Genomic DNA, 461373 nt, shown 5'->3' on the forward strand with positions numbered 1-461373 from the left:
AGCGGTGTTCTGGCCGGTTCCCAATGTGGATTCGGGTCTGGTGCGGCTGGTGCGTCGGGACCCGCCCGACGGTTCCCGGAAAGACACGTTCGCGGTGATCGACGCGGCGTTCGCCCAGCGGCGCAAGACGCTGCGTGCCGCGCTGGCCGGCTGGGCCGGAGGCGCCCCCCGGGCCGAGGAGGCCCTGCGAGCGGCGGGGGTGGATCCGACCGCCCGCGGCGAGACGATCGACGTCGGCGGGTTCGCCCGGATCGCGAGCGCTCGTCACGTCTCTCACAAATAGGGCTATTGGTATTTAGAAAAGCATACGGTGCTAATCTCCCCGGCAGTGCTGAATAGCTTTCGGGGGGAAGCATGCACGTACGTAGAGCTTTGGCGTTCGGCCTCGGCCTCGCCACCGCGGTCGCGCTCGTGGGAGTGCCGGCCCCGGTGTGGGCGGCGCCGCCGACGATCACCGTCCAGCCGACCGTCGAGGCATCGCCGGCCGGGGGAAACATCGAACTCACCGTGGGCGCCACCGCGCCCGGGGGTGGCTCGCTCAACTACCAGTGGCTGTACGAGCTGATCAAGGGGTCAGGGGTCTGGCTGCCCGTGCCCAACTCGCTCCTCGGCGTCGGGGTGTCCGGAGCGAACACCGACACGCTGAAGCTCAACGGCGTGTTGACCGCGCTCAACGCGATCGGGCTGAAGGTGCAGGTCACCGCGGCCGGGGAGAGCGCCACCTCGGACCCGGTCGGGGTCGTGGTGGGTGACCCGCCGACGATCGGCGCGGTCGCCCAGGTCGAGTCCAGGGCCGTCTCCGGCGGAGACGTGCACCTGACCGCGACCGCTGCCGGCGCCTCACCGCTGGTCTACAGCTGGCAGGTGCTCAAGCCGGCGGCGCTGCTCTCGCGGTGGACGTCGCTGACCAACGGATCGGGCGTCTCCGGCGCCCGTACCGCGACGCTCGCCCTGTCGAACCTGACCGCCGACGTCGCCAAGAACTCCTACCGGCTGGTCGTGACGAATCCGGTCGGCGTCGACATCTCCGATCCGGTGAAGATCGACGTCGGCGTGGCGCCGACGGTGACCAACCCGGTCGACGCGGCCGCGGCGGGCGGCTCGGCGACGTTCAACTCCACGATCGCCGGCAACCCGGTGCCCAGCGTGAAGTGGCAGAAGCGGGCCTCCGTCAACGACGCCTGGGTCGACCTGACGTCGGACGCCGGCACCGTGAGCCTCGCCGACAACGTCTCCACGGTGAAGCTGGGCAAGCTCACGACCAGCGACAACGGATCCCAGGTCCGGGTCGTCGCTTCGAACAGCTTCAACGAGACCGCGACGTCGCAGCCGGCCACGATCACGGTGGCGGGCTCGAAGCCGACGATCACCGACCCGGCGAACATCATCACGCTCGGCGTCGGCAACCTCCTGTCGGTGAACGTCACCGGCGACCCGGCGCCGGCTGTGACCTGGCAGCGCAAGTCGCCGGCCAGCGGATCGTCGTGGGAGGACCTCTCGGGCGTCGGTACGCTGGTGCCGACCGGTGTGTCGACCTGGCTCGCCTCGATGCCGCTGTCCGGGCTGACGTCGGCGTTGAGCGGCTACAAGTTCCGGGCCGTGGCCCGCAACGCGGTGGACACCGTGGTGTCGGATTCCTCGACGCTGGTGGCCGGGCTGCTGCCGACGGTGACGAACCCGGCCGACAAGACGGCATCCGCCGGGGCCGCGTCGATCTCGGTGAACGTGACGGGTGACCCGGCGCCGACCGTGACCTGGCAGCGTCGGCTGGCCGGTGTGAACGCGGCGTGGGAGGACCTGGCGGGGCAGGGCACGGTCTCGGCCGGGGTGGCGACCTTGCCGCTCTCGTCGGTGACCTCGGCACTGAACGGCTCGCGCTACCGGGCGGTCGTCAAGAACACGGTCGGCCAGGTCGTCTCCGACGCCGCGCAGCTGTTCGTGGGGGCCGCGCCGGACGTGTCCAACCCGACGTCGCAGACGGCGCTGCTGGGCACCGCGATGTTCAGCGCGATCGTGACCGGTGATCCGGTGCCGACCGTGCGCTGGCAGGTGCTCGACACGTCGTCGAACGCACGCTGGACGAATGTGGCTACCGGGGGACTGTTCGTGGCCGGGGTCGCCACGTTGACGCTCACCGGGCTGACCAAGGCCCAGAGCGGTAACAAGTACCGCGTGGTGGCCACCAACGGCATCCAGCCGGACGCGACCTCCGACGCCGCCGTGCTGACGGTGTCCGGCACGCCGCTGTCGATCACGAACCCGGCCTCGGCGGTCACGTCGGCACTCAACGGCTCGGTGACGCTGTCGGTGGCGGCGTCGGGAGAGCCGGCGCCGTCGGTCCAGTGGCAGTCGCTGGCGCCGACGATCGGGTCGACGTGGACGAACCTGAGCAACGGTGCCGGGGTCGCCGGGGCGACGACGTCCCAGCTGACGTTGTCGCTGCTGACCGCGCTGCGCAACGGCTACCGGTACCGGGCGGTGGCCACGAACGGCAGTGAGACGGCAACGTCGTCGTCCTCGCTGCTCACGGTGAATATCGTCTAGTTGGCCACTGTGGACGATCGGAGCTGCCGGGTTCGGCACCGCTGAACCCGGCAGCTATTCGTTAACGGCGTTGATTTTTATTAGTGCATATCACTCGTGTCTTCTTCTGCCTGTTTCCGTAGACGGATATGCGTGGCGTGAGAAGCCGATAAGTCACTTATGTCCGGATAGTGCTAGCGTGCGACGAGAACTCCCGATCACCGTCGGGAGAGTGAAGTCAAACTCATGGGGGGAAGAGCATGGGGGCACACGCGCGTCGCGCGTCCCACTGGCGAGCACCCGCAGCCGCTGCCGTCGTCGGCACCGTGGCTGCGATGCTTGCTAGTCCACCCGCCTCGGCGGTCAACCTTGTCGGTGACACGGGCTACGGCAACCTCAAGGGCGCCGCGTTGGCCGGCTGGTCCGACACATTGGGAATTTCTGCCGTTCAGCTGGCGAGCGGTAAGCGTCTGGTCCTGAGCCAGGCGCCGGCGTCGACTCCGGGCGGGACGCCCGGAGCGATCTCGCTCACGCAGTTCAAGGCCGACGGCACCCTCGACACGTGGGGCACGGGCAGCAGCGGCCGGGTGGACCTCACCAACAACGGCACCACCACGGCCGGCGTGACGGTGTCCGAGCTCCTGGTCAACACCACCGACAACTCGATCTGGGTGGTCGGCAAGAAGGCCAGCGACATCGTCACCTGGCACCTCGACGCGACGGGTCTTGCCCTTGCGGGCGGTTCCGTGCTCACGGGCAACGTCGCGACGACGGGTATCGCGGCCGGTTACGCGCCGGGCTTCTTCATCGTCGACGCGGCGCTGGACAGCAACGGCAAGCTGGCGGTCGCGGTGCAGGCGTCGAGCACGACGCTGAGCCCGACCAACTACGCCCGGGTCTACAAGCTCCTGGCCACGGGCGCGCTGGACACGGCCAACTTCAACACGACGAGTGGCTACGTCGACGTTCCCGCGGCAGCCGGTCGGAAGGTGCTGTCGCTGGGCGGCATCGGCTATGGCGCCTCGGACGTTCTCTTCGGCACCGCCCAGGTATCCGGCGCCACTGCGAGCGACGACACGGAGTCGTCGGTCTACCGGATCGCCTCGACTGGCGTCGCCGATACGACGTTCGGTAACACGACGAACTCCAGCGGCTCTGGTGAGTCGATCGCCATCGAGGCTTACGCCGAGGCGCAGTCCCCGAAGTGGCAGAACGAGTCGCTCTCCGACGTGATCGCGGTGGACTCCAACGCGAACCTCCTGGTCTCCGGAAAGGCCGGTAACGGCTACTTCCTCGCGAAGATCAACACCGCGACCGGGCAGGGCGACCTGCAGGGCGCATTCGGCAACGACGGTGTGACCTCGATCGCGGCCAGCCCGGCCGGTGCGGGCGACCCGGAGATCGCGGTCGGCGGCAGCCCCACGCGCTACTGGCTGGCCAACGACGCGGCCGACGGCACCGCCGAGGTGTTCCGCTGGACGCTCTCCGGTGGCATGGACCCGGCCTTCGGGAACAACGGCTACCAGCGTCTGCAGTCCAGCGACTTCGGTCACCTGGGCAGCGTCACGGCCGAGCCGATCACCTTCTCGGCCACCTCCACGACCACCGCGCCGATCAACACGCCGATCGTCGGTGCCGGTACCAACCGTCAGGTGACGGGTGGCTACCGCTACGACGCGGCCGGATGGAAGCTGGTCGCGCCGTCGGCTCCGCCGGTGATCACCGCGCCGACGATCAGCTCGGACAACGCGGCTACGCCGATCGCCTCGACCGGTGTCGACGTCGGTGACACCCAGCAGTTCTCGGTCACCTTCACGAGCAACGTCACGCCGACGATCGAGTGGCAGTGGGCGGCTCCGGGCTCGACCAACTGGCAGCCGGTGCAGAACGGTGGCATCTACAACATCGCCACCACGTACACGCCGACTTCGACCTACGCGACGACGCTGAAGATCTTCACCAGCTCGACCGCGCAGAACGGAACACAGTTCCGCGCAGTGGCGACCAACAGCGCCGGCACGAAGGTGTCCGCGGTGGGCACGCTGCCGATCAAGGGCTACCCCGTGATCACCACGCAGCCCGCCGGTGACTCGGTCTTCGTCGGTGCGACGAACGTCAAGTTCTCGGCCGGCTTCACCGTGCCCGGTGGCTCGGCCGTCACGTCGGCTCGCTGGCAGGTCCTGAAGGTCGGACACAACGACTGGGAGGACGCCAGCGGCACGAACTACGTCACCAGCTCGCCGGTGGCCACCAGCCCGTCCGTCCTGACGGTCGCGAAGGTGGACTCGTCGCTGAACGGCGCCAAGTTCCGCGCCATCATCGGCACGGCGACCGGCAGCGTGGCGTCGAACGTGGCCACGCTGCAGATCACCGGCGCGCCGGTGATCTCGCACCAGCCGGAGAACACCTCGGTCGAAGAGGGCAAGGAAGCCACCTTCTGGGTGCAGGCGTCGGGCAGCAGTGCGCTGACCTACCAGTGGCAGTGGAGCAAGAGCGGCGCCGACGACTCGTTCGCGGCGGTTCCGGGCGGCACCAGCCCGACCCTGAAGTGGCCGAACGCGAAGCTGTCGGACAGCGGCACCTACTTCCAGGTGAAGGTCACCGACGCCAACGGGAACTTCGAGTACTCGTTGAAGGCCAAGCTGACCGTCACCGCGAAGGGCGCTGTCCACGCCCCCGCGTGGGGTGACTACGACGGCGACGGCAAGACCGACATCGCCAGCTTCAAGGACGGCTCGTTCTACTGGAACGGCGCCGAGAAGCCGGAGACGTTCGGCCAGGCCGGGGACAAGCTGATCGTGGGCAACTTCGACAGCGACAAGGCGGCCGACAAGGCTGTCGTCCGCGGCAACACCTGGAAGACGGACGGCAACCCGGACGTCTCGTTCGGCAAGTCGACCGACTGGCCGGTCTCGGGTGACTTCGACGGCGACGGCATGACCGACGTCGCCGTGTGGCGTCCTTCGAACGGCACCTGGTACGTCAAGGGCGGCATGACCGTCGAGTACGGCAAGGCGGGCGACATCCCCGTTCCGGCCGACTACGACGGTGACGGGTCCGACGAGATCGGCGTGTGGCGTCCCTCGAACGGCACCTGGTACGTCCTCGGTATGAAGGCCATGTCCTGGGGCAAGGCCGGCGACATCCCGGTCCGCGGCGACTGGAACGGCGACGGCAGCGGCGACATGGCCGTCTACCGTCCGTCGACCTCGACCTGGTACCCGATGGGGGCCAAGTCGGTGCAGTACGGCCGGGCGGGCGACGTCCCGCTGGCCGGTGACTTCAACGGTGACGGCAACTCGGACATCGCCGTCTACCGTCCGTCCAACACCACCTGGTACTTCACCACGATGGACGCGGTGAAGTTCGGTGGCTCGGGCTGGTGGCCGGTGACCGGCGTCAAGTGACGCTGATCTAGAACCACCACGTAGTAAGGCGGGGCCCACCCTCACGGGGGTGGGCCCCGCCGCGTGTCTCCGGGGACGGGTGGTGCAGGGGCAACCGGTAGCCTGGGGGCGCACGCTCGTTCGATGGAGGAGTATCCGCTGACCGTTCCGTCCCGTTCCGCGGTTCGCGTCCGGGTCCCGGCCAAGATCAATCTGCATCTGGGTGTCGGGCCGCTGCGCGACGACAACTTCCACGATCTGGCGACCGTTTTTCATGCCGTGTCGCTCTACGACGAGCTGACGCTGGAGTGCGGCCCGCCGGGTGTCCGCCTGGTCCTGCAGACCCCCGACGACGACGTCCCGACCGACGAGCGGAACCTCGCGGTGAGGGCGCTGACGGTCCTCGCGGAGTACGCCAACATCGAGCCGGCGGTCACGGTGCGGCTGCGCAAGGGCATTCCGGTGGCCGGGGGCATGGCCGGTGGTTCGGCCGACGCCGCGGCCGCGCTGATCGCCGGCGACGCGCTGTGGCAGCTGGCCACGCCCCGGGAGAAGCTGCACGAACTCGCCGCGCGGCTCGGGTCCGACGTGCCGTTCGCGCTGCTCGGCGGCGACGCGCTCGGCACCGGCCGGGGCGAGCGGCTGACCCCGCTCACCCACCCGTACCAGCGGCACTGGGTGTTCGTCACGGCCGCCGAGGGGCTCTCCACCCCGGCCGTGTACGCCGAGTCCGACCGGATCCGCGGCCCGGTCGAGGCGTCCGACCCCGAACCCGTGATCAAGGCCCTCGACGAGCCGGATCCGCAGGCGCTCGCCGACGCGCTGTGCAACGACCTCCAGGCCGCCACGCTGGCCCTGCGTCCGGAACTGCACGACGTCATCGCGGCCGGGGAGGCCGCCGGCGCGCTGAAAGGCATCATCTCCGGCTCGGGTCCCACGTGCGCCTTCCTCGTGCGGGACGCCGCACACGCCCAGCAGGTGGCTGAACGATTGAATTACCCGACAAAAACCGCGCACGGCTCGGTCGACGGCGCACAGCTGGTGACGCACTAGTGGCCGTGAACCTCGTCAACCTCGAGAACGTCAGCGTCAGCCTCGGCACCCGGACGCTGCTCGACCAGGTCTCCCTCGGGGTGGGGGAGGCCGAACGGATCGGCGTCGTCGGTCTCAACGGGGCCGGCAAGTCCACGCTGCTGCGCGTCCTCACCAAGGAGTACCAGCCCGACTCCGGCCGGGTCACCCAGCGCGGCGACCTCCGGCTGGGGCACCTGACCCAGTCGGTGAACTTCCCCGACGACGCGATCGTCCGCGAGATCGTGCTCGGCGGCTCCTTCGACGCCGAGCACGAGTGGGCCGGCGACGCGCGGATCCGCACCGTCCTGGACGGCCTCGGGCTCAACTCGATCGGCCTCGACGCGCCCGTCGCGAAGCTGTCCGGCGGCGAGCGCCGCCGAGTCGCGCTGGCGGCCCTCCTGATCAAGGACACCGACCTGCTCGTCCTCGACGAGCCCACCAACCACCTCGACGTCGAGGGCGTCGCGTGGCTGGCCGAGCACCTGAAGTCCAAGCGCGGCGGCCTGCTGGTCGTCACCCACGACCGGTGGTTCCTGGACGCGGTCTGCACGCGCACCTGGGAGGTCACCGAGGGGCGGGTCGAGCAGTACGAAGGCGGGTACGCGGCCTGGGTGCTGGCCCGGGCCGAGCGGTCCCGGCAGTCGGCGGCGGCCGAGGAGCGGCGGCAGAACCTGATGCGCAAGGAGCTGGCCTGGCTGCGCCGCGGCGCCCCGGCCCGCACCAGCAAGCCGAAGTTCCGCATCGAGGCCGCGAACGCGCTGATCGCCGACGTTCCGGAGCCGCGTGACACCGTCCAGCTCAAGCGGCTGGCCGGCACCCGCATCGGCAAGCAGGTCTACGACGCCGAAGACGTCTCGCTGCGTTTCGGCGACCGGACCATCCTCAACCACATCACCTGGCGCATCGGCCCGGGTGACCGGTTCGCGCTCGTCGGCGTCAACGGCGCGGGCAAGACGACGCTCCTGCGCCTGCTGGCCGAGCAGAACGAGCCGGACAGCGGAGAGGTGAAGGTCGGCAAGACCGTCAAAGCGGCCTACCTCTCCCAGGAGGTCACCGAACTACCGCCCACGCTGCGGGTGCTCCAGGCCGTCGAAGAGGTGGCCCAGCGGCTGACCGTCGGCGACCGGGACCTCACCGCGTCCCAGCTGGCGGAGATGTTCGGGTTCTCCTCCGCCCGGCAGTGGACCCCGGTGGGCGACCTGTCCGGCGGCGAGCGGCGGCGGCTCCAGCTGCTGCGCCTGCTGATGGCCGGGCCCAACGTCCTGCTGCTCGACGAGCCGACCAACGACCTCGACATCGACACCCTGCAGGCGCTGGAAGACCTGCTCGACTCGTGGCCGGGCACGCTCGTGGTGGTCAGCCACGACCGTTACCTGGTCGAACGGGTCACCGATCAGGTCTGGGCGCTGCTCGGCGACGGCGCGCTGCGGATGCTCACCGGCGGCATCGACGAGTACCTGGAGCGCCGGGCGGCAGCAGGTGCGGGCAGCGGCCGCGCCGGCGCCGCCGAGGCTCCCCGCCCCGCGGTGAGCCCGGCCGTCGGTGACGCGCCGACGGCCGCGGACCAGCGGGCGGCCAAGAAGGAGCTCGGCCGGCTCGAGCGGCAGATCTCGAAGCTCGAGGAACGCGAACGCAAGCTCCACGACCGGTTGGCCGAGAACGCGACCGACTTCGCGAAGGTCGCGGAGCTGGACGCCGAACTCCGCACTTTGCAGGCCGAACGCGAGGCCGCCGAGGAATCATGGCTGGAGCTCTCCGAGTCCGTGTGATCCACCGCACGGATTCACCGGATCGACGACACCTGGTCGACGGTCAGCCGATGAGATCGGGCAGAATCCACAAACCGAGTCTGGCGCAGAAATTGGGAGGACCCCGAATGTCCCACCTACCGGTCGACCATCCGCTTCGTGGCCTGTACCGGGGCCTGACGATCGTCACCGGTGCGGCCTCCATCGCGTTCGGCGCGACCGCGCTGGCCACGACGTCGGGCAATGGCTTCACCGACCCCGAAGGCGAGAAGGTCTGGGGCCTGATGGCCGCCAACCCGGCCGCCGGCGTGCTCTGGATCGTCGTCGGCGCGATCGCGGTGCTGGCCGCGCTGGCCGGTCGCAACATCGACGCGAAGGTCAACTCGGTTCTCGGCCCGGTGCTGTGGGTCGTCGGGACGATCGGCCTGTGCCTGATCCGGGGGGAGAACAACTTCCTCGCGTGGTCGGTCACGAACGTCTGCGTGATGTACCTGCTCGGCACGCTCTGGTTCACCGCGGCGCTCTACAGCGGCGTCTCCGGTTCGCAGCCGGTCAGCCGCCCCGAGGCGGCGGGCCGCGTGGCCGAGGAAGCTCTCGGCGCCGCCAAGTAGCTCATTGAACGGCCGGCCCGGGAACGGGCCGGCCGTTCGTGTGTTCAGTCTTCGGCGACCCGCAGCCGGGGCTTGGCGTCCAGGTTCGACAGGCCGTTCCACGCGAGGTTGACCAGGTGGGCGGCGACGACCTCTTTGTTGGGCTTGCGGGCTTCGAGCCACCACTGACCGGTGAGCGCGACCATGCCGACGAGCGCCTGGGAGTAGATGCCGGCGAGCTTGCTCTCGTAGCCGCGCCGCTTGAACTCCTCGTCCAGGATGTGCTCGGCCTGGCTGGCGATGTCGCTGATCAGGCTGGAGAACGTGCCGGCCGAGGTGGCCACGGGGGAGTCGCGCACCAGGATGCGGAAACCGTCGGTCTCGTCCTCGATGTAGGTCAGCAGCGCCAGGGCCACCTGCTCCAGCAGGATGCGCGGGTGGCTGCTGCTCAGCGCGTTGGTGATCGTCTCGAGCAGGTGGCGCATCTCGCGGTCGACGACGACCGCGTAGAGGCCCTCCTTACCGCCGAAATGCTCGTAGACCACCGGTTTGCTGACGTGGGCGCGGGTGGCGATCTCCTCGATCGACGTCGCTTCGAAACCACGGTCGGCGAAGAGCTTCCGGGCGATCGTCAGCAGTTGTTCGCGTCGCTCCTTGCCGGTCATCCGGACCCGGGCTCCGCGGCCGGACGGGCTGCGTTCCTGATCGGTCACATCAACATCCTGTCAGTCCGGCCGGACCACGTGTGCGGACCGCCCCCGAACACAACAGCCCCCGCGTGGGACGCGGGGGCTGTCACGGGGTGCTCAGGCGGCTTCGGCCACCGGCTCGTTCCGGCGGGACTCGAAGCGCTCACGCTTGGGCCAGCGGACGTCCCACACCCAGCCGGCCTTCTCGAACAGCCAGATCAGGCGGGCCGAGGTGTCGATCTGACCCTTGTCGACGCCGTGCCGGGCGCAGGTCGGATCGGCGTGGTGGGAGTTGTGCCACGACTCGCCGAAGCTCAGGATCGCCAGCGGCCAGAAGTTGTGCGCCTTGTCGTTGGAGCGGTACGGCTGCTCACCCACGACGTGGCAGACCGAGTTCACGGCCCAGGTGACGTGGTGCACGAGCGCGATCCGCACCAGACCGGCCCAGAAGTACGCGGTGACCGCGCCCCACCAGGACCAGGTGACCAGACCACCGATGAGGGCCGGGCCAAGCAGCGAGAACAGCATGATCGGCACGAAGTTCTTCTGGATGCGCCGGATGTCGGGGTCGCGGATCAGGTCCGGGGCGAACCGGCGCGCGTTGGAGTTGTCCCGCTCGAACAGCCAGCCGACGTGCGCCCAGACCAGGCCCTTGAACAGGCCCTTGGTCGACTCGCCGAAGCGCCACGGCGAGTGCGGGTCGCCCTCCTGGTCGGAGTACTGGTGGTGACGCCGGTGGTCGGCGACCCAGCGGATCGGCGCGCCCTCGACCGACATGGTGCCGGCGACCGTCAGCGCGATCCGCATCCAGCGCTTGGCCTTGAAGGCGCCGTGCGTGAGGTAGCGGTGGAAACCCACGGTCACGCCGAAGCCGGTGACGACGTAGAACACCGCGAAGATCGCGACGTCCACCCAGGTGAGGCCCCAGCCCCACGCCCACGGCACCGCCGCGATCACCGCGACGAACGGCACCACGACGAAGAACCAGAGGAACGCGATCTCGATGTTGCCCTTGCGGCCGAAGATCAGCGGACGCTGACCCGATCGCTTGGGAGCCTCGGCGGCCGCCGGAGTGGCGGTCTCCTCAGCAGCCGTTGCGGACGTCGGAGTCAATGGCCTTCCCCTTCAGCTTCGAGAACCAGTCACGTGGACGCCGGATCGAACCGACGCCTACGGAAGCGTAACCTACGCCCCCGTAGGTTTGGCAAGGCCGACGCTCTGAATCGGGGCCGGGGGATATCGCCAGCCGCCCGAGGCGTGGCTGTGGAAGAATCAAGGAGCATTCGGCCGTGGTGTAATAGGCAGCACAGCGTCTTTTGGTGTCGCTTGTCCGGGTTCGAATCCTGGCGGCCGAGCCCCTTCTGGCCCCGCTCTCACTTTGGGTGAGCGGAGCCGTGCTCACTTCGAGCTACAGCTAGCATGCGGGCGGAGTGATCACTGCCGCCTAAATCCCCAGGAGACCCGTTGTGACGAGCCCGGCCCGACCGGCTGCCGTCGTGGTCCTCGCCGCCGGCGAAGGCACCCGGATGAAGTCCGACACCCCGAAGGTCCTTCACGAGCTGTGCGGACGCAGCTTGGTGGGGCACGTGCTAGCGGCCGCCGGCCGGCTCGAACCGGCCCACCTGGCGGTGGTGGTCGGCTACCAGCGTGAGCGGGTCGCCGCGCACGTCACCGGCGTGAACGAGCGCATCGTCACCGCGGTGCAGGACCAGCAGAACGGCACCGGCCACGCGGTCCGCTGCGCGCTCGCCGAGCTGCCCGACCTGGACGGGCCGGTCGTCGTGCTCAACGGTGACACCCCGCTGCTCACCGCCGAGACGCTGCAGGCACTGGTGTCCACGCACGTTGAGGCCGGCAACGCGGCCACCGTGCTCACCGCGTCGGTGCCCGACCCCACCGGTCTGGGCCGCATCGTCCGCGACACCGACGGCCGCGTCCAGCGCATCGTCGAGCACCGCGACGCCACCGCCGAAGAGCGCACGATCGCCGAGATCAACTCGGGCATGTTCGCGTTCGACGCCAAGCACCTGCGCGCGATGCTCGACCGGCTCACCACCGACAACGACCAGGGTCAGGAGTACCTCACCGACGTCCTGGGCCTGCTCGTCGAGGACGGGCACCCTGTCGCCGCGATGGTCGCGCCCGACTACCGCGAGACGCTCGGCTGCAACGACCGGGTCGAGCTCTCGGCGCTGCGTGCGCTGCTGCGCGACCGGCTGGTCACGGTCGCGATGCGCGCCGGTGCCACCGTGATCGACCCGGCCACCGTCTGGCTCGACGTGGACGTCGTGCTCGGCCGGGACGTCGTCGTGCACCCCAACGTGCAGCTGCGTGGCGCCACCGTGATCGAGGACCGCGCCGAGGTCGGCCCCGACACGACGCTCGTCGACACCAGGGTCGGCGCCGGTGCCACGGTCGTGCGCACCCACTCCAACCAGGCCGAGATCGGCCCCGAGGCAACCGTCGGCCCGTTCGCGTACCTGCGGCCGGGTTCGGTTCTCGGGCGCAAGGCCAAGGTCGGTACGTACGTCGAGACGAAGAACGCGACGATCGGCGAGGGCTCGAAAGTGCCGCATCTCACGTATGTGGGCGACGCCACGATCGGTGAGCACTCGAACATCGGCGCGGCCAGCGTCTTCGTCAACTACGACGGGGTGAACAAGCACCACACCACGATCGGCGACCACGCCCGCACGGGTAGCGACACGATGTTCATCGCTCCGGTGAACGTCGGCGACGGCGCCTACACCGCGGCCGGCTCGGTCATCACCGACGACGTCCCCCCGGGTGCCATGGCCGTCGCGCGGTCCCGCCAGCGCAACATCGAGGGCTGGGTCGAGCGCCGCCGGCCGGGCACCGCGGCTGCCGACGCGGCGGCGGCTGCTCGGCGCGTCGCGTCCGAGGAAGGTACGGTCGAATAGTCGTTTCGTCCTGCCGCATCCGCGCAGTGACCACCGAGTACCCCCCTCATCCTCCGCCGCCCGGCCGCACTGAAAGCGACGCAGAACCGATGGCTATTCATGCCAAGAGCCGGAAGAGTTTGGTGCTCCTGACCGGTCGAGCCGCACCGGAGCTCGCCGCGGAGATCGCTGTCGATCTCGAAACCCACGTGACGCCGACGCGTGCGCTGGAGTTCGCGTCCGGTGAGCTCTTCGTGCGGTTCGAGGAGTCGGTCCGCGGGTCGGACGCGTTCATCATCCAGAGCGTGTGCGCACCGGTGAACCAGCACCTCATGGAGCTGCTGCTGATGCTGGACGCGGCGAAGCGCGGCTCGGCCAAGCGGGTCACGGTCGTGCTCCCGTGCTACCCGTACTCGCGGCAGGACAAGAAGCACCAGGGGCGGGAGCCGATCTCCGCCCGCCTGGTCGCCGATCTGCTCAAGACGGCCGGCGCCGACCGGATCCTCACCGTCGATCTGCACACCGCCCAGATCCAGGGGTTCTTCGACGGACCGGTCGACCACCTCTTCGCGCTGGATCTCCTGGCGAACTACGTCAAGGAGAAGTACGCCGGACGCGAGCTGACCGTGGTGGCGCCCGACTCCGGGCGGGTGCGTGTCGCCGAGCGCTGGACCGACGTGCTGGGCGGCACGCCGCTGGCGTTCATCCACAAGACGCGTGACCCGCTGGTGCCGAACCAGGTCGTGATGAACCGGGTCGTGGGTGAGGTCAAGGGCCGCACCTGCATCCTGGTCGACGACATGATCGACACCGGCGGCACGATCGCCAAGGCCGCCGACGCGCTCAAGGAAGAGGGCGCGGCCGACGTGGTGGTCGCGGCCACTCACGGGGTGCTCTCCGACCCGGCCACCGAGCGGCTCAAGAACGGACCGATCAGCGAGGTGATCCTCACCAACACGCTGCCGATCGGTCCGGAGAAGGAACTGGACAAGCTGACCGTGCTCTCGATCGCCCCGTTGATCGCCCGCGCGATCCGCGAAGTGTTCGACGACGGCTCGGTCACGAGCCTCTTCGGTGGAGCCAGTTAGAGACCGGCTGACCCCGGGTTCGTCTTGTACGGCCTGGGCAAGATAGGATAGTCGGGTTGCCCGGCGAGGGGGCTGTGTCGCAGGCTCCGTGATCGACGCGCTGATTGTGGATGCGTCGTCTGCGGTGCCCACGACACGGCCCCTCGCCCAACAAGCCATCGATACTCACGCTTGCGTTCGAGGAGTTAAGTCGTGTCCGAGGTCCGAATCGCCGCCGAGCCGCGCACTGAGTTCGGCAAGGGCGGCGCACGTCGCACGCGCCGGGCCGGAAAGATCCCCGCCGTGCTGTACGGGCACGGGCAGGCGCCTCGTCACATCGCGTTGCCCGCCCGTGAGTTCACGAACGCCATCAAGCATGGCGCCAACACCCTGCTGACGATCGAGGTCGACGGCGGCAAGGAGCTCGCGCTCGCCAAGGCCGTCCAGCGCGACCCGATCAAGCAGTCCATCGATCACGTCGACCTACTGCTCGTCCGCAAGGGCGAGAAGGTCACGGTCGAGCTCGCGGTGGTTCTCGCCGGCGAGGTCGAGCGGGGCGGCCGGGTCAACCAGGACCTCACCTCGCTCACCGTCGAGGCCGAGGCCACGAACATCCCCGACGGCGTCGAGGTCAACATCGACGGCCTGCAGATCGGTCACCAGCTGCTCGCCAAGGACGTGGCGCTGCCCAAGGGCGTCACGCTGATCACCGACCCGGAGGCCGCGGTCGTCGGCGTCGTCGCTCAGCAGAGCGCCGCGCAGGCCGAGGCCGAGATCGAGGCCGCCGAGGCCGAGGCCGGTATCGAGCGCGACGAGAAGCAGACCGCCGACGCCTGATCCTCAACCAGCCACACCCCGGCCGGAGTCCCGTAACAGGGCTCCGGCCGGTCTCGTGAGGGAGTAAAGAATGGCCGACGGCCCCTGGCTCGTCGTCGGGCTGGGCAACCCCGGCCCCAAGTACGCCGGCAACCGGCACAACGTCGGGCAGATGGTCGTCGACCTGCTGGCCGAGCGGATCGGCGGCCGGTTCACCAAGCACAAGTCCCGGGCCGAGGTCGTCGAGGGCCGCCTCGGCGGTCACCGGGTGGTGCTGGCCAAGCCCCTGTCGTACATGAACGAGTCCGGGGGCCCGGTCGCCGGCCTGCGCAGCTACTACCGGGTTCCGCCGGAGCAGACGATCGTCGTCCACGACGAACTCGACATCCCGTTCGACAGCGTGCGGCTCAAGCGCGGCGGCGGCGACAACGGGCACAACGGCCTGCGGTCGATCTCGAGTTCGCTGGGCACGAAGGACTACCTGCGGGTGCGCGTCGGCATCGGGCGTCCGCCCGGCCGTCAGGACCCGGCCGACTTCGTGCTGCGTGACTTCAGCTCCACTGAGCGCAAGGACCTGCCGCTCCTCGTCGACAACGCCGCCGACGCCGCCGAGGCACTTCTGGGCGCCGACCTGGCCACCGTGCAGAACACGTTCCACGCGAGGTAGATGCGCGTTTAACGCGTATATTGTCCGGTATGTCGGGTGAGACGGTTGATCAGCTCTGGAACTCACTGGTCGACCAACACATGGACGCCATCTGGGGTATCGCGACCACGGCCGGGCTCGATCTCGCCGAGGCGTCGGTCATCTCGCAGCTGACCTGGCTCCGGATGGCCGAGCGCTGGACGACCGTCCGTGCGCTCGCCCGCACCAAGGACCCGTCGCTGCACCCGGTGGAACAACCCACCACCCAGGTCGACGAGTGGATCCTGCACACCGCCCGCTCGGAGGTCGACGCGTGGCTGCGTGACGAGCGGCGGCGCAGCCGGGAGGCGCTGTTCGCCGACGGCGGTGTCGTCCGGATGGCGCCCGGCTTCCAGCCCGCCGAGCCCGGCTTCCAGCCCGCCGACGCCGGCGGACCGACTCGATGACCGACTCGGCCCGCATCGTCCGACTCGCCCCGCCGGCGCCGGAGACCGAGCCGCTGCCGGAGCTCGAGGCGGACGAGGTCGAGGGCCTCACCGAGCTGATCGACGCCGACGAGACCGTCGCTCCCCGCCCGGCCGGGATCCGGAGGGCGAACCTCACACCCGACGAAGCCGCGATGCTCGTCGGCGCGGCGGCCGGTGGTGACCGGAGCGCCTGGGACGCCCTCGTCGACGCGTACGGCGGCCTGATCTGGGCCGTCGCGCGCAACCACCGGCTCAGCCCCGGCGACGCCGGTGACGTCAGCCAGACGACGTGGCTGCGGCTGGTCGAGAACATCGACCGGCTGAGCGACCCCGCCCGGGTCGGGGCCTGGCTGGCCACGACGGCCCGCCGGGAGTGCCTGCGACTGCTGGGCCGCTCGAAACGCACGGTGCTCTCCGGCGAGGAGCTCGATCCGGGCACCGACCGGCTCCGGCTGGCGGCACCCGAGGCGGACGCCGCGCTGCTCGCCGCCGAACGCGACGCCGAGATGCGTAGCGCGTTCGGCCGCCTCACGCCCCGCTGCCGGGAGTTGCTGCAGATGTTGCTGCTCGACCCGGCACCCAGCTACGAGGAGATCTCCGCGGCGCTGGACATCCCGGTCGGCAGTATCGGCCCCACCCGTGGCCGGTGCCTGGAGAAGCTGCGAGGAATCGTGGAAGGCACGGGTATCAATCCGGCGGCGGCCGGCTCTTCCTAGGAGGTAGCAGTGTCACCGGAACCGTTGCGCAGGGCCCACTCCGCCGAGGAGGACGCCCGCCCGTGGGATGTCCGGGTGGACGAAGGAGGGCCCGTGAACGTGGTGCCAGAGTCGGTGCGGGACGCCGCGCGTCGTGCGTTCGACGCGCGACCGGTCGACACGCTCGTCGCGGACCTGATGTTCGATTCGATCCTGGACCACGACCGGCGGGCCGCCGCGGACCCCACCGTGCGCACGATGCGTTTCGGGCACCGGAGCGGCGGGGCCGACCTGCGCGTGACCGACCAGGGCAGCGGGCGCCGGATCAGCCTCGAGGTGCTCCCGGCCCAGCGGGCGTCGGCCGAGGTCAGGTGCGCAGGCAGCACGTTCACGATCACGACCGACGACGACGGGCGCGCGGAATTCGACGTCCCGATCGGGCTGTTCAGTCTGGTGCTGCGGCCGCTGCGCTCACCGCAGGCGAAACCGTTGCAGACGTCGTGGGTCCGGCTGTGACCGGACACCGACCCCCATGTTCACCGGACCCGTCACCCACTAGCCTCGAAATAACCAGCGCCGTGTGGTGTCGAAAGAGCGGCACCGGGTTCAGGGGGTAGCTCAGTGACTTCGGACGCGGACACCGAGACCATCGCAGCCCGGATGACCTGCGATTCCGACGTCGAGTTAGCGCGTCTGCTGGCGACTCACGCCGGGGTGATCCTGCTCCGCCTGCGCAAGGGCAAGCGGGTCCCGGCGAGCCGCCTGAAGGCGGACGGTGACCGGCGGTCGCACGATTTCCTCACCGCGGCGCTGGCGAAGCTGCGCCCGGGCGACGCGGTGCTGTCCGAGGAGGGCGCCGACGATCACGCCCGGCTCGAGGCCGGGCGCGTCTGGATCGTCGACCCGCTCGACGGCACCCGGGAGTACTCCGAGCTCGACCGGGACGACTGGGCGATCCACGTCGCGCTGTGGGAGAACGGCGAGTTGACCGCGGGCGCGGTGGCACTGCCCGGCCTCGGCCCGACGCTCACCAGCGAACTGTCGCCCCGGCCGCGCCCGGCGGCGGCACAGCCACGCATCCTGGTGAGCCGCAGCCGCCCGCCCGCGTACGCGGAGACGGTGGCGGAGAAGCTCGGCGCCGAGCTCGTACCGATGGGCTCGGCGGGCGCCAAGGCGATGGCGGTCGTCCGCGGCCAGGCCGAAGCGTACCTGCACGACGGCGGCCAGTACGAGTGGGACTCGGCGGCGCCGGTGGTGGTGGCCAGGGCGGCGGGGCTGCACACGTCCCGGGTGGACGGCAGCCCGCTGCGCTACAACAACCCCAACCCGTACCAGCCCGACCTGCTGATCTGCCGCCCCGAGCTGGCCGACCCGATCCTGCAGGCGATCGCCACGGCGAAGTGAACGGGGCCCGGCACCGGCCGGGCCCCGCCTCGTCTACCAGCCGCCCCAGGGGTCGCCCCAGTCCGACCACGGCTCACGCTCGTGGCCCCAGTCGTCCTCGGCCCACGGGTCGGGCTGTTCGGCGCTGCGGCCGACCGTCGCGGTCACGGCCGGTGAGGCCGCACCCGCGGTGCCGTGCCCGTCGACGGCGCGCACCGTGTAGCGCACCGACGTCCCCGCGGTGAGGCCCCGGTCGACGAACGAGTAGGTCTTCTTCGTCTCCCACGGCTTGGCCGAGCCGTTCACCCGGTATACCACGGTCGATCCCCGGTAGACCTGATAGGTCACGGTCGGGTCGTCGAGGTCCTCGACCCCGCGCCAGGTGACCGTCACCTGGTCCTGCCCGCTGTTCTGCACCGTCGGCGCGGCCGGCGTCGACGGGGCGATCGACTTCGCGGTGAGCGTGAAGCGAGTCAGGCCCTGCTGCGGCTTGTTGTTGACGGTGGTGAACTGTCCACCGACCCAGATCGACCGGCCGTCGCTGGCCAGCGCCCGCGGCCCCAGCTTCGACACTGACCGGGTCGCCGGGATGTTCGGGTCACCGCCGTTCGTCGACGGGAACCAGTACTGGATCGACGTGCTCGAGCCACGCGTGGTCTGGGCCAGCAGCCGGTAGTAGCGCGGCTCCGGCATGTCGGTGGCCTGCTCGGGGAAGCCGCCGTCGGTGTCGTTGCAGTTGTGCGCGTGCGAGCCGGTGTAGAGCAGGTCGCCGTGCAGCGTCGCGGCCCAGCTGGCCCCGAGGCAGCTGTCGAACCACTTCAGCCGACCGGTGCCCGGATCGACCGCGGCCCGCCCGTCCCACGTCCCCTCGCCGTTCGCCGTCATGTAGACCGCGTTGCCGTCCGCCACCAGGTCGGTGATGTAGGACGTGCGTGGCACGCCCCGCCACGCCCAGGCGGTGCTCCGCCCGGTGGTCGGGTTCACCCCTCCGAGGGCGTGCTGGGCGACGCCGTTGAGCCGGTTGTAGTTGCCGCCGACGACGAGGCGGCTCTGGTCCGCCGAGAGGCTGAGCGCGATCACCTCGGCGTCCGCGCTCGCGTTGAACGCGGTGAGCGCACCGCTCGACCGGTCGAACGCGGCCAGGCGGGTACGGGCCGCGCCGCCGGCCTGGGTGAACAGCCCACCGGCGTAGACGGCCCGCGAGCCGACGGCCAGCGCGCGCACGCGTGAGTTGATCCCGGTCGGGGTGAAGCCGGCATCGAGCGGGGCGTTGTCCCGGGACACCCCGAACGCCGCGATCTTGGTCCGGACCTGCCCGTCGACGTGCGTGAAGTCACCGGCGACGTAGATCGACGACCCGTCGGGCGACGCCTTGATCCGGTAGATCGTGTCGCAGCTGTAGACCTGCGAGTCCCAGTCGACGTCGCAGCTGACGTCGGGCTTCGCGCCGCTGAACGTGTGCTGCGGCGAGGTGAACTTGTGCGAGAGCGGCAGCAGGTCGCCGCTGTTCGCGTCGAACGCGGCCAGGTTGTCTCGGGCGACCTCACGCGTGCCGGGCGCGGCGCCGGGCGGTCGGACGGTCGAGAAGTTCCCGCCGATGTAGATCACGCCGCGGACGTAGGTGACGGCCCAGACGATGCCGTTCGTCTGCCACGTCGGCTGGGCGTCGGCGGTGAAGACCTTTGTCGACGCCGTGCCGGCGGCGGTCGCGGGGCCGGACGGGACCAGCCCGATCGCCGCGCACAGCAGTGCCAGCGCGGCTGCGGCGCGCCGTAGTCGTACGCGGGGGTTGGAGGGAGGACGCACTTTTCTCCTATCGGTCCCAATCAAAGGGCGTTCCGAGCAGTTCGGTGAGGCGGGCGTTGAAAGGGCGGTAGTAGTCGACGAGCCGGGCCCTGGTCGCCGCGGACATCGGCGGCACCGGGAGCTTGTTGTGGTGGGCCAGCCGGGGCGGCTCGACCACCGGCAGGCTCAGGAACTCCTGCACCGCGCGATACGCGCCGTTCGCGTCCGAGCGCAGGTCCTCGAACGGCAGGATCAGCAGCTGGTCGCGGCCGAACCGGTCGAGCCAGGGGACGAGTTGCTCGGCGTAGCGGCCCCGGGCCAGGTAGCTGTGCCAGTCGTGGTGGGCCGAGTAGTAGCCGGGATCGGTCAGGATTCGCTCGGTCTCGCCCCGCAGGCGCTCGTCCTCGGCGTCGATCGCGGCCTCGAACGTCGGGAGGCCTTCGGCGTTCGAGCCGCGCCGCTCCCAGTAGTTCGAGTAGGCCCGGTCCACCGGGTTGCGCAGCAGAACGATCAGCCGCGCTTTGGGCACCGTGTGCCTGACCCGCTCCGGGGCCAGTGGGTGGAACAGGTAGTACGGGCTCGCCTCGCCGGTCAGCGGTCGGATCCCGCTGCGCTGGGCGGCCCGCTCGAGGGCGGTGTGGCTGGGGAAGTGGGAGCGGTACCAGCGCTCGCCCCGGCCGTAGTGGATGTCGAAGTAGTGCGGGCTCTTGATCTGCTGGAGCGACGGGAACATCGGCGCGACGTTCGGGTGGCGCACCAACCAGTTCCACACCGACGTGGTGCCGCCGCGCTTGGTGCCGATGATCAGAAAGTCCGGGAGCGCACGCTGCTCCGCGGTGTGCTCCCCGAAGCGGCGCACGGCCCGGCGGACGGCCCGCTTCACCGGCCGGGGCACGTGACGCTTCGCGGCACGCAGCGGATCGGGAACCTCGACGTGGCGAAGCATGCTCATCGGTTCTCCTTGCTGGATCGGGGGCCCACCTTCGGGCGGCGCGGTCGCAGTCGGTCGAGGGGGAGTGCCGCCGCGAGGTCCGCGAGCGAGAACTCCTCGCGGTGGCGCCACAGCAGCGCGAGGTACCCGGCCGTGCCGAGCAGGACCACGACGACGGCGGCCGGGAAGTCGTGCCCGGCGACCAGTTGGTAGAGCCCGGCCGGGACGACGAAACACAGGGCCCCGACGACCGCCGCGCGCACGAGCGGACGGGACAGCGTCCGGACGCCCACCGAGCGTCGGACGATCAGGGTCACCGCGATGTTCTCGCCGACCACCGCCGCGCCCTTGGCGATCGCCGCGCCCAGGACGCCGTAGCGGGGGATCAGCACGACCGCGAGCACCACGCTGAACGTCAGCGACGCCGCGGTGACCACCAGGGTGAGCGTGGAGCGACCGCTCATCAGCAGCAGCGTCGACACCGGGCCGGTGGCCAGATTGACCAGGGTGGCGGCGGCCAGGATCGCCAGCGCCGCGCCGCCGGCCTGGAAGCCAGGGCCGAACATCCGCAGCACCTCGGTCGGCCAGGCGGCGAAGACCAGGTAGAGCGGGAACGAGACGACGGTGATCCAGACCGACGCGGTGCGGTGCAGGTGCTCGACACCGTCGAGATCGCCGACCGTGAGGAGCCGGGCGAGCGTGGGGGCGATCGCCAGCCGGAGGGCCTGCAGGGCCAGCGTCCCGGCGAGAGCCAGGCGCAGCGCCGCGTTGTAGATACCCGCCTCGGCGACGCCGGCCAGCGCGCTGACCAGGATGATCCCGGAGTGCATCCCGGCGATCTCGCACGCCGACGCCGCCGCCCGCGGCGTCGCGAACCGCCACAGCTCGCGCCAGGTGGCTTTCGCGCCCACGTGCTCGGTGGACGGTTCGTCGCGGACGGAGCGGAGCGCGCGGTGGGCGAGGACGGCGGCCCAGAGGCCGCCGAGGACGGTCGGGACCGCCCAGGCGATCGTCGTCCACAGGACCGGGCCCGCGGTGAGCTCGGCGCCCGGCCACCGGCGGTGGGCCACGGCCAGCGCGATCCCGACGAACGCGCAGCGCAGGGCCGGTTTGGCGATGCTCTCGACGACGGTGAGCGGCACCACGCTGCCCAGGCCCCTGGTGACGGCGAGCGCGACGTACCCGGTCGCGGCCAGCGGCACGGTGGCCACACCGACCCGGATCAACCACACCGCACCGGCGGGGGCCGGGTGTTCGAAGACGACGTCGACCAGGTGCGGTGCGGCCCACCAGGCGAGCGCGGCGAGCAGCGTCGTTCCGGCGAACACCGGTGCGAGCGCGGCCACGGCGGCGGCGTCGATGTCCCGGGCGCGGCCGAGTGCCCGCAGCCGCGGCGCCATCCGGACCAGCGCGGTGTCGGTGCCGAACCGCCCGGCGACCGCGAGCGTCATCGCCACCGCGACGACGACCGAGAACGCGCCCGCGCCGGCCGCGCCGAGCCCCCGGCTGACCTGGACGACGAGCGCGAACCCGAGGACGGCGGAGGCCGCCGACCCGATCAGGCTGATCGTGCCCGCCCGGGCGATGCCCCGCAGTTCGGCGCTGCGCCGGTCCTCGACCGCGGTCATACCGGGACCCGGTCCCTCGACGCCGTGCGCCCGGCCGCGAGCAGCAGGCCGGCGACCGACCACGCGGTGATCATCAGCACCGGGTTGCGGATCGGGTAGTCGACCATGAGGTGCACGGACAGCGCCGTGAGCGCCCCGGTGCTCCCGGCCACGAGCCCGAGTGCCCGCCGGGCCGCTCCGGCTCCCACGGCGGGTTCGGCTTCCGCGTGGGGCCCGGCCCCCGCCCCGGCCCCGGCCTCGGTCTCGGTCCCGGCCGCGGCGCGGCGGAGGCGGCGGGCGCTGACCAGGGCGGACAAGCCGCAGCTCCCGGCGAACCCGACGCCCGCGAACAACCCGACGACGCCGGTCTCGGCGCCGATGTGCAGCAGCGCGTTGTGGGCGTGCAGCCGGGGCGCGAACTGGATCACCGACGGCGACTCGGCCGCGAGCGTGCTGAACGATCCCGGCCCGTTGCCCAGCACCGGGTGCAGCCGGAACTGACGCACGGCTTCCCGCCAGGTGATCGGCCGGACGTCGTGAGGGTTCGCGGCCCGGTCGTCGATCACCGCGATCCGATCGGCGACGACCTCGACCAGCCCGGCCGCCGGCCCGCCACGCACCTCGGTCGGAGCGGTGAGGCTCACCAGCACACCGGCCGCGACGAGCGTCGCTCCCAGCGCGGCCCCGGCCAGCAGCGTCCGCCGCACCGCGGAGTGCATCAACGCGACGACGATCAGTCCGGCCGCGGTGCCCAGCCACGCCCCCCGGCTCAGCGACAGCACGAGCGCGGCCGCCGCGCCCGCCCCACCGCCGGCGGCGAGCACGCGCTCCCAGCGGTGCGGCGCCGCGAGGAACCAGCCCACCGCGAGCAGCACGATGAGCGCCGCGTAGCACCCGAACTGGTTGGGGTCGGCGAAGATCGACTGCGCCCGGTTACGGACGACGGCACCCCCGTAGACCGGTTTCAGCTGCTCGGCCTGGCTCAGGATCGGCAGCGTGACGGTCAGCGAGCCCACCACCGCGGTGCCGACGAGCGCACGCAGCCGCGCGGGTGAGGTCGCCACCAGCAGCACGGCGACGAGGAGCAGCAGCCCGGCCGCGTAGGTCGCGGTGACCTTCGTGCCGCGCAGCGGGTTCGCGGCGACGAGCGTCGACGCCGCCGCGGCGGCCACGAGCCCGGCGCCGAACCAGAGCGGCGCGACCGTCGTGCGGCGGTCGAGCACCGCGCCGACCGGTAGCCGTCCCGCGAGCACCCAGGCCGCGGTGACGGCGATCGCCGACACGCAGACCAGGTGGATGACCTCGAGCGTGCCGCCGGTGCCGGGCAGGGGCCGGTCACCGACCGCGGGACCGGCGAACACCAGCGCCACCGCGATCAGCGGCAGTGCTGCGCGTACCGGAGGTCCGGTCACGGTTCCGCCTCGATGACCTGCCCGGCACCGGCCGGTTCGAGCGGTGGGCCCTCGAACCCGCGCGCGAGCGGGCGGGGGATCACCGTCCAGGCGTCGCCGTCCCAGCCGTAGGCCCAGTGCTCGGGGGCCGTCCGGTCCTCCGCGGGTGGGGGCTCGGCGTCGTACCGGCCGGTGGCCGTTCCCAGCAGCGCCTCGGCGGTGCCGACCAGCTTCGCGCCGTCCTTGAGCAGCGCGGCCAACGGCACCAGCGGGATCACCAGCGGTGACTGCCCCCGGCGCAGCACGCGGGCGACCGGGAGCGAGAAGTACCCGGCCGCACCGGCCAGTGCCAGCAGCCGCCCGGTGCGCCCACCCCAGGTCAGTGCGGCCGCGGCGCCGAGATACCCGCCGAAGCGGATGGCGTCGCGGCGCAGCAGCCACCCCGAGCGGCCGGTGCCACCGCCCCGGCCGTAGCCGCGGAACTGCACGAACGCGGCGCCGACGTCGTGGCGTTGGTACCAGGTGACGGCGGCGTCGAGCGTCAGCGTGGTGCGGGCGCCGAGCTCGCGGACCGCGCGTCCGAACGCCTCGTCCTCGGCGGTACGGAGGTTCTCCGGGAAACCTCCGGCGGCGTGCCAGACCTCCCGGGTGAAGCCGACCGACCGGCCGTCGACCCTGGCGGCGGAGAACGCGCGCCCGAACAGCCGTCCGTAGATCGCCCGGAACGCGGTCCGGCGGCGGAGCTCGACCGGGTCCGGCCAGTTCATCGCGGCCATCGCCGGCTCGAACCAGCGGTCGGGCCGGACCGCGGCCGAGTACACGCCGACGTACAGCTCGACCGGCCGCTCCGACGGGTGCTCGCCGCCGCCGAGCGGGAGCCGCCGGGCCGCCGCGGCGGTCTCGGCGGCGGCCGCGCGGAAGCCGTCGAGCCAGCTCGCCGACGGGGTGCAGCCCGCGTCGGTGCAGGCGATGAACTCGTGGCTGGCCGCGGAGACGCCCCGGTTGCGGCTGTAGCCGATGCTGCCGCCGCCGTGCCGGACCAGCCGGATGCGGGGGTCCTCGGTGTGCCAGGCGGCGATCCGTTCCGCGGTCCCGTCGGTGGAACCGCCGTCGACCAGCACGTATTCGTCGTTCGGGCCGAGCTGGGCGGCGAGCGTCCCGATCAGGCCGTCGATCGCCGCGGCCTCGTCGAGCACCGGGCTGACCACGGTGACCGGCGGTGCGTCGGCCCGGTTCAGCCCGGCGCCGGGTCGGTGGGCCACCTCGGCCAGTACCGCGGCGAAGCGCGCGGCCTGGGTGGTGGCGTCCGGGTGGTCGGCCGCGCGGCGGCGGCCCTCCGCGCCCAGCGCGGCCCGTACCTCGACGTCGCTCAGCGCGCCCAGCGCACCGGCGAGGGCCGGCGGGTCCGCCGGCGGCACCAGCAACCCGGCCGACCGGCTCACCGCGCCGAACGGCCGCGCTCCGACGCGACGCGCGACCGGGCCGCCGTCGTCGACCGCGATCACCGGGACGCCGGCCAGCTGGGCCTCCAGCGCGGTGAGCCCGAAGCCCTCCCGGCCGGGCGTGCGTGGGCCGTCGGGGCGCGTGAGCACCGCGACGGCGTCGGCGCCGGTCAGCAGACGCCCGACGGCGGGAATGCTCTGGCGCAGGTGCACCCGGTCGGCGACGCCCCAGTCGGCGGCCAGCGAGGCCAGCCGGTCGCGTTCGTGCGGCCGGGTCGGGTCGTCCGGGCCGACGGCCAGCAGGTCCCAGTCGCGCGCCTGGGGCTCGGCGAGCGCGCGGATCGCGGTGTCGACACCCTTGTACGGCACGAACCGGACCGGCATCGCGAGCAGCAGGCGTTCGCCGGCCGGGACGTTCAGCCCGCGCAGGATGCGTACCGCCTCGTCGCGGCCCACCGGCGGCGCCGAGCGGGGCGGCGTGATCGTCAGGGTGTCCGGACGCCGCGCGGCGACCGCGACGTCGTCGGCGGTGGCCACCACCCGGTCGGACGCCTTCGCGAGCCGGCCCGCCAGTCGTCGGTCGAAGCTGTGGTCGTGTTTGACCCAGACCGACGGGACGCCGACCAGGCGAGCGGCCGGAGCGACCACGCACTGCGCCTTGACGCCGTTGCCGACCACGACGTCCGGGTCGAGCTCACGCAGCGTCCGGACCAGCCGGGCCGCGGCCCCCGCGACGGCCGCGCCGGTGCGCCCGGTCGGCTGCCGGATCACCGGGACGCCACGCGCGTTCAGCTCCTCGCGCAGCGGTCCGTCGCCGAGCATGACCACCCAGGGGTGGAGCCGCTCGGTGTGGTCGAGCATCGAGAGCAACCAGGACTCCGCCCCGCCCAGGACGCCGCTCGGCGTCACGATCAGAGCGCGGAGCGGCGGGGTGATCGGGAAGTGCGCCATGGCTGCTGGTCCTCCCGGGAAGCGCCTTGAACCTTGGGCGTGGCGTGGCTCGCGTCGGTGGCTCCGGCTGTGGCACGCTCACTGGTCGCCTCGGTCGTTTTAGTCTCTTTACGCCGATAAAAGCAAGAATGAGCCACTTTCCGGTTCTGGAGGGTTATTAGTGTCGTCCGTCCAGGTTCTTCACGTGTCCCACGCGGTCAACACCGGTCTGGCGCACTGTGTTGCGGACTACGTCGAGTACCAGGCCAAGCACGGAGCCCAGGTGACCGTCGCCTGTCCGGGTGGGCGGCTGGCCACGCTGGCCGGCGCCCGCGGCGCGGACGTCGTCACCTGGAAGGCGGCCCGCGGGCCGGGCCCGGGGATGCTGGCCGAGGCGGGTGCGTTCCGCCGGATCTTCGACGAGGTCCGCCCCGACGTGGTCCACCTGCACTGCGCGAAGGCCGGGCTGATCGGGCGGTTCGTGCTGCGGGGGCGGGTGCCGACGGTGTTCAGCCCGCACGCCTGGTCGTTCCTCGCCGTGGAGGGGGCGATGCGCCGGGCGGTGCTCGGCTGGGAGCGTTTCGCGACGCGGTGGACCGACGTCGTGATCTGCGTCAGCGCCGCCGAGCGGGACACCGGGGTGGCGCACGGGCTCCACGGGCGGATGGAGGTGCTGCCCAACGCGGTGCTGCCGACCGCGATCGAGCCGATCCGGGCCCGCCCGCGGCCGGCCGTGCGCGAGGCGTTCGGGCTGGAGCCGGGTGTCCCGGTGGCGGTCTGCACGGCGCGGCTGGCCCGGCAGAAGGGCCAGGACGTGCTCGTCGACGCCTGGCCGGCGGTGCGCGCGGCCGCGCCGGGAGCCCGGCTCGTGCTGGTGGGGGACGGGCCGTCCCGACCGGCGCTGGAGGCGGCGGTCGACGCGGCCGGGGCCGAGGGGGTCACGTTTACCGGGCCGGTGGACCGCGAGGTGGCCTTGAGCTGGCTGCACGCGTCCGACGTCGTGGTCTGTCCGTCCCGGTGGGAGGGCATGTCGCTGGTGCCGCTGGAGGCGATGGCGCTCGGGCGGCCGGTGGTGGCCACCGCGGTCGACGGGATGGCCGAGTCGGTGCCGCCCGGAACCGGGTGGATCGTTCCTCCGGAGGACCCCGAAGCGCTCGCGGGCGCGATCGTCACGGTGTTCGGCGACCCCGAGGGTGCGCGGTCCGCCGCCGACGCCGGGCGCAGGCGGGCGGCGTCCGCGGCCGGCGGCGACGACTCGTCGGCCCGGCTGCTCGACCTGTACGGCGAGCTGCTCCGGGGCCGCCGCCCACCGGCCGAGGTGGGCACCTGACCCGGCGCGGTGTGCCTACGTCGGCCAGGCGTCGAGGGTGCGGGCGAGTTCGCGGGCTTCGGGCTGGATCGCCCGGGCGTGGTTCAGGTCCGCGCGGTGCCGGTCGGCGCGGGCGCCCTTGACGTTCTCGCCGAGCAGCCGCAGCGCGAGGTAGAGCGCGAGCACCCCGATCTCCCGGTGCTCCGACGCCGGGCTCAACGCCAGAATCCGGTCGCGCAGTGCGTCCCGGTCGGTGCGGTGGGGGAGCAGCGTCCAGAGGCGCACCAGGTCGCCGTGGCGGGGCCCGGCGCCCAGGTACTCCCAGTCCACGACGTGCACTCCGCCGCGCTCGGGGCACCAGAGCGCGTTGCGGTGGTAGAAGTCGCCGTGCGTCACCGGCACCCGGGGCAGCCCGGCGGCCGCGCGGCGGGCCGCCAGCCAGAGCCGGGTCGGTACGCCGCCCAGCACGCCGCGAGCCAGCCGGAGCGGCGCCGCCCGCCGCGGTGACGTCCACTGCGCCGGTGGCGGCCCCGGCGGCGGCGGGGGAGACCCGGCGACGCGCAGCGCGGTGGCCACCGCGTCGTCGAGGAACTCCGGCCCCGCGGGCGCGCCGGGACGCCACCACTCCGCCACGACCCAGGTGCCGTCCGGGTCTGAGGCCAGCACCGGAACCGTGGGGATCCCGACTTGGCGCGCCCACTGGCGTCCCCAGAGCTCTCGCCGGAGGCGCAATCGGCCGGGCTCGGTCTCCGCGACCTCGACCACGACGCCGCCGCCGACGAAGCGGCGGACCGGCCGGCGCGGACCGGCGAACGGCGGGGATTCCAGGACCTGCAGATCCACGCCCAGATCGTTCAGGACGGCGTGGACCGGCTCGGGAAGGTATGAAAGTGACGGACTGGCCTCGGCCCGGACGAAGGGTGTCACGGGTCGGCAGCCTAAGCGAGAAAAATACGACAAACTAGTGAAATGCCCACAAAACTAACTGCGCGTCCCCCGGCGCTACTCCGCGGTTGGCTGTTCTTTCTCGTGGCCGCTCTCGCCGTGCTCACCGGGTCGGCCGCTCACGTCGTCACCCGACCCGTCACCTGGTCGGCCCAGGCGGTCATCGCGTTCGTTCCGGTGGGGGAGCGGCCGGTCAGCGCGAGCTCGGTGACGTTGATGGTGCCCCGGTACGTCGCCTACGCCGCATCGCCGTACGTCGTACGGCAGGCCGCGGTGGCGGTCGGGATCCGGCCGGCCGAGCTACAGGGCGGGTTGACCGTCACGATGCCCGCGACCACGGCGAACGTGGCGATCGCGGTGGCCGGCCGGTCGCCCGGGATCGCGTCCGAGGCGGCCAACCGGATCGCCGCGCTGGTCGTGGAGCGGGCCTCGGCCGACCCGGTGCTGGCGGCGCGCGTGCTCGCCGAGGCGCCGCTGCCGACGGCGGCCGACGGGCCGAGCGAGGCCGTGCTGCTCGGTGGAGCCGCGGTGGGAGCGCTCGTGGTCGGTACGCTCGCGGCGCTCGGGGTGCGGTGGTACGTGCGTCGGCGCTACCCGCGGGCCACGGTCCCGGTGGTTCCGGCGACGCTGCGCCGGCCGGGGCCCGGCACCGTTCTCGCGACGGCACCGCTGGCCCGCCCGGAGCCGCTGGAGGACACCGTCCCGATGTCGGCGCTGGACGAGCCGACGGTCGACGACCGCCACCTCGCGGACGAGGACACGGTCAGCTTCGATCCCGCGACGGTGATCGTCCGGTCGATCACGCCCAGCCGCCGCTAGGGCTCAGTAGGCCCCGTCGCGGGACAGGACCGCCGGCAGGGTCCGGCAGACGATGTCGAAGTCCATGCTCAGCGACCGGTTCTCGACGTAGCGCAGGTCGAGGCGGACGGCTTCCTCCCAGGGCAGGTTCGACCGTCCGCTGACCTGCCAGAGCCCGGTCATCCCGGGCTTCACGAGCGTGCGACGCCGGTAGTCGGACCGCATCTGCTCCGGTGGCGTGGCCGTGGGGCGCGGCCCGACCAGCGCCATGTCGCCGCGCAGCACGTTCACCAGCTGCGGCAGCTCGTCGAGGGAGAGCGCGCGCAGGATCCCGCCGACCGGCGTCACCCGGGGGTCGTGGCGCACCTTGAACAGCGTGCCGGCCGTGTACTGGTTCGCGGTGGCCAGCGCGGCCTTGAGCGTCTCGGCGTCCGCGACCATCGTGCGGAACTTCAGCAGCCGGAAGCGGCGGCCGCCCTGCCCGGTGCGGAGCTGGCTGAAGAACACCGGCCCGGGGCTGGTCAGCTTCACCGCGGCGGCGACGCCGAGCAGCACCGGCGAGAGGAGGACGAGCGCGAGGCCGGCGATCGCCCGGTCGACCAGGTGGCGCACGGTCAGCCGGGCACCGTCGTAGCGGGGCGGCGTCACCTCGACGAGCGTGGCGTCCCCGTAGGTGCGTACCGACACCCGTTCGGCGCTGACCGGCCACAACGGCGTCACGGCAACGCCCACCGCGTGGGCCTCCAGACGCCAGGAGAGCGCGCGTAGCGCGTCCGGATCGCAGTGCCCGGTCACCACGACGGTGTCCGCCCCCGAGCGACGCACGGTGTCGACGACGGCGTCCAGCGCGGCCCCGGGGTCGTCGCCGGGGCAGGCGGTGGCGTCCACGACGGTCAGTCCGCGTCCGCCGGGGCCGTCCCAGCCGCCGGCCCAGGACGCGTGGTCACCGCCGGCGCGGCCGAGGTCGGTGATGCACGCGGCCGCGATCGTCGGCGCCGAGCGGTCGCGACCGGCGGCCGAACAGAACCGCCGTACCGCGTCCTGCGGGCCGTAGAGCACCAGCGGAGCGGCGGCGAGCGCGTCTCCCGCCCGGGTGAACCGGCGCAGCGCGACCCGGCTGAGCGCGGCCGCCACGGCCGTCGCCGGCACCGCGGCGAGGATCAGCGGCCGGGCGCCGGACAGCGACAGCAGCGTCGCGACGACGCTCGTCGCGGCCAGCAGCGTCACGGTCGTCAGCAGCAGGCCGCGGGCGTCGCCGAGCCGGATCTTCAGCCGGCGCCGGTGGTACGCGCCGACCGCCCAGGCGGTGATCGTCCATCCGGCCGGCACGGCGAGCGCCTGCTGCAACGGCAGCGAGTCGAGGACCCAGCCGAGCGCGGCGGCCGTGGCCACCGCCGCCGCGGCGTCGCACGCGGCGACCGCGGCTCGCCGCCGGAGGTCCTGCCGGTCGACCGGCGCCTCCACCGGCGTGACCTCGACCGTCTCGCCGAACTTCGGTAGCACGAGGGTGTCGGTGACCTGCTCCGCGGTCATCCGCCGACTCCCGGCTCCGAAACCACGGCACAGTTAGTTCTCCGGACGCCCCGGTCGATCATCCGTCCCCCCGAGAAGTTCGCAAAAGGCGCGAACAAGACTTCCTGGACAGTCAAACGCATAAAGCACCTTTTAGGTACGGGGCAACACTAAACGGCGCAAGACGGTAACCTCGACGCGCACTGGAGTTCACGACGACGGAGGCGCGGATGGGGGGTCGGGCTGCGCTGGCGATCGCGCTCCTGGCGATCGGACTCACCGGTTCGAGCACGTCGGCCGCCGACACCGGGCCGCGGACGACGTACGGCACACCGTCCACGCGCTGCACCGTGACCGACCCGCGTCTCGACTCGATAAGCGGCATGGCAGCGACCCGGGGCGCGCTCTACGTCGTCAACGACACCGCGCCGGTGACGGTCTGGCAGCTCGACGACCGCTGCCGAGCGGTCCGGCAGACGATCCTGACCCTGCCCGCGGCCCACGACCCCCGGGCCACACTGCGCGCCAGCGGCGAGAAAGCGGTCGACCTCGAAGACGTCGGCGTGGCCGCGGACGGTGCGCTCTGGCTGGCCGACACCGGGGGCAACACCAGTTCGCGCACGGTGGCGTCGCTCTACCGCTGGGTGCCCGGGCGCACGCTCGACTCGGCCCGCGCCGGAACGCCGGTGACCCGGGACAACCCGATCCCACTGGTCAACGCGGTCCGCCGCTACGACCTGCGCTACCCCGACGGCCCTCAGGACGTCGAGGCCGTGCTACCCACGCTGACCGGCCGGCTCGTGCTGGTCAGCAAGGCACGCGACGGCGTGGCGGCCGTCTACGAGACCTCCGTGCCGTTGGAGCCGGTGAGCACGCTGCGTCGCGTCGGCACGCTGGATCTGCGTCCGCTGCTGCCCGGCCGGGCGCTCTCGGTGACCGGCGGCGCGGTCTCGCCGGACGGCGTCCGCTTCGCGCTGCGCACGCCCGGCGTCGCCCTGGAGTGGGACGCTCCCGACGGGGACGCGGCGCGCGCGCTGAGCAACGGCGTCCCGCGGCGCGTCACACTGCCGAAGGCCCCCCAGGGCGAGGCCATCACCTACACCGACGACGGGTCCGAGCTGCTGACCGGCGGCGAGCAGCTACCGGCGGCGATCGGGCGGGTGTCGATCACCAGGACGCCCGGCCCGGCGAGCGCGTCGGGGCCGGTCTTCCCGCCGGCCGTGCTCGGCGGTGCCGGCGCCAGCGCCCTGCTGATCGTCGGACTCGGCGTGCTGGCGTGGCGTCGGCGGCCCACCGCTCCGGGGCCGGAGCCGGTGGCCACCGAGGAGCGCGAGCTGGTGACGGCCCGGTGAACCGCGGCTCACCGCTCGCCCTCGTGGTCGCGCTCGTGCTCTGCCTCGGTGCGACGGCGGTCGGCTACGTCCACACCCAGCCCGACGCGTACACCAGCACGTCCGTGCTCAGCCTGTCACCGCGTGACCCCGGCGAAGTCGGCTCGGACGACCTGACGCTGGCCACCAGCCGGTACGTCGCCTACCTGTCGGCTCCGGCGACGCTCGACGCGCTCTCCGGGACGCTCGGGGTCCGGGCCGCGACCACCGCGAAGAGCACCACCGTCGTCCAGCAGCCGGGCACGGTCAACCTGCGGATCAGCGTCACCGGGCCGGACGCCCGCGACGGGGCCGAGATCGCGAACGCGCTGGCCCGGGCCGGCGTGCGCCAGAGCGTCGACGACGATCAGGTCGTCGTCGACCTGATCGTCCCGGCGGTCGTGCCCTCCGCGCCCAGCGGACCGCCACGCACGCTGCTCTACCTGGTGAGCGGGGCCGGCGTGCTGTGCCTGGCCGTCCTCGCCCTGCTAGCGCTCGGCTACGCCCGCCCCCGTGAGCGCGAGGTCGTCGAGGTCGTCCGCGGTTAGCGCGACCCGGGTCGCGGCGACGTTGTCCTGGAGATACCGCCGCTTGGTCGTACCGGGGACGGGGATCACGTGGTCGCCCTGGGCCAGCACCCAGGCGATCGCGGCCTGGACCGGGGTGGCCCGGTGCCGCTCCGCCACCGCACGCAGCGGTTGCAGAGAATTCACCGACCCACGTCCCAGAGGCGCGAACGGGACGAACGCCGCACCGTTCGCGCGGCACCACTCGATCACGCCCGTCTCCAGCGGCGCCCGGTGCCACAGCGAGAACTCCGACTGCACGGCCGAGACCGGGTGGATCGCGTGCGCCTCGGCGGCCTGCTCGGGCGTCACCTCGGACAAGCCCAGGTGACGCACCTTGCCTTTCTCGACCAGCGACGCCAGCGCGCCCCAGCTCTCGGCCAGCGGCACGGCCGGATCCACGCGGTGCAGGTAATAGAGGTCGACGACGTCGCTGCCGAGCCGGTAGAGGCTCGCGTCGATCGCGGTCCCGATGTGGTCGGGCGAGCCGTCGACGCCGCCGTCCACCAACCCGGCCTTGCTGGCGAGCGTCACCTCGGCGCGGTGCCCGCGTAACGCCCGCCCGAGGAGTTCCTCGTTGCGGCCGGAGCCGTAGACGTCGGCGGTGTCGAAGAACGTGATCCCGTGGTCGAGCGCGGAGTGGATCACGGCCCGGGCGACGTCGTCATCGTCGGTCCAGGACAGCGCCAGGCAGCCGAGCCCGATCGCGCTGACGTGCGGGCCGTCGGCGCCCAGTTGTCGCGTCTTCATGGAGCTGTCCTCCGTCGAGCAGGACGGGGACCGCACATCGTCGTTGATGTATGCGGGGAGTCCGATACTAGGCACGCCGTTCCGGGCCCACGCTTCCCCGTGAGGCCCGTGACCGGAGTGTTTACACAGAGTTTTCAGCCGGTGTTGCGCATTCCGGCGGCGACGCCGTTGATCGTGAGCAGCAACGCACGCTGCAGCTGCGGATCGCTGTCGTCGGCCCGGTACCGCGCCAGCAGCTCGATCTGCAGGTGGTGCAGCGGCTGCAGGTACGTGTCGCGCACCGCCAGCGTGCGCTGCAGCACCGGCTGCGCGTCGAGCAGCGCCGGCTCGCCGGTGATCTCCAGGATCTCCGCGACCGTGCGCTCGTGCTCGGCGACGATCTTGTCGAAGATGTGGCGCAGGCCGGGGTCGACCAGCCGCTCCACGTACCGCCGCGCGATCGACAGGTCGGTCTTGACCAGCGTCATCTCGACGTTCGACACGAACGTGCGGAAGAAGTGCCAGCGCGCGTAGGCGTCGGCGAGCAGGTCACCGAGCCCGGCCTCCCGCGCCGCCGCGAACCCGGTGCCGACGCCGTACCAGCCCGGCACGATCTGCCGGGACTGCGTCCACCCGAACACCCACGGGATCGCCCGCAGCCCGGCCAGCCCCGAACCGGTGTCGGGGCGCTTCGACGGCCGCGAACCGATGTTCAGCGCGCCGAGCAACTCGGCCGGCGTCGACGCCCAGAAGTACCGGGGCAGATCCGGGTCGTGGATCAGCTCGCGGTAGGCCTGCTGCGCGGGCGCCGCCACCTTGTCCATCAGGTCCGACCAGCGGTCGAGGTCCTCCTGGGGCTGGCGCGGCTGGGTGTGCAGCAGCGTCGCCTGCAGCACCGCGGCCACCGTGAGCTCGAGGTTCTCGCGGGCCAGCGACGGCACCGCGTACTTGTCGGAGATGACCTCGCCCTGCTCGGTGACCTTGATCGCGCCGTCGAGCGTGCCGTACGGCTGGGCCAGGATCGCCTCGTGCGTGGGGCCACCGCCGCGCCCGACCGTGCCACCGCGGCCGTGGAACAGCCGCAGCCGGACGCCGTGCTGCTGAGCGACGTCACGCAGGGCGCGCTGCGCCCGGTGGATCTGCCACTGGCTGGACGTGATGCCGGCGTCCTTGTTCGAGTCGGAGTACCCGAGCATGACCTCCTGGACGTCGCCGCGTGCGGCGACGATCGCCCGGTAGGCCGGGATCGAGAGCATCCGGTCGAGGATCTCCCCGGCGACGTTGAGCTCCGCGACCTGCTCGAGCAGCGGCACGAACCCGATCCGGGCCACCCCGGCGTTGACGTCGACGAGCCCGGCCTCGCGCGCCAGCACGGCCGCGGCCAGCACGTCGTCGACGCCCTCGGTCATCGAGATGATGTAGGACTCGATCACCTCGGGGCCGAACTGGTCGAGGATGTCGCGGATCGCGCCGAACACCCCGAACGTCTTCGCGCCGGCCTCGTCGAGTTGCACGTCGGGGCCGCCGAGCGGGCGACGCCCGGCCAGCTCCCGGGCCAGGTACTCGGTGCGGGCCTCGCGGCTGAGCGCCGTGTACGGCTCGTAGAGCTCACCCACCCGGTCGACGAACTGCGCCAGCGCCTGGTGGTGGGCGCCGGAGTGCTCGCGGATGTCGAGCGTGGCCAGGTGCAGGCCGAACGCCGACACCGTGCGGATCAGCCTCGTCACCGTGCCGTCGGCGATGAGCGTGCCGCGGTGCGCGCGCAGCGACCGGCGCATGACCTCCAGGTCGGCGACCAGGTCGGTGGAGCCCAGGTAGTCACGCCCCGGCTGGTGCGCCGCGTTGCGGGCCAGCCGGGTGCGGGTGTTGGCCAGCTTGGCGCGCATGCAGCGGATCTTCAGCCGGTAGGGCTCGGCCGCGTTGACCCGGCGGTACCGGGTCTCCAGCTCCGGCAGGTTCGCCAGGTCGGCCGCGACGCTCTCCTCGAGCTCCGCCGACACCCCGACGACCCGGTCGGAGACCGACAGCTCCTCGACCAGCTCGGCCAGATCGGCGTCGGTGTCCCGGATGCCGTACTCGTACTGCAACTTCAGAACGTCCCGCGTGACCTGCGCGTTCACGAACGGGTTGCCGTCCCGGTCGCCACCGATCCAGGTGCCGAACGTCAGCGGCTTGGCCGTGGACGACACCTCGACGCCCAGATCGGCCAGGATGTCGGCCAGCTCGGTGAGCACCGTGGGAGCGGCGTCGGCGTGCAGGTCGTTGAGGTAGTAGATCGCGTTGCGGGCCTCGTCGGTGGGCTCCGGCTTCTCCAGCCGCAGCTCGTCGGTCTGCCACAGCAGGTCGACGACCTCGGCGAGCTCCCGGTTGGTGCGGCGGCTCACGTACGCGGCCGGGGTGCCGGACACCGCGGCCTCGGTGGCCTCGGCCTCCAGCAGATCGGCCACCCGGCGCAGCTTCGCCAGCGTCGAGCGCCGCGCCGCCTCGGTGGGGTGCGCGGTGAACACCGGCCGCACGGCCAGCTGCTCGGCGCCGGCGGCGATCTCCTCCGACGTCAGCCCGCGCGCCTTGATGCGCTGCGCGGCGCCCTCCAGCCAGCCGCCCTGGTTGGCCCGGCGGCGGCGCAGATCGCGCCCGCGGTGGGCCTGCTCGGTGATGTTCGCCAGGTGGAAGTACGTGGCGAACGCGCGGACCAGGCGGATCGCGGTGGGGATGTCGGTGCCGGAGAGCGCGTCGGCCGCCGCGGCGGCGTCGGTGCGGGCGGCCGCCCGGACCTTCTCGACCAGCTCCAGCAGATCGGGCCCCTCCTGGCGGACGAGCGTCTCGCCGAGCAAGTTGCCCATGCGCCGGATGTCGGCGCGCAGCTCGCGGTCGGCCTCGTTCGCGTCATCGGGCGCGACGCTGCCGAGACCCCACAGGTCGGACGGGCCTGCATCCGTGTCGGGCATGGCTGCTCCCCGGGATCGAGTCGGACGTCAGGGACGTCGCTGTCCCGCGTTCACCAGCCTAAAGGCTGGCACCGACAGGATCGGGGGCGCGGGCCGCATCGATCAAGTAGTGGGACGCCGACCGGGGGAACATCCGGGCGGGTCCGCGCGCTGTGTCTCGAGGAAGTTTTCTGTCGGCGCCCCGGCGTAGTCTGGCTCTTGCGTGGCCTCCGGCTCCCTCCCACTCACCCAGCGGACGGGGCCTGTTCGACGTGCGCGCTGAATCGTAGGAAGGCATTTGATGAGCCTGAGTGGTCTGCTCGACGCGAGCCTCGCCGATCCGGCTCTCGGCCAGATCGCGCGGCGTGCCGCCGGTGATGCGGCCGGCGAGCTCGACCTCACCGCCCCCGAGGCGCTGCGCCCGTTCGTGGTCGCGGCGCTGGCCGCCGCACGCGCGAAGGCGGGCTCGGCGGCGCCGGTGCTGGCGGTCACCGCGACCGGCCGCGAGGCCGACGACCTCGCGGCCGCGCTGACGTGCCTGCTGCCACCCGACCGCATCGCGGTCTACCCGGCCTGGGAGACGCTGCCGCACGAGAAGCTCTCGCCCCGCGCCGACACGATCGGCCGCCGGCTGGCCGTGCTCCGCCGGCTCGCGCACCCGTCCACCGACGATCCCACCACCGGCCCGCTCGACGTCGTCATCGCGCCGGTGCGCAGTGTCCTGCAGCCGCAGCTGGCCGGCCTGGGCGAGCTGGAGCCGGTCGGTCTGCAGGCCGGCGACACCGCTCCGCTCGACGCTGTGGTCGAGCGGCTGGTCAGCATCGCCTACGCGCGGGTCGACCTGGTCGAGAAGCGCGGCGAGTTCGCGGTGCGCGGCGGCATCCTCGACGTGTTCCCGCCCACCGAGGAGCACCCGGTCCGGGTCGAGTTCTGGGGCGACGAGGTCGAAGAGGTCCGCTACTTCGCGGTCGCCGACCAGCGGTCGCTGGAGATCGCCGCCCACGGCCTGTGGGCACCTCCCTGCCGTGAGCTGCTGCTCACGCCCGAGGTACGGGAGCGGGCCGCCCAGCTGGCCAAGGACCACCCGGCGCTGGCCGAAATGCTCGACAAGGTCGCCGACGGCATCCCGGTCGAAGGCATGGAGTCGCTCACCCCGGCGCTGCTGGAGGGCTCGGGCCAGCTCGAGCTGCTGGTCGAGGCCGTTCCGGCCGGCACGCACGTGCTGCTCTGCGATCCCGAGCGCATCCGGGCCCGCGCCCGCGACCTGGTCGCCACCAGCGCCGAGTTCCTGGAGGCGTCCTGGGCCGCGGCCGCCGGCGGGGGCGAAGCGCCGATCGATCTGGGTGCCGCCGCGTTCCGCAGCCTCGCCGACGTGCGCTCCACCGGCACCGGGCGAGGGCTGCCCTGGTGGACGGTGGCGCCGTTCGGGGTGTCGGCCGCCGGTTCGGCGTCCGCGGCCGATTTTGACGACGACGCGATCGACGTGGCGATCCCGGCCGTGGCCGACCCGGGCGTGCCCCGGGATTCGCTGACGGTCGAGGCGAAGTCGGTCGACGGGTTCCGCGGTGACACCGGCCGGGCCGTCGAGGAGCTGCGGCAGCGGGTCGCCGAGGGCTGGCGCGCCGCGCTGGTGTTCGAAGGCCCCGGTTCCGCACAGCGGGCCGCCGAGATGCTGCGCGAGGCCGATCTGGGCGCGCAGCTCGTGGTGGACGTGCCGACCGCGCCGGAAGCCCGGTCGGTGCTCGTCACCACCGGCCAGCTCGCCGGCGGGTTCCTGCTGGAGAGCGCACAGCTGGTCGTGTTCACCGAGTCCGACCTCACCGGTGCCCGGTCGGGGTCCGGCCGGGAACGCGGGCGGATGCCGTCCCGGCGGCGCAACGCGGTCGACCCGCTGCAGCTCCAGCCGGGTGACTACGTGGTGCACGAGCAGCACGGCGTCGGCAAGTACATCGAGATGATCAAGCGGACGATCAACGGCGGCGAGCGCGAGTACCTGGTGCTGGAGTACGCACCGAGCAAGCGCGGCCACCCCGGTGACCGGTTGTTCGTCCCCACCGATTCGCTGGAGCAACTGACCCGGTACGTCGGTGGTGAGTCGCCGGCGCTGCACAAGATGGGCGGCGCCGACTGGCAGAAGGCCAAGGGCCGCGCCCGCAAGGCCGTGAAGGAGATCGCCGGCGAGCTGATCCGGCTCTACGCGGCGCGTACCAGCACCAAGGGCTTCACGTTCTCCGCTGACACCCCCTGGCAGCGCGAGCTGGAAGACGCGTTCCCGTACATCGAGACGCCCGATCAGCTGGTCGCGATCAACGAGGTCAAGGCCGACATGGAGAAGCCGTACCCGATGGACCGGGTGATCTGCGGCGACGTCGGCTACGGCAAGACCGAGATCGCGGTGCGGGCGGCGTTCAAGGCCGTGCAGGACGGTAAGCAGGTCGCGGTGCTCGTGCCGACGACGATCCTGGCCAAGCAGCACTTCCTGACGTTCTCCGAGCGGATGGCGCAGTTCCCGGTCAAGATCGCGCAGCTCTCCCGGTTCCAGACCGACGGCGAGGCCGCCGAGACGGTCGCGAAGCTCGCCACCGGCGAGGTGGACATCGTCGTCGGCACGCACCGGCTGCTGCAGGCCTCCACCCGGTTCAAGGACCTCGGGCTGGTCATCGTCGACGAGGAGCAGCGCTTCGGCGTCGAGCACAAAGAGCAGCTCAAGCAGATGCGCACGGCCGTCGACGTGCTGACGATGTCGGCGACGCCGATCCCGCGGACCCTGGAGATGTCGCTGACCGGCATCCGCGAGATGTCGACGATCCTGACGCCGCCGGAGGAGCGCCACCCGGTGCTGACGTTCGTCGGCCCGTACGAGGAGAGGCAGATCGGGGCGGCGATCCGCCGCGAGCTGCTCCGCGAGGGGCAGGTGTTCTACCTGCACAACCGGGTCGAGTCGATCGAGCGCGCGGCGGCGCGGCTGCGGTCGATGGTGCCCGAGGCGCGGATCGCGGTGGCGCACGGCCAGATGAACGAGGACGCGCTCGAGCGGGTCATGCTCGGGTTCGACGAGAAGGAATACGACGTCCTGGTCTCGACCACGATCGTCGAATCCGGTCTGGACATCCCCAACGCCAACACGCTCATCGTCGAGCGGGCCGACGTGCTGGGGCTCTCGCAGCTGCACCAGATCCGCGGCCGGGTCGGTCGTGGGCGCGAGCGCGCGTACGCGTACTTCCTCTACCCGCCGGAGCGGCCGCTCACCGAGACCGCGCACGACCGGCTGGCCACGATCGCGCAGAACTCCGACCTGGGCGCCGGTATGGCGGTCGCGATGAAGGACCTGGAGATCCGCGGGTCGGGCAACCTGCTCGGCGGCGAGCAGTCCGGGCACATCGCGAACGTCGGGTTCGACCTGTACGTCCGGCTCGTGGGTGAGGCGGTCGCCGAGTACAAGGGTGAGCGCACCGAGATCGAGTCCGAGGTGAAGGTCGACCTGCCGGTCGACGCGCACCTCCCGCACGACTACATCCCGGGGGAGCGGCTGCGGCTGGAGGCGTACCGCAAGCTCGCGGGCGTCACCACCAGCGAGGAGCTCGCGCAGGTGCGTGAGGAGATCCGCGACCGGTACGGCAACCCGCCGGAGCCGGTGGAGAACCTGTTCGCGGTCGCCGCGTTCCGGGTGAAGGCCCGCGCGGCCACGATCACCGAGGTGTCACTGCAGGGGCGGCAGGTGCGCTTCGCGCCGCTGCGCCTGCCGGAGTCCAAGGTGATGCGGCTTCAGCGCCTGTACCCCGGCGCCATGTACAAGCAGGCCGTCGACGTCGTGCTGGTACCGAGGCCCTCCACCGCCCGGGTGGGCGGCCAGCCACTGCGCGACACCGCGCTGCTGGACTGGGCCGCCGGCTTCCTCGACGCGATGGCCCCGGAGCCGGCCAGGGCTCCGTAATCGGTCTGAACCTGGAGCCCGCTCGGGGGCTGGAGTCCGCCGAGGGGCGGGCTCCCGCTCAGGGGGCGGGCTCCCGCTCAGGGGCGGGCTCCCGCTCAGGGCGGGAGGTCGCCCGGGGCGGAGGTCGCCCGGGGCGGAGGTCGCCCGGGGGCGGAGGCCGCTCGGGGGCGGGAGGCCGCCCAGGGTGACGCTGCCGCTCGGCGGCGTCGTTCTGGGCGGGCCCGCCTCTACCTACGGGTTGCGGTGCGATTCGTAGCGGAAGCCCCGGCGTCCGAACACCACTCGGGTGCCTGGGGTGAGCGTCACCTTGCGGTGGGCCTCCAGGCGCGTCCAGGACTCGCTGTTCGGCGGGGCGATGTGCGTGCCGTTCGCCGACGCGAGGTCGACCACGTTCACGTCCCAGCCGTCCAGCTCGATCCGGGCGTGGATGCGTGAGACGACGCCCTTCGGGTCGTCGATGCGCAGCGCACGCGCCCGCCCCTGCAGCACGGCCTCGTCCCGCTCCGGCTCGCGCCCGACCACGTAGTCGGTGTCGAGCCGGAACGTCGCGCCGTCGTCGAGCACCAGCAGCCCCAGCGGAGGCCGGGGGCCGGTCCGTGACACGTGCGTGAGCTGCGCCATCGAGATGCCGCAGACCGCGCAGTACGGCACACGCGGGTCGTTGAAGTGATCGTTCTTGCAGTAGATGCCGAGCACGATCGGGCGGGCGTCGGCTTCCTCGGCCCCGTCCGCGGGAACCGGGCCGGGCGGCGGCTGCACGTCGGCCGGAGGCAGCGGCCCGGACGTCTGCGACCGGTCCTCCACCTCCGCCTGGTCGCCGATGAGCAGCACGGCCTCGAACGGAGCGGCCGGGTCGTAACCGCCGCCGCTCGCGGCCGGTGGGGCCGACGAGGGCTGCACGGCCTGGTCGGCCAGCGGCTGATCGGGCAGCACCGGCGACGGGCCGGTCGGTGTGTGCACCGGACTGTCCGGCGACGAGCCGCCGTCGAACCCGCCGGGCGGCGCGGAGACCGGGCTGTCGTACCCGCCGAAGCCGCCGGGGGGTGGCGGGGGCAGGGGTGAGGGCTCTCCGAACGGCGGAGGCGGCGGCGGTGCCGAGTCGCCGAACGGGGTCGGCGGCGGGCCGGGAGGTGCCGGGGGCATCGGGCTGTCGAACGACGCCGGGTCGTCGAACGTCGGCACGCGCGGCGGGTCGTCGAACGTGGGCACGCGAGATGCGTCGTCGTACGCGGGCATGCGGGGCGGCTCGTCGTACGACGGCGCGGCCGGAGCCGAGAAGGCCGCCGGTGCGTCGTGGCCACCGCGCTGGACGGAGGCCGCTCCGCGCGGGCCGGCCTCGTCGGCGGGCTCCGCCGAGGGCAGCTCGACCGGCAGCGGACGGGCGGCCGAGTCGTCGGCGAACGGGTTGTACGCCTCGGTGCTCTGCGGGACGTCGTCGTCCTCGACCTCGGACGGCACCGAGGTGATCGAGGGTGACGTGGGAACCCGCCGGACCACCTCGGTGGGCGGCGGCACCGCCCGCGACTCGTTCTGGGAGTCCTCGTCCGGGGCCGGCTCGGCGCGGAACGATTCGCGCGTGGCCTCGGTGGACGGGGCCGGTACCGCGCGGGGCACGTCGGCCGGAGCCGAGGACGGGTCGTCGAACCGGTCGGCCGGGGTCGAGGACGGGTCGCCGAACCGGTCGGCCGGAGCCGAGGACGGGTCGCGGTACGGGTCGGCAGGCGTGGGGGTTTCGGCCGGGGTGCCGCGGTAGGCGTCGGCCGGGGCCGCGTCGTGGTGGGCGTCGGCCGGTGACGTGGCGCGGACGGAGCCGAGATCGTCCGGCGTGGGGAGGGCGTCCGCCTCGGGGCGGGACGGCACGGCACTGAGCGAGCGCACGGGAGCCAGCGGCGCAGCCGGTCGACCCGCGGGCGAGGGCGCGGCCGCGATCGCGGACGGCACCCCGAACACGAAGCCACCCGCACGCACCACACCGGCGTCGAGCCGCGCCCACGGGTCGTGCGACCCGCCGCCGAGCGTGTCGAGCGCACCGCGGATCACCCGGGCCGGTGCCGGAATCATCCGGTCGACCCAGGTCAGAGCGTCTCGGCCGTCCAGCACGATCTCGCCGTCGTCGGTGACGATCGAGACCTGGGCCGCGCCGTGCACGATCACCGCGACTCCGTCGCCGACCGGCCCGAACGCGGCGAGCGGCGGGAAGTCGAGGTCCTGGTTGCCCGCGGTGAGCAGCAGGCTGGCCAGGCGTCGCCCGAGGCGCCGTCCGTCGCCGCCCGCGGCCGACGCGATCGCGTCCAGCACCTCGGCCGTCCGGTCGTCGTCGCCCTCCGGTGCCGCGTAGAGCAGGACCAGGTCGCCGTAGCGGGCGAGCAGGCCCGAGCCGGCGACCGGCGCGAGCGCGCGATCGTCCGGTTTCTCGTCGGTGTTACCTGTCGTCACACGAACCTCCCACCCCGGAACCGCCAGTGGATCGAGAACACCCGCATCGGGCCGTTCGCGAAGATCCAGACTGCCACCCAGACGAAGAGGAAGAGAATCCAGTACGAAAGTGACTGCAAACCGCTCAGGCCGTCGATACCCGGGACGGCGCCGGCGAGCAGCAACCCCCAGATCAACAGGCCCTCATTGATGAACGTGAGTAGCCCGACGAGCGTGGGCCAATCCTTCTCCCACCGCCACTGCATGATCAGGTGGTAGAGCAACTCCCACAGCACCCCGATCACCGTGACCGTGACGAGCACGGTGTAGGCGATGCGGTACTTGCTCCCGATCCCGACCTGCAGGGGCAGCAGCGGCGTCAGGAACAACGCCACCAAGCCGCCGATGACCAGCGTAAACACGATCCGGCTCTGGATCCGTCCCCACAACGTGGGCAGCATCTTTACTCCTGTCTCTGTACGTGGGGATCAGATCAGATTTGTTGGTTGCGTGCCCACTTGAGCCACTCACTCACGGACCGGGCTGGGCCGATGCGCTTGGCGAAACCTCGCCGGGCCAGGTCGTCGGCGATCTCCTGAGCGGCCACCTGCAGGCCGAGGAACGTGTCGACGCCGGGGAAGTACCCGCCGAGGGTCGGTGAGCCGGACGCGTACATCCGGCCCTCGCCGTTGGCGGTGCCCTTCAGCTCGAACGAGCGCTCGACGTCGAGCCGGCCGACCGGGTTGCGACCGACGTTGCTGTGGTCCATCAGGTCGGCCAGCAGGCGGTGCTCACGGATGTCGGCCTCGAGCCCGGTGCAGTCGATGATGAAGTCGGCCGGGATCTCGCTGACCTGTCCGTTGCCGAACTTCACCCGGCTCACGGTGCGGCCGTCGGCGCCGATCGTGACGTCCTCGGCGACGCCCTCCAGCGTGTGGTACCAGTTGCCCGAGCGGCCGGCGTTCATCTGGGCCTGCCAGCGCCGCCGCCACGGGGTGTTGGTGCCACCCATGTCCTTGTACGCCTGAGCGCGCTCGGCGCCCTCGAGCTTCCGGATCTTCGCCTTGAGCTGGCCGCCCCAGACCGACTTCGGGTAGTTGAAGCCCTGGTAGGCGAAACCGTTGCTGCCCGGGCGCCGCAGCCAGGCGTTCTTGCCGTGCGGACCGCTCACGTACGTGCGGAACAGGTGGACGATCTGCGTCTGCAGACCGAACTTCTCCCGGTCGTCCATCAGGCGCTGGAGCACGCGGGACGCCACGATGCCGCCGCCGCGGACCAGCACGGTGCCCGGCCGGGACTTGAGGAACGTGTAGACGTGCTCGTGGTCCTCGTAGGCGTTGACCACGTGGTGGAAGTCCTGGTGCTTGGTGCGGAACTCCTGCAGCTCGGGCAGGAACTTCAGGCCCGGGTAACCGATGCCCACGTGGACGTACTGCGAGCGGTACGCGACCCGCTTCGTCGGCGCCGCGCCGTCGGGCGGCGTCAGGATCGTGAAGTAACCGCCGCCGTGGCGACGGCGCACCATCCGCACCTGGCCCTTGACGAGCATCTCCCACCAGCGGATGCGCTTGGCCTCGCGCTCCAGGTTCTCGAACACCATGCCGGCGCGCGGCGTGTAGAAGTCGGCGAACATCGGCTCGACCAGGACCTGCCATGCCGCTTTGAGCGACTTGTCCTTGATCGTCTCTTCCATCGCGTACGACGGGAAGCCCCAGATGTTGTCGGGGCGCGACGCGGAGTCGGAGCGGATGCGCTCGGGGCGGGGGATCTGCGAGACCCGGGTGAGGTACTCGTAGGTCTGCCACGGGTTGTCGATGTTGGACAGGATCCGGATGTTCTGCGTCGGGACGCCGGCGATGCGGAGGTAGTCGACGGTGACGAACGAGCCGATACCCCCGCCGATGGTGACGAACGGGATGTCGACGACCGGGATGCCGGCAGCGGCGATCATCTGGTCGGACCACACGCTGGTCTCGAGCAGCTCGGGCGTCAGGTCGCCCCCGCCGCCAGGAGCCGCCGGGTAGTTCTGCTGCCGGGGCACCGCGGTCTGCGGACCGGGCGCCGGGTACGCGGGTGCCGTCGGGATCACCGACGTCGGGGGCAGGTGGCGCTGCCCGTCGGCGGGAGGAGCGCCCGCATACCCAGGGCCGACACCACCGGCTTGGTTCGGCGTCCGACCGGGGTACGGACTGCTCATGTCCCTCACCATCTTCTTCGCAGCGACGTTTCCGCGACGGAGTCCGCCCGCCGCGCACGGGTGAGGCTAGGGGACGCCCGACGAGAGCCCGCGAGCTCTGACGCGTATGCGACTCACCGCCCGCGTCACAGGGTCTCGTCGCGCCGTCGCCGCAGCGCGTCGTCGAGGACACCGCAGAATCTCGCGAACCGATCGGAGTCGTCGAGCTCCTCGGCGCCGGCGAGGATCACGGTCCACCGGGCGTCGGCCAGCGCGTTGCGACGCGGCTGATCGCCGCGGTAATGCTCACCGTCGCGGTAGAAGTTCGCGCCGACGCGGAGAGCCGGCCAGCCGAGGTCGACGGACGTGCGACGGTCACCCACCGGGATCGCGTGGTGCGGCACGGGGTGCGGGAAGCCGGCCCGGACCAGCTTGACGCGGAGGACGCTCTCCTCCGGTGATCTCGACCGGGCGTCGGCCAGCCGGATGGTGTCGGCGGCCCGGGTGCGCGGCCGGGCGTCCACCAGGGACTGGAGCTCCGAGGCCGTGACGTAGGCGTGGTTGAGCAGCAGATCCAGCCCGGCGACGGCGGCCGGGACGTCGGTTTCCCGAGCCAGCTCCCAGGCGGTTCGAGCCGGAACGGTGACCGGCAGTGTCGCCGTCTCCGAGGCCACCAGAACCACCAAATCCGGGCAAGGCTGGCCATCGCCCGGGCCAGCGATCGGGCCTGGGCTGGGCAGGCCAGCAGCTGAGCCGAAGTCGGCAGCTGAGCGAAGGTTGGCAGCTGAGCCCAGGCGAGCGGCTGGGCGCAGGCCAGCGGCTGAGCGCAGGCCAGCGGACGGGTCGAGGCCGGTGGCAGGGGCGAGGCCTGCAAGCGGTTCCAGGCCAGCGAGCGAGCTGAGGCCAACGAGCGGATCCGGGCCGACGGGCGAACCGAGGCCAGCGAGCGGGGCCAGGCCGGTGATGGGGCCGAGAGCAGTGATCGAGCCGAGGCCACTGAGCGGGTCCAGGCCTGTGGCCGGGCCGAGGCTAGGCAAGCGATCGGCTGAGATCGGGCCGGACGGTCCAGCCGCTGGGGTCGAGCCGGGCCGACCGCCGGCCGACTCCGAGTGTGCCGGGGCGCCGGCCGACTCCGAGTGTGCCGGGACGCCGGCCGACTCCGAGTGCACCGGAACGCTGGCCGACGTCGGGCCCGGCGGTACGCCAGCCGAGTTCAGGCCCGCCGGTATGCCAGCCGAGTTCAGGCCCGTCGGTATGCCGGCCGAGGTCGGGCCCGCCGGTCTGCCGGCCGAGTTCAGGCCGACCGAACGGGGCGGAGTCGGACCGGGCGAGCCGTCGGTCGGGGGCGGGCCCGGCGGGCCGTCGGGTGGGGGCGGCGTTGGCCCGAGGTTCGGATACCGCTGGATCTCCGCGGCCGAAAGAGTGGCCTGGCGGGCTCGGATGCCTCGCGTCTGCAGGCGATTCGGCGGCGGCACGATCACCGACACCGGATCGGTGGGCTCGCCGATCGGCAGGCCGGCGACGCACGCGGCCGACCGACCGGTCAGCGCGGCTCCGGCAGGAAGGATCAGACCGGCGGCCGCGCAGCGCAGCCGGTGGGAATCGGCGAGCTCCGCATCCACGTAGACGTCACGGAAAACGCGCCGCCAGGCCGCCCCGTTGAGCTGGGAGCGCGTGAGAAGACCACGGCGAACGGCTTCGGAACCCCGGAAGATCTGCCCGACGAGCTCGGCCGGGCGGTGCGATGTGCGTGCCATGCGTCCAGCGTGCGACCGCGCGGGCCCGCGAAGGCCGCCGTCCACAGGCCGAACATCGTCCCGACAGTTGTCCCCAGCCTCAGCGACCAGGCGGCTGCTGCGGCCACCCCGGGGGCACGTCCCCCTGCCCGTGCCCCGGCCCGGAACCGTGCCCCGGCCCCGAGCCGTGCCCCGGCCCCGAGCCGTGCCCCGGCCCCGGCCCATGCGGCGGCCCACCCTGCCCATGCACCGGCCCGGCCGACGCCGGCATTCCGGGCCGGGCGCTGCCGGGCTGAACCCCCTCGGGGCGGGGGAGTGCGGTCGGCTGCGTGGCCGGTGGAAGCGGATCGACGCTCACCCGGGGCAGCGACACGATGTCGGGGTTGCACTCCACCGCCGTCACCGTTGGCCCGTGCTGATCAGCGGTGACCAGCAGCATCGCGTAATCGGGCAACCCCTGGAGCGTCCGCGGTTCCACCGTGTACTCGGCGGCCCGCTGGTACGTCTCGCTGTTGTTCCAGTTCGTGCCCTCGGCGTGCCCGGCCGTGCTGCGCCACGACCGTGAACTGCTCCCGACCATCCCGGAGATCGACTGCCACGGACGCCGCAGCGACAGGTTGCGCACGCTGCTCGTCGACTTGCTCTCCGACTCGGCCGTGCTGTGCGTCTCCGCGCCGCCGAGCTGGTGGGTGAGCTGCGTCAGCACGAATCGGTTCTGCCGCCCGATGAACTCCGCGGCCTCGGCGGCTTCCTGGTGGTTGCCCAGCCGCATCACGCCGACCGCGCCCGCGCCGAGCACCTGCAGCGACGTGCCACGCAGATGCCGGAACAGGTACACCAGCCGGACGCCGCGCCGCTCGCAGACGTCCGAGAGCCGCTCGAGGTGCCGCCGGGCGATGTCGTCGGCCCCCACGACCACGATCGTGCGCGGACCGGCCGACGGCCCGCCGGTGGCCACGCCCCGGGTGAGCCGCTGGACGACCAGGTCGCCGAGCACCTCGTCCCGGGCCGTGCTGCCCGTGCTCAGCGTCGCGATGCAGCTCAGCTGCGCGTCGGGACGGGGCTGGGCGTCGCTGCCCAGCGGTGCCAGCGGGTGCAGCAGCGATTCGAGCTGCCGGAGCCGCGGCCCGATCTCACGGCGGTAGTCGGGGGAGAACAACTCGTCGGCGATCGTCTGGCGTTCGGCGTCGGTGAGCCCGTCGGCGCCGGCCGGCTCGCCCAGCAGAACGCGCAGCGCGGCCAGCACCCGGGCGACGCTCAAGCCGCCGGGCGCCAGCGCCGCGCAGATCGCGCCGAGCACCCGGTCGTCGGCCGCCCGCCCGTAGCGGTCGGTGCCGCCGCCCTCGCCGTCGCCGCCGTGCACGGCCTCCACCAGCACGTCGACGAATTGGCGCTGGTCCAACCCGGACAGGATGTCGGCGGTGGCCAGATCGTCGGGGAAGAGCTGGACGTCGGTGCTGAGCTCGGCCTCGGCGGCGACCTCGGCGAGCTCCCGGCAGACGCCCTCGCCGGTCAGGTCGAGCACGGTGAGCCGGCCGCCGCTGGCCAGCGTCGACGAACCGAAGACGGTGAGCAGCCCCTCCCACCCCCAGAGCGTGCCGCCGACCACGTCGATCCGCCGCGTGTGCGGCGGCGGGATGGCCGGCGACCACTCCGGGAGCTGTTCGGCGCGCTGCTGCTCGGCGACCTCGAACTGCGCCTTGCGGGTGTGCCAGTCGGCCAGTTCGTGGTCGTAGCGGGCGCGCTGTTCGGCCGCCAGGGCGGTGGGCCTCCGGGCGGCCGTGCCGGCGTTGTGCGCGCCCCACCAGACCAGCCCGCCCGCGACCCCGAACACCGCGAGCACCAGCACGATCATCACCAGGAAGCCCCAGCCGCCGCCCTCGCCCCGGAACACCAGGAGGCTCAGACCGCAGACCAGGACGAAGCTGACGATCAGCGCCGCCGGCAGCGCGATCGCAATGTTCCGGACCAGGTGCGGGTTGGCGGCGCGGGCGGAGGCCAGCACGTCGGCCGGCACCTCGCCCATCGTCGGCGGCGGCTGCCCGAACGGGCGGCGGAACAGGTGCCGGTCACGGAAGACCCAGCCGAGCCGTTCGCCCGGCCGGAGCAGCGCGCCCAGCGGCGCGCGCGCACCACCGTCCGGAGAGGATCCGCTCGTTTCCGCCATGCCTCGAACGATAGAGCCTCGGTCCGACCGGAACCCCGCCCGCGCCGGGCCCGGGAGCGGCCAGCGCCTAGGTCGTGTCCCGCGAACCTCGCTGCGAGCGAGGTTCACCGGACACGGCCTACGTCAGCGCAGGCGAGGGCGCCGGGAGGTCGGCCACCCAGTCGCTCACCTCGACGACGTCGGTGTCGCGCGCCGCACGCACGGCGACGTGCGCACCGTCGACCAGACCGGCCCCACCGACGACCACCAGCGCGTCGGCCGGCGCGGGGTCGGCCGAGGCGATCAGCCCCTGCCGCGCCAGGTCGGCGGCCGCCGCGGTCGCCCGGCGCCCGGCACGCTCGCCGTCGTCGATCACCAGCGGCAGCCGGCGGGCGGCCGCGAGCAGTGCGGCCGACCGCAGCGCGGCGCTGCCGTCGGCGTCCGCGCTCCAGCGCACCGCCACCGCCGACGGCGTCTCCGGTAGCGTCCCGACGGTGACCAGCTGCCCGCGAACCTGATCGGCCAGCGCGTGGGCGCCGGTCCGCACCACGACGACGTCCGGCTCGGACGCCTCGACCTGCAGCCCCAGCTCGTGCTCGACGTCGTGGGAGAAACGGGTGAGCACGGGCGCGGGCAGGTCTTCGCGCCGGACGCGCGCGGCCAGCTCCTCGAGTTCCTCCAGCGAGCGGGTCATCTCCAGCAGCTCACCGGAGAGCCCGGTGCCGACTTCCAGCGCCGGTGCCCGGTACGGCAGCATCCGGGAGAGGACGACCTCGGCCGGTCGCCGCGCACCGACCAGCGCCCCGGCGATCTCCACCTCGCCGCCCTGCGTCGACGGCTCGTCGACGACGACGAACACCCGGGTGGCCGGTGCCTCGCCCAGCGACAGCCGCTCGGCTTCGGCGATGTCCCGCTCGATCCGCCGTTTCGGGTAGAACCGCGTGAGCAGCGGGCCGGCCATCACCGTCGTCACGATCGCCATCACGACCATCAGCGAGAACAGGTCCTGGTTGAGGATGCCCAGCTGCAGGCCGACGGTGAGGATCACGATCTCGGTCAGCCCACGGGTGTTCATCAGGGTGGCCAGCGCGAACGCCTGCCGGTTGGGAACCCGCTGCAGCTTGGCGCCGAGGTACGCGCCGATGAACTTGCCGCCGATCGCCACCAGCAGGATGAGAGCCAGCTCGACCAGCCCGTCGAGGCCGAGGTTGCGCAGGTCGACCTTGATACCGGACGTGAAGAAGAAGACCGGCAGCAGCAGGAGCACGCTGACCTGCTCGAGCTTCTCCATGATGTCCTGGCGCAACGCCTCGCCGCCCTCGCGCGGCATCACCGCGCCGAACAGGAACGCGCCGAAGATCACGTGCACGCCGAGCCACTCGGCCGCGTAGGCCGACACCAGCAGTCCCACCAGGACGACCGCCAGCAGCGTGGGCGTCAGCCGACCGGCCCTGGTGTGCAACGGCAACAGCCGGCGCAGAAGCGGACGCACGACGAAGAACATCAGCGCGACGTACGGCAGCGTCAGCAGCACGTGCCACTGCGCTTCCGCGGAGGCGCCGGCCACCGTCACCACGACCGCGAGCAGTGACCACGCGATCACGTCGTCGACGGCCGCGCTCGCCAGCGCCAGGCCGCCCAGGCGGGTGCGGTGCATGCCGCGGTCGGTCAGGATCCGGGCCAGGACCGGGAACGCGGTGATCGACATCGCGGCGCCGATGAACAGCACGAACGGCAAGACGTCGTCACCGGCGACGTCGTGGCGCGAAGCCAGCCAGTACGCCAGCGTGATGCCGAGCGCGCACGGCAGGATGATCGAACCCACCGACACGCTGACGGCGATCCGCTCCTTGCCGCGCATCAGCACCATGTCGAGCTCGTAGCCCACGATGAACATGAACAGCACGAGCCCGACGTTGGCCAGAGCGGAGAGCGGGATCCGAACGTCGATGGGGACGAGTAACGTCGACAGGTGCGGACCGATGATGGTCGGGCCGAGCGCGATTCCGGCGATGATTTCGCCCACGACCGGAGGCTGGCCGACCTTCTGGGCCAACCAACCGCCGATCCGTGCGAGCACGAGAATCAGTGCCAGATCGAGCATCAGCAAGCCGACATCGTGCGCAGTCACAGCGGGAAGCTCCTTGTTCCGTGTCCGGTAGCCGACCTTGGGATCGGGCTCCGGCCGGTAGTTTCACATCGCCGAGGGGCCGTGTTCCGAGTCCGTCGGGAAGCAGACTCTTGAAGGAGAGGCACGTGGAGGGCATCGCCGACTACGAGTTCGTCCGGTCCCTGGGCGACGGCAACCACGGTGAGTTCTTCCTCGCCAAGACGCCGGCCCGGCTGCCGGTCGAGGCGGAACTGGTGGCGGTGAAGGTGCTGTCCGGCTCCACCACCCAGGAGGTGTTCCGGCGCGCCACCCGCGAGCTGTCGGCCTTCGCCGCGGTGCGGTCGGAGCACCTCGTGACGCTCTACGACGCCGGTCAGCAGGGCGGGGTCTTCTACTACTCGATGGAGTACCTGCCCGACGGGTCGCTCGCCGAGCCCGCGTACCTCCTCGACGAGTCGGCGACGCTGCGTGCGGTCGCGCACGCCGCCCGGGCCGCCCACGCGCTGCACGAGGCCGGCATCGTCCACCGGGACATCAAGCCCGGCAACGTGCTGCTGCACCCCGAGGGCGGCAAGCTGTCCGACCTGGGGCTGTCGCAGGTGCTGGCGCCCGGAATGACGCTGACCGGCATGGGTTCGCTCGGTTCGATCGAGTTCGTCGACCCGGACGTGCTGCACGGCGAGCCGCCGTCGCGCGCGAGCGACGTGTACTCGCTCGGCGTGACGCTGCACTACGCGTTGACGCAGCAGGGCCTGCACGGCGAGCTGCCCGACCACGACCCGGTGCTCGCGCTGCGCAAGGTGCTCTCGTCGCCGCCGTCGATCGACCCTGGGCTCGACGACTCGCTCGCCGAGATCGTGTCCTGGACGATCGCGCCCGACCGCACCGAACGCCCCGCCACCGCCCTCGCGGTCGCCGAGCGACTCGAAGCGTTGGTCACCGCCTAGCCTTCGGCCAGTAGCTCGGCGACCTCGTGGGCGTACTGTGCGCTCACGCCGTCGGGCACGCCCTTCTGGGCGCCGTTGCGCCCGGCCACCCACACCGTCAGCGTCTGTCCACTCGGGTCCAGGTCGATGCAGAGCCGGCAGCTCGCCGGGGGCCGTGCCTCCGGCGGCAGCAGGCGCACCACGTGCACCCCCAGGTTGCCGCCGACCGCGGTGACGAACTCGGCGTCGGGCCCGCCGAGCCGGTCGTCGAGCACCGCCAGGACGCGGGGCAGCGAGAGCAGCTGCCGCGCCCGCGGGTCGGCCGCGGCGGCCCGCCGCACCTCGACCAGCTGGCGTAGCCGGCTGGTCAGATCGAGCGCGGCGTCACGGGTCGGCGCCACGTGCGGGCCGGCCAGCGGCGGCGTCGCCGGGCGCGCGTGCGGCAGCGACTGCACCCACGCCCACCGCTCGTCGTCGGTGACCCCCGCGGCGACCGCGATGCTCAGGTCACGGGCGTCGTGCAGCACCGCGGCCTGAGTGATCAGCCAGCGGGCCAGCGGTACGGCGGCGGGCAGCGGGCCGCGGATCGCGATCCCTCCCGCGTTGCCCACCGGCACCGCGATCGGCACCGGGGGACGCCGGGCCAGCCAGCCGATCCGGGTGACGAGCGCCTGCGGGTGCTGTGGTCCGCGGACCGCACCGGCGAGCCGGTCGCGCGCCACCCGGTCGAGCGTCACCGGGTCGGGCGGCGGGGAGTTCGGGGCCAGCCGGGCCAGGTGCCGGGCCGAGCGCACCTCCATCAGCGCCGTACCCGCCGTGAGCAGGTCGCCGGGCGTCAACTGCCGGACGCCGTGCAGCGGCTCGCCGTTGACCTGCGAATCGGTCTCGCCCGCCACCTGCACGGTCCACCCGCTGACGGTGAAGCCGAGCGTGACCCGCCCGATCGGCACCTTGCGCTCGCCGTCGGGCAGCGGCACCAGCCGCCCGGCGTCCGGCCCGCCGACCACGGCCAGGTACAGCCGGCTGTCGAGCGTCCGGCCGGCCGGGGTCGGGCCCGAGGGCAGCGGCGCACCGGCCGGGTACGAGCGGTAGCCACCTCCGGACGTGGGCGCCGGACCGGAGAGAGGCACGCCGGAGGACGGCGCCGGGGTGCGGCCGACGATGCCCGACGGCGGTGCGCCCGGCCGGGTGTACGGGTTGCCGGCACTGCGGTCCGGCGGCAGGTCGTGCAGCGGCGGCAGACCGAACGGGGTGTCGTCGGGCAGCGTGAACCCGGGCGGCGCGGCCGGGTCGCCGGGCACGGCCGGGGCCTCCGGTTCGGCGCTCGGAGTGACGACGGGCGGCGGCTCGACCGCCCCGACCGGACCCGACGGCGGTGGCGGCGGCGTGCGATCGACCGGCCGACGCGCGGCGATGCGCAGCGGCGCCTGGTCGCCGAGCGAGTCCGCGACGACCGCTGCGCCCTGGTTCGCCGGGTTCGCCCAGGCTTGCTCCTGCCGGGCCTCGGCGCCGCTCGGCGTGCGCCGGTCGAGCCGCGGCGGCGGCTTCTGCACCACAGTGGTCTCACCGGTCTCGACCGCCGACCGCAGCGCGTCGACGAACTCCTTGCAGGTGGCGAACCGCTCCTCGGGCGACTTGGCCATCGCGCGGGCCACGACCCGGTCGACGGCCGTGGGCAGGTCGGGCTGGAGGGTGGTGAGCAGCGGCGGGGGCGTGGTGAGGTGCGCGGTGATCGTCGCGACCTGGTTGTCGCGCGCGAACGGCAGCTGACCGGTGAGGATCTCGAACGTCATGCAGCCGAGCGAGTACTGGTCGGTGCGCCCGTCGGTGGTCGCGCCCTGCAGTTGCTCGGGGGCGATGTAGGCCACCGTGCCGAGGACCTGGCCGGTCATCGTGATGTCCTGGTCCATCTGCTGGGCGCTCTTGCTCAGCCCGAAGTCCACCAGGTACGCGTGCTCCGGGCCGCCGTGCGGGCCGCCGGGCTGCAGATCGGGGGAGCCGGGACGCTCGACGAGCACGTTGCTCGGCTTGACGTCCCGGTGGGTCATCTGGAGGCGGTGGGCGGCGTCCAGCGCGTCCGCGACCTGGTCGAGCAGGCGGACGGCGCGGCGCGGCTCGAGGACCTGCTCGTGGTCGAGGATGGCCGCGAGGTCGGCGCCGGGGATGTACTCCATCGCCAGGTAGAGCTGGTTGTCGACCTCGTCGGCGGTGTAGACCGTGACGATGTGGGGGTGGCGCAGCCGCGCCGCGGACAGTGCCTCCCGGAGGAAGCGCCGCCGGAACGCCTGGTCGGCGACCAGGTGGGGACGGAGCACCTTGACCGCGTCGTCACGATCGAGCAGCCGGTGCCGGCACAGGTACACCTCTCCCATGCCGCCGACCGCGAGGCGCTTGCGCACCTCGTAGGTCGCGAGACGGGATCCTGGGCTGAGCACGCCTCAAGGTTGTCATGTGATGGCTCGTCTCGGCGAACACACCCGTAACCCGTAGGTCTTGCGTGAGGTTCTGGGGGGATACCCGTACAGTGGCCGACGTTCCGCCCTGACCCAAGAGCACGGACGGTGATCGCACCGTTCGTGCGCTGAGCGTTGAGAGCGTGTGGTGTTCCGTCGTCTGCTGGCCGTCGCTGCCGTCCCCCTCCTGCTGATCGGCCTGTCCTCGTGTCAGTCCGATCCCACCGTCGCGGCCTATGTGGGCAGCGACGAGATCACCGTCGACCAGATCGACGGCTACTTCGACCAGGCCGCCCAGGATCCGCTGTCGTCGGAGCTGGTCGCGCAGAACCGCGCCGAGGTGAAGCCGCGGCTGGTGAGCATGCTGGTCTTCATCGAGCTGCTGCGCGAGGCGGCCAAGGACGCGGGAGTGCCGGTCACCGCGGGCGAGGTCGCGCAGGTCAAGGCCCAGATCGAGCCGCAGCGCCAGATGGTCACCGGTGATCTGGCGTTGCTGCCGCTCGACCAGATGGCCGAGTTCCAGGCGCACCGGCTCAAGCTGAGCCAGTGGGCGTCGCAGGGTGCCGCCTCGCAGGGGGCGGCCGAGAAGAAGTACTCGGACGCCGTGCAGGCCGCCGAGGGCGACAATCCGGTCACCGTCAACCCGCGGTACGGCAAGTTCGACCTCGAGAAGGTGCCGCAGCTCGGTAGCTCCGACTCCGCGGTGAAGCCCGCGTCGCCGGACGCGCTGTAGCCGACGTGGTCGTTCGCCTCATCGTTCTGGTCACCTCGCCCCGGCTGCCGGCCGGTCTGCTGACCGCCGACGGGTGGGACGCGGTGCGGTCGCACCCGGTGCTCGCCGCCGGTCCGTCGCCGCTGTCCGACGCGGTCCGCGCGGCCGGCGTCCCGGTCGCCGAGGTCGGCTCCGACCCCGGGTCCGCCCTCACCGCCCTCCGCCGCGCCGCCGAGACCGCCCCCTCGGAAGCCGGCGCCGCGGTGTGGCTGGCCGGGGCGAACGATCCGCTTCCCGCCGTACTGGCCGAGCGGCTCGCGGCCGACCCGGCCCTCGACTACCAGGTCGAGGTGCTCTACGGGTCGTGGGATCCGCCGGGGGCCCGGCTGCTCGACGTCGCGTCGGTGATGGATCGGCTGCGCTCGCCCGGCGGCTGTCCGTGGGACGCCGAGCAGACCCACGAATCGCTCCGGCCGTACCTGCTGGAAGAGGCGTACGAGGCCTACGACGCGCTCCTCGACGGGGATCTCGACGCGCTGCGCGAGGAGCTCGGCGACGTGCTGCTCCAGGTCGCGTTCCACGCCCGGGTGGCGTCGGAGGACCCCGACGAGGGCTTCGACATCGACGACGTCGCCGGTGACCTGGTCGCGAAGCTCGTCCGCAGGCACCCGCACGTGTTCGCCGACCGCGCGGTGTCCGGCGCCGACGAGGTGCACACGAACTGGGAAGCGATCAAGAAGGCGGAGAAGAAGCGCGACTCGGCGCTGGACGGGGTGGCGCAGTCGCAGCCGGCGCTCTCGCTGGCCGCCAAGTACCTGTCGCGGGCGCGTCGCGCGGGGGTGGCCGTTCCGCCACCGGCGCTCCCGCCGTCGGTCACCGCTCCCGCGACCGCCGACGCCCTGGGCGACCTACTGTTCGCGTTCGTCGCCGCGGGTGACGAGGCCGGCCTGGACGCGGAAGCCGCACTGCGTGCGGCTGCCCGCCGGTACGCCGAAGACGTCCGGGACGCCGAGCGGCGCGACGTCGAAGCGCGCGATGGCCGGGGCCGGTCAACCCCCTCCTGAGGACCGACCCCGGCCGTACCACCGCGGCCTGCCGCTCCTGTTCGTGAACGGCCGATTCTCGGTGGGTCGCGTCCCGGAGCCGCGGCGGCGATGGCGCGGGGGACGGCGCGTAGGGCCCGGGCGACGTTGCCCGGGGTCGTCAGCGGCCCCGGCCGGTTGGCGGACCGGCGTTGCTGGGAGGCACCCGGGGCGCTGACACCCCTAACAATGAGCAACCCCGGGAGCACGGAGGGTGCTCCCGGGGTGCGTTCAGGTTGCGACGCTCAGCGCGTGCCGTACATCGCCGCGAGGCCCTTGTAGTCGCCGAGGCCGAGCGTGCGCTTGCCGACCGAGCAGGCCGAGAGCGCCGGGGTCATGACCGCGCTGGCGTGCGAAGCCTGGCTGACGTGGTTGAGGCCGAGCGAGTGGCCCCGCTCGTGCAGGACGACCGACTGCAGGTCGTAGGCGTTGCTGCAGTTCTTCGTCGCGGTGAAGAACTTGTACTGCGTGTTGAGCGCGGTGTCGGTGCCGGTCACCGTCTTCTTGCCCTTGATGGTCTTGAAGTAGGTGCAGGTCATGCCCAGCCACTTGCCGGTACCGGCGCGCCAGCCGATGACGTTGCGGCCGTCGTTGCCGGTGCAGTTGCCGGCCGCGCCCACCTGGACACCGGCCGAGGTCGAACCACCGTAGGAGGGCACGAGCTTCAGGCTCTTCTGGCCGCAGGCCTTGGTCAGGCCGGTGGTGCCGGCGGCGATCGCGGCGACCGCGGAGCTGCGGACCGACCCCGGCGCACCGGCCGGGTTGTAGTACCACTTGAAGCTCGGAAGCTTCCAGCCCGAGAGCGCGTAGGCGGCGTCCTTGCAGGTCTTGGCGGCGGCCGGACGGATCGCGGTGGCGTTGACGGCCTGCGCCTCGCCGTGCTCCTCCTCGGCGGCCTGGCCGTGCACGTGGGCGTCGGTCTTGACCGCGAGCGAGCCGTCGTCGGAACGGCTCACGGTGATCGAGATGTCGCCGGAGGTGCTCTGCGCGGCGGCCTGGACACCCTCGCCGACGGCCGGGATGCGGACCGTCAGGCCCTGGTAGCGGATGGTGTCACCAGCGGTGGTGACGGTCGTGAGGTCGGTCTCGGCGTCGGCGGCGACGAGCTTGGGGCCGGTCGGGGCGGCGGTGGTGGTGGCGGGGGCGGTGGCAATGCCTGCGGTGACCGCGGCGGTAGCGACCAGCGCGGCGACCGAGATCGTCGGGGCGGAGGACCGGAGAGTCAGCAGGTTACGCATGCCCTCTACGTCGGAAGCCCCCAGTGCGCCGGGCGGTGCGGCAAAGTTTCCGATCGGGAGCGCGGATCCGGGTCACCGCGCCTGCAACTCAGGCGTCGGCTTCCGGCAGGTGCGGGCGGACCGGGAGGCTGATCGCGAACGCGTCGGTCTGGCCGCCGCGGGGTGTCGCCAGCTGACCGCCGTGCCGGGACACGATCGCCCTGGCGATCAGGAACGAGAGCGCGTTGCCTGCGCCGCGGTCGCCGGTGGTGAACAGGTGGTCGCCAGCCGCGAGCGCCGAAGGGGAACCCACCCGCACGGTCCAGTGCGCGGCCGCGAACGTCACCCGGACGTCGATCCGGGTGCCCGCGTGCGCGGTGGCGACGATCGTCAGCAGCGCCTCGACGGCCTGGCGGAACCGGGCCGGATCGACACGCAGCATCGGGCCGGTGGCGTTGCCGGCCAGATCGACGGTGACCTCGGAGTGCTCGGCGAACGCGTCCACCGCCTCACCGACGACGTCGGGCAGGTGCACGCCGCGCAGGACCAGCGGCAGCGTGCCGCCCTCCAACCCGGCGAGCGTGAGGAGGTCGTCGACGATGCGCAGCGTCCGGTTGGCGTTGCGGGCGATCGCCTCAAGCGCGATCTGCCGCTGGTCGCCGGGGGCTTCCGGCTCCTCGGCGAGCATCTGGCTGAACGTGGCGATCGAGGTGAGCGGCGTGCGCAGTTCGTGGGAGGCGGCCGCGACGAACTCGGTCTTGAGCGTGGCCACCTCGGCCAGCACCCGGTTGCGCTCCTCCAGTCCGCGGCGGATCGTCGCCTGATCGGTGACGTCCCGGACGACCCAGAGGTGGCCGGCGACCGCGCCGTCGAAGTGGATCGGGGCGTAGTCGCGGGCGATCACCCGGCCGTTGGTGAGCGTGAACTCGGTCCCGCTGGCGGGCCGGCCCTGCTCCAGGAACCGCAGGGTCTCCTCGCGCAGCGCGGCGGGGTCGGCGAAGAGTTCGGCCGGTGGGAGCAGCTCGGCGGTGTGCTCGCCGATCAGCCGCTCGGCCGGTACCGGCGACCCGATGACCCGGGGCAGTGCGGTGTTCGCCATCACGGCGCGCCGGTCGGGGTCCTCGACCAGGATCCCGACCCGCAGCGACCCGATGAGCGTGTCGATGCGTGCGCTGTGCAGCTGTTCGCGGCGCTCGGCGTCGACCGCGCGGGTGACGTCGATCGCGTAGATGACGATGCCCTCGACGGCGGGTTCGTCGACCAGGTTCTGGATGGTCAGCGCGTAGCAGCGCCAGTCGGTGCCGTTCGGGCCGCGCAACCGCACCTCGACGGTCTCCGGCTCGGCACCGCTCAGCCGGCCGCCGCCGGGCAGCGGAGCGTCGACCGCGGCGGCGAACAGCGTGCGGATCGTGCCGAAGTCCTCCGGGTGCACGATCGACGCGGCCGCCTCGGTGCTGGGCGCGCCCGGCCCGATCAGGCGGACCGCGGCCGGCGACGACCAGCGCCACCGGCCGTCGGGGTCGAACACGAGCATGACGACGGGGGACCGCCCGACCAGCGCGCGGTGGAACCACTCCGACTGGCGGCGCACGTCGGCCCGCGGCGCGAGCGCGGCGACCACCACCGTGTAGCCGCCTCCGTTCAGCGGCGTCACCAGGAGGTCGGCGGGGATCTCGCTGCCGTCGGCGTGGCGGGCCGGCAGTTCGCGGTGGCCCTCCCCGTCCGGGCCGGCGCACGCGTCGTAGAGCGGGCCGAGCGGGTCGTCGGTGCCGTCGCGCAGACGCGCCGGAACGATCAGCTCTCCCAGCGTCCGGCCCAGGACCTCCGATCGCGCGTGCCCCAGCAGCAGTTCCGCGCTGCGGGGGAACGTCAGGACGCGGCCGTCGGCGTCGACCGTGACCGCGGCGAGAGGAATCGTGGGTACCGGCGTGGCCGGCTCCATCCGCACTCCTCTCGGGCGTTACGTGTGTCAATCTGCGCAGATAGTCTCTACTATGAGAAAGATACGCAAAACTAGTGAAAAGTGAGTTTCGTGTCGCGTGCGGCGGTTGATCGCCCGCCGGCGGAGGAGGGGCGTGGCCGAGGTCACGGACGGGGGCGTCGCGGCCGGTAGAGCCGTGACAGTCGGGGCGGCGGCTCGTGCGGCCGCCCCTTCGGCGCGCCCGGAACCCCGGCTCGTCCGCGGCTCGGAGCGTCCGGAGCTGTTCCGGGCGGTGGTCGAGGCCGCGCGCGCCGCGGTGGCGATCGTCTACCCCGACGGCTCCTGGACCGCGCTCGGTGACACGTTCACCCGCGGGCTGGGCCATTCGGCGGACCTGCCTGCCCGCACGCGGCTCCTCTCGCTCATCCACCCGGCCGACCGTCGCAGCGTGCTCGAAGCGTTCCGGGCCGCCCGGGACGGCCGGGAGCCGGCCCAGTCGATCCCGGTGCGGGTACGGACCGCGCAGGGCTCCTGGCTCGAGCTGGCCACGACCGTCCGCGGCCGGGTGCACGACCCCGACGTCGGCGGTGTCGTCTACTACGGCGTCGAGGTGGGCCGGGCCCGGGACGCCGAACGGGCGCTGAGCGAGACGGACGAGGGCCTGGAACGGCTGATCGAGACGCTTGCCGTCGGAATCCTCCTGGTGGACGGCGGCGGGCGGGTCGCGGTGACCAACCGCGCGCTGATCGAGCTGTTCGACGTGCCGGGCCCGCCGCACCGCTACCACGGCACCGACGCCAGGGCGCTGCTGCGCCGGATGGCCGGCGCGATGCGTGCTCCCGACCGGGTCGCCGACCGGCTCGACCGGCTGCTCGCCGAGCCGTGGACCGCACTCGACACCGACTTGATGCTCGTCGGCGGCCGGGTGGTGGAGATCGACGTCGTCCCGGTCGGCGCCGGCGGCGGCGCACTGCTGCACGCGTGGGACGTCACCGCGCGGGCGAACGCGCAGCGCAGCCTCGAGGAGCGCAACGAGGCGCTCTCGGCCCTGGTCGCGGCGAAGAACGAGTTCGTCGCGAGCGTCTCGCACGAGCTGCGTAGCCCGCTGACCTCGGTGGTCACGTTCAGCAACCTGCTGGCCCAGCCCGACTGGGGCGAACTCGACGACGAGCAGCGTCAGTTCATCGAGGTCATCCAGCGCAACGCCGATCGGCTGCTGCGGCTGATCGAGGACCTGCTCCTGCTCTCCCGGCTGGAGGCGCGGACGCTGCAGTTCGTGCCCAGCCGCGTCATCCTTCCCGACCTCGTGCGCTCGGCCGTCGCCGAGCGCGCTCCGATCGCGCAGGCCGCCGACGTCACGCTGAAGGCAGAAGTGTCCGGCGACGCGGTGATGTCCTGTGACGAGCTCCGAGTCAACCAGGTGCTCGGGAACCTGATCGGCAACGCGTTGAAGTTCACGCCGGCCGGTGGACAGGTGACCGTGCGGTGCCATCCCGCAGCCGACGGCTGGCGGCTGTCGGTGACCGACAGTGGCATCGGTATTCCGTCCGAAGATCTGGACCGGATCTTCGAGGCGTTCCATCGCGCGTCGAACGTGGAGAAGCACAGCCATCCTGGCACCGGCCTCGGCCTGGTGATCAGCAAGGCGATCGTGGAGCGCCACGGCGGGTTGATGGAGATCACGAGCGAGCTCGGCAGGGGGACGACGGTGGCCGTTTGGCTACCGCAGCGCCGGGTCGGCGACCGCGAGGGGGACCGGTGAGCAAACTACTGGTTGTCGAGGACAATCCGGATATCGCACTCGGGCTGAAGCTCTTGTTCGAGCGTGCCGGACACAACGTCGAGCACGCCCAGGACGGGCGGGAGGGCCTGCGGCTGGTGCACAAGGTCCGGCCCGACCTGGTGGTGCTCGACATCGGGCTGCCGATCATGGACGGCTGGCAGGTGCTCGAGCGGGTGCGTGACATCTCGGATGTCCCCGTGCTGCTGCTGACCGCCCATGGGCAGGAGCGCGACAAGGTGCGCGGCCTGCACGGAGGTGCGGACGACTACCTGACCAAGCCGTTCACCAACGGTGAGCTGCTGGCCCGGGTGACGGCGCTGTTGCGCCGCTCGTCGGCGCCGGACTGGTCGGAGGAGATCTACGACGACGGCCGGCTCCAGCTCGACCCGGTGCGCCGGTCGGTGACCGTGGACGGGGAGTCGGTGCACCTGACGCCGATCGAGTTCCGGCTGCTGAACACGCTGGCCCGGCACAAGGGCGCGGTGCTCTCTCCGTCGCAGTTGCTCTCGCAGGTGTGGGACGACCCGACCGGGATCGGTGCCGAACGCGTCAAGTTCGCCGTGCTGCGCCTACGCCGCCGCCTCGGCTGGTCCGACCCGTCCGACTCCCCGATCGAGTCCGTGAGAGGAGTCGGCTACCGCTACCGCCCCCCGGCGTGAGACTGATAGGCTCGTGCCTATGAGTAGGCCGATGCGGAGGTTCGGGGTCACCGTCGAGGAGTGGCTCGCCGCTTGTGAGGCTGCGGGCCCGGGCCGGCGCGTCGAAGTTGTCGACGGGGAGTTCGTGATGCGACGCGTGGGTGGGAATCCGCACCATTTCGTGAGCTACCGGCTCGCTCAGGAGTTCATGCGGCAGTGGCCCGGTGCTGTCGCGTCGCCACCTGTGCAGTGGGGCCTGGAGTTCGCCGAAGACGGAGCGATGCTGACCGCGCGATTCCCCGATGTGCTGGTGGATGGGGACGCGTTGTTGAACGCAACGACATTTGTCGGCGTGCCGAGCGCCGTTGTCGAGGTGGTCGCCGACCACCACTCTCGCGGAGATGAACCGGAAGCGGCGGGAGTACCGCGAAGCGGGCGCCCCCGTCTTCTTGGAGGCGTATTTAACCGACTCGCTCGACGTCCACCTCGAATGGCAGGCCTTGGAGGACTCGCGCTGGGTCACCATCGCAGCAGCCGGAGCAAACACGGAACTACGAGTGGACGGACCCCGGCCCTTCTCCGTGGTGCCCAACGCGTTGCTGAGGCCCCAGTAGGGTTGCGCGTCATGACGCGTGAGTTCCGCAAGACGGCGGAGGCCGTCGTCGACGATCTGCTCGGGGGCGACCCGGTCGCGGCGTACTACGTCGGTGACCACCGCACCGATCACGAGCTCCCCGACTACTCGGCCGACGCGGTCGCCGAGCGGGTGCGGCGCCTGCGCGAGGACGCCGACGCGCTCGTCGAGATCGACCCCGACGACCTCGGCCCCGAGGACGCCGTCGACGTGCAACTGCTCGCGTCCGCCGTCGACGAGCGGCTGTTCGCGCTCACCGAGCTGCGCGAACACGAGTGGAACCCGCTCGTCCACAACCCGGGCGCGCTGCTCGACGGGCTGATCACCCGCGAGTTCGCCCCGCCGGCCGAACGCCTGGAGGCGCTCGTCGACCGGCTCCGCACGATCCCGGACGCACTGGCCACCGCCGAGAACGTCCTGCGTGACTGCCCGCGCATCCACGTCGAGACCGCGCTCGGCCAGCTCGAGGGCACGGCCGCGCTGATCACCGACGACGTGCCCCGGCTCGCCGCCGAGGTGCCCGGCTTCGACGTCACCGCACCGCGCACCGCCGCGCTGGCCGCGCTCGACCGGCACCGCGCCTGGCTCACCGACCACCTCGAGACCGCGGTCGGCGAGGCCCGGCTGGGGCGTCGCCGCTGGGAGGCCAAGCTCTGGCACGAGCTGGACTCGGAACTCACCGCGGGCGCGCTGCTCGACGCGGCCGAGAAGCGCTTGGCTGACGTCGGCGAACAGATCCGCGAAGCGGCGAAAGAACTGACCGGCACCGACGACGTGCGCGCCGCCCTCGACGCGCTGGCCGCCGACCGCCCGGACGACGCGACCGTGCTCGCCCGCGCCCAGGAGGGCCTCCGCGCGACGATCGAGTTCGTCCGGGAGCACGACCTGGTCTCGCTCACCGACGACGAATGCCGCGTCATCGAGATGCCGGAGTTCGCGCGGGGCGTGGCGATCGCCTACTGCGACGCCCCCGGCCCGCTGGAGACCGCGCCGCTGCCGACGTTCTACGCGATCGCGCCGACCCCGGCCGACTGGTCCGCCGACCGGCGCGACTCGTTCTACCGCGAGTACAACGACCACATGCTGCGCAACCTGACCGTGCACGAGGCCGTACCCGGGCACTTCCTGCAGCTCTCGCACGCCCGCCGGTTCCGGGCCGGCACCCGTGCCCGTGCGCTCTGCATGTCCGGCTCGTTCGTCGAGGGCTGGGCGGTCTACGCCGAGGAGATGATGGTCGACGCCGGCTTCGGCGGCCCGCAGGTGCGGATGCAGCAGCTCAAAATGCAGCTGCGCATGACGATCAACGCGCTGCTCGACCAGCTCGTGCACGCCGAGGGCCTGGCGGAGGCCGACGCGATGGCGCTGATGCTGGACAAGGGCTTCCAGGAGGAGCGCGAGGCGGCCGGGAAGTGGCGCCGGGCGCTGCTCACCGCGGGCCAGCTCTCCACGTACTTCGTCGGCTACACCGAGGTGAGCGCAGTCGCCGCGGCCCGCCCGTCGGACGTGCCGGTGAAAACCTGGCACGACCGCATGCTCGCCCACGGCTCTCCGTCCCCGCGCCACCTGAGGACGCTCCTCGACGTCTGAACCGTTCTAGGGCACCAGTGCGCGTGTCGGTTACCGGCCGCGACTACGCTGCGAGGGAAGAGCGCGGGCCACCGCCCGAACGCGAACGCCCCGACCTTGAGGAGCGATGCAGTGGCCACGATCGAGGCCGTCGCCGCCCGTGAAATTCTTGACTCGCGCGGTAACCCGACCGTCGAGGTCGAGGTCATCCTCGACGACGACACCGTCGCCCGCGCGGCCGTCCCGAGCGGCGCATCCACCGGTGCCTACGAGGCCGTCGAACTGCGTGACGGCGGCACGCGATACCTGGGCAAGGGTGTCGAGAAGGCCGTCCAGGCCGTCGACGACGAGATCGGCCCCGAGCTGCTCGGGTACGACGCCGCCGAGCAGCGGCTGATCGACCAGGCGATGATCGACCTGGACGGCACCGACAACAAGGGCCGCCTGGGCGCCAACGCGATCCTCGGCGTCTCGCTCGCCGTTGCGAAGGCGGCCGCCGACTCGGCGCAGCTGCCGCTGTTCCGCTACCTCGGTGGCCCGAACGCGCACACGCTGCCGGTGCCGATGCTGAACATCCTCAACGGTGGCGCGCACGCCGACTCGAACGTCGACATCCAGGAGTTCATGATCGCGCCGATCGGCGCCGGCTCCTTCAAGGAGGCGCTGCGCTGGGGGGCCGAGACCTACCACGCGCTCAAGAGCGTCCTGAAGTCGCAGGGGCTGGCCACCGGCCTCGGTGACGAGGGCGGTTTCGCGCCGAGCCTCTCCAGCAACCGCGCCGCGCTCGACCTGATCGCCACCGCGATCGACAAGGCCGGCTACACGCTGGGCACCGACATCGTGCTCGCGCTCGACGTCGCGGCGACCGAGTTCTACCGTGACGGCGCGTACGAGTTCGAGGGCGCCAAGAAGTCGTCGGCCGAACTGGCCGACTACTACACCGAGCTGGTGAACAACTACCCGATCGTCTCGATCGAGGACGGCCTGTCCGAGGACGACTGGGACGGGTGGAAGGCGCTCACCTCCGGTCTGGGCCAGCGCGTCCAGCTGGTCGGCGACGACCTGTACGTCACCAACCCGGAGCGGCTGGCCCGCGGCATCGCCGAGAAGGCCGGTAACGCGCTGCTGGTGAAGGTCAACCAGATCGGCACGCTCACCGAGACGTTCGACGCGGTCTCGCTCGCCCACCGGGCCGGCTTCAAGTGCATGCTGAGCCACCGCTCCGGTGAGACCGAGGACACCACGATCGCCGACCTCGCGGTGGCCACCGACGCCGGCCAGATCAAGACCGGTGCCCCGGCCCGCTCCGAGCGGATCGCCAAGTACAACCAGCTGCTCCGCATCGAGGAGGAGCTGGACGACGCGGCGACCTACGCCGGCACCACCGCCTTCCCCCGGTACACCCCGGCCTCCTGATGGCCGGTCCGCGCCGTACTCCCAGTGGCCAGCGTCCGTCCCGGGCCGGTGGCAACCGCCGCCCGTCGACGTCGTCGGCGGCCAGGAGTGCGGCGCGGAACTCCACCCCGCGGGGTACGACCCCGCACGGCGGGCGCGTCACCGGCCGGGTGCCCGGCAAGCAGCGTGACTACCCGGTCTCGTCGCTGCCGGCCCAGCGGCGGGGCGCGGGACGCAGCCCGGGCGCCGGTAGCCGCGAAGGGCGCAGGCCGGGCGTCCGCCGCACCGCGGCCTCCGCGACCGCGGCGCTCGACGGACGCCGGTTCGTCCGGCGTGGCGAAGGCCGGTTCACCGGCCGCGCGGCCGTGCTCGCGATCCTGTTCGCGGTGCTCGTGCTGACGCTCGCGTACCCGGTCCAGCAGTACCTCGCTCAGCGGTCGCAGATCGCGGAGGCCGAGCGCGCCCAGGCCCGCCAGAACGAGCGGATCGCGGCGCTACGCTCGGAGCTGGACGCGTGGAACGATCCCGAGTACGTCAAGGGTCAGGCCCGGTCGCGTCTGCAACTGACCCAACCAGGGGAGAAGCGGTACGTCGTGCAGGACCCGTCACGCGGTAACGGAGGCCCCACCTCCACCGAGCCGTCCGGTTCGCCGGTCAACGACCCGCGCTCCTGGTACGGGCGGCTCTGGGACAGCGTCGAGGCGGCCGACCAAAAGTGACAGGTCTGTCGGAAGCCGATCACGAGACGGTGGCGGCTCAGCTCGGGCGCGTCCCGCGCGGCGCGATCGGCGTCGCGCACCGCTGCCCGTGCGGCGCGCCGGACGTCGTCGAGACCGCGCCGCGGCTGCCCGACGGCACGCCGTTCCCGACCACGTTCTACCTGACCTGCCCCCGGCTGGCCGGGCTGCTGTCCACCGAGGAGTCCGGCGGGTTGATGCGCGACATGTCCGCGCGCCTCGAAGAGGACCCGGAGCTCGCCGCCCGCTACGAGACCGCCCATCAGGACTACCTGGAGCGCCGGCGCAAGCTCGGCGAGGTGCCGGAGATCGACGGGGTGACCGCGGGCGGCATGCCCACCCGGGTCAAGTGCCTGCACGCGCTGGCCGGTCACGCGCTGGCTGCCGGTCCGGGCGTCAACCCGTTCGGCGACGAGGCCGTCGAAGCCGTCGGCAACTGGTGGGAGCGGAACCCGTGCGGCGAACGATGAGGGTCGCGGCGATCGACTGCGGGACGAACTCGATCCGTCTGCTGGTGGCTGATCTCTCCGACGACACTCTGGTCGACGTCGTGCGCGAGATGACGATCGTGCGGCTCGGTCAGGGCGTGGACGAGACGGGCCGGCTCGCGCCCGAAGCGATCGAGCGCACCCGGGTGGCGCTCGCCGGCTACGCGTCGCAGATCCGGGAGCTCGGCGCCGAGCGCGTGCGCATGGTCGCCACCAGCGCGAGCCGCGACGCGTCGAACGCCGACGACTTCCGCGCGATGGTGCTCTCGACGCTGGGCCGCGCGCCCGAGGTGATCACCGGCGACGAGGAGGCGCGGCTGTCGTTCGACGGCGCCGTGCGTGGGCTGCGCAGCGGCGAGCCGCCGTATCTCGTCGTCGACATCGGTGGCGGTTCCACCGAGTTCGTGCTCGGCACCGACGGGGTGGACGCGGCCCGTTCGGTGGACATCGGCTGTGTGCGCCTCACCGAGCGCCACCTGCGCAGCGACCCGCCCACGGCGGCCGAGATCACGGCGACCGAGCGGGACGTCGTCGCGGCCGTCGACCTCGCCCGTGAGGTCGTGCCGGTGGAGAAGGCCAGGACGCTCGTCGGGCTCGCCGGATCGGTCACCACCGTGACCGCGCTCGCGCTCGGGCTCACCGGGTACGACCCGGCCGCGATCCACCACGCCCGGATCAGCCGTGACCAGGTCACCGAGGTGACCGACCGGCTGCTCACCCAGACCCGCGAGCAGCGCGCGGCCTACCCGGTCATGCACCCCGGCCGGGTGGACGTGATCGGCGCCGGCGCCCTGGTGCTGCGCGTGATCATGGACCAGGTCGGCGCGGACTCGGTCGTCGCCTCCGAGCACGACATCCTCGACGGCATCGCCTGGTCGCTGTCCTAGCCGGTCCGCCGCACGTCCGCCCGGAACTGCTCCTTGGGCTCGCCCTCGTCGCGGGTCCACCACCAGGAGTAGGTCAGGGAGCCGGGCTGCGGCGCGGTGATCACGATGCGGGCGGTCAGGCCCCCGTCGTACGCGGTGAAGATCCCGGGCTTGCTCTCGTTGAACGTCACCACGCCCGGTAGTTCCGTGCAGCACACGTGCAGGGCCTGCCGGCCGTCCTCGCTCGTCGTCAGGACCGAATGCTCGACGTGGTGCAGGCCGCGACGGTCCGACGTGGCCTCGTAGTCGATGACCACTCCGCGAGCCGAGACGACCGGCGTCACCACCAGCCGGGCCAGGAACGGCCCGGACTCCGCGCCGTCGCCGCGCCCGCGGTACAGCCCCGGGGCGGCGAGCAGATCGGCTAGCAGTGTGCTCATGCGCGCACGTTATCCGGTCGCCTCCAGCGGTCGAAAACAGGGATCAGCGCCCCTTCCGCATCGATTCAGGGAGGTTGATGTCGATTGTGACGTAGCGCCGGATCGGTTCCACGGGGTCCACTCGCGTGATTGGGTGACGCCAATCGAAGGGAGTCTGCCGTGGGTGAGAACGTAAGTTTTCGAACTGATGGCGGTACGGCGGACGGCTACCTAGCGCGGCCGGACAGCGAGAGCGGACCGGGCATTCTGGTGCTGCCCGCTTGGTGGGGTCTGGGCGGACAGATCAGGTCGGTAGCCGACCGTTTAGCCGGCGAAGGCTTCGTGGCCCTGGCGCCGGACGTCTACGGCGGCACGGTGGTGAGCGACGCCGACGAGGCGCAGAGACTCGCCGAGGATCTCTCCGCTGACCGGGTGGCGGCTGACCTGGTCGGAGCAGCCGGGTTCCTGGCCGGGGCGGTGGGCGGCACGATCGGCGCCGTCGGTTTCGGACTCGGTGGGTCGCTCGCGTTGTTCGCGGCCGGCCTGAGCGACGACGTGATCGCGGCCGGGGCGTTCTACCCCCTCGTGCCGTGGCAGCCGACGACGCCGAACTGGGCCGCCTTCGGGGGCACGACCGCGATCGTGCACGCCGCCGACGAGGACGCGTCCACCACCGGGCCGGAACTCGAGCTCGCGAAGAAAGCGGTCGAAGCGGCCGGGGGTGACCTGACGGTCCACGAGTACCCCGGCACCAAGCGCGGCTTCTACAACGACGACCGCCCGGACAGCTACGACCCCCACGCGGCCGCGACCGCGTGGGCCCGCACACTCGAGGTGTTCCGCCGCACGCCGTGAGCCTGGAACCGGGGGTGTGGGCCCCACACCCCCGGTTCGGCCATCGGCGAAGATGGAAGGATGGGCCGACCCGCATACCTCGATGCGGACGCACCGGTTGCCGCCGACGCGGCGCAGGTGCGCGAACTCGCCGCCGGGGCGCAGAACCTCGACGAGCTGGACGCAGGCGTAGCGCACTGCCGGGCGTGCGACCGCCTGGTCGAGTGGCGCGAGCGGGTCGCGGCCGAGAAACGGGCCGCGTTCGCCGACCAGACCTACTGGGGACGCCCGGCGCCCGGCTTCGGCCCTCCGGATGCCCGGATCCTGGTGCTGGGCCTGGCCCCGGCCGCCCACGGTGCGAACCGCACCGGGCGCGTGTTCACCGGCGACCGCTCGGGCGACTGGCTCTACGCCGCACTCCACCGCGCGGGCCTGGCCAACCAGCCGACGAGCGTCTCGGTCGACGACGGGCTGGAACTCCGCGACGTCCGGATCGCCGCCGCCGTGCGCTGCGCCCCACCGGCGAACAAGCCGACCCCGGTCGAGCGCGACACCTGTTCCCCCTGGCTGGTCCGCGAACTGCAGCTGATGGCGCCCACCCTCACGGTGATCGTCGCGCTCGGCGCGTTTGCCTGGACGTCGTTCTGGCCGGTGGTCGGGGCGCTCGGCGGAACAGCACCGCGACCCCGCCCCAGGTTCGGCCACGGAGCCGCCGTCGCGGTGCCGGGAACCGACGTCACGATGCTCGGCTGCTACCACGTCAGCCAGCAGAACACCTTCACGGGCGTGCTCACCGAGCCTATGCTCGATGGAATATTCGCCCAGGCCAAAGCATTGACACAGATGTGAGAATCCGGATCGGTTTGGACGGGTGACCGGCGGTCAAAACTGTGAACGGGGACATCGTTCGGGGCCGCTGAGGTGTCGGGCGGGACGTCACGGGTAGCCGGGCAAGTGTGTCGGCGGTCGCATCGCGCGACCGCGCAACGAATCGTTCAAGAGCCCGTGGTTACGCTTTTTACGAGTCGGGACCAGAGCGGGTCCGGAGCAAGCCTGACGGCGCCAGAACCGGCGCCGCCGCAAGCGCGGAAGGTGCAGAGGCATGAGCGCGGATCGACCGCACATCCTCGTCGTCGGTGGTGGGTACGTCGGTATGTACACGGCGTTGGAGCTGCAGAAGAAGGCGAAGAAGGCGCGGATCACCGTTGTCGATCCACAGCCTCACATGACCTATCAGCCGTTCCTCCCCGAGGCCGCCGCCGGCAACCTGGAGCCCCGCCACGTCGTGGCGCCGCTCCGCAAGACGCTGCGGCACGCCCACATCATCACCGGCTACGTCGACAGCGTGGACCACGCCCACAAGACGGCGCACATCACCCCGGTGGTGGGCAACCCGTACGAGCTGACGTACGACCACATCATTCTCGCGCCGGGCTCGGTCTCCCGGACGCTTCCCATCCCGGGCCTCAAGGAACACGCGGTCGGCTTCAAGACCATCGGTGAGGCCATCTACCTGCGTAACCAGGTGCTCGGTGAGCTCGACGCCGCCGACAGCACCGACGACCCGGAGCTGCGCAAGGCCGCCACCACGTTCACGTTCGTCGGCGGTGGCTACGCCGGTATCGAGGCGCTGGCCGAGCTCGAGGACATGGTCCGCGACGCGGTCAAGTACTACGAGACGCTCAGCCAGTCCGACATCCGGTTCGTGCTGGTCGAGGCGAGCCAGCGGATCCTGCCCGAGGTCGGCCCCGAGATGGGCGCCTACACCGTGCAGCGCCTCCTCGACCGCGGCATCGACATCCGGCTCAACACGTTCCTGCAGTCCTGCGAGGACGGGATCGTCAAGCTCTCCGACGGCGACGAGTTCCCGTCGCGGACCGTCGTCTGGACCGCCGGCGTCAAGGCGCACCCGATGCTGGCCAACACCGACCTGCCGCTGGACGAGCGCGGCCGGGTGACCTGCCTGCCGACGCTGCAGGTCGTCGACCCCGACGGCAACGTCGTCGAGGGCGCGTGGAGCGCCGGTGACTGCGCCGCGGTGCCCGACCTGAGTTCGGAGACCCCGGGCGCGACCTGCTCGCCGAGCGCGCAGCACGCGGTCCGTCAGGCCAAGCGGCTCGGTGCCAACCTCGGCATCCTGCTCAACGGTGGCCAGCCGGAGGACTACCGGCACAAGCACGTCGGTTCGGTGGCGAGCCTCGGCCTGTACAAGGGTGTCGCGCAGGTCTACGGCATCAAGACCAAGGGCTTCGCGGCCTGGTTCATGCACCGCTCGTACCACCTGAGCCGCGTGCCCACCTTCAACCGCAAGGTGCGGGTGCTCGCCGACTGGACGCTCGCGCTGTTCCTGCGCCGCGAGGTCGTCGCGCTCGGCCAGCTGCACGACCCGCGGGCCAGCTTCGAGCTGTTCGCGACGCCGACCCCGGCGGCCAGGCCCACCGCCACCCCGGCGGCGCCCGCCGGTGGCAAGGCCGGCGACGCCGAATCGGCCAAGCCCGCCGCGAAGCCGGCCGAGACCGCGAAGCCCGCCGAGACCGTCAAGCCCGCGCAGCCCACGGAGGCCGTCGAGGTGGCCGACGAAGCGCCGGAAAAGGCCCCGGTCGCCCGCTAGTAAACACCGGTAGATACGCGATGGTTGCAGAACGTCGCCCGGCTGGTTGCCGGGCGACGTTACCTGTTCACTTATGGCCGGACTGACCGATCCCACTTCTGGCAAAGCCGATACACCAGCGGGGTTCGCCCCCGTACGGTGATTGCCGAGTCCGGATGGTGGAATGGCAGACACGGCCGTCTTAAAAACGGCTGCTCGAAAGAGCGTGCGGGTTCGAGTCCCGCTCCGGGCACTGAATTACTTACCGGTGGAAGGGAAATGCCAGCGTCGCGCGGATGCTGGTGCCGGTCAGGAACATCACCAACCGGTCGACCCCCAGTCCTAGCCCGCCGGTCGGCGGCATCGCGTACTCCAGCGCGGTGAGGAAGGCCTCGTCGATCTGCATGGCCTCCGGGTCGCCCGCGGCCGCCTTGATCGACTGCGTGGTCAGGCGTTCGCGCTGGTCGATCGGGTCGACGAGCTCCGAGTACGCGGTCCCCAACTCGGCGCCGTACGCGACCAGGTCCCAGCGTTCGGCCAGCCGCGGATCGTCGCGGTGGGTACGGGTCAGCGGTGAGGTGTCGAGCGGGAAGTCGGTGTAGAACGTCGGGTACGTCGTGTTCTTCTCGACGAGCGCGTCATAGAGCGCGGCCGCGAGCTCGCCTGGCGTCGCGTCGGCCGGAGCGTTGACGCCGTGCTCCGCGCAGACGCGCCGGAAGTCCGCGAGCGGGGTGTCCGACGTCAGTCGCGCGCCGGTCGCCCGGCTGATCGCGTCGTGCACGGTGACCACCGGCCACGGTGCGGTCAGATCCACCGGGCCCTCGGGGCGCACCGCGACCGGTGAGCCGTGCACCGAGGTCGCGACGTCGAGGATGAGTTCGCGGGTCAGCTCACGCATGTCCGTGTAGTCGGCGTGGGCCTGGTAGGCCTCGAGCGCGGTGAACTCCGGATTGTGGGTCGCGTCGGCGCCTTCGTTGCGGAAGTTGCGGTTGAGCTCGAAGACCTTCGACATCCCGGCGACGCAGAGGCGCTTGAGGTAGAGCTCGGGCGCGATCCGCAGGTACAGGTCGGTGTCGTAGGCGTTGATGTGCGTGCGGAACGGCCGCGCCGTCGCCCCGCCGTGCACGGCCTGCAGCATCGGTGTCTCGACCTCGGTGAACCCGCGGGCGGCGAACCCGTCGCGCAGCGCGCGGACGGCGGTGCTGCGGTGCGTCAGCACGCGCATCGCGTCGTCGTTGACCAGCAGGTCGAGGTAGCGCTGACGCACCCTGGCCTCCGGGTCGGAGAACCCGGCGTGCGCGTCGGGCAGCGGCCGCAGGCACTTGGCCGCCATCGTCCAGTCCTCGGCCAGGACCGACAGCTCACCCCGGTCGGAGGTGACCACCTCGCCGGTGACGGCGACGTGGTCCCCGAGGTCGACGGTCTGCTTCCAGCGGCGGCGGACGCTTTCGGGCGTGCCGTCCGCGGTGAGCATCACCTGCAGCGTGACGCCGTCCTCCTGCAGGACGCCGAAGCTGACACCGCCCAGGTCACGCAGGGCACGCACCCGGCCGGTGACGCTCACCGGCGCACCGGTGCGTTCGCCCGGGGCCAGCCCGCCGTGCGCGGTCCTGACCTCGCTCAGCGACGTGGTTCGCGGCACCCGCACCGGATACGGGTCTTCGAGCTGTTCGGCTTTCGCGCGGCGGGCACGCTGCTGCTGGTTGAGGCGGTACTGCGGCCGGGCCGGGCGGAGCAGGTCCGCCTCCTGCCTGGTCACCTTCTCGGCGAAGCCGTCCTCGAGCATCCGCCCGCTCGGCGTCAGGGCGGGCAGGAAGCCCTCGGACATGCCGGCGGCGACCGCCGCGCGGGTCAGCGTCAGCGAGGAGTCGTAACAGACGAACCGCGGCAGCCAGGCCGGGAGGTACTTCGCGTTGGAGCGGTACAGCGACTCCAGCTGCCAGAACCGCGACGCGACCGACAGCACCGCGTCGGTCAGCCGGGTGACCGGGCCCGCGCCGACGCGGTCGGCGGAGCTGAACACCGAGCGGAACATCGCGAAGTTCAGCGAGATCCGGCTGACCGCCAGGCCCGGGCACGCCTCGATGAGCCCGGCGACCATGAACTCGTTGAGCCCGTTCTCGGCGTCCCGGTCCCGCCGCATCAGATCCAGCGACAGGCCCCGGGTGCCCCACGGCACGAACGACAGCAACCCGCGGACGTCGCCGTTCGCGTCGTGGGCGGTGACCAGGACGCAGCGGTCGTCGCTGGGGTCGCCGAACCGGCCGAGCGCCATCGAGAAGCCGCGCTCGGGGGCGTCGCCGCGCCACTCCTCCGCTTTCCGCTCGAGTACCGCCCACTCGTCGGGGCCGACCGCGTCGTGGCGGCGGGCCACGAGCGTGTACCCGGCCCGGCGGATCCGGGTGACGGCCTGCCGGACCGGGCGCATCGTGCGACCGTCGAGCGTGAAGTCCTCGACGTCGACGATCGCCTCGTCGCCGAGGCTCAGCGCCTTCAGCCCGGCGTCGACGTAGGCGCTCGCGCCGGCCTCGCTCGCCGAGAGCACCGCCGGGAACCAGCCGTGCCCGCGGGCGTCCGCGAGCCAGGCCTCGATCGCGGCGGGCCAGGACGACGGGTGCCCGATCGGATCGGCGCTGGCCAGGCTCACCGAGGCGACCACCCGGTAGGTGACCGCGGCCCGGCCGTCGGCGGAGAAGACGACCGCCTTGTCGCGGCGGGTGGCGAAGTAGCCCAGCGAGTCACGTTCGCCGCTCTCCAGCAGCAGCCGGCGTACCGCCAGTTCGTCGTCGGCGCCGAGGTACTGGGCGGCCCGGGCGGCCCGCAGGAACACCGCGACGGCGCCGAGCAGCGCCGACGCCGACAGGGTTCCGCCGAGCACCGCCACCCAGTGGTGGCCGAGGTGTCCGTTCAGGCCGGCCTGGTCACCGGCCGCGGTGACCCCGAACGCCGAGCGGGTGGCCCAGGTCAGGTGTTCGCGGGCGCCGCTCAGCGTGTGCGGGAACAGCTGGGTCAGCCAGACCGTGGTAGCCCAGGACGCGATCAGCCCGCCGGCCAGCACCGCGAGCGCCGCCCGCCGGGAGCCGGGGGCGAGCCGCGCCGGGAACGCGCGGCGCACGCGCAGCAGGGCGACGCCGAGCACGACGCCGACCGCGGCCGAGACGGCGGTGAGCACGACCTCGGTCCGGTCGAGGTCGAGATCGGTCGCGTCCAGATCCGACCAGTTCGCCGCCGCGATCGCGACGACCGGCAGCTGCAGGAGGCCTGCCGCCAGCTGGTAGGCGATCACCACGATCAGCGCGGACCGCAGGCGCCGCCGAAGTGCGCTGCCCAGCAGCAGCAGCGCCACGATCACGAACAGGTTGCGCGCCGTCGGCACGTTCAGCAGTTCGAACGCCGCGTCGATCCACTGCACCCAGGTGCGGTGGCGCAGCGGGAAGCTCACCACGAGCCACACCCCGGCGACCGTGACCACGCGCCCCGACCACGACGTCACGCGCTCGTTCATTTGCGGAAACTCCCACATGCCGCGGCGCGCCCCGGCGCGGGGGTCGGACCGGCCGGACTCGTCGGCGGAGACGTCGTCGGCCACGTGCGTGTTCTCGATGGCCCCGGCCAGCGCCCGGTCGGGCCCGAACCGAGGATTCGGCACCCGATTTCGGTACGTTCAGTAGTGGAGTCGTGCAACCGATTTCCGACGATCTCGCGGCCCGCACCCGCCTGCCGCTTGCGATTGCGACGGCGAACCTGGCAAGCGACTGAGAACTGGGGTAGCACACCCTGAGGTCGGGTGTTGCCCCGCGCTACGATTGAGGTCCCCGACCAGCGAGGTCGGCCTTTGACGTTGGCCGTCCAGGCCGAGGAGGCGTCGTGAAGAGCAGCAACCCCGTGCTGAGTAGGCTGGCTGACCGGTCAGCCCAGCACGCGACCTTCCACCGGGCACCGGCGCAGCAGCCCTACGGCGGCTACGGCGCCCCGGCTGGTTACCCTCAGTCACCGGAATACGCGCAGCAGTACGCCCCGCCGACCGCGGGACGGATGACCGTCGACGACGTCGTCGTCCGCACCGTGGCGATGCTCGCCGTCGTCGGTGTGTTCGGCGCGATCGGCTGGTTCGTGCTGCCGGACAGCATCTCGGTCGGCGTCGCCATCGCCGCCGCGATGGTCGGGCTCGTGCTGGGCCTGGTCATCTCGTTCATGGGCCTCACCAACCCGGCCCTGATCCTCACCTACGCGGCCGCCGAGGGCCTGTTCCTCGGGGTGATCAGCCAGTCGTTCGAGGCGCTCTACCCCGGCATCGTCATCCAGGCGGTGATCGGCACGTTCGGTGTCTTCTTCAGCATGGCCGCGCTCTACAAGTTCAAGATCATCCGGGTCACCCCGTTCTTCGCGAAGATGGTCATCGGCGCGCTGATCGGCGTCGTCGTGCTGATGCTGGCGAACTTCGTCGCGAGCCTGTTCATCGACGGTGGCTTCGGCCTGCGTGACGGTGGCGGCATCGCGATCATCTTCAGCCTGGTCTGCATCTGCATCGCCGCGCTGACGTTCGCCCTCGACTTCAAGCAGATCGAGGAGCTCTCGGCGGCCGGTGCCGACAAGAAGTACGCCTGGCTGTCGGCCTTCGGCATCGTCGTCGGTCTGATCTGGCTGTACCTGGAGATCCTGCGACTGCTGTCGTACTTCCGGGATTGATACCGGCCCAGGTCGATCGGTTCCGCCTCTCGGTGGGCCGGCTGACCACCCTGTTGTCGTACTGGACGCCGCCGCGGTTCTCCGCGGCGGCGTCGCCGTTGGTGGGCGACGCTGTGTCGGCGCTGTGCGCGACCTCTGGATCCGCTCTGGAGGAGGGCGTGAGCGTCGCCGAGCGGCTCCACGTCGTGGTACAGGTGCTGGCAGACCTCGGCGCCGACGCCGAGGGGCAGCCGCGCCGGGCGGTGCCGCGGATGGTCGAGCCCGGAACGCTCGTCGATCAGCTCACTGTGCTCGGCGACGACTACGTCGCCGCCGATCCCGACGTGGAGGAGCTCGACCGCGTGACGAGAGGTCTCGACGCCCTGCGGGCCGCCCTGTGAGGTTGCGGCTCGTCCTCGCGGTGGTGCTCGCCGCCGCCGCGGTCGTCCTCACCGGGCCGGGCGCCGCGAGCGCTGCGCCCGGACGCACGTTCCACTTGAGCCCGCTCGGTGACGACGCCGCCGACGGCCTCTCCGATGCCACCGCGTGGAGGACGCTCGCCCGGGCCAACCAGGAACGGTTACAGGCCGGCGACCAGCTGCTGCTCCAGGGCGGCGCGCAGTTCGACGGGCAGTTGCTGCTGATGCCCGAGGACGCCGGCGTCACGATCGGCACCTACGGCACCGGCCGGGCCACGATCAAGGCAGGCAACCTCGAGGCGATAAAGGTCTACGACGCCGGCGGCATCACGATCCGCGGCCTGGACGTCGTCGGCGACGCCACCACGTACGACGCGTGGAGCGGCATCCTGTTCTACGCCGACGACAAGGTGGCGACCCGCCCCTCCGGCATCCTGATCAGCGACGTCGACGTCAGCGGCTTCCAGATCGGTATCGCGTTCGCCGGCGCGGCACCCGGCCGAGGCTTCCAGGACGTCACGATCGCCGACACGCGGGTGCACGGCAACCGGGACGAGGGCCTGCTCACCTACGGCCCGGAGTTCGACGCCACGAACCCGTCCTACGCCCACCGGAACGTGCGGGTCCAGCGTGTCGCCGCGTACGACAACGCAGGCAACCCGCGGAACACGACCACGCACAGCGGTAGCGGCATCGTGCTCGGCTCGGTGGACACCGGGGTGATCGAGGAGTCGTCCGCGTACGCCAACGGTGCGTCGAGCGCCTCGTCGAGCGAGGGCCCCGTCGGTATCTGGGCCTACGACTCGACCGGCGTGACGATCCAGCGCAACCTGGCCTACCGCAACCGCACCGGCACCACCGCCGACGGCGGAGGGTTCGACCTCGACCAGAACACGTCGAATTCCACGCTGCAGTACAACCTGTCGTACGAGAACGACGGGCCCGGTCTGCTGGTCTTCACCGCCCGGGACAACACCGCCCACCGCGCGAACACGGTGCGGTTCAACGTCAGCGTGAACGACGTGCGCGGCAACGGCTGGTACGGCGCTCTGACGGTCGCGGGCCGCGTCGCCGACACCGCGATCTACCACAACACGATCGTCGCCAGGCCCGGCGGCGGTTCGCACCGCCCGGCGGCGGTGAAGCTGATGGACGGGCTGACCGGCGTCACGCTGCGGAACAACCTCCTGCTCTCGCAGAGCGGCGGGGCCGCGCTCAGCGCGCCCGACTTCACCACCGAGCAGGTGCTGCTGCGGGGCAACGCGTACTTCCGCGCCGGGGGAGGGGCCACGTTCGAGTGGGGCGGCGCCGAGTACCGGTCGCTCGCGGACTGGCGGAAAGCCACCGGCGAGGAGAAGTACGACACCGGTCTCGACGTCGACCCGAAGCTGCAGGACGCGTCGGCGACCCCACGGGTCACCGACCCGGCGCGGATCACCGACGTGGCCCAGTTCGCGCTGGCCGGCGACTCGCCGGCCGCAGGGGTCGGGGAGAACCTGGACCTCGCCGACGACACCGTCGACTACTTCGGCGCGGTCCTCGCCGACCGGCCGGTGAGCATCGGTGCGGCCCAACCGGCCTCCGTGCCGTCACCGGCCCGTCCGGCCGCCGACCGCGGCCGGCTCTGGGCCGTGGCGTTCACGCTGCTGACGCTCGTCGGGCTGACCGTGCTGACCGCGGTGGTCCGGCGCCGCCGCCGTCCACCGCCACCGGTGGCGCCGGAGACGATCCGCGTACCGTCGTCGCGAGTGGACTGAGGCCCGGCGGGTCGTCAGAGGGAGCGGCCAAGCGCCCGGACGTCCCAGCCGGCTTCCTGCCACGCCGGCAGATCGAGTGCGTTCCGGGCGTCGACGAGCGCCGGGGCGGCCACCACCTCACGAACCGCGGCCGGGTCGAGCTCCCGGTACTCGGCCCACTCGGTGGCGAGCACGACCACGTGAGCGCCCTCGCACGCTTTCTGCGCCTTCGGTGAGTAGTCCAGGTCGGGGTACACGGCCCGTGCGTTGTCGATGCCCTGCGGGTCGTGCACGGTCACCTGCGCACCCTCGGCCCGGATCGCGTTCGCCACCGCCAACGCGGGCGAGTCCCGGATGTCGTCGCTGTCGGGCTTGAACGTGGCCCCGAGCACGGTGACCGACGTCCCGGCGAACGAACCGCCGACCAGCTCGCGGGCCAGGTCGACCGCCCGCGTGCGCCGGCGTCCGTTGATCTCGTCGACCTCGTGCAGGAACCGCACGGAATCGGCGAGGCCCAGTTCGGCGGCCCGGTGCCGGAACGCCCGGATGTCCTTCGGCAGGCAGCCGCCCCCGAACCCGACGCCGGCCCGCAGGAACCGGTCGCCGATCCGTGCGTCGTACCCGATCGCGCCGGCCAGCGTGGTGACGTCGGCGCCGGCGGCCTCGCAGATCTCCGCCATCGCGTTGATGAACGAGATCTTCGTGGCCAGGAACGAGTTCGCGGCCACCTTCACGAGCTCCGCGGTCGCCGGGTCGGTGCTCACCCACGGCGTGCCCGCGGCCAGGATCGGCGCGTACACCGCGCGCAGCACGTCCTCGTCGGCCGCGGACGTCACGCCGACCACCAGCCGGTCCGGCCGCAGCGTGTCCTCCACCGCGAAGCCCTCGCGCAGGAACTCCGGGTTCCAGGCCAGCGCCGGGACGGAATCGGCCAGCCGCGCGGCCGTCCCCACCGGCACCGTCGACTTCCCGACGACGAGCGCCCCCGGGCGCAGGTGCGGCGCGAGGCCGCCGACCACGGCGTCCACGTACCGCAGATCGGCCGCGTGCGACCCGGGCCGCTGCGGCGTCCCCACGCAGACGAAGTGGACGTCGCCGAACGCGCCGGCCTCGGCGAGCGACGTGCCGAAACGCAGCCGCCCGTTCTCCAGGTTCCGTTTGAGCACCTCGGGGAAGCCGGGCTCGAAGAACGGCGCCCGGCCCTCGGCCAGCGCCGCGATCTTCGCTTCGTCGACGTCGACACCGAGGACGTCGTGCCCGATCTCGGCCATGCACGCGGCGTGGACCGCGCCCAGGTAACCGGTGCCGATGACGGTCAGGCGCATCAGGCACTCTCCAGCGCGAGGGTCTCGTAGCCGTACGGGTTCAGCCGTTGGAACTCCCAGGCGTCACGCACCATCGCGTGCAGGTCACGGGTCGTGCGCCAGCCCCACGCGCCGGCCACCTTCGACGGGTCGGCGATCAGTCGGGGCACGTCCCCCGACCGCCGCTCGACGATCCGATGAGGGATCGACACGCCGCAGGCGTCCTCGAACGCCCGCACCAGCCCGAGCACCGAGGTGCCGACGCCGGTGCCGAGGTTGAAGACCTCGAAGCCGGCGCCGAGCTTCTCCAGGGCGACCCGGTGGCCGTCGGCGACGTCCATCACGTGGATGTAGTCGCGGACGCACGTGCCGTCCTCGGTCGCGTAGTCGGCGCCGAAGACCTGCAGCTCGGGGCGGCGTCCGATCGCGACCTGCATCATGTACGGCATCACGTTGTTGGGTACGCCGGTCGGGTCCTCGCCGAGCAGGCCGGACGAGTGCGCGCCCACCGGGTTGAAGTAGCGCAGCGCGACCGCGTCGAGCTGCGGGTACCGGCGGCAGGCGTCGGCGATGATGTTCTCGCAGAACCACTTCGAGCGCGCGTACGGGTTGGTCGGCGCGGCCGGCTCGGCTTCGCCGAGCGGAACGGTCTCGGTCTGCCCGTAGATCGAACAGCTCGACGAGAACACCAGCCGGCCGACGCCGTGCGTCAGCATCGTGCGCAGCAGCGCCGTCGTCGCGCTGACGTTGATGTCGTAGTACTCCAGCGGGATGTCGACGGATTCGCCGACCGCCTTCTTGGCGGCGAAGTGGATCACCGCGTCGATCTCGTGGTGTCGGAACACCCACTCGAGCAGCGACTCGTCGCGCAGGTCGCCCTCGTAGAGCGCGCCGACCGGGCGGCCGGCGGCCTCCTCGACGCGGGTCAGCGCGGCGGGTGCGCTGTTCGAGAAGTCGTCGACGACGATGACTTCGTGGCCGTGTTCGAGCAGCTCCACGCAGGTGTGGCTGCCGATGAAACCGGCTCCGCCGGTCACGAGAACGGTCATAGGAGGTCCTTCAAGCGGATCAAGTCGTCGAGTTGGAGCAGGGTGCGGAGGAATTCGAAAGGGTAGTTGGCGACCGCGAGCGCGAACGGGATCACGACCAGCAGCGCCAGCGTGAACGGCAGCGGCACGGTCTTGCCGAACGCCGCGAAGAAGCCGACCCGGGCGTTGCGTGCGGCTTCCCGCGCGTGCAGCCACGGCACCGCGAGTCCGACGAGCGTGTAGGCGTTCGCCGCGATCAGCGTCAGCAGCAGGTAACCGCCGGAGCGGGTGTGCAGGACGAGCTCACCGACCAGCGCGGTGCCGGACAGCACCAGGCTGATCAGGAAGTACGGCATCATCAGGCCCGTCGGCAGCTTCTCGAAGCCGTCGCTGCCCTTGGGCGTCACCCGGAAGTTGATCGGGCGCGGCCGGACGCGCTGCACGGCGGCCGCGAGCACGCCACGCAGGTTCAGCGGCCAGCGGGTCAGCATGTACAGCCAGTCCTCCCAGCTGACGATCGGCGCGCGGTTCGGGCGCCGCACCCCGCCGCCGCGCAGCAGGTAGACCACACCGATCAGCCAGATGTTCACCGCGCCCCAGCGCACCAGGAACTCCAGGTACGGCACGTCGACCCACTGCAGACCGGTGAGGACGGCGAACGGGGCGAGGAAGAGGCCGGCGGCGGTCGTCAGCGTCAGCAGCGGGTAGTACAGCAGTGCGTGCAGGAACCGCAGCCGTAACGACCAGGGCATCCGGCGCAGGTGCCTGGTCATGCTCAGCGCGACCGTGGTGAGGCTGCGCGACCACTGGAATTCCTGGGTGAGCATCGCGGCGAACGTCGGCGGGCCCTCGCCGTGCGCGTCGGCGTCGAGCGCGAACGCGCCCTGCCACCCGGCCGAGCTCAGCAGGTACGTGGTCGTGAAGTCCTCGGCCAGCTCGGGGCCGACGCCGCCGATGTCACGCAGCGCCCGCGTCCGCACGGCGTAGTGGGAGCCGATGCACGACGGTGCGTAACCGACGTTGCAACCGGCCTGGTACGGGCCGTGGAAGCTGGATTCGCGGTAGAGCCGGCCACGCGCCGACCAGGACGCGGTCGCGTTGGTGTCGCAGACGCTCGGCGCGGCGACGTAGCCGATCGAGTCGTCGGCGAACGGACGCACCATCTCGCGCAGATAGGTCGGCCCGGGGACGTGGTCGCAGTCCAGCTGACTGACGACGTCGTACTCGCGGTAGCCGTAGTGGTCGTAGAAGTACGCGAGGTTGCCTTCCTTGCACTTCTTGCGCCGGGGCCAGGTGTCACGCTGGTACTCGAGCTGCCCCCGCCGGGTGGAGACGCGGACGCCGTGGCGACGGCACCAGTCGAGCGTCTCGTCCCCGGGGTCCTCGTCGCAGATCCAGACGTCGTACCGGAACGGGAAGTCCTGCCGGAGCATCGCCTCGAGCGTGGTCCGGGCCGTCTCCCAGGGCTCGGACGGCGCTTTCGTGACGCAGAACGCGACCCGGAGGTAGGGCACCGGCAGCTGCGGGTTGACCGTGGTGATCTTGTTGAACCGCAGGATCGGCAGGATCGGGTAGAGCGACAGGTAGCCGAGCAGCACGCTGTTGATCAGCAGCCCGGCCCAGCCGTGACGATGTTCGGGGCGCAGCCACCACACCCAGAAGAACACCATCGTGACCAGCCAGCCCGCGGTCAGGAAGTGGATCAGGTAGCGGCGGCCCGGCCGCATCGCCGGGACGAACGTGTCCGGGAGCAGCGCGTGGCGGCGCACCCGCCGGGCCCGCATCGCCGGTCCGCTGGCCGGTGCGCTGAGCACCTTGCCGCCGGAGAGCTGGTGGATCGTCTGGTTCAGGTCCTGGCCGACGAACCCGACGCCGATCGGAGCCGTGTCGTACGGGCCGTAGCCGGCGTCGTCCCAGCCGAGGTCCATCAGCATCGTCGCGTCGGCGCCGTCCCAGCCCGCGGCGGCGGCGATGGCGTCCGATGCCTGCCAAACCGGTTCTTTTGCGCCCGTATTCGAGGAGTGCAGAGTGGGCGGAATCACCATTACTCCCACCATGACGACGCCATTACTGAATGAACCCGATACGCAGCACTGCGTCGCTTGGAATAGGCGAGTGGATTCGCGGACGGGCGTTAACTTAAGCGGAGACGAGAAATTGGTCAAGCGGACAATATGTGCACATGGGTCATTCTCTGCACCTTTACGCTGGGGAAACGTCACTCGTTTCGGGGAGGTTCCGCGTTCATGGACGATTCATAGAAATAGTTGTTAACGAGTTTCTAAATGGCTGATGCCGCATCGGCGGAAAGGGTGAGTTGGGTATTTCGTAGTTAGCTCTGTACAGTGTCGACGTCGTTCGTCCCAACGTCGGGAACGGCAGGAACCAGTTCCCTGGGGGATGACATGCGCGTGGTGGTGACCGGTGGTGCCGGTTTTCTCGGCTCCCATCTCGCGGCGGCGCTGCTCGCGCGCGGCGACCAGGTGGTGTGCCTGGACAACTTCTCCACCGGCCGCCTGGAGAACGTCGAGCCGTTCCTCGCCGATCCGGCGTTCGCGCTCGTCGAGACCGACGTCAGCGAGGGGATCGACGTCCCGGGAACGGTCGATGCGGTCGCGCACCTGGCCAGCCCGGCGTCGCCGCCGGACTACCACCGGATGCCGCTGGAGACGCTCGCGGTGGGTAGCCGCGGCACCGAGCACGCACTGCGGCTCGCGGCGCGGGACCGAGCCCGGTTCGTCCTGGCGTCGACGAGCGAGGTGTACGGGGACCCGGTCGTGCACCCGCAGCGCGAGGAGTACTGGGGCAACGTCAACCCGGTCGGCCCGCGCAGCGTCTACGACGAGGCCAAGCGGTTCGCCGAGGCGGTGTCGATGGCCTACCGGCGCACGTACGACCTCAACGTCGGCATCGTGCGGATCTTCAACACCTACGGGCCGCGGATGCGTCCGCAGGACGGCCGTGTGGTCACCAGTTTCATCACGCAGGCGCTGGTGGGGGACCCGCTGACGATCTACGGCGACGGTGAGCAGACCCGCAGCTTCTGCTACGTCGACGACCTGATCGCCGGGATTGTGGCGATGATCGACGGCTCGGAGAGCGGGCCGGTGAACCTCGGCAACCCGGTGGAGTGGACGGTGACGCGGCTCGCGTCGGCCGTGCTGGCGCTCACCGGTTCGTCGTCGGAGATCGAGTACCACCCGCTGCCCACCGACGACCCGACCCGCCGCCGGCCCGACATCACGCTGGCCCGGCAGCTGCTCGGCTGGGAGCCCCGGGTGCCGGTCGAGGAGGGCCTCCGGCGCACGATCGAATGGTTCCGCTCCCGCCCCGAGGAGTTACTGGCCGCCGCGCCCGCGCTGACCGGTGCCCAGCCCGGTGGCATCGAGGCCCTCACCCCCTGAGCGCCCGGCGCGGCCGGGTGCGGGTGCGTCCCGGTTGGTCGCGACCCCGCTCCGGAAGAAGCCGAGCAAGCGGTGCGCCTGGTCGGCGTCCGTGCTGGAGCGGGCTATCCCGCCGGCCGCCGCCACCAGATCGGCCGGCGTGAGGTCGGCGCGCATCTCGCCGCTGCGCTGGGCCCGTTCGAGCAGCTGTGTCATGGTCTCGCGCAGGCGCCGGTGCCACTCGTCGAACAGTTCGGTCCGACGCTCGGCCGGTGCCGCTTCGGCCAGGGCCCGTTGGGACGCCACGTGCCCCACGTAGGCCTCGAGCCACGTGAAGAGCGCGTCACCCGGCGAGGCGTGGTCGAGGTCGGCGGCGTCGCAGAGCGCGGTGAGCTCGCCCGCGTACACCGCCACCAGCAGGTCGCCGCGGGTCGGGAAGTGCCGGTAGAGCGTCGCGTTCGCCACCCCGGCGCGCCGGGCGACCTCGTCGAGCACGACGTCCGGCCCGGCCTCCGTCACCAGCGCTCGCGCCGCGGCCACCAGCAGCCCGACGTTCCGCGCGGCATCGGCACGCATTGCTCTCCTAGCGATCCGGGGAGTTCCCCGTCTACTCTAACCGGGGAACTCCCCGATTAGGAGCGAGATGACTCTCACCCTCGAAGACCGACTGGCGATCACCGATCTGGTGAACCGGCACGGGCACCTCACCGACGCCGGGGACTTCGACGCCTACCGCGAACTGTTCACCGAGGACGTCGTGTACGACGTGAGCGACCTGGGCTTCGGAGCGATCGAAGGGCTCGCGGCCACCCGCGCGGCGGCCGAGGCGCTCGGCGAGCACAACCCGCTGGCGCATCACGTCACGAACGTCGTGGTCACCGCGGTGGGCGACGGCGCGCGGGCGCTCTCGAAGGGGTTCGGGCTGATGACGAGCGGCGCGGTCGGCAGCGTCACCTACGACGACGTCGTCGTGCGCACCGACCGGGGGTGGCGGATCTCCCGCCGGACCGTGAAGGCCCGGCGGGAGCCGCTGACGGGCTAGCTCAGGCGCTCGAGCACCAGGGCCATGCCCTGGCCGCCGCCGACGCACATCGTCTCCAGGCCGAACTGCTTGTCGTGGGCCTGCAGGTTGTTGAGCAGCGTGGTGGTGATGCGGGCACCGGTCATGCCGAACGGGTGCCCCAGCGCGATCGCGCCGCCGCTCACGTTGAGCTTGTCCAGGTCGATGCCCAGGTCCTGGTACGACGGGATCACCTGGGCCGCGAACGCCTCGTTGATCTCGACCAGGTCGATGTCGGAGATCGCGAGCCCGGCCCGGGAGAGCGCCTGCTTCGACGCCTCGACCGGCCCGTATCCCATGATCTCGGGGGACAGGCCCGTGACACCTGTCGACACGATCCGCGCGAGCGGCGTGAGGCCGAGCTCGCGAGCGCGGGCGCCGCTGACGATGACCACCGCGGCGGCCCCGTCGTTCAGCGGGCACGCGTTGCCCGCCGTGACCGTGCCGTCGGGCCGGAACACCGGCTTGAGCCCGGCCACCTTCTCGTAGGTGGTGCCGGCGCGCGGGCCGTCGTCCGTGCTCACGACCGTTCCGTCGGGCAGCGTGATCGGCGTGATCTCCCGCGCGAAGTGGCCGTTCGCGATCGCCTTCTCGGCCAGGTTCTGCGACCGCACCGCGAACTCGTCCTGCTCGCGGCGGGAGACGCCCTTGAGCTGCGCGAGGTTCTCGGCGGTCTGGCCCATCGCGATGTAGACGTCGGGCAGCGTGTCGTCGTTGCGCGGGTCGTGCCAGGTGACGCCGCCGGCGGCCGAGTCGTCGGTGCGCTTGCGGGCGTCGAGGAAGAGCGGGTTGGTGGTGTCGGGCAGACCGTCCGAGCTGCCCTTCACGAACCGGGACACGGTCTCCACGCCGGCCGAGATGAACGCGTCACCCTCGCCGGCCTTGATCGCGTGGAACGCCATCCGGGTGCTCTGCACGGACGAGGAGCAGTACCGGGTGACGGTGGTGCCGGGCAGCGTGTCGTAGCCCAGCAGGATCGCGACGACCCGGGCCATGTTGTAGCCCTGCTCCCCGCCGGGCAGGCCGCACCCGAGGATCAGGTCGTCGATCGTCGTGGGGTCGAGCGACGGCACCTTGTCGAGCGCGGCGCGGACGATCGTCGCCGCCAAGTCGTCCGGGCGGACGTCTTTCAGCGACCCCTTCATCGCTCGTCCGATCGGTGACCGCGCGGTGGCGACGATGACGGCGTCGCGGTCGGCGAACTCAGGCACGGTGCCCTCCCAGGCTTCGGTGACTGTGGTTACCGGTCACGTTACCGCCGGGTAGGTTAAAAATCAGTGCTGCCCGGACGTTGTGCGCGATGCCTCATAAACGAGCGGGTACAGCGCGAGCGCCCAGAGCTGGTATCCGTCGGCCGACGGGTGGTAGCCATCGGCCGAGAGCGTGCCGCCGTCCGCGCGGAACACCCCGCCGGTACGCCCGGCCAGGTCGACGACCCCGCCCTCCGCGTCCGCCGCGGCCCGGGCCGACGCCGTCGCCACCCGACGACCCGACCAGGCCATGATCTCGCGCAGCGGCTGGCCGAAGTTGCGGGCCGCGCCGAGGTCGGGGCAGGTGCCGACGACCACCGCGGAGCCGGCCGCCACGAGCCGGCGCACGGTCGCGGTCAGCTCGGCCTCGACGACGTCGAGCGGAGTGAACGCGATCGCGTCCTCGCCGCCGATCAGGATCACCGCCACGTCAGGCACCCCGTGCACGAGGACCCGCGCGACCTGGGCGTCCAGGTCGGCCGTGCGTGACCCGGCCACCGCGGCCGACGACAGGTGCACCCGGCGGCCGGTGGACGCGAGCAGCTCGGCCAGGCGCCCGCCGACCGTCTCGCCGGTCACCATGACGCCGAGCCCGGCCGCCGTGGAGTCGCCGAGCAGGGCCAGCCGGAGCGGCCGGCCGGTGCCGAAGACCCCCGAGCCGGGAGGGGCCAGATCGGCCGACAGGTAGCGGCGCCGACGCGCCAGGAGCCCTTCGATGGCCAGTACGGAGACGGCCGCACCCGCAGCGGTCGCGGCCGCTGTCGCAGCGCCGGCCGCAACTGTGCTCAGCTTCACGTCGCCTCCTTTGCGTGGGCGGCCCGCTGAGAACGACGCTGACAGCCGCGCCACCCGACTTGAGTATGACCAATACGAGGCGTCAGGTGGCGTGGATGTCAGCGCCGCCCTCAGCGGGCTCCAGGTCAGAACCAAGGCACCCGCGGCGCCATCAGGCCATACCCAGTGCGGCATCCGCCGGTGGTGCTTCGGGAGCTGTGCCCACGGTGGGGGTGCCGCCAAACAGCCGGATGCGGTGGCGCAACTCGACCCACCGTCCCCACGGGCCTCGCTCGCGCCCGGCGACCTCGGCCGGCGCCACCTCGGTTCCGGCGGCTTCGGCCGCCGCGACCGCGGCGTCGACGAGCGAGCGGACCCCTTCACCGCGCTCCGGCCGCGGCTCGTCAGTGGCCGCCGAGCCGATCCCCAGCGCCGCCGCCGCCGACGGGAGCATCGCGTCGACCGCGCGGCCGTAGCCCGCCGCCGACGGGTGGAACCGGTCGGGCGAGAACATCTCGACCGGGTTGGCCGCGAACTCCGCGCCGAGCAGGTCGCCGAGCGACACCGTGCGCCCGCCGGCCTCGACCGTGGCCACGGTCTGCGCCGCGGCCAGGTCCCGGCTCCAGCGCCGGACGATGTAGCGCAGCGGCTGCGGGATCGGCCGGATCGTCCCCAGGTCGGGGCAGGTGCCGACGACGACATCGACGCCGGAATCGACCAGGCGGCGCACCGCGCGCTTGAGCTGGCCCACCGCGATCGACGGCCGGGTCTTGTGGGTGACGTCGTTGCCGCCGATGAAGATCAGCGCCAGTTGGGGCCGCTGCGGCTGCGCCAGCACGTAGTCGACCTGCACGGCCAGATCGACGCTCCGCGCACCGACCACGGCGGCCGAGACGACGTCGACCGGACGGTCGGCGAGCCGGGCCAGCGCGGTGCCGAACAGCGCGCCGGGCGTCTGGGCGACGTCGTCGACGCCGTAGCCGACCATGCTGGAGTCGCCGAGCAGCGCCAGCTGCACCGCGGGCCCGGACGAAGCGCCGGTCGGCGGGGTGTACCGCCCGTCGGCGGGCGGCGGGCCGGCCTCCAGCGGCTGGATCGCACGACGGGCCAGGTTCGCCTGGCCGAGCAGTAGTCCGTAGAAGGCAGCGCTGAGTAGCCCGAGGCCACCCCCACCGAAGGCCGCGCCGATCGCGACCTGCTTCGCGTGAAGTACTCGACCGTCCACGTGTCACCTCCTGCTCACGCCGTGTGACTGACGCCACTGCTGGCTCGCGCCGCGGTGCGTGAGCATCCGCGGCGCTGATTCAAAGTTAGCTCGGAGTCGGTTATGTCGGCTCCGTCAGTCGGTGACCCGTCATTCGCGAGTAGGGAATACTCCCCATCCACAACTGAAAGCAGGGGCACGACCGAGAACGGGGAGCCGCACCGTGCGCCGAGCACTGGTCCTGGTCGCGTTGACGCTCGCCTCGGCGGTGACCTCGGTGCTGCTGGCCGTCGCGGTCAATGTGGCCACCGGCGGTGAGCTGCCACCGGGGCTGGCTCCCGCGGAGCCGCTGGCCTGGCCGGCCGTGGCGGTCGCCGGGCTGGTCACCGCGGTGCTCGCGTACTGGCAGCAGCGCCCGCTCGGCGGGGCTGAGCCCGAGCCGGTCGCGGTGGACCCGGCGCGGCCGACGCCGCCCGCCGAGCTGCCCGCGTTACCCGCGCTGTTCACCGGCCGCCAGAGCGAGGCCGACCGGATCCTCGCCGCGATCGACGGCGGGGCGCCGCTCGTCGCGGTGTCCGGCCCGGGCGGCGTCGGCAAATCGGCGTTGATCCTGCACGTCGCGCACCTCGTCCACAGCCGCTACCCGGACGGGACGCTGTTCGTCCGCCTGCGTGGGGCGAGTTCCGAACCGGCCGATCCGGCCGAGGTGCTCCCGCGGCTGCTCCGGAGCCTGCGCCCGGCCGACGGCGACGACGGGGAGCTGCGCGGGGACGTCGAGACGCTCGCGGCCCGGTTACGCACCCGGCTGGCCGGCCGTCGGTACCTGCTGGTCTTCGACGACGCCGGCGGCGCCGACCAGGTGCGCCCGCTGCTGCCCGGTGCGTCCGGCTCGCTGGTGCTGGTGACCAGCCGCCCGGTGCTGGCCGAACTCACCTCCGCGACGCTCGTCGGCCTCGAGGAGTTCTCCGACGCCGAGGCGCGCGAGCTGCTGGCCCGGCTGGCCGGCGACCAGCGGGTGAGCGCCGACCCGGCCGCCACCGAAGCGGTCGTGCGCGCGTGCGGCAACCTGCCGCTGGCGGTCGCGATCGCCGGGAGCCGGCTGCGGGCCCGGCCGTCGTGGTCGATGGCCACGCTGGCCGGACGCCTGGCCGACGAGGAGCGCCGCCTGGACGAGCTGAGCTCGGGACGCGACGCCGTGCGGGCCAGCGTCGCCGCGACCTACACCGAGCTCGACGCGTACCACCAGCGGGTGTTCCGCCGCCTCGGCGCGCACCCCGGCACGGACTTCGACGCGTCGGCCGCGGCGGCGCTGGCCGACCTGGTCGGGTCCGGCGCGGTGCCCGCCCTCGACCGGCTGGTCGAGCGGCAGCTGGTGCAGGTGACGACGTCGGATCGGTACCGGTTGCACGACCTGCTGCGCCTCTACGCGATCGAGGAACTCGGCGCGGAGTACGTCGACGCGCTCCGCCGGTTGGCCGACCACTACGCCGCGCGGGCCCGGGCCGCGATCGAACCGTGGGTCCCGTGGGAGGCCGCGTTCGGCCCCCGGTCGGAGAGCGGGGATCCCGAACACCGCGCCTACGTCGACGACGAGCGCGAGAACCTCATCGCCACCGTCACCGCGGCCGCCCAGCACCGGGACGGGCACCCCGAGCTGCGGGAAGCCGCCTGGAGCCTGGCCGCCGCGGCCGAGCCGGCGTTCACGCGCTACCCGTACCACGCCGACGCCCGGCGGCTCTGGGAAGCGGGGCTGGCCATCGCCCACTCGACCGGAGTGCCCGAGCGGATCGCCCAGGCGGAGTACGCGGCGGCCCGGGCGTCCCAGTACAGCGGTGACGTCCGCGGCGGGCTCGCGCACGCCCGGGCGTCGCTGAGCTGGTGGGAGCGGGCCGGCCACCGGCTCAACACCGCCGCCGCGCACCGTCGGCTGGCCAGCGCGCTGTACGCCGCCGGGCTGTTCACCGAAGCCGAGGAGCACTACGGCGAAGCGTTACGGCTCTGCGCCGAGCATCCGGGCGGGGAGGGCGTCTCGCTGCGCGCCAGCGCCCTGCGGGGCCTCGGTTCGCTCCATCTCGCCTTCGGCCGGATCGACGACGCGGTACGCACCCTGCAGAAGGCGGTCGACGTGCGGCGCGAGGCCGGCGACGACGCCGGTCTGGCCCGCGCGCGGACCTCGCTCGCCCGGGCGCACCGCAAGGCCGGCCGGATCGAGGTCGCCCGGGAACTCGTCACGCCGCAGATCGCCGTGTTCCGGCGGTTGGGTGACGTGATGTGGGAGATCACCGCCCTGCGCGAACTGGGCCGGCTGGAGCTGGCCGAGGGGCGGCTGGCGTTGGCCACCGACCACCTGGAGGCGGCGCGGGTGCTCGCGCTGCGCAACCACAACCGGACCGGGGCGGTGATCACGCTCGTGGCGCTGGCCGAGGTCGACGCCGCCGCCGGCCGATCGGACGCCGCCGCGGCCCGGTTCCGGGAGGCGGCCGAGGGGTTCCACGCGGCCGAGGACCGGGTCCGCGAAGGCACCACCCAGTTGAAACTCGCGCTCCTCCTGGCTCGAACCGGCGCCGGCCGCGAGGCCGACGCGGCCGCCGAGCGGGCCAGGGCCGTGTTGACCGGGCTGGACGTTCCGGACGCCGCCGACCTCTGGCGCCGGCTCGCAGAGATGCGCGGCGCGGCCGGTGCGACCCCTTCCGACCTCGGTGGTTAGTCTCGAAAGCGAGAATCTCCGGCAGAGAGAGCTGACACCGTGCGGTACTTCGAGTCTGTGGTCGACCTGATCGGTAACACACCACTGGTGAAACTGCGGTCCGTCGCCGACGGGGTGCCGGGCACCGTCCTGGCCAAGATCGAGTACCTCAACCCTGGCGGCTCGGTGAAGGACCGGATCGCGGTCAAGATGGTCGAGGCGGCCGAGAAGTCGGGCGCGCTGAGGCCCGGCGGCACGATCGTCGAGCCCACCAGCGGAAACACCGGTGTCGGCCTGGCCATCGTGGCGCAGACCAAGGGCTACAAGTGCGTCTTCGTCTGCCCCGACAAGGTCAGCGAGGACAAGCGGGACGTGCTGCGCGCGTACGGCGCCGAGGTCGTGGTGTGCCCCACCGCGGTGGCCCCCGAGCACCCCGATTCGTACTACAACGTCTCCGACCGGCTGGTCCGGGAGATCGACGGCGCCTGGAAGCCCGACCAGTACTCCAACCCCGAGGGCCCGGCCAGCCACTACGCCACCACCGGCCCGGAGATCTGGAACGACACCGACGGCAGGATCACGCACTTCGTCACCGGGATCGGCACCGGCGGCACGATCACCGGCACCGGCCGGTACCTCAAGGAGAAGGCCGCCGAGGCCGGGCGCGAGATCACGATCGTCGGCGTCGACCCGGAGGGCTCGGTGTACTCCGGCGGCACCGGGCGCCCGTACCTGGTCGAGGGCGTCGGCGAGGACTTCTGGCCGTCCGCGTACGACCCGTCGGTCACCGACCAGGTGGTTCCGGTCTCCGACGCCGAGTCGTTCCTGCTCACCCGGCGCCTGGCCCGCGAGGAGGGCCTGCTCGTCGGCGGCTCCTGCGGGATGGCGGTCGCCGGGGCGCTGAAGGTGGCGCGGGAGGCCGGCCCCGACGCGGTGGTCGTCGTGCTGCTGCCGGACGGCGGCCGCGGCTACCTCTCGAAGATCTTCAACGACGAGTGGATGGCCGGGTACGGCTTCCTCAACCTGGCCGACCGCACGCCCGGTGGCATCACGGTGGGGGAGGTGCTGCGGGCCAAGAGCGAGGGGCTGCCGCAGCTCGTCCACACGCACCCGAACGAGACCGTGAAGACCGCGATCGACATCATGCGCGAGTACCACGTCTCGCAGATGCCGGTCGTCCGGGCCGAGCCGCCGGTGATGGCGGCCGAGATCGCCGGTTCGGTGAGCGAGGCCGCGTTGCTCGACGCGCTGTTCGACCGCCGGGCCGCGCTGAACGACGCGGTCGAGCAGCACATGGGCTCGCCGCTGCCCGCGGTAGGGGCCGGTGAATCGGTGGACGCCGCGATGAAGGCGGTGGAGGTGTCCGACGCCGCGGTGGTGCTGGAGGACGGCAAGCCGATCGGCATCCTGACGCGTCAGGATCTCCTCTTTTATCTAGCCCAGTAACAATCCCCTCAAAAAATCTTGCTAAATCGGTGCAAATTGGTGCGCCGATTTAGCGAGGTTGTCTACACAGGACACGCGTTGTTCGAGGCACTGAAGCCTCGGCGCCCTCACAAAGGGGAGTACGCATGTCTGCTCTCGTCAAGCGGCTTGCCGCCGCCGGTTCGCTGATCGCGGCCGGCGCGGCGCTCGTCCTGGTTCCCAGCCCCGCCTACGCCGACACCGTCACGGTCAACTACTCCTGCGAGATCCCGCTCTCGGGTACGCAGACCGGCGACGTCGAGGTCACGATCACCGCTCCGGCCACCGCGACGGTCGGCGAGACCGTGGACGTCACGGTCACGACCGGACCGATCCCGATCCTTCCGCCGATCGACCTCGACGCCGGCAGCGTGACGCCGAGCGGCGAGGTGACGGTGTCCGGTGCCCAGACCGGCGCCGTGGCCGTCACCGGAACTCCGAACCCGGAGCCCTACCCGGCCAACCAGCCGGTCCAGCTCACCGCGCTGACCGGGCAACTGACCCTCACCACCGCCGGTGAGGTCCAGCTCAGCCCGGGTGCGGTGAACGCGACCGCCACGACGATCTTCGGCACGTTCACGATCCCCTGCGTGCCGACCGCCACCCCGACCCCGGTCGCCGCGGTGATCTCGGTCAGCTGACCCGCGGCTCCGGGCGCGAGCGCTAGAAGTCGAGCGCCCGCGCCCGGAGAGCGGGGAGGTCGTGGACCACCACGGTGAGGCGCGACGTGCGGATGGTGCCGTCGGCGCGGAGGGTCTGCAGTGCCTTGCTCACCGCCTCGCGGGAGGCGCCGATCCAGCCCGCGAGCTCGTCCTGCGAGAGCGGCAGCGCGATCCGCACGCCTTCCTCGGTCGGCTGACCGAACCGGTCCGCGAGCTCGACCAGCCGCGCGGCGACCCGGCCGAGCGTGTCGTGCGCGCCGAACTCGATGCGTTTGCGGTCGGCGTCGCGCAGGCGGTCGGCGAGGGTCTGGGCGAGCAGCAGCGCGATCCGGCCGTGGGCACGCAGGTACTCCTGGAACGCGCCGAGCGGCAACATCAGGGCGGTCACCGGCTCCAGCGCCTCCACGGTGGCCGAACGCGGTCGCTGGTCGATCGCGGCCAGCTCGCCGACCAGGGCGCCGGGGCCGCGCACGGCCAGCAGTACCTCGGTGCCGCCGCCGGTACTGGAGTAGGCCTTCACCCGGCCGCTCACCAGCACGAGCACCGAGTCCGACTCGTCGGACTCCCGGAAGATCACCGCACCCCGCGCCCAGGAACGAGGGCGCGCCAGCGCGAGGAAGTCTTCGGTCTCCGACGGTTTCAGCAACCCCCAGAACTCGGTGGGCGGCGGCTCCGCGGTCACGAGGCGCCCACGACGTAGGCCCGGACCGGCTGCAGGCGACCCTTCACGGTGAGTTCGCCCAGGGAGTACGCGCTCACCTCGGGCCCGAGCTGCTTCATCGTCGCGTCGCCGATGACGACCTGGCCGGGCTGCGCCAGCGTCTGCAGCCGAGCGGCGACGTTCACGGCGTCACCCATCGCGTTGAACCCCCGTAGTGCCTCGCTGCCGATGTTGCCGACCAGGGCGGACCCGGTGTTGATGCCGACCCGGAACCGCGGCCAGCCCGGCCGTCCCTCCGCGATCGCGTCCACCGCGGTCTGCAGGCCCAGCCCGGCGCGCACGGCCCGGGCCGCGTGATCGGGCTGCCGGGCGGGCGCGTTGAACAGAGCCAGCAGCGCGTCCCCCACGAACTGCACGACGGTGCCGCCGTTGTCGAGGATGCACGGCACCGCAACCCCGTGGTAGCGGTTGAGCATCGTCACGATCTCGGTGGGGTCGGCCTGCTCGGAGAACGTCGTGAACCCGCGTAGGTCGGCGAAGAGCGCCGTGACCTCGACGATCGAGCCGCCCAGCGCTGCCTGCGCCGGGTCGGCCAGCAGCGCCGAGGCGACGTCGGGCGACAGGTACTGCCGGAACAGCGTGCCCAGCTCGGCGTAGAGGCGGGCGTTCTCCACCACGATCGAGAGCTGGTTGGCCAGCAGCGCGGCCCAGGTTTCGCCGCTTCGGGCGGGGATCTCGACGACACCCGCCACCCGGCCCTTGACGGTCAGCGGATAGATCAGCCGCTCGTCGTCCCGGCGCGGAGCGGTGAGCGTGGCCGGGTCGTAGGCGCGACCGTCCACGGACAGCGCCCCGTTGTCGACGAGTCCGACGTGGACCTCCCCGTAGGCCGGCCGTACCCGGGCGAGCACCTCGTCGAGGAGCTCTCGCTCACCCAGCCCGACCCGGGCCCGTTCGCCGACCGTCACCAGCGCGCCGAGCAGCGCCGAGATCTCCCGCTCGGCGGCGAGCGCGGTGCCGGCCCGGTCCAGGACGACGGCCTGCCGTTCGGTGAGCCCGAACCGCTGGGCCAGCTGCTGGGCCAGCGGCTCCGCGGTGGTGCGTCCGCTGCGTTCGCGCTCGCGCAGCACGGTGACGAGTTCCTCCAGCGCGGCCTCGTACTGCGCCCGGACCGCACGCACGGTCGGCGCGAGCATGACCGCGTCGAACAGGCCGGCGCTCGAGCCCTCCTTCCGGTACTGCACGTACGCGCTGTAGGCCACGAAGCCGAACGCGAACACCAGCAGGACGTGCCACTCCCACCAGGAGAGGTGCCACTTGTCGGCGAGCGTCACCGCGACCATCGCTTCGGCCAGCAGCACGAACGCGGTGAGGATGCTGACCAGGACGGCGGCCGGGGCCCGGCGGTGGAGCTGGTAGTACCGCAGCGCCGCGGCCACGTACAGCGCGACGGCCAGCACCGCCACGGCCGTCTGCCACCCCTCGACGTCGCGGACCTGCGGCGCCGCGTTCAACGGCGGCAGGTCGAGGAGCGTCACCGCGCCCCAGGCCACCATGACCGCGGTGAGCCCGCCCCAGAGCGGGATCCGCAGTGCCAGCACCCGGTCGGAGTCGAGCGGGAGCGCGGAGAGCGCGGCGAACACCGCCGAGATCGTGAGCCCGGTGGGCTGGGACAGGTCGAACCCGACGTTCGCGTGATCGACGAGCACGAGTGGCGTCGCCAGCGCGTGGAGCAACAGGAACCCGGCCGACGAGAGGAAACACAGCGACACCAGGAAGAGCCGGGCGTCGCGCCGGTTCAGCGCGGCCGCGGTCATCGCGATGCCCGGCAGCAGGCTGATCGCGGCGACGTTGAGCACGAGCCAGAAGTGGCTCGGCGGGTGGTGCCAGAGCACGTCCGCCGCCGGCACGGCCAGAAGGAGCCAGAGACCGGCGACCGGCACGAGCAGATGCAGGGCCCAGACGACCGCCCGGACCGGCTGCACGGCCGGTGGTAGGCGCGGCACCGTTGTCAGCAAGGCGACACCGGCCCGGAGGCGCTGTGCGTACTTCTGCACGGACGGGAGACCGGGCGCCGTTGCACAGTGGAGGGGACCCGCCCGATGAGGCCCGACCTGGAGACGTCATGAGCCACAGAGGACCACTCCTCACCCTCCTGTCCGGTGCGGTGGTCGCCGCTGTGCTCTTGGGTCTCAGCACCCAGGCCAACACCGAGAGCACACAGCAGACCGCCGCCCGGGCTCCATCCCAGTCCACTCCGCCCGCGAAAGCTAGCCCCAGCGCGGCCGCACCGCCGCCGATCGCGTCCTCGAGCAAACCTCCGACCGAGAACCGCAAGGCCGTGTTCGCCGGCCGGGTGGTCGGCGGCCGGGCCACGGTGGCGATCTCGGTGAAGGACGGCCAGGCCGTCGCCTACTACTGCGACGGCGACCGTACCGAGGCCTGGATGCGTGGCCCGGCCTCCGGCGGGGACCTCGACCTGAAGGGCGCGCCCGGCGGCACGCTCACCGGTACGTTCAGCCGGACCAAGGCCGCCGGCACCGTCACCGCGGGCGGCCGGGACTACAAGTTCGAGGCCCCGCTGGTGAAATCGCCGGCCGGGGTGTACCGGGGCACGGTGACGATCCAGGGCGCCAAGCTCGTCGCCGGGTGGATCGTGTTGCCCGACGGCACGCAGGTGGGCGTCTTCACCACGGACGAAGGCAACCCGCGGCCGGCGCCGAAGATCGACCTCGGCTCGAAGACCGCGACCGTCGACGGCGGCACGATGACCGTCACCGAAGCCGACCCGAAGGCCTGAGGAGCGAGTCATGACGGGGAATCCCGAGCCGGACGAGTCGCCGACGCGTCCCTTCGCAGTACCGCCAACCGTTCTCGCCCCGCCCCCGCCCCCGCGGCCCGCGTCCGCGAGCACCGTGACGAAGCTGATCGTCCCGCTCGCGGTCGGCGCCGGGGTCGCCGTCGTCCTCGGCGTCTACGGCAAGGTGCACACCCCCACCGGTATCGCGGTGAGCGTCGCCGGCTTCTCGGGGCCGCTCACCGTGAAGGTCTGGCTCGCGACCGCGGCGATCGTGTTCGCCGTCGTCCAACTCGTCACCGCGCTCGCGATGTGGGGCAAGCTTCCACTCCGCGGGGCCTGGGTGAGCCCGGTGCACCGCTGGTCGGGCCGGATCGCGTTCGTGCTCACGATCCCGGTGGTCGTTCACTGTCTGTACGCGCTCGGCTTCGCCACCTACGACACCCGGACGCTGGCGCACTCGCTGCTCGGCTGCGTCTTCTTCGGGGCGTTCACGACCAAGATGCTCGTGCTGACCAAGCACGGCCTGGCCGGCTGGGTGCTGCCCCTGTTCGGGGGAACGGTGTTCGCCGCTCTGGTCGGAGTGTGGGCCACGTCCGCGCTCTGGTTCTTCTCCACCAGCGGCGTGCAGTTCTGAACCTTTGGCGAACGGCTCCCGTGCATCACCTGTGAAGATGAGTTGCGGCTGGCGAGCGGTAGCGGTGTGTGTTACTGATTGAGCACTCAACTACTACATGAACTACTACAAGCGCGAGACTACCGCCCGGAGGAAACGCATGGATAACACCCGATACACGCGCGGGCTGCTCAACCGGCGCAGTGTTCTGGCCGGAGCCGGCGCGGTCGGCGTGACGATCGTCGCCAGCGCCTGCTCGAGCTACGGCGACAGTGCGAGCAGCGACGCCGCTCCGGCTTCCAGTGCTCCGGCCGCGGCCCCCACCACCGGTGCGGCGTCGGCGGAGGCACCGCCGGCCGCGGACGCGCTCGCCAAGGTCGCGGACATTCCGGTCGGCGGCGGCAAGATCTTCGACGCCGAGGGTGTGGTCGTCACCCAGCCCGAGGCGGGCACGTTCAAGGCCTTCTCGAACGTCTGCACCCACCAGGGCTGCAAGGTCAACAAGGTCGCGACGACGATCGACTGCCCCTGCCACGCCAGCAAGTTCTCGATCTCCGACGGTTCGCCGACGGCCGGCCCGGCGAAGAAGCCGCTCGCGGAGAAGCAGGTCACCGTCAACGGCGACTCGATCACGCTGGCGTAGTTCCGGCGCTCGCGCGGGCTGAGCGTTAGCGCCTGATTGCTAGGTTCATCGCGTGGACCTGGACGCCTACGTGGCCGAACACGCGGGGGAGTGGCGCCGGCTCGAGGAGTTGCTCGGGCGGCGTCGCCTCACCGGCAGCGAGAGCGACGAGCTGATCGCTCTCTACCAGCGGGCGGCCACCCACCTCTCGGCGGTGCAGAGCCGCGCACCCGACCCCGCACTGGTGGGCCGGCTGTCCCGGCTGGTCGCGCGGGCCCGCTCCGCCGTCACCGGCAGCAGCGCGCCGTCCTGGCTGACGTTCGCCCGTTTCTTCACCGTCGGTTTCCCGGTGGCGGTGTACCGGGCCTGGCCCTGGTGGTGCGGGGTCGCCACCGCGTTCTCAGCGGTGTCGTTCGGCCTGATCGCGTGGTTCGGCACGCATCCCGAGCTCGCGGCCCAGCTCGCCCCGGAGTCGGCCCTGCGTCAGCTCGTCGAGCACGACTTCGCCGACTATTACTCCGAGAACCCGGCCCAGGACTTCGCCGCCCAGGTGTGGACCAACAACGCGCTGATCGCCGCGCTGTGCGTGTTCGCGGGCGTGCTGATCGTCCCGTTGATCATCGTGCTGATCAACAACGCGGTCGGCGTCGGTGAGGTCGGCGGCGTGATGGTGGCCTACGGCAAGGCCGACGTGTTCTTCGGCCTGATCACGCCGCACGGGCTGCTGGAGCTCACCGCGGTCTTCGTCGCCGCCGGCGCGGGGCTGCGCATCGGCTGGTCGTGGATCGCCCCGGGGCCGGGTCGTACGCGGGCCCAGGCGCTCGCCGAGACCTCGCGCGCGGCCGTGCTCATCGCGCTCGGCCTGGTGGTCGTGCTGGCGATCTCGGGCGTGATCGAAGCCTTCGTCACCCCCTCCGGATTGCCCACCTGGGCCCGGATCGGGATCGGCGTCGTGGCGTTCGGCGGCTTCCTGACCTACGTTTTTGTGCTCGGCCGACGCGCCGCGCTCGCCGGCGAGACCGGCGACCTGGCCCTCGGCGAGCGGGAGGACTTCGCCCCGGCGGTGTGATTCGGAACCTTGACACGTTGATGGTAACGTCCGCTCATGGTGAACCTGGAAGCGTTTGTCGCCGGCCTGCCCAAGGTCGAGTTGCACGTGCATCACGTGGGTTCGGCCTCACCGCAGGCGGTGGCCGAGCTGGCCGCGCGTCACGCCGGCAGCACGAACGTGCCGTCCGACCTGGACGCGCTGGAGAAGTTCTTCGAGTTCCGCGACTTCGCGCACTTCATCGAGGTCTACATCGCGGTCGCCGACCTGGTCCGCGACCCCGAGGACGTCCGCATCCTCACCTACGAGGTCGCCCGTGAGCTGGCCCGCCAGCAGGTCCGCTACGCGGAGCTGACCGCGACGCCGTACTCGCACACGGTCCGCGGCATGGCGCCCGAGGCCTACTGCGAGGCCCTCGAGGACGCCCGCGCCGCCGCGCGCCGCGAACTGGGCATCGAGCTGGTCTGGTGCTTCGACATCCCCGGCGAGGCCGGTATCCCCGCCGCCGAGGAGACGCTTCGCGTCTCGCTCGACCAGCGTCCGGACGGGCTCATCGCGTTCGGGCTCGGCGGTCCCGAGATCGGCGTCCCCCGGCCGCAGTTCAAGCCCTACTTCGACGCCGCCCGCGCGGCCGGCCTGCACTCGATGCCGCACGCCGGGGAGACCACCGGCCCGGAGACGATCTGGGACGCGATCCGGGTGCTCGGGGCCGAGCGCATCGGCCACGGCACCAGCGCGCTGGGTGACCCCTCGCTGGTCGAGTACCTGGTCGAGCACCAGATCCCGCTCGAGGTCTGCCCCACCTCGAACCTGCGCACGCGTGCCGTCGCCAGCCTGGACGAGCACCCGCTCGCAGGCATGGTCGAGGCGGGCATGTTCGTCACGATCAACTCCGACGACCCGCCGATGTTCGGCACGACGCTCGAGAACGAGTACCTCGTCGCCGCCGAACTGCTGAAGCTCGACGCTCCCGGCGTCGCCGAGCTCGCCAAGGCCGGTGTCCGGGCGTCGTTCGCGCCGGAAGCACGCAAGGCGGAACTCACGGCCGAGATCGACGCCTACACCGCGGCGAACGCCTGAGCCGGGCGCTCGCGCCGCCTCAGAGCCGGCCGGCCGCCTTCATCGCCAGGTAGGTGTCGGTGACCGTCGAGGCGAAAATGTCCGCCGGGGCGTCGACGACCTCGACGCCCCGGTTACGCATCGCGCCGACGATCCGGCGCCGCTCGGCGTCGCCGCGGGCCGCGGCCGCCGCCTCGTAGACCGCCTCGGTGGTGCCGCGCTGCGCGGCCATCGCGGCGGCGGCCGGGTCGCCGACCGACGCCAGCACGACCGTGTGCCGGTCGGTGAGCCGGCTCAGCACCGGTAGCAGGCCCTCGGCCAGCGGCGCCGGTTCGATCGCGGTGAACAGCACGACCAGGCAGCGTTTCCGGGCCCGCAGGAGCACCTCGGACACGACCAGGTCGAAGTCCGACTCGACCAGCCGAGGCTCCACCGGCGCCAGCGCCTCGCCGATCGACGCGACGACGCTCGCGTGGCCCTTGCCCCGTACCGACGTGCGCACCGACACGTCCGCGGCGAACAGCTCCACCCGGTCGCCGGCCTTCGCGGCCACCGCGGCCAGCAGCAGGCACGCGTCCATCGCCGCGTCGAGCCGGGGGATGTCCCCGACCCGGGCCGCCGACGTGCGCCCGGTGTCGACGACGAGCACCAGGCGCCGATCCCGCTCCGGACGCCAGGTACGCACGACCACCTCGCTGCGGCGCGCGGTGGCCCTCCAGTCGATCGAACGGACGTCGTCGCCGTCCACGTACTCGCGCAGCGCGTCGAACTCGGTGCCTTGACCGCGGGCACGCACGGCGAGCGAACCGTCGAGGCGGCGCAGGCGGGAGAGTTTCTCCGGCAGGAACCGGCGGGAGGCGAACGGCGGAAGCGTCCGCATCGTCCACGCCGGGGTGAGCCGCCGGATCGCGCGGCGGCGGGTCTGCCGGTACATGAGACCGAGCGGGCCGGTGGAGCGCACGGTGACCGCCACCGCGGGCCGGTCTCCCCGCCGGGTGGGCACCAGCGTGGTGTCGAGGCGCTCGGTCGCGCCGGGTTTCAGCACCACGTCGTGGACGTAGGGCGACGCGCCCGCGGACGGCACCCACGCGTCCCGGACGCGGGCGCGAACCGTGCGCCGGCCGGTGTTCGTGGCCACCAGCGTGACCACCGCCGACTCGCCCAGCCGGGTGGTGGTGGCGCCCTTCCGGCGGAACGTCACCTTGCCCGCCGCCCCGGCGAGGAACCAGTCGACGACGCAGACCAGCGCGAGCACCAGGAGCCAGATCTGCGCGGTGGTGGCGTGCCACGGCAGCACCGCGCTGACCACGGCCCCGGCGACGCAGAGCAGTACGACCCGGCCAGTGATCATTACCGGGGAGTCGGGACGGTGGCCAGCACGGAGTCGAGAATGCCGTCGGGCGTCGCGCCGTCGAGCTCGGCTTCGGGGCGCAGCACGATCCGGTGCCGCAGCGTCGGCCGGGCCAGCGCCTTCACGTCGTCGGGGGTGACGTAGTCGCGCCCGGACAGCCAGGCCCAGGCCTTCGCGGTGGCCAGCAGCGCGGTGGAACCACGCGGGGACGCCCCGGCGGCGAGCGACGGGGACGTGCGGGTGGCCCGGCAGACATCGACGACGTAGCCCATCACCTGGTCGGCGACCTGGACGCCACGGGCCGCCATGCGTGCGGTGGCGAGGTCCTGAGCGGTGGCCACCGGCTGCACCTGCGAGAGGTCGCGCGGGTCGAAGCCCTGGTGGTGGGCCGTGAGCACTTTCAGCTCGGCCTCCCGGGACGGCAGCGGCACGTCGACCTTGAGCAGGAACCGGTCGAGCTGGGCCTCGGGCAGCGGGTACGTGCCCTCGAACTCCAGCGGGTTCTGGGTGGCGGCCACCACGAACGGGTCGGGCAGCTTGCGCGGCACCCCCTCGACCGTGACCTGTCGCTCCTCCATCGACTCGAGCAGCGACGCCTGCGTCTTCGGCGGCGTCCGGTTGATCTCGTCGGCGAGCAGCAGGTTGGTGAAGACCGGGCCCTCGCGGAACTCGAACTCGGCCGTGCGGGCGTCGTAGACGAGCGATCCGGTGACGTCACCGGGCATCAGGTCGGGCGTGAACTGGACCCGCTTGGAGTCCAGCGACAGCGCGGCGGCAAGCGTACGGATCAGCAGGGTCTTGGCCGTTCCGGGGACGCCCTCGAGCAGGACGTGGCCCTGACAGAGCAGGGCGATGACCATGCTGGTGAGCACCGCGTCCTGCCCGATGACGACCTTGCCGACCTCGGTACGCAGACGTCCGAGCGCCGCGCGCGCGGCTTCGGTGTCGCTGGTTGGTGACAACTGCACGGGCGCATCGGTCACGACGGCTGTCCTTCGGAATGTGGTTTCGGGGTCAGTACGGCCGCGGTGAGCGCGTCGAGCGCGTCGGCGTGCACGACCAGGCCGTGGTCGTCGGTGGGCGGCGGACCGTAGAGGTGCTGACCGACCGCCGCGGCCGGCCACCCGGACCGTTCGGCGATCGCCTCGCAGATCTCGCGGGGATCGGAGTGCGCGTTGACGCCGAGCACCGGCCGCAGGCGGGCCAGCGCGGCACCCCGGAGCGCCTCCGCGGCCTCCGGGCGGGCCCGGGCGCGCCGGTAGAGGCGGGCGCGGCCTTCCACGGTCTCGGTGGAGCGCACGATGACCGGCAGCGGCTCGGCCACCGGGGCGCTCAGCCGACGCCCCCGCCAGAACGCGGCCAGCAGCCCGGCGGCGGCCAGCATCCAGAGCGCCGTGGGGATCCAGCGGGGAAGCAGGTCGGAGAGCGACCGGGCCTCCGCCTTCGCGATCGGCTCCGGCGAGACGCGCTGCAGCCAGATCACGTCGGCGTGAGCGTTGAGCAGGCCGAGCGAGAGCGCCGCGTTGCCGTGCTCGGCGAGCACCTTGTTGGTGAACGGATCGCCGGAGCCCAGGAACACCAGCTCGGCTCGGGCCGGCCGGTCGAGCACGGCCAGGTGGCCGTCGTAGCAGCGGGTAAGGCCCTCGCCGGTGTAGGAGTACCCGCCGATATCGGCGCTCCCGGCCGAGGTGGCCTCGGGCAGCGAGCAGTCGGGCTCACGGGTCTCGGTGACGCCCGCGCTGTCGATCCGGACGTCGAGCTCCAGATCGTCCAGGGCGAACGGGTCGGCCTGGACGAAGACGACCCGGACCGTGTCGGGCAGTTCGGCCAGCCGACGCAGGCTCGCCCCGCCGAGGTTGTAGGGGAACGGCACGACGACCGTGACGTTGCCGGCGGCGGCGCGCTTCATCGCGTCGTCGGTGGTGGTCAGCTCGGTGACCGGACGATCGTCGTCGCCGAGCAGCACGGACAGCGCGCGGGTGCCGCCGGGGTTCGCGGCGTCCGGGTCGAGCGCCGCGCGCTCACTCGACGACTGGGTGCTCACCAGCAACCACACCGCGAGCGTGACGAGCGCGAGGAGCACCACGGTGAGGATGACGCGGAAGCGCCACGGCGACCGGGCGCCGGTGACCGGCGCGGCGGTGGGGATCACCGGTCCTCCCCGGCCGAGGTGCCCGGGGCCGAGGTGCCCGGGGCCGACGTTCCGGGTGCCGACGTTCCGGGGGCCACCCAGGAACCGGCGCCGACGAGTTCGCCCTCGCTCGGCCGGGCCGCGGCGACGCGGGTGGCGATCCCACGCATCCGCTGGTCGTGCTCGGCGGTCGCGGTGCGCTCGCCGTACCAGATCTCGGCGAACAGCTCGGCGGCCTCGGTCAGGTCGGCGGAGGCGCCCGGCAGCACCCGCCCGGCCTCGACCGCGAGCTCGTGCGCGGTGCGCCCGGGACGGTTGTCGACCAGGTCGCGGGCGACGAGACCGGCCACGACGCCGCGGAGACGTTCCCGGACCGCCTCGGCCCAGCGCCCCTCGGCCGCGTACGCGTCGGCGCGGGTCTCGTGCTCGGTGGCGCTGCGGGTGGGCGTCACCGGGTCGGTCTTGCGCCGCACCGACGCGTTCCGGCCGGGCAGGCCGAACCGCCAGATCAAACCGGCCACCACCACGACGACCAGCAGTACGAAGATCAGCAGCCCGATCTTGCCGCCGGGGCCGCTGGCCTGGGCGCGGTCGAGCAGGTGGTCGATCGTGTCCAGGATCCAGTCGATCACGCGCTGCAGCAGCGACGGCTTCTCGTCCTGGTAGATCTGTTTGGACAGCTCTTTCGCGGCCTCCTCGGCCGCGGGCTGCCGGGGAACGGGTTCGAGCGGCGTCATCGGCCCCCCTCCGCGCGGGAGCGCCGGCCGGCCAGACCCCACTCGACGTCGAGCGCCTCGCCGCGCATGCGGCCGTCGAGGTAGAGCAGCGTGTCGATGCCCGAGCGGAACGCCCAGACGACGATCAGCGGCAGGTAGTACGCGAACGCCACCGCGACCGTGAGCAGGAGCAGCGCCCCGTGGTCACCGTTCACCAGCGGGTCCCCACCGACGGCGAGCTGCACCAAGGTCGTGGCGATGATCGTCAGCGGAAGCATCATGATGAACCAGAGGAAGCCGCCGACCGCGCCGGCGAGCAGCCGGATGCCGAGTTGCCGGAACAGCCCGGCCGCGGTGCCGCTACCCACCTGCATGCTGCGCTTGAGCGCGCTGCCGATCGTGCCGCCCTCGAAGACCAGAGCCAGCACCGAGAGCCGCATCAGCCCGCCGAAGAGCGGAACGAAGTACCCGACGATCGGGATCGCGGCGATGACCACGTTCAGCCCGGTGAGCGTCAGGCCGAGCAGGAGCAGTTTTCCGAACAGCGGACGCAGGCGGGCCCAGCAGACCGGCAGCGAGGTGGGGGCGCCTGCCGCCTCCTGGATCACGGCCACCGCGGCGGCCGCGCTGGTGATCACCGCCGCGACCGTGGAACCGAGCGCCGCGACGACCGAGGCGGCGGTGAGCGTGAGCAGGAACAGCAGGATGTCGGCGTCGAGCGAGGACGACTGGCGGCTCAGCAGGCCGGTGATCGCCCACCACAGCGGAACGGTGATCAGCAGCTGGACGACGACGGTGAGACCGGCGGTGCCGAGCGTCGGCCCGGGGTGGCGGCGCAGCAGGTCCATGCCGCCGTCGAGGATCTCGCCGACAGCGAGCGGGCGGAGCGGGACGGGACCGGAACCCGGACCGGCCGACAACGAGGGCAGCCCGACCGGTGGAGCCGGTGCGGTCACCGTGCTCACCTGCGAATCGCCCCCTCTCGGATTACATTCCGCGACATCGTGTCATGCCGGTGCGACAGCGATTCGGCGCGTCCGTATGGCGGCTCAGCGGCAACTCCTCGACGAGAGTGCCACGATGTGGGGCATGAGAGCGCGTGTGCTGGTGGTCGACGACGATCCTGCCCTGGCCGAGATGCTCGGAATCGTGCTACGAGGTGAGGGTTTCGCACCATCGTTCGTTGCGGACGGTGAGGCTGCCCTCACGGTGTTCCGGGAGACCCGCCCCGATCTCGTCCTGCTCGACCTCATGCTTCCGGGCATGAGCGGGCTGGACGTGTGCCGGGCGGTGCGGGCGGAGTCAGGCGTGCCGATCGTGATGCTGACGGCCAAGAGCGACACCGTCGACGTGGTGTTGGGACTGGAGTCCGGGGCGGACGACTACGTCGTCAAGCCGTTCAAACCGAAGGAACTGGTGGCCCGGGTACGGGCCCGGCTGCGGCGGGGGGACGAGGCGCCCCCCGAGACGCTGACGATCGGCCCGCCGCAGTCCCAGGTGCAGATCGACGTGCCGGGCCACTCGGTGACCAGGGACGGCAGCCCGATCGCGCTCACCCCGCTGGAGTTCGACCTGCTGGTGGCGCTGGCCCGCAAGCCGCGCCAGGTGTTCACCCGTGAGGTGCTGCTCGAGCAGGTCTGGGGTTACCGGCACGCGGCCGACACGCGGCTGGTCAACGTCCACGTCCAGCGGTTGCGGGCGAAGGTCGAGCGGGATCCGGAGCACCCCGAGGTGGTGCTCACCGTGCGCGGAGTCGGCTACAAAGCGGGCACCGGGTGAGGCGAAGGGCTCGACCGGACGCGCCCGACGGGCGCGTCCGACTTGTTTACCAGCGGTTCCGGCGGGCCGCCGGGTGGCTCTCCGCGCGAGGGCTCGCCCGCTGGCGGCGGTCGCTGCAGCTGCGCGTGGTCACCAGCACGTTGCTGGCGTCCAGCGTCATGACCGTGGCGCTGGGGTTGTTCGTCGTGCACCGGGTCACCGACGGGCTCGTGGTCGCCGAGAAGGAGCAGGCGCTGGAGCAGCTGGCCAGCGGCGTGACCTACCTGGGCGACGAGCTGTCGAGCATCAAGGGCCAGGACGACCCCGAGCTCGACAGCGTGCTGCGCCAGGCGGCGCGCAACCTGTCCGACCGGGGCTCGCGCGCCACCGATTTCGCGGTGGCCGTGCTGCCGACCGGCAACCGCAGGCTCTCGCCGAAGTACGTTCCCCGGTACTCCCCGGACGACGTCCGGCCGCCGGCGCAGCTGACCAGGCTCATCGCGACCGGCGAGCAGCGCGGCTACCAGTTCACCCGGACGTCGCTCGACGACCGCCCGGCCCGCGCGTTCCTCGTGGTCGGCGCGCCGGTCGACACCCAGGCCGGGCGCTTCGACCTGTACTACTTCGTGCCGCTCGACGACCAGGTGGCCACGGTCGGCCTGGTGCAGAACTCGCTGACCGCGATCGGCGCGCTGCTGTTGCTGCTGCTCGCGGCCATCGCGGGCATCGTCGCCCGCCAGGTGGTGACGCCGGTGCGGGTCGCCGCCCGCACCGCCGAGCGGCTCTCCGCCGGGTTGCTCGAGGAACGGATGGTGGTGCGCGGCGAGGACGAGCTGGCGCGGCTCGCGCACTCGTTCAACCAGATGGCGGCGAACCTGCAGCGTCAGATCGTCCAGCTGGAGAACCTGTCCCGGCTGCAACAGCGCTTCACCTCCGACGTGTCGCACGAGCTCCGGACGCCGCTGACCACGGTCCGGATGGCCGCCGACGTCATCCACGCCGCCTCCGACACGTTCCCGCCCGCGCTGGCCCGCTCCACCGAGCTGCTCTCCAATGAGGTCGACCGCTTCGAATCGCTGCTCAACGACCTGCTCGAGATCAGCCGCTACGACGCCGGTGCGGCGGTGCTCGAACCGGAGGACACCGACGTCCGCACGATCGTGACCAGGACCGCGGACGGGCTCGCCCAGCTGGCCGAGCGCACCGGCTCGGAGCTCAAGGTCGTGCTGCCCGACGAGCCGGTGGTCGCCGAGGTCGACCCGCGCCGCGTCGAGCGGATCCTGCGCAACCTGGTCGGTAACGCGATCGAGCACGGCGAGGGCCGGCCGGTCCGGATCACGTTGGCCAGCGATGCGGACGCCCTCGCGATCACGGTGCGCGACTACGGCGTCGGGCTGCGGCCGGGGGAGGCGCAGGCGGTGTTCGACCGGTTCTGGCGCGCCGACCCGTCGCGGGCCCGGCAGACCGGCGGCACCGGGCTGGGCCTGTCGATCAGCCGTGAGGACGCCCGGCTGCACGACGGCTGGCTGCAGGTGTGGGGCTGGCCGGCGCTCGGGGCCCAGTTCCGCCTCACGTTGCCGCTGCGGCGTGGTGAGCGGCTCTCGGCGGCCCCCCTGCCGCTGGCGCCGGCCGACGCCGGGTCGCGCTATCCGCGGGCGATCGAGGCTTCTCCGCGGGCGCTTCCGCCCGTGCCGACCCACCCGGCGCTGACGCCGGGCCCGGCCGACGCCGCCGGGACGGAGGGAGAGCAGCATGGCTAGGAAGCGGCTGGTGGCCACCGCGCTGGTGGCGATCGCGCTCAGCTCGTGCGCGCGGGTGCCCGACAGCGGCCCGGCCGTTCCGGTGGCGATCCCCGGCGCGTCGCAGAGCACCGACTCGACGATCACCAGCGTCAACGCGCAGCTGCCCGGCCCCGGTCCCGATTCCGACGAGTCGGTGCAGGCGTACGTCAACGCGCTGGCCGTCACCCGCAACCCGGGCCCGCTGGGCGACCGCTACCTGGCCACGCCCGCGATCCGCAACGCGTTCAGCCAGAACCCGTCGATGGTCGTCGTCCGCGGCGGCATCGAGAAGTCGGTCCAGGAGGCGACGCGGGACGAGGCCACCGCGACGTTCTCGGCCAACCTGATCGGCACGGTCGACAGCGACGGCGTGTTCGAGGAGGCGGAGAACCCGAAGTGGCAGGTCCAGGTCCGGCTGACCCGGATCAGGGGCATCTGGCTGTTCGCCGAACCACCCCCGCTGATCGTCCCGGAGAACAAGTTCACCGAGTCGTTCAGCCAGGAGACCGTGTACTTCTCCGCGCGGCCCAGCACGATCACCGGACCGACGCCCCGGCTGGTGGTCCCGGAACGCCGCTGGCTCAACGAGGACATCGGTGACCAGATCACTCAGATCGTCGACTTCGTGCTCGCTGGCCCGTCCGAGGCGCTGAGCCAGGTCACCGAGAACCCGCTGCCGAACATCAAGCGGACGAGCCGGGTCGCGGTGCAGGACGGCGACCTCGTCATCGAGCTCGAGCCCCAGGCCGAGGCGATGAGCCGGGACGCGCTCGACGCGTTCGTCGCCGAGGTCGGGTGGTCGCTCAACGGGAAGTTCTCCGGCGCGGTGCGGCTCAACGTCGGCGGGCGCGCGCTCGACGTCCAGGGTTTCGACGCCCGTCAGGACCTCGGGTCGTGGCGGCGTTACAACCCGGCGATCGTGCAGCGCAACCTGCCCACCTTCCAGGTGCAGAAAGGCACCGTGAAGGTCCTCAACGACCCCAGCGCGCGCGACGTCCACCGCCCGTACCGGCTCGGTACCCCGGTGCTGTCGAGGAGCGTGCGGGTGGCCGCGATCTCGGTCGACCTGGTCCGGTTCGCCGTGGTGCGCGACGAGGCGTCCGGGCAGCGGCTCTGGGTCGGCGACGCGTCGGGCACGCTGCAGCCCACCCTGCGCGCGCCCCAGATCGGCCGGCCGAGCTGGGGTGGGAATCGCGCGACGGTGCTGGTGCCGGTCGGCGGCCGGCTCTTCGAGGTCGGCGTCGGGAACGCCGGCCAGCCGTCTGAGGTCCAGGTCGTCGGGCCCGGCGGGCGGCGGCTGCGCGACATCACGTCGGTCCGCCTCTCGATCGACGGCGTCCGGGCGCTGATCGTGGCCGGTACCGGCGTGTACGTCGGGACGCTCACCGGGGCGACGGGCCGGGCACCGGTGCTCAGCGTCCGGCCGATGACCGTGCCCGGCGTCCCGCTCGACGTGTCCTGGCTCGGACCGCTCGACGCGGCCGTGGCGGTGGCGTTGCCGGACCAGCAGAACCGGGTCGCGCTGGTGCGGGCCCCGGTCGACGGGTCGCTGCCCGAGGTGCACGGCGCCATCCCGAACACCGGAGGACCGGTGCGGGTGAGCGCGGACCCGACCGAGAACCCGGAGTCGCTGGTACTGCTCGAGGTGAGCGGGAAGCGGTACGTGTTGCCGGCGCGGGGCGGGACGAGCGACATCGCACCCGCGGTGGCCACGGCGCCGTTCTACCCGGGCTGAGCGGGCCGTCCACAGATCCTCGTGGGGGTCTGGCCCGGTGCGGCCGCGGGCGGCACGGTGGGGGCGTGCTGAGGATGCTTGCCGACCTGGTGCTGCCCGTGCCGTGCGTCGCCTGTGGCGCTGCCGACGGGCCGCTCTGCGCGGTGTGTACACCGCACGCACTGCATACCGCGCCGTTCCCGGTGGCGGCCGGGGCGCGCCCCGGCGGGGGTGTCCCGGCCGCGTGCGTCGCTGCCGGGGCCTACCGGGGCGCGCTGCGATCAGCGTTGATCGCGTACAAGGAACGCGGCGCCCGCGCGCTCGCCCGGCCGCTCGGGGTCCGGCTCGCGACCGCTGTCGAACCGGTGGCGGAGGGCCGCGGGCGGTTACTGTGCGTACCGATTCCGTCCTCGGCGGCCGCGATCCGGGCGCGCGGAGGTGATCACGTCGTCCGGTTGGCCCGATTCGCTGTCGCTACGCTGCGTCAGCGGGGCTTCGGAGCGGAGGTTGCCCGGTTGCTCACGATGCGTCGCGTCCCCACGGATTCGGTCGGGCTCGGCGCGGCGGCGCGCCGGGCGAACGTCGCCGGTGCGTTCGTGGCGGCGCCCGGCCGGGTCGGAGCGTTGCGCGCGCCAACCGGTTCGCTCCGCGGTCGTACCACGATCGTGCTGGTCGACGACATCGTGACGACCGGGGCGACGCTCGCCGAAGGCTACCGGGCGGTAGCCGGCATCGGCCTTCCGGTCGCCGGTGCCGCCGTTGTCGCCGCGACCCCGCCGCGGGGCGCTACCGTGTACATGGTTCGTGACCCGAAGTAGTGAACTGGTTGCGGTGTGGGTGCAGTGCGCACGAACAGCGTGTCGCCACGCGCGGTGTCTGTTTCCATTCTGAGGATGCTGGATAAGCCGGTCACCAGGCACGACAGAGTCTGCTTCTCACAAAACGGATGTTTTGCTCGGAGTGGAGGGGTGACTACTCCTACTCCGAAGAGTTAGTTTCAGGTTCCACAGCAGTTCTCGCCCTGAGCAGATGGATGTCATCGAGGGGAGGTTGCCGCTTACCGGTCCCTCCCGCCCTGTGCGAAGCGCCAGGAGCACATCAGGGAACCGGTACCTCGCAAAGAAACAGCCGCCCACCGTCGGGCGGGCTGACAAGTTCGCGGAAGCGTGGAGGTACGTGTGGACATCGTCGTCAAGGGTCGTAACGTCGAGGTGCCCGACCACTACCGGCAGCACGTCAGTGAGAAACTCACTCGCGTTGAGCGCTACGACCAGAAGCTCATTCGAATCGACGTCGAACTGTTCCACGAACCGAACCGTCGGCAGGCGCAGACCTGCCAGCGGGTCGAGATCACGGTCAAGACGCGGGGCCCGGTAATTCGCAGCGAAGCCTGTGCGGCGGACTTCTACTCCGCATTGGACCTCGCGATGACGAAGCTGGAGAACCGCCTCCGGCGCGCGGCTGACCGCCGCCGCGTCCACCACGGTCGTCGCACTCCCGTCTCCGTCGCCACGGCGATGGCGGATGCGACCTCGGACATCCCGGCGCCGATGTGGGCGCCACAGAACGGCTCGGAACCGCACGAGGACCACGCGGCTCACGGGTCGGTCGCCGTGCTCGAGGACTTCGAGGACGGCCCCTGCCGGATCGTTCGCACGAAGGAACACCCGAACGAGCCGATGACCGTGGACGACGCCCTGTTCGAGATGGAACTCGTCGGGCACGACTTCTACCTCTTCAACGACAAGGACACCGGCCGCCCGAGCGTCGTGTACCGCCGCAAAGGCTACGACTACGGCGTCATGTGCCTGGGCCTCTAGCCCGCTCGTCGCCTGATCCGCGGACGCCCGGCGACCTGCCGGGCGTCCGCGTCAGTCTTTGAGGTCGGTGGGTAGGAGTGAGCCGATCCAGGCGTCGGCGCGGGAGCCGTCGCGACGGCGGATGCGGTCGCGCAGGGTGCCCTCGACGGTGAAGCCGGCGCGCTCGGCGACCGCGCGGGAGCCGTGGTTGCCGACCTCCGCCATCCAGCTCAGCCGGGCCACGCCGAGCGTGCCGAACGCCCACCGCGCCACCGCGACCGTGCCCGCCGTGGCCACGCCCCGCCGCCGCGCCCACGGTGCGACCCAGTAGCCGATCTCGGCCAGACCGTCGCCCAGGTCCATCGACACCAGGCTGACGGTGCCGAGACCCTCCCCGCTGACCGCGTCGAACACGCCGAACGGCGCGGCCCGGCCCGACTCCCAGGACCGCGGCACGAAGTCGGTGACGAACGCGAACGCGTCGTTCGACCGGTACGGGCTCGGCACCCTGGTCCAGCGTTGGATGTCGGGGTCCTGGCAGGCCCGGCAGATCCACTCGGTGTCGACCGTCTGGCACGGCCGCAGCTGAAAGCTTCCGGCGACGATCTCCACGGAGTCCACCCCCTCATCCTGGCCGGTCGAGGGCCCGATCGGCGGTCGGGCCTGCCGCGAACGGGGAAATCTTCGGCAAACTGCTTCGTCGGGACTATTGTTCGGTGTTCTGCGCGCCGGTGACCGCCCTAGGTTGTGGCTCCCGGGAACCGATAGCCCTCGGCTGCGGTTTACTGGGTGGAGAGAGCCGCGCCCCGACCGGTGGACGGCTGGCCGCGTAGCGCGGGAGGCCCGCCGCCGCCCCCCGCGCCTACGATGGCGGTAGGACATCTGAGGGAGCTGACCGAACCCGTGATCTTCGAGAAGATCCTCCGCGCCGGTGAGGGGCGGATCATTCGCCGTCTCAAGGCGATAGCTGACACCGTGAACTCGATCGAGGACGAGTACACGGATCTGACGGACGCGGAGTTGCGCGAGCAGACCGACCAGTTCAAGGAGAGGTACGCGGACGGCCAATCGCTCGACGATCTCCTCCCCGAAGCGTTCGCGGTCGCCCGGGAGGGCGCGCGGCGCGTACTGGGTCAGCGGCACTACGACGTTCAGCTGATGGGCGGCGCCGCACTGCACCTGGGCAACATCGCCGAGATGAAGACCGGTGAGGGCAAGACCCTCACCTGCGTTCTCCCGGCGTACCTGAACGCGCTCGCCGGCAACGGTGTGCACGTCGTCACCGTCAACGACTACCTGGCGCAACGTGACGCCGAGTGGATGGGGCGCGTCCACCGCTTCCTGGGCCTCGAGGTCGGCACGATCCTGCCGAACGCGATGCCCGGCGCGCACAAGGCCGCGTACGAGTGCGACATCACGTACGGCACCAACAACGAGTTCGGCTTCGACTACCTGCGCGACAACATGGCGGGTTCGCACGCGGAGCTCGTCCAGCGCGGGCACTTCTTCGCCGTCGTCGACGAGGTCGACTCGATCCTGATCGACGAGGCCAGGACGCCGCTGATCATCTCCGGCCCGGCCGAGCAGTCGGCCCGCTGGTACACCGAGTTCGCGCGGATCGTGCCCCGCCTGCGTCGTGACCGCGACTACGAGGTCGACGAGGGCAAGCGCACCGTCGGTATCACCGAGGACGGCGTCGAGAAGGTCGAGGACCAGCTCGGCATCGACAACCTCTACGAGGCCGTCAACACGCCGCTGATCGGCTACCTGAACAACGCGCTGAAGGCCAAAGAGCTCTTCAAGAAGGACAAGGACTACATCGTCGTCGACGGCGAGGTCCTGATCGTCGACGAGTTCACCGGCCGCGTGCTGCACGGACGCCGCTACAGCGAGGGCATGCACCAGGCCATCGAGGCCAAAGAAGGCGTGAACATCAAGGACGAGAACCAGACTCTCGCCACGATCACGCTGCAGAACTACTTCCGCCTGTACGACAAGCTCGGCGGCATGACCGGTACGGCCATGACCGAGGCGGCGGAGTTCCAGAAGACCTACAACGTCGGTGTGGTCCCGATCCCGACGCACCGGGACATGGTCCGCAAGGACCGCCCCGATGTCGTCTACAAGACCGAGCTCGCGAAGTTCGAGGCGGTCGTCGAGGACATCGCCGAGCGCCACGTCATCGGCCAGCCGATCCTGGTCGGCACCACGAGCGTCGAGAAGTCCGAGCTGCTCTCGACCATGCTGGGCCGTCGAGGCATCCGGCACGAGGTGCTGAACGCGAAGAACCACGCGCGTGAGGCCGAGATCATCGCGCAGGCCGGCCGCGAGAGCGCGGTGACGGTCGCGACGAACATGGCCGGTCGTGGTACCGACATCATGCTCGGCGGCAATGCCGAGTACCTGGCCGCCTCCGAGCTGCGCAACGCCGGTCACACCCCGGAGGACGAGGACTGGGAGTCCCTGCTCGCGGAGACCGCCGAGCGGGTCAAGGACCAGGTCGAGGAGGAGGCCGAGAAGGTCACCGACGCCGGCGGCCTCTACGTCCTGGGCACCGAGCGGCACGAGTCGCGTCGTATCGACAACCAGCTGCGCGGTCGTTCCGGCCGTCAGGGCGACCCGGGCGAGTCCCGCTTCTACCTGTCGCTGGGCGACGACCTGATGCGTCGGTTCAACTCCGGTGCGGTCGAGGCGATCATGGACCGCCTCAACATCCCCGACGACGTACCGATCGAGTCGAAGATGGTCAGCCGGCAGATCCAGTCGGCCCAGACCCAGATCGAGCAGCAGAACGCCGAGGCGCGCAAGAACGTCCTCAAGTACGACGAGGTGCTCAACAAGCAGCGCCAGGTGATCTACGCCGAGCGCAAGCAGGTCCTCGACGGTGCTGACCTGCAGGAGCAGATGCAGCACATGCTCGACGACATCGTCGAGGCCTACGTGGGCGTGGCCACCGGCGACGGGTACGCGGAGGACTGGGACCTCGAGGAGCTGTTCAAGAGCCTCAACCTGCTCTACCCGGTGTCGTTCACGCTGGAGGAGCTCGAGGAGGAGGTCGGCGGCCGCGAAGCCATCGACGCCGAGCTGCTCATCGCCCGTCTCACCGAGGACGCGCAGACCGCGTACGAGAAGCGCGAGAAGGAGCTCGGCAGCGAGCTCATGCGCGACGCCGAGCGGCAGATCGTCCTCGCCGTGCTCGACCGCAAGTGGCGCGAGCACCTCTACGAGATGGACTACCTGCAGGAGGGCATCGGCCTGCGTGCCTACGCCCAGCGCGACCCGCTGGTCGAGTACACGCGTGAGGGTTTCGACCTCTTCAGCGGGATGATGGACGGCATCAAGGAGGAGTCGATCCGGCTGCTCTTCCACGCCGAGATCCAGACCGAAGAGGCACCGGCACCGGCGAGTGCACCGGCGGCGGACGACTCGCCGACGATCGAGGCTCCGACGCTGCAGCACGCCGAGGTGCAGGGCCTGATCCGGCCGCGGGCGTCGAACCAGCCGTTGCAGTACAGCGCACCGGCGATCGACGGCGAGGCCGGTACCGGCGGCGGGGTGGCCGTGGCCACCGACAGCCCGCTGGGTGCGGGCGCGGGTGGCCGGAAGGCCGCCACGCCGGGGCAGAAGGTCGGCGCCGGTCCGTCGCGGAACGCGCCCTGCCCGTGCGGTTCGGGCAAGAAGTACAAGCGCTGCCACGGTGCGCCGGGCGGCCCGGCCTGATCGTCGCTTTCCGCACGCCCGTCCGCGCTTCCGGCGCGGACGGGCGTTTGCGTGTCGGGGGCGGCTGGGTACTCGCTGGTAAAGTTCGATAACGGCAGGTCAACCGGGGCGTCTCCATTGTGGGGGGCGCGGCGTGTCCGGCCCGTCGTCCTCACCCGGCGGCGGCCGAGTGAGTCTTACCGGCTCCCGAGAGGAACCATGGACTCCGTCGGTGCCCAACTGGCACTCGTCCTACTACTCGTCCTGCTCAACGCCGCCTTCGCCGGCAGCGAGATCGCGTTGATCTCCCTGCGCGAAAGTCAGCTGCAGCGGCTGTCCCGGACGGGCGCCGGTGGCCGGGTGCTCGCCCGCCTGGCCCGCGACTCCAACCGCTTCATGGCCACGATCCAGGTCGGCATCACGCTGGCCGGGTTCCTGGCATCGGCGACGGCCGCGGTGTCGCTGGCGCAGCCCCTCGTCGAACCGCTGTCCTTCCTGGGGAACGCGGCGCGGCCGGTGTCGATCGTGGTCGTCACGATCCTGCTGACGTTCGTGACGCTGGTGTTCGGGGAGCTCGCGCCCAAGCGCATCGCCATGCAGCGCGCCGAGGGCTGGGCCCTCGCGGTCGCCCGCCCGCTCGACCTGCTCTCGACGCTCAGCCGCCCGGCGATCTGGCTGCTCGGCATCACCACCGACGCGGTCGTGCGCCTGCTCGGCGGTGACCCCGACCGGCAGCGCGAAGAGGTGACCCGCGAGGAGGTCACCGAGATGGTGAGCTCGCACAAGGGCTTCACGCCGCTGCAGCAGACGATGATCGTCGGCGCGCTCGAGGTGGGCGACCGGGTGCTGCGCGAGGTGCTGGTGCCCCGCCGGGAGGCGTTCGTGCTGTCCGCGGAGTTCGACATCCCGCGGGCACGGGCGGCCCTTGTCGCGTCCGGGCACAGCCGGGCGCCGGTCGCGCCCCGCGGCTCGTTGGACGAGGCCATCGGCGTCGTCCACCTCCGTCAGCTGATCGACGACGAGGGGACGCTCGCCGACCGGGTGCTCTCGGTGCCGGCGTTGCCCGGCAGCATGCGGGTGCCGGACGCGCTGCGCGAGCTGTCGATGGCCCGCACCCAGATGGCGCTGGTGGTCGACGAGCACGGTGACATCGACGGCCTGGTGACGGTCGAGGACCTCGTCGAGGAAGTCGTCGGTGAGATCTACGACGAGACCGACAAGGACATCCAGGCGGTGAAGATCTCCGAGGACGGCTCGATGGTGCTGCCGGGATCGTTCCCCGTGCACGACCTGGTCGACATCGCGATCGAGCTGCCGCACCGGCCGGAGGGCGACTACACGACGGTGGCGGGGCTGATCCTGGCGGTGCTGGGACGCATCCCGCGCTCGCCGGGGGACGTGGTCACGGTCGACCGCTGGTCGTTCGAGGTGCGCGCGGTACGTCGCCGGGCCATCACCGAGGTGATGGTGCGCCCGGAGCCGGACGCGTCCGTGGAACCCCACGAACTGGAGGAACCCGCAACGGCGGAGTGATCGCCGGGAGGTGGCGTCGCCTCCGTCCGGTCAGAGCACGGTGAGGACGGGGCAGCGCCAGCGGCCGTCCAGGCCTTCGAGGCGGACAGCGATCGCGCGGGTTCGGTTTCCCACCCGGGCGAGCACCGTGATCTCGGCGATCCCGTCGGCCGGTTCGCAGACCAGCGCCCGGCCGACGTGGATCCGGGTGCGGGGACGGGGCCGCTGTCCGGGTGAGCCGGGTGACCTGGGTGATCCCGGTGATCCCGGTGATCCCGGTGATCCCGGTGATCCCGGTGATCCCGGTGATCCCGGTGATCCCGGTGATCCCGGTGATCCTTGTGGCCCTGGCGCTCCTGATCCTTGGGTCGGCGTCGAACGCGGTCGGTGCAACCGGCGGCACAACCGTTCGTAAGCCTCCTCGGTGAGGTGCGGGCGCAACTGCCGCACCGGACGCCGCCCGCTGAGCACCTCGAGCAGCGCGAGCACGAGCGCCCGGGCGTGCCCGGCGGGATCGGGCAACGCGCGGCTCGACGTCGCCTGTGGCTCGAACGACACCTCGGCGCGCGGCTCCGGCGGACGGTCGACTGGAAACGGCAACTCGGGCGAGACCACCGCCCGCGCCGACACCGGCCCCGGACCGAGCAGCACGACGGCCGGCGGCTCGAGCGCAGGGGGACGACAGATCACCGGGATGCTCCGCATGGCGTTTCCTTCGTTTGCTTTCGTTTGGATAAGGAAACGTTGTGGTGGTAGCTCTCCGCAAGACTCTCGTTGCCGACTGTGGACAAACCCGTTCACGCTCGGCCCCGATGGCCCACAGTGGAGGAGTGGACGACCGGTGGGAGTCGCTGTTCGCTGACGCGGAGGCACAGTTCGAGTCGCTGCGCCGGGGCGAGGTGGAAGCCGAGGCCGCCGATCGGAGCCGGCGGGAGTTCGCGCTGGTGCGGTTCGTCGACCGACTGCGTGGTGCGGTCGGCGTCGCCGTGGAAGTTTGGCTGGACGCCGAGCCGGGGTGGGCCGGTGAGCCGGCGCGGGGAGTGTTGGTGCGCGTCGGGCCGGACTGGTTGTTGTTAGGCGGCGAGGGACGCCGGGAGGTTCTGGTGCCGCTCGCGGCCGTGTCCGCGATCGCCGGGCTGCCCGGACGCACGGCCCTGCCCGGCGCCGGCGGGAAGGTCGAGGCCAAGCTTGATCTCCGTTACGCGCTGCGCCGTCTGGCCCGCGACCGGATACCGGTGCGGGTGGCATTGCGCGGTGGCCGGGCGACGTGGGGAACGTTCGACCGCGTGGGCCGCGACTTCGTCGAGCTCGCTGAACACCTACCGGGAGAGGCGCGCCGAGCCGCCGCGGTCAGATCGATCCGCAGCATTCCCCTCGGAGCACTTCGGGCCGTCTGTGCCGGTTGAAGCGATCAACCAATTTCCTCTTCCGGAGCATCGGAATAGGTGAACGGATGGGCGCGCACAAATTCGCGCGTCTCCTTGTACATCCGCTCGATGTAGTGCTCGAGTTCAGCGCGTTCGACCCGCCACTGGCCGCGCCCGCCGATCTTGATCGCGGGTAGATCGCCCGATCTGACCAGTGCATACGTCTGGGACGAGGAGATGTTGAGGATCTCCGCTACATCAGAGAGCTGGAGAAATCGATCGGTGGCCATCTCACCTCCCGCCGCCTGTCCTTGAGTCTGCCATTGCCGTCCCTCGCTCGTTCGAGTTCGTCCACAGCCACCACCAACCTGTGGATAGTCGGCACGGGGGTGGCGTGCGATACGCGACGATGTGGAGAGTTCCTAGTGGCCTGGATCCGACCTGATAAACGCCCGAAGGGAGGCGGATGTCAGCTCCGGCATCACCGCCCGCGCGACGGCGACGTGTTCCCTCGTGGCTCGACTTTCGATTCGTGCTCGGCGTCGTGCTGGTGTTGGCGTCGGTGATCGGCGGAGCCCGCCTGTTCGCCGCGGCCGACCGCACGGCACCCGTATGGGCGGTGACCCGAGATCTCGGGGCGGGCACCGTGCTGACCCGGGACGACATGGAGGTGGTGCGCGTCCGGCTCCCCGACAACGCCGAGCAGTACCTCGCCGCCGGTGCCGGCAGCGCGACACCGGTGGGCCGTTCGTTGAGCCGCGACGTCGGGGCCGGCGAGTTGTTGCCGCGCGCCACGCTCGTCGATCGGGCGTGTGGCAGCGAGGTGAGCATCCCGGTGTCGGCGCTCCACGTGCCGGCCACGGTCCGCCGGGGCGTGAAAGTGGACGTCTTCGCGACCCCGCGCGAGGGAGAGACCACGCGGGTGCTCGCGGCGGTGACCGTGCAGGACGCGGTGCGGGGGTCGGATCTGGGCGGCGGCTCGGCGCTCGTGGTGCGGGTCGCGGACGAGCTCGCCCCCGCGATGGTGCGAGCGGTCCGGACAGCCGAGATCGACGTGGTGGTGGTGAACAGACGCTCGCCGGGCAACGGCTGCGGCCTAGTGCCGGGCCCGAGCACGTCCGCCGCACCGAGTCCCGGCCCCATCCCGACGATCGGCACCCTCGCGCCCGATCCCGCCCTGCCTTCGCCTGCTCCGACCAGTACGACACCCACCGGCGCAGCCCCGCCCGATTCATTCGGCGACGGGTCCGGCGGCGCGACTCCGAGCGGCGCTGGTTCCGGCGGCGCTGATACTGCCGGCGGTGGCTCGGGTGGTGCTGCTCCGAGCGGTGCTGTTCTGAGCGGTGCTGTTCTGAGCGGTGCTGTTCTGAGCGGTGCTGTTCTGAGCGGTGCTGTTCTGAGCGGTGCTGTTCCGAGCGGTGCTGTTCCGAGCGGGGCCGCTCTGGGCGGTGCTGGCTCGGACGGTGTTGGCTCGGGCGGTGCTGGCTCGGACGGTGCTCGTTCGGGTAGCGGTGGTCGGTCGGGCGGCGGTGGCTCGGGTGGCTTTGACTCGGGAGGCATTGGCCCAGAGGGTTCTGACACGGGTGGTGGGGGCGCGCCGCACCTTGAGGCGATTCGCGGCGGTGGTCCGGGTGACCGTGCCGTACCCGGTCCGGCGGCGGGATCGGGTCGGGGCGGTGCCGCGCCGGGTGGGGCGGGGTCGGGTGGTGGGGGATGACGCTTGCGGTGCTCACCGTGGTCGCCGACGGGGCCGATTGGGAGGCGGCGCTCGTGGCGGCCTGGGGCGGCCCGGAGACCAGCGTGACCGTGGTGCGTCGCTGCACCGGTGCGGCCGACCTGATCGCGGTGGCGTCGACCGGGGTCGCGGTCGCGGCGGTCCTGCCTGCGGGGATGGCGCACCTCGATCGCTCACTCCTCATGCGACTGGCGTCCACTGGTGTGGCGGTAGTAGGCGTCGTCGATCCGGCTGACGACACGAGCCGCGACCGACTACGCGCGCTCGGCATCAGCCACGTACTCCCGTCCGACGCTTCTCCGTCCGCTGTAGCGGGAGCCCTCCGAGCCGCTGCGGCGGTCCTCTCCGCCCCGCGAGGCCGGCCTGCTGGTGCCCGCGGCAGGCCCGGTGACTCCGGGGGCGGCGCTCACCGGGCACCGCCGCCGGAAGAAGACCTGCACCTAGGCCCCGGTCGCTGGCCGACGCGCGGCGCGACCACCCCGCCGTCGATCGCCCGATCACGCCTGGAAGGTCGCGGCGCCACGCAACCATCGAGTGACCCCGCCTCACCCCATCCCAGCCCCACTGGCGCCCCGTCCACTGCCCCTGCTCCTCCCACCCCCTCCGCGCCGAATACCCCACCGCCGGGCGCCCCCATCCCGGGTGACTACGCATCAAGCGGCCCTGGATCAAGCGGCCCTGGGCCGGGCGGCCCTGGGCGGGGCGGCCCGGGATGGAGCCACCCCATGTCAGGCCGCCCTATGCCGGGTGGTTCCGTGCCGGGTGGTTCCGTGCCGGGTGGCCCGACCTCGAGTGGATATGCACCGGGCGGCTCAGCCCCGCGTGACCCAACCCGGAGCGGCTCTGCACCGAATGGCACTGGACCCGGCGGCTTCGCACCAGGCGGTCCGGGGCGGGGCGAGCCTGGATCAGGCGATCCTCTGCCCGGCAACGCCCAGCCGAGCGGCCCAACGCTTGGTGCCTCGGCTCCAGGTGATCCTGCACCGAGCGATCCGGCCCCGAGCGCTCTTGGATGGGGCGGTCCAGCCCCGGGCGGCCCCGAATCGAGTGGCCCCGAATCGAGTGGCCCCGAATCGAGTGGCCCCGAATCGAGTGGCCCCGAATCGAGCGGCCCTGCATCGAGCGGCCCTGCATCGGGCGGTCCTGCGTCAAGCCGCCCCGGATCGAGTGGCCCCGCATCAAGCCGCCCCCCATCAGGCCGCCCCCCATCAAGCCATTCGCGGGGTGGCACCGAGCCCGCTAGCGCCTCCCCAACCACTTCCACACCACGAGCCAGCCCGCCCTCGCACTACCCACCTCCGCCGATCGGCTCGGCCACACGGGCCCCCACCCCGCCGAACTCAGGCGACGACCGGCACCTTCTTCTCCGCGATCCAACCGACCTCGAGCTCACGAGCGGCCCCACTCCCGGCCGGGTGGTCGCGATCTGGGGCCCCGCCGGCGCGCCCGGTCGAACCACCGTTGCCATCGGCCTTGCCGACGAAGCCGCGCGCCTCGGCGTCAGCACCTTGTTGGTGGACGGCGACACCTACGGCGGGGTGGTCGCGCAGTGCCTCGGGCTGCTGGACGAGGCGTCCGGGCTGGCGTCGGCCGCCCGGCTGGCCGACACCGGCCGGCTCACCCCCACCACCCTGGCCGCGCTGGCCCGGGCCATCACGCCGAACCTCCGCGTCCTCACGGGTCTGAGCCGCGCCGAACGCTGGCCCGAGGTCCGCCCCGAAGCGCTCACCGCGGTCCTCGACCAGGCGCGCGTCCTCTGCACCCTCACCGTCGTCGACTGCGGTTTCTGCCTCGAACAGGACGAAGAGCTCGTGTACGACACCGCCGCGCCCCGCCGCAACGGCGCCACGGTCGCTGCCGTCGAGTGCGCGGACACGGTGCTGGCCGTCGGCACCGCCGACCCGGTCGGGCTGCAACGTCTGATCCGGGGCCTCGCCGAGCTCAAGGAGTTCGCCGAGCCGGAGATCGTGATCAACCGGATCCGGCGCGGACCGATCCCCGGCGACCCCGCCCGGCAGGTCGCGACCGCCCTCGAACGGTTCGCCGGTGTGCGCGGCGTCCGCACGTTGCCCTACGACCGCCAAGCCGTCGATCGTGCGCTGGCCGAGGGGCGCACGCTCGCGGAGGTCGCGGAGAAGTCGCGCCTGCGTCGAGCGCTTACTGAACTCGCAACGTCCGTATCGGTGCAGTTCGGTTTCAAGGGGTCTACTAACGAGTAACCCATGTCACCATGAAGGTGTCATCGGTGTCACAGCGGAGTGTCACCCGAGAGGGGGCGCAGATGTCCGATCGCCTCCACCCGGTGGACGTCTCGTTCCTCTCGGCCGAGACGCCGAACACCCCCATGCACGTCGGTGGCCTCGCGATACTCGAGCCCGCCCGATCCGGGCTCGACGTCGCCGGGCTGCGTCGTCGCGTCGAACAGCGCATCTCGCTTGTGCCGCGGTTCCGGCAGCGGGTGCGCTGGGTGCTCGGCGGTCTGACCCAGCCCGTCTGGGTCGACGACTCCCGGTTCGACCTGGCGTATCACGTGCGTCGCACCGGCTTACCGACTCCGGGTAGCGACGAGCAGCTGCACGCGCTGGTCGGGCGGCTCCTGGCCGGCAGCCTCGACCGGTCCCGGCCGCTCTGGGAGCTCTATCTGGTCGAGGGGCTCCGCGACGGGCGGGTCGCGGTGCTCACCAAGTCCCACCCGGCGCTCGTCGACGGAGTGGGGGGCGTCGACCTGCTGCATGTTTTGCTCGACGACAGCCCGGCTACTGCGGACGGCGTGACACCGATCTGGCGTCCCGCGCCGGAGCCGGGTCCTGCCGAACTGATGGTTGACGCCGCCACGCACCTCGTCCGCCACCCGGGGCAGCTCGTGGGAGCGATGAAGGGCGCCGGCCGTCTGCTCGCCTCCGCCCGTCCGGCCCCGGCCAGCCCGCTGAACGCCGAGCCGGGGAAGCAGCGTCGGTTCGCGAGCACCCACACCGACCTCGACCGGTACCGCGCCCTGCGTTCGCGCCCGAACGTCACGGTGAACGACGCCGTGCTGGCCACCGTCGCCGGGGCGCTGCGGGCCTGGCTGCTCTACCGCGGAGAGCCGGTTCGCCCCGATTCGGTCATCCGCGCCCTGGTTCCGACGAGCGTCCGCGGCGGCCCACCGGCTGCTTTCGGCGCCGACGTCGGGGCGAACGTCGCCACGTCCCTCGTCGATCTGCCGATCGGCGAACCGAACCCGACCGTCCGCCTGACCCAGATCGCGTACGCGATGCGCGCGCACGCCGAGCCCGGCCGCCGGGTCGGTGCCGACGCGCTGGTCAAGCTGTCGGGATTCGCCCCGGCGACGCTGAACGCGATGGCGGTGCGGGCGGCCTCCGGGTTGTCGCGCCGGCTGTTCAACCTGGTCGTCACCAACGCCCCCGGTCCGCAGCGTCCGCTGTTCGTGGCCGGTGCCCGGCTCCGCGAGATCTACCCGTTCGTCCCGCTGGCGCCGGGGCAGGGGCTCGCGATCGGAGTGACCTCGTACGACGGACAGGTCTACTACGGCCTGAACGCCGACTGGGACGCGATGCCGGACCTCGATGTGCTCGCCGGGTTGCTCGACGAGTCCATCGACGAGCTGACGGAGGCGATGGTATGACGCGACGCGGCTTGGTGATCGGCGCCGGCGGAGTACTGGGGTTCGCGTGGGCGACCGGGGCGCTCGCCGCGCTGGAGCGCGCGGAGGGCTTCGACTGTCGCTCGGTCGACGCGCTCGTCGGCACGTCGGCGGGCTCGATCCTGGCGTCCCTGCTGGGGTGCGGGGTGCCGGTGGAGTCGATGGTCCGTCACCAGCAGGGGATTTCGGCGCCCGGCGACCCGGTGGTCGACTACGACGAGAACGTCGACGGCGCCGGCCCGCGCCCGCCGCTCCCGGCGCTGGCCTTCGGCTCGCCCGGTCTGCTCTGGCAGGCGGCGCGGAGCCCGTCGTCGATGTCGCCGATGGTGGCGCTCTCCGGGCTGCTGCCGCGCGGACGGGCCGCGCACACGGGTGTGCGCCGGCTGATCGGTTCCGTGCTGCCGTGCGACGAGTGGCCCGACCGGCCCCGCCCCTGGGTGGTGGCGATGGACTACCGCTCCGGGCAGCGCGTCGTGTTCGGCCACGACGAAGCCCCCGCCGCGCCCCTCGCCGACGCGGTCAGCGCCTCCTGCGCGGTACCCGGCTGGTTCGCTCCGATCGAGATCGGTGGGCGCCGGTACGTGGACGGAGGGACGTACTCGACGGCGTCCGTGGACCTCCTGGCCGGTCTCGACCTCGACGAGGTGTACGTGCTGACGCCGATGGCCTCGTTCGCGTTCGACGCGCCCACGTCGTTCGCGGGGCGGTTGGAACGGCGCTTCCGGCGGCTGCTCGCGCAGCAACTGCTCCGCGAGGCGGAGCTACTGCGTGCCTCCGGCACGCGCGTCACGTTGTTGGGTCCCGGCCCGGAGGACCTTGCTGTCCTGGGAAGCAACCTCATGGACGCCAAGCGAAGGGCCGACGTGCTGGAAACGTCGTTGCGTACTTCGTGGGCAGCTCTCCGCCCCGATCCGGGCGAGCGCAGTTTGCGTATCGCGGGCTAGCTGTTGCCGGGGTGGCGGGGGCCGGTCGGTGGGTGGTGGGCCACACTGGGGGGATGCGGATCTACCTACCGGCGACGTTGGCGATGCTTCGGGAAATCCACGCTGACTCAGCGGTGGGACCGGCGCCCTTGACCGGGTTCGCGGTCACGCCGTCGCTGCGTGAGTGGTACCTCGACGACGACGAAGAAGTACTGGAGTACGCCGCTTTCACCCAGGCCGCGCGGGCCGCCTTGCGCCTCCTCGACGCCGACCCACTGGCCCCACGGCGCAGGGTCGTGCTGTCCGCGGAGGTGCCGGACAACGAGGTGACGCTCCACCCCGACCTGGACCGCGCCGTGGTGCGCAGCACGGTGCCGATCCCGCTGGAGCGGCTGGCGTCCGTCCACGTCGACAGCGCGGAGGCCGAGCCCGACGTGTCCGCGGCCGCGAAGGTGATCATGGAAGCGGATCTCGGAGACGAGGACGCTCAGTTCACCGTCGACGGGACCGAGGACCACGAGCTGGAGTGGTACGCGGTGCAGGAGATTCCCCAGCTCCTGGCGTAGCCCCGACTGGCTTCGCCGGCCGGGTCTCGAGCCGGCCGGGTCTCGAGCGGGCTGGGCCTCGAGCGGGCTGGGCCTCGAGCGGGCTGGGCCTCGAGCGGGCTGGGCCTCGAGCGGGCTGGGCCTCGAGCGGGCTGGCCTCTGACGGACGGGCCGGGCTTCTGGCGGGCCGTGGCGACTGGCTGGCCGGCCGGCCAGCCGCGGGTGAAGGAGGCGCCGACCCCGGGGCGGACGGATCGTCAGCCCCGGGGCAGGCGGGTTAGTCCGGGCGGTGCTGTTGGGTCGGGATCAGCGCGGTCAGGTTGGTGTGGACCGTGCCGTTGCCGTTCCGGAAAGCCGACGGCCGGGTGGGAACGGGGATCGGCACGGTGGTGTCCGAGCCGGTGTCCTCGTTCGCTTCGGGCTCGTCGGACGAGCCACTGCCCTGCTGCGCGGGCGCCGGCTGCGTCGGGATGGGCACAGTCGGCTGGTCCGGTGCCACCGCCGGGCGCTGAGGGAGCGGCTCGGACCTGTTCGCCGGCTCGGCCCCGCCGGACGGCTCGGTCCCGCCGGACGGGTCGGCCCCGCCGGACCGGTCGGCCTGGCCCGTTGGCCCGGTTCCGCTCGTCGGCTCGGTTCGGCCCATCGAGTCGGCCCCGCCTGCCGGGTCGGCCCCGGCCGTCGGGCCAGCCTCGCTCGCCGGGTCAGCCCCAGCCGTCGGGCTGGTCGAGTTCGACGGATCCGGCGACCAGACCGAACTCGCCGGCCGACCCGGTAGCACCGGGTTTGGCGGCAGGGCCGGAATGGGCTGAGTAGGCGCCTCCGACTCGCCGAGATGCGACTGCACGGGTCGCTGGGCCTCGTTCGCCCGACGGGCCAGCGCGGCCTGCTGGGCCTGCTCGAGCCGTTGTGCCCGGTCGAAGCGCTCAGCCAGCTCAGCGGTCTGAGCCGGGTGCTCCTGCGCGGCCCGCTCCGAAGCCTGGGCGGCACGGATCAGAGCGGCCAGCCGCGCGGTCTGCGCCTGGTCAGCAGGCCCGGCCTGCCCGGCCGGCTCGACCTGCTGAGCCGCCTGCGCTGCCTGCGCCGCACGAAGCTGCTCCGCCTGACGCGCCCGCTCAGCCTCCTGAGCCCGCTCAGCCTCCTGAGCCCACTCGGCCTGACGCGCTTGCTCAGGCTCGTGCGCCTGTTCGGCTTGCTGGGCCAACTCGGACTGCGCGGCCCACTGAGCCAACTCCTGCGCCGCCCGCTGGGCCTGCTCCTGCTCCACCCGAGCCGCTTCGGCGGCCCGAGCCTCTTCCGCCTGAGCAACACGAACCCGCTCGGCTTCCGCAGCCCGAACCCGCTCGACCCGCTCGGCCTCCGCGGCGCGAGCCCGATCGGCCTCCGCGGCGCGAGCGACCCGCTCCGCCTCGGCCGCCCGAGCCCGTTCAGCCTCCTCGGCCGCCCGCCGCTCAGCCTCGGCCGCGCGCACCTGCTCCGCCGCGCGAGCCTCCTCGGCCGCCCGAGCCTGCTCCGCCGCCTGAACATCCGGGTGAACCGGCCGACCAGCCCCGCGGGCCAGCTCCGCCTCTCGCGCCTCGACCGCACGATCGGCCAGAGCGATCAACTCGGCCTGCTCCGGCGTCAGGTCCAGCTCGGGCTCGTCGTCGTCGAGCAGCGCCTCTCGGGCCAACTCGGCCTCCCGCGCCTGGGCCGCACGTTCCGCCAGCTCGGCGTACTCATCGTGCAGCGCAGTGGGCGGAGCGGAGATGTCCGCCCTCAGAGCGTCGACATCAGTGGGAGCGCGAGCGGGCTGTGGGCGGACCAGCCACTCGGGGTGGGCCCGGAGGGCCCGGCCGGCCACGACGGCGGCGGCACCGCCGACGACGGCCATCACCACGAGCTGCGTGACGTGCCCGGGCACGGCCTGGCCGAGGGCCTCGCCCTTCTCGGGGTCGTCGACCATGAGCCAGGCCAGCAGCTCGGCGAAGTCGCCGATGCCCACCAGCATCACGGGGAAGAGCCCGACGATCGACCAGTGCGACCACCAGCTGCGCTGACGCCGGCGCGAGAGCCACCAGACGCCGGCCACCGAGCCGACGATGGCCGCGAAGCCCCAGTTGACGGCGCTGATGCCGAGCGGGATGCCGCTCTCCGCGCCGCCGGAGGTGAACAGCCGGATCAGGGCCTGGCCGAGCAGGTTGACGAGCGTGGCGGCGAACGTGGACACCAGCCCGCCGAGCACGGCGCCGCCGACGCGGACCGCGCCTACGACCCCGCCGAGCATCGCGGCGACGAACACCGCGACGACCATCGGGTAGGTGGCCTCGCCGAGGGAGGTGGACGCCCAGCACAGCATCGAGAACACCGCACCGGCGACGCTGGCCGCCGCGATGCCGGTGCCGAGGCTGCCGGGGGTGGTGCTCGACGACTTCTGCTGGGCACGTCGCCAGGAGGCGCCGCTGGCGCTAGCCGCCGCTCCGGCGAACGCGGCCGCGAACGCGACGGTCGCGCCCTGGATCGCGATCCACCACCCTGCTCTCTCCCCGTTGTAGACGTCGACGGAAGTCGCGGCGACCAGCTGTATGAGAGCTAGTACTGCCGACGAAGCGACCAATAACTGGACGGTGGTTCGACCGGGTTCGGTGAGCGGGTGGGCGGGCGCAGGGCCGGACTCCACGTCGACTCCCTTCTGAGCAGGAGCGGACACGGTCTTCAGGCGCATCTTAGGTAGCGGCAATCAGCACTCGGCAGTCTGCCCCATTGCCGATTGATCCCCAAAGCGGCTGGATAGGGGCAGAAGCGCGCCCGATAGAGTGGAATTCTCCACTGGGACGAGCTGGAGGTGACCGAATGGACGGTGTCACCCGGGTACCCGAGCCGGTGAACGAGCCAGTTCGTACCTACGCGCCCGGGAGCGCGGAGAGAGCGTCGCTGCGCTCGACCGTCGACCGCCTGGACGACCAGCGTGAAGACCTGACCCAGACGATCGGTGGCGTGGCCCGGTGGGGCGGCGGCGACGAAGTGCCGGTGGTCCAACCGCACGCGCATGCCCACCTCCTCGGAACCTTGCGGCAGGCTACGCGGAGCGACGTAGCCGATGCGATCGGTGCTGCCTCCAAGGCTGCCCCGGCTTGGCAACGGTTGTCCTACGCCGATCGGGCGGCGATTTTCCTCCGGGCGGCCGACCTGGTGGCGGGGCCGTGGCGTGACGTGCTCAACGCCGCGACGATGCTCGGCCAGTCGAAGACCGTCCAGCAGGCCGAGATCGACTCCGCCTGCGAGCTGATCGACTTCCTGCGCTTCAACGTGCACTACGGCGAACGGATCCTGGCCGAGCAGCCGCTCTCCAGCGCCGGCACCTGGAACCAGTTCGACCACCGGCCGCTCGAGGGGTTCGTCCTCGCGATCACGCCGTTCAACTTCACGGCGATCGCCGGCAACCTCCCGACCGCGCCGGCCCTGATGGGCAACACGGTGCTGTGGAAGCCGTCGCCGACGCAGCAGTTGTCGGCGCACTACTTCATGCGGGTGCTGGAGGAAGCGGGGCTGCCGCCGGGCGTCGTCAACCTGGTGACCGGCGACGGCGCGGCCGTCTCCGAGGTAGCGCTGACCCATCGTGACCTGGCCGGAATCCACTTCACCGGCTCGACCAGGACGTTCCGGTACCTGTGGGAGACCGTCGGGCGCAACCTCGACCGGTACGCCGCCTACCCGCGGCTCGTGGGCGAGACCGGCGGTAAGGATTTCGTGGTGGCGCACCCGTCGGCGGATCCGGACGCGCTGCACACCGCGCTCGTCCGCGGCGCCTTCGAGTACCAGGGCCAGAAGTGCTCGGCGGCCTCGCGGGCCTACGTTCCGCGGTCGCTGTGGGAGGGCGGCCTGCGGGACCGGCTGGCGGCAACTGTTTCCGAATTGGAATACGGCGACGTCCGGGACTTCCGGTTTTTCGGCGGAGCGGTGATCGATCGGCGGGCGTTCGATCGGCTGCGTGACGTGCTCGGCAAGCTGGCCGCCGACCCCTCGTGCACGGTGGTGACGGGCGGCCGGACCGACGATTCCACCGGCTTCTTCGTCCGGCCGACCCTCGTCGAGGGCACCGACCCGACCCACGAGTTGTTCCGCACCGAATACTTCGGCCCGGTGCTCGGTGTCCACGTCTACGACGATTTTGACGCCGTGCTGGACCTCGCGGCGGACACCCCGTACGCGTTGACCGGGTCGATCTTCGCGCGTGACCGGGACGTGCTGGTGTCGGCGTCGGAGCGGCTGCGCTTCGCGGCCGGCAACTTCTACCTGAACGACAAGCCGACCGGGGCGGTCGTGGGTCAGCAGCCGTTCGGCGGCGCGCGGGCGTCCGGCACGAACGACAAGGCCGGTTCGATCCTGAACCTGCTGCGTTGGGTGTCGCCGCGGACGATCAAGGAGACGTTCGCCCCGGCGACCGACCACCGGTATCCGCACATGCTGTCGGGTGACTGACTCGGTCCGGCAACTGGCACGAATTCGGGAGACCGCCGGTGCGGTGGGTTTGCATACTCGGGGCATGAGCACGCCACTGGGCAGCCGATACGAGCTGGTGGAGAAGATCGCCGGCGGTGCCACGGGTTCGGTGTGGCGCGCGCGGGTGCTGGCGACCGGGGAACTGGTCGCCGCCAAGCAGATCCGGGCCGAGCTGGCCGGCGACGCCGATGTCGTCGACCGGTTCCTGCGGGAACGGCGGGTGCTGACGTCGATCAGGCACCCGGCCGTCGTCCGGATCCGTGACCTGGTGGTGGAGGGCGAGCAGATCAGCCTCGTGATGGACCTGGTCGACGGGGCCGACCTGCGGCACACGCTCGCGGTGGCCGGTGCGCTCGCGCCGACGTCGGCCGTGCTGATGGCCGCGACCATCGCCGACGCGCTCGCCGCCGCGCACGCGGCCGGGATCGTCCACGCCGACGTGAAACCGGCGAACGTGCTGGTGCCCGCGGACGGCGGTTCGATCCAGCTGGCGGACTTCGGGGTGTCGCGGCTGGTGCACGGTCCGGCGAAGCTCAGCTACGGGACGCCCGAGTACATCGCGCCGGAGGTCGTCGGTGGCCACGCTTCGCTTCCCGCGAGCGACGTCTACGGGCTCGGCATCGTGCTCTACGAGCTGCTGACCGGCACGACTCCGTACCGGGGCGGCTCGTCGGCCGAGGTGATGAAGCGGCACCTGAACTCGGTGCCGCTCTGGACCGACGCCGTGCCCGACGCGGTGCGGCCGGTGCTGTCGGCCTGCCTGGTGCGCGACCCGTCGCGACGACCGACGGCCGAGACGCTCGCGGCTGATCTGCGGGCGGCCGCGCCCGAACTGGCCGGGATGAAGGCGGCGACGCCGCTGCCGGAGGGCACGCCGCACTTCCAGGTGGCGCCGGTCGTCGAGTCGGTCACCGGGGGAGTCGAGCCGGACGAGCGGGTCACGTCGGTGCTCGCGCAGCCGACCGTGGCGAGGCCGCAGGTGCGGCCGAACCCTACGCTGGCCCTGCCGGAGCCTGATCCGGCACCGGCGCTCGCGCCGGAACTCGTCGGTGCGGCCGCGCCCGTATCACCGAGTGGAACTCGACCGGGAGAGGCATTCGCAATGGTAGGGCCGTCGGATTCGGACCTTTCGGGATCACCGTCGAACGGGACACCGGGGTGGGATTCGCCCGGCCCAGGTGGGCAGTTACCGCCGCCGCCAGCCGGAGGGTACGGTCAGCCGCCGTCCGGTGGCGTGGCGCCGACGAACGTTTTTCCCGCCGGCCCGCCGTCTGATCCCGGAGCAAAACCGCCGTCGTTCGACGACACGCTCTCGCCGCCCCGCTGGGCGTTCCCGGCCGGCACCATCCCGCCCCGCCAGGAACCGCCGAAGAAGAAGCGCTGGCCGCTGATCGTCGGCCTGGTGATCGTTCTGCTCGTGCTGATCGGCGTGGTGGGCGGCGCCATCGCCGTGCTCGGGTCGTCGGGCGACGAGGCCGACCCCAAGCCCTCGACCGCGCCGTCGACGCAACCGGCGAAGCCGTCCCCGAGCCAGACTCCCAGCTCGGCCCCGAGCGCGGCCCCGACGCAGCCGGGCAACCAGTTGCCCTCCACCGGGCCTTCCGGCGTGCCGGTCGTTCCCGGGCCCGATGGGACGAACGCCCCGTCGAACCCGATGCCGACCACGATGCCGTCCGACGGCGGAGAAATCGGCCAGCCCATCGGCTGACCGGGTTATCCACAGGGCGACTGAACCTCGCTACTCCCGGTTCCGTGCTCGCTACCGTCTGCGTAGCGGAACGGGCCGGGAGGTGTGGTGGAGAGCGTCGAGCAACGGGTTCGTGATCTCGTCCGTCGGCGCGGTGTCGACCCGATGGGCGATCCGGCCGCGGTCGGTCTGCTGATCGACGAGGTGCTCGCCACCTCGCCGCTCGTTCCGTCCGAGACGCGTCAGGCCGTGCTCGACGCGGTCGCCGGCCTCGGTCCGCTCCAGCGCTTCCTCGACGATCCGACGGTCGAGGAGATCTGGGTCAACGGGCCGGGCCGGGTGTTCGTCGCCCGCGGTGGCCGGTCCGAGCTCACCACCACGATCCTGGCCGCCGGCCAGGTCGAGGAGCTGGTGCAGCGTGCGTTGGAGCACAGCGGCCGGCGCGTGGATCTGTCCACGCCCTTCGTCGACGCGATGCTGAGCGACGGATCGCGGCTCCACGTCGTGATCCCCGACGTGACGCGGGAGCACTGGGCGATCAACATCCGTAAGTTCGTCGCGCGGGCGCATTCGCTCGTCGAGGCGGTGGCGCTGGGCACGCTCACCCCGCACGCAGCCGGTTTCCTCGAGGCGTCGGTGGTGGCCGGCGTCAACGTCATCGTCAGCGGCGGCACGCAGGCCGGGAAGACCACGCTCCTTGTCTAGACGCTCTCGCATACGTAGTCTGCCGGTGTGAGAGCAGCGGTCTACACACGGATCAGCGACGACCGCCGGGGCGAAGAACTCGGCGTCGAGCGCCAGCGTCAGGACTGCTACAAGCTCGCCGAGGCCGAGGGGCTCACCGTCGTCGCGCTGTTCGTCGACAACTCGCGGTCCGCGTACAGCGGCAAGCCGCGGCCGGGATACCAGCGGTTGCTGGAGGCGATCAAGGCCGGCCTGATCGACGTCGTGCTGTCCTGGGATCCGGATCGGCTGCACCGCAGCCCGGCGGAGCTCGAGCACTTCATCGCGCTCATGGAACGGCACGGCGTCGGCGTCCAGACCGTCAACGCCGGCCACTGGGACCTGTCCACGCCGTCCGGTCGCCTCGTCGCTCGCCAGCTCGGCGCCGTCGCCAAATACGAGTCAGAGCACAAAGCCGAAAGGGTGCGCAGAGCCTTGGAGCAGAACGCCGCCGCGGGGCGGACCCACGGACGGCCAACCTACGGGTGGACGCGCGTCTACGACCTGGAGAACGGCCGCGGCCGCGACGTCGTCAACCCGGCCGAGGCCGCGGTGATTCGCAGCATCGCTGACCGGCTCATCGGCGGCGACTCCCTGCGCCAGATCACCGCGGACCTCAACTCCGCCGGCACCCCGTCTCCGCGCGGCGGCCCCTGGGCGAAGGGCATGGTCCGGGCGCTCGCGATCCGCGAGCGCAACGCCGGCAACCGCGTCTACCGGGGTGACGTGATCGGCAAGGGTGATTGGGAGCCGATCCTTACCGACCATCTCTTCGAGCAAGTGAAGGCCGTCCTGAGCGATCCTGCGCGGCGGACAACGACCGGCACCGCGGCGAAGCACCTGCTCTCCGGGATCGCTCGCTGCGGAGTCTGTGGCGCGGTCATGCGATCCGCGATGAACCGCAGCGTTGCCGCGTACCGCTGCAGCGAGAAGAGCTGCGTTGCCCGAAACCGTCGCGACGTAGACGCCCTCGTCACCGCGGTGGTGCTCGAGCGATTGTCTCGCCCCGACGCGGCCGACCTCCTCAACCCCAGCCGGGGAGCCGATCAGAAACGCGCCGTCGCGAACGCAGCGGAACTACAGCAGCGCCTCGACCGGGCCGCTGATGACTACGCCGATGGCAAGATCGACAGCCGCCAGCTGGAGCGCATCACGGCGCGACTCCGGCCGCAGATCGACGCGGCCGAGGCTCAGGCCCGGATCGTTGACGACAGCCCCGTCCTAGCCGGTCTGGCGGGCAACGCTAAGGCCGCCGAGGTGTGGGAGACACTCACGCTTACCCGGCGCCGCGCAGTGGTCGCTGCCACGGTCAACATCATGATCCATCGAGCCCGCCAGGGCGCTCGGGTGTTCGACCGGTCAAGCGTCGAGATCACCCCGAAGTAATCCGCCTCTCACAGCTGCTCGTCGGCGTCGAGGTGCCTGAGCTCTTCCGGGACATCCGGCGCTGTGAGGCCGAACTGCCGCATGGTCTTTCGGATAGCTCGAATCGTGCCCTCCTCGCCCAGCCGCGTCGGACGCTCGGCGCGCTGGATGCCACGCTCTTCGGCGCTCGCGGCCGCCCAGGACAGGTAGTGCGCCACGTGACGCCGGTAGAGGTCAATCGGCGTGGCGCCCTGGTTGTAGTCCTGAAAGTCCTGCTCCGAGGCCGCTGTGCGTTTGCCGGACTCATCCGGCCAGGCGCCCCAGGGAGCCTCGCCGGTAAACCAGCGCGCAGCGCCCCAAGTCGGCGCCTCAACACCAGGGAACGCCTCCACCGTGGGTTGCGAGCCCACCGGAAAGGCCAGCAGTACCGGCGGTACGCCGAGCGCCCGACCGAAGATCACGAGCTCGTCGACCGTGACTTCTCGTCGGCGTCGGCCGTCGGCATCACGACGGCCGGTTTCAATGTTCGTGATCGCTGCTTCGGTCAGCTGTGGAGCGCCTAGCTTCCTGCACCGCTTAGCCAGTTCGCCACGGTTCCAGCCGTGTCGTTTCCGCGCACGGTTGACCTGCTCGGCGACTACATCGCTCAGCACTCTGCCTCCCCAGCTTGTAGGAACTACACGCTAGGGCATCGCATTGCACTCCACCAAACAGTGCCGTACTGTGCCGCTTCGTGGGCATCAATCTGCTCACCCGACATGTCGAATCAACACGTCGAGAGGCTGATATGACGAGCATGCCTCGTGAATCGATGCATCGTGCCGAGCTGCTGGCCCTACCGCCTGCGGTGGATCTGGTCACCGCGGCGCGTGCGTTGAACATCGGCCGGACCCTGGCGTACACGCTCGCGAAGCGCGGCGAGTTCCCGGTGCGGCTCCTGCGTCTTGGCGTCCAATACCGCGTGCCCCGCGCTGATCTCCTCACCTACCTGGGTGAGGGCGACGCCGCATGAGCGAGCAGCCGATCGAGACGCTCGCCGAGTACGCCCGGCGCCTCGTCGACGACATGCCCCCGCTGCGTCCCGAACAGCGGGTCGCGATTCGCCAGGCGCTGCACGGCGTCGGCGACGAACAGCACAGCGGCGAGGAAACGGCGGCATGAGCCCACCAATGCAGCGAGGGGCGCCCCGCCAGGCGCCCCTCGACGAAACCAGCTGCGACCAGGCCACCGATTCCGAGCACGAGGGTACGGCACGCCCGACCGCGCGGCAGCTGCTCGAGCAAGCCCTGCTCTACGCCGCCTACGGCTGGTTCGTGTTCGTGCTCAGTGCCGACAAGGTGCCGCTGCGCAACTGTCCGCGCTGCCGAGCAGGCGCCGAGCGGCACGACCCCGAAACGTGCACCTGCCTGACCTGCCACGGCTTCTACGCCGCCACCCGCGACCCGGTACGCATCGCCGAGATGATCGCCCGGCACCCGGACGGCATGCTCGCGGTCCGCACCGGTGCGCCCTCCGGTCTGGTCGTCGTCGACGTCGACCCCCGCCACAGCGGACATCGGTCTCTCGGGAAGCTCGAGCAGGCCGTCGGCCTGCTCCCCGGCACCGTCCAGCAGCTCACCGGCGGCGGCGGCCTGCACATGCTCTACCGACACCCCGGCCACCACGTGAAGTCCAGGTCGAACGCGTTCGGCAGCGACATCACCGGCGTCGACGTCAAGGCCGACGGTGGATACATCGTGGTCGCGCCGTCCGTCACTCGCGACGGCGGCCGGTACGAATGGCTCGGCGGGATCTGGAGTCACACCCTGCCGCTGTGGCCGGCCATCCTCACGCCTTTGCTCGACGACCGCCCGCAGCTTCGTGCGGTGCTCAACCCCCGGCGCCGCACCGACGTCCGAGCATCCACCGCACACGCCACCGCGGCTCTGCGCGGTGAAGTCGAGCGGGTCACCGGGTCGCAGCCCGGCCAGCGCAACGACGAATTGAACCGTGCGGCATACAACCTCGGTCAGCTCGTCGGCGCCGGACAGCTCGACCACGACCAGGTCGCCGACGCGCTCCGCGACGCCGCGCTGTCCATCGGGCCAGACGAACCGAAGATCCTCCGCACCATCCGCAGCGGCATGAACGCCGGCATGGCCAACCCGAGACCGCACCGAGAGGCCAGGCCTGCGTGACCACGCTCAACGAGCGGCTCGCCGCGGTCCAACAGGAGTTGGAGGCCGTCGAGGCCGAAAACTCTCAGACCGAGGTCGTCCTCGAGCAGGACCAGGTGCTCTACGTCGACGTCGCCGCGCTGCTGGACGGTGGGCTCCCCGAACGCGAGAAGCCCACCGTCCTGCAGCGCCAGGACGGCAACTGCCTGTTCTACCGCCGCAAGGTCAACGTGCTGTTCGGCGACCCCGAGGGCGGCAAGACATGGGTGGCGCTCGCCGCGCTCGTCGACGTCCTCACCGACGGCGGCAAGGCCGTGTTCATCGACCTCGACCACAACGGCGCCGGCGAGATCCTGTCCCGCCTGATCTACCTCGGAGCCAAACCCGCCGAGCTCAGCGACCCGGAGCGGTTCCGGCTGGCCGAACCCGAAGACCAGCTCGTCATGCGCGCGACCGTGGCCGACCTCTGCCAGTGGGAGCCCGACGCCGCGGTCGTCGACTCGGTCGGCGAGCTGCTGCCGCTGATGGGCGCCAGCTCCAACAGCCCCGACGACTGGACGACGGTCAACCGGCGCATCCTGACGCCCCTGGCCAACTCCGGGGCCGCGGTCATCGCCGTCGACCACCTCCCGAAGTCAGCTGACGCGCGAGCCGCTGGCCCGACCGGGACCGTCGCGAAGAAGCGATCGATCAACGGGGCCAGCTACCGCGTGTACGCCATGACGGCGTTCGCGCCGGGCCAGGGAGGCGCGGCGGGCCTCGAGGTCGAGAAGGACCGTCCTGGTGGAGTCCGCGAGCACTGCCCGATGACGGGCAGCCAGAAGCAGAAGGCCGGGGTGTTCCGGCTGGAGCACCGTCTCGACGGCGCCGGCCACTGGTACATCAGCGACCCGGTCGAGGTGGTCCGGGAGGACGTCGACGCCGACGTCCAGGCCCTCGACGAGTTGGTCCCGCCGCCGAGGTCGAAGCAAGACGTCAAGGACCGCCTGAAATGGGGCTCCGACCGCGCGTACCGCTCGCTCACAAGGTGGCGTGAGCTGCGAAAAGAAGCATCTGCGAGCGAGGCGGACGAGTGACAGGACACCCGATGGTCCTGGTCCTCCCCCTAAAGGAGGGGGGAGGACAGGACCACCAACCGGGACGGTCCTTAGGACCGCTCAGGACCGGACCAGGACCAGGACTACCTAGCCCAACGACCTACCCCGCAGTGCCGAGCGGCCCGCAAAGCACTCGGCGTAGGCCGCCCAAACGACGACTCGGAAGGAAGGTCACCGCCATGACCCGAACCGCTACCGCATCTACTGCTCTGCTCGACCAGGTCGACGCCGCGGCCGCTGACGCCCGGCGCCTCTGGGCGGAGCACTTCGTCCCGCAGCTCGACCAGACCTCTCCGGTTCCGTCCACCTCGCTCGGCCTCCAGCGCGTGCACGCCGCGTTCATTGCCGCCGTCGGTGGTTTGCGGACCGGAACCACTCGCTGCTGCCCGCACGTCGACCTGAGCGCCCCTCGCCCGATGGTGTGGGTGGCATGGCGCCCGCGGGTCATCCAGTGCGGGCATCCCGAGTGCATGCTGGCGCTCGACGTCGCCGCCACCGGGCAGGACGACTACGTGTGCGACGGCTGCTCGAGGTACGCCCCGTCGACGCTGACGGCGGTGAGCTGGACGAGCGGAGTCTTCCTTCTCGGCGCCGACCTGTGCCGCCGTTGCCGCACCACGCCGGGCGCCGTCGCGTGAGCACCGATCCGGAGCACATCGGTGACGTCGTCGCCCGCGCCGTCGGCAGGCTCGCCGACGACGACCCCGGCCACCCGCAGCTGTGCGGCGCCTGGCGGGCCGCGGCGTCCACGCTCGTCGGCGTTCTGGCCGCGCACGAGACCACCTGCGAGACGTGCCGCCCGGTCCCCGCCGCGCCGCCGGCCGACGAGCAGGTCGCGGCGTCCCGCGACGCGGCGGTCGCGCTCGTCTCCCTGGCGCTCGATCCGGAGCACGGCGACGTCGACGAGCAGCTGCACGGCGAGCTGATGACCGACCTGTTCGCCGCCGGCGCCCCGGCGGCCGTCGCGTCGCTCGTCGACCTGGTCGTGCGCAGCGTCGATGCGCTGCTGCTCGCGCAGGGCGCCGTCGACGAGGCGGGCCGCTCGCAGACCTGGGAGCAGATCCTCCGCAATACCGCTCACCTCTACCGAGACGAGGAACGACCGTGACCGTGACCGAACAGACCGACCGGACGCTCGACGCGCTGCTGGCGCTGCGTGAGGCGATCGCGGCCGGTAGCCGCACCGATCGCCGTGCCTGGGTTGCCGCGGTGTCGAAGATGACCGGCGGCGGCGCCCGGACGCTCGCCTTCTACGCCGCGTTGGGCCGCGTGCTGGAGTGCGTCGACGTCGAGTACCGCGAGGCTGCGGACACGTAAACCCGCTGTTCAGACCGCAGATGTGAGACACTAGAGCTGACTCCAACTTCATATCGGTTCTCACTCCTGGCGCGCGCCGACCCGGGCCCGGACTGCGGACACTCCCCGCTCATTCAGCTGATGACCTCGGAGGTCTACGCATGTCCCAGTCCCTCGCGGACGCCTTAGAGCACGCCCTGATGCGTGACTCGCATCGGATTCGTTCGCTGGAAGTCCGCGCCCGCGCCGGCGTCCACATCGAGGAACGCGAAACCCGCGACCTCATCGCCCGCAGCGCCCGTATCGAAGAGACCCGCGGCCTGCTGTACCGCCGGGGCCTGCAGGAGCAGCGCGAGCAGCTCAACGAGTTCTTCCGCGGCCGCCGCGGCAAGGTGCTCGACAACGTCATGGACCCGTGGGCGCCCGACCACGAGGCCCGCGCCCTGTCGAAGCTGACCGGCGGCGCCGGCGCGAACACCGTCGGGCAAGGCTTCGTCGACCAGGTCGTGTTTCACCTCAGCGAGGTGTCGGGCATCGCCCGCGGCGCCCGCACGCTGATGACGGCAAAGGGCGACGCCTTACCGATGCCCACCACCACGGCGCACTCCAGCGGCGCCCTGGTGGCCGAGGGCGCCACGATCCCCACGTCCGAACCGACGTTCGGACAGCGCTCGCTCGGGGCCTACAAGTTCGGCGCGAAGGTCGACCTGAGTCAGGAACTCGAGGAAGACACCAGCATCGACATGGTCGACTACCTCGGCCTCGAGCTGGGCCGGGCGCTGGGCGTCACGCTCGGCGGCTACCTCGCCACCGGTACCGGTTCGGCTCAGCCCGCGGGCCTGGTCCCCAACGCCACGGTGGCCGTTACCGGCGGCACCGGGGTGAGCGGCGCGCCGACCGCCGACAACGTGCTGGCGCTGTTCTACAGCCTCATCGCCCCGTGCCGGGAGTTGTCGACGACCGGGTGGGTTATGCGCGACACCACGCTCTTGCAGGTGCGTCAGCTCAAGGGCTCCGACGGGCAGTACGTGTTCCCGGTGCAGACCCGCGCCGACGGCGTCGAGCTGCTGCTGGGCAAGCCCGTCTGGACCGACCCGTTCGTGCCGGCCATCGGCCTGGGCAACCGGTCGATCATCTTCGGCGACCTCTACCGCTTCGTCGTTCGCCTGGTCGCCGGTCTGCGCCTCGAGCGGGCCACGGGACCGGGATTCAACAACGGCACCATCCAGTACCGGGCGCTGCTGCGCGCGGATTCCGTTCTTGCAGACACCTCGGGCGCGGTCCGGGCGTTCGTTGGGGGTGCGTCCTGATGGCGAAGACGATGCGCGTGCGGATGGCGGGGAAGATCGTCGGCGACCGCTGCGACAACGGCGTGTGGTCTACGTGGCCCGAGCCCGGTGAGGAGATCGAGCTTCCCGAGGCCGAGGCGCGAAGCATGCTGCTGTCCGGCATGGCGGTTCACCTCGACGGCACATCCGGCCAGCAGACGCAGAGAAACGACTACAGCGGCGTTTTCGTCCCGGGCCCGGACGGTGTCCCGGTGCGGTCCCCATACATGTCGCAGGAGTACTCCTGATGGAAATCGAACAGGCATCCGCCGGCGAGGCGACGGAGTACGCCGTCGTCCGCAAGTACAGCGAGGCCGTGCGCAGCCTCGGCGAACACCTCGGGATCGCGCCGGAGGCCGCTCAGCGGGCCCTCCAAGAGGGACGCGCGGCCGACCTGCTGCGCAGGCGCCGGCCCGGCCTGCGCAGTGTGAGCGAGGGCGTTCCGGAGACCGTCCAGAGTCGTCGCCGCAAGCTCGACGAGATGCAGCGCACGTGGCGCCTCGAAGACCTGCAGCGCAGCGCACGGCGCCCGCGGCCGTCGCCGGGCGAGGTGTAGCCGCGATGTCGATCAGATTCAGCCTCGACACTGCCGACCGGGCCCACTTCGGCGGGCCCGAATGGCTGACCCTCGACGTCGAGCAGCTGGCCGGCGCGCCGGCGTTCGAGCTGGAGGCCATCGAGAAGGAACTCGGCCACCCGATCAGATTGGTGATCGGCGCCCTGGAGGGCCAGGCGTCCGCGCTCGGCTTGCGTGCGCTCATCTGGCTCGCCTACCGGCAGGCGGGCCTGCGCACACCGTTCGGCGAGTTCAACATCCACACGCTCAAGGCGCGCAGCGAGACGGTGCCCGACGTCCAGGAGGCCGCGGCCGCCGCCCCTTTGGACGGCTCGCCGGGTGGCTCGGCAACGTCCGCCTCGGCGAGTTCCTGACCGCGATCGCGCCCGTGATGGCCCGCATCTACTCGGTGGGCCCGACGGAACTGCGGACGCTGACCGCGGCCGGGCTCGTCGCGTTCCACGACGACCTGCAGCTGCTCACCAACGAAAGGCCACCCGGTGGCTGAGAAACTCGTCTTCGACGTCCTGGCCCGCGCCAGCGGGACCAGCGATGTCAAGCGGCTCGGCGACGCCCTCGACGGCGTCGGGAAGTCCGCGGACAACCTCGACAAGAAGAAGTCGATCGGCGGGGGCCTCTTCAAGGGCCTGGCCGGCGAGGCGGAGACCGCCGGTAAGAGCGTCACGTCGAAGCTCGGCTCGGCGTTCTCCAACCTCGCGTCGAACGCGGCCGAGGCCGGCAAGAAGGCGGGGAGCACCCTCGCGTCGGGCATCTCGTCGGGGTTCGAGGCGCTCGGACCGGGCGGCCCGTACGCGGGCGGCGCCATCTTCGCCGGCCTCCTCGCCGCCGCGCCCGTGGCGGGTGCGGCTATCGGTGGCGCCCTGATCGCGGGTGTCGCGTCGGCCGGTATCGGCGCGGGTATCGCGCTCGCGCTGCAGGATCCGGAGATCAAGGGCGCCGCGTCGGTGCTCGGCGGTGACATCGTCGACGCGCTGACCGAGGCCGCGGAGCCGTTCAAGGGCGCGCTGCTCGCGACGTTCTCGACCGTGGGTGAGGGTTTCAAGGCCAGCCTCGGTGACATCAAGGCCACCTTCTCCAACCTGGCCCCGATGCTCGAGCCGCTCGCCGCGAAGACGAGCGAGGCCTTCGCCAGCATCACCCGCGGGGTCGCGGTGCTCTCGTCGACGGCCGGGCCCGTGATGACCGCGCTGGGCAACGGGATAGCCCAGATCGGAGAGACGCTCGGTACTGGGTTCGCCATGCTCAGCCAGAACGGCGCCGCCGCGGCGACCGGGCTGCAGATGGCGTTCAGCGGCCTGAACGCGATCCTGCAGGCAGGATTCGGCCTGGTCAACGGGCTGACCGAGGCCTTCGGGTGGCTGGCGCAGAAGGGTCTGCTCGGCGAGGACGTCAAGCAGTCCTACGAGGGCTTCAAAGAGCAGCTGGACGCGACGAAGAACAGCGTCACCGGGCTGGGGTCGTCCTTCGACGCGGTCACCCCGGCGCAGCAGCTCGCCATCGATCAGGTGAAGCTGCTGACCGGCTCGTTCGCCGAGGCCACCAACGCCGCCGGCGGACTGAAAGGCGCGCTCGACACGCTGAACGGCTCGGCAATCGCCGGTGTGCAGTCCGAGGTGGCGTACCAGGCGGCGCTCGACGGGGTGACCAACTCGGTCAAGTCGCACGGCACGTCGCTGGACACCGCGACCGAGGCGGGCCGGGCGAACACGACCGCGCTCACGCAGGCCATCACCACGGCGCAGAACTACGCCAGCGCCAACGACCTGTCGGCTACCCAGGTCGAGGCGCTACGGCAGTCGATCCTGCAGCAGGCCGACGCGGCCGGCCTGGACACCAAAACGGTTACCGGGCTGATCAACGAGCTGTTCCGGGTGCCCGGCGACGTGAAGTCGAAGGTCTCCGTGCCCGGCGCCACGCTGAGCACCGAGCAGGTCAAGGCGCTGCAGAACGCGCTCACGTCGCTGCCCGACGAGGTGCGCACGAAGGTGATCACCGAGCACCTGGACATCTTCAACGCGACCGGCTCGACGAACGCGGCCGCGGCGAAGGACAAGTCGCTGCGCCGCTGGGGCGGCATCGACAAGATGATGGCCGCCGGTGGCGTCGTGCAGGCGCACACCGTGTCGTCGCCGACGATCATGTACGGCGAGCGGGCGACGAAAGAAGAGGCGTACGTCCCGAAGAACGGCATCACCTCCCGGTCGCGGGAGATCCTCGATAAGGCTGCGGCCTGGTACGGCGGCCGGGTGTCCTGGGGCGCACAGAACACAGGCGGCTCGCCAGGCGGCGGCACGTCCGGCGGGGACCAGCTCTCCCTGCTCGTGCGGGAGCTGATCGGCGAGGTGCGCGGCATGCGCCGCGAGCAGGGCCAGGGGAACGTGTACCTCGACGGGCGCCTGGTGGGTGCCGTGCAGGGCCGGGAGCTCAGCCTCTACGAGCGGGCGGGGTAGGTAGGGGGCACCAGGGGCGCTGGTGCCCCCTACCGCCATGGGTGGAGGGGGTAGGGATGGAGTACCGCGACGCTGCCCACTTACGAGGTACGCAGGCGTGGAAGCGTGCGCGTGCGTACGTGCTGAAGCACTCCCGTACGTGCTGGATATGTGGGCACGGGGGTGCCGACTCGGTGGACCACATCGTCCCGATGGCGCTGGGTGGCGCGCCCCTCGACTTCGCCAACCTTGCGCCCGCGCACATGCGATGCAACTCGCGCAAAGGGAAGAAACCGATCGTGACGAAGCTCAAAACGTCACAGAATTGGTGACCACCAGTGATTACTTACAGTGAGTGATGTCCGGTATGGGTTTTTGGACCTGATAAGCGCCACCCCCGTACTACGTGGCGAATTTAAATCCCCAGGTCAGAATGCTGGGACGGTCGCCGTGTGGCTGCTGTAGCCCTCCGTAACCTCATTGATGTCACTCAGAGTGATCGGCATCAGGGGTGGCGACCCCCAGCGCGCCGAGCAGGAGAGCCGCAGCGTGCTCGGCGGCGTCGCGGGTTTCCGGGGTGAGCGCCGGCGCCAGCCCGCGGCCCGCGAGCAGGTCGTGAACCCAGGCGACGAGGTCGTCGGGGCTGACGGGGATCGGCTCGGCGCTCAGCGGGTGCGTGCCGGCCGCGTCGGCGTACAGGTTCGGCATCAGGCGGGCACCTCTCCGCGATCCTCGGCGGCGAGCGCGCTGATCGCCCAGCTCGCCTGGCTGCAGGGCCAGCGGGGCGCCTGGGCGTGCGCACCGTGCAGGCCTGCGCAGCGGTCGACGCCGCCCTCGACGTACCGGGAGTGCTGGTTGAGCAGTGCGTGCGCGGTGGAGACGTCTCCGCCGGTGAGGTCTCGGTGCCATCGCATCGGGTGTCCCCTCGCGTCGAGGGGCGGGAGCGCGACGGTGCCGACCAGTTCGCGCTCCCGCGCCGCGCCACCGGTCGGTGGCGCGGCTGTGACGCTAGGTACGGCAGTGGTGATCGCTTTGCCACCTGGCAACAGCACGTCAGCGGGCCGCTACGCGTAGCGGGTGCAGCTGCTAGGCGTAGCGCCGGAGCTAGCGCCCGATGCTGCCCGTGACCTGCGAGGTAGCGGCGTAGCGGCTCACACGCCGAGGCGCTCGCACAGGCCGCGCAGGGCCGAATCACGGGAGTCCCCGCCGGCGGCGCGCAGCGCTCGCGCGGTCTCGCGGGCCAGCGGCGCCGACCGGGTGAACTGCGGAGCGGCCCGCTCAGCGGTCAGCAGCGCCCTCACGGCGCGTTCCCGCTGGGGTTTGCCCATCGCGGTGTACGCCCGGGACAGGTCGAGCCAGAAGTAGCCCTGCCGGATCTTCGGCAGCGCGGTCACGTCGGCGCCGGCCGCGACCTCGACGGCCTTACCGGGCTCGTCGGCGTCGACGCGCAGCCCCAGTTCCCACACGGTGACGTTCGCCGGGCCGAAGAACAGGGCCGCGGTCGAGGTCTGCCCGGTGCGTTCGGCGATCGCGCGGGCCTCAGCGACCCGGTCGAGGGCCTCACCGCGCCGTCCCTGCCCGACGGCGGACTGCGCGCCGGTCAGATGCAGCATGCCGAGCATGTCCAGGGCGCCCGGCTCGTCGGTGTGCCGGTCGAGCTCGACCCGGGCCTGCTCGGCGATCGCGGCCGAGCGACGGAACCCGATCGCGGCCGAGGCGTTGGCGCGCAGGAAGTCCGCGATGGCCAGCGGCACGGGCTGCCCCAGCCATTCCGCGTACTCCCGCACCCGTTCGGTGAGCAGCGCGGAGTCGGCGAGGTAGCCGAGGTACCGGAACGCCGGCGAGATCGGCGTACCGAGGTTCACGACCAGCTCGGCGGCGCGCCGGTTCCCGGCCTTCGCGTGCGCGTGCAGGTCGATCAGCAGCGCCGGGGCCAGGTCGGTGACCGCGGCGTAGTCGGTGGCGATCCCACGGGCGATCACCAGCTCGGCGCGCTGCTCGAGCTGCGCCATCGGCGCGGGCTCGTGCCCGTCGACGGGCGCCAGCTCGAGCGTGGTCTCAGCGACCGCGGTCCGCAGGTTCGCGATCCTGGCGTGAGCGGCCTCGAGCTGGCGGTCGGCGGGCACGTACGGCTGTCCGGTGAGGTCGGCCACGGACCATTCCAGCGCGGCGGCGAGGTCGGAGATGAGGTGCCGGTTGTTCGTACCGCGCAGGCCGCGTTCGATGCGGGAGAGCGTCGAGGCGGTGATGCCGGCGCGGTCGGCGACGACGGTCAGCGACCAGCCGCGGTCGAGTCGTCTGGCCCTGATGCGTTCACCGGTGGTCTTCTCGGGCATGGTCGGCCCGCCCTCCGTGCTCGGGTACTACTCGCGGGTCCGACAGTACGCGCGGACGCATCACGGCGCGGGCCGTCGACGTCTACCGTGGAGGGCGGCTACCCGCGTCGCGGGTGCTACTCGCAGCGAAGCCCCGTCCTGTTGGTCGTCGAGGACGGGGCTTCGTGCTGTTCATACCCGGTCGCGTCAGGTATGCCGACCAGGACGCGACCGGGCACGTTCGACGCTATGCGTGATGACGGTGTTACGCGGTACGTCTGACGGGTTTCCCCTCCGAACGGTGGTCGTCGACCAGGCCGAGCAGCAGACGTAGCCGGCGGACCTGCGCGCTGCTCATCCGGCGCCCGGCCAGGTTCGCCTCGTGCGCGGCTGCGGCGCCGACGCGCCATCCTGCCTTGCGTGCCTCCGGCCAGTGGTCGGGCGGGTCGAGCGGCCGGTTGGCAGGGACCAGCTGTCCGAGGATGTTGACGAAGAACTCGCGGCCCGCTTCGTCGATGTACTTCACCGTCGTGCAGCCTTCCGGCTACGGGCGAACGCGGCCCGGGCCATCTGCGCCTTGATCGCCGAGTCGACTGCGGCCGCGCGCTCGTCGGGCCGCATCGCACCGTCCGGGTCGAGCCGTTCGGCGAGGTTCGCGCGGCGGGTCTCGTAGGCACCGCGGGCCCGTTCGGTCCGGTCGCGGGTGTTTGACCAGCCGGTGAGGCCGGCGATCCGTGCGCGCATCGCGCGCTGGTCTGGTGTCAGCGGTTGCCGTCTCATCTCGCCACCCGACGCCCGGGGCGCGGGGGTGAACGGCGAGCACGTCGGCGCGCCGCTCGATCCCGATCGGAGGGCCTAGGTGTGCCCGCCATGGGTGTCCCTGAAATCGCGCCACAGGCCGGTTTCCGGCCCTCTGGCGAAGTGCCGCTACCCGCGACCAGCGCGCTGCCGGTGCGCTCCGAACAGGAGCGTCAGCGGTAGCGCTGCAGGTAGCGGCGCCGCTACCCCTGCACGGGCCGCTACCTCGCCCGGTCGCGGGTCTGGTCGCGTTGCCGCGACCGGTGTCGCGTCCGCGACCGCTACCGCGACCGCCCCTCAGGACGCTCTGAGGGCCTTCCGGCGGACTGCCGCTACACGCGACACCTCGCCCGTTCGCGCTGGCCGGACGGTGTAGCGCCGGGTGTCGCGGCAACGCGACACCTCAGCGGGCCGCTACACCCCGGTTTCGGCCTGCGCCGTGAGGTGCCGCGCCCCGCGCCCGGCGGCCGTTCGCGCTGCTCATGCCGGGCGCGGGCCAGGGCGCGGCAGCGCGCCCGCAATCCGGGCCGCGCCCCGTACCGATTGCGGGTCTCCTGCGGAAACACGCAACCGCCGGCGGTCCCTCCGCCTGGCCGCAACCCCGCAATCTGGCTGCCCACCGGCCGCATCAGGTTGCGGCCCGATCGTGCGGGCGATGCGAGCCTAGGGGTTCGCGTTGCAGGTCACCGTGCGGCCGAATCCGGGGGTTTCCGGGGTCCGGCCGCACGGTGCCGCTAGACGCTAGGTCGCTGGTCAGGCGGTGCCGTCCGCTAGGCCCTGCCCTAGGTCTAGGGGACGGCACCGCTAGGAATCGGGGCGTCCGCTAGACGTTCAGCTGCTCGCGGAGCGCGTCGACCTCGGCGGGCTCCAGCACCAGGACGGCGTCACCGACCTGCAGCACCATCCAGCCGTCGCGACCGGCGACCGGGCGGACCGTTGGGCGACCGGACAGCGCTGCCGGCAGCATCGGCGGTTTCTGCTCGGGCGCCAGCGCCACCAGCTCGCCGCCCGCGTCGAGGGCGTCGTCGAGTTTCCGGGCCAGCGCGAGGCTGCCCGTCTTCCGGCCGCGCTCCAGCTCGTGCAGGTAGCTGCTGGAGTAGTGCACGAGATCGGCGAAGCGGCGCAGCGACAGCCCGCGGCTCTGCCTCCACCGGGCGAGCGCCTGGCCGAACGTCTCGGCCGGGTCAGCGGCCTGACGCAGCCGCACGACGGGCGTCATGCGATCACCTCCGGCGCCCCGGCGCGGGCGACCTCGGCGGCCAGCTGGCTCATCAGGGTCAGCGCCGCGGCGGTCTGCAGGGGGAAGTCGACGCCGTCGGCGGACAGCACTACCCACCCCGGTCGCAGCGTCCGCACCCGGACGGCTGCCGGCGGGCGGTTCTCGGGCCGCACCTTTGCCGGGGGCGCGGTGGCCACCAGGCGGCCACCGGCCTGCAGGGCGTCGTCGAGTGCTTGGGCGACGTCCGGGCTCGGCCGCCTACCGTGCTCCAATTTCGAAATCGTGGAGAAGTCGACGTGCGCAGCGCGGGCCAGCGGGCGAAGGCCGAGACCGGCCGCCAGGCGGAGCTCTCGAAGGGTCTGGGCGAAGGTGTTCGGCGTCTGCCCGGTGGTGCCTGGGCTGCTGACCGGGAGCGCCGTGATGTTCGTCTGCGGAAGCATGACGAGTGCCTTTCGGGCATGCCCCGGGCACGGTTGTCCGCCCGTGCCCGGGGCTGGTCTGAAGGTGCGGCGGTCAGGCGCCGCGGTCAGCTGACCGTGCAGGTGGCACGGGGTGCGACAGGTCGCCGTCGACCTGCCCGGACGGTGCGCTGACCGGTCGCCCGGTCACGGGCTGACCGCTGACCTCGGGCCCGGGGTCGAACAGCCCCAGCAGGTCGCGCCCGGTGGTCTCTTCGATCACGGCGATCGCAGCGAACAGACCGTCGAGGTACGCGTCCTGCTCGGCGGCGCTGCGACGCTTCCCAGGCGGGAGCGCCTTCCATGCGGCGAGCTGCCGTTCGGACTCGGCGATGATCGCCCCGGCGAACGTCGCCGGCGTCGCCTCGAACCGCGGCGACCCGCCCGTCAGCGCCCGGCGGCTGACCATGACGGAGGCGACGCTGATGAGTCCGGCGGCGGCGCTACCGAAGTAGCCGGCCACCATCACGAGCACGGCGAGCAGGGCCGCGAAGAACCAGGGGCCCGGCACGGCGCCGGCGGGCTCGCCCTCGTGCGCGGCCATCGCGTCGCGCCACTCGCGGCGCTCGGTGCGGTACTCCGGCCAGGACAGTCGCTCACGGCGGCCGCGGGCCTGGTGGTAGCCGATCCAACGGTCCTCGGCGCCGGATCGGCGCCAGGCGGCCAGCAGCGCGTCGACAAGGCGGTCGAGCACGATGTATGCGAATCGGCTCATCGGAAGGCCTCCTCGCGGTCGCGCAGGCCCGGCATCGGCGCCTGGTCGCGGCCGTCGAGGGCGTGCCCGTACCGGACGAGCGCGACGACGAGCGCGGCGGCCAGGCCGAGCTGGGCGAGCATGCCGACGTACGTCGGCGCGGGCTCACCCTCGAGCGCGAGCCGCACGAAGCAGGCCGCGCCGAGCAGGAACGCGCCGCCGGCCACGGCCAGCCGCACCGTTGCGCGGGTGATGAGGAACAGCGACACAGCGGCGACGCCGCCGGCGCCGAGGATCGCGAGCAGCAGGAGGAGGGCGGTCTTCATCGGGTCACCGCCAGCGCCCAGTCGAGGCGGCCGCGCAGCTGCTCGGCCTCGGCGAGGGTCAGCCGCACCTCGTCGTTCTCGCGGTACAGGATCACGACCGGCTCGGCGTTGTCGACGTGCTGGTCGAGCGCGACGCCGAGGGTTTCCGGCTGGTAGGTGTCGTCCGCGGCCTCGGCCGGGTCGTACAGCGCGAGTTCGATCCGCCCTGCGAACGCCATGTGCTGCCGGTCGCCGCGGCGGTCGCCGTCGCGGTGCTCCCATTCGCACCAGGCCGGGCACGGCGTCCGCAGCCAGTGCGGACGGGCGGACGGTGCGGGCGGCGTGGTCTCGTGCCGCTGGGTCGGAATCTCGTGGATGATGCTCACGGGTCGCCTCCTGGGGCGATCAAGGCCTCGGGACCGGTGTTAGCCGCACCGCCCGGGGCCGCCTTCATTTCTAGCGGCGTGACTCGAAGTCACCTATGCAACCTCGCACACTTCACGCTGCTCAACTGCCTGGCCGGCGCCATCCCGGCCCGCGAGCGGGTGATCAGCTGCGAAGAGGTGTTCGAACTCCAGCTGCGCCACCACCCCGACTGGGTCGCGCTCCAGACCCGCCAGCCCAACCTCGAGGGCACCGGCGAGATCCCGCTGCGCCGCCTGGTCACCGAGGCGCTCCGGATGCGTCCGGATCGCTTGATCGTCGGCGAGGTACGGCAGGCCGAGGCGCTGGACCTGCTCCTGGCGCTCAACGCCGGGCTGCCCGGTCTCTGCTCGGTGCACGCGAACTCCGCCCGCCAGGCCGTCACCAAGCTCTGCACGCTCCCGCTGCTGGCCGGGGCCAACGTGCACCCGTCGTTCGTCGTCCCGGCCGTGGCCACCTGCGTCGATCTGGTCGTGCACGTCGAGCTCACGGCGGCGGGTGAGCGCCGCGTCCGGGAGATCGTCGCGGTGGGCGGGCGCAGCGGCGACGGCGCGGTCGAGACCGCGGACATCTTCGCCACGACGCGCGAGGGGCTGACCCGCCGCGACGGGTTCCCACCGCACGGCGAGCGCTACGCCCGCGCGGGTGTCGACCTGCCCGCCCTGCTCGCGGGGGCCGCCTGATGGGTGCGTTGCTGGGGTTCGTCTTCGGCTGCGGCGCCGTGCTGCTCCTTCGTCGCTTCCCTATCGACGCCCTGAGGCCGGGCCGCGGTGGCTCGAGGGCTGTGTCCGGGTGGGGTTTCAGGCCGCGGCGGCGTGAGTTGTTGCGGGCGGCGGGGCTGGGGGAGATCGGGGCGGTGCGGCTCGGGGCGGCTCAGATCCTCGCGGGGCTGGTCGCGGGTGCGGTGGCGTTCGTCGTGACGGGGAGCACCTCGGTCGCGACGTGCTTCGCGGTGTTCGGCTACCTGGCCCCGGTGGCGCTGGTGCGGCGGCTGCGTGCGGCTCGGGTCCGCGCGCTGCGTGACGCCTGGCCCGACGTCGTCGACAACCTGGCCTCGGCCGTGCGGGCCGGGATGTCGCTGCCGGAGGCGGTGGCGGCACTCGCCGAGCGCGGCCCGGCGCCGTTGCGGCCGGCGTTCGCCCGGTTCGCGGCCGACCATCGGGCCACCGGCCAGTTCCTGCTCTGCCTCGATCGGCTCAAGGACGACCTGGCCGATCCGGTGGCCGACCGGATCTGCGAGGCGCTCCGCGTCGCCCGCGAGGTCGGCGGCACCGATCTCGGGCGGCTGCTGCGCACGCTCTCGGGCTTCCTGCGCGCGGACGCCCGGATCCGAGCCGAGCTCGAAACGCGTCAGGGCTGGACCGTCAACGCGGCCCGCCTCGCGGTGGCCGCGCCCTGGCTCGTGCTGCTCCTGCTGGCGATCCAGTCCACCACGCTCAGCGTCTTCGACAGCACGTCCGGACGGGTGCTGCTCGCGTTCGGCGGTGCGGTCACGGTGCTGGCCTACCGGCTGATGCTGCGCGTCGGACGGCTGCCGACCGACCGGCGGGTGCTGGCGTGAGCACGGTCGGAGCGCTGTTCGGGCTCGCGCTGGCGTTCGGGCTCGTCCTGGTGCTGCGGGGCGGCCCGCCCGCCCGCCACCCCCGCCTCGACGATCGGCTGGCGCCCTACGTGGGCCGCCCCGACGTGTCCCGAGCCGCTCTGCGCGGAGGTGGCCGCCCGGGTCCGCGTCCGCGGGAGTGGGTGGTCGCCGGGCGGGCGGTGGGAGACGTGGTCGCGGGGTGGATCGATCGGTTGCTGCCCGGTGGGGCCGGGATCCGGCGGCGGCTGTCGGCGGCGGGGCGGCCCGGCTCGGTGCCGGCGTTCCGGGCCGAACAGGTGCGGTGGGCCGCCGCCGGGCTGCTCGCCGGTGCGGTGAGCGGCGGCGCGCTGGGCGGCGGCACCGGGCTCGTGCTGCTGACCCCGATCGGCGCGCTCGCGGGCGGGCTCGGGCGCGACTGGTGGCTCTCCGTCCAGGTCCGGCGCCGCACCGAGGCGCTCCGTGCGGAGCTGCCGGTGATCGCCGAGCTCCTCGCGCTGGCCGTCACCGCGGGCGAGGCCCCTGTCGCCGCCCTCCGCCGGGTGAGCGTGGCCTGCCGCGGGGAGCTGGGCCGCGAACTGACCCGGGTAGTAGACGAGAGCCGGTCGGGCGCGGGCCTGACCACCGCGCTCGAAGAGCTGGCCGCCCGGACGGCGTTGGAGCCGCTGGTCCGGTTCGTCGACGGCTTCGTCATCGCTCTCGACCGGGGCACGCCGCTCGCCGAGGTCCTCCGGGCCCAGGCCTCCGACGTCCGCGAGGCGGGTCACCGCGCGCTGCTCGAAGCGGGCGGACGCCGGGAGATCGCGATGATGGTGCCGGTCGTCTTCTTGATCCTGCCGGTCACCGTGCTCTTCGCCCTCTACCCGGGCCTGGTCTCGATCAGTCTGCTGACGCGGTGAAGCTAACGTGGCCCACGTGTCGGGGGAGAAGCAGATCGTCGCGGCGGTGTCCGCCGGTGGGGTGATCGGCGCGCTGGCCCGCTACGGCCTCTCGGTCGCGTGGCCGCACGGGCCGGGAGGGTTCGCCTGGTCGACGTTCGTCGTCAACGTGTCCGGCTGCCTGCTGATGGGCGTCCTCATGGTGGTGATCACCGAGGTGTACCCCGACCAGCGGCTGGTGCGGCCGTTCCTCGGCGTCGGCGTGCTCGGCGGGTACACCACGTTCTCGACGTACGTGATCGACGTCGGCCACAACGCGACCTCCGGCGCGGCGGCGATCGGCCTGGCCTACTTCTTCGCGACGGTGATCGGCGCGCTGGTGGCGGTCTGGGCGGGCGCCGCCGGAACTGGGTACGTGCTCGCCCGGCGGCGCCGGTGACCGTGCTTCTGGTTGCGCTCGGCGCGGCGGTCGGGGCCCCGCTGCGCTATCTCACCGACCGGACGATCCAGGCCCGGCACGGCACCACGTTCCCGTGGGGCACGCTCGTGGTGAACGTCGTCGGGTCGCTGATCCTGGGGTTCCTGGCCGGGCTGCCGGCGTCCCCGGCGGTGACCGCGCTGGCCGGCACCGGCTTCTGCGGAGCACTCACCACGTACTCGACGTTCAGCTACGACACCTACCGGCTGACCCGCGGCGGCGAACCCTTCGCGGCCCTGCTGTACGTCGTCGCGAGCCTGTGCGCGGGCGTGGGCGCAGCGGCGATCGGGCTGGTAGCGGCTTTGGCTATTGACCAGCTTTAGACATTTTGTCGTTTACTTGTCTTATGTCGGTGATCGTTACCCGCTGGGTACGTTTCGCTGACGTCTGTTCGGGCACGAGACCAGGGACAACACAAAGGAGGCCAGTTCCATGGTCGACGTCCGGAAGGAAGAGCACGGGTTCTCCGAGACCGAACCCGGCTTCGAAGCGGAACGGGCCGAACGCACCCGTCTGGTCGACGCGTTCCTCGCCGCGATGGGGGAGGCGGGCAACCCCGGTACGTCACGCAAACTCGGGTCGTTCATGCGCGAGCTGACCGGTCAGCACCAGGACCGCTACTGGGCCACCGAGGTCGAAGGGGACGGCGACGGCGTACTGGTGTTCGCCGACGGCAGGCATGGTTGGGAGCGCAGCTTCCGGAGCTCGGACCGCCCGATGAGCCCCGACGACGAGATCCCGCCCGACCGCCTGGCCGACGCCCTCCGCGTGATCTTGGACGAGAACGACGTGAGTCGTCCTTCGGAGTTGGCCTGAGGTTGTCGTAGTGGAGGGCCGCCTGAGGTGGCTTTCGCTGTGGGCCCGCCCGGCTTCTTGCTGGGCGGGCCATTTTCGCGCATCGGGTCACTTTTGGTGAGCGGGCAGTTATCCACAGTTCGGGTGAACGGTCGTCGGGGCGGATAGGGGGTCCGTACGCTTGGTGCGGGGCCTTGGGATTCGCGTCGAGCGCACGGAGGGCGTCCCATGCTGCCTCCCACCCGTTTCTTGGTCCGCCTGTCGTGCCGCCCACGCGGTGACCGCGGCGACGTACCCGGCTGGGTCATGGTCACGGTCATGACAGCCGGCCTGGTCGCGGCGGTGTTCGCTGTCTTCCGCGAGGCGATAGTGGTCGCGGTGCAGAACGCATTGGACCAGGTGGTCTCCGACACGAGTCGGTGACTCCGGTGTTCCGGGTGCTCGCGGTGTTTTGCGCTGTCGCGGTGTTTCGGGTGCGTGCGGCGGTCGGGGTGTTCCAGGTGTTCCGGGTGCCCGAGGTGGTCGGGGTGCTTCGGGCGCTCGCGGTGCTCTGCAGGCCCTCGGTGTGCTGGGTGTTTCGGGTGGTCCGGCTGCTTTGGGTGGTCTGGGCGCTTTGGGTGGCCCGGGTATTTCCGGTGGCCCGGGTGTTTTCGGTGGCCCGGGTATTTTCGGCGCCGCGGATGCTCTTCATGGCGTGTGCGCAGTCGAATGCGCGTCGGGCTACCCCGGCTACCCCGGCTACCCCGGTAGCCCCGGTAGCCCCGGTAGCCCCGGTAGCCCCGGTAGCCCCGGTAGCCCCGGTAGCCCCGGTAGCCCCGGTAGCCCCGGTAGCCCGGGTAGCCCGGGTAGCCCGGGTAGCCCGGGGGACTCCGGCCGCCCGCGGCGACGGGGGATCGGCCGTGGTCGAGTTCGCACTGGTTTCGGTGGTGCTGCTCATGCTGTTGCTGGGCGTCCTGCAGGTGGCGGTCTATCTCTACGTGCGCAACATCGCCGCCGCATGCGCAGCGGAAGGTGCGCGCTTCGCCGCGAACGCCGACATCGATGTCGCCCAGGGCGCCGAGCGAGCCGAGGAAATCCTGCAGCACGGCGCCGGCAGCAGCGTCGCCGAACGGATCACTTGCATAGGCCGCGACGAACTCGGCGACGGTGGACTCCGCCTGGTCGCAGTGGAGTGCACCGGCGCTCTCCCGGTCTTCTTCGCCCCCGTAGGTGACACCCTCCCCCTCCGCGTAACCGCCCACGCGGTAGAAGAAAGCCGCCCCCAATGACTCACCCACCCAAGATCCTCGCGGCCGCATCGCGCCCGCCGCTCGCACCAGCGACACCCCCTGACCAATCCGCCCCGGCTGGTACGGCGGCCCCAGCTGGTACGGCGGCCCCAGCTGGTACGGCGGCCCCAGCTGCTACGGCGGCCCCGCCTGGTGTGGCCGTGCTGCCCGGTGTGGCCGTGCTGCCCGGTGTGGCCGTGCTGCCCGGTGTGGCCGTGCTGCCCTGCCCCGCCGCCTGGCCTTGCCCCACCGCGGTGCCCTGCCCCGCCGCCGTTCGTCACTTCCTGGCCGCGTCCGGCTCCGCGGTTGTGCCCGACCCTCTCTGCGCGCTCCAACGGGCGCTCATGCCTTCCGCCACGGTCGTGCCTCAGCCCCCGGCAGTGGCCCACACCATGGCGCAACCCCACCCCGCAGCCATGCCTTCGCCCCAAATCGCAGCCATGCCCCCTGCGAAGCCAGTGCCCTGCGCTGCGGTGGTGACGAGCCCTAAATCCCTACCCGGTCCCATGCCTCACCGTGCGGCTGTGCCTCATCGCGAGGCCGTGACCTATGCCCCGGTCGACACCACGACCCGTCCGGAAGCCACGAGCCGTGCCGCACCCACGAGCCCTGCCCTGCCTGCAAGCAGTGCGGCCACCGACACCCGCGCCGCGACCGACACCCGCGCCGTGACCGACACCCGCGCCGTGACCGACACCCGCGCCGCGACCGACACCCGCGCCGTGACCGACACCCGCGCCGTGACCGTCGCCCGGGCGGCGATCGGGTACTCCGCCGCGGCCCGGACCCCCACCGCTGCCGCGCCTCGACCCGCGGCCGCGTCTCGTCTCGCGGTGGCTGCGCCCTCCTCGGCTGGGACAGTGTCTCGTCGGCCCGGACGGGGGTGGCCTCGGCTCACGATCGTGGGGGAGCGGGGGGCGGCCACCGTGGAGTTCGTGTTCGCTGGGGTGCTCCTGCTCGTGCCGCTCCTGTACCTCGCCATCGCGCTGTCCGAGGTTCAGCGCAACGCTTTCGCGGTCACTCAGGCGGCGCGGGAGGCCGGGCGTGCCTACGCCACCGCGGAGGATCCGGCCACCGCGCCGGCACGCGCCGGCTACGCGGTTCGGCTCGCGCTCGCTGATCAGGACCTTTCCGGTACGGCGGAGTTGCGCTGGGGGCCGGTCGGACGGTCCTGCGACGGCCTCACCGTCGACTCCACGGTTAGCTCCGTCAACCAGCCGCCTTCACAGCCGGGCGCCCGCTTCGAGCTCTGCGTTCGCCGTACCTACCGCCTCCCCGGGGTTCCCACCTTCCTCGACGCGCGAAGAAACACCATCGAGGCCCGCTTCGTCGTACAGGTGGACGATCTCCGGAGTGCCCCGTGAGGGGCCCCGCCGCCGCCCACGCCGGAGGCACCCGTCGTGAAGCCGCCCGTCACGACAGCGAAGGCCCCGGCAACCGCGCCGCAGCCACCCGCCGACCCGCCCGGAGCCACGACGACGGCAGCCTCACCCCCCTCGTACTGCTCTGCACCCTCCTCGCCCTCCTGCTGATCGCCGGCGCGACCACCGCCTCCAGCGCCTTCCTGGCCCAGCGAAACCTTCAAGCCTGGTGTGACTCCGCCGCCCTCGCTCTCGCCTCCGACGTCGCCACAATTTCCGCGTACGGAGCCGAACCCACCCCCGACCAACTAGCCGCTGAGCTGCGGACCTACCTCGGGGGTATACAAAACGAAGGGGCTATCACGCGTCTGAGCGTACAAAATGATCAGATCACCCTGATCTGTACGCATACGGCTGTCCTCCCGTTCGGACGATTGTTCGGTATACCGGACGGAATTGAGAGGGTCGTAATGAGCTCCGCGCGAGTACGCTGGAGCACCTGATCGGACTGTGACCGACGCTTCTCGACGATTGGCCGGGATCGTTCCCGGGTAGAACGTCGTACCCGGTGACCTGGGAACTGTCCGACTTATGACGGGTTCCACTTTGGAAGGCGTGGCGTATGGCGCGACCGCCCGAATCGTGTCACCGTGGCTAACATGGCGGAGAAAGGTCTCAATGCGACGGCGGCAGCCCTACTCGGGCTGCTCCACGAAGGTCCGATGACAGGTGGCCAGCTCATGGCCACTGCGGAGAACAGATTGGGTCCGTTCTGGACCACTACTCGGAGCCAGGTATACCGCGAACTGCCGGTGCTGGCCGAGAGAGGGTTCGTTCGGCTCGGAAGACCCGGCCCCCGCTCCTCCCAGCCCTATGCGATCACCGCGTCCGGTAAGCGGGTGTTCGCGAAGTGGCTGAGCGAGGACGCGGGGCGCGATCAGTTGCGCAACCCGCTGATGCTGCGGGCGGCGTTCGGGTCCCTGCACAAGCCGCAGCAGCTCCAGGAGCTGTACGCGGAGCGCCGGGAAGAACACACCGCGCGCCTGGCCGAGCTCCGCGAGGAGCTCAAGGAGATCAAGAAGCGCGATGACGCGTTCCAGGCCGCGACGCTGGAATTCGCGATCCAGTACCAGCGGTCGATCCTGAAGTGGCTCGACACCGCTCCCGGTGGCTCCGGGAGTTGATCCGGCCGTTCCCGGCCGCGCGTGACTACCGGGTGGCATCACGCTCGGCCGGGAACGAAAACTTTCGAACTCCTGAACCCACAGGACAGCCTGCGGTGAAGCGGGCAGGGCCCCGGACCGCGTAGGCTGGTTCGCTGTGGCTGCCCTCGACCTTCATGAAGAGCTCAAGGCTCTCGACTCGACGATGACCTCGGTCGAAGCCGTGCTCGACCTCGACAAGCTCCGGCGGGAGTTGGCCGAGCTGAACGAGGCGGCCGCTGAGCCCGGTCTCTGGGACGACCAGGAGCGTGCCCAGCAGGTCACGTCCCGGCTGAGCTTCGTCCAGGGCGAGCTCAACCGGGTGGGTAGCCTGCGCCAGCGTCTCGACGACGCGCGTCTGCTGCTCGAGATGGCCGAGGACGAGGGCGACTCCGGTTCGGTCGAAGAGGTCGCCACCGAGGTGGAGTCCCTCAAGAAGACGGTCGAGGAGCTCGAGGTCCGCACGCTCCTCTCCGGCGATTACGACCCGCGCGAGGCGCTCGTGACGATCCGCGCCGAGGCCGGCGGTGTCGACGCGGCCGACTTCGCCGAGATGCTGCTGCGGATGTACCTGCGCTGGGCCGAGCGGCACCACTACAGCACCGAGGTCTACGACACCTCGTACGCGGAAGAGGCCGGCATCAAGTCGGCGACGTTCACCGTCCGGGCGCCGTACGCCTACGGCACGCTCTCGGTCGAGCAGGGCACGCACCGTCTCGTCCGCATCAGTCCGTACGACAACCAGGGCCGCCGCCAGACGTCGTTCGCCGGCGTCGAGGTGCTGCCGGTCGTCGAGACGACCGATCACGTCGAGATCCCGGAGAACGATCTGCGGATCGACGTCTTCCGCTCGTCGGGCCCCGGTGGTCAGAGCGTCAACACCACCGACTCGGCCGTGCGCATCACGCACCTGCCCAGCGGCATCGTGGTGTCCTGCCAGAACGAGAAGTCGCAGATCCAGAACCGGGCGGCCGCGATGCGGGTGCTGCAGGCGCGGCTGCTCGAGCGTCGTCGTCAGGAACAGAAAGCCGAGATGGACGCCCTGCGCGGCGACGGTGGCAATTCCTGGGGCAACCAGATGCGCTCCTACGTCGTCCACCCCTACCAGATGGTCAAGGACCTGCGCACGCAGTACGAGGCCGGTAACCCCCAGGCCGTGTTCGACGGCGACATCGACGGGTTCATCGAGGCGGGCATTCGCTGGCGCCGGCAGCAGGACGCGGACGTCTCAGCCTGACGAACCGATCCTCCGATCGGTTAACCGGCGGTCAACCTTTCCGCGTCTCCGTCCAGGTTGTCTTAGACCTGTTCCCGTCAGTCACCGCTGCTCGCGTCTGTGCGCTCAGTAACGGGCCGGTCGACCCACGACCTGCGCCGACCCGTGCGACCAGCGGTCACGCCGCGCTCCGGAGAATAACGGTGCGTGTAACAAGGTTGCTTGGGTGCACCTAATGGTTGTCGTACTCACCTTAACCATCGGGCCATCCCGCCTCTTAAATCCCGCGCACAACATTCTCATAGCTATGGCGTGACATCTCATTGTTAACGTATGGTCTGGCACCAGCAGCGAGACCAGCAGTACCTGGGAATCGCGGCTACTAGGGGGCACGGCGTTATGGGTCGGCGTATGCGCTGATCCTGTCTGCGGCGTGTCCTTTGTCGTTCCCAGATGTTCTTTTGATGTCCACCGAGGGAATGGAAGTGCTTGAGATGGCCCGAGGCTTACGCGGTGCGCTCCGCCGTGGCCTTGCCGCGACGATGGTGACCGGTCTGGTGACCATGGGTGCGATGTCGCTGTCCGCCGCCCCGGCGAACGCAGCTGAGAAGTCCGAGAACCTGGTCAAGGGCACCGCTGAGTTCGTCGACGGTCGGTACGTCGTCGAATGGTCGGTGACGAACCAGGACAAGGAGACCGACGAGAAGATCACGGCGGTCGTCTGGCCCGAGGACAGCAAGCTGGAACTCGACGACGAGATCGAGGCCGGCGAGACGATCGAGGGCAAGCAGTTCCTGCCCAAGGGCAGCAAGGGCATCAAGGACGCCCAGGGCCGCGACGTCGCCAAGATCCACGTCCACGGTGAGTGGCGCAAGGACGGCAAGAAGGTCGAGCACGACGAGTTCGTCGACGTGCCGCTGCCCCCGGTCAAGGGCGAGTCGCCCAAGCCGACCCACAAGCCCAGCGAGGACGAGGTTTCGGCCGCGATCGTTCTGAGCTGCGAGGCCTTCTCGATCGAGCTCACCAACCCGACCGACCGGCCGGTGCGCTTCAAGGTCTTCATCAAGCTGGACGACAACCGTCCGCTGACCGAGGAGTTCAAGGTCGACGCCGGCGACACGCTGACGCTGCCCGAGGACCTCGACAAGGAGGACGCCGGCTCGGTGGCCAAGGTGTCCGAGGACGGCGAGCTCGACTTCTCGAAGATCACCGTCGCCGTCGTGAACCGCGACAAGAAGCTGGCCCAGAAGAGCCTCGACGTCACCAAGTGCGAGGACGAGGACAACAACGCCGAGGAGACCACGTCTCCCGAGGCCAGCCCGAGCGCCAGCGCCAGTGAGGTCGCCTCCGGTGGGGACGACAACGAGGCCGCGCCGTCGCCGGCCGCCGAAGAGGACAGCCTGCCCGTGACCGGTGCCAGCCTGGGTGGTCTCATCGCCGCCGCCGTGCTGGTCCTGGGTCTGGGTGTCGGCATGGTCGTCTTCACCCGCCGCAAGAAGCGCGCCTGACGTCGAGGCTCGCTAGCGAATAGCACGACCCGATAGCGCAAGAAACAGTTGGCCCGGCCGCCTAGTTGCGGCCGGGCCAACTGCTTGCGTGGATCTGCTACTAGCAGTCGAACCTATTCGCACCTCTAGCCAATTCTTATCGCCGCATTAAGAATTCGCGGCCGGTTGAACCGGCCGGATCCGCAATTCCGAGGTCGGAACGGCGGGTCCGATCCGGGCCTCGGGTACTCGGGGTTGCGCTCTCGATGACAGAGCATTGGCAACGTGTGGTCCTTGCGCAGAGTGAGCCGCCGCGCAGAGTGACATCCGGGCGGTCGGCGGACCCCCGGCGTCCCAGCGGCCCCAGGAAGAACTCGCGGCTTCCGGACACGAGAATGTGAGGTCCGGACCGCCGATCCGGCCGTGTCCGGCGCACAACTCTGAACAAGACCGTAGGAGAGCTGTGTAGCCCGGCCTGAGGGCCCGGGCGGTGTGGCTAAACTCGGCCACCGTGATCACCCTCGACCGCGTGACCAAGACGTACCCGAAGTCGCGTCGCCCCGCCCTCGACGACGTGAACGTCAACGTCGAGAAGGGCGAGTTCGTGTTCTTCATCGGGCCGTCGGGTTCGGGGAAGTCCACGTTCATCCGGCTGCTCCTCAAGGAGGACACGCCGACGACCGGCAAGGTCCTGGTCGCGGGGAAGGACGTCGCGTCGATCCGCCCGTGGAAGGTCCCGCAGCTGCGGCGCAGCGTCGGCTGCGTGTTCCAGGACTTCCGGCTGCTCCCGAACAAGACCGCGGCGGAGAACGTCGCGTTCGCGCTCGAGGTCATCGGGAAGACCCGCTCGGTCATCCGCCGGGTCGTGCCCGAGGTGCTGAGCCTGGTCGGCCTGGAGGGCAAGGAGAACCGGTACCCGCACGAGCTCTCCGGTGGTGAGCAGCAGCGCGTCGCGGTGGCGCGCGCGTTCGTCAACCGGCCGCTGGTGCTGCTGGCCGACGAGCCCACCGGAAACCTCGACCCCGACACGTCGATCGAGATCATGCGGCTGCTGGACCGGATCAACCGCACCGGCACTACGGTCGTCATGGCCACGCACGACTCGAACATCGTGAACCAGATGCGCCGCCGCGTGGTGGAGCTCGACCGCGGCCGGATCATTCGTGACCAGGCTCGCGGCGTCTACGGATGAGCACGACCGGCACCGACCGCTAGCTCCCATTCCATCCTTCTGAGGAATTCATGCGTGCCAAGTTCGTCCTGACCGAAGCTGCGACCGGCCTGTGGCGCAACGTCACGATGACGGTTGCTCTGATCCTCACCACGGCGATCTCGCTGGCGCTGCTCGGTGCGGGAGGCTTGCTGTACACCCAGGTCAACAAGACCAAGGACCTGCTGTACGCCCAGGTGGAGGTCACGATCTTCCTGGAGACCGCGGTCACGCCCGAGCAGAAGGATGCCCTGCAGCAGAAGCTGGAGAGCGACTCGGCGATCAAGTCGGTCACGTACGAGAGCAAGCAGGAGGCGTACGAGCGCTTCAAGGAGCTGTTCGCCGAGTCGCCCGACCTGGTGGAGAACACGAAGCCCGAGTCGCTGCCGGAGTCCTTCCGCATCAAGCTGGAGAACCCGTCCCAGGCCAACGCGATCGACGCGAAGTACAAGAACGAGGCCGGTGTCGACGTCGTGTCGACGCAACAGGAGCTCGTCGGTCGCCTGTTCGACGCGATCGACGCGGTCAAGAACCTTTCGCTCGTCGTCTCGCTGGTCTCCGGCGCGGCCGCGATCCTGCTGATCGGGAACACGATCCAGGTCGCTGCCTACAGCCGTCGGCGCGAGGTCAGCATCATGAAGCTCGTCGGTGCGTCGAACTGGTACGTGCGGTTGCCGTTCATCCTGGAGGCCGCCGTCGCCGGCCTGATCGGCGCGCTCCTGGCCTCGGCCGGCCTGGCCATCGCCAAGGTCATCGTCATCGACGACGCGTTGAAGGCGCTGGGCCAGAACAGCGTCGTGCCGTCGATCGGGTGGAGCGAGATCGCGGTCACCGCGCCGATCCTCGCCCTGGTCGCGGTGCTCACGGCCGGTGTCACGGGATGGACCACACTGCGCTTCTACGTCAAGGTCTGACGTCCGCGTGACGCGCCGGTAGCTCCGTGACTTTTGTGAACTAATCGGACTAGTCGTACCGTAACCCCCGTCGTCAGCAGTGGCGCGGGGGTGGGGATGCGGGTAGAACGTGGCCGCGTATTCGCGGTCTGTCTGGTGCTCGCGCTGTCGGGTGCGCTCCTGGTCGAATCGGCGGGCGCCCATGCCCGGAACGGACCGTCGCCCGCCGAGGCCCGGCGTGCGATGGAGCGGGCCGCCGCGATCATGGAGACCGCGACCGATCGGGCCCGGGCGGCCACCCAGGCCTTCGTCGAGACCACGCAGCGGCTGCCCGGGGTGCAGAACCGAGTGGCCGTGGCTCAAGGCCGGGTCGCTGCCGCCCAGGTCCGTGCCGCCTCCGCGGAACGGGCGTCGGCTCGCGCCGACCGTGCGCTGCGCGTCGCCCAAGCGCATTTCGACGCCGCGCAGGCGGCCGTGGAGGCAGCGCGCGAGCAACTCGGCACCTACGTGCGATCGACCTATCAGGGCCGCTCCTACATGGTGCTGTCGGCGCTCGGCGCCGGCGGCGGGCCCGGCGACCTCCTCGACCGGCTCAACTACGCCGAGCGCCTGGTCGGCGGGCAGAGCCGAGCCGTCGACGCGGTGGAGCGGCGGCGCCAGGACCTCGCCGAAGAGCGCGCGACCGTCGCCGAGCAGAAGCGGCGGGCGGACGTCGCGCGGGCCACAGCGCGCCACGCGCTCGGCGAAGCCCGTGCCGAGCAGAGCGCAGCGCTCACCGCCCAGGCCGAGATGGAGAGCCTGCTGGCCCAGCGCCGCAACGCCGTCCACGTCGCCGGGCAGGAGCGGCAGGCCAGCGTGGCCCGGTACAACGAGGCGCGCGCGGAGTCGTACCGGATCGGGCAGGCGCTGCGCGAGGCCGCCCGGCAGGTGCGTGGCGGCACCGCCCGGACCCGCGGTTCCCGGCCGCGCATGCTGTCCCGTCCCGGGCAGCTCTCGATGCCGGTGTCCGGCTGGAAGTCCAGCGACTTCGGCTGGCGGTTCGACCCGTACTACCGCCGGGCGCAGCTGCACGCCGGCACCGACTTCGCGGCTCCGGCCGGTGCGTCGATCCGGGCCGCGGCCGACGGTGTGGTCGTGCGGGCCGGGTGGAACGGCGGCTACGGCAACTACACCTGCATCTACCACGGCGGGAACCTGTCGACCTGCTACGGCCACCAGTCCAAGATCCTGGTCTGGGCCGGAGAGCAGGTGAGTCGGGGGGAGACGATCGGGCTGGTCGGCACGACCGGTGCGTCGACCGGTAACCACCTGCACTTCGAAGTGCGGATCGACGGAAATCCGGTGAACCCGCTCGGGTACCTCTGAGGAATATTGTGTCGGCCGCCGCCGTAGGATTGATGTTCAATCATCAATAGGCAGGAGGGTCGATGCCGCGGGAAACCGGACGCAAGGTCATCGCGTCCAACCGCAAGGCTCGGCACGACTACGCCGTGCTCGACACCTGGGAGGCCGGCATCGTGCTGACCGGCACCGAGGTCAAGTCGCTGCGTGCCGGTCGGGCCTCGCTGGTCGACGGGTTCGCCCTCGTCGACGACGGCGAGGTCTACCTGCACGGCGTCCACATCCCGGAGTACGTGGCCGGGACGTGGACCAACCACGCGCCGCGTCGCGTCCGGAAGCTGCTGTTGCACCGGGCGGAGATCGAGAAGCTGATCGGCAAGATCAAGGAGGGCGGGCTGACGCTCGTCCCGCTCTCGCTCTACTTCTCCGACGGGCGGGCCAAGGTCGAGCTGGCGCTGGCGCGGGGCAAGAAAGCCTGGGACAAGCGGCAGGACATGGCCAAGCGGGATGCCGATCGGGAGATCGCGAAGGCCTACGGGCGCAACCTCAAGGGACGGCGCTAGACTGATAGTGCAACACACCGACCAGGGGGTGATTGGTCTCGACACCGGACGTTGAGACAGGAGAAGCGGGCCGAGGAAGGCAACGATGATCTCGTAAACCATGCGTTGCAACCAATTAAGCGCCGACTCTGATCAGCGCGCGTTCGCTCTCGCTGCCTAAGCTAGAGCAACGCTGTCAGACCGGGAGTGCCTTCGGCCCGGACCCTGGCATCAGCAAGAGGGCTCACTAGCTAGTCCGGCTATCGGGACGAGCTAGGAAATCTCACAGTGGCTGGGCTCGTCACATCGGCTTGTTCGCGTGACCGATGGGGCCAAGTAGAGGCATAGCGAACTGCGCCCGGAGAAGACCTGTTGAGGCGACGGTGGACGCGGGTTCGATTCCCGCCACCTCCACGCTGACGAAGCCCCGGCCCCATGGCCGGGGCTTTTGTCATCCCGCGAGCGCCCGCGCGGTCCACCCGGCGCCGTGCCGGACGTACTCGACGCGTGTGCTCGGACCGGCGTCGTCGGCCGTCCAGAACGTCATCCGGCGCGGCCGCAACCGGTACCCGGCCCAGGTGGGCGGCGGCTCGAGCGCGTCCGGGTGCTCCTCCTCGAACCGCTTCCATGCTTCTCGGCGGACGTCCGGCGGCCGCGCGGCGAGCTCGTCGGTGTTCACCCAGGCGAGAACCTGGAGGTAGCGGGTCCGGAGACCGTACGCCCCGTGCGGGGCGTCCAGCGGCTCGACGTCACCGACCAGAACGATCTGCCGCCCGTTCAGGAGCACCACCGCCGAGGCGCGGGGATCCGCCGCCAGCTGGGCGGCCTTCCGCGAGCGAGCGTCGGTGTGGAACTGCACACTGCCGCCGTCGACGCCGCTGAGCAGCACGGTTCGCGCGTCCGGATAGCCGTCGGGGCCGAATGTGGACAGCGTCATCGGGGGCTTGTCGTAGCTCGCCAACCACTCGCGCGCCAGGCGCATCGGGTCCTCCACGGCGACAGCCTACGAAAACCGGGTTTCCGAACCGTTCCGAGCTGATGGCAGACGCCCGTCTACACCACTACAGTTGTACCAAGCAAGCTTTTTGGTCGAGGAGACGCATTCCCCATGGCTGACTCGAGCGCCATCGCCCCGGAGCAGGCGCCCGCCACCCCTGACGACACCGTCACCGAGCTGGGCCGCCAGCTCGCCCGCTTCGGCCGGGCCATGGTGCGCTACAAGGCACAGCAGGCCGCGAGCGCCGCCTACGGGCTGCTCTTCCCGCTCGCGGAGCGTCCGCAGCGGGCCGGTGCACTAGCCGAAGCAGTGCACGCCGACCCGTCGACGGTGAGTCGCCAGATCGCTCAGCTGGTCGACCGCGGCCTGGTCGAACGCCAACCCGATCCGGCCGACGGGCGGGCCTGCGTGCTGGTGCCGACGGAAGCCGGCCACGAGACGATGGCCACCCTGCGGCGCCGGCGCGACGAGCACCTCGCCGCGGTGCTCCAGCACTGGCCGGCCGAGGACGTGCACGAGCTGGTGGAGCTGCTCAGCCGTTTCATCACCGACTTCGAGACCGCCCGTCCGCCCGCCGTCCGTCCGGAAGAGACGGAAATCCCGACGCAGCCGCGCTGATGTCGGTGGGGGTGGCTATAAAGAACGCGTCGTCGGGAGCCTCTCGGGGGTCGGGCATGGCGGTGCGGAGCAGTGCGGGCTGGGCGCGGCAGTCGCTGCACGTCCGGGTGGACGCCGGTGACGGGGCGGCCTGCGGGTGGTGTCTGCGCCCGTGGCCGTGCACGGCGGCTCGGGCCGCGGCGCGATGCCAGTTGAACGCAGAGCACCCCCGGAACGCGGCGGATGCGCCACACTGATCGGACCACTCGCTGTAGCTCAGTGGACAGAGCCCTTGGAGTATCTCTGGGGAGACGCCGGTTCGACTCCGGCCAGCGAGTCGCCCTACGGCAGGTCGAACGCGAGCTTGATGCCGTCGAGCGCGTGCGAGCAGGCGCAGTCGCGCTCCTCGGGCAGCGCGGCGGCGGCGCGGAGCACCAGCGCGCGCATCCGGTCGGTGTTCTCGGCGAACACCCGGAACACCTCTTCCTGCGTGACCTCCTCGCCGGTCTCCACCCCGGCGTCCAGATCGGTCACCAAGGCCACCGCCGTGTAGCAGACGGCCAGCTCGCGGGCCAGGACCGCTTCCGGGTGCCCGGTCATGTTGACGACCGACCAGCCCTGCGCGCTGAACCAGCGGGACTCCGCGCGGGTCGAGAACCGCGGCCCTTCGACGACCACCATCGTGCCGCCGTCCACCGGGCTGACCTCGGTGCTCTCGGTGAGCACGGTCGTGCGGCCGGTGGGGCAGTAGGGGTCGGCGAACGACACGTGCACGGCGCCGACGTCATGGAACGTCTGGACGCGCCCGGACGTGCGGTCGACGAGCTGGTCGGGGACGACGAACGTGCCCGGGCCGAGTTCGGGGCGGAGGCCACCGACCGCGCACGGGGCCAGGATCTGGCGCACCCCGAGTGAGCGCAGTGCCCAGATGTTGGCGCGGTACGGGATCAGGTGCGGGGGATACCGGTGGTCCCGTCCGTGCCGGGGGAGGAAAGCAACGCTTCGTCCCTCGACGGTGCCGATCGTGATCGGATCGCTCGGTGCGCCGTAAGGCGTGTCCAGCGTCACTTCGTCGACGTCGTCCAGCAGTGCGTAGAGGCCAGAGCCTCCGATCACGGCGACGTCCGGCCGCGCAGTCGTCATGTGGCCGACCTTACGTCCCCGGAGGGTTAGGGCTCCAACGGTGGGGTACCTAACCAACAGTCATCGGAAGGGAGTCCGGAATGAGCTTCGACGACAAGGCCGAGAACAAGACCCAGGAGTTGAAGGGCGAGGCCAAGGAGCGCTGGGGCGGCGCTACCGGCAATGAGAGTCTGCAGGCCGAGGGCGCTGCGGACAAGTCGGAGTCCCGCATCAAGCAGGCCGGTGAGCACATCAAGGACGCGGCTCACAGCGTCAAGGACGCCTTCAAGAAGTAGTCACATAGCGTCGCCGGTCCCTCTCGGGGGACCGGCGTTTTGCTGTCCGGACCCGGCGTTTCGGGTTGCCCGTCGCGGTGAGCAGTGGTCACGTGTGTGACGAGGCGCTCGCGTGTCGGCTGACAAAATGACATGCTCCGTCGAGCGCTCGTGGGCGACAGCGCGAACGATGGCGGGGGTGGTTCGGCATGATCACCGGCATGCCGGCGGAAGACCTGACTGGGCGCCTCTTGGTCGCCTCACCTTCGTTGAAGGATCCGAACTTCGAGCGCTCGGTCGTGCTGCTCATCGCGCACGAACCCAGCGGTGCGCTCGGCGTGGTTCTCAACCGCGCCACCGAGGTTCAGGTCGAAGACGTGCTCGACGGGTGGCAGGACTTCGCCGCGCAGCCCCAGGTGGTGTTCGAGGGCGGCCCGGTGCAGCCCGAGGCGGCGATCTGCCTGGCGCGCGTCCGCCCGGGAACCTCACCCGACGGCTTCAGCCGCGTGGAGGGCGTCGTCGGTACCGTCGACCTGTCGGCCAGCCCCGACGCGTTCAACGGTTCGCTGGACCGCCTCCGGGTGTTCGCCGGGTACGCCGGCTGGGACGCCGACCAGCTGGAGTCGGAGATCGAGCAGGGCGCCTGGCTCGTTCTGGACGCCCTCCCGGGCGACGCGTTCATGCCGCAGCCCGAAGACCTCTGGTCGATGGTGCTGCGCCGCCAGGGCGGCATGCTGGCCGCGCTGGCGCTCTACCCGGCCGATCCCCAGCTGAACTGACCTCGGGTGGGCCGGTTCGGCCGTCGTCCGCTGGTTGTGTACTATTCAGCAGTCGGTCCGGAACGGGCCGGACGGGGCTGTGGCGCAGCTGGTAGCGCACCACACTGGCAGTGTGGGGGTCAGGGGTTCGAGTCCCCTCAGCTCCACCCCAATCGAGTAACACAAAAGCCAGGCCCGCCGGCCTGGCTTTTGTGTTACCGCTGCTCGGGTCAGTATTTGAACTGGCCGACGATGCGTTTCAGGCCGGCGCTCATCTCGTTGAGCTCGTTGATCGAGTGCAACGCGCCGTCCAGCGCCTGGGTCGTCTCGACCGCGGCTGCGGCCACGCCGCTGAGGTTGTCGGTGATTTCACGCGTGCTGCCGGACGCCATCGTGACGCCGCGGGACATTTCGCTCGTGGTGGCGGTCTGCTCCTCGACCGCGGCGGCGATCGTGGTCTGGTAGTCGTTCACCCGGACGACGATCTCGCTCATGCGGTTGATCGCCGCGGTGGCGGCCGTCGCGTTGCCCTGGATGCTTTCGACGCGGCGGGAGATGTCCTCGGTGGCCTTCGCGGTCTCCTGGGCGAGGTCTTTCACCTCGCTGGCGACCACGGCGAAGCCCTTGCCCGATTCGCCGGCCCGCGCGGCTTCGATCGTCGCGTTCAGCGCGAGCAGGTTGGTCTGCTCGGCGATCGCGGTGATCAACTGGATGACGTTGTTGATCTCGGCCGACGAGGTGCCGAGTTCGTTCACGGTCTCGCTGGCCGAGTTCGCGACCGACACCGCCTCGGAGACGACGCGGGCGGCGTCGCTCGCGTTGGCGGAGATCTCGCCGATCGACGCACCCATCTCCTCGGAACCCGCGGCGACGGTCTCCAGGGACACGCTCATCTCGCGAGCCGAATCGGTGACCGCGTTGGCTTGCTGCGACGTCCGGGCCGCGGTTCCGGAGATGCGTGAGGCCGCCTCGGCGACCGAGCCGGCGGCCGCGGCCATGCGTGTGGCCTCGTGGTCGATATCGCGAACCGAGCGCGCGATCTTCTCCGCGAAGCGGTTGAACGCGCTGCCCAGCGGGCCGAACTCGTCGCGCCGGTTCTCGTCGACCCGGCTCGTCAGGTCGCCGTCGCCGTCCGCGATGTCGGCCATCCGCGCGGTCAGGGCCGACAGCGGCCGCAGGATGCTGCGGCTGATCAGCAGGGCCAGCGTGACGACCAGCGCCAACGCGACCACGATCGAGACGATGATCGACGTGCGCGAGAGGTTCGCGGTGTCCGTGGTGGTCTCGGCCCGCACACTCAGCAGCGCGGCCTCCTCGGAGCTCATCGCGTCCAGGACCGAGCGGATCTGGTCCATGACGGCTTTGCCCTTGTTCTCGAGCACGACCCGCTGCGCAGCGGCGAACCCGCTGCTCCGACGCAGGTCGATCGTCTCTTTCAGCTCGGCGAACTTGGCCTCGACGAGCGTCCGGAGCGTTGTGATGCGTTTCTGCTGGACCGGGTTGTCGGCGGTGAGGGTGGCGACGTTGTCGATGCGCCCGCCGACGCTGTTGCTCGCCTCGGTGTAGGGCGCGAGGTAGGCGTCCTGGCCGGTGATCAGGTAGCCGCGCTGGCCGGTTTCGCCGTCCTTCACCGCGTCCATGATGTTGTCCAGGCCCTCGAGCACCTGGTAGGTATGAGTGACCCGGCCGCCGGTGTACACCAGCTCGTTGGTGTTGCGGTAGGAGATCGCTCCGACGATCACGAGGATCAGCAGCGGTGCTGCGAACCCGACGATCAAGCGAGTACTGATGCGGTGCCGGAAACTCATCGCGGTCGCCTCTGTTCGACTACACCGGTCGCTCAGTAATCGGCGGGAGGCTCGGATTATTGAGAAGAAGCAACCCGGCCGTCGACGAATCGACGCAGCGTCAGATCACCGGCCAGTCGTAGACGTACGGGAGACCGGAGCGGCCCATGATCGCGTCCGCGGCCGCCTGGGCGTCGGCGAGGACTTTCTCCTCGTCGAGGGTCGTGCAGACGTAGTCGTCCACCACGCGCCGGCCGTCGATCCAGACGCTGTGCACGCCCCGGCCGTCCGCCGACCAGACCAACTGGCGAACGTAGTTGTTCACCGGCCGCCACTCGGGCCGGTCGAGGTCGTGCAGGACCACGTCGGCCTTCTTGCCGACGGCGAGGCTACCGATCGAGTCGGCCAGCCCCATCGCCCGGGCGCCGTTCACGGTGGCCATTTCGAGCGCTGCCGTCGCCGGGAACATCGACGTGTCGCGGCGGGCGTCCTTGAACAGGCCGGCCATCAGGTTCATCGGCTTCATCATGTCGGCGATGTCGGAACCGTCAGTCCCCAGAGCCAGGTTGACGCCCGCCGCGGCCATCTCCGGGAACCGGCCCACCGCGGCGCTCCCGTACCCACCCTTGAGCGCGGCGGCCGGGCAGTGCGTCACGTTCGTACCCGACTCGGCGAGCAGCTCCAGCTCGGCCGCGTCGACGTGGACCATGTGCACGAGGTTGAGGTTCGGGCCGAGCACGCCCAGGTGCGCGAGGTGCTCGACCGGGCGCCTGCCGGTGTTCGCGACGAACCACTCGGCGTCGTTCGGCGCCGGACTCAGGTGCGCCGAGATGCCCGCGCCCTGGGCGTCGGCAAGCGCTTTCGCGCCGCGCCACAGCTCGTCGGTGTTCGTGTTGTGGCCGACGAGCATCGGCCAGGCCGCGAGGCGCTGACCATCGCCGCCCGGATACCGGGCCAGGTCGGTCTCGAGCGCGCGGAGCGCGGCGTCGGTCGCCTCGAGCTGACCGTCCGGTCCGAACGCGCGGTCCTGCTGCCAGCGGCCGAACCGACCGCGCAGGCCGGTGGGCTCCACCGCCTCGAACACCTCGTCGAGGGCCACCGTCGTGCTGGCGTCCAGGAACGTGGTGGTGCCGGTGCGCATCATGCTGAGCGCGGCCAGCCGGGCGGCGGCCTGCTGCTCGGCCGGAGTGTGGGCCTCGTAGAGCGGCATCACCCAGGTGAACAGCGACTCGTCGAACGGCAGGGCTTCGGGCATGAAGCCTTTGAGCAGCGCTTCGGTGAGGTGGACGTGGCCGTTCACGAAGCCCGGGGTGACGAGGAAGCGGCGGCCGTCGATCGTCGTCTTCGCGGTGACGTCGACGTCGGCGGACTTCCCGAGGGCCACGATCCGGTCGCCGGACCAGGCGATCGCGCCGTCGGTGACGATGCGCCGCTCGGCGTCCATCGTGATGATCGTGGTGTTGCGAATGAGCGTGTCTGCGTCCACCCGTGAAGATTAGGCCCGCGCGCGCCAGATGTCGGTTGAGATGCCGAGCACGGGATTGTGAATCTGCCGGTCGAGGGTCAGGCCGAGCTTCGTCGCCACCCGCTGCGAGCGGGTGTTCAGCGGATGGATGATCGAGATGACCTCGGGCAGTTCCAGCCGCGCGAAGGCGTCGTCCCGGGCGGCGGTCGCGGCCTCGGTGGCGAGCCCCATACCCCACTTCCGCGGGTCCAGGCGCCAGCCCAGTTCGGGGGCGGGGCCGGCGTCGGCCAGGAACGGCGGTACGTACGCCAGCCCGGCGAACCCGACGAAGTCGCCCTCGTGTTCGACGGCCCAGGCGCCGAAGCCGTGCGTCTCCCAGTGGCCGACGATCAGGCCGTAGAACGCGTCCACCGACGCCTCGTCGACGGGGCGGTTCAGATAGCGGCCGACGTCGGGATGGCGGTTGATCGCGGCCATCGCGGGCTCGTCGTCCGGCCGCCAGCGGCGGAGCAGCAGCCGCTCGGTACGCAGTTCGTCCACGCCCGCAGTCTCCCGAGCCGCTTCGTGTCCCACGCAGTCCAATTCCGTCGGAGATTGGCCGGGGCCTGGAGTCCGTCGACGCGTGAACGTCGACGTGCCGACACGGAGCAGGCTGCGCACCAGGAACGCACGCGGCCAGGGGGCAGAGGCGGGCCCGGGGGCTTTACCCGTCCCCCGGGCCCTGGGAGTTGGCGGGATTCGAACCCGCGTCCTCATCCTGGAAAGGATGCGCGCTTCCACTGCGCTACAACTTTCGCCTCGAAACGACGTTCGTCAGCGGGTGATGCCGGTCAGCCTGAATCGCTGCGCTCTGCCGTTGAGCTATTCCGCCGGGATGGAGGCGGAACCAGGATTTGAACCTGGAACCTCAGCGAGTGAGCCGGCATACGTTCGTGCCGGACGTCCGAAGCGGGTATTCAGTTTGGCGCGAGAGCTTCAACCTCATGGTCAGCTTGATCGTCAGCTTCAGCTTCTCCGGCCGTTGCGGGCCGGTGACCCCGCGCGCCAGCGGGGTGTTCGGGGGCTACTCCCGCAGGAGGTAGCCGGTGAGGGCGGCGCCGAGCGGCTTGTCGACGACCGCTGCCAGGTTGGCCTGCTCGCGCGCCATGCGCACCGCCGCGACGAGCTTGTCGACCCGATCGAGGAGCGTCGCCTTGCGGCCGGCGGGGATCGCTCCGGAGAGCTTGACCGTCGTCCAGAAGCCGACGACGACGTCCTCGTTGTAGGACGTGACCTGCGCCGGGTGCTTCTCGGTGGCCTCGTAGAGCACCTGCACGCGCGGCACCTTCGCGGTGCGGGTGGTCTCCCGCGGCTCCGAGCGGTAGGCCTCGGCGTCGACGTCGCGGGTCCAGGCCTCGGCGATGTCGAGGACCGGCAGCTTGGCGAGCACGCCGCGCCAGTCGACGAGCTCCTTCTCCGCGGTCATCAGGAAGGTGACGGGCACGTCCGCCGCGATGGTCTCGCCGTCGACGACGATGTCACCGCGCGCCCGCGTGTTCGTCTCGTCCTTACTGGCCGTGACGTCGAACAGGCGGGAGAGCGTGCGTGCCGCCTCGTCGAGCAGCTCCTCGACGTGAACCTGGACGCGGGTGCGCTCGTCGGGCAGGCGCACGCCCTCGTCGTCGATCGGCCGGTACGTGCGGATGAGGCCGGTGAGGGCCGCGTCGAGCGAACCGCGCTGCATCTGCTGGTGGATGGCGGATTGAGCGTCCTTGGCGCGAGCCTTGACGCTCTTCTCGATCGCCACGATCTGGTTGAGCAGCGTGGTGCGACCGGGGGCCTGAGCGGTGGTGGTCATGGTTCCTTCCCGTCGGAGGACGCCCGGGAACCGTATGACGCTCCGTCATCGAAGCCAACCGGATTTCGTTTCTCGTGGGCTCGTTGGAATGTGTGCTAGCTTCGCTGGGTCGGTTACCGAGAGCCTGGAGGACTAATCTGATGACCGAGCCGAGTGGTGAGTGGACGGCGTTAGAGCGCCGTGTCTCAGTTCTGGAGGAGCGGATGGACGTCGAATCCGGATTCCGGATCGGGATCGAGCGCGATCTGGACAAAATCACGCAGCGGCAGGTTGCCCAGGGGCAGTTGCTGCAAGCTTTGGCGCTCACCCAGAGTGAACACACCGAGCGCCTGAGCCGCATCGAGACCAAGCTGGGCTCGTACGAGACGAGGATGGGCGCGCTCGAGATGAAGGTGGGCGCGCTCGAGATGAAGGTGGGCTCGCTTGAAGGGGGCGTCAACCGCATCATTGGGATGCTCGACACCTTGATAAGCCGGGAGAACTAACCGCGGTCGACCCCGGCGGCCAGGACCAGGAGAAGTTCGAAGCGGGTGCCGGGGTCGTCCAGTGACTCGCCGAGCAGCTCGCGGAGGAGTTTGAGCCGATAGCTCACCGTCTGCGGATGAACGAACAGCTCCGCCGCCACCTCGCTCCGGGCGCCCCAATGCCGCAGCCAACTCTGCAGCGTCGTCAACAGACGCTCGCGCTGCGGCGGCCGCAGCTGATCCAGCGGCGCCAGACGCTGGGCCCGGAGCACGGCCAGCGCCCCGGGCTCTCCCCGTAGCGCCAGCGTGGCCAGGTGATCCTCCACGAACGTCGGTTCCGGGCGCCGTTCGAGCAACTCGGCGGTGAGCTCGGTCAGATGCACGGCCTCGGGTACGCGTTCCCAAGCCAGCGAAGGCCCGACCACGGCGTGCCGTCCGGCCAGCGCGTCGGCGAGCGCGGCTCGTGAACCGGACCGCAGCAGGAGCAGCGCGTCGCGGTCCCGTTCCACGACGATCCCGGACGCGCCGAACCGGAAGCGGGCCTCGCGGGCCGAGTCCAGCGGCAGCAGCACCGGCACGATCGACGGCGACCCGGCCCAGCCGATCCGCGCGGCCGCGCCGTGCACCACGCTCTCGGCCGCCCCACCGCGCAGCAGCAGCTCGGCGAACTGCCGACGGAGCCGGTCACCTTCGCCGGCCTGCTCACGTAGCTGCCGCGAGTACCCCTCCGTGCTACCGGCCGACAACTCGTCCACGAACGCGGTGATCGCGTCCGAGAGGTCGATCAGCTCAGCCGCGCTCACCGGACGCAACCGCGCCAGCGCCTCCCCGCAGGCCCGCATCATCAGCCGCGCGGCGGTGCGGAACGCCGCGAGCAGCACGTCCGGTCCCCGTTCCTCGCGCGCTTCGGCGGCGCCCAGCCCTACGAACACCGCCCGCGTCTCCGGGGGAAGCGCGGGCGACCCGGTGCCGGCGAGGTCGAGGAAGCGTCCCAGCGCCACGGTGACCGCGGTCTTCACGTCGCGGGGGAACTTCGGATCGGAGATACCGCGGAAAGCCGGCGACGCGGCGGTCACCGCGTCGGCGATCTCACGCACGGTCTCGTCGAACCGGGGCCGCAGCGCGGTCGCGAGGTCCGGCGGCAACCGTTGCCAGGGCGTATCTATCTCCACGTGCTAAATCGTGCCCGAAATTCTACTGATCAGGGAACGGAGATTTCGCTCCCCGCTACCGCCAGGATGAGGACACGACTCCGGGAGGCCCGATGAAGCACCTGCGCTCGCGTCAGCACGTCGTCGACATGTGCCGCACCCTTCTGGAACGGGGTTACCTCAAGGCCACCGAGGGCAACGTCTCGGTGCGGGTGCCGAGCCACGACTGTTACGCGGTCACGCCGAGTAACTACGACTACGACAAGATGCGCCCCGAGGACATCTGCCTTGTCGGTTTCGACGGCAAACCGCTTCCGGACGACGACGCGTCGGGGCTGGCACCGTCGATCGAGTGCGGCATGCACGCGAACATCTACCGCGAGCGGCCGGACGTGAACGCGATCGTGCACACGCACCAGCCGTACGCGTCGGCGCTGGCGTTCCTGCGCAAGGAGATCCCGGCGCTCACCGACGAGCAGGTGCGGTTCCTCGGGCGCAAAGTCGCGATCATCCCGTACGCGCCGTCGGGGACGTCGTTCCTCGCGAAGAAGGTGCAGAAGCGTGTCACGAGCGGTGACAACGCGTTCATCATCGCGAACCACGGGATCATCGCGGTCGGTACCGATCCCGACCGTGCGGTGTTCAACATGGCGCTGCTGGAGAAGGTGTCGCTGGCTTATCTGCTCGCGTTGACCACGGAGTCGGGCAAGATCTACACGATTCCGGACGCGATCCGGGAGGTCGCGTTCACCAAGCTGCGCAAGGACGAGAAGAAGATCGCCGCGCAGATCACGGCGGCGGTGCGCCCCATCCGTGTCCCCGAGGGCGAAGACCTGCCCAGCGCGGGCACCCCCGATCTCGCCGGCTCGGCCGCGCTCCAGCACCCGGGCGCAGCCGAGCCGGCGACCGACCCGGCCGCGCTCCAGCACCCGGGTGCGGCGGAGCCGTCGACCACCCCGGCCGGGACCGGACCACTCAGCGCGATCGCCGACCTGGCCTCGGCCGGCGGCGACGACCCGGTCGGGGCCCCGTCCGAGCCCACCCCGGCACCCGCCCCGGAACCCACCGAACCGACGCCCGACCACGGCTACGCGATCAGCACCTACCCGGACGTCCCCGACACGATGCGCCGCCTCAAGGCCCTCGTCGCCCAGCCGGTCCGGGGCCTCCGCCACGACGCGATGCTCGACGTCCTCAACTACTTCGAAACCAAGTGCACGGCCAGCAAGGAGATCACCGACCGCGCCAAGACGCGCATTCCCGGTGGCGTCCAGCACAACCTGGCCTTCAACTACCCGTTCCCGCTCGCGATCGAGAAGGCCGAAGGCGCCTACCTCACCGACCGCGACGGCAACACCTACATCGACTTCCTCCAGGCCGGCGGCCCGACCCTCCTCGGTAGCAACTACGCACCGGTGAACGAGAAGGTCGCCGACGTGATCAAGGCGTCCGGCCCCGTCACCGGCCTCTTCCACGAGTACGAACTCAAGCTCGCCGAGATCATCCACACCTACATGCCGCACATCGAGATGTACCGCTCGCTCGGTTCCGGCACCGAGGCGGTGATGGCGGCGGTCCGCGGCGCTCGTGCGTTCACCGGCAAGAACGTCGTGATCAAGGTCGGCGGCGCGTACCACGGCTGGTCGGACACGATGGTCTACGGGCTGCGCGTGCCCGGCACGTACCGGATGAACGCGAAGGGCATCCCGTTCGGGGCCACCGGCGCCACCCGCGAGGCGTTCCCGCACGACCTCGGCCTGCTCAAGCGCAAGCTCATCGAGAACCGCGTCCGGGGTGGCACGGCCGCGGTGATCGTGGAGCCCGTCGGCCCCGAATCGGGTACGCGGCCGGTGCCCGAGGACTACAACGCCAAGGTCCGCGAGCTCTGCGACGAGTTCGGCGCGCTGCTGATCTTCGACGAGGTCGTCACCGGTTTCCGGCTGGGGATGGGCGGAGCGTCCGGGTACTTCGGCGTCACGCCCGACCTGACCGTGCTGGGCAAGGCCGTCTCCGGCGGTTACCCGATGGCCGGCGGCGTCGGCGGACGGGCCGACGTGATGGCGGTGTTCGGCTCCGGTCTGGACGGCAAGAACGGCTCGCACGTGCAGGTGGGCGGCACCCTGAGCGCGAACCCGCTCTCCTGCGCGGCCGGGTACTTCGCGATCGAGGAGATGGCGCGCACGAACGCACCGGTGAAGGCCGGGCGCGCCGGCGACCGCCTCACCCGCGGGCTGCAGCGCCTCATCGGCGATTTCGGCCTGCCGTACGTCGCCTACAACCAGGGCTCGATCGTTCACCTGGAAGTCAGCGGCGTGATGCTGCTCGACATGCGTCACCCGATGAAGCTTCTGAAGGAGAACAAGCCGCGTAAGCGGCTCATGGAGCAGATGAGCGCGGCCTATGCTGCGCACGGCATCATCACGCTCGCCGGGTCGCGCATGTACACGTCGATGGCCGATACCGACGAGGTGATCGACGACGCCCTGGGTCGGTTCGAGCAGGTGTTTTCCCTGGTGGAGGGCGTGTGACGGTAGAACCGCAGGTGCTGGCGATCGATCTCGGCACCTCGGGCATGAAGGCCGCGCTGGTCGCGGCCGACGGCACCGTGACCGGGTGGGCCGAGCGCGAGGTCAAGCTCCACGTGCTGCCGGGCGGCGGTGCCGAGCAGGATCCGCGGGACTGGTGGGACGCGCTGGCCGAGGTCGTCGCCGACCTCGGCCGCGCCCACCCGGACCACCTCCGCGCGATCACGACGATCTGCTCCTCCACCCAGGGCGAGGGCACGATCCCGGTCGACGCGGCCGGCGAGGCGCTGACCCGGTGCATCACCTGGCTCGACATGCGCGGTGCGCGGAATCTCAAGGAGCACTTCAAGGGCTTCCCGGCTAAGGACGGCGTCGCGGTGCGCCGGATCCCGCGCTGGCTGCGGCTCACCGGAGGCATGCCGTCGACGACCGGCAAGGATCCCGCCGCGCACATGCTCTACGTCCGCGACGAGTTGCCCGAGGTCTACGAGCGCACGGCGTCGTTCCTCAACGTCCTGGACTGGATCAACCTCAAGCTGACCGGACGCACGGTCGCGACCGTCGACTCGATCCTCACGTCCTGGGTCACCGACAACCGGAAGCCCGACGACATCCACTACGACGCCGGGCTGGTCGCCGCGTCCGGTATCGACCGGGACAAGTTCCCGCCGATCGTCGCCTGCACCGAGGTGATCGGCGAAATCAGCCGCGAAGCCGCTGCCCACCTGGGGCTGCCGCTCGCCACGCAGGTCGTGGCGGGTGCGATCGACAACACGGCCGCCGCGGTCGGGGCGGGCACGGTCGCCGACAACCAGCCGCATCTCTACATCGGAACGTCGTCGTGGATCGCCGCGCACGTCCGTCGCAAGAAGACCGACGTGTTCGCGCAGATCGCGTCGGTGCCGTGCGCGGTGCCCGACCGGTATCTGATGACCGCGTTGCAGGCCACCGCCGGGGCGAACCTCACCTGGCTGCGCGACAAGATCGTCGAGTATGACGACCCGCTGGTCGGGGCCGGGCACGTCAGCCGCGACGAGGGTTCGATCTTCGACGCGTTCGACCGCATCCTGCCGACCGTGCCCGCGGGCGCGAACGGCGTCGTCTACACGCCGTGGCTCTACGGCGAACGCGCGCCGGTCGATGACCCGAAACTCCGGGCTGGTTTCTTCAACATCTCGCTCGACACGAACCGTTCGGACCTGCTGCGTGCGGTCTTCGAGGGGGTCGCGTTCAACACCCGCTGGCTGAGTGCCGCGGTGAACCGTTTCCTCGGCGCTCCGGTGTCGTCGCTGGTGATCACCGGGGGAGGGGCCCGCTCGGACGCCTGGTGCCAGATCTTCGCCGACGTGCTCGGCGTCGAGATCCGCCGCGACGCGCGCCCGGTCGCGGTCAACGCCCGCGGCGCGGGCTGGATCGGCGCGGTCGGCGCCGGGCTGGTCACGTTCCCCGAGATCAGTGGCTTGGCCAAGAACGACCACTGCTTCGCTCCCGACGACACCAAGCGCGCCCTCTACGACGACCTGTTCGCCTCGTACCGCACCCTCCACAAACAACTGGCCCCGGTCTACCGCCGCCTCAACGCCTGACCGGCGGTACGGAGTGGATGGTCGAGCCCTACGATCGTCCGGTGGCGAGGAAGATCGAGCTTCGGCCGACCCGGGATCCGGGTGAGAAGTCGGTTGATCTGATCACCCAGGTCGAATACGTGTCGACAATCGTGCTGGACGCGATCGGGGAGAACCAGAAAGCGGCGGTGTCGAACACCCTGATCGGCACGATGCGTGAGCTCCGCGGGAGGAGCAAGCGGTTCGTGGACCGCGACTACGCTGTCTGGTACGGCGAAGTCGAAAATCATGGGGAAAAATTCGCCTGTATCGGCCTGCCCGAGCGATTCGACGCCGATCTCCACATCTACTATCAGCGGGCGCTACGACGAGCCGGGTGGAACATCCGCGCCATCCACCGTTACCTGGTCTCGGACATGGACGCCGAGCCCATCCTGCGATGGGACCGCGGTCGGATCATCGCCTACAAGCTCGGGCTCGACGAGGCCACCGGCGAATTCGGACCGGACGTCGAAGAGCGGAGCTGTGAAATCCGCTCTCGTCCGACCCGCTCGAACGTGCGAACACCGCCCGCTCCGGCGACGTTCCGCGCTTCGGAAGTCCACTCTTTCGAGAGCTGGGACCAGCTTCGCCGCGAGATCGTGGCTTACGTCGGGCATTTGACGGCGCCGTCGTCCTACGCCGGATTGCGGAGGTTCGTGACCGAGCACTGCGGTATCGGTGTCGTCGAAGTCAAGAACGCCGGGATCGATTCTTTCGCCTACGGTCTGACCCAGGCCGGCTGGATCGACGACGACGGCTGTGGAGTTCGGGTCCTGATTCAGTCCGCGCTGACGACCGCTCACAAGCACGCGGTTCTTGCGCACGAGCTGGCGCATTACGTCTTGCACTTCCCGATCTTGTACCTTCGCCAGTTGATCGAGCAGGCGAGTTGGAGTGACGCCCGGTTCGAGTCGGCGTACACCGAGGCATATTCCGAAGCCTTCCCGAATCCGCCGGACATCGAGGCCGATGCGAGCTACTTTGCGTCGTACCTCCTCGTTCCCCGTTGGGTGAACGAGGAGTTCGCGTCACTCGTCTGGGAAGAGAATCGGTCGCCGACCGCGTACGAGCTCGCGTGGCGGTTCCTGCAGCCGTTGTTGGCCGCCGACGACGGTCAACCGGGGTGGCAGAGTCTCGAGCGAGTGCGTGGTGAGTCCGCCGGGGAGAAGTCGGTGTGGTCCGACCTCAACGCACAAGGGCTCGACGATCTGTACGCGACGATGGTGGCCGCGCTCGCCGGGCGGGAGAGCGCCCACTCGGAGCAGGTCCGGGACTCGGTCGTCACGGGGATGCAACGCCTCGAGTCGCTGCTGCAAGACCGGCTCGACGGGTCCACGATGGGCGCGGTCCGCAAGCGTTCGGACGGCACGGCGGCGATCGAAGGTACGGAGATCAGTCCCGCGCGTCGTGTCTATCCGCCGCTGGCGGCCGACGGTCGGGCCGACCGCCGCTTTCCGATAGTCCCGGTGAAACTCACGGCGGCCGGCGAGGACGACGAGTGGGCGTCACCGCTGGCCGCGGGGGTCGCCTCGGTCCACGCGTGGCGCCGTGAATACGAAGACATATCAGTGGTCGCCTACCCCTATCAGGCCGAGCGGTGAGGACAGAGTGTGTCGACCGTAGTCATTACGCGTGATCGGTACCTGGAGCCCTTGGGTCTCGGCGCCGTTGCGCCGCATCTCCATGGATCGGTTGCGCGAGGTGCCGCCTATGCGCTGCTCATCGGTTATCTGCGCGAGCAAGGTCGAGTGGAGGAAGTTCCTCTCCAGCACGACTCGTCAGGTCTCGCGTTGCCGTTCAAGGTCCCGCGGACGCCGCTGACCATCCGTACGACCGGTCTGTCGGCTGATGAACTGAGCGCGGTGACGGTCGCGCTGGTTCTCCTGACGCAGGATCCTCCGGGCCCCGACGAGCTCACCGGTGCGATTGCCGGCCTGCTCCTGATCGTCCGGCGATTCCGACGGCTGAAGGCCGCAAACGGTGAGGTGTCGGTGGTGGATGCCATCGTGCGGACGAGGCCTCGCTCCACGGTGGATGCCGTGACGCTCTTCCTGTACGGGAAGGCGTGCCGAAATCCCAATGCCGCCTGTCGGTTCCTGGCGGAGGACGGCACGACGTGTGGCATCACCCGCGACCAAGCGCAAGGCACGGTCGACTTCTTGATCTCCGAGGCGGTGCTGAAACCGACCGGCGGCGTGCCTCCGATCGAATATGCGGTGGTCCGTTAGCTGCGGCGGGTGAGGGTGCCGAGGCGGCCGATGGTGTTGCGGACGGCGATGCCGAGGGACGTCTTCGGCACCAGCAGGCCCGCGGCCAGGGCGATGCGTCGTTGCTTGGGGGTCGTGAGTTTGCGGTGTTCGGCCTCGTAGGCGGCGAACCCGCCGCCGTTCGCGAGGGCGGACGCCAGCGTGTGGGCGCCGGCCATGGCCAGGCTCGAGCCGTCGCCGAGCAGGGAGACGCAGGACGCGGCGTCGCCGACGAGCGCGACCCGGGGCGTCGACCAGCGTGGCAACCGGACCGCGCTCACCGCGTCGAAGTAGAGGTCGGTGGTGTTCCGGACGGCATCGAGCAGCTCCGGAACCCGCCACCCGTCGTCGCGGTACATCGTCGTGACGATCGTCTTCTGACGCTCGGGGTCGCGGTATTCGGACGCGGGTAGCGCCGGGCCGCGGAAGATGAACGCGGCGCCGGCCTCGCCGCGGGCCGGGTGCAGGGCGACGAGGCGGCGCGGCCGGTTGTAGATCATCACGTCGTGCGGGTCGGCCGGGGCGCCACCGAGCGTCACGGTCGCGATGTAGAGCCCCGCGTGGTGCACGAACCGCTCCTCCGGCCCGAAGGCCAGCCGGCGGACGGTCGAGTGCAGTCCGTCGGCGCCGATCACGTAGTCGAACCGGCGGGGCGTACCGCGGGCGAACGAGACGTCGACCCCGGTGCGGTCCTCGTGCAGCGCGGTGATCGTGTCGTCGAACACGAACTCGGCGTCGTCGCGGGACGCGCGGTACAGCACGGCCGCGAGGTCGGTGCGGGCGAGCTCGATCTCGTCGCCGCGCGCCATCGGCAGGCGGATGTCCGTGCCCACGACACGCATCCCGGTGGCGAGCGTGGCGTGCTCGCGCAGCTCTTCCATCAGGCCCATCGCTCGGGCGACGGGCAGCGCCGGGCCGCGTACGTCGACCGGGTTTCCGCTGGACCGTAACCCGGCCGCGACCTCAACGACCGTGGGGCGGAAGCCGGAGCGGGCCAGCCAGTACGCGAGTGTCGGGCCGGCCACGCCGGCGCCGGAGATCAGTACCGAAGTCATGCCGGAACCATAACCGCACTCAGTGCAAATTTGCAATGAGTGCCGACTTGCGTCGAGTGCCGTATGGTCCGGGCATGTCACTGCGCGATCGCAAACGGGCCCGGACGCGTCAGGCGCTGGTGGAGGCCGCCGCCGATCTGTTCGAGCGGCACGGCTACGAGCGGACGACGATCGCCGACATCGCGGCGGCGGCCGAGATCGGCACGCGCACGTTCTTCAGCTACTTCCCGACCAAAGAGGACCTGCTCTTCCCCGAGACCGAGGCCCGGCTACGCGCCGCGAAGGAGGCGATCGACGGCCGCAAGCCGGCCGACGGTCCGGTGGAGGTGCTGCTCACGGCGTTGCGGATCGTCGGGGAGGACAGCGACGACCTGAGCAGTCGGTACGCGGCGCTGCGGCTGTTCCTGGTCCGGACGGTGCCCGCGGTGCGCGGGCGTGGCCTGCAGATCCAGTCCGAAGTGACGCGTGAGATCGCCCGGAGCCTCGCGACGGCGTTCCCCGGCGAGCTGGACGAGGTGACGGCGGCCGCGATGGTGGGGGCGTTCACCGGCGCGGTGACGGCCGCGTTGCAGGTGCTGCTCGAGGATCTGGACGACCTGCCCGAGCCGGCCGTGGTGCAGGCGGCGGTGGAGCGCGCCACCGCGGTCGCCCTGGGTACGTGGACTAGTCCCGATTCTCACTGAGTGATGAGGATTGATCGCGTTTCGCAATAGTTAAGGCCATCATCGGACGGGCACTGCTGCTCCTCGGAGAGGTGGCCCCGTGTACCAACAGGTGCTGGATCCCGTCGCCCATTCGCTGGCGTGGAGTTCGCTGATCGCGGCGATCCCGCTACTCGTCCTGTTCGTCCTGCTCGGAGTGTTCCGGCTGCGTGCCTGGGTCGCATCGCTGATCGCGCTGGCCGTGGCGCTCGTCGTCGCGATCGCGGTGTACGGGATGCCGGTCGGGCAGGCGTTGCTGGCCACCTCGGAGGGGGCGGCGTTCGGCTTCTTCCCGATTCTCTGGATCGTCATCAACGCGATCTGGGTCTACAACATGACCGTCGCGACCGGACACTTCGACGTGCTCCGGCGCAGCTTCACGTCGGTGAGCGACGACCGGCGGATCCAGGCGATCATCATCGCGTTCTCGTTCGGCGCGCTGATCGAGGCGCTGGCCGGCTTCGGGACGCCGGTCGCGGTGACGTCGGTGATGCTGATGGCCCTCGGGTTCTCGCCGATCAAGTCGGCGGTTCTGGCGCTGACCGCGAACACCGCGCCGGTGGCGTTCGGCGCGATGGCGACGCCGATCCTGACGCTCGGCACGGTCACCGGCATCGATAGCGACACGCTCGGCGCCATGGTGGGGCGGCAGACGCCGATCCTCGCGGTGTTCGTCCCGCTGGTGCTGGTGTTCATCGTGGACGGTGCCCGCGGGCTGCGCGAGACCTGGCTGTACGCGCTGGTGTGCGGTCTGGTGTTCGGGTTCGCGCAGTACGTGACGTCGAACTTCATCTCGGTGCCGCTGGCCGACGTCGTCGCGTCGCTGTTGTCGGTGGCGGCGATCGTGGCGGCGGTGCGGCTCCGTCGTCCGCTCGTCACACCGGTCACCGCGCACGCGTTCAGCGCCGAGGGGCCGGCCGAGCCCGTCACCGAGGAACGGGAACCGGCGGAGCCGGACTCCCGCGCCGAGGTCATGCGTGCTTACGCTCCGTACGCGATCATCATCGGTGTCTTCGTGATCTGCCAGATCGGGCCGGTCAAGGAATTCCTGGAACGGGCGACGACGGTCGTCGACTGGCCGGGTCTGCACCTGACCAACACGTCCGGGAAGGAGCTGTCCTCGGTCGCGTTCAAGTTCAACTGGTTCACGACTCCGGGCACGCAGATGCTGGTCGCGGGCCTGATCACGATGATCGTGCTCCGCGTATCGGTAGGGCGCGCGCTGCGCGCGTACGGCGCCACCCTGAACCAGTTGAAGTGGGCGATCCTGACCGTGATGGCGGTGCTGGGCCTGGCGTTCGTGATGAACGCGTCCGGGCAGACCGTCACTCTCGGTACGTGGATGGCCGGTGCCGGCGGGCTGTTCGCGCTGATCTCGCCGATCCTCGGCTGGCTCGGCGTCGCGGTGACCGGCTCCGACACGTCCTCCAACTCGCTGTTCGGCGCGCTGCAGGTCACCGCCGCGAGCCAGGCCGACCTGTCGGCGACGTTGATGGCCGCGTCGAACAGCTCCGGAGGCGTGCTCGGCAAGATGATCTCGCCGCAGAACCTCGCGATCGCCGCGGCCGCGGTGGGCCTGGACAACCGCGAGGGCGACATCTTCCGGAGGGTGGTCGGGTGGAGCGCGGTGTTCCTGGCCGGGATCTGCCTGCTCAGCTGGCTGCAGTCCACCGCGGTGCTGTCCTGGATGGTGCCCTGACCGAATTCTGAGCGAGGGCCGGTCCCCGGACCGGCCCTCGCGTCGACCCGAGACGGACGTCCTCGGGATCGTGTTCTTCGCCGATCCGGTCGCGGCGTTCGCGAACCTCGCGCGCGCTCTGCGGCCCGGTGGGCGGTCGGCGTTCGTCTGCCTTCGGGGTCCACGCGGTGCTTCCCGGTCTCCGGTGACGGCGCCCGGTGCCGGCGGGTTACGGTCTAGTTTCCGCCGCACGAGAGAAGAGGCACACGGTGCAGCCGCACGAGTCCGCCCGGGGACCGCACGTGTTGCGGCAGATCAATTCGCGCGCCGTGCTGCGGGCGATCCGGGAACGCTCCCCGGCCCGGGTGGCCGACCTCATGCAGGCGACCGGCCTCTCGCGCCCGGCGGTGACCAGGGCGGTCGCCGAGCTGCGTGACGCCGGGCTGGTCGCCGACGTCGACGAGACCGCGCAGGTCTCGATGGGGCGCCCGGCGCAGTGGATCCGCTTCCGCGCCGAGGCCGGCTACGTCGTCGGTGTCGACGTCGGGTCGCACAAGGTCGTCGCGATGGTGGCCGATCTCTCCGGCAAGGTCGTGGCGTCGCGGCAGATGGCGACCGGTGAGCGGCTGCTGCAGTCGGTGCGCGACACGATCGCCGAGGCGCTGGCGAAGGCCGACCTGACCGGCGACGACGTGTGGGCGATCGTGGTCGGGACGCCGGGCATCGTCGAGGAGAGCAGCGGCGAGGTGCTGCTCGCGCCGGGCATCCCGGGCCTGGCCCACCTGCCGGTGCTCGACGAGCTGCGCACGATCACGCCGAGTCCGGTGCTGATCGAGAACGACATCAACCTCGCGGTGCTCGGCGAACGCTGGTGCGGTGCGGCGGTCGGTAGCGACAGCCTGGTGTTCGTGCACTGGGGGGTCCGGATCGGCGCGGGCATCATCATCGACGGCAAGCCGTACCGCGGGGCCAACGGGGCGGCCGGAGAGATCGGGTTCGTCGACGTGTTCTCGACGCCGGACGGCCCGGATCCGGAGCCGCTGCTGGGTGCGCGGGCGGCGAACGCGGTGAGCGAGAAGGGTGCCTTCGAGCACGCGGTGGGGTCTCAGACCATCGCCGAACTCGCCGACGCCGAGGACGTCGCGGCGGTGTTCGCTGCGGCCACCGACGGCGACCCGGCCGCGCTCGAGGTGGTGGACCGTATCGCGGCCCGTTTCGCCCGTGGTCTGGCGGCTCTGCTGCTCATCCTCGACCCGCGAGAAGTGATCATCGGCGGTGGTCTGTCGCGGGCGGGGGAGACCCTGCTCGCGGCCATCGACCGGCACCTGCGCCCGCGGATCCTGACGTCGCCGCGCCTGGTGCTCTCCGACCTCGGCAGCGACGCGGTCGCCCTCGGTGCGGTCCGCCGCGCCCTCGATCACGCGGAGCAGCGACTCCCATAACGAGTCGGTCACGTACCAGGAGACCGATTGACGCACGTCACACCCGCACGATACTAACGATCCATTCGTTAATAACCCCCTCCTCGTTCGACGGAAGGAACACGCATGGGTGCAACAGGCAGGACGCGCTGGATCGCGCGTCTGGCCGGTGCGACCGCGCTGGCCTTGGGGCTGGCCGCGTGCAGCGGCGGCACCGGTGCCAGCGACGCCGACAACTCCGGTGGCGGTGACAGCGCCAAGGAGATCAAGGTCGTCATCGCCGAATACAGCAAGGACCACACGGCCACCTTCTGGAACGCGTTCAAGAAGACGTACGAGGACAAGACCGGCGTCAAGCTGAACCTGCAGATCATCAGCTGGAACGACATCGACCAGCAGGCCAGCACGATGGTTCAGAACGGCAACCCGCCGGACATCCTGAACCTCAACGCGTACGCCAGCTACGCCAAGGACAACCTGCTCTACAACTCCGACGAGGTGCTGACCGACAGCGTCAAGTCGGACATGATCGACGCGTTCGTCAAGAGCGGCACGTACAACGGCAAGTTCTACGGAATGCCCGACCTGTCGTCGGCGCGGGCCCTGTTCTACAACAAGGACCTGTTCGCCAAGGCCGGCATCGCCGCTCCGCCGAAGACGTGGGCCGAGTTCGTCACCGACGCCAAGAAGGTCCAGGCGCTCGGCGGCGGCAACATCGGCTACGCGCAGCCGCTCGGCCCGGAAGAGGCCCAGGCCGAGTACTCGATCTGGCTCTTCAACAACGGCGGCGACTGGAAGTCCGACGGCAAGTGGACGATCAACTCCGCCAAGAACGTCGAAACCCTGCAGTTCCTGAAGGACCTCTCGGTCAAGGACAAGGTCACCCAGAACAACCCTGGGAAGACCAACCGGACCGACGGCGCTTTCCCGCTGTTCACCTCGGGTAAGGCCGGCATGATCGTCGGCTTCGGTCCGCTCCAGGGCGACCTCGACTCGAAGTACAAGAACGTCAAGTACGGCATCGCTCCGATGCCGACGAAGGACGGCAGCGCGCCGCAGACCTACGGTGTCACCGACTACCTGATGTCGTTCAAGAAGAGCGGCAACCAGGACGCGGTGAAGAAGTTCTACGAGCTCTACTACGCCAAGGACCAGGTCAACACCTGGATCAAGTCCGAGGGCTTCCTTCCGGTCACCAAGTCCGGCCTGGAGGAGTTCTCGAGCGAGGCGTCGCTCAAGGTCTACCTGGACACGCTGCCGAACATCCACTTGACCCCGACCGACGACCCGGCCTGGGACAAGATCAAGCTCGCCGTCCAGCAGAACCTCGGCACCGCGGTGTCCCCGTCGGGTGACCCGAAGGCCGTGCTCGACGACCTGCAGAAGACCGCGGAAAACGGCGGCTGATGTCCTCCCGGGCTGACTCGAAGCCCGGCGCCGTCACCGACAGCCCGGCGCCCGCCTCCAGAAAAGGGGGCGGTGCGCCGGGTGCGGGCGCGCCGGCCAAGAAGATTCGTCGGACGACGCGTGGCCGCGCGCCGTGGTGGGTCGCGCTGATCTGGCTCGGCCCGGCGCTGGCCCTGATCTTCGGTGTCGTGATCTACCCCGCGATCGAGCTCGTCCGGGCCTCCACCGGCGAGTACTCGATCACCGGTCTGCGGCGCGGCCCGGCGGGTATCGACAACTACTCGCACGTGCTGAGCCACCCCGCGTTGGGCACGGTCCTGCTGAACACGGCCATCTGGGTCGCCGCGGTCGTGCTGATCACGATCGTGCTGAGCCTCGGCCTGGCCCAGTTCCTGTCGAAGGAGTTCTTCGGCCGACGCCTCGTGCGGTGGGCCGTGCTGGTTCCGTGGGCGGCGTCGCTGGTGATCACCGCGCGCCTGTTCACGCTGATCTTCGACTACTACCACGGCATCCTGAACGTCTTCCTGCTCAAGCTCCACGTCATCTCCGAGCCGATCGACTGGCTCGGCGACGACACCTGGACGATGCCGTCGATGATCCTCGTCGGTGTCCTGGTCTCGATCCCGTTCACCGCGTACGTGCTGCTCGCCGGCTTGAACTCGATTCCGGACGACGTGCACGAGGCCGCGCGCATCGACGGTGCGAGCGCCTGGCAGGCCTATCGCCAGGTGACGTTCCCGCTGCTGCGGCCCGCGCTGCTGGTGAGCGCCGTGCTCAACATGATCTACGTGTTCAACTCGTTCCCGATCGTCTGGACGCTCAACGACCGGAACCCGGGCTACACGCACGACACGACGATCACCTTCATGTACAAGCTCGCGTTCAAGAGCGCCGACCGTGACGTGGGCGCCTCGGCCGCGGCCGGTGTGTTCAACGTCCTCCTGATCCTGGTCGCGGTGGTCCTCTACCTGCGGCTGGTGAAGTGGCGAGAGGAGGAGTCATGAGTTGGCGCCAGATCCGCCCGGTCGCACTGCCGATCGTCGGGCTGCTGGTGGCGGTGGTCTTCCTGGCCCCCTACATCGTGATGCTGCTGGACTCGCTGCGTCCCGGTTCGGAGGCGCTGGCGTCGCCGCCGACGTTCCTGCCCCAGCACTGGCAGCTGGACGCCTACGGCGAGATCCTCGGCGACTCCCGCTTCCAGAACTGGCTGAAGACGTCGCTGCTGGTGTCGCTGGCCTCGACGGTGATCGTCATCCTGGTCGCGATCCCGGCGGCGTACTTCAGCGCCCGGTTCAAGTTCCCCGGGAAGACCGCGTTCCTGTTCCTGGTGCTCGTCACCCAGATGTTCGCGCCCACGTCGCTGGTCGTCGGCATCTACCGCGAGTTCTTCGAGCTGTCGATGGTCAACACCTACGGCGCGCTCATCCTCACGAACTCGGCGTTCAACCTGGCGTTCGCGGTCTGGATCCTGCACGGGTTCTTCGCCGCGCTGCCGCGTGAACTCGAGGAGGCCGCCGAGCTCGACGGCAACGGGCGGCTCGGCACGATGCTGCGGGTCATGCTGCCGCTGACGCTGCCGGGCGTGGTCACCGCGACGATCTTCACGTTCATCGCGGTGTGGAACGAGTACGTCGTCGCGCTGACGCTGATGCAGGACGACGACAAGAAGCCGCTGACCGTCGGCATCAGCTCGTACGTCACCGGCTACGACCAGAACTGGGACCAGCTGTTCGCCGCGTCGATCGTCGCGATCGTGCCGGTGGTCGTGTTGTTCGCGGTCATCGAGAAGCACCTGGTGGGCGGCTTGACCGCCGGATCGGTCAAATGACGGTGCCAACCGTCGTCACCCTCGACATCGGAGGGACGACGATCAAGGGCGCCCTCGTCGGCGCGGACGGGCAGGAGCTCAAGCGGCTCGACCGGGACACCGGCGCGTCGTCCGGGGAGTCCGAGGTGGTGGCCCGGGTGCGTGCCGTCGCCCGGGAGCTGGCCGACGCCGGCACGGTCGGCGTCGGGCTCTCGGTGCCCGGCATCGTCGACACCGCGGCCGGCGTCGCGCGCCACGCGGTCAACCTGGGGTTCCGGGACACGCCGCTGGCCGCGCTCGTCGCCGAGGAGGTCGGCGTCCCCGTGGTGCTGGAGCAGGACTGCCGCGCCGCCGCGGTGGCCGAGAGCGAGATCGGGCTCGGGCGCGACGCCAGGGACCTGATGGTCGTCGTGCTCGGTACCGGCGTCGCGGCCGGGTTGATCGTCGACGGCCGGCCGCTGGCCGGCGCCGACGGCAGCGCCGGCGAACTCGGGCACCTGCCGGTCTACCCGGACGGCGAGCACTGCGCTTGCGGCCAGCGGGGCTGCCTGGAGGTCTACGCGTCCGCGTCGGGGATCGCCCGCCGGTACGCGGCGGCCGGCGGTACCCGCGCCGGAGCGACCGCCGCCGACGTCGCTTCCTCGCTGGATTCCGACGTCGTGGCGGCGCGCGTCTGGCGCGAGGCGACCGAGGCGCTCGGGCTGGCGCTGGCCACCGCGACGCTGCTGCTCGATCCGGCGCTGATCGTGCTGGCCGGTGGGCTCACCGGTGCCGGTGACACGCTGCTGCGCCCGGTGCGGTCCGAGCTGCAGGGCGCACTGGCCTGGCGGCAGGCGCCTCCGGTCGCCAACAGCCCGCTCGGCGGCGACGCGGGACGGCTCGGCGCGGCGATTTTGGCCTGGCGCGCGGCCGGATACGAGGACGTGGTCCTGCGCGACGCGGTTTGATGCCCTGGTGGCACTGATCGACACCGAGCTCCCGGCGCTCTGCCGGGAGCTCGGAATTCCCGGGTTCGCCGACGTCCACGTCCACTTCATGCCCGAGCGCGTGCTCGCCAAGGTGTGGGCCTACTTCGACGCGCTCGACGTGCTCGAGTGGCCGATCGAGTACCGGCTGGACGAGACCGAACGCCTGGAGCGGCTCGGCGAACTCGGGGTGATCCGGCACACCGCGCTGCTCTACCCCCACAAGCCGGCGATGGCGGCCTGGCTCAACGAGTGGGGTCTTTCCTTCGCGAAAGACGCGCCGAACTGCGTTCCGACTGGCACCTTCTTCCCCGAACCGGGCGCGGCCGAGTACGTGCGCGTCGCGCTCGAGAGCGGAGTCCGCGCGTTCAAGGCGCACGTGCAGGTCGGCGCGTACGACCCGCGTGATCCGCTGCTCGACGAGGTCTGGGGCCGGCTCGCCGACGCCGGCGTGCCGGTGGTGTGCCACTGCGGCAGCGGGCCGATGCCCGGCCGGTTCACCGGCCCGGGCCCGATCGGTGAGGTGCTGGCCCGCCACCCGTCGCTGACGCTCGTCGTCGCTCACCTCGGACAGCCGGAGTACGCCGAGTTCCTCGCGCTGGCCGAGGCCTACCCGAACGTCCACCTCGACACCACGATGACGTTCACGGACTTCGTCGAGCGGATCGCGCCGTTCCCGGCCGCGCTGCGCCCCCGGCTGCGTGACCTGGCGCACCGGGTCGTGCTCGGCTCGGACTTCCCGAACATCCCGTACCCCTATGCCCACCAGGTGGAGAGCCTGATCCGCCTCGACCTCGGCGACGACTGGCTCCGGGCGGTACTGCACGACAACGGGCTGCGCCTGCTCAGTCCAGCATCGTGAGCAGCTTGCTCAGCGTGTTCCAGTTGCGTGCGGTACCCGCGGCGTTGGCGTCCTCCGGGTAGCGCTTCTCGAAGAACGGCGGGCTCAGCTTCGCTTTACGGACGCCGTCCGGGTACCAGACGTAGACCTCGCGCGGCCCGATCGCCATCACCTCGGGTGCATGGGTGGCCGGGTCGACGGCGTCCAGCCGCGCCTCGGCGGTCGGTGCCGAGAGGAACGTGACGAGGAGTCTCGACGGGTCGGTCGCCACCTCGGCGAGGGGGTTGGCGTTCAGGACGCGCCGGAAGTCATCCTCGTCGCGCACCAGCACGCGGACGGTCAGCCCCAGTTCGCGGGTGATCGCCGCTTCGATCTCGTCGGCGATCGTGTCCGGATCGGCGCGGTCGCTTCGGAACAGTGCGTTACCGCTCTGCAGGTACGTGGTGACGTCGTCGAGGCCCAGATCGGTCAGCAGAGCGCGGAGATCGGCCATCGCGATCCGCTGGTTGCGGCTGACGTTGATGCCCCGGAGAAGGGCGACGTAGGCGGTCACGTTCGCCATCCTTGCCTACGGAACGGACATCTGTCGTGGGGGCGGCCCGCCCACCGAGGGAGGGCTGGCCCCCACCGGCAACCTCTTCCGCGCAGGAGTTCCCGGAATTCGGCTGCTTTTCACTCAGCTGAATAGCGTCGACTGTACCCCTTTCGGAGAGTGACGCGTTCGGCTTTTCCGTCTCCCCGTTATCTGCGGGAGATTGGCCTTTCCGGTGCGATCGAAATCTCTTCCGCATCGTACTCAATGGACGGTTATAGGCGGCTCCCGATGACTGCCGTTCGGGGGCACGGGTCCGGCTGGACGGCCGATGAGCAGCGACGGGGCCGGATCGGCACGGCATTCTTATGCGCCGAGGGGTGCCGGAATGCCCACCTCCGATTGGGCTGTCGGTAATCGTTCGACAACGCTTTGTGACATGTGGGAGTAGATCGGGTGCAAATCCCGGATCTTTGTTAAGGCCAGTGGAAGCAGCGTTAAGTGCGCGCTAGGGTGCAGGATGTGCCGTAGGCGGCGACGGCGTCTCGCCCTTGCGGAAATAGCCGTTTACCACCGCGCGGCGAATGGTGTCACCGTGATGGAGGTCCGAAGGCATGCCGGGAATCGACGAGAGCCTGCAGCGCGCGATGGCGATCTCCGGCGCACGCGGGGCGAACATCGTCGACTTCACCAGCGGCCTCGTCGTCGGCACGGTGGGCGACTGGCCCTACGGCGGCCCCGACGCGGCCGCGGCCGGCGCCACCGAGGTGGTGCGGGCCGCACGGGACAACTCGGCGTTCGTCGGCCCGGAGCGGCCCGGCGGTGCGCCTGACGACGAGGACCGTTGGGAGGACATCGTGCTCACCGCACAGGGGCGCTACGACCTCCTGCGGTTCCTCCACACGCAGTTCGACGGCCGGTTCTTCCTCCACCTCTGGCTCGACCGCAGCCAGAGCAACCTCGCGATGGCGCGTCTGGAGCTCCGTCGCCTCGCAGACGAGCTGGTACTGCAATGAGTGCGGTGGCTGCCACCCTCCGTGAGCTCGCGACGCTCGGTGCGACCGGGGCGCTGCACGTCGAGGCGTTCTCCGGTGCGGTGCTCTATCTCCAGGACGGGGCCGTCACCCACGTCGACGCCGGTTCCGCGCCCGGTATCGGAACGCTGCTCACCGCGTCCGGCCGGCTCTCGAAGGACGTCTGGGAATCCGTGCTCACGGTCGGTGGGCCGACCGGGAGGGTCGGCGCGCTGCTCGTCGAGCAGGGTTACCTGAGCCAGGGCGAACTGGAGCTCTGCGTCAACGGAGCGTTGTTCGACGCCGCGTACTTCGCGCTCACGCTCGAACCGACGTCGGTGAAGTTCGTCGAGGGCGAGCGGTCCTGGTTCGGCGGCGCGCTCCGCGTCGACGTCGAGCGGCTCGTGCGTGAGGTGACGCGCAGGCAGGACCAGCTGACCAGGGTCTTTCCCTCGTCGGAGTTCGACTCCGCGGCGCTCACGCTCGTCGCGCGGCTGCCCAAGGAGCAGATCGTCGTCGACGGCCTGCGCTGGGAGCTGCTGCTGAGCGCCGACGGGCGACGCACGCCGCTGGAACTCGCGCGGATGCTCGGCCGGGGCGGGTTCGCCACGCTCCTGGAGGTGCGCAGGCTCGCGGCGATCGGGCTCGCGTTGTCACCGTCGGCCACCGGCGCGGCGGCGCGTCCGGCCGTCACGCCGTACCGTCCGGCGGTCGGCAGCTCGGCGGTGAAGGCCAAGCCGGCGTCGACGAGTTCCACGTTGTCGGAGTTGTTCGGGCCCGGCGACCGGCGGGGTGCCGCCGAGCCCGTACCACCGGCGCGGGCCGGGGCCAGCGCACCTTCGGTCGGGGATGCCGAAGGTGCGCCGAGCTCCGCGCCCCTGCCCCGCCGAGTGAACGGCGCGGGCACGAACGGCACCGGCGTGACCGGCACCGGCACGAACGGCAGACCCGCGAACGGCGGATCCGCGAACGGGGCGGCCACGGCGAAAGCGCCGTTGCCGCCGCTGCCCCGGCGGGGAGACCCGATCGAGGCCGAGCCGGTGGCGGGGGAGCGCATCCAGCCGTTGCCGCCGCTGCCGAAACGGGTCCCGACGCGGGTCGTGCGACCGAGCCAGCAGGGCCGGGCGCCGCAGGAACCCGGAGACCCCGCACCCGCCCTGGTCGCGAGCCCCGGACCGCGGTGGCCGTCGCCGCCGCCGGAGATCTACGCCGAAGCGCCGTCGCTCTCCTCGCTGCGTCGATTCCGTGACGCGCTGCAGGAATTCTCCTGAACACCTTCGATCCGACGCCCGCTGACCGAGAAGGGAGACGCGTGGACAACCTCGAGCACGAAGTGATGACCGAGATCCGGGCCCTACGTGACCGGGTCCGGTTCGTGTCGGGCAGCCTCGTCTCCCGGGCCGACGGTCTCCTGATCGCGCACGACACGTTCGGCGTCCAGCCGGAGGGCATGGCCGCGCTCTCGGCGACCACGCTCGGGCTGTCCGAGCGGGTGGCGGTGGAGGCCGGGCACGGACGGTTCCAGGAAGCGCTGGTGCGTGGTGCGCACGGGTACGTGGTCACCTACGCCGCCGGCACCTACGCGGTGCTGACCGTGCTGGCCACCGCCGACACGAACCTCGGCCGTCTGCACCTCGAGGCCAGGGCGCTGGCCGATCGGGTCGGCGCGCTCGTGGACGCGGCGGAGGGCACCGCGCGCGGGACCCTGGGCGGTTGGCACTGAACAGCAACCGGTGGTGGGCGCGCGCCCGTGGACGGCATCGCCGTCGCACGGCGTCGGACGCCGAGCACCCCCAGCTCACGGCTGATGCCGGCGTACTGAACGGCAGCGCGTCGGCGCCGTCGGGATCGGGGTCGGGCGGCTCGGCCACGGCCGAGGAGCGGTACGACGCGGACGCCGAGTACCCCGTCTTCATCCGGGCGCCGGTCGACCAGGAGTACGCGGCCTCGTCACCGTTCCCGCCGGAGGCACCGCCGCCAAAGGCACCGCCGCCGGAGGCACCGCCGCCGAAGGCGCCACCGGCGGAGGCGCCACCGACGGAGGCTCGCGCCGCGCCGGCGCGAGCCGCGCCGGAGGAGGCGCGAATCGAACCGGTCGCCGATCGGACCGGCGACAGTAATGACAAGCACGACGAAACAGTACGAACAGGAGTAGAAGTAATGAACCTGGAAGCCTCGCTCAAGGAAGCCATGAACATCGAGGGTGCGATCGGCGTCGCGCTCATCGACTACAACAGCGGCATGCCGCTGGGCACCCTCACCTCGGTGTCCGACCTGGACCTCGACATCATCGCCGCCGGCACCACCGACTTCGTCCGGGCGAAGATGCGCACGCTCGAGCTCATGCGTCTCGAGGAGCCGATCGAGGACATCCTGGTCACGCTGGTCACCCAGTACCACGTGATCCGTCCGGTCACCTCGCGCTCGGGCAAGGGCCTGTTCATGTACCTGATGCTCGACAAGACCCGCGCCAACCTGGCCCTGGCCCGTCACAAGCTCACCCGCATCGAACGCGAACTCGAGGTCTGAGCGGGCTCCAGGTCACTGCCAAATGACAACAGCGATGCCCGGCAGCCTTGGCTGCCGGGCATCGCTGTGTCACAGGACCTGCTGGCCGTACATCTCGCCCAGGGGGTCGGCGATGAGTTCGACGCGGGCGCCGTCGGGGTCGCGGAAGTAGACCGAGACCTCGCTGTGGACGGTGTGCTCGACGCCCGAGTCGGACAGCTTGCGCACCAGGTACTCCCACTTCTCCGGCTCGACCGAGATCGCCACGTGGTGCAGGCCGCCCAGCACCTCGGCGTACGGGCCGACGTCGAGCCCCGGGAAGTCGAAGAACGCCAGCAGGTTGCCGTTGCCGATGTCGAAGAAGAAGTGCGAAGAACCGGGGTAGTCACGGTTCTCGATCAGCTCGGTGAGCGGGAACTCGAGCAGGTCCTGGTAGAACCAGATCGTCCGCTCGACGCTGCTGCTGATCAGCGCGGTGTGGTGCAGACCCCGCGCCGACGAGGCCGGGCGCACGCCGTCGGGCTGCAAGTACGTGTCACGGAGCAACTCGCGCTGCTTCTCGATGGCTGCCAGGTCGGTCATGTCTGCCTCCTCAGGCGGCGGGCGTCGCGTGCATCTCCCACACGAGTATCTCGGTTGCGCCGCTCGCGGTGACACGCTGGCCGCCGACCCCGGTGACCCGTGCGGCGTCGCCGCTGGTGAGCGAACCGGTGCTCTCGAGCTCCACCCCGCCGCGGGCGACGAACAGGTGCACGAACGGCGCGTCGGGCAGGAGCACGGACTCGCCCGGCGTCAGCCGGGCCACGTGCAGCGCGGCGTCCCGCTGTGCGATCCGGATCGCGGCGGAGTGCCCAGGGCGACCGGACGCCACCGGGACCAGCCGGCCGTGCTGCAGCTCGTCGCCGATGTCGCGCTGTTCGTACCCGGGCTCGATCCCCGGGGTGTCGGGCAGCACCCAGGCCTGCACGAAGCGCACGGGCCGCGCGGAATCGTTCTTCTCCGAGTGCCGGATGCCGCTACCGGCGCTCATCCGCTGGGCCAGGCCGGGGTAGATCACGCCGGCGTGGCCGGCGGAGTCCTCGTGCACCAGCGACCCCTCCAGCACCCACGTCACGATTTCCATGTCGCGGTGCGGATGGGTGTCGAAGCCGGTGCCGGGCTGGACGACGTCCTCGTTGTGGACGACGAGCACGCCGTGATGGGTATTGCCGGGGTCGTAGTGCGCGCCGAACGAGAACGATCGTTTCGACTCCAGCCACGCACTGCCGGCCCGGTTCCGGGATGCGGACGGACGCACGTCGACCTGTTGGTGCATGCGTCCATCCTCCCCGGTGCCGGTCAGGCGTTCTTGATCGCCGAGACCTCGAACTCCAGCGTGATCTTGTCGCTGACGAGCACGCCACCGGTCTCGAGCGCGGCGTTCCAGGTGATGCCGAAGTCCTGACGGTTGATCGTGACCGAGCCCTCGAAGCCGATCCGGACGTTGCCGAACGGGTCCTTCGCGGCGCCCTCGAACGCGAACGGGATCGTGAGGGACTTCGTCACGCCCTTGATCGTCAGGTCGCCGGTCACCTCGTAGTTGTCGGCGTCGACGGCCTGGACGGCGGTCGTGACGAACGTGATCTCCGGGTAGGTCTCCGGGTCGAGGAAGTCGTTCGTGCGCAGGTGACCGTCGCGCTGCTCGTTGCGGGTGTCGATGCTCGCGGTCTTGATCGTGACCTTGGCCGACGACTTCTCCGGGTTGTCACCGTCGACGACGGCCGAGCCCTCGAACTCGTTGAACGAGCCGCGGACCTTGGTGACCATCGCGTGCCGGGCGACGAAGCCGATCCGGGTGTGCGTCGGGTCGAGCGTGTACTCGCCGGTCAGGTCGGTCAGGGTGAAGGCAGGGGCGGTCATGGATTGCTCCTCGGGGAGAACTTGTTGATGCTTCAAGTACGCTAGGCCGAACTTGGATGATGTGTCAACTATTCCCGGGTAAAGTGATCGGCATGACCGACCCCCGGTGGCTCGACGCCGACGAACAGCGGGCTTGGCGCCGGTATTTGCGCATGCACGCCGAGCTCACGACCCGGCTGGCACGCCAGCTCCAATCCGAGTCCGACCTCTCGCTCGCCGACTTCGAGGTCCTGGTGAACCTCACCGACGTGCCCGAGGGGCGGATCCGCGTCACGGAACTGGCCAAGTCGCTCCAGTGGGAGAAGAGCCGTCTGTCTCATCACTTTTCGCGCATGGAGAAGCGCGGTTTAGTAGTTCGCGAAGATTGTCCGAGTGATGCTCGCGGCGCGTTCGTCGTCCTCACCCCGCACGGCCGGGCGACGATCGAGGCCGCTGCCCCCGGGCACGTGGAGACCGTACGCAGCCTGATGTTCGACGGTCTGACCGACGAGCAGGTCGACGCCCTCGAATCCATCGCCGACGTCGTTCTCGATCGCATCGAGCGCGCCGACGCCGGCGCCCTGCGTTCTGCGCCACCCGGAGCCGCCGGGGCATGATGGGCGTAGGGCGCCGGGGCCGGGGTGGCGCCGACGAGAGGAGCGGTTGGTGCTGAAGTTCGGGTACAAGGCGTCGGCGGAGCAGTTCGGTCCGCGTGAGTTGCTCGACTACGCCGTCCACGCCGAGAAGGTCGGCTTCGATTCGGTCTGGGTCTCCGACCACCTCCAGCCGTGGCGTCACGACGGGGGCCACGCGCCCAACGCGATCGCCTGGCTCGGTGCGCTCGGTGCGAGCACCGAGCGGGTGCAGATGGGCACCAGCGTGCTGACCCCGACGTTCCGCTACCACCCGGGCCTGATCGCGCAGGTCTTCGCGACGCTCGGGCTGCTCTACCCGGAGCGGGTGATCCTCGGGGTCGGCTCGGGTGAGTCGATGAACGAGGTGCCGCTCGGCGTCGAGTGGCCGGACAACAAGGAGCGGTTCGCCCGGCTCAAGGAAGCCATCGAGATCATCAAGCTGCTCTGGTCGGAAGACCGGGTCGACTACCAGGGCCAGTTCTGGAGCCTCGACAAGGCGACGATCTACGACAAGCCGTCGACGCCGGTGCCGCTCTACGTCGCCGGGTCCGGCCCGGCGGCGACGCGGATGGCCGGGCGGATCGGCGACGGGTACATCACGACGTCGGGCAAGGCGCCCGAGCTTTACACCGACAAGCTGCTCCCGGCCCTGAACGAGGGCGCGGAGAAGGCCGGCCGTGACGTCAAGAACCTGGATCTGATGATCGAGGTGAAGGTCTCGTTCGACCCGGATCGCGCGAAGGCGCTGGAGGACACCCGGTTCTGGGGCGCGCTGGCGCTGAAGCCGGAGGAGAAGAGCGACGTCGAGGACCCGATCGAGATGCAGCGGCTGGCCGACGCGCTGCCCACCGAGCGCACCGCGTCGCGGTTCATCGTCTCGGACGAGCCGGAGGAGCACGTCGCGGCGATCAAGCGCTACATCGACCTGGGCTTCACCCACCTCGTCTTCCACGCGCCCGGCCCCGACCAGGCGCGTTTCCTCGATCTGTACGGCGAGAGGATCCTCCCGCTCCTGCGTAAGCAGGGCTGACCGTTCGTCCACTGTGCCGGCGCGGTTGATCGCGCCGGTCCGGGGGAATGACCCTCGTCACTTCCGCACGTGATGAGTGTTGCCGGGTGATGCGTCGTCCTGCCATGGGAACGTGCCTTCGCCGGTTACATTCAGACGTCGGAGTCGCACTCAATGTGGCCCTCGGGCGACATCTGATCGAGGTGAGGGGCGTGAGCGACGCGCGTCGGCGATTCGTGATCTCGCACGTCGGCCGGGATCGGCCGTGGGCGGAGTGGATCGCGGCCCGACTCGCGGACGCCGGAGCGCCCGGGAGCGTCGAAGTCCGGCTGGCCGGGTGGCGATGGGACACCGGCCAGCCGTTGACCGAGGCCCTGCGCAGCTGCTTCCTCGACGCCGAGGCGCCGGTCGAGCGGGCCGTGCTGCTGTTCTCGGCCTCGCTGCTGGAGGCCTCCGAGTACGTCGACGACACGAAAGCCGATCTGTCGCTGCTCGGCAAGGTCGTCCCGGTGCGGGTGGAGCCCGTCGCGCTGCCGGAGCCGTGGTCGGGCGTCAGCGGGCCGACCCTCTACGACGCCCCGCCCGCGGCCGCCGCCGACCGGGTGGTCGCGGCCGTGCTCGGGCGTTCGGCGGCGCCAGCCCCGCCCCGGCTGCCGGGGTACCGGCCCGACGTGTGGAACGTCCCCGCGCGCGACGGTGTGTTCGTCGGGCGCGACGACGCGTTGATCGGTCTTCGTACGGCGCTGAGCGCGGACGGGCGCGTCGCGGTCGAGGGGCGGTTCGGGATGGGCGGGGTCGGCAAGACCCGGCTCGCGCTGGAGTACGCGCACCGGTTCGGGGCCGACTACGACCTGGTCTGGTGGATCCCGGCCGACCGCCCGGTGCTGGTCGGCGACCAGTTCGCGGCGCTGGCGGTCCGTCTGGGCCTGGTCGGCCCGGCGACCGACACCGGCACCGCGGCCACCGTGGCGCGCACGTACCTGCGTCGCAACACCAAGTGGCTGGTGGTGTTCGACAACGCGGAGTCCGCGGAGGCGCTGGCGCCGTGGCTGCCCGGCGGGGACGGTCACACGATCATCACCTCGCGCACCTCGGGGTGGGCGCCGGTCGCGTCGACGCTCGAAGTCGACCTGTTCAGCCGGGCCGAGTCGATCCAGTTGCTGCGCAGCCACGACCCGGGGCTGAGCGGGATGGAGGCCGGTCGGCTGGCTCCGGTGCTCGGTGACCTGCCGCTGGCCGCCGTGCTCGCGGCCGGCTACCTGGTGGAGACCGACACCCGGCCCGGCGACTACCTCACCGAGCTCGCCCAGCACGTCGCGCACGTGCTCGACGAGCAGCGGTCGGTCAACTATCCGCACGCGCTGGCCGGCGCGATCTCGACCGTGACGAGCTGGCTGGCCAACCGCGACCCGGTCGCGCTGGCGCTGGTACGGGTCTGCGCGTTCCTCGCGCCGCGGCCGATCCCCGTCGGCCTGCTCGGCCTCGCCGATCCGAACCTGTCCGACGAGGTGGACCGCTGGTTCCGCACGCATCCGCTGGCCGCCCTCGAAGGCATCGCCGACGGCAGCGGCCTGCTCGAACGGAGCGTCGACCGGCTGCAGCGGCTCGGGCTGGTCCACGTGGAACGGCGCAGCCAGTTCGGGATCGCGATCGAGGATCCGCTCAACGGCGCGCACGGCGTGGTGGCGCTGCACCGGCTGGTCGCCGCGCTCCTGCGTGACCAGCTCGGGGCCGACCGCCGGGAAGCGGTCCGCGCCCACGTCGACGGTCTGCTCGCCGCGGCCGACCCGGGCGACCCCACCGACCCGCGGCGCTGGCCCGCCTGGGCGCAGCTGCTCCCGCACCTCTACGCGGCCGACCCGGCGCACTCCGACCACAGCGGACTGCGCGCGAGCGCGGTCTCGGCGGCGCGGGTGCTGCTCTCCCGCGGCGACGTCCGGTCGGCCCGCGACCTGGCCGACCAGCTGCACCGCCGCTGGCGCGACCGGCTCGGCCCCGACGACGAGGACACCCTGCGCGCCGCGCGCTGCCTGGCGCAGACCCTGCGGACGCTCGGCCGGTTCGAGGCCGCGCAGGAACTCGACGCCGACCGGCTGCGCCGCCGCCGCGAGGCGCTCGGCGAGGACCACTCCGACAGCCTGTCGGCCGCCACCGATCTCGCCGACGACGCGTGGGGGCTCGGCGACGTCGGTCTCGCGCGCCGGCTCGACGAGGAGATCCTCGCGCGCCGCCGCCGGGTGCTCGGCGAGTCGCATCCCAGCGCGATCGAGTCCGCGCGCCGGCTCGCGCGTGACCTCGCCGCGCTGGGTGAGGCGAAACGAGCCGAAGAGTTGCGCACCTGGGTGGAACACACCGAGACCACGCGTCGCGACGCCGGCTGAATTACGTCGCGTCGATAAGGTAAAGATAAGCTGTATCGGTTCTCCGATACCGTCGGTAACTATTTAGCGGCGCGCGAATAGCCCTCTGACCTGCGGCTTAGCGCGATTGTGTCGCCGGTGACAATTTCCCCGGTACGGGTGCTCAATTTCGTTTGTTCGGCGTTGTCAATGGTCGATGGCGTAATACGGTGGCCGGACTCTTTGCTTTCGAGGGAGTCCGGATGCCCCCCGATCGGATGTCGCCGCTGTCCACGCATCTGGCCCACTGGGCCCGGAGCACCCCCGAACTGCCGGCGTTGACGTTCCTCGACTACGCGTCCAACCCGGACGGTGTCGCCCGTTCGCTCACCTGGGCGCAGCTCGACGAGCGGGTCTCCACGGTCGCCGCGCGTCTGCAGCGGACGGTGCGACGCGGCGAACGGGTCGCGCTGATGACCCCGTCGGGCCTCGACTACGTGGCCGGGTTCCTGGGCGCACTGCGTGCCGGGGCGGTCGCCGTGCCGCTGTTCCCGCCGGACCTGCCCGGTCACGAGGAGCGGCTCGCCGGGGCGCTCGCCGACTGCGAGCCCGCGTGCGTGGTCACGACGTCGGCCGCGTCGGCGGGGGTGCGAGCGTTCCTGGCCGCGCTCGACCTCGCGCCCGACGTCGTCGACATCGATCTCGTGCGTGGACCGGAAGCCTGCGAGCCGGTCGACGTCGACCTCGACGAAGTGGCGTATCTGCAGTACACGTCGGGTTCCACGCGGGAGCCGTCCGGCGTGATGATCAGCCACCGCAACGTGGTGGCCAACAGCCACCAGGGCTTCGCGCTCTACGGCGTCGAACCCGGGCGGTCGACGCTGATCAGCTGGTTACCGCTGTACCACGACATGGGCCTTGTGCTCACCGCGTGCGGGGGGATCGTCTACGGCGTCCCGGCCGTGTTCACCGACCCGGTCGCGTTCCTGGTGCGTCCGGTGCGCTGGCTCGAGCTGCTGTCGCGGTATCCGGGCGGCATCACGGCCGCGCCGAACTTCGCGTTCGACTACTGCGCTTCGCGAATCACGCCGGGGGAGCGCGCCGACCTCCGGCTCGAGAACGCGGACCTGATCATCAACGCGGCGGAACCGGTGTCGGCGGACACGCTCGACCGGTTCGCGGCGACGTTCGCTCCGCACGGGCTGCGTCCGGACGTGCTCTCGGGCGCGTACGGGCTCGCCGAGGCGACCGTGCTCGTGACGTGCTGGTCCTACGAGGAGCCGTACCGCGTGCGGACGCTCGACGTGGGCGGCGACCGGCGAATGGTGGCGTGCGGGTACGCCGACAACCCCGAGGGGGCCCGGCTGGCGATCGTCGATCCGTCGTCGGGCGTCCGGTGCGCGGATGGGCAGGTCGGCGAGATCTGGGTGACCGGGCCCAACGTCGCCCTGGGCTACTGGAAACGACCGGATGCCGACGCGTTCGGCGCGTCGCTGGACGGCCGGCCCTGGCTGCGCACGGGTGACCTGGGCGTGCTCGTCGACGGGGAGCTGTACGTCACCGGCCGGATCAAGGACCTGATCGTCGTCGACGGGCGCAACCACTACCCGCAGGACGTCGAGGCCACGGTGGAGAGCGCGGACCCGGTCGTCGGGCGGCACCGGGTGGCCGCGTTCCCGGTACCGGTGGCCGACGGCGAAGGGCTGGTGGTGGTCGCGGAGGTGTCCCGGCACGCGACGGCGTGGGTCACCTCCTCGGTGGCCTCCGCGATCCGTTCGGCGGTCTCGTCGCGGCACGGGGTGTCGGTGCACGACGTCGTGCTCGTGGTGCCGAACGACGTGCCGCGGACGTCGAGCGGCAAGATCGCCCGGTTCGCCACCCGGGAGAGGTACCTGGACGGCTCGCTGGTGGTCGCTCGATGAACCTCGCGTCGTGGCTGGCCGCGCGGATCGGTGTGACCGACGCCGACCTCGATCGGCCGTTCGGGGAGCTGGGGCTGGCCTCGCGCGACGCGGTGGCGATCGTCGGCGAGCTGGAGCAGCTGCTCGGACGTCCGCTGCCGGCGACGGTGGTCTGGGAGTACCCGACGATCGAGCTACTGGCGGGGCATTTGGAGTCAGGAGTGTCCGTCAATAAGGGATTGCCGGGGCTTGAAGCTGCCGGCTCGCCGGTTCGTGGAGCCACCGGCGAGCCGGCCCGCTCCGAACCGATCGCGATCGTGGGGCTGGGCGTCCGGTTCCCCGGCGACGTGCGGACGCCGGCGGCCTACTGGGACCTGCTCGCTTCGGGGCGCTCCGGGGTGCGCGACGTGCCGTCGGGCCGCTGGGAGCAGTTCAGCGACGGGTCCGCGGCCTCGGCGGCGGTGCTCGCCGGGCTCACCCGGTGGGGCGGTTTCCTCGGGGACGTGAGCGGCTTCGACGCCGAGTTCTTCGGGATCACGCCGCGCGAGGCCGCGCTGATGGATCCGCAGCAGCGGTTGCTGCTCGAGGTGGCGTGGGAGGCGCTGGAGCACGCCGGCCTGTCGCTGCGCGGAACGGCCACCGGCGTCTTCGTCGGCGCGTCCGGCACCGAGTACGGGCACCTGACCGGCGCGTCGCTGTCGTCGATCGACGCGTGGACGGCGACCGGGTCGGCGCTGTCGATCGTCAGCAACCGGCTGTCGTACCTGCTCGATCTGCGCGGGCCCAGCGTCACCCTGGACACCGCGTGCTCGTCGTCGCTGGTGGCGGTGCACCAGGCGTGCCAGAGCCTGCGCCTGTCCGAGGTGGACCACGCGCTCGCCGGCGGTGTGAACCTGCTGCTGTCGCCGTCGGTCACGGCGACGTTCGACGCGGCCGGTGCGCTGGCCCCGGACGGTCGGTGCAAGGCGTTCGACGCCCGCGCCGACGGGACCGTCCGCGGCGAGGGCTGCGGGGTCGTCGTCCTCCGGCGGCTCTCCGACGCCCGGCGCGACGGGAACCGGGTGCTGGCGGTCATCCGTGGGTCGGGGGTGAACCAGGACGGGCGCTCGAACGGGCTCACCGCGCCGAATCCGGCGTCGCAGGAGGCCCTGCTGCGCGGCGTCTATGCGGGGCTGTCCGGCACGGAGATCGACTACGTCGAAGCGCACGGCACCGGGACGCTGCTCGGGGACCCGATCGAGGCGCGGGCGCTGGGCGCGGCGCTCGGGGCCGGACGGGAGCCCGACCGGCCGCTGCTGATCGGGTCGGTGAAGACGAACCTCGGGCACCTGGAGGCGGCGGCCGGGGTGGCCGGACTGGTGAAGGTCGTGCTGGCGATGGTGCACGACCGTCTTCCGGCGAGCGTGAACTACTCGACGCCGAACCCGCACATCCCGTTCGATTCGTACCGGCTGGAGGTGGTCTCGTCGTCGCGGCCGTGGCCGCGGTACAGCGGGGTCGCGCGGGCGGGGGTCTCGGCGTTCGGTTTCGGGGGGACGAACGCGCACGTGGTGCTGGAGGAGTACCGGTCGGTGCCGCGGCGGAGGTCGCGTGGGGCGCGGGGTCCGGCGCTGGTGCTGCCGTTGTCGGGGCGGTCGCCGGAGCGGTTGCGGGCGTCGGCGGGGGCGCTCGCCGAGTGGTTGGAGGGGCGGCCGGTCGGCCTGGACGAGGTGGCGTCGACGTTGGCCCACCACCGGGAGGTGGGTCGTTCGCGCGCCGCGGTGGTGGTTTCTGCTGTCGATTCCGCGGGCCGCGGGTCGGCGGTGGAGGCGTTGCGGCGGGTGGCGGCGGGGGAGGAGTGGCCGGGCGTCGTGACCGGGCCGGAGCGGGCCGCGCCGCCGGCCCGCGGGCCGGTGTGGGTGTTCTCCGGGTACGGATCGCACTGGGCCGGGATGGGCCGGCGGCTCCACCACGAGCACCCGGTGTTCGCGGACGCGGTCCGCGCGCTCGATCCGCACTTCGTCACGTACGCCGGGTTCTCGCTGGCCACGCTGGTCGAGACCGGTGCGAAACCCCGTGACCTGGCGACGATCCAGATCGCGACTTTCGGGCTCCAGCTGGCGCTCGCCGAACTGTGGCGCGCCCACGGCGTCGAACCGGCCGCGGTCATCGGGCACTCGATGGGCGAGATCACCGCCGCCGTCGTGGCCGGCGCGCTCTCGCCCGAGGACGGCGTCCGGGTGATCTCGTTGCGCTCGCGCCTGCTGGTCGAGGCCGGGCAGCGGATCCTGGCCGGGGGCGGAGACCTGGGAGCAACGGCGGTGGTCGACCTCGCCGCCGCCGAGGTCGACGCGCTGGCCCCGCGCTTCCCCGGCGTCGGGGTGGCCGTCTACGCCTCCCCCGACCAGTGCACGGTCGCGGGGGACAGCACGCAGCTGGCGGCCCTCGTCGCGCACGTGGAGTCGCTCGGCCGCGCGGCCAGGCAGCTCGACGTCCGGGGCGCCGCGCACTCCCCGATCATCGACGTGATTCTCGACGACTTCCGCTCCGGCCTGGCCGTGGTGAAACCCTCGGACGTCGGCGTGGCGATCTACGGAACCGTGCTGGCGGATCCCCGCGAGACGCCCGCCTTCGATGCCGGGTACTGGGCCGCGAACGTGCGACGGCCGGTGCGCTTCACCCAGGCGGTCGCCGCCGCGGCCGAGGACGGCCACACGGTCTTCGTCGAGATCTCACCGCACCCGATCGCCACCGTGCCGGTCGCCCGGACGCTGGCCGCGGCCGCAACCACCGCCCCGGTGCTCGCCTGGACCCTCCGCCGCGACACCGACGACGCGGTGACCTTCGCGACGAACCTGGCGACCCTGCACGTGCACGGCGTGCCGGTGGATCTGCGGGTGCCGCGCACGCAACTGGTGGACGTGCCAACGGCCCCGTGGCGTCACCAGCGCCACTGGGTGGAGACCCGCCCGCGACCCACCGGGCCGCACCCGCTGCTCGGATCGCACGTGGAGCAGCCCGGCCAACACGTGTTCCGCGCCTCGGTGGGCACCGACGCGGCCGGCTGGCTGGCCGATCACCGCGTGCACGGCGTGGTCGTGCTGCCGGGCGCGGCGTTCGCCGAACTGGCGCTGGCCGCCGGATCGGTCGGCTTCGGCGTGCCGGTCGCGCGGCTCACGCTCACCGACCTCGACCTGGAGCGAATTCTCCCGCTCGGCCCCACCACCGAACTGACGGTCACGCTCACCGACGCCGGAGCCGTCGAGTTCTGGTCCCGAGCGGCGACGGACGACTGGCTCCGCTACGCGACCGCCACGGTCTCCACCACGGCGACCCCGCCCGCCGCTGCGGCCCCGTCCGACGTCGCCGGCGAGGCGGTTGATCTCTACTCGCGGGTGCCGCTCGCGGGACGGTCGTACGGACCGGCCTTCCGCGGCCTCGTGGAAGCGACCCTCCGGGAGCGCACGGGCGGAGCGGCGGGCCGGGTGATTCCGCCGGACGCGGCGGGCCGGGTGATTCTGCCCGACGCGGCGGGCGGAGCAGCGGGATTCCACCTGCACCCGGCCCAGCTCGACGCGCTGCTCCAGACGCTCGCGGTGGCAGCGCTGGCCCACGAACGACCGGACGACTCGATCTACCTGCCCGCGAGAATCGGCACGCTCCGGACCGCGGGGCCACTGCCCGGCGAAGTGTTCGCCGAAGCGACGCTCGCGCCGCAGGGGGAGAACGCGGCGCTCGGCACCGTGCTCGTCCGCGATCGCGAGGGTGCGTTGATCGCCGAGATCCGCGACGTGTACCTGCGGCGTGCGGACCGCGCCTCGGTGCCCGTTCCGCTCGGGGACAAGCTGTTCGCAGCGGTCTGGGAACCGGCTCCGAGCCCGTCGGCGGAACGCCTCGCCGGGCGGTGGCTGGTGCTGGGCACCGGCGCCCACGCCGATCAGGTGACGCACCTGCTGGCCGAGGCCGGCCAGCAGGTGGTCCGCGACGAGGCCGAGGCCACCGACGTGCTGGTGATCGACCCCCGCACGCCCGGTCCGGATCCGACCGGGGCCGAGCGGCTCGTGATGACGGTAGCCGGCACCGCACGTGGGCTCGGCGATCGCGCTCGCTTGTGGACCGCCACGGTGCGGGCGGCCGCGGTCGTGGACGGTGAGGTCGCCGACCCGGGAGCAGAGGCCCTCCGCGCGCTGATCCGTGTGCTTGGCGTCGAGCATCCGGAACTCACCGCGACGTTCGTCGATGCCGATTCCGCCGGCTCGCTCGTCGACGAACTCCTCGTCGCCGCCCCCGACACCGAGGTGGCCCGCCGCGGCCCCCGCCGCTGGGCCGCCCGCCTCACCCGGGTCTCCGTCCCGGCCACCCCCCGCTCCCACCCCGCGGGGCCGGAATCCGACGGGCTCGAGCCGGCCGGAACGCTCGTGCGGCCCGGCAGCTACGTGATCTCGGGCGGGCTCGGTGGCCCGGGCGTGTTGCTCGCGGAATGGCTCGTCGCGCGCGGTGCCCGCCGTGTCGTGCTCAACGGGCGGCGTGGCACCGCGTCGGCCGAAGTCGCGGCCACGGTGGAGCGGCTCCGGGAGACCGGCGCCGAACTCGAAGTCGTTCCCGGCGACATCGCTGAGCCCGGCGTCGCCGAGGAGATGGTCGGCGCGGCGACCGCGCACGGACTGCCGTTGCACGGGGTGGTGCACGCCGCCGGAACCCGGGCCGACCAGCCGATCAGCACCCTCGACGCGGGGTCGCTCCACCGCGTGTGGAGCCCGAAGGTCACCGGCGCCCTCCGACTCCACGAGGCGACCGTCGACCACCCGCTCGACTGGTTCCTGATCTACTCCTCGGCCGCGGGCCTGCTCGGCTCGCCCGGTCAGGCCGGATACGCCACGGCCAACGCCTGGCTGGACGGGTTCGCGGAGTGGCGTCGAGCGCGGGGCCTTCCGGCGACGAGCATCCAGTGGGGCGCCCGGTCGCAGGTGGGAGGCGCGAAGGACACGACGAACCCCCTGCTCGAGCCGATCAGCCCGGCCGAGGGTCTGGAGGCGTTGGCCGCGATCCTCGCCTCTGGTCGCACCGTGACGGGTGTGACCAGGCTCGACGTGCCCCAGCTGCTGGCGCTGTTCCCGCGCGTCGCCGCGATTCCGTACTTCGCTCACCTGGTACCGGACGAACCCGCGCCCGACCGCCGGGACGGCGTCGCCGAGAACTGGACCCAGCTGATCGACCGGCTCACCAGCCGCGTCGGCGGGATCATGGGCTTCCGCCCCGACGAGCTGGACGCGAGCGTGCCGCTCACCGAGCTGGGCCTCGACTCGCTGATGGCGGTGCGGGCCAAGAACGCCGTCGAGGCCGACTTCGGCGTCCAGCTGCCGGTCCGGATGCTCCTGCAGGGCGCGAGCCTGAACGACTTCGTCACGCACATCGGGCAGGAACTCGGCTTCGCGCCGCGCGCCCGGACACCACTGCGAAGGACGCCGCTGGCCGGGCGGGACCACACCGAGCGGCTGGTGCAACGCCTCCTGAAGCGCACGGTCGACGTCGACGAACCTCTCGACCTGGACCACGGCGCCCGCGAGCGGCTCCACGAGCAGCTGCGCGAACGCGTACCCGGCCTGCCGCACGACACCGCCGCCCTGTTCGCGGCCCCTACGATCGCCGCGATCGCCGACCTGGTGCGCCCGTTCTCCGAGAACGCCACCTCGGTGGTCCGGCCGCTGCGTGCCGAGGGTCGTCGTCGCCCGCTGTTCCTGGCGCACCCGGCCGGCGGTCCGGCCGGTGTCTACCAGGAGCTCGCCGGGCTGTTGCACCCCGACCAGCCCGTCTACGGCCTCGAGCGGATCGACGAGCTCACGACGATCGAGGCGAAGGCCGCCCGCTACCTGGAGCTGGTCCGGGAGCTCCAGCCGCACGGCCCGTACCGGCTCGGCGGCTGGTCGCTCGGCGGGTGCGTGGCCTACGAGATGGCCCAGCAGCTCCGCGCGGCCGGCGAGGAGGTGGCGTTCGTCGCCGTGATCGACACGATCGTGCCGTTGCCGCCGGACCCGGCGAAGTCCGAACAGGAGCGCGTCACCGACCGCCTGATGGTGTTCCTCGACTACCTGCACGACACCTACGGCATCCGCGTAGACATTCCCTACGACGAGCTGTTCCGGCTCGACGACGTCGGCCAGACCGACCTGTTGACGAAGCTGATCGCCGACGCCGGACTCGGCCTGAGCAAGGGTGTCCTGCAGCACCAGCGCGACTCCTACCTCGACGTACGGGTGGCGGAGCGGTACCGGATCCAGCCCTACGACGGGCGGGTCGTCCTCTACCGCGCCACCGAGGCCGTCGACGTCATCGCGGCGCAGGATCCGCGCTACATCCGCACCGACGAGTCGCTCGGCTTCGACGAGTGGTGCTCGGACCTGGAGGTGGTCCCGGTCCCGGGTGACCACCTGTCGCTCATCGACCGCCCCAACCTCGACGTGCTCGCGAGCCACCTGGACGGAGTTCTCGATGACCACGACTGATCTGCCCAGGACCGCACAGGGCACCGCGGCGAAGATCGCGGAGCTGGCGCGGCGGAGGGAGGTGGCCCGGCAGGGCGCGCGGAGCGCGGTCGAGAAGCAGCACGCCAAGGGCAAACTCACCGCTCGCGAGCGCATCGACGCGTTCCTCGACCCGGGCTCGTTCGTCGAGGTGGACGAATTCGCCCGGCACGGTGCCGGCGCGTACGGCGACGACACGAGGGAGGCATACGGCGACGGCGTCGTCACCGGGTACGGCCTGGTCGACGGACGTCCGGTCTGCGTGTACGCGCAGGACTTCACGGTCTTCGGCGGGAGCGTCGGGGAACGCGTCGGGCAGAAGATCGTCAAGGTCATGCAGCGGGCGATCGAGGTCGGCTGTCCGATCGTCGGGCTCAACGACTCCGGCGGGGCGCGGATCCAGGAGGGTGTGGCGTCGCTCGCCGCGTACGGCGAGATCGGCTATCACATCGCGTTGGCGTCGGGGGTCGTGCCGCAGATCTCGCTGATCCTCGGGCCGTGCGCTGGCGGCGCCGTGTACGGGCCCGCGGCCACCGACGTCGTCGTGATGGTCGAGAACACCTCGCACCAGTTCGTCACCGGTCCGGACGTGGTCCGGGCCGTGACCGGCGAGGACGTGACGTTCGAGGAGCTCGGTGGGCCGGCCGCCAACGCGGAGGCCGGGAACGTCCACTACGTCGCCACCGACGAGCAGGACGCGCTCGACTGGGTGCAGTCACTGCTGTCGTACCTGCCGTCCAACAACCTCGACGAGCCACCGGACTTCGGTGCGGCCGACCTCGAGATCAGCGCCGACGACCTGGCGCTCAACGAGGTCGTCCCGGACGAGCCGAACCGCCTCTACGACATGCGCCGTGTCGTCCGCCACGTCGTCGACGACGGCGAGTTCCTCGAACTGCAGGCCGCGTTCGCGCCGAACCTGCTGGTGGGGCTGGCCCGGATCGAGGGGCGGACGGTCGGCGTCGTCGCCAACCAGCCGCTGCACCTCTCCGGCGCGCTGGACATCGACGCGTCGGAGAAGGGCGCGCGTTTCATCCAGTTCTGCGACGCGTTCAACATCCCGATCCTGACGCTCGTCGACGTGCCGGGGTACTTCCCGGGCCTGGCCCAGGAGCGGGGCGGAATCATCCGGCGCGGGGTGAAGCTGTCGTTCGCCTACGCGACGGCGACCGTGCCGATGGTCACCGTGATCGTCCGGAAGGCCTACGGCGGCGGGTACGCGTCGATGGGCTGCAAGCACTACCGGGTCGACGCGAACCTGGCGTGGCCGACGGCTGAGATCGCGGTGATGGGCGGCGAGGCGGCGGTGAGCGTGCTGTTCCGGCGGCAGCTGCAGGAGGCCGCGGCGACCGGCGACGTCGAGTCGCTGCACGCGGCGTTGGTGGCGGCCTACCGGGAGCAGCGGTGCACGCCGTACGAGGCCGCGGAGCGCGGCTACGTCGACGCGGTGATCGCCCCGTCCGAGACCCGCACGGAGGTCGCCAAGGCACTACGGATGCTACGGACGAAACGCCAGGCGTCCCCCGCCCGCAAGCACACGAACTTCCCGCTGTGAAGCGTCGGCCGCACCGGCCGTCCTACACCGACGTGGAGGACGTCACGACCGACCCCGGCCGGGCCGGCGTCCACGACCGGCCGCAGAGGTTCCGAGCCTCCTGGCCGGTACGGGCCGCCGGGCTCGGTCTCCCCGCGTGGCGCCGACGACCTCGGGGCGCAGCGCGACCAGGCTGATCGCTCCGCCGAGCGCGGTGAGCGCGGCCGCGCACCAGAGGCCGGCGGTGTAGCCGCTGGCGAACGCGTCGACCGGCCCGGCACCACCGGACGCCCCGGCCGCCGATCGAACCGTGACCACGGCCCCGACCAGCGCGATCCCCAGCACTCCAGAGACCTCACGCGCCGCGCTGATCACCGCGGCCGCGACCCCGGCCGACGCCGGCGGCACGACCTCCAGCACCGCCGACGTCAACGGCGTCGTCAACGCCGACCCGACGCCGACCAGTACCAGCCCCGGCACCAGCGCCCAGGCCGGGTCGCCCCGCCCGACGAACGACACCCAGATCAGCCCGGCCGCGATCAGCGCCATGCCGCCCGCGACCGTGCGGTGGACCCCGGCCCGTGTGGCCAGCGCTGCCGACACCGGCACGCACACCACCAGCGCCACCGCCAGCGGGACGAACATCGCGCCGGCCGCCGTCGGTCCGAGCCGCATCACGTCCTGCAGGAACAGCGACGTGAAGAAGAAGACGCCGTTGATCCCGAGCCCCCACAACACCTGGGCGGCCGTTCCTCCACTGAACACGCGGGAGGCGAAGAGCCGCACGTCCACCATCGGCGCCGCGGCGAACCGTTCCACGACGACGAACGAGGCCCCACCGGCCACGGCCAGCCCCCCGGCGACCACGCTGCCCTCGATCAGCGCGTACGTCACCGCGAACATCGCCGACGTCGACGTGATCAACCCGCCGACGTCGACCGGCTGCCCGCTGGCCCGCGAGCCGCCGATCGTCCGTGCCCCCAGCACCATCGTGAACAGCCCGACCGGGACGTTGAGGAAGAAGATCCAGCTCCAGTGCCAGTGCTCGGCCACCGCGCCCCCGACGACCGGCCCCAGCGCCAGCGACAGCGCGATCGACGCGGTGAGCACGCCCGCCCCGAGGTGGCGCGCGGCCGACGGGACGTCGGTCGCCAGCACCGCCAGCGTGGACGGCAGCACCAGTGCCGCACCGATTCCCTGCAGCACGCGAGTGGCGATCAGGAAGTCACCGGAGGTAGCGATCCCGCCCAGTGCCGAAGCGGTGACGAAAATGCCGATGCCGACCAGGAACACGCGCCTGCGCCCGTACAGATCGGTGAGTCGGCCGCCCGCGAGCAGGAGCGCCGAGAACGCCAAGATATAGCTCGTCGCGATCCATTGCAGGCCGCTGACGCCGAGCGCCAAGTCGCGCTGCATCGAGGGTAGGGCGACATTGACGACAGTGTTGTCGAGTGACGTGACAAAGGCCGCGAGTGCAATTGGCACGAGCACGACACGAGAGGGCATCGGACGGCCTCCTTGCCGGTATTCTCCCAGAGAGATCGCCATGAAGTGCCCTATTTGGAAGAAAGCTCCGCGTGCGAACGGCGCCTCGACAATCGTCGGCAAGGAATTACTGAATGGAGGAAGAAAAGGCCGCAGTGCCTAACGGAGAGTATTTACGGGAAAAGCCTGATGGTCTCGGTAATTCATGGTACCGAGCTCATTTCCGGAACCCGGAGGCGTAACCTGTCGGTTGACAGTTGCAACGCGTCGTTAATAGTCTGCCGCCTAGTTCGGAATTACTGTCCGTGCGGTTTGCGGTCAGCCCGGTCGGCCGGAGGTGATCGAATGTCGCAGTTAGCCGTGCGCCCGGGTGCGTTCGAGCCCTGGGCCGGTCTGCCGGCCGAGCTGGCGGAAGTCATCAAGCCGGAGCTCGGCACGCTGGCCGAGGAGATCGTCGAGGCCGTCCGCGAGGGGATCCCCGAGTTCGGGCGGTCGATGGGCGAGTCGTACGAGTACGTGATCCGGGTGGGAGTCGAGCGGGCGCTCACCCAGTTCGCCGACAAGGTCGGCGACCCGAACCTCACGGTGGACGACTGGGACGCCGTCCACCGCAAGCTGGGCTACGGCGAGTTCCAGCAGGGCCGCAGCCTGGATGCGCTGCAGGCCGCGTACCGGCTCGGCGCCCGCGTCGCCTGGCGTCGCCTTGCCGACGCCGGTCTGCGCCTCTCGATCCCCGCGCCGCTGCTGTTCCAGCTGGGCGAAGCCGTGATCGCCTACGTCGACCAGCTCGCCGCGCTCTCGGTCGAGGGCTACGCCGAGGCGCAGGCGCACGCTGCCGGGGCCCGCGAGCGTCGGCGTCGCCAGCTGATGCAGACGCTGCTCGCCGACCCGCCGCCGTCCGAGGCGGCGATCGCCGACCTGGCCCGCACCGCGCGGTGGACGGTGCCGGAGCAGCTGGTCGCGATCGCGCTCGAGCCGCGCGCGGACGACCGCGAGCTGACGCTGCCCGACCTCGGTCCGGCCGTGCTCATCGACCTGGAGGGCAGCGAACCCTGCCTGCTGGTGCCGGAGGCACAGCTCGACCGCACCGAGGCGGCCCTGCGCTCGGTGCTGCACTCCTCCCGGGCGGCGATCGGCCTGCCGGTGGCGGTGGCCGACGCGCGGCGCTCGCTGCGCTGGGCTCGGCGCGCGCTCGCGTTCCTGCGCCGCGGCTCGCTGAGCCGCCAGCAGGTCGTGCGCAGCGCCGATCATCTGTCCACGTTGCTGCTGCTCGCCGACGAGGCCCTGGTCGAGGTGTTCGCGGAGCGCCGGCTGGCACCGCTCCGGCAGCTCACCGCGAAGCAGCAGGTGCGGTTGAGCGAGACGCTGCTCGCGTGGCTGGAGACGCGGGGCGGCGCGCCGGAGGTGGCCTCGCGGCTCCAGGTGCACCCGCAGACCGTGCGCTACCGCCTGCGTCAGCTCGAGGCGCTCTTCTCCGACCAGCTCCACGACCCCGACTCGCGGTTCGAGCTCGAATGCGCGCTGCGGGCGCTCGCCGTGGTGCGAGCGCCCGCAACGGACGGCTAGGGCCTGAGCCCGATCGTGGGGACGCACACCTCGGCGTAGTCCTCGTCGCTGATGAGCGACGGTCCGGCCGGGGCCGGGAGCCCGCGCGCCTCCACGTCGAGCGCCAGCTGGGTGTGGCGCCAGGCCGCGAACTGCGGCGCGGAGATCCACACCGGAACCGACGGCTCCAGCACGCCCAGCAGCACGTCGGTCGGCGACCGACGTCTTGCCCGGGCCGGCGCGGCGGCGTGCGCGGCGTCGAGCGCCTTCTCGATGTCGTCGGCGGTGCCGGCCTCCGGCGTCTCGGCGTACTGCAGTAATACGTCGACACCGGCGTGGCGCAGGAGCGCCCGGCGCAGACGTAGGCGGGCCTCCTCGCGCACCGCGGTCACGAACGGGGCGTCCGACCGGGGGAGCACCGGCCCGCGGTACGCGGCCAGCGCCTGCCGGTACGGACGCGAGGCGAGCACGCCGGGGCCGCTGCTGCAGCTGGTGCAGGCGGAGTTGCGCCTCGGCCGCCGCGGCCGCGGCACGCACCTCCGTCGGTGTCACCCCGAGACTAGTCTCAATGTGACTTATGCGGGAGCCAAGACCTCGGCCACTTTCGCCAGCAGGCTCCGCCGCGTGAACGGTTTCTCCACCAACGTCACGTCCGGCCCGATCGTTCCTTTGGACGTCAGCAGCGGCTGGGCGAACCCGGACATGAACAGCACCCGCATCGACGGCCGGTCGGCGCGCAGCCGCCGCGCGACCTCCTGGCCCGACAGCCCCGGCATCGTCACGTCGGTCAGCAGCAGGTCGATCGAGCCCGGGTAGGCGCTGGCCAGCTGCGCCGCCTCGTCGCCCGACCCCGCGGTGAGCACCGCGTACCCGCCGCGCCCGAGGATGATCTCGATGGACTTGCGCAGGTCGGGCTCGTCGTCGACGACGAGCACGGTGCGCTCGGGCTCGGTCGACTCGGCCGGAGCCGCCGGGTGCTGTGCGCCCGGGCGCACCGACGGTTCGCCGGACGACGCCGGCAGCAGCACGGTCACCGACGTGCCCCAGCCCGGCCGGGACCGCAGGTACACGTGCCCGGCGGCCTGCGAGACGATCCCGTACACCGACGCCAGCCCCAGGCCGGTGCCCTGGCCGTCGGGTTTGGTCGTGTAGAACGGCTCGAACGCGCGCTCGACCACCTCCGGCGGCATCCCGGTGCCGGTGTCGGTGACCCGAAGCTGCACGTACCGGCCGTCGGTGAGCCCGTACCGCGCGGCCTGCGCCGAGTCGAGCGCGACGTTCACCGCGTCGATCTGCAGCGTCCCGCCCTGCGGCATCGCGTCCCTGGCGTTCACCGCGAGGTTGACGAGCACCTGCTCGATCCGCCCCGGGTCGGCGGTGACCGGCCACAGGTCCGCGTCGCTGCTCGTCGACACCCGGACGTCGGCCCCGAGCGTTCCCGCCAGCAGCCGGACGACGTCCGCGGTGACTTCGCTGAGCAGGAACACCTGTGGACGCACGATCTCGCGCCGGCCGAACGCGAGCAGCTGTTTGGTCAGGCGCGAGCCGCGCTCGGCGGCCTGGTGCATCTGCTCGACGGCCCGGAGGGCACCGGCGAGCCGGCCGTGATCGTCGAGGTGCGTGATCCCGGCCAGGTCCTCCTCGGCGATCGACGCGTGGCCCAGGATGATCGCGAGCACGTTGTTGAAGTCGTGCGCGACGCCGCCGGCCAGCTGGCCGAGGCTGTCCAGCCGCTGCGAGCGCTGCAGCTGGTTCTCCAGCCGTACCCGCTCGGCCTCGCTCTCCAGCCGCGCGGTGATGTCGTGCACGGTGACCGCGATCAGCAGCCCGTCCTCGGTGAGCAGCGAGGAGAGCAGGATCTCGGCCGGGAACAGGCTGCCGTCCTTGCGGTGCCCGGCCAGCCGGGTCGGCTCGGAGACCGGGTCACGCGGATCGTGCCGGGACTCGGCGGTCACCGCCTTCTGGGCGTCCGGCAGCAGGGTGTCGAGGTGTTCGCCGATCAGCTCGTCGACGAGATACCCGAACGTGCGTGCGGCCTCGGTGTTCGCCATCCGGATCCGGCCACTGACCTCCACCCCGACGATCGGCAGCGGCGTCGCGTTGAGCAGCCAGCGGAACTTGGCCTCGGCGCGCTCGGACTCCGACAGGTCGCGGGCGGCGTACGCGATTCCCGCGATCGAGCCGTTCGGCCCCACGATCGGCGACGCGGAGACGCTCACCGCCACCCGGCGGCCGTCCGCCCGGACGATCTGGCCGTCGGGGATGTGGACGGTCTCGCCCTCGCGGACCTTCGCCAGCGTCTCGGAGACGACCTCGGCGTGCACCGGCTCGGTGAACGTGCTGATCGGGCGTCCGATCATCGCCTCGGCGGTCCAGCCGTAGACCCGTTCCGCGGCGGTGTTCCAGGACGTGATGATCCCGTCGACGTCGGCGCTGACGATCGGCGAGTGGGCGTGCTCGACGATCGCGGAGAGCCAGCGCATCCGCTCCACGGCCCGGTTGCGCTGCCCGAGGTCGCGGATCTCGATCGAGACCAGCTGACCCTCCGGGGTGTCCATCGGGGTGAGCGAGAGCTCGGCGTCGAACAGCGAGCCGTCCTTGCGCCGGCAGGCCAGCTCGATGTCGCCGGTGACGTCAGGCAGCTCGGTCGGCTCCCGGAACAGATCGTCTAGTGGGCGCCGGGACAGTTCGTCCCAGCTGTAGCCGAACAGATCCTCGGCGCAGGAATTGGCCTGGGTGATGCGGCCGTCGGGATCGATCGCGACGATCGCCGAGGGCATCTCCTGGACACCGTGTTCGGTCACGCCGGTCCCCTGTCGCATCGGTTTTTACCGTTAAGTACGGATTGTAGCTTTTGGCGCGCCACGCGAGGCTGTGCGAGCCTTCGCGCGTGAGTGCGGACGCCGTCGCAGGGGTGATTTCGGAGCACGGCCGGGCGGTTCGCGCGGTGGTGCTCGCGCTGGGGGAGCGGGGATGGACGCTCGCCGACCTCGTACGGGCGTTCGCGGTGCCGCGACGGACGGTGGAAGAGGTGCTGTCCGCGCTCGGCGACGACCTCGCGCCGGGCGGGGAGCTGCGGATCCGGGCCGAGCGCGCCGCGGAGTACCGGCGGCGGTTCGACCGGCGGACCACCGAGCTCGCCGACCCGCTCGGCCCGGCGCTCGCCACCGTTCCTGACCTGCTGGCCCAGGTCACCCGGCTGCGCGCGTCGGCGCCACCGCCCCGGCGGGCCCTCGACCACGTGGCCGCGACCCCGGAGACCGCGGTGCGCCGCGCGCTCTGGCTCGACGCCCACTTCGACCTGGACGGCGCGCACCTGCTCTGCGTCGGCGACCACGATCTCACCGCGGCGGCCACCTGCCTGCTGCGTCCGTCGCTGACCGCGACCGTCGTCGACGTCGACGAGCGGCTGCTCGCCTTCATCGACTCGCTCGGGCTCGGCATCCGGTGCGTCTTCGGTGACCTGCGGTTCGGGCTGCCGGCCGCGGCGGCAGGGCGGGCGGGGCTCGCGTTCACCGACCCGCCGTACACGCCCGAGGGCATCGGCCTGTTCCTCGAACGGGCGATCGAAGGGCTCGTGCCGGGTGGGCGCATCCTGCTCGCCTACGGGTTCTCGCCGCGCACGCCGGCGTTGGGGCTGGCGGTCCAGCGCACGTTCGGCGAGTTGGAGCTCGCCGTGCAGGCGCAGTGGCCGGCGTTCTCCCGGTACGACGGCGCGCAGGCGATCGGGAGCGCCAGTGACCTTTACCTCCTTCTCCCGACGAGCAAGGCCCACCGGAAGGGCCGCGCGAAACCCACCATCTACACCCACGGTGAGCAGTCCGCGGAGGCGTCGTCGGCCGCGCCCGGCGAGGTGGCGGCCGCGCTGGTGTCCGCGGCCTCGGGCCCGGACCGCCTGCCGGTTCTCGGCGCGGGCCCGACGCCCGGCGCGCTGCGCACCGCGGGCCCCACGGCGCCGGAGCTGAGCGGGGAACGGCCGCTCGGCGCGCTCTGGACCGGTGGGGTGCCGGCGCCCGCGCGCTCCGGGGCGGTCGCGGTCGACGCCTCGGCCGACCCGGGTTCCTGGCTGCTCCGGGTGCTGCTCGCGGTCGACGCCCGCCGGCTCGCCGTCGCGGTCGGCAACAACCATCCCGACCTGGCCGACGCGGCCGGCCAGCAGGCGCTGGCCGAACTCGTCGCGCCGAAGTGGGCGCTGCGGTTCCGGCGCAGCACGCCGGGGCCGGCCTCGGCGATCGTCGAGGCGGTCGCGGCCCCCGACCCCGCCGACCGGGGCGACCGGCTGGTCCGCCACGTCCTCGACCGCGCCCACGGCCGCCTGGCCAACGTCTGGCGCGACGCGCTCGTCACCCACGCCGGCCTGACGAAACCCCAGGCTGCCGCACGCGTGGCCGAGTTGCTCCCGACGCCGGCCGGGATCGAGGCGGACGGCGCTCTGATGGAGGTCCCGCGGCACCGCCTCGGGCCCCTTTTCGCGGCGGTCCGGGCCTCGGTTCCGAACGGAGCGTGACTGCGACTCAGGAACGGGATTTTTCTGACACGACGACGCTAGGTAGACCCCCGCCGTTTTGAACCGGGGAGACGGACTATTCTCACTCGCGAGGCTTGCCAGCCGCGGGCCCCTACAGGCCCAGCGACGCCGATCTGCCAGGAGGGTCCGGCTGTGACCATCGAAGCCGAGCGCATCGAACCGGAACCGATCGTGAGCCGGCCATGGCCGGTGCGCGAGTCGGTGAAGGGCAACGCGTTGGCCCGGATCATCCGGACGACCGACGCGAAGCAAATCGGCATCATGTACCTGATCACGTCGTTCTTCTTCTTTGCCGCGGCCGGCATCATGGCGCTGCTCATGCGCGCCGAGCTGGCCCGGCCGGGGCTGCAGTTCCTGTCGAACGAGCAGTACAACCAGCTGTTCACGATGCACGGCTCGGTCATGCTGCTGCTCTTCGGCACGCCGCTGGGCTTCGCGTTCGCGAACTTCCTGGTGCCGCTGCAGATCGGCGCGCCCGACGTGTCGTTCCCGCGGTTGAACGCGTTCGCGTACTGGGCCTTCGCCTTCGGCGGTCTGATGGTGCTCTCGGGTTTCCTGACGCCGGGCGGTGCCGCCGACTTCGGCTGGTTCGCCTACGCGCCGCTGAACTCGGAGATCAACTCGCCCGGCGCCGGCGCCGACCTCTGGATCGTCGGCTTCGCGATCTCCGGTCTGGGCACGATCCTCGGCGCGGTCAACATCATCACGACGATCCTGACGATGCGCGCGCCGGGAATGACGATGTTCCGGATGCCGATCTTCACCTGGAACATGCTGGTCACCAGCCTCCTCGTGCTGATGGTCTTCCCGATCCTGACCGCCGCGTTCTTCGGCCTGCTGGCCGACCGGCACCTCGGGGCGCACGTCTACGACGCCGACACCGGTGGGCCGATCCTCTGGCAGCACCTGTTCTGGTTCTTCGGCCATCCCGAGGTCTACATCCTCGCGTTGCCGTTCTTCGGCATCATCACCGAGATCATCCCGGTGTTCAGCCGGAAGCCGCTGTTCGGCTACAAGGGCCTGGTCGGCGCCACGGTGGCCATCGCGGCGCTCTCGATGACGGTGTGGGCGCACCACATGTTCGTCACCGGCGCGGTGCTCCTGCCGTTCTTCAGCTTCCTGTCGTACCTGATCGCGGTGCCCACCGGCATGAAGTTCTTCAACTGGATCGGCACCATGTGGCGAGGCCAGCTGACGTTCGAGACGCCGATGCTGTTCGCGGTCGGCTTCCTGGTGACGTTCCTGTTCGGTGGTCTGACCGGTGTTCTGCTGGCCAGCCCGCCGGTGGACTTCCACGTCTCGGACAGCTATTTCGTGGTGGCGCACTTCCACTACGTGCTCTTCGGCACGATCGTGTTCGCCGCGTTCGGCGGGATCTACTTCTGGTTCCCGAAGATGACCGGCCGGATGCTCGACGAGCGCCTCGGCAAGCTGCACTTCTGGCTGACGTTCATCGGGTTCCACACCACGTTCCTGGTGCAGCACTGGCTCGGTAACGAGGGCATGCCCCGCCGCTACGCCGACTACCTGGCCAGCGACGGCTGGACGACGCTGAACACGATCTCGACGATCGGCGCGTTCATCCTCGGCATCTCGACGCTGCCGATGATCTGGAACATCTGGAAGTCTTACAAGCTCGGCCGGGTCGTGACCGTCGACGACCCGTGGGGCTACGGGGGTGGCCTCGAGTGGGCCACGTCCTGCCCGCCGCCGCGGCACAACTTCCTCGAGCTGCCGCGCATCCGCTCGGAGCGCCCGGCGTTCGACGTGAAGTTCCCGCACCTCGCGCCCTGGGCCAACGAGGTCAAGAACCAGCAGCAGCCCAGCGTCAACGCGTAACACCACCACCGAAATGGCCGGCCTTCCGAGGCCGGCCATTTTTGTGCGGGTGGAGTCGCTCACACGGGCGGGTCCGGGTTCTCCCGGACGAGCGCAGGCGCTCTACGGTGAGTGAACGCACCACATTTTCTCCAGCCGCGGAACCGGAGCGATGACTCACAGCACGCGTGCCCTGCTCACCGTCACCGGCGCCGACCGCCCCGGCGTCACCGCCGCTCTCTTCTCCGCTCTGGCCACCCTCGACCTCGAGGTCCGGGACGTCGAGCAGGTCGTGATCCGCGGCCAGCTGCTGCTCGGCGTCTCGGTCGAGCTGCCTTCGGCCGACGAGCTGCCCGCGGTGAAACGGAGCGTGTCCGACCTCGGCCGGGCCCTCGGCGTCTGGATCGAGGTCGCGCTCGCGCCGACCGCCGACGCGCCGATGACCCGCCGCTTGGAGAAGCCCCACCACGTCACGGTGCTCGGCCGGCCGCTCACCGCGTCCGCGGTGGCGTCGATCGCGTCCGGCATCAGCGACCTGGGCGGCAACATCGACGCGATCACGCGCCTGTCCAAGTACCCGGTCACGAGCCTCGAGCTCCGCGTCTCGGGCGTGGAGAGCGCACCGCTGCGCACCGCGCTCTCCGCGGTCGCCATCGCCCACCACATCGACGTCGCCGTCGAGCGCAGCGGGCTCGCCCGACGGGCGAAGCGGCTGGTCGTGTTCGACGTCGACTCGACGCTGATCACCGGCGAGGTGATCGAGATGCTGGCCGCGCACGCCGGCCCCGAGGCCGAAGCCGAGGTCGCGGCGGTGACCGCGGCCGCGATGCGTGGCGAGCTCGACTTCGCCGACTCGCTGCACCAGCGCGTCCGGGCCCTCGCCGGCCTCGACGCGATCGTGCTGGAGAAGGTACGCAACGAGGTGAAGCTGACGCCGGGCGCGCGCACGCTGGTGCGCACGCTCAAGCGCATGGGCTTCCTCTGCGGGATCGTGTCCGGGGGCTTCACCCAGGTCACCGACCACCTCGTCGACCTGCTCGGGCTCGACTACGCGGCCGCGAACACGCTCGAGGTGATCGACGGCGTCCTCACCGGGCGGGTCATCGGCGACATCGTCGACCGGCCGGGGAAGGCCACCGCGCTGGCCAAGTTCGCCGCGGCCGCGGGCGTGCCGATGGCCCAGACCGTCGCGGTCGGCGACGGAGCCAACGACATCGACATGATCAGCGCGGCCGGGCTCGGCATCGCGTTCAACGCGAAGCCGGCGCTGCGCGAGGTCGCCGACACCGCGCTCAACCAGCCCTACCTCGACGCGGTCCTGTTCTTTCTCGGGGTCTCCCGCGAGGAGATCGACGAGGTCGACGAGGGCTAGAGCTCGCGGGCCAGTACCGCGGCCTGGGTGCGGCTGCGTAGGCGCAGCTTGGCCAGGATGCGGCTGACGTGGGTCTTGGTGGTCGCCTCGGCCATGTCCAGCGCGGCCGCGATCTCCGCGTTCGACTGGCCGCGCCCCAGGCAGTCGAGCACTTCGCGTTCGCGGGGGGTCAGCTTCTCCAGTTCCGGCGGTGGCGCCGGTCGAGCCACCGCGCCGCGGGCGAATGCGTCGATGAGCCGGCGGGTGACCCGCGGCGCGACCATGCCCTCCCCGGCGGCCACCAGCCGCACCGCGGCGATCAGGTCGGCCGCCTCGGTGTCTTTCAGCAGGAAACCGGCCGCACCGGCCCGCAGCGCGCCGAACACGTACTCGTCCAGGTCGAACGTCGTCAGCACGAGTACGTCCGCCACACCGTCGGCGGCCAGCGCCGCCGTCGCGCCGATCCCGTCCAGTTTCGGCATCCGCACGTCCATCACGACGACGTCGGGGCGCAGCGAACGAGCCAGCTCCACCGCCTCCTGCCCGTCCGCGGCCTCACCGACGACCTCGATGTCCGGCGCCGAGGACAGGATCAGCACCAACCCGGTCCGTACCGCCGCCTGGTCGTCGGCGACGAGCACCCGCACGCTCACAGCGGAATCGAGGCGTGCACACGCCACCGTCCTTCCCGGGGGCCCGCGTCCAGCGCGCCGCCCACGAGTGCCGCCCGTTCGGTCATCCCCACCAGCCCCGCTCCGCCGACCAGCGGGAACGAGGAATCCGCCGCGGCCAGCCGGTTCTCCACCGTCAACGTCAGTGCGTCCGGGCGGTACCGCACGACGGCCTCGACCGGCTGCCCGGCCGCGTGTTTCCCGGCGTTGACGAGCGCTTCCTGGAGGATCCGGTATCCGGCCAGCTCCACCGCCGGTGACAGCGGCCTGGCTTCGCCGTCCACGGTCAGCGTCGCCGGCGTTCCGTCCTCTCGTGCCCGTTCGACGAGCGCGTCGAGTTGATCCAGGCGCGCCTCGGCGGGCGAATCGGCACCATCGCCGGCCCGGAGGACGTCGATCAGGTGCCGCATCTCGGCCAGCCCGTCGACGCTGTGCTTGCGGATCAGCTCGAGCGATCGGCGGGTCGTGTCGCCGTGGTCGTCACGGGCTAGCGCGGCGGTGGAGTGCAGCGCGATCACGCTCAGGTCGTTGGCGACGAGGTCGTGCAGGTCGCGGGCCACCCGGGTGCGTTCAGCGGTGACGGCGGCACGCTGGTCGAGCTCCGCCAGCCGCGCGGTCTGCTCCGCGCGTTCCCGCTCGGCCGCCGCGGTCTGGCGGTGGCGCCGGACGGTCATCGCGGTGTCCACCGGCAACACCGTGAACAACGCGGCCTGGACGCCGAGCAGCACGCCGGTCAGCTCACCCTCGATGACGAGCCCGACGCCGGTGAAGATCAGCACCGCTGCGACCGAGCCGATCATCATCGCGCGGCCGACCCGGGCCGACCCCTGCTCGGTGACGACGTAGGCCGCGTTCGCGAAGACGCAGATCGTGAGCAGGTTCGGGCCGACGATCCAGTCGATCGTCAACGCGACCGCGGCGATCGTCAGGCTGAACCAGGCGTAGCTGCGGATGAACAGCAGCGACACCGCGGAGGCTCCGAGCGTCGCCACGCCGACCCAGGACTTCAGCGGATACCCGAACTTGAACAGCAGCAGGCCGCCGACGAACACGCCGAGAGCCGAGGCCACGTCACGCGCCCGCAGTTCCCACCCGCCCAGCCGCATGGTCCGATTCGACCACGGCGATCGGGACGCCGCCTCGACCGGACCTACGGTGTGCGCTCGACCGTCGTCCGCCGAAGGATGTAGTGACCGGACCCGGGAACGTGCATCGGACGGCGTACGGGCAGTTCGTCGTCCGGGCCGACGCCGCGGCGCCTCGGCGCCGGAATGCTGGTGAGCATGGTCGTCGTCATCATCGGGTGCGAAATCGGGTTCTGGGTCCTGCTCGGCGCGGGCCTGGCCGCCAGATACCTGCTGCGGCAGAAGCGGCTGGGTGCGGCGCTCCTGGTGGCCACCGCGTTCGTCGACCTGGTCGCGCTGGTCGCCGCGGTGATCGACCTGCGCGGGGGAGCGACGGCGGACTGGAGCCACGGGCTGGCCGCGCTGTACATCGGGTTCTCGGTGGCCTTCGGCCCGATGATGGTGCGCTGGGCCGACGAACGCTTCGCCCACCGCTTCGCCGGCGGCCCGGCGCCGACCGGACCGCCGAAGTACGGCACTCCGCGCGCGGTCCACGAGTGGAAGCTGTGGTTGCGCGCGGTGATCGCGTGCGGGATCTCCGGTGCGCTGCTGTTCGGCGCGATCCGCCTGGTCGACGACGCCGAGCGCACCGAGGCGCTCGGCGGGACGTTGTCCGTGCTCCCGAGGATCGTGGTCATCTGGGGCATCGTCGCGCTGACCTACACGGTGTTCCCTAAGACACGACCGGCTCACCCACGAGCGTGACGCCGGCCTGCTCGAGCTCGGTGAGCGCGCGCTGCGTGGTGGGGGCGGCGACACCGGCCGTCAGGTCGAGCAGGACGGTCGTGGCGAAGCCGTTGCGGGCGGCGTCCAGCGCGGTGGCCCGTACGCAGTGGTCGGTCGCGATGCCGACGACGTCCACTTCGGTCACGTCGTGCTCCCGGAGCCAGTCGGTGAGGGTCTTGCCCTCGGAGAGCCCCTCGAAGCCGGAGTACGCCGCCGCGTACTCGCCCTTGTCGAAGATCGCCTCGACGCGCGTGGTCTCGAAGTTGGGGTGCAGCTCGACACCGCCGGTGCCCACGACCGTGTGGGCCGGCCAGGTGTCGACGAAGTCGGGCTGATCGGAGAAGTGGTGGCCGGGGTCGATGTGGTGGTCGCGGGTGGCGACGACCCGGTCCCACTGCCGGGCGTCGGCGGTCAGCGCGGCCGAGATGGCGGTCGCGACCCCGGCGCCACCGGTGACGGCGAGCGAACCGCCCTCGCAGAAGTCGTTCTGGACGTCGACGACGATCAACGCACGGGCCATCGGATACCCCTAACTGAAAATGACCGGGAGGGCAGGGTCGCCCGCGGACAGGCTCAGGCCCTCCCACGGGAGCGTCACGAGCGCTTTCTCCAGGTGGTCCCGGGAGGCGAGCAGGTTCGGGGCCTCCGCGGTGCGGACACCGGAGCGCACCAGCGGAACCTGGAGCGGGCGGTCGTGCTCACCCAGCTCCGGCGAGGACAGCGAGATCACTTCCTCGACCGCGGTGCCGGTGGACCGGTACCGCCGCACCGAGGTCTTGCGCCCGCCGCGCGACGCTTTGTTCTCGCTGCGCTTGGCCACCGGCCGGCCGTCGACCTCGACCAGCTTGTAGACCATGCCCGCGGTCGGCGCGCCCGAGCCGGTGACGACCGACGTGCCGGCACCGTACGCGTCGACCGGAGCGACCGCGAGCGCCGCGATCGAGTACTCGTCGAGATCGCCGGAGACGACGATCCGCGTGCCGGTCGCGCCGAGCGAGTCCAGCTGCTGGCGGGCCTGGACGGCGAGGACGCCGAGGTCACCGGAGTCGATGCGTACCGCGCCCAGCTCCGGGCCGGCGACCTCGATCGCCGTGCGGATACCCGCGGTGATGTCGTAGGTGTCGACGAGCATCGTCGTGCCGACGCCGAGCGCGGCGAGTTGGCCGTCGAACGCGGCCTTCTCGGTGTCGTGCAGCAGCGTGAACGCGTGCGCGCTGGTGCCGGTGGTGGGGATGCCGTAGCGGCGGCCGGCCTCGAGGTTCGACGTGGCGGTGAATCCGGCCAGGTAGGCGGCGCGCGCGGACGCCACGGCCGCTTCCTCGTGGGTGCGGCGCGACCCCATCTCGATGAGCGGCCGGTCGCTGGCCGCGATCACCATCCGGGCGGCCGCGGTGGCGATCGCCGAGTCGTGGTTGAGGATCGAGAGCGCGAGCGTCTCCAGCAGCACGGCCTCGGCGAACGTGCCGCGGACGGTGAGGACCGGCGAGCCGGGGAAGTAGAGCTCCCCCTCGGGATACCCGTCGATGTCGCCGCTGAAGCGGTAGTCCGCGAGCCAGGCGGCGGTCTCGTCGTCGACCGCGCCCGCGCTGCGCAGGAAATCGAGGTCGTCGGCGTCGAACCGGAAGTCGACCAGGGCGTCCAGCACGCGGCCGGTGCCACCGACGACGCCGAAGCGACGCTCCTTCGGCAACCGGCGTGCGAACACCTCGAACACGCATTCACGGTGGGCCGATCCGTCGCGCAGCGCGGAGGCCAGCATCGTGAGCTCGTAGTGGTCGGTCAGCAGTGCTGTCCCCATGCACACCAGCGTACGAGCAGCTCATCGAATACTTGTTGGCCGGGGTTGTTGCGAGAACTTCAAGCGATGGCACGATGGGGTTCATGACCGCTCCTCTGGTCGCTCCGGCGGAGACGCCGAGCACCGCAGAAAGGCCCGCGCAGCAGAAGCCGTGGGTCACTGTCGTCTGGGACGATCCGGTCAACCTGATGTCGTACGTGACGTACGTCTTCCAGAAGCTTTTCGGCTACGACAAGCCCAAAGCCACCCAGCTCATGCTCGACGTCCACCAGAAAGGCCGCGCAGTCGTGTCCTCCGGCTCCCGCGAAAAGATGGAGCTCGATGTCGCCCGGCTGCATTCGCACGGGCTCTGGGCCACGCTGCAGCAGGATTGACATGACCTATGGCTTCACACGTTCGGACAGCGCTCTGACGCTTCGCCTGAGTGCCGAGGAGGCGCAGGCGGTCGGGTTGGTCGTCGCGCAGGTCGCCGGGCTCATCCAGGCCGGAGACCGGCGTGGCGTCATGAGCCTCGACCTGGGACCGGGCTCGCTCGGCCGGGCCTCCGAGGCGCCCCGGGAACCCTTCGACGTCTTCGACGACTTCGACAAGGTCGAACCGGACCCCGAGGATCTCGAGATCGAGCTGGTGGAAGACGGGGTCGCCGGGCCGAGCCTCGATCCGGTGCTGGCCCGGCTCTTCCCGGACGGGTACCGGGACGACCCGGAGTCGGCCGCCGAGCTGCGCAGCCTCACCGAGTCCTCGTTGCGTGAGGAGAAGATCGGCAACGCCGGCGTCATCCTCGACGACCTGCCGTTCGAGGGCGGCGAGGTCCGCCTGGACGCCGAGCGGGCGGAAGCGTGGCTGCTGGCGCTGAACGACGCCCGGTTGATGCTCGGCACCGCGCTGGAGATCGAGGGCGACACCGATCCGCTGGCCGAGCTGGACGCCGCCGCGGGCTCGGATCCGACCGGGGCGCGGGTGCTGGGGCTGTCGCTTTATCAGTTCCTGACCGGATTGCAGGCCAGTCTGGTCGACGCGCTCGATCCGGAGTAGCGCAGCTCACCACTTCTCCGTCGGATGCGCTGGGTACGCTGGTGGGCGTGTTGAAACTCGACCGGGCCATCCAGGACGCCATCGTGGCGCACGCCCGCCGTGACCACCCCGACGAGGCGTGCGGCGTGGTGGCCGGCCCCGCCGGCAGCGATCGGCCGGTTCGGTTCATCCCGATGCTCAACGCGGCGCGGTCGCCCACGTTCTACGAGTTCGACTCCACTGATCTGCTGAAGCTCTACCGGGACATGGACGATCGGGACGAAGAACCCGTCGTCATCTACCACTCGCACACCGCGACCGAGGCGTACCCGTCGCGTACCGACATCTCGTACGCGAACGAGCCCGGCGCGCACTACGTGCTGGTGTCGACTCGCGAAGAAGACCGGGTCGAGTTCCGTTCGTTCCGCATCGTCGACGGTGTGGTGACGGAGGAGCCGGTGGAAATCGCATGACTCCGACGCAGTCGTACTTGTTCGCGCACACGCCGGTCGAGGTTGTCTACGACTGTCGTCTTCGCTGACGTCCGGCTTCCCGTTTCAGCTATTTCCAGGAGTGTTCCATGGCCATTGAAGTACGCATTCCGACCATTTTGCGCACCTACACCGGTGGCGAGAAGACCGTTCAGGGTGAGGGCGCCACGCTCGAGGCGCTGATCGGCGACCTGGACGGCAAGTACCCGGGCCTGCGCGGCCGCCTGGTCACCGACGAGGGCTCGCTCCACCGCTTCGTCAACGTCTACGTCAACGACGAGGACGTGCGATTCACCGGAGCGCTGGAGACCGGTTTGAAGGACGGCGACGAGGTAACCGTTCTCCCTGCGGTGGCCGGCGGCTGAGTCTCGTCCGCGGGGGCCCGGCGGCCCCCGCGCCGTCCGAAGGGGGCTGGCATGACCCGGTACGACTCTCTGCTCGACGCGCTCGGTGACACCCCGCTGGTCGGACTGCCGCGGCTCTCCCCCAGCGAGGACGTCCGCCTGTGGGCGAAGCTCGAAGACCGGAACCCGACCGGTTCGGTGAAGGACCGCCCGGCGATCTACATGATCGCCGAGGCCGAGCAGGAAGGGCGCCTGCGCCCCGGCGACACGATCCTCGAACCGACGAGCGGCAACACCGGCATCTCGCTGGCGATGGCCGCGAAGCTCAAGGGCTACCGGCTGATCTGCGTGATGCCGGAGAACACGTCGATCGAGCGTCGTCAGCTGCTCGGCATGTACGGGGCCGAGATCATCTCCTCACCGGCGGCCGGCGGTTCCAACCAGGCCGTCGCGATGGCCAAGCAGCTGGCCGAGGAACACCCCGACTGGAAGATGCTCTACCAGTACGGCAACCCGGCCAACGCGCGCGCCCACTACGAGACGACCGGGCCCGAGATCCTCCGCGACTGCCCGACGATCACGCACTTCGTCGCCGGTCTCGGCACCACCGGGACGCTGATGGGAACCGGGCGTTTCCTGCGCGAGAAGGTGCCCGACGTGCAGATCATCGCGGCCGAGCCGCGGTACGGCGAGCTCGTCTACGGGCTGCGCAACATCGACGAGGGCTTCGTGCCGGAGCTGTACGACGCCAGCGTGCTCACCACCCGCTTCTCGGTGGGGCCACGGGACGCGCTGCTGCGCACCCGGCAGCTCATCGAGGTGGAAGGCATCTTCGCCGGTCTCTCCACCGGGGCGATCCTGCACGCGGCGCTGGCCACCGCGCACAAGGCCGTGAAGGCCGAACAGCGCGCCGACATCGTCTTCGTGGTCTGCGACGCGGGCTGGAAGTACCTCTCCACCGGTGCGTACGCCGGCACCCTGGCCGAGGCCGAAGCCGCCCTAGAAGGCCAACTCTGGGCTTAGTGGGCGGCCCGCCCAGGACGACGCTGCCGAGCCAGCGCGAGGTCTTGAGTATCAGTTATACGAGGCGACCTCGCGCTGGATCGGCAGCGCCGCCCTGGGCGGGCTCCAGGTTCAGGCCCTCGCGCCTGGCGGCGCTCGACATGCTCAACTACGCGGGTTTGCCGAATCGGACGGGGACGCCTGGGCTGAAGAGGACGCTGGGGGGTGGGCCTTCGAGGGTGGGGAGGCCGGCGGAGCGGAGGAGGGTTTCGTCCAGGTCGACCAAGGTTGCGCTCCGTAGCGGCCAGGCTGGGTGTTCGTTCGGTAGGTAGATCGTTCTCCCGCGCAGGACGGTGTGCAGGCCCCAGCGCGCGGTGAGGAAGTCGTTGAGCGGGTCGGGTGGCGCGGGATCGCCCGGGAGCACGGTGAACGCCGCGTCGGGGCCGGCGCCCGGCCAGCGTCGGACGCTGCGGTACGTGTACGCGCCGTCCGGCCGCCGGCGGACGCTCATCGCCGACCAGACGTAGTTCAGCCCGAAGAGCGCGCGTCCGACGACCACGGGCAGTAGCCGAGCGGCGTCGAGCGAGCGGAACACCACGCCGCGGCGGCCGGCGGCGTCGACCGAGTAGAGCCGCACGTTGGTCTCGGCGAAATGCCCGAAGTACGGTACCCCGACGCCGAGCCCGACGCGGTCCATCGTGAACCCGATCAGCCCCACGTAGGTCACGCCGCCGAGCGTGTCGGGCCGGGTGCCCGGCGGCAGCAGCGGTGCCACGACCTCGGGGTCGACCGGCCAGTGCAGGAACGCCAGATCACGCCACCACTGCGTCATGATCGCTCGCCGAATCACCCGGGGGGTCGTGAGCGTCACGGCTTCGACGTCCATGTCCCCAGTGTGCCACCTGCTCCTCGTCTCAATATTCGAGACGTTAGTCTCGAAATATGGAATCGAGTCGGCGTTGGGTGGTGTTGGCGGCGGGCGTGGCCGGGATGACGGCCGGGTGCGCGTTCCTCTACGGGTTGCCGTACCTCCTCCCGCGCCTCCGCGCCGACGGCCTGTCGCTGACGCACGCCGCCGTGCTGGTGGCGTGCCCGACGTTCGGCCTGCTGGCGACGCTCGTGGGCTGGGGCGCGCTGGCCGACCGGTACGGCGAGCGCGGTGTCATCGCGCTCGGGCTCGGCGGTGCGGGGCTGGTGCTGCTGGGGGCGCCGGCCGTCTCGGGGCCGGTCGCGCTGGGCGCCTGCCTGGTCGTGGCCGGGGCCGCGGCGGGCTCGGTGAACGCGGCGAGCGGACGGTTGATCCTCGGCTGGTTCTCCCCGGCCGAGCGAGGGCTCGCGATGGGGATCCGGCAGATGGCCCAGCCGCTGGGCGTCGCGGTGGCGGCCGTCGCGATCCCGGTGCTCAGCCGGGCCGGGGCGTTCACGTTCCTGGCGGCCGGGTGTCTCGGCGCCGCGGCCCTGGTCGCGGTCGTGGTGCGTGACCCGGCGCGCTCGGCGGGGGTGGCCGCGGGGCCGAGCGGGAGCCCGTACCGCACGCCGGTGCTGTTGCGGCTGCACGGCGCCGGGGCGCTGCTGGTGTTTCCGCAGTTCGCGGTCGCGACGTTCGGGCTGGTGTTCCTGGTCGACTCGGCCCGGTGGGACGCGGCGACGGCGGGCCGGTTGCTCGCCGTGGCCGCATTCGGGGGAGCCGCGGCGCGGCTGGGGGCGGGGTGGTGGTCGGATCGGGCCGGTTCACGCACCGGTCCGATGCGCATCCTGGCCGGGGTGACCGCAGGGGTGTTGGCGCTGCTCGCCCTCGCCGGAGCCGTCGGGGCTCCGGGTGTCGCCGTCGTGGCGCTGGTGGTGGCGGCGGTCGTGTCGGTGTCGACGAACGGTCTGTCGTTCACGGCGGTGGCCGAATACGCCGGGCCGGGGTGGGCGGGCCGCGCGCTCGGTATCCACAACACCGGCCAGAACGGCGTGGCCGCGCTGACCGCCCCGGTCCTGGGCGCGGTGGTCACCCACGCCGGCTACCCGGTCGCGTTCGCCTCGGCCGCGATCGCCGCCGCCCTGGCCGTAGCCACGGTCCCCACCCTCCAACTGCGCGGCTAGGCCCGCTTCGTACGCGGGCGCGTGATAGCTCCGGAGTGGGCAGAATGCAACGGCTCGTGCCTGTTCCAGTTCGCGGGGACGCGGCGTTATGGTGGCCGCGTCACTGTACGCGGGAGCTCGCGCCGGAAGCGGGCTGAGAGGGCGGCTGTCCGAGAAGGACGGTGCCGCCGACCGCTCGAACCTGACCGGGTAATGCCGGCGTAGGGAGCTCTTCATGAGCAATGTTGTGTCCACCGGTCCCCTTCCGGGTAGCCGCAAGGCGTACCGGGGCGCGCTGCGTGTCCCGGTTCGCGAGATCGAACTCACGAACGGCCAGGTCGTCGAACGCTACGACACCTCCGGCCCCTACACCGAGACCGACTTCCGTCCCGACCTGGGGAACGGCCTGCCGAAACGCGACCGGACCCGCACCCATCCCACGCAGCTGCTGGCCGCGCGGGCGGGCGAGGTCACCACCGAGATGGCGTACGTCGCCGCCCGCGAGAACCTCCCCGCCGAGCTGGTGCGTGACGAGATCGCGGCCGGGCGCGCGGTGATTCCCGCGAACGTGAACCACCCCGAGGCCGAGCCGATGATCATCGGTAAACGGTTCCTGGTGAAGGTCAACGCGAACATCGGCACGTCGGCGGTGACGTCGTCGCCGGCCGAGGAGGTCGAGAAGATGGTGTGGGCGACCCGGTGGGGCGCCGACACCGTCATGGATCTCTCCACCGGCCCGCGCATCCACGAGACTCGCGAGTGGATCCTGCGCAACTCCCCGGTGCCGATCGGAACCGTGCCGATCTACCAGGCCCTGGAGCGGGTGAACGGCGACCCGACCGCGTTGACCTGGGAGATCTACCGGGACGTGGTGGTCGAGCAGTGCGAGCAGGGCGTCGACTACATGACCGTGCACGCCGGGGTGCGGATGGCGTACATCCCGCTCACCGTCGGCCGGAAGACGGGGATCGTGTCGCGCGGCGGGTCGATCCTCGCGGCGTGGTGCCTGGCGCATCACCAGGAGAACTTCCTGTACACGAACTTCGCCGAGCTGTGCGAGGTCCTGCGGACGTACGACGTGACGTTCTCGCTGGGTGACGGGCTGCGGCCGGGTTCGGTGCACGACGCCAACGACGACGCCCAGCTGGCCGAGCTCCGCACGCTCGGCGAGCTCACGAAGGTCGCGAAAGACCATGGTGTGCAGACCATGATCGAGGGGCCGGGACACGTCCCGATGGACAAGATCGCTGAGAACGTGCGGTTGCAGCAGGAATGGTGCGACGACGCGCCGTTCTACACGCTCGGACCGCTGGCCACCGACGTGGCGCCGGGCTACGACCACATCACGTCGGCGATCGGGGCCGCGATGATCGCGTGGCACGGCACCGCGATGCTCTGTTACGTCACCCCGAAGGAACACCTGGGGCTGCCCGACCGCGACGACGTCAAAGCCGGGGTGATCGCGTACAAGATCGCCGCGCACGCGGCGGACGTCGCGAAGGGACACCCGGGGGCGCAGGCGCACGACGATCAGCTCTCCGACGCGCGGTTCGAGTTCCGGTGGGCCGACCAGTTCGCGCTGGCCCTCGACCCGGAGACCGCCCAGTCGTTCCACGACGAGACGCTGCCGGCCGCCCCGGCGAAGACCGCGCATTTCTGCTCGATGTGCGGGCCGAAGTTCTGCAGCATGCGCATCAGCCACGATCTGCGCGCCGCTCCGGGCATGGCCGAGAAGTCGGCGGAGTTCCGGGCGGCGGGTAACCGGATCTATCTGCCGGTGGCCCAGCCGTGAACCCGGTGGTGGCGCTCACCGTGGCCGGGTCGGACTCCGGCGGTGGTGCGGGGCTGCAGGCCGACCTGCATACGTTCGCGGCGTTCGGGGTGCACGGCACCACCGCGGTGACGGCGGTGACCGTGCAGAACACGGTCGGCGTTACCGGCGTCCACGAGATCCCGCCGACGTTCGTCGCCGACCAGATCCGGGTGGTCGTCGAGGACATGCGGCCGGGCGCGGTGAAGACCGGCATGCTCGCGTCGGCACCGATCATCGAGGCGATCGGGGCGGCGTTCCGGCGGCACGGGATCGGGCGCGGCGGGTCGATCCCGCTGGTGCTCGACCCGGTGTGCGCGTCGATGCACGGTGATCCGCTGTTGCGTGCCGACGCGCTGACCGCGCTGCGCGAGCTGTTCGCGCTGGCGACGGTCGTGACGCCCAACCTGGACGAGACCGCGTTGCTGGTCGGGACGCGCGACCAGCGTTCGGCCGCGCGTGCGCTGCTCGACCTCGGGCCCGCGTACGCGCTCGTGAAGGGCGGCCACGGGGACGGCCCGCGCAGCCAGGATCTGCTCACCGACGGAACGATGGAGCTCTGGCTCGACGCCGCGCGCATCGAGACCGGCAACACGCACGGCAGCGGGGACACGCTCGCGGCCGCGATCACCGCGCGGCTGGCCGGCGGCGACACGCCGGCGGACGCGGTCACCGCGGCCAAGCGGTACGTGACCAGGGCGGTCGCGACCAGCTACTCGGTCGGCGCCGGCCACGGCCCCGTCGGCCACCCGCCGGCGTCGGATCCCGTCGGCACCCCGGGCCCGCTGGCGACTCCGAGCGCCGTGGGGTCGTCGTGAGTGGAACCCGGGTGGCGGTGGTCGGCGGGGGAGTGATCGGGCTCTCGTGCGCGTGGGCCCTGGCCCGCGACGGCGCTCGCGTCACGGTGTTCGAACCCGATCAGAGCCGGGGCGCGAGCCTGATCGGAGCGGGCATGCTGGCGCCGATCACCGAGGCGCACCCCACCGAGCCAGTGCTCCTCGCCGCCGGTCGCGCCGCGGTCGCCGCGTGGCCGGAGTTCGCGGAGGCGCTCGCCGCCACCGGCGTCGACCCCGGCTACCGCACCACCGGAACCCTGGTGGTCGGGTACACCGCCGACGACGTCGTCGCGCTCGACGATCTGGCGGACCGCCTGTCCGGGCTCGGCATCGACGTCGAGCGACTCACCGGCTCGGCCGCCCGGCGCCTCGAACCCGCGCTGGCTCCGGGCGTCCGCGGTGGACTGGACGTGCCGGGCGACCACAGCGTCGACAACCGCGCGCTCCTGCGTGCCCTGCGCACCGCCACCGACGCCGCGGGCGTCACCCACGTCCCCGCCGGGTTCCCGGCCGAGTTCCCGGCCGGGGGTCACCCGGACGTCACGGTGGTGGCGGCCGGGCCGTGGACGCCGGAGCTCGTGCCGGAGCTCGACGGGCTGGTCCGGCCGGTGCGGGGCGAGAACCTCCGGCTGACCGCGCGGAGATCCACTCCGGTGCTGACCCGCACGGTCCGCGCACTCGTCGACGGCCGGGGCGTGTACCTGGTGCCGCGCGCGACCGGCGAGCTCGTCGTCGGTGCCACCCAGGACGAGGTCGGCTTCGACCGGACGGTCACCGCCGGTGGCGTCCACCGGCTGCTCACCGACGCCCGCAGGGTGCTGCCGGCGATCGACGAGTACGCGCTGGCCGAGACGTCGGCGGGGCTCCGGCCGATGAGCCCGGACGGCGCACCGGTCATCGGGCACGTCACCGGCGACACGATCGTGGCGACCGGGCACGGTCGCAACGGCATCCTGCTGGCACCGCTCACGGCGACGCTCGTCGCCAGGCTGGTGGCCGGAGCCGCTCCCGCGAACCCGTTCGCGCCGACCCGGTTCAGCGCGTCGAGAACTCGATGATCCGTTCGCCACGACAAGGGGTACGGAAGATGACGACGTTACGGGTGAACGGCCGCGAGGTCGAAGTGTCCGATCCCACGACCGTCGCGGTGCTCGTCCGGCAGCTCACGCCAAGCCCTCGGGGCGTCGCGGTAGCGGTGAACGGCGCAGTGGTACCGCGGGGCGGCTGGGCCGGTGCGCAGCTGACCGACGGCGACGAGGTGGAGGTCCTCATGGCGGTGCAGGGTGGTTAAAGCAGCGGCTACGGACGCGCTCGTCATCGCCGGGAGGCCGCTGGCGTCCCGGCTGGTGATGGGCACCGGAGGGGGCTCGGTCAACCTCGCGGTGCTCGGCGAGGCGTTACGCGCCTCCGGGACGGTACTCACGACGGTCGCGATGCGCCGCGTCGACGCGATCTCCGGGATGGGGGTGTTACCGCTGCTCAAGGAGTACGGCATCGAGCCGCTGCCGAACACCGCCGGGTGCCGCACCGCCTCCGAGGCCGTGCTCACCGCGGAGCTGGCGCGCGAGGCGCTGGAGACCGACTGGATCAAGCTCGAGGTGGTCGCCGACGACCGGACGCTCCTGCCCGATCCGGTGGAGTTGCTCGTCGCGGCCGAGCAGCTGGTCGCGGCCGGGTTCACGGTGCTGCCGTACACGAACGACGACCCGGTGCTCGCCCGGCGGCTGGCCGAGGTGGGGTGCGCCGCGGTGATGCCGCTGGGGTCGCCGATCGGGTCGGCGCTCGGGATCCGGAACCCGCACAACATCGCGCTCATCGTCGAGGAGGCGACGGTACCGGTGATCCTCGACGCGGGGATCGGCACCGCGAGCGACGCCGTGCAGGCGATGGAGCTCGGCTGCGACGGCGTGCTGCTCGCCACCGCGGTGACCGGCGCCCGTGACCCGGTCGCGATGGCCACGGCCATGCGGCTCGCGGTCGAGAGCGGCCGGCTGGCCTACCGCGCGGGCCGGGTTCCCCGCCGCTGGTACGCCCAGGCCTCGACCCCGCCGGTGTACGAGTGAACCGCGGGCAGCGCCTCGCCGACGCCCGGCTGTACCTGTGCACCCCGGACCGTCCCGACCTCGCCGACTTCGCCGACGCCGCCCTCGCCGGCGGGGTCGACGTCATCCAGCTGCGTGAGAAGGGCATCGAGGCCCGCTACGAGCTCGAACGCCTGGAGCTGCTCGGAGCCGCCTGCCGCAAACACGGTGCGCTGCTCGCGGTGAACGACCGGGCCGACGTCGCGCTGGCGGCCGACGCCGACGTGCTGCACCTCGGTCAGGGCGATCTGCCGGTGCCGGTGGCCCGGCGGATCGTCGGGCCCGACGTCCTGATCGGACGCTCGACGCACGATCCCGCCCAGGCCGACGCCGCCGCGGTCCAGCCCGGCGTCGACTACTTCTGCACCGGTCCGTGCTGGGAGACCCCCACCAAGGCGGGTCGCCCCGCCGCGGGCCTCGACCTGGTGCGACACGTCAATTCCACCGAGCGACCCTGGTTCGCGATCGGCGGCATCGACGAACCCCGCCTCGACGAGGTGCTCGAAGCGGGCGCCACCCGGATAGTGGTGGTGCGTGCGATCACCGAGGCGTCCGATCCGAAGGCCGCCGCCCAGCGTCTGACCGCGCGGCTCCGGGAAACCGCGCCTACGACGAGTCTCCGGGCCCACGCGAGCGGCCGAGGGCCCGAAAACCCGTCGTAGCCCCGGAAACCCGCTAGGACGACGCGTCGTGGGCCAGCAGAGCCAGCTGCACCCGGTTGTTGAGCTCCAGGCGGGTCAGAATGCGTGACACGTGCGCCTTCACCGTCGCCAGGCTCATGAACAGTGAGGTCGCGATCTCCGCGTTCGACGCGCCCCGCCCGACCGCCTCGGCGACCTCGAGTTCACGCGGGCTCAACTGCGCCAGCAATGCGACCGCGCGCGACTTCCGGGCGTCCACCCCGGCCTCGGAGACGTGCGCGATGAGCTGACGCGTCACGGCCGGCGACAGCATCGGGTCGCCGGCCGCGACCGTGCGGATGGCCCGGACGATCTCCGCCGGCGGCGTGTCCTTGAGCAGGAACCCGCCCGCCCCGGCACGCAGCGCACGCAGCACGTACTCGTCGGCGTCGAACGTGGTGAGCACGATCACCTCGGGCGGATCGGGGCGCCGACGCAGCGCCTCGGTCGCGGCCAGCCCGTCCACCGACGGCATCCGGATGTCCATCAGCACCACGTCGGGTGAGTAGGCCCCGACCGCGGCCGGCACCTCGGCCCCGTCCGACGCTTCCCCCACCACCCGGAGGTCGTCGGTACCGGACAGGATCATCGTCAGCCCGGCCCGGACCAACGGATCGTCGTCCACGATCAGCACCCGCGTCACGTCGTCCACGGCAACCATGCTTTCAGCCGGAAGTCACCCGCGGTCGATGGACCGTGTTCCAGGTGCCCACCGGCCAGCCCGACGCGCTCACCGAGTCCGATGATTCCGGTGCCGGCGCCGGGAATCTGCGACGTCTCGGCACGCAGCGGCAACCAGTTGCGTACCTCGACGGTGAGGCCGTCGCCTTGGTCGCCGCTCACCGTGACACGCACCGCGGCCCCGCGCGCGTGCTTCCGGGCGTTCGTGAGCCCTTCCTGCACGATCCGGTACGTGGTCCGGCCGATCACCGCCGGCACCGCCGCCGGATCGTCCACCCGGACGTCCAGATCGATCGTGGCCCCGGCCCGGCGGGCCTCGGTGACCAGTGCGGGCACGTCGCCGAGCGTCGGCTGGGGGCGGTCGCGGTCGGCCTCGCCGCCGTTCGGGGCGCGCAGCACGCCGATGACGTCCCGGAGTTCCTGCAGGGCCTGGTGCGCGCTGGTGCGGATCACCCCCGCGGCCTTCGCGATCTCGTCCGGCGGCGCGTCCGGCCGGAACTCCAGCGCCCCCGCGTGCAGGCTGAGCAGCGAGATCCGGTGGGCGAGCACGTCGTGCATCTCCCGCGCGATGCGGGTGCGTTCGAGCTGCCTGGCCTGCTCGATGCGCAGGCTCTGCTCGTCCTCCGCGCGGCGGGCACGGTCCCGGAGCGAATCGACGAGCGCCCGCCGGGCCTTGATGAAGCTGCCCCAGGCCACCAGGATGCCGGCGATCAGGACGACGGCGAGCACCGCGGCCCACAACGGCAGCGTCGGGTTCGGCTGCACGACGCTGAAGATCGAGCCGGTGACGACGAAGACCGCGGTGGCGGCCACCACGAGCCGCGGCCGGCAGCGGATCGCCACCGTGATCAGCGTGATGGCCTGCGGGACGGCGGCCAGCGTCGAGACCGAGGCGATCACCGAGACGACGATCGACATCGTCATCGGCCACCGCCGCCGCCACCAGACCAGCGGGGCCGCCAGCGTGGCCAGCACCAGGTCGATCCGCTGCAACGGCTTCTGCGCCACGTCGTGGCCGAGCGCCAGCGCGATCCAGAACCCGAGTGGGAGCGCGAACGCGGCCACCACGCAGATCACGTCGACCACGAGGTCGCGCCGCGACGATTCGCCCGCCCGCGTTTCCTCGCGCTCGTCGGCTTCGAGGTTCCGCGGGGCCATATGCCCAGGTTACGGCCATCGCACCCGGTCGGGTACCAACCAAAGTCGATGGGCGACCCGACCCTAAGTAGATCCGGTTCGCAACTTCCGCGACGGCCCGTAGCCTTCCGCCCGAAGCGTCCGACCCCCGGTCTTGGCGACGCTTTACCCATGATCGTTGCTGACCGACTGACGAAAACCTACGGCGCCCACCGGGCAGTCGACGACGTCTCGTTCCGCTGCGAGCCGGGCAGCGTGACCGGCTTCCTCGGCCCGAACGGGGCGGGCAAGTCGACCACGATGCGCATGATCTGCGGGTTCACGCCGCCCACCCAGGGTTCCTCGACCGTCAACGGCCTGCCCTACCGTGACCTGCCGAACCCCGGCCGCGAGGTCGGCGTCCTGCTGGACGCGAGTGCCCAGCACGCCGGACGCACGGGGTTCGAGACGCTCGCGGTCTCCGCGCGGGTCCTCGGCGTCGACCGGAAGCGGGTGCAGGGGCTGCTCGACCGCGTCGGCCTGCCCCCGGAGGCGGCGAAGCGCCGGGTCGGGAACTACTCGCTCGGCATGCGGCAGCGGCTGGGGCTGGCGCACGCGCTGCTCGGCGACCCGGCTGTGCTGATCCTCGACGAGCCGGCCAACGGGCTCGACCCGGAAGGCATCTTCTGGATGCGTGGGCTGCTGCGTGAGTTCGCCGACCGGGGCGGAACGGTGCTGCTCTCCTCGCACCTCCTGCGTGAGGTCGAGGTCATCGCCGACCATCTGGTCGTGATCGGCCGGGGCCGGATCGTGGCCCAGGGCAGCAAAGCCGAGCTGCTCAGCGTCGCCGGGGTGCGGGTGCGTGCGACGAACGCGTCCGCGCTGGGCACCGCGCTGCAGTCCGCGGGCCTGTCGGCGACCCCGGCCGCAGACGGCAGCTTCTCCGTCGACGCGGACACCGAGACGGTCGGCCGGGTCGCGGCGGCGTCCGGCCTGATCCTGACCGAGCTCAGGGCCGCAGACGGCAACGGCCTGGAAGAGATGTTCCTGCAGCTCACCGCTGCACACCCCGAGGGAGTGGCGGCATGACGGCGATGGCCGAGCAGGTTTCGACGTTCGAACGCAACGCGCCGGCGGCGCCGTCGCTGGGCCGGTTGACGCTCGTCGAACTACGCAAGATGTCCGACACCAGGGCCGGGCGGTGGCTGCTGGCCAGCATCGCGCTCGTCGTGGTGGGGCTGGTGACCGTGCGGGTGTTCGCCGGGTCGGCGGAGACGCGCGACGCCGAGGAGTTCCTCGCGTTCGCCACCGGCGGGGTGAGCCTCCTGCTGCCGGTGCTGGGGATCCTCTCGGTCACCAGCGAGTGGGGCCAGAAGACCGTACTGACGACGTTCGCGCTGGTGCCGCGCCGGAGCCGGGTGATCACCGCGAAGCTGCTGGCCGCGGTCGCGATCACGGTCATGTCGGTGGCGGTGACGATCGTCGTGGCGCTGGCCGGCAACCTGGCGGCCGAGCTGCTCGACCGGGGCGGTGACTGGAATCTCGGCCTCGACGCGATCCTCTACGCGTTCCTGTTCCAGCTGCTCAACATGCTGCTGGGGATCGCGTTCGGGGCGCTGCTCCTGGCGTCGGGCCTGGCGATCGTTCTGTACTTCATCATCCCGACGGTGTGGTCGGTGATCGGTGGGACGGTCGCGTTCCTCAAGGACGCCGCCGGGTGGCTCGACCTGAGTACGACCACGGCACCGCTGCTCACGGCGTCGATGGGCGGCGAGGACTGGGCCCGCCTGGCCGTCTCGACCACGCTCTGGGTGCTGCTCCCGCTCGCGGCCGGCCTGATCCGCGTCCTGCGCACCGAGATCAAGTGAACGACGAAGCCCCCGGCGCTCGGTACGAGCGCCGGGGGCTTCGTCGTGCGTCAGCTCTGGCGGCCGATGAGCGTCGCCAGGAAGACCTTCTCGATGTCGGCGCCGGTACGCGCGGGGAAGGCCTGACCGCCCACGGCCTTGGTGATCGTGGTGAGCTCGTTCAGGTCCGCGTCGGGCCCGTACCCGATGATCAGCACCTGGATCGGCTTGTCGGGGTTCGCGGTGGCCCGCAGTTGCTGGATCAACTGCTGCTGGGTGATGCCGTCCGGGTCCTCGTTCTTCCCGTCGGTCATCATGACCAGCAGGTTGAGCCGGTTGTCGGCCTGCCAGTGGTTCTGCAGGTTCTTGTACGCCGCCAGCATCGTGTCGTACAGCCCGGTCGCGCCCTCGGGAACGAGCCGGTTGTAGATGAACTCCTGCAGCGCGTCCTTCCGCGGGGTGCCGTCCGGCAGCTGGCCGCCGGCCGGCCCGATCGGCACCATGTCCTGGTAGTCCTTGTCACCGTTGAGTTCGGTGGAGAACCGCCAGGCGCCGATGTTCGACTGCGGGTTCAGCAGCGCGACCGCTCGCAGACAGGCCTGCTGCACGACCTGCATACGCGTGCCGTTGCCGTCCGGCGCGGGGTCGGCCATCGACCCCGAGCTGTCGATGACCGCGAGCAGGTTCGCCTTGCGCTGCAGCGCGGTCCAGTAACCGACCGTCTGCGTGATCGACTTGATGTCGGGGATGTCACGCGCGGCCGAGGGCAGGCTTCCCATGCCGAGGTCGGTGTCGAGCCCGACCGCGTACTGCGTGGAGAGCTGCGGGTCGCGGAAACCGGCCGCGCCGTACGCCCGCTTGGAGTCCTCGCTCTGCAGGAACTGGAGGAACTCGGCGGCCACCTTCTGCCGCACCGAGTCGACCCAGTCGGCCTTGAGCACCTGGTACTGGTAGTCGGCGAAGACCGTGCCCTCTTCGGGGTTGATCGCGACCAGCGGCACCTTCGGCTTCGCGTTGTCGTACGCGGCCACCTGGGCCTCCGTGGCCGGGAACGGACCGGCGTTCACCAGCCCGGCCTGCGCGTTCGTCACCTGCCGCATCCGCGCGAGGAACGTGTCGCTGGTGGCCGCCTCGACGGTCGACGCACGGGCGAGCACGAGCGCGTTACCGAGCTCGGCCTCGGTGACCGAGTTGTCGCCGTCGGCGTCGGCCACCGAGAGCAGCGTGCCGAGCGCCGGGAACGACGCGCGTGGGTCGCCGATGCCGATCTTGATCTGCTGCCACTCCGGGTGCTTGAACCGCGCCCAGGTGGTGCCGGCGACGCGGGTCTTGGCCAGCTCGGCCCACGAGATCACCTTGTCGGGCCAGCCCTGCGCCTCGGCCATCGGCTTCGGCAGCGCCATCACCACCGGTGACTTCGCGACGACCGTCGGGGTGTTCGACACCATCGGCTTGACGTCGGGCCTGGCCGCCGCGCTCTTGATCCAGATCGAGGAGTCCGGCATCCAGACGTCGACCCGTGGAACGTCGGAGTCGGCCTTCCAGTTCGGCGTCAGCGACTGCGCCACCTCGGCCGACTGGGCCGCACGCACGCTGACCTCAGCGCACCGGCCGTCGATCTCCGGCGCGTCCTCCTGCCACTTGGCGGCCAGCTTCTCGACGACCGGCGCCTGGTCGGGCGAGGCGGCGATCGCCAACTCCACGGGCGCTCCGCCACAGCGGGCAGTCACCCATAAGTAACCGAAAGTAGTTCCGCTGACCACGGTCGCCAGAACGATCGCTACGATCACCCACGGCGCGATGGCTTTACTCCGCCGAACGCCTGTGGTGGTGATTCGCTCCGCCGCCGAACGGCGGCTTACTTGCTCACTGCGGTGTCGACCGCGAGCCATCACTGCTCCGCGTCTTCAGTTGACAACTCTCAGTGTCAACAACGTCCATCACTTACGTCACGTACGCCGGGAGCATACGCAGCCCCGGGTGCGAAGGCGGCGGTTTTGTACACCTCTCTTTCGCGCCGCAGCGGATGCGGCTTCGGCTTTTCCGAGTAACGATGGCGAGTCGGGCCCGCTGAGGCTCGAAGAGTGCGACATGGAGGTGGCAACGTGTCGGAAACGACGATCAGGTCGAGCAGGGCGTCGACCTCGCGGATCGAGGAGCCGCTCGACGAACCGATCCGCACCCGCGCGGACGCGGAGGCGTTCATCGCCAAAATCTGTTTCAAGATCGGCCCCCCTCGGCTGGCCGGTATCGAGCTCGAACGCCTTGTCCACGACGCCAATGATCCCACTGCGATTCTCCCGGTCGAGCGGCTCGCTTCCGCACTCGGAAGCTGGAGCCCTCCCGTCCTCACCACGCCGACCGCCGATCCGACGGCCCTCGGCCGGCCGCTACCGGCCGGATCCACGGTCACGGTCGAGCCCGGTGGGCAGGTCGAACTCTCCACGCAGGCGTGGGGCACGTTCGCCGACTGCCTGTCCGCCGCGGGCACCGACGCCGACGCTCTGCGCGGCGCGCTGGCCCGCTACGGCCTCGCCGTGGGCCATTCGGGCATCGACGCCCACCGCCCGGCCACCCGGATCGTGCAGAAAGCGCGGTACGCCGCGATGGAGCGGTACTTCGACCGGGGCGGTGCCGCCGGCCGTCTGATGATGGGCTCCACCGCGTCGGTACAGCTCTCGGTCGACGCGGGCACCGAGGACGGCGAACACGCGATGGTCGATCGCTGGCGGCTGCTGCACGCGGTCGGCCCGACGCTCGTCGCGCTGTTCGCGAACTCGCCGCTCTACGCGGGCGCACCCACCGGCTGGCACTCGACCCGCCAGCGGGTCTGGATCACGCTCGACCCGGGGCGCACCACCGCGGTGAACGCCGCCGCCGACCCCCGCGCCGCCTACGCGTCGGCCGCGCTCGATGCCGGCCTGCTCTGTCTCCCCAACCACACCGACCGCTGGGACGCCCCGCCCGGCGTCACGTTCGCCGACTGGCTCGACGGCGCCCTCGACCGGCCCGCCACCTACGCCGACCTCGAGTACCACCTCAGCACGCTGTTCCCGCCGGTGCGGGCGAAGGGCTTCCTGGAGGTCCGCTACCTCGACGCCCAGGCCGGCGACGACTGGCGGGTGCCACCGGCGGTGCTCTGGACGCTGCTCTCGTCGGCCCGGGTCCGCGACGCCGCGCTCGCCGCGGTGGAGCGCACCGGCGAGCCCACCTGGCCGGGAGCCTGGGCCCGGGCGGCCCGCGACGGCCTCACCGACCCGAACCTGGCCCGGGCGGCGTCCGACCTGATGACGCTGGCGCTGGAGAACGCGGAGCCCGCGGGCGTGCCGTCCGCGGGCGTCCGCACGATGCTCCGCTTCGCCGAGCGCCGCACGTTCCGCGGCCGAACCCCCGCCGACGACCAGCTCGACGACTTCGCCCACAGCTTCGACTTGGAGCGCTGATGACTGCGATCGAGGAACTCCGGCACTCGCCCGATCAGCTGCGTACCCGGATCGCGGCCGAGCTCGAGCGGGCCCGCGACCGCAGCCGGCGGCTCACCGACATCGACCACGACGAGCTGGTGCGCCAGCACTCGCCGCTGATGTCGCCGCTGGTCTGGGACTACGCCCACATCGGCAGCCAGGAGGAGCTCTGGCTGGTCAGGGACGTCGGCGGCCGCGAGCCGGTGCGTCCGGACATCGACGACATCTACGACGCGTTCCGCACCAAGCGCGCCGACCGGCCGTCGCTGCCGCTGCTGAGCCCCGCGGAGGCTCGCCGGTACGTGCGCGAGGTGCGCGACAAGGCGCTCGACGTGCTCGACCGCACCCCGCTGACCGGCCGCCGCCTGGTCGAGGCCGGGTTCGCGTTCGGCATGATCGTCCAGCACGAGCAGCAGCACGTGGAGACGATGTTCGCCACCCACCAGCTGCGTGTCGGCGCCCCGGTCCTGGACGCCCCGGCGCCCCCGTCCGGGTCGGCGCCCGACCGGCCCGAGGTCCACGTCCCCGGCGGCATGTTCCTGATGGGCACCGACCTCGAGCCGTGGGCGCTGGACAACGAGCGCCCGGCCCACGCCGTGGGCGTCGAGCCGTACTGGATCGACACCGACCCGGTCACCAACGCCCAGTACGCGGCCTTCATCGACGCCGGCGGGTACGACAACCCCGACTGGTGGACCGCCGACGGCTGGGCCTACAAGAACACCGCCGGTCTGGTCGCGCCCCAGTTCTGGGACGAGGGTGCGCGTACCCGCTTCGGCCACGTCGAGCCGATCCCGCCCGACGAGCCCGTCCAGCACGTCTGCTGGTACGAGGCCGACGCCTACGCCCGCTGGGCCGGCAAACGCCTGCCCACCGAGGCCGAGTGGGAGATGGCCGCCCGCTTCGACCCGGAGACCGGCCGCAGCCGGCGCTTCCCCTGGGGCGACGACGATCCCCGGCCAGAGCACGCCAACCTCGGCGGCACGTACCTGCAGCCCGCCCCGGTCGGCGCCTACCCGGAGGGCACGTCGCCGCTCGGCGTCCGCGGCCTGATGGGGGACGTCTGGGAGTGGACGTCGAGCGACTTCACCCCGTACCCCGGGTTCGCGATGTTCCCCTACCCGGAGTACTCCGAGGTGTTCTTCGGCCCGGAGTACAAGGTGCTGCGGGGCGGATCCTGGGCGGCCGACCCGACCGCGGTCAGGGCCACGTTCCGCAACTGGGACTACCCGATCCGCCGGCAGATCTTCGCCGGCTTCCGGTGTGCCCGCGATGTGTAGGCACCTCGCCTACCTCGGCCCCGCCCACACCCTCCACGACCTGCTGATCGCCCCGGAGCACGGCCTGTACCGCCAGTCCTGGGCGCCCCGGCGGCAGCAGCACGGAACCGTCAACGCCGACGGGTTCGGCGTCGGCTGGTACGCGCCCGGCGACCCGGTCCCGGCCCGCTACCGGCGTGACCGGCCGATCTGGGGCGATCCGAACCTGCTCGACCTCGCCCGGGTCGTCCGGTCCGGTGCGGTGCTCGCGGCGGTGCGCTCCGGCACCGAGGGGATGGGCTTCGCCGAGGCCGCGGCCGCGCCGTTCGCGTCGGACAAGTGGCTGTTCAGCCACAACGGCGCGGTACCGGGGTGGCCGGGGTCGTTGCACGGCCTCGCGGCCGCCCTGCCGCCGGAGTACCTGGTCGGCCTGGAGGCGCCGACCGACTCGGCGCTGCTCTGGGCCCACACCCGGTTCCGGCTCGCGTCCGGCGTGCCGCTGCCGGTCGCGCTCGCCGAGACGGCCGCCGCGGTCGACGCGCCGGGCGCGCGGCTGAACCTGCTGGCCACCGACGGCACCACGATCGCCGCCACAGTCCGGGGCGACACGCTCAGCTGGCGGCGGGCGTCGCCGGCCGGGGTGCTCGTCGTGTCCGAACCCACCGACGACGAGCCCGGATGGCACCACGTGCCGGACAACTCCCTGCTCGTCGCCACGTCCGATGCCGTAACCGTCGAACAACTAGCCGTGGAGGTCGCCTGATGGTCGCTGCCACTCTCACCGTCGAGAACCACCTGCCCGCCGACTTCATCGCCAGCACGCTGCGCCGGGACGTCGTCACCGGACTGACCGCGGAGCCGAAGTTCCTGCCGCCGCGCTGGTTCTACGACGACCGGGGCAGCGTCCTGTTCGACGAGATCACCCGGCTGCCGGAGTACTACCCGACGCGGGCCGAGCGCTCGATCCTCCGGGCCGAGGCCGCGGAGATCGCCGCCGCGTCCGCGGCCACCAGCCTGGTCGAGCTGGGCGCCGGCTCGGCCGAGAAGACCCACCTGCTGCTCGACGCGCTGCGCGCGACCGGGAGCCTGCGGACCTACGTGCCGGTCGACGTCTCGGACGGCGCGCTGCGCACCGCGAGCGCCAACCTGCTCTGGGACTACCCGGGGCTGGCGGTGCACGCGGTGGTCGCCGACTTCGAACGCCACCTCGGGTTACTGCCGGTCGACGGGCACCGGATGGTGGCGCTGCTCGGTGGCACGATCGGCAACCTCGCCCCGGACACCCGGGCGCAGTTCCTCGGCAACGTGCGTGCGGCGCTGCGACCCGGCGAGACGCTCCTGCTCGGCACCGACCTGGTCAAGTCACCCGACGTGCTGTTACCCGCCTACGACGACGCGAGCGGCGTCACCGCGGAGTTCAACCGCAACGTGCTGAACGTCCTCAACGCCGAGCTCGGGGCCGACTTCCGGGCCGAGGCGTTCGACCACGTCGCCCGCTGGGACGCCGAGCACGAGTGGGTCGAGATGCGGTTGCGTGCGCAGCAGGCGATGCGGGTGCGCATCCCGGCCGTGGACCTCACCGTCGACCTCCACCGCGGGGAGGAGATCCGCACCGAGATCTCGGCGAAGTTCCGCCGCGAGCGGGTGGCCGCCGAACTCGACGCCGCGGGCTTCGGGCTCACCCGCTGGTGGACCGACGAGGAAGGCCGGTTCGGCCTGAGCCTGGCCACCGCGCGGTGATCGACCCCGCGTCGAACGCGTGAGTCAGGTCGCTCCCGGTACGTGAGAGTCACGACATCGGCCGTCGAGTTAGCTTCCGGACAGACAGACCACCACCCCTGCCGGTTAGTCTCGCCGACGTGACAGACGCGCCAATCGGGATTTTCGACTCAGGGGTCGGCGGACTCACGGTGGCGCGTGCGGTGCTCGACCAGTTGCCGAACGAGCAGTTGGTCTACGTCGGCGACACGGCGCACGTGCCGTACGGGCCGCGTCCGATCGCGCAGGTACGCCGATTCGCGCTGGAGGTGCTCGACCACCTGGTCGAGCAGGACGTGAAGATGCTCGTCATCGCGTGCAACAGCGCGTCGGCGGCCTGCCTGCGCGACGCCAGGGAGCGCTACCGGGTGCCGGTGGTGGAGGTGGTGCTCCCGGCGGTGCGGCGGGCCGCCGCGGCCACCCGCAACGGCCGGGTGGGCGTGATCGGCACCAGGGCGACGATCACCAGCGGCGCGTACCAGGACATGTTCGCGGCGGCACCCGGCGTCACCGTGACCGGCGTCGCCTGCCCGGAGTTCGTCTCGTTCGTCGAGCGCGGCGTCACCAGCGGCAGGCAACTGCTCGGCCTCGCACAGGCGTATTTGGAACCGCTGCAGCGTGCCGAGGTCGACACGCTCGTGCTGGGGTGCACACACTACCCCTTGTTGACCGGAGTGATCAGTCTGGTGATGGGGGACGGAGTCACGCTGGTGTCGAGCGCGGACGAGACCGCGAAGGACGTGTACCGGGCGCTCACCGAACACGACCTTCTCCGCGGTGACGACGCGGGACCGCCCCGCCATCGCTTCCTGGCGACCGGGGATCCCGAGCCGTTCGCGCGCCTCGGCCGCCGGTTCCTGGGGCCGGAAGCCTCCGTGGTGTCGTCCCTTACGCTGCCCGCAGCCGCATCGTTGGAGGTGGCCGGATGAAACTTTCCGTCCTGGGGTGTGCCGGCAGCTTCCCCGGTCCGGATTCCCCGTGCTCGTCGTACATCGTCGAGGCCGACGGCTTCCGGTTGCTGCTCGACTTCGGCAACGGGGCGATGGGCGCGCTCCAGCGGCACCCGGCCGGTTTGCACGGCATCGACGCGATCATGCTGTCCCACCTGCACTTGGACCACATGACCGACGCCTGCGTCTACATGGTGGTCCGCCGGTACGACCCGGACGGCAAGCACCCGCCGCTACCGCTGTACGGCCCGGCCGGCGCCGGGGAGCGCATCGCGTCGATGTACGGCCCGGAGGAGGGCGTCGGAGGCAGCGTCGAGGACGTGTACGACGTGAAGACGCTCCAGCCGGGGCGGTTCGCGGTCGGCCCGTTCACGGTGGAGGTGGCCCGCGTCAATCACCCGGTGGAGACGTTCGGCGTCCGCATCGAGCACGGCGACACCGCGATGGCGTACTCGGCCGACACCGGGCGCACAGACGCGCTGGTCAAGCTGGCGCGCGACGTCGACCTGTTCCTCTGCGAAGCGTCCTATTTAGAAGACAAGCCGCACCCGCCGGACCTGCACCTGACCGGCTTCGAGGCCGGCGAGTACGCGACGCAGGCGCACGCGCGCCGGCTGGTGCTCACGCACTTCGTGAAGGCCTGGGGCGACCCGGAACAGTCGCTGGAGGAGGCCCGGCGGTCGTTCGCCGGTCCCATCGATCTGGCCTACGCGGGCGCGGAGTACTCCATCTGACTCCGCGCCTGCCTCGGGCGACCCGCCACAACCCCGAATCAGGTGGTTATGCCACCGAGTTCGGACACCGGGCCATCGCGGTGGTGCGGAACGAGTCCTCGCTCGCCGATTCGACCAGGACGACGCCTTCGTCCAGGTGGCAGGGGGCCAGCAGCACACCCCGCTCCGCGGCCACCGAGAGCAGCCGGCGGCGGGTCTTCGCCGCGTCGTCGGTCGCCTCTTCGTACCGGTAGGCCAGCCCCGCGGTGGTCATCTGCCCGCGGTGCACGAACGCGTCCCCGGTGATCAGCAGCGGCCGGTCGGGGGCGTCGACGAGCAGGCACTGGTGGCCCGGCGTGTGCCCGGGCGCGAGCACCAGGTCCAGCCGCTCGTCCAGCGTCGCCGCGCCGGTGACCTCGACCAGCAGCTGCGCGTCGACCAGCGGCTTGATGTGGGAGTCGTACAGGTCCTCGTACTCCTCGCCCGATTCGCGCAGCCACTTCAGCTCCGCGTTCTGCACCACGTGCCGCGCGTTGACGAAGTACGGCTTGGGGTCGTCCTCGTCGGCCACGACCCAGCCGATGTGGTCGGGGTGGAGGTGGGTGAGGATCACGTCGGTGATCTCCTCCGGCTCCACGCCGAGTGCGGCCAGTTCCTCGGGCAGACGCCCGGGCCGGCCGAACCATTCACCGGCCGGAGCCCACTCCGGGCCGATCCCGGCGTCGACGAGCACAGTCCTGGTCGGTGTACGAACCAGATGGCAATGCACATGCATGGGCCACCGGCCGGTGTTCCCCGCGTCGGGGAAGGCGTCCTCGAGTGGTTCGGGGAACGTTCCGGCGGCGTCACACAAGGTAGTCACCGTCAGGTCGGCACCCAACCTGAGCGTGTCGGTTGGCACGTCACCTCCGCTGTCCGGGCGATCACTGCGACAACCCGGTGGGAGCCATCCTGCCTCGTCGCCGGTCGTAGCGCACAGAAGGTAGCCGACTTGGTGGTCGGAGGACACCTTTGGCCGGTAGTTCCCCTCCCGGCCATCCGGAGGTGACCAGGGGAAAAGCCGCACTCCTCACGCTGACTGGCATGCGTGTCGCGATCATCACGGAGTCGTATCCGCCGGACGTCAACGGGGTCGCCCACTCGGTGCTGCGTACGGTCGAGCACCTGCTCGCCCGTGGGCACGAGCCGATGGTCGTGGCACCCACCTCGCTGGGTGAGCCCCGGTCCGCCCTGCCCGACATCCCCGTCGTGCGGGTGCCGAGCGTCGGGCTGCCCGGATACCCGAGTTTCCGGGTGGGGCTGCCCACCCGGCGGGTGGCGGGTGCGCTGCACCGCTTCCGCCCGGACGTGGTCCACCTGGCGTCGCCGTTCGCGCTGGCCGCCCAGGGCGCGTTCGCCGCCGCGCGCCAAGGGCTTCCCGCCGTGGCGATCTACCAGACCGACGTGCCGGGCTTCGCCGGCTTCTACAAGCTCGGGGCCGGACGCGCGGCCGCGTGGCGCTGGTTGCGCCGGGTGCACGGGGTGACCGCGCGGACGCTGGCGCCGTCGAGCGCGACCGCGACCGAGCTCGCCGCCCACGGCATCGGCCCGGTGCAGCTCTGGCCCCGGGGAGTCGACGCGGTGCGCTTCGACCCCGGGAAACGGTCGTCGGACCGGTTCGGCACCGACGAGATCGTCGTCGGATACGTGGGCCGGTTGGCGCCCGAGAAGCGGGTGGATCTGCTGGAGCCGGTGACGCAACTTCCCGGCGTCCGCGTCGTCGTCATCGGGGACGGGCCGGCGCGGTCCGCGTTGGAGCGGCAGATGCCGCGGGCGCACTTCCTCGGCGAGGTGGTCGGCGAGGACCTGGCGACCGCGTTCGCGAGCCTCGACGTCTTCGTGCACACCGGCGCCCACGAGACGTTCTGCCAGACCGTCCAGGAGGCGATGGCCTCCGGGGTGCCCGTGGTGGCGCCGGCCGCCGGTGGGCCGGTGGACCTGGTGCGCTCGGGCGTGACCGGCTACCTGGTGACGCCGGACGACCCCGGCGCGTACCTGGCCGCGGTGCGCGAGCTCGTCGCGGACGCGTCGTTGCGCCGGGAGTTCGGGGCGGCGGGGCGCGCGGCCGTGGCCGGGCGGAGCTGGGCCGCGGTCGGCGACGCGCTGATCGGCCACTACCGGGACGTCGTGCGGGGCTCGTCGATCGCCGCTCCGGTGGAGCGGGCCGCGTGAGGATCGTCCGACTGGCGAATTTTGTCGGACCGCGGTCGGGCGGGTTGCGTACCGCGCTCCACGAACTCGGCCGGGGATACCGGGCCGAGGGACACGACCCGGTGCTGATCGTGCCGGGGCCCCGGTTCACCGACGAGGACACCCCGCAGGGCCGGGTGATCACGCTGCCCGGCCCGACCGTGCCGTGGATGGGCGGCTACCGCGTCGTGCTGGGGCGGCGGCGGCTGATCACCGTGCTCGACGAGCTCCGTCCGGACCGGCTCGAGGTCTCCGACCGCACGACGCTGCGCTGGACCGGCGCTTGGGCCCGGCGGCGCGGTGTGCCGTCGTTGATGGTGTCGCACGAGAACGCGACCGCGCTGCTCGGCCTGGCGCTGCCGCGCTGGGCGCCGGTCCGCCGGATCGCCGACGCGCTCAACGAACGGACCGTGAGCACCTACGACACCGTGGTCGCGACCACCGCGTTCGCCGCGGCCGAATTCCGCCGGATCGGCGCGACCAGCCTGGTCACGGTGCCGCTCGGCGTCGATCTCGCGCGGTTCCATCCGGGTCTGCACTCGGCCGCTCTGCGTGGCACGCTGGCCCGGCCGAGCGAGCTGCTGCTGGTCCACTGTGGGCGGCTCTCGCCCGAGAAGAAGGTCGAGCGTTCGGTGGACGCGCTGGCGGCGTTGCGGTCGCGTGGCGTCCCCGCCGTGCTCGTCGTGGTGGGGGACGGGCCGCGACGGTCCGCACTGGAGCGCCGGGCCCGCGGCCTGCCGGTGAAGTTCCTGGGCTTCGTGCCCGACCGCGACCTCGTCGCGCAGCTGCTGGCCACCGCCGACGCCGTGCTCGCGCCCGGCCCCGCGGAGACGTTCGGCCTGGCGGCGCTGGAAGCGATGGCCTGCGGGACGCCTGTCGTCGCGGCCGGTGACGGTGCGCTCGGCGAGGTCGTCGGCGACGCCGGGGTGGCGGTCTCCCAGGGCACCGGGGTCCGCTTCGCGGAGGCGGTGCTGGAGCTGGCCGCGCGTCCGGAGGCCGACCGGCGGGCCGCCGCGCGGTTCCGGGCGCAGCGCTTCGACTGGGCGACGGCGGTGAGCGGGATGCTCGCCGCGCACGGGCTCGAAGGGGGTGTGGAGTCGTGGTCGGGGACATTCGCTTCGCGGCCCTCGGCGACTCGGTGACCGAGGGGCTCGGTGATCCGCGACCGGGCGGCGGGTGGCGTGGGTGGGCGGCGTTGCTCGCCGAGGGATGGTCGTCCTCGGCGTTCGTCAACTACGCCGCCAGCGGGGCCACCACGGCCCGGGTGCTCGACGAGCAACTGCCGTCGGCGCTGGCGTTCCGGCCCACGGTGGCGAGCGTGGTCGTCGGCGTGAACGACGTCCTGCGGCCCGGGTTCGACGCCGCGGCGATCGAGGCCAGGCTCGACCACGTCGTCGGGTCGCTGTGCGCGTCCGGCGCCGTGGTGCTGACCGCGCGGATGCCCGACCCGGGCCGGATGCTGCGGTTACCCGGGGCGCTGCGTCGCCCGCTCGGCCGGCGCACGCTCGAACTCAACGGCGCGGTGCAGTCGGTGGCCGAGCGCCACCGCACCGTGCACGTCGACCTGGCCGACCACCCGGCGGTCGCCGACCGGGCGGCGTGGCACGTGGACCGGCTGCACCCGAACGAGCGCGGGCACCGGGTGGTGGCCCGCGAGTTCGCCGGTGCGCTAAGCGCCCGGGGCCTGCCGGTCGAGCGGATGCCGTCCGCCGAGCCGGGCGGCGGGCGGTCCACCCGGCCGTTCGAGCACGTCTGGTGGCTGGCCACGAAGGGCACCGGGTGGGTGATCGACCGGGGTACGGACCTGGTGCCCCATCTGCTGGGGATGGCGGCGCGCGAATTCTGGTCGGCGGTGCGCTCGCGTCGCCGCGACGGGGGCGAGCCCGGGTACCCGAACGGGGGATAGGCTGCCGCCCATGACGGACTCCTCCACCGTGTTCACGATCGGTAACCGGCCCGACGGCCGGGTCGCCGACGCGCTCCGCCCGGTCTCGTTCGAACGTGGTTGGTCCGACCATGCCGAGGGGTCGGTGCTCGTCGAGTTCGGCCGTACCCGGGTGCTCTGCACGGCCAGCGTGGTCGAGGGTGTTCCGCGGTGGCGCAAGGGCAGCGGCCTGGGCTGGGTCACGGCCGAGTACGCGATGCTCCCGCGGGCCACCCACACCCGTGGCGACCGCGAGTCGGTGAAGGGCCGCATCGGCGGCCGCACCCACGAGATCTCCCGGCTAATCGGGCGGTCCTTGCGGGCCTGCCTGGACCTCAAGGCGTTGGGCGAGAACACGATCACGCTCGACTGCGACGTGCTGCAGGCCGACGGCGGCACCCGTACCGCGGCCATCACCGGCGCGTACGTGGCCCTGGCCGACGCGGTGCAGTGGCTGGCCTCGCGCCACGCGCTGGCGGCGTCGCCCAAGAAGGCGTTGAAGAACTCGGTCGCGGCGGTGAGCGTCGGCATCATCGACGGTGAGGCCCGGCTCGACCTCAACTACGACGAGGACGTCAAGGCCGGCGTCGACATGAACGTGGTCTGCACCGGCTCCGGTGACTTCGTCGAGGTGCAGGGCACCGGTGAGGCGATCACGTTCGGTCGCGACCAGCTGGACGCGCTGCTCGACCTCGCGGTCGCGGGCTGCACCGAGCTGGCGGCTCTTCAGCAGAAGGCGTTGGATTCGTGAGCCTGACGCGAGTGGTGCTGGCCAGCCGCAACGCGAAGAAGATCGCCGAGCTGCGGCGGATCCTCGCGGTGGCGGTGCCGCAGGTCGAGGTCGTCGGCCTCGACGAGGTGCCGCCCTACCCGGAGACCGTCGAGGACGGCGCGACGTTCGCGGAGAACGCGCTGCTCAAGGCACGTGAGGCGGCGGAGGTGTCTGGCCTGCCGGCGATCGCGGACGACTCCGGGATCGCGGTCGACGCGCTCAACGGGATGCCCGGTGTGCTCTCGGCCCGCTGGGCCGGCAAGCCCAAGAGCGACGAGCGGAACCTGCGGCTGGTGCTGGAGCAGGTCGAGGACCTGCCCGACACGAGGCTGGGTGCGGCGTTCGTGTGCGCGGCCGCGCTCGTGCTGCCCGGTGGCGAAGAGCACGTCGTCGAGGGACGCATGGAGGGCTCGCTGATCCGGGAGCCGCGGGGGACGAACGGGTTCGGTTACGACCCGATCTTCGTCCCCTCCGGCTCGGTGCTGACCAGCGCGGAGATGACGCCGGCCGACAAGGACGCGATCAGCCACCGGGGGAAGGCGTTCCGGTCCCTGGCCGAGGTACTGGCCACCTCGTTGACGTCGGCTTGACGCGTTCGTCACTTTTCGGCAATCACGATCGGGGTTACTCAGGGGATTGCAGCCGTCCCCGACCCCGATTGGAGTCCGTTCGTGTTCGACGAGCTGCCTGATGCCGTCGTCACTCTGGTGACCGCGGCGGTGAGCGTGCTCGTCGCGCTCGTCGTCGTCCAGATCATTCACGTGGTGGTACGTCGGCTGGGCCGGCGCGCGCCCTTGTTCGCGCAGGTCGCCGCCCGGCTGCACCGGCCGGTCCAGTGCCTGGCGGCGGTGCTCGCCGTGCAGGGCTCGCTGCACGCGACCACGGCCCGCGGTGACTGGCGCGGACCTTTACTGCACGCGATCACGGTGCTGGTGATCGCGTCGGTCGCCTGGGTCGTCGGTGCGCTGCTGGTGATCCTGGAGGACGCGGCGCTGTCGCGATTCCGCACCGACGTGGAGAACAACAAGCGCAACCGCCGGGTGCACACCCAGATCATGGTCGTGCGGCGGGTCACGGTCGCGGTGGTGGTCGTCGTCGCGGTCGGCGCGGTGCTCGTGACGTTCCCGACCGCCCGGGCCGCCGGTGCGTCGCTGCTGGCCTCCGCCGGTATCGCCGGTGTCGTGGCCGGGCTCGCCGCCCAGTCGGTGCTCGGCAACGTCTTCGCCGGTGTCCAGCTGGCCTTCAGCGACGAGCTGCGCATCGACGACGTCGTCGTGGTCGAGGGCGAATGGGGCCGGGTCGAGGACATCACGCTCAGCTACGTCGTGCTGCACCTCTGGGACGACCGGCGATTGACGTTGCCGACCTCGTACTTCACGACCAAGCCGTTCCAGAACTGGACCCGGAACGAGTCCGCGCTGCTCGGCGCGGTCGAGATCGACGTCGACTGGGCCGTGCCCACCGAGGAGATGCGTCGCGAGCTGCGTCACGTCTGCGAGGGCACCGACCTGTGGGACGGCCGGGCCTGCGTGTTCCAGGTGACCGACGCGATCGGCGGCATGGTGCGGGTGCGTGCCCTGGTGACCGCGCGCGACGCCCCCACGCTGTTCGACCTGCGGTGCCACGTGCGCGAGCGGCTGGTGCAGTGGCTGCGTGAGAACTACCCGGAGGCGTTGCCGCGCTCGCGGGCCGACGTCACCGGGATCCCCGGTGTGCGCATCGACAAGGTCGAGAACCTGAACGGGCGCGATCTCGGGCCCGCTGCGGTCGCCGACGCGCCCGACGACGCCCGCGTCTTCAGCGGCTCCGCCGACGGACGCGAGCGCAACGCCGCCTTCGCCGGCCGGTCCGAGGACACCTGACGGGTTCGCCACCTCCATCGGTAGGGCGCGCGTTTGCTCTCGATGCCCAGCGGTCACAATGGCACCGGCTACGGAGGGAGACCCGATGTCGGACGGCCTGCGGACGGTGCTGTACTGGCTCAGCGCCGGCATGGGGGTGGTAGGCCTCGCGCTGATCGTGTTAGCGCTGCTCCAGGGCGCTTTCCGGAGCCGCGTGCAGGAGACGACGCCGTGGCGCGTGACGTCGCTGGCGATCCTGCTGCTGGCGGCGGGCGTCACGGTGGCGGCCATCGCTTTCATCTGGCCCCACCCACCCGAGTAGGTTCTCCCCCCATGGGTGGACTGAAGCCGTGGCATGTCCTGGCGTCGCTGTGCTGCTTACTGATCCTCGGCGGAGGCGTAGCCGGCCTCATCGCCGCCGTGACGTACTCCAGCCGCCGCAAGCGCTAGCGGCACCGAGCCACCTGAGCCGCCGCGAGCGGCGGCTCCGGGTGCTTATCCGCACCCGACGAGCGGCGTCTCACGCATCACGAGCTACCGGGCCAGGGACGGTGGGACGCCTTCCCGGCAGCGGGTCGTCGACCCGGAACGCGCTCTCGATCGGCTGACCCGCGTGGACGAGTAGGAGGCCGTCAGCCTGACGGCGCGGCCGTCCGACCGGGTGAGGCTGGTGCGGCTGGGGGTGGTGCGGGAGGTGGGAGTCGAACCCACATGTCCTTTCGGACACCGGGACCTAAACCCGGCGCGTCTAGCCTTTCCGCCACTCCCGCTCGGCTGACATCGTACGCACGCCGCCGGCTGCGGGCACGTCGAGCCCGGCCGACCCGTCAGTCGAGGCCGAGGTCGCGGCGGAGCTTCGCCACGTGGCCGGTGGCCTTGACGTTGTACTGGGCCTTTTCGATCTTGCCGTCGGCGTCGATGACGAACGTCGAGCGGATGACGCCGGTGACGGTCTTGCCGTACATCGTCTTCTCGCCGAAGGCGCCGTACGACGTCAGGACGCTCTTGTCCGGGTCGGAGACCAGCGGGAACGTGAGCGACTCCTTCTCGCGGAACTTGGCGAGCTTCTCCGGCTTGTCGGGGGAGATGCCGATGACCGCGAGGCCGGCGGCCTTCAGGGAATCGAGGGAGTCGCGGAAGTCGCAGGCCTGCTTGGTGCAGCCGGGCGTCATCGCCGACGGGTATGCGTACAGGATCACGCGCTGACCGCGCAGGTCGGCGAGGTGTACGGGGTTGCCGTGGTCGTCGGAGAGCTCGAAGTCGGGGGCGGGGTCGCCGGGAGAGAGGCGTGGCGCGGCAGTCATGCCCAGAGCCTAAGCCGTGCCCTGCGAACCCGTGCTCGGCTGCGGCTCCGTCGAGCCGTGCCCGTGCCGGAGTGCGCGGCGCGCGGAGCTGGCTATTGCAGGTTAGTTGCAAGAGCGGGGATGATGCGTGATGAGTTGTATCGGTCAAGCGAGGGGGAGCGGTGGAGCCAGCGGGCACACCCGTCGCGATGCACGTTTCCGACGGCATCGTCAACCTGCCGGTCTCGGCACTCTTCGGCGCCGTCGCCGTGGCCTGGATCGCGTTATGCCTGGTCAGAGCCCGCCGTGACCTCGACGACCGCCTGGCGCCGATGGCCGGCCTGGTCGCCGCGTTCATCTTCGCGGTGCAGATGCTCAACTTCCCGGTGCTGCCGGGGGTCAGCGGGCACCTGCTCGGCGGTGCGCTCGCGGTGATCCTGGTCGGGCCGTGGGTGGGCGCGCTCTGCGTCGCGACCGTGCTCCTCGTGCAGGCACTGCTCTTCGCCGATGGCGGGCTGTCCGCGTTGGGGCTCAACATCACGAACATGGCGATCATCACGACGCTCGTCGCGTACGGAGTGGTCGCGCTGGCGCTGCGGGTGCTGCCGAAGAGCCGGCTCGGCATCGTGGTGGCGTCGTTCCTGGCCGCGACGGTGTCCGTGGTCGTCGCGTCGCAGGGCTTCGTGTTCGAGTACGCGCTCGGCGGCGAGGTGGACAAGGCGCTCGGGCCGATCTCGGCCACGATGGCCGGCGTCCACCTGCTGATCGGCGTCGGCGAAGGGCTGATCACCGCGACGACGGTGGCGACCGTCGCGGCCGTGCGCCCCGACCTGGTGTACGTACTGCGTCGGTATCGGGAGAAGCCACTGCTGATCACCACCGGGAGCAACGCATGAGCGGGCGACGCGTGAAACTCGCGGTCTTCCTCGGGCTCGGCCTGCTGGTGGCGTTGCTGCTGGCCGGTGTCGTCAGCTCGGCGGCGTCGTCGAAGCCCGACGGGCTCGACGCCACCGCCCGGGAGGGCTGCACGTTCAACGCCGACGACGAGATCACCGGCGGGGACTGCCTGGCCAAGTCGGCAAAGGACCATGACCTCGCCGACTCGCCGCTGGCCGACTACGGCATCCGGGGCATCGACAACCCGTTCGTCTCGACCGGGCTGTCCGGTGTCGCCGGGGTCCTGCTCGTCGGGGCGATCGGCGGTGGCCTCTTCTGGGTCCTCCGCCGCCGCGACCCGGCCGGGAAGGACTAGACGTGGGAGCCGGCCACGCCCATCCGCTGCACCTCGCCGGTGCCTCGCTCGTGCACCGCATGCCGTCCGAGGTGAAGATCGTCGCCGCGCTGGCGTTCGTGGTCAGCGTCGTCGCGACCCCGCGCGAAGCGGTCTGGGCCTTCGGCCTCTACGCGGTGCTGCTCGCCGCGGTGGCGGCCACCGCGCGCATCCCGGCCGGATGGCTGGCCGCCCGTGGCCTCATCGAGACGCCGTTCGTCGTCCTCGCCCTGGTACTGCCGTTCCTCGAGGGCGGGCCGCACGTCCACCTCGCGGGGCTGAGCCTCAGCGAACCGGGCCTCTGGGCGGGCTGGAACATCGTCGCGAAAGGCACCCTCGGGGTCTTCGCGTCGCTGCTGCTCGCCGCCACGACGAACGGTCGCGACCTGCTGATCGGGCTCCAGCAGCTGCGCACGCCGGCGCCGATCGTGCAGATCGCCACGTTCATGCTGCGCTACGCCGACGTCATCGTCGGCAACGCGAAGGCCATGCGGATCGCCCGCCTCTCCCGCTGCCACGACCCACGGTTCCTCTGGCAGGTGCGCGCGTTCGCCACGTCGATCGGCAGCCTGTTCCTGCGTTCCTACGAGCGCGGCGAGCGGGTCTACGTCGCGATGCTGTCGCGGGGATACACCGGCGCGCTGCCGACGGCCACCAGCGCCAGGCCCCCGGCGAGGCAGTGGGCCACCGCGCTGACGATCCCGGCCGCGGCCGCGGCGGTTAGCGTTACGGCGTGGCTGACGACGTAACCCTGGAAGTGGCGGGCCTGGCCTTCGCCTACCCCGACGGCAGGCAGGCCCTGTTCGGCGTCGACCTCACCCTCCGCCGGGGCGAGCGGGTCGCGTTGCTCGGCCCCAACGGCGCGGGCAAGACCACGCTCGTGCTGCACCTCAACGGCATCCACACCGCCGGTGCGGGCAGCGTCACGGTGGCCGGGCTGCCGGTCGCCAAGGAGAACCTGACCGAGATCCGGCGTCGCGTCGGCATCGTCTTCCAGGACCCCGACGACCAGCTGTTCATGCCCACCGTGGGCGAGGACGTGGCGTTCGGGCCGGCGAACCTTGGCCTGCGTGGCGCCGCGCTCCAGGAACGCGTCGCCGAGGCGCTCACCGCCGTCGGCATGCAGGAGTTCGCCGACCGCGCGCCCCACCACCTGAGCTTCGGCCAGCGCCGACGTGTCGCCGTGGCCACCGTGCTCGCGATGCGTCCGGAGATCCTCGTGCTCGACGAGCCGTCCAGCAACCTCGACCCCGCCAGCCGCCGGGAACTCGCGCAGATCCTGCAGAGCCTCGACGTGACCCTGCTGATGGTCACCCACGACCTGCCGTACGCGCTGGAGCTCTGCCCGCGATCGGTGCTGATGGACGGTGGGGTCATCGTCGCCGACGCCCCCACCCCCCACCTCCTGATGGACGCCGAGCTGATGCGTGAGCACCGGCTCGAACTGCCCTACGGCTTCAACCCCTCGGTCGCCCTCTAACGCCGCGCGGCGTCGACCGCGGCGGTCAGAGCGGCGGTCGTCGGGCTCTCGAGCGCGGTTCCGTTCACCTTCACGGTCGGGGTTCCGTTGACGCCGGCCTTGGACGCTTCGTCGGTGACCGATTTGGTCCAGTCGGCGTACTTCTGATCCTCGACGCACTTCTCGAACGTGTCCCCGGTGATACCGGCTTTCTCCGCGAGGCTGACCATCGTCGCGTCGGTCAGCCCGCTACCGCCTTCTTCGGGCTGGTTCGCGTAGAGCGTGGTGAGGAACTCGGGGAACTTCCCGGCGTCGGACGCGCACCCGGACGCCGCCGACGATCGGCTCGAGTACTTCGTGCCGGACGAGAAGCGGTCGAGGTAGGCCACCGGGTGGTAGGCGATCTTCACGACGCCCTCGTCGACGTACTTCTGCAGCGTCTTGCCGCTCTCGTCCTCGAACGTCTTGCAGATCGGGCACTGGAAGTCGAGATAGACGTCGACCGTGACCGGGGCGGTGTCCTTGCCGACGGTCAGACCGGTGGTGGTCGCGGCTCTGGGCAGCGCGACGTTCTCGGGTTTGTTCGAGAGGTAGAACGTCACGCCGATACCGGCGGCGAGCACGAGAACGGCCAGCGCGATCACCGAGACGACGATCGCGCGCCGCCGCCGCTCGGCGGCACGCTGCTTGGCGAGTTGCTCGGCGGCCACCCGCCGGGCCCGGTTCGACGCTTTCCCACTCATGTGCGGTCTTCCCAGCTTCCGGAGATCCAGTTGTCGACGGCGAGACGTCCGCGCGGCCACCGGGCCAGCGCGAGCGCGACGAGCAGCAACGCGCTGTCGCGGAGAATTTCGAGGGTGTACGCGGTGCTCTGGTCGGGGTCGAGTTCGCCGCCGCTGCCGAAGCATCCGCAGTCGATCCGCAGGCCACGTGCGGCCGCGGAGACGATGCCGATCAGGAACACGACGAGCAGGGCGGCGGAGAAGATCGACCCGAACCGCACGGCCACGCCGGTGATCAGCAGGAGGCCGAGAACGATCTCGAGCCACGGCAGGCCCGCGCCGACGACGGTCGCGAGCCCGTCCGGCAACAGCTGGTAGGCCCGCACGGCACGCACCGAGGCGGCGAGGTCGGTGGCTTTGGCGCCGCCGGCCCAGAGCCAGACGCCGCCGAGGATCAGCCGGGCGGCGAGCGGCAGCCAGGACCGGGCGGCCGGCCACCAGGCCGGCGCGCGGCGCGCGGGTTCGCTTCGCGTGGTCATCGGTACTTTGTCGTTCGAGCGGCCCGATCGGTTCCCGACACCCGGCCACCGTTACTCTCCGCAGTCAATTGAGAGTAGTGGGGCAGATGTGACCGAGGCGTTCTGTGACCGTTTCCGACTTCAATGTGCGCGAAGCCCGAGATCTCTCAAGCCGACATTAAGCAGTGCGTAATGGTGCCCCCAACCCATTTTGATTACTGCCCGTTCCTGCTGAACTGAGTTCACCGCAGCGCGGTTCCGGTCCGTCGGAGGTGGGCGACCCGGGGTTGCGGGTGGGAGCGGTGGCGGTCGTGGTCCGGGTTGGGAGACAGGGGAACCTGGACCACGGCTGAAAACCTTTGCCTGCGCGGAGGTGCATCGCGATCGGAACGACCGGCTGGACGCGCGTGACCTGCCGGTCCAAGGACCCCCTGGGAGACGCCCCTCTTCCAGGGGGTCCTTTCACGCCGACGTGAGGGCGTTGACCAGGTCGTCGCGGGCTCGTGCGACTCGCGAGCGGATCGTGCCGACCGGGACGCCCTCCACGGCCGCCGCCTCCTGGTAGGAGAGACCGACGAGCTGGGTGAGGACGAACGCCGAGCGGCGCTCGGTCGAGAGCCGGGCGAGCAGGTCGGTGGCGTCCGCGGTGCCCGAGGGATCGGGGGTGACCGGCGCGAAGCGCGCTTTCAGCACCTCGTCGAGGCGGCGGCGGCGCACCACCGACCGCAGATGGTCGGCGCAGGTGCGGCGGGCGATGCCGAGCAGCCAGGTGCGCACGCTGGAGCGCGCCGCGAACGACGGCAGGGCGCGGAACGCCCGCAGGTACGTCTCCTGGGTGAGGTCGTCGGCGGCGTCCGCGTCGACGAGCGACGCGCAGAACCGCCAGACGTCGGGCTGGGTGGCCCGGACGAACGCCGCGGTCGCCAACGCGTCGCCGTGCTGGGCGCGCAGTGCCCACTCGGTGACGTCGTCGAGGTCGGGCACACATTCAGCGTACGACCGAACCTCCGGGAACCATCGCCCGGTGAGGGACGACTATCCACGTATGCAGTGCGCACAGATCAGGCTCGCCCTCTCCGCGCTCGCGGACCGGGAGGAGCCCGGAACCGACCGGGCCGACGTCGACGCCCACCTCGCCGGGTGCGCCGAGTGCCGGACGTGGCACGCGGCCGCCGCCGAGGCCACCGACGCCGCACGCGCGGCCCAACGGCCGGCCGCCCACGTGCCCGACCTCACCGAGCAGGTCCTCGCCGCGATCGCCGCCGACACCGCGGCCCGCCGCCGCCCCCGCTTCGCGCTCACCCGCGGCGCCACCCGCGCCCACCCGCCGTCCCGAGCCGGGGACGCAGCGGGATGGACCGGTTTCCTGCACGCCGGGGTCCTGCGGTGGGCGGTGGGGATCTCCGCCGTCGCCCAGCTCCTGCTCGCGCTACCGGCCTTGTTCGCCGAACCGGGCACCGCGGACGTCGCGTTGCACACCGGGCGCGAAATGGCGTCGTTCGACGTCGCGGTCGCGATCGGGTTCCTGTTCGTGGCCGGACGGCCGGCCTGGGCCAGGGCCCTGGTGCCGGTCGCGGTTGCGCTGGCTGGTTGTCTGTTGCTGACGAGTTCGATCGACGTCGTCGACGGAGCCGCCCAACTCTCACACGAGCTGAACCATCTGCTCGCCGGCGTGCAGGCCGCCCTGGTCTGGCTCCTGGCGCGCACCGATCGAACGCCGACGGCCCCGGAGCCGTTGCCGAGGCAGGTATGACGACACGAACGACAGGATTGGGGAATCGCGTGCGGAAGGTCCAGCGAGCGCTCGTAGTGGCGTTGTTCGCCCTGCTGGCGATCGGCTTCGGTGCGTCGCCGGCCCAGGCGCACGCCACGCTGGAGGGCACCGACCCACCCACCGGCTCGATCGTCGACCCCGCGCCGACCGTCGTCACGATGAATTTCAGTGAGCGGGTGACGCCGGTCAAGGGCCGGATCAAGGTCATCGCCCCGGACGGTGCGAACGTCGTGCAGGGCGAGCCGACGACCGTGAACGGCGGCGCACGCGTGCGCATCCCGCTCAAGTCCGGCCTCGCCGACGGCACCTACCTGGTCAGCTACCGGGTCATCTCCGCCGACGGGCACCCGGTCTCGGGCGGCTACACGTTCAGTTCCCGGGTGCCGTCGGCGCTGGGCGCGAAGGCCTCGGAGGTCAACTCCGGCACCGCGTCGGCGTCGGTGGACAACGGTGTCCGCGGAGTGCAGTCGGTCAGCCGGTACGTCGCCTACGCCGGGCTCGTCCTGCTCACCGGGCCGCTGGTGATCGTGCTCGGGCTCTGGCCCCGGCGGCTGGCCACGGCCGGCCCGCGACGGGTGGCCTGGATCGGCTGGGGTCTGCTCGCGGCCGGGACGCTCGGCGTGCTCGTGATGCAGGCGCCGTACGCGGACGGCGGCACGCTCGCGGACGTCTCGGTGAGCGGTATCGGCGAGGCGATCGACGAGACGGTCGGGCGCGCGCTGCTGATCCGGCTGGCGTTGCTCGTCGCCGCGATCCCGGTGTTGATCCGGGTGTTGCGCCCGGCGGCCAAGGGCGGTGACGCGCCCGGCTGGGCCGGCCCGGTCGACCGGGTGCTGGTCGGGGTGCTCGGAGTGGCCCTGCTGATCACGTTCCCGTTCGCGGGGCACGCCGGCCAGTCGCCCGCGCCGATCGTGTCGGTGCCGGCGATCACGCTGCACGTGGGGTCGATGGCGGTCTGGCTCGGCGGGCTCGTCGTGCTGGCGTTCTACCTGCTGCCGCGGGCCAAGTACCGCGAGCTCGAGGTGATCCTGCCGGTCTGGTCGCGGTGGGCGTTCTGGGCGGTCGGCGCGCTGGTGTTCAGCGGTGCGATCGAGACGTTCCTCGAGATCGGTGGGTTCCGGGGCATCGACCGGCTGGTCAACACCACCTACGGGCAGCTCGTGCTGACGAAGGTGATCTGGCTCGGCGCGATCATGGTGGTGGCCGCGAACGCGCGGGCCTGGATCAACCGCCGCTTCGGCGTCCCAGTGGCCTATGCCTTCGCCGCCGAAGACGCCGAGACGCCTCCGAAGGAGGCCACGAAGTCCGAGAAGTCCGAGAAGTCCGCCGCGACCACCAAGACGGCCGCGAAGACCGCGGCGAAGACGGCCGCGAAGAAGACCACGACCAAGGCGGCGGCGAAGAAGGCCAAGGAGCCGGAGCCGGAAAGCGCCGACTTCTCCGCCTCCGGACGCGCCTCCGACGAGGTGCGGCGCCTGCGCTCGCGCGTCGCGATCGAGGTCGCGCTCGGTGCGGTCGTGCTCGCGCTGGCCACCGCCCTGGTGCAGGTGGCCCCGGCCCGCAGCGCCGACGACGCCGCCGCGGCGGCCGCCGCTCTGCCCTACAGCGCCCAGGTCGACCTGGGCCCGAACGTGCTGCAGATCGACCTGCCGGCCCGGATCGGACGCAACGAACTGCACCTCACGCTCTTCGACAAGAACGGCCTGCCGGTCAAGGTCGAGGAGTGGAGCGGTTCGGCCGAGCTGGCGAAGGCGAACGTGTCCACGGACGTCGTCGCGCTACCGCTCACCGAGAACCACGCGGTGGGTCAGGTCGAACTGCCGATCGCCGGTGACTGGAAGTTCGTGTTCACGGCTCGCACGTCCGACATCGACCAGTACAGCGTCGAGAAGACGATCACGATCCGCTAGATCGAGTCGAGGTCGTGGAGGGCGGCCCGGAGCAGCTCCGCTGTCTCCGGGTCGGTCGCCTCGCACCGGGCCAGCGCCTCCTGGACGCGGAGGCGCGCCCGGTCCAGGGCGCTACCCCGCTCGGTCGACGCCACCTCGGTGGAGTGCACGCGCTGCTGGAGCAGCTCCGTGCGCTCCAGCAGCAGCCGGTTCTTCTCCCACAGGTCGATGAACACGCTGACCTTCGCCCGCAGCACCCACGGGTCGAACGGCTTCGCCAGGTAGTCGACCGCCCCGGTGGCGTAGCCGCGGAACGCGTGGTGCGGCTTCCGGTCGATCGCGGTGAGGAACACGATCGGGATGTGCCGGGTGCGTTCCCGGCGCTTGATGTGCTCCGCCGTCTCGAAACCGTCCATACCCGGCATTTGGACGTCGAGCAGGATCACCGCGAAGTCGTCGGTGAGCAGACGCTTCAGCGCCTCCTCACCCGACGGCGCGGTGACCAGGTCGTGGTCCAGGCCCTGCAGGATCGCTTCCAGGACGAGCAGGTTCTCGGGGCGGTCGTCGACCAGGAGGACCTTCGCCCGCTTGCGTTCAGTGCTCACGCGGCAGGTCCGGGCGCGCCCGCGTCGCGGGTGACCCACCCGGCCATCAATCGGAGCAGCCGATCGAGATCGACCGGCTTCGTGATGTAGTCGCTCGCTCCCGCGGCGAGACTCTTGTCCCGATCGCCCGGCATCGCTTTCGCGGTGAGGAACAGGATCGGCAGTTCGCTGAACCCGGGCATCTTCCGGATCGCCGCTGTCGTCTCGTTACCGTCCATGTCGGGCATCATGACGTCCATCAGGACGAGGTCCACCTCCGGGTGGGCCTGCAGCATCGCGATGCCGGCCGCGCCGTTGTCGGCGTAGAGCACGGTGAGCCCGTGCAACTCCAGCGCGGAGGTCAGCGCGAAGACGTTCCTGACGTCGTCGTCGACGATCAGCACGGTGCGTCCGGCCAGTACCGAGGTATCGACGGTCGGGCCGGTCCGGCCCCGCGGCGGACGGGAGGGCTCCACCTGCCGCGGCATCGGAGCCGGCGGACGCGGCTTCTCCTCGTAGCTCACCGGCGCCGACAGCTCCGGCGGCGTCGGACGGGCCGAGCTCGCGCCCTGGGTGATGATCGCGGCCCCGATGTCCTCGGCGTCCACGATGCTGGTGGGGGCGCTGCGCAGCGGCCCGGAGTAGGTCGAGGACGAGAAGATCTGCTGGGAGTCCTCCTCCGGCAGCCGCTCGAGGCCGCTACCGGGCTCCGCGGCCTCGCCGGGGTAGCGCTCCGGCAGGTACAGCGTGAACGTGCTGCCGCGCCCGACGTCGCTCTGCACCGTGATCGATCCGCCGAGCACCCGCGCGATCTCCCGGGAGATCGACAGGCCCAGGCCGGTGCCGCCGTACTTGCGGCTGGTGGAGCCGTCGGCCTGCTGGAACGGGTCGAAGATCAGCTTGAGCTTGTCGGCTGCGACGCCGATGCCGGTGTCGGTCACCGCGAACGCGACGACGCGGTCGGCGGCGTTCAGCGTCGGGCTGGCGAACAGCATGTCCTCCGGGCCGACGTGGATCGAGAGCGTGACCGTGCCCGCGTCGGTGAACTTCACCGCGTTCGACAGCAGGTTCTTGAGGATCTGCTGCAGACGCTGCTCGTCGGTGAACAGCTGCTCCGGGACGCCCGGCCCGCGATCGACCGCGAACCGCAGCCCCTTGAGCTCGGACTGGGCCCGGAACGTCTGCTCGACGTACCCGCAGACGTCGTCGAGCGCGACCCGGCCGGCGTGGACGTCCATTTTGCCCGCCTCGACCTTGGACAGGTCCAGGATGTCGTTGATCAGCGTCAGCAGGTCCCAGCCGGCGTCGTGGATCGTCCGGGCGAACTCGATCTGGCGGCCGGTGAGGTTCGACTCGGTGTTCTCGGCCAGCAGCCGGGCCAGCACCAGCAGCGAGTTCAGCGGCGTCCGCAGCTCGTGGCTCATGTTCGCCATGAACTCGGTCTTGTACTGGCTGGAGAGCGCCAGCTGCTCGGCCTTCTCCTCCAGACCCAGCCGCGCCATCTCGATCTCGCGGTTCTTGATCTCGATGTTGCGGTTCTGCTCGGAGAGCAACGCCGCCTTCTCCTGCAGCTCGGCGTTCGTGCGCTGCAACTCCATCGACTGCGCCTGGAGTTCCTGGGTCAGCCGCTGCGACTGCGCCAGCAGTTCCTCGGTGCGCGCGTTCGCGATGATCGTGTTCAGCACGACGCCGAGCGTGTCGACGAGCTGCTGCAGGAAGCTCATGTGCAGGTCGGAGAAGTTCTTGAAGCTGGCCAGCTCGATGACGCCGAGCACCCGCTCCTCGAACAGCACCGGAACGATCACCAGGTCGGCCGGCGGAGCCTCACCCAGCCCGGAGCCGATCGTCAGGTAGCCGGCCGGCGTCTGCTCGACCCGGATCGACCGACGCTCGACCGCGGCCTGGCCGACCAGGCCCTCGCCCAGCGACAGCACCGACTCGCCGCGGCGCGGCGCGTACCCGTAGGACGACGCCAGCCGCAGCCGCAGGCCCTCCCGGGTGGCCTCCAGGAGGAAGAACGCGCCCTGCTGGGCGTCGACCACCGGGGTGATCTCGCTCATGATCATCTGGCAGACCTGACGCAGGTCGCGCTGCCCCTGGAGCTGAGCACCGATGCGGGCCAGGTTGCTCTTCAGCCAGTCCTGTTCCGCGTTCTTGGTGGTCGTGTCCTTGAGGTTGCCGATCATCTGGTTGATGTTGTCCTTGAGCTCGGCGAGCTCACCCTGCGTCTCCACGGCGATCGCCTGGGACAGGTCGCCCCGGGTCACCGCGGTCGCGACCTCCGCGATCGCGCGGACCTGGGTGGTGAGGTTGCCGGCCAGGATGTTCACGCTCTGGGTCAGGTCGCGCCAGGTGCCGGAGACGTCACGCACCTCGGCCTGACCACCCAGCTTGCCCTCGGTGCCCACCTCGCGGGCGACTCGCGTCACCTCGTTGGCGAACGAGCTCAGCTGGTCCACCATCGTGTTGACGGTGTTCTTGAGCTCGAGGATCTCGCCCTGGGCGTCGACCGTGATCTTCTGGCCCAGGTCGCCCTTCGCGACCGCGGTGGTGACCTGGGCGATGTTCCGGACCTGGCTGGTCAGGTTGCCGGCCATCGAGTTCACGTTGTCGGTGAGCTCCCGCCAGGTGCCGGAGACGCCGCGCACCTGGGCCTGGCCGCCGAGCTTGCCGTCGGTGCCCACTTCGCGGGCCACCCGGGTCACTTCGTCGGCGAACGACCCGAGCTGGTCGACCATCGTGTTGACGGTGTTCTTGAGCTCGAGGATCTCGCCCTGGGCGTCGACGGTGATCTTCTGGGTGAGGTCGCCCTTCGCGACAGCCGTGGTGACCGACGCGATGTTGCGGACCTGGCCGGTGAGGTTGCCGGCGAGCTGGTTCACGTTGTCGGTGAGTTCCTGCCAGGTGCCGGAGACGCCGCGCACCTGGGCCTGGCCGCCGAGCTTGCCGTCGGTGCCCACTTCGCGGGCCACCCGGGTCACTTCGTCGGCGAAGCTCGAGAGCTGGTCCACCATCGTGTTGACGGTGTTCTTCAGCTCGAGGATCTCGCCGCGGGCGTCGACGGTGATCTTCTGGGTGAGGTCGCCCTTGGCGACCGCGGTGGTGACCTGGGCGATGTTGCGCACCTGGCCGGTGAGGTTCCCGGCCAGCTGGTTCACGTTGTTCGTGAGTTCCTGCCAGGTGCCGGACACCCCGCGCACCTTGGCCTGACCACCCAGTTTGCCCTCGGTGCCCACTTCACCGGCCACCCGGGTCACTTCGTCGGCGAAGCTCGAGAGCTGGTCCACCATCGTGTTCACGGTGTCTTTGAGCTCGAGGATCTCGCCGCGGGCGTCGACGGTGATCTTCTGGGTCAGGTCGCCCTTGGCGACCGCGGTGGTGACCTGGGCGATGTTGCGCACCTGGCCGGTCAGGTTCTGCGCCAGCTGGTTGACGTTCTCGGTCAGCTCTTTCCACGTCCCGGAGACGCCGCGGACGTGCGCCTGGCCGCCGAGCTTGCCCTCGGTGCCCACTTCGCGGGCCACCCGGGTGACCTCGTCGGCGAACGCGGAGAGCTGGTCGACCATCGTGTTGACCGTGCTCTTCACTTCCAGGATCTCGCCGCGGGCGTCCACGGTGATCTTCTGGGTCAGGTCACCACGGGCGACGGCGGTGGTGACCTGCGCGATGTTGCGCACCTGGCCGGTGAGGTTGCCGGCCATCGAGTTCACGTTGTCGGTGAGCTCCCGCCAGACCCCGGACACCCCCCGGACCTGCGCCTGACCGCCCAGCTTGCCCTCGGTGCCCACTTCGCGGGCCACCCGGGTGACCTCGTCGGCGAACGACGAGAGCTGGTCCACCATGCGGTTCACGGTGGTGCCGATGCGCAGGAACTCACCCTTGAGCGGCTGACCCGCGATCTCCAGCGCCATCTGCTGGGTGAGGTCGCCGCGGGCCACCGCGTCGATGACCCTGGCCACCTCGGTGGTGGGACGGGCCAGGTCGTCGATCAGCGAGTTGATCGCCTGCGCGCCGGTCGCCCAGTCGCCGAGGCCGATCGACTCGTCGACCCGCTCGGTCATCCGCCCGTCGCGGCCGACCACGCGGCTGACCCGTTCGAACTCGCGATTTCGTTGGTCCATCCGGGTCGCGACGTCGTTGAAGAGCTCCGAGAGCTCAGCGTCCTCACCGTCGCGCCGGGGGAGCCGCACGCTGAAGTCGCCCTTGCGGAGCAGCTCGAGCGCGGCGGTCAGCTCACGGACGATCTGGGGGCGTTCAGCGAGCATCGTGCCGTTCTGAGCCCCGCCGTTGTCGGCGGGCGCTGACCCGAGCTCTTCGGGACGGCGGGACCGCCTGCCCCGTTCAGCTGTCGTCATCGTGTGCCTCATCTCGCCGGATGTCCGAACAGCGCAGGTTCTCGATGCGCGTGGACCTCTCCATCTTTGCGTATCACGCACCGTGGAGCGTCCGATCCGGTTCGGTAGCCTTCTCGGTTTGGTTTGTGGCGTGTGCTGAACAGTGTCGGACAACGACCGAAATCGTGCTGGACTCTGCAGCGGTTGGCCCCTGGACGCTAGGGTCTGTCCGGGACTTCCCGAACAGGGCGGGTCCTCCCTCGAGTTCGGCATCGGTCGAGCTGTCCCGGGCGGGGGAGCAGTTCGGCGGCGTGCGTGCCGACGGTGGCGACGTCGCCACCAGCGGAAAGCACCGGCCGCGCTGGGACAGTGAGGCGGCGCAGGACGAGCGGCGCGAGGTGAGCCAGCAGATGGGTCATCAGATGAATTCTTCGGTGGGGTCCGTGGTGGTCAGCCGCCGCGCGCCGCTGCCGGGCGACGCGCGGTCGCCTGCGCTGGCCCGGGCCCTCGCGCGTGACGTGGTGGAGGAGTGCGGCCTCTCGTCGCTCTCCGACGAGGTCGCGTTGCTCACCACCGAGCTCGCGACGAACGCGGTCGTGCACGCGGGCACCGCGATGCACATCGAGGTCGTCGGTGACGCGGCCGGCATCACGGTGCGGGTCACCGACGGCAGCCGGGCCGTGCTCGGCCCCTCGCTCCCGCCGCCGATGCTGGCCGAGGGCGGCCGCGGCCTGCACCTGGTCGATTCGCTCGCCTCCGAATGGGGGGTGGCCTACGGGCGCAGCGGCAAGTCGGTCTGGTTCCGCCTCGACGTCGACGACCCGGTCGTGACCCGCGCGGGCTCCGGTCCGCCGGCCACGGTGACGCCGGAGCCGGTCGTCGAGCCGCCGGAGCCCGCCGAGCCGCGCTGGGGTCTGCGCCGCGAGGTCGGCATCGGGCTGGGCCGCAAGATCCGCGGGCGCCGGAACGGGGCGGTGGGCGCGGGCGGCGTCGTCGTGAAGGCGAACGAGCCCGCGGTGCCACCCAAGCAGGTGCGTCGTCCGGTCGCCGGGCGCTCGGCCGCGGTCGTTCCGGCCGCCGAGGCCGCCGGCTGGCTGACGTACCTCACCGACCGCGTCGTCCACGAGCTCGATTCCACCGAGCTGGCCCAGGAGATCCTCTACCGCCTCGGTGAGGTCACCGGGGCGTCGTTCGGCGTCCTCTGGGTGGACGAGGGGTCCGGGGTCCGGGCGTTGGCCTCGGTGGGCATCACCGAGGATCCGATCGACCCACCGGTGCGGCTCTGGCCCGACGACCCGCCCCGCCCGCGCAACGCCGACCTGCTGCCACCCACCCAGGCCCTCGCCGACGCCGGGGCCGGTGTCGCGCTCTCGGTGGCGCTCCCGTCCAGCCCGCCGATCCGCGGGCGGCTCGAGCTGGGCATGCCGGCCGGTAGCCTGTTCCGCTCCGCCGACGCGGTGTTCGCACTGCTCGCAGCCGAGCGCCTGGCGGTCAGCCTGGACGCGGCCCGGCTGCGCGACACCGAGCAGAACCGCCGGGGGGACCTGGCGTTCCTCGCCGACGCCAGCGAGCTGCTCGCATCCTCGCTCGACGTGGACCTGACGCTCGCGCTCGTCGCGCAGCTGTGCGTGCCGCGGCTGGGTGAATGGTGCGTGATCCACACCCTCGACGACGCCGGCGACCCGGAGCTCGTCGTCGCCGTGCACAACGACGAACGAGGCGTCCCGGAGCTCGAGGACGCGTTCCTGGCCCCGGACGGCGCGGTGCTGCGCGAGCGGATCCGGGCCGCGACCGTCACCCACGCCGCGACGCCGCTCACCGGCCCGCTCTCCGGGCTGGTGCTGCCGCTCACGGCCCGGCGCGAGGTCGTCGGCACGATGTCGATCGGGGACCCACCCGGGCGGCGGCACACCTCCGAGGAGGTCGCGATCGCGGTCGACCTGGCCCGGCGGGCCGCGCTCTCGGTCGACAACGCCCGGCTCTACTCCGAGCGCGACTCGGTGGCCGAGGCACTGCAGAGCGCGCTGCTCCCGGCGTCGCTGCCGGTCGCCGACGGGCTGGAGTTCGCCGCGCAGTACCGGCCGGCCGGGGCGTCGAACGAGGTCGGTGGGGACTTCTACGACGTGCTGCCGCTCGGGGACGAGCGCTGGCTGCTGGCGATCGGCGACGTCTGCGGCAAGGGCCCGCAGGCGGCTTCGGTCACCGGGATGGTGCGTGACGTGCTGCGCACGCTGGCGCGCGAAGGCCGGGACCTGCCGTACGCGCTGTCCGCACTGAACCGGGCGCTCGTGGAGGAAGCGAGCCTGGTACGCGAAGGGAACGGGCCGATCGACGGCCAGACCGTGTTCTGCACGGTGGCGGCCGCGTTCGCCGAGCGCCGCGAGGGCGGGCTGCGGGTGCGGCTCTGCCTGGCCGGGCACCCGTCGCCGATCGCGGTGCGTGCGCGCGGCGGAGCGGAGCCGGTCGGCGTCGGCGGGATGGCGGCGGGGCTGACCGACCACATCGAGGTCGAGGAGGTCTCGGTGGACCTCGGGCCCGGCGACGCGCTCGTGTTCTACACCGACGGGGTCACCGAGCGGCGTCGCGGCGATGCCCAGTTCGGCGAGGAGGGCGTGCTGGAGGTGCTCTCGCGCAGCAGCGGCCTGTCGGCCGCCGACATCGCCGCCGGCCTCCGGACCGCCGCCACCGACTTCGGCGACGGCCCCCTCCGCGACGACCTCGCGATCCTGGCCTTGCGAGCGGCGCCCTAGGGCCTGTTTGGAAAGCTGGTCACCGTAGCCATTCGTTGATCGCGGCGATGTGCAACGTGGTGAGGTAGCGGACGGCGAGTTTGTCGTATCGGGTTGCGATGGCGCGGTAGCGCTTGAGGCGGTTGATCCCGCACTCGACCGCGTGGCGCTGCTTGTAGGTCTCGGCGTGGAACGCGGGTGGGCGTCCACCGGCGCTGCCGCGGCGGCGCCGATGGGCCAGCCGGTCGACTTGTTCCGGGATTGTGGCGCGGATCCCGCGTCGACGCAGGTAGACGCGGTTGGCCCGGGATCCGTAGGCCTTATCGGCCAGGACCCGCGCGGGCCGGGTCCGTGGCCTTCCGGCCCGGCCGGCCACGCGGATGGCGTCGATCACGGGCTGGAACTGCGGTGCGTCGCCGGCCTGTCCGGCGGTGATCAACAGCGACAGGGGCCGCTGCCCGCCCTCGGTGGCCAGATGGATTTTGGTGCTCAACCCGCCGCGTGACCGTCCCAGACCGTGGTCGTTGGGCTCTGCGGTGACCCCTCCCGGCGGTTGTTTCTGATCCGGCCCCCTTTACGCGCGCCCCCGGCGTGCTGGTGCGCACGGACCACGGTCGAGTCGACCGACACATCCCAGGTGATCAACCCGCGGGCTTGGGCCCTCGACTGCAGATCGGACACGATCCGCGCCCAGGTCCCGTCCCGCTGCCAGTCCCGGAACAGCGCATACGCCGTCTCCCACGGCCCATAACGCTCCGGCAGGTCCCGCCACGGCGCCCCGGTCCGGACCCGCCACCGGATCCCGTCGATGACCTGCCGCCGCGAACGCGGCGGCCGACCACCCGGTTTCGCCGGCGGCAACAGCCCGGCCAGGACTTCCCACTCCGCGTTCGTCAGATCACCACGAGCCACGCATCACCCAACGAACGACGAGCTTTTCAAACACGCCCTAGTCGCCGGCGGCCCAGACGCCGGTGAGCTGGCGCTCGGTGACGTGGATGGGTTCCACGCTGATGCTGATCACGGCGACGTCGTCGTAGCCCGGCGGGTCGAACTCGTTCATCAGGTTGCGGACCCAGCGGACGAGTGACTTCGCGTTGTTGTGCGGGCGGTCGGCCAGCGCCGCGGCCAGCCGGCCCTCGCCGAAGCGCTGACCGTAGCGCCGGGCGTCGGTGATGCCGTCGGTGTAGAACAGCAGCCCGTCTCCCGGGCCGAGCAACGCCTCGAGCGTCGGGTAGCGGCTGTCGGGCAGCCAGCCGAGCATCGGCCCGGAGTCGGTGAGCCGCTCGATGCTGCCGTCGGCCCGGCACACCACCGCCGGCGGGTGGCCACCGTTGGCCAGCCGCACCTGCGCCGACCCGCTCTCGGTCTGCTCGACCACGCAGAACACCGCCGTGCAGTACCGCGGCACGTCCTGGGCGGCCTGGTCGGCGACGATCGTCTCGTTCAGCGCCGCCATCACCAGCGACGGGTCCGACGTCTGGATCGCCGCGCCCCGCAGCGCGTAGCGGGCCAGCGACGTCAACGCGGCGGCCTGCACGCCCTTGCCGGAGACGTCACCGATCGAGATCGCCCACCGGCGCCCGCCGAGCGGGAAGACGTCGTAGAAGTCGCCGCCGACCTCCTGCAGCGGAGCCGCGTGGTAGAACGCCGAGAGCTCCATTCCGGGCACCTGCGGCATCCGCGGCGGCAGCAACGTCTGCTGCAGCGTCCGGGCCACCTCCTCGACCTGCGCCTTGGACTTCTGCACCTCTTCCCGGCGACGCCGTTCGAGGCGCACCTCGCGCAGCGCCGAGAGCCGCAGCTCGAGTTCGTCGACCACGATCGCGGCCAGGTCGGACAGCGTCTGCAGTTCCTCGGGCGTGGTCGAGCGCGGCTCGGGGCCGAGCACGTTCACGGTGCCGAGGTGGTAGCCGTCGCTCGTCGTGATCGGCGCGGCCGCGTAGAAGCGCACGGCCAGGTCGCCGCGGACGAGCGGATTGTCGCGCGCGACCGGGTCGAGCGCCGTGTCCTCGATCGCGACCGGTTCGTCGGCGAGAATTGCAGATGCGCATAGTCCCGGGTCACGGCCTATCTCGGTGACGTCGACGCCGTACGTGGCCTTGAACCAGATCCGGTCTTCGTCCACGATCGTCACCGTGGCGACGGGAACTCCGAAAATGCGAGCGGCCAGTGCCGCGATGCGATCGAAGGCTCCGTCGGGGGGGCGTATCGAGGATGTCGTACCGGCGGACCGCCCGGAGTCGCTCGACTTCGTCGGGCGGAATCAGGTCGGCGTCGGTCATTGCGCCCTCCTCGAGGGGTATCCGTTGACACGTGCTGAAGGGGTGGAGATGAACTTGTCCGTCGTGGTGAGCAGTGCGGGGGAGTCCGGCAACGTCGGCGTTCTCCGGCTCTCCGGAGAGCTCGACATTGCCACGTCCGGCACACTGCGCCAATCCCTCGACGCGTTGCGTGACGAAGGCCGCGAGAACCTGGTACTCGACCTGAGCGGGGTCACGTTCTGTGACTCCACCGGCCTGGGGACGGTGGCTACCCACGCGCGCTGGGTCATGGGTGTCGGTGGCTCCCTCGTGGTCTGCGGGCTCCGGCCGGACGTCGAAGCCGTGTTCGCGATCTCCGGTCTCTCCACCGTCCTCCCGACCGCAACCTCGCTCGAGCGGGCCATCGAGCTGGCGGCCGCCGCGGCCTCGAAGAACTGAGCGTCGGGTTCGCGACGCCGCACCGAATCGCGGCCCTAGCCCTACCAAACTGGTAGGCCTTATGTGCTTTACTGAATCCATGGGTCAGGAGTGCTTGGTGAGGCCGCTGTCGGGACTTCGGCTCGGCGCGGTACTGCAGAGACTCGTAGCCACCGTCGACTGGCAGGCTCGGGTCCGGTACGACGTCGACGACCGGTGGTACGGCCGCCTCGACGCCGGTGAGTTCGCGGGCGGCGTCCAGGTGGAGGCGTGGCTGCTGAGCTGGTGGCCCGGCCAGCGCACCGGTCTGCACGACCACGGAGGCTCGTCCGGCGCGTTCGCGGTGGTCCGCGGATGTCTGCGTGAGGACACCGTGCACACCCCGGCCGGCGAGCTGCCCCGCCTGCGCAGCCGGAGCCTCCGGGCGTCCGAGCGGCGCGTCTTCGGCCCCAGGCACCTGCACGAGGTCGTGAACGACGGTGTCGAGCCCGCGGTGAGCATCCACGTCTACGCGCCCCGGCTGACCACGATGACCCGCTACCGCTGGACCGACTTCGGCCCGGAGGTCGCGACGGTCGAGAAGGCCGGAGCCGACTGGTAGGAGCCGTTCGACCGCCCACCGACGACGCCGGACCGGTTGCCGCACCGAGCGGCCCGCCCGGCGTCGTCGCGCGCTGTTCAGCCGCACAATTCGACTGTGTCCGTCAACATTGAGCGGACGAGGTTGGTCCGACTTGGGGGCTGGCACGGTTGCGATGTCGAGGGGGAACGGTGATGGACGCGGCTGGCGTTTTCCCGGTCCTGCCCGCGCTCGGTTCGTCCACGAGGTCCGCGGAGACGATCGTCGGCCGGGTGCTGGTCGAGGACGAAATCCTGGCGTCCTGGCTCGACGTTCTGATCGCCGACGGGCTGGTACCGCCGCGGGCCTCACTCGGCAATCCGTACTGACTCCTCTTTGGGGCCACGCTCGTGGCACCAACGGATGAGCACGTTCGGTACGGTCGGCCAGGTTGTTGTTGCCGCTCCGGTCGGCCACGTTTTCCCAGCTAAACTGCGTCGGCAAACGTCGCGGGGGCGGAAGAACCGTTCTTTCGGGGGTTAGGGCGGTTTCTTTCTTAGGGCTAGCACGGTGGAGGCGCCCTGTTACGGGCTGGCACCGTGAGGCCTCTCGACGATCTGCAGCTTTCCGGCTGTGGTGGGCGTGCGGGCGGTACCGGGGGGTGCCGTGCTGGGGGGACGGAGGGGCAGCAGTTCATGGCGGCGAAAGTTTTCGCGCCGCGCCGACGGTCCGGTACGTGCCGGACCCGCTCCGGAACGGGGAACCGGAGCGTACGGCGGCGACGCGGGTGGGCCGGGCGGCCCACCGGGGGTGGGGGCGCCGGTCGGACGGACGACGTCGGTGCGGGCGGCGAGATGAGCGATCGATTAGTTCCGGGCACGGTGGCGCAGGACGCCCTGGAGGTCTCCGCGGCGCGCATCGCGTTGATCTTCCGCGTGGCCTGGTCGGCGCTGACACCGGCGTTGGCGTATCCGCAGGCACTGGCGGCCGGCGGGGTGCACACGTGGCAACACGTCGCGATCGTGAGCACGGTCGCATGGGGCGGCGCCTACGCCTGGTTCCTGCGCGGCGGCCGGCTGGTCCCGGCGGTCGCGGTCGCCGACAGCGCGCTGTTCTGCGTGTACCTGGGCTTCGCGCCCTGGATCCTGCCCGCTGAGTACGTGGGCAACCCTTCGACCTGGATCATCGGCGGCGCCAGCGTCGCGCTCTTCATCGCCTCGTGGGCGCTGGCTCCGCTGTGGACGATCGCGCTCGCGGTCGCGCAGAGCGCCGCGTTCCTGGTGGGGGTCGTCGCGGCCGGGCTGCCGCCGGTCGGCGGGCACGACAGCGTGGTGGCGATCTTCGTCCTGCAGGGCTTCCTGGCCGTCGTCGTCATGCGGCTGATCCGCGGCGGCGCGCGCCGGGCCGACGCCACGCTCGACCACGTGGCCCGCGCCCGTGCCGAGCTCACCATCGAGCGGAGCCGCCTGCACAGCCGGCGCCAGTTCGAGCGGAACCTGCACGACACCGTGCTGAGCACGCTCACGGTCGTCGCCCGCGGAACGCTGCGTACCCGCCTCGACCTCGTCCGTGCCCGGTGCGGCCGGGACGTCGCGATCCTCGATCGGCTCGACGAGTTACCGCGGAGCGCCGGCCTGTTCGCGAGCATCACCTGGGAGTCGGGGTGCCGCGCGATGCCGGTGCGGCTGACGCTCCCCGAGGACGAGCCGGCGCTGCCGCCGGACGTCATCGAGGCGGTCGCCGGTGCGGTACGGGAGGCACTGTCGAACGTCGAGCGCCACGCTCGGGCGGACGGGGCCGAGGTCAGCGCCACGATCGCCGGCAGCGGCATCCGGATCGTCGTCCGCGACGACGGGCAGGGCTTCGACCCGGCGACCACGACCACCGACCAGACCGGCGTCCGCCGGTCGATCCACGAGCGGATGGGGACGGTCGGCGGGCAGGCCGAGGTGGCCTCCGCACCCGGCGCCGGCACCACGGTGACGCTCACCTGGCAGCCGGCCGAACGGACCGGGGCGCCGACACCGCCGGAGCCGGACGAGCCGTCGGTGGCCGCCGGGTACCGCGCCGGCATGGGCTGGGCGCTCGTCGTCATCGCGGTGGTCTGGCACCTCTACAGCAGTTCGTCGCTGGCCACCCGGCCGGACGCGTTCGAGCCGTTCTGGCTGGAGCTCACCGCGTGGGTCGCGATCGGACTCGTCGTGCTCGGCGTCGCCGTCCGCGGTCCGGCGCGGCCGCTGCCGGGGCCGGTCAACCTCGGCGCGCAGCTGGTCGTGTTCGCGGCCGCGGTCGCCGGGTTCGCCGCGATGGACGGCGTCGACCAGATCTCCGCCAACTGGATCACCGGCGACGTCGGCTGGCCGCTGGCCCTGCTGGCCCTGCACCGGCCGGTGGCCGAGTACCTCGCCTGGTCCGCGGCGGTGGTCGCGCTCTCGGTGGGGGTGGTGCTCGTCGAGACCGGGCCCGACACCGGGGCGGTCACCCGGATCGTCACCGCGCTGCTCTGCGCGCTGGTCCTGCAGCTGGCGGCGGTGGTGGCGTTCGGGCTGGTGCGTCGCAACGGGGCGCTGGCCGAGGCCGGGGTGCGTGAGGCCGGCCGCATCCGGGAGACCCGTGACGCGCTGGTGGCCGTCGCCGACGACCGGCGCCGCTGGCAGCGTGAGCTCGGCGAGTCGCTGCGGCCCCTGGTCGGGGCGCTGGCCGACGGCCGGCTCGACCCGGGTGACCCCGACGTTCGCGCGCGCTGCGCGATCGAGGCCAGCCGGCTGCGGGCGATGCTCTCCGAACTCACCGAGACCGGTGAGCACTCGATGTGGCGACGCGACATGGTCTCGTCGCTCTCCGGCGCGGCCGCCGACCGTTCCGCGACGATCGAGGCACGCATCGCCCCCGACTTCGGGGAGGTGCCGGAGCCGGTCCGCGCCGAGCTGGTCGCCGCCGTACTGGCGATCCTGCGCCTGACCAGCCCCGGCGAGGCGGTCGTGACGCTCAGCGGGTGCGTGCGTGACGCGTCGGCGACCGTGCTGCTGCCGGTCGCGTCCGAGCGCCCGGCGGTGAAAGAAGCAATGTGGACGCTCCTCCATCGGGTCCGGGCCGCCATCCCCGGAACGGTGAGCGCGGACGTCGAAGAGCCGGGTTCGAGCAAGTTCTGGGTAGAAGTGAGGTGGGTCTCCTGATCACCGTGGCTGCTGTGGACGACGATCCGTTGGTCTTGCAGGGTCTGTCGGCGTGGCTGGCGCCGGCCGACAGCGGGATCGTCGTGATCGATCTCGTTCAGTCCGTCGAGGAACTGCTGCACGGCCGCGGCCGGCAGGCGGACGTCGTCCTGCTGGACGTCTGGCTCGGCGACGAGAGCCGGGTCGGTGACAACGTCCGGGCGATCACCGCGGTGGGGCCGGCCGTGGTGACGATAAGCACGCAGGACATCACCGACCTGATCGTGGAGTCGATCGAGGCGGGCGCGTTGTCCTACGTCCACAAGAGCCTGGATCCGACCGAGATCCGCGCCGCCGTGCGGTCGGCCGCGTCCCGGCAGAAGTTCATGACCCCGGCGCTGGCGTTCGCGTTACGGAGCGACCAGCGGCCGGCCCGGCCGTCGCTGAGTCTGCAGGAGACCGAGTCGCTGCGGCTGTACGCCTCGGGCCTGCGGATGACCGACGTGGCGCGCCGGCTCGGCGTCAAGCCGTCCACGGCCAAGGGCTACCTGGACCGGGTGCGCGCGAAGTACGACGACGCCGGCCGGGCGGCACGCACCAAATTGGACCTGCGCGAGCGGGCTCTGGAGGACGGCATCCTGCGCGGCACCACGGCGCTGGGGCCACGAGCGGTTCGGAGGGTCAGCGGATGACCGCTGTTCGGAGGGCGCGCGGTATCCGGACAAACAACGACACTTTTGTCCCACAACAGACGCGGTGAACGGAGTCGGGATGGCGGTGAATGTAATGGCGGGGCCCGCCCGTCTGGCACCGGATCAGGACACCGCGGAAGTGGCGCGGGTCGTCTGGGGAGCGCTGACCAGACAGCGTCAGCAGCTCCACCAGGGCCGTCGTTGCACCGCGAGCCGCAGTCCGCTGCTGCGTGACGCACACTCGCAGCACTGCCTGGTCTGTGACGAGCTCGCGCTCGACGCCCAGGAGCGCGTGGTCGTCTCCTGGCAGCGCCAGGCCGAACGCGAGCCGTGGACGCACGCGCGGATCGTCAGCTGTGCGCAGTCGGTGCTCGCCGACCGGGTGCGTACCCGGTTGTCGGCGTCCGGTCTCGTCGCGCGGCCGGAGCGCTGGTTGGAGCAGAAGTCGTTCCTGCCGCACGTCGACCCGGCCGGTCGGGTGCTGCTGGTCGCGCTCATCGTCAGCGTCGGGTACTACACCTGCATCCCGACGGCGGGCGGGCGGGTCCGGCTCGGCCCGCAGGTCGTCCAGCCGCTCATCGACGGGGTGCGCCGCGGGGCGTTCGCATCGGCGCTCACCCGGGCCTGGCCCAGCGACGACGAGCCCGATCTGGGCAAGGCCGCCGGGCACCTGGCCGCCGCGCTCGTCGCCTGGCGGGAGCTGCGGCCCGAGCAGTACGCGTCTCTGGTCGGCCTGGCCGAGGCCAACCGGACCGTGCTCAGCCTCGACGTCGCCGGGATGCGCTCGGACGTCGAGTTCACTCACCTGGCCGGGGTTCCGGCCGGCGACGACGTCGCCGAGGTCGTGATCGAGCAGCGGGGGCGGTGGATCGTGGGTACCGAACACGTGGCGGCTACCAGTGCGTTACTCCGGCGGTTCCTCGGCCGGGTACAGGAAGTGGCCCGGTCGGCGTCCGCGCCGGCGGAGCTGCGGACGCTCCTGGTCGAAGAGGCGGAGAAGCTGGCCGCCGAGGACGGGAACCCGTCGTGGCTGCGCGAGCTGCGTGACCGCCCGGCCGTGGTCAGCGCCCTGATCGACCGGGCGGCCGAGTTGATCCCGGCCCGAGCCTAGGAAGCCACCAGCAGCGCCGAGGTGACCCGTTCGGCGATCGTCGTCGCCTGGGCCCGGATCTCGGGGATCGCGGTCGTCTCGTACCGCGATCCGCGGCGCACCGGGCCGAGCGTCCACAGCCACGGCACCACGGTCCCGTCCGCGCCGACGAGCTGCCCGTCGTCGGTGGTGGCGTAACCCAGGCCGTGGGCGTCGGGGCGCACCAGCCCCGCGTCGGCCAGCCGGCGCGCGAGCGGGTCGGCGCTCGCGACCCAGGTGCCCGGCCCGCGGCAGTCGACGACCGCACCGGCGGTGCGCACGACCGGGCCGCCGCCGCGGGGCACCCACGAGACGCCGTCGGCTCCGGTGGCCACGATCGAGCCGGCGACCACGTCGAGCCGCCCTTCGCGCGACCGGCGTCGCAGCTGGGCGCCGATCGGCGGGGCCATCCGGTGCCGGTGCACCTCCCACAGCCGGGACACGTGACGCAGGAACCGGTCCTGCTCGGTGACCGTCATCCCGGTCCAGAGCCGTTCGACGTCGGGGCGGAGCCCGTCGACGACGCCGCGCCACTCGCCGTGCGGCGGCACGGCCCGCCGCACCTGGCGGATCAGCGCGCTGACCGTGTGGCCGGAGACCCCGGACGGCACCACCCGGGGCGGCGGGTCCACGTGGACGCGGGGCAACAGCCCGTGCCGGGAGATCGCGGTCACCCGGCCGAGGTGGCCCCGCCCGGCCAGCGTCACGACGACGTCCACGGCGGTCAGCCCGCTGCCGAGCAGCACGACGTCGTCGTGGCGGCCGACCCGGTCGAGCGCACCGGAGGTCCAGGGGTCGATGTCGGCGGTACGGGCCGGTGGATGGCCCAGCGCGAGCACGACGTCGTCGGCGGGGAGCACCCGGCCGTCGGCCAGGGTGACCCCGGTGCCGGAGGCCGCGACGGCCCGGCCGCGCACGATCCGCACCCGGCCGGCGGAGCCGCGCACCAGGTTCTCCAGCGCCTCACCGAGGTAGCGGCCGTACGTCGTGCGCGGTGCGTACCCGGCGGGGCCGCAGTAGAGCCCGCGCTCGCGGCACCACTCGAGGAAGTGGCCGGGGCGGTCGGCGTAGAGGCTCATCGTCTCGGTGCGCGAGTTGAGCAGGTGACCGTAGTCGGTCGTCGAGTACGCGACGCCCCGGCCGACGTCCGGCGCGGATTCGACGACGGTCACCGGCCCGCCCGGCCGGGCGGCGAGCGCGACCGCCGTGAGTACGCCGCTGGCCCCGGCGCCGATCACCACTGTCATGGCTCGACCGTAACCGCCTATTCCCTACTCATCAAGTAGGCAAAGCAGGTCGGGGGAGGTGTCAGCCGAAGTAGAACGTCGCCGCCCGAGTGTCGTGCGGCTCGGGGTCGGGTGTGGGGGCCGGCGCGGGCGACGGGGTGAGCGTCGGCCCGGCGAAGTTGCGCAGGACCTTGAGCACCGACCACAGCGTGTGGTCGCAGCGCATGTACAGACCGTTGCGGTAGCGCACCATTCCGATGTGCTGCAGCGGTCCGAGCGCCGCGCGCACTGTCGCCTCCGGGAGGCCGAGGTCGCCGGCGGCGGTGTCGCTGCAGAACAATCCGCCGTGGGCCGGTGCCGTCCGATCGATCCAGAGCGCGATCCGCACCCGGTCCGCGTCGCCGAACACGTCGGCGAACGCCTGCTCCGGAGGTTCCACGACCTCGGCGTCGTGGTCGGTCCAGAGAGCGCGCGTGGCCTGGATGCCAGTCGTCGTCATTCGGCACTCCCTTGTTGGGTGGCGGGTCCTCCCGCGTGCCTCTCACGAAAGCATATAAATGTGACGAAAAGGAGTCTCACTGTCGAGTTTTTCGATCAAGAAGGCGATTGTTCTCGCAACGGTTGTTTCACCTGTATAGCGGCGCAGCATTTGGGAACTCGCGTGACATTTAGTGGTTACGTGCGTCTGCGGGGAAGGGCGCTCGCCGGTGGCGCTGACGGTCCATCATGGGGACCGTCAGTGACGACCGAGAGGAACTGATCGGTGACCACGGTTCACGAGGCGAGCGACGAGGTCAGCGTCTGGGAGGACGATCCCGGTGCGCCGCCGTCCACCCGGACCCCTGTCCTCCGGGCCCGTCCGGCACTGCGTACCGCTCCGCTCGCGGTGGACGTCCAGGGAGCGGTGCCGCCCGACGCGGAGGGCGCGGTGCGTTACTGGACCGCCGCCGAGGCGCTGGGCCGGACGGTCGCGCTCTACGCACCGCTGTTCCCGGCCGACGAATTCCCGAACGGCGCGGCCTGGAACCCGGCCGTCGGCGATGTCCTGGTGGCCGACCTCAACGCCGGCGTCGATCTGAACGCCTACTACGACCGCGGCGGCCTCGCGTTCTTCCGCCAGCACGTCTCCGGGGTCACGGTCTGGTCGGGGGAGAGCCCCGACATCGTCAGCCACGAGACCGGTCACGCCGTGCTCGACGCGCTGTGCCCGTGGATGTGGGACGCGGCGAGCGCCGAGATCGCGGCGTTCCACGAGTCGTTCGGTGACATGACCGCCGTGCTCGCCGGGCTCCGGCTGGCCACGCTCCGCGAGCAGGTGATCGGCGAGACCGGCGGCGAACTGTCCCGCTCGTCGCGCCTGTCGCGGCTGGCCGAACAGCTCGGCTGGGCCGTGCGCCAGCTCGCGCCGAGCTCGGCCGACCCCGACTGCCTGCGCAACGCGTCGAACGAGTTGTTCTACCGGGATCCGGTGACGCTGCCGCCGAGCGCGCCGGCCAGCCAGCTCTCGAGCGAGCCGCACTCGTTCTCCCGGGTCTTCACCGGCGCGTTCCTCCGGTCGCTGGCCGGCATGGTGCACACCGTGGCCGGCACCGGCCAGGTCGACGACGAGGCCCTGCTCACCGCCGGGCAGGACGCCGCGACGCTGCTGGTCACGGCCGTCACCGACACCGCGGCGGTGCCGTCGTACTACGCCCAGGTCGCCGCGCACCTGATCGAGGCCGACCAGGAGAAGTTCGGGGGGAAGTACGCCGCCGCGTTACAAGCGGCGTTCGTGCGCCACGGCATCCTGTCCCCGGCGTCGGCCGAGGCGATCATCGACGGCGCCACCGGCGACGACGACGAGAAGGTCGGCGAGCGGTCGATCGCGCCGGGCGCCCCGCACCCGCGCGGTGCCTCGACGTCCGAGGTCGCCGTGTCCGGCCGGCCCTACGGGCTGCCGGAGGACCTGACCGTGCACGCGCCCGTCGAGGCACCGCGGTTCTCGGTGGCACCGGCGGCACTCTCCCGCGGCGAACTGGTGACCACCCCCGGCGAGGACGTCGCCGCCGCGTTCGTCGAGGACCTGTTCCGCCAGGGACGCGTCGCGGTCCCGCGGGAGTACCAGCGCGGGTTCGCGGCGGCGTCCGGGGTAGACGGCACACTGCGTACGCACGAGGTGGCGAACAACGGTGCGGGCCTGGTGCTGGTGCGGCGCGTGTTCGACTGAACTGGAAGTCGGGACCTTCGACCTGGTTCGCTTCGGCGCGGAAAGGGCTACCTTCGAGGAGAAGCAGCCGACTCTCAGGAGGCGACCGTGAGCGCTGCACGACGAGTGAATACGGCTGAGCGGACTCCCGCCGAGGTCGAGGCGGCCGAGAAGTTCATCGCGGACCTCATCGCCCGCGGTGAGGCGGTCGAGATCGATCACACCCCGGCCGACGGAGCCGACACGCAGAACGACGCGGTGGAGAAGCCGTTGCCGTCCGGCGCGACGCACGAGGTGGTGCGCCGCGATGGCGAAACGGTCGTGAAGAGGCGGCGCTACAGCGCTTTCTGACGCACGGCCCCCGCCGGCCGGTGTGAGATCCAGTTTTCGGCACGGAAATCTCGGCGCACCGGCATCGAAACTCCTCCTGGCGACGCTCGTCGTCATGAGCAGCTTCGACGAACCGGACGAGAGCACGGACTACGCGCTCGGTGACGACCGTCCCGACGATGCGGATGTCTCGTGACCCGCCACCTCGTGGTGGTGGGCCACGGCATGGTCGGCCAGCGCATGGTCGAAGCCCTCACCGACCGCGACACCAAGGCCGAGTGGCGGGTCACCGTGCTCGGCGAGGAGACGCACCCGGCCTACGACCGGGTCGCGCTCTCCCGCTACCTCACCGACCCCGCCGCCGTGCTCGGCCTCGTCTCCGAGGACTGGTACGACGGCGCGCGACGCACCTGTCACCTCGGCGACCCGGCCGTGTCGATCGACCGGTCCGCGCACACCGTCCGCACCGCGGCCGGGCGGGAGCTGACCTACGACGCCCTGGTCCTGGCGACCGGCTCGAAGGCGTTCGTCCCCCCGGTGCCCGGCGCCGAGCTGGCCGGCTGCCACGTCTACCGCACGCTCGACGACCTCGACCGGATCCGGGCCGAAGCCACCGCGGCGCGCGCGGCGGTCGTCGTCGGTGGCGGTCTGCTCGGTCTGGAGGCCGCCGGCGGCCTGCGTGACCTCGGGGTGCCGGTGCACGTGGTGGAGTTCGCGCCGCACCTGATGCCGCAGCAGGTCGACGCCGGTGGCGGGGAGGCGCTCCGCCGCCTGGTCGAACAGCTCGGCGTTCAGGTGCACGCCGGCGTCGGCACCGCGTCGCTCCGGTCCGACGAGAACGGGCGGGTCACCGCGGCCACGCTCACCGACGGCACCGTGCTGGACGCGCAACTGGTCGTGTTCGCGGCCGGTATCCGGGCCCGGGACGAGCTGGCTCGTTCGGTCGGCCTGGACGTCGGCACCCGGGGCGGCGTGCTCGTCGACCGGTCCTGCCGCACCGAGGACCCGGCGATCTGGGCGGTCGGCGAGTGCGCGGCCGTGGAAGGCTCGGTCTACGGACTGGTCGCGCCGGGGTACGCGATGGCCGAGGTCGTCGCGGATCGGCTGCTCGGTGGCTCCGGCGAGCTGGCGGAGCCGGACATGTCGACGAAGCTCAAGTTGCTCGGCGTCGAGGTGGCCTCGTTCGGGGCCACCCAGGGGCCGCTGGACGTGGTGTTCTCCGACCCGGTCGCCGGCATCTACAAGAAGCTCGTGATCTCCGACGACGCCAGGACGCTGCTCGGCGGCGTCCTGGTCGGCGACGCGTCGGTCTACGCGGGGCTGCGTCCACTGATCGGCCGCACGTTGCCGGCGACGCCGGAGACGCTGCTGTTCGGCGAGGTCTCGGTCTCCGACGACGCCCAGGTCTGCTCCTGCAACGCGGTGACGAAGAAGGACGTCGTCACCGCGATCACCGAGCAGGGAGCGACCGACGTTCCGGCGATCAAGGCGTGCACCCGCGCCGGCACCAGCTGCGGTTCGTGCATCCCGATGCTCAAGTCGCTGCTCGACGAGTGCGGTGTGCACGTGTCGAAGGCGCTCTGCGAGCACTTCGCGTACTCGCGCGCGGAGCTGTTCGAGCTGGTGCGTACCTCCGGCCTCCGGACGTTCTCCGGCCTGATCGCCGCGCACGGCACCGGGCGCGGCTGCGACCTCTGCAAGCCCGCCGTGGCCTCGATCCTGGCCAGCCTCGGCAACGGCTACATCCTGGAGGGTGAGCAGGCCGCGCTGCAGGACACCAACGACCACGCGCTGGCCAACATGCAGCGCAACGGCACGTACTCGGTCGTACCACGCATCCCCGGCGGCGAGATCACCCCGGAGAAGCTGATCGTCATCGGCGAGGTCGCCCGCGACTTCAACCTCTACACGAAGATCACCGGAGGCCAGCGCATCGACCTGTTCGGTGCCCGCCTCGACCAGCTGCCGCAGATCTGGAAGCGGCTGATCGACGCCGGCTTCGAGTCGGGCCAGGCGTACGGCAAGGCGCTGCGCACGGTGAAGTCGTGCGTCGGCGAGACCTGGTGCCGGTACGGCGTCCAGGACTCGGTGGGCCTCGCGATCGACCTGGAGCTGCGCTACCGCGGGCTGCGGGCACCGCACAAGATCAAGATGGCGGTGTCCGGCTGCGCCCGCGAGTGCGCCGAGGCACGCAGCAAGGACATCGGGGTGATCGCCACCGAGAACGGCTGGAACCTCTACGTCGCCGGAAACGGGGGATTCCGCCCCCGGCACGCGGACCTGTTCGCCAGTGATCTCGACACCGAAACACTTCTGACATACGTCGACCGGATTCTGATGTTCTACATCCGGACCGGAGAGCGCCTCCAGCGCACCGCGGCCTGGTTGGAGAGCCTGGACGGCGGGCTGGACTACCTCCGGTCGGTCGTCTGCGACGATGTGCTCGGCATCGGCGCCGATCTGGACGCCTCGATGGCGGCCCACGTCGCGAACTACTCCGACGAGTGGGCCGACACGCTCGCCGACCCGGAGCGTCTGGCCCGGTTCGTTCCCTTCATCAACGCCCCCGGTGTGACCGATTCGAGCATCGAGATCGTGTACGAGCGCGGCCAGCCCCGGCCCGCCCGTCCCGGCGAGCTGCCCCTGGAGGTACTGCCCCGATGACTGCTTCCCTGATCGCCGTCGACTGGCAGGTGGCCTGCCGTGTTTCGGACCTTCTCCCGGAGCGGGGAGCGTGCGCGCTGTTCGACGGCGCCCAGATCGCGCTCTTCCGGCTATGGGACGATCAGGTCTATGCGGTTGGAAATCGGGACCCGTACACCGGGGCGCACGTGATGGCCCGGGGCCTGGTCGGCACCCGTGCGGGTCGTCGCACGGTGGCGTCCCCGCTGCACAAACAGGTGTACGACCTGGTGACCGGGGAGTGCCTCTCCGACCCGGCCGTGCCCGCCCTGCCCACCTGGCCGGTCCGGGTCCGCGACGGAGTCGTCGAGGTCGAGCTGCAACGTGGGTGAACTCGACGGCTTCACCGTCGCGGTGACGGCGGAGCGGCGTAAGGACGAGCTCGCCGCTCTGCTCGAACGTCGGGGTGCCCGGGTCGTGATGGCTCCGGCGCTGCGGATCATCCCGCTCCCCGACGACGAGATGCTGCTCTCGACCACGCGTGGGCTGATCGAGAACCCACCCGACATCGTGGTGGCCACCACCGGGATCGGGTTCCGGGGCTGGCTGGAGGCCACCGAGGGATGGGGCCTGGCCGATTCGCTCCTCGCCGTGCTGGCTTCGTCGACGGTGTTGGCGCGCGGCCCGAAGGCGCGGGGGGCGATCCGGGCGGCCGGGTTGACCGAACAGTGGCACGCGGCGTCCGAAACCAGCGCCGAGGTGCTGTCGTACCTGCTGGAGGCCGGCGTCTCCGGTAAGCGGGTGGCGATCCAGCTGCACGGGGAGCCGCTGCGTGACGTGGCCGCGGCGCTCACGGCGGCCGGCGCCGACGTCGTCGAGGTCGAGGTGTACCGGTGGGTGCCCCCCGAGGACGTCGCACCGCTGCGCCGGCTGGTCGAGAGCGTGTGCGCCGGAGCGGTCGACGCGGTGACGTTCACCAGCGCGGCCGCGTCGGCGAACTTCCTGGCGACGGCCGACTCGTGCGACCGCGGCCCGGCCGTGGTGAAAGCGTTCTCGACGTCGGTCGTCGCGGCGTGCGTCGGGCCGGTCACCGCGTCCGTGCTCGTGCGGCGCGGGATCCCGGTGGTCAGCCCGGAGCGGTACCGGCTCGGAGCGCTGGTGCGGTCGGTGTCGGTGGAGCTCCCGGCCCGGTGCCCGACGTTCCGGGTGCGTGACCACGAGGTGCAGGTACGGGGGTTCGCCGTGATCGTCGACGGGGTCGCGGTGGCGGCACCGCCGGCGTCGATGGCGGTGCTGCGCGCGCTGGCGTCCCGGCCCGGGCGGGTGTTCAGCCGGGCCGAGCTGCGTGAGGTGTTGCCGGCGGGGGACGCCGGGGACCACGCGGTCGAGATGGCGATCACGCGGCTGCGTGCGGCGCTCGGCGAGGCCGACCTGGTCGAGACCGTCATCAAGCGCGGTTACCGGCTGCGCACGGAGGCCGTCCTGACCACCGTCGGATGAATTCCGGCCGGGAAGCAACCTCGGGGTGGGTGAGGCGTCTGTCGGGGTGAAGGGCCCATTCGCGGGCCTGTGACCCTGGGAGTGCTTCGTGCCCCGTATCCGACCGCGCACGTTGGTTCTGGCCGCCGCGGCGGCCGCGACCCTGATCGTCGGCGGCGGGTTCGCGGCGAACGCCGCGATCCGTCAGGACGAGCCGAAGCCCTCGCCGACGGTGGTCGCGTCCTCGACGCCGGCGGCGGCGCCGGCCGAGGCCGCACCGAGCCCGTTACCGACTGACGAGTCGACGTGCGTACCGCCGAAGACCGCCGCGCCCGCGGCGCCGGCCGAGTCCCCGGTGACCGAGCCGAAGACGGGCTCGACCGAGCCGCCGCGTGCGGCGCCGACCGAGCCGCCGCGCGCCGCTCCGGCCGAGACCCCGGCGACCGAACCGAAGACGGGCTCGACCGAACTTCCCCGGGACGTGCCGGCTGAGACCCCGGCGACCGAGCCGAAAGCCGCCGCACCGGTAGCCCCGCCGAAGTCCCGGGCCGCCGAGCCGGAGACCGGCGCGACCGTGCCGCCGGCCGAAGCGGCTCCGGACTGCGTCCCGGCCGTCCCGGCTCCGGCCGAGTCCCCGGTGACCACCGCGAAGCCGGTTCCGGACCAGCCGACCGACCAGTCCCCGGCGACGGCCGCGAAGCCGGTTCCGGAACAGCCGACCGGCAGGAAGCCGGTGACCACCGCGAAGCCGGTCCCGGCCGCACCGGCGGAGAAGAAGCCGGCGGCGACCGCGGTGCCCGCCGAGCCGAAGCCCGCGACCACGGCGCTTGCACCGAAGTGACGGCCTCATCAGTGAGGATGTACCCATGACCACGCTGGCCCTCCCCACCTCGGCGCGCCGTCCGCGCCGCTGGTGGGGATGGCTCACCCGCGCGACCCCGGCCCGCACCATCGCGGCGGCGGGCCGGACCGCCAACGGGCCGTTCGAGGCGGCCTGGCCCGCCGACGCGCGTGCCGGTGACGCGCGGTCGCGGGGCACCGAGCCCGACGAGCTGGCCTGGCCGCCGCGGCGGACGGCCGCCGCCCCCGAGGCGAACGGTTCGAAGCTCGTCGAGCTGTACCACCACCGCCGGCTCGCGCTGGTCCGGCTGGCCGTGCTGCTCGTCGACGACCTGCCGACCGCCGAGGACGTCGTCCAGGACGCGTTCGCCGCCGCGTACCGCCGCCACGGCGCCGCGTTCTCCGGCGTCGAGAACCCCGACGCCTACCTGAACACCGCGGTGGTCAACGCGGCCCGCTCCGTGCTGCGGCGCCGCCGCACGTTCCGGGCGGCGCCGCCGCGCTTCGAACTCTCACCCGCCACCGACGAGGGCCTGCTGCTCGCCGAGGAGCACAGCGAGGTTCTCGCCGCCCTGCGTAGGCTCCCGCGGCGCCAGCGCGAGGTGCTCGTCCTGCGGTACTGGTCCGACCTGTCGGAGGCCCAGATCGCCGAGACGCTCGACATCTCGCGCGGCACCGTGAAATCGACCGCCAGCCGGGCCCTCGCGGCCCTCGAGAAGCTGCTGGAGGCCGGAAGATGACGCCCACCGAGCTCGAGCACCGCCTGACGACCGCGCTCCGGGCCCGCGCCGAGCAGGTCACCGCGGCGGACCTGCGTCCCCCGGCGCCGCCGGCCGCCGGGCGCCGCGCCCCCAACCGCTGGATCCTCGCCACCGTGACGATGGCCGCCGCGCTGCTGGCGATCGCCGTGTTCGTGGTGATCGCACAGGTGCGCGAAGAGCCGATCCGGCCGAGCCACCAGCCGCCGCCCACCTCGGCACCGTCCACCGGGTCGACACCGGGGACGACCCCGGCGAAACCGGAGACCGGCCCGTCGGACGGGCCGCTGGAGACCACGCCGAGTGAGCCCGCGACCGAGGTCCCGGGAGCGACGAAGTTCCCGAACGCCGAGCCGACCCCCAGCGATCGCCCGCTCCCCCCGGAGACGAGCCGGGGCCCGGCGAGTTCCCCGCAGGACCCGACGGCCGCGGTACCGGCCGAGACCGGACCGGCCCCCGATGCGAGCTCCGCGCCCTAGGGGAACTCGGCGGCGGCGCCGGCCGCGCCCGGGGTGCGGACGAGGATGCGGGTGCGGTCGGCGCGGAACAGGTCGTGCGAGAACTCGAACGGCACACCGTCGCCGTCGTTCGCGGTGCGGGTGATCGACAGCAGCGGCGCGCCGGCGTCGACGCCGAGCACCGACGCCTCGGTCGGCCCGGCCGACACCGCCTCGATCCGTTCCAGCGCCTCGACCGGCCGGACCCCGTAGTGCTCGTCGAGCAGTTCGTACACCGACCCGCCGAGCGGTAGCTCGAGCAACCCGGGAAAACGTTCGGCCGGTAAGCGGGCGTGCTCCAGCGAGACCGGCGACCCGTCGGCCAGCCGGATCCGGACGATCTCGGTGACGAGGCCTCCCGCGTCGAGGTTCAGCGCCGCCGCGGTGACCTCGTCCGCGCTCAGGATGCTCGCGCTGATCACCCGCGACCCGGCGGTGAATCCCTGCGCCCGCAGCAGCGCAGGCACGCCGACGACGCTCGACAGGTCACGCTCGATCTTCGCCCGGCTCACGAACGTGCCGCCGCCCCGGCCCGGTACCCGGCGCACCACCCCGGACTGTTCGAGCGCCCCGAGGGCCTGCCGCAGCGTCGTGCGGCTGACCCCCAGGTCGCTGGCCAGTTCGCGCTCGGAACCGAGGCGCTGGCCCGGCTCGAGCGACCCCGAGGTGATCAGCTCCAGCATCCGGCGGCGCGCGCCGTCGACCGCAGTGCCGTCGGTGACATCGCTGGTCACGCTCTTCTCACCCCCTGGCCCGAGGCGCTCAGGATATCGCTCAGCCGGTGACGATCGCGTCGAGCGATTCCGGCAGCGTCTGTCCACCGTCGACGACGATCGTCTGGCCGGTGATGTAGGCGGCCTCGTCGGTCGCCAGGAACAGGCACGTGTTGCCGATCTCCTCGACCGCCCCGAGCCGGCCCAGCGGGATCGACGCCTCCATCGTGCGCAGGTAGTCCTGGCCGAGGTCGACGAGCCCTTCGGTGAGCACGTTGCCGGGCAGCACGGCGTTGACCGTGATCTTGGCCGGGGCGAGTTCGAGCGCGGCCGTGCGCAGGAAGCCGAGCTGGGCGGCTTTGCTGGCGCCGTAGTGCGACCAGCCGGGGTAGCCGGTGATCGGCCCGGTGATCGACGACGTCAGGACCACCCGGCCGTGGCCGGAGGCGGCGAGCGCGCTCGTGCAGGCCTGGACGGCGAAGATCGTGCCTTTCACGTTCGTGCCGAAGACCTCGTCGACGTCGGCCTCGGTGAGGTCGGCGAGTTTGCGGTCGGGGAAGATCCCGGCGTTCGCGCAGAGGACGTCGATGCCGCCGTGCCGTTCGATCGCGGCCTCGGCCATGCGTCGGCAGCCGTCCGGGGTGGCGATGTCGGCGGCGAACGCGTTGGCGCCGATCTCGTCCGCGGTGGCCCGGGCCGCGTCGAGGTCGCGTCCGACGATCAGGACCGACGCGCCGGCGTCGGCGAACACCCGCGCGATGCCCTTACCGATGCCGCGGGAACCACCCGTGACGATCACGGACCGCCCGGCCAATGAGCTGAACATGGCGCTCTCCATCAGGTGTGAGTCGAGAGGTACTGCTCGGCCAGGGCGCAGCTGCCCCGGGTGTAGCCGGCCCCGAGCTGGGCGGCGATGTCCACGGTGGAGTGCGAGCCGATCCACGCGGTGAGCAGGAGGCGGCGGAACAGCACGAACGTCCAGATCTCGGCTTCGTCGTCGGCCGGGAGCGGCGTCACCGACCGGTAGCCGCGCAGCCAGGCGTCGATGACCTCGGGGATCTCCGGGAGGTGCTCGACGAAACTCAGCGCCGCGCCCAGGTCGTACAGGTACCAGCCGAACCCGCAGTCGTCGAAGTCGATGACGCTCACGCCGTCGGCGACGAGCAGGTTGGCCAGCCGCAGGTCGGCGTGGATGAGCCCGTACCGCTCCGGTCCGGTGCCGAACCGTCGCAGCCGCTCGCGCAGCGTCGCTTCCAGGCGCGCGAGAACCGCCTCCTCGGCCGGGCCGACGCCGGGCGCGGAACGCCACGCACCCCAGCGCCCCGGGCCGGCGGCCGTGCCGAACGCGGCGTCGGCGTCCCAGTGAAAGCGGACGAACCCCGGCGGACGCGTCCACGACCGGGCGTGCACGTGCATCCGCGCGGTGAGCGCGCCGAGCGGCTCGAAGTCGGCCACCAGGTCGTCCTCGCGTGGTTCGCGTCCCGGCAGGAACTCGAACAGCACGCACTCGCGCGCCGGGCCGCCGGACGGGTCGGGCACGGTCACGACCCGCGCGCCGTCGAGCGCCGGAATCACCCGCGGCGTGCGGACCCCCGCCTCGGTGCGCAGCGCGTCGAGCCACGCCAGTTCGGACGGGATCGCGCCGGGCGGGTGGTAGTCCAGCCGGTGCACCCGGAGCACCACCGGCTCGGCGTCCGGCTCGCGGACCAGGTACGTCTCGTTTTCGGAGACGTTGAGCAACTCGATCGTCGTGTCGGGGGAGAGGCCGTAACGCGCGGCGGCGGACGACGCGATCATCGGGTGTCGTCCCGGGAGAGCCGCACGGCCGTCCGGGTCCGCTCCAGGATGTCCGCCGCGAGCTCCGCGGTGACCAGCAGGCCCGGTTTGTACTGCAGGACACGCGGGTCGAGCGTCGAGAAGATCGCCCAGACGCCGCCCTGGTAGAGCCGCCGCATGACGTACTTCGCGCCCTCGGGGTGCGCGAACTCCAACCCCATGACCAGCCCGTCCTTGCGGACGCCGACCAGCCAGTCCGGGAACTCGTCCCGAATGCGGCCGAGCCCGGACGCGAACAGCTCCGACAGCGCGGCCACGTTGTCCCGGGTCGACGCCCGCAGCGTCAGGTCGAGCGTGGTGAGCGCGGCGACGCAGCCGAGTTCGGCGCCGCCGAACGTCGAGATGTGGCCGAAGCCGTCCTCGGTGAGCCAGGCGGCGGCGCGGTCGCTCGCGAGCACCGCCGTGATCGGGTACAGCCCGCCCGACAGGCCCTTGCCGGTGACCAGGATGTCGGGTTCGACCGAGTGTTTCGTGATGGCCCACAGCTCACCGGTGCGGCCGAGTCCGGTCTGCACCTCGTCGGCGATGTAGAGCGTGCCGTGGTCCTCGCAGAGCCGCTTGACCGCGGCCAGGTAGCCCGGCGCCGGCATCGGGAAGCCGTAGGTGGCCGGGATCGTCTCCATGATCACCGCGGCCACGTCGTCGCCGCGCAGTGCGTCGGCCATCGCGGCCAGGTCGTTGAACTCGACGTGCGGGAAGTCGGCGGGCTGGTCGGCGAGGAACATCCGGGAGAACCGGTCGTCGCCGGTGCCGACCGCGAGCCCGGTGTGCCCGTGGTAGGCCTTCACGATCGAGACGATCTTGCGCCGCTTGGTGGCGTGCCGGGCCGACTTGATCGCGATGTCGATCGCCTCGCCGCCGCCGCTGCCGTAGATCACCTTGGTCAGGCCGGGAGGCGCCGTGCGCACCAGCGCTTCGGCCAGCGCGGTGCGGGCGATCGACGGGAAATGATGGTTCCCGACGTCGAACCGTTCGGTGGCTTTCGTGACGGCGGCGACGACCTCGGGGTTGCGGTGGCCGAGGTTGTACGTACCGCCGTTGAGGTGGACGTCGATCAGGGTGTGGCCGTCGACGTCGTGCAGGTGGTAGCCCTCGCGCCGGTCGATGACCAGCGGGACGCCCTCGTCGGTCCAGAATCGGGTCTTGCCGGGGTTCCAGTAGGTCTCCGAGGCTTCGAGCATCGCGTTCTTCGACGCCCACGGGAAGCCGCCGCTCGTCACCGCGGCAGCGAGCTCGGAGACACGGTCGGTGGTCTGGTCGGGCTGCACGGTCATGAGGAGCCTTCCGCGCCGGGTCGAACGTCATCCGCCGCGCTGCGGTAGGGCCACCAACTTGCCTTGGTCGGACCGATTCGTCAATCGGTTGCACCGAAACATGACCGTAACCGCTGAGCTATTGATCGCTGGTCAACGCGGTGCCACATTTCTTGCCAACAATCCCTTCGAGCCCGGACGCGGTGCTGCGCCTCGGCCATTTCTCCTCATTTCCTGCTGTCAGGAAGGGCGTGGGCCCGTGAGTACGACGAAGGACGTCTCGGCCGAATCCGAGGGACTGACACCGCACGAGGTCCATCGCCTCAAGCCGGGCACGATCGGGTTGTGGGCGGTGCTGTTCATCGCGCTGGCCAACGCCGCTCCGATCACCGCGATGACCGGAAACGTACCGATCGCAATTGGTTTCGGAAACGGCCTCGGCGCACCGGCCGGGTTCTTCTTCGCCACCGTGATCCTGACGATCTTCGCGATCGGCTACGTCACGATGGCCAAGCACATCACGACCACCGGTGCGTTCTACGGCTTCATCTCGCACGGGCTCGGCAAGGTGTGGGGAATGGGCGCCGGCCTGATGGCGACGCTTGCCTACATCGTGTTCGAGGCGTCACTGATCGGCATCCTGGCGTCCTTCACCAAGAGCACGATCGAGACGTTCGGCGGTCCGTCGATCAGCTGGCTCGTGTACGCGCTGATCGGCATCGTGATCATCGCCGCGCTCGGCTACTTCGAGATCTCGCTCTCCGGCAAGGTGCTCGGCGTCTTCCTGGTCGCCGAGGTGATCATCCTGGCGGCGCTGGCGATCTCGATCCTGGTGCGTGGTGGCGGCCCGAGCGGCCTGGAGGCCGGCGCGATCAACCCGGTCAACGCGTTCTCCGCGGTGGCCAGCGACCCGCAGGCCGCGATCACCGGCAGTGCCGCGATCGGCCTGTTCTTCGCGTTCTGGTCCTGGGTGGGCTTCGAGACCACCGCGGTCTACGGCGAGGAGTCGAAGGACCCGAAGAAGATCGTCCCGCGGGCGACGATGATCGCGGTGATCGGGCTCGGCCTGTTCTACGTGTTCGTGTCCTGGATGGCGATCGCCGGCAACGGGCTCGACCAGGCGATCGCGATCTCCCGCGGCAGCACCGGCAACGCGTTCGACCTGTTCTACGGCATCACCGACCGGTTCCTGGCCGGCTGGGTGAAGGACGTGTACCTGGTTCTGGTGGTCACCGGTTCGTTCGCCTGCGCGCTGGCGTTCCACAACGCGGCCTCCCGGTACCTGTACGCGCTCGGCCGCGACGGCGTGACGAGCGGCCTGCGCCGGACGCTCGGTTCCACGCACGGCAAGCACGGTTCGCCGCACATCGCGTCGCTCGTGCAGAGCGTGATCACCGTCGTCATCACGCTGGGCTTCTTCTTCCTGCAGAAGCCCACCGACGCTGCTCCGGACGTCGCCTACATCCACCAGTACGGGCTGATGGCGATCATGGGCACGATGGCGCTGCTGATCGTGCAGTCGATCTGCTCGATCGCGGTGATCTGGTACTTCCACGTGCGCAAGCAGCACCCGGAGACCGCGAGCTGGTGGCGGACGTTCCTGGCGCCGCTGATCGGGGCGGTCGGCATGCTCTACGTCGTCTACCTGCTGTTCAGCAACATCGACTTCGCCGCCGGTGCGGCCGCGGGCAGTCCGATCTTCAAGGCGACGCCGTACATCGTGATCGGCATCGGCGTCCTCGGTGCGCTCGTCGCGCTGGCGCTGAAGTACCGCAGCCCGGAACGGTACGAGCGGATCGGCGCCACCGTGATGGCCGAATCGCACGAGCGGTAGGGGAGAACGGTGCCCAGCTTCGACTTCCAACCGGATCCCGACGTCGACCCGGCCGGGCTCGTCTACACGTTCGGCGGGGTCGCTCCGGTCGCGTCGCTGACGCCGGGCACCGTACTCACCACCTGGACACGCGACTGTTTCGCCGGGGTCGTCCGCTCGGTGGACGACCGCAGCTCCGAGCTGTGCGACCCGCGCTATCTCAATCCGCAGACCGGCCCCTTCCACATCGAGGGGGCCGAACCCGGCGACACGCTCGCCGTCCACTTCATCTCGATCGAACCCCGGGAGACCTGGGGCGTCAGCACCACCGTGCCGTTCTTCGGTTCGCTGACCGCGACCCCGGTGACGCCGCTGCTGCACCCGGCGCTGCCGGAACGCACCTGGATCTACGACCTCGACCGGGTCGCCCGGACCGTGCGCTACCGCGCGCTCGACTCGGATTTCACCGTGGATCTCCCGCTGGACCCGATGCACGGGACGGTCGGCGTCGCGCCGGCGCTGGGGGAGGTGCGTAACTCGCTCGCGCCCGGCGACTGGGGCGGCAACATGGACACCCCGGAGATGCGGGCCGGGGTCACCTGCTACCTGCCGGTGAACGTGGAGGGTGCGCTCTTCAGCTTCGGTGACGGCCACGCCCGGCAGGGCGAAGGGGAGACGTGCGGCGTCGCGGTGGAGACCGCGATGGACACGGCGCTCGTCGTCGACGTGATCAAGGGGCATCCGTGCCGCTGGCCGCGGATCGAGAGCGACGACTTCCTGATCACGACCGGGTCCACGAAGCCGCTCGAGGACGCGTTCCGGATCGCGCACTCCGAGCTGGTCGGCTGGGTCGCCGCCGAGGCCGGCCTGTCCACGCTCGACGCGTACCAGCTGGTCTCGCAGGCCACGCTGACGCCGGTGGCGAACGTCGTCGACACGGTCTACACGATGACCGCGAAGATGCCGAAGTCCGCGCTGCCCGGCGTGGTGGCCATGGGGGGCGTCCACGCCCGCCTCCGCGCGCTCGGTGCGGCCTGGCTCTCCCGATGACGAACGGCCCGGATCTGGACACCGCGTTGATGCTGTGCGCCACCGCGCTGGCCACGGCCCGGGACATCGGCGCGTTCGTGTCGGTCGCGGTCGTCGACGGCGGCGGCAACCTGGTGGCGTTCGTCCGGATGGACGGCGCCGAGATCGCCGGCCCGACGCTCGCCGTCGACAAGGCCTACACCGCGGTCGCGCACCGGGTCTCCACCGACGTGCTCGGGGTGCTCGCCGGGCCCGGCGGTCCGCTGCAGGGGCTCGCCTCGGCTGCGGGCGGCCGGTACGTCTGCTTCGGCGGCGGCAAGCCACTGTGGATGGAGGGCCGCGTTGTCGGCGGGGTCGGTGTGAGCGGTGGGACTGTTGAGCAGGATGTGGCGTGTGTCAAGGCCGCAGCCGACAAGTGGCCCCATACCGCACCTGCGGAATCCGCACCATGATCATATTGGCCGTTCGGGGGACGTTGCGTAATCGGCCCGGTGGAACAGCGTCACCGACACGGCCGAAATCCACCCATACTTTGCGGCGCCAATTCCCCCAGGCCTCCCTAGCTCGGCAGAATCGCGTTCGTATCAGCCATGCGGGTTGCGGGGCCCGAGGAACTGGACGGGTGCTTGCCATGCTCATGAATCGTGCGCGTCTTGACGCCGCGTTACCCGCATTCGAATTAGGGGATCGGATCGGACGTGGTGGCTACGGCGTCGTCTACGCCGCACGTCATCGTCGTATCGGCTGGCAGGCCGCGGTCAAAGTACTGGCCGACGGCGACACCGACGGACCGCTGCGGGAGCGGTTCGTCTCCGAAGCCACGTCACTCGCCGAACTCGACCATCCGCACATCGTGCGGATTCATGACTACGTGGAGCACGAAGGGCTGTGCCTGCTGGTCATGGAGCGGCTCAACGGCCCGATGCTGCACCAGCGCCCCGGTCTGACCGGGGTGGAGGCCTGCGGGGCGGGCCTGGCGATCGCGGACGCGCTCGCGGCCGTGCACGCGCGCGGGATACTGCACCGGGACGTCCGCCCGGAGAACCTGCTCTACAGCTCGGACGGAACGCTCAAGCTGGTGGGCTTCGGTACGGTTTCCGATGGTGCGTCGCTGATCAGTGCCGCCTCCGGGACGCCCGCCTACACGGCGCCGGAGCGCATCCAGGGCTTCCGGCTCGGCCCGGCGACCGACGTGTACTCGCTCGGCGTCGTCCTCTACGAGTTGTTCAGCGGACGCCTGCCGTTCGGCCGTGACCTGCCGCTCTCCGCGCTGCTGCACCACCACGTCAACGTGCCGGCGCCGTGGCTGTCCGACGTGCCCAGGCCGCTGGCCGCGGTGCTCGACCGGGCGCTGAGCAAGAGCGCGAACGACCGGCCCCGGTCGGGTCACGAATTCGCGGTCGAGCTGGGATCCGCGGCCGCCGGTGCGCTCGGCGCGGACTGGCTCGACCAGGTCGCGGTGCCGATCCGGGTCAGCGGCCGGGTCCGGGACGCCGCGCGCGGCCGGCTGGCCGACGCCGACGTCCGGCCGGCGGTGACCGCGCGGGCCGGTGTGGCGCTGCCTGCGGGCGGCTCCGCTCCCACCAGCGGTGCGCCGGTCGGTGGCGGTGGTGGCGTCGTCACCGCTCCGCCGGACCCGGCCGGTTCGTTCGGCGAGACGGAATCCGAGGTCACCCGCCGCGCCCGCCAGGCGTTCGGCGCGACCGGCCGGCACTCGACGATCACCGAGCCCGAGCACCCGAACGACGCGCCGCCGGCCGACGTGCCGCCGCCGGCCGACTTCAGCGACTTCGACGACGGATCCGGTGACGACGAGCGTCCCCGCCGGCCCTGGTACCGGCGCGGCTGGGCGATCGGCCTGAGCGCGCTCGTCGCCCTCGGCCTCATCGGGGGGTCCGCGCTCGTCGTGATTGCACCGTGGAAGTCCGACTCCGGCGACGACGTGCGCACGATCCGGACGTCGACGCCACGCGGGATGGTCGTCGACTCGGACGGCAACCTGTACCTGAGCGACGTCTCCAACCGGCAGGTCCGGAAAGTGAGCCCGACCGGCCGGATCAGCGTGTTCGCCGGCACCGGCCCCGAGGTCACCGCCGGTTCCGGGGGCGACGACGGACCGGCGGTGAAGGCCCAGCTGGCGTTCCCGCAGTCACTCGCGATCGGCCCCGAGCGCAGCGTCTACATCGCCGACACCGCCGAGGGCCGGGTCCGGCAGGTCACCGCGGACGGCAAGATCCGCACGGTGGTGGGCGCGAAGCCGACCGCCGAGGAGGAGGACGACGCCGCTGACGCGCAGGCCGCGCAGCTCCCGAACTTCTTCGTGATCGCGACCAGCCGCACCGGGCAGCTCTACATCGCCGAGTCCGGCAGCGGCACCCAGCGCGTCCGCAGGCTCAACACCACCGGCGGCCTGTCCACCGTCGTCAAGAACGCCACGAACGACGAGGGCGAGACGAACTCGGACGCCGACGCCATCCAGTCGATCCGATCGATCGCGATCGGCGGCGACGGCCGGATCTACGTGGCCGACCGGGGGCACAAGCTGATCTGGGGCTTCGAGCCCGGCGACGACACCCCCGACGCGGTCGCGGGCGGCGGCACGCTCGCCGACTGCCCGTCGAAGATCGTCTACAACGGGCCCGACACGCTCGCGATCGGCGACGGCGGCGAGCTCTACGTCGGCTCCTACGGGCTCTGCGAGCTCAAGGACGGCGGATCGGCACGTGAACTGGTCAAAAGTCAGTACATCGACGCGGTCGCGGCGGGGCGCAACGGTGACGTTTACTACCTCTCGAAGAACACCATCTACAAGCGGACGTCGGCCGGCGTGGTGACCGAGGTCGAAGACAGCTAGGGGCTCCGCATGGCGGTAGGGCGGATTCGGCGTCTCGACGCCCAGCCGGTGAACCTCGACGGGTTCGCCGTGGAGAACGCCGATCTCGGCCTGATCGCACTGCGCTCACCGCACGATCCGGCGCCGTCGCTGCGGCTGGAGGACGGACGGGTCGTCGAGCTGGACGGCGTGGCCGAGGACGACTTCGACACGGTCGACGCGTTCATCGCCGCACACGGGCTGGACCTGTCGGTGGCGCCCGAGGCGATGGCCTTGCCCGACGTCGAACTGGCGCGATTGTTCGTGGATTTCGCCGTTCCCCGGGCCGAGGTGGTCCGCCTGGTGAGCGGCTGCACGCCGGCCAAGCTGGCCCGGGTGCTCGCGCTGCTGCGCCCGGCCGAGCTCATGATGGCGATGACGAAGCTGCGGGCCCGCCGCACGCCGAGCAACCAGGGGCACGTCACGAACCGGGCCGACGACCCGCTGCTGCTCGCCGCCGACGCCGCCACCGCGGCCGCCTACGGATTCCGCGAGCTGGAGACCACGGTGCCGGTGCTCGCCGACGCGCCGTCGAACGCGGTGGCGGTCAGCATCGGTGCCGCGGTGGGGGCGGCCGGGGTGCTCGTGCAGTGCTCGGTCGAAGAGGCGCTGGAACTGGAGCTCGGTCTGCGCGGGTTCGTCTCGTACGCCGAGACCGTCTCGCTCTACGGCACCGAGGGCGTGTTCACCGACGGGGACGACACGCCCTGGTCGAAGGCGTTCCTGACCTCGGGGTACGCATCCCGGGGCATCAAGATGCGGGTGTCGTCGGGAGCCGGCGCCGAAGTGCTGATGGGCGGCGCCGAACGTCGTTCGATGCTCTACCTGGAGTCGCGCTGCGTGGCGCTGGCCCGGGCGATCGGTGCCCAGGGCGTGCAGAACGGCGGCATCGACGGGGCGTCGGTGGCCGCCGCCGTGCCCGCCGGGGTGCGTGAGCTGATGGCCGAGAACGTCATGGTGATGGCCCGCAACCTGGAGGCCTGCACCGGCAACGACGCGCTGATGAGCGAGTCCGACGTCCGCCGCACCTCACGGACGCTGCCGATCCTGCTGGCCGGCTCGGACTTCGTCTGCAGCGGCTTCGGCACGATCGAGCGCTACGACAACATGTTCGGCCCGAGCAACTGGAACGCCGAGGACCTCGACGACTGGCTCGCGATGCAGCGGGACTGGGGTGTCGACGGGGGCCTTCGAACCGCGTCGCCGGACTCGCTGGAGCCGCTCCGGCGCCGCGCCGCCGAGGCGGTGCAGGCGGTGTACCGGTGGTTCGGACTGGCGGACCTCTCCGACGAGTCGATCGACGCCGCGGTGGACGCCGTCGGGTCGAAGGACCTGGTCGGGGACGACGCGCTGGCCGTTCTGAACGCCGCCCGCACGATCCGGGAATCCGGGCTCTCGATGGTGGACGTCGTGACGGCGCTGGCCGAGTCCGGGTTCGAGGAGGAGGCGTCGCGGATCCTGTCGATGCTCAAGGCGCGGGTGGTCGGTGACTATCTGCAGACGGCCGCCATCTTCACTCCGTCGATGGACGTCTTGTCGCTGGTGACCGACCCGAACGACTACGCGGGGCCGGACACCGGGTACGTGCCGACGCCCTCCCGGCAGGCGGAGATCGACGACATCCGGCAGGCGCGCTCGGTGTCGGACCTACGGGCCGAGCAGGCCTCCTGGGCGTCCTCGTCGATTTCCTCGACCGGTCCGGCGGTGGTCGGGTCGGATCCGCGCGAGGTGGTGGTGGGCGTCTCGCCGGCGACCGGGAGGGAGATCTGGCGCACGCTGTCCGGCCTCCTGGTCGTGGACGTGCTCCAGGAGATCCTCGCCGGCCTCGAGGAGGAGGGCGCGCTCGGGCGGGTGGTGCGGATCAACGACACGCTCGACCTGGGCATGATCGGGTTGTCCGCGGCCCGGCTGGCCGGGTCGGGGGTCTCGGTCGGTCTGCAGGCCAAGGGCACGGCGTTGATCCACCGCCGGGACCTGCCGCCGCTGGCCAACCTGGAGTTGTACTCGGTGGCCCCGGTGCTCTCCCGCGCCGACTACCGGCTGCTCGGGGTGAACGCGGCCCGGCACGCGCGAGGAGCCGTTCCGGAGCCGGCGAAGAACCCGTACACCGACGAGGCGATCGAGGCGAGGTATCACACCGCGGTCGTGTCGCTGATCGCGGTGGAACGCGGTTGCTGCGCACCGGTCGGCCCGGACGAGTTGAAGGTGGCGGAATGAAGGCGTTCTCCGGCCGGCCCCTGGAGTCGGTGACCTTGGAGGCGGTACGGGCCGGCGAGGTCGGCCCCGACGATCTGCGGATCCACCCGGAGACGCTCGAACACCAGGCGCAGGTGGCGCAGGCGCACGGCAACCCGCAGCTGGCCGCGAACTTCCGCCGCGCCGCCGAGCTCACCGCGATCGACGACGCCGACGTCATGCGCGTCTACGAGGCCCTGCGTCCGCGCCGCAGCACGTTCGTCGAGCTGGAGGAGATCGCCGAGTGGCTCTCGGCCCGGGGCGCGACGATGAACGCCGCGCTGGTCCGCGAGGCCGCCCAGGTCTACCGACGCCGCGGCCTGTGCCGTTGAGGCTGGTCGCGGGGGTCGACATCGGGAACTCGACCACCGAAGTGGTGCTGGCCGACGTCGCCACCGGGGAGCCGGTGGCCTGGGACCGGACGATGACCAGGGGCGCGAAGGGCACGGTTTCCTCGGTGCGGGGCGCAGCCGCGCTGGTGCGACGACTGGTGCGGCGGGTTCCCGACGGCGAGCTGGTGTCGGCGGCGGTGGCGCCACTGCGCCCGGTCCGGACGTCGACCACCACGGTGCCGGAACCCCCGGCGGACACCGGCCGGTTCGCGGTGCTCGCGGCCGGGGTGGCGTCCCCGGGCGGGGTGGGTTCGGGTGTGGGACGGCCGGTGTCGATCGAGGAGATCGAGGTCCCCGGTGGGGCGCCGGTGGTGGCGTTGGTGTCCGCCGGGTACCGCGAGGCGGCTCCGCGTCTGAACGCGCTGCTCGCGGAGGGCGCGCCGATCGTCGCCGTGCTGCTGGCCGCGGACGAGGCGCGCCTGGTGGCGAACCGGTTGGAGCATCCGGTTCCGGTGGTGGACGGCGTGGACCTGGCCGCGGCGGCGGGCGCGACGCTGGTGGCGGTCGAGGTGGTGACGGCCGGGCGTCCGCTGCGGAAGCTGACCGATCCGCTGTTTCTGGCGAGCGGGTTCGGCGTGGGAGCGGAGGAGAACGACGACGTGCGGCGGCTCGCCCGGCAGCTGGCCGATGTCTCCAGCGCGGCGGTGGCACTGGGTGCGGTGCCGGTGGAGCCGGCGGGTCCGGCCGGAGGACGGATCTGGACGCGCCGGCATCCGGGCGGCGGTGAGGGGCTCGTCTGGGCGGAGGCCGCTCGTCGGTTGGGGGAGGCTGAGCCGGGGGCGTTCGCGGCGTACGCGGTGGACGGTGGTGAACGCGTCGCGGTGGCCGACCTGGCGGTCGTCGACGTGGGGGCGCTGGCCAAGTCGCTGCTGGTACGGATCGGCGCGGGTGGCGGCGGGTACGCGCTCGCGGCGCTGGACGCCGCAGCCGGTCCGGTGCCGGCCGACGCACTGCTCACCGAGGCGCTCGGCGTTCCGGTGGTGAGCGCGTCGAGCGAGGCCGCCGCCGCCCGCTCGGGCGCGCTCACGACCCCCGGAGCGCCGGCCGACGCCGTCGTCGTGGACATCGGCGGTGGCACCGTGGACGTGATCGGCCCCGCCCACGAGCGGGTGCTCGCGGGCGGCGGAGATCTGCTGACCGCCGCGGTGGCGTTGGGGCTCGACGTGACCCGCGGCGCGGCCGAGTGGGCCAAGCGCGGACCGGCGGTACGCGTGGAGACCCCGCAGCTCGCGACCCAGGAGGACGGGGACAAGACGTTCCTGGAAGCGCCGCAGCCGGCGGGCACGGTCGGGTGGCTGGCGGCGCCGGGGCCGGCGGGCCTGCTGCCGATCACCGTCCGGATCGGACCGGCGGAGTGGCGCACGTTCCGGCTCGCGCTGAAACAGGCGGTGCTGGGAACCGCGGTGCGCCGAGGTCTGGTCGGGGCCGGCACGGTCCTGGTGGTGGGCGGCCCGGCCGGCGACGACGAGGTGCTGCGGGTCGTGGACGCGGTGTTGCCGCCGGGCGCGGGGTTGGGGCGCGGAAACGTCGCGGGCGTGCTGGGACACCGGTACGCGGTGGCCTGGGGCCTCGCCCTGGCCGCCGGAACGACCCAGGGCTAGCCAACCGCTAGGTCGCGGCCAGGCGTTCGACCACTGGGGCCAGGGCCTCCATCGCGGCGGCGTCGACGGCCAGGTAGGAGACGCCGGTGTTGTCGCGCAGGCGGGACAGCGACGCTGCCATCTCCGGCGGCCGAGATCCGCGGGCTCGCCCCCGGCGTACACCCCGGCTTCCGCGGCCCGCCGTAGGCCACTCGTCGCCCGGGCACGACGCCCGGTTGAGAACGTCCGTTGCCCGGTTGAGACGTGGCGCGCGTTGTGGATTCCCGCGACGAGCCCGGAAAATTGCCTACGAAGCGAATCGTCGACCCGGAACGGACGACGTGGATGATCGTCGATCGCGCGCGCATCGAGGAGGCACTGCCCGGCTACGAGCTGGGCGCCGAACTCGGTCGTGGCGCGTTCGGCCTGGTGATCGCGGCGCGTCACCGGCAGCTGGATCGGGACGTCGCGATCAAGGTGCTCGGGCGGCCCGGTGACCCGGTCGAGGAGAGCCGGTTCCGGGCCGAGGCGCGCGTGTTGTCCGAGCTGGACCATCCGCACGTCGTCCGGTTGCACGACTACGTGGAGCACAGCGGGCTGTTCCTGCTGGTGATGGAGCGGTTGAGCGGCGGCGGCCTGGCCCTCGACCGGGTCCGGCCGGAGTACGCGTGTGCGCTGGGGCTCGCGGTCGCCGACGCGCTCGAGGCCGCCCACCGCCGCCGGGTGCTGCATCGCGACGTCAAGCCCGACAACCTGCTGTTCGCCGGCGACGGCACGGTGAAGGTGACCGACTTCGGCATCGCGAAGATCATCGAGGGGACGACGGCGGCGTCGAGTTCGTTCGTCGGGTCGCCGGTGTACATGGCGCCCGAGCAGGCGGCGCTCGGGCGGCTCGGGCCGGGCACGGACCTGTACTCGCTGAGCGTCGTGCTGTACCGGCTGCTGACCGGCCGGCCGGTGTTCGCGGTCGACCTGCCGCCGCCCGCGATGCTGCTCGCGCACCTGAGCAGACGCCCCCCGCCGATGCCGGACGTCGCCGACCGGGTGGCGGGGGTGGTGCTGCGCGGGCTGGCCAAGGACATCGACGACCGGCAGCCCACCGCGCGCTCGTACGCGCTCGATCTGGCGTCGGCGGCGGCGGAGTCGTTCGGCGGGGACTGGCTCGCGCGGGCAGGGCTCCCGGTCCGGGTGGACGAAGAGGTGCGTGACGCGGCGCGGGCGACCAAGGCGGTCCGGTCGTTCGAGACCACGGTCGGTCGGCGGCTGCCGGACTGGCCGTGGGGGTTGCCGCCCACCCGCCTCGACGAGGTCCTCCCCAGTGCACCGTCGACCGGGAAGAGGCCCGCCGCCACCCGTCCGCCCCCGGGCCGGGCCCCGGACCCCGGTCCGGACTCCGTCACCGAGGAACTGGCCGCGCGGGCCCCGGCCGCACCGACCTCCGGCGCCCTCGTCATCACGCCGGCCCCGGCCTGGCTCCTGCGCCGTCCGACCCGACGCGCCCGCCCCCTGGCCATCGCCACCGCACTGCTCGGCGCCGTCCTCGCCGCGATCGTCGTCGGCCTCGGCGTCAGCACCTTCGACACCGGTCCGACCGTCGTGCCCGGCCCGGCCGGCGTCGTCGCGTCCGGACGCACCCTCTACGTCTCCGATCCGGCCCGCAGCCAGGTCCGCCGCTTCGACTCGGGCCGGGTCAGCGGCTCGGGCGGCACCGTCGTGGCCGGCAGCGGGCGCGACGGTTTCTCCGGCGACGGCGGCCGGGCCGTCGACGCCGAGCTCAGCGAACCCGGGCCTCTCGCCGTCGACGGCAACGGCAACCTCTACATCGCCGACATCGGCAACCGCCGGATCCGCAAGGTCACAGTGGACGGCCGGATCAGCACGGTGGTGGGCGGCGGAACACGCGCTCTGAACAGCCGGCTGCACGCGAGCCAGGTCCGGCTCACCCAACCGTTCTCGATCGCGGTGAGCTCCCAGGGTGTCCTCTGGGTCGCCGAACAGCAGCGCAACCGGATCTGCCGGGTGCAGCCCGACGGCACGGTCGAGGCCTACGTCGGCACCGGCCAGGCCGGTTTCGGCGGCGACGGCCTCTACGCCAGCTGGGCACTGCTCAAGGCGCCGACCGCGGTCGCGCTCAACCCGTCCGGCGACCGTCTCTACGTCGCCGACCAGGGCAATCGCCGGATCCGGGAGGTCCGGGTGGGGTCCGGCTTCATCCGGACGTACGCGGGCGACGGCAGCGATGGTCCGTTCCGGAACAACGTCCAGGCCACGGCCGGCGGACTCTCGAGCGTCTACACGCTCGCCGCCACCGCCGACGGCACCGTGTTCCTCGGTGGCACCGACGCCCGCCTGGTCGATCCGTCGGGCTTCGTCCGCCCGGTGGCGGCGCTGCCGACGATCTCGTTGGCCGTGACCCCGAACGGCACGGTCTATCTCGTCGCCGAGCAGAAGAACACGTCCGGCGACCGCGTCCACCGTCTCTACCGACGGAGCCCGTCCGGTGAGCTCACTCGTCTACCGTGGTGAGGTGAGCGTCGTCATCTCCGTCAGCAAGGACTCCGAGCACCACTTCAGCAAGCGGCCCGTCGACGAGATCGTGCTGCTCGCCGGTCTGGGCGTCGAGGGTGACGCGCACGCGGGCGTCACCGTCCAGCACCGGTCCCGGGTCGCGGTCGACCCGACCCAGCCGAACCTGCGGCAGGTCCACCTGATCCAGAGCGAGCTGATCGACGAGCTCGCCGACTTCGACCTCGCTCCCGGCGGGCTCGGCGAGAACGTGCTGACCCGCGGGATCGACCTGCTCGCGCTGCCGACCGGCGCCGTGCTGCGGCTGGGCGCGGACGCGACGATCGAGATCACCGGGTTGCGCAACCCGTGCCGCCAGATCGACGGGTACCGCTCCGGGTTGCTCAAGCAGGTGCTCACCAAGGACGAGCGCGGTTCGATCGTCCGTAGGGCCGGAGTGATGGGCGTGGTCACGGCCGGGGGAGTGGTTCGCCCCGGAGACGCCGTCGCGGTGACCATGCCGCCGCCTCCGCATCAGGCGTTGGAGCGCGTCTGACCGAGCCGGAGCCGTTCGGCCCGCGAAGCCAGCGGCACGATCGGAGCCGCGCAGAACACGAAGAACCCGGTCAGGACCAGCCAGCCCTCGGCGCCGAGGCCACCCACCAGCGCGGCTACCGCGGCCGGGGAGAACTCCTGCACGGCGCCGGTCATCGTCGCGTTGAGGCCCTGGTACTCGCCGCGGCACTCCTCGCGCATCAGCCCCACCGACACGCCCCACTGCCCGGACATGAACAGCAACTCACCGGCGACGTGGAGCAGGCCGCCCACCAGGACGATCACCACCGCCCACCCGGCCGGCACCCATGCGGCCGGAACGAACACCAGGCAGCTCGCACCCAGCACCACGCCGCTGAGCGTCGCGGCCCTCGCGCCCCGCCGGATCGTCGTGATCCGGGCGCTCACCGCGCTCTGCAGGGCCGCGATCAGGAGCGAACTCACGATCACGGTGGTCGCCGCGACCGCCGCCGGCGCCTCGGTCGACGAGACCACCCACAGTGGAATGCCGACCGACTGCACGGCCCAGCAGGCGGTCAACGCGGTGATCGGAACCATCGCCGCGAGATACCGACGGTCGCGGATCGCGGTGCCGCGCAACCCCGCCCAGCGACTGAGCTGCCGCCCCCTCGTCGTCTCCGGCACGCCGGACAACAGAGCCGCGTTGACGACGAACGTCGCCGCGTTGCCGACGATCGCCGCGACGTACGCCCACGGCCGGTCGACCGCGAGGACCACCGCGCCCAGGCCGGCACCCACGGTGTTCCCGGCGTGCACGGCGGCCCGCGACCGGGCCAGCATCCGGACCCGCCCGTCGCCGGTGAACAGGCCGGTGATCAGCGCGTTGCTGACCCCGGACCCCACCACCTGGGCGCCGTTGAACACCGCGGCGACGAGGGTGAGCGCGAGCATGCCGTCGACCCGGAGGAACGCGAGGCAGGCGACGGCGCGCACCAGGTTGATCGTCAGCGACACCCGCCGGGCCCCGACCCGGTCGGCGATCGCGCCGCCCGGCAGCGACAGCCCGATGCCGACGACGCCGGCCACCGCGAGCGACACCCCGAGCTCGCCGGGGGAGAGGCCCACGACGCGGGTGAGGTACAGCGCCCAGATCGTGAACCAGAGCCCGCCGCCGACGCCGTTGATGCCGGCGCCGAGGAGTAGGCGAGTACTCACGCGGTCATGTTTCATGGAAACATGAATTATCGCTGTCGGGCAGACTCAAACCTGGATCCGGAAGGAGGGGTGCCGTGGTCGACCGCGCGGACGTGCTCGGAGCGATCGGGGAACCGATCCGGTTCGAGGTGCTGCGGCTCCTCGCCGACGACGGGGAAGCGGCGCAGGCGGCGCTGGCCGAGCGACTCGGGGTCACGCCGTCCCGGCTGGGTAACCACCTGGCGATCCTGCGTGCGGCCGGGCTGGTCGAGCCGGTCCGCATCGGACGGTCGTCCCGGTACCACCTGCCCGACCCGGACGCGGTCCGGGCGTTGCTCTCCGCCGTCGACGCCCTGGCCGGCTCCGCCCCGGCGACGAGCACCGACCGGCTGAAGAGCGCCGGGCCGTCGACGTTCGCGCGGGCCCGCACGTGTTACGACCACCTCGCCGGAGAGGTGGGGGTGGTGCTGCTCGATCGGCTCGTCGCGGAGCGGGCGTTGATTCCCGGGCCGGAGGCCGAGTCCGTTCTCACGGCCGGCGACGGGTTGGACGCGACCCTCGCCCGGCTCGAGGTGCCGCATCCGTCGGTCGGTCGCCGGAAGCTCGCGGTGGGCTGCCTGGACGCCACCGCCGGGCGCCCGCACCTCGGCGGGGCGCTCGGCGGCGAGATCCTCCGCAGCTTCCTGCGTCGCGGCCTGCTCCTGCCCGGCCCGGCCCCCCGCAGCCTGATCGAGCACCCCGCCCTGGAACGCCTATTGGCGTGAAGCCTCGGGAAGGCGTGAACTCCGGGGGAGGAAACCGGTGGGGATCAACGCCAGGAGCGCGATCCCGGCCACCCACCAGAACGTCTCCCCGAACGCCGACGCCAGCGCCCCGGACGACGGTGCCCCGCCGGTCACGATCGCCCGCTGCAGCACCACGAACAGGACCGCGCTCCCCACCGAACCGCCGAGCTGCTGGAAGATCCGCACCGCGACGCTCGCGCGCGGGATCGCGTCCGGTGTCAGGCTGCGCATCGCCGCGGTCATCACCGGTACCAGCACCGACCCCACCCCCGCGCCGCTGGCCACCTGGGCCAGGCCGACCACCAGATAACTCGTGTCGGCCGTCAGCTGCGTGTAAGTGAGCGCGGCGACGGCCCCGAAGCCGAGCCCGGCCAGCACCATCGGTGCCGGGGCGACCCGGTCGGCCAACCGGCCGGCGATCATCAGCGACAGGCCCATCCCCAGCCCCATCGGGATGAGCAGCAGTCCGGTGTGGAGCGCGTCCTCGCCCCGGACCTGCTGTAGGTAGAGCGGAAGCAGGCCGAGCGCACCGAACATGACCCCGCTGGCCAGCGTGATCACACCGGCCGCGGCCGCGAAGGAGCGCGAGTGGAACAGCCGGACGTCGACGAGCGCCCGGCCGCCGAGCCGGAGCGAGTGCACCACGAACCCGGCCAGGAGCGCGACTCCGACCAGCACGGGCCCGACCACCGACAGGTGCGTGAAGCTGCCCGAGCGACCGGCCTCGGCGAAGCCGTAGATCATCGCCGCGAAGGCCGGGGAGAGCAACACCAGACCCACCACGTCGAGATCGACGCGGGCAGCGCCGGCCCGCACCGTCGGCAGGAAGCGCGGGGAGAGCGCCAGCGCGAGCAGACAGACCGGCACGTTGACGAAGAAGATCCAGCGCCAGCTCAGATTCGTCACGATCACGCCGCCGATCACCGGCCCCAGCACCGGTCCGAGCAGCGCGGGAATGCCGATCGTGGCCATCACGCGACCCATCCGTTCGGGGCCGGCCGCGATCGCGAGGATCGACTGCGAGAGCGGCAGGATCATGCCCGCGCCCAGGCCCTGTACGACCCGGAACACGATCAGGCTCTCCACCGACCACGCGCACCCGCACAGCACCGAGCCGAGCAGGAACACCGCGAGCGTCACCATCCACAGCCGACGTGCGCCGAAGCGCTCCAGCGCCCAGCCGGCCATCGGGATCACGCTCGCCATCGCCAGCAGCGCGCCGGTGCTGATCCACTGGATCGTCGCGAGCGTCGTGTCGAACTCGTCGAGCAGGGTGTTCGTCGCGATGTTCGTCATCGTGACGTCGAGCTGCATCATGATCGCGCCGAGCATGATGACCCCGGCGAGTTTGAGTATCTCCGGGCTGAGCCGGTCGGTCTTCTCCGTGACGGCCATGCCGATCCTCCTCTGCGGTAAACATTTACTGCGGTGCGCGGTAAACATTTACTGCGCACCACGACGAACTGCCCGGTTCACGGACGCGGTTGCGTCATGCCCTGCACGAACTGGTCGATGACGAGCTCTTTGGCGCGCTCCTCGTCGAGGTGGATCATCGGCACCAACCGCTCGAACGACCGTGCGCTGGTGGCGCCCATCGCGAAGATCGAGCCGATCGCGGTGCTGTAGGCCAGCTCGAACGGCAGGTCGGCGCGGAACGCGCCGTCCTGCTGCCCGCGTTCGTAGAGCTCACGCAGCGGTGCGGGCAACTGCGCCGCCGACGTGGGGTGGAGGGTGCCGAAGTGGCCGGCGAGCTGCTCCTGGAGGAACAGCGCCGACCGGTGGGGGTGGTTCATCGCGAGGTCGAGGGACGCGCGGAGGGCGAACCGCATGCCCTCGACGGGCTCCATCGTGCGGGCCTTCTCCAGGGCCGGCCACCAGGCCTGGGCGACGGCCCGGCGCTGATCGTCCATGACCGCGCCGTACAGGCCTTCCTTGCTGCCGAAGTGGTGATAGATCATGCGCTCGTTGACGCCGGCCTTCGCGACGATCGCCCGGATGCGGGCGCCGTGCAACCCGAACTGGGCGAACTCCTCGGCGGCGGCCGCGAGGAGCGCTTCTCGACTGTCGGCCACGCAGTAAGTGTTTACTGCGAGCCGGTCTTCGTCAAGCGGCCCCAGAGAGCGGCGTCGAGCGCGCGCCCCACCCGCACCGTGTCCGGCCCGATCGCCACCACCAGAACGGCCGACGGGTCGGCCAGCGTAAGGACGTCGCACCGCACCCCGCCCACGGTGGTCACCGGATCGGCGTCGATCGGGGAAACGGAAGGCACGACGGCGAGGGCGGTCGCCTGGACCACCGCGTCGCCCAGTACGGCGGGACCGTTCCACCCACCGGGGGCGCCGGTGCCCACGTCCAGGTCCTGGGCGAGCAGCGGCCGGCCGCCGCGCCGCACGCGCCAGCGGGTGCGCAGACGCCCCGGCGTCTCCTGGTGCCGGCCGAGCACCAGCGTCTCGACCAGCGTGAGCCGGGCCGACTCCGCGAGCGTGACGTCCAGGGACACGACGTGGTCGGCGCCGCGGGCGACCACGAGCGGCTGCGGCTCCCAGTGCAGCGAAGCCCCGGAACCGACGTGCAGCGACACCGACGCGGAGCTCGTACCGCCGTGGGCGCCGGGCAGCGCCAGCGACGCTCCGGCCGAGCCCACGGTGAGCGACGCGCCGTCGCCGACGACGACGGTCAGATCGGTCCGGTCACCGCCGAGCGGGCCCGCGGCGCCGGTGACCATCGTGAGACCCCGGTCGGTCCGCCGCAGCACGATCGGCGGCTGCGACGCCAACTCGCGGAAGACCGTGCGGTCGCCGACCTGTTCGACGACCGCACGCGCACTAGCCCTCAAGCCAGGCCTTGCGCGCGTCACGGATCCACTCCGCGACCGTCGAGGCCGACGGGTCCTCGCGCAGCGACTGGAACACCACCGGCTTGCCCCGGCGCACCGCGGCCGCGTCCCTGTCCATCACGCCGAGGTCGGCGCCCACCAGCGGGGCCAGGTCGGTCTTGTTGATCACCAGCAGGTCGGAGCCGGTGACCCCCGGCCCGCCCTTGCGTGGCACCTTGTCGCCGCCGGAGACGTCCAGAACGAACAGCTGCACGTCGACGAGACCGCGGCTGAACGTCATCGTCAGGTTGTCGCCGCCGCTCTCCACCAGCACGAGCTCCAGCGGCGCGAACGTCTCCTCGAGTCCTTCGACCGCGTCGAGGTTCGCGGCGATGTCGTCGCGCACCGCGGTGTGCGGGCAGCAGCCGGTCTCCACCGCCGCGATGCGCTCGGGCGCGAGCACGCCCGAGCGACGCAGGAAGTCCGCGTCCTCGGTCGTGTAGATGTCGTTGGTGACGACGCCGAGCTGCATCTCCGGGCCGAGCGTCCGGCACAGCGCGGCGACGAGCGCGGTCTTGCCCGAGCCGACCGGACCGCCGACGCCGACGCGGAAGGCCCGCTTGTCGGTCCGGGGGGCCAGGTCGCCGGTGAGCGGCGCGTGCTGTTCGAACACGTCGTGGTCGTGCGGTTCGCCGTTGGCGTGGGCCGTGACGTGAGCATCAGGAAGCAAAGAGACGCACCTCCGAACGAGCGTGGGCCTGCGCGAGCAGGTCCAACAGGGGAGCGGACGGCGCGGGGAGCGCGTCCGACGGTTTGTCGGCGTAGCGGGCGGCGTCGGCCACCACCGCGTCGGCCATCGGGGCGAGGGCCGCGTGGGCGGCGGTCAGGGCCAGCGGGTCCAGACCCAGCAACCGCACGGCTGCGGACGCCGGGCCGCTGATCGCCGAAGCCACCGCGACCGACGCGGCCTCCTCCGGGGTGCCGCCGGCCGCGTGGACGGCGACCCCGAGCGCGATCGGGTGGTGGGGATGGGTGCCCAGGGCGTCGTACCCCGGGTGCGGGAACGCGCGGCGGGCCACCCGCAACAGCGCCCGGCCCTGAGCGCGGGACACCTTCCGCTGCTCCGGCGCGGGTGTCCGCGCGTCGACCTCACCGTCGAGCTCGGCCCACGCTCCGGTCGAGCCCGTTCCGGACGCCGCGCCGGCGGGGGAGTAGGCGGTGGCCAGGTGGCAGGAGCGGGCGGCGATCGCGGCGGCCAGCAGGCCCGCGGTGTGCAGGCGGCCGCGCAGGAAATCCGCGACCAGGGCGAGGTCGTGCTCGACCAGCCCGGCGTCGACGGCCGGAGCGATCCCACCGCTGTGGGCGTGCGCCCCGGCCGGCAACCGGGAATCCGCGAGGAGCAGGAGAGCCTGGCGCATCAGAACAAGAAGTAGCGCTGGGCCATCGGCAACTCCGCCGCCGGAGCCTCCTCGATCAGCTCACCGTTCACGTACACCGCGAACGTGTCGGGGTTGACGCGGATCTCCGGCGTGGCGTCGTTCAGCGGCAGGTCGGCCTTGCCCCGGCGTCGGACGTCGGCGACGGCGGCCAGCCGGCGGCGCACGGCGAGCCGGTCCGCCAGACCGTCCTCGAGCGCCACCGGCGCGACAAAATGCACGCTCGTGGCGCTGGCGACGGTCGGCCGCGCACCCCACATCGGCCGGGGGAAGATCGGCTGCGGCGTCGGGATCGACGCGTTCGCGTCGCCCATCTGCGCCCACGCGATCACCCCACCCTTCACGACGACGTGCGGCCGGACCCCGAAGAACTTCGGATCCCACAGCACGAGGTCCGCGAGCTTCCCGACCTCGACCGAGCCGACCTCGGCCTCCAGCCCGTGAGCGATCGCCGGGACGATCGTGTACTTCGCGACGTACCTCTTCGCGCGGGCGTTGTCGGCGGCGCCGTCGCCGGGCAACGCGCCCCGGCGCACCTTCATCGCGTGCGCGGTCTGCCAGGTGCGCAGCACGACCTCGCCGACGCGCCCCATCGCCTGGCTGTCCGACCCGATCATCGAGATCGCGCCCAGGTCGTGCAGCACGTCCTCGGCCGCCATCGTCGACGGCCGGATCCGGCTCTCGGCGAACGCGAGGTCCTCCGGGACGGCCGGGTTCAGGTGGTGGCAGACCATCAGCATGTCGAGGTGTTCGTCGAGCGTGTTGACGGTGTGCGGCCGGGTGGGGTTGGTGGAGGACGGCAGGACGTTGGGGTGGCTCGCGACCGTGATGATGTCGGGCGCGTGGCCACCCCCGGCACCCTCGGTGTGGTACGTGTGGATGCCCCGGCCGGCGATCGCGGCCAGCGTGTCCTCGACGAAGCCGGCCTCGTTCAGGGTGTCGGTGTGCAGCGCGGCCTGGACGCCGTACTCGTCGCAGACCCGCAGGCAGGCGTCGATCGCGGACGGCGTCGAGCCCCAGTCCTCGTGGAGCTTGAAGCCGGACGCGCCGGCCTTCAGTTGCTCCACCATGGACTCGGCCGACATCGTGTTGCCCTTGCCGAGCAGCGCGACGTTGATCGGGTAGTCGTCGAGCGCCTCGAGCATCCGGGCCAGGTACCAGGCGCTCGCGGTGACGGTGGTGGCTTTGGTGCCCTCGGCCGGACCGGTGCCGCCGCCGATCCAGGTGGTGATGCCGGAGCCGAGCGCCTCCTCGATCTGCTGGGGCGCGATGAGGTGGACGTGGCTGTCGATGCCGCCGGCGGTGAGGATCTTGCCGTTGCCGGCCAGGATCTCGGTGGACGGACCGATCACCAGATTCTCGTCGACACCGTCCTGGGTGTCGGGGTTACCGGCCTTGCCGATGCCGACGATCCGGCCGTCCCGTACCCCGATGTCGGCCTTGACGACGCCCCAGTGGTCGAGGATCAGCGCGCCGGTGATCACCAGGTCGGGGGCGCCGTCCGCGCGGGTGGCGCGGGACTGGCCCATCGACTCGCGGATCGTCTTGCCGCCGCCGAACACGACCTCCTCGCCCGCCGAGGGACCGCGGGACAGGTCCTGTTCGACCTCGACGAGCAGTGCGGTGTCGGCGAGTCGGACGCGGTCACCGGTGGTGGGGCCGTAGAGGAGGGCGTAGCGGCTCCGGTCGATGCTGTCGGTCACGCGGCGACTCCCGGCTCGTTCGTGTTCATGCTTCGGGGCCGCGTTCGTCGAGGAGGCCGGCGAATTCCGGGCGTAGGCCGGGGATGTCGCGGGTGCCGACGATCGCGACCAGGTCGACCTCACGGACGACGCCCGGCTCGAACCGCACCGCGGTGCCCGACGGGATCGCGAGCCGGTAACCCCAGGCCGCGCGTCGGTCGAAGCTCAGGCCGGTGTTCACGGCCGCGAAGTGGTAGTGGCTACCGACCTGGATCGGACGGTCGGCGGTGTTCGTGACCTCGAGGCTGCGCCGTTCGCGGCCTTCGAGCAGCGGCACCGCGTCGGCGGCGACGATGATCTCGCCGGGCGTCACGGGATGGGGTGGTGGACCGTGACCAGCTTGGTCCCGTCCGGGAAAGTCGCTTCCACCTGCACCTCCTCGATCATCTCGGGGACGCCGTCCATGACGTCGTCCCGGCCGAGCACGTGCCGCCCGGCTTCCATCAGGTCGGACACCGTGCGCCCGTCCCGGGCCGCCTCGAGCAGGAACGAGGTGATCACCGCGACCGCTTCGGGGTGGTTCAGGCGGAGGCCGCGTTGACGGCGGCGCTGCGCCAGGTCGGCCGCGTAGGAGATGAGCAGGCGCTCCTGCTCGTGCGGGGTCAGGTGCACAGCGTCGTCCTCATCCTCGGGCGCCAGTCCGCCCGGCAGCGTAACCGCGCCGTGTTACCAGCATGTTTTGCCCCGCCGACACGTGTTCACCGGCGTATTGAAAGCTCATTGGCACGTGTGTCAGAGTGTCGCTATGCGAGCGCAGCCGGTGGATCCAGATAGCCTCCCTCTCGACGATGCGGTGCGCGGCGTTACGACCGCGCGAGGTCGGGTCGAGGAGGCTGTCGTGAGCGCGGAGCCACGCTTTCGGATTCCCATGCCGCCGGACGGCGTGTGGACCGAGGCGGACCTCGACGCTCTACGGGCTGACGTTCCCTTCCGGACCGAAATCGTCGACGGGAACCTGATAGTGAATCCCCGCCCCTCTCTCTGGCACAACGACGTGATCGCTGTCGTGCGTAACAAGCTGGTAGGTGCAGCTCCGGCCGGCCAGTGGGCCTATCCGGATTCGGAGATCCGTTGGATCGACCACGGAGAAGTCCGGCGTTCACTCGCGCCCGATGTCCTCGTGGCTCCGAAGCACCTCCGTGACGAGAAACGACCCTTCGCCCCGCCGGACGTGGTGCTCCTGGTCGTAGAAGTCGAGTCGCGATCCTCGACGAGGATCGACCGGGAGGCGAAACCGCGGCAGTACGCCGAGTTGGGAATTCCGGCGATGTGGCGCATCGAGGAGGGGCCGCGGGTGGTCGAGTACCGGCTGACGCCGGACGGTGGCGCCGAGACCGTGCAGACCGTGACCACCGGCACCTTCACCACCGAAGTCCCGTTCCGGGTCACGATCGACCTCGACACCCTGCGCTAAGCGGGGGGCCGGCCCGCGATCCGGCGCCGGGCCAGTGCCAGCACCGATGAGGCGAGCTCGTTCCAGTCCGTCGGCTCGTCCCACGGCAACAAACGAACGTCCAACGCGTACCCGGCCATCACCGCCTCGGCGGACGGCCCGGTGTCCGTGTCCCGGATCCGCGCCACGGCCCGGAGATCCTGGGCGAGAACCGTCCGCGCGTCGATCAGGGCCAGCACGATCCCGTGCTCGACCGACCCCCGCTCCGATCGGCCCTGCGCGAGCAGCGTCGCCACCCGGGTCACGAGCGTGAGGAGCACGTCGAAAGCCGGCGGCGGGAGACGGTCGTCCAGCGCCACCGCGGCGCGGACCACCCGCGGGTGGATGACGCCGTGGAGTTGCATCTCGACCAGACCGGCGAAGACCACCGCGGCTTCGGTGTCGGTCGGCACCGTGCCGCGCCAGGCGGCGGCGCCCGCTCCGACGAGCGCGTCGAGACGCACGTCGCCGAGCAGGCGGGCCTCACCGCGGGCCAGCCAGTTCGCGGGCGCGGTGCCGAGATGGGCCCGGGACGACGCCCGTTCGAGCACCCAGCCGGGCCGCACCGTCAACGTGCCGACCACGGCCAGCCAGGCCTCGTCGTCGAGCGCCGCCCGCCATTGCCGCACCAGCGAGCGCCACCACGCCACCGCGTCGGTCCCGGCCGGGGCGAGGTCGGCGAGGGGAACCCGCCGATCCGACCCCAGCGACACGAGGTTCAGCGTGTAGATCGCGTAGTGGTCGAGAACGTCGCGGCCCGAGGGGTTGTAGGCGGCGGGCGTCCACGGCGTCAGCGTGCGCCGGGCGTCGGCGACCAACGCCGGCAGCACCTCGGCGGCGGCCTCGGTGAAGAACTCCAGCACCCGCGGGAACGTCACCAGCGGAACGTGGGAGAGCAGGGCGCGGAGCCGGTCGCTGTCCGGCGGCCCACCCGGCCCGGGCCGGCGGGCCGTCAACCGCAGTTGCGCGGCCAGGTGGGAGGCCACCAGGTACTCGCCGAACGTCGAGTGCAGGAACTCGTAGGTGGCCGGTAGCCCGTGGGTGGCGTCGACCACGGAGGCGTGCACGAAGAAGAACCGGCCCACGGTCCGGACGATGTGGTCGACCGGCTCCGGCGACGTGCCGAGGAACGCGGCCAGGTCGGCTCCGAGTTCGGGCTCGGTGACGTAGGTCCGGCCGCGGTTGAGCATCGCGAACGCCGCCAGCGTCAGCGGCCAGCGCCGCTCGGCGACGAACCGCTCGACGTCGGCGCGCGGCTCTTTCAGGGCCTCCCGGCGCAGGAAGTGCGTGACGAGCCGCTCGTACAGCACCGCGGTGGTGACGCCGGAGTCCAGCGACGGCGCCGACGGGTCCGCGGTGTAGAGCGCGATGAGCAGCAGCAACAGCGGTTGCCGCCCCAACTCGGCCAGCGCGGGCGGCACCGAGGACAGCGCGCGGAACCCCGGCGACCCGGCGTTCAGCCCGTTCCACACGCTGAGCCACTGCGCCACCTGCTCGTCGGAGAAACTCTCGAGCCGGACGACGAGCGTTCCGGGCGGGATCACCACTCGATCGGCCATCACCGTCCGGGACGTGACCACGACGGCCACCGGGCGTCCCAACGCCGCCTCGACCGCCTGGAACTCCGCGACCTCGTACAGGTACCGCGACTGCGACACCCCGCTGGCCTGCATCAGCTCGTCCAGGCCGTCGAGCACGACGACGCGGGTCGTCCCGGCGGCCGCGGCGTCCTCCACCAGCTGGGCCCACCCGATCCGGCCGTGCGTCGCGAGGTCGAGCGCCTCCTGGATCTGCGTCGCGATCGGCGCGTCGGCACGCACCCGGCGCAGCGGCACCCGCACGGCGGTCCAGCCGGCCACCGGTAACCGCGCGGCGAGCATCTGCGTGAGCATCGACTTGCCGGCCCCGGGGAGCCCGAGCACCAGCAACGGCACGCTGACGCTCGACGGCGAGGTCAGGTAGTCGGCGAAGAACAACTCCGGCGACGAGACCAGCCGCTGGTCGGCCCACCAGCGCGGGTCCGCGGGCGACGAGGCCCGGTCGGCTTCGGCGACCCGCAGGGACGGCGCGATGTACGCCTGCTCAACGGTGGGCAGCGTGGCGACGGCGTCCACGGCGGGGTCACCGAGCACAGGCCGGGCCAGGACGCTCCGGTGCAGCGCGCCGAGCACCTCCAGCGAGGGCGGCGCGCCCCCGGTGACCAGCCGCGACAACAGCTCCTCGACCACGTCGAAGCGCCGCCCGGTCGCCGCGACCAGCTCGCCGCCCCACGTTCGCACCTCGCGCCGCGTCTCGGACGACTCGCCGAGCACGAGCCAGAAGCCGAACTCGGGCACGTCCGCGGCGAGGCGGACGAACGTCGCCTCGTAGGTGGCCACCGCGCGCCGCACGAGGTCGGCCTGATCGAGCGTGACGGCCCGGGCCAGCCCGCAGACGAACGCCGCGCAGTCCGCGGCCAGCCGCGCGTAGTACGGCACCAGCCGCTCGTCGAGGTTCTCCCGGAACCCGAACCGTGGCCCGGGGATCGGCACCGGGGCCTGGGACAGCGCGTCGAGACGCGGCTGCTCGACCCGGCCGGTCGCGAGCCGGACCTTCTCCGCGTCGGTGAACTCCAGCTCGTCGTAGCTCGGCCCGAGTTGCGCCTGCAGCGCCTCGAAGAACGACGACACGACCACGGTGGTGTGCGCCGCCGCGATCAACTGCAGCCGGTCGTAACCGGAAACCCCGAGCAGCGTGCCGTGGACGCCGTCCAGGAAACCGCGGAGCAGGCGGACGCCGTCGTTCTTCGGGTCGACGAGCTCGAGCAGACCCCCGCCGAGCACCGAGACCGACACCAGCCGTTCGAGCCGGTCGAAGATCGGACGGTCGTACTTACCGAGGATGCTCAACGCCCCCCGGTACGTGAGCGCGGGCTCCGTCCACATGCCCGGCAGCGTATCGGTTCGGTCACGGCCATTGTCGACAGTGGAGAAACGGTGACATGGTTCAGGAGTACCGCGGAGCGAATGCGTTCGGTTAACTAGGAATTGATTAACGCGAATTAAGGCCGACGCCGGTGATCTTGCCGATCCCCGATGGCGCCGTCGCGACCTAGGTTGATCCGGTCCCATTCATCTCCTGAGGGGCCACTCAGCCAATGTCCGTCTTACTCACGGTTCGCCGTGTCGTCACCGCGGTCGCGCTGACCGCGACCGGTCTCACCGGAATCGCGTTCGCCGCATCACCGGCCACCGCCGCCTGCTCCGACGTGCAGGTCGTGTTCGCCCGAGGGAGCACGGAGGCTCCGGGGCTCGGCATTCTCGGCCGGCCGCTGGTCAGCGCGGTGCAGCAGCAGTTGCCCGGGCTGACCGTCGACTCGTACGCCGTCGACTACGCCGCGAACGTCAGCCAGACCAGTGCCGGTCCCGGCGCGACCGACATGAGCGACCACATCACCGAGGTGGCGGCGCGGTGCCCGGACACCGAGTTCGTGATCGGCGGTTATTCGCAGGGTGCGAGCGTCACCGATATCGCGATCGGAATTCGCACCACGCTCGGGCGGGGCGGAACGATTCCGGAGAACCTCGCGCCGCGGATCAAAGCGGTGACCGTGTTCGGTAATCCGCTCCGGCTCTCCCGGCAGACGATCAATTCCGCGAGTCAGTTGTACGGCCGGAAAGCGATCGACATCTGCGCGACCGGCGACCCGGTCTGTGGCAACGGCGCCAACGCGGCCGCCCACCTGCGGTACGCGTTCGACGGCTCGGTGACCCGCGCCGCCCAGTTCGCCGCCAACCTGGTGAGGACCACCTAGGAGAAGCTCCGGCCGCCGGCCCGGGGCCGGCCGGCGGCCGGCCCCGGGCCGCGGGGGTGTCAGCGGGCCGCGAGTGCCCGGGCCGCGCGACGCAGGTCAGCGCCCGCGGCCCCGACGTCGACGGTCAGCAACCGCTCGTCGCGCACGATCTCGCGGCCCTCGACGTAGAGCCGCGCCAGCGGGGGCGGCGACGCGTAGACCAGGGCATCGATCGGGTCGACGACGTCGGAGTGGAACGGACCGTCCACTCGCCACAGCGCGACGTCGGCCCGCTTCCCGACCTCCAGCGATCCGATCTCGTCCTGACGACCCAGACAGCGGGCCCCGCCGATCGTCGCGATCCGCAGGGCGTCGCGGGCGGTGAGCCCGGACGGCCCGTACCGCAGGCGCGCGGCGAACAGCGCCTGGCGCAGCTCGTCGGACATGCCGCCGTTCTCCTGCGAGGCCGCGCCGTCGACGCCCAGCCCGAGCGGGCCGCCCGCCGCGAGCAGCGACGCGACCGGCGCGATGCCCGACCCCAGCCGGGCGTTGGAGCTCGGACAGTGCGCCACCCCGGTACCCGCACCGGCCACCGTGACGACGTCCGCGTTGGACAGGTGCACGCCGTGGGCGAGCCAGACGTCGGGGCCGAGCCAGTCCACGTCGGCCAGGTACTCGACCGGCGTCATCCCGAACTTCTCCCGGCAGTACTCGTCCTCGTCGTGCGTCTCCGCGAGGTGCGTGTGCAGCCGGATCCCCAGCGCGCGGGCCTGGGCCGCCGACTCGCGCATCAGATCGCGGGTCACCGAGAACGGCGAGCACGGCGCGGCCGCGACGCGCACCATCGCGCCGGGCGACGGGTCGTGCCACTTCGAGACCGCGGCGTCGACGGCCGCCAGGATCGCGTCGAGCGGCTGCACGACCGAGTCGGGCGGCAACCCGCCGTCCTTCACGCTCAGATCCATCGATCCGCGCGTCGGGTGGAACCGCAGCCCGACGTCGGCGGCGGCGGAGATCGTCGCCCCGAGCACGTCACCGCCGGAGGCCGGGAAGACGTAGTGGTGATCGGTGGACGTCGTGCACCCGGTGAGCGCCAGCCGCGCCAGCCCGGCCCGGGCCGCCGCCCCCACGGTGTCCTCGGTGATGCCCGCCCAGATCGGATAGAGCGTCTGCAGCCACCTGAACAGCCCGTCGTCGACCGAGACCGCCCTGGTGGCCCACTGGTAGAGGTGGTGGTGGGTGTTGACCAGGCCCGGAGTGGCCAGGCAGCCGGTGGCGTCCACGCGTTCGGCGTCGGCGTGGGCGGGGGCCGGACCGGCGCCGACGGCCACGACGACCCCGTCGGACACCACGACGTGCCCGCTCCGATGTTCGGTGCCCGCGGCGTCGACGGTCGCGACCGCGCAGCCTTCGATCACCGTCGTCATCGGCGCACCGTGCCCTCGATCAGCCCGTAGGGCTCGGTGGGGGCGACGTACACCTGGTCGGGGTTGTCGAGGCCGAACGGCGTCAGGTCGACGAGGTGGTGGTGCTTGTTGGGGAGCGCGAGCCGCACCTCGTCCACCGAGGGACAGTCGGTGAGCACCCGCGACCCCATCGCGAAGAGCGTCTGCTGCAACGAGTAGCTGTAGGTCTCGGCGAACGCCGCGAGCAGGGCCGCCCGCGCATCGGTGTAGGCCCGGCCCCAGCCCACGTCGGAGGAGCCGTGGTCCCACCAGGCCTCCACCGACGTGGCGAGCATCCGCTCGGTGGTCTCCGGAAGTGTCGTGTACGAGTCGCGGGGGAAGCCGTGGAACTCCGAATCGGTCGTGTTCAGCAGCGTGAGATCGCCGAGCCCGGACGACACCCGCGTCTCGTCCTCGGTCACGATCACTCGCGCCCGCCGGGTCTCCGCCCCGGAACGCGCGAACGAGTGCTCGCCGAACCGCTCCCACTGGTGCTGCTCGATCGTGATCCGTGCCCGGCGGATCGGCTCCTGGGTGGCGACGAAATGCCGCCCGAGCCGCAGCCCGAACGCCTCCGGCTCACCGACGCCGAACTCGCGGGCGAGCGCGTAGACGGTGTTCTTCTGGGTGTCGGTGGCCAGCACCGCGCTGTTGTCGCCGGTGAGATGCGTACCCTCGAGATCACCGGAGAGCGCGCTGGCGACCGTGAGGTCCGTGACGACGTGCCGATCGCTCGACCGGTCGACGGTCACCAACCGCACACCGGCCTTGCCGTACTGGTTCGGCCCGAGCGTGAACGTCACGGTCAACTCCCTCGATAGGTGGAGTAGGCGAACGGGGACAGCAGCAGCGGCACGTGGTGGTGCGCGTCGGCGTCGACTATCTCGAACACCACTGACACTTCCGGGTAGAACGTGCGCTGACCTCGCGCTTCGAACCAGGGCCCGGTGGCGAACACGAGCCGGTGGACACCCGGGGCGGTGTCGCCGAACGACGGGACCCGCCCGTCGGCGTCGGTCTCCCTGGTGACGACCGCGGACCCGGAGTGCCAGGTGACCCGCAGCCCGGTGGCCGGCCGGCCGTGCACCGCGTCCAGGACGTGCGTCGACAGGCTCATGAGAACAGCTTCGCCAGTCGCAGCCGGGTGATCGCGGCGAGCTCGCCGCGCACCACGTCGTGTTCGTGCGCCGGGTCGTTGTCCAGCCGGTCCTGCAGGATGCCCAGCAACTCCTCGGCCGACTTCCCCGACGCGCACACCAGGTACACGTGCCCGAAGCGGGCCTCGTAGGCGGCGTTGCCGTCGGCCAGCGCGGCGAGCACCTCCTGATCGGCGTCCGCGACCCCGGCCTGCTCGCCCTGCGACCAGCGCTTCTCGGTCGTGGCCGCGACCTTCGGCCGGTCGCCGATCCGCGGGTGCGCGGCCAGGGCTTCCTCCACGTCGGCCCAGCTCAGGCCCTTCACCACCGGGTCCGACGCGGCGATCACCGCGTCCAGCCCCGGGTAGGGACGCCCCGCCACGATCGCCTTCGCCCAGGCCGTGGACGCGCAACAGGGGTGCAGTAGCGCCGCGGCGGTGTCGGCGTCGGCGTCGTTGAAGGCGTCCACGCTGGTCAACGGTGCCCCCCAAGTTCTGTGGTACGCGTGTGGCGAACTCTGCCACTCCGGCCGCTGACGCGACAGACGGGCGCGCTCCAACCCGCGCGAGCTGGGTGTCGGGGAGCTTGTAGGTTCCTCCAAGGAGGTGCGTCAGGTGCTGTTGGGGGACCTGCTCGGAACCGCGGACCTGGGCCTGCGCCCGCTGGTCCTGCCGCCGGGTGCCGACAGCCGGACGATCGTGGACGTCTACACGACCGACCTGCCGGACCCCGGGCGGTACCTGGCCGGTGGCGAGCTGGTGCTCACCGGCCTGGTGTGGTGGTCCCCGGAGGCGGTCGAGACGTTCGTGGACGCGGTCGTGGTGGGCGGAGCCGCCGCGCTCGGCGCCGGTGAGGCGGCCCTCGACGGTGTTCCCGACCTGCTCGTCGACGCCTGCCGGAAGCGTGGGCTGCCGCTGTTCGCGGTGCCGGCGTCGGTGTCGTTCGCCGAGATCACGCGGCGGGTGCTGGCCGAGGGCCGGCCGGCCCGCCCGGTCGGCCGGCGGTTGCTGGCGGTGCTGGCGGGGCGCGCGGGGTTGAACCGGCTGCTCGACGTCGCCGCGGCCGAACTCGGCGAACCGTGCGTGGTGCTGAGCCCGGTGGCCGGGGTCATCGCGGGGGCGGCGCCGCCCGAGCAGACCGAACTGACCAGGGCTTTCCTCGCCGCGCCGAGGCTGCCGACCGCGGTCGGGAAGATCCGGCTGCTCGCCGCCGACGCGCCCGACCGGCACCGCACGGTCAGCTGGTTCGTGGCCTGCCCGGCCGAGCCGGGAAACGCCGACGCGACCGCGCTCGCCGAGGAACTGGCCGGTCTGGTCGCGCTGGAACGGGCCCGGGTCGACGCCGGGCGACGGGCCGAGCGACGCCTGGCCGACCAGGTCCTGCGGGCGCTGACCGCTGGCCAGGACGCGTCGGCGGAGCTGCGGGTGGCCGGCATCGCCCCCGGTACACCGGTGAAGATCCTGGTCAGCGCGGGAAAGGCCACCACGCTCGTCGACGAGATCCTCCGCACCGCGGTGCCCGACCCGGTCGTCGGGTACCGCGACGGGGCCACGCTGGCCGTCGTGCCCCGCGCCGGGGACCAGCTGGCCGACGTGCTGAAGGCCGGGTTCGCGGCCGTCCGGTCCGGCCTCGGTGACCTGCGGCTACCGACCGGCCTGAGCGGCACCGTCCCCGCCGGACCCGCGCTCTTCGCCGCGCTGGAGGAGGCCAGGCACGCGGCCGGCCTGGCCGCCGCGCGCGCCGAACCGGCCGCCGTCGTCACCGCGGACGAGATCGACTCGCACATGCTGCTGCTCGGCAGCGTCCCGGACGAGGTGCGGCGCGCCTACCGCAACCGCGTGCTCGGCCCCGTGCTCGCCTACGACAGCGCGCACGACGCCGAGCTGGTCGCGACGCTCACCGCGTTCCTCGACCACGCCGGTTCGTGGAGCCGCTGCGCCGAGGTGCTCCACCTGCACGTGAACACGGTCAGGTACCGGATCGCCAAGGTGGAGCAACTGACGAACCGGAACCTGAGCCGCCTCGACGACCGGGTCGATCTCTTCCTGGCGCTACGGCTCGGCTAACGGCCGGTGGACCCGTCGATGTGCTCGCGTGAGATGTCCGCGTGGCCTGCGTGCCGCGCGGTCTCCTCGATCATGTGCACGATCACCCACCGCAGCGACATCCGGTGGTTGCGGTGTTCCTCCGCGCACGGCACGTCGAAGTTCGGCGCGGCCTCGATCAGCCGGTCGGACTCCTTCCACGCCTCCCGGTAGTCGTCGACGAGCTGGTCGACGGACACGTCGGCGGGGACGTCCCAGCTGTGCCGGTCCCACTCGGCACCGGGCTCACCGGCCCAGACGTGCCGGAACCAGTAGCGCTCGGAGACGGTCAGATGCTTGACCAGCCCGGCGAGGGTCCACCCGGACGGCGTGATCGCGCGCCGGGCTTCGTCCTCGGACAGGTCTTCGACTTTGCGGACGATGGATTGCCGAAGGTAGGCGAGGAACGAGAGCAGAGTCGTACGTTCGTCACCGACGATGAAGGGAGCCCTGCGGTCCGTCATGGGAGTCATTGTGGGGTGCAACCGGCCGGTGAATGGTGTGTTTCTCCCAGGTGTCGTCGAGCGCGTCCCGGAGGGCCTCGGGCAGGCCGGCCCGCCAGCGTGAGACCAGCGCGTCCCACCCGTCCGACGTCAGTTGCCCGAAGGCGCGAACCCGGGCGAGCCCGCCGTCCGGGAACACGTCCACCCGCAGATGGGTGGCCCGCACGCCGGGGTCGGTGGCGAACCAGTGCGGGGTGTCCGGGAGCAGGGCCTGCCGTTCCAGCAACTCCACCCAGCCCTCGTCCCCGAGCGGGTCGTGCCGCTCGGCGTCCACCGCACGCACCCGCACCGCGCCCGGCGCGTTCCCCACGAAGTGCGTCGTGTCGACGACCAGCTGCCGGACGTGACCCGGCCCGGCGAGCCGGATCAGCAGCCAGTCGTTGCCCTCGCCGCGGCGGCGCCGGGTCTCCCAGCCCTGCCCCATCGTCTGGGCCTGGCCGGGCAGCAGCACGTTGTCGGCGGGGGAGTAGAAGCGGTTGCTGCAGTCCTCGACCCGCCCGCCGTTCTCCAGCGCGGCCAGGTCCAGCGGGACACCGGCCAGCCGCCGGGGATCGGGTACGGCGTCGCCGAGCACACGCAGCCGGGCCACGCCGCCGTCCGGGGCGATGTTCAGCCGCACGTGCGTCACCAGCGGCCCGTCGGGGACGTCGAACGTGTTGGCGGAGTCCCCGGTCAGCGGCAGGCGCCCGGTGAGCGGCGTCCAGCCGTCGTCGTCGAGGGTCGCGTACCCGTTGACGTACCGGCCCTCCAGCCAGCACTCCTCGGGGTAGTTGCCGGTGAAGTGCGCGGTGTCGACGACGACCTGACGCACGAACCCCGGCGCACCCAGCCGCACGATCGCCCAGTCGTGGCCGGGGCTCCGTCGCCTGCGGGTCTCCCACCCGTCGTAGATCTGTCCCTTGTGGCCGAACGTGTGCGGCTGGAACAGCGGGACGTCCGGCCGGATCAGGTTCTCCTTCTCCGCGAACGTCTCGTCGTTGGCCGCGATCACGGCCCCGCCGAGCGAGCGCACCGCCAGATCGATCACGCCGTCCCCCTGGCCAGGAGTTGACCTGTCGGTTCGTCGCCAGACACCCGTTGCCCCCGCAGCCACGTCTCGCGGACGAGCCCGGCCAGCGGACGGAACGCGTACGGCGTCACCGGGTGCTTGTGGTGCAGTCGTTCCGGGTCGATCACCCGGCCGGCGTCGGGCTCGAACACGGCGAAGTCGGCGTCGTAGCCCAGCGCGATCCGGCCCTTGTGCCGCAGGCCGGCGATCTCCGCCGGTCGCTGCGACATCCACCGGGCCACGTCGGCGAGCGTGAACCCCCGCGCGCGCGCCTCCGACCAGATCGCCGACAGGCCCACCTCGACCGACGCGATCCCGCCCCACGCCACCCCGAAATCACCGATGTCGAAGCGCTTCAGGTCCGGTGTGCAGGGGGAGTGGTCGGAGACGACGCAGTCGATGACACCCCGGCGGAGCCCTTCCCACAGCAGCTCGCGGTTGCTCGCCTCCCGGATCGGAGGACAGCACTTGTACTGCGTCGCGCCGTCGGGCACCGCTTCCGCGGTGAAGCTCAGGTAGTGCGGGCAGGTCTCCGCGGTGATCCGGACGCCGTCCCGGCGGGCGGATTCGAGCATCGGAAGCGCGTCCGAACTGCTCAGATGCAAGATGTGGACGCGAGCGCCCGTCCACCGGGCCAGCTCGATCACCTGCGCGATCGCCACGTTCTCGGCGCCTCGGGGGCGGCTGGCCAGGAAGTCGGCGTACCGCTCGCCGTGGGCGGTGGGGGCCCGGTCGATGGCCTGGGAGTCCTCCGCGTGGACGATCAGCAGCGCGTCGAACGAGTGCAGTGCTTTCAACGCCTCTTCCAGCTGCGCGGCGTCGACCGGAGGGAACTCGTCGACGCCGGAGTGCAGCAGGAAGCACTTGAAGCCGAAGACCCCGTTGTCGTGGAGCCCACGCCGATCGGGGCCGTTGCCCGGTACGACGCCACCCCAGAAACCGACGTCGCAGTACACCTGCCCGGTCGCGGCCTTGCGCTTGACCTCCAGCGCGGCCGCGTCCGTCGTCGGCGGAATGCTGTTCAACGGCATGTCGACGATCGTCGTGACGCCGCCGGCGATCGCCGCGCGCGTCGCGGTGGCGAAGCCCTCCCACTCGGTGCGGCCGGGCTCGTTGACGTGCACGTGCGTGTCGACGACGCCGGGCAGGAGCACGTGCTCGTCGGGGAGCGTGTGCTCCTCGGCCGCGCTGAGGTCGGCGTCGAACGGCTCGATCGCCGCGATCCGGCCGCCGGCCACCCCGATCGCCCGGTCGACCTCGCCGGTCGCGGTCACCACCCGCCGCGCGCGGATCACCACATCCAACACCTGGGCCACCTCTCTGGTGCGGTTGGTTCCGGCCGCGCTGCCGGGGAGAACGTTACGAGCGGGGCCGGGAGAGCCGGCGGAGCGCGGGGACGTCGAGAGGCACCTCGTCGTCGGTGAACGCACCGCAGTCGAGGCCGCGGAGGATCACCGCCGAGAGCGCCCGAGCCGTCGCGGGTTCGTCGACCACGCTGCTGCCCTCGGACGACCGGCCGAGGTAGGTGGTCAAGCGGGTGACCGCGGCCGGCAGCGCGTCGCGGAAGAAGACGTAGGTGGCCAGGTACCGGGTCACCAGGTGGCCGGGGTGCATGTCCCACCCCTGGTAGTAGGCGCGCTCCAGCGACCGGCGCACCAGCCGGGCGTGGTTCGCCCAGGCCGCACGCACCTCGTCGGCGGTTCCGGTCGGCATCACGTTCGTCGAACCGTCCACCGCCGGTACCCCGGCCTGCACCGCAGCCAGCAGCATCACGGCCTTGGCGTGATCGGCGACCGGATGCTCGAGCGTCTGGAACGCGGCCGCGACGCCGAGCGCGGCGCTGTAGTCGTAGGTGCCGTAGTGGACCCCGGCGCACCGGGTGCCCGCGGCACGCACCAGGTTCGCGACGGTCGCGACCCCGTCGGGCCCCTGGATCGCGCTCGGCAACTCGATCTGCAGCTCGAGCCGCACGGTTCCCGCGGTGAGGCGATTGCCGGCCTCGATCGCGTCGATCACCGACAGCATCGCCTCGACCTGCGCGACCGACGACACCTTCGGCAGCGTGACGACGAACTCGCCGGGGATCACCGGCGGCAGCTCCGGGCCGTCGGGCCGGGCGCCGACGAGTGCGCCGACCACCAGGTCGAGCGTCCGTACCCCCCGGCGCCGGTCCCGCGCCTCCATCGACTTCACACGCAGCCCCAGCGTGAACGGCGCACCCTCCCGGCCGGCCAGCGCGGCGAGCGCCTGACCGGCCTTCTGGGCGTCGGCGTCCTCGTCGGCGTCGGGCCGGTAGCCGTACCCGTCCTCGAAGTCGACCCGCAGGTCCTCGATCGGCTCGGCCGCGAGCTTGACCCGCACCCGGGGCAGTGCGCCGGAGACGGCCTCCGCCGGCAGGCCGAACGCCTCCGGGCTCGACCCGTGCTCGTCGAGCAGCGTCAGCGCCTCGGCTCCCCAGCGCGCGGGCAGCCCGGCCGTGAACCGGTCCGCCGGAACGTACACGGTGTGCACGGGCTGACGGCCGGGCGCTGTCCGCTCGTGCTGGGCGGTCAGGGCCTCGTCGGTGTCGGCCAGCCGGGCGTCGAGCTCGTCGAGCAGCTCGTCGAGCATCTAGCGCACCAACGCGTAGGCCGGGAGCGTGAGGAAGTCGACGAAGTCGTCGGCCAGCGCGACCTGCTCGAACAGCGTCCGGGCCTGGTCGTATCCCTCACCGAGCTTCGCGACCTCCTCGTCGAGGATGCGGCGCACCAGCGACTCGGTGACCGTGTCGCCGGTGTCGAGGATCGTGCCCTGGTGCACCCACTGCCAGACCTGCGAGCGGGAGATCTCCGCGGTGGCGGCGTCCTCCATCAGGTTGTTGATCGCGACCGCGCCGAGCCCGCCGAGCCACGCCTTCAGGTACTGCAGCGCGACCGAGACGTTCGACCGGACGCCGTCCTCGGTGACCTCACCCGGCGTGTTCGCCACGTCGAGCAGGTCGCTGGCGGCCACGTGGACGTCGGGGCGTAGCCGGTCGACCTGGTTGGGCTTGTCCTTCAGGACGGCGTCGAACGCGTCCAGGCAGACCGGCACCAGGTCGGGGTGGGCCACCCACGACCCGTCGAAGCCGTCGCCGGCCTCGCGGTCCTTGTCCGCCTTGACCTGGGCCAGTGCCTTCTCGTTCACGTCCGGGTCGCGACGGCTCGGGATGAACGCCGCCATCCCGCCCATCGCGAACGCACCTCGCTTGTGGCACGTGGCCACCAGCAGCTCGGTGTAGGCGCGCATGAACGGGGCGGTCATCGTCACCTTGGCCCGGTCGGGCAGGACGAACTCCGGCCCGGCGTCGCGGAAGTTCTTGATGACGCTGAACAGGTAGTCCCACCGGCCGGCGTTCAGCCCGGACGCGTGCTCGCGCAGCTCGAAGAGGATCTCCTCCATCTCGAACGCGGCGGTGATCGTCTCGATCAGGACGGTGGCGCGGATGCAGTTGCCGAGCCCGAGCGAGGCTTCCGAGCGCGTGAAGATCTCGTTCCAGAGGCGCGCTTCGAGGTGGCTCTCGGTCTTCGGAAGGTAGAAGTACGGGCCGCTGCCCCGCGCGAGCAGCTCCTTCGCGTTGTGGAAGAAGTACAGGCCGAAGTCGACGATGGCGCCGGCGACCGGCTCGCCGTCGACCGTGATGTGCTCCTCGTCCAGGTGCCAGCCGCGCGGGCGGGTGACGACGACGGCGAGGTCCTCACCGAGCGCGTACTGCTTTCCGTTGCTCTCGAAACTCAGCTCGCGGCGGGTGGCCCGGTAGAGCGAGACCTGGCCGCCGACGACGTTGTCCCAGTGCGGGGTGTTCGCGTCCTCGAGGTCGGCCAGCCAGACCTTCGCGCCCGAGTTCAGCGCGTTGATCGTCATCTTCGGGTCGGTGGGCCCGGTGATCTCGACCCGGCGGTCCAGCAGGTCCTTCGGTGCGGACGCGACCTTCCAGTTCGAGTCGTCCCGGACGGTCGCGGTCTCGGCGAGGAAGTCGAGCTTGCCGGTGCGCGCGATCTCGGTGCGACGCTCTTTGCGGCGGGCCAGCAGCTCCTTGCGGCGCGCGCCGAATGTTCGGTGCAGGTCGGCCAGGAAATCCAGCGCTTCGGGCGAGAGGATTTTCTCCGCTCCGTCGACCGTTGTGGGGGTGGTTTCCACGCCGCTCACGCTGAGCCTCCTAGGTATTCGCCGTCGGTAACACCGTAAGCGGGGTCTACCCCGGAAGGACAAGGTGCGAAGCAGATATATCCGCTCTACGGGTGGCGCAGGCCGTTGTCGAGCACGCGGGCCCAGGGCGCGTCGACCTCGGCGGAGTCCATCGTGACGACGATCGAGCAGAGCGCGCCGTTGGCGAAGAACTCCTGCACGGCGTCGTCGTCGGCGCCGGAGGCCGTCCTGGCGTACTCCACGAGCGTCGCGTAGCCCTCGCGTACCGCGCGTTTGATCTCGGGCACCGAGACCGCCGCGCACTGGGCGTGCATCTGGAGCAGCAGCAGGTCCTGGTCGGCGATCAGCTGCGCGTAGGAGCCGCCCATCGAGTAGAGGATCGCCTCGGGTGAGTCGCCGGTGGCGCCGTCCCGGAAGCTGTCGAGGATGCGCTGGAACCCGCGCCCGACCACGGCGGCGAACAGCGTCTGCTTGTCGGGGAACAGGCGGTAGAGGTACGCCTGCGAGATTCCGGCGGCTTTCGCGACCTCGACGGTCGTCGTGCCGAAGTAGCCCTTGGCCGCGAACGCGCCGATCGCGGTGCCGAGGACCGTCTCACGCCGATCCGCGGCCGTCGATAGCGTTCGTGCCATGTGAGTAGTTAACCACACTATCGAATGCGTGCTCCGGAGATCGCCCGCGCGATGACCAGGCGCTGGATCTCGCTCGTGCCCTCGAAGATCGTGTAGATCTTCGAGTCGCGGTACATGCGCTCGACCGGGTGCTCCCGGCTGTAGCCGGCGCCGCCGAGCAGCTGCACCGCGCGCTCGGTGGCCCACACCGCGACCTCGCCCGCCTTGAGCTTGGACATCGAGCCCTCGCCGGCACCGAACTCCTTGCCGGTGCGCCCCATCCACGCCGCCCGCCAGACGAGCAGCCGGGCGGCGTCGATCTCCATCTTCATGTCGGCCAGTGCGAACGCGACCGCCTGGTTCTCGATGATCGGGCGACCCCAGGTCTCCCGGCCCTTCGCGTACTCGAGCGCGTACTCGTACGCGGCCCTGGCGATGCCGATCGCCTGCGCACCCACGGTCGGGCGGCTCACCTCGAACGTCCGCAGCGCGGCCTGCCCCTTGCTGCCCACGCCCTCCCGGGCCCGGGCCAGCCTCTCGTCGAGCTTCTCCTTCTCGCCCAGCAGGCAGCGGCCGGGGATCCGGACGTCGTCGAGGAACAGGTCGGCGGTGTGCGAGGCCTTCAGGCCCAGCTTCTTGACCTTTCGGGCAGTGCTCAGCCCTTTCGTGCCGGGCGGGATCACGAAACCGGCCTGGCCCCGCGAACCGAGGGACGGGTCGACCGAGGCGATCACGACGTGCACGTTCGCGATGCCGCCGTTGGTGATCCACGCCTTCGCGCCGTTGATCACCCACTCGTCGGTGGCCTCGTCGTACCGGGCGCGGGTCTTCATGCCCGAGACGTCGGAGCCGGCCTCGGCCTCGGACACCGCGAACGCGCCGAGCTTCGGGTCGGCCTCGTCGCCGAAGCACTGCGGCACCCATTCGGCCAGCTGGTCGGGCGTTCCGGAGGCGAAGATGCCGGCCACCGCGAGCGTCGTGCCGAAGATCGACATCGCGATTCCGGCGTCACCCCAGAACAGCTCCTCGTTGACGATCGGCAGCGACAGTCCGCTCTCGTCGCCCCACCAGGTCGCCAGCGACTCGAACCCGTAGAGGCCGATCTTCGCGGCCTCCTGGATCACCGGCCAGGGAGTCTCTTCCCGCTCGTCCCACTCGTGCCCGGCCGGGCGGACGACGTCTTTCGCGAACCCGTGCACCCACTCACGGAGATCGTCTTGCTCTTCAGAGAGGTCAAGGCTGAACATCGCGTCCTCGTTCTGACCGGGGAGTATTACTCAGTAGTAAACTTACTCGCGAGTAGATTACTGATCCGATAGGTAGGCTGCAACCGTGACCGGGCCCTCCAGACGTCTTCCCCGACGGGTGCGTGAGCAGCAGATGCTGGACGCGGCCACGGCCGTGTTCTCCGAGCGGGGCTTCCACGCCGCGTCGATGGACGAGATCGCCGAGCGTGCCGGCATCTCGAAGCCGATGGTCTATCTGTACCTCGGATCCAAGGGCGAACTGTTCAGCGCGTGCATCCGGCGCGCGGGCGGTCAGCTCACCGAGGCGATAAGCGCGGCGGCCGATCCCGGGCTGCCGGCCGAGCAGCAGCTGTGGGCCGCGGTGCAGGCGTTCTTCGGGTTCGTCGGCGAGCACCGGGAGGCCTGGGCGGTGATGTTCCGCCAGGCCCGGGGCGAAGGGGAGTTCGCCGGTGAGGTGGCGGGGATTCGCCGGCTCGTCGTCGACAACGTGGCGGATCTGTTCGCGCGCGCGATCCACTCGGCCGGTGCCGTCGACCCCGGCCCCGACGAGCTGCGTGCGCTGGCCCACGCGCTCGTCGGAACCGGCGAGTCGATGGCCGAGTGGCTGCTCGATCACCCCGACGAGAAGCCCGAGACCGCGGCCACCCGCCTGATGAACATGCTCTGGATGGGGCTGGGCAGCCTCATCCGGGGTGAGGTGTGGCGTTCCCCGGTGCCGGTACCGCCCGCCCGGTGAGGTGGGGGCGTCCTCCGGACGCCACCGAGAAGTCGCGGCCGCGGACGCCGAAGTCCACCGTCGACGGGAGGAGCAGCGGCTTCGCGAACCGCACCTCGGCCGTCCAGGCCTCCGGGAGGCGTCCCTCGATCGCGGCCAGGCAGCGGGCCTTCATCCACATGCCGTGCGCGATCGCCCGCGGGAAGCCGAACAGCTTCGCGGTGAGCGGGTGCAGATGGATCGGGTTGCGGTCGCCGGACGCGCGCGCGTACCGGCGGCCGACGTTCCCGGGCACCCGCCAGACCGCGGTGGTGGGAAGCACCTCTCCCGGCTCCGGGGCCGCCGCCCCGGTGCCGGCTCCCCGGCGCAGGTAGGTGGCGGTGCTGTCCCAGACCGGCTCGTCGCCGACCCGGGCTTCGGTGACGACGTCGAACTGCCGGCCCCGGCGGTGCGGGCGGAGGTTCCCGGTGCGTACCTCGAACGTGAGTCGCTCCGTGGCCGCGATCGGTCGCCGCTGGGTGATCGTGTTGCCGATGTGGACGATGCCCGGTAGCGGGAAGGGGAACGCCCGCTCGGACATCAGCGCGATCGCCAGCGGGAACGCCAGCACCTGGGGGTAGGTGCCCGGCAGTGTGTCGCTCGGCCCGAACCCGCACACCCGGTGGTACTCGGTGAGCCGCTCCCGCTCCACCGCGACGTCACGCAACCCCAGCCGCGTGTCCGGCAGCTCGTGGCCGCCCCCACGCTTCACCAACGCGCGGGGGTAGAGGATCGCCAGGTTGGGGGCCCGCTCGAGCATCCGGGTCATCAGGCGCCCAGGAGGGACTGGCCGCAGACGCGGATCACCTCGCCGTTGATCCCGGCCGAGCCCGGGGACGCGAACCAGGCCACGGTCTCGGCGACGTCGATCGGCCGCCCGCCCTGCGTCATGCTGTTCATCCGGCGGCCCGCCTCCCGGATCACCAGCGGGATCGCCGCGGTCATCCGCGTCTCGACGAAGCCCGGCGCGACCGCGTTGATCGTGCTGCCGCGGGACGCGAGCGTCGGCGCCAGCGAGCGCACCATGCCGATCACCCCCGCTTTGCTGGTGGCGTAGTTGGTCTGGCCCGGGTTCCCGGCGATTCCCGCCATCGAGGACGTGGCGACGATGCGTCCCCCTGGACGGAGCACGTTCTCGCCGAGCAGGACGTCGTTGATGCGTTCCTCGCTGGTGAGGTTGACGTTCAGGACGATCTCCCAGCGGGCGGCGTCCATGTTGGCGAGCGTCCGGTCGCGGGTGACGCCGGCGTTGTGCACGAAGACGTCGACGCCGTCGCGCAGGTGCCCGGCGAGCGCGGCCGGAGCGTCGCGCTCGGTGATGTCGAGCGGGTACGCCTCGCCGCCGTTCGCCGCGGCCACCTCGGCCAGGGCGGACGCCGCCGAGGGCACGTCGACGCACACCACGTGCGCGCCGTCGCGGGCGAGCACACCGACGATCGCCTCGCCGATACCCCGGGCGGCGCCGGTGACCACGGCGACCTTCCCGGCGAGCGGGCGCTCCCAGTCGTCGGGCGGCGGCACCTCGGCCGAGCCGACGCGGATCACCTGACCGGAGACGTAGGCCGACCGCCCGGAGAGCAGGAATCGCAGCGTCGACTCGACGCCGTCCTCCGCGCCCGGCGTCACGTAGACGAGCTGGGACGTGACGCCGCGCTTGACCTCCTTGCCGGTGGAGCGGGTGAAGCCTTCGAGCGCACGCTGGGCGGTGGCCTCGCGGGCGTCGACGCAGTGCTCGGGCGGTGTGCCGAGCACGATGATCCGGCCGCTCGGGGCGAGGGCGCGTACCTGCGGGGCGAAGAAGGCGTGCAGTGCGAGGAGCTGCTCGCTGCGCGTGATGCCGGTGGCGTCGAAGATCAACGCGTGCGGCGTGCGCTCGCCGGGTCGTTCCTCCGTTCGGGGGCCCAGCTCCCGCACCGCCACCCCGGCCGCCGCCAGCATCGGCGCGACGACCTTCGCCAGACGCCCGGCCGTGCCGCCGGGGTCTTTCGCGGCCGTGCCGCCGGGGGCTGCGTCGGCCGGGGCGCTGCCGAGGACCACGGTGCCGGGGATCAGCGGGTCGCCGGGGGTGTGGCGGCGGAGGTGGGGCGGCTCGGGCAGCCCGACGCGGCGGGCCAGGAAGCGGCCGGGAACGGTGGTGACGAGCTGCTGGTAGCGGTCGCGCATGGAGTCCCTCGCAGTAACGGATCTTACCGACTGGTAAGACTACTCGCGAGTAAGGTTGAGGCAAGCAGATCGGAAGGAGCCTCCGATGGTCGGAGCACCTCGACGGGTCGGCGTCGTCGGCGGGAACCGCATCCCGTTCGCGCGTCAGTTCGGGCCGTACGCGCGGGCGTCCAACCAGGACATGCTCGGTGCGGCGCTGGACGGGCTGATCACCCGCTACGACCTGGCGGGGGAGACGCTCGGTGAGGTCGTCGCCGGCGCGGTGGTCAAGCACAGTCGCGACTTCAACCTGACCCGCGAGACCGTGCTGGGCAGCGCGCTCGACCCGCGCACCCCCGCCTACGACGTCCAGCAGGCCTGCGGCACCGGCCTGGAGACCGCGATCCTGGTCGCGAACAAGATCGCGCTGGGCCAGCTCGACTGGGGCGTCGCGGGTGGCGTCGACACCGCGAGCGACGCCCCGCTCGTGCTCAACGAGAAGTTCCGCCAGGTGCTGCTGGCGTTCAACCGTTCCCGATCGGTCTCCCGACGGCTCTCGCTGCTGACGCGGCTGCGCCCCGGCTTCCTCGTGCCGGAGGTCCCGCGCAACGCCGAACCACGGACCGGCCTGTCGATGGGCGAGCACGCCGCACTCACCGCCGCCGTCTGGGAGGTCACCCGGGGTGACCAGGACGAGTTGGCGGCGGCGAGCCACCGCAACCTGGCCGCGGCCTACGAACGGGGCTTCTTCGATGACCTGGTCACCCCGTACCTGGGCCTGGAGCGGGACCAGAACCTGCGTCCGAACTCGACGGTGGAGAAGCTCGCGGCCTTGAAGCCGGTGTTCGGCGACACGATGACCGCCGGGAACTCGACGCCGTTGACCGACGGGGCGTCCACCGTCCTGCTGGCCTCCGAGGAGAAGGCCGCCGAACGCGGCCTGGACGTGCAGGCCTGGCTCACGCACAGCGAGACCGCAGCGGTCGACTTCGTCCACGGCGACGAGGGCCTGCTGATGGCGCCGGCCCACGCGGTGCCGCGTCTACTGGCCCGCGCCGGGCTCGCGCTGGCGGACTTCGACTTCTACGAGATCCACGAGGCCTTCGCGTCGCAGGTGCTGGCGACGCTGAAGGCCTGGGAGGACCCGATCTTCAGCAAGCAGTTCGACGCCCCGCTCGGCGTCGTCGACCGGGCGAAGCTCAACGTGAACGGTTCGTCGCTGGCGGCCGGCCACCCGTTCGCGGCGACCGGCGGCCGTATCCTCGCCACCGCCGCGAAGCTCCTGGCCGAGAAGGGCAGTGGCCGGGCCCTGATCAGCATCTGCGCCGCCGGGGGTCTGGGAGTCACCGCGATCCTCGAACGCTGAGCGATTACCCGGGGTCTCGACGGGTTCGCGGGCCTTCAGCCGCTGCGGTGGGGCCGACAAGATGTCGAGACCCCGGTTTGCTGCAGGGCGGGCGCGGGGCATCCACGAACCATGCCCGAGCACTGGTACCGCGAGGCGGTCGTTTACTGCTGTGACGTTGAGACCTTTCAAGACTCGAACGGAGACGGAGTCGGCGACTTCCCCGGGCTGATCACCCGCCTGGACTACTTGGCTCGACTCGGCATCACGTGCCTGTGGCTCAACCCGATCCACCCGACCCCCAACCGGGACGACGGGTACGACGTCGCGGACTTCTACACGGTCGATCCGCGCCTCGGCACGCTCGGTGACTTCGCCGAGCTCATCCACGAGGCCGGCAACCGCGGCATCCGGGTCATCATCGACCTGGTCGTGAACCACACCTCGAACCAGCACCCGTGGTTCAAGTCCGCCCGGGAAGACAAGGACTCGCCCTACCGCGACTGGTACATCTGGTCGGACACCGAGCCCGACGACCGTCGCGAAGGCATGGTCTTCCCGGGTGAGCAGAAAGAGACCTGGACCTACGACCGCACCGCGAAGTCCTGGTTCTACCACCGCTTCTACGACTTCATGCCCGACCTCAACACCGCGAACCCCGAGGTCAGGGCCGAGATCAAGCGGATAGCCGCGTTCTGGTTGCAGCTCGGCGTCGCGGGGTTCCGGATGGACGCCGCGCCGTTCGTCATCGAGTCCACTCCCGACGCCCCGAAGGACTTCGCGTTCCTCACCGACCTGCGCGCGCACCTGCAGTGGCGTCGCGGTGACGCGGTGATCCTGGCCGAGGCCAACGTCGGCGCCGACGAGGTCGGGCAGTACTTCGGTGACTCCGGCGGCTCGGCCAACCGGCTGCACATGCTGTTCGACTTCGCGCTCAACGCCCGGCTGATGCTGGCGCTGGCCCGCGGCGACGCCGAACCGGTGATCGACGCCCTGCGCGACACCCCGAAGCTCCCCGAGTCCGCGCAGTGGGCCACGTTCCTGCGTAACCACGACGAGGTCGACCTCTCCAAACTCACCGCCGAGCAGCGCAGCGACGTCTTCGCCGAGTTCGGCCCGGACAAGGACATGCAGCTCTACGACCGGGGAATCCGTCGCCGGATGGCGCCGATGCTCGGCAACGACCGCCGCCGGATCGAACTGGCGTACGCGATGCAGTTCTCGCTCCGGGGCACGCCGGTGATCCGCTACGGCGAGGAACTCGGCATGGGAGAGGACCTGAGCCTCCACGGCCGCGACGCGATCCGCACCCCGATGCAGTGGTCGCCGAGCGTCAACGGTGGGTTCTCGGCCGGCCAGGAACTCGTCCGCCCGGTCATCACCGAGGGCGAGTACGGCATCGGGAAGATCAACGTCGTCACCCAGCAGCAGAACCCGAGGTCGCTGCTGAGCTGGTTCGAGCGCATGATCCGCACGCTGCGTCAGTGCCCGGAGGTCGGTCTCGGTGCGTGCAGCGTCATCGACGTCCCGATGCCCCGCCACGTGCTCGCACACCAGGCCGACCAGCCCGAACGCGGCGCGATGGTGTTTCTCCACAACCTCTCTGATGAGGATGTGACGGTTGATCTGTCGGCATTGGGGAATCACGCGGAGCAACCGTACGAACTTCTCGCAGACAGGGACTACCCGTCCGTGGACGACACACTGAGCAAGATTCCGCTCGCCGGTTACGGCTACCGCTGGATCCGGCTCCGCGACAGCCGGGGTCGGCGCACCGGGGGCCAGGTCGTCACACGCGGAGGCACCGCGTGATCGGCGACACCGCGAGGGTCACCCGATCGGCCTCGGCCGACGAGTACCGCGACCCGGCCGACGACGCGAAGGTCGGCGCCACGATCGGCGTCGAGGAGGAGTTCCACGTCCTCGACCCGACGACCGGCGAACTCGTTCCCGAGGCGCTCACGCTGCTGGCCAACCCCACCCCGGGTGAACACGAGCCGGAAGCCGAGCTGCTGCGCTCGGCGATCGAGACCGCGACGCCGGTCTGCCGCAGTCTCACCGAGGTGCGTGCCGAGGTCGTGGCGGCCCGGCGCGCGCTGATCAAGGCCGCCGCCGAGCACGACGTCGCGGTGGCCACGGCCGGCACCGTGCCGGACTCCGGGGTCCGCCCGATGGGCGTCTTCCCCAAGGAGCGGTACCGGCAGATGGCCGCCGAGTACCAGCAGCTCGTCCGGGAACAGGCCGTCTGCGCGTTCCAGGTGCAGGTCGGCGTGCCGAACCGCGATCTCGCGGTCGCCGTGGTCTCGCACCTCCAGCCCTGGCTACCGGTGCTGCTCGCGCTCTCGGCCAGCTCGCCGTTCTTCGCGAACACCGACACCGGCTACGCGTCCTACCGGACGATCGTGTGGTCGCGCTGGCCCACCGCGGGCCCGGTGCACGGGTTCCGCTCGGCCGCCGAGTACGACCGGACGGTCGACACGCTCGTCGGCTCCGGGATCATCTCCGACCCCGGAATGGTCTACTTCGACGCCCGGCCCTCGGCCCGGTACCCCACGGTCGAGCTGCGGATCACCGACGGCTGCCCGCGGGTGGACGACGTCGTGCTGCTCACCGGCCTCGGCCGGGCGCTCGTCGTCACCGCGGCGAACGAGATCGAGAGCGGGGTCGCACCGGTCTCGGCGCGGCCCGAGCTGCTGCGCGCCGCCGACTGGCGTGCCGCCCGGTCCGGCCTGCACGGTGAGCTGTTCGACCCGGTCGTGGGCACGGCGGTGCCGGCCTCGGACGCGGTCCGGGCGCTCGTCGAGTACGTCGGCCCGGCGCTCGACGCCAACGGCGACACCGACGAGGTGCGGATCCTGCTCGCGGATCTGCTCGCCCGGGGCACCTCGGCCGACCGGCAGCGCGAGGCGTTGGGGCGCCGCGGCACGTTCGGTGACGTCGCGACTCTGCTGATCGAGGAAACCCGCGGAGGAGTTGACGAATCGTAGCGGCGAGGCTTGTGCGTCGCCTGATCATTTCCGAGGTCAACTGACCGAAGTGGTCGGTAAGGTAGGCCGCGTGGAACAGCACACCGCGTCGGACGTCGAGCCGGAACGGCCCAGCGCGGCGCGGGTCTACGACTACTACCTGGGCGGATCGCACAATTTCGCGGTCGACCGCGCGATGGCGGAACAGGCCATTCGCATTCTCCCGGAATTACCGGGAAACATGCGTGCCAATAGAGCCTTTCTGCGTCGCGCGGTCCGCTACCTGATCGCACAGGGCGTTCGGCAATTCCTCGATCTCGGGTCGGGGATCCCCACCGTGGGCAACGTCCACGAGGTGGCGCTCGGCGAGGCCCCGGACTGCCGGGTGGTGTACGTCGACAACGATCCGGTCGCCGTCGCACACAGTCAGTCCATTCTGGAGGATGTGCGGGCGGCGACGATCGTGCAGGCCGACGTCACCGACCCGGGCGCCGTCCTCGCCGAGGCCCGGCGCCACCTCGACTTCGAGCGGCCGGTCGGCGTGCTGATGGTCGCGCTGCTGCACTTCGTGCCCGATTCGGCGGCGCCGGCGTCGGTGATCGCGCGCTACCGCGACGCCGTCGCGCCCGGGAGTTTCCTGGCGATCTCGCACGGCACGGCCGACCAGCAGGGTGACCGCGGGCCCGCGATGGAGGCCCTCTACTCGCGGAGCGCGAACCCGCTGGTCTCCCGGGACCGGGCGACGGTCGAGAGCTTCTTCGAGGGCTACGAGCTGGTCGACCCCGGCGTCGTGTTCGTGCCGCTGTGGCGTCCCGAGCCGGGTGCGCTGCCCGCGGCGACGCCGCCCGAGCGCACCGCGACGTACGCCGGCGTGGGGCGCCTGCGGTGACCGCGCTACGGGATCCGGGTCAATCCGATTCCGGGTCTTTACTCGGCCGCCGCTGGGCCGCGGTGATCGGTGACACGTCCTACGTCACGGTCAGCGACGCCCAGCTGGCCCAGCTCCTGCAGGACCTGGTCGACCGGCTCCGCACCGCGGTGCGTGCCGAGCCCCCCGACACGGACGTCGCCGAGGAAGCCGGGGCCGCGCTCGTCGGAGCGCACTTCACCGGCGTCGACGCCCTGCAGCGCTCGATCGCGATGCTGGCCGCCGAACTCGACCGCGAGTCGCGGCCGCGCACCGCCACCTGGACGGTCATCGGCGCCTTCGCGGCCGGGTACACCCGGGCGCTGCGCGAGGTCACGCTCACCGAGCAGGAGTCGATCCGCCGCGCCGACCTGATCGCCCGCACCCGCACCGAACAGGCTCTCCGCGCCAGCGACGCCCGCTTCCGGGCGGTGTTCTCCGGCGCCGCGGTCGCGATCGGCATCGGCGACGTCCAGGGCGCGCTCATCGACGTCAACCCGGCGCTCTCGGAGATGCTCGGCTACTCCTCGGACGAGCTGCGCGGCCGGTCGGTGCTGAGCCTCGTGCACCCCGACGACGTGGCCGACGTCGCCGCCGAGGTGTACCGCGCGCTCACCGAAGGCGGACGGGAGCACGTGCGGGTCGAGAAACGTTTCGTGCGCCGCGACGGCGAGGCGATCTGGGGCCTGCTCACGGTCTCGATGGTGCCCGGCGAGGACGGCGAACCGGGATACGTCGTCGCGGTCGGCGAGGACGTCACCGACCTGCACCGCCTCCAGACGACCCTGCGCTACCAGGCGATGCACGATCCGCTGACCGGGCTGCCCAACCGGGTGATGTTCTCCGAGCGGATGGACCAGGCATTCGAGACCGCCGCCGACGACGCCCGGCTCGGCGTCCTGTTCATCGACCTCGACGGCTTCAAGATCATCAACGACACGCTCGGCCACGACATCGGCGACCGGCTCCTGGTCATGGCGGCCGAGCGGCTGGACCGCGGGGTGAGCAGCAGCGGTCACCTGGTGGCCCGGATGGGCGGCGACGAGTTCGTCGTGCTGGTCGAGCAGTCCGGCGGTGAGGGCGAGGTCACCGCGCTGGCCGAGAAGCTGCTGACCGAGCTGTGCCGGCCGTGCCAGATCGACGAGCACCTGCTCACGGTTTCGGCGAGCATCGGCGTGGTCGAACGGCCGGTGGCCGCCACCGACCGCAGCGAGCTGATGCGCCACGTCGACGCCGCGCTGTACTGGGCGAAGGCCGACGGCCGGAACCAGTGGTCGGTCTTCGACAGCGCCCGCAGCGAGGCCGAGGCGATGCGCTACGCGGTCTCCGCGTCGATGCCCGCCGGCCTCCAGCGGCGGGAGTTCTACCTGGAGTACCAGCCGATCACCGACCTCGACGACGGCCGGTTGCGCGGACTGGAGGCCCTGGTCCGGTGGCGGCACCCGTACTTCGGCGCGATGCGGCCCGACGACTTCATCGGGATCGCCGAGGACACCGGGCTGATCGTGCCGCTCGGGCGCTGGGTACTGGAGGAGGCCTGCCGGGAAGCGTGTTCCTGGGCCGAGCTGATGCCCGACCCGCCGTTCGTCAGCGTCAACGTCGCCGCGCGCCAGGCCGCCGACCCGGCCCTGGTCGACGAGGTGCGCGCGGTGCTCGAGCAGACCGGCCTGCCGCCGGAGCGGCTCCAGCTCGAGCTCACCGAGAGCGCCGCGATGGGCCCGGCACCGATCGACACCCTGCACGCGCTGGCCGCGCTCGGCTGCCGGATCGCGATCGACGACTTCGGCACCGGATACTCCAACCTCGCCTACCTGCGGTCGCTGCCGGTGACCAGCTTGAAGCTCGCGTCGCTGTTCGTGGCCGGTCTGCAGCCGGTACCGGGGCTGGACGGCGACGTCGACGCGGCGATCGTCGCCACGCTCGTGTCGCTGGCCCGGACCCTGCGCCTCACCGTCACCGCCGAGGGCATCGAGACCCAGACGCAGGTCGAGCGGCTCCGCGCGCTGGGCTGCCACCTCGGCCAGGGTTACCTGTTCGGTACCCCGATGCCGGCCGGCGAGGTGCGGAAACTACTGCACTGAGATGTGCACGTGGTTGGTGTGGTCCCCCGAGGGGGTCCCGTCACCGCTGTAGGACTTCCAGCCACTACCCGGTAGCCAGATCTGCCGGAACCAGATCACGTACAGGACGCCGAGCCGGTCGGCGTTGTCGACGCCCCAGGCCGCCAGGCGGTCGCCGTAGGCCTTCGAGTCGCCGGACGCGACGCCGCCGAAACCACCGCTGTCGGCCGCGAAGTCACACGCGCGCCCCTTCGGGTGCTCACCGAACGACGCCTGCCGGAAGCAGTGCGTGTAGTGGGTGAAGCCGTCGGACCGGGCCTCGTTGTACGTGTGCAGCATCCGGGGCGTGAGGCAGCCGCCGGACGTCGGGTCGTCGATGCTGCAGCTCTCGCCCGGCCAGCTGCCGTCGGAGTTGCGCGGCGCGGGCTTGGCGGCCGCCGACGTGCCGCTCAGGAAGCCGGCCGACGAGTCACCGCCACCGGCCTCGACGAGCGCCTGCTCGGCGTCGGCGCGGCGCTTGGCCATCGTCTTCTCTTGCTGACGCTGGAGCTTGAGCTCCTTGTCGACCTGCTCGCGCTGCGCCTTGAGCTTCTTCTGGGTGCTCCGCAGCTCGGTGAGCGTGCCGTTGGTCTTGCGCGAGATCGTCTCCATGTACCCGGCGCGCTCCACCAGCTCGCCGGCCGAACCGGAGTTCGCCAGCACGGTGAGCGGATCGGGCATCCCGCCCTTGTACGCCTCGGCGCCGAGCAGCTGGGCCTCGCTGGTGAGCGCGGTCAGCCGCTTCTCGGTGGCGGCGATCTGGCTGACGAGCGACTTCTGGCGCTTCTGCGAGGAGGCGACCTTCGCTTTGGCGTTGTTGTAGCCGCTGGCCGCCTGGTCGAGCTTCTTGCGGAGCGAGGCCGTGCCGCCCTCGTCGTCCTCCGCGGCGGAGGCCGAGTGCGGTAAGCCCACCAGGAGGGCGCAGAGCACAGCGAAGACCGAGACGGCTGTCACGAGGAATCGCCGCCGAGGCGCGAGCGTCACTGTGCGTATCCTCCCGAGATCGAGCCGTCGGCGTTCGTGGCCGGAGTCCGCCGGAACTGTACCGAAGGAACCTGGGAGTTCGGAGCGGCGGTCACAAAGCTGTGGATAGCGCAGACGGCTCGATAGGGCTCGGGAATCGGAAGAAATACGCAGGTCGGAGCGGTGGCCCCCGGGTGCGGGCCCGACTGGCTGCGCCAGGTGTACCCGTTATCACGGAGAGTGAGTTGAACGACTCTTAAGCTACCGAGCCGACCCGGTTAACCCCGCTCGCTCAGAACGGTTGAAAGCCGTCGCGCCGGTTCGGCCGGCCCACCGCCGACGTCGAGCCGTGCCGCCGGCGTGCCCGCATCTGGTCCGCGACCGCGGCGGCGCACGCGATCACGGCCCCGAGCACCAGGCCGAGCGGTTTCCCGGCCACGAGCGAGAACAGGGCGAACCCGGTCGCCAGCGCGACCACCATCTGCAGCGGCCAGCGGCGGTCGCGCCGGGGGGCGCGGGGCCGCCCCTTCGCGAGACCGGCGGCGAAGGCCGGGTCGTCGGCCGAGATCCACGCTTCGATCGCCGACAGCTGTCGACGCTCCTCACTGCTCAGCACCGTGGCGCTCCTTCCAGACCGCAGACGGCCGGCGAGGGTGGCTGCCACGCCGTGACCGCTTTGAGATCTTCCCCGCTGTAGCGCCGCGCACACGCGTAATTACGACTGCCCTCACATCTTCTTAGGGCCGCATTCGGAAAGAGGCCCAACCACTACGGTTGCGCCATGACAGCGAGCGCCGAGTACGACGTCGCGGTGATCGGCGCCGGGCCGGCCGGGGCCTCGGCCGCTCGGGTCGCCGCCGAGGCCGGCGCGCGCGTGCTGATGCTCGAGCGCGGGGCGCTGCCCCGGTACAAGACCTGCGGCGGCGGCCTGATCGGCCTGTCCCGGGCCGCGCTCCCGGCCGGCTTCACCCCGCCGGTCCGCGACCGGATCGACCGGCTGACGTTCACGCTCCGCGGCCGGCTGCGCCGCACCTGGCGCGCCGACGCGCCGTTCATCGATCTCGTCTACCGCGACGAGTTCGACGCCGCGCTCACCGCGGCTGCGGTCGACGCCGGGGCGAAGCTGCAGGAGGGCGTCACCGTCACCGGCCTGGAACCGGCGCCGGGCCTCGTCCGCATCCGTACCGCCGAGGGCGAGGTCACGGCCGGGGCGGTGGTCGGGGCCGACGGCACCTCGGGTCGCTCCGGCGGCTACGTCGGCGTGCGGCTCGCGCAGGTCGACCTCGGGCTGGAGACCGAGTTCGCCTGGCCCGACGCTTCGGCCGGCGACTGGGCCGGCCGGGTGCTCATCGACTGGGGCCCGCTGCCCGGCTCCTACGGATGGGTGTTCCCCAAGGGCGACGCGCTGACCGTCGGCGTGATCGCCGAGCGGGGCCAGGGCGCGGCCACGAAGGAGTACCTGGCGGCGCTCGTCGACCGGGCCGGCGTCGGCGGTGCGCCGGAGATCCGCTCGTCCGGTCACCTGACCCGGTGCCGCACCGACGACTCGCCGCTGTACCGCGACCGGGTGCTGGTGGCCGGAGACGCGGCCGGCCTGCTCGAGCCGTGGACCCGCGAGGGCATCTCGTACGCGCTGCGGTCCGGTCGGCTGGCCGGTGCGGCGGCCGTCGCGGTGGCCCGTTCCGATGCCGACGCCTTACCGCTGGCCACCGCCGGGTACGCGGCCGCGGTGGAGGCCGAGTTCGGGGCCGAGATGCGCGCCGGACGGCGGTTCCACACCGCGTTCAGCCGCCGGCCGACGTTGTTCCACGCCGCGATCGGGTGCGCCCCGCCGGCCTGGCGCCTCTTCCGCCGCCTGGTCGGCGGCGAGACGACCCTGGAACACGTCGCCGCCCACAAGTCGGTCGACCTGGCCCTCCGGGTGCTCTCAGCGGACCGCAGCCTCCGGAGCGGTCAAGCGTAGGACGTGCTGGACGAGGCGGACCAGCGCGTCGCGGCTCGAGCGGCGGTCGCGGGCGTCGACGAGCACGACCGGTACGCCGGGGTCCAGGTCGAGCGCGGCCGCGATGTCGCCGACGCCGTGCGTCTGCTCGTTGTGGAAGCAGTTGACCGCGACGATGAACGGGGTGCCCTGCCGCTCGAAGTAGTCGATCGACGGGAAGCAGTCGGTGAGCCGGCGCGTGTCGGCGAGCACCACGGCCCCGAGCGCCCCGCTGGCCAACTCGTCCCACAGGAACCAGAACCGGTCCTGGCCGGGTGTCCCGAACAGGTAGACGACCAGATCGTCCTGGAGCGTGATCCGCCCGAAGTCCATCGCGACCGTCGTGGTCTCTTTGCGGTCGGTCGACGAGACGTCGTCGATGCCGATCCCGACGTCGCTGAGCACCTCCTCGGTGGAGAGCGTCGGGATCTCGCTCAGCGCCCCCACCATCGTGGTCTTCCCGGCGCCGAACCCACCGGCGATCAGGATCTTGAGGGCGAGCGGAACTTCGATCCCCCCGGGCGCGTCAGATCGCGCGAAGTCCATCGATCACTGCCTCCAGTAGCCGGCGGCTCTGCAGCTCGGCCGTCGTCGGTGCCGGTCTGACGACCACGCAGCCCGCGCCCACCAGGTCGTCGATGAGAACGCGGACCACGCCCAGCGGGAGGTCGAGGTGAGCCGCCAGCTCGGCGATCGAGATCGGACGCCGGGCGGACTCGAGGATGTGCAGGTGCTCCGGTTCGAAGCCGGCCCCCACCGGCACGGTGTCCTGCACGCTCAGAACGAGGGCGACGACGTCCAGATCCTGCGCCGGGCGGGTGCGGCCACGGGTCATCGCGTACGGACGGACGACCGGGCCGGCCTCGTCGTCGTACCACGTTCGATTAGGCATCGCCCGACCACCGCCTCACATCGAATCCCTCACATCGGGCCCCGGTCATCCGGCCTCGGCGTCGCCGCGCTGCGCGGAGACGTGGAGAGATAGGTGCCGACCCGGGTGACGAGCATGGCCATCTCGTACGCGATGAGGCCCACGTCGGCGTCGGCGTCGCCCAGCACGGCGAGGCACGCGCCGCGCCCGGCCGCGGTGACGAACAGGAACGCCTGCTCCATCTCGATGATCGTCTGGCGGACGGCGCCGCCGCCGAAGTAGCGCCCGGCGCCACGGGCCAGGCTCTGGAACCCCGACGCGACGGCCGCGAGGTGCTCGCCGTCCTCGCGGCTCAGCCCGCGCGAGCCGCCGATCATCAGACCGTCGGACGACAGCAGAACCGCCCGTTGGGCGTGCGGAACCCGGTCGACGAGGTCGTCCAGGAGCCAGTTCAGTTCGCCGGTGGCTCTCGCCGTCTGCGTCATCGTTCACCCTCCAACGCGCCGGTGTTCGACCCTTGGCCGGCTGGTACCCCGTCCGGCTCGGATGCACTGTCTTGCGCCGCTGGGCCCGCCGGGTCGGACTCGGGGGCGATCGTACGCTCGGCATCCGACCGTCCTCGGACGGAGCCGCGCTGGTAGGACCCCATCACCGCGCGGATCTCCTCGGGCGAGCGCATCGTCGTCGGCTCGACCGGAGCCGGCGGAATCCCGGAGCCGGCTCGCAGCGGAGCCGCCAAACTTGCTTGACGGACGCGACGCGGGAGGCCGCCCGGGGTCGTCACGGCGGGCTCCGGGTCCGTCGGCTCCGGGCTCGGCGGGTCCGACGTGTCCGCCGGCTCGTCGGCGGGCCGGGCGCGGCTGGCGATCGGCGCTCGGGCCACGCCCCGCGGCCGCTGATCAGCCTGGTCGGGACCGAGGTCATCGGCGTCGGGTTCGACGCTCTCGGTCCGGGCGGGTGGCGCGTCCGGCGCGGACGGGCGGAGGCGCTCACGGCGGGGGAGCGGGCCCTGGGCCGTGAGGTGCTCCCAGCCGACACCCGGGTCACGCCGGGTCAACGGCGGCAACCCACCCGCCCCGGCCTCGGCCGGAGCGGCGTCGACCGGAGCGGCGTCGACCGGAGCGGCGTCGACCGGAGCCGGTTCGGCCCGGGCCGGTTCGACCGGATCGGGACCGGCCGGGGTGAAGTCGGCCTGGGTGAAGTCGGACGGGGCGAAAGCGGACGGGGCGAACGCGGACGGCCCGGATCCCGCGGGGGCGCGCAGCTCGTCGGCCGGTCGCAGCACGGTGTCGTCGGACAGCACGCTCCAGTCCGTGCCCCCGGACCACACGCTGGGGTCGAACACCGGCGGCGGTTCCACCGGAGCGTTCCCGTTCACCGCCTCCTCCGGCGCGCGATGCGCCCCACCCGGCTCCGCCGCGACCGTGAGCACCGGCGGCCCGACGGGCAGCTCCACCGCCTCCGCGGCGAGCGCCTCCGCCCGCATCGGTTCGCGCCGCTGCGTCGGGATCGCGCCTTCCGGCGCGACGATCATCGCGCCCGGCAGCAGCACGATCGCGGTCGTGCCGCCGAACGGCGACCCGCGCAGCACCACCCGGATGTCGTGCCGCCGCGCCAGCTGCCCGACCACGAACAGGCCGAGCCGCTCGCTCTGCAGCAGGTCGAACTCGGGTGGTTCGGCGAGCCGCTGGTTCACCGCCTCGAGCTGTTCGGGCGGCATGCCCAGCCCGCGGTCCTCGATCTCGATCGCGAACCCGGCCGGCACCAGCTCACCGGTCACGTGCACGGTGGTGTGCGGCGGCGAGAACGACGTCGCGTTCTCGATCAGCTCGGCCAGCAGGTGGATGACGTCGCTGACGCCCCGCCCGGCCAGCGATGCCCGCGGCGACCCCACCACCCGCACCCGCGCGTAGTCCTCGACCTCGGCGATCGCGCCGCGCATGACGTCGATGAGCGGCACCGGGTTGCGCCAGCCCCGGCCCGGCGTGGAGCCGGACAGGACGATGAGGTCCTCGGCGTGGCGGCGCATGCGGGTCGCGAGATGGTCGAGCGTGAACAGGTCCTCGAGCTCGTCGGGGTCCTTCTCCCGGCGCTCCATCGCGTCCAGCAGCGTCAGCTGGCGGTGGATGAGCGCCTGGCTGCGTCGGGCCAGGTTGAGGAACACCTCGCGCACACCGCGCCGGAGCTGGGCCTCCTCGATCGCGACCTCGACCGCGGTGGACCGCGCGGCGTCCATCGCCGACGCCACCCCTTCGATCTCCTTGATCGTGAAGCCGGTCATCGGCTGCACCTCGGCGTCGACGTCGACGCTCTCCCCGGAGCGGAGCCGCCGAACGACCGCGGGCAGCTCGTACGTCGCCAGGCTCTGCGCCGACCGCTGGACGCCGACCAGCTCACGCACCAGCGAACGTCCGATCCGGAGCGCCACGACGATCGACACGATCACCGCCACCAGGCCGAGGACACCGCCGACGGCGATCCGGATCAGCACCCAGGCCGCGGTCGGGATGAAGTCGTCGAAGAGCCGGTCGCTGACCTCGAGGCTGTAGTCGACCATCTGGCCCGACAGTGCGCGCGAGTTGTCGATCCAGTCGTCGGCGTCGATCGGCGGCGGGGCGTCGCCTGCTCCCGACCGCACGACCGAGTCCTCCGCCGCGGTGATCAGCCGGGCCGCAGAACCGCCGGTGACGTCGCGGTAGGCCTGCTGGTCGACCGGCTCGAGCTGGGGCAGGACGTCGGTGTAGAAGTGGCGCTGGGCGCCGATGAGCTGGACCGCCCGGGTGTACTCGTCGGCCTCGAAGCGGCCGCCGGCCGTCGCGCCGGCCAGCACCGCCATCTCCTCGCTCTGGGTCTCGATCGCGCTGGCCAGCTCCAGCGTGGCGTTCGCCCGGAGCGCGAAGTCGGAGACCGGCAGATGCGGGATCGTGGTGACGATCGGGAGCGTGAGGTCGAGTGCTCCGGTGAAGTAGTCGACGACGGCCAGCCGCGAGAGCGTGCGCCGATCGATCGCCGAGCGCCGGTCTTCGAGGTCGTCGAGCGCGTCGAGGAACGTGGTGACGCGGCTGCGCACGGCGTCGGTGTTGGCGCCGTCCACCGCCCGGTCGCGGAACCGGTTGAGGGCGCGGTCGGTGCGCGCCCGCTGCTCCCGCAGCGCCTCGGCGTTGCGTTCCGGCGCGGCCACCGCGATCACCGACTCCAGCCGCTCGGCCCGCAGCTCCCGGCCCAGCTCCTGCAGCGGGTCGACGACGTCCGAGACCTCGTCGTTGATCTTGAGCAGGTCGATGCCCTGGCCCAGGGTCGCGCTCGCGGCGATCGCCCAGAGCACCACGAGGGAGACGAACGGTAACGCGAGAAGCGTGATGAGTTTCGCCAGAACAGACCGGCTGCGGGACTTCATCGCACCTCGCACGGACGGGAGTGACCGCTCTGCCCGCCGTTCGGGGGCCACGGAATGGTCGTCCGGGAGGCGGTGCCGGGGAGGGCCGCGCCATTGCGTTGTTGCAGGACTTACCCGGAATGATCCTTCGGGCGGACGCTAGCAAAGTGACGGTTGGGGCGACAAGGATGTCTCCTATCAGGACCGTCAATACCCGTGGGGTGGAACGTCGAATATCCCCCGGTAACCCATCGATCGGTGGGATTCTGGGGTTAATCGCTCCCGGAAGGAGTCTTTAGTGACCCGTCCCGGTTTGATCGCCGCACTACTCGCCGCTGTGCTCACCACTACCGTCCTGGCCGGTTGCTCCGGTGACAATTCCTCCGACGACGACGGCACGCTCACCGTGTGGAGCCTGGAGAACCAGGCCGACCGCGTGGCCGCGACCCAGAAAGTGATCGCCGACTTCACCCGTAGCACCGGCATCGAGGTGAAGTACGTCGGCGTCGACGAGAACCAGTTCTCCAAGCTCGTCACCGCTGCGGCCGCCGGCGGTGACCTGCCCGACGTGATGGGCGCGCTCCCGCTCGCGGCGCTCTGGTCGTTGGACGCCAACGAGTTGCTCGACACCGGATCGGCCGGCGAGATCGTGGAATCGCTCGGCGCCGACACGTTCAACCGGCGGGCGCTCGCGCTCGCCAAGGACGGTGGCAAGGTGCTCGGCGTCCCCAGCGACGCCTGGGCGCAGTTGCTCTTCTACCGGACCGACCTGTTCACGAAGGCGGGCCTGACCGCGCCCACCACGTACGACGCCATCGCCGCCGCGGCGAAGAAGCTCACCAGCGGCAGCCAGGTCGGCATCACCGCGGCCACCGTCGCCAACGACGGTTTCACCGCCCAGACGTTCGAGCACATCGCGCTCGGCAACGGCTGCGAACTCGTCGACGACGGCGGGAAGATCACCGTCGGCAGCGACGAGTGCGTCGGCGCGTTCGAGTTCTACGACGACCTGATCAAGAACGCCTCGGTGAAGGGCGCGCAGAGCGTCGACTCGACCCGCGCCACCTACTTCTCCGGCCGCGCCGCGATGGTGATCTGGTCGTCGTTCCTGCTCGACGAACTGGCCGGGCTGCGGTCCGACGCGCTCCCGAACTGCCCGCAGTGCAAGAGCGACCCGGCCTACCTGGCCAAGAACACCGGCGTGGTCACCGCGATCAAGGGCCCCGACGGCCGGCAGCCGGCCCAGTTCGGCGAGGTCGTGTCGTGGGCGGTCAGCGCCACCGCGCAGACCGCGAACGCGAAGAAGTTCGTCGAGTTCATGATGGGCGACGGCTACACGCGCTGGCTCGGGCAGGCCCCCGAGGGCAAGGTGCCGGTCCGCACCGGCGACCCCACGAACAAGACCGCCTATGTGGATGCCTGGCGCAAGCTGCCGGCCGGCGTCGACAAGAAGGCACCGCTGGACACCGTCTATCCGGCGGCGCTCGTCGACCAGCTCGCCTCCTCGGTCGACACGTTCGGGCGCTGGGGCATCGAGCAGGGTGAGGGGCGGCTGGTCGGCGCCACGCTCGGTGAGCTGCCGGTGGCCAAGGCGGTGAACTCGATGACCAGCGGCCAACTCGACCCGGCCGCCGCCGCCGAGCAGTGCCAGGAACAGGTCGACGACATCAAGAAGAGCCTGGAGTGAGCGGCAGCCGGCAGCGCGGCGAGGCCCGCACGGGTTGGGCTCTGCTGACCCCGACGCTGCTCATCGTGCTGGTGGTGGTCGTCGCCCCGATCCTCTGGACGATCCTGCTGGCCTTCCAGCGGGTGCGGGTCATCGATCTGCGCCGCCGCGGGCTCATCGGCGAGTTCACGTTCCAGAACATCGAGCGGGTCTTCGGCAGCCCCGGGTTCTGGGACACGCTGTGGACGACGGTGGCCTACACCGTGTTCGGCGTCGCGATCTCGGTCGGGCTCGGGCTCGCCGCGGCGCTCGCGGTACGCCGTCCGTTCCGGGGCCGGACGTTCGTCCGCGCGTCGTTCCTGCTGCCGTACATCGCGCCGGTCGTCGGGGCCACGTTCGTCTGGCAGACGATGCTCAACCCCGAGTACGGCGTCCTCAACGCCTGGGGAACCCGGTTCCTCGGCTGGGACCGGCCGGTCGACTTCCTCAACGAGGTGTCCGGTTCACTGTTCGGGATCCCGGTGCCGACCGCTCTGGTCACCGTGATCCTGTTCGAGGGCTGGCGGTACTTCCCGTTCGCGTTCCTGTTCCTGCTCGCCCGGATGCAGGCGCTGCCGAGCGACCTCGAGGAGGCCGCGCTCGTCGACGGGGCGACGCCGACCCAGCGGTTCCGGCACGTCGTGCTGCCGCAGCTGCTGCCGGTGATCGCGGTGCTCACCGTGCTGCGCTTCGTCCTCACGTTCACCAAGTTCGACGACGTGTACCTGCTGACCGGCGGTGGCTCCGGCACCGAGGTCGTCAGCGTCCGGGTCTACGACTTCCTGACCAGCCGCGGTGACATCGGCGCCGCGTCCGCCGAGGCGCTGGTACTGGCCATCGCCCTGGCTGTCTTCGTCGGCATCTACCTGCGGCTGGTGAGGCGATCGTGACCCGGGACCGGATCGAGAACGTCGTGCTCGGCGTCGCGCGCTGGGTGACGATCGTCGTGCTGACCGTCGTCAGCCTGTTCCCGTTCTATTACATGGTGCTGCTCTCGGTGCGGCTCATCCAGGACGTGCAGCTCTCGCCGGCCTCGATCGTCATCAGCCCCGGTGAGATCGTCTTCGACACCTATCAGGAGGTGCTGCGGTCGGTCGACGCCGGTGGCCAGGGCTTCGTGCGGCTGATCGGGGTGAGCGCCGCGGTCTCGATCGCCACCGTGATCGTGACGCTCGCGGTGTCGGTCCCGGGTGCCTACGCGGTCACCCGGCTGCGGTTCGCCGGGCGTCGTCAGGTGGACGCGTTGTTCCTGGCGATCTACCTGTTCCCGGCGATCGTGCTGGCTATTCCGCTGTACGTGGTGCTGAGCCGGCTGGGGCTGCGCGGCTCGCTCGTCGCGTTGGTGCTGGTCTACGTCGCCCAGACCGTGCCGGTGACGCTCTACATGCTGCGCGGCTACTTCGAGACGATCCCGGTGAGCCTGGAGGAGGCGGCGCAGCTCGACGGGTGCGGGCGGCTCGGCGTGATCTGGCGGGTGAGCCTTCCGCTGTCCCGGCCGGCGCTGGCCGCCACCGCGCTCTACGTGTTCATGATCGCCTGGAACGAGTACCTGTTCGCGCTGCTGTTCCTGGTCGAGCGGCGGGACCGGTGGACGGTGTCGCTTGGCCTGTCGCAGCTCGCCGGCACGATCGAGATCCCGACGACCGTGCTGATGGCCGGGTCCGTGCTGCTCACCGCGCCGATCGTGGCGCTGTTCTTCGCCGGTGAGCGGCTGTTGGTCGAGGGCCTCACGGGTGGAGCCGAGAAAGGGTAGGTACTGTCCCGTACCGTGGCAGGCGATACAGCGGTACGCAGCGAAGACGCGTTCGACGTCGGCACCGTGCACGAGTGGCTGGCCGGACGCGTGGACGGCCTCGACGCCCCGCCGGAGGTGCGGCAGTTCTCCGGCGGTGCGTCGAACCTCACGTACCTGCTGCGCTACCCCGACCGGGAACTGATCCTGCGCCGCCCTCCGGCGGGCCGGAAAGCGTCGTCGGCGCACGACATGAGCCGCGAGTACCGCGTGCAGAAGCACCTGAAGCCGGTGTTCCGGTACGTGCCGGAGATGGTGGCGTTCTGCGACGACCACGACGTTCTCGGCGCCGACTTCTACGTCATGGAGCGGATCGTCGGCACGATCCCGCGCAAGGACTTCCCGCCGGAGGTCCAGCTGGACCCGGTGCAGGCACGCACGCTGGCCTTCACGGTCGTCGACACGCTCGTCGAACTGCACGACGTCGACCCGGCCGCGGCCGGCCTCTCCGACCTGGGACGCGGTGCCGGCTACGTCGAGCGTCAGGTCCGGGGCTGGTCCGACCGGTACCGCAAGGCGCGCACCTGGAACGTGCCGAAGGCCGAGAGCGTGATGGCCTGGCTCGACGAGCACCGGCCCGACGACGTCAAGTCGTGCCTCATCCACAACGACTACCGCCTCGACAACGTCGTGCTGGCGCCGGACGACCCACTGCGCGTGGTCGGCGTCCTCGACTGGGAGATGGCCACGATCGGGGATCCGCTGATGGACCTCGGCGGGGCGCTCGCCTACTGGATCCAGTCCGACGACCCTTACCTCTCCCAGCGCGCCCGGCGCCAGCCCACCCACCTGCCCGGGATGCCGACCCGGCGCGAGGTCGTCGAGTACTACTGCGACCGCGCCGGGCTCAGCTCGGCGAACTGGGCGTTCTACGAGGTCTTCGGGCTGTTCCGGCTGGCCGCCATCGCCCAGCAGATCTACTACCGCTACCACCACAAGCAGACCCGGAACCCGGCGTTCCGGCAGTTCTGGCTCAACGTCAACTACCTGGTGTGGCGTGCGCACAAGGCGATGCGCTGATGGCGGTCGTGTTGCTGGTGCGGCACGGCCAGGCGTCGTTCGGGGCCGCGGAGTACGACGAGCTCTCGGAGCTGGGCCGGGAGCAGTCCCGGATCGTCGGCGTGAACCTGGCGGCGCAGGACGTCCGGGTCGACCGGGCGGTCTCGGGCGGGTTGCGTCGCCAGCGTGACACCGCGGAGCTGTGCCTGACGGCGGCCGGCCGGGCGACCGACGTCCGCGTCGACCCGCGATTCGACGAGTACGACCACCTCGGCCTGGCCGCGCAACTGCACGACGGCCCGGTCCCGACGTCGTCACGCGACTTCCAGGCCGTGCTCGACGTCGCGCTCGAGCAGTGGGTCTCCGGAGCGATCGTCCCCGAGGGCATGCCGGCCTGGGGCGAGTTCTCGGACCGGGCGTGGGCCGGGCTGGACGAGTTCGTCACGGCGCTCGGCCGGGGCGGCTCGGGCGTGGTGTTCACGTCCGGAGGCGTCATCGCGGCGATCTGTGCCCGTCTGCTGGGACTCACGCCCGCCGGGTTCGTCGCGCTGCACCGCGTGGTGATCAACGGCGGCATCACCAAGGTCGTCGCCGGTCGGGGTGGAACCGCGCTGATCTCGTTCAACGAGCACTCCCACCTGCCCGCGGCGCAGGTCACCTATCGATGAAGTTGCAGGGGGCAACGCTAGCTACTGTTGCTCCTGTGGGGCAGGATGTCCGCCGGGGGAGAAGAGGGTTGGCTGGCAGTGGAAACCACGCACAAGGGAAAACGGCGCAAAGGGCGCGGCTGGCTCGCTTGGGGCTTACCGACGCTCATCGGTGCTGCGGTGCTCATCTCGGTGACCGCGCTGGTCCTCGGGCTCAAGGGCCTGTCCGACGCTGCCTGCGCGGCGGTCTTACCGCAGGCGTTGTCCGTGCCGGCCGCCGTGCCCCAACCCGGTGACAGCCGCTCCGGCCACACCACGTTCTTCGATCTCGCGGCCTCCGGCGGCTCCGGCTGCTCCTACGACGGCCCGCCCGCCGACGGCATGTACCTCGCGCTCGGGTTCGACGAGTTCGCCAACGGCGCCGCGTGCGGCACCTACTTCAACGTCACCGGCCCGAACGGCAACACGGTCCGGGTCCAGGTCGTCGACTCGTGCGCCCCGTGCGCTCCCGGCCACATCGACATGAGCGAGAAGGCGTTCTCGCAGCTCGCCGACCCCGAGGCCGGTGACGTCCAGGTGACCTACCGCGCGGTGGCCAACCCGTCGCTGCCCGGTTCGCTGAAGTTCAAGGCGCAGGAAGTCAGCGAGTACTACGTCGCGGTGCTGCCGATCAACCACGGAAACCAGCTCACCCGGGTCGAGATCAACGGCGGCAACGGCTGGCAGACCGGCACCCGCCGGGGTGACGGCTACTACACCGCCGACAACGCGGGCAGCGGGCCCTTCCAGATCCGGCTGACCGACATCCAGGGCCACACGACGACGGTCAGCGGCGTCGACCTCTCGGGTGGTTCGACCACGAGCACCGGCGTCTCGATGTACTCGGGCTCCGGCGGCGGACGCCAGACCACGACGACGAAGAAGTCGACGAAGTCCCCGTCGACGAGCGCCACGCCGAAGCCGTCGCACACGATCACCCTGCCCCCGGCGATCGGTGCCACCGACGCGCCGACGCCGTCGCAGCCGGCGGTCGGGCGTCCCGAGACCACGAACCTGGCCGACCCCAAGCAGTGCTGAACGTCCCGGCGTTGGCGCCGGGAGAGTGTCAGGTGTGGTGGGCCCGGCCGCTGACCGGTGATGTCCCGGGCGGGCTCGCGGCGCTGCTCGACCCGCTCGAGCAGGGTCGTCGTGCCGCCTACCGGCGCGACGCCGATCGGGCCCGGTTCACGGTCGCGGCGAGCCTGCTCCGCGTCGTCGGCGGCGCTCACCTGGGGTTACCGCCCGCGCAGGTGGCGATCACCCGGACCTGCCCGGACTGCGACCGCCCGCACGGACGTCCGGCGCTGCCGGTCGCCGGGTGGGAGTGCTCGGTGTCGCACTCCGGCGACCGGGTGGCGGTGGCCGTCGGGCGCACCGGCCCACTCGGGGTCGACGTGGAGGAAGCCGCGTCGCGCGCGAACGCCGGCCTCCGCGAGATGGTGCTCGCCGACGACGAACGCGGGGACGATTTCGTCACGTACTGGGTTCGCAAGGAGGCCGTCCTCAAGGCCACCGGCGAAGGGCTGCGTGTCGGCCTGACCGAGATCGTCGTCACCGCGCCCGACTCCGGCCCCGCGCTCGTGCGCGCCCACCGGGCCGATCTCCCCGCCCGCGCCACCCTCCGCACGCTCACGCCCGGTGACGGCTACCGCGCCTGCCTGGCCGCGCTGGACACCCCGGCGCTCACCGTGACCGAACTCGACGCGACGCCGCTCCTGATCGCGGCTGCGTCGGCGGGGTGACAGTGGCTGCGTCGGCTCGGCGACGATCGGGGCTGCGCGGGACGGCTACCGTCGGCCGGGTCGGCGCCGGTGGTGCGCCGCTGGCTCGAGAAGAGGCTCGGTGCGTCGGCCACTGCTGTTCACGTTCGTCGCGATCGTCGGTCTGGGGATCGGCGCCGGACTGGCGCTGTTCGAACCCTGGCGGATCTTCACCAGCACGACGGTCGAGGAGACGATCCCATCCGCCCCGGCCGGCACCGCGGCCCCGGCCGGCCAGAGCACCGAGACCACTGTGCTCGCCCGCGGCACGCTGATCACGCACGAGCACGAGACCACCGGCACGGTGGCGATCCTGCGCCTGCCCGACGGCAAGCGGATCCTCCGCTTCGAGGACCTGAGCACGTCCGACGGCCCCGACCTGCGTGTCTGGCTGAGCAACGCGAAGGTCGTCGAGGGCACCGCGGGCTGGACGGTGTTCGACGACGACAAGTACCTCGAACTCGGCGAGCTCAAAGGCAACAAGGGCAGCCAGAACTACTCGATCCCCGCCGACGCCGACTTGGAGACGCTCACCAGCGTCTCGATCTGGTGTGCCCGCTTCCACGTCTCGTTCGGTGCCGCCGAGCTGGCCGCCGCCTGATCGGGTGACCCGTCCTCCGAGGGTTCGGGCCGGGCGTGATCATCGCGCGCCGCAGGCGGAGACGTGGCCGCGGCCGCGGTGATCGCGGAACCGACGAGGGCGTAGCGGCCTTTGCCTTCGACCTTCGCGGCGTACATCGCGAGGTCCGCGGCGCGGAGGAGTTCGCCGACGCCGCCGTCGGTCTGGTTCACCGCGATCCCGACGCTGGCGCCGACACGCACGCGGTGCCCGTCGACCGTGGTGATCCCGGCGATCGTCGACACGATCCGTTCGGCCAGCTCGGTGCTGACCGACGGCGACGTCGTGCCCGGCAGCAGGACACCGAACTCGTCGCCGCCGAGCCGCGCGACGAGGTGGTCGTCGAGGCACTCACGCAGCCGGTCGGCGACCTTCGTCAACAGCGTGTCGCCGACGTCGTGCCCGTGCTGGTCGTTGACCGCCTTGAACCCGTCGAGGTCGACGTAGAGCACGGTGACCTCGTCGTCGTGCGCGGCGATCGCCTCCTCCACCCGCTGGTGGAACAGCACGCGGTTCGGCAGCTCGGTCAGCCCGTCGTGGAAGGCGCGGTGCCGGAGCTCCTCCTCGCGGCGGCGTAGCTTGGCGACGGTCGTGGCGAGCCGGGCGTTGAGCGTGACGTTCTCGCGCACCATGGTCAGCTGGCGGCCGAGCACGAGCATGACCAGCGCCGAGCAGCCGACCACGAGCACCGGGCCGATCCCACCGGTCGCGAAGTAGACCGCCTGCGCGGTGAAGATCGACAGGCTGAACGGGATGTACGGCAGCAGGGTGTAGGGCGGAACGGTGACCTGCTGCGGCTCGGTCCGAGGGTCGGTGGCGACCCACACGCCGCCCAGCAGCATCAGCATGTAGGAGAAGAACCAGACCAGGTTGACGGCGCCGTTGCTGCTGTAGTTGCCGAGGTGGTCGAAGAGCGCGTACGCCACGTCGCCGACCGCGGTGAGCAGGAAGCCGGCGCTGAGCAGCGAGAGCGGGGTGCGGGTGCCGGGAGCGCCCGCGCTCAGCACGAGCAGCACGACGGTGGCCATCATGACGTCGGTCACCGGGTAGGCGATCGAGATCGCCCAGTTGATCGGGGACTGCTGCTCGGCGGCGATCGGGCCGAGCACCATGCCCCAGCTGACCAGGAACAGCGAGCCGGCGATGATCACGCCGTCGAGGACCAGCCGCAGCGACACCGCCGGCAGCTGGGCGGCCAGCAGCGAGGTCAGGCCGAACAGCAGGATGGGGATCGCGGTCAGGTAGATGGCGTCGGTCGTCCGCGAGTACTGGTCGATGCCGCTGAGGTACCAGAGGAAGCTCGACGTGTTGCCGGCCGCCCACAGCGCGAGGCCGGCGGCCACCGCCGTCCAGCCGCGCCGGGACGTGCGGCGGGTGTGCCGGGCGGCCCAGGTGGCTCCGCCCGCGGCGGCGAAGCAGGCCACCGCGCCGCCGACCGCGGCGACCGCGGTGAACGCGTCGCTGTCGGAGACGAAGAACAGTGCGATCGCGTAGTACGCGGTGGCGAACGCCACGGCGGTCACCGCGAGTCGGCGACGTCGTTCCACTCGGCCTCCAGGAGTTCCGTCCGGTTCTCCTATCGGCGGTGGGGGGCGCCGCCTAAGGGCCGGTCGCGCCCTAGGAGCCGGGTGCGACCAGGCCGGTTTCGTACGCGAGTACGACGGCCTGGGCGCGGTCGCGGAGGTCGAGTTTGGCCAGGATGCGGCCGACGTGGGTCTTCACGGTCTGTTCGGCGACGACCAGGGTCGCGGAGATCTCGCCGTTCGAGAGGCCGCGGGCGATGAGCACGAGCACCTCGGTCTCCCGCGGGGTGAGCACACGCAGGCGCTCCGGCCGGGCGCGGTGGGTGGCCGGGCGGCGGGCGAAGTCGGCGATCAGCCGCCGGGTGACGCTCGGCGCGAGCAGCGCTTCGCCGGCCGTGACCACCCGCACCGCCTGGACCAGGTCGGCCATCGGCGCGTCCTTGAGCAGGAAGCCGCTCGCACCGGCGCGGAGCGCGGCGTAGACGTAGTCGTCGAGATCGAACGTCGTGAGCATCAGGACGCGCGGGGTGTCGTCGGCACGCAGGATCCGGTGGGTGGCTTCCAGCCCGTCCATGACCGGCATGCGGACGTCCATTAGCACCACGTCGGGCCGGACGCGACGCGTGAGCGACACCGCTTCGGCCCCGTCGGCGGCCTGACCGACGACCGTGAAGTCAGGCTGGGCGTCGAGCAGGGCCGCGAACCCCTGCCGGACCATGGCCTGGTCGTCGACGATCACTAGACGCACGGAGTCGCTCATTTCTCGGACGGCTCCAGTGGCAGGCGGGCGCGGACCGCGAAGCCGCCCTCGGGGGTGGGAGCCGCGCGGAGTTCGCCGCCGACGACGGTGGCGCGCTCGGTCATGCCGACGAGCCCGTGCCCGGCGGAGTGGGGTTCGGCCTGCTGGGCGCCCTTCCCGTTCACCACGGTGATCTCCAGCGCGTCGGCGGTATAGGCGAGCGTGACCCGCGCCGAGGCGCCGGGGGCGTGCCGAGCGGCGTTGGCCAGCGACTCCTGCACGATCCGGTAAGCCCCCACGTCGACGCCGGGGCGCGGCTTGCGCGGCTCACCGGTGCGGGTGAACTCGACGTCCGCGCCGGCCCGGACCGCCCCCGCGATCAGCTCGGGCAGGTCGTCGCACCCGGGCTGCGGCCGGAGATCGGCGGAGATCTCCTCGCTGCGCAGCACCCCCAGCAGCCCGCGGACCTCGTTCAGCGCCTCCCGCGCGGTGGTGCTGATCGCGGCGAAGTCCGCGGTGGCCTCGGGTGAGAGGCCGGCCAGCCGGTAGGGGGCCGTCTCGGCCTGCACCACCACCATCGACATGTGATGCGCGACGACGTCGTGCAGATCGCGGGCGATCCGAGCCCGTTCCTCCAGCACGGCGGTACGCGCCTTCTCGGCCTCGGTGAGCTCCCGCTCCCGCCCCAGCGCCGTCCGCGTGCGACGCAACGTCCGGCCCACGTCGGCCACGATCGGGATCGCGACGAGCAGCACGATCCAGCCGGCGCGCGCGTCCGCGTTCGCGTACGCCCAGAACAGCCCGGGTGCGATGACCCAGGCCCAGGCTGCTTGTCGCCGCGGCGCGCGGGCACTGATGTTCGCGTACGCGGCGATCAGCGTGAAACCCAGCAGCGGCGGCCACTGCCACGGATCGTCGTCGAGCACCTCGAAGGTGTTGGGTAGTACCAGCGCGAGCGCCGCGGCCGTGTACCAGGCCGCGACCGGATGGCCGCGGAGCAGCCAGAAGGCCAGCGCCATGGCGCCCGCGACCCCGATCAACCAGACCGAGTCGATCTTGAGCACGGTCGGGGCGCCGGCGAGGGCGAGCGGTAGGTACGCGCCGAGGGTGATCAGCACCCAGAGAGGGCTGCGGGCCCACCGGGGCAGCCGGGCCGGGTTCGGTAAGCGCACGGGGTGAGCGTAGGTGGGTGGGGGTGGCCGGGTCGTCATACCGCCGACGGTGTTCCGAAGGGGTACTCCGGTATGACGCCGGCTCTGTCGCCCGGGGTGGGCGCCGCGTCCGGGAGCTCACGGCGGGACCTACCAGCGGGTGACGTCCGCGCGATGTCGCTCCGGCGGACTACGCGCGAGATCACGCCTCGGCCGGACGACCGCTCGGGTTCCCGCTTCTAGCGTCCTGACCAGCGGGGACACGCTGTTCCCGGAGGGGAAGGGCGACATGGGACGGCGAGTGTGGACGGTCCTGCTGGCGACTGGACTGACCGGCGTCCTCTGCGGCGACGCCACCCCGACGAACCCGCCCGACCACCGCGACTCCCCCGCCGGAATCGCCGTCCGCGTCTTGACCGCCGCCACCACCCCGGCGGACGGCGCTGCCCCGTCGGAGTCGCATTCGTCCGCGGCCGAGCCGGCTCGTGCGGTGACCACAGAAGCCCGCCGGGACTCCGCCGAGGGCGGCTCGAGCGTTCCGCCTCCGCACCAGGCCCGTCCCACCGAGGGAGCCCCCGCGAAGGAGCCCTCCGCGAGGAGGGTCGCTGTGGAGGAGGTCCCTGGGAAGTCGGCACCTGGGAAGTCGGCATCTGGGAAGTCGGCTCCTGGGAGGTCGGCTCCTGTTGGAGGAGCGGACGGCGTGCCTGGTGGGGCTCTGGTGCCGGGGGACTTCGGGGAGGTGATGGGGTACTGGCCGGTGCGGGAGCACGGAAACTGGGTGACGCCGGAGGGGGCTTGTTCGGCGCCAACCGGGGCCACGCGGTACGACTTCTCGGGGGCGTGCAAGGCACACGACCTGGGCTACGACCTGCTGCGCTACGCGGCACGGATCGGGGAGCCGCTCGGACCGTGGGCGCGCGAGGCGGTCGATGCGGCGTTCGGTCGGGCGATGGAGGCCCGATGCCGGGCGGTGGGCGGATCGGGCTCGTGCCGTGCTGCGGCGGCGGTGTACCACGGGGTGGTCGTCGCGAACTCCTGGCGACAGGATTGGCGGGAGCCCCGTCCGGAGCCGTGGGTGCCGTGGGTGTTCGTCGCGCTGGCGTTGACACTCGCGCCGGTGGCGGTGAACGCGGTGAGCGCCCATCTGGACCGTGTGTCGCAACGACGCGACGGTTAGGTGCGTACGTTTTGTGACTATTTGTGCAGTACCGTGGGGAAGATGAGGAGGCTCGGAGCGGCGTGCGTGAGTGCCGGTATCGCCACGGTGTTGCTGTGTGGACCGGCGGCGCCGGCGATGGCCGACGACGGGTGGGGACCGCGGTGGGACGCCCCGAGTGACTGGGAGGTGCCTCGGTACGGCACCGACTCGTGGCCGTACGACCAGGGCTGGCCGGGCGACTGGTCCGGACCCTGGGGAGAGGCGCCGCAGCCGCAGCAGGATTGGCGCCGGGCTCCTGGTGCGCCGGCCGGACAGTCGGGGCAGCGGCGGAGTGGCACCGCTCAGCAGTCCACCGAGCGCACCCGAGCCGCCGCCCAGCAACGAGCCGCCGCCCAGCAACGAGCCGCCGCCCAGCGCCGAGCGGCCGCCCGCGCCGCCGCCCAGCGGCAGGCCGCCGCTCGCACGGCGGCCCAGCAGCAGGCGGCCCAGCAGCAGGCGGCCCGACGGCAGGCGGCGCAGCGGCAGGCGGCGCAGCGGCAGGCGGCCGAGCAGCAGGCGGCCCGACGGCAAGCGGCGCAGCGGCAGGCGGCGCAGCAGCAGGCGGCCGCTCGCACTGCGGCCCAGCGGGAAGCCGACGCGCGGACGGAAGCCCAGCAGGCCGCGGCCCAGCGGCAGGCGCAGCGGACCGCCGGGGAACGGACCGCCGGGGAACGGACCGCGGGGGAGCGGGCGGCGGGTCAGCGGCCCGGGCAGTGGAGCCAGCAGCGGGATGCGGCTCAGCGCTCGGCCGCTCGCCGGGCGGACGTGGAAGCCCAACGCGCCGAGACGCAGCGGGTGCGGGCTCAGCGCGCGGCTGCGCGTCGGGCCGAGGCCCAGCGTGCGGCGGCCGCTCGTCGGGTGGCCGAGCAACGCGCCGCCGAGATGCGCACCGACGAGGACAGCCCGGCCGCCGACACCGCGGTCCGCCTCCGCGAAGCCGCCGAACGCGCCGCCGCCCAGCGTGCGGCCGCCCAGCGCGCGGCCGCCCAGCGCGCCGCCGCCGAACGCGCCTCGGCCCAGCGCGCCTCGGCCCAGCGCCAGGCCGAACAACGCGCCGCCGAACAACGAGCTTCCGCCCAGCGCGCTGCCGAACAACGCGCTGCCGCACGGCGCACACAAGAACAACGCGCCGCCGCCGAACACCGCGCCGCCGAACAGCGCGCCGCCGAACGAGTCGCTCAACAGACCGAAATAGCGCCCCCCGCCGGCCAAGCAGTCGTACCGCAGGACCAACAAGGCATAGCCCCCGCCGCCCCCGAACAACCAGCTCCGGGCGTCGAGGCCCCCACCCGCGCACCCAGCCTCGAAACAGCTCGCCCCATGGCGTCAGAATCCGGAACGGGAACCGACGGCGGGCCGGTCGCCGGGCGACCGGAGTACCCCGGCGGGCCGGTGGCCGAGAACATTTTCCCGGTCGCGCCGGACCCGACGCCGGTCGCCACCCCGGTGACACCGGTCAGCCAGCGCCTACCGGTGGGGCTGCAGATCGGTGTCGCGCTGCTGTTCCTGTACCTGGTGCTCGTCTACTTCGACCGGCGCTTCCTGCTGGTGCGGCGCCGGCCCGAGGCCGAACCCCAGGACGTAGGGCTCGACCTGGTCCAGGACCACGTGCACGACCGCTAGGCCGCCTGCTGTCGGTGGCCCGCCGCCGCCTGGCGTCGGTGGCACGCCCTCAAGTGGCTGCCGACGAGCGCGGGGAGCCCGGAGCGGACGCACGCGTCGGCGCCGGCTTCGAGTACCTCGACCACCTGCTCGGCGGTGGCGTACGGGTCGACGACGCCGACGACCGGCGTGCCGGGGTGCTGCCGGACCGCGGCTCGGACGCGCGCGCCGCTGGCACCCCCGATCACGAGCAGGTCGGTGTGGTCGACGTCGGCGAGGTCAGCGCTCTCGACGCGCCAGTGCGGCGGCAGCTGATCGGCGAGTGACGCGGCGGTGCCCGGGGTGCCGACGACGGTTACGAGGACCGCGGTCTCGATGCTCGTGAGTGTCATGTTTCCTTTTTCGGACCGGAGCCTGAGGCTGCGCTGAACGGAGCATGTGCGTGTTCTGTGAGACCCCGTCGTTACGGTGGCCCCGTGCGGAACGTGTTGATCGATCGGCTGCTGCGGCTTCCCGGGAAAACTCGCCGCTTCCGGGTGGAACGAAACCTCCGAATACCGATGTCCGACGGCGTGGAGCTCCTCGCCGACCGCTATGCGCCGGAAGTGGGCGGTCCGGCGCCGGTGGTGCTGGTCCGCACGCCCTACGGCCGCGGTCGGCAGCTGGCCCTGTTCTACGGTGCGCCGTTCGCCGCCCGTGGTCTCCAGGTGGTGGTGCAGGGTGTGCGGGGCACGTCCGGGTCCGGCGGGCTCTTCGAGCCCTTCCACCACGAGAAGGACGACGGGCTGGCGACGCTGAGCTGGCTGCGCGAACAGCCGTGGTGCGACGGGCGGGTCGCGATGATGGGGTCGAGCTACCTGGGTTTCACGCAGTGGGCGCTGGCGCCGTACGCCGATCCGCCGCTGGCCGCGCTGTGCCCGGCGATCACCGCGTCGGAGTTCACCAGCTCGACGTACCTCGGCGGTGGGGTGGGCCTGCGTGGCGCGTACGAGTGGGGGATGGGGGTGGCGCAGCCGGGCCGGTTCCGCGGGCGCCGCAACCGGCGGGCGATGAGCCGGTTGCCGCTGGCGAGCATCGGCACGGTCAGCTCCTACTGGCAGGAGGTCGTCGCGCACGACGATCCCGGCGACGACTTCTGGGCCCCGGTCGACCACTCGGCGGGCGTGTCCTCGGTGACGGCGCCGGTCTCGATGTACACGGTCTGGTGGGACATCTTCCTGCTCAACCAGCTGCGTGACGTCGTCGCCCAGCAGAAGGCCGGCCACTCACCCCGGCTCACGATCGGCCCCGGCGCCCACGCCGAGCTCCGGGGTGCGCTGGCCGCGAGCCGGGACGCCTTCGAACACCTCTCCACGGTGCTCCTCGGTGCACCGGCACCCGAGCGCGCGCCGGTGCGGCTCTGGCTCCAGAACGGCGACCGCTGGCTCGACGCCGAGCGGTGGCCACCGCCGAGCGCGCCGGTGACCTGGCACTTCGGGAGCGGCCAGCTGGCCGCCGACCCGGTGGACCAGGCGCCGCAGGTCACGTTCTACGACCCGGCCGATCCGACGCCCACCGTCGGCGGCCCGGTGATCGGCCGGGACGCCGGTGCGGCCGACAACCGGGCGGTCGAGGCCCGCGCCGACGTGCTCAGCTACACGAGCGCGCCGCTGAAGTCCGATCTGGACCTGGTCGGGGAGCTGAGCGCGATGGTGCGGGTGCGCAGCGAACCGGGCCACGCCGACGTCTTCGTCCGGCTCTGCGACGTCGAACCGTCGGGCCGATCGATGTCGATCTCCGACGGTTTCGTCCGGCTGCGTCCGGGCTCGCCGCTCGAGGTGCCGGTGGAGATGCGGCCCACCGCGTACCGGGTGCGAGCGGGGCACCGGCTGCGGATGTCGGTCGCGGGCGGGGCGTATCCGCGGTTCGCCCGCAACCTCGGCACGGGCGAACCGGCGGCCACCGCGACCCGCATGGTCAAAGCCCGCCGCGAAACCTTCGGCGGCTCGGTGACCCTCCCGGTGTACCAGCAGGCGCGCCCCGCCTAGCCCCAGAACCCCGCGTGCACCGCGCGGGCTTCGGGGAGGTCCACCGGGCCGTCGACCGTGATCTCGCGCTGCCCGCGCGCGAACACCTCCCGGCACGGCAGCGACAGCGTCGGGTTCTCCGGGTCCGCGCCGGTCATCTCCCCGAGCGCGTCCTCGCCCAGCGCGTACACCACCCGGCCGATGCCGGCCCAGTAGATCGCTCCGGCGCACATCGCGCACGGCTCGGTGCTGGTGTAGAGCGTGAACTCGGCCAGTTCCGACGGCGCGAACCGCCCGGTCGCCTGGCGCACCAGGTTCGTTTCGGCGTGTCCGGTCGCGTCCCGGCCGGTCACCACGCTGTTCTCGGCGGCCAGCACCTGGAGGCCGCTCGCGTCGACGAGCGTGGCTCCGAACGGGTGGTTGCCGTTCACCCGCGCGTTGCGCGCCACCGAGATCGCGGTGCGCAAGTGGTCGGTGTCGACGTCGGTGATCGTCATGGCGTCATTGTCCTCCTGCCACTAGGTGTCAGGAATTACCGCCAGGCTCACGGTCAACCAGTTCTAGGGAGCCGCTCATGACCCGCGCCACCGCGTCGTTCACCGTCGACAGCTTCGACCCCGTCGGCGAGCCCGACGGCATCATCTCGTCGGTCGTCCTCACCAAGACGTTCACCGGCGACGTCGAGGCGACGAGCACGGTCCGGATGACCGCCGCCGCCCAGACCGCCTACGTCGCGCTCGAGCTGATCACCGGCACCCTGCACGGCCGGAAAGGCAGCTTCGTGCTGCTGCACGCGGCCACGCCCGAGGACACCCGCTGGGTGATCGTCACCGACTCCGGTACCGACGAGCTGACCGGCTTGTCCGGCACCGCGGTGCTCGTGCGTCACGACGACGGTTCCCACACGTTCACTGTGGATTACGACCTTCCGAAGTGAGCGGGGGTTTACGGTGGGGAGGCCGCCGACGAGGAGGTCAATGATGACCGTCACCGCCGCCACCGGAAGCACTCTCCCGCAGCTGGCCGAACGCTCCTGGGAGAGGCTCGGCCAGGAGAGCGTCCAGATCTTCGAGGGCCGTACCTGGACGGCCGCCGAGCTCGGGGCCCGGTCCCGCCGATTCGCGGCGGGCCTGCTCGCCGCCGGCCTGCGCCCGGGCGACCGGGTGGTCGTGTGCATGGCCAACTGCCCCGAGGTGGGCGTCGCCTATCACGGCATCTGGTGGGCCGGTGGCGTCACGACCCCGGTGTTGTTCCTGCTCAGCGACGCCGAGATCGCGCACATCCTGCGCGACAGCGAGGCCGCGTTCGTCATCACGACGCCGGAGTTCCTCCCCAAGATCCAGAACGCGGCGGCGGGCATCCCCACCGTGCGCGGCATCATCGTGGCGGGCGAGGGCTCGGGCGCCCTGGATTTCGCGGAGCTGGAAGCCGGAGACGAGGCACCCCAGGTCTCCCGCGTCCCCAGTGACCTCGCCGGCCTCCTCTACACCGGCGGTACCACCGGCCGCTCGAAGGGCGTCATGCTCACGCACGACGCGATGTCGGCCGCCGCCTGGGCGATGGTGCACAACTCCGACGAGGACGACGATCTGCAGGTGGCGCTCCTCCCGCTGCCGCTCTCGCACGTCTACGGGCTCACGGTCAGCGTCACCGCGGTGCACGCCACCACCCCGCGGACCGGTGTGCTGATGCGGTGGTTCGATCCGGTCGGCTGGCTGCAGCTCGCCGAGCGGCACCGCGCGCAGCTCGGCGCGGTCGTTCCGAGCATGCTGCAGCTGGTCATGGCCCAGCCGATGGAGGATTACGACCTCTCGTCGCTGCGCCGGATCGCCAGCGGCGGCGCGCCCCTCCCCGCCCAGGTCGCGGCGGATTTCGTCAAGAGGCTGCCGCAGGTGGAGGTGTACGAGGGCTACGGCTGCTCGGAGCTCGCCGGTGGCATCACGGCCGGGAAGCCCGGCCGGCCCGTCCCGGTGGGCAGCGTCGGCGTCCCGATGCCGAACATCGAGATGAAGATCGTGCGCCCTGACGGCACACCCGTCGACCCGGGTGAGGACGGCGAGATCTGCGCCCGCGGCCCGATGATGATGTCCGCGTACTGGAACGCCACCGACGAGACCGCGCACGCGATCCAGGACGGCTGGTTCCACACCGGCGACATCGGTCACCAGGACGCCGAGGGCAACCTGTTCGTCGTCGACCGGATCAAGGACCTGATCATCCGGGACGGCTTCAACGTCTACCCGCGGGACGTCGAGGAGGCCATGCTCACGCACCCCGACGTGGCGCTGTGCGCGGTGGTCGGCCGGCCCGACCCGCGTCGCGGCGAGGAGGTCGTGGCGTTCGTGCAGCTCGGTCCGGGTGCGACGGTCACCACCGAGGAGCTGATCGAGCACGGGAAAGCACGGCTCGCCGCCGTGAAGTACCCCCGTGACGTCCGGATCGTCGAGCAGATCCCGCTGACCAGCGTCGGCAAGCTCGACCGCAAGACGCTCCGGCGGAAGCTCAGCTGACCCAGGCGCTGCCGACGCGGAGCATCGGACCGGCGAGGCTCCGCGCGGCCGGTTCGCTGCTGATGCCGACCTCGTCGAGCAGTTCGCTCACGCACGCCACGTCCGCGGCCACGCCGGCCACCAGCGACGCCACGTCGTCCATGCCCGCGGCGCGCGGGCACACGTCGATCTCGACGTGGGGGAAGTCGGCGAAGCCGGTCTCGGCCAGCACCGCGTCCACGGTCGCGCGCAGCACCCCGCTGGTGGGGCGCAGCGGGGAATCCGGGCGGGCGTGCAGCGGCAGGTGCCGGCTGATCCGCCACGGACCGGCGCCCGGCAACCACGTCAGCGCGTACGGCAGGTCGTCGGCGGCGCGGGTCAGGCCGTCCGCGCCGCGCTCACGCACCGGCTGCGCGACGTCCGAGGTCAGCGCGGTGAGCGCGCGGCGGGTGGCCGGATCACGCGGATCGTCGACCTGAAGCGCGGTGGCCGCCTGCACCTTCTGCACGGTCAGGCCGGCCCGGTACACCGCGGAGATCGCCGCGGCCGGATCCACGAACGAGACCGCCAGCGCGCACGTGTCGACGCACACCCCGACGTACTCCGGATCGACCCGCCCGGCCAGCCAGCGGACGGCGTCGAGCACGGTGTCGAACCGGAACCCCGGTGCGGGCTCGAACGCCAGCGTCACCGGCCGCCCGTTCTCCCCGTCGAGAGCCCGTAACCGCTCGACGAGCAACCCCAGGTACGCGGCCGCGGTCGCGTCGTCGGCGACCGACCACGGCGTCCGCCAGCCGAGCGGCACGGTGCCGATCGTGCCGTACGCGAACCGGTCGGGCAGCAGGTCGGCCAGGACCGTCGCGCAGTCGATCGAGTACCGCAGGCGCGCCGGGTCGTTCCAGCGCGGCGACTCGCTCCCGGTGTTCAGCGTGACGACTTCCAGACCCCGCGCGTCGAGTTCGAGCCGGAGCCGGCGGCGAGCCGACCGGTCCGACGCGAGGCCCGCGGCGACGAACGTCGGCAGCCGCAGCCCGAGTCCGAGCCGCTCCAGCGGCACGGATCGCCGGATCGGCTCCGCGTAACGGTCGAGCTGCGCGACGACATCACCGAGGTCGGAGGCCGGGTGAATATCGGCACAGTACGAGAGCGGCCCGTCGGTCATCAGCCGTCCGATCGACCGGCGCCGTTACTCAACGGTGCGCCGCCTAACCACGACGTCATCGATGTCCTTTACAAAGAGTGAATAAAGGATCTTTCGTCACCTGGGAGCAGCACCATATCGGATCGGCGAGGGCGGTATCCATACTCGGTGATCGATCAGTCACCGAGAGGGTGCCTAGTGGGGCCGGTGTGACAGGAGTCAGAATCGTGGTCTGCCGCCACCGCAGGACCGGGGGACCTTTCGATGCCACGAACCGTCCGCGCCAACATCCTGATCACCGGAGCCAGTTCCGGGCTCGGCGCCGGTCTGGCGCGCGAGTTCGCCGCCCGGGGACGCAACCTCGCGCTCTGTGCCCGCCGCCTCGATCGCTTGGAAACTCTCCGTGAGGAACTGGTGAGCGCCAACCCCGGTATCCGGGTGGCGATCCACAGCCTCGACGTCACCGACCACGACGCGATCTTCCGGACGTTCCGCTCGTTCGCCAGCGGGCTCGGCCAGATCGACCGGGTCGTCGTCAACGCCGGCTCGGGCCGCGGCGCGTCGATCGGCACTGGGCGCTTCGCCGCCAACCGGGAGACCGCCGAGACCAACTTCGTCGCCGCGCTGGCCCAGTGCGAGGCCGCGATGGAGCTGTTCCGCGAGCAGAACTCCGGCCACCTCGTCGTGATCTCGTCGATCGCCGGGCTGCGCGGCGGGCGCCGGGGCGCCGGCGTCTACGCGGCCACCAAGGCCGGCCTGTCCACCCTCGCCGAGGGCATCCGCCTGGACGTCGCCGACACCCCGATCCGCGTCACCACGATCGAACCCGGCTACATCCGCACCGACCTCAACGCCGGCGCCACCACCCTGCCGTTCGCGGTCGACGTCGCCACCGGGTGCCGGGCGCTCGCGCGTGCGGTCGAGCGCGAGCCCGCCTCGGCGTACGTTCCCGGCTGGCCCTGGCGGGTGGTCGCCCCCCTCTACCGGATCGCTCCGGCACCACTTCTCCGTAAATTCCTGTAGACGCCGCCCGGCGAACCACCGCCCGCAGCTCCGCACCTCCAGCGGTGGTCCCGACGCGCGCCTCGCGTCCCCCCGTCGGTGGGGGAGTCAGGCCAGATAGATCGCGTCGCCGGACACCGTCACGGTCTTGCTCGGCAGCGCGGTCTTCGCCGGGCCCGACACCACCGACCCGTCGGCCGCGGAGAAGTGGCTCTGGTGGCAGTTGCAGATGATCTCGCCGCTCTTCACCGAGGACACCGTGCACCCCTGGTGCGTGCACACCGCGCTGAAGCCCTGGAAGGTGCCGGCGGTCGGCTGGGTGACGACGACCTTTTCGGTCGGGAAGATCTTGCCCCCTCCGACCGGGACGTCGCTGGTGGGCCCGAGTTCGGTGCCGGCAGGCGTCGCGTCGGCCGTGGTTCCTGTCGTCGTTTCGGTCGTGGCCGGCGTGGACGCGGTGGTGGCCTCGGTGTCCGATCCGTCGTCACCGTACGAACTGCACGCGGCGAGCATTCCGATCGCTCCCGCTCCGGCGACCACACTTCGTCGCCGAACCGCCCTGTTCTCACTCATCTGTCCCCCCTCGTCCGGGCCAGTCTGTCGCACGCAGAGTGATCAGTGAACCCCGAAAAGTGATGAGGGTTGATCGGGGGTCACGCATACCACCCGCCGGTGGGAACGTCGGGGCCCGACGCGGGGGAACGCAGCCCGTTGGGCTGGGTCGCGTCGAGGCGGGGACCAGGGGTGGGGCCCGCCGATTGTCGGGGGGCAATCATGCTGTTATCCGTCGTGGCGGTACCACCGTCGTCGGGGCGAATCGAGCAGATCACCGAACAGATCGCCGAGCGCCAGTCGCCGACGCCGGGCTGGCTGGTGGTGTTCACCGGCCTGCTCGCGCTGATGTTCGTCGGTACCGGCGTGATCCGCCGCCTGGCGACCAGCAGCCACGAGGGCGCGCACGCGATGGCGGCGAGCCTGACCGGCCGGGTCGGCGGGGTCACGTTGCCGCGGAAAGGCGACGCGGCCACCGAGGTCGTGGTCGCCGGCCTGGCGGATTTCGTCACCACGTTCGTGGGATACCTGGGGCCTCCGCTGTTCGGCCTGCTGGGCGCGTGGCTGCTCTCCCGGCACCATCCAGTGGCCGTCCTGTGGCTGGCGATCGTCTTGCTCGTGGTGCTGTTCTGGCTGGTCAAGAACCCGTTCGGCCTGTTCTTCATCGGCGCGGTCGACGGCGTTCTCCTGCTGGTGGCCTGGAACACGACGACCGGCGCCCAGACCGTCGTCGCGTACTTCCTGGTGTGGTCGCTGCTGTTGCGCGGGATGCGGCACATCAGCCCGTTCCTGAAGGCCGAGCACCGCAAGATCGACCGCAAGGCGAAGGGGAAGTCGGACTACCTGGTGCTGCGCGACCTGACCTACGTGCCGCAGATCGTTTTTGTGGTGGTGCATCTGGGCTTGTGCTGGGCCGCACTGGCGTTCGGAGCGTGGCTGCTGCTCATTGCCTGAGGGGTGGGGGCGTGCGGGCGCATGGGGCGCGGCGCGGGGCGGGATACGTGAGCGCGCGGTCGGATGTGTGGCGGTGGCGTGTGGCTCCGGTCACAGGCGTATCAGGGGGCGACTTCGGCGGTCTGTTCCGGTGAGTTTCGATACCGGAGGGGATGGAACGTCATGGGGTACCGAGTCAGTTTTGGGCTGCGGCTGTTGGGTGTCGCCGCGATCGTGGGCCTGGTGGTCTGGGCGGCGAACGCGGCCGAGGTCGCAGCGCCCAAGGGTCTGAAGACCGCCTTCAGCGCGTTGACAAGCGGGCCGGCCGCCGCGAAGGCCGCCACGCCCAGCACCACACCGACCGCGGCGCCCACCGCCGCGGCGACCACGTCCACCGGGGCGACCACCTCGACCGGGGCGACCACGTCCACCGCGACGACGGCGACCACCGGCGCGACGGCAGCGGCCACCGTCACCGCCACCACCGCGCCCTTCATGGCCACGATGACGAACAAGTGCGTGCCGGACGCGTCCCTGCCGAAGACCTACTACGCGGGCAAGAACTGCGCCGACCCGGACCTGCGCTACAACAAGTACCTGGTCACCCTGTCCACCGAGGTCTACAAGGTCTTCGGCTACCAGCCGAAGATGGTGCAGCTCGGCGAGGAGACCTGCGGCGAGCTGAAGATCTACGACCAGACCCGCGTGGTCATGGACGTCACCCAGTGGCTGGTCGCCGAGCAGGCCCCGGCCAACCCCCGCAAGGCCGCCCTGAGCGTCTTGAACGCCGCCACCAAGAACCTGTGCCCCGACCTGCGCAGCAAGGTCACCATCGCCTGACCACCCCCGACCGAGGGCGCGCCAAGAGGCGCGCCCTCATCGGCGTTTCCCCCTTGCCCGCCGCCGTCTGCCCGCCACTGGCGCCGTTCGCACGCCCACGTTGTGCGTAGTCGTGTCCCGCCTCCTGGCGACGAATCAGTCGGCACCGAGTGCGTCGACGGTGTGCGTCAGGTGCCGGGTCAGCAGCGCGGCCGCGGTCTCGGCGTCGCGGGCGAGCGTGGCCTCTTCGAGTTCGCGATGCTCGCCGAGATAGTCACGCTCGGGGGCGCGGCCCGACGACCAGCGGCGAGCCAGCTCGCCGGCCAGCCACATGCGATCGAAGGTCTCCAGCAGTACGGCGTTGCCGCTGCCCTCGAGCAGCGCGCGGTGGAAGTCGCGGTGGGCGCGTGACCACTCGGCCGTCACCCGGGTGCCCTCGAACGCGGGAGTGCCGGCCAGCCGGTGGTGCGACGCCCGGATCCGGGCCTCCCACTCCAGGTCGCCCCGCTCGATGGCCAGCCGCAGCGCGGCCACCTCGACGACGCACCGGGCCTCGGCCAGGTCCTGCCAGCGCCGGTCGGACTGCAGCGGAACGGCGAATCCGCGGTTCGTCCGGCGGTCGGCCAGACCGTCGCCGACCAACCGCACCAGGGCCTCGCGCACCACGGCCAGGCTGACGCCGTGCTCACCCGCCAGCTCCTGTGGCTTGAGCGCGTCGCCGGGGGCGAAGTCGCCGCCGAGGATCGCGTCGCGCAACACGTCGTAGACGCGTCCGGACAGCATCTGCTTGGCATCGACCACGCAACTGATCATAGACCATGTGGCAGATAATCGATTTTCGGTGTTACTGTCGATTGCATGAACGATCCTTTCGCTCGCCTCCCGGAGGCGGCCACCTTCACGGTCACCAGTTCGTCCGTCACCGACGGGGCGCCGTTCGCCGCCGAGCAACGCGCCGGGAAAGACCTGTCGCCGCAGCTGTCGTGGAGCGGCGCACCCGAGCACACCAAGAGCTACGCGGTCACCGTCTACGACCCCGACGCCCCGACCGGTTCCGGTTTCTGGCACTGGGCCGTGGCCGACCTCCCGGCGACGGTCACCTCGCTGCCCGAGGGGGCGGGTGACGACACCGGCTCCGGGTTACCGAACGGTGCGTACCAGCTGCCCAACGACGCACGGCTCGCGCGCTACATCGGCGCCGCCCCGCCGTCCGGGCACGGCGAGCACCGCTACGTGATCGTCGTGCACGCGCTCGACGTCGAGAACATCGGCGTTCCGGCCGACGCCACCCCGGCGTTGCTCGGCTTCACGATCTCCGGCCACGTCCTGGGCCGTGCGGTGCTGACCGCCACCGCGGAAACGTCCGCCTGACGCGAAAGCGCCGCACGCCGAGGACGTGCGGCGCTTTCGCGATCGGTCAGCTCGTGATGTAGCCGACCAGTTGTTCTTTCTCGGTCTCGAGCTCGGAGATCGTGCTCTTCACGACGTCACCGATGCTCACCAGGCCCACCAGGCGGCCCTCGTCCACCACCGGTAGGTGCCGGATACGGCGGTCGGTCATCGTCCCTCGGACGTGCGCCACGTCGTCGGTGCTGTGACAGGTGTGGACGTCGACGGTCATGATCGACGACACGCTCTCGTCGAGCAGGCGCGCGCCGTGTTCGTGCAGACGTCGCACGATGTCGCGTTCGGACACGATCCCGGCGATCGTCTCGCCGTCGTTCGACACGATGAGTGCCCCGAAATTATGTTCGGCCAACCGGGCCAGGAGTGCGCGGACGGATTCGTCGGGCCGGACGGTCGCTACCTCGGAACCGCTGGACTTGCTGCGTAGGACATCGCTGATCAGCATCGGACATCGCTCCCAACGCAGGTCGGGGAGTGTTTTGTCCTGGGTACCGGTTCGGTCCGTCTCGCGTCAAGGGTCCGGACTCCTGGTGACTTCTGGTGATTGCCGGACATCGACCGTTCCCGAGGCGCACTCTGGTGAGACCTGGATCACAATGACGTGAGCCGCAGGAGGCCGCATGGCGCGCACCCGGACGGTTTTCTCCCTCTCCTTCGTCGCGATCATCGCGTTGGTGGCCGTGGTCGCCGGGGTGGTGGTGGGCCGCGCGACCGGCAGTGGTTCGGGCGGCGGCGGGAGCGGTGACGGCGGGGCCGCGAGCGGCACCCGGATCGACGTCATCATCAAGGCCAGCGACTCGTCGTTCTGGCAGGTGATGCTGGCCGGCGCGGAGCAGGCCTCCGACGACTTCGGCATCGAGGTCGACACGTTCGGCCCCACCTCGGAGACGAACATCGACGAGCAGGTCCAACTGGTCGAGAACTCGATCTCACGCGGCGTGGACGGCATCGTGATCGCGCCGAACTCGTCCAGCGCGCTCGACTCTGTGATCGAGCGGGCGCGGAAGGCCGGGGTCAAGGTCATCACGGTCGACACCCGGGTCACCACGTCGTCCGAGGGTTTCATCGGCACCGACAACGTGAAAGCCGGGCAGCAGGCCGGGCGGCGGATGTGCGAGCTGCTCAAGGCCCAGGGACGGACGTCCGGCGCGATTCTGGTCGAGTCGTCGGTGGCGGGCATCCAGTCGCTCGTCGACCGGGACCGCGGGTTCCGGCAGGGGCTGGCGGAAGGCTGTCCCGGCGTCGACGCGAAGCTCCAGCGGTACAACAACAACGACATCAACACGGCCGCTTCGCAGGTCAACGACGCGTTGACCGCGAACAGGAACCTGCTCGGCGTGTTCGCGGACAACAACACGTCCGGCGTGGGCGCCGCCCGGGCGGTGGCCGACAACAAGGCCGCCGACCGGATCCCGGTCGTGGCGTTCGACTCCGACCCGCAGGAGAACGCGGCCCTCGCGAACGGCACGATCGACGCGCTCATCGTCCAGAACCCGTATTTCTTCGGGTACCAGGGCGTGCTCGCGTCGGCGATGGCGGCGAGCGGCCGCACGCCGCCGCGCGAGATCGACCCCGGTGCGGTGGTCGCCGACCAGAAGAACCGCACCACTCCCGAGGTGAAGTCCCTGCTCGAACCGCCCACCGCCGAGCCCGGCTCATGACCCGTCCCGCCGACCGCGACCCGCCCGCGCCGTCCGACCCGGCGGGTGATCCCGCGCCGATCGACCGGGTGACCGGTGAGCCGGTGCCCGCCGAGGACCCGGCCGCGGACGGTGGACCGATGCCGGTCGACGACCCCGCCGCCGACCGCCGCCCCGGCGCGGACGGGCCCGCGCCGATCGACCCGCCCGGTCTCGGTCCGGCCGTACTCGAGCTGGTGGGGGTGTCGAAGGCGTTCGGGCCGGTCCAAGCGTTGAGTGACGTCTCGCTGCGGCTGTTGCCGGGGCAGGTGCACTGCCTGGCCGGCGAGAACGGCGCCGGGAAGTCGACGCTGATCCGCGTCCTGACCGGCGCGATCCGGCGCGACCGGGGCGACTACCGCATCGACGGCGCCGAGGTGGCGTCGGCGACCCCCGCCGCCCTGCGCGCGGCCGGTGTCCAGGCGGTCTATCAGGAGCTGAGCCTGCTCCCGCATCTCTCGGTCGCCGAGAACCTCTACATGGGACGCCTGCCTGCGCGCCGCGGGCTGCTGGACTCCCGCCGGCTCCGCCGCTCCGCCCGGCTGGCGCTGGCCGACGTGGGCCTCACCGACCTCCACCCGGACACCCCGGTCGAACGCCTCTCGGCGGCGACGAAGCAACTCGTCGAGATCGCCAAGGTGCTCACCGCGGAGGAGGTGAAGGTGATCGTGTTCGACGAGCCGACGACCGCGCTCACCGAGAGCGAGTCGGCGCGCCTGCTCGACCACATCCGACGCCTCCGCGAGCAGGGCGTCGCCATGCTCTACGTCACCCATCGCCTGGAGGAGATGTTCGAGATCGGCGACCAGGTCACGGTCCTGCGCGACGGCGGGCTCTCCGAGACCGGGCCGATGACCGACTACGACGAGAACCGGCTGATCGCCGCGATGGTCGGGCGCGAGGTGACGTCGCTGTACCCGGAGGAGGCCCGGGACGCGGGCACTCCGCTGCTCCGGGTACGCGGGCTGCGTCGGACGGCGGACGGACCGTCGGTGGACCTCGACGTCCGCGCGGGCGAGATCGTCGGCATTGGCGGGCTGCTCGGGTCGGGGCGCAGCGAGCTGCTGCTGTCGATCTTCGGCGCCGAACGCATCGTCGCGGGGGAGATCCAGGTCGACGGGCGCACCGTGCGCCCGACCGGGCCGCGGGCGATGATGAACGCGGGGCTCGGGCTGCTCACCGAGGACCGGAAAGTGCTCGGGTTGCTCCCCGAGCTCTCGATCCGGGAGAACGTGACGATCGCGAGCCTGCGCCGGGCGTCGCGAGGAGGGCTGCTGCCCGGGAAGGCCCAGGCCGCGGAGGCCGATCGGCTGCTCGACTCGTTGCGGCTGCGTGCCGGGTCGTACGACCAGCCGGTGTCGACGCTCTCCGGCGGGAACCAGCAGAAGGTGCTGCTCGCGCGGTGGCTGCTCACCGAGCCGAAGGTGCTCGTGTTCGACGAGCCGACGAAGGGGATCGACGTCGGCGCGAAGGGCGAGCTGTACGACGTCATCGGTGACCTGGCCCGGCGTGGGCTCGGCATCGTCGTCGTGTCGTCGTACCTGCCCGAGCTGATCGGGCTCGCGGACCGGATCGTCGTGCTCCGCGACGGCGCGATCGCCGGGGAGCTCCCGGCCGGCGCCTCCGAGGAAGAGGTGCTCCGCCTGGCGTCCGGCGGAGCCGCCCCCGAGTCAGCCCCCGGCGGCGGCCCGGCCGCCGGGGGCCGCGACGAAGGCCAGGAAGGGGACCGTGGTGGTGAATAAGTTGATGTGGCGGGAGGAGGTGCCGACCACCACGATCACCAGCGAGGCCGAGAAGCCGGCGGCGCCGTCGCACCGGGTGCTGACCCTGGGCGACATCGCCGGGCGGGAGAGCGGCGGGCTCGTGGTGCTGCTGGTCGCGGTCGGCGCGCTGACGCTCGCCAGCGACACGTTCCTCACCGGCGGCAACCTGGCGAACCTGGCCCGGCAGGTCGCGATCTTCGGCATCATCGCGGTCGGTCAGCTCCTCGTCATCCTCACCGCCGGTATCGACCTCTCGGTCGGCTCGGTGCTCGGCCTCTCCGGAGCGGTCACCGCGCAACTGCTCGTCGCGGGCTGGCCGGTGCTGGTGGCGATCGCCGTCGGCGTCGCGATCGGCGCCGCCCTGGGCCTGGCCAACGGTCTGCTCGTCACCCGGGCCAAACTGCCTCCGTTCATCGCGACGCTGGGCATGCTCGGCATCGCTCGCGGCGTCGTGCTGGTGATCACCGACGCCAAGACGGTGCAGGGCCTGCCCGAGGGGTTCCAGGAGATCGCGAACGGCACCGTGCTCGGCGTCCCCAACCTGCTGCTGATCGCGGCGGCGGTCGTGCTGATCGTCTGGTTCGTGCTCACCCGCACGGTGTTCGGGCGCTACATCTACGCGGTCGGATCGAACCCGGAGTCCGCCCGCCTGGCCGGGGTGCCGGTCACCGCGGTGACGATCTCCGTCTACGCGATCTCCGGGCTGCTCGCCGGCCTGGGTGGCGTCCTGCTCACGTCCCGGCTGGGCGCGGGTATCCCCACCGCGGGCACCGGGTTCGAACTCAACGCGATCGCCGCCTGCGTGATCGGCGGCGCGAGCCTGTTCGGCGCCAAAGGCGGGGCGCTCGGCGCGGCGACCGGAGCGCTGATCATGGGTGTCCTGAACAACGGCGGCAACCTGCTCGCGATCAACGCGTTCTATCTGCAGATCGCGATAGGTGTTCTGATTCTGGTGGCTGTCGGCTTCGATCAATGGAACAGCCGAATGCGTCAATAACCCTTTTTATCGCTATTGTGCAGAAATGAGGGAGGGTCGCGCCGGCATCGTCCGCTGGGGTGCCGCCGTGATTACCACCGCGACGGTGATCGCCGTCGCGGCCGTCGCGTCGTTGTTCGCCGCGCACGTCAGCGACCGCACCCGGGACCGGGAGGCGAAGGCGCAGACCGTCGCCGCGGCCACCCGCCTGGAACGGCAGGTGGACCACTACGTCGAGGCGCTCCGCGGGGTCGCCGCGTGGCTGCGTACCGAGGGATGGCCCAGCCGCGCGGAGTACCAGCGCTACGCCGACGCGCTGGCGGTACGGCCGCGCTACCCGGGGATCCAGGTGGTCGGGGCCGCGCAGTTCGTGGACGGGTCCGCCCGCGCGGTGTTCAGCCGGCGGACGGCGACCGACCTGGCCGCGGCCCGCCAGGGCTACCCGGCGTTCCGGATCCGGCCGAGCGGCACCGGGGTGGCGCTGCCGATCACCTACGTCGACCCGGTCGGGGGCAACGAGGCCGCGGTCGGCTTCGACCTGCTGAGCGAACCCCGGCGCCGCTCGGCCGCGTTGGCCGCGCGTGACCTGGGCGTACCGCGGCTCACCGCGCCCACGAAGCTCGTCCAGGAGACCGGGCGGCAGCACGGCGCGCTGGTGATGGTGCCGGTGTACCGCACGACGACGACCCCGGCCACCGCCGCGGCCCGGCGCGAGGCGTTCACCGGCGTCGTCTACGCCGCGTTCCGGATGGGTGATCTGGCCGAGGGTGCGCTCGGCGCCGACGCCGACCGGCTCCAGCTGGACGACATCGGCGCTACCGCCGCCCCGGCGACGAGCCCCGACGCCCTGTACGCCCCGGCCGCGGCGGCCGGCGGAACCCCGGAGCGGGCCGAGCTGTCGATGCAGGGACGGCGGTGGCTGGTGCGGTTCGCCGCCGCCCCCAACCTCGGGCCGCTCACGCAGTACGGCCCGCTCGCGCTGGCTATCGGCGGCGCCGCCGTCGCCGTGCTGGCCGGTGCGCTGCTGCTCGCGCTGACCTCGGCCCGCACCCGCGCGCGTGTCCTCGCGGTCTCGATGACCGCCGAGCTGCACTCGGTCACCGACACCGCCACCGACGCGATCGTCACCGTCGACCACACCGGCAGCGTCACCGCGTGGAACCGCGGTGCAGCCAGGCTGTTCGGCGTCGAACCGGCCGGGATCCTCGGCGCGCCGGTCGACCGCGTCATCCCCGGCGGCCTTCCCGCGCTCACCGACGGGCCGGAGGCGGCGAGCCCGCACCCGGACCCGACCATCGAGCTGGACGCCACCAGCGCCGACGGCTCCGAGCTGCACCTCGAGGCCTCGGTCTCCACCTGGAAGAGCCCGCGCGGCCTGTTCGCGACCGCGATCCTGCGCGACGTCACCGAGCGCCGACGCGCCGAGGCCGAGATCCGGCGGACCAACGACCTGCTCGAGGGCGTCCTCCGGGGCGCCACCGAGTGCGCGATCATCGGCTGCGACGCGACCGGGCAGATCACGGTCTTCAACGAGGGCGCCCACCGGATGCTCGGCTACCGGGCCGAGGAGGTCATCGGCACGTCCGTGCTCGACGCCCTGCACGACCCCGCCGAGATGGCCGCGGTCGCGCACGAGCTCGGCGTCGAGTCGGCGGCGGACATCTTTCCCGTACTGCTCCGCGACGGCCTGCCGAGCACGCGCGAGTGGACGTTCGTCCGCTCGGACGGGTACAAGCTCCCGGTTCTGCTCACGGTCACGTCGCTACGGAACGTCGACGGCACGGTCGAGGGACACATCGGCATCGCGTTCGACCTCACCGAGGCCCACCGGCTCGAGCGCGAGCGGGCGCGGCTCGCGAACCGGTTCGAGCAGCTCGTCGACTGCTCCGGCGAGGGCATCTACGGGCTCGATCAGGACGACCGGATCACGTTCGTCAACCGGCAGGCCGCCCGGTCGCTCGGCTGGGACGTCGAGGAACTCCTCGGGCGGGTCGCCCACGAGGTGCTCCACCACCATCTCCCGGACGGCTCGCCCTACCCGGCCGAGGACTGCCCGATCGCCAGAACGATCGCCGGGGGCAGCACGAACCGTGTCGACAGCGAGGTGTTCTGGCGCCGCGACGGCACGCCGCTGGCCGTCGAGTACGTCGCCGCGCCGCTGCGTCGCGACGGGCAGATCGAGGGCGCGGTCGTCACGTTCGCCGACATCACCGACCGGAAACGCACCGAGCAGGCGCTCAAGGACGCGGTCGCGGGCCTGCGCGAGATCGACCAGGTGCGCACCGACCTCGTCTCGACCGTCTCGCACGAACTGCGGACGCCGCTGACCAGCATCTCCGGCTACCTCGAGCTGTTGCTCGACGGCGACGTCGGTCCGATCACCCCGGCGCAGGCCCAGATGGTGCAGGTGGCGCACCGCAGCTCGCAGCGCCTGCTGCTGCTGGTCGAGGACCTGCTGACGCTCTCCCGGATCGACGCCGGCGTGTTCCGGGTGCGCCAGGACGAGGTCGACCTCACCCCGCTGCTGGACGCCGCCGTCGGTGCGATCAGGCCGCTGGCGCTGAGCAAGAACATCACGCTGACCTGCGACGTCCCGGCCGACGTCGGGGTGGTGCGCGGGGACGCCGCTCACCTCGACCGGGCGCTGCTCAACCTGCTGTCCAACGCGGTGAAGTTCACCCCGGGCGGCGGTGCGGTGACACTCGCCGGCCGGCGGGTGGGCGACGAGGTGGTGATCACGGTGGCCGACACCGGGATCGGCATCCCGGCCGACGAGCAGAGCCGCCTGTTCGACCGGTTCTTCCGCTCGTCGAACGCGATGGACGAGGCGATTCAGGGCACCGGGCTGGGGCTGTCGATCGTGCGGACGATCGTCGAGCACCACGGGGGCCGGATCGGCGCCGAGTCCGAGCTCGGCACCGGAACGACGTTCACGCTCACGCTTCCGGTGCACGCCGCCGTTCGAGTCTGAGCACCGCGCCCGCGCCCACGGCCAGACGCTCGGCCGCGCTGCCCTGGTTCACCGCGATCGCCACGCGGCCGGTCGAGTCGAGCAGCACGACGAGCTCGCCGGGCGGCACGTCGCCGAACGTCTCACCGCGGGCGAGGTCGTGGCGCCGGGCGTCCGGAAGAAGGACCCGCACCGATGGACCGAGCGGATCCAGTTCCGCCGCGGTAGCGGCGAGTTGCAGTGACCCGAACCCGTCGACCGCCCGCACCTCGGCCTCCAGCCAGCCCGGGCCGGTGCGGGTGACCGCGCCCGGAAGCGCGACGAGCGTGTCCGGGCGGACCGCCGGCCCCAGTGAGGCCGCCGACGCGCCGTTGACCAGGCGCGCCGCCGCCGGCATGAACAGGTCCCGCCCGTGGAACGTCCGGGCCGGCGCGACCTCGGTGAGCTCCACCGCGGCCACCACCCCACCGAGCGCCTCGGCGGCCGGGAGCAGCAGCCCGTTGTCCGGCCCCACGAGGTGCCCGCGCGGCGTCTCGACGACGATCGCCCTCCGGGCCGTGCCGACGCCGGGGTCGACCACGGCCACGTGCACGGCGTCGGTCGGCAGGTAGGGAACGGCGTCGGCGAGGACCGCCGCGCCGCGGCGCACGTCGGCGAGCGGCACGAGGTGGGTGACGTCGATGATGCGGACGCCGGGCGCGGCGCTCAGCGCCACGCCGTGACAGATCGCGACGAACGCGTCCGACAGCCCGTAGTCCGTCGTGAACGAGATGGCACGCATCTTTAGCCCCCATTCAGCAGTCGGATGTTCACCGCTCGCCTGGGTAGCACTTTCGCATGGCTGACATCACCGCTCACCACGGCATCTTCAGGGACACCAAGCTCCACGTGGACGACACGGGCGGTGCCGGGCGTCCGGTCGTGCTCGTGCACGGCTGGCCGCTGTCGGGAGAGTCGTTCAAGTACAACGTTCCGGCGCTCGAAGCGGCCGGCTACCGGGTGATCACCTACGACCGGCGTGGTTTCGGGCGCAGCGACAAGCCGCTGACCGGCTACTCCTACGACTCGCTGACGCAGGATCTGCACACGCTGCTCACCGAGCTCGAGCTGACCGACGTCACGGTCGTCGGGTTCTCGATGGGCGGCGGTGAGGTGGCCCGGTACTTCACCAGGTACGGGGCGGAGCGGCTGCGCAGCGTGGTGTTCGCGTCCGCCGTACCGCCGTATCTGGCGAAAACCCCGGACAACCCCGAGGGGCCGCTGGAGAAGTCCGCGATGGCGAAGATGACCGCCGGTCTGACCGCGAACCAGCACAAGTTCTACGACCAGTTCATCACCGAGTTCTTCTCGGTGAACGGCGTGCCGGCGGTGACCGAGGCGCAGCGTCACGAGGCCCTGGAACTGGCCGGGCAGTCGTCGAAGGCCGCCGCGCTGGAAGCGATGACCGCGTTCGGCACCACGGACTTCCGCGACGACCTTCCGCGTGTGTCGGTTCCGGCCCTGGTGTTGCACGGCGACAGCGACGCGACCGTGCCGTTCGAGGGATCGGGGGCGCGGACGGTGAAGGCCGTGCCGCACGGCGAGCTGTATCTCGTCGCCGGTGGCCCGCACGGCTGCAACGTCAGTCACGCCGACGAGTGGAACGAGGCGTTGATCGCGTTCCTGGCCAAGTGAGCGCGCCCGCGGCGCGTCGGAGAGGGCCGTTGGGGTTGCGGCCCGCTCCGGCGCATCGCGGGTAGGAGGGGGAGGGGCGGCCCGGCAGTTGCCGGGCCGCCCCTCGCGTTTCAGACCTCTTCGCCGACGGGGTCGCGGAGCAGGCGGGGGAGGTAGACCGCGCCGGGGCCGGCGCCGGCCGCGCGGTCGCCGGGGTTGGAGAGCCGGCAGCGCTGCAGCGAGAGACATCCGCAGCCGATGCAGGAGTCGAGCCCGTCGCGCAGGGCCATCAGCGCGCTGATCTGCTCGTCGAGGCGCGACCGCCAGCTGCGCGAGAGCCGCGTCCAGTCCTGACGCGTCGGGGTGCGCCCGGCAGGCAGCGTGGCGAGCGCGTCGCGAACGTCCTCCAGGCTCAGCCCGACGTGGCGCGCGGCCCGGATGAACGCCAGCCTGCGCAGCACCGACCGGTGGTATCGGCGCTGGTTGCCCGTCGTGCGGGTGGCTTCGATCAACCCCACCCGCTCGTAGTAGCGCAGTGCCGACGGCGCGTGCCCACTGCGGTGCGAGACGTCGCCCATCGTGAGCAGATCGTTCATCCCGGCCTCCGGAAGCTTGACCTGAAGTCAACTTCACTTTTTACCGTACCGGCAGCGCATCGACGAACGGAGAACATCATGCCTGTCGGAATCATCACCGGTGCTTCGCGTGGACTCGGCCGGGTCACCGCGCTCGCGCTCGCGGCCCGCGGCTGGGACCTCGTCGTGGACGGCCGGGACGCGGCCGCCCTCGATCGCGCGGTCGCCGAGTTCCGCAGCCGCGGGGGACCGGGAACACAGGTGCTGGCGGTTCCCGGCGACGTCGGCGAACCGTCGCACCGCGCGACGCTGGCCCGCGTCGCCCGCACGCTCGGCCCGGTGGACCTGCTCGTCAACAACGCGAGCACGCTCGGCCCGATGCCGCCGCTCGCGGACTACCCGCTGCACCGGCTGGCGTCGGTGCTCGCGGTGAACGTGCTCGCGCCGCTCGGCCTGATCCAGCTGCTCGACTCCGTCGACACCGTGATCAACGTCAGTTCGGACGCCGCCGTCGAGGCCTACCCGAACTGGGGCGGCTACGGGGCCAGCAAGGCCGCGCTCGACCACCTGTCGGCCGTACTCGCGGTGGAGCGGGCCGACCTCCGGGTGTATGCGTTCGACCCGGGTGACATGCGGACCGCGATGCACCAGGAAGCGTTCCCGGGCGAGGACATCTCGGACCGGCCGGAACCGGAGACGGTCGTGCCTGCGTTGCTCCGGCTGGTGTCCGAGCGGCCGCCGAGCGGACGGTACCGGGCCTCCGACCTGCTGGCGGGGGTGACCGCGTGAAACCCAGCACGGTGTTCACCCTGCCCGCCGACGCCGACGCCCACGAACCCCCGGAGGCGCGGGGATCGGCCCGGGACGAGGTCCGGCTGCTCGTCGCCTCGCCGTCCGGTCTGACGTCCACCCGGTTCGGGCGGCTGCCCGCCTACCTCGAGCCGGGCGACCTGGTGGTCGTCAACACCTCGGCGACGCTCCCGGCCGCCGTCGACGGCCACCGTCCCGACGGCACCCCGGTGGTGATCCACTTCTCGGCGCCCCGCGGGGCCGGCTGGGTGGTGGAGGTACGGGTTCCGGACGGGTCCGGCCCGGTGCTCGACGGGGTGAGCGGCGAACGGATCGCGGTTCCGGGCGGGGCCGGCCTGACGCTGCGCGAGCCGGCCGACGAGCGTGCGCACGGCGTGCGGCTCTGGACCGCGGACGTCGCGCTCGAAGGGCCCGTCGAGGCCTGGCTGAACCGTCACGGACGCCCGATCACCTACAGCTACCTGCACGGACGCTGGCCACTCTCCGACTACCAGCCGGTCTTCGCCCGGGAGCCAGGCAGCGCCGAGATGGCCAGCGCCGGGCGCCCGTTCACCGACCGCCTGGTCACCGACCTGGTCACCCGGGGCGTCGCGGTGGCCCCGGTGCTCCTGCACACCGGCGTCTCGTCGCCGGAGGCCGGCGAGGGGCCGCAGACCGAGTGGTTCCGCGTGCCCGCCGCCACCGCGCGCCTGGTGCGGTCGACACGCGACGCCGGGGGTCGGGTGGTCGCGGTCGGCACGACCGTCACCCGTGCGTTGGAGAGCGCGGTCGACGAGACCGGGCGGGTGCGCGCGGCCGAGGGCTGGACCGACCTCGTGATCGGCCCGGACCACCCGCCTCGCGTGGTGAACGGGCTGGTCACCGGCTGGCACACGCCCGAGGCCTCCCACCTGCTGCTCCTCGAAGCCGTCGCGGGCCCCGGCCTCGTGCAGGCCGCCTACCGCGCCGCCGTCGCCGAGCGGTACCGCTGGCACGAGTTCGGCGACAGCTGCCTACTGCTCCCCTGAGCGCACCACCACCGGCTCCGCCGCCCGTCCGGCCCGCTTCACCCGGTACATGGCCTGATCGGCGATGCTGAGCAGCGCCTCGGACCCCAACGCGGTCCCGACCCCGACGCCGACGCTCGCCCCGACCGCGAGCTCGTCACCGTCGGCCTCGATCGGCGCCCGCAGGAGCGTGCGGAAGCGCTCCGCGACCGCTTCCGCGTCGGCCGGCGTGGTCTCCGGCAGCACGACCGCGAACTCGTCCCCACCCAGGCGCGCCGGAGTGTCCCCGGGACGCGCGCACTCCCGGAGGCGCCCGGCGACCGCCACCAGCACGGCGTCGCCCGCCGGGTGCCCGTGCACGTCGTTGATGAGCTTGAAGTCGTCGAGGTCGACGAGCAGCAGCGCGCACGGCCCGGACGCGCCGGCCGCCAGCCGCTCGTTGAACAGGGCCCGGTTCGGCAACCCGGTCAGCGGGTCGTGCGTGGCCTCGTGCTGCAGCTGGTCGCGGAACCGGCGCGCCTCGGTGACGTCCCTCGCGTTGCAGACGACCCCGCCGACGCCCGCCATCTCCAGCAGGTTCGTGCTCGCGCCGTCCAGCCAGCGCCAGCTGCCGTCGGCGTGCCGGTACCGCGCGGAGATCGTCATCGTGCCGCCCTGCCGGGCCCGCAGCTTGCGGAACGCGGCGTCGGTGGCCTCCCGGTCGTCGGGGTGGAGCAGGTCCGCCAGCCGGAGGCCGAGGGCCTCGTCGGGGGAGAGGCCGAGCACTCTCTTCACCGCGGGGCTGGTGAACGTCAGCACGCCGTCGGCGTCCACCACCAGCGTGATGTCGGTGGAGTGCTGGAGCAGCGACCGGTACCACCGCTCGTTCTGACCCAGGGCCGCCAGGCTCTTGTCCAGGCGCTGGATCAGGGCTTGGTTGTCGGCGAACGCGTCGATCTGCCGGATCGAGACCAGGACGCTGATCACCACCACGGCCAGCAGCACACCCCAGGCCTTCGGCCCGGCACTGCGGGGCAGAACGGCGACGAGCGTCCCGGCCGCGGCCAGCGTCGCGACGTACGGCAGCTTGTTGTGCGAGCGCTGCAGCTTCCGCCGGCGCGGGTGCAGGCCGGCCGCGAACTCGAGTTCCTGGATGCGGAAACCGGTGCCGATCAGCATGGCCGCCAACACCTGGAGCGCCTGGGCGGCTCCGGCGTGTTCCTGCGCGCCGAGCGCGCTGCTCGCGAAGATGCCGACGCCCTGGGTGACGGCGGACGCGATGCACGGGAGCACGGCGATCCTGGTCATCGGCGCCGCGTCGGCGTAGAGCAACTTCGTCGAGGCGAACGTGGCCACGAGCACCAGCCCGGCGGCGATCAGGCCGGAGACCCGGTCGACGCCGGGCTCCGCGGCCAGCGCCCAGGCCAGCGCGGCGCCGCCGAGCAGCACGGTCGCGGCGTCCAGCCAGAACCGCAGCCGCTCCCGGACGGTGCGTACCGCCGTCGGGTACAGCAGCACCCCCGCCACGGCCGCGGTCACACCCACCAGGAACGACGCGGTCTGGATCGGGCCCGCCGTCGCGGCGTCCGGGCCGGCGCGGGCGAACACGATGACGATCTGGCTGACGTCACCGACCGCGAAGCAGACGCCGGTGAACGTGATCGCGCGGTAGAACGGGCGCGCCTGGCGGGGGAGGTCGGGTCGGCGGGCGATCCGGAACGCGAAGACGGCCAGGCTCGTGTCCAGCACCAGCTGCGTGAGCCAGCTGACCCGCAGCTCGTAGGCCAGTTCGGCGCCGGCGACGAGCAGCCAGGTGGCCACGACGAGCGCGCCGCCGACATAGACGAGCAGGACCGGATCGCGGAACAGCGCTCCCCGGAACTTGAATCGCCTCACACCCGGCACATCTGTACATCGGTCGGACGAGCGTGCGGTTGACGCGAACGGGCGTCGGTTCAGTGCGCCCGGGGTGCCTCGGTCTTTTCGAGCGCCGCGGTCGCGCCGTCCGCGGTGGTGTCGTCCGCGGTGGTGTCGTCCGCGGTGGTGTCGTCCGCGGTCGTGCCGTTCGCGGCGGGGGCGGAGCGGGCGTCGCGGCGGGCCTGGAGTAGCCACCACCAGCCGCTGAGGGCCGCGCCGAGGCTGAAGCCCAGAAGTGCGGTGGTGAGGAGGCGGGCGACGGGACCGGGCCACGGCACCGCCGGGACAGCGTGCGCGAATGTCTCGTAATCCGGCAGCCCGCCCAGCAGCGCGAGACACACCCCGGCGAAGGCCAGCGCGAACGGGCCCGCGTCCGTACCGCGGATCGTGACCACCGCCGCCGCCAGCGCGGCCAGCGACACCAGCAGGCCCACACCCTGCCCGGTCAGCACCCCGGTGACGACACCGAACCCGGTCGAGCCCGCGACGATCGTGCGCCCCACCGCGTCGGCGAGTTCGGCCAGCGCCGCCACCCCGAGCGCGCCGGCGACGAGAAGGCGCGCGGCCGGACGTCGGCCCCAGAAGTAGGTGACCGCGAACAGGGCGGCCGCCGCCAGCACGACCGCGGCCCACCACAGCGTGGGCGTGGGTGGTGGCTCGTAGTCGAGGGTGCCGCTGACCGTGGTCGGGGTGCCGGCCACGACGAGCGCGACCGTCCAGGACGCGAGGCGATGCGACGACGCCGGGGCGGCGGTGACGGCCGGCGGCGGGCTGGTGCTCATCCAGTGCGAGCGATGGTCGTGCCAGCGCACCACCCGCTCCGAGCTGACCTTCTGCCACTGCGGCGCGGCGGCGGTGTCGACGCGGGCGCTCGCCGGGACCGGGCTCTTGCCGTCGGCGGTGGCGTTGATCCAGGTGGCGGGCGAGCGGGTGTTCGTCCAGACGCCGTCGGCCGAGATCTTGAGGTAGGGCTCGCCGGAGTAGCCCCGGACCTCGACGTCCTGGGTGGTGTCGCTGCGCAGCTCGAGGCGCGCGCCGTTCTCGATGACGTGCACCGTGACGTCGTCGGTCGACGGGGTGACCGCGGTGATCGCGGTGCGGTAGTCGGTCGCCTCGGGTTTCGCGTCGGCGCCGTGGGCCCGGGCCGGCGCCGCGGTTCCCAGCAGCAGCGCGACCACGACCGCGAGCAGGGTGACGACGGTTCGCTGCATGGCCCCAGCATATCTGCCCTGTTCAGCGGCCTCTTCGACGAATTCCGGAAAGCTCGTGAACCACTCCCGTCGCATTTCCGTGTGATGGGCGTGGGCAAACTCCGAAGCTCATCCGGGTGCGCCGGACACAGGAGAAGCAATGCGAGGAAAAGGTCGGTCAGGTTGGACTCTGGGCGTGGCGATCGGTGGAACCGCGCTCGCGCTGACCGGAGCGGCTTTGGTGGGTACGTCGTCCGCCAGCGAGGAGGCGTCATCGGCTTCTTCGGCTAGCGTCGGTACGATCTCCTGTCCAGACGTCGAAGGTAAGCTGCCTGCTGTTCCGGCGTCGGCCCAGGCCGAAGTCGACCGCAATCTGCAACTGTTGCAGACGCAGATTTCGGAGGCCCAGAACAGGCTCGAGACCACCGTCGGCCAGGGCGGTAAGAACTTCGTTCAGAACGCGATCCTCGGCCCGTTGGCCGACAAGCGGAAATCGACGATCGACCGGATCGAGATCTCGATCGGTCGCACCGCGGCCCGGCCGGATCTAGGCGCCGACGCATTGTCGGTGTGCTCCGTGCAGAACGGTGACGCCCCGTCGGCCGATCCCGCGAACGAGGCTCCGCCGGCCGAAGCGCCCGAGGCGCCCGAGACGTCCGCACCGCCTGCTGACGGTGGGGACAACGGGGGGAACTCTGCTGGTCAGCAGATCTCCTGCCCGGATGTGGAAAGTCAGCTGCCGGCGATCCCGGCTCAGGCCCAGGCGGAGGTGGAGCGCAATCTGGCGTTGCTCGATACGCAGATCAATGAAGCCGAAAACCGACTCGTCACGTCCGAAGGCGAAGGAGGCGCGAACTTCGTCCAGAACGCGATCCTCGGGCCGCTCGCTGACAAGCGAGTAGCCACCATCAACCGTATGCAAACCGCGATCGGCCGGAACGCGCCGCGTCCGAACCTGGACGTCGAGTCGTTGTCGGTCTGTTCACTCGCCTGAATCTGGAAGTGCGGTTACGCGGTCTGTGGCGGTCCGCGTAATACCGAATCCCGGTCACCGGGTTCAGGCTTTCCAGGGAGCATCGCCGGTCACCCCACCGGCGGTGCTCCCTATTTTTGTGCCCTTTTTCGTGGTGCTGTTGACCCAGAAACAGTTAATTCGGATCAGTGAACCTGTCGTTGAATAGCGGCGTTCTTCAGTCTCGTGGGCGCAAGAGGCCCTTCCGGGTGCATCTATAGGGAGAGCGGAATGCGGAAACGAGCAGGACGGTCGCGGTGGGCAATCGGTGCCGCCGTCGGAGGAACCGCGGTCGCACTGACCGCAGCGGCGATGGTCGGGGTTTCTTCGGCGAGCATGGATTCGAATGCGGATCCCGCGGCTGCGAGCGCGGACAAGATCGTCTGTCCTGACGTCGCGAGCCAGTTGGCCGTGGTCCCCTCGGCCGCGCAGGCCGAAGTGGCGCAGAACGTGGTGCTGCTGGAGATGCAGATCTCCGAGGCGCAGACGCGGCTGGAGACGTCGAACGGTGAGGGTGGGGCGAACTTCGTCCAGAACGCGATCCTCGGGCCGCTGGCGGACAAGCGCCAGGCGACGATTCAGCGGATCGAGACGGCGATCGGCCGGAAGGCCGACAAGCCGGACCTGAACGCGGAGGAATTGGCGACGTGCGAGGTAGCGGCTGCGGACGCGGCCGACGCCCCGTCGGCCGACCCCGCGAACGATCCGGCGGCCGACGACGCCGCTGCGGACGACGCCGCTGCGGACGACGCTGCGGCGGACGGGAACGCTGCGGCGGACGGGAAGCACGAGAAGAAGGGCAAGCACGGCAAGGGCAAGGACGACGCTGCTGCGGCCGATGACGCTGCTGCCGCCGATGACGCTGCGGCTGCGGATGACGCCGCCGCCGAGGACGCTGCGGCTGCGGACGATGCTGCGGCTGCGGATGACGCGGCCGATGCGGCGGACGCCGGCGACGGTGGCGCTATTCAGTGCGGGGCGGCCGCGGACTACGTCGATGCGGCCGAGATCGACGCGGCGGATGTTCCCGACGAGGCGGCCGACGTCGTCGACGAGGGCCTCGAGGAGATCGCCGCGAAGGAAGCGGCGGCCGAGAAGGAAATGGCCAAGGCCAAGCACGCCGGCCGGAAGTACGTCCAGGAGAACATCCTCAACCCGCTGGAGGTCCAGCGTGTGGGGCTGCTCGCCCGGATGGGTCTCGCCGTCGACAAGTACAACGACGCCGCGGTGAAGGAAGGCGCCAAGGCCGACGCGGCTGACGACGCTGCTGCTGCTGATGACGCTGCTGCTGCGGATGACGCCGCTGCTGCTGCTGACGACGCCGCTGCTGCTGATGACGCGGCGGCCAAGGACGACGCTGCGGCCGAGGACGACGCCGCGGCTGACGACGCGGACGCCGCTGCCGACGATGACGCTGCGAACCAGGCGCTCGAGGACGCGCTGGAGCTGATCATCGCCGCTGCGGGTTGCAGCATTGCCTGAGTGAGGTAGCGCTCCCCGGATCCCGGCCCGAGTCTGATGGGCAACGTCGGGCCGGGATTCCCGGAGCCACCGGGGAGGCGATCGGAACGCGCGGTCTGTGGCGGCCCGCGCGTGACCGATCCCGGTAATCCACTCAGGTCGCCCAGGGCGCACCGCCGGCCGGGGAAGCCGGCGGTGCGCCCCCTTCTACGCACGACGAAGCGGGGACGGAGTCTTCACTCCGTCCCCGCTTCACGTGGTGTGAGGCGCGACCCCGCCGGTTCCGGGCGGACGGGGCCGCGCGAATGAATAGTCGCCCGTCGGGACCCTCGGTTCTCATACCTGGCGGAGTAAGTCCTACTCGCGGTGGCGTCTCGGGGATTCCCACTCTGTGCGTCGAATCGCTTGTGGACATCGACGTCGAGAGTGGTCGGTCGCGTCACGAGTGGCTCGCGCCGAGCTCCACCAGGAGCACCCCGGTGGCGATCAGCGCGATGCCGGCGAGCATCACCCTCGTCAGCGGCTCCTTGAACAAGACCTTCGAGGCGACGGCGGCCAGCGCCACACCACTCGCGGTCCAGATGCCGTAGCCGACGCCGAGATGCAGTCCGCGGTCGAGGGCGAGCGACAGCCCGACGAACGCACCGAGGTATCCGGCCACGACGGCGACGTACCACGCGGAGCGGCCCACGGACGCCATCCGCAGCGCCAGCGTGCCCCCGAGCTCCATCAGGATCGCGGCGGCCAGGAAGACGTACGTCACGCGTCAGCCCTCGCGCTCGGCCCGGGCGGCTTGCGAGCCGATCTCGACCAGCAGCACCCCGGCGATGATCACCGCGATGCCGAGCCCCATCAGCAGCGTGAGCGGCTCGCCGTAGATGACCGCGGAGAGCACGGCCGTGCACACGACGCCGAGCGCTCCCCAGATGCCGTAGGCGACCCCGAGGCCCATCCCGCGCCTCAGTACCGCCGCCAGGAGCACGAACGAGGCCACGTAGCCGGTGGCGACCACCACGTAGAGCGCCGGACGGTCGAGCGCGGCTTTGAGGGCCATCGTCGCGGTGACCTCACTGGCGATCGCCGCGCCCAGCAACAGCCACTTGTTCATCGGAGTCCGAGCGACACCGCGGCGAGGTTCACCGGCACTCCACCACGGCGATCGAGTTCCCTTCGAACAGCCGCAGGTGCGGGTGGCCCGCGAAGATCCGGACCGCCTCGTCGTGCGAACCCGCCTCGTAGCCGGTCGTCGCGTCGACGAAGTCCTCCACCCCGCGCGCCGTCACCCGCTTTTTCGCGTTGAGCGGCGCACCCGGGTCGACGAGGGCTCCGTGGTCGGCCTGCGCCCACGCCGCCCACGCGTCCAGGAATTCGGCCTGCTGCTGCGCGCTGAGCTCGTCCTTGTCGGCCTCGTCGGCGGCGCCGTTGAACAATGCCAGGAACTTGCCCATTGTCGTCTCCCGTCGGACGTCTCGCTTACCCTGACCAGGGCCCTATCGATGAGGTGGCATGGCGCAGCAGTCACGGTACAAGTCGGTCGACATGAACCCGATCCTGCTGCCGAGCCGCCTCTGGAGCCGGTCGCTCCCCGCCGACGCCTGGGAGGCCCCGGAGTCGTGGGGCGAGCGCCGAGCCCCGGTGCGTGCCGATCACTTCGCGAAGCAGGCCGCAGGCGTCTGCGAGCTCTACAGCGTCTGCCTGGCCCGAGCGACCCCGATACCGGCCGGGCACGGAACGATCGCGCTGCGTGCCGTGGAGCCCGATACCGAAGGCTTCCAGCCCGGCTACTCGGAGCCGTATCCCCGCACCTCCGACATCGCCACCGCGCGTCTCGACCCCGCCCTGCTCGATCTGCCGCCCGAAACCCGCCCGAGCGCGTACCTGAACTGGCTCCAGCCCGTCCTCCTGGGCCTGGCCGCCACCCGCGGCGTGTCCGCCGCCGGCTTCCACGAGGCTTACGACGCCACCCTGGCCGAGGGTTGCCTGATGAGCTGGGAGGGTCCGGGCCGAAGCAGCCCCGACCGCCGCCACCGAGCGACCCCGCACTACGCCATCGACGCCCAGGGCGACGCGTGGCTCCGCGTGGTGATCCGCAGCCGGGACGGCACGCCGGTCGCCGAGGGCGGCCCCTGGGAAAGCGACCTGAGGCCGTACCGCTGGCGCCGCCACGCGAGAACCCTGACATGGCCGACCCCGGCCGAGGTGTCCATAGAGGCTTTCCTCACCACCACCGCCGACGCCTGGGGCGTGGAACAGCGCCACACGCTGACAGTTCACCCCCATGGGGTTGACCGCTGAGCCCGTGATCGCGGTTGTGGGGCGGAGCTCGCCGCTTCGCTCGTCGACGACGGTGGCGTGGCCTTCGCCGGCCGTAGCGGTCGGTGATCAGCGGTAAGCGGACTCAGGTGCTGTACGTGCCGTCCCACGGCTCGGTGAACCCCAGCCGATCTGGATACAGCTCGGCCCAGGCGTCCCGTTCGGCATCTGACTCGTCGATGAGGCCGAACGTGACGCCGTCGTACAAGACCCGGAACGGCCGGATCGCGATGTCGCCGTAGTCCCGGTCGACAAGGTCATCGAGTAGTTCCCGCAGGCGTTGCTCGGCCCGACGGCGGAATTCGCCGCGTACGTAAGGGGCGACGCCGATCAGTGAGATCTCCGAGCGGACGTGGTTGCCCGCGTGATCGAACCGGTGGAGGTAGGCGTACCAGCGGATGCGCTCGCGACGCAGATCGAGCTCTTCGTCGTCATCTCGGTGCGCGCCGTGGATCACGGCGTAGAACTGGCCCTCGGCGAACCGGCCGATGGTGTCGGTTCGGTAGCCCGGCTCGCGAGCGATGGGGATGAGGGCTGGCACTGGCACCGAGTCAGGCTACTGGCGGCGACAATCTACGACCTCCGCGCAGACATCCGGCCGCCCGCCGTCCGCGTGATACGGCACCACGGCGTTCGCAGCGTAGTGCGATAGCCCCGGTTGCTACCGCGGCAATCGAGCACAGCCCCAACCCGGAACGCACCGGCGGTCGATGATTCGAGGAAAGGGGTGTCATCCCGTACATCGGGAGGCATGGCGCGCCGCCGAAGAAGCCCAGAATCCCGAGCGCCACTGCCACGAGCGTCAACCGATCACGTCCCGTACCCGACGACGTCAGTGTGGACGCGTCTGTCAGGTAAGACCGAACCCGATCGGCCAACGGGCTAGCGACCCGACACTCGTCCCATCTGCCGTCGACCCACCCCCCGGGTAACGGCCCGGCGGCGGCGCCGCTCCATGCCGCCACGTCGGACAGCGGCCCAAGGGAGGATGGCTGTCCCGCTGGTGGACGGCTCGCTCGTCTGGGCCATGCCTCATCCCTGGCGCCCAAGCGCCCCGGCGGAGTCAAAGCATGGGCTGACCGCGGGGTTCGCCGCAGTCAGGGGCCGCGGCCCACTGAACTGCGGAAGCAAGAAGAAAAAGTGCGCCAACAGGGACTTGAACCCCGAACCCGCTGATTTCAAAATTGCAGTTTTCGACGTTATTCACTAACCATCGTGCGTGTGCTCTGAGCTGCTAGGACACTATTCGGTGTCGTGCGCTCCTGTTCACTAGAATTCAGCGTTTCCGTGGGGTAAGTGCGGTATCTTTGTGGAATGGGACGGCCGACTCTTCCATTAGGAACGCATGGCGCAATCAGCATAGAGAAGTTCGGTGCGGGCTATCGGGCGCGTACGCGGTACCGGGACTACGACGGTGTGACCCGGCAGATCGATAAGCACGGACCCACGAAAGGTGCGGCGACCAACGCGCTCCTGGAGGCGGTCCGTGACCGTGGCCGGCGGAGCGGCATCAACGAGATCAACCGGCTGACGCTCATGCAGGTCGTCATCGACGCGTGGTGGGACAAGATCGAGGCGGGCACACTGAGCCCCGGAACCAAGGAGGCGTACCGGTACCGGCTCGACGGTCAGGTGATCCCGGCGCTGGGGAAGCTCCGCGTCCACGAGGTCACCGTGTCGGTCGTCTACCGACACCTGCGGAAGGTCCTGGAGAAGCACGGTCCGGCCATCGCCAAGATGACGAGGACAGTGCTGTCGGGCGTGCTCACTCTCGCTGTGCAGCACGACGCGCTCGACCGGAACCCGGTGCGGGAGATGGGTCCGCTGACCGACCGGAAGCCTCGCCGGAAGGCGCGGGCACTGACGGTCGACGAAGCGCGAAAGCTCCGGGCGTCGCTGGCGGCAAACAAGAAGGCAGTCGATCGGGACTTGCCCGACTTCGTCGACATGATGCTGGCAACCGGTCTTCGGATCAGCGAGTGCAGCGCGATCGTCTGGGACGCACTCGACCTCGACGCCGCGACGGTGGAAGTCCGCGGCACGGTGATCCGGATCAAGGGCGTCGGCCTGGCGATTAAGCCTGAGCCGAAGTCCGAGGCTGGCTACCGGACCCTCGTGCTTCCCCGGTGGGCGGTCGAGATGCTGCGGCGTCGGCATTCGGCGGCCGGCGGTTCGCCTCGCGGGGATGACCCGGTGTTCCCGGCGCCGCTGGGTGGACTCCGGGACCGCTCGAACACGTCAGCGGACCTCGCTGATGCCTTCGAGGATGCCGGGATGGGCTGGGTGACGTCCCACGTGTTCCGGAAGACCGTGGCGACGTTGATGGATCGCGCCGGCCTGACCGCTCGGGCCGCGGCCGACCAGCTCGGCCACGCCAAGCCATCAATGACCCAGGACGTCTACATGGGACGGGACGTTGCCGATACGGGCGCGGCCGTCGTCCTGGAGCAGCTAGCGGGGTGACCTATCCGTTTGCCCTGCTGGCTACCTTTGGTAGTAGCTGGATGACAGCTTGATCGTCTGACTCCAACTCTGCGGCTGGGCCGCATCGACGTGACGTGTGCGTGGCGCTGTCGATGCGGGTCGCTCATCCGGGGGCGGCTCCCTGAGCCGAGAGGAGGCGGCGATGGCGGCTACGGAGTGGCTGACGGTGGATGAGCTGGCGGCCGAGTTGAAGGTTCCGAAGGCCACGATCTACAAGTGGCGTGCGAACCGCGAGGGTCCACGGGCGGCCCAGATCGGCCGGCACCTCCGCTTCCGGCGTGGAGATGTCGACGCCTGGCTGGAAGCCGTATGCCTGGAGACTCCGCGCTGACCGTGAAGACTGAAGGTGCCCAGTCGTTTCTGACATCACAAACTATGCATGGACTCGTGTCCGTGGCTAAGTCTGTGCGGGTATCATCATCACGAACGATATGGCATATCGGCTGTGCGTTCATGCAGGTGAGAGAAGCAGGGCTCGGCCGCACAAGCGACCGAGCCCCACAGGACAAGTCTCGGAACTAGTTGGGTCGCTCCGTCCAAAGAGAATCCCAAACAGCTTCGGTCAGCGTCCAAAGTGCCGCCGCGAACATCGCGGCGGTGCTTCTTCCTGTCGCGATCAGGACGATCTGCCAAATTGCGAAGATAGCTCGCAAGATCGGCCTAAGGCGCCAGTCTGGTTCCTTGGAAAGACGGGCAAAATTAGCAGAACCAGACACCTAATCTCCTCTCTCCTCCGCGGGCTAGCCGGAAGGCTCGGCGTTAACTGCGGCACGAGAGTACCAATGTGATGCGCCTGGCGAGCTAGCGGAGGCGTGCATCGATGCAGGGTGAGGGTGGCTATTAGGGCTACTAGACCCACTAGTAGCCCTGTCGGCAAACCTACGTTGGGGGAATTCGGAATGCGTCAGCAGTAACGACCTGCATAAGTGCCGAACGGCTCTCCGGATTGCGCCCAATGGGTCCGATAAAAATAGCCGTGACACAGATCACAAAGCTGCTAGGAGGGTCGTAGTCGGCCCGCTGGCGACGTGGGTCCGTGCGGTGGGGTGGCGCGTCAGCGCCGGGCCCCCGTCCGCGCGGAGACGCGGCGGCGGCCGGTAGGCCGCCCTTGATCTAAGTAAGGGGACTTTGAACACAAGGGGGCATAGAGGAGCGCCGGTATGAGGTCGCATCCCAGCGGTCAGGATGGAGCCGCTCCAGCCGAAGGGTTACGAGGGCGCCCGCAAATCCCGCAGAGGGCGACTGAGCGGCGGGGGCTAGCTATGCAGGGCCAGCGGACGCTACGGGGCTGGATGTATGTGCTGGTGACGCTCGCCTGCTACCTGGCGTTCTGCCTTGTGGGTCTCCTGATGGTGCTTCCGGTCGACTATGGCGGCGGCGAGGCCTCAATCGGTCTGACCGGGCAGATTCTTGGCGCCTGCATCCTCGTAGTCTTCGCTGGCCCTTTGATTCGCACCCCGTTCCTCCGGGTCGTTCTGAGTGACGAGGGCATCGTGGTGCACAACCCGGTCCGAACCCGCCGGTACACCTGGGGTCAAATCGCGCGGTGTGAGGTCGGCGAGATAGGCGGCAACCTTGTTCCGCTCGTCGCGCCGATTCTGACCCTCGCGGACTCTGATGAGTCCTTCGGCATCCGCTTCCTGGAGTCGTTCTGGCTATTCCGCAAGCCAGAACAGACGAGGGCCGGCAGGCTCGCAGCGACTATCGAGGCGCGCAGGTTGTCCGCGATCGGCTGAGTTGATCACTGGGGTGACACGGAGCTAGGCGACCCGCTGCGCAGGCCGTGGCAGTCGCGGTCGACGAGCGCGACGAGCGCACAGCCGTAATGGATGGTTCACGGAACGTGCTGCTGTTGCTACTCTGGCTCGGTGAGGTGGACGCGCATAGTCGAGTGTGAGAGGAGCGGAAATCCGATGCTGTCCGTTCCTTTGGCACTTGTGGCGCAGTGTGTCTTCTCGCCCGATTATCGGGCTGGATGCCGTGGTCGCGGCAGTAACGGGTTCGTCGCCGCGACCTAGGCTCTGTGGTTCGTTCGCCCCGGTGTGGGGTGTCTGGGTTGGCCGCGTCCGGCGGATCGTTGCTGCCGGGTCGCGGCCTTTTTCGTGTGTGCTGAGCGCCGAAGAAGCGCTCCCGCCTGGGGCGGTGAGTAGCGCGTAGGCGTGAGCGTCCGATGGAGGCGCTGACCATGAGCATTCTCGAACATTTTTTCTCTGCCTTTTCGGGCTGTGTGTCGGATTTCGACGCACGGCGGGGGAGGTGCACGCCAATTCCGGGAACCGCTGGAATGGCCATTTCGTCGTACCCGAATCCGCCTAGAATTAATGCTTGCGTCTAGATTGATGAGGGTCGTTTACTGATTCCGGGCCGCACGGACGTGGCCTGAGGAAAGGCCGGTCACGGATGACTGGTCGTAGACGCGGGTTCCCATTGCTGGGGTGCCCACCCGCGTCTATTCCTCTCGGGTTCTCCACGGATGGGGTTGGTTTGTCATGGCTGTGAATGGTCTTCCGAACGTGCTGCATCTGGACTCGACCCAGGTCGGTTTCCTGGCTCTGTCGGCGCCGGAGGCGCGGGTGGATCAGGCGGGTCGGGCGGTGGTGGACAAGCAGACCGGTCTGCCGCTGTTCCGGGTTCAGATCGCGCTGCTGCACCCCAACGAGCCGGCGGGTCTGGTGTCGGTGACGGTGGCGGGCCAGCCCGAGGGCATCGCTCCGGCAACGCCGGTCACCCTGACTCGGTTCACCGGCCGGCCGTGGATCGGCGATCAAGGCAACTGGGGTATCGCGTTCCGGGCCGAAACTCTTGCGCCGCTGGACGGCGAGACGCGGCGGCGGCATTCCTCGCCCTCTTCCGGTGCGGCCTGACGGGCGCGCGAGCGGAGGGAGGTGATCCGGCATGTTCCTGCTCGCGCTGGTGATCCTGCTTCGGCGGGGTCCGTGGCCGGCGGTGCGGTTCCTCGTCAAAGCGTGGCTGTGGATCGTCGGCTCGATCGTCTGGCTGGTCCTGTTCTTCAGGCGGCCTACCGCTGCACTCCTGCTCCTCGTCGCTCTGCTGGTTGCGCTGGTTCTGTGGCGGCTCCGGGGCTGGCTGTGGGGCCAGTTGTGGCGGTGGAAAGGCGATCGGATCGCGGCGGTGATCCCGGACCGGGCGTGGGTGTGGGTGCGGCGCTTCCAATGGCCGCAACTCGCGTGGCGGACCGGTCTCACCCGGCCTCAAGCGGTCGGCGCGGGCGCGTCGATGGAGTACCTGGGCGGTCGGTGGCGGCCGATCCCGAACGGCTTCGTCGTGGTCGGCCGGCTGCTGGATGGTCAGACACCGGTCGACTACGCGAAGGTCTCCGAGCCACTCGCGGAGTCCTGGCAAGTGGCGCGGGTGGCGGTCGACTCTCCGGCGCGGGGATGGGTGCGGCTCAAAGCGTTGTGGTCCGATCCACTGGCCACACCGCTGCGGGCACCGCTACCGAATCCGCGGCCCGACCTGCGGGCGCTGTTGCTGGGCCAGCGGGAAGACGGGCTGGCCTGGACGGAGCGGCTAATCGGCCGTCACCTCTTGGTCGCGGGCGCCACGGGTGCGGGTAAGGGCTCGGTGCAGTGGTCGGTGATCCGGGCGCTGGCTCCGCTGATCCGGTGGCGGGTCGTGGAGGTGTGGACGCTCGATCCGAAACGAATCGAGTTCGCGTCGGGCGGCCGGCTGTTCGCCCGGTACGCGGCCGAACCTGTCGACATGGTCGAGCTGGTCGAGGCGGCGGCACAGTTGGTCGCTGATCGCGCACGGCGGATGGCTGGTCACGCCCGAACCCACGTGGCGCGGCGCGGTGATCCGTTCGTGCTCCTCAACATCGATGAGTTGGCGTTCCTGACCGCGTACCTGACCGATCGGAAGCTCAAGGACCGGTTCGCTGGCGCGCTGGCGACCGTGCTCACCCAGGGGCGGGCGCTCGGCGTGGCGGTACTGGCAGCAGTGCAGGATCCGCGCAAGGAGACCGTTCCGCTGCGGCAGCTGTTCACCACCCGGATCGCGCTGCGGCTCGACGAACCGTCGCAAGTGGATCTGGTGCTCGGTGACGGCGCGGCCGATCGGGGTGCAGCGGCGCACCTGATCCCACGGGACGAGGCGACCGGCGCCGGCATCGCCTACGTGATCACCGATGGCGACGCCACGCCTCGGCGGGTGCGTGCCGGCTACCTCTCCGACCGGGACATTGCTTGGACCGTCGCGACCTTCGCCCGATGAACGGCCGACCCAGGACCGGTCCGGGCTCCTGCGGACGGGCAGCTAATGCGGCGGCTGCCCGTCCGCGCTCCATTCACCGCGCCTCGGAAAGGGGGCGAGCATGACCAAAGACTCAGGTGCGTTGGCCGGGCTCCTCGACTCCGCTGGGCTCACTCCGGACGTCCTCGCCGGTCTGATTGACATCGTCGGCGCCGGCGACCTGTCGGAGTTGCGGCGGCAACTGCGGACCGTCGGTGGCTGCTCCCGGCCGATCCAGCTGTCCGGAACCGTCTTCCGCCTCGACCCGGCCTCCGGCGTAATTGCGCCGTCCTGGTATTCGACGGAGGAGGCGACCGGAACTCTGCTTGTTCCATGCGGCTCCCGGCACGGCGTGCTGTGCCAAGCCTGCGCCCGGCGATATGCCGGTGACACCTGGTTCCTGATCTATGCCGGACTCGCGGGCGGTAAAGGTCGGGCGCCGTCGGTGCGGACACATCCGCGGCTGTTCGTCACGCTGACCGCACCCGGCTTTGGTCCGGTCCATTCCTCGAACGTCGGCTCGGACGGGAATCCTGCGCTCTGTCGTCCTCGGCGGGACCGGCCGATCTGCCCGCACGGCCTTCCGGCCTGGTGCCCGGCTCGGCATCCGGCGACCGATCCGCTGGTCGGTGCTCCGCTGTGTCATGGCTGCTACGACTGGCCCGGCCTCGTCCTGTTCAACGCGCACGCCTCGGCGCTCTGGCACCGCTGGCGTATCCAACTCGGCCGTGAAGTGGCTCGGCTCGCCGGTCGGACCGTGCGGGACGTCGCTGCGTTGGTGCGGGTCGCCTGCATGCGAGTCGCCGAGATGCAAGCGAGGGGCGCGGTCCACCTGCACGCGATCATCCGGGCCGACGCTGCGACCGATCCCGACCGGGCGCCTCCGGCCTGGCTGACTGCCGACCTGCTCGCAGAGGCGGCGATCGAGGCGGCCGGCCGCGTGTGGATGGCGGCTCCGCTGAATCGGGTGGGGGAGTGGGAGTTCGCCTGGGGCCGGCAGGTGACCGCTGATCCGATCCCGCCCGGCAACGATGACGAGACTGAGCGGCGGCTAGCGGCCTACCTCGCCAAGTACGTCACCAAGTCCCTCGGCGTCGGTCTGGCACGGCGGATTGGCGCACCGGCGGAGATACCGATCCTCGACGTCCCATCACACATCCGGGCCGTGATCGGTGTCGCCTGGCGGCTCGGCGCACTGCCAGAGCTCCAGTCGCTGCGGCTCCGGGCGTGGGCACATCAGAACGGATTCCGCGGCACCGTCGCTGCGCGGACACGGACGTACTCCACCACTCTGACCGCGCTCCACCAGCAGCGGCGTGACTACCGGGCCGCTCAATCGGACGACGACCGGTTCGGCGACGACGTCGCTGGGCCCACTCGCTTCCGCTACGCCCGGAACGGCCTCGATGCGGCCGGCGCCTGGCTCGCCGCTACCGAACACGACACCAACCCGGAAGGAGACTGACCATGACACGGAATCGGCCACCCGGGCGCCTAGTCGCTGCCAGATCTCGTAGCTGGCTCCTGCCGGGTATCCCGCCACCACGCACCATCAACGCGCGTGCCCCGACCGACGATGACGAACTCCTAGAGATGGGCCGGCGGCGTCCGGTCCTGGCGCTGGCAGCAACCGGTGTGGTGCTGGTGCTCGGACTGGTCGCCTGCACGGTCGGCATCGGCTTCTCGGTCGTGGACGACACCCCGAACGATCCCGAAGTCCGCGTGATGTGGTTCCTCAGCTGGGCGTTCCCGGACGTCGGCGAGAAGGGTCCGTGGCGGCGGAACGTCTGCGGCGACGCTACCGACCGAATCGGGGCGGTCATAGACACAGAAGATCGGCGGCTACACGACCAGTTCGCGCCCGACTGGATCGCCAGCCACGCATGGAATCCGGACTACCGCTCGACGGAGAACAAGAAGCGCGCGACGGTGACGGTCGAGGGCCGGCTAGAGATTCATCGGGCTGACGAGAGCGGCTTCAACCCGTACTCGGTTCCCGACCGGACGTGGACGTTCACGCTGCGGCGCAACTGGATGCGGGAGTGGGTCTGGTGCATCGATCATCTGGAGACTCGGCCAGCGTGAGTGTCGCCGACGTCCTGTCCCCGTACCCGCCAAGCGTCCGGTACGGGGACCGTACGGCGTCCTTCGGCCAGCGCCGCTCCTGGAACTCTCTTCGGGAGCGGCGCTGGCCTGAACTGCTCCTCGCCGGTGGTCATGACCGCTCGGCGAGCGCCCGGACTGCTCGGCGGTGCTCCGGTTCGAGTCCGAATCGAAGACCGGTCGGTGTCGGGCCGCTGTCCCACAATGCGGCCTGAGCGTTGACCCAGTGCAGGAACTCGGCTCGCGCCTCTGCCGTCGTGTTGCCGCGAGCGATGGCTACGTCAGTCCACTTCGCTCCACCTTCGATCGCCTCGCGCACGTCCGCCTGTGAACCCCAGCTGAGGGCACGGCTGATCGCGGTGCGAAGGGCCAGCAGATAGAGGAAGTCCTCGGCCACCAACTCGTCCGGAAGGTAGCCCGCCCGCGTCGCGTGTGCGCGCTGACTGAGGTCCAGTTCGTTCGCCAGAAGCGAGCTGAGCGGAACGTCGAGCAAGTCGCTCGGATTCGGCGCGACAGGGCGCTCTCTGTCTAGCCCTGTGGCCGCGAGCGGGCTGCCGTAGCGAGCTAAGCCGTGCATCATCAGCGTGCCTCTCGATAGCGATTACCAGCTCAACGAGACTCTCTTAGTGAGAGTCTCATAACCAGACCGCGAGGCTTCTTTCGCGCGTCTCACGGGGAGACAGACAGAATGAGTGCGTGACGGGAGATGGGCCGATGTCCGGAGCGGCAACGCCTACAGTCGTACGTCGCCAGCTCGGCCGGCGGTTGCGCTTACTTCGTGAAGCGGCCGGTGTCTCGGTGGAGAGCGTCGTCGCTGACCGTCGTCTCGGGATCTCGCGAGCGAAGCTCTACAAGCTCGAAGCCGGCAAGCATCCGGCTAAGCCTCAAGACGTCGCGGCCCTCTGCCGTCACTACCGGGCGTCGAATGAGGAAATCGAAGCCCTGACGACGCTCGCGCTGGCGACGCAAGGCAGCAGCTGGTGGCACATTTTCGGTGAAGACACGGTTCCGGCGTGGTTCAGCCTCTACGTCGATCTCGAGCCTGCCGCAGCGTCGATCCGGTCGTACGAAGCTGAGCTGGTGCCTGGCCTGCTCCAGACACCTGAGTACGCGCTGGCGGTCTACCAGGCGCGCAACCCGACCGACGATGTGAACGACCTGCGGCGGCGCGTCGCAGTGCGGATGGAACGGCAAGCCATTCTCGATCGGCCGACACCGCCAGCCTTCCACGCCATCCTCAACGAAGCGGTCCTGCTTCGGGAGGTCGGCGGGCCGGCGGTCATGGCGGCTCAAATCGACAAGCTGCGCGGGGCTGCGGATCGTCCGTCGACCATGATCGACGTGCTTCCGTTCAAGGCTGGCGCGCACGCTGCCATGGAAAGCTCGTTCGGGATCCTCGACTTCCCCGACGCGGAGGAAGACCCGTCCGTGGTCTACCTCGACTCGCCCAGCTCGGCCGCCTACCTCCAGCAGCGTGCAGAGTTGGAGCGGTACACAACGATCTTCGAGACCGTCCGGACCGGCACCATTCCCCTCCAGGAGTACCTGACATGAGCGACCCGCGGTTCTTCAAGAGCAGCTACTCCGGCGGTAGCGGGGGCAACTGCGTCGAGTGCGCGTATGGCTCCGACTCCGTGTTTGTCCGCGATAGCAAGGACACTGACGGAACTGTGCTCTCGTTCGGTCGGCCGGCCTGGGCGACCTTCATCGATGACGCTCGGCGTGGACTCTTCGATCAGCCGCGTTAGCGATGCATCTCCTGCGGGCCGCTAGCATCTGATCGCTTCCCGCGATGGGACTGCCGGTGACTTCGGAGGAGATGTGACGGGACACCTTCGTGTGTGGCTAGCTATTTTGCTCAGCGCGGCTGGCACGCTTCTTCTCATCGCCCGGCTCGTGCCGGAGGTGGACCTCCTCGAGCTCGCCCTCCGGTGGTGGCCGATTGTACTGATAGGTCTCGGTGTAATCGGCATCCTGAACTTAGTGCGGGCCCATGTTTCACTGGTGGCGCCGTTAGGTGTAATCGGGCTCGGCGGGATACTGCTCGTGTTTACTCTAGACCCCCTCCCTGACGACTATAAGCCGATTTTCGTTCCCCTGCTTTTGCTGCTGTCGGGCCTCGCGCTACTCGCTCAGGGTGCCTTGAGTCCAAGAGTTAAGAACTCTGGCGTCAAACGGAAAACGTTTGCATTTTCCGGTAAGTTCATTCAGTGGAATCCGGGTGATGAGCCCCTCGCAATCGTGCAGTCGCTGTTCAGCGGATGCATTATTGAAGTAAGCTCGACCTCCGGGGATTTAAAGGATGCTCGCCTCGAAGTCACTGCGCTGGCTGGTAGCGTAGAGATTAGATTTTCGGACATGTGGACGGTGGATCTGGCAACACGCAATTCCGGTCAGTCTATTGAACAAAGTTTCGCAAGTAGTCCGCCTGGCGGACCACGTTTGAAGGTGGTTGCGCTCTCGCTAGGGGCTGCGATTAGGACCGCTCGACTCAACGGACAAGTGCTTGATTAGATAAATTCGCGGCTAGCTAGGCTGGATCCTCGTCAGAAGTGCTTGCTTGACGATGATCAACGCGAATGCCGAAATCTTGATCAGTAATGGCGTTGGTCAGCTTAATTTTCTTGCTGTTTAGTCCGCCACTCCACAGCTGTGTCAGATTTTCGTGTATCGAACGCTCGGCGTCCGTATCCACGGGGAGGGCGAGGCCCATTTCTTTAATCAGCCGGAGCCGGAAAACATCGATGGCAGATGTTACTACGACCCCGTAGTTCGCCGCGGCAGCCAGGCTTGCTCTGTAGGCCGCCCATGAGCCAGCCGCGAACAGCGCCGGAACGAGCATCCATATAGGATATTGCAGTAGAAGTGCGAGGGAACTGCAAGAACAGAGTGCGAGTGCCATACATATCCGACATGCAAAGTCCAACTGGTCGCGGTGCGAATCTATGATCTTTAGGGCGGGCTCTGGAAGTACGTAATATAGTCGACTCCAGAACGCAATTGCTTCGATCCCCAAGCCAAAGCCTGCTTTTGATTCGAATGCGAGCATTCGGTTGCCTAAAGCTGTTGGCCGGACCTCGCCTGAGAAAGGCCAATCTTCTCGTAAGCGCTGTCTTGAATCTTCCACCATGCCGGGCGGCAGCGTGGATCGGGAGATCCACTTGTGCCGTCCGCGTCGACGTCTCTGAATCCACGACCCAAGTTCGGCCGCTCCGCCCATGAATCCAGACCGTGACCAGTATCCCTCCATAAATCGAACTGAGGCGAACTCAAGAGGTTGTAGAAGCAGTGAAGCAATGGCTATGAAGATCGTCGCCCCGACCGCACCAACCCAGCCGTAGTTTCGCGCTCTGTCGAGTAGTAGATCCAATGATGGTGACTGGGTGGGGGCGCCAGATAGCAGTAAGCATGCCGGGGTGATCGTTACGAGCGTTGCGGGCAGAACATTTACGATACGGAAATGGAGCGGAAAATCAGATTCGCTCAATCCGATGCTTCCGAGGTTCGTCATAACTCTGCCCTGCGGTGTATCGAGCAGTAAAAATCGATATACGTATGAAGTCCGGGGTCATAAATGGTTTCCAGAGACATTTCCTCGCATTGCTCAAAGAAGCACGACACTGCAACTTGCTCTCCTGGTCGTATGAATTCGACCGAAAATGCGCCGTGCACTAAACAGTGATTGACGGCTTCATCGCCTAAAACCATGAAATCGCGCCATCGGCATTGATCGCCTGGAGGGCGGCATACGGCGAGCCGCTGTCGCGGCCCGCCCGCCAGTCTGCTGTAGGTCATATTGTGATGCCGGAGTAATCGGATATGACCACGACCGGACGACACGAACGGATACCTGAGCCGGATGTGACAGGCTCTAGGTAAAGAAGGCTGACCATGCGACCACCCCACCGAACGCGTCGCGTCCCCATCAGTGTTCCGTGGGTCGCCGTACTTGCGCAGGCAATCCAGCTAAGTAGCCACACGGCGGACCTGGAAGGCAGCAGAGACCAGGACCAGGTGGTAACCGCTGAGACCTAGGTCGTTCTTGCGTGCTGAGGCGGGCGTCCTCGTGCGAGGAGGCGGCTACTGCCAACAGGTGGCATAGAAGATGCCTGCCACCCCGTTGTTCAAGCTGGCGAGCATGATCAAGCCGGGCAGCCCGAGCGAACCCGTGACCACCCCGGCGAGGGCGAGACCGGATCCGCGGCGGCGTTCTCGCTCGCAGCGTCGCAGCGCGATGGCCCCTATCGCTACTGCGGCGGCCGAGCATGCCGCCAGCAGAAACGAGCCCGCAGTCGACGGTGCGGCAAGTGAGGCGTTCATCCCGTAGATCGGGAGATACGGCGCCCCACCGATGAATCCCAGAACTCCGAGCACGACCGCTACGACCGCGAGCCGATCACGTCCGGCACCCGGCGACGTCGGCATGGATGCATCTGTCATCTGGCACCCCCGCCCGACCGATCGACCCATAACCGCACGACCTGAGCCGCATCCCGTCTGCCGTCGACCCACCCCCTGGGGAGCGGGCCGGCGGCGGGGCCGCCACATGTCATCACGCCGGACGGCAGCCAAGAGACGATGGCGGTCCCGCTGTTGGTCTGCTCGGCTTGCCCTGGGTCGCCGGCAGACGGGATGCCCCATCCCCGGAGCCCGAGCGCCCCCGACGGAGTCAAAGCGTGGGGTAAACGTGGGGCCGGTAACCGTGGGGTCAACCGCAGCCAGGGGCCGTAGCCCGCTGACCTGCGGTGATGAGAAGAAAGAGTGCGCCAACAGGGACTTGAACCCCGAACCCGCTGATTAAGAGTCAGCTGCTCTGCCTATTGAGCTATTGGCGCTAGCCATCCCCGGACCGTTTGACCGCCCCGGTGACGAGAACCAACGATAGCAGCCCGCTCTCGAACGCTGAAATCGCGCCTCTAGCTGAACCGCCCCCCTAGTTCACGCGTAGGGGTTGACAACGTCATGTACAGGTGATTCACAGTGTTGTGTAGGTATACGGCAGGCGGATGAGCGGGGTGACGATGCGGGCGGTCCGCACCTCTAGGCAGCACCTGGTTGAGCGGGTCGGCGTCGCCGCGCTCGCGCTCGGGTTACTGGCGGCGTGCAGCAGCGGACAGGAAGTGGCGACCGGCAAGTTCAGTCCGGCGGCGAACGCGGTCAAGAGCCCGGCGGCGGCGCCGACGACGTTGGCGCTCTCCAAGCCGGCGAACAAGGCCACGAAGGTGCTCACCAGTTCGGTGCTCACGTTCGCCACGAACGGCACCGTCGACGCGGTGACGCTCACGGGCCCCGACGGGAAGCCGGTCGCCGGCAACGTCGCGAGCGACAAGAAGTCCTGGGTGCCGGCCCGGCAGCTCGCGTACAGCACCACGTACAAGGTCACGGCCACGGCGTCCCAGAAAGGTCAGACCGCCACCACCACCAGCACGTTCTCGACGATGGCCAAGCCGGGTTCGATCACCGGCGCGGATCTGTACGTCAACGACGGCGACACGGTGGGCATCGGCCTGCCGATCGTCGTCGAGTTCACGAACAGCATCCCGAAGGCGCAGCGTGCGGCGGTGGAACGCCGGCTCTTCGTCACCAGCACCCCGGCGGTCGAGGGCTCCTGGCACTGGTTCGGCGGCAGCGAGATCCACTACCGCCCCCGGGAGTACTGGCCCACCGGCACGAAGGTGTCGGTGCGGCTCGGGATCGGTGGCCTGCCGATGGGCAACGGCAACTACGGCAAGCGTGACCGGTTCGCCACGTTCACCGTGGGGCGCGCGATCACCAGCAAGGTCGTCAACAAAGACAAGACGATGTACGTCTACAAGGACGGCAAGCTGATCCGTAAGTTCCCGATCAGCCTCGGTAAGCGGAGCACGCCGACGTCGTCCGGCAAGATGGTCGCGATGGAGAAGGCGTACGAGAAGACGTTCGACTCCGGCACGTTCGGCCTCCCGGCGGACTCGCCCGGCGGCTACCGCCAGAAGGTGTACTACGACGTCCGGTTCACCTGGGGCGGCGAGTTCGTGCACGCCGCTCCCTGGTCGACCGGCTCGCAGGGCAACACGAATGTCTCGCATGGATGTGTCAATGCGTCGACGGCCAACGCGAGCTGGTTCTACGAGCTGACGCTCAAGGGCGACCCGATCGAGGTCGTCGGCACCGAGACCCACGTCGACAAGGGCAACGGCTGGACCGACTGGGAGATGACCTGGGAGCAGTACAAGGCCGGTAGCGCGATCAAGTAAGACCGAGAAAGGGCCGGTCCGTGAGGACCGGCCCTTTCTCGTTGGGGTGACTGATGGGATTTGAACCCACGACACCCGGGACCACAACCCGGTGCTCTGCCAACTGAGCTACAGCCACCATGCGCGCGTCGACTACCCGCGAGGCTCATTCATCATAGCGGTCCCGCGCGGACGCCCTCGACCTCGGGATCGGATGTACGTCACTTCAGGCCGGGCAGCCCCGCCGCGATCGCCCGGGCCTGCTCGACGTCCGGACCGGGCGGCGGGACGAAGATCGCCTGCCGGTAGTACTGGAGCTCCCGGATGCTCTCCTTGATGTCGGCGAGCGCCCGGTGGGCGAGCCCCTTCGCCGGCTGCCCGAAGTACACCCGCGGGTACCAGCGGCGGCACAGCTCCTTGATCGAGGAGACGTCGACCATCCGGTAGTGCAGGTAGTTGTCGAGCGTCGGCATGTCCCGGGCGAGGAAGCCCCGGTCGGTCGCGATCGAGTTCCCGCACAGCGGCGCCGACTTCGGGTCGGGCACGTGCTCCTTGATGTAGTTCAGCACCAGGGTCTCGGCCTCGGCCATGGTCACGGTCGACTCACGCACCTCGGTGGTCAGCCCCGATTTCGCGTGCATCTCGCGGACGACGTCGAGCATCCCGTCCAGCGTCGCGTCGGGCGCGTTGATCACCACGTCGACGCCGTCACCCAGGATGTTCAAGTCGGAGTCGGTGACGAGCGCGGCGACCTCGATCAGGGCGTCATGGCCCAGTTCCAGCCCGGTCATCTCGCAGTCGACCCACACCAAACGCTCAGTCACGAACGGCAGCCTATCCACCTCGCTGGTCAACCGTGTCGAGCGCTGCCTAACTATCCCGCACAGTCCGAAATGCGAGCAGGCCCCCGAACGCCACCAGACCGGCACCGGCGATCGAGTCCACGGCCTGCAGAAGCCGGGTACCGACCCGCTGCCGGGCCAGAAACACGACGAAAGCCAAACCCGTGAACCAGCCGACGCTACCCAGGCCGACGCCGGTGAGCAGCGAAGCCGCCGCCCCGAACGAGGACATGAGGGCCGCCGTGGACGCCGCCGCGAAGATCGACGCCCAGGACACGATCGTCAGCGGGTTCGACGCGGTGGCGAGCACGGACGTACGCAGCGCGGCCGCCACCGAAGCGACCTCACCCGAGGTCTCCAGCCCCAGCCGCACCCGATGAGCGGTCCAGAGCGTCCGAGCGCCCATCCACACCAGCACCAGCGCCCCGACGAACCCCAGTGACCACCGCACGACGTCCGAACGGATCAGCTGCGCGACCCCGAGCATGCCCAGGAACGCGTAGAAGACGTCGACGAGCGCGGCGCCGAGCCCCACGGCCAGGCCGGGAGCCAGCCCGTGACGCAGCACGGTCCGCACGCACAACAGGGACACCGGCCCGACCTGGGCCGCGACGAACAGGCCGAGACCCAGTCCGGCCAGGGCAGCGGTGAACATGTGCTGAATTCGAGCACGGTGGACCAACTAATTTCTGGGCATGAGAAGCAACGTGAACGGGAGTATTGAGGACTACGCCGTCATCGGCGACCTGCACACCGCCGCGCTCGTCGGGCGCGACGGCTCGATCGACTGGCTCTGCCTACCCCGTTTCGACTCCGCGGCCTGCTTCGCGAAACTGCTCGGCGACGAGGAGAACGGCCACTGGCAGATCGCCCCGGCCGGCGAGGCCACCTGCACCAGCCGGAAGTACCGCGACGACACCCTCATCCTGGAGACGATCTGGGAGACCCCGGAGGGCAAGGTCCGTGTCATCGACCTGATGCCGCCGCGCGACGACGCGGTCGACGTCGTCCGGGTCGTCGAGGGCCTGGAAGGTCAGGTCTCGATGCGCAGCGTCCTGCGGCTCCGGTTCGACTACGGCCGGATCGTGCCCTGGGTCCGGCACATCAACGGCGAGTTCGCCGCGGTCGCCGGCCCGGACGCGGTCTGGCTGCGCAGCAGCGTGCCGCTGCACGGCGAGAACCTCTCGACCGTGGGCGAGTTCACGGTCAGCCCGGGGGAGTACGTCCCGTTCGTGCTCACCTGGCGCGAATCCTGGCAGGAGAACGACCGCGACGTCGACGCGATCGAGCAGGTCAACAACACCGAGGCATACTGGCGCGGATGGGTCCAGCAGTGCCGCTACGAGGGCCGCTGGGCCGACGCGGTCACGCGGTCGCTGATCACGCTCAAAGCGCTGACCTACGACCCGACCGGCGGCATCGTCGCGGCCGCCACCACGTCCCTCCCGGAGCAGATCGGCGGTCCCCGCAACTGGGACTACCGCTACTGCTGGCTGCGTGACGCCTCGTTCACTCTTCAGGCGCTGGTGTCCAACGGCTACGACCAGGAGGCGGTCGCCTGGCGCGACTGGCTGCTGCGTGCGGTGGCCGGCGACCCCGCCGATCTGCAGATCATGTACTCGATCAAGGGCCGCCGACGCATCGACGAATGGGACGTTCCGTGGCTGTCGGGCTACGAGAACTCCGCGCCGGTGCGGATCGGCAACGCGGCGAGCGAACAGCTCCAGCTCGACGTCATCGGTGAAGTTCTGGATTCCTTGCACTTCGCCCGGGAATCCGGGATCAGCAGCAGCGAGGACGCCTGGAGCCTGCAGAAGCGTCTGATCCAGCACCTGGAGACCACGTGGCGGGAGCCGGACAACGGGCTCTGGGAGGTACGCGGCGAACGACAGCATTTTGTGCACTCGAAGGTGCTGTGCTGGGTGGCGTTCGACCGGATGGTGAAGGGCGCCGAGGCGTTCGGGCAGCACGACGACGCCGAACGCTGGCGGGTGATCCGGGACACGATCCACGCCGAGGTGTGCGCCCGCGGTTTCGACCGCACCCGGAACTCGTTCACGCAGTACTACGGCTCCGCCGGTCTCGACGCGTCGCTGCTGCTCATCCCACGCCTGGGGTTCCTGCCGGCCGACGACCCACGGGTCATCGGCACCGTCGAGGCCGTGCAGCGCGAGCTGGTGGCCGACGGGTTCGTGCTGCGGTACCGCCCGGAGCAGGAGGCCGTCGATGGGCTACCCGGCCAGGAGGGTGCGTTCCTGGCGTGCAGTTTCTGGCTCGCCGACGCGCTCTACCTGATCGGACGCAAGGACGAGGCCGTGGCGCTCGTCGACCGGCTGGTGGGCCTGGCCAACGACACCGGACTGCTGGCCGAGGAGTACGACCCGATCGCCCGGCGCCACCTGGGCAACACACCCCAGGCGTTCAGCCACGTGGCGCTGGTGAACTCGGCCGTACTCCTCGGAGGCGCCTAGAACCGCTGCTCTTCGTGGCCCAGACCCAGGGCCTGCGCGATCGAGCCCGCGTTCTCGTACTGCGCGTCGGCTGGTAGGTCGCGCACGACCGTCACCAGGCGCGTGGGAGCGTTGTTCTCGACCAGCCGGTCGATGATCTGGTCGCGGTACGCGGGGTAGACGGCCCGACCGAGGTACGAGGCGAGTTCCGAGCGCTCGGCGACGCCCTCCGGCGTGAGCCCCTCGGGGATGCCGCCGACGAGGGTGGCGTCGGGCGCGAAGTCGGCCTCGGGCTGGTCCTCGCCGGGCGCTTCCGGGTCGAGCCACTCCTCGGCGCGTCCCGAGCGTCCCCCTTGAACGAGCCCACGCGTCTCGCGGGCCATCGCGTCGTCCTGCCGTGGTCCGTGTTTGTCGCTGCGTTCCATGCGCCAGCAGTTACCCGGCGGCCCGGACCTCAATCACGGCGCGTGAGCTGACGGTACGCGCGGTCATACCTGACCAGCGGATCCTTCGTTCCGATCGCGGCGCCCACCACCGCGGCGGTCACCAGCAGGTGATCGCCGACCTCGCGGTGGGAGTCGGTGACGCACTCGAGCGTGGCGCCGGCCCGGTCCAGCAGCAGCGCTCCGGTGAGCGCGCCCCGGTGGTGCTCCTCCGACGCCAGCAACAGGCGCGCGCTCGGCCGCCCGGCGGCGGAGAAACGACCGGCCAGGGCGGCCTGCGACGACCCCAGCACCGACAGCCCCCAATGCCCCCGGCGCTGCAGAACCTCGGCCAGGTAACTCGAAAGATCTACCGAGATCGCAACGATCGGCGGGAACAAAGAGACCGGCATGAACGCTGTCAGAGTGGCGGCGATGTCGTCGGCGGGGTCGTCGAAGTCCTCGTCGGGGTCAACGTCGAAGGCCCCGGGCGGTGCCCCCACAGGGGGTTTGCCGTCCCGGATGCTGAGCACCACGACACCGGTTGCGAACCGGCCAAGTGCAGATTTGACCTGGTCAGGCGTGATTTGGGGCGAGGCGTTCGTCACAGAGCCGTCCAGAAGCTCACCCGTTCAGGTTACCCGGCCGATCCCGGGGGCAATCCCTGACGGATAGCCGCTGGGACGCGACGTTGCGCGGATCACCCAACGAAACCGGAATCTCCGTCGGGTGAACGCCGTTGAGGGTTACGTACGTGTGAGGCGCAAAGAGGGATTGGGGAGACGATGACGACGGACGTTGTGGAGCCGAGTACCAGGGTCGTCGAGGCGGACGACTCCGCGGTGCCGGACCGCGACCTCGTCGGCACATACCTGCACGAGATCAGCCGCACTCCGCTGCTGAACGCCGAGCAGGAGGTGGAGCTGGCGAAGCAGGTCGAGGCCGGCCTCCTCGCCGAGCACTGGCTCGACGAAGGAACCTTCCCCGAATACATCACGCGTTCTGAGCTTACCCGGCTGGTTGCGGAAGGCCGCCGGGCGAAGGACGCCTTCATTCTGGCCAACCTCCGGCTGGTGGTTTCGATCGCGCGGCGCTACACGCGCTCCGCGATGCCGCTGCTGGACCTGGTGCAGGAGGGTAACTCCGGCCTGGTCCGCGCGGTCGAGAAGTTCGACTACCAGCGTGGATACAAGTTCTCCACGTACGCGACCTGGTGGATCCGGCAGGCGATCAGCCGGGCCATCGCGCAGCAGGCCCGGACGGTGCGGCTTCCCGTCCACCTGGTGGAGGAGATCAACCGGATGCGTAACGTCCGGCGTGATCTGACCCGTGAGCTGGGCCGCGATCCCGAGATCCCGGAGCTCGCCAAGTCGTTGGACATCGAGCCGACGCGTGTCGAGGAGCTCATTCGCTGGGCCCGCGAGACCGTCTCGCTCGACACCCCGGTCGGTGAGGACGGCGAGACCTCGTTGTCCGATCTGGTCGCCGATGGTGACGAGCCGTCGCCCGAGGACGTCGTGATCGCGGCGATCCAGCGTGACGGGCTCGGTCAGATGATCGAGCGGCTCGACCCGCGGTCGGCCCGGATCGTCCGCGCCCGGTACGGGCTCGAGGACGGTCGGCAGCAGTCGCTCACCGAGATCGCCGGCACGCTCGGCCTCTCCCGCGAGCGGGTGCGCCAGCTCGAGAACGCCGCACTGCACCAGCTCCGCGAGCTCGCCGCGTCGGAAGGCGTGGTCGCAGCCTGAGTGGTTCAAAGCCCCGGCCCGATGGGCCGGGGCTTTGTCGTGTCCGGCGCAGTACGGTCGGGACCGACGCTTTCGAGGAGGAATCACGTGTCGTCGGAAAAGCAGATCATCGGACGGGTCGACGAGCTCGTCGCCGAGGAGCACTCGCTGCGCCAGCGGCTGAGTGCCGGCGAGCTCACCGCCGCCGAGGAGCACGAGCGGCTCAAGCAGGTCGAAGAAGAGCTCGACCAGTGCTGGGACCTGCTGCGACAGCGCCGGGCCCGGCGTGACGCCGGCCAGAACCCGGAGGACGCGACCGCACGCCCGGTCAGCGAGGTCGAGGGATACCTGCAGTAACGCTTCACACCCCATTCAGTCTGGTTTCACCAGTAATCTGACTGGCTCCGCTGGGCTGCTCGAGGCGGGGCGACATCCACGTCGCCGCGCCTCGAGGAGGAGTCATGCGGATTTCCCGACCGGGGGCATGCTCAGCGCTCGCCCTGACCGTGGCCGCCACCGTCGTCGCCGGGTTCCCCGCCGCGGCCATCGCACAGCCGAGGCACGGCACGTCGTCGACGCCGGCGGTCATCGCGCACCGCGGTGCCAGCGGATACCGGCCGGAGCACACGCTCGCGGCGTACGAGCTCGCGATCGAACAGGGCGCGGACTACGTCGAACCGGACCTGGTGATCACCAAGGACGGCGTCCTGGTGGCCCGCCACGAGAACGAGATCGGTGGCACCACCGACGTTTCCGGACACCCCGAGTACGCCGGCCGCAAGACCACGAAGACGATCGACGGCAAGGCCGTCACCGGCTGGTTCACCGAGGACTTCACGCTGCGTGAGCTGAAGACGCTGCGCGCGATCGAGCGCCTGCCCGCCGTCCGCCCGGCCAATACCGCCTACGACGGCACGTTCGCGGTGCCGACGCTCCAGGAGATCATCGACCTGGTGAAGCGGCAGCACCGCACGGTCGGCATCTACCCCGAGACCAAGCACCCGACGTACTTCCGGTCGATCGGCAAGCCGCTCGAGGAACCGCTGGTGAAGATCCTGAAGCGGACGCACCCGCGGAAGGTGGTCATCCAGTCGTTCGAGACCGGCAACCTCCGTCGCCTCAACCGGATGATCGACGTGCCGCTGGCCCAGCTCGTCGACGCCACCGGGGGCCCGTTCGGCGAACCCCGTACCTACGACGACCTGGTGACGCCGGCCGGTCTCCGAACCGTCTCCACCTACGCCGACGGCATCGGGCTGAACACCGCCCGGGTGATCACCGCGAGCGGAACCCCCACCACGATCGTCGCCGACGCCCACCGGAGGGGCCTGGTCGTCCACGTCTGGACCGTCCGGGCCGAGAACCAGTTCCTCCCGGCCTCGTTCCGCGACGGCACCGACCCGAACGCCCACGGTGACGTCGAGGGATGGATCGCACTGCTGCTGGCTCAGCGGGTCGACGGCTTCTTCACCGACCTCCCCGACGTCGGCCGCGCCGCGGTGGACGTCGGGGCCGCCGCGGCCTGACCGCGGTACGAGCGGGCGACGCCCCCTCACCAGGCGGACCGGGTGTGACCGTCGCATACTGGGGATATCAGAAGGACGTCACCCGCTCGCCGGTCAGGAGGAGAACGCGCCGATGGAATCCCCGGAGTCAGCGGGGCTTCCGACGGAGCGCTCCCCGGACCTCCTGCTCGGGCGGTTGGAACTCGCCCTCGACGCGTCCGGCATCGGCTCGTTCGACTGGCACCTCGCCACCGACGAACTGATCTGGGACGACCGGCTGTGCCGTCTCTTCGGCGTCGACCCGGACACGTTCGGCCGACGCATCGCGTCCTTCTACGACGGGCTGCACCCGGCTGATCGCATCCGGGTCCGGGCGCTCATCGAGCGTGCGATCGACGAGGTCGGCGAGTACCGGGCCGAGTACCGGGTGCTCCGCCCGGACGGCGAGACCCGCTGGGTCGAGGCCAGGGGGCGCGTGTTCGCCGACGCCGACGGGCGGCCCGAGCGTCTGATCGGCGTCGCCACCGACTTCACCGACCGCCACCAGGCCTGGCAGCGCCAGCAGGACGCCGCCCGGGCCGAGTGGGAGCGCGCCGCGCTGATGACCGCGGTGACCCGCGCGCTGGCCGAGGCGCTGACGCTCAAGGACGTCACCCAGGTCCTCACCGGGACGCTGCGCGGCGCGATCGGCGCGTCCGCGCTCGGCGTCGTGCTGATGGAGGCCGACCGCCTGCGGGTCGTCGACGCGGTCGGATACGACCCGCTGGTGGTCGCGGACTTCGACGGCGTCGCACTGACCGACCCGCGCCCGCTCGCCGAGGCGGTGCGTACCCGTGCGCCGCTGTTCGCCGGAGACGCCGAGCAGTTCGCCGCCCGCTGGCCGGGCGCCGCCGAGGTCGGCGGCTCGGCCTGGGCGTACCTGCCGATGATCGCCAGTGGCCGGCCGGTCGGCGGGTTCGCGGTGCGCTGGGACAAGCCCCAGCCGTTCACCTCCGACGACCGGACGCTGCTCGTGGCGCTCGGGGGCCTGGCCGCCCAGTCGTTCGAGCGTGCGCGCCTCTACGACGCCGAGCACGAACTCGCCGCCGGCCTGCAGCGGGTCATGCTGCCCCGCCGCACCGACGGCATCCGTGGCGTCTCCACCGCCTGTCGCTACCTGCCCAGCACCGACGGTCTGCAGGTCGGCGGCGACTGGTACGACGTGATCGCGCTGCCGTCCGGCCACATCGGGCTGGTGGTCGGCGATGTCGAGGGGCACACGGCGCACGCCGCCGCGGTGATGGGCCAGCTCCGGATCGGGGTCCGCGCGTACGCGGCCGAGGGGCACCGCCCCGAAGAGGTGATGGCGCGGACCAACCGGCTCCTGGTCGACCTGGAAACCCGCCTCCTCGCGACGTGCTGCTACGTCACTCTCGACCCGGCCACCGGCGACGGCGTCGTCGTGCGGGCCGGGCACCCGCCGCCGCTCGTCGTCCGCGCGAACGGTGGGGTGGAGCTGGTCGAGTCCGCCGGCGGCCTGATCCTCGGCGTACAGGACGCCGAGTACCGGACCATGGCGATCCACATCGGGCCGGGCGACGCGCTGGTCCTGGTCACCGACGGCCTGATCGAGACACCGGGGCTCACCATCGACGCCGGGCTGCGGTCGCTCGCCGAGCTGGCCGCGGCCGGTGCCGGGGAGAGCGCCGAGCACCTCGCCGATCGCATCGTCGCGCCGGTGGGACCGGCCGGGCACCGCTTCGACGACGTCGCGGTCGTCGTCGCCCGCCGCGATCTCGGCGACGAGAGCCGGATCGACGAGGCGCGGCACGCGATCGTCCGCGGTGCGCAGGGCGCGATCGGCCGGTCGCGTGCGTTCGTCGGCCGGACGCTCACCAGGTGGGGCTTCGGCGAGATCGTCGTCGAGCAGGCGGTGCTGTGCGCGTCCGAGCTGGTCACGAACGCGATCCGGCACGGCGAAGGGCTGGTGGAGCTCGCGTTGATCCGCTACCCCGACCGCGTCCGCCTGGTGGTCGAGGACGACTCCCCGCGCCCGCCGCGGGTCGTGAAGGCGCCGGCCACCAGCACCGGGGGTCGAGGGCTCGACGTCGTCGAACGCCTCTCGGTGGCCTGGGGCTCGGAGGCGCGCGGGACCGGCAAGATCGTCTGGGCCGAGTTCACGATGTGATCGGGTCCAGCTCGTCGAGCGGACCGGTGGGGAGGGCGATCCAGCCCTCCTTGGCCGCTGCTGCGGCGTCCTCGGGCAGCGGCGGGTGGGTGAGGCCCAGGGCGGCTGCGCGGGCGGTGAGGCCGGCCAGGACGGCGTCCAGGGCGTGGTCGGAGGCTCGGCACAGCGGTTCGTGCGGTCCGAGGTCCAGCCAGGGCGCCCGGGCAAGGAGCTCGTCGACCAAGGCATGCCGCGCCGGGGCGTTCGCGGTGCCCTTGTAGCGGCGGTGCGGCAGGCCCCAGCACTTCAGCGAACCGGCCGGGTACGCCTCGACCACGACCCGGTCCACCCGGACCCCGTCCGCGGCGAGCCGCGCGAGGATCCCGGCGCACCGCAGCGCCGGGTGCGCGATCCGGTCGGCCGCGACGCTCAGCGGCACCAGGCCCAGGCGTTCACGCACGACCTCGTCGGTGCGGCGGTACGCGAGCCGCCGCCGCCAGGCCTTGTCGGTGCGGACCGGCGGCTCGAACGTTCCGGCCGACCAGGCCACCAGGAACCGCACGAACTCCGTCGGCCAGCCCAGCGGGCAGTCGATGCCGGTTCGGGTCGCGCCGCGTACGGCGTCCACCAGGACGTCGTCGGTAATCGAGACCTGAACGTGATGCACCCGCGCGCCGGACGGCGCCCAATCGATCGTGGCGAGCGCCGTAGTGGCGGCCTCGGCCGCCAGATCCACCCCGAGAGTCCGCACCGCACCACCGTACGGACGGCGGCGGGGATGCAGCGGGGCTGCTACGGAGAGTATTCAGATCGTGCCTTCTGCGCGCTAAGCTGTTCGCTCGGGCGCGGTGCCCTCGGCAGGACTCGAACCTGCGACCAAGTGCTTAGAAGGCACCTGCTCTATCCACTGAGCTACGAGGGCATGGCGCGGGAGCAGGATCAGTCGACGGCCCCCGCCGTGCCCCACCGGTCCCCGCTATCTCGGAGAGCAGAGTAACCCGCAGGTCAGAGCAGTGCTCGGGGATCTGGAGGGACACACCCGACGCGTCTCCTGCCATCCGCGTCAGTTGATACTGACGGACAGCCCGGGTCGTGCTTTTCCATCAGGTTACTAACCCATTTGTCCCGGGCGCCGATCCCCGCGCTTTTCGACACGTGACTACTGTCAGTGTGCGGAAGCGTTGATAACGGTGATGGTCAGGATCCAGGCCAGCATGAGGACGGCAGCGAACGGAACGGTGACCTTGCTCATGGGGAACCCCCTGCGCGGATCGAGAACGAACGATGGCTCGTCGACCCGGCACTGCGCACTGCGGCACTGACGTTCGAAGTCAGGGAGGGAAGTCAACACCTCAGCCGCGGATCGCGTGCCGGGTATGACTACTGGAGGGATCGTTCGATGACACGACGACCACCTCCTCGACCTCGGCGTTTGACCCGCGGCGAAGGCTACACGCTTTGCGCTGCGAGCGCACATCGATGCTGGTCAGGGTCAGAATCCGTGCCGTGTCGACGGTCACCATGTCCTTTGTGGATAGTACGAGTGACCCCTCGGCCGGACGGGGGAACAACCCATGGTCAGCGGGTGAAGAGACCCGACGGCGTCGCGACGCGATTCCGGCCCGCTTCCTTACAGGTGTAAAGAAGTTTGTCGGCCAGCAGAACGAGATCCGACGACGTGCTCACGTTCGCCGGCAGCGTCGCGACACCCACCGAAACCGTGGTCGTGATCGACGTGTCGCCCGGGACCGCGATCGGGGTGGCCTCCACCGCCGCCCGGATCCGTTCCGCGATCATCGACGCGTCGACCGGGGAGGCCCCGGGCAGCAGCACCGCGAACTCCTCGCCGCCGTAGCGGGCCACGACGTCGCCGGTACGGACACACTTCCGGAGCCGCTCGGCGATCTCCACCAGGACCAGATCGCCGACGCCGTGGCCGTAGCGGTCGTTGATCCGCTTGAAGTGGTCGACGTCGAGCAGCAGCAGCGCGACCGGCCGGGCGTCCCGCTCCGCTCGGCCGACCTCGATGTCCAGCGTCTCGTCGAAGAAGCGGCGGGTGCGCAACCGGGTGAGCCCGTCGGTGATCGCCAACTGCCGCTGCACGTCCACCTGGTGCCCGAGCCGGGCCACGACCAGCAGGAACAGCACCGCGCAGGTGCTCGCGACGAGATAGACGTGGAGCGGGGCTTCGCGGACGTGCTGGACGACGAGCGTGGCCGGCGCCAGCACCGACGCGCCCGCGAGCAGCGCCAACCGGGGGCTGCTGACCAGGGGCGGAGCGGCCGGGGCCTGGACGTCCACGGTGCGCATCGACGGGTGGAGCGCGGAGGCGGCCAGCAGGGTCGAGGACGCCATCCAGATCAGGTCGAGCCGGCCGCCCGCCTGGTAGGTACCGGCGTTCACCTGGAGCGCGTAGAGGGCGTCGGCCGTGAACAACGCGGCCAGGTAGCCGGCGAGCAGACGCAGAGCGACCGGCCGGTCGCCGGCGCCGAGCAGGAGCCGGGCGGCGACGACGAGCATCAGCAGGTCGCTCGCCGGGTAGCTCGCCGCGACCACGGAACCGGCGAGCGTCGTGCCGGACGCGGCCGCCGGTGTGATCAGGAACACCCAGGACAGGAGCGCCGCGGAGGCGGTCACGATGGCGGCGTCGACGATGCTCGGGATGTCCCAGCCGGGGGTGCGCGACCGCACGAGCAGGAGCAACCCGGCCGCGGAGAGCGGGTACTGCGCGAGGTAGAAAGCATCGGCGACGCTCGGGAACGGGAGCGGGGCGACCAGCGCCGGCCAGCCGAAGAAGATGCCGTCCGCGCACGTCGCGGCGGCCTGACCGGCTCCCAGCAGCCACCAGCCGAGGCGGACGCGTGGCCGGTGGAGGCGCACGGCCACGAACACCGTCACCGCCGCCGCCGCGCTCACCGCGGTGTACAGGGCGGCGTGTACGAGATCGGGCAGGTCGAACGCGTAGACGCCGATGATGGCGGCGCCGACGAGAAGCGCGGTCACCCACATGCTTTATTCGTCGGCGGGCGTTGCCCTGGGTGGCATTGTTCTTGGCGTGTCTTTGGATGACATCGCTGACGAGCTGTACGGGCTCGATCCCGCCTCGTTCACCGCCGCGCGTCTCGCGCGTGAGAAGGAGGCCAGGGCGGCCGGTGACCGCGACCTCGCGGCGCAGATCAAAGGCCTGCGGAAACCGTCGATGTCGGCCTGGCTGACCAACCAGCTCATGCGGGAGCGGCGAGAGCAGATCGAGCCGCTGCTGGCGCTGGGGGAGCAGCTGCGTGAACTCCAGGCGTCGGTGAGCGCCGAGCAACTGCGTGCGCTGACCCAGCAGCGCCACCGGCTGGTGTACGCGGTGGCCCAGGAAGCGCGGTCGCTGGGGCACGAGCGCGGGCAGCAGATCACCGACGCGGTGGCCCGCGAGCTGGAGCAGACGCTGCACGCGGCGCTGGGGGACCCGGCCGCGGCCGAGGCGGTGCGCAGCGGTCGGCTGGTCAGCGGGTTGCAGTACGCGGGGTTCGGGCCGGTGGGGTCGGCGCAGGCGGCTCCGGCCCCCCGGCCGGCGGCTCCGGCCCGCCAGGACGACCTCGCCGCGAAGCGCAAGGAGCGGTCCGAGCAGCTGCAGAAGGCGCGAGCCGAGGCGCAGGAGGTGCTCGACCGGGCCCGGGCCTCACTCGTGGACGCGGAGGCGTCCCGGGACGAGGCGGCCTCCGCCGCGGCCGAGGCCGAGGAGCGGTTCACCGAGGCGCGGGACCGCGTCGACCAGCTCAAGCTCGACCTGGACGACGCGGAAGAGGCCGCGAACGCGGCCGACCACGAGCTGAAGGCCGCGCGCCGGACCGCCGAGCACGCGCGGAAGGCGGCGCAGCTGGCCGCCCAGCGCGTGACCGGCGCCGAGTACCGCCTGAACGAGCTGCCGGAGCCGTGAATCAGACGACGGCCGCCGCCTGGGACGCGATCTCGGATTCCTCGTCGGTGGGGATCACCAGCACCTGGATCGGGCCGGTGCCGATGCTCGTCGGTTCGCCGACCCCCACGGCGGCCCGGTTGGCGTCCTCGTCGAGCTCGATCCCGAGGTGGGAGAGCGGTCCGCAGACCTCGGCCCGCAACCGCCAGTCGTTCTCGCCGACCCCGGCGGTGAACACCAGCGCCTGCACCCCGGGCACCACCGCGAGGAACGCACCGATGTACTTCCGGATGCGGTACGCGTAGACGTCGAGGGCTCGCTCGGCGTCCTCGTCGCCGTTCGCCGCCTTCTCGCGCACCGCACGCATGTCGGACGCTCCGGCGAGCCCCCGCAGCCCGCTCTTCTTCGTGAGGATGTCCTCGATCGCCGCCGGATCGAGACCGGCCCGGATCAGGTGGAACGGCACCGCCGGGTCGAGATCCCCGCTGCGGGTGCCCATCACCAGGCCCTCCAGCGGCGAGAGCCCCATCGAGGTGTCGACGCTGCGCCCGTCGCGCACCGCGGTGGCCGAGGCGCCGTTTCCGAGGTGGCAGATGATGAGGTTGTCGAGGTTCGCACGCCGGGTCACGTACTGGCAGCTGGTGCCGTGGAAGCCGTAGCGGCGAATCCCGTGCGTCTCCGCCAGGTCGAGCGGCAACGCGTACGTCGCCGCGACCGCCGGGATCGTCGCGTGGAAGGCGGTGTCGAACACCGCGACCTGCGGGACGTCCGGCAGCAGCTTGCGCAGCGCCCGGATGCCGGCCAGGTTGACCGGGTTGTGCAGCGGCGCGAGCGGCGAGAGCTCCTCGATGCCGGCTTCCACCTCGTCGTCGACGATCGTCGGTCCGGTGTACTTCGTGCCGCCGTGCACGACGCGGTGCCCGACCGCCAGCAGTTCGTCGAACTCGAGCTTCTCGAGCATCCAGGCCAGGGCGTCGTCGTGGTCCTTCGCCGCGCGCGTCTCCTCGTGCCCGTCGTGGCGGAGCCGGGCGTGATCGGAGCCGATCTCCTCGATCAGCCCCTTGATCGTCCGGTTCTCCGAGATCAGCTGGTACTTCAGCGACGACGAGCCCGAGTTGACGACGAGTACCGGTTTCACCGCATTGCTCCCTGCGCCTGGACGGCCGTGATGGCGACCGTGTTCACGATGTCGGCGACCGTGCACCCGCGGGACAGGTCGTTCACCGGCCGACGCAGCCCCTGCAGCACCGGGCCCACCGCGATCGCCGACGCGGCGCGCTGCACGGCCTTGTACGTGGTGTTCCCGGTGTTCAGGTCGGGGAAGATCAGCACGGTCGCGTGCCCGGCGACCGGGTTGCCGGGCAGCTTCGCGGCCCCGACGGCCGGGTCGACGGCGGCGTCGTACTGGATCGGGCCGGCCAGGGGGAGGTCGGGGTGTTTCGCGCCGACCAGTTCGGTCGCGGCACGCACCTTGTCGACGTCGACTCCCGTTCCGGACTGACCGGTCGAGTACGACACCATCGCGACCTTCGGCTCCACCCCGAACTTGACCGCGGTCTCGGCCGCGCAGACCGCGATGTCGGCGAGCTGGGCGGCGTCCGGATCCGGCACCACCGCGCAGTCGGCGAACACCAGCACCTTCGTGGGCAGGCACATCAGGAACGCGCTGGAGACGAGCGAGACGTCGGGCAGCGTGCGGATCACCTCGAGCGCCGGCCGGATCGTGTGCGCGGTGGTGTGCGCGGCACCCGAGACCATGCCGTCGACCTCGCCCGCGTGCACGAGCATCGTGCCGAAGTACGACACGTCACCGACCACGTCGTACGCCATCGCCGGGGTGACGCCCTTGTGCGCGCGCAGCTCGGCGTAGGTCGTGGCGAACGCGTCGCGCAGGGGTGACGTCAGCGGATCGATGATCCGGACGTTCGTGACGTCGGTGCCGAGTTGGGTGGCTTTCGCGGTGATCTGCTCGACGTTGCCGAGGAGGACGAGGTCGGCGACCCCGCGCTGGGTGAGTTCCTCGGCGGCGAGCAGGATGCGGTCGTCGTCGCCCTCGGGGAGCACGATCGTCCGCTTGTCGGCGCGGGCACGGGCGATCAGCTGGGCGGAGAACATGTGCGGCGTGACGACGTCGGGCTTCGCCAGCTGGATGCGTGTGCGCAGCACTTCGGTGTCGACGTGGTCGGCGAACGCTCCGAGCGCGGCGGCGACCTTGCGCGCGCTGTCCGCCCGGAGCTGGCCGGTGAGGCCTTCGAGGCGGTGCAGGGTGGTGTACGTGTCGGCTTTCACCGCGATGACCGGCAGGCCCGAGGGTTCGAGCAGCTTCAGGCTGCGCTCGTCCGGGACGTGGCCGACGGTCAGGACGATGCCGGCCGGCGTCGGCAGGTCGGGACTCACCGCGGCGGCGGCCACCCCCACCGCCAGGTCGATGCGGTCACCCGACGAGACGAGCAGCGTGCCGTCCTTGAGCAGCGGCAACACGGTCTGCAAGTAGGCCGAACCGGCCAGGTACGAGTCGACCTCCCGCTGCAGCGCCGGTCCGTCGCCGCTGAGCAACGTGCCGTCCAGCGCGGCGACGACCTCGGCGACCGTGAGCGCGGCCAGCACCGGCAGGTCGGGCACGACGTAGACCGGCGGGGTCGCGCAGGCCAGGTTCCCGTGCTCGGGGCCGGCGCGGTTGACGATCGTGGCGAGCACTTCGCAGCCGTGCGTCTTGAGCACCGCCGCGCCCTCGCGGAGCGCGGTGCTCACCGCGTCCGCGGTGCGGCTGTGCCCGGAGAGCACCTGGATGACCGGTGCTCCGAGGTTCGCGGCCAGGTCGGCGTTGAGGTCCAGCTCGACCGCCGGCGACGGACCGGTGAAGTCGGTGCCCACGCACAGCACGAAGTCGTAGCGCTCACGCAGGCGGGCGACGTGGTCGACGATCGCTTCGATCAGCTTCTGCGGGCCGCCCGCCTCGATCAGCTCCGCCGCCGTCGAATAGGTGAATGCGACCGCGTCGTCCTCGGCGATCTCGAGGTCGTAGCGCTGGCGGGCCAGCTCGACGATCGGATCGGGCCGGCTGTGATCGGGCACGACCGGGCGGAAGACCGCCAGCCTCCGCACGTCGGCGGCCAGCAGGTCGAGGAGGCCGAGCGCCACCGCTGACTTGCCCGAGCGTGGCTCCATCGACGTGAGATAGAGGATATCGGACATCTCGGTCCTTCCGGGTCGGTCTGATCGCAGCTTACGTTTCGGGCCGGGCCCGGGCCGAGTCGGCCCGGTGAACAGTTGGGTCAAGCGGTATTTCTTTCGGCGTAACCGCTTTCGGCGAAATTGCTCTGAGCGAACATTTGGTGGTGGGGGTCGGGTTGGCATTTAGCGTCTTACCCATGCCGAAAAATTCTGTTTCGACGTCGCGTCCCCGCGTTTCCGGCCGCGCGACGGACACCGTCCCGTACTGGTCGACGCTGCCGGTGGTACGAGCATCCATGCCGTTCTCGTCGGCGCCGGTGCCGAGCGGGGGAGGGTTGGACGAGCAGGTCTATTCACGCTTGCTACGTGACCGAATCGTTTTTCTGGGCAGCGAGGTGAACGATTCGGTAGCGAATGCCATTTGCGCACAGCTCTTGTTGCTGAACGCGGAAGATCCGGAGCGGGACATCTGGCTGTACATCAATTCGCCGGGCGGATCGGTGACCGCCGGAATGGGGATCTACGACACGATGCAGTGGGTCAGTAACGACGTCAGCACGGTGGCACTGGGTTTCGCCGCCTCGATGGGGCAGTTCCTGCTCTGCGCCGGGACGCGGGGCAAGCGGTATGCGCTGCCGCACTCACGGATCGTGATGCACCAGCCGCACGGAGGATTCGGCGGTACGGAGACCGAGATCCGCATCCAGGCCGAGCAGATGCTGCACACGAAGAAGACGATGGCGGAGTTGATCGCGCAGCACACGGGACAGCCGCTGGAGCGGATCGAGGAGGACTCGGACCGGGACCGCTGGTTCACGGCGCCGGAGGCGCAGGAGTACGGGTTCGTGGACCAGGTGGTCCGCACGCTGACACCGGCCGGTGTGCCGGGGTGAGGGCGGACGTCGGCAGGCGTGGCGGGGTGAGGGCGATGTCGGCGGGTGTGGCGGGGTGAGATCGGGGCGTCGGCTGAGCGCGTGTCGCGGTGATCGTGGGTCGGGCTGGGTGCTGTAGTGCGGTCGTGCGCATGGTGCGGTTGTGCGCGGCGGGGAGTCGGTGTCGCGGTGCGGGTGCTGCATGCGGGCGCGGCGATGTTCGGGCGGCGCGGTGGTGCATCGCTCCCGGCGCGGTGACACCGTGCAACGCGGCGCGCCTGGACAGCGATTTTGCGCCGCGTGGTGCATGGCTGTGTTGCGCCGCGTGGTGCATGGCTGTGTTGTGCCGCGTGGTGCATGGCTGTGTTGCGCCGCGTGGTGCACGGCTGTGTTGTGCCGCGTGGTGCATGGCTGTGTTGTGCCGCGTGGTGCATGGCTGTGTTGCGTCGCGTGGTGCATGGCTGTGTTGCGCCGCGTGGTGCACGGCTGTGTTGCGCCGCGTGGTGCACGGCTGTGTTGCGCCGCGTGGTGCACGGCTGTGTTGCGCCGCGTGGTGCACGGCTGTGTTGCGCCGCGTGGTGCACGGCCGCGGCGCGTCGCGTGGCGCACGGCCGCACGGCCGCGCGGCTGATGGGGCCGTGGCCGTGCGGCGAGGGCGCGGGGGGCTACGCGGCGGTGCCTCGGCGGGGGGAGGTGCCGGCGGTGTGGCAGCGCGGGGTGGTGGGTGGGTGATTCGCGGCCTGCTGGTGGGTCGCGGCGTCGGCCAGCAAGCGGATCCGGAGCAGATCGAGCGCGCGGCCGACCGCGTCGCCGGTCTCGCCGGACAGGGGCGGAATCATGGGCAAATTCTACGTCCTGTAGACGACAAAATCCACGCACTGACTGGGGCGCCAGCGCCTTCCGTGAAGTGTCGTTACTCCGTGAGCCAGTAGCAATGACACGAGGCGGTTTTCTCGTGAAGTGAACACTGTGAACGTGCGCACCCGGTCGCATTTCGGGACATCGCGAAAGCCTGTACGGAAGCAATGAACTCTGGTTCACTGCTTCCGTGCCGTACCGCCAGCCTCCGCGGGTCGCGCACCGTCGAGCGGCGGTGCGAGAACGGCTCGTGGCCGAGGCGACGAGCATCATCGCGGTACAGGGGTGGTCCGGCGCCACGGTCGCCGCAGTGGCCACCGCGACCGGCATCTCGACCGGCGCCGTGTACCAGCATTTCCCGAACAAGGGCGCGCTGGCCGCCGAGGTGTTCCGGCGCGCCACCCAGCGGGAGCTCGAGGTGCTCGCGACCGTGCTCACCGCGGCCGAGCCGGTGTCCACCGCCGAGCGGCTCGCGCAGGGCGTCGGGCTGTTCGCGCAGCGGGCCATTCTCGGGCGGCAGCTGGCGTACGCGCTCATCGCCGAACCCGCCGATCCGCCGGTGCTGATCGAGCGGCTGACGTACCGGCGGCGGTACAACGACGTGTTCGCGGCGCTCATCGCCGAAGGGGTCGGCAAGGGCGAGATGGTGCCGCAGGACGCCGCGGTCACCGCCGCGGCGCTCACCGGCGGCGTCGCAGAAGTACTGATCGGCCAGCTCTCCGAACCGGTGGACGGGCCCGGCGCCCGCTCGCTGGTGTCGGAGCTCACCGCGCTGGCGCTCCGGTGCGCCGGCGTGCACGTCCGGGAGGCGACATGTCCGAGGCTGTGACAGATTCTTCGGTCTCCACCGCCACGCACGGCGTCACGAATCAACCGCCGCCGCTGGTCGGCCACGACGTCGCGGACGACGCGGCGCTGCTCGCGGGCGTGGTGCGTGAGGGCGCGTCCTGGTTCCTCCCGGAGCTGCACGAGCTCGGTGTCTGGGCGAGCAGCGCGGAGGCCCAGACCTGGGCCGACGAAGCGAACCGGTACGAGCCCGTCCTGCGCACCCACGACCGGTACGGCCACCGCGTCGACGAGGTCGAGTTCCACCCCTCCTGGCACCGGCTGATGGAGGTGTCGGTCGGCGCCGGCCTCGGCGCCACGCCCTGGGCCGACGATCGGGTCGGTGCGCACGTCGCGCGGGCCGCGGGTGTGTTCGTCGCCGGTCAGGTGGAGGCGGGGCACCTCTGCCCGCTGGTGATGACCTATGCGGCCGTACCCGCGCTGCGCGCCGCACCCGACCTGGCGGACGTGTACGAACCGCTGCTCGCGAGTCGGGTCTACGACTTCGGGCTGCGGGTGCCGACGACCAAGCGCGGGCTGCTCGCCGGCATGGGCATGACCGAGAAGCAGGGCGGTTCCGACGTCCGGTCGAACACGACGGTGGCCCGGGACGCCGGCGACGGAACCTGGCGTCTGCGCGGGCACAAGTGGTTCACCAGCGCGCCGATGAACGACGTCTTCCTGGTGCTGGCGCAGGCGCCGGGAGGCTTGTCGTGCTTCCTCGTGCCGCGGGTGCTGCCGGACGGCACCCGGAACACCTTCCGTATCCAACGGCTGAAGGACAAGCTCGGCAACCGCAGCAACGCCAGCTCCGAGCCGGAGTTCGACGACACGGTGGCCTGGCTGGTCGGCCCGGAAGGACGCGGTGTCCGGACGATCATCGAGATGGTGTCGTTGACGCGTCTGGACAACGTCATCGGCTCGGCGGCGGGTATGCGTGCGGCGCTCGTGCAGGCCGTGCACCACACGCGGCACCGGGCGGCGTTCGGCCGGCTGCTGATCGACCAGCCCCTCATGGGCAACGTGCTCGCGGACCTCGCGCTGGAGTCGGAGGCCGCGACCACGCTGGCACTGCGTCTGGCCGGAGCGGTGGACCGGGCCCAGTTCGGGAACGACCAGGAGAAGGCGTTCGGACGGCTGGCCACCGCGATCGGCAAGTACTGGGTGTGCAAGCGTCAGCCGGCGTTCGTGGCCGAGGCGCTGGAGTGCCTCGGTGGCAACGGGTACGTCGAGGAGAGCGGAATGCCCCGGCTCTACCGGGAGGCGCCGCTCAACGGCATCTGGGAGGGCTCGGGCAACGTCAACGCCCTGGACGTCCTGCGGGCGCTGGGCCGTTCGCCGGAGGCGTTCGCGGCGTACTCGGAGGAGGTCGAGGGGTCGCTCGGGGCCGACAGCCGGTTGGACGCGGCGTGGACGTCGCTCCAGCGGGAGCTGGCCGACACCCACGAGTGGGAGTACCGCGCACGCCGGCTGGTCGAGCGGTTCGCGCTGGTGCTGCAAGGTGCGCTGCTGGTGCGTCACGCACCGGAGGACGTGGCGAGCGCGTTCTGTGGTTCGCGGCTCGGGGGCGAGAGCGGATACGCGTTCGGAACCTTGCCGCGCGGCACCGCGATCGACACCCTCCTGGACCGCGCCGCCCCGCCTCACTAGCCCGCCGAAGCGCCGAATCAGACTTATCACCCTCATGTGACGCCCCGGAAACAGTGGCCGAGCACGCTTGCCCCAACCGCAAGCAACGCGGAGGTGAAGCGGGTGGGGAACAGCGGGGCCGAACGGCCGCCGGGAGGCTGGCTCGTGACCACGCCCGCGACCGCGTCGACTCCGGCCGGCCCGAATGTGGTCGGTCCGGCCCCAGCCGGCCCGGACGTAGCCAGTCCGGCCCCAGCCGGCCCGGACGTAGCCGGCCCGCTCACATCGCCCGCGAAGGCGTCGGTGGCCGAACCGTCGGCGATCCAGGTGTTGACCCCCGCGGTGGTCCATGCCGCGCTGGTAGGCGGAACCGTGGTCGCCATCCGCCCGGCCCGGCCGCGCGACGCCGCGGCGGTGGCCGACCTGCACCGCCGATCGGCGCCCGCGTCGCTACGCGACCGGTACCCGGGCACACCACCCCCGGCGCTGACGGATCCGGAACAGTGCCTCGCGGCGGTGCCCGGTAGCTGCACGCTCGTGGCGTTCAACGGATTCCGGCTCGTCGGGATCGCCCAGATCACCGGGCACGTCCCCGTCGCCGACTTCGGGGTTCTCGTGCGCGAGGACCACCGGCGTCGTGGACTCGGCGCGATCCTCGCCAAGCACGCGCTGCACGTCGCATACGAGTTGGGACACCGTGAGGCGGTGTCGTTCGGCGGCCCGGAGAACCGGGCGCTCCGCGCGATGCTGCACCGACTCGGTCTGGAAGGACGGACGCGGTACACGGGGGACCTCCTCGTTACCCGAATTGCTTTGCCGTACGAACCCGAACCCGCGGATCCCGAGGCCTCCGATCGCACGGAGCCGGCCGTCCGCATGCCCTACCCGGTGATCAATCGCCGCCCGATCGCCACCGCCTGATCCAGCGAAAACGCCCACCCGGGTCGGGCCGGAGCCCGGCCGACGGCAGCGCGTCGGCCGGGCCGGTCGGCCCGACCCGTGGGGCCGGCTTCGAGCCGGACCGACCGCTCTCAGGCCGGAACCGGAGCCGCTCCCCGACGACGAGCCGGCGGCCGGGGAGTCGGCACCGGCGCCGCTCCGCTCGCCGCCGACTTCTCCTTCCGCGCCCCGCCCGACTCCTCCGCCGGCGCTCCCGCGGCTCCACCGCTCGAGCCGGCTCCACCACTCGAGCCGGTCTCCGCGGCTCCGCCGCTAGAGCCGGTCTCCGCGGCTCCGCCGCTAGAGCCGGTCTCCGCGGCTCCACCACTCGAGCCGGTCTCCGCGGCTCCGCCGCTAGAGCCGGTCTCCGCGGCTCCGCCGCTAGAGCCGGTCTCCGCGGCTCCACCACTCGAGCCGGTCTCCGCGCCCCCGCTCTCGTCGCCACCCGAGACCGAGGACTCCGGGCGGACCGGGGAGGCGTTCTCGAACGCCTCCCCGGCGTCGACGTCCGGCTCGTCGAAAGCGTCGTCCGGCGAGCCCTCGGATGCCGCACCGTCGGCGGTGACCGCGCCGCTCGAGATGTGCGCGTCGATCGAGCTGCCGGTCGGCATGCGGTCGGGGCCCACGTCGTCGACGGTGACCGCCCGGGTGGCGGACACCCGCTTGAAGTCGCCCCGGCCGCGGTTGAGGTCGAAGCCGATGGCGGTGGCTTCGATCTCGTAGGAGGCCCGCTTCCCGTCGACCACCTCGTAGGTGCGGCTGAACAGGCGCCCGGTGACGATGACCGGGTCACCCTTGACCACACAGGCCGAGGTGTTCTCCGACAGCGCGCGCCAGCACGTCACCTTGAGGAAGAGCGAGTCGCCATCGGTCCAGCGGTTGGTCACCCGGTCGAACCGCCGGGCGGTGGAGGCCACTCGGAACGACGTGACGCTGACGCCGGATTCGAGGGTCCGTTTAGTCGGAGCGTCGACGACGTTCCCCACGATCGTGGTGATCGTCTCGTTCATCTGGAGTTCCCTGCTTCCGCGAATGGTCTGCCCGGACACCCGGGCGCGGTCCCACGGTCCCCGCGCCACCCGCCCCGCGTCAGAGCCCTCGCCCGGCCCTGGGGACAACCGGCCCGGCTGTGGATATCCGCACACGGAAGCCCGCCCTGCTATGGCCGCCCACCGGCGAACGTAGGCTCGAGCGGTGTCCGCCCCGTCCCGCTCCGACCTGCTCGCCACGGCCACCGGCCTCGCCCTCGGCGCACTGCTCGACCACGTCGTTCCCGACCCGCGTCGCGGCCACCCGGTCGCCGTCTTCGGCCGTTTCGCCGGAGCGCTCGAACGACGTCTCTACGCCCCGACCCGTGCGCGGGGAGCCCTCTTCGCGGCGCTGGCGGTGGGGGCTCCGGTGGTGGCCGGTGTCGCGGTCGACCGGCTCACCCGCCGGCGCCCGGTCCTCCGTGCCGCGGCCACGGCGGTCACCACCTGGGCGGTGGTCGGGGGTACGTCGCTGCGTCGCGAGGCGGCCGCGATGGACCGCCTGCTCGCCGCCGACGACCTGCCCGGAGCCCGCGCGCGCCTCTCCCACCTGTGCGGACGCGACCCGTCCGGTCTCGAGCCGCCGGCGGTTGCCCGCGCGGTCGTCGAATCGGTCGCGGAGAACACCGCGGACGCGGTCGTGGCCCCCTATTTCTGGGGCGCGGTAGCGGGTCTGCCCGGTCTGGTGGGGTATCGGGCGGCCAACACGCTCGACGCGATGGTCGGGCATCGTTCGCCGCGTTACGCCGAGTTCGGCTGGGCATCCGCCCGCTTCGACGACCTGCTCAACCTCGCGCCGTCCCGGCTGACCGCCCTGCTCACCATCGGCGCGGCCCCGGCGGTCCGGCGCGACTCCGCCGCTGACGCCTGGCGCACCTGGCGGCGCGACGGCAACGCGCACCCCAGCCCCAACGCCGGCCAGTGCGAAGCCGCCACCGCGGGCGCGCTGGGCATCCGGCTCGGCGGGCGCAACACCTACGGCGGAACCGTGGACGAGCGTCCCGTGCTCGGCGACGGGCGGGCCGCGGAACCGGCCGACATCACTCCCGCCGCCCGTCTCTCCTTCCTCGTCGGGGCCACCGCCGCCGCCCTCGGCGCGATCGCGCTGTCCCTCCGCGCCGCGATGACATCGCGCTCCGGCCCGCGCCGCGCGAGGGCCACCGCGTGAAGGGTGCTCTGCTGGTCGCCGGGGCCACGTCCGATGCCGGTAAGAGCTTGCTCACCGCAGGCATCTGCCGATGGCTCGCTCGCCAGGGCGTCCGCGTAGCGCCTTTCAAAGCGCAGAACATGAGCAACAACGCGGTCGTGACGCCCGACGGCGGCGAGATCGGTCGGGCGCAGGCTCTTCAGGCCGAGGCGTGCGGGCTCGCTCCGAGTGTCCGGTTCAACCCGGTGCTCCTCAAGCCGGGCAGTGATCGCAGGTCGCACCTGGTCGTGCAGGGTCGCGCCGCCGGTGAGGTGAGCGCGATGTCCTATCGCGACGTCAAGCCCAGGCTCCTCGAGCTGGTGCTCGGTGCACTCGACGACCTGCGCCGCGACTTCGACGTCGTCATCTGCGAAGGAGCGGGAAGCCCGACGGAGATCAACCTCCGCGCGACCGACATCGCCAACATGGGCCTGGCGCGCCCGGCGAACCTCCCGACGATCGTCGTGGGTGACATCGACCGCGGTGGGGTTTTCGCCTCGTTGTTCGGCACGCTGGCTCTGCTGAGCGAAGAGGATCAGCAGCTGGTCAGCGGTTTCGTCATCAACAAGTTCCGCGGTGACGCCCGCCTGCTCTCGCCGGGGATCGACCAGCTCACCGCGATCACCGGACGTCCGGTTCTCGGCACCCTTCCGTGGGTGGACGGTCTCTGGCTCGACGCCGAGGACTCGCTGTCGTACAGCCCCGACGGGGTGATCGGGCGCGGAGCACCGCCGCTCGGTAGCTCCTGGCTGCGAATCGCCGTGCCGCGGCTGCCGCGGATGTCGAACGTCACGGATCTCGACGCGCTCGCGGCGGAGCCGGGCGTCCAGGTGCGCCTCGTACGGCATCCGGCCGCGCTTGCCGACGCCGATCTGGTGGTCGTCCCCGGCACCCGCGAGACCGTCGACGACCTGGCCTGGCTGCGCCGCACCGGTCTCGCCGACGCGATCGTCGCCCACCACGCCGCCGGCCGCCCGATCGTCGGCATCTGCGGAGGGTTCCAGATGCTCGCACGGACGATCGCGGACGACGTCGAAAGTAAAAAAGGGACAGTCGACGGCCTGGGACTCGCACCGGTCGAAATCACCTTCGCGGCGGAGAAAACGCTCGGTCGGCCGACGGGGCGCAGCTCCGGTGAGGTCGTGACCGGGTATGAGATCCACCACGGCCAGGTGACCGATCGCGCGCCGAATGTGCCGGCCTGGATCACATCCGATTCCGGAGGCGCCGAGGGGGTCCGGTACACCGAGGGTGCTGGGGTGGTGTACGGCACGCACTGGCACGGGGCGCTGGAGTCCGACGGCTTCCGCAGGCGCCTGCTGGCCGAAATATCCGACCAACGGTCATTGGTCGGGTTCGTGGTTCCGCCCGATACTGCATATCAGCAGGTCAGAGCCGAGGCTTTGGACGCGCTGGCTAATCTCGTCGAGCGACACCTGGACACGAACGCACTGATCAGACTGATCGACGAGGGCGCCCCAGCCGGGCAGCCATTCATTTTGCCGGGAGCACCATGATCACCACGAGTGTGGCAGGCTGCGAAAGCGGCCTTTAGCGGAACAGGTCGCCGGGTAACGACCCGAACACAGATGTCCGGGGCTACCAGCGGTCTTCCGGCGTACCTCGTCGGGTGACTCACGACCCGGATGCGGTGCGGCGCGACGACTGAACCGGGCGGATCGTCGGTGTCGAACCGATGTAGGAGGTTAGGACTTCATGCCGCTCTTCGAGGTCGGGCCCGACGGCCTGGTCCCGCTTCAGCGACTGGACCAAGCGGTCGGAGACTTCGACCGGCAGATCGAGGACGCGTTATGGCGTGACCCTGATCCCGTCTACGGCACCCGATTACTTCGCATCCAGCAGCGCCCGACGCTCAGCGCAGGCGGCAACCCCACGCTCATCGCCGTGGACAGCGAGGGCCGCCTCGTTGTTATACACGCACGGCAGCGCGTCGACCGCAACGAGTTAGCGGAGTGTCTCGAGTATTTCGGTTGGGCCCGCGCGGCCACTCTGGAGGAACTCGCGTCGCTGTACTGGCGCGGCGAGGACATCTTCTGGAGCGACTGGCAGCGGTTCTCCGAGGACGAAGGCATCAGCAAGCTCGCGGGCAACCCCAAGCTGGTGCTGGTCGCCGGTGAGCTGGCCGATCGCACCACCGCCACGTTCCAGCTGCTGGTGGAGAATGGTCTTCCGCTGACCGTGTCCACATTGGGCGTCTGGCGCTCCTCGGTGGGCACGCTTTTGTTGGACATCGGCGACCAAGGACATGGTTTCGGTCGGTCGTCCGGTTTCGGCCGTGTTGATACCGACGTCGAGCAGAGCGACGCCACGCAGAGCCGGCCTTACTCGTCGGTGCCGTACCCGAGCGGGTTGGGGGCGGAGCCGCGTCCCGGGCCGAAGCCTCCGGTGACCGCGGCTCCCGATGGTGCTGTTCCTACGCCCTTGGCTGCGCCGGACACCGGGGCGGCCGCGCTCGGTGGGCCCAGTCCGTTGTCCGAGCTCATCTCCGAGCTCAGTTCGCGTGGTAAGTCCGGGCCGGGTACTCGGGACGGAGCGGGTCGTCCGCAGGGTGCGGGCGGGACTCCGACGGGACGGGAGCCGTTGCCTCCGGTGACGGACGGCCCGGCGGAACCCCACCCCCCTGCGACGTCGTCCCCCGAGCCGAGCGGGGCTGCCGGTGACGAGCCGGGGCGGTCTGCGGTCGTGCGCGGTGGCCGCGCGGCGCGTCGGATCGGTGCGGAGCCGGTGAGTCCCGCTCGGGGGCCGGGCCTGACCGTGGTCGGCAGCGGGGCGGGAACGAGTAGCTCCGACGCGCCGACCCAGGACGGCTCCTCGGGCCGTACCGACGAGCCGGGACCGGGCCGCGGCCCTGGCGACACGCCGGATCGTGCTGACGCCGTCGGCAGCGGTTCGGCTCGTCCGGGGGACGACGACCTGGGTCGTGCCGATGGTCCGGCGCGGCCGGTTTCGCCGGTGAGCGGGCTGAGTGTCGTGTCCACGGGCGGCGATCGGCGGCCGGAGCCGGTGCGGCCGGATGGCCCCGCGCGAGGGGACGAGCCCGTCCGCCCGGGGACCGCCGCGCGCTTCGACGATCCCGCACGTGCGGGCGGCGCTGTTCGTCCGGAGACGATCGGTGCGTCGGGCGACCGGCCCGATGCGGGGCGTCACGGCGCCGCGGACACTCCGACGGTGCGACGGCTCGGACCACCGACCTCACACGCGGCCGTGGACGAACCGACCGACCGGACCGCAGAGATCCGCCCCGTCGACCCGCTGAACGACCCGATCGCAACCCTCACCGGTGGCCTGGACGAGGATCCGTTCTCGTCGCAGCCGTCGGGAGGTCGCCACGGACAACCATCGACGCCGGATGCGCCGCCCAGCGAGACAGGGGTGCGCCTCACCCAGCCGCGCCGTCCGATGCCGTCGGGTGACCGCGGTGGACGCCCGGGTCCGGAGAAGCCCCGGCGCGGCCCGTACCCGGTGAGCGGTCCGATTCCGCCGAGCGGCCCGTCGAAGCCGGGTCGCCCGGAGCCGGACGCGGTTGCCGCACGCTCGAACGGTGACGCCGGACCAGGGCTCGGCGAGCCTCCCGTGGTCGCCGGTCCGCCTCCGACCACGGTGCTCGGTGCACCCCCGGAGTTCGGCCCGCCGTCCGGCACCCGCGCGCCCGACCCACGTGACGGGGCTCCCCGCGACGCCGGCGCGGTTGCCGGAGGTCCGCGCGATCTCGGGCCGCGTGCTGATGGGCTTCGCGATTCCGGTCCGCGTGTCGAAGGGCTCCGCGAGCCTGGCCCGCGTGTCGGCGGCCCTCGCGATGGTGGGCCAGGTGCTGGCGGTCCGCGTGATGGTGGGCCGGGCGCTGGTGGGCCTCGTGACGGTGATCCGCGTGCTGGCGGTCCTCTCGACGTCGGCCCGACTGCCGGCGGGCCCCGTGATGGTGCTCCGCGCGGCGGTGGGCTCCGCGATGCTGCCCCGAATATTGGCGGCCCTCGTGCTGGTGGTCCCCGTGATGGTGGGCTTCGTGACGGTGGTCCTCGTGATCCAGGGCTGCGTGAGGTGGGCGGCCGGGAGGGTCGCGAGTCGGCTGGGCGTGAGCCCGAGCCGATTGGTCGCGAGTCGGGTTCCGGTCCGCGCGATCCGGGTCTTCGGGACGCCGGCGATCGCGGGCCCGCCTTCCGCGAACCCGGCCTGCGTGCCGGTGCTCCTGGCGACGGATTCCCGGGCGAGGGCGGTCCGCGTGAGCGTGGCCCCCTGGAGGGTTTCCCGAGCGATCGTGGCCCTCTCGAGAGCTTTCCGATGGACCGTGGTCCACTCGACGGTTTCCCGAATGACGGTGGTCCGCGTGAGCGAGGTCCTCTGGAGGGCTTCCCGAGTTCCCGGGGTCCGCTAGAGGGTTTCCCGGCTGCTCGTGGCCCTTTGGAGGGCTTCCCGCGTGACGGTGGCCCGCGTGATGGTGGCCCGCGTGATGGTGGCCCGCGTGACGGTGGTCCTCGTGACGGTGGCCCGCGTGACGCTGGTCCTCGGGAAGGGTTCCCGCGTGATGGGGGGCCGCTCGAGCCGGGCCTCCGTGAGATCGGGCGTGACGGTCGTGACCAGGGGCGGCGTGAGGCGATCGGCCGCGAGGCAGGTTCGAATTCGCGTGAGCCGGGGCTTCGGGAGGTCGGGCGGGACGATGCCGGGCGTCGAGGGCCCGGGGGTGAGCCTGGCGCTCGGCCGGACCAGTTCCGAGGCTTCCCGGACGAGTTCTCCGACGGTGGACGTCCCAGTCGAGGGCGTGACCCGCGTGATCCTCGTGACCTGCGTGATCCTCGTGAGCAGGGCGACCAGCCGCCGGTGCCGGATCCGCGGTTCAGCCGGGACCGCGATGTGCTGTCGTTCGAGCGGCCGACCGGAGAGTTGCCGGGGCTGGGCGGGCCGGTCAGCGCTCCGCCGGTGAGCCCGCGGTCCGGTCCGCCGTTGCCGCGACCGCCGTACGACGATGCCGAGGACGACACCAGCGAGATTCCGGTGGCTCGGTCGCCGCGGTCCGGGCGTCCGGCTGGTCCCGGCCGGGTCAGCGTGACCGGTACGCACCCGGTGCCGTCGTTCCCGCCGGGCGGTGCGCCGTTCGGTGGTCCGGCTGGGCCCGTTCCGGACGGCCCCGGCCCGAACCAGTTCGGTCGCCCCGATGCTGACGGATCCGCGTTCGGTCGGCCCAATGCGGACGGACCCGCGTTTGATCGACCCGCCCCGGACGGACCCGCGTTCGGTCGACCCGGTCCCGGTCCCGGCCCCGACCGTTCGGACGGACCCGCGTTCGGTCGACCTGGCCCCGGCCCCGACCGTCCGGATGGTCCTGTGTTCGGCCGTCCCGGTCCTGATGGTCCGGATGGTCCGGCGTTTGGTCGCCCCGGGCCCGACGGCCCCGGTCCGAACGGGTTCGGGCGTCCTGGTCCTGATGGGCCGGACGGGTCGTTCTTCGGTCGGGGGCCGAGCTCGGATGGGTCGGAACCGCCGTTCGGGCGGGGTGGACCCGGCGGCGACGGTCCGAACGGGTTCGGGCCGGCTGGGCCTGGGCCGCTCGGTGTTGTGCCTTCGGGGCCGGACTCGAGTGGACCGGTGCCACGGCAGGCGGACTTCGGTGGGCCGAACCGGTCCAGTGGGCCGATTCCTCGTCCCGCTGACTTCGGTGCTCCCACCGGGATGGGAGCCCCGCCGCCGCGGCCGACCGAGATCGGGGTTCCGCCGGAAGCGGCGGATGCTCAGTTCCGGCGTCCGGATGGCTTCGGGGGTAGCGAGTGGGAGGTGCCGCCGCCCCCGCCCAGCGATTGGGACCGGGGCGATCGGCGCCGGGGATCCGACGAGCGGCGGCCGGCTGGGCCCACGTCCGGCGGCCCGGCGTTCGGCGGCCCTCAAGCGCGCGGCCCCCAAGCCGGCGGCGCGCAGTTCGGCGATCTGGGTCCGGACGGGCCCGCGTTTGCTGGTCCGGGTCCGGACGGACCCGCGTTCGGTGGTCCGCGGCCGGACGGACCCGCGTTCGGTGGTCCGCGGCCGGACGGACCCGCGTTCGGTGGTCAGCGACCGGACGGACCCGCCTTCGGTGGTCCGCGGCCGGACGGTGCGTTCGGCGGACCTGGTCCGGACGACGGCGCCTTCGGTGGTCCCGGGCCCGAGAGCCCCTTCGGAGGCCCGCCGGTTTCGGGTGGGCCCGTGTTCGGCGGTCCGCCCACCGGTGGGCCGGATGGTCGGTTCGGCGGTCCGCAAGGAGGGCCCGTTTTCGGGGGCCCGCCGGGACCGGACGGCTCGTTCGGAGGGCCGCCCGTGGGCGGGCCTGACGGTTCGTTCGGAGGGCCGCGGCCCGGTCGACCCGTGCCCGGCGGACCGCGGGGCGATGGCGCCTTCGGCGGTCCGAGCCCGGACGGACCGGCCTTCGGTGGCCCGCCCCCGAGCGGCCCGGTGTTCGGTGGTCCGCCGTCGGACGGTCCCGCCTTTGGCGGCCCGCCGTCGGACGGTCCCGCCTTCGGTGGTCCGCCGTCGGACCGGCCGGCCTTCGGTGGTCCGCCTCCGGGCGGTCCGCCCCTGGGTGGTCCCCCCGCGGGTGGTCCGCCCGCGAGTGGTCCCGGTCAGTTCGGGCCCCCGTCGGCCGGTGGATGGCCCGGTACTCCGGAGTGGCCGGCTGGACCCGGCGACGACAATCGCGAATTCCGCGACCGCGCACCCCGCGACCGCGACCCCCGAGGCCAAAACCCCCGCGACCCACGGGACCGCGATCCCCGCGACCAAAACCGTCGCGAACGCCGGGACGACGACGATCAACCGACCGCGCTCCGTAGCGGCCCGACCCTCGTCTGGGACGCCCGCACCCACGGCGAAATGATGCACGAAAACGGCAACAGCGGCCGCTGACCAGCACCGGGAGGGGCGCTCACCGCACGAACGGTGAGCGCCCCTCCGGCATCACAGATCACACCAGCAGCCGATCCCGGAACAACTGCAGCACCTGCTCCAGCGCCTCGTGCGTCGGATGCCCGGGCTCGTCCACCAGATCCTCGGTCAGCACCGAGTGGGCTTTCGGCCCGGCCGGCACGGTCGACGACGGGATCTCCACGCCGACGAAACCGTCGCCCAGTTCTCGCCGTAGCCGGTCGAAGCGCTCGGGGGGCGAGATGCCGTCGCCGGTGAAGCGGAGCCCGAGCACGCACAGTCCCTCGTCGGCGCAGCGTTCCTTCACCCGGGCCAGCGACGCGGTGTCCAGCCCGACGTCGGACTTGCGGGCCGCGCCCAGCGGGAACGGCAGCGACGGCTGGGCCAGCACCGGTGCGAGCATCCGCCGGTCGACGGCCATCGCCAGCGCGAACCCGCCGGTGAAGCACATGCCGACCGCGCCGACGCCGGGGCCGCCCGACTCCTCGTGGGCCTGCTTGGCCAGCGCACGCAGCCACACGGTCACCGGGGACGCCTTGCGGAGCGCCAAGCGCGTGAACTCCCGGGAGACGCAGACGTGACGCAGCGCCGTCGCCATGGCCTTGCCGTCCGGCGCGCGCCCGGGGATCCCGAACAGTGATGGCAAGTAGACGGTGAGCCCGAGCGCGGCCACCCGCTGGGCGAACTCGATCACCCGCGGCGTGATGCCCGGGATCTCCGCGATCACGATCACCGCGGGGCCGTTGCCGGCCCGGTACACCGGATGGGTCACGCCGTGGTGCGTGAAGTCGAATCGGTCGAAGCCTTCGAGCATCGGCGCCATGCAGGCACTCTAGGGGGCTTCGACCGCCACGGTCTCCGGCTCGGCGACGGTGGCGCGCGGGTCGTCGTCGCGATGGGCGTAGTTCCGCGCGAAAATGCCGTAGCCGACGATGAACATGACCGCGAACAGGTACCACTGGACGGCGTACGCCAGGTGGGGGCCTTCGTCGAGATCGTCCGGTGCCGGGAGCGCCTCCAACGACGGGTCGGCGGGCGAGACGAGCTCGACGAACGCGTCGTAGGCGGAGCCACCACCGGCCGTCAAGGCGTCCGGCGTGATTCGGGTGATCAGGTTCCGGCCGCTGACCTGCACCGAGCCGGTGGACCCGCTCTCGGGCTTGCGGACCCGCCCGATGATCGTCACGGTTCCGCCGGGCGCCGGATCGGTCGTCGGGATCTGGGTCGCGCCGCCGGAACCGGCCTCGACCCAGCCCCGCACCACCCACAGCACCGGGCCGTCGGTCGTGCGCAGCGGCGTCAGGACGTAGTAGCCCAGGGTGGCGTTCAAGGTCCGGTTGCGGACCAACACCTCACGCTCGGCGTCGTACTGGCCGGAGACCTGCACCCGGCTGTACTCCTGCCGCTTCCCCGGCGCCGACGACGTGCTCAGCACCGCCGCGGGCGGCATCGGGGACGCGTTGCGCGCCGCGGTGATCGACGCGTTGATCGCCCGCTTCTGGTCGAGCCGGTCGAGCTGCCAGTGCGCGAGCCGTACGCAGACCAGGGCGGCCAGGACGCACAGCAGGAACGCGGCAACCCACTTCGGGCTCAGCAGGAAGCGGTACACGGTCTGACGCTACTCCCGCTCAAACGTAGGCCTCTACCCAGCGTAGAAGTTCTTCGAGATAGCGGTCACGCACCGGAGCGGCGGACAACGCGAGGTCGTGCACACCGTTCTCGATGCGTACCAGCGTGACCTGGCGGCCGAGCCGGTGCGCGCGGCTCGCGATGTGTTCGACGTCGAGCACCGCGTCCGTCCGCAGCACCGATTCGTCCCACCGCGACGACCGGAACGTGGCCGTGGAGCACGCTACGAAGACCGGCACCTCGATCGCGAGGCCGGCCTCGATCCGGCGGTGTCCGTTCCGTATCGCGCGTAGCCACCCGGCGTGGATCTGCACGCCGGACATCGGCTTCCAGGCGAGGTCGTAGTCCCACTCGCCGTTGTGGTCGCGGTGCAGGCTGCGCCCGTAGTAGTTCGACGAGGGCGCCGGCATCACCTGGTACGGGCGGAACGTGCCGAGGGGCGCGGCGAAGTAGTCGATCGCGTTGCGCAGCATCCGCGGCTGGTTCATGTCGAAGAACGGGCTGTTCAACGCGATGCCGTCGACAAGCGACTCGGTGCGGTGCCGGTGCGCCCACAGCGGCGCGATCAGACCGCCGGTGGAGTGGGCGTGGACCAGCACGGTCTCGTGCGCGTCCTCACCGCGGATGATGTCGACCGCCGCATCGAGGTCGGCGAAGTACTCGGTGAGGCTTCGGCAGAAGTACGGCGTCTGGTGCGGACGCAGGCTCCGGCCGTATTTGCGCAGGTCGATGGCGTAGAAGTCGAAGCCCTCCTCGACCAGGCGGTCGGCGAGGTGGGTCTGGAAGAAGTAGTCGACGAATCCGTGGACGTGCAGCACGGCGCGTCCGGTGGGCTGCTCCGCGCGGCGGCGGATCAGCGTCGCCACGACCTCGCCCTGGTCGTCGCGACCGAGCGGGATCGTGCGCTGTTCGTACGGCTCACCGAGTACGTCGGTGGTCCAGGCTTGCGCCTCCGTGGAGATCGCCATGAACAGAGGTTAACCGGCCAGTAGGGGAGCCCGGGAAGTCGGGCTCGGCGCCCTCGAACTCGGGACGCCGGGCGTCGCACGGTGTTCCCAACCGAAGGAGAACCCCCGATGACCACCACGTATACCGCCACCCCCACTCGCGAGCAGAACAAGTCCGCCACCCGCACCTGGGCCGCGATCGGCGTCGCCGCCGGCGTCACCGGGGTCGCGAGCATCCAGACCAGCCTGACCATCGACGCCGGCTACGCCCCCGACACCATCGGTGACCCGGAGAAGGTGGTCGAGCGGCTGGCCGACCAGACGGTCGCGATCCTCGTCACCCACACGCTGACGATCGTCACCGCGCTCCTGCTCGTGGTGTTCGCGGCCGGCCTCAAGCGCCGGCTGGAGGCGCAGGCCCCGGTGGGGAGCCTGCTGCCGTCCGTCGCCGCGTCCGGCCTCGGGCTCGTGTCGGTGGCCGGGCTGCTGGGCAGCGGCCTGACCACTGAGTTCGTGTTCGGGGCCAACGCGCCCAAGGGTGAGCTGGTGGCCGAGTCCGGCGACTTCTACGCCCACTGGATCGCGACGATCCCGTGGCTGTGGGTCGGGGCCGGGCTCGCGGGCGTCGCGGTGGCCGCGGCCGCGCTCAAGCACTCGGCCGCGCCGCGCTGGATCGGCTGGGTGGGCGTCGTGCTCGGCGGCCTGACGCTGGTGGCCGGCATCTCGCCGCTGCAGTACATGGCCGGCTTCACCGGCCCGGTGTGGCTGCTCGTCACCGCGCTGGGCTTCCTGTTCGCCGACCGGCGTCACGTCTGATTCCCGACCGGAAATGTCGTACGCCGACGGTACGGTCATCGACCGTGACCACCGCCACTGTCAGCGCCCTGGCCAGCGAGAACGCCGGCCCGGGCACTGACGGCACGCCCCGGGTGGCGGCCGCGGTCACGGCGCTGGCCTGGCTGCTGGCGGTCGGCTCGGCGGTACTGCTGCTCGCGGCCCGGCCACCGGTGAACGAACTGCTCTGGTTCTTCACCGTCGACGCCACGGTGGCCGCCGTGTACGGAACGGTCGCCGGGCTGACGCTCTCCCGCCGCCGGCACCCGGTGCCGTGGCTGGTCGCGCTGATGGCCCTGGGCGGTGGCGTCTCGGCGCTCGCGATGGCCTACGCCGCGCTCGGAGCGCAGCGGTCACTGCCCGGCACCGGCCTGGCCGCGAACCTGATCAGCGTCGGCTGGGTGCCCGGCACGATGGCGATCTTCCTGGTCGTGCCCTGGCTCGTGCGTGATCATCCGCTCGACCGCATCGGCCGGGCCGGCGTCAGCCTGGGCGGTGCGGTGAGCGTCGGCTTCCTCGGCGTGAACCTGACGCAGCCCGAATCCCCGAGCCCCGTCGTCGTCCTGGCCACCGCGTCCGTCGCCGTCGGTCTACTGGCGGCGGCCGACGTCACCCGGCGCCGGTTCCGCGGCCCCGCCGGCGAACGCGTCGGCCTCGGCTGGCTCGCCGCCGGCACCGCGCTCATGGCACTCTCGTTCCTACCGTTGGCCCTGGTCGGAGTCGTCGCGGCCCCGATCTGGTTCACCCCGGTGCTGCACCTCGCCGCCCAAGCGGTGTTTCCGGCGGCGATCCTGGTCGCGGTGCTGCGTCAGCGGATGTGGGGGCTGGACCTGGCGATCAGCCGGGCCGTGCTGGGCGGGTTGCTCACCGTCGGTCTGGTGATCGTCTACGTCGCGGTCACCGCCGTGCTCACCCGGCTGCTCCCCGGCGACGGCATCGCCCAGATCGTGGCCGCCGCGGTCGTCGCGGTCGCGGTGCAACCGTCCCGGCTCTGGCTGCAGGGCCGGGTCCGGCGACTGGTCTACGGCGACGCGGCCGAGCCCGAACGGGCCGTGCGTCGTCTCGGCCGGCACCTCGGCGGCGCGCAGAGCCCCGAGGAGCTGCTCGACGGGCTGGTCGAGAGCGTCGGGCACGCGCTGCGCCTGGAGTCGGTGGCGCTCGAGGTCGAGGGCGTGCCCGCGGCGTCCTGGGGCTCGCCGACCGCGTCGCCGCTGCTGGTGCCGCTGCGTCACCGCGGCTCCGAGGTCGGCGTCCTGCGCCTCACCGCTCCGCCCGGTGAGGCGCTCGATGCTCGCGCGCTGCGCTCGCTCGACGAGCTCGCGTCGGTCGTGGCGGCGGGCGTCGTGCTCGCCCGAGCGTCCCAGGATCTGGCCGACGCCAGAGCGCGGCTGACCTCCGTGCGGCTGGAGGAGCGGCGGGTCATCCGGCGCGAGCTGCACGACGGTCTCGGGCCGTCGCTCGCCGGCATCCGGCTCGGTCTGCAGGGGGCACGAAACCTGATCGGGAGCGACCCGAAAGCCGCGGGCACGCTGCTCGCCGCCCTCCAGGACGAGCTCGACGGACGCGTCGAAGACGTGCGCGCGCTCTCCCACAACCTGCTGCCACCGATCCTCGACGAGCTGGGACTGGAGGCGGCGCTGGCCGAGCTCGCGTCCCGGCACGCGGAGGGCGGCCTCGACGTGCGGGTGCGCTGCGCGGGCACCGAAGCGCTCGAACCGACGCCGGCCGGCGCCGCGTACGGCATCGTCGCGGAGGCGGTGATGAACGTCGCCCGGCACGCCGACGCGTCCGGCTGCTCGGTCGAGGTCGTGGCGGCCGCGGACGAGCTCCGGATCGAGGTCGAGGACGACGGCACGGGGGTGCGGCCCGACGCCGTGCCCGGTGTCGGGACCCGCTCCATGCGCGAACGTGCGGAGGAACAGGGCGGCACGTTCGAGGTCGGGCCAGCCCCGACCGGTGGCACCCGGATCACTGCCGTGCTGCCGCTGGCCGCGCCGTGACGCGCCCCGGCGAGGTCATCCGGGTGGCGGTCGTAGACGACCACCCGGTGTTCCGGCTCGGGATGGCAGCCCTGCTGAGCAGCCTCGACGGCATCCAGGTGGTGGCGCAGGCAGCCTCCCGAGCCGAGGCCCTAGCCGCGATCAGCCCCGGCACCAGCCCCGCCCCCGGCCCTCGCACCAGCTCCGGCCCTGGCGTCAGCTCCGGCCCTGGCGTCAGCTCCGGCCCTGGCGTCAGCTCCGGCTCCGGCCCCGGCCCTGGCGTCAGCCCCGGCCCTGGCGTCAGCTCCGACCCTGGCGTCAGCCCCGGCCCCGGCCCCGGCCCCGGCTCCGGCTCGGGCACCAGCCCCGGCCCTGGTGTCGGCTCCGGCCCCACGCCCGACCTCGGCTCCGGCTCGGGTACGGACCCCGGCCCTGGCGTCGACGTGGTGATCATGGATCTGCATCTGGGTGGCGACTCCGGCGTCGAGACCACCCGGGAACTGATCCGGCGGTGGCCCGACCTGCGTGTCCTCGTCGTCACGATGCTCGAGGACGACGAGTCGGTCGTCGCGTCGGTCCGCGCCGGTGCTCGTGGCTACCTGCTCAAAGGAGCGACGCCGGCCGAGGTCGAGCGGGCCGTTCGGGCGGTCGCGAACGGCGAGGTCATTCTCGGTCCGCAGGTCGCCGCGCGGGCGATCAGCTACCTGTCCGGCGCCCGCACCGCCGGGCCGGTGCCGTTCCCCGAACTCACCGACCGTGAGCGCGAGGTGCTCGACCTGGTGGCCCGGGGGTACGACAACACGACGATCTCGCGGCGGCTGGTCCTGAGTCCGAAAACCGTGCGGAACCACGTCGCCAACATGCTGACGAAGCTCGGGGTGCCAAGCCGGGCGGAGGCGTTGCTCCTGGCTCGGGAACGTGGTCTCGGAGGCGTGTGACCTGGGGAAGCCGGGTAATCACCGGTATCCGGAGGTGTCATATGTCGGACTACTTCGCTGATCGGGCCGAGGCGGGCCGTGCGCTGGCGGTCGCCGTGGCCGACCATCTCAAGGAGCACGAGGTGCCACTCGTGCTGGGGCTGCCGCGCGGTGGTGTTCCGATCGCACGCACCGTGGCCGCCGCGGTCCACGGCGAGTTGGACGTCGTCGTCGCGCGGAAGATCGGGGTGCCGTGGCACCGCGAGCTGGCCGTCGGGGCGGTCACCGTGGACGGGCCGGCGCTCTTCGACCGGGGACTGCTCGGTCAGGTGGGCCTCACGCTGGAGGAACTCGAGCCCGACGTGGAGCGCGAGCGCGCCGAGGCGGTGCGTCGCACCGAGCGGTACCGCGACGGACGGCCGGCGCCGGTGGTGACGGGGCGCACCGTGGTCGTGGTGGACGACGGGCTCGCGACCGGGGCCACCGCGCGGGCCGCGCTGCGGTCACTGCGCGTGCTGCGGCCCGGCCACCTGGTGTTCGCGGCACCGGTGTGCGCGCCGCAGGCGGTGGCGATGCTCGGCGCCGAGGCCGACGCGGTGGTGTGCGTCGCCGCGCCGCCGGAGTTCCGGGCCGTCGGGTACCACTACCGTTCGTTCCCGCAGCTCACCGACGAGGAGGTGGAAGCGGAGCTGGCCGCGGCCCGGCGTGAGTCCGCGTCGCTGCGGCTCTGAGGCGGTGACGCACGTCTCGCGCCTTTGACGGCGGGCGCGTGGTGAGTCAGAGTTACCGCGAGCGGAGGGCAGGAAGACCGGTGAGAATCCGGCGCGGTCCCGCCACTGTCACCGGGGAGCCGACCTCACTCAACGGTCACGGCCGGTAACGGCTGGAAGGCCGAGGACACGCTTCGATCCGGGAGCCAGGACACTGCGTCCGCTCCCTGCGAGCCTGCTCGCAGGCCATCGCACACGCGGGCGCGGACACCCGCGGGAAGGATCCTGGCATGCCCTCGTGCGTGATCGGCGGGTGACTCCGCCCTATCCGTTCTCCGCGGTCGTCGGGCTGGACGACCTGCGCTTGGCGTTGACGCTCAACGCCGTTTCGCCGGCAATCGGCGGTGTGCTCGCCCGGGGCGAGAAGGGCACCGCGAAGTCGACGGTGGTCCGGGCGCTGCACGCCCTGCTCCCACCGGTCACGGTGGTGGCCGGCTGCCGCTTCGCCTGCGACCCCGCCTCTCCGGACCCCCAGTGCCCGGATGGCCCCCACGCCGACGTGACCGCCGAGAGCCGGCCCGCCCGGCTGGTGGAGTTGCCGGTGGGTGCCACCGAGGACCGGCTGGTGGGTGCGCTCGACCTCGAGCGGGCGCTCACCGAAGGCGTGCGGGCCTACCAGCCCGGGCTGCTCGCGGCCGCGCACCGGGGCGTGCTCTACGTCGACGAGGTCAACCTGCTCGCCGACCACCTGGTCGACACGCTGCTCGACGCGGCCGGCATGGGCCGCGCGTACGTCGAGCGCGACGGCGTCTCGGTGCGGCACGCGGCCCGGTTCCTGCTGGTCGGCACGATGAACCCGGAGGAGGGCGAGCTCCGCCCGCAGTTGCTCGACCGGTTCGGGCTCACGGTGGAGGTCACCGCCAGCCGCGACCCCGCGGAACGGGCCGAGGTCGTGCGCCGCCGGCTGGCCTACGAGGCCGACCCGGAGGGCTTCGCGGCCCGGTGGGCCGAGCACGACGCGGAACTGGCGGGCCACATCGTCGAGGCGCGCGCCCGGCTGGCCGACGTCGTGCTGAGCGACGCCGCCCTGCGCCGGATCAGTGCGGTGTGCGCCGCCTTCGACGTGGACGGGCTCCGGGCCGACCTCGTCACCGCGCGGACGGCCGTCGCGCTGGCCGCCTGGCACGCGCGTGACCACGTCACCGACGACGACATCCGGAGCGCCGCCGAGCTGGCCCTGCCGCACCGCCGCCGGCGCAACCCGTTCGACGCTCCCGGCCTCGACCAGGACCAGCTCGACAAGGCCCTGCAGGAAGCCGCCGACAACGACCCGGACGACGACCCCGACGACGACCCGGGCCGCGGGCCGGACGACCCCGGCGGCCCGGACGACGGCGGCCCGGACGACGACGACCCGGACCACGGTGGTCAAGCCGACGGCGACGCGACCGACAGCGACGCGACCGAGGCCGACGCGAACCAGGGCGGCCCCGACCGGCGTCAGCCCGACGCGGCCCCGAGCGCACCGCACGACGGCCCGCCTCCGTCCGGACCGCAAGCCCCGGCCGACCGGGCCGCCGACGACGACACCGACGATCGGCCGCGCCGGCTCGCCGCCGCCGAACAAGCCGCGGTCCGCGCCACCAACCCGTACCGCACCAAGCTGCTCACCGTGCCCGGCATCGGGCGCTCCCAGTCCGACGCCTCCGGCCGCCGCTCGCAGGCCGAGGCCCGCCGCGGCCGCGTGGTGCGCTCCACCCGCACCGACGGCCCGGTGACCGACGTCCACCTGATCGCGACGTTGCTGGCGGCGGCGCCGCACCAGAAAGCCCGCGGACGCACCGCCGGCCTCCGGCTCGAGAAGCAGGACCTGCGCGCCGCCGTCCGCCGCGGTCGGGAGAGCAACACGATCCTGTTCTGCGTCGACGCGTCCGGTTCGATGGCCGCGCGGCAGCGGATGGCCGCGGTCAAGGGCGCGGTGCTGTCGTTACTGCTCGACGCCTACCAGCGTCGCGACACCGTCGGCCTGGTGACGTTCCGGCGGGACACCGCGACGCTCGCGCTACCGCCCACCGGCAGCGTCGAAGTGGCCGCGCGCCGCCTCGAGGAGCTTCCGACCGGCGGCCGGACCCCGCTCGCCCAGGGGCTCGTCAAGTCGGCCGAGGTCCTGAAGATCGAGCGACGACGTAACCCGCACCGACGTCCGCTGCTCGTCGTGGTCACCGACGGCCGGGCCACCTACGGTCCGGACGCCAGAGCCGCCGCCCGCCGCGCCGCCGCGTACCTGGCCGCCGAGGGCACCGCGTCCGTCGTCGTCGACTGCGAGAACGGGCCGATCCGCTTGGGGCTCGCGCAGGAACTCGCCGTGCACCTCGGGGCCACCGCGTTCCGGCTCGAGGAACTGAACGCCGACAACCTGGCCGGTGTCGCGAGGGGAGCAGCCTGATGCCGCAGGGCAAACCGACCACCGTCCCGAACGACGGCCTCACCACCCGCCAGCGCCGCCGCCGCCCGATCCTGGCCGTCCACACCGGCCCCGGGAAGGGCAAGTCCACGGCGGCGTTCGGGCTCGCGCTGCGGGCCTGGAACGCCGGCTGGCCGATCGGCGTCTTCCAGTTCGTGAAGAGTGCGAAGTGGCGGGTGGGGGAGGAGGACGCGCTCACCGCGCTCGGCGAGTACCACGCGCAGACCGGCACCGGCGCGCCCGTGACCTGGCACAAGATGGGCGAAGGCTGGTCCTGGATCCAGCGCGCGGGCACCGAGCAGGACCACGCGCGCGACGCGGCCGAAGGCTGGGAGCAGATCAAGCGTGATCTGGCTGCCGAAAATTACGGCCTGTATGTCCTGGATGAGTTCACTTATCCCATGAAGTGGGGTTGGGTCGACGTCGATGATGTGGTGGAGACGCTGGGGAACCGCCCCGGCAGCCAACATGTCGTGATCACCGGCCGTGATGCCCATCCGTCCCTTCTCGAAGCTGCTGACCTGGTCACCGAGATGACGAAGGTCAAGCACCCGATGGACGCCGGGCAGAAGGGCCAGAAGGGAATCGAGTGGTGACCGTCGTCCCCCGCCTCGTCATCGCCGCCCCGGCGTCCGGCCACGGCAAGACCACCGTCGCGACCGGGCTCCTCGCCGCGTACAAAGCGCGTGGCCTGCGGGTCAGTCCGCACAAGGTCGGCCCGGACTACATCGACCCCGGCTACCACGCCCTGGCCTCCGGGCGGCCGGGTCGCAACCTGGACCCGTATCTCGTCGGCCCGCACCTGATGGGCCCGCTGTTCGCGCACGGTGCCGCCGGTGCCGACCTCGCGGTCGTCGAGGGCGTCATGGGCCTCTACGACGGCGCGGTCGGGCACGGTGACCTCGGCTCGACCGCGCAGGTCGCGGCCGCGCTCCGGGCGCCGGTCGTGCTCGTCGTGGACTCGTCGGCGCAGGGCCGGTCGGTCGCCGCGCTGGTGCACGGGTTCCGCACGTACGAGCCGAGCGTCTGGCTCGGCGGGGTGATCCTCAACCGGGTCGGCTCCGAGCGGCACGAGAAGATCCTGCGTGACGCGTGCGAGGAGATCGGCACGCCGGTGTTCGGGGCGTTGCGTCGGCGCGACGCGATCTCGACGCCGTCGCGGCACCTGGGCCTGGTGCCGGTCGCGGAGCGCAGCCAGGAAGCGACCGAGGCCGTCGACGCGATGGGGCGGATCGTCGCCGAGAGCGTGGACCTGGACCGGCTGCTGTGGCTCGCGCGGTCGGCTCCGCCGGTGTCGGCCGACCCGTGGTCGCCGTCCGAAGCGGTCGGCGGCCGGGTGTCGGAGCGTCCGGTGATCGCGGTCGCCGCCGGAGCGGCGTTCACTTTCGGTTACGCCGAGACGGTCGAGCTGCTGGAAGCCACCGGGGCGGTCGTGGCGCGGTTCGACCCGCTGCACGACGAGTCGTTGCCGGAGGGTGCGGCCGGGCTGGTCGTCGGGGGTGGGTTCCCCGAGGTGCACGCCGAGGCGCTGAGCGCGAACGAGCCGTTGAAGAAGGCGGTGCGTGAGCTGGCGGCGTCCGGGGCGCCGATCGCCGCGGAGTGCGCCGGGCTGCTCTGGCTGACCAAGTCGCTGGACGGCAAGCCGATGTGCGGTGTGCTCGACGCCGAGGCGGGGATGACGCCCAACCTCACGCTCGGTTATCGGAGTGCGGTGGCGATCTCGGATTCGCAGCTGCTGCCGGAAGGGACGCGGGTGCACGGGCACGTGTTCCACCGCACGCAGGTGGAGCCGCGGGCCGGGGCGCGGCCGGCCTGGCAGTGGCAGGGGCGCCCGCCGGAGGGGTTCGTGCAGGACGGGATTCACGCGTCCTACCTGCACCTGCACTGGGCCGCGCATCCGGTGATCGCGCGCCGGCTGGTCGATGCGGCGGCGCGCCTGCAGCGTCGTGCGTTGCCCGCCGTCGCTGCCGGTCCGTCGAACACCCTGGTCGACGCTCCGCGCGCGCTACCGCCCGCGTCCGCCGACCCCGCCCCCACGAAGATCGACACCCCCGCCGACCCGGCCTCGGCCGCCCCGACGGCCGTGGCCCCCGCCCCGACCGCGGTCGAGCCGGCCGTACCGACCCCGACCGCTATCGAGCCGCCGGCGGCGACCCCGACCGCGGTCGAGCCGACCCCGACCCCGACCGCTATCGAGCCGGCCGGCGACGAGACGCCCACGGCGGTGGTGCCGGCGGGTGGATCCGGTGAGGACCGGGAAGCGGCGGACGCGGCTGCGGCCCGGGCCCGGGCGGAGGCCGACGCCGCCGCCGCCCGCACGCGTGCCGAGCAGGACGCCGTGGCAGCCGGCACGCGCGACGCCGTGAAGAGCGGCACGCGGGACGCCGTGAAGAACGGCGCCGGGTCCGACGATGCGGCGCACGAGGCCGCCGGGATCGGGCCCGACCGGAGGGCCGATGGCGACGAGGGCACCGACGAGGCGGTGGCACCAGGTGTGGCGTCGATGAAGGAGAACGGCACCACCGCTGACGGGAATGACATCGCGACGGCCGACAAAAACGGCGATTCGGGAAGTTTGCCCCGCGTGTCGCGGAGCGACGGTCCGGCGTCTGCGCCGGATCGCGACGGATCATGAGTTCTCACGGCGGGTGGTCGAGCCGGGCCGGGTGGGACGGCCCCGACCACCGGCGGAGGAGCGTCGCATGAAGCTGATCGGCGTCGGTGTGGGCCCGGGCGATCCCGAGCTGGTCACCGTGAAGGCCGTGCGGGTGATGCGCGCGGCCGACCGGGTCTACGTGCCGGTGCTCTCCGCCGACGAGACCGGCTACGCCGAGCTCACCGTGCGTACGCACGTGGACCACGATCGGCTCGAGCGGCTCGTGTTCACGGCCGGTGATCCCGACGGGGCCGCCGACGTCGTCGCCCGTTTCCTGCAGTCGGTCGGTCCCGGCGGCTCGGCGGTGTTCGCGACGATCGGCGACCCGAACGTGTACTCGGCGTTCACCCAGCTCGCACAGGCGATCCGGCGGCTGCTGCCGGAGGTCGCGGTCGAGACGGTCCCGGGGGTCACCGCCGCGCAGGACCTGGCGAGCCGCTGCCGGGTCCCGCTCGTCGAGCACGGCGAGTCGCTCACGCTGCTGCCGCTCGGCACCGGCGTCGGCGGTCTCTCCGACGTGCTCGACCGCCCGGGCAGCGTCGTCGTCTACAAGAGCGGGCGGCACCTGATCGGCGTGAAGGAAGCGGTCCGGCGCGCCGGACGCCTGCACGGCGCGCTCTACGGAGCGCGGCTCGGCCTGCCGGGCGAGGAGGTGCGGCCGCTGGCCTCCGCCGACGGCAGCACCGCGCCGTACCTGTCATCGGTGCTGGTCCCCGCGCGGCGGACCGGCGTTCGGAGTGGAGCACAGTGAAGCCGTTAGCGGTCTACGTGGTCGGCGTCGGTGCGCGGGCCGGGGTGTCCGCCGCGGAGGTCAGCGCGCTCGTCGACGAGGCGCTCGCGGCCGCACGCATCGGGGCGCACGAGGTGGCGCACCTCGCGACCGTGGAGGCGAAGGGGACGGAGGCGGGGATCCGCACCGTCGCCGCCGACCGGGGCTGGCGGCTGGTGACGTGGCCGGCCGCGCGGCTCGCGCAGGTATTGGTACCGACGCCCTCCGCGCTGGTCGGCGAGGTGGCCGGCACGGCGAGCGTGGCCGAGGCCTCGGCGCTGCTCGACTCGACCGGCCGGCCGACCGGCGCACTCGTCGTGCCGAAGCGCACGTCGCCGACCGTGACGGTGGCGATCGCCCGACACAGTGGTTGATCTCCGGCACCACGGCGACGCCGAGGTACGCGAGGCCGGGCTCGTCGATCTCGCGGTGAACGTGCGGCAGGGGGCGATGCCGGGCTGGCTGGCGGGGCCGGTGCGGGAGTCGCTCGAGGACCTGGCGGCCTACCCGGATCAGACCGGAGCACGGGCGGCGGTGGCGGCCCGGCACGGTCGGCCACCGGAGGAGGTGCTGCTGACCGCCGGGGCCGCGGAGGCATTCGTGCTGCTGGCGCGGGTACTGCGACCCCGCAGGGCGGTGGTGGTGCACCCCCAGTTCACCGAGCCGGAGGCGGCGCTGCTGGCCGCGGGGCACGCCGTGACACGAACCGTGCTGCGGGCCGCGGACGGGTTCGTGCTCGATCCGGCCCTGGTGCCCGACGACGCCGATCTGGTCGTCATCGGCAACCCGACGAACCCGACGTCGGTCCTCCATCCGGCGGTTTCGCTCGCCGCGTTGGCGCGACCGGGGCGGACGCTCGTCGTGGACGAGGCGTTCGCGGACACGATCGCGGGCGAGCCGGAGTCGGTGGCGGGGCGGCGGGAGCTCCCCGGGCTCGTCGTCGTCCGGAGCCTGACCAAGACCTGGCAGCTGGCCGGGCTGCGGGTCGGGTACGTGCTTGCGCCGGCCGGGCTGGTCGGCGCACTGGGGGAGGCGCAGCCGCTGTGGGGGGTGTCGACGCCGGCTCTGGCGGCCGCGGTGGCGTGCAGTTCGGCGCGGGCGGTGGCCGCCGCCGACGAGTTCGCGGCCGCGCTCGCCGACGAGCGGGAGTACCTGCTGGCGGGGCTGCGCGCGGTGACGGGGGTGCGGGTGCACGGGGTGCCGGCGTCGTCGTTCGTGCTGATCGAGACCCCGGGGGCGGCGGCGCTGCGGGAGCGGCTGCGCCGGTCGGGGTGGGCGGTGCGCCGGGGCGATACGTTCCCCGGGCTGGGGCCGGACTGGCTCCGGGTCGCGGTCCGGGACCGGGTCACCACCGACCGGTTCCTGAGCGCGCTCGCGGCGGCGCGCTGAGGGTTGCGCCACGTGCGTGCGCGCGGAGTGGGGAGGGCGGGCGCGGTTACGGAGTGGCGCGGTGCACGATTAAGGGAACGGCCCTGGGAGGAACCACCTGATGAGCCTGTTGAGCTCCACCGTTGCGGCGATCGGTCCGGCGGATGCCGCGGCCGCCGCGCAGGCGCGTGACCGCCAGGCTCGGATGACGAAGCCGGCCGGTTCGCTGGGCGTGCTCGAGGACCTCTCGATCCGGCTCGCCGGGCTGGCCGGGCAGTGCCCGCCTCCGCTGCCCGAACCCGCGGCGGTAGCGGTGTTCGCCGGGGATCACGGCGTGCACGCCCAGGGCGTCACGCCGTGGCCGCAGGAGGTCACCGGCCAGATGGTGGCGAACTTCCTGGCCGGCGGTGCGGTCGTCAACGCGTTCGCGGCGCAGGTGGGGGCAGCGGTGACCGTCGTCGACGTGGGCGTGGCTGTCGCGCCCGCGGCCGGTGCCGGCCTGCTGGAGCGCAACGTGCGCCGGGGCACCCGGGACATGACGGTCGAGCCGGCGATGACGCGGGACGAGGCGATCGCCGCGATCGAGGTCGGGATCGCGGTGGCCGGGGAACTGGTGGACGCCGGGCACCGGGCTCTGCTCACCGGCGACATGGGCATCGCGAACACGACCGCGTCGGCCGCGCTGGTGGCCGCGTTCACCGGCGCCGACGCCGCCGCGGTGACCGGCGCGGGCACCGGGATCGACGCGGAGACGCTGGCCCACAAGACGGAGGTCGTGCGCCGCGCACTCGCCCGCCACGACCTCGACGCCGACGACCCGATCGGCGTCCTGGCGGCGGTGGGTGGCCTCGAGCACGCGGCGATCGCCGGGTTGGTGCTGGGCGGGGCGGCCCGGCGGGTGCCGGTGATCCTCGACGGGGTGATCGCCGGGTCGGCCACGCTGGTGGCCGCCGCGCTCGCCCCCGACTGCCTGGACGCCGTCGTGGCCGGCCACCGGTCCACCGAGCCCGGCCACGGGGTGGCCCTCGACCACCTGGGCCTGACGCCGCTCGTCGACCTCTCGCTGCGGCTCGGCGAAGGCACCGGTGCGGTGCTCGCTCTGCCGCTCGTGCAGGCCGGCGTGCGCGCACTGCGTGACGTGGCGACGTTCGACTCGGCCGGTGTGACGGAGAAGCAGTGACGTATCCGGTCGGATTGCGGCTGACGGGACGGCGCGTCCTGGTCGTCGGCGGCGGCACGGTCGCGCAGCGGCGCGTGCCCGCCCTCCTCGACGCCGGTGCGCAGATCGTGCTCGTGGCGCCGGAGGTGACGCCGGCGCTGGACGCGCTGGCGGCGGCCGGGCGGCTGCGCTGGGAACCGCGCGAGTACACCGCGGGTGACGTCGACGGCGCCTGGTACGTGATGGCCGCGACCGACGTCCCGGCCGTCAACGCGGCGGTCGCCGAGGCGGCCGAGGCCGCGCACACGTTCTGCGCCCGCGCCGACGACGGCTCGGACGCCTCCGCGTGGACACCGGCGGTCGGGCGGCACGGAAACCTCACGGTCGCGGTGCACGCGGACCGCGACCCGCGGCGCGCGGCCCTGCTGCGTGACGCGCTCGTCGACCGCCTCAACGACGGTTCGCTGGACGCCGCTCCGCAGCGCGGCCGCGGCCCCGTGCCGGGTGTCGCGCTCGTCGGGGCCGGCCCCGGCGACCCGGAGCTGATCACGGTCCGCGGGCGGCGCCTGCTGTCCCAGGCCGAGGTCGTGGTGGCCGACCGTCTCGCGCCCCAGTTGCTGCTGGACGAGCTCCCGCCGCACGTCGAGGTCGTGGACGCGTCGAAGGTGCCGTACGGGCGGGCGATGGCGCAGGAGGCCATCAACGAGACGCTCGTGTCGCGGGCCAAGGCCGGGCGGTTCGTGGTGCGGCTCAAAGGCGGCGACCCGTTCGTGTTCGGCCGCGGCAGCGAGGAGCTCGAGGCGTGCCTCGCGGCCGGGGTGCCGGTCGAGGTGGTGCCGGGGGTGACCTCGGCGGTGGCGGTGCCCTCGTCGGCGTGGATCCCGGTCACGCACCGGGGGGTCGCGCACGAGCTGGTCGTGGTGTCCGGGCACGTCGCTCCGGAGGACCCGCGGTCGCTCGTCGACTGGTCCGCGCTGGCGCGGCTCAAGGGCACGCTGGTGATCCTGATGGGCGTGGAGCGGTTGCCGGCGATCACCGCCGCGCTGATCGCCCACGGCCGGGCGGCGGACACTCCGGCCGCGGTGATCCAGGAGGGTACGACCGGGTCGCAGCGTCAGGTGCTGGCCACCCTCGGCACGGTCGCGTCGGACGCGCTCGCGGCCGGCCTGTCGCACCCGGCGATCTGTGTCGTGGGCGAGGTCGTGACGATCGGGGCGCGTCTGACGGCACTCGCCTCCGCCCTCCCGGCGAGCGTCCAGGGCTGACCGCTCAAGGTTTGGTTACCCTTAGTAACAAGGGATGCTCGCTTATGGCCGGTCGACCGGCGATCGTCGTCCGCTCCCGCGACGGCGTCGCACAGTGATACGTCCCATTTGTGGAGCCGATCAAGCGGCGTGAGGGCGAGTGCGTTTTGCGTTGCTTTGTCCCTTTCGGGAAGGCATACTCCTAAGGGCACGAACCCGGGGCCGCGCCGCCGTCCAGTGTGGTGGTGACCACCGGTGTGTATCGCTCGCACAGCACGGAATCCCAGGTCGAACGGTCAGTATTCGCCGTGTTCGCAACCGTTCCGTGCTGCTGCCGACATTCGCCATCCAGTCGAAAGGAGCTCTTTCGCCTTGTCTTCCAAGTTCATGCGCGGGCTCGTCCTCGCGGGCGTAGCGACCGCAAGCCTGGCCAGCGTGGCTGCCCCCGCGTCGGCCGCGACGCAGAGCACCGCTCCGGCCGCCAAGAAGGCCGCCATCGTCGTCATCTGTGACGGGTACGCACCCGTCTACGGATGCCAGTACCCGGACTACCTGGACTACCCCTGGGCCGGTGACTACTACCGCGGTGGCGATTACTACTACTACGGCCGTCCCGGCTTCTACTGGGGCCGTGGCGACAACTGGGGTTGGGGTGGCCGCCACCACCGTCACTGGCGTGGTCACCACCACCGCCGGTGGCGTTGAGAGGCTGACCGCCTCACGCACGGAAGCTTGACGCCGTCGTCGGGAGACTAGGCCGGGCCGCCACCCGGGCTCTCCCGACCACGGCATGAGGCCGCCCGGTTCGTCCGGGCGGCCGACCTATGTCCCGACGTGCAGCCGTCGCTCCTCGGAGAGCAGCGCGAACATCGCGACGATCGCCTCGGGATCGTCCACTCGGTACTCCGCGGCCGTCTCGCCCGGACCGACCTTGACCCCGACGTCACCCGGGCGCAGCACCGCGAACGCCTTCTCGTCGGTCACGTCGTCGCCGGCGAACAGCACCGCGTCGGCGCCCGTGCGCTCGCGTAGGACGTCCAGCGCGGTGCCCTTGCTGGTCTCGACGACGGCCAGTTCGAGGACCTTCTTGCCCGCCGTGGAGTGGACACCCGGCCAGCTCCCCGGCCCGGCCGCCACGCCGGCGAGAAGCTTCTCCCCGGCGTCGGCATCGGCGTTGCGGACGTGCACCGCGACGCTGGCGATCTTCTCCTCCAGCGCCGCGCCCGGCACCGTTCCGACGAGCGAACCCAGCTCGGCGAGCAGCCGCGCACGCAGGTCGGCGGCCTCCGACGGAATCGCGAACCCGTCGTCGAACTCGACGCCGTGGGTACCCACCAGCAGCGCCTCGCCGCCCAGCCCGGAAAGCCGGGCGAGGTCGACGAGCGCGCGCCCGGAGAGCAACGCCACCGACGTGCGGGGGAGCGTCACCAGCTCCTGCAGCGCGTCGATGCCCGCCGGCAGCGGGAACGCCTTCGCCGGGTCGCTGACGATCGGCGCGAGCACGCCGTCGTAGTCGGTGGCGACCAGCAGGGTCTCGACGGCGGACAGGCGAGCGATCGCGTCCCGCAGCGTCATGCCTCGATCCCCATCGCCTGGAGGAAGTCGGCGGCCCAGCGCGACACGTCGTGCTCGGCGACCTGCCTGCGCATACGGCGCATCCGGCGGCGCGCGTCGGCCGGGTCGGCGTTGATGGCCTGCAGCACGCGCTCCTTGACGCCGTCGATGTCGTGCGGGTTGACCAGGTAGGCCTGCTTGAGCTCCGCGGCCGCGCCGGTGAACTCGCTCAGGATCAGCGTGCCGCCGTGGTCGACCCGGGACGCGACGTACTCCTTGGCGACCAGGTTCATGCCGTCACGCAGCGGGGTGACGAGCATGACGTCGGCCGCGCGGTAGAACGCGGTGAGCTCCTCACGGCTGAACGACTGGTGCAGGTAGTGCACCGCGGGCGCGCCCACGTTGCCGTAGTCACCGTTGATGCGCCCGACCTGGAGCTCGATCTCGTCGCGCAGCACCTTGTAGTGCTCGACCCGCTCCCGGCTGGGCGTCGCGATCTGGATCAGCGCGACGTCCGGCACGCTCACCGAGCCGTCCTGGAGCAGCTCCGAGAACGTCTTGAGCCGGATGGCGATGCCCTTGGTGTAGTCCAACCGGTCGACGCCGAGCAGGATCGTCTTCGGGTGGCCGAGCTCGTCCCGGATCTCGGCCGAGCGCTTGGCGATGCGCTCCTCGCGCGCGATCGCGTCGATGCTGGCGAAGTCGATCGAGATCGGGAACGACCGGGCGCGGACCGTGCGGCCCTCGAAGTCCACCTCGCTGCCGCGCGGCTTCAGGTCGATCAGCCGCCGGGCGAGGCGCAGGAAGTTCGCCGCCCCGCCGGGCAGCTGGAACCCGATCAGGTCGGCGCCCAGCAGCCCGCGGATCACCTGCGTGCGCCACGGCAGCTGCATGAACAGCTCCTGCGGCGGGAACGGGATGTGCAGGAAGAACCCGATCCGCAGATCCGGCCTCCGCTCACGGAGCATCTGCGGCACCAGCTGGAGCTGGTAGTCCTGCACCCAGACCACGGCATTGTCCGGCGCGGCCTCGGCGGCGGCGTCGGCGAAGCGGCGGTTCACCGTGACGTAGTCGTCCCACCAGCTGCGGTGGTACTCGGGCTCGGCGATGACGTCGTGGTACAGCGGCCAGAGCGTGGCGTTCGAGAAGCCCTCGTAGTACGAGTCGACCTCGCGGTGCGAGAGCGGCACCGGATGGATCTGGATGCCGTCGGCCTCGAACGGCTCGGGCGCGTCGCCGGCGTCACCGGACCAGCCGACCCAGACGCCCTGCCGCTTGCGCATCACCGGCTCGAGCGCCGTGACCAGGCCTCCCGGGCTGGGACGCCAATGAACGGAACCGTCGGCTCTCACCTCGCGATCGACTGGCAATCGGTTGGCGACGACGACGATCGAAGTGCGATCCGACACGGGCGGAACCCCCTCGGGTTGTCCGTACGGCCGTCATCCTATCGGGCGTTCGCCGAGGCTAGACCACCGACTTGGGCTATCCGGACCGTTCGGGTCCGGTCGATCACCCGCTGTGCCCCGTAAGGAGGCCCATCATTCACGACCGGGCCAGCTCTATCGATTCAGTTTCCCGGCGTCGGAACCTCGGTCTACCAGGGCCGGAGTTAGCTGCTTCCGGATCGTTACCTGTTTGAATCCCAGGGATGTTGCGCTGGAGTTAAGAAAGCGCTTTCATCGCCATACCGCCCGGGGGATCGAGGCGTAGCTCACACGGTGACCGGTGGAGCGGTCATTGTGCGACACGCATCCCTCGTCAAGAAGGAGGTTGCAAACGATGGTGTTTGGTGTGCCGCGCCGACGAGCCTTCACAGGGGCTGTGGCAGCGGTGGGGACGGTGATTCTCCTCGCGAGCTGCAGCACCAGCGGCTCCGGGGCGGACAAGGACTCCGCCGAGTGTGAGCCCTACAAGAAGTGGGCCGTCGAGGAAGACGCCACGGTGACGGCGTACTCGTCGATCCGTGACGTCGAGGCCGACCGGCTCGAGGAATCCTGGAAGCAGTTCGAGGACTGCACGGGTATCACCATCGAGCACGAGGGCTCCGGTGAGTTCGAGGCCCAGCTCAACGTCCGTGTGGACGGTGGCAACGCTCCTGACCTCGCGTTCTTCCCCCAGCCGGGCCTGCTGGCCTCGCTGGCCAAGGAAGGAAAGGTGAAGCCGGCTCCGGCCGCCGTCAAGACCAGCGCCGACGCGAACTTCTCGCCGGACTGGATCAAGTACGGCACGGTCGACGGCAAGTTCTACGCCGCGCCGCTCGGTGCGAACGTGAAGTCGTTCGTCTGGTACTCGCCGAAGACGTTCAAGGACAAGGGCTACCAGGTCCCCACCACGTGGGCCGAGCTGATCGCCCTCTCCGACAAGATCGCCGGAACCGGCGAGAAGCCGTGGTGCGCGGGCGTCGAGTCCGGTGACGCCACCGGCTGGCCGGCCACCGACTGGCTCGAGGACGTCCTCCTGCGCACCGGTACGCCGGAGGAGTACGACGCGTGGGTCAACCACACCACGCCGTTCAACTCCGCGCCGATCGTGGCGGGCCTCGACCAGGTCGGCAAGATCCTGAAGAACCCGAAGTACGTCAACGGTGGTTACGGCGACGTCAAGAGCATCGTGACCACGTCGTTCCAGGAGGGTGGCCTGCCCATCCTCGAGAACAAGTGCACGCTGCACCGTCAGGCGTCCTTCTACGGCAACCAGTGGCCGGAAGGCACCACGGTGGCCGCTGACGGCGACGTGTTCGCGTTCTACCTGCCCCCGATCGACCCCGCCAAGGGCAAGCCGGTGCTCGGTGCCGGTGAGTTCGTCGGTGCGTTCGCGGACCGCAAGGAGGTCCAGGCCGTGCAGGAGTACCTCTCCACGCCGGAGTGGGCCAACAGCCGGGCCAAGATCGGTGAGGGTGGCTGGATCAGCGCCAACAAGGGCCTGGACGCGAACAACCTGAAGAGCCCGATCGACAAGCTGTCGGTCGAGATCCTGCAGGACCCGAAGTCGGTCTTCCGCTTCGACGGTTCGGACCAGATGCCCGGTTCGGTGGGCGCCGGTTCGTTCTGGAAGGCCATGGTCGCCTGGCTGAACGGCGAGGCCACCAAGCCCGCGCTCGACTCGGTCGAGAAGAGCTGGCCGAAGTAGTTCCACGGGGTCGGCTCGTCCGACCGGCCCGGGCGGTGCTTCCGCACCGCCCGGGCACCTGCTTGCCCACCGTTCGGTGGCCGAGCGTTACGAATTTGCCGCCACGAGTTTCCGCTGATGCCCGGCCTGGTGCCGGGCGTCGGCGCAAGATGGTGAAACTCGCGTGACGGCCGTGACGCGCCACGAACGAGAAGGCGTAATTCCACTGGCGTCACGGCCCGGACCACGGGCGTGCGCTGACGAAACCTGTGCGGGTCGGGTGCCCGGGGGCTGGACCCCCGGGCATTCCGGCATCGGAAGGAGTGGGCCGTGGATTTTGTCGACTGGGGCCCGAAACTGTTCAACGCTCTGCTGGCCGTCGCCGTCTTCGGCGCGGTCGTGGGGCTCCTCCTGCTCGTGGTCGATCGCGCCCCCAAGCGCGGCCACGACAGGTACCAGCTGGCGGTGTTCCTGCTGCCCGCGGTCGTGCTGCTGGCGGTCGGGCTGCTGATACCGGCGGTCCGGACGACGATCCTGTCGTTCACCAACGCGGCCGGTGACTTCGTCGGGTTGGACAACTACAAGTGGTTGTTCACCGAGGACGAAGCGCTGATCACGATCCGCAACACGATCATCTGGACCGTGCTGACGCCGATCCTGGCGACCGGCATCGGCCTGCTCTACGCGATCGTGATCGACAAGGCGCGCACCGAGGCGATCTCCAAGACGCTGGTGTTCATGCCGATGGCGATCTCGTTCGTCGGCGCCGGCATCATCTGGAAGTTCATGTACGCCTACCGGGGTGGCGGCAACGAGCAGATCGGCCTGATCAACCAGTTCATCGTCTGGTTCGGCGGCGAGCCCAAGCAGCTGCTGCTCGACCCACCGCTGAACACGTTCCTGCTCCTCATCGTCATGGTGTGGATCCAGGCCGGTTTCGCGATGGTCGTGCTCTCGGCCGCGATCAAGGGCATCCCGGCCGACATCGTCGAGGCCGCGCGCATCGACGGCGTCAACCCTTGGAGCATGTTCTGGCAGGTCACTCTGCCGTCGATCCGCGGGGCGGTGATCGTCGTGCTGTCGACGATCACGATCGCGGTGTTGAAGGTCTTCGACATCGTCCGGACGATGACCGGCGGTAACTTCGACACCAGCGTCATCGCGAACGAGATGTACACGCAGGCGTTCCGGTTCCGGGAGCCCGGCCGCGGTGCCGCGCTCGCGCTCCTGCTGTTCGTCCTGGTGATCCCGCTGGTGCTCTACCAGATCCGGGTTCTTCGTCAGCGGGAGGAGACCCGATGAGCACGGTCGCGGCCACCGCCGCCCAGACACCCCCGGTAGCGGTCACCGAACCGATGGCCAACCGGGTGAAGAAGCGGCTGACATCGCGGACGGCGTCGATCATCTCGCTGCTGATCGCGGTGGTCTGGACGATCCCGACGTTCGGGCTGCTGCTCTCGTCGTTCCGGCCGGAGCGCGAGATCAAGACGACCGGCTGGTGGACGGCGTTCACCAACCCGTCGTTCACGCTGGAGAACTACGAGACGGTTCTGTTCGGAACGTCCTCGACGCAGCTGGCCAGCTACTTCGTCAACTCGATCGTGATCGCCGTCCCGGCGACGATCTTCACGCTGACGCTCGCGGCGATGGCCGCGTACGCGCTGGCCTGGATCGATTTCAAGGGCCGCAGCTGGGTGTTCATCGGCATCTTCGCGCTGCAGATCGTGCCGCTGCAGATGGCGCTGATCCCGCTGCTGCAGCTCTTCTCCAACGGTGCTCACATCGGCAGCATCACGATCGTCCCGGACTTCAACCTCACCGGCACGTTCGTGACGGTCTGGATCGCGCACGCCGCGTTCGGTCTGCCGCTCGGCACGTTCCTGCTGCACAACTTCATCTCCGAAATCCCTCGGGAGATGGTGGAGGCAGCTCGGGTCGACGGTGCCGGGCACGGCGCGATCTTCCGGAAGCTGATGCTCCCGCTGATCACGCCGGCGCTGGCCTCGTTCGGCATCTTCGAGTTCCTGTGGGTGTGGAACGACCTGCTGGTCGCGCTCACGTTCACCGGCGGCACGAAGGACGTCGCACCGCTGACCGTGCGGCTGGCCGAGATGGCCGGCTCGCGCGGCGACCGGTGGGAACGATTGACCGCGGGCGCGTTCGTCTCGCTGATCGTTCCGCTGATCGTGTTCCTGTCCCTGCAGAAATACTTCGTGCGAGGTCTGCTGGCCGGTGGCCTGAAGGGCTGACCGGTCGATCGAGCCGAAGCGCCGGGCCCAACCCCTTCGGGCCCGGCGCTTCGTCATGCCAGGAGTGTTTTCAGGTCCGCCGCGAGACGGTCGGGGTATTCGGCGTTGACGGCGTGTGAGGCGTCGTCGTAGACCTTCACGGTGCTGTTCGGCAGCAGTCGGCGCGCGTTCTCGGCGCCGGCATCCGGATCGTGCATCCGGGATTCGCCGCCGAAGATCACCAGCGTCGGTATCCGCAGATTCCGGAGCTGCCCGTCGCTCGGGCGGGACGGCGCCGACAGCTTGATCACGTAGGACTGCATGCCCTGCTCGATCATCCGCGCGACCGGCTCGTCCTCGACCGGGGCGTCGTTGGCGGTCCAGCGCGCGAAGCCGTCCCGCCAGGACTTCGGGAACCACTTGACGCTCGCCGGCACCGAGCGGAGCACCGCCTGGGCGGAGAGGTTCCCGAACACGACGACCGGGTCGAACAGCGAGACGCTCGCGACCTTGGTCGGCTCGTGCACCGCCAGGTTCGCCGCCGTCCAGCCGCCGATCGACCAGCCGACCAGGTGGACCCGCGGCTCCGGCAACACCTCCAGGACCTCGTGCAGCCACCGGGCGTGATCGGCCGGCGTCGTGATCGGCCGCTGCTGGACGCTGTAGCCGGGCTCGCCGAGCAGGTCGACGGTGTAGGCGCTGCGCAGCCGTAACAGCGACGGCAGGTTGTCGGCCCAGATCGGCGACGCCGAAGCGCGGCCCGGAAGCAGCACGAGCGGGTCCTCGTCCGGCGCGGCACCGGCGAAGTGGTAGACGCGGACGATCCCGTAGCTGGTCCGCACGTCGAGAGTGCGGTCGGGAGCGGGCAGGTCGTCCATCGCGTCGTCGTAGGCGGCGAGGAAGCGGTCCTGGGCCTCACCCGAGGTGAAGTAGCCGATCGGGGACGGGTCGCGCAGCGCGTAGGCGGTGATCAGGGCGAGCGCGCCGAGGACTCCGAGGCTGCCGAAGAGCAGGCGGCGGTTGCGTGACATGAGCTGATCCCTTCTACCGTGCGGTCGATTTACTAACCACATGGTAGAACGCTAGGGTCGAAAAGTGGCACCCGGGAAACCCCTGACCTTCGTCGAGCAGGCGCGGCGTGCGCAGATCGTCGGCGTCACGATCGACGTCGTCGCCGAGCACGGCTTCGCGAAGGCCTCGCTGCAGCGGATCGCCGACGCCGCCGGGCTCACCAAGGCCGCGGTGCTCTACCACTTCCCGTCGAAGGACGCGATCGTGCGCGCCGCCTACGGATCGGTGCTGCACAGCCTCACCGACGACGTCGGGCGCGCCGTGGACGCGGCCTCCGGGGCGGCGGCGCTGGACGCGTACGTCCACTCGCTCGTCGCGCACCTGCGGGCACACCCGGCCCACGTGCGGATGATCGTCGAGGCCGTCGTGGAGCGGACCGGCGCCGACGACGTCCCGAGCGGTCCCAGCCGGCGGGACGCGGTCGCCTCCCTGGTGGAGCAGGCCGTCGCGGCCGGCGACTACCGCGAGGGCATCGACCCGATCGTCGTCGCGGTCCTGGTCAACGGGGCGGTCGACGCGATCGTGGGGCAACTTCTCGACGACCCGGCGTTCGACACGGCGGGCGCCGCCACCGAGCTCACCGAGTTGCTGCGCCGCGGGTACGGACGGAATACCGGGGCGTAACGGCGCGTTCTACGCGCGGATCCCCCCCGGGGGCGTTGATTTCGCCGCGCCGCGCAGACCTGGGAGGATGGAAGGACGTACGCGATCCGCGGAGGAACGACCCCCTGATGGCCCAGTACATCTACACGATGCGCAAGGTGCGCAAGGCGCACGGCGACAAAGTGATTCTCGACGACGTCACGCTGTCGTTCCTGCCCGGCGCGAAGATCGGCGTCGTCGGTCCCAACGGTGCCGGTAAGTCGACGGTGCTCAAGATCATGGCCGGAATGGAGAACGCCTCGAACGGCGACGCTCTGCTGGCCCCCGACGCCACCGTCGGCATCCTGCTCCAGGAGCCGCCGCTCAACGAAGACCTGGACGTGCGCGGCAACGTCGAAGAGGGCGTCGCCGAGATCCGCGGTGTCCTCAAGCGGTACGACGCGGTCAACGAGGCGATGGGCGAGCCCGACGCCGACTTCGACAAGCTCCTGGCCGAGCAGGCCGAGCTGATGGACAAGATCGAGGCCGCCAACGCCTGGGAGCTCGACAGCCAGATCGAGCAGGCGATGGACGCGCTGCGCTGCCCGCCCGGCGACGCGGACGTCCGCGTGCTCTCCGGCGGTGAGCGGCGTCGCGTCGCCCTGTGCAAGCTGCTGTTGCAGGCGCCCGACCTGCTGCTGCTCGACGAGCCCACCAACCACCTGGACGCGGAGAGCGTCCTGTGGCTGGAGCAGCACCTCTCCAAGTACGCCGGCGCCGTGCTCGCCGTCACGCACGACCGGTACTTCCTCGA

412 protein-coding genes, 10 tRNA genes, 1 other RNA gene, 7 pseudogenes and 2 riboswitches (2 of these 432 running past the window's edge) are annotated in these 461373 nt (G+C 71.3%); of the genes and pseudogenes, 265 read left to right on the forward strand and 165 right to left on the reverse strand.

Annotation, left to right across the window (positions count from 1 at the left end; translation table 11 throughout):
• From rsmA to CRYAR_RS04770, 6 genes are all read left to right on the forward strand, one after another.
• Window positions 1-283, forward strand: the 3' portion of a protein-coding gene (gene rsmA / locus CRYAR_RS04745; RefSeq protein ID WP_245620390.1) for a 16S rRNA (adenine(1518)-N(6)/adenine(1519)-N(6))-dimethyltransferase RsmA. It extends 572 nt beyond the left edge of the window; 283 of the gene's 855 nt are visible here — the last part of the coding sequence; its start codon lies beyond the left edge, outside the window; the stop codon is at window positions 281-283.
• Window positions 284-354: 71 nt separating this feature from the next.
• Window positions 355-2544, forward strand: a complete 2190-nt coding sequence (locus CRYAR_RS04750) for an immunoglobulin domain-containing protein (RefSeq protein ID WP_157017361.1) — start codon at window positions 355-357, stop codon at window positions 2542-2544.
• Between the two features lie 314 nt (window positions 2545-2858).
• The gene (locus CRYAR_RS42685; protein WP_169744994.1) at window positions 2859-5930 is read left to right on the forward strand and encodes an immunoglobulin domain-containing protein; all 3072 of its coding nucleotides are present in this window, start codon (window positions 2859-2861) and stop codon (window positions 5928-5930) included.
• A 123-nt stretch (window positions 5931-6053) separates the two neighbouring features.
• A complete protein-coding gene (locus CRYAR_RS04760; RefSeq protein ID WP_051569748.1) occupies window positions 6054-6962 on the forward strand; it encodes a 4-(cytidine 5'-diphospho)-2-C-methyl-D-erythritol kinase in 909 nt (302 codons plus the stop codon).
• Between the two features lie 5 nt (window positions 6963-6967).
• Window positions 6968-8752, forward strand: a complete 1785-nt coding sequence (locus tag CRYAR_RS04765; RefSeq protein ID WP_035860676.1) for an ABC-F family ATP-binding cassette domain-containing protein — start codon at window positions 6968-6970, stop codon at window positions 8750-8752.
• A 107-nt stretch (window positions 8753-8859) separates the two neighbouring features.
• Window positions 8860-9342, forward strand: coding sequence for a hypothetical protein (locus CRYAR_RS04770; protein ID WP_051569749.1), 483 nt, complete (start codon window positions 8860-8862; stop codon window positions 9340-9342).
• A gap of 44 nt (window positions 9343-9386) precedes the next feature.
• On the opposite strand, the gene CRYAR_RS04775 is transcribed toward CRYAR_RS04770, so the two are convergent.
• Together CRYAR_RS04775 and CRYAR_RS04780 are read right to left on the reverse strand one after the other, a co-directional pair.
• The gene (locus tag CRYAR_RS04775) at window positions 9387-9986 is read right to left on the reverse strand and encodes a TetR/AcrR family transcriptional regulator (RefSeq protein ID WP_084701744.1); all 600 of its coding nucleotides are present in this window, start codon (window positions 9984-9986) and stop codon (window positions 9387-9389) included.
• Between the two features lie 141 nt (window positions 9987-10127).
• The gene (locus tag CRYAR_RS04780; protein WP_035848692.1) at window positions 10128-11123 is read right to left on the reverse strand and encodes an acyl-CoA desaturase; all 996 of its coding nucleotides are present in this window, start codon (window positions 11121-11123) and stop codon (window positions 10128-10130) included.
• A 170-nt stretch (window positions 11124-11293) separates the two neighbouring features.
• Between CRYAR_RS04780 and CRYAR_RS04785 the strand changes: the two genes are divergently transcribed.
• The 9 genes from CRYAR_RS04785 to CRYAR_RS04825 all read left to right on the forward strand — a co-directional run bounded on the left by CRYAR_RS04785 (window position 11294) and on the right by CRYAR_RS04825 (window position 18005).
• Window positions 11294-11365, forward strand: a tRNA-Gln gene (locus tag CRYAR_RS04785).
• Window positions 11366-11476: 111 nt separating this feature from the next.
• The gene (gene glmU, locus CRYAR_RS04790; RefSeq protein ID WP_035848693.1) at window positions 11477-12931 is read left to right on the forward strand and encodes a bifunctional UDP-N-acetylglucosamine diphosphorylase/glucosamine-1-phosphate N-acetyltransferase GlmU; all 1455 of its coding nucleotides are present in this window, start codon (window positions 11477-11479) and stop codon (window positions 12929-12931) included.
• An 89-nt stretch (window positions 12932-13020) separates the two neighbouring features.
• Window positions 13021-13998 (forward strand): ribose-phosphate diphosphokinase, encoded by a 978-nt coding sequence (locus tag CRYAR_RS04795; RefSeq protein ID WP_035848694.1) that lies wholly within the window; start codon window positions 13021-13023, stop codon window positions 13996-13998.
• 192 nt (window positions 13999-14190) lie between these two features.
• A complete protein-coding gene (locus CRYAR_RS04800) occupies window positions 14191-14814 on the forward strand; it encodes a 50S ribosomal protein L25/general stress protein Ctc (protein WP_035848695.1) in 624 nt (207 codons plus the stop codon).
• A 70-nt stretch (window positions 14815-14884) separates the two neighbouring features.
• The gene (gene pth / locus CRYAR_RS04805) at window positions 14885-15460 is read left to right on the forward strand and encodes an aminoacyl-tRNA hydrolase (RefSeq protein ID WP_035848696.1); all 576 of its coding nucleotides are present in this window, start codon (window positions 14885-14887) and stop codon (window positions 15458-15460) included.
• 29 nt (window positions 15461-15489) lie between these two features.
• Window positions 15490-15885, forward strand: a complete 396-nt coding sequence (locus tag CRYAR_RS04810; protein WP_035848698.1) for a hypothetical protein — start codon at window positions 15490-15492, stop codon at window positions 15883-15885.
• The gene (locus tag CRYAR_RS04815) at window positions 15882-16622 is read left to right on the forward strand and encodes an RNA polymerase sigma factor (RefSeq protein WP_211247266.1); all 741 of its coding nucleotides are present in this window, start codon (window positions 15882-15884) and stop codon (window positions 16620-16622) included. The genes CRYAR_RS04810 and CRYAR_RS04815 overlap by 4 nt, the downstream gene beginning before the upstream one ends.
• A 93-nt stretch (window positions 16623-16715) precedes the next feature.
• Complete coding sequence (locus CRYAR_RS04820; RefSeq protein WP_035848699.1) at window positions 16716-17117, forward strand: hypothetical protein; 402 nt, start codon at window positions 16716-16718, stop codon at window positions 17115-17117.
• A 144-nt stretch (window positions 17118-17261) separates the two neighbouring features.
• Entirely contained in the window at window positions 17262-18005 is a 744-nt protein-coding gene (locus tag CRYAR_RS04825) for an inositol monophosphatase family protein (protein ID WP_035860683.1), read from the forward strand.
• A 33-nt stretch (window positions 18006-18038) separates the two neighbouring features.
• On the opposite strand, the gene CRYAR_RS04830 is transcribed toward CRYAR_RS04825, so the two are convergent.
• The 5 genes from CRYAR_RS04830 to CRYAR_RS42690 are packed head-to-tail and all read right to left on the reverse strand — an operon-like array spanning window position 18039 to window position 26091.
• Window positions 18039-19790 (reverse strand): fibronectin type III domain-containing protein, encoded by a 1752-nt coding sequence (locus tag CRYAR_RS04830; protein ID WP_035848700.1) that lies wholly within the window; start codon window positions 19788-19790, stop codon window positions 18039-18041.
• A 7-nt stretch (window positions 19791-19797) separates the two neighbouring features.
• Window positions 19798-20721 carry a sulfotransferase domain-containing protein gene (locus tag CRYAR_RS04835; protein ID WP_063725659.1) on the reverse strand — a complete coding sequence of 308 codons (924 nt, stop codon included), beginning with the start codon at window positions 20719-20721 and terminating at the stop codon, window positions 19798-19800.
• Window positions 20718-22328 (reverse strand): oligosaccharide flippase family protein, encoded by a 1611-nt coding sequence (locus CRYAR_RS04840; protein WP_051569751.1) that lies wholly within the window; start codon window positions 22326-22328, stop codon window positions 20718-20720. The genes CRYAR_RS04835 and CRYAR_RS04840 overlap by 4 nt, the downstream gene beginning before the upstream one ends.
• Window positions 22325-23719: an O-antigen ligase family protein gene (locus tag CRYAR_RS04845; RefSeq protein ID WP_035848702.1), complete on the reverse strand. Its 1395-nt coding sequence runs from the start codon at window positions 23717-23719 to the stop codon at window positions 22325-22327. Before CRYAR_RS04845 ends, CRYAR_RS04840 begins: the two co-directional genes overlap by 4 nt.
• Window positions 23716-26091 carry a glycosyltransferase gene (locus CRYAR_RS42690; protein WP_051569752.1) on the reverse strand — a complete coding sequence of 792 codons (2376 nt, stop codon included), beginning with the start codon at window positions 26089-26091 and terminating at the stop codon, window positions 23716-23718. The genes CRYAR_RS04845 and CRYAR_RS42690 overlap by 4 nt, the downstream gene beginning before the upstream one ends.
• Window positions 26092-26275: 184 nt before the next feature.
• Here CRYAR_RS42690 and CRYAR_RS04855 point away from each other — a divergent pair, with 184 nt between their 5' ends.
• Entirely contained in the window at window positions 26276-27400 is a 1125-nt protein-coding gene (locus CRYAR_RS04855; RefSeq protein WP_051569753.1) for a glycosyltransferase, read from the forward strand.
• Between the two features lie 15 nt (window positions 27401-27415).
• On the opposite strand, the gene CRYAR_RS04860 is transcribed toward CRYAR_RS04855, so the two are convergent.
• Complete coding sequence (locus CRYAR_RS04860; RefSeq protein ID WP_035848708.1) at window positions 27416-28222, reverse strand: phosphotransferase; 807 nt, start codon at window positions 28220-28222, stop codon at window positions 27416-27418.
• 126 nt (window positions 28223-28348) lie between these two features.
• Between CRYAR_RS04860 and CRYAR_RS04865 the strand changes: the two genes are divergently transcribed.
• Window positions 28349-29143 (forward strand): YveK family protein, encoded by a 795-nt coding sequence (locus tag CRYAR_RS04865; protein ID WP_157017367.1) that lies wholly within the window; start codon window positions 28349-28351, stop codon window positions 29141-29143.
• A gap of 3 nt (window positions 29144-29146) precedes the next feature.
• Here the strand turns inward: CRYAR_RS04865 and CRYAR_RS48465 are convergent, their stop codons facing one another.
• Complete coding sequence (locus tag CRYAR_RS48465) at window positions 29147-30655, reverse strand: exopolysaccharide biosynthesis polyprenyl glycosylphosphotransferase (RefSeq protein WP_051569754.1); 1509 nt, start codon at window positions 30653-30655, stop codon at window positions 29147-29149.
• 209 nt (window positions 30656-30864) lie between these two features.
• Here CRYAR_RS48465 and CRYAR_RS42695 point away from each other — a divergent pair, with 209 nt between their 5' ends.
• Together CRYAR_RS42695 and CRYAR_RS42700 are read left to right on the forward strand one after the other, a co-directional pair.
• A complete protein-coding gene (locus CRYAR_RS42695; protein ID WP_051569755.1) occupies window positions 30865-31986 on the forward strand; it encodes a hypothetical protein in 1122 nt (373 codons plus the stop codon).
• A complete protein-coding gene (locus CRYAR_RS42700; RefSeq protein ID WP_051569756.1) occupies window positions 31983-32552 on the forward strand; it encodes a YveK family protein in 570 nt (189 codons plus the stop codon). The genes CRYAR_RS42695 and CRYAR_RS42700 overlap by 4 nt, the downstream gene beginning before the upstream one ends.
• On the opposite strand, the gene CRYAR_RS04885 is transcribed toward CRYAR_RS42700, so the two are convergent.
• Both CRYAR_RS04885 and ppc read right to left on the reverse strand, forming a co-directional pair.
• Window positions 32493-33320 (reverse strand): aldo/keto reductase, encoded by an 828-nt coding sequence (locus tag CRYAR_RS04885; RefSeq protein ID WP_035848711.1) that lies wholly within the window; start codon window positions 33318-33320, stop codon window positions 32493-32495. The two genes, CRYAR_RS42700 and CRYAR_RS04885, sit on opposite strands and share 60 nt — an antisense overlap.
• Window positions 33321-33454: 134 nt before the next feature.
• A complete protein-coding gene (gene ppc, locus CRYAR_RS04890) occupies window positions 33455-36247 on the reverse strand; it encodes a phosphoenolpyruvate carboxylase (protein ID WP_084700075.1) in 2793 nt (930 codons plus the stop codon).
• 280 nt (window positions 36248-36527) lie between these two features.
• Between ppc and mfd the strand changes: the two genes are divergently transcribed.
• Entirely contained in the window at window positions 36528-40160 is a 3633-nt protein-coding gene (mfd, locus tag CRYAR_RS04895) for a transcription-repair coupling factor (RefSeq protein ID WP_035848712.1), read from the forward strand.
• 231 nt (window positions 40161-40391) lie between these two features.
• On the opposite strand, the gene CRYAR_RS42705 is transcribed toward mfd, so the two are convergent.
• The 6 genes from CRYAR_RS42705 to CRYAR_RS04925 form a co-directional block, all read right to left on the reverse strand.
• On the reverse strand, window positions 40392-42596 hold the full coding sequence (locus tag CRYAR_RS42705; protein WP_051569757.1) for an FHA domain-containing protein: 2205 nt from the start codon (window positions 42594-42596) through the stop codon (window positions 40392-40394).
• Complete coding sequence (locus CRYAR_RS04905) at window positions 42593-43036, reverse strand: hypothetical protein (protein ID WP_035848713.1); 444 nt, start codon at window positions 43034-43036, stop codon at window positions 42593-42595. The genes CRYAR_RS42705 and CRYAR_RS04905 overlap by 4 nt, the downstream gene beginning before the upstream one ends.
• Window positions 43037-43068: 32 nt before the next feature.
• Window positions 43069-44772, reverse strand: coding sequence for a hypothetical protein (locus CRYAR_RS04910; RefSeq protein WP_211247267.1), 1704 nt, complete (start codon window positions 44770-44772; stop codon window positions 43069-43071).
• 125 nt (window positions 44773-44897) lie between these two features.
• Complete coding sequence (locus tag CRYAR_RS04915) at window positions 44898-45425, reverse strand: hypothetical protein (protein ID WP_157017369.1); 528 nt, start codon at window positions 45423-45425, stop codon at window positions 44898-44900.
• Window positions 45426-46587: 1162 nt separating this feature from the next.
• Window positions 46588-48654, reverse strand: a complete 2067-nt coding sequence (locus CRYAR_RS04920; RefSeq protein WP_035848715.1) for a hypothetical protein — start codon at window positions 48652-48654, stop codon at window positions 46588-46590.
• Between the two features lie 118 nt (window positions 48655-48772).
• Window positions 48773-50764, reverse strand: a complete 1992-nt coding sequence (locus CRYAR_RS04925) for a cation:proton antiporter (protein ID WP_211247268.1) — start codon at window positions 50762-50764, stop codon at window positions 48773-48775.
• 125 nt (window positions 50765-50889) lie between these two features.
• Between CRYAR_RS04925 and CRYAR_RS04930 the strand changes: the two genes are divergently transcribed.
• A complete protein-coding gene (locus CRYAR_RS04930; RefSeq protein WP_051569760.1) occupies window positions 50890-51690 on the forward strand; it encodes a serine/threonine-protein kinase in 801 nt (266 codons plus the stop codon).
• Here CRYAR_RS04930 and CRYAR_RS42710 read toward each other — a convergent pair.
• Entirely contained in the window at window positions 51687-54104 is a 2418-nt protein-coding gene (locus tag CRYAR_RS42710) for a protein kinase domain-containing protein (protein ID WP_157017371.1), read from the reverse strand. The genes CRYAR_RS04930 and CRYAR_RS42710 overlap by 4 nt on opposite strands.
• A gap of 166 nt (window positions 54105-54270) precedes the next feature.
• Between CRYAR_RS42710 and CRYAR_RS04940 the strand changes: the two genes are divergently transcribed.
• Together CRYAR_RS04940 and CRYAR_RS04945 are read left to right on the forward strand one after the other, a co-directional pair.
• The gene (locus tag CRYAR_RS04940; RefSeq protein WP_169744995.1) at window positions 54271-54855 is read left to right on the forward strand and encodes a SurA N-terminal domain-containing protein; all 585 of its coding nucleotides are present in this window, start codon (window positions 54271-54273) and stop codon (window positions 54853-54855) included.
• A gap of 5 nt (window positions 54856-54860) precedes the next feature.
• Complete coding sequence (locus tag CRYAR_RS04945) at window positions 54861-55898, forward strand: nucleoside triphosphate pyrophosphohydrolase (protein WP_051569762.1); 1038 nt, start codon at window positions 54861-54863, stop codon at window positions 55896-55898.
• Between the two features lie 263 nt (window positions 55899-56161).
• On the opposite strand, the gene CRYAR_RS42715 is transcribed toward CRYAR_RS04945, so the two are convergent.
• Both CRYAR_RS42715 and CRYAR_RS04955 read right to left on the reverse strand, forming a co-directional pair.
• Window positions 56162-57154, reverse strand: a complete 993-nt coding sequence (locus CRYAR_RS42715; protein WP_051569763.1) for a matrixin family metalloprotease — start codon at window positions 57152-57154, stop codon at window positions 56162-56164.
• Window positions 57155-57242: 88 nt separating this feature from the next.
• Window positions 57243-59075, reverse strand: coding sequence for a PAS domain-containing sensor histidine kinase (locus CRYAR_RS04955; protein WP_035848719.1), 1833 nt, complete (start codon window positions 59073-59075; stop codon window positions 57243-57245).
• A 133-nt stretch (window positions 59076-59208) separates the two neighbouring features.
• On the opposite strand from CRYAR_RS04955, the gene CRYAR_RS42720 reads away from it, so the two are divergent.
• The 7 genes from CRYAR_RS42720 (at window position 59209) to CRYAR_RS04995 (ending at window position 67182) form a co-directional block, all read left to right on the forward strand.
• Window positions 59209-60816 carry a sensor histidine kinase gene (locus CRYAR_RS42720; protein ID WP_051569764.1) on the forward strand — a complete coding sequence of 536 codons (1608 nt, stop codon included), beginning with the start codon at window positions 59209-59211 and terminating at the stop codon, window positions 60814-60816.
• Window positions 60813-61496: a response regulator transcription factor gene (locus tag CRYAR_RS04965; RefSeq protein ID WP_035848720.1), complete on the forward strand. Its 684-nt coding sequence runs from the start codon at window positions 60813-60815 to the stop codon at window positions 61494-61496. Before CRYAR_RS42720 ends, CRYAR_RS04965 begins: the two co-directional genes overlap by 4 nt.
• Window positions 61497-62100: 604 nt before the next feature.
• Window positions 62101-63696 carry a DUF885 domain-containing protein gene (locus CRYAR_RS04975; protein ID WP_035848723.1) on the forward strand — a complete coding sequence of 532 codons (1596 nt, stop codon included), beginning with the start codon at window positions 62101-62103 and terminating at the stop codon, window positions 63694-63696.
• Between the two features lie 111 nt (window positions 63697-63807).
• On the forward strand, window positions 63808-65091 hold the full coding sequence (gene eno, locus CRYAR_RS04980; RefSeq protein ID WP_035848724.1) for a phosphopyruvate hydratase: 1284 nt from the start codon (window positions 63808-63810) through the stop codon (window positions 65089-65091).
• On the forward strand, window positions 65091-65789 hold the full coding sequence (locus CRYAR_RS04985; RefSeq protein ID WP_084700080.1) for an FtsB family cell division protein: 699 nt from the start codon (window positions 65091-65093) through the stop codon (window positions 65787-65789). The genes eno and CRYAR_RS04985 overlap by 1 nt, the downstream gene beginning before the upstream one ends.
• Complete coding sequence (locus CRYAR_RS04990) at window positions 65786-66277, forward strand: DUF501 domain-containing protein (protein WP_035848726.1); 492 nt, start codon at window positions 65786-65788, stop codon at window positions 66275-66277. Before CRYAR_RS04985 ends, CRYAR_RS04990 begins: the two co-directional genes overlap by 4 nt.
• The gene (locus CRYAR_RS04995; RefSeq protein WP_035848728.1) at window positions 66274-67182 is read left to right on the forward strand and encodes a Ppx/GppA phosphatase family protein; all 909 of its coding nucleotides are present in this window, start codon (window positions 66274-66276) and stop codon (window positions 67180-67182) included. Before CRYAR_RS04990 ends, CRYAR_RS04995 begins: the two co-directional genes overlap by 4 nt.
• Here the strand turns inward: CRYAR_RS04995 and CRYAR_RS05000 are convergent.
• Entirely contained in the window at window positions 67179-67601 is a 423-nt protein-coding gene (locus CRYAR_RS05000) for a hypothetical protein (protein WP_035848729.1), read from the reverse strand. The genes CRYAR_RS04995 and CRYAR_RS05000 overlap by 4 nt on opposite strands.
• A gap of 159 nt (window positions 67602-67760) precedes the next feature.
• Between CRYAR_RS05000 and CRYAR_RS05005 the strand changes: the two genes are divergently transcribed.
• From CRYAR_RS05005 to CRYAR_RS05020, 4 genes are all read left to right on the forward strand, one after another.
• Complete coding sequence (locus tag CRYAR_RS05005; RefSeq protein ID WP_035848730.1) at window positions 67761-68435, forward strand: dienelactone hydrolase family protein; 675 nt, start codon at window positions 67761-67763, stop codon at window positions 68433-68435.
• Window positions 68436-68495: 60 nt separating this feature from the next.
• On the forward strand, window positions 68496-69263 hold the full coding sequence (locus CRYAR_RS05010) for a uracil-DNA glycosylase (RefSeq protein WP_084700082.1): 768 nt from the start codon (window positions 68496-68498) through the stop codon (window positions 69261-69263).
• A gap of 253 nt (window positions 69264-69516) precedes the next feature.
• Window positions 69517-71025, forward strand: a complete 1509-nt coding sequence (locus CRYAR_RS05015; protein WP_063725660.1) for an NAD(P)/FAD-dependent oxidoreductase — start codon at window positions 69517-69519, stop codon at window positions 71023-71025.
• Between the two features lie 149 nt (window positions 71026-71174).
• Window positions 71175-71257: transfer RNA gene (locus CRYAR_RS05020), tRNA-Leu, on the forward strand.
• 9 nt (window positions 71258-71266) lie between these two features.
• On the opposite strand, the gene lysX is transcribed toward CRYAR_RS05020, so the two are convergent.
• Window positions 71267-74527: a bifunctional lysylphosphatidylglycerol synthetase/lysine--tRNA ligase LysX gene (gene lysX, locus CRYAR_RS05025; protein WP_035860728.1), complete on the reverse strand. Its 3261-nt coding sequence runs from the start codon at window positions 74525-74527 to the stop codon at window positions 71267-71269.
• A 344-nt stretch (window positions 74528-74871) separates the two neighbouring features.
• On the opposite strand from lysX, the gene CRYAR_RS05030 reads away from it, so the two are divergent.
• From CRYAR_RS05030 to CRYAR_RS05040, 3 genes are read left to right on the forward strand one after another with little or no spacing between them, the layout of a single operon-like run.
• Entirely contained in the window at window positions 74872-75693 is an 822-nt protein-coding gene (locus CRYAR_RS05030; protein WP_035848733.1) for a Bax inhibitor-1/YccA family protein, read from the forward strand.
• A gap of 32 nt (window positions 75694-75725) precedes the next feature.
• Window positions 75726-76073 carry a hypothetical protein gene (locus CRYAR_RS42725; protein WP_051569766.1) on the forward strand — a complete coding sequence of 116 codons (348 nt, stop codon included), beginning with the start codon at window positions 75726-75728 and terminating at the stop codon, window positions 76071-76073.
• Window positions 76074-76075: 2 nt separating this feature from the next.
• A complete protein-coding gene (locus CRYAR_RS05040; protein ID WP_051569767.1) occupies window positions 76076-77848 on the forward strand; it encodes a right-handed parallel beta-helix repeat-containing protein in 1773 nt (590 codons plus the stop codon).
• Between the two features lie 14 nt (window positions 77849-77862).
• On the opposite strand, the gene CRYAR_RS05045 is transcribed toward CRYAR_RS05040, so the two are convergent.
• The 3 genes from CRYAR_RS05045 to CRYAR_RS05055 are packed head-to-tail and all read right to left on the reverse strand — an operon-like array spanning window position 77863 to window position 82204.
• A complete protein-coding gene (locus CRYAR_RS05045) occupies window positions 77863-79152 on the reverse strand; it encodes a UDP-glucose dehydrogenase family protein (protein WP_035848734.1) in 1290 nt (429 codons plus the stop codon).
• Window positions 79152-80180 (reverse strand): UDP-glucose 4-epimerase GalE, encoded by a 1029-nt coding sequence (gene galE, locus CRYAR_RS05050; RefSeq protein ID WP_035848735.1) that lies wholly within the window; start codon window positions 80178-80180, stop codon window positions 79152-79154. The genes CRYAR_RS05045 and galE overlap by 1 nt, the downstream gene beginning before the upstream one ends.
• Window positions 80177-82204, reverse strand: a complete 2028-nt coding sequence (locus tag CRYAR_RS05055; protein WP_169744996.1) for a glycosyltransferase family 2 protein — start codon at window positions 82202-82204, stop codon at window positions 80177-80179. Before CRYAR_RS05055 ends, galE begins: the two co-directional genes overlap by 4 nt.
• Window positions 82205-82564: 360 nt before the next feature.
• On the opposite strand from CRYAR_RS05055, the gene CRYAR_RS05060 reads away from it, so the two are divergent.
• On the forward strand, window positions 82565-83563 hold the full coding sequence (locus CRYAR_RS05060; RefSeq protein ID WP_084700084.1) for a UDP-glucuronic acid decarboxylase family protein: 999 nt from the start codon (window positions 82565-82567) through the stop codon (window positions 83561-83563).
• Here CRYAR_RS05060 and CRYAR_RS05065 read toward each other — a convergent pair.
• Window positions 83498-84118: a TetR/AcrR family transcriptional regulator gene (locus tag CRYAR_RS05065; RefSeq protein WP_063725661.1), complete on the reverse strand. Its 621-nt coding sequence runs from the start codon at window positions 84116-84118 to the stop codon at window positions 83498-83500. The genes CRYAR_RS05060 and CRYAR_RS05065 overlap by 66 nt on opposite strands.
• 67 nt (window positions 84119-84185) lie before the next feature.
• Here CRYAR_RS05065 and CRYAR_RS05070 point away from each other — a divergent pair, with 67 nt between their 5' ends.
• The gene (locus CRYAR_RS05070; RefSeq protein WP_035848739.1) at window positions 84186-84584 is read left to right on the forward strand and encodes a nuclear transport factor 2 family protein; all 399 of its coding nucleotides are present in this window, start codon (window positions 84186-84188) and stop codon (window positions 84582-84584) included.
• Here CRYAR_RS05070 and CRYAR_RS05075 read toward each other — a convergent pair.
• The 3 genes from CRYAR_RS05075 to CRYAR_RS05085 all read right to left on the reverse strand — a co-directional run bounded on the left by CRYAR_RS05075 (window position 84581) and on the right by CRYAR_RS05085 (window position 87851).
• On the reverse strand, window positions 84581-85813 hold the full coding sequence (locus CRYAR_RS05075) for an acetyl-CoA C-acetyltransferase (RefSeq protein WP_035848741.1): 1233 nt from the start codon (window positions 85811-85813) through the stop codon (window positions 84581-84583). The two genes, CRYAR_RS05070 and CRYAR_RS05075, sit on opposite strands and share 4 nt — an antisense overlap.
• Before the next feature lie 63 nt (window positions 85814-85876).
• Complete coding sequence (locus CRYAR_RS05080) at window positions 85877-86647, reverse strand: SGNH/GDSL hydrolase family protein (RefSeq protein WP_035848742.1); 771 nt, start codon at window positions 86645-86647, stop codon at window positions 85877-85879.
• Between the two features lie 151 nt (window positions 86648-86798).
• Window positions 86799-87851, reverse strand: a complete 1053-nt coding sequence (locus CRYAR_RS05085) for an SGNH/GDSL hydrolase family protein (protein ID WP_035848743.1) — start codon at window positions 87849-87851, stop codon at window positions 86799-86801.
• A gap of 202 nt (window positions 87852-88053) precedes the next feature.
• Between CRYAR_RS05085 and CRYAR_RS05090 the strand changes: the two genes are divergently transcribed.
• The 3 genes from CRYAR_RS05090 (at window position 88054) to CRYAR_RS05100 (ending at window position 92621) form a co-directional block, all read left to right on the forward strand.
• Window positions 88054-90537: an ATP-binding protein gene (locus CRYAR_RS05090; protein ID WP_035848744.1), complete on the forward strand. Its 2484-nt coding sequence runs from the start codon at window positions 88054-88056 to the stop codon at window positions 90535-90537.
• Between the two features lie 39 nt (window positions 90538-90576).
• Window positions 90577-91962 (forward strand): cystathionine beta-synthase, encoded by a 1386-nt coding sequence (locus CRYAR_RS05095; RefSeq protein WP_035848746.1) that lies wholly within the window; start codon window positions 90577-90579, stop codon window positions 91960-91962.
• A 125-nt stretch (window positions 91963-92087) separates the two neighbouring features.
• Window positions 92088-92621: a hypothetical protein gene (locus CRYAR_RS05100; RefSeq protein ID WP_051569768.1), complete on the forward strand. Its 534-nt coding sequence runs from the start codon at window positions 92088-92090 to the stop codon at window positions 92619-92621.
• Window positions 92622-92643: 22 nt separating this feature from the next.
• Here the strand turns inward: CRYAR_RS05100 and CRYAR_RS05105 are convergent, their stop codons facing one another.
• The gene (locus CRYAR_RS05105) at window positions 92644-93324 is read right to left on the reverse strand and encodes a Crp/Fnr family transcriptional regulator (protein WP_035848747.1); all 681 of its coding nucleotides are present in this window, start codon (window positions 93322-93324) and stop codon (window positions 92644-92646) included.
• The gene (locus tag CRYAR_RS42730) at window positions 93321-95321 is read right to left on the reverse strand and encodes an adenylate/guanylate cyclase domain-containing protein (protein WP_211247270.1); all 2001 of its coding nucleotides are present in this window, start codon (window positions 95319-95321) and stop codon (window positions 93321-93323) included. The genes CRYAR_RS05105 and CRYAR_RS42730 overlap by 4 nt, the downstream gene beginning before the upstream one ends.
• A 107-nt stretch (window positions 95322-95428) precedes the next feature.
• Here CRYAR_RS42730 and CRYAR_RS05120 point away from each other — a divergent pair, with 107 nt between their 5' ends.
• The 5 genes from CRYAR_RS05120 (at window position 95429) to CRYAR_RS05140 (ending at window position 99466) form a co-directional block, all read left to right on the forward strand.
• A complete protein-coding gene (locus tag CRYAR_RS05120; RefSeq protein ID WP_035848748.1) occupies window positions 95429-96103 on the forward strand; it encodes a hypothetical protein in 675 nt (224 codons plus the stop codon).
• Window positions 96104-96218: 115 nt separating this feature from the next.
• Window positions 96219-96737, forward strand: a complete 519-nt coding sequence (locus tag CRYAR_RS05125; RefSeq protein ID WP_035848750.1) for a DUF6529 family protein — start codon at window positions 96219-96221, stop codon at window positions 96735-96737.
• A gap of 139 nt (window positions 96738-96876) precedes the next feature.
• On the forward strand, window positions 96877-97359 hold the full coding sequence (locus CRYAR_RS05130; protein ID WP_051571920.1) for a Rieske (2Fe-2S) protein: 483 nt from the start codon (window positions 96877-96879) through the stop codon (window positions 97357-97359).
• A 52-nt stretch (window positions 97360-97411) separates the two neighbouring features.
• Window positions 97412-98407 carry a stage II sporulation protein M gene (locus CRYAR_RS05135; protein ID WP_035848751.1) on the forward strand — a complete coding sequence of 332 codons (996 nt, stop codon included), beginning with the start codon at window positions 97412-97414 and terminating at the stop codon, window positions 98405-98407.
• A gap of 36 nt (window positions 98408-98443) precedes the next feature.
• The gene (locus CRYAR_RS05140) at window positions 98444-99466 is read left to right on the forward strand and encodes an adenosine deaminase (protein ID WP_035848752.1); all 1023 of its coding nucleotides are present in this window, start codon (window positions 98444-98446) and stop codon (window positions 99464-99466) included.
• A gap of 19 nt (window positions 99467-99485) precedes the next feature.
• Here the strand turns inward: CRYAR_RS05140 and CRYAR_RS05145 are convergent, their stop codons facing one another.
• The 5 genes from CRYAR_RS05145 to CRYAR_RS05165 are packed head-to-tail and all read right to left on the reverse strand — an operon-like array spanning window position 99486 to window position 104599.
• Window positions 99486-100796, reverse strand: coding sequence for a DUF58 domain-containing protein (locus CRYAR_RS05145; RefSeq protein ID WP_035848753.1), 1311 nt, complete (start codon window positions 100794-100796; stop codon window positions 99486-99488).
• On the reverse strand, window positions 100796-101779 hold the full coding sequence (locus tag CRYAR_RS05150; RefSeq protein WP_084700092.1) for an AAA family ATPase: 984 nt from the start codon (window positions 101777-101779) through the stop codon (window positions 100796-100798). The genes CRYAR_RS05145 and CRYAR_RS05150 overlap by 1 nt, the downstream gene beginning before the upstream one ends.
• Entirely contained in the window at window positions 101776-102948 is a 1173-nt protein-coding gene (locus tag CRYAR_RS05155) for a DUF4350 domain-containing protein (protein ID WP_051569770.1), read from the reverse strand. The genes CRYAR_RS05150 and CRYAR_RS05155 overlap by 4 nt, the downstream gene beginning before the upstream one ends.
• Window positions 102945-103664 (reverse strand): DUF4129 domain-containing protein, encoded by a 720-nt coding sequence (locus CRYAR_RS05160; RefSeq protein WP_157017375.1) that lies wholly within the window; start codon window positions 103662-103664, stop codon window positions 102945-102947. Before CRYAR_RS05160 ends, CRYAR_RS05155 begins: the two co-directional genes overlap by 4 nt.
• Entirely contained in the window at window positions 103661-104599 is a 939-nt protein-coding gene (locus tag CRYAR_RS05165) for a hypothetical protein (protein ID WP_157017377.1), read from the reverse strand. The genes CRYAR_RS05160 and CRYAR_RS05165 overlap by 4 nt, the downstream gene beginning before the upstream one ends.
• A gap of 133 nt (window positions 104600-104732) precedes the next feature.
• On the opposite strand from CRYAR_RS05165, the gene mtrA reads away from it, so the two are divergent.
• The 5 genes from mtrA to hpf all read left to right on the forward strand — a co-directional run bounded on the left by mtrA (window position 104733) and on the right by hpf (window position 110716).
• Complete coding sequence (gene mtrA, locus CRYAR_RS05170; protein ID WP_035860765.1) at window positions 104733-105422, forward strand: MtrAB system response regulator MtrA; 690 nt, start codon at window positions 104733-104735, stop codon at window positions 105420-105422.
• Window positions 105419-107161 (forward strand): MtrAB system histidine kinase MtrB, encoded by a 1743-nt coding sequence (gene mtrB, locus CRYAR_RS05175; protein WP_051569772.1) that lies wholly within the window; start codon window positions 105419-105421, stop codon window positions 107159-107161. Before mtrA ends, mtrB begins: the two co-directional genes overlap by 4 nt.
• Entirely contained in the window at window positions 107154-108917 is a 1764-nt protein-coding gene (locus CRYAR_RS05180) for an LpqB family beta-propeller domain-containing protein (RefSeq protein WP_084700094.1), read from the forward strand. Before mtrB ends, CRYAR_RS05180 begins: the two co-directional genes overlap by 8 nt.
• Window positions 108918-108982: 65 nt before the next feature.
• Window positions 108983-109714 carry a ComF family protein gene (locus tag CRYAR_RS05185; RefSeq protein WP_211247271.1) on the forward strand — a complete coding sequence of 244 codons (732 nt, stop codon included), beginning with the start codon at window positions 108983-108985 and terminating at the stop codon, window positions 109712-109714.
• A gap of 360 nt (window positions 109715-110074) precedes the next feature.
• Entirely contained in the window at window positions 110075-110716 is a 642-nt protein-coding gene (gene hpf, locus CRYAR_RS05190; RefSeq protein ID WP_035848757.1) for a ribosome hibernation-promoting factor, HPF/YfiA family, read from the forward strand.
• Between the two features lie 51 nt (window positions 110717-110767).
• On the opposite strand, the gene CRYAR_RS05195 is transcribed toward hpf, so the two are convergent.
• The gene (locus tag CRYAR_RS05195) at window positions 110768-111316 is read right to left on the reverse strand and encodes a GNAT family N-acetyltransferase (protein ID WP_035848759.1); all 549 of its coding nucleotides are present in this window, start codon (window positions 111314-111316) and stop codon (window positions 110768-110770) included.
• Window positions 111317-111562: 246 nt separating this feature from the next.
• Here CRYAR_RS05195 and secA point away from each other — a divergent pair, with 246 nt between their 5' ends.
• Together secA and CRYAR_RS05205 are read left to right on the forward strand one after the other, a co-directional pair.
• A complete protein-coding gene (secA, locus tag CRYAR_RS05200) occupies window positions 111563-114415 on the forward strand; it encodes a preprotein translocase subunit SecA (protein WP_051569773.1) in 2853 nt (950 codons plus the stop codon).
• A gap of 198 nt (window positions 114416-114613) precedes the next feature.
• Window positions 114614-115927, forward strand: coding sequence for a hemolysin family protein (locus CRYAR_RS05205; protein WP_035848761.1), 1314 nt, complete (start codon window positions 114614-114616; stop codon window positions 115925-115927).
• 30 nt (window positions 115928-115957) lie between these two features.
• On the opposite strand, the pseudogene CRYAR_RS51210 reads toward CRYAR_RS05205, so the two are convergent.
• Window positions 115958-116116 (reverse strand): annotated as a pseudogene (locus tag CRYAR_RS51210) (Rv3235 family protein); the annotation flags it as partial.
• 32 nt (window positions 116117-116148) lie between these two features.
• Here CRYAR_RS51210 and CRYAR_RS51215 point away from each other — a divergent pair.
• Window positions 116149-116334: a hypothetical protein gene (locus CRYAR_RS51215; RefSeq protein WP_211247272.1), complete on the forward strand. Its 186-nt coding sequence runs from the start codon at window positions 116149-116151 to the stop codon at window positions 116332-116334.
• A 10-nt stretch (window positions 116335-116344) separates the two neighbouring features.
• On the opposite strand, the pseudogene CRYAR_RS51220 reads toward CRYAR_RS51215, so the two are convergent.
• Window positions 116345-116611, reverse strand: a pseudogene (locus CRYAR_RS51220) (hypothetical protein); the annotation flags it as partial.
• A gap of 125 nt (window positions 116612-116736) precedes the next feature.
• Between CRYAR_RS51220 and CRYAR_RS05215 the strand changes: the two are divergent.
• Window positions 116737-117312, forward strand: coding sequence for a hypothetical protein (locus tag CRYAR_RS05215; RefSeq protein ID WP_211247273.1), 576 nt, complete (start codon window positions 116737-116739; stop codon window positions 117310-117312).
• Window positions 117313-117317: 5 nt separating this feature from the next.
• Here the strand turns inward: CRYAR_RS05215 and CRYAR_RS05220 are convergent, their stop codons facing one another.
• Window positions 117318-117563, reverse strand: a complete 246-nt coding sequence (locus tag CRYAR_RS05220) for a helix-turn-helix domain-containing protein (protein ID WP_035848766.1) — start codon at window positions 117561-117563, stop codon at window positions 117318-117320.
• Window positions 117564-117805: 242 nt separating this feature from the next.
• Here CRYAR_RS05220 and CRYAR_RS44935 point away from each other — a divergent pair, with 242 nt between their 5' ends.
• The 5 genes from CRYAR_RS44935 to CRYAR_RS05240 all read left to right on the forward strand — a co-directional run bounded on the left by CRYAR_RS44935 (window position 117806) and on the right by CRYAR_RS05240 (window position 124140).
• Window positions 117806-118990 carry a pentapeptide repeat-containing protein gene (locus CRYAR_RS44935; RefSeq protein WP_169744998.1) on the forward strand — a complete coding sequence of 395 codons (1185 nt, stop codon included), beginning with the start codon at window positions 117806-117808 and terminating at the stop codon, window positions 118988-118990.
• 1433 nt (window positions 118991-120423) lie between these two features.
• On the forward strand, window positions 120424-121227 hold the full coding sequence (locus CRYAR_RS05225) for a CpaE/TadZ family protein (RefSeq protein WP_051569776.1): 804 nt from the start codon (window positions 120424-120426) through the stop codon (window positions 121225-121227).
• 62 nt (window positions 121228-121289) lie between these two features.
• The gene (locus CRYAR_RS05230) at window positions 121290-122633 is read left to right on the forward strand and encodes a WS/DGAT/MGAT family O-acyltransferase (RefSeq protein WP_035848767.1); all 1344 of its coding nucleotides are present in this window, start codon (window positions 121290-121292) and stop codon (window positions 122631-122633) included.
• Window positions 122630-123595, forward strand: a complete 966-nt coding sequence (locus CRYAR_RS05235; RefSeq protein ID WP_051569777.1) for a patatin-like phospholipase family protein — start codon at window positions 122630-122632, stop codon at window positions 123593-123595. Before CRYAR_RS05230 ends, CRYAR_RS05235 begins: the two co-directional genes overlap by 4 nt.
• 53 nt (window positions 123596-123648) lie before the next feature.
• Window positions 123649-124140 (forward strand): DUF6912 family protein, encoded by a 492-nt coding sequence (locus CRYAR_RS05240; protein ID WP_035848768.1) that lies wholly within the window; start codon window positions 123649-123651, stop codon window positions 124138-124140.
• Window positions 124141-124396: 256 nt separating this feature from the next.
• Here the strand turns inward: CRYAR_RS05240 and CRYAR_RS42745 are convergent, their stop codons facing one another.
• The gene (locus CRYAR_RS42745) at window positions 124397-126775 is read right to left on the reverse strand and encodes a hypothetical protein (protein WP_157017379.1); all 2379 of its coding nucleotides are present in this window, start codon (window positions 126773-126775) and stop codon (window positions 124397-124399) included.
• Between the two features lie 173 nt (window positions 126776-126948).
• Between CRYAR_RS42745 and pruA the strand changes: the two genes are divergently transcribed.
• The 4 genes and pseudogenes from pruA to CRYAR_RS05270 all read left to right on the forward strand — a co-directional run bounded on the left by pruA (window position 126949) and on the right by CRYAR_RS05270 (window position 132394).
• A complete protein-coding gene (pruA, locus tag CRYAR_RS05255; protein ID WP_035848769.1) occupies window positions 126949-128577 on the forward strand; it encodes an L-glutamate gamma-semialdehyde dehydrogenase in 1629 nt (542 codons plus the stop codon).
• A gap of 64 nt (window positions 128578-128641) precedes the next feature.
• A complete protein-coding gene (locus tag CRYAR_RS42750) occupies window positions 128642-130306 on the forward strand; it encodes a serine/threonine-protein kinase (RefSeq protein ID WP_051569779.1) in 1665 nt (554 codons plus the stop codon).
• Window positions 130307-130450: 144 nt separating this feature from the next.
• Window positions 130451-130984, forward strand: a pseudogene (locus CRYAR_RS05265) (ATPase, T2SS/T4P/T4SS family); the annotation flags it as partial.
• 33 nt (window positions 130985-131017) lie between these two features.
• Window positions 131018-132394 (forward strand): recombinase family protein, encoded by a 1377-nt coding sequence (locus CRYAR_RS05270; protein WP_035848771.1) that lies wholly within the window; start codon window positions 131018-131020, stop codon window positions 132392-132394.
• Window positions 132395-132402: 8 nt separating this feature from the next.
• Here the strand turns inward: CRYAR_RS05270 and CRYAR_RS46775 are convergent, their stop codons facing one another.
• Window positions 132403-133026, reverse strand: a complete 624-nt coding sequence (locus tag CRYAR_RS46775) for a hypothetical protein (RefSeq protein WP_157017381.1) — start codon at window positions 133024-133026, stop codon at window positions 132403-132405.
• An 80-nt stretch (window positions 133027-133106) separates the two neighbouring features.
• Here CRYAR_RS46775 and CRYAR_RS05280 point away from each other — a divergent pair, with 80 nt between their 5' ends.
• The 13 genes from CRYAR_RS05280 to CRYAR_RS50595 all read left to right on the forward strand — a co-directional run bounded on the left by CRYAR_RS05280 (window position 133107) and on the right by CRYAR_RS50595 (window position 141588).
• On the forward strand, window positions 133107-133385 hold the full coding sequence (locus CRYAR_RS05280; RefSeq protein ID WP_211247275.1) for a helix-turn-helix domain-containing protein: 279 nt from the start codon (window positions 133107-133109) through the stop codon (window positions 133383-133385).
• Window positions 133382-133534 (forward strand): hypothetical protein, encoded by a 153-nt coding sequence (locus CRYAR_RS46780; RefSeq protein ID WP_157017382.1) that lies wholly within the window; start codon window positions 133382-133384, stop codon window positions 133532-133534. The genes CRYAR_RS05280 and CRYAR_RS46780 overlap by 4 nt, the downstream gene beginning before the upstream one ends.
• A complete protein-coding gene (locus CRYAR_RS42755; RefSeq protein ID WP_211247276.1) occupies window positions 133531-134550 on the forward strand; it encodes a bifunctional DNA primase/polymerase in 1020 nt (339 codons plus the stop codon). The genes CRYAR_RS46780 and CRYAR_RS42755 overlap by 4 nt, the downstream gene beginning before the upstream one ends.
• On the forward strand, window positions 134547-135605 hold the full coding sequence (locus CRYAR_RS05290; RefSeq protein WP_051569782.1) for an AAA family ATPase: 1059 nt from the start codon (window positions 134547-134549) through the stop codon (window positions 135603-135605). Before CRYAR_RS42755 ends, CRYAR_RS05290 begins: the two co-directional genes overlap by 4 nt.
• 200 nt (window positions 135606-135805) lie before the next feature.
• Window positions 135806-136264, forward strand: coding sequence for a hypothetical protein (locus CRYAR_RS05295; RefSeq protein WP_035848773.1), 459 nt, complete (start codon window positions 135806-135808; stop codon window positions 136262-136264).
• A complete protein-coding gene (locus CRYAR_RS05300) occupies window positions 136261-136734 on the forward strand; it encodes a hypothetical protein (RefSeq protein WP_157017384.1) in 474 nt (157 codons plus the stop codon). The genes CRYAR_RS05295 and CRYAR_RS05300 overlap by 4 nt, the downstream gene beginning before the upstream one ends.
• The gene (locus CRYAR_RS05305) at window positions 136731-136943 is read left to right on the forward strand and encodes a hypothetical protein (RefSeq protein WP_035848776.1); all 213 of its coding nucleotides are present in this window, start codon (window positions 136731-136733) and stop codon (window positions 136941-136943) included. Before CRYAR_RS05300 ends, CRYAR_RS05305 begins: the two co-directional genes overlap by 4 nt.
• A 140-nt stretch (window positions 136944-137083) precedes the next feature.
• Window positions 137084-138232: a phage major capsid protein gene (locus tag CRYAR_RS42760; protein ID WP_051569783.1), complete on the forward strand. Its 1149-nt coding sequence runs from the start codon at window positions 137084-137086 to the stop codon at window positions 138230-138232.
• Window positions 138232-138498: a hypothetical protein gene (locus CRYAR_RS05315; protein ID WP_035848777.1), complete on the forward strand. Its 267-nt coding sequence runs from the start codon at window positions 138232-138234 to the stop codon at window positions 138496-138498. The genes CRYAR_RS42760 and CRYAR_RS05315 overlap by 1 nt, the downstream gene beginning before the upstream one ends.
• Window positions 138498-138806: a hypothetical protein gene (locus CRYAR_RS05320; protein ID WP_035848779.1), complete on the forward strand. Its 309-nt coding sequence runs from the start codon at window positions 138498-138500 to the stop codon at window positions 138804-138806. The genes CRYAR_RS05315 and CRYAR_RS05320 overlap by 1 nt, the downstream gene beginning before the upstream one ends.
• A 5-nt stretch (window positions 138807-138811) precedes the next feature.
• Complete coding sequence (locus CRYAR_RS05325; protein WP_035848780.1) at window positions 138812-139180, forward strand: hypothetical protein; 369 nt, start codon at window positions 138812-138814, stop codon at window positions 139178-139180.
• Between the two features lie 126 nt (window positions 139181-139306).
• On the forward strand, window positions 139307-141277 hold the full coding sequence (locus tag CRYAR_RS05330) for a hypothetical protein (RefSeq protein ID WP_035848783.1): 1971 nt from the start codon (window positions 139307-139309) through the stop codon (window positions 141275-141277).
• 56 nt (window positions 141278-141333) lie between these two features.
• Window positions 141334-141588 (forward strand): HNH endonuclease, encoded by a 255-nt coding sequence (locus CRYAR_RS50595; protein WP_035848786.1) that lies wholly within the window; start codon window positions 141334-141336, stop codon window positions 141586-141588.
• Window positions 141589-141742: 154 nt separating this feature from the next.
• Here the strand turns inward: CRYAR_RS50595 and CRYAR_RS05340 are convergent, their stop codons facing one another.
• From CRYAR_RS05340 to CRYAR_RS49425, 10 genes are all read right to left on the reverse strand, one after another.
• A complete protein-coding gene (locus CRYAR_RS05340) occupies window positions 141743-141964 on the reverse strand; it encodes a hypothetical protein (protein WP_035848787.1) in 222 nt (73 codons plus the stop codon).
• Window positions 141964-142170, reverse strand: coding sequence for a hypothetical protein (locus tag CRYAR_RS05345; protein WP_035848788.1), 207 nt, complete (start codon window positions 142168-142170; stop codon window positions 141964-141966). Before CRYAR_RS05345 ends, CRYAR_RS05340 begins: the two co-directional genes overlap by 1 nt.
• Before the next feature lie 237 nt (window positions 142171-142407).
• Entirely contained in the window at window positions 142408-143592 is a 1185-nt protein-coding gene (locus CRYAR_RS05350) for a helix-turn-helix domain-containing protein (RefSeq protein ID WP_035848791.1), read from the reverse strand.
• A gap of 244 nt (window positions 143593-143836) precedes the next feature.
• Window positions 143837-144097, reverse strand: coding sequence for a hypothetical protein (locus tag CRYAR_RS05355; RefSeq protein ID WP_035848792.1), 261 nt, complete (start codon window positions 144095-144097; stop codon window positions 143837-143839).
• The gene (locus CRYAR_RS05360) at window positions 144094-144351 is read right to left on the reverse strand and encodes a hypothetical protein (RefSeq protein WP_157017386.1); all 258 of its coding nucleotides are present in this window, start codon (window positions 144349-144351) and stop codon (window positions 144094-144096) included. Before CRYAR_RS05360 ends, CRYAR_RS05355 begins: the two co-directional genes overlap by 4 nt.
• 841 nt (window positions 144352-145192) lie before the next feature.
• A complete protein-coding gene (locus tag CRYAR_RS05365; RefSeq protein ID WP_035848795.1) occupies window positions 145193-145588 on the reverse strand; it encodes a helix-turn-helix domain-containing protein in 396 nt (131 codons plus the stop codon).
• Entirely contained in the window at window positions 145585-146028 is a 444-nt protein-coding gene (locus tag CRYAR_RS05370; RefSeq protein ID WP_035848796.1) for a helix-turn-helix domain-containing protein, read from the reverse strand. The genes CRYAR_RS05365 and CRYAR_RS05370 overlap by 4 nt, the downstream gene beginning before the upstream one ends.
• A gap of 73 nt (window positions 146029-146101) precedes the next feature.
• Window positions 146102-146761, reverse strand: coding sequence for a hypothetical protein (locus CRYAR_RS05375; protein WP_035848798.1), 660 nt, complete (start codon window positions 146759-146761; stop codon window positions 146102-146104).
• Entirely contained in the window at window positions 146758-147066 is a 309-nt protein-coding gene (locus CRYAR_RS05380) for a hypothetical protein (protein WP_035848801.1), read from the reverse strand. The genes CRYAR_RS05375 and CRYAR_RS05380 overlap by 4 nt, the downstream gene beginning before the upstream one ends.
• The gene (locus CRYAR_RS49425) at window positions 147063-147431 is read right to left on the reverse strand and encodes a hypothetical protein (protein WP_035848804.1); all 369 of its coding nucleotides are present in this window, start codon (window positions 147429-147431) and stop codon (window positions 147063-147065) included. The genes CRYAR_RS05380 and CRYAR_RS49425 overlap by 4 nt, the downstream gene beginning before the upstream one ends.
• 114 nt (window positions 147432-147545) lie before the next feature.
• Between CRYAR_RS49425 and CRYAR_RS49430 the strand changes: the two are divergent.
• From CRYAR_RS49430 to CRYAR_RS44505, 7 genes and pseudogenes are all read left to right on the forward strand, one after another.
• A pseudogene (locus CRYAR_RS49430) lies at window positions 147546-148151 on the forward strand (ATPase, T2SS/T4P/T4SS family); the annotation flags it as partial.
• Complete coding sequence (locus tag CRYAR_RS05395; RefSeq protein WP_035848806.1) at window positions 148151-149029, forward strand: type II secretion system F family protein; 879 nt, start codon at window positions 148151-148153, stop codon at window positions 149027-149029. The pseudogene CRYAR_RS49430 and the gene CRYAR_RS05395, both read left to right, overlap by 1 nt.
• Complete coding sequence (locus CRYAR_RS05400) at window positions 149026-149946, forward strand: type II secretion system F family protein (protein ID WP_035848808.1); 921 nt, start codon at window positions 149026-149028, stop codon at window positions 149944-149946. The genes CRYAR_RS05395 and CRYAR_RS05400 overlap by 4 nt, the downstream gene beginning before the upstream one ends.
• 16 nt (window positions 149947-149962) lie before the next feature.
• The gene (locus CRYAR_RS05405) at window positions 149963-150364 is read left to right on the forward strand and encodes a fluoride efflux transporter FluC (RefSeq protein WP_211247278.1); all 402 of its coding nucleotides are present in this window, start codon (window positions 149963-149965) and stop codon (window positions 150362-150364) included.
• Window positions 150361-150726: a fluoride efflux transporter CrcB gene (crcB, locus tag CRYAR_RS05410; RefSeq protein WP_035848811.1), complete on the forward strand. Its 366-nt coding sequence runs from the start codon at window positions 150361-150363 to the stop codon at window positions 150724-150726. Before CRYAR_RS05405 ends, crcB begins: the two co-directional genes overlap by 4 nt.
• A 109-nt stretch (window positions 150727-150835) precedes the next feature.
• The gene (locus tag CRYAR_RS05415; RefSeq protein ID WP_035848812.1) at window positions 150836-151219 is read left to right on the forward strand and encodes a hypothetical protein; all 384 of its coding nucleotides are present in this window, start codon (window positions 150836-150838) and stop codon (window positions 151217-151219) included.
• An 878-nt stretch (window positions 151220-152097) separates the two neighbouring features.
• Window positions 152098-152466 (forward strand): TadE/TadG family type IV pilus assembly protein, encoded by a 369-nt coding sequence (locus tag CRYAR_RS44505; protein ID WP_063725872.1) that lies wholly within the window; start codon window positions 152098-152100, stop codon window positions 152464-152466.
• Window positions 152467-153013: 547 nt separating this feature from the next.
• On the opposite strand, the gene CRYAR_RS05430 is transcribed toward CRYAR_RS44505, so the two are convergent.
• Complete coding sequence (locus CRYAR_RS05430) at window positions 153014-153259, reverse strand: hypothetical protein (RefSeq protein WP_035848818.1); 246 nt, start codon at window positions 153257-153259, stop codon at window positions 153014-153016.
• A 133-nt stretch (window positions 153260-153392) separates the two neighbouring features.
• On the opposite strand from CRYAR_RS05430, the gene CRYAR_RS46790 reads away from it, so the two are divergent.
• The 10 genes from CRYAR_RS46790 (at window position 153393) to ssrA (ending at window position 162135) form a co-directional block, all read left to right on the forward strand.
• Window positions 153393-153830, forward strand: coding sequence for a hypothetical protein (locus CRYAR_RS46790; RefSeq protein WP_051571922.1), 438 nt, complete (start codon window positions 153393-153395; stop codon window positions 153828-153830).
• Window positions 153827-154330 carry a pilus assembly protein TadG-related protein gene (locus CRYAR_RS51225; protein ID WP_035848820.1) on the forward strand — a complete coding sequence of 168 codons (504 nt, stop codon included), beginning with the start codon at window positions 153827-153829 and terminating at the stop codon, window positions 154328-154330. Before CRYAR_RS46790 ends, CRYAR_RS51225 begins: the two co-directional genes overlap by 4 nt.
• Before the next feature lie 156 nt (window positions 154331-154486).
• Complete coding sequence (locus CRYAR_RS05445; protein ID WP_035848821.1) at window positions 154487-155011, forward strand: PadR family transcriptional regulator; 525 nt, start codon at window positions 154487-154489, stop codon at window positions 155009-155011.
• Window positions 155012-155147: 136 nt separating this feature from the next.
• On the forward strand, window positions 155148-156266 hold the full coding sequence (prfB, locus tag CRYAR_RS05450) for a peptide chain release factor 2 (protein WP_035848823.1): 1119 nt from the start codon (window positions 155148-155150) through the stop codon (window positions 156264-156266).
• A gap of 473 nt (window positions 156267-156739) precedes the next feature.
• The gene (locus CRYAR_RS05455; protein WP_169744999.1) at window positions 156740-157753 is read left to right on the forward strand and encodes an LPXTG cell wall anchor domain-containing protein; all 1014 of its coding nucleotides are present in this window, start codon (window positions 156740-156742) and stop codon (window positions 157751-157753) included.
• Between the two features lie 490 nt (window positions 157754-158243).
• A complete protein-coding gene (gene ftsE, locus CRYAR_RS05460) occupies window positions 158244-158924 on the forward strand; it encodes a cell division ATP-binding protein FtsE (RefSeq protein WP_035860821.1) in 681 nt (226 codons plus the stop codon).
• Between the two features lie 50 nt (window positions 158925-158974).
• Window positions 158975-159856 (forward strand): permease-like cell division protein FtsX, encoded by an 882-nt coding sequence (gene ftsX, locus CRYAR_RS05465; RefSeq protein ID WP_035848828.1) that lies wholly within the window; start codon window positions 158975-158977, stop codon window positions 159854-159856.
• Between the two features lie 96 nt (window positions 159857-159952).
• Window positions 159953-161200, forward strand: coding sequence for a M23 family metallopeptidase (locus tag CRYAR_RS05470; protein WP_035848831.1), 1248 nt, complete (start codon window positions 159953-159955; stop codon window positions 161198-161200).
• A 62-nt stretch (window positions 161201-161262) separates the two neighbouring features.
• On the forward strand, window positions 161263-161739 hold the full coding sequence (gene smpB, locus CRYAR_RS05475; protein ID WP_035848832.1) for an SsrA-binding protein SmpB: 477 nt from the start codon (window positions 161263-161265) through the stop codon (window positions 161737-161739).
• A 24-nt stretch (window positions 161740-161763) separates the two neighbouring features.
• Window positions 161764-162135: a transfer-messenger RNA gene (ssrA, locus tag CRYAR_RS44510) on the forward strand.
• Between the two features lie 34 nt (window positions 162136-162169).
• Here ssrA and CRYAR_RS05480 read toward each other — a convergent pair.
• Window positions 162170-162712: a pyridoxamine 5'-phosphate oxidase family protein gene (locus CRYAR_RS05480; RefSeq protein ID WP_063725663.1), complete on the reverse strand. Its 543-nt coding sequence runs from the start codon at window positions 162710-162712 to the stop codon at window positions 162170-162172.
• A gap of 114 nt (window positions 162713-162826) precedes the next feature.
• On the opposite strand from CRYAR_RS05480, the gene CRYAR_RS42770 reads away from it, so the two are divergent.
• Window positions 162827-163333 carry a MarR family winged helix-turn-helix transcriptional regulator gene (locus CRYAR_RS42770; RefSeq protein ID WP_051569786.1) on the forward strand — a complete coding sequence of 169 codons (507 nt, stop codon included), beginning with the start codon at window positions 162827-162829 and terminating at the stop codon, window positions 163331-163333.
• 244 nt (window positions 163334-163577) lie between these two features.
• Window positions 163578-163650: transfer RNA gene (locus CRYAR_RS05490), tRNA-OTHER, on the forward strand.
• Window positions 163651-163654: 4 nt separating this feature from the next.
• Here CRYAR_RS05490 and CRYAR_RS05495 read toward each other — a convergent pair.
• On the reverse strand, window positions 163655-164455 hold the full coding sequence (locus tag CRYAR_RS05495; protein WP_035848833.1) for an S-methyl-5'-thioadenosine phosphorylase: 801 nt from the start codon (window positions 164453-164455) through the stop codon (window positions 163655-163657).
• A gap of 80 nt (window positions 164456-164535) precedes the next feature.
• Here CRYAR_RS05495 and CRYAR_RS05500 point away from each other — a divergent pair, with 80 nt between their 5' ends.
• From CRYAR_RS05500 to CRYAR_RS05510, 3 genes are all read left to right on the forward strand, one after another.
• The gene (locus CRYAR_RS05500) at window positions 164536-164730 is read left to right on the forward strand and encodes a CsbD family protein (RefSeq protein ID WP_035848842.1); all 195 of its coding nucleotides are present in this window, start codon (window positions 164536-164538) and stop codon (window positions 164728-164730) included.
• Window positions 164731-164918: 188 nt separating this feature from the next.
• Window positions 164919-165488 carry a YqgE/AlgH family protein gene (locus CRYAR_RS05505; protein ID WP_035848845.1) on the forward strand — a complete coding sequence of 190 codons (570 nt, stop codon included), beginning with the start codon at window positions 164919-164921 and terminating at the stop codon, window positions 165486-165488.
• 73 nt (window positions 165489-165561) lie between these two features.
• Window positions 165562-165634, forward strand: a tRNA-Ala gene (locus tag CRYAR_RS05510).
• Window positions 165635-165697: 63 nt separating this feature from the next.
• On the opposite strand, the gene CRYAR_RS05515 is transcribed toward CRYAR_RS05510, so the two are convergent.
• From CRYAR_RS05515 to CRYAR_RS05535, 6 genes are all read right to left on the reverse strand, one after another.
• Complete coding sequence (locus tag CRYAR_RS05515) at window positions 165698-167275, reverse strand: methyl-accepting chemotaxis protein (RefSeq protein WP_084700108.1); 1578 nt, start codon at window positions 167273-167275, stop codon at window positions 165698-165700.
• Between the two features lie 100 nt (window positions 167276-167375).
• Window positions 167376-168740 (reverse strand): amidohydrolase family protein, encoded by a 1365-nt coding sequence (locus CRYAR_RS05520; RefSeq protein ID WP_035848846.1) that lies wholly within the window; start codon window positions 168738-168740, stop codon window positions 167376-167378.
• Window positions 168741-168749: 9 nt separating this feature from the next.
• Window positions 168750-169259: a GNAT family N-acetyltransferase gene (locus tag CRYAR_RS05525; protein ID WP_063725664.1), complete on the reverse strand. Its 510-nt coding sequence runs from the start codon at window positions 169257-169259 to the stop codon at window positions 168750-168752.
• Between the two features lie 186 nt (window positions 169260-169445).
• Window positions 169446-169513, reverse strand: a tRNA-OTHER gene (locus tag CRYAR_RS05530).
• Window positions 169514-169594: 81 nt separating this feature from the next.
• Window positions 169595-169739 (reverse strand) — tRNA-Pro (locus CRYAR_RS46795).
• Between the two features lie 43 nt (window positions 169740-169782).
• Entirely contained in the window at window positions 169783-170556 is a 774-nt protein-coding gene (locus tag CRYAR_RS05535) for a DUF7873 family protein (RefSeq protein WP_051569788.1), read from the reverse strand.
• A 140-nt stretch (window positions 170557-170696) separates the two neighbouring features.
• Here CRYAR_RS05535 and CRYAR_RS05540 point away from each other — a divergent pair, with 140 nt between their 5' ends.
• Window positions 170697-171041: a hypothetical protein gene (locus CRYAR_RS05540; RefSeq protein WP_035848847.1), complete on the forward strand. Its 345-nt coding sequence runs from the start codon at window positions 170697-170699 to the stop codon at window positions 171039-171041.
• Here the strand turns inward: CRYAR_RS05540 and CRYAR_RS05545 are convergent.
• Window positions 171038-172192 carry a PucR family transcriptional regulator gene (locus tag CRYAR_RS05545; RefSeq protein ID WP_211247280.1) on the reverse strand — a complete coding sequence of 385 codons (1155 nt, stop codon included), beginning with the start codon at window positions 172190-172192 and terminating at the stop codon, window positions 171038-171040. The two genes, CRYAR_RS05540 and CRYAR_RS05545, sit on opposite strands and share 4 nt — an antisense overlap.
• A gap of 92 nt (window positions 172193-172284) precedes the next feature.
• Here CRYAR_RS05545 and CRYAR_RS44955 point away from each other — a divergent pair, with 92 nt between their 5' ends.
• From CRYAR_RS44955 to CRYAR_RS05565, 4 genes are read left to right on the forward strand one after another with little or no spacing between them, the layout of a single operon-like run.
• Complete coding sequence (locus CRYAR_RS44955) at window positions 172285-174699, forward strand: aminotransferase class III-fold pyridoxal phosphate-dependent enzyme (protein ID WP_035848848.1); 2415 nt, start codon at window positions 172285-172287, stop codon at window positions 174697-174699.
• Window positions 174696-176282 carry a xylulokinase gene (locus CRYAR_RS05555; RefSeq protein WP_035848849.1) on the forward strand — a complete coding sequence of 529 codons (1587 nt, stop codon included), beginning with the start codon at window positions 174696-174698 and terminating at the stop codon, window positions 176280-176282. The genes CRYAR_RS44955 and CRYAR_RS05555 overlap by 4 nt, the downstream gene beginning before the upstream one ends.
• A 41-nt stretch (window positions 176283-176323) precedes the next feature.
• Window positions 176324-177904 (forward strand): ImmA/IrrE family metallo-endopeptidase, encoded by a 1581-nt coding sequence (locus tag CRYAR_RS05560; protein WP_157017390.1) that lies wholly within the window; start codon window positions 176324-176326, stop codon window positions 177902-177904.
• A gap of 9 nt (window positions 177905-177913) precedes the next feature.
• Entirely contained in the window at window positions 177914-178531 is a 618-nt protein-coding gene (locus CRYAR_RS05565; RefSeq protein WP_157017392.1) for a hypothetical protein, read from the forward strand.
• On the opposite strand, the gene CRYAR_RS05570 is transcribed toward CRYAR_RS05565, so the two are convergent.
• Window positions 178528-179604, reverse strand: a complete 1077-nt coding sequence (locus tag CRYAR_RS05570; protein WP_035848854.1) for an FAD-dependent monooxygenase — start codon at window positions 179602-179604, stop codon at window positions 178528-178530. The genes CRYAR_RS05565 and CRYAR_RS05570 overlap by 4 nt on opposite strands.
• A gap of 74 nt (window positions 179605-179678) precedes the next feature.
• On the opposite strand from CRYAR_RS05570, the gene CRYAR_RS05575 reads away from it, so the two are divergent.
• The 9 genes and pseudogenes from CRYAR_RS05575 to CRYAR_RS05610 all read left to right on the forward strand — a co-directional run bounded on the left by CRYAR_RS05575 (window position 179679) and on the right by CRYAR_RS05610 (window position 188445).
• Complete coding sequence (locus CRYAR_RS05575) at window positions 179679-180287, forward strand: TetR/AcrR family transcriptional regulator (RefSeq protein ID WP_035848855.1); 609 nt, start codon at window positions 179679-179681, stop codon at window positions 180285-180287.
• Window positions 180288-180366: 79 nt separating this feature from the next.
• Window positions 180367-182004 carry an L-lactate permease gene (locus CRYAR_RS05580; protein ID WP_035848856.1) on the forward strand — a complete coding sequence of 546 codons (1638 nt, stop codon included), beginning with the start codon at window positions 180367-180369 and terminating at the stop codon, window positions 182002-182004.
• A gap of 64 nt (window positions 182005-182068) precedes the next feature.
• Window positions 182069-182171, forward strand: a pseudogene (locus tag CRYAR_RS50600) (class I SAM-dependent methyltransferase); the annotation flags it as partial.
• A gap of 81 nt (window positions 182172-182252) precedes the next feature.
• Window positions 182253-183425, forward strand: a complete 1173-nt coding sequence (locus CRYAR_RS05585) for an ROK family transcriptional regulator (protein WP_035848857.1) — start codon at window positions 182253-182255, stop codon at window positions 183423-183425.
• Between the two features lie 105 nt (window positions 183426-183530).
• Entirely contained in the window at window positions 183531-184811 is a 1281-nt protein-coding gene (locus CRYAR_RS05590; protein ID WP_035848858.1) for an extracellular solute-binding protein, read from the forward strand.
• Window positions 184811-185815: a carbohydrate ABC transporter permease gene (locus CRYAR_RS05595; RefSeq protein WP_035848860.1), complete on the forward strand. Its 1005-nt coding sequence runs from the start codon at window positions 184811-184813 to the stop codon at window positions 185813-185815. Before CRYAR_RS05590 ends, CRYAR_RS05595 begins: the two co-directional genes overlap by 1 nt.
• Window positions 185812-186639, forward strand: a complete 828-nt coding sequence (locus CRYAR_RS05600; protein ID WP_035848861.1) for a carbohydrate ABC transporter permease — start codon at window positions 185812-185814, stop codon at window positions 186637-186639. Before CRYAR_RS05595 ends, CRYAR_RS05600 begins: the two co-directional genes overlap by 4 nt.
• Window positions 186636-187565: an ROK family protein gene (locus CRYAR_RS05605; RefSeq protein ID WP_035848863.1), complete on the forward strand. Its 930-nt coding sequence runs from the start codon at window positions 186636-186638 to the stop codon at window positions 187563-187565. The genes CRYAR_RS05600 and CRYAR_RS05605 overlap by 4 nt, the downstream gene beginning before the upstream one ends.
• 7 nt (window positions 187566-187572) lie before the next feature.
• Window positions 187573-188445 carry an amidohydrolase family protein gene (locus tag CRYAR_RS05610; RefSeq protein WP_051569789.1) on the forward strand — a complete coding sequence of 291 codons (873 nt, stop codon included), beginning with the start codon at window positions 187573-187575 and terminating at the stop codon, window positions 188443-188445.
• Here CRYAR_RS05610 and CRYAR_RS05615 read toward each other — a convergent pair.
• Window positions 188429-188977 (reverse strand): DUF1697 domain-containing protein, encoded by a 549-nt coding sequence (locus tag CRYAR_RS05615; RefSeq protein ID WP_035860846.1) that lies wholly within the window; start codon window positions 188975-188977, stop codon window positions 188429-188431. The genes CRYAR_RS05610 and CRYAR_RS05615 overlap by 17 nt on opposite strands.
• 593 nt (window positions 188978-189570) lie before the next feature.
• Here CRYAR_RS05615 and CRYAR_RS05620 point away from each other — a divergent pair.
• From CRYAR_RS05620 to CRYAR_RS50605, 4 genes are all read left to right on the forward strand, one after another.
• Entirely contained in the window at window positions 189571-189972 is a 402-nt protein-coding gene (locus CRYAR_RS05620; protein WP_035848864.1) for a hypothetical protein, read from the forward strand.
• Between the two features lie 5 nt (window positions 189973-189977).
• Window positions 189978-191240 carry a DUF4388 domain-containing protein gene (locus CRYAR_RS42775; RefSeq protein WP_157017394.1) on the forward strand — a complete coding sequence of 421 codons (1263 nt, stop codon included), beginning with the start codon at window positions 189978-189980 and terminating at the stop codon, window positions 191238-191240.
• A gap of 41 nt (window positions 191241-191281) precedes the next feature.
• Window positions 191282-191692: a roadblock/LC7 domain-containing protein gene (locus CRYAR_RS05630; protein WP_245620398.1), complete on the forward strand. Its 411-nt coding sequence runs from the start codon at window positions 191282-191284 to the stop codon at window positions 191690-191692.
• A 437-nt stretch (window positions 191693-192129) separates the two neighbouring features.
• A complete protein-coding gene (locus CRYAR_RS50605) occupies window positions 192130-192498 on the forward strand; it encodes a roadblock/LC7 domain-containing protein (protein ID WP_035848866.1) in 369 nt (122 codons plus the stop codon).
• A 69-nt stretch (window positions 192499-192567) separates the two neighbouring features.
• Here the strand turns inward: CRYAR_RS50605 and CRYAR_RS05640 are convergent, their stop codons facing one another.
• Genes CRYAR_RS05640 through CRYAR_RS05650 form a run of 3 tightly spaced genes read right to left on the reverse strand, consistent with a single transcriptional unit; the run spans window position 192568 to window position 194376 of the window.
• Window positions 192568-193059 (reverse strand): VOC family protein, encoded by a 492-nt coding sequence (locus tag CRYAR_RS05640; protein WP_035848868.1) that lies wholly within the window; start codon window positions 193057-193059, stop codon window positions 192568-192570.
• 10 nt (window positions 193060-193069) lie between these two features.
• Window positions 193070-193792, reverse strand: coding sequence for a pirin family protein (locus CRYAR_RS05645; protein WP_035848869.1), 723 nt, complete (start codon window positions 193790-193792; stop codon window positions 193070-193072).
• 23 nt (window positions 193793-193815) lie between these two features.
• Window positions 193816-194376, reverse strand: coding sequence for a YceI family protein (locus CRYAR_RS05650; protein WP_035848870.1), 561 nt, complete (start codon window positions 194374-194376; stop codon window positions 193816-193818).
• A gap of 92 nt (window positions 194377-194468) precedes the next feature.
• Between CRYAR_RS05650 and CRYAR_RS05655 the strand changes: the two genes are divergently transcribed.
• The 6 genes from CRYAR_RS05655 to CRYAR_RS05680 all read left to right on the forward strand — a co-directional run bounded on the left by CRYAR_RS05655 (window position 194469) and on the right by CRYAR_RS05680 (window position 208294).
• On the forward strand, window positions 194469-194972 hold the full coding sequence (locus CRYAR_RS05655) for a MarR family winged helix-turn-helix transcriptional regulator (protein ID WP_035860855.1): 504 nt from the start codon (window positions 194469-194471) through the stop codon (window positions 194970-194972).
• Between the two features lie 49 nt (window positions 194973-195021).
• The gene (gene fgd, locus CRYAR_RS05660) at window positions 195022-196020 is read left to right on the forward strand and encodes a glucose-6-phosphate dehydrogenase (coenzyme-F420) (RefSeq protein ID WP_035860858.1); all 999 of its coding nucleotides are present in this window, start codon (window positions 195022-195024) and stop codon (window positions 196018-196020) included.
• Window positions 196021-196211: 191 nt separating this feature from the next.
• Complete coding sequence (gene fxsT / locus CRYAR_RS05665) at window positions 196212-198380, forward strand: FxSxx-COOH system tetratricopeptide repeat protein (RefSeq protein WP_051569792.1); 2169 nt, start codon at window positions 196212-196214, stop codon at window positions 198378-198380.
• A 221-nt stretch (window positions 198381-198601) separates the two neighbouring features.
• A complete protein-coding gene (locus CRYAR_RS05670) occupies window positions 198602-200260 on the forward strand; it encodes a fatty acyl-AMP ligase (protein ID WP_035848872.1) in 1659 nt (552 codons plus the stop codon).
• Complete coding sequence (locus tag CRYAR_RS05675; RefSeq protein ID WP_035848873.1) at window positions 200257-206721, forward strand: type I polyketide synthase; 6465 nt, start codon at window positions 200257-200259, stop codon at window positions 206719-206721. Before CRYAR_RS05670 ends, CRYAR_RS05675 begins: the two co-directional genes overlap by 4 nt.
• Window positions 206708-208294 (forward strand): acyl-CoA carboxylase subunit beta, encoded by a 1587-nt coding sequence (locus CRYAR_RS05680; protein WP_051569793.1) that lies wholly within the window; start codon window positions 206708-206710, stop codon window positions 208292-208294. Before CRYAR_RS05675 ends, CRYAR_RS05680 begins: the two co-directional genes overlap by 14 nt.
• A 42-nt stretch (window positions 208295-208336) precedes the next feature.
• Here the strand turns inward: CRYAR_RS05680 and CRYAR_RS05685 are convergent, their stop codons facing one another.
• Window positions 208337-209821, reverse strand: coding sequence for an MFS transporter (locus tag CRYAR_RS05685; protein WP_084700116.1), 1485 nt, complete (start codon window positions 209819-209821; stop codon window positions 208337-208339).
• Window positions 209822-210103: 282 nt separating this feature from the next.
• On the opposite strand from CRYAR_RS05685, the gene CRYAR_RS05690 reads away from it, so the two are divergent.
• A complete protein-coding gene (locus CRYAR_RS05690) occupies window positions 210104-211324 on the forward strand; it encodes a PucR family transcriptional regulator (protein WP_035848875.1) in 1221 nt (406 codons plus the stop codon).
• Here CRYAR_RS05690 and CRYAR_RS05695 read toward each other — a convergent pair.
• Window positions 211321-211773 carry a DUF779 domain-containing protein gene (locus CRYAR_RS05695; RefSeq protein ID WP_245620400.1) on the reverse strand — a complete coding sequence of 151 codons (453 nt, stop codon included), beginning with the start codon at window positions 211771-211773 and terminating at the stop codon, window positions 211321-211323. The genes CRYAR_RS05690 and CRYAR_RS05695 overlap by 4 nt on opposite strands.
• Before the next feature lie 105 nt (window positions 211774-211878).
• Window positions 211879-214125: a PAS domain-containing hybrid sensor histidine kinase/response regulator gene (locus CRYAR_RS05700; RefSeq protein WP_084700120.1), complete on the reverse strand. Its 2247-nt coding sequence runs from the start codon at window positions 214123-214125 to the stop codon at window positions 211879-211881.
• 68 nt (window positions 214126-214193) lie between these two features.
• Here CRYAR_RS05700 and CRYAR_RS05705 point away from each other — a divergent pair, with 68 nt between their 5' ends.
• The 3 genes from CRYAR_RS05705 (at window position 214194) to serB (ending at window position 219021) form a co-directional block, all read left to right on the forward strand.
• Window positions 214194-215810 (forward strand): bis-aminopropyl spermidine synthase family protein, encoded by a 1617-nt coding sequence (locus CRYAR_RS05705; protein WP_035848883.1) that lies wholly within the window; start codon window positions 214194-214196, stop codon window positions 215808-215810.
• A gap of 159 nt (window positions 215811-215969) precedes the next feature.
• A complete protein-coding gene (ctaD, locus tag CRYAR_RS05710; RefSeq protein ID WP_084701756.1) occupies window positions 215970-217670 on the forward strand; it encodes an aa3-type cytochrome oxidase subunit I in 1701 nt (566 codons plus the stop codon).
• Window positions 217671-217821: 151 nt separating this feature from the next.
• On the forward strand, window positions 217822-219021 hold the full coding sequence (gene serB, locus CRYAR_RS05715; RefSeq protein ID WP_035848884.1) for a phosphoserine phosphatase SerB: 1200 nt from the start codon (window positions 217822-217824) through the stop codon (window positions 219019-219021).
• Here the strand turns inward: serB and CRYAR_RS05720 are convergent.
• Together CRYAR_RS05720 and CRYAR_RS05725 are read right to left on the reverse strand one after the other, a co-directional pair.
• Window positions 219018-219653 carry a response regulator gene (locus CRYAR_RS05720; protein WP_035848886.1) on the reverse strand — a complete coding sequence of 212 codons (636 nt, stop codon included), beginning with the start codon at window positions 219651-219653 and terminating at the stop codon, window positions 219018-219020. The two genes, serB and CRYAR_RS05720, sit on opposite strands and share 4 nt — an antisense overlap.
• The gene (locus tag CRYAR_RS05725) at window positions 219650-220777 is read right to left on the reverse strand and encodes a sensor histidine kinase (protein ID WP_051569798.1); all 1128 of its coding nucleotides are present in this window, start codon (window positions 220775-220777) and stop codon (window positions 219650-219652) included. Before CRYAR_RS05725 ends, CRYAR_RS05720 begins: the two co-directional genes overlap by 4 nt.
• A 177-nt stretch (window positions 220778-220954) precedes the next feature.
• On the opposite strand from CRYAR_RS05725, the gene CRYAR_RS05730 reads away from it, so the two are divergent.
• Complete coding sequence (locus CRYAR_RS05730; protein ID WP_035860876.1) at window positions 220955-221500, forward strand: hypothetical protein; 546 nt, start codon at window positions 220955-220957, stop codon at window positions 221498-221500.
• Here the strand turns inward: CRYAR_RS05730 and CRYAR_RS05735 are convergent.
• A complete protein-coding gene (locus CRYAR_RS05735; RefSeq protein ID WP_035848888.1) occupies window positions 221469-222041 on the reverse strand; it encodes an isochorismatase family protein in 573 nt (190 codons plus the stop codon). The genes CRYAR_RS05730 and CRYAR_RS05735 overlap by 32 nt on opposite strands.
• 9 nt (window positions 222042-222050) lie before the next feature.
• Complete coding sequence (locus CRYAR_RS05740; RefSeq protein WP_035848889.1) at window positions 222051-223319, reverse strand: nicotinate phosphoribosyltransferase; 1269 nt, start codon at window positions 223317-223319, stop codon at window positions 222051-222053.
• 83 nt (window positions 223320-223402) lie between these two features.
• Between CRYAR_RS05740 and clpS the strand changes: the two genes are divergently transcribed.
• The 5 genes from clpS to CRYAR_RS05765 all read left to right on the forward strand — a co-directional run bounded on the left by clpS (window position 223403) and on the right by CRYAR_RS05765 (window position 226191).
• Entirely contained in the window at window positions 223403-223693 is a 291-nt protein-coding gene (clpS, locus tag CRYAR_RS05745) for an ATP-dependent Clp protease adapter ClpS (RefSeq protein ID WP_035860878.1), read from the forward strand.
• Window position 223694: 1 nt separating this feature from the next.
• The gene (locus tag CRYAR_RS42780) at window positions 223695-224354 is read left to right on the forward strand and encodes a DUF2017 family protein (protein WP_051569799.1); all 660 of its coding nucleotides are present in this window, start codon (window positions 223695-223697) and stop codon (window positions 224352-224354) included.
• Between the two features lie 47 nt (window positions 224355-224401).
• Window positions 224402-224806 (forward strand): M67 family metallopeptidase, encoded by a 405-nt coding sequence (locus CRYAR_RS05755; RefSeq protein WP_035860883.1) that lies wholly within the window; start codon window positions 224402-224404, stop codon window positions 224804-224806.
• Between the two features lie 107 nt (window positions 224807-224913).
• Window positions 224914-225189: a MoaD/ThiS family protein gene (locus CRYAR_RS05760; protein ID WP_035848890.1), complete on the forward strand. Its 276-nt coding sequence runs from the start codon at window positions 224914-224916 to the stop codon at window positions 225187-225189.
• A gap of 51 nt (window positions 225190-225240) precedes the next feature.
• Entirely contained in the window at window positions 225241-226191 is a 951-nt protein-coding gene (locus tag CRYAR_RS05765) for a PLP-dependent cysteine synthase family protein (protein WP_035848892.1), read from the forward strand.
• A 148-nt stretch (window positions 226192-226339) separates the two neighbouring features.
• On the opposite strand, the gene CRYAR_RS05770 is transcribed toward CRYAR_RS05765, so the two are convergent.
• Window positions 226340-227056, reverse strand: a complete 717-nt coding sequence (locus CRYAR_RS05770) for a YqjF family protein (RefSeq protein ID WP_035848893.1) — start codon at window positions 227054-227056, stop codon at window positions 226340-226342.
• Window positions 227057-227112: 56 nt separating this feature from the next.
• On the opposite strand from CRYAR_RS05770, the gene CRYAR_RS05775 reads away from it, so the two are divergent.
• The 7 genes from CRYAR_RS05775 (at window position 227113) to thiE (ending at window position 233629) form a co-directional block, all read left to right on the forward strand.
• On the forward strand, window positions 227113-228261 hold the full coding sequence (locus tag CRYAR_RS05775; RefSeq protein ID WP_035848894.1) for an MFS transporter: 1149 nt from the start codon (window positions 227113-227115) through the stop codon (window positions 228259-228261).
• A gap of 99 nt (window positions 228262-228360) precedes the next feature.
• Window positions 228361-228485, forward strand: a riboswitch (TPP riboswitch).
• Window positions 228476-230032, forward strand: coding sequence for a phosphomethylpyrimidine synthase ThiC (gene thiC / locus CRYAR_RS05780; protein WP_035848898.1), 1557 nt, complete (start codon window positions 228476-228478; stop codon window positions 230030-230032). Its footprint overlaps the riboswitch before it by 10 nt.
• On the forward strand, window positions 230029-230868 hold the full coding sequence (thiD, locus tag CRYAR_RS05785) for a bifunctional hydroxymethylpyrimidine kinase/phosphomethylpyrimidine kinase (RefSeq protein ID WP_035848900.1): 840 nt from the start codon (window positions 230029-230031) through the stop codon (window positions 230866-230868). The genes thiC and thiD overlap by 4 nt, the downstream gene beginning before the upstream one ends.
• A complete protein-coding gene (thiO, locus tag CRYAR_RS05790) occupies window positions 230865-231944 on the forward strand; it encodes a glycine oxidase ThiO (RefSeq protein WP_051569800.1) in 1080 nt (359 codons plus the stop codon). Before thiD ends, thiO begins: the two co-directional genes overlap by 4 nt.
• A gap of 29 nt (window positions 231945-231973) precedes the next feature.
• The gene (thiS, locus tag CRYAR_RS05795; protein ID WP_035848901.1) at window positions 231974-232177 is read left to right on the forward strand and encodes a sulfur carrier protein ThiS; all 204 of its coding nucleotides are present in this window, start codon (window positions 231974-231976) and stop codon (window positions 232175-232177) included.
• 58 nt (window positions 232178-232235) lie between these two features.
• Entirely contained in the window at window positions 232236-232949 is a 714-nt protein-coding gene (gene thiG / locus CRYAR_RS05800; protein ID WP_084700122.1) for a thiazole synthase, read from the forward strand.
• A complete protein-coding gene (gene thiE / locus CRYAR_RS05805; protein ID WP_051569801.1) occupies window positions 232946-233629 on the forward strand; it encodes a thiamine phosphate synthase in 684 nt (227 codons plus the stop codon). Before thiG ends, thiE begins: the two co-directional genes overlap by 4 nt.
• A 13-nt stretch (window positions 233630-233642) precedes the next feature.
• Here the strand turns inward: thiE and CRYAR_RS05810 are convergent, their stop codons facing one another.
• Window positions 233643-234308, reverse strand: coding sequence for a response regulator (locus CRYAR_RS05810; RefSeq protein WP_035848903.1), 666 nt, complete (start codon window positions 234306-234308; stop codon window positions 233643-233645).
• On the reverse strand, window positions 234287-235486 hold the full coding sequence (locus CRYAR_RS05815) for a sensor histidine kinase (RefSeq protein ID WP_035848905.1): 1200 nt from the start codon (window positions 235484-235486) through the stop codon (window positions 234287-234289). The genes CRYAR_RS05810 and CRYAR_RS05815 overlap by 22 nt, the downstream gene beginning before the upstream one ends.
• A gap of 150 nt (window positions 235487-235636) precedes the next feature.
• Here CRYAR_RS05815 and CRYAR_RS05820 point away from each other — a divergent pair, with 150 nt between their 5' ends.
• Together CRYAR_RS05820 and CRYAR_RS05825 are read left to right on the forward strand one after the other, a co-directional pair.
• Entirely contained in the window at window positions 235637-236533 is an 897-nt protein-coding gene (locus CRYAR_RS05820) for an ABC transporter ATP-binding protein (RefSeq protein WP_035848906.1), read from the forward strand.
• On the forward strand, window positions 236530-237312 hold the full coding sequence (locus CRYAR_RS05825) for an ABC transporter permease (RefSeq protein WP_035848907.1): 783 nt from the start codon (window positions 236530-236532) through the stop codon (window positions 237310-237312). Before CRYAR_RS05820 ends, CRYAR_RS05825 begins: the two co-directional genes overlap by 4 nt.
• Before the next feature lie 50 nt (window positions 237313-237362).
• Here CRYAR_RS05825 and CRYAR_RS05830 read toward each other — a convergent pair whose 3' ends face one another.
• Entirely contained in the window at window positions 237363-238994 is a 1632-nt protein-coding gene (locus tag CRYAR_RS05830) for a substrate-binding and VWA domain-containing protein (RefSeq protein WP_035848908.1), read from the reverse strand.
• Window positions 238995-239396: 402 nt separating this feature from the next.
• On the opposite strand from CRYAR_RS05830, the gene egtA reads away from it, so the two are divergent.
• The 6 genes from egtA to CRYAR_RS05860 all read left to right on the forward strand — a co-directional run bounded on the left by egtA (window position 239397) and on the right by CRYAR_RS05860 (window position 245456).
• On the forward strand, window positions 239397-240734 hold the full coding sequence (gene egtA, locus CRYAR_RS05835) for an ergothioneine biosynthesis glutamate--cysteine ligase EgtA (RefSeq protein WP_051569802.1): 1338 nt from the start codon (window positions 239397-239399) through the stop codon (window positions 240732-240734).
• A complete protein-coding gene (gene egtB / locus CRYAR_RS05840) occupies window positions 240734-242035 on the forward strand; it encodes an ergothioneine biosynthesis protein EgtB (protein ID WP_035848909.1) in 1302 nt (433 codons plus the stop codon). Before egtA ends, egtB begins: the two co-directional genes overlap by 1 nt.
• Window positions 242028-242777 (forward strand): ergothioneine biosynthesis protein EgtC, encoded by a 750-nt coding sequence (gene egtC / locus CRYAR_RS05845; RefSeq protein WP_035860892.1) that lies wholly within the window; start codon window positions 242028-242030, stop codon window positions 242775-242777. Before egtB ends, egtC begins: the two co-directional genes overlap by 8 nt.
• The gene (gene egtD / locus CRYAR_RS05850) at window positions 242777-243754 is read left to right on the forward strand and encodes an L-histidine N(alpha)-methyltransferase (RefSeq protein WP_035848914.1); all 978 of its coding nucleotides are present in this window, start codon (window positions 242777-242779) and stop codon (window positions 243752-243754) included. Before egtC ends, egtD begins: the two co-directional genes overlap by 1 nt.
• A gap of 119 nt (window positions 243755-243873) precedes the next feature.
• Entirely contained in the window at window positions 243874-244701 is an 828-nt protein-coding gene (murI, locus tag CRYAR_RS05855) for a glutamate racemase (RefSeq protein ID WP_035848917.1), read from the forward strand.
• The gene (locus tag CRYAR_RS05860; protein WP_035848919.1) at window positions 244698-245456 is read left to right on the forward strand and encodes an MBL fold metallo-hydrolase; all 759 of its coding nucleotides are present in this window, start codon (window positions 244698-244700) and stop codon (window positions 245454-245456) included. The genes murI and CRYAR_RS05860 overlap by 4 nt, the downstream gene beginning before the upstream one ends.
• Before the next feature lie 46 nt (window positions 245457-245502).
• On the opposite strand, the gene CRYAR_RS05865 is transcribed toward CRYAR_RS05860, so the two are convergent.
• Window positions 245503-246210, reverse strand: a complete 708-nt coding sequence (locus CRYAR_RS05865; protein ID WP_157017398.1) for an MBL fold metallo-hydrolase — start codon at window positions 246208-246210, stop codon at window positions 245503-245505.
• Between the two features lie 308 nt (window positions 246211-246518).
• Between CRYAR_RS05865 and CRYAR_RS05870 the strand changes: the two genes are divergently transcribed.
• The 7 genes from CRYAR_RS05870 to CRYAR_RS05900 all read left to right on the forward strand — a co-directional run bounded on the left by CRYAR_RS05870 (window position 246519) and on the right by CRYAR_RS05900 (window position 252523).
• Window positions 246519-247646, forward strand: a complete 1128-nt coding sequence (locus tag CRYAR_RS05870; protein ID WP_035848920.1) for a glycosyltransferase family 4 protein — start codon at window positions 246519-246521, stop codon at window positions 247644-247646.
• Window positions 247643-248806 carry a glycosyltransferase gene (locus CRYAR_RS05875; protein ID WP_035848923.1) on the forward strand — a complete coding sequence of 388 codons (1164 nt, stop codon included), beginning with the start codon at window positions 247643-247645 and terminating at the stop codon, window positions 248804-248806. The genes CRYAR_RS05870 and CRYAR_RS05875 overlap by 4 nt, the downstream gene beginning before the upstream one ends.
• Window positions 248764-249570 (forward strand): SGNH/GDSL hydrolase family protein, encoded by an 807-nt coding sequence (locus CRYAR_RS05880; protein ID WP_051569804.1) that lies wholly within the window; start codon window positions 248764-248766, stop codon window positions 249568-249570. Before CRYAR_RS05875 ends, CRYAR_RS05880 begins: the two co-directional genes overlap by 43 nt.
• A 10-nt stretch (window positions 249571-249580) precedes the next feature.
• Window positions 249581-250339 (forward strand): ribonuclease PH, encoded by a 759-nt coding sequence (gene rph / locus CRYAR_RS05885; protein ID WP_051569805.1) that lies wholly within the window; start codon window positions 249581-249583, stop codon window positions 250337-250339.
• 2 nt (window positions 250340-250341) lie between these two features.
• Window positions 250342-250950 carry an RdgB/HAM1 family non-canonical purine NTP pyrophosphatase gene (gene rdgB, locus CRYAR_RS05890; protein ID WP_035860902.1) on the forward strand — a complete coding sequence of 203 codons (609 nt, stop codon included), beginning with the start codon at window positions 250342-250344 and terminating at the stop codon, window positions 250948-250950.
• Between the two features lie 81 nt (window positions 250951-251031).
• On the forward strand, window positions 251032-252222 hold the full coding sequence (locus tag CRYAR_RS05895; RefSeq protein ID WP_211247283.1) for a mechanosensitive ion channel family protein: 1191 nt from the start codon (window positions 251032-251034) through the stop codon (window positions 252220-252222).
• 85 nt (window positions 252223-252307) lie between these two features.
• Window positions 252308-252523, forward strand: a complete 216-nt coding sequence (locus tag CRYAR_RS05900) for a hypothetical protein (RefSeq protein WP_035848924.1) — start codon at window positions 252308-252310, stop codon at window positions 252521-252523.
• A 361-nt stretch (window positions 252524-252884) separates the two neighbouring features.
• Here CRYAR_RS05900 and CRYAR_RS05905 read toward each other — a convergent pair.
• A tRNA-Leu gene (locus CRYAR_RS05905) sits at window positions 252885-252971 on the reverse strand.
• Window positions 252972-253028: 57 nt separating this feature from the next.
• Window positions 253029-253505 carry a thioredoxin-dependent thiol peroxidase gene (gene bcp, locus CRYAR_RS05910; protein ID WP_035848925.1) on the reverse strand — a complete coding sequence of 159 codons (477 nt, stop codon included), beginning with the start codon at window positions 253503-253505 and terminating at the stop codon, window positions 253029-253031.
• Between the two features lie 188 nt (window positions 253506-253693).
• On the opposite strand from bcp, the gene CRYAR_RS05915 reads away from it, so the two are divergent.
• Genes CRYAR_RS05915 through CRYAR_RS05930 form a run of 4 tightly spaced genes read left to right on the forward strand, consistent with a single transcriptional unit; the run spans window position 253694 to window position 256234 of the window.
• On the forward strand, window positions 253694-254380 hold the full coding sequence (locus tag CRYAR_RS05915; protein WP_035860907.1) for an energy-coupling factor ABC transporter permease: 687 nt from the start codon (window positions 253694-253696) through the stop codon (window positions 254378-254380).
• On the forward strand, window positions 254377-254736 hold the full coding sequence (locus CRYAR_RS05920; protein WP_035848926.1) for a PDGLE domain-containing protein: 360 nt from the start codon (window positions 254377-254379) through the stop codon (window positions 254734-254736). The genes CRYAR_RS05915 and CRYAR_RS05920 overlap by 4 nt, the downstream gene beginning before the upstream one ends.
• Before the next feature lie 2 nt (window positions 254737-254738).
• Entirely contained in the window at window positions 254739-255503 is a 765-nt protein-coding gene (gene cbiQ, locus CRYAR_RS05925) for a cobalt ECF transporter T component CbiQ (RefSeq protein WP_035848928.1), read from the forward strand.
• The gene (locus tag CRYAR_RS05930; protein WP_035848929.1) at window positions 255488-256234 is read left to right on the forward strand and encodes an energy-coupling factor ABC transporter ATP-binding protein; all 747 of its coding nucleotides are present in this window, start codon (window positions 255488-255490) and stop codon (window positions 256232-256234) included. Before cbiQ ends, CRYAR_RS05930 begins: the two co-directional genes overlap by 16 nt.
• Here the strand turns inward: CRYAR_RS05930 and CRYAR_RS05935 are convergent.
• The 3 genes from CRYAR_RS05935 to CRYAR_RS05945 all read right to left on the reverse strand — a co-directional run bounded on the left by CRYAR_RS05935 (window position 256231) and on the right by CRYAR_RS05945 (window position 258437).
• Entirely contained in the window at window positions 256231-256956 is a 726-nt protein-coding gene (locus CRYAR_RS05935) for a DsbA family protein (RefSeq protein WP_035848930.1), read from the reverse strand. The two genes, CRYAR_RS05930 and CRYAR_RS05935, sit on opposite strands and share 4 nt — an antisense overlap.
• Window positions 256953-257474, reverse strand: a complete 522-nt coding sequence (locus CRYAR_RS05940; RefSeq protein ID WP_035848931.1) for a DoxX family protein — start codon at window positions 257472-257474, stop codon at window positions 256953-256955. Before CRYAR_RS05940 ends, CRYAR_RS05935 begins: the two co-directional genes overlap by 4 nt.
• A 441-nt stretch (window positions 257475-257915) precedes the next feature.
• Window positions 257916-258437 carry a sigma-70 family RNA polymerase sigma factor gene (locus CRYAR_RS05945; protein ID WP_035848932.1) on the reverse strand — a complete coding sequence of 174 codons (522 nt, stop codon included), beginning with the start codon at window positions 258435-258437 and terminating at the stop codon, window positions 257916-257918.
• A gap of 40 nt (window positions 258438-258477) precedes the next feature.
• On the opposite strand from CRYAR_RS05945, the gene CRYAR_RS05950 reads away from it, so the two are divergent.
• Window positions 258478-259206 carry a zf-HC2 domain-containing protein gene (locus CRYAR_RS05950; protein ID WP_157017400.1) on the forward strand — a complete coding sequence of 243 codons (729 nt, stop codon included), beginning with the start codon at window positions 258478-258480 and terminating at the stop codon, window positions 259204-259206.
• A 29-nt stretch (window positions 259207-259235) separates the two neighbouring features.
• Entirely contained in the window at window positions 259236-261137 is a 1902-nt protein-coding gene (locus CRYAR_RS05955; protein WP_035848936.1) for a copper resistance CopC/CopD family protein, read from the forward strand.
• On the opposite strand, the gene CRYAR_RS05960 is transcribed toward CRYAR_RS05955, so the two are convergent.
• Together CRYAR_RS05960 and CRYAR_RS05965 are read right to left on the reverse strand one after the other, a co-directional pair.
• On the reverse strand, window positions 261134-261760 hold the full coding sequence (locus tag CRYAR_RS05960; protein WP_157017402.1) for a response regulator: 627 nt from the start codon (window positions 261758-261760) through the stop codon (window positions 261134-261136). The two genes, CRYAR_RS05955 and CRYAR_RS05960, sit on opposite strands and share 4 nt — an antisense overlap.
• Window positions 261718-265965: a HAMP domain-containing protein gene (locus CRYAR_RS05965; RefSeq protein WP_035848938.1), complete on the reverse strand. Its 4248-nt coding sequence runs from the start codon at window positions 265963-265965 to the stop codon at window positions 261718-261720. Before CRYAR_RS05965 ends, CRYAR_RS05960 begins: the two co-directional genes overlap by 43 nt.
• Window positions 265966-266345: 380 nt before the next feature.
• On the opposite strand from CRYAR_RS05965, the gene CRYAR_RS05970 reads away from it, so the two are divergent.
• The gene (locus tag CRYAR_RS05970; RefSeq protein ID WP_051569807.1) at window positions 266346-268784 is read left to right on the forward strand and encodes a SpoIIE family protein phosphatase; all 2439 of its coding nucleotides are present in this window, start codon (window positions 266346-266348) and stop codon (window positions 268782-268784) included.
• A 19-nt stretch (window positions 268785-268803) separates the two neighbouring features.
• Here the strand turns inward: CRYAR_RS05970 and CRYAR_RS44960 are convergent.
• Together CRYAR_RS44960 and CRYAR_RS05985 are read right to left on the reverse strand one after the other, a co-directional pair.
• A protein-coding gene (locus CRYAR_RS44960; RefSeq protein ID WP_157017403.1) for an IS5 family transposase occupies window positions 268804-269675 on the reverse strand; the annotation gives its coding sequence in 2 pieces (ribosomal slippage) (window positions 268804-269334 and window positions 269337-269675; 870 coding nt in all).
• 37 nt (window positions 269676-269712) lie between these two features.
• Window positions 269713-270975, reverse strand: coding sequence for a PP2C family protein-serine/threonine phosphatase (locus tag CRYAR_RS05985; RefSeq protein ID WP_281174679.1), 1263 nt, complete (start codon window positions 270973-270975; stop codon window positions 269713-269715).
• A 121-nt stretch (window positions 270976-271096) separates the two neighbouring features.
• Between CRYAR_RS05985 and CRYAR_RS05990 the strand changes: the two genes are divergently transcribed.
• The 6 genes from CRYAR_RS05990 (at window position 271097) to CRYAR_RS06010 (ending at window position 276961) form a co-directional block, all read left to right on the forward strand.
• The gene (locus tag CRYAR_RS05990; RefSeq protein WP_035860913.1) at window positions 271097-271465 is read left to right on the forward strand and encodes an STAS domain-containing protein; all 369 of its coding nucleotides are present in this window, start codon (window positions 271097-271099) and stop codon (window positions 271463-271465) included.
• 97 nt (window positions 271466-271562) lie between these two features.
• Window positions 271563-272045 carry a cysteine dioxygenase gene (locus CRYAR_RS05995; RefSeq protein WP_051569809.1) on the forward strand — a complete coding sequence of 161 codons (483 nt, stop codon included), beginning with the start codon at window positions 271563-271565 and terminating at the stop codon, window positions 272043-272045.
• Window positions 272046-272218: 173 nt separating this feature from the next.
• Window positions 272219-272392 carry a hypothetical protein gene (locus tag CRYAR_RS46805; protein WP_157017406.1) on the forward strand — a complete coding sequence of 58 codons (174 nt, stop codon included), beginning with the start codon at window positions 272219-272221 and terminating at the stop codon, window positions 272390-272392.
• A gap of 465 nt (window positions 272393-272857) precedes the next feature.
• Window positions 272858-275179, forward strand: coding sequence for an ATP-binding protein (locus tag CRYAR_RS06000; RefSeq protein ID WP_169745001.1), 2322 nt, complete (start codon window positions 272858-272860; stop codon window positions 275177-275179).
• 14 nt (window positions 275180-275193) lie between these two features.
• Complete coding sequence (locus tag CRYAR_RS06005; protein ID WP_169745002.1) at window positions 275194-275850, forward strand: response regulator; 657 nt, start codon at window positions 275194-275196, stop codon at window positions 275848-275850.
• A 79-nt stretch (window positions 275851-275929) separates the two neighbouring features.
• Entirely contained in the window at window positions 275930-276961 is a 1032-nt protein-coding gene (locus CRYAR_RS06010) for a hypothetical protein (RefSeq protein WP_157017408.1), read from the forward strand.
• Here the strand turns inward: CRYAR_RS06010 and CRYAR_RS06015 are convergent.
• Window positions 276958-278226, reverse strand: coding sequence for an FAD/NAD(P)-binding protein (locus CRYAR_RS06015; protein ID WP_063725666.1), 1269 nt, complete (start codon window positions 278224-278226; stop codon window positions 276958-276960). The genes CRYAR_RS06010 and CRYAR_RS06015 overlap by 4 nt on opposite strands.
• 61 nt (window positions 278227-278287) lie before the next feature.
• Window positions 278288-278704, reverse strand: a complete 417-nt coding sequence (locus CRYAR_RS06020; RefSeq protein ID WP_035848950.1) for a hypothetical protein — start codon at window positions 278702-278704, stop codon at window positions 278288-278290.
• A 264-nt stretch (window positions 278705-278968) separates the two neighbouring features.
• Between CRYAR_RS06020 and CRYAR_RS06025 the strand changes: the two genes are divergently transcribed.
• From CRYAR_RS06025 to CRYAR_RS06045, 5 genes are all read left to right on the forward strand, one after another.
• Entirely contained in the window at window positions 278969-280411 is a 1443-nt protein-coding gene (locus tag CRYAR_RS06025) for a gluzincin family metallopeptidase (RefSeq protein WP_035848951.1), read from the forward strand.
• Window positions 280412-280498: 87 nt separating this feature from the next.
• Entirely contained in the window at window positions 280499-280741 is a 243-nt protein-coding gene (locus CRYAR_RS06030; protein WP_157017410.1) for a hypothetical protein, read from the forward strand.
• A 204-nt stretch (window positions 280742-280945) separates the two neighbouring features.
• Window positions 280946-283384, forward strand: a complete 2439-nt coding sequence (nirB, locus tag CRYAR_RS06035) for a nitrite reductase large subunit NirB (RefSeq protein WP_211247933.1) — start codon at window positions 280946-280948, stop codon at window positions 283382-283384.
• The gene (nirD, locus tag CRYAR_RS06040) at window positions 283381-283734 is read left to right on the forward strand and encodes a nitrite reductase small subunit NirD (RefSeq protein ID WP_035848957.1); all 354 of its coding nucleotides are present in this window, start codon (window positions 283381-283383) and stop codon (window positions 283732-283734) included. Before nirB ends, nirD begins: the two co-directional genes overlap by 4 nt.
• The gene (locus CRYAR_RS06045; protein WP_035848960.1) at window positions 283727-284842 is read left to right on the forward strand and encodes a uroporphyrinogen-III synthase; all 1116 of its coding nucleotides are present in this window, start codon (window positions 283727-283729) and stop codon (window positions 284840-284842) included. The genes nirD and CRYAR_RS06045 overlap by 8 nt, the downstream gene beginning before the upstream one ends.
• Window positions 284843-285025: 183 nt before the next feature.
• Here the strand turns inward: CRYAR_RS06045 and CRYAR_RS06050 are convergent, their stop codons facing one another.
• Complete coding sequence (locus tag CRYAR_RS06050; protein WP_035848963.1) at window positions 285026-285643, reverse strand: hypothetical protein; 618 nt, start codon at window positions 285641-285643, stop codon at window positions 285026-285028.
• Window positions 285644-285687: 44 nt separating this feature from the next.
• Here CRYAR_RS06050 and CRYAR_RS06055 point away from each other — a divergent pair, with 44 nt between their 5' ends.
• Window positions 285688-286401: a SigE family RNA polymerase sigma factor gene (locus tag CRYAR_RS06055; RefSeq protein WP_035848965.1), complete on the forward strand. Its 714-nt coding sequence runs from the start codon at window positions 285688-285690 to the stop codon at window positions 286399-286401.
• Window positions 286398-286898 (forward strand): hypothetical protein, encoded by a 501-nt coding sequence (locus CRYAR_RS42785; RefSeq protein WP_051569812.1) that lies wholly within the window; start codon window positions 286398-286400, stop codon window positions 286896-286898. Before CRYAR_RS06055 ends, CRYAR_RS42785 begins: the two co-directional genes overlap by 4 nt.
• Here the strand turns inward: CRYAR_RS42785 and CRYAR_RS06065 are convergent.
• From CRYAR_RS06065 to CRYAR_RS06080, 4 genes are read right to left on the reverse strand one after another with little or no spacing between them, the layout of a single operon-like run.
• Window positions 286895-287650: a GntR family transcriptional regulator gene (locus tag CRYAR_RS06065; protein WP_211247285.1), complete on the reverse strand. Its 756-nt coding sequence runs from the start codon at window positions 287648-287650 to the stop codon at window positions 286895-286897. The two genes, CRYAR_RS42785 and CRYAR_RS06065, sit on opposite strands and share 4 nt — an antisense overlap.
• Window positions 287651-287690: 40 nt before the next feature.
• Window positions 287691-288455 (reverse strand): 3-oxoacyl-ACP reductase FabG, encoded by a 765-nt coding sequence (gene fabG / locus CRYAR_RS06070; RefSeq protein WP_035860925.1) that lies wholly within the window; start codon window positions 288453-288455, stop codon window positions 287691-287693.
• Window positions 288456-288466: 11 nt separating this feature from the next.
• Complete coding sequence (locus tag CRYAR_RS06075) at window positions 288467-289426, reverse strand: phosphotransferase enzyme family protein (protein WP_035848967.1); 960 nt, start codon at window positions 289424-289426, stop codon at window positions 288467-288469.
• Entirely contained in the window at window positions 289423-290646 is a 1224-nt protein-coding gene (locus CRYAR_RS06080) for an aminotransferase class III-fold pyridoxal phosphate-dependent enzyme (RefSeq protein ID WP_051571935.1), read from the reverse strand. Before CRYAR_RS06080 ends, CRYAR_RS06075 begins: the two co-directional genes overlap by 4 nt.
• Before the next feature lie 331 nt (window positions 290647-290977).
• On the opposite strand from CRYAR_RS06080, the gene CRYAR_RS06085 reads away from it, so the two are divergent.
• The 9 genes from CRYAR_RS06085 to CRYAR_RS06125 all read left to right on the forward strand — a co-directional run bounded on the left by CRYAR_RS06085 (window position 290978) and on the right by CRYAR_RS06125 (window position 303700).
• Window positions 290978-292552 carry an APC family permease gene (locus CRYAR_RS06085; protein ID WP_035848969.1) on the forward strand — a complete coding sequence of 525 codons (1575 nt, stop codon included), beginning with the start codon at window positions 290978-290980 and terminating at the stop codon, window positions 292550-292552.
• Window positions 292553-292561: 9 nt separating this feature from the next.
• On the forward strand, window positions 292562-293581 hold the full coding sequence (locus tag CRYAR_RS06090) for an acetamidase/formamidase family protein (protein WP_035848972.1): 1020 nt from the start codon (window positions 292562-292564) through the stop codon (window positions 293579-293581).
• Complete coding sequence (locus CRYAR_RS06095) at window positions 293578-294012, forward strand: GlcG/HbpS family heme-binding protein (protein ID WP_035848975.1); 435 nt, start codon at window positions 293578-293580, stop codon at window positions 294010-294012. The genes CRYAR_RS06090 and CRYAR_RS06095 overlap by 4 nt, the downstream gene beginning before the upstream one ends.
• A gap of 179 nt (window positions 294013-294191) precedes the next feature.
• The gene (locus tag CRYAR_RS06100) at window positions 294192-296414 is read left to right on the forward strand and encodes a serine/threonine-protein kinase (RefSeq protein ID WP_035848978.1); all 2223 of its coding nucleotides are present in this window, start codon (window positions 294192-294194) and stop codon (window positions 296412-296414) included.
• A gap of 9 nt (window positions 296415-296423) precedes the next feature.
• Entirely contained in the window at window positions 296424-298649 is a 2226-nt protein-coding gene (locus tag CRYAR_RS06105) for a propanediol/glycerol family dehydratase large subunit (RefSeq protein ID WP_035848980.1), read from the forward strand.
• Complete coding sequence (locus CRYAR_RS06110) at window positions 298646-298999, forward strand: diol dehydratase small subunit (protein ID WP_035848983.1); 354 nt, start codon at window positions 298646-298648, stop codon at window positions 298997-298999. The genes CRYAR_RS06105 and CRYAR_RS06110 overlap by 4 nt, the downstream gene beginning before the upstream one ends.
• Window positions 298996-300660 carry a diol dehydratase reactivase ATPase-like domain-containing protein gene (locus tag CRYAR_RS06115; RefSeq protein ID WP_035860929.1) on the forward strand — a complete coding sequence of 555 codons (1665 nt, stop codon included), beginning with the start codon at window positions 298996-298998 and terminating at the stop codon, window positions 300658-300660. Before CRYAR_RS06110 ends, CRYAR_RS06115 begins: the two co-directional genes overlap by 4 nt.
• Before the next feature lie 324 nt (window positions 300661-300984).
• A complete protein-coding gene (locus CRYAR_RS06120) occupies window positions 300985-303165 on the forward strand; it encodes a serine/threonine-protein kinase (protein WP_051569814.1) in 2181 nt (726 codons plus the stop codon).
• A 1-nt stretch (window position 303166) separates the two neighbouring features.
• Window positions 303167-303700: an MOSC domain-containing protein gene (locus tag CRYAR_RS06125; RefSeq protein ID WP_035860931.1), complete on the forward strand. Its 534-nt coding sequence runs from the start codon at window positions 303167-303169 to the stop codon at window positions 303698-303700.
• Here the strand turns inward: CRYAR_RS06125 and CRYAR_RS06130 are convergent.
• Window positions 303679-304875, reverse strand: a complete 1197-nt coding sequence (locus tag CRYAR_RS06130) for an MFS transporter (protein WP_051569815.1) — start codon at window positions 304873-304875, stop codon at window positions 303679-303681. The genes CRYAR_RS06125 and CRYAR_RS06130 overlap by 22 nt on opposite strands.
• Before the next feature lie 74 nt (window positions 304876-304949).
• On the opposite strand from CRYAR_RS06130, the gene CRYAR_RS06135 reads away from it, so the two are divergent.
• A complete protein-coding gene (locus CRYAR_RS06135; RefSeq protein WP_051569816.1) occupies window positions 304950-305618 on the forward strand; it encodes an ArsR/SmtB family transcription factor in 669 nt (222 codons plus the stop codon).
• Here the strand turns inward: CRYAR_RS06135 and CRYAR_RS06140 are convergent.
• From CRYAR_RS06140 to CRYAR_RS06175, 8 genes are all read right to left on the reverse strand, one after another.
• Window positions 305607-307034, reverse strand: coding sequence for a DHA2 family efflux MFS transporter permease subunit (locus CRYAR_RS06140; RefSeq protein WP_051569817.1), 1428 nt, complete (start codon window positions 307032-307034; stop codon window positions 305607-305609). The genes CRYAR_RS06135 and CRYAR_RS06140 overlap by 12 nt on opposite strands.
• Window positions 307035-307111: 77 nt before the next feature.
• Window positions 307112-307711 carry a TetR/AcrR family transcriptional regulator gene (locus CRYAR_RS50100; RefSeq protein ID WP_051569818.1) on the reverse strand — a complete coding sequence of 200 codons (600 nt, stop codon included), beginning with the start codon at window positions 307709-307711 and terminating at the stop codon, window positions 307112-307114.
• A gap of 11 nt (window positions 307712-307722) precedes the next feature.
• Window positions 307723-308475, reverse strand: coding sequence for an urease accessory protein UreD (locus tag CRYAR_RS06150; protein WP_084700148.1), 753 nt, complete (start codon window positions 308473-308475; stop codon window positions 307723-307725).
• Window positions 308465-309127 (reverse strand): urease accessory protein UreG, encoded by a 663-nt coding sequence (gene ureG / locus CRYAR_RS06155; RefSeq protein WP_051571938.1) that lies wholly within the window; start codon window positions 309125-309127, stop codon window positions 308465-308467. The genes CRYAR_RS06150 and ureG overlap by 11 nt, the downstream gene beginning before the upstream one ends.
• Before the next feature lie 46 nt (window positions 309128-309173).
• Window positions 309174-309872 carry an urease accessory protein UreF gene (locus CRYAR_RS06160; protein WP_035848989.1) on the reverse strand — a complete coding sequence of 233 codons (699 nt, stop codon included), beginning with the start codon at window positions 309870-309872 and terminating at the stop codon, window positions 309174-309176.
• A complete protein-coding gene (locus CRYAR_RS06165; RefSeq protein ID WP_035848991.1) occupies window positions 309872-311593 on the reverse strand; it encodes an urease subunit alpha in 1722 nt (573 codons plus the stop codon). The genes CRYAR_RS06160 and CRYAR_RS06165 overlap by 1 nt, the downstream gene beginning before the upstream one ends.
• 25 nt (window positions 311594-311618) lie before the next feature.
• Window positions 311619-311945 carry an urease subunit beta gene (locus CRYAR_RS06170; RefSeq protein ID WP_035848993.1) on the reverse strand — a complete coding sequence of 109 codons (327 nt, stop codon included), beginning with the start codon at window positions 311943-311945 and terminating at the stop codon, window positions 311619-311621.
• Window positions 311942-312244: an urease subunit gamma gene (locus CRYAR_RS06175; RefSeq protein ID WP_035848995.1), complete on the reverse strand. Its 303-nt coding sequence runs from the start codon at window positions 312242-312244 to the stop codon at window positions 311942-311944. Before CRYAR_RS06175 ends, CRYAR_RS06170 begins: the two co-directional genes overlap by 4 nt.
• A 226-nt stretch (window positions 312245-312470) precedes the next feature.
• Between CRYAR_RS06175 and CRYAR_RS06180 the strand changes: the two genes are divergently transcribed.
• Entirely contained in the window at window positions 312471-313046 is a 576-nt protein-coding gene (locus tag CRYAR_RS06180; protein ID WP_169745003.1) for a Uma2 family endonuclease, read from the forward strand.
• Here CRYAR_RS06180 and CRYAR_RS06185 read toward each other — a convergent pair.
• A complete protein-coding gene (locus CRYAR_RS06185; RefSeq protein WP_051569821.1) occupies window positions 313043-315988 on the reverse strand; it encodes an NACHT domain-containing protein in 2946 nt (981 codons plus the stop codon). The genes CRYAR_RS06180 and CRYAR_RS06185 overlap by 4 nt on opposite strands.
• A 212-nt stretch (window positions 315989-316200) precedes the next feature.
• Between CRYAR_RS06185 and CRYAR_RS06190 the strand changes: the two genes are divergently transcribed.
• A complete protein-coding gene (locus tag CRYAR_RS06190; RefSeq protein ID WP_035848997.1) occupies window positions 316201-316857 on the forward strand; it encodes a cutinase family protein in 657 nt (218 codons plus the stop codon).
• 59 nt (window positions 316858-316916) lie between these two features.
• On the opposite strand, the gene CRYAR_RS06195 is transcribed toward CRYAR_RS06190, so the two are convergent.
• Genes CRYAR_RS06195 through uraD form a run of 4 tightly spaced genes read right to left on the reverse strand, consistent with a single transcriptional unit; the run spans window position 316917 to window position 319886 of the window.
• On the reverse strand, window positions 316917-318263 hold the full coding sequence (locus CRYAR_RS06195; protein ID WP_035848999.1) for an 8-oxoguanine deaminase: 1347 nt from the start codon (window positions 318261-318263) through the stop codon (window positions 316917-316919).
• The gene (gene pucL / locus CRYAR_RS06200; protein WP_035849001.1) at window positions 318260-319084 is read right to left on the reverse strand and encodes a factor-independent urate hydroxylase; all 825 of its coding nucleotides are present in this window, start codon (window positions 319082-319084) and stop codon (window positions 318260-318262) included. Before pucL ends, CRYAR_RS06195 begins: the two co-directional genes overlap by 4 nt.
• Window positions 319085-319086: 2 nt before the next feature.
• The gene (gene uraH, locus CRYAR_RS06205) at window positions 319087-319398 is read right to left on the reverse strand and encodes a hydroxyisourate hydrolase (protein WP_035849003.1); all 312 of its coding nucleotides are present in this window, start codon (window positions 319396-319398) and stop codon (window positions 319087-319089) included.
• Window positions 319395-319886 (reverse strand): 2-oxo-4-hydroxy-4-carboxy-5-ureidoimidazoline decarboxylase, encoded by a 492-nt coding sequence (uraD, locus tag CRYAR_RS06210; RefSeq protein ID WP_211247286.1) that lies wholly within the window; start codon window positions 319884-319886, stop codon window positions 319395-319397. The genes uraH and uraD overlap by 4 nt, the downstream gene beginning before the upstream one ends.
• Before the next feature lie 145 nt (window positions 319887-320031).
• Between uraD and CRYAR_RS06215 the strand changes: the two genes are divergently transcribed.
• The gene (locus tag CRYAR_RS06215; protein WP_063725877.1) at window positions 320032-321483 is read left to right on the forward strand and encodes a helix-turn-helix domain-containing protein; all 1452 of its coding nucleotides are present in this window, start codon (window positions 320032-320034) and stop codon (window positions 321481-321483) included.
• On the opposite strand, the gene CRYAR_RS06220 is transcribed toward CRYAR_RS06215, so the two are convergent.
• From CRYAR_RS06220 to CRYAR_RS06250, 7 genes are all read right to left on the reverse strand, one after another.
• On the reverse strand, window positions 321480-321965 hold the full coding sequence (locus tag CRYAR_RS06220; protein ID WP_051569823.1) for a DinB family protein: 486 nt from the start codon (window positions 321963-321965) through the stop codon (window positions 321480-321482). The genes CRYAR_RS06215 and CRYAR_RS06220 overlap by 4 nt on opposite strands.
• Entirely contained in the window at window positions 321931-323031 is a 1101-nt protein-coding gene (alc, locus tag CRYAR_RS06225) for an allantoicase (protein ID WP_063725669.1), read from the reverse strand. The genes CRYAR_RS06220 and alc overlap by 35 nt, the downstream gene beginning before the upstream one ends.
• A complete protein-coding gene (gene allB / locus CRYAR_RS06230; protein ID WP_035860958.1) occupies window positions 323028-324356 on the reverse strand; it encodes an allantoinase AllB in 1329 nt (442 codons plus the stop codon). Before allB ends, alc begins: the two co-directional genes overlap by 4 nt.
• 55 nt (window positions 324357-324411) lie before the next feature.
• Window positions 324412-325662, reverse strand: a complete 1251-nt coding sequence (locus tag CRYAR_RS06235) for a DUF6986 family protein (RefSeq protein ID WP_051569824.1) — start codon at window positions 325660-325662, stop codon at window positions 324412-324414.
• Window positions 325663-327210: a malate synthase A gene (aceB, locus tag CRYAR_RS06240; protein ID WP_035860961.1), complete on the reverse strand. Its 1548-nt coding sequence runs from the start codon at window positions 327208-327210 to the stop codon at window positions 325663-325665.
• A 95-nt stretch (window positions 327211-327305) separates the two neighbouring features.
• Window positions 327306-327851, reverse strand: a complete 546-nt coding sequence (locus CRYAR_RS06245; RefSeq protein WP_035849008.1) for a TetR/AcrR family transcriptional regulator — start codon at window positions 327849-327851, stop codon at window positions 327306-327308.
• A gap of 17 nt (window positions 327852-327868) precedes the next feature.
• Entirely contained in the window at window positions 327869-329077 is a 1209-nt protein-coding gene (locus CRYAR_RS06250) for an acyl-CoA dehydrogenase family protein (RefSeq protein ID WP_035849009.1), read from the reverse strand.
• Window positions 329078-329210: 133 nt separating this feature from the next.
• Between CRYAR_RS06250 and CRYAR_RS06255 the strand changes: the two genes are divergently transcribed.
• Window positions 329211-329813: a TetR/AcrR family transcriptional regulator gene (locus tag CRYAR_RS06255; RefSeq protein ID WP_084701760.1), complete on the forward strand. Its 603-nt coding sequence runs from the start codon at window positions 329211-329213 to the stop codon at window positions 329811-329813.
• On the opposite strand, the gene CRYAR_RS06260 is transcribed toward CRYAR_RS06255, so the two are convergent.
• Together CRYAR_RS06260 and CRYAR_RS06265 are read right to left on the reverse strand one after the other, a co-directional pair.
• Window positions 329761-330603, reverse strand: a complete 843-nt coding sequence (locus CRYAR_RS06260; RefSeq protein ID WP_169745167.1) for a MaoC/PaaZ C-terminal domain-containing protein — start codon at window positions 330601-330603, stop codon at window positions 329761-329763. The genes CRYAR_RS06255 and CRYAR_RS06260 overlap by 53 nt on opposite strands.
• On the reverse strand, window positions 330600-331994 hold the full coding sequence (locus CRYAR_RS06265; protein WP_035849015.1) for a 3-oxoacyl-ACP reductase: 1395 nt from the start codon (window positions 331992-331994) through the stop codon (window positions 330600-330602). The genes CRYAR_RS06260 and CRYAR_RS06265 overlap by 4 nt, the downstream gene beginning before the upstream one ends.
• A gap of 85 nt (window positions 331995-332079) precedes the next feature.
• Between CRYAR_RS06265 and CRYAR_RS06270 the strand changes: the two genes are divergently transcribed.
• From CRYAR_RS06270 to CRYAR_RS06290, 5 genes are all read left to right on the forward strand, one after another.
• Entirely contained in the window at window positions 332080-333339 is a 1260-nt protein-coding gene (locus CRYAR_RS06270) for an acetyl-CoA C-acetyltransferase (RefSeq protein ID WP_035849017.1), read from the forward strand.
• Between the two features lie 111 nt (window positions 333340-333450).
• Entirely contained in the window at window positions 333451-335130 is a 1680-nt protein-coding gene (locus CRYAR_RS06275) for an alpha-amylase family protein (RefSeq protein WP_051569825.1), read from the forward strand.
• Window positions 335127-336305 (forward strand): carboxylate-amine ligase, encoded by a 1179-nt coding sequence (locus CRYAR_RS06280; protein WP_051569826.1) that lies wholly within the window; start codon window positions 335127-335129, stop codon window positions 336303-336305. The genes CRYAR_RS06275 and CRYAR_RS06280 overlap by 4 nt, the downstream gene beginning before the upstream one ends.
• A gap of 70 nt (window positions 336306-336375) precedes the next feature.
• Window positions 336376-337173 (forward strand): SAM-dependent methyltransferase, encoded by a 798-nt coding sequence (locus CRYAR_RS06285; RefSeq protein WP_035849018.1) that lies wholly within the window; start codon window positions 336376-336378, stop codon window positions 337171-337173.
• 62 nt (window positions 337174-337235) lie between these two features.
• The gene (locus tag CRYAR_RS06290; RefSeq protein WP_157017414.1) at window positions 337236-339272 is read left to right on the forward strand and encodes a putative bifunctional diguanylate cyclase/phosphodiesterase; all 2037 of its coding nucleotides are present in this window, start codon (window positions 337236-337238) and stop codon (window positions 339270-339272) included.
• On the opposite strand, the gene CRYAR_RS06295 is transcribed toward CRYAR_RS06290, so the two are convergent.
• Both CRYAR_RS06295 and CRYAR_RS06300 read right to left on the reverse strand, forming a co-directional pair.
• The gene (locus CRYAR_RS06295) at window positions 339261-340244 is read right to left on the reverse strand and encodes a coiled-coil domain-containing protein (RefSeq protein ID WP_157017417.1); all 984 of its coding nucleotides are present in this window, start codon (window positions 340242-340244) and stop codon (window positions 339261-339263) included. The two genes, CRYAR_RS06290 and CRYAR_RS06295, sit on opposite strands and share 12 nt — an antisense overlap.
• Before the next feature lie 301 nt (window positions 340245-340545).
• Window positions 340546-340869: a DUF3040 domain-containing protein gene (locus CRYAR_RS06300; protein ID WP_035849021.1), complete on the reverse strand. Its 324-nt coding sequence runs from the start codon at window positions 340867-340869 to the stop codon at window positions 340546-340548.
• A gap of 165 nt (window positions 340870-341034) precedes the next feature.
• Here CRYAR_RS06300 and CRYAR_RS06305 point away from each other — a divergent pair, with 165 nt between their 5' ends.
• Window positions 341035-342216, forward strand: coding sequence for a geranylgeranyl reductase family protein (locus CRYAR_RS06305; RefSeq protein ID WP_035849022.1), 1182 nt, complete (start codon window positions 341035-341037; stop codon window positions 342214-342216).
• Here CRYAR_RS06305 and CRYAR_RS06310 read toward each other — a convergent pair.
• Genes CRYAR_RS06310 through CRYAR_RS06325 form a run of 4 tightly spaced genes read right to left on the reverse strand, consistent with a single transcriptional unit; the run spans window position 342181 to window position 346502 of the window.
• On the reverse strand, window positions 342181-342780 hold the full coding sequence (locus CRYAR_RS06310) for a GTP-binding protein (RefSeq protein ID WP_035849024.1): 600 nt from the start codon (window positions 342778-342780) through the stop codon (window positions 342181-342183). The two genes, CRYAR_RS06305 and CRYAR_RS06310, sit on opposite strands and share 36 nt — an antisense overlap.
• On the reverse strand, window positions 342761-343126 hold the full coding sequence (locus CRYAR_RS06315) for a DUF742 domain-containing protein (protein ID WP_035849026.1): 366 nt from the start codon (window positions 343124-343126) through the stop codon (window positions 342761-342763). The genes CRYAR_RS06310 and CRYAR_RS06315 overlap by 20 nt, the downstream gene beginning before the upstream one ends.
• 29 nt (window positions 343127-343155) lie before the next feature.
• A complete protein-coding gene (locus CRYAR_RS06320; protein ID WP_035849027.1) occupies window positions 343156-343590 on the reverse strand; it encodes a roadblock/LC7 domain-containing protein in 435 nt (144 codons plus the stop codon).
• Window positions 343587-346502: a sensor histidine kinase gene (locus CRYAR_RS06325; protein ID WP_035849029.1), complete on the reverse strand. Its 2916-nt coding sequence runs from the start codon at window positions 346500-346502 to the stop codon at window positions 343587-343589. Before CRYAR_RS06325 ends, CRYAR_RS06320 begins: the two co-directional genes overlap by 4 nt.
• Window positions 346503-346779: 277 nt before the next feature.
• On the opposite strand from CRYAR_RS06325, the gene CRYAR_RS06330 reads away from it, so the two are divergent.
• The 8 genes from CRYAR_RS06330 (at window position 346780) to CRYAR_RS06365 (ending at window position 354024) form a co-directional block, all read left to right on the forward strand.
• Window positions 346780-348168 carry an ABC transporter substrate-binding protein gene (locus CRYAR_RS06330; RefSeq protein WP_035849030.1) on the forward strand — a complete coding sequence of 463 codons (1389 nt, stop codon included), beginning with the start codon at window positions 346780-346782 and terminating at the stop codon, window positions 348166-348168.
• On the forward strand, window positions 348126-349076 hold the full coding sequence (locus tag CRYAR_RS06335; RefSeq protein ID WP_084700158.1) for a carbohydrate ABC transporter permease: 951 nt from the start codon (window positions 348126-348128) through the stop codon (window positions 349074-349076). The genes CRYAR_RS06330 and CRYAR_RS06335 overlap by 43 nt, the downstream gene beginning before the upstream one ends.
• Window positions 349073-349939 carry a carbohydrate ABC transporter permease gene (locus tag CRYAR_RS06340; RefSeq protein ID WP_035849035.1) on the forward strand — a complete coding sequence of 289 codons (867 nt, stop codon included), beginning with the start codon at window positions 349073-349075 and terminating at the stop codon, window positions 349937-349939. Before CRYAR_RS06335 ends, CRYAR_RS06340 begins: the two co-directional genes overlap by 4 nt.
• A 15-nt stretch (window positions 349940-349954) precedes the next feature.
• Window positions 349955-350998 carry a phosphotransferase family protein gene (locus tag CRYAR_RS06345; protein WP_211247289.1) on the forward strand — a complete coding sequence of 348 codons (1044 nt, stop codon included), beginning with the start codon at window positions 349955-349957 and terminating at the stop codon, window positions 350996-350998.
• Window positions 350998-351645 (forward strand): histidine phosphatase family protein, encoded by a 648-nt coding sequence (locus tag CRYAR_RS06350; protein ID WP_035849041.1) that lies wholly within the window; start codon window positions 350998-351000, stop codon window positions 351643-351645. Before CRYAR_RS06345 ends, CRYAR_RS06350 begins: the two co-directional genes overlap by 1 nt.
• Before the next feature lie 78 nt (window positions 351646-351723).
• Window positions 351724-352701 (forward strand): expansin EXLX1 family cellulose-binding protein, encoded by a 978-nt coding sequence (locus CRYAR_RS06355; protein ID WP_169745004.1) that lies wholly within the window; start codon window positions 351724-351726, stop codon window positions 352699-352701.
• A gap of 11 nt (window positions 352702-352712) precedes the next feature.
• Complete coding sequence (locus CRYAR_RS06360) at window positions 352713-353405, forward strand: 4'-phosphopantetheinyl transferase family protein (RefSeq protein ID WP_035860976.1); 693 nt, start codon at window positions 352713-352715, stop codon at window positions 353403-353405.
• 100 nt (window positions 353406-353505) lie between these two features.
• Complete coding sequence (locus tag CRYAR_RS06365) at window positions 353506-354024, forward strand: DM13 domain-containing protein (protein WP_211247290.1); 519 nt, start codon at window positions 353506-353508, stop codon at window positions 354022-354024.
• Here CRYAR_RS06365 and CRYAR_RS06370 read toward each other — a convergent pair.
• The 3 genes from CRYAR_RS06370 to CRYAR_RS06380 all read right to left on the reverse strand — a co-directional run bounded on the left by CRYAR_RS06370 (window position 353919) and on the right by CRYAR_RS06380 (window position 357476).
• Window positions 353919-355589: a GGDEF domain-containing protein gene (locus CRYAR_RS06370; RefSeq protein WP_157017419.1), complete on the reverse strand. Its 1671-nt coding sequence runs from the start codon at window positions 355587-355589 to the stop codon at window positions 353919-353921. The genes CRYAR_RS06365 and CRYAR_RS06370 overlap by 106 nt on opposite strands.
• Before the next feature lie 70 nt (window positions 355590-355659).
• Window positions 355660-356325 (reverse strand): response regulator, encoded by a 666-nt coding sequence (locus CRYAR_RS06375; protein ID WP_035849045.1) that lies wholly within the window; start codon window positions 356323-356325, stop codon window positions 355660-355662.
• Window positions 356322-357476, reverse strand: a complete 1155-nt coding sequence (locus CRYAR_RS06380) for a sensor histidine kinase (RefSeq protein ID WP_051569829.1) — start codon at window positions 357474-357476, stop codon at window positions 356322-356324. Before CRYAR_RS06380 ends, CRYAR_RS06375 begins: the two co-directional genes overlap by 4 nt.
• A 679-nt stretch (window positions 357477-358155) precedes the next feature.
• On the opposite strand from CRYAR_RS06380, the gene CRYAR_RS42790 reads away from it, so the two are divergent.
• Window positions 358156-358632 (forward strand): phospholipase A2, encoded by a 477-nt coding sequence (locus CRYAR_RS42790; RefSeq protein WP_211247291.1) that lies wholly within the window; start codon window positions 358156-358158, stop codon window positions 358630-358632.
• Between the two features lie 42 nt (window positions 358633-358674).
• Window positions 358675-360276, forward strand: a complete 1602-nt coding sequence (locus CRYAR_RS42795) for a hypothetical protein (RefSeq protein WP_157017422.1) — start codon at window positions 358675-358677, stop codon at window positions 360274-360276.
• Here CRYAR_RS42795 and CRYAR_RS06395 read toward each other — a convergent pair.
• Window positions 360273-360647, reverse strand: coding sequence for a hypothetical protein (locus CRYAR_RS06395; RefSeq protein ID WP_051569832.1), 375 nt, complete (start codon window positions 360645-360647; stop codon window positions 360273-360275). The two genes, CRYAR_RS42795 and CRYAR_RS06395, sit on opposite strands and share 4 nt — an antisense overlap.
• A gap of 84 nt (window positions 360648-360731) precedes the next feature.
• Here CRYAR_RS06395 and CRYAR_RS06400 point away from each other — a divergent pair, with 84 nt between their 5' ends.
• Window positions 360732-362282 carry a CocE/NonD family hydrolase gene (locus CRYAR_RS06400; RefSeq protein ID WP_035849047.1) on the forward strand — a complete coding sequence of 517 codons (1551 nt, stop codon included), beginning with the start codon at window positions 360732-360734 and terminating at the stop codon, window positions 362280-362282.
• Here CRYAR_RS06400 and CRYAR_RS06405 read toward each other — a convergent pair.
• Window positions 362279-362758 carry a nucleoside deaminase gene (locus CRYAR_RS06405; protein WP_035849048.1) on the reverse strand — a complete coding sequence of 160 codons (480 nt, stop codon included), beginning with the start codon at window positions 362756-362758 and terminating at the stop codon, window positions 362279-362281. The genes CRYAR_RS06400 and CRYAR_RS06405 overlap by 4 nt on opposite strands.
• A gap of 77 nt (window positions 362759-362835) precedes the next feature.
• Between CRYAR_RS06405 and CRYAR_RS06410 the strand changes: the two genes are divergently transcribed.
• On the forward strand, window positions 362836-363198 hold the full coding sequence (locus CRYAR_RS06410; protein WP_035849050.1) for a DUF3224 domain-containing protein: 363 nt from the start codon (window positions 362836-362838) through the stop codon (window positions 363196-363198).
• 43 nt (window positions 363199-363241) lie between these two features.
• A complete protein-coding gene (locus CRYAR_RS06415; protein ID WP_051571942.1) occupies window positions 363242-364771 on the forward strand; it encodes a class I adenylate-forming enzyme family protein in 1530 nt (509 codons plus the stop codon).
• Here the strand turns inward: CRYAR_RS06415 and CRYAR_RS06420 are convergent.
• A complete protein-coding gene (locus tag CRYAR_RS06420) occupies window positions 364764-365912 on the reverse strand; it encodes a TIM barrel protein (RefSeq protein WP_051569833.1) in 1149 nt (382 codons plus the stop codon). The two genes, CRYAR_RS06415 and CRYAR_RS06420, sit on opposite strands and share 8 nt — an antisense overlap.
• 243 nt (window positions 365913-366155) lie before the next feature.
• Here CRYAR_RS06420 and CRYAR_RS06425 point away from each other — a divergent pair, with 243 nt between their 5' ends.
• Complete coding sequence (locus CRYAR_RS06425) at window positions 366156-366914, forward strand: SDR family oxidoreductase (protein WP_035849054.1); 759 nt, start codon at window positions 366156-366158, stop codon at window positions 366912-366914.
• An 87-nt stretch (window positions 366915-367001) separates the two neighbouring features.
• Here the strand turns inward: CRYAR_RS06425 and CRYAR_RS06430 are convergent, their stop codons facing one another.
• Window positions 367002-367466, reverse strand: coding sequence for a Rieske (2Fe-2S) protein (locus tag CRYAR_RS06430; RefSeq protein WP_035849056.1), 465 nt, complete (start codon window positions 367464-367466; stop codon window positions 367002-367004).
• Window positions 367467-367667: 201 nt separating this feature from the next.
• Here CRYAR_RS06430 and CRYAR_RS06435 point away from each other — a divergent pair, with 201 nt between their 5' ends.
• Window positions 367668-368399: a M50 family metallopeptidase gene (locus CRYAR_RS06435; protein WP_035849058.1), complete on the forward strand. Its 732-nt coding sequence runs from the start codon at window positions 367668-367670 to the stop codon at window positions 368397-368399.
• A 101-nt stretch (window positions 368400-368500) separates the two neighbouring features.
• Here the strand turns inward: CRYAR_RS06435 and CRYAR_RS46810 are convergent, their stop codons facing one another.
• Window positions 368501-368893, reverse strand: coding sequence for a hypothetical protein (locus CRYAR_RS46810; protein WP_157017424.1), 393 nt, complete (start codon window positions 368891-368893; stop codon window positions 368501-368503).
• Between CRYAR_RS46810 and CRYAR_RS46815 the strand changes: the two genes are divergently transcribed.
• Window positions 368874-369218: a DUF732 domain-containing protein gene (locus tag CRYAR_RS46815; RefSeq protein WP_157017426.1), complete on the forward strand. Its 345-nt coding sequence runs from the start codon at window positions 368874-368876 to the stop codon at window positions 369216-369218. The genes CRYAR_RS46810 and CRYAR_RS46815 overlap by 20 nt on opposite strands.
• Window positions 369219-369353: 135 nt before the next feature.
• Here CRYAR_RS46815 and CRYAR_RS06445 read toward each other — a convergent pair whose 3' ends face one another.
• A complete protein-coding gene (locus CRYAR_RS06445) occupies window positions 369354-369980 on the reverse strand; it encodes an FCD domain-containing protein (protein WP_084701762.1) in 627 nt (208 codons plus the stop codon).
• 75 nt (window positions 369981-370055) lie between these two features.
• Here CRYAR_RS06445 and CRYAR_RS06450 point away from each other — a divergent pair, with 75 nt between their 5' ends.
• A complete protein-coding gene (locus tag CRYAR_RS06450; RefSeq protein WP_035849061.1) occupies window positions 370056-370568 on the forward strand; it encodes a YbhB/YbcL family Raf kinase inhibitor-like protein in 513 nt (170 codons plus the stop codon).
• A gap of 46 nt (window positions 370569-370614) precedes the next feature.
• On the opposite strand, the gene CRYAR_RS06455 is transcribed toward CRYAR_RS06450, so the two are convergent.
• Window positions 370615-371049: a CBS domain-containing protein gene (locus tag CRYAR_RS06455; protein WP_035849063.1), complete on the reverse strand. Its 435-nt coding sequence runs from the start codon at window positions 371047-371049 to the stop codon at window positions 370615-370617.
• Window positions 371050-371224: 175 nt separating this feature from the next.
• Here CRYAR_RS06455 and CRYAR_RS06460 point away from each other — a divergent pair, with 175 nt between their 5' ends.
• Genes CRYAR_RS06460 through CRYAR_RS06475 form a run of 4 tightly spaced genes read left to right on the forward strand, consistent with a single transcriptional unit; the run spans window position 371225 to window position 377993 of the window.
• Window positions 371225-372265 (forward strand): ABC transporter substrate-binding protein, encoded by a 1041-nt coding sequence (locus CRYAR_RS06460; RefSeq protein WP_035849066.1) that lies wholly within the window; start codon window positions 371225-371227, stop codon window positions 372263-372265.
• Window positions 372262-374025, forward strand: a complete 1764-nt coding sequence (locus tag CRYAR_RS06465; RefSeq protein WP_211247292.1) for a sugar ABC transporter ATP-binding protein — start codon at window positions 372262-372264, stop codon at window positions 374023-374025. Before CRYAR_RS06460 ends, CRYAR_RS06465 begins: the two co-directional genes overlap by 4 nt.
• Complete coding sequence (locus CRYAR_RS06470; RefSeq protein ID WP_211247293.1) at window positions 374015-375043, forward strand: ABC transporter permease; 1029 nt, start codon at window positions 374015-374017, stop codon at window positions 375041-375043. The genes CRYAR_RS06465 and CRYAR_RS06470 overlap by 11 nt, the downstream gene beginning before the upstream one ends.
• Before the next feature lie 25 nt (window positions 375044-375068).
• Window positions 375069-377993 (forward strand): PAS domain S-box protein, encoded by a 2925-nt coding sequence (locus CRYAR_RS06475; RefSeq protein WP_035849067.1) that lies wholly within the window; start codon window positions 375069-375071, stop codon window positions 377991-377993.
• Here CRYAR_RS06475 and CRYAR_RS06480 read toward each other — a convergent pair.
• Window positions 377959-378753, reverse strand: a complete 795-nt coding sequence (locus CRYAR_RS06480) for an SAM hydrolase/SAM-dependent halogenase family protein (RefSeq protein WP_035849069.1) — start codon at window positions 378751-378753, stop codon at window positions 377959-377961. The two genes, CRYAR_RS06475 and CRYAR_RS06480, sit on opposite strands and share 35 nt — an antisense overlap.
• A gap of 56 nt (window positions 378754-378809) precedes the next feature.
• On the opposite strand from CRYAR_RS06480, the gene CRYAR_RS06485 reads away from it, so the two are divergent.
• Complete coding sequence (locus CRYAR_RS06485) at window positions 378810-379646, forward strand: alpha/beta fold hydrolase (RefSeq protein ID WP_035849071.1); 837 nt, start codon at window positions 378810-378812, stop codon at window positions 379644-379646.
• Between the two features lie 110 nt (window positions 379647-379756).
• On the opposite strand, the gene soxR is transcribed toward CRYAR_RS06485, so the two are convergent.
• The gene (soxR, locus tag CRYAR_RS06490; RefSeq protein WP_035849074.1) at window positions 379757-380221 is read right to left on the reverse strand and encodes a redox-sensitive transcriptional activator SoxR; all 465 of its coding nucleotides are present in this window, start codon (window positions 380219-380221) and stop codon (window positions 379757-379759) included.
• Window positions 380222-380299: 78 nt separating this feature from the next.
• Between soxR and CRYAR_RS06495 the strand changes: the two genes are divergently transcribed.
• Window positions 380300-380989 carry an SDR family NAD(P)-dependent oxidoreductase gene (locus CRYAR_RS06495; protein WP_035849076.1) on the forward strand — a complete coding sequence of 230 codons (690 nt, stop codon included), beginning with the start codon at window positions 380300-380302 and terminating at the stop codon, window positions 380987-380989.
• Window positions 380986-382017 (forward strand): S-adenosylmethionine:tRNA ribosyltransferase-isomerase, encoded by a 1032-nt coding sequence (locus tag CRYAR_RS06500; protein WP_211247294.1) that lies wholly within the window; start codon window positions 380986-380988, stop codon window positions 382015-382017. The genes CRYAR_RS06495 and CRYAR_RS06500 overlap by 4 nt, the downstream gene beginning before the upstream one ends.
• Here CRYAR_RS06500 and CRYAR_RS42805 read toward each other — a convergent pair.
• Both CRYAR_RS42805 and CRYAR_RS06510 read right to left on the reverse strand, forming a co-directional pair.
• Entirely contained in the window at window positions 382003-383871 is a 1869-nt protein-coding gene (locus tag CRYAR_RS42805) for a diguanylate cyclase domain-containing protein (protein WP_051569835.1), read from the reverse strand. The genes CRYAR_RS06500 and CRYAR_RS42805 overlap by 15 nt on opposite strands.
• A 59-nt stretch (window positions 383872-383930) precedes the next feature.
• Window positions 383931-385103 carry a hypothetical protein gene (locus tag CRYAR_RS06510; RefSeq protein WP_051569836.1) on the reverse strand — a complete coding sequence of 391 codons (1173 nt, stop codon included), beginning with the start codon at window positions 385101-385103 and terminating at the stop codon, window positions 383931-383933.
• A 139-nt stretch (window positions 385104-385242) separates the two neighbouring features.
• On the opposite strand from CRYAR_RS06510, the gene CRYAR_RS06515 reads away from it, so the two are divergent.
• Both CRYAR_RS06515 and CRYAR_RS42810 read left to right on the forward strand, forming a co-directional pair.
• On the forward strand, window positions 385243-386076 hold the full coding sequence (locus tag CRYAR_RS06515; protein ID WP_035849079.1) for a hypothetical protein: 834 nt from the start codon (window positions 385243-385245) through the stop codon (window positions 386074-386076).
• Window positions 386077-386430: 354 nt separating this feature from the next.
• Window positions 386431-387576: a hypothetical protein gene (locus CRYAR_RS42810; RefSeq protein ID WP_157017428.1), complete on the forward strand. Its 1146-nt coding sequence runs from the start codon at window positions 386431-386433 to the stop codon at window positions 387574-387576.
• Window positions 387577-387994: 418 nt separating this feature from the next.
• On the opposite strand, the gene CRYAR_RS06525 is transcribed toward CRYAR_RS42810, so the two are convergent.
• Genes CRYAR_RS06525 through CRYAR_RS06535 form a run of 3 tightly spaced genes read right to left on the reverse strand, consistent with a single transcriptional unit; the run spans window position 387995 to window position 389003 of the window.
• Window positions 387995-388318, reverse strand: a complete 324-nt coding sequence (locus tag CRYAR_RS06525; RefSeq protein ID WP_035849082.1) for a DMT family transporter — start codon at window positions 388316-388318, stop codon at window positions 387995-387997.
• Between the two features lie 3 nt (window positions 388319-388321).
• The gene (locus CRYAR_RS06530; RefSeq protein WP_035849085.1) at window positions 388322-388663 is read right to left on the reverse strand and encodes a DMT family transporter; all 342 of its coding nucleotides are present in this window, start codon (window positions 388661-388663) and stop codon (window positions 388322-388324) included.
• Between the two features lie 28 nt (window positions 388664-388691).
• Window positions 388692-389003: a hypothetical protein gene (locus tag CRYAR_RS06535; protein WP_035849086.1), complete on the reverse strand. Its 312-nt coding sequence runs from the start codon at window positions 389001-389003 to the stop codon at window positions 388692-388694.
• A 58-nt stretch (window positions 389004-389061) separates the two neighbouring features.
• On the opposite strand from CRYAR_RS06535, the gene CRYAR_RS06540 reads away from it, so the two are divergent.
• Window positions 389062-389850, forward strand: coding sequence for a hypothetical protein (locus CRYAR_RS06540; RefSeq protein ID WP_035849088.1), 789 nt, complete (start codon window positions 389062-389064; stop codon window positions 389848-389850).
• 103 nt (window positions 389851-389953) lie between these two features.
• On the opposite strand, the gene CRYAR_RS06545 is transcribed toward CRYAR_RS06540, so the two are convergent.
• The gene (locus CRYAR_RS06545) at window positions 389954-390415 is read right to left on the reverse strand and encodes a hypothetical protein (RefSeq protein ID WP_035849090.1); all 462 of its coding nucleotides are present in this window, start codon (window positions 390413-390415) and stop codon (window positions 389954-389956) included.
• 869 nt (window positions 390416-391284) lie between these two features.
• Between CRYAR_RS06545 and CRYAR_RS06550 the strand changes: the two genes are divergently transcribed.
• The 7 genes from CRYAR_RS06550 to CRYAR_RS06580 all read left to right on the forward strand — a co-directional run bounded on the left by CRYAR_RS06550 (window position 391285) and on the right by CRYAR_RS06580 (window position 398688).
• Window positions 391285-392331, forward strand: coding sequence for a site-specific integrase (locus tag CRYAR_RS06550; protein ID WP_211247296.1), 1047 nt, complete (start codon window positions 391285-391287; stop codon window positions 392329-392331).
• Between the two features lie 163 nt (window positions 392332-392494).
• Complete coding sequence (locus CRYAR_RS06555) at window positions 392495-392683, forward strand: helix-turn-helix domain-containing protein (RefSeq protein WP_035849094.1); 189 nt, start codon at window positions 392495-392497, stop codon at window positions 392681-392683.
• A gap of 961 nt (window positions 392684-393644) precedes the next feature.
• Window positions 393645-394088, forward strand: a complete 444-nt coding sequence (locus tag CRYAR_RS06560) for a PH domain-containing protein (protein WP_169745005.1) — start codon at window positions 393645-393647, stop codon at window positions 394086-394088.
• A gap of 777 nt (window positions 394089-394865) precedes the next feature.
• On the forward strand, window positions 394866-395216 hold the full coding sequence (locus CRYAR_RS42815) for a hypothetical protein (RefSeq protein ID WP_051569839.1): 351 nt from the start codon (window positions 394866-394868) through the stop codon (window positions 395214-395216).
• Between the two features lie 31 nt (window positions 395217-395247).
• Complete coding sequence (locus CRYAR_RS42820; RefSeq protein WP_051569840.1) at window positions 395248-396585, forward strand: FtsK/SpoIIIE domain-containing protein; 1338 nt, start codon at window positions 395248-395250, stop codon at window positions 396583-396585.
• Window positions 396586-396685: 100 nt separating this feature from the next.
• The gene (locus tag CRYAR_RS06575) at window positions 396686-398068 is read left to right on the forward strand and encodes a replication initiator (RefSeq protein WP_169745006.1); all 1383 of its coding nucleotides are present in this window, start codon (window positions 396686-396688) and stop codon (window positions 398066-398068) included.
• A 2-nt stretch (window positions 398069-398070) separates the two neighbouring features.
• The gene (locus tag CRYAR_RS06580; RefSeq protein ID WP_157017430.1) at window positions 398071-398688 is read left to right on the forward strand and encodes a hypothetical protein; all 618 of its coding nucleotides are present in this window, start codon (window positions 398071-398073) and stop codon (window positions 398686-398688) included.
• A 130-nt stretch (window positions 398689-398818) separates the two neighbouring features.
• On the opposite strand, the gene CRYAR_RS06585 is transcribed toward CRYAR_RS06580, so the two are convergent.
• Window positions 398819-399199: a hypothetical protein gene (locus CRYAR_RS06585; protein ID WP_035849099.1), complete on the reverse strand. Its 381-nt coding sequence runs from the start codon at window positions 399197-399199 to the stop codon at window positions 398819-398821.
• Window positions 399200-399420: 221 nt separating this feature from the next.
• Between CRYAR_RS06585 and CRYAR_RS06590 the strand changes: the two genes are divergently transcribed.
• The 3 genes from CRYAR_RS06590 (at window position 399421) to CRYAR_RS46820 (ending at window position 401220) form a co-directional block, all read left to right on the forward strand.
• Window positions 399421-400260 (forward strand): helix-turn-helix domain-containing protein, encoded by an 840-nt coding sequence (locus CRYAR_RS06590; protein WP_035849101.1) that lies wholly within the window; start codon window positions 399421-399423, stop codon window positions 400258-400260.
• On the forward strand, window positions 400257-400454 hold the full coding sequence (locus CRYAR_RS06595) for a DUF397 domain-containing protein (RefSeq protein ID WP_035849103.1): 198 nt from the start codon (window positions 400257-400259) through the stop codon (window positions 400452-400454). Before CRYAR_RS06590 ends, CRYAR_RS06595 begins: the two co-directional genes overlap by 4 nt.
• A 73-nt stretch (window positions 400455-400527) precedes the next feature.
• Entirely contained in the window at window positions 400528-401220 is a 693-nt protein-coding gene (locus CRYAR_RS46820; protein WP_157017431.1) for a hypothetical protein, read from the forward strand.
• Between the two features lie 16 nt (window positions 401221-401236).
• Here the strand turns inward: CRYAR_RS46820 and CRYAR_RS46825 are convergent, their stop codons facing one another.
• The 3 genes from CRYAR_RS46825 to CRYAR_RS06600 all read right to left on the reverse strand — a co-directional run bounded on the left by CRYAR_RS46825 (window position 401237) and on the right by CRYAR_RS06600 (window position 403541).
• The gene (locus CRYAR_RS46825) at window positions 401237-401548 is read right to left on the reverse strand and encodes a hypothetical protein (RefSeq protein ID WP_157017433.1); all 312 of its coding nucleotides are present in this window, start codon (window positions 401546-401548) and stop codon (window positions 401237-401239) included.
• A gap of 1238 nt (window positions 401549-402786) precedes the next feature.
• Complete coding sequence (locus tag CRYAR_RS46830) at window positions 402787-403131, reverse strand: DUF4190 domain-containing protein (RefSeq protein ID WP_157017435.1); 345 nt, start codon at window positions 403129-403131, stop codon at window positions 402787-402789.
• Between the two features lie 337 nt (window positions 403132-403468).
• Window positions 403469-403541 (reverse strand) — tRNA-Lys (locus tag CRYAR_RS06600).
• Between the two features lie 171 nt (window positions 403542-403712).
• Between CRYAR_RS06600 and CRYAR_RS06605 the strand changes: the two genes are divergently transcribed.
• Window positions 403713-404942, forward strand: coding sequence for a L,D-transpeptidase (locus CRYAR_RS06605; RefSeq protein WP_051569842.1), 1230 nt, complete (start codon window positions 403713-403715; stop codon window positions 404940-404942).
• Between the two features lie 42 nt (window positions 404943-404984).
• Here the strand turns inward: CRYAR_RS06605 and CRYAR_RS06610 are convergent.
• From CRYAR_RS06610 to CRYAR_RS06620, 3 genes are all read right to left on the reverse strand, one after another.
• A tRNA-His gene (locus tag CRYAR_RS06610) sits at window positions 404985-405060 on the reverse strand.
• 82 nt (window positions 405061-405142) lie between these two features.
• Window positions 405143-405745, reverse strand: coding sequence for an oligoribonuclease (gene orn / locus CRYAR_RS06615; protein ID WP_084701768.1), 603 nt, complete (start codon window positions 405743-405745; stop codon window positions 405143-405145).
• 46 nt (window positions 405746-405791) lie between these two features.
• The gene (locus CRYAR_RS06620) at window positions 405792-406418 is read right to left on the reverse strand and encodes a LysE family transporter (protein WP_051569843.1); all 627 of its coding nucleotides are present in this window, start codon (window positions 406416-406418) and stop codon (window positions 405792-405794) included.
• A 40-nt stretch (window positions 406419-406458) separates the two neighbouring features.
• Here CRYAR_RS06620 and CRYAR_RS06625 point away from each other — a divergent pair, with 40 nt between their 5' ends.
• Window positions 406459-408234 (forward strand): glycoside hydrolase family 15 protein, encoded by a 1776-nt coding sequence (locus CRYAR_RS06625; RefSeq protein ID WP_211247297.1) that lies wholly within the window; start codon window positions 406459-406461, stop codon window positions 408232-408234.
• On the opposite strand, the gene CRYAR_RS06630 is transcribed toward CRYAR_RS06625, so the two are convergent.
• Together CRYAR_RS06630 and CRYAR_RS06635 are read right to left on the reverse strand one after the other, a co-directional pair.
• Window positions 408231-408638: a DUF2795 domain-containing protein gene (locus tag CRYAR_RS06630; RefSeq protein ID WP_035849104.1), complete on the reverse strand. Its 408-nt coding sequence runs from the start codon at window positions 408636-408638 to the stop codon at window positions 408231-408233. The two genes, CRYAR_RS06625 and CRYAR_RS06630, sit on opposite strands and share 4 nt — an antisense overlap.
• Before the next feature lie 29 nt (window positions 408639-408667).
• Window positions 408668-409243 (reverse strand): flavin reductase family protein, encoded by a 576-nt coding sequence (locus tag CRYAR_RS06635; RefSeq protein WP_211247298.1) that lies wholly within the window; start codon window positions 409241-409243, stop codon window positions 408668-408670.
• Window positions 409244-409420: 177 nt separating this feature from the next.
• Here CRYAR_RS06635 and CRYAR_RS06640 point away from each other — a divergent pair, with 177 nt between their 5' ends.
• The 4 genes from CRYAR_RS06640 to CRYAR_RS06655 all read left to right on the forward strand — a co-directional run bounded on the left by CRYAR_RS06640 (window position 409421) and on the right by CRYAR_RS06655 (window position 414034).
• Window positions 409421-410383 (forward strand): sigma-70 family RNA polymerase sigma factor, encoded by a 963-nt coding sequence (locus tag CRYAR_RS06640; protein WP_084700166.1) that lies wholly within the window; start codon window positions 409421-409423, stop codon window positions 410381-410383.
• Window positions 410384-410470: 87 nt separating this feature from the next.
• Window positions 410471-410719: a DUF2630 family protein gene (locus tag CRYAR_RS06645; protein ID WP_035849106.1), complete on the forward strand. Its 249-nt coding sequence runs from the start codon at window positions 410471-410473 to the stop codon at window positions 410717-410719.
• A 104-nt stretch (window positions 410720-410823) separates the two neighbouring features.
• Entirely contained in the window at window positions 410824-411888 is a 1065-nt protein-coding gene (locus CRYAR_RS06650; RefSeq protein WP_035849107.1) for a glycerophosphodiester phosphodiesterase, read from the forward strand.
• Window positions 411889-412000: 112 nt separating this feature from the next.
• On the forward strand, window positions 412001-414034 hold the full coding sequence (locus tag CRYAR_RS06655) for a SpoIIE family protein phosphatase (protein WP_084700168.1): 2034 nt from the start codon (window positions 412001-412003) through the stop codon (window positions 414032-414034).
• On the opposite strand, the gene CRYAR_RS06660 is transcribed toward CRYAR_RS06655, so the two are convergent.
• The 4 genes from CRYAR_RS06660 to CRYAR_RS06670 form a co-directional block, all read right to left on the reverse strand.
• On the reverse strand, window positions 414024-414764 hold the full coding sequence (locus CRYAR_RS06660) for a DUF429 domain-containing protein (protein WP_035849113.1): 741 nt from the start codon (window positions 414762-414764) through the stop codon (window positions 414024-414026). The genes CRYAR_RS06655 and CRYAR_RS06660 overlap by 11 nt on opposite strands.
• 98 nt (window positions 414765-414862) lie before the next feature.
• Window positions 414863-414935 (reverse strand) — tRNA-Arg (locus CRYAR_RS06665).
• A gap of 430 nt (window positions 414936-415365) precedes the next feature.
• Entirely contained in the window at window positions 415366-415536 is a 171-nt protein-coding gene (locus CRYAR_RS46835; protein ID WP_157017437.1) for a hypothetical protein, read from the reverse strand.
• Window positions 415537-415591: 55 nt separating this feature from the next.
• Window positions 415592-417016 carry a GGDEF domain-containing protein gene (locus CRYAR_RS06670; protein WP_157017439.1) on the reverse strand — a complete coding sequence of 475 codons (1425 nt, stop codon included), beginning with the start codon at window positions 417014-417016 and terminating at the stop codon, window positions 415592-415594.
• A gap of 52 nt (window positions 417017-417068) precedes the next feature.
• Here CRYAR_RS06670 and CRYAR_RS06675 point away from each other — a divergent pair, with 52 nt between their 5' ends.
• Window positions 417069-417941 carry a hypothetical protein gene (locus tag CRYAR_RS06675; protein WP_063725671.1) on the forward strand — a complete coding sequence of 291 codons (873 nt, stop codon included), beginning with the start codon at window positions 417069-417071 and terminating at the stop codon, window positions 417939-417941.
• 1 nt (window position 417942) lies between these two features.
• Here the strand turns inward: CRYAR_RS06675 and CRYAR_RS06680 are convergent, their stop codons facing one another.
• Together CRYAR_RS06680 and pta are read right to left on the reverse strand one after the other, a co-directional pair.
• On the reverse strand, window positions 417943-419058 hold the full coding sequence (locus tag CRYAR_RS06680; protein ID WP_035849115.1) for an acetate/propionate family kinase: 1116 nt from the start codon (window positions 419056-419058) through the stop codon (window positions 417943-417945).
• Entirely contained in the window at window positions 419055-421115 is a 2061-nt protein-coding gene (gene pta, locus CRYAR_RS06685; protein WP_035849117.1) for a phosphate acetyltransferase, read from the reverse strand. Before pta ends, CRYAR_RS06680 begins: the two co-directional genes overlap by 4 nt.
• 275 nt (window positions 421116-421390) lie before the next feature.
• On the opposite strand from pta, the gene CRYAR_RS06690 reads away from it, so the two are divergent.
• Complete coding sequence (locus tag CRYAR_RS06690; RefSeq protein WP_035849120.1) at window positions 421391-421987, forward strand: ATP-dependent Clp protease proteolytic subunit; 597 nt, start codon at window positions 421391-421393, stop codon at window positions 421985-421987.
• Window positions 421988-422631: 644 nt separating this feature from the next.
• On the opposite strand, the gene CRYAR_RS46840 is transcribed toward CRYAR_RS06690, so the two are convergent.
• Complete coding sequence (locus CRYAR_RS46840; protein WP_157017441.1) at window positions 422632-422805, reverse strand: hypothetical protein; 174 nt, start codon at window positions 422803-422805, stop codon at window positions 422632-422634.
• 254 nt (window positions 422806-423059) lie between these two features.
• Here CRYAR_RS46840 and CRYAR_RS06695 point away from each other — a divergent pair, with 254 nt between their 5' ends.
• The 3 genes from CRYAR_RS06695 to CRYAR_RS06705 all read left to right on the forward strand — a co-directional run bounded on the left by CRYAR_RS06695 (window position 423060) and on the right by CRYAR_RS06705 (window position 426199).
• The gene (locus tag CRYAR_RS06695; protein ID WP_211247299.1) at window positions 423060-423653 is read left to right on the forward strand and encodes a TetR/AcrR family transcriptional regulator; all 594 of its coding nucleotides are present in this window, start codon (window positions 423060-423062) and stop codon (window positions 423651-423653) included.
• Window positions 423638-425299, forward strand: coding sequence for an acyl-CoA dehydrogenase family protein (locus CRYAR_RS06700; RefSeq protein ID WP_035849121.1), 1662 nt, complete (start codon window positions 423638-423640; stop codon window positions 425297-425299). The genes CRYAR_RS06695 and CRYAR_RS06700 overlap by 16 nt, the downstream gene beginning before the upstream one ends.
• 282 nt (window positions 425300-425581) lie before the next feature.
• Window positions 425582-426199 (forward strand): GNAT family N-acetyltransferase, encoded by a 618-nt coding sequence (locus tag CRYAR_RS06705; RefSeq protein ID WP_035849123.1) that lies wholly within the window; start codon window positions 425582-425584, stop codon window positions 426197-426199.
• A gap of 110 nt (window positions 426200-426309) precedes the next feature.
• Here the strand turns inward: CRYAR_RS06705 and CRYAR_RS42825 are convergent, their stop codons facing one another.
• A complete protein-coding gene (locus tag CRYAR_RS42825; protein WP_051569850.1) occupies window positions 426310-427227 on the reverse strand; it encodes a single-stranded DNA-binding protein in 918 nt (305 codons plus the stop codon).
• A 184-nt stretch (window positions 427228-427411) separates the two neighbouring features.
• Here CRYAR_RS42825 and CRYAR_RS06715 point away from each other — a divergent pair, with 184 nt between their 5' ends.
• From CRYAR_RS06715 to CRYAR_RS06725, 3 genes are all read left to right on the forward strand, one after another.
• Window positions 427412-428413 carry a cobalamin biosynthesis protein gene (locus CRYAR_RS06715; protein ID WP_245620407.1) on the forward strand — a complete coding sequence of 334 codons (1002 nt, stop codon included), beginning with the start codon at window positions 427412-427414 and terminating at the stop codon, window positions 428411-428413.
• The gene (locus CRYAR_RS06720) at window positions 428410-429948 is read left to right on the forward strand and encodes a cobyric acid synthase (RefSeq protein WP_035849125.1); all 1539 of its coding nucleotides are present in this window, start codon (window positions 428410-428412) and stop codon (window positions 429946-429948) included. The genes CRYAR_RS06715 and CRYAR_RS06720 overlap by 4 nt, the downstream gene beginning before the upstream one ends.
• Before the next feature lie 2162 nt (window positions 429949-432110).
• The gene (locus tag CRYAR_RS06725; protein ID WP_035849128.1) at window positions 432111-432824 is read left to right on the forward strand and encodes a hypothetical protein; all 714 of its coding nucleotides are present in this window, start codon (window positions 432111-432113) and stop codon (window positions 432822-432824) included.
• A gap of 2553 nt (window positions 432825-435377) precedes the next feature.
• On the opposite strand, the gene CRYAR_RS06735 is transcribed toward CRYAR_RS06725, so the two are convergent.
• From CRYAR_RS06735 to CRYAR_RS06745, 3 genes are read right to left on the reverse strand one after another with little or no spacing between them, the layout of a single operon-like run.
• Complete coding sequence (locus CRYAR_RS06735) at window positions 435378-436160, reverse strand: dienelactone hydrolase family protein (RefSeq protein ID WP_035849132.1); 783 nt, start codon at window positions 436158-436160, stop codon at window positions 435378-435380.
• Window positions 436161-436169: 9 nt separating this feature from the next.
• A complete protein-coding gene (locus CRYAR_RS06740) occupies window positions 436170-436946 on the reverse strand; it encodes an SURF1 family cytochrome oxidase biogenesis protein (protein ID WP_051569851.1) in 777 nt (258 codons plus the stop codon).
• Between the two features lie 19 nt (window positions 436947-436965).
• Complete coding sequence (locus CRYAR_RS06745; protein ID WP_063725672.1) at window positions 436966-437934, reverse strand: alpha/beta hydrolase; 969 nt, start codon at window positions 437932-437934, stop codon at window positions 436966-436968.
• 108 nt (window positions 437935-438042) lie between these two features.
• Between CRYAR_RS06745 and CRYAR_RS06750 the strand changes: the two genes are divergently transcribed.
• The 13 genes and pseudogenes from CRYAR_RS06750 to CRYAR_RS06810 all read left to right on the forward strand — a co-directional run bounded on the left by CRYAR_RS06750 (window position 438043) and on the right by CRYAR_RS06810 (window position 452718).
• Entirely contained in the window at window positions 438043-438729 is a 687-nt protein-coding gene (locus tag CRYAR_RS06750) for a hypothetical protein (protein WP_035849134.1), read from the forward strand.
• 44 nt (window positions 438730-438773) lie between these two features.
• Window positions 438774-440747, forward strand: a complete 1974-nt coding sequence (locus CRYAR_RS06755) for a histidine kinase (RefSeq protein WP_051569852.1) — start codon at window positions 438774-438776, stop codon at window positions 440745-440747.
• 416 nt (window positions 440748-441163) lie between these two features.
• Window positions 441164-441664, forward strand: a pseudogene (locus CRYAR_RS50610) (LuxR C-terminal-related transcriptional regulator); the annotation flags it as partial.
• A 41-nt stretch (window positions 441665-441705) separates the two neighbouring features.
• The gene (locus CRYAR_RS06765) at window positions 441706-442374 is read left to right on the forward strand and encodes a phosphoribosyltransferase (RefSeq protein ID WP_035849136.1); all 669 of its coding nucleotides are present in this window, start codon (window positions 441706-441708) and stop codon (window positions 442372-442374) included.
• A 69-nt stretch (window positions 442375-442443) separates the two neighbouring features.
• Window positions 442444-442570, forward strand: a riboswitch (cobalamin riboswitch).
• A gap of 96 nt (window positions 442571-442666) precedes the next feature.
• Window positions 442667-444799: a putative cobaltochelatase gene (locus CRYAR_RS06770; protein WP_035849138.1), complete on the forward strand. Its 2133-nt coding sequence runs from the start codon at window positions 442667-442669 to the stop codon at window positions 444797-444799.
• Window positions 444799-445413: a cob(I)yrinic acid a,c-diamide adenosyltransferase gene (gene cobO / locus CRYAR_RS06775; protein ID WP_035849140.1), complete on the forward strand. Its 615-nt coding sequence runs from the start codon at window positions 444799-444801 to the stop codon at window positions 445411-445413. The genes CRYAR_RS06770 and cobO overlap by 1 nt, the downstream gene beginning before the upstream one ends.
• Window positions 445410-446741 (forward strand): annotated as a pseudogene (locus tag CRYAR_RS49445) (cobyrinic acid a,c-diamide synthase CobB); the annotation flags it as partial. The gene cobO and the pseudogene CRYAR_RS49445, both read left to right, overlap by 4 nt.
• 778 nt (window positions 446742-447519) lie before the next feature.
• The gene (cobI, locus tag CRYAR_RS06785) at window positions 447520-448224 is read left to right on the forward strand and encodes a precorrin-2 C(20)-methyltransferase (protein ID WP_035849142.1); all 705 of its coding nucleotides are present in this window, start codon (window positions 447520-447522) and stop codon (window positions 448222-448224) included.
• Complete coding sequence (locus CRYAR_RS06790) at window positions 448221-448616, forward strand: cobalamin biosynthesis protein (RefSeq protein WP_035849144.1); 396 nt, start codon at window positions 448221-448223, stop codon at window positions 448614-448616. The genes cobI and CRYAR_RS06790 overlap by 4 nt, the downstream gene beginning before the upstream one ends.
• Complete coding sequence (gene cobC / locus CRYAR_RS06795; protein WP_035849146.1) at window positions 448609-449631, forward strand: Rv2231c family histidinol phosphate aminotransferase CobC; 1023 nt, start codon at window positions 448609-448611, stop codon at window positions 449629-449631. Before CRYAR_RS06790 ends, cobC begins: the two co-directional genes overlap by 8 nt.
• A 106-nt stretch (window positions 449632-449737) precedes the next feature.
• Window positions 449738-450790 (forward strand): nicotinate-nucleotide--dimethylbenzimidazole phosphoribosyltransferase, encoded by a 1053-nt coding sequence (gene cobT / locus CRYAR_RS06800; protein WP_342673856.1) that lies wholly within the window; start codon window positions 449738-449740, stop codon window positions 450788-450790.
• Window positions 450787-452034, forward strand: a complete 1248-nt coding sequence (gene cobA, locus CRYAR_RS06805) for a uroporphyrinogen-III C-methyltransferase (RefSeq protein WP_051569853.1) — start codon at window positions 450787-450789, stop codon at window positions 452032-452034. The genes cobT and cobA overlap by 4 nt, the downstream gene beginning before the upstream one ends.
• A 351-nt stretch (window positions 452035-452385) precedes the next feature.
• The gene (locus CRYAR_RS06810) at window positions 452386-452718 is read left to right on the forward strand and encodes a hypothetical protein (RefSeq protein WP_211247302.1); all 333 of its coding nucleotides are present in this window, start codon (window positions 452386-452388) and stop codon (window positions 452716-452718) included.
• Window positions 452719-452835: 117 nt separating this feature from the next.
• Here CRYAR_RS06810 and otsB read toward each other — a convergent pair whose 3' ends face one another.
• The gene (gene otsB / locus CRYAR_RS06815; RefSeq protein ID WP_035849152.1) at window positions 452836-453588 is read right to left on the reverse strand and encodes a trehalose-phosphatase; all 753 of its coding nucleotides are present in this window, start codon (window positions 453586-453588) and stop codon (window positions 452836-452838) included.
• Window positions 453585-454976 (reverse strand): alpha,alpha-trehalose-phosphate synthase (UDP-forming), encoded by a 1392-nt coding sequence (locus tag CRYAR_RS06820; protein ID WP_035849154.1) that lies wholly within the window; start codon window positions 454974-454976, stop codon window positions 453585-453587. Before CRYAR_RS06820 ends, otsB begins: the two co-directional genes overlap by 4 nt.
• A gap of 373 nt (window positions 454977-455349) precedes the next feature.
• Between CRYAR_RS06820 and CRYAR_RS06825 the strand changes: the two genes are divergently transcribed.
• From CRYAR_RS06825 to CRYAR_RS06835, 3 genes are all read left to right on the forward strand, one after another.
• Window positions 455350-456699, forward strand: a complete 1350-nt coding sequence (locus CRYAR_RS06825) for an ABC transporter substrate-binding protein (RefSeq protein ID WP_035849156.1) — start codon at window positions 455350-455352, stop codon at window positions 456697-456699.
• 309 nt (window positions 456700-457008) lie between these two features.
• Window positions 457009-457980 (forward strand): carbohydrate ABC transporter permease, encoded by a 972-nt coding sequence (locus CRYAR_RS06830; protein WP_035849157.1) that lies wholly within the window; start codon window positions 457009-457011, stop codon window positions 457978-457980.
• Complete coding sequence (locus tag CRYAR_RS06835) at window positions 457977-458927, forward strand: carbohydrate ABC transporter permease (protein WP_035849159.1); 951 nt, start codon at window positions 457977-457979, stop codon at window positions 458925-458927. The genes CRYAR_RS06830 and CRYAR_RS06835 overlap by 4 nt, the downstream gene beginning before the upstream one ends.
• Before the next feature lie 53 nt (window positions 458928-458980).
• Here CRYAR_RS06835 and CRYAR_RS06840 read toward each other — a convergent pair whose 3' ends face one another.
• Window positions 458981-459937: an alpha/beta fold hydrolase gene (locus CRYAR_RS06840; protein WP_035849162.1), complete on the reverse strand. Its 957-nt coding sequence runs from the start codon at window positions 459935-459937 to the stop codon at window positions 458981-458983.
• A 64-nt stretch (window positions 459938-460001) separates the two neighbouring features.
• Between CRYAR_RS06840 and CRYAR_RS06845 the strand changes: the two genes are divergently transcribed.
• Together CRYAR_RS06845 and ettA are read left to right on the forward strand one after the other, a co-directional pair.
• Window positions 460002-460601 (forward strand): TetR/AcrR family transcriptional regulator, encoded by a 600-nt coding sequence (locus tag CRYAR_RS06845; protein ID WP_035849164.1) that lies wholly within the window; start codon window positions 460002-460004, stop codon window positions 460599-460601.
• A 107-nt stretch (window positions 460602-460708) separates the two neighbouring features.
• A protein-coding gene (gene ettA, locus CRYAR_RS06850) for an energy-dependent translational throttle protein EttA (protein WP_035849165.1) crosses the window boundary here: on the forward strand, window positions 460709-461373 show its 5' end (the start). 1006 nt of this gene lie beyond the right edge of the window; only the first 665 of its 1671 coding nucleotides appear in the window; the start codon lies at window positions 460709-460711; its stop codon lies off the right edge, out of view.

This window comes from Cryptosporangium arvum DSM 44712 (genome assembly GCF_000585375.1).
Lineage (GTDB): Bacteria > Actinomycetota > Actinomycetes > Mycobacteriales > Cryptosporangiaceae > Cryptosporangium > Cryptosporangium arvum.

Coding starts and splice junctions, on each gene's coding strand:
- CRYAR_RS04750 (WP_157017361.1), top strand. CDS start 355: ATGCACGTACGTAGAGCTTTGGCGTTCGGCCTCGGCCTCGCCACCGCG.
- CRYAR_RS42685 (WP_169744994.1), top strand. CDS start 2,859: ATGCTTGCTAGTCCACCCGCCTCGGCGGTCAACCTTGTCGGTGACACG.
- CRYAR_RS04760 (WP_051569748.1), top strand. CDS start 6,054: ATGGAGGAGTATCCGCTGACCGTTCCGTCCCGTTCCGCGGTTCGCGTC.
- CRYAR_RS04770 (WP_051569749.1), top strand. CDS start 8,860: ATGTCCCACCTACCGGTCGACCATCCGCTTCGTGGCCTGTACCGGGGC.
- CRYAR_RS04775 (WP_084701744.1), bottom strand. CDS start 9,986: ATGACCGGCAAGGAGCGACGCGAACAACTGCTGACGATCGCCCGGAAG.
- CRYAR_RS04795 (WP_035848694.1), top strand. CDS start 13,021: ATGGCTATTCATGCCAAGAGCCGGAAGAGTTTGGTGCTCCTGACCGGT.
- pth (WP_035848696.1), top strand. CDS start 14,885: ATGGCCGACGGCCCCTGGCTCGTCGTCGGGCTGGGCAACCCCGGCCCC.
- CRYAR_RS04810 (WP_035848698.1), top strand. CDS start 15,490: ATGTCGGGTGAGACGGTTGATCAGCTCTGGAACTCACTGGTCGACCAA.
- CRYAR_RS04815 (WP_211247266.1), top strand. CDS start 15,882: ATGACCGACTCGGCCCGCATCGTCCGACTCGCCCCGCCGGCGCCGGAG.
- CRYAR_RS04825 (WP_035860683.1), top strand. CDS start 17,262: ATGACCTGCGATTCCGACGTCGAGTTAGCGCGTCTGCTGGCGACTCAC.
- CRYAR_RS04835 (WP_063725659.1), bottom strand. CDS start 20,721: ATGAGCATGCTTCGCCACGTCGAGGTTCCCGATCCGCTGCGTGCCGCG.
- CRYAR_RS04840 (WP_051569751.1), bottom strand. CDS start 22,328: ATGACCGCGGTCGAGGACCGGCGCAGCGCCGAACTGCGGGGCATCGCC.
- CRYAR_RS42690 (WP_051569752.1), bottom strand. CDS start 26,091: ATGGCGCACTTCCCGATCACCCCGCCGCTCCGCGCTCTGATCGTGACG.
- CRYAR_RS04865 (WP_157017367.1), top strand. CDS start 28,349: ATGCCCACAAAACTAACTGCGCGTCCCCCGGCGCTACTCCGCGGTTGG.
- CRYAR_RS48465 (WP_051569754.1), bottom strand. CDS start 30,655: ATGACCGCGGAGCAGGTCACCGACACCCTCGTGCTACCGAAGTTCGGC.
- CRYAR_RS42695 (WP_051569755.1), top strand. CDS start 30,865: ATGGGGGGTCGGGCTGCGCTGGCGATCGCGCTCCTGGCGATCGGACTC.
- CRYAR_RS04885 (WP_035848711.1), bottom strand. CDS start 33,320: ATGAAGACGCGACAACTGGGCGCCGACGGCCCGCACGTCAGCGCGATC.
- ppc (WP_084700075.1), bottom strand. CDS start 36,247: ATGCCCGACACGGATGCAGGCCCGTCCGACCTGTGGGGTCTCGGCAGC.
- mfd (WP_035848712.1), top strand. CDS start 36,528: ATGAGCCTGAGTGGTCTGCTCGACGCGAGCCTCGCCGATCCGGCTCTC.
- CRYAR_RS04905 (WP_035848713.1), bottom strand. CDS start 43,036: ATGCTGCCCACGTTGTGGGGACGGATCCAGAGCCGGATCGTGTTTACG.
- CRYAR_RS04910 (WP_211247267.1), bottom strand. CDS start 44,772: ATGAGCAGTCCGTACCCCGGTCGGACGCCGAACCAAGCCGGTGGTGTC.
- CRYAR_RS04920 (WP_035848715.1), bottom strand. CDS start 48,654: ATGGCGGAAACGAGCGGATCCTCTCCGGACGGTGGTGCGCGCGCGCCG.
- CRYAR_RS42715 (WP_051569763.1), bottom strand. CDS start 57,154: ATGCGTAACCTGCTGACTCTCCGGTCCTCCGCCCCGACGATCTCGGTC.
- CRYAR_RS04955 (WP_035848719.1), bottom strand. CDS start 59,075: ATGGAGCCGGCCACGCCGGTACCCACGATTCCTCTCGCCGCGGTCACG.
- CRYAR_RS04975 (WP_035848723.1), top strand. CDS start 62,101: ATGACGCGTGAGTTCCGCAAGACGGCGGAGGCCGTCGTCGACGATCTG.
- CRYAR_RS04985 (WP_084700080.1), top strand. CDS start 65,091: ATGGCCGGTCCGCGCCGTACTCCCAGTGGCCAGCGTCCGTCCCGGGCC.
- CRYAR_RS04995 (WP_035848728.1), top strand. CDS start 66,274: ATGAGGGTCGCGGCGATCGACTGCGGGACGAACTCGATCCGTCTGCTG.
- CRYAR_RS05000 (WP_035848729.1), bottom strand. CDS start 67,601: ATGAGCACACTGCTAGCCGATCTGCTCGCCGCCCCGGGGCTGTACCGC.
- CRYAR_RS05010 (WP_084700082.1), top strand. CDS start 68,496: ATGGGCCGACCCGCATACCTCGATGCGGACGCACCGGTTGCCGCCGAC.
- CRYAR_RS05015 (WP_063725660.1), top strand. CDS start 69,517: ATGAGCGCGGATCGACCGCACATCCTCGTCGTCGGTGGTGGGTACGTC.
- lysX (WP_035860728.1), bottom strand. CDS start 74,527: ATGTGGGAGTTTCCGCAAATGAACGAGCGCGTGACGTCGTGGTCGGGG.
- CRYAR_RS05045 (WP_035848734.1), bottom strand. CDS start 79,152: ATGCGCCTGACCGTCATCGGCACCGGTTACCTGGGCGCGGTCCACGCC.
- galE (WP_035848735.1), bottom strand. CDS start 80,180: ATGACCGTTCTCGTGACCGGCGGAGCCGGTTTCATCGGCAGCCACACC.
- CRYAR_RS05055 (WP_169744996.1), bottom strand. CDS start 82,204: ATGGTGATTCCGCCCACTCTGCACTCCTCGAATACGGGCGCAAAAGAA.
- CRYAR_RS05060 (WP_084700084.1), top strand. CDS start 82,565: ATGCGCGTGGTGGTGACCGGTGGTGCCGGTTTTCTCGGCTCCCATCTC.
- CRYAR_RS05065 (WP_063725661.1), bottom strand. CDS start 84,118: ATGCGTGCCGATGCCGCGCGGAACGTCGGGCTGCTGGTGGCCGCGGCG.
- CRYAR_RS05070 (WP_035848739.1), top strand. CDS start 84,186: ATGACTCTCACCCTCGAAGACCGACTGGCGATCACCGATCTGGTGAAC.
- CRYAR_RS05100 (WP_051569768.1), top strand. CDS start 92,088: ATGTCTGCTCTCGTCAAGCGGCTTGCCGCCGCCGGTTCGCTGATCGCG.
- CRYAR_RS05120 (WP_035848748.1), top strand. CDS start 95,429: ATGAGCCACAGAGGACCACTCCTCACCCTCCTGTCCGGTGCGGTGGTC.
- CRYAR_RS05130 (WP_051571920.1), top strand. CDS start 96,877: ATGGATAACACCCGATACACGCGCGGGCTGCTCAACCGGCGCAGTGTT.
- CRYAR_RS05140 (WP_035848752.1), top strand. CDS start 98,444: ATGGTGAACCTGGAAGCGTTTGTCGCCGGCCTGCCCAAGGTCGAGTTG.
- CRYAR_RS05145 (WP_035848753.1), bottom strand. CDS start 100,796: ATGATCACTGGCCGGGTCGTACTGCTCTGCGTCGCCGGGGCCGTGGTC.
- CRYAR_RS05160 (WP_157017375.1), bottom strand. CDS start 103,664: ATGACGCCGCTCGAACCCGTTCCCCGGCAGCCCGCGGCCGAGGAGGCC.
- mtrA (WP_035860765.1), top strand. CDS start 104,733: ATGAGAGCGCGTGTGCTGGTGGTCGACGACGATCCTGCCCTGGCCGAG.
- CRYAR_RS05180 (WP_084700094.1), top strand. CDS start 107,154: ATGGCTAGGAAGCGGCTGGTGGCCACCGCGCTGGTGGCGATCGCGCTC.
- secA (WP_051569773.1), top strand. CDS start 111,563: ATGGCGGTAGGACATCTGAGGGAGCTGACCGAACCCGTGATCTTCGAG.
- CRYAR_RS05205 (WP_035848761.1), top strand. CDS start 114,614: ATGGACTCCGTCGGTGCCCAACTGGCACTCGTCCTACTACTCGTCCTG.
- CRYAR_RS05220 (WP_035848766.1), bottom strand. CDS start 117,563: ATGGCCACCGATCGATTTCTCCAGCTCTCTGATGTAGCGGAGATCCTC.
- CRYAR_RS05230 (WP_035848767.1), top strand. CDS start 121,290: ATGTCCGATCGCCTCCACCCGGTGGACGTCTCGTTCCTCTCGGCCGAG.
- CRYAR_RS05235 (WP_051569777.1), top strand. CDS start 122,630: ATGACGCGACGCGGCTTGGTGATCGGCGCCGGCGGAGTACTGGGGTTC.
- CRYAR_RS05240 (WP_035848768.1), top strand. CDS start 123,649: ATGCGGATCTACCTACCGGCGACGTTGGCGATGCTTCGGGAAATCCAC.
- pruA (WP_035848769.1), top strand. CDS start 126,949: ATGGACGGTGTCACCCGGGTACCCGAGCCGGTGAACGAGCCAGTTCGT.
- CRYAR_RS42750 (WP_051569779.1), top strand. CDS start 128,642: ATGAGCACGCCACTGGGCAGCCGATACGAGCTGGTGGAGAAGATCGCC.
- CRYAR_RS46780 (WP_157017382.1), top strand. CDS start 133,382: ATGAGCGAGCAGCCGATCGAGACGCTCGCCGAGTACGCCCGGCGCCTC.
- CRYAR_RS42755 (WP_211247276.1), top strand. CDS start 133,531: ATGAGCCCACCAATGCAGCGAGGGGCGCCCCGCCAGGCGCCCCTCGAC.
- CRYAR_RS05295 (WP_035848773.1), top strand. CDS start 135,806: ATGACCCGAACCGCTACCGCATCTACTGCTCTGCTCGACCAGGTCGAC.
- CRYAR_RS42760 (WP_051569783.1), top strand. CDS start 137,084: ATGTCCCAGTCCCTCGCGGACGCCTTAGAGCACGCCCTGATGCGTGAC.
- CRYAR_RS05315 (WP_035848777.1), top strand. CDS start 138,232: ATGGCGAAGACGATGCGCGTGCGGATGGCGGGGAAGATCGTCGGCGAC.
- CRYAR_RS05320 (WP_035848779.1), top strand. CDS start 138,498: ATGGAAATCGAACAGGCATCCGCCGGCGAGGCGACGGAGTACGCCGTC.
- CRYAR_RS05325 (WP_035848780.1), top strand. CDS start 138,812: ATGTCGATCAGATTCAGCCTCGACACTGCCGACCGGGCCCACTTCGGC.
- CRYAR_RS50595 (WP_035848786.1), top strand. CDS start 141,334: ATGGAGTACCGCGACGCTGCCCACTTACGAGGTACGCAGGCGTGGAAG.
- CRYAR_RS05340 (WP_035848787.1), bottom strand. CDS start 141,964: ATGCCGAACCTGTACGCCGACGCGGCCGGCACGCACCCGCTGAGCGCC.
- CRYAR_RS05345 (WP_035848788.1), bottom strand. CDS start 142,170: ATGCGATGGCACCGAGACCTCACCGGCGGAGACGTCTCCACCGCGCAC.
- CRYAR_RS05350 (WP_035848791.1), bottom strand. CDS start 143,592: ATGCCCGAGAAGACCACCGGTGAACGCATCAGGGCCAGACGACTCGAC.
- CRYAR_RS05360 (WP_157017386.1), bottom strand. CDS start 144,351: ATGAGACGGCAACCGCTGACACCAGACCAGCGCGCGATGCGCGCACGG.
- CRYAR_RS05365 (WP_035848795.1), bottom strand. CDS start 145,588: ATGACGCCCGTCGTGCGGCTGCGTCAGGCCGCTGACCCGGCCGAGACG.
- CRYAR_RS05370 (WP_035848796.1), bottom strand. CDS start 146,028: ATGCTTCCGCAGACGAACATCACGGCGCTCCCGGTCAGCAGCCCAGGC.
- CRYAR_RS05375 (WP_035848798.1), bottom strand. CDS start 146,761: ATGAGCCGATTCGCATACATCGTGCTCGACCGCCTTGTCGACGCGCTG.
- CRYAR_RS05380 (WP_035848801.1), bottom strand. CDS start 147,066: ATGAAGACCGCCCTCCTCCTGCTGCTCGCGATCCTCGGCGCCGGCGGC.
- CRYAR_RS05395 (WP_035848806.1), top strand. CDS start 148,151: ATGGGTGCGTTGCTGGGGTTCGTCTTCGGCTGCGGCGCCGTGCTGCTC.
- CRYAR_RS05415 (WP_035848812.1), top strand. CDS start 150,836: ATGGTCGACGTCCGGAAGGAAGAGCACGGGTTCTCCGAGACCGAACCC.
- CRYAR_RS05445 (WP_035848821.1), top strand. CDS start 154,487: ATGGCGGAGAAAGGTCTCAATGCGACGGCGGCAGCCCTACTCGGGCTG.
- CRYAR_RS05455 (WP_169744999.1), top strand. CDS start 156,740: ATGGCCCGAGGCTTACGCGGTGCGCTCCGCCGTGGCCTTGCCGCGACG.
- ftsX (WP_035848828.1), top strand. CDS start 158,975: ATGCGTGCCAAGTTCGTCCTGACCGAAGCTGCGACCGGCCTGTGGCGC.
- CRYAR_RS05470 (WP_035848831.1), top strand. CDS start 159,953: ATGCGGGTAGAACGTGGCCGCGTATTCGCGGTCTGTCTGGTGCTCGCG.
- smpB (WP_035848832.1), top strand. CDS start 161,263: ATGCCGCGGGAAACCGGACGCAAGGTCATCGCGTCCAACCGCAAGGCT.
- CRYAR_RS42770 (WP_051569786.1), top strand. CDS start 162,827: ATGGCTGACTCGAGCGCCATCGCCCCGGAGCAGGCGCCCGCCACCCCT.
- CRYAR_RS05495 (WP_035848833.1), bottom strand. CDS start 164,455: ATGACGACTGCGCGGCCGGACGTCGCCGTGATCGGAGGCTCTGGCCTC.
- CRYAR_RS05500 (WP_035848842.1), top strand. CDS start 164,536: ATGAGCTTCGACGACAAGGCCGAGAACAAGACCCAGGAGTTGAAGGGC.
- CRYAR_RS05505 (WP_035848845.1), top strand. CDS start 164,919: ATGATCACCGGCATGCCGGCGGAAGACCTGACTGGGCGCCTCTTGGTC.
- CRYAR_RS05515 (WP_084700108.1), bottom strand. CDS start 167,275: ATGAGTTTCCGGCACCGCATCAGTACTCGCTTGATCGTCGGGTTCGCA.
- CRYAR_RS05535 (WP_051569788.1), bottom strand. CDS start 170,556: ATGACCACCACCGCTCAGGCCCCCGGTCGCACCACGCTGCTCAACCAG.
- CRYAR_RS05540 (WP_035848847.1), top strand. CDS start 170,697: ATGACCGAGCCGAGTGGTGAGTGGACGGCGTTAGAGCGCCGTGTCTCA.
- CRYAR_RS44955 (WP_035848848.1), top strand. CDS start 172,285: ATGAAGCACCTGCGCTCGCGTCAGCACGTCGTCGACATGTGCCGCACC.
- CRYAR_RS05570 (WP_035848854.1), bottom strand. CDS start 179,604: ATGACTTCGGTACTGATCTCCGGCGCCGGCGTGGCCGGCCCGACACTC.
- CRYAR_RS05575 (WP_035848855.1), top strand. CDS start 179,679: ATGTCACTGCGCGATCGCAAACGGGCCCGGACGCGTCAGGCGCTGGTG.
- CRYAR_RS05590 (WP_035848858.1), top strand. CDS start 183,531: ATGGGTGCAACAGGCAGGACGCGCTGGATCGCGCGTCTGGCCGGTGCG.
- CRYAR_RS05595 (WP_035848860.1), top strand. CDS start 184,811: ATGTCCTCCCGGGCTGACTCGAAGCCCGGCGCCGTCACCGACAGCCCG.
- CRYAR_RS05600 (WP_035848861.1), top strand. CDS start 185,812: ATGAGTTGGCGCCAGATCCGCCCGGTCGCACTGCCGATCGTCGGGCTG.
- CRYAR_RS05605 (WP_035848863.1), top strand. CDS start 186,636: ATGACGGTGCCAACCGTCGTCACCCTCGACATCGGAGGGACGACGATC.
- CRYAR_RS05620 (WP_035848864.1), top strand. CDS start 189,571: ATGCCGGGAATCGACGAGAGCCTGCAGCGCGCGATGGCGATCTCCGGC.
- CRYAR_RS50605 (WP_035848866.1), top strand. CDS start 192,130: ATGAACCTGGAAGCCTCGCTCAAGGAAGCCATGAACATCGAGGGTGCG.
- CRYAR_RS05640 (WP_035848868.1), bottom strand. CDS start 193,059: ATGACCGACCTGGCAGCCATCGAGAAGCAGCGCGAGTTGCTCCGTGAC.
- CRYAR_RS05645 (WP_035848869.1), bottom strand. CDS start 193,792: ATGCACCAACAGGTCGACGTGCGTCCGTCCGCATCCCGGAACCGGGCC.
- CRYAR_RS05650 (WP_035848870.1), bottom strand. CDS start 194,376: ATGACCGCCCCTGCCTTCACCCTGACCGACCTGACCGGCGAGTACACG.
- CRYAR_RS05655 (WP_035860855.1), top strand. CDS start 194,469: ATGACCGACCCCCGGTGGCTCGACGCCGACGAACAGCGGGCTTGGCGC.
- CRYAR_RS05670 (WP_035848872.1), top strand. CDS start 198,602: ATGCCCCCCGATCGGATGTCGCCGCTGTCCACGCATCTGGCCCACTGG.
- CRYAR_RS05675 (WP_035848873.1), top strand. CDS start 200,257: ATGAACCTCGCGTCGTGGCTGGCCGCGCGGATCGGTGTGACCGACGCC.
- CRYAR_RS05680 (WP_051569793.1), top strand. CDS start 206,708: ATGACCACGACTGATCTGCCCAGGACCGCACAGGGCACCGCGGCGAAG.
- CRYAR_RS05685 (WP_084700116.1), bottom strand. CDS start 209,821: ATGGCGATCTCTCTGGGAGAATACCGGCAAGGAGGCCGTCCGATGCCC.
- CRYAR_RS05690 (WP_035848875.1), top strand. CDS start 210,104: ATGTCGCAGTTAGCCGTGCGCCCGGGTGCGTTCGAGCCCTGGGCCGGT.
- CRYAR_RS05700 (WP_084700120.1), bottom strand. CDS start 214,125: ATGCGACAGGGGACCGGCGTGACCGAACACGGTGTCCAGGAGATGCCC.
- serB (WP_035848884.1), top strand. CDS start 217,822: ATGACTCACAGCACGCGTGCCCTGCTCACCGTCACCGGCGCCGACCGC.
- CRYAR_RS05725 (WP_051569798.1), bottom strand. CDS start 220,777: ATGCGGCTGGGCGGGTGGGAACTGCGGGCGCGTGACGTGGCCTCGGCT.
- CRYAR_RS05730 (WP_035860876.1), top strand. CDS start 220,955: ATGGTCGTCGTCATCATCGGGTGCGAAATCGGGTTCTGGGTCCTGCTC.
- CRYAR_RS05735 (WP_035848888.1), bottom strand. CDS start 222,041: ATGGCCCGTGCGTTGATCGTCGTCGACGTCCAGAACGACTTCTGCGAG.
- CRYAR_RS05740 (WP_035848889.1), bottom strand. CDS start 223,319: ATGGGGACAGCACTGCTGACCGACCACTACGAGCTCACGATGCTGGCC.
- clpS (WP_035860878.1), top strand. CDS start 223,403: ATGACCGCTCCTCTGGTCGCTCCGGCGGAGACGCCGAGCACCGCAGAA.
- CRYAR_RS42780 (WP_051569799.1), top strand. CDS start 223,695: ATGACCTATGGCTTCACACGTTCGGACAGCGCTCTGACGCTTCGCCTG.
- CRYAR_RS05760 (WP_035848890.1), top strand. CDS start 224,914: ATGGCCATTGAAGTACGCATTCCGACCATTTTGCGCACCTACACCGGT.
- CRYAR_RS05765 (WP_035848892.1), top strand. CDS start 225,241: ATGACCCGGTACGACTCTCTGCTCGACGCGCTCGGTGACACCCCGCTG.
- CRYAR_RS05770 (WP_035848893.1), bottom strand. CDS start 227,056: ATGGACGTCGAAGCCGTGACGCTCACGACCCCCCGGGTGATTCGGCGA.
- CRYAR_RS05775 (WP_035848894.1), top strand. CDS start 227,113: ATGGAATCGAGTCGGCGTTGGGTGGTGTTGGCGGCGGGCGTGGCCGGG.
- thiC (WP_035848898.1), top strand. CDS start 228,476: ATGAGCAATGTTGTGTCCACCGGTCCCCTTCCGGGTAGCCGCAAGGCG.
- thiS (WP_035848901.1), top strand. CDS start 231,974: ATGACGACGTTACGGGTGAACGGCCGCGAGGTCGAAGTGTCCGATCCC.
- thiG (WP_084700122.1), top strand. CDS start 232,236: ATGGGCACCGGAGGGGGCTCGGTCAACCTCGCGGTGCTCGGCGAGGCG.
- CRYAR_RS05810 (WP_035848903.1), bottom strand. CDS start 234,308: ATGGTTGCCGTGGACGACGTGACGCGGGTGCTGATCGTGGACGACGAT.
- CRYAR_RS05815 (WP_035848905.1), bottom strand. CDS start 235,486: ATGGCCCCGCGGAACCTCGAAGCCGACGAGCGCGAGGAAACGCGGGCG.
- CRYAR_RS05820 (WP_035848906.1), top strand. CDS start 235,637: ATGATCGTTGCTGACCGACTGACGAAAACCTACGGCGCCCACCGGGCA.
- CRYAR_RS05825 (WP_035848907.1), top strand. CDS start 236,530: ATGACGGCGATGGCCGAGCAGGTTTCGACGTTCGAACGCAACGCGCCG.
- egtB (WP_035848909.1), top strand. CDS start 240,734: ATGACTGCGATCGAGGAACTCCGGCACTCGCCCGATCAGCTGCGTACC.
- egtC (WP_035860892.1), top strand. CDS start 242,028: ATGTGTAGGCACCTCGCCTACCTCGGCCCCGCCCACACCCTCCACGAC.
- egtD (WP_035848914.1), top strand. CDS start 242,777: ATGGTCGCTGCCACTCTCACCGTCGAGAACCACCTGCCCGCCGACTTC.
- CRYAR_RS05860 (WP_035848919.1), top strand. CDS start 244,698: ATGAAACTTTCCGTCCTGGGGTGTGCCGGCAGCTTCCCCGGTCCGGAT.
- CRYAR_RS05865 (WP_157017398.1), bottom strand. CDS start 246,210: ATGCATGTGCATTGCCATCTGGTTCGTACACCGACCAGGACTGTGCTC.
- CRYAR_RS05870 (WP_035848920.1), top strand. CDS start 246,519: ATGCGTGTCGCGATCATCACGGAGTCGTATCCGCCGGACGTCAACGGG.
- rph (WP_051569805.1), top strand. CDS start 249,581: ATGACGGACTCCTCCACCGTGTTCACGATCGGTAACCGGCCCGACGGC.
- CRYAR_RS05900 (WP_035848924.1), top strand. CDS start 252,308: ATGTCGGACGGCCTGCGGACGGTGCTGTACTGGCTCAGCGCCGGCATG.
- bcp (WP_035848925.1), bottom strand. CDS start 253,505: ATGACTGCCGCGCCACGCCTCTCTCCCGGCGACCCCGCCCCCGACTTC.
- CRYAR_RS05915 (WP_035860907.1), top strand. CDS start 253,694: ATGCACGTTTCCGACGGCATCGTCAACCTGCCGGTCTCGGCACTCTTC.
- CRYAR_RS05920 (WP_035848926.1), top strand. CDS start 254,377: ATGAGCGGGCGACGCGTGAAACTCGCGGTCTTCCTCGGGCTCGGCCTG.
- CRYAR_RS05935 (WP_035848930.1), bottom strand. CDS start 256,956: ATGAGTGGGAAAGCGTCGAACCGGGCCCGGCGGGTGGCCGCCGAGCAA.
- CRYAR_RS05940 (WP_035848931.1), bottom strand. CDS start 257,474: ATGACCACGCGAAGCGAACCCGCGCGCCGCGCGCCGGCCTGGTGGCCG.
- CRYAR_RS05965 (WP_035848938.1), bottom strand. CDS start 265,965: ATGCTCGCTGAACGCCCCCAGATCGTCCGTGAGCTGACCGCCGCGCTC.
- CRYAR_RS05990 (WP_035860913.1), top strand. CDS start 271,097: ATGAACTTGTCCGTCGTGGTGAGCAGTGCGGGGGAGTCCGGCAACGTC.
- CRYAR_RS46805 (WP_157017406.1), top strand. CDS start 272,219: ATGGACGCGGCTGGCGTTTTCCCGGTCCTGCCCGCGCTCGGTTCGTCC.
- CRYAR_RS06000 (WP_169745001.1), top strand. CDS start 272,858: ATGAGCGATCGATTAGTTCCGGGCACGGTGGCGCAGGACGCCCTGGAG.
- CRYAR_RS06010 (WP_157017408.1), top strand. CDS start 275,930: ATGGCGGTGAATGTAATGGCGGGGCCCGCCCGTCTGGCACCGGATCAG.
- CRYAR_RS06015 (WP_063725666.1), bottom strand. CDS start 278,226: ATGACAGTGGTGATCGGCGCCGGGGCCAGCGGCGTACTCACGGCGGTC.
- CRYAR_RS06020 (WP_035848950.1), bottom strand. CDS start 278,704: ATGACGACGACTGGCATCCAGGCCACGCGCGCTCTCTGGACCGACCAC.
- nirB (WP_211247933.1), top strand. CDS start 280,946: ATGGTCGGCCAGCGCATGGTCGAAGCCCTCACCGACCGCGACACCAAG.
- nirD (WP_035848957.1), top strand. CDS start 283,381: ATGACTGCTTCCCTGATCGCCGTCGACTGGCAGGTGGCCTGCCGTGTT.
- CRYAR_RS06055 (WP_035848965.1), top strand. CDS start 285,688: ATGACCACGCTGGCCCTCCCCACCTCGGCGCGCCGTCCGCGCCGCTGG.
- CRYAR_RS42785 (WP_051569812.1), top strand. CDS start 286,398: ATGACGCCCACCGAGCTCGAGCACCGCCTGACGACCGCGCTCCGGGCC.
- fabG (WP_035860925.1), bottom strand. CDS start 288,455: ATGTTCAGCTCATTGGCCGGGCGGTCCGTGATCGTCACGGGTGGTTCC.
- CRYAR_RS06075 (WP_035848967.1), bottom strand. CDS start 289,426: ATGATCGCGTCGTCCGCCGCCGCGCGTTACGGCCTCTCCCCCGACACG.
- CRYAR_RS06080 (WP_051571935.1), bottom strand. CDS start 290,646: ATGCTCGAAGCCTCGGAGACCTACTGGAACCCCGGCAAGACCCGATTC.
- CRYAR_RS06095 (WP_035848975.1), top strand. CDS start 293,578: ATGACGAACGGCCCGGATCTGGACACCGCGTTGATGCTGTGCGCCACC.
- CRYAR_RS06100 (WP_035848978.1), top strand. CDS start 294,192: ATGCTCATGAATCGTGCGCGTCTTGACGCCGCGTTACCCGCATTCGAA.
- CRYAR_RS06105 (WP_035848980.1), top strand. CDS start 296,424: ATGGCGGTAGGGCGGATTCGGCGTCTCGACGCCCAGCCGGTGAACCTC.
- CRYAR_RS06110 (WP_035848983.1), top strand. CDS start 298,646: ATGAAGGCGTTCTCCGGCCGGCCCCTGGAGTCGGTGACCTTGGAGGCG.
- CRYAR_RS06120 (WP_051569814.1), top strand. CDS start 300,985: ATGATCGTCGATCGCGCGCGCATCGAGGAGGCACTGCCCGGCTACGAG.
- CRYAR_RS06140 (WP_051569817.1), bottom strand. CDS start 307,034: ATGGCCGTCACGGAGAAGACCGACCGGCTCAGCCCGGAGATACTCAAA.
- CRYAR_RS06160 (WP_035848989.1), bottom strand. CDS start 309,872: ATGCGCCAGGCTCTCCTGCTCCTCGCGGATTCCCGGTTGCCGGCCGGG.
- CRYAR_RS06185 (WP_051569821.1), bottom strand. CDS start 315,988: ATGTGGACGGAGCCCGCGCTCACGTACCGGGGGGCGTTGAGCATCCTC.
- CRYAR_RS06190 (WP_035848997.1), top strand. CDS start 316,201: ATGTCCGTCTTACTCACGGTTCGCCGTGTCGTCACCGCGGTCGCGCTG.
- CRYAR_RS06195 (WP_035848999.1), bottom strand. CDS start 318,263: ATGACGACGGTGATCGAAGGCTGCGCGGTCGCGACCGTCGACGCCGCG.
- uraH (WP_035849003.1), bottom strand. CDS start 319,398: ATGAGCCTGTCGACGCACGTCCTGGACGCGGTGCACGGCCGGCCGGCC.
- CRYAR_RS06220 (WP_051569823.1), bottom strand. CDS start 321,965: ATGACGGACCGCAGGGCTCCCTTCATCGTCGGTGACGAACGTACGACT.
- CRYAR_RS06235 (WP_051569824.1), bottom strand. CDS start 325,662: ATGCTCGACGAGCTGCTCGACGAGCTCGACGCCCGGCTGGCCGACACC.
- CRYAR_RS06245 (WP_035849008.1), bottom strand. CDS start 327,851: ATGGCACGAACGCTATCGACGGCCGCGGATCGGCGTGAGACGGTCCTC.
- CRYAR_RS06250 (WP_035849009.1), bottom strand. CDS start 329,077: ATGTTCAGCCTTGACCTCTCTGAAGAGCAAGACGATCTCCGTGAGTGG.
- CRYAR_RS06255 (WP_084701760.1), top strand. CDS start 329,211: ATGCTGGACGCGGCCACGGCCGTGTTCTCCGAGCGGGGCTTCCACGCC.
- CRYAR_RS06265 (WP_035849015.1), bottom strand. CDS start 331,994: ATGCGCGACCGCTACCAGCAGCTCGTCACCACCGTTCCCGGCCGCTTC.
- CRYAR_RS06270 (WP_035849017.1), top strand. CDS start 332,080: ATGGTCGGAGCACCTCGACGGGTCGGCGTCGTCGGCGGGAACCGCATC.
- CRYAR_RS06275 (WP_051569825.1), top strand. CDS start 333,451: ATGCCCGAGCACTGGTACCGCGAGGCGGTCGTTTACTGCTGTGACGTT.
- CRYAR_RS06305 (WP_035849022.1), top strand. CDS start 341,035: ATGACAGCGAGCGCCGAGTACGACGTCGCGGTGATCGGCGCCGGGCCG.
- CRYAR_RS06310 (WP_035849024.1), bottom strand. CDS start 342,780: ATGGACTTCGCGCGATCTGACGCGCCCGGGGGGATCGAAGTTCCGCTC.
- CRYAR_RS06315 (WP_035849026.1), bottom strand. CDS start 343,126: ATGCCTAATCGAACGTGGTACGACGACGAGGCCGGCCCGGTCGTCCGT.
- CRYAR_RS06320 (WP_035849027.1), bottom strand. CDS start 343,590: ATGACGCAGACGGCGAGAGCCACCGGCGAACTGAACTGGCTCCTGGAC.
- CRYAR_RS06325 (WP_035849029.1), bottom strand. CDS start 346,502: ATGAAGTCCCGCAGCCGGTCTGTTCTGGCGAAACTCATCACGCTTCTC.
- CRYAR_RS06350 (WP_035849041.1), top strand. CDS start 350,998: ATGGCGGTCGTGTTGCTGGTGCGGCACGGCCAGGCGTCGTTCGGGGCC.
- CRYAR_RS06375 (WP_035849045.1), bottom strand. CDS start 356,325: ATGAGCGACTCCGTGCGTCTAGTGATCGTCGACGACCAGGCCATGGTC.
- CRYAR_RS42795 (WP_157017422.1), top strand. CDS start 358,675: ATGAGGAGGCTCGGAGCGGCGTGCGTGAGTGCCGGTATCGCCACGGTG.
- CRYAR_RS06395 (WP_051569832.1), bottom strand. CDS start 360,647: ATGACACTCACGAGCATCGAGACCGCGGTCCTCGTAACCGTCGTCGGC.
- CRYAR_RS06405 (WP_035849048.1), bottom strand. CDS start 362,758: ATGACGATCACCGACGTCGACACCGACCACTTGCGCACCGCGATCTCG.
- CRYAR_RS06410 (WP_035849050.1), top strand. CDS start 362,836: ATGACCCGCGCCACCGCGTCGTTCACCGTCGACAGCTTCGACCCCGTC.
- CRYAR_RS06415 (WP_051571942.1), top strand. CDS start 363,242: ATGACCGTCACCGCCGCCACCGGAAGCACTCTCCCGCAGCTGGCCGAA.
- CRYAR_RS06420 (WP_051569833.1), bottom strand. CDS start 365,912: ATGACCGACGGGCCGCTCTCGTACTGTGCCGATATTCACCCGGCCTCC.
- CRYAR_RS06425 (WP_035849054.1), top strand. CDS start 366,156: ATGCCACGAACCGTCCGCGCCAACATCCTGATCACCGGAGCCAGTTCC.
- CRYAR_RS06430 (WP_035849056.1), bottom strand. CDS start 367,466: ATGAGTGAGAACAGGGCGGTTCGGCGACGAAGTGTGGTCGCCGGAGCG.
- CRYAR_RS06435 (WP_035849058.1), top strand. CDS start 367,668: ATGCTGTTATCCGTCGTGGCGGTACCACCGTCGTCGGGGCGAATCGAG.
- CRYAR_RS46815 (WP_157017426.1), top strand. CDS start 368,874: ATGGCCACGATGACGAACAAGTGCGTGCCGGACGCGTCCCTGCCGAAG.
- CRYAR_RS06445 (WP_084701762.1), bottom strand. CDS start 369,980: ATGCTGTCCGGACGCGTCTACGACGTGTTGCGCGACGCGATCCTCGGC.
- CRYAR_RS06450 (WP_035849061.1), top strand. CDS start 370,056: ATGAACGATCCTTTCGCTCGCCTCCCGGAGGCGGCCACCTTCACGGTC.
- CRYAR_RS06455 (WP_035849063.1), bottom strand. CDS start 371,049: ATGCTGATCAGCGATGTCCTACGCAGCAAGTCCAGCGGTTCCGAGGTA.
- CRYAR_RS06460 (WP_035849066.1), top strand. CDS start 371,225: ATGGCGCGCACCCGGACGGTTTTCTCCCTCTCCTTCGTCGCGATCATC.
- CRYAR_RS06465 (WP_211247292.1), top strand. CDS start 372,262: ATGACCCGTCCCGCCGACCGCGACCCGCCCGCGCCGTCCGACCCGGCG.
- CRYAR_RS06475 (WP_035849067.1), top strand. CDS start 375,069: ATGAGGGAGGGTCGCGCCGGCATCGTCCGCTGGGGTGCCGCCGTGATT.
- CRYAR_RS06480 (WP_035849069.1), bottom strand. CDS start 378,753: ATGCGTGCCATCTCGTTCACGACGGACTACGGGCTGTCGGACGCGTTC.
- CRYAR_RS06485 (WP_035849071.1), top strand. CDS start 378,810: ATGGCTGACATCACCGCTCACCACGGCATCTTCAGGGACACCAAGCTC.
- soxR (WP_035849074.1), bottom strand. CDS start 380,221: ATGAACGATCTGCTCACGATGGGCGACGTCTCGCACCGCAGTGGGCAC.
- CRYAR_RS06495 (WP_035849076.1), top strand. CDS start 380,300: ATGCCTGTCGGAATCATCACCGGTGCTTCGCGTGGACTCGGCCGGGTC.
- CRYAR_RS06510 (WP_051569836.1), bottom strand. CDS start 385,103: ATGCAGCGAACCGTCGTCACCCTGCTCGCGGTCGTGGTCGCGCTGCTG.
- CRYAR_RS06515 (WP_035849079.1), top strand. CDS start 385,243: ATGCGAGGAAAAGGTCGGTCAGGTTGGACTCTGGGCGTGGCGATCGGT.
- CRYAR_RS42810 (WP_157017428.1), top strand. CDS start 386,431: ATGGATTCGAATGCGGATCCCGCGGCTGCGAGCGCGGACAAGATCGTC.
- CRYAR_RS06530 (WP_035849085.1), bottom strand. CDS start 388,663: ATGAACAAGTGGCTGTTGCTGGGCGCGGCGATCGCCAGTGAGGTCACC.
- CRYAR_RS06535 (WP_035849086.1), bottom strand. CDS start 389,003: ATGGGCAAGTTCCTGGCATTGTTCAACGGCGCCGCCGACGAGGCCGAC.
- CRYAR_RS06540 (WP_035849088.1), top strand. CDS start 389,062: ATGGCGCAGCAGTCACGGTACAAGTCGGTCGACATGAACCCGATCCTG.
- CRYAR_RS06555 (WP_035849094.1), top strand. CDS start 392,495: ATGGCGGCTACGGAGTGGCTGACGGTGGATGAGCTGGCGGCCGAGTTG.
- CRYAR_RS06560 (WP_169745005.1), top strand. CDS start 393,645: ATGTATGTGCTGGTGACGCTCGCCTGCTACCTGGCGTTCTGCCTTGTG.
- CRYAR_RS42820 (WP_051569840.1), top strand. CDS start 395,248: ATGTTCCTGCTCGCGCTGGTGATCCTGCTTCGGCGGGGTCCGTGGCCG.
- CRYAR_RS06575 (WP_169745006.1), top strand. CDS start 396,686: ATGACCAAAGACTCAGGTGCGTTGGCCGGGCTCCTCGACTCCGCTGGG.
- CRYAR_RS06580 (WP_157017430.1), top strand. CDS start 398,071: ATGACACGGAATCGGCCACCCGGGCGCCTAGTCGCTGCCAGATCTCGT.
- CRYAR_RS06590 (WP_035849101.1), top strand. CDS start 399,421: ATGTCCGGAGCGGCAACGCCTACAGTCGTACGTCGCCAGCTCGGCCGG.
- CRYAR_RS06595 (WP_035849103.1), top strand. CDS start 400,257: ATGAGCGACCCGCGGTTCTTCAAGAGCAGCTACTCCGGCGGTAGCGGG.
- CRYAR_RS46825 (WP_157017433.1), bottom strand. CDS start 401,548: ATGCTCGTTCCGGCGCTGTTCGCGGCTGGCTCATGGGCGGCCTACAGA.
- CRYAR_RS46830 (WP_157017435.1), bottom strand. CDS start 403,131: ATGCCGACGTCGCCGGGTGCCGGACGTGATCGGCTCGCGGTCGTAGCG.
- CRYAR_RS06605 (WP_051569842.1), top strand. CDS start 403,713: ATGAGCGGGGTGACGATGCGGGCGGTCCGCACCTCTAGGCAGCACCTG.
- CRYAR_RS06620 (WP_051569843.1), bottom strand. CDS start 406,418: ATGTTCACCGCTGCCCTGGCCGGACTGGGTCTCGGCCTGTTCGTCGCG.
- CRYAR_RS06625 (WP_211247297.1), top strand. CDS start 406,459: ATGAGAAGCAACGTGAACGGGAGTATTGAGGACTACGCCGTCATCGGC.
- CRYAR_RS06630 (WP_035849104.1), bottom strand. CDS start 408,638: ATGGAACGCAGCGACAAACACGGACCACGGCAGGACGACGCGATGGCC.
- CRYAR_RS06640 (WP_084700166.1), top strand. CDS start 409,421: ATGACGACGGACGTTGTGGAGCCGAGTACCAGGGTCGTCGAGGCGGAC.
- CRYAR_RS06650 (WP_035849107.1), top strand. CDS start 410,824: ATGCGGATTTCCCGACCGGGGGCATGCTCAGCGCTCGCCCTGACCGTG.
- CRYAR_RS06655 (WP_084700168.1), top strand. CDS start 412,001: ATGGAATCCCCGGAGTCAGCGGGGCTTCCGACGGAGCGCTCCCCGGAC.
- CRYAR_RS46835 (WP_157017437.1), bottom strand. CDS start 415,536: ATGGTGACCGTCGACACGGCACGGATTCTGACCCTGACCAGCATCGAT.
- pta (WP_035849117.1), bottom strand. CDS start 421,115: ATGTCCGATATCCTCTATCTCACGTCGATGGAGCCACGCTCGGGCAAG.
- CRYAR_RS06690 (WP_035849120.1), top strand. CDS start 421,391: ATGCCGTTCTCGTCGGCGCCGGTGCCGAGCGGGGGAGGGTTGGACGAG.
- CRYAR_RS46840 (WP_157017441.1), bottom strand. CDS start 422,805: ATGATTCCGCCCCTGTCCGGCGAGACCGGCGACGCGGTCGGCCGCGCG.
- CRYAR_RS06700 (WP_035849121.1), top strand. CDS start 423,638: ATGTCCGAGGCTGTGACAGATTCTTCGGTCTCCACCGCCACGCACGGC.
- CRYAR_RS42825 (WP_051569850.1), bottom strand. CDS start 427,227: ATGAACGAGACGATCACCACGATCGTGGGGAACGTCGTCGACGCTCCG.
- CRYAR_RS06735 (WP_035849132.1), bottom strand. CDS start 436,160: ATGGCGCCGATGCTCGAAGGCTTCGACCGATTCGACTTCACGCACCAC.
- CRYAR_RS06745 (WP_063725672.1), bottom strand. CDS start 437,934: ATGGCGATCTCCACGGAGGCGCAAGCCTGGACCACCGACGTACTCGGT.
- CRYAR_RS06750 (WP_035849134.1), top strand. CDS start 438,043: ATGACCACCACGTATACCGCCACCCCCACTCGCGAGCAGAACAAGTCC.
- CRYAR_RS06765 (WP_035849136.1), top strand. CDS start 441,706: ATGTCGGACTACTTCGCTGATCGGGCCGAGGCGGGCCGTGCGCTGGCG.
- cobO (WP_035849140.1), top strand. CDS start 444,799: ATGCCGCAGGGCAAACCGACCACCGTCCCGAACGACGGCCTCACCACC.
- cobI (WP_035849142.1), top strand. CDS start 447,520: ATGAAGCTGATCGGCGTCGGTGTGGGCCCGGGCGATCCCGAGCTGGTC.
- otsB (WP_035849152.1), bottom strand. CDS start 453,588: ATGACGCTGCGGGACGCGATCGCTCGCCTGTCCGCCGTCGAGACCCTG.
- CRYAR_RS06825 (WP_035849156.1), top strand. CDS start 455,350: ATGGTGTTTGGTGTGCCGCGCCGACGAGCCTTCACAGGGGCTGTGGCA.
- CRYAR_RS06835 (WP_035849159.1), top strand. CDS start 457,977: ATGAGCACGGTCGCGGCCACCGCCGCCCAGACACCCCCGGTAGCGGTC.
- CRYAR_RS06840 (WP_035849162.1), bottom strand. CDS start 459,937: ATGTCACGCAACCGCCGCCTGCTCTTCGGCAGCCTCGGAGTCCTCGGC.